Origin of the sequence: Sphingobium sp. WTD-1 (assembly GCF_030128825.1) — a bacterium.
Taxonomy (GTDB): Bacteria; Pseudomonadota; Alphaproteobacteria; order Sphingomonadales; family Sphingomonadaceae; genus Sphingobium.
Genome location: NZ_CP119127.1, coordinates 1213635 through 1667835 on the forward strand (window position 1 = coordinate 1213635; position 454201 = coordinate 1667835).

General features: G+C 65.4%; 440 protein-coding genes, 3 tRNA genes, 2 pseudogenes, 1 riboswitch and 1 other annotated feature (1 of these 447 running past the window's edge). Of the genes and pseudogenes, 228 read left to right on the forward strand and 217 right to left on the reverse strand.

What is annotated here, in order from left to right; genetic code table 11:
* Positions 1–341, forward strand: the 3' end of a protein-coding gene (lepA, locus tag N6H05_RS06010) for a translation elongation factor 4 (protein WP_284113077.1). The gene continues 1465 nt to the left of window position 1, outside the view; 341 of the gene's 1806 nt are visible here — the last part of the coding sequence; its start codon lies off the left edge, out of view; it ends in the stop codon at positions 339–341.
* A 68-nt stretch (positions 342–409) separates the two neighbouring features.
* Here the strand turns inward: lepA and N6H05_RS06015 are convergent, their stop codons facing one another.
* From N6H05_RS06015 to N6H05_RS06025, 3 genes are all read right to left on the reverse strand, one after another.
* A complete protein-coding gene (locus N6H05_RS06015) occupies positions 410–2071 on the reverse strand; it encodes a hypothetical protein (RefSeq protein WP_284113078.1) in 1662 nt (553 codons plus the stop codon).
* A gap of 331 nt (positions 2072–2402) precedes the next feature.
* Entirely contained in the window at positions 2403–2996 is a 594-nt protein-coding gene (locus N6H05_RS06020; protein ID WP_284113080.1) for a hypothetical protein, read from the reverse strand.
* Between the two features lie 31 nt (positions 2997–3027).
* Positions 3028–3582: a nuclease gene (locus N6H05_RS06025; RefSeq protein WP_284113081.1), complete on the reverse strand. Its 555-nt coding sequence runs from the start codon at positions 3580–3582 to the stop codon at positions 3028–3030.
* 148 nt (positions 3583–3730) lie between these two features.
* Between N6H05_RS06025 and N6H05_RS06030 the strand changes: the two genes are divergently transcribed.
* From N6H05_RS06030 to N6H05_RS06055, 6 genes are all read left to right on the forward strand, one after another.
* Positions 3731–4117, forward strand: a complete 387-nt coding sequence (locus N6H05_RS06030) for a PH domain-containing protein (RefSeq protein ID WP_284113082.1) — start codon at positions 3731–3733, stop codon at positions 4115–4117.
* A gap of 225 nt (positions 4118–4342) precedes the next feature.
* Positions 4343–5026 (forward strand): hypothetical protein, encoded by a 684-nt coding sequence (locus tag N6H05_RS06035; protein ID WP_284114180.1) that lies wholly within the window; start codon positions 4343–4345, stop codon positions 5024–5026.
* Between the two features lie 246 nt (positions 5027–5272).
* A complete protein-coding gene (locus N6H05_RS06040) occupies positions 5273–5782 on the forward strand; it encodes a helix-turn-helix domain-containing protein (protein ID WP_284113083.1) in 510 nt (169 codons plus the stop codon).
* A 64-nt stretch (positions 5783–5846) separates the two neighbouring features.
* Positions 5847–6230: a hypothetical protein gene (locus tag N6H05_RS06045; RefSeq protein WP_284113084.1), complete on the forward strand. Its 384-nt coding sequence runs from the start codon at positions 5847–5849 to the stop codon at positions 6228–6230.
* Positions 6231–6255: 25 nt separating this feature from the next.
* Positions 6256–6669, forward strand: a complete 414-nt coding sequence (locus N6H05_RS06050) for a hypothetical protein (protein WP_284113085.1) — start codon at positions 6256–6258, stop codon at positions 6667–6669.
* 172 nt (positions 6670–6841) lie between these two features.
* On the forward strand, positions 6842–7777 hold the full coding sequence (locus N6H05_RS06055; RefSeq protein WP_284113086.1) for a PAS domain-containing protein: 936 nt from the start codon (positions 6842–6844) through the stop codon (positions 7775–7777).
* A 16-nt stretch (positions 7778–7793) separates the two neighbouring features.
* Here N6H05_RS06055 and N6H05_RS06060 read toward each other — a convergent pair whose 3' ends face one another.
* Positions 7794–8111: an I78 family peptidase inhibitor gene (locus tag N6H05_RS06060; RefSeq protein ID WP_284113087.1), complete on the reverse strand. Its 318-nt coding sequence runs from the start codon at positions 8109–8111 to the stop codon at positions 7794–7796.
* A 23-nt stretch (positions 8112–8134) separates the two neighbouring features.
* A complete protein-coding gene (gene rnd, locus N6H05_RS06065) occupies positions 8135–9301 on the reverse strand; it encodes a ribonuclease D (protein WP_284113089.1) in 1167 nt (388 codons plus the stop codon).
* A gap of 128 nt (positions 9302–9429) precedes the next feature.
* Between rnd and aspS the strand changes: the two genes are divergently transcribed.
* The 5 genes from aspS to N6H05_RS06090 all read left to right on the forward strand — a co-directional run bounded on the left by aspS (position 9430) and on the right by N6H05_RS06090 (position 14944).
* Entirely contained in the window at positions 9430–11214 is a 1785-nt protein-coding gene (gene aspS, locus N6H05_RS06070) for an aspartate--tRNA ligase (RefSeq protein ID WP_284113090.1), read from the forward strand.
* Positions 11215–11332: 118 nt separating this feature from the next.
* Positions 11333–12409 carry a DUF5694 domain-containing protein gene (locus N6H05_RS06075; RefSeq protein ID WP_284113091.1) on the forward strand — a complete coding sequence of 359 codons (1077 nt, stop codon included), beginning with the start codon at positions 11333–11335 and terminating at the stop codon, positions 12407–12409.
* Positions 12410–12474: 65 nt separating this feature from the next.
* Entirely contained in the window at positions 12475–13260 is a 786-nt protein-coding gene (locus N6H05_RS06080; protein ID WP_284113092.1) for a polyphosphate kinase 2 family protein, read from the forward strand.
* 81 nt (positions 13261–13341) lie between these two features.
* Positions 13342–14670, forward strand: coding sequence for a methyl-accepting chemotaxis protein (locus N6H05_RS06085; RefSeq protein ID WP_349666213.1), 1329 nt, complete (start codon positions 13342–13344; stop codon positions 14668–14670).
* 88 nt (positions 14671–14758) lie between these two features.
* Positions 14759–14944, forward strand: a complete 186-nt coding sequence (locus tag N6H05_RS06090; RefSeq protein WP_004208680.1) for a hypothetical protein — start codon at positions 14759–14761, stop codon at positions 14942–14944.
* A 175-nt stretch (positions 14945–15119) separates the two neighbouring features.
* Here the strand turns inward: N6H05_RS06090 and recA are convergent, their stop codons facing one another.
* The 6 genes from recA to dapA all read right to left on the reverse strand — a co-directional run bounded on the left by recA (position 15120) and on the right by dapA (position 21214).
* Positions 15120–16190, reverse strand: coding sequence for a recombinase RecA (gene recA / locus N6H05_RS06095; RefSeq protein ID WP_004208679.1), 1071 nt, complete (start codon positions 16188–16190; stop codon positions 15120–15122).
* Between the two features lie 112 nt (positions 16191–16302).
* Positions 16303–16659, reverse strand: coding sequence for a response regulator (locus tag N6H05_RS06100; RefSeq protein ID WP_136185633.1), 357 nt, complete (start codon positions 16657–16659; stop codon positions 16303–16305).
* A gap of 84 nt (positions 16660–16743) precedes the next feature.
* On the reverse strand, positions 16744–19128 hold the full coding sequence (locus N6H05_RS06105; RefSeq protein WP_284114181.1) for a hybrid sensor histidine kinase/response regulator: 2385 nt from the start codon (positions 19126–19128) through the stop codon (positions 16744–16746).
* An 83-nt stretch (positions 19129–19211) separates the two neighbouring features.
* Positions 19212–19805, reverse strand: coding sequence for a DUF2062 domain-containing protein (locus N6H05_RS06110; protein WP_188081449.1), 594 nt, complete (start codon positions 19803–19805; stop codon positions 19212–19214).
* A gap of 3 nt (positions 19806–19808) precedes the next feature.
* Positions 19809–20291 carry an SsrA-binding protein SmpB gene (smpB, locus tag N6H05_RS06115; RefSeq protein WP_010337314.1) on the reverse strand — a complete coding sequence of 161 codons (483 nt, stop codon included), beginning with the start codon at positions 20289–20291 and terminating at the stop codon, positions 19809–19811.
* Positions 20292–20335: 44 nt separating this feature from the next.
* Entirely contained in the window at positions 20336–21214 is an 879-nt protein-coding gene (gene dapA, locus N6H05_RS06120) for a 4-hydroxy-tetrahydrodipicolinate synthase (protein ID WP_010337316.1), read from the reverse strand.
* Positions 21215–21313: 99 nt separating this feature from the next.
* Between dapA and N6H05_RS06125 the strand changes: the two genes are divergently transcribed.
* A complete protein-coding gene (locus N6H05_RS06125) occupies positions 21314–23386 on the forward strand; it encodes a lytic transglycosylase domain-containing protein (RefSeq protein WP_284113095.1) in 2073 nt (690 codons plus the stop codon).
* Positions 23387–23431: 45 nt separating this feature from the next.
* On the forward strand, positions 23432–23917 hold the full coding sequence (gene greB, locus N6H05_RS06130) for a transcription elongation factor GreB (RefSeq protein ID WP_097384626.1): 486 nt from the start codon (positions 23432–23434) through the stop codon (positions 23915–23917).
* A gap of 100 nt (positions 23918–24017) precedes the next feature.
* Here the strand turns inward: greB and N6H05_RS06135 are convergent, their stop codons facing one another.
* Positions 24018–24890 (reverse strand): LysR family transcriptional regulator, encoded by an 873-nt coding sequence (locus N6H05_RS06135; protein ID WP_284114182.1) that lies wholly within the window; start codon positions 24888–24890, stop codon positions 24018–24020.
* 107 nt (positions 24891–24997) lie between these two features.
* On the opposite strand from N6H05_RS06135, the gene bla reads away from it, so the two are divergent.
* A complete protein-coding gene (gene bla / locus N6H05_RS06140; protein ID WP_284113096.1) occupies positions 24998–25924 on the forward strand; it encodes a subclass B3 metallo-beta-lactamase in 927 nt (308 codons plus the stop codon).
* A gap of 60 nt (positions 25925–25984) precedes the next feature.
* On the forward strand, positions 25985–26806 hold the full coding sequence (locus N6H05_RS06145) for an SDR family oxidoreductase (RefSeq protein WP_284113097.1): 822 nt from the start codon (positions 25985–25987) through the stop codon (positions 26804–26806).
* A 15-nt stretch (positions 26807–26821) separates the two neighbouring features.
* Here the strand turns inward: N6H05_RS06145 and N6H05_RS06150 are convergent, their stop codons facing one another.
* A complete protein-coding gene (locus tag N6H05_RS06150) occupies positions 26822–28432 on the reverse strand; it encodes a GMC family oxidoreductase (RefSeq protein ID WP_284113098.1) in 1611 nt (536 codons plus the stop codon).
* 165 nt (positions 28433–28597) lie between these two features.
* On the opposite strand from N6H05_RS06150, the gene N6H05_RS06155 reads away from it, so the two are divergent.
* Positions 28598–29209 (forward strand): DJ-1/PfpI family protein, encoded by a 612-nt coding sequence (locus tag N6H05_RS06155; RefSeq protein ID WP_284113099.1) that lies wholly within the window; start codon positions 28598–28600, stop codon positions 29207–29209.
* A gap of 7 nt (positions 29210–29216) precedes the next feature.
* Here the strand turns inward: N6H05_RS06155 and metW are convergent, their stop codons facing one another.
* Together metW and metX are read right to left on the reverse strand one after the other, a co-directional pair.
* The gene (metW, locus tag N6H05_RS06160; protein WP_284113100.1) at positions 29217–29810 is read right to left on the reverse strand and encodes a methionine biosynthesis protein MetW; all 594 of its coding nucleotides are present in this window, start codon (positions 29808–29810) and stop codon (positions 29217–29219) included.
* Positions 29807–30937, reverse strand: a complete 1131-nt coding sequence (gene metX, locus N6H05_RS06165; protein WP_284113101.1) for a homoserine O-acetyltransferase MetX — start codon at positions 30935–30937, stop codon at positions 29807–29809. Before metX ends, metW begins: the two co-directional genes overlap by 4 nt.
* Before the next feature lie 75 nt (positions 30938–31012).
* On the opposite strand from metX, the gene N6H05_RS06170 reads away from it, so the two are divergent.
* Complete coding sequence (locus N6H05_RS06170; RefSeq protein WP_284113102.1) at positions 31013–31972, forward strand: 2-hydroxyacid dehydrogenase; 960 nt, start codon at positions 31013–31015, stop codon at positions 31970–31972.
* A 28-nt stretch (positions 31973–32000) separates the two neighbouring features.
* Here the strand turns inward: N6H05_RS06170 and N6H05_RS06175 are convergent, their stop codons facing one another.
* Positions 32001–32492 (reverse strand): STAS domain-containing protein, encoded by a 492-nt coding sequence (locus N6H05_RS06175; RefSeq protein WP_284114183.1) that lies wholly within the window; start codon positions 32490–32492, stop codon positions 32001–32003.
* 191 nt (positions 32493–32683) lie between these two features.
* Here N6H05_RS06175 and N6H05_RS06180 point away from each other — a divergent pair, with 191 nt between their 5' ends.
* Positions 32684–33799 carry an IS110 family RNA-guided transposase gene (locus tag N6H05_RS06180; protein ID WP_004206949.1) on the forward strand — a complete coding sequence of 372 codons (1116 nt, stop codon included), beginning with the start codon at positions 32684–32686 and terminating at the stop codon, positions 33797–33799.
* 310 nt (positions 33800–34109) lie between these two features.
* On the opposite strand, the pseudogene N6H05_RS06185 reads toward N6H05_RS06180, so the two are convergent.
* Positions 34110–34988, reverse strand: a pseudogene (locus N6H05_RS06185) (SulP family inorganic anion transporter); the annotation flags it as partial.
* A 67-nt stretch (positions 34989–35055) separates the two neighbouring features.
* Positions 35056–35111 (reverse strand) — a sequence feature (sul1 is cis-regulatory element that is thought to sense ions involved in sulfur or methionine metabolism; They are found in Alphaproteobacteria).
* A 175-nt stretch (positions 35112–35286) separates the two neighbouring features.
* Here N6H05_RS06185 and N6H05_RS06190 point away from each other — a divergent pair.
* The 4 genes from N6H05_RS06190 to N6H05_RS06205 all read left to right on the forward strand — a co-directional run bounded on the left by N6H05_RS06190 (position 35287) and on the right by N6H05_RS06205 (position 38431).
* On the forward strand, positions 35287–36174 hold the full coding sequence (locus tag N6H05_RS06190) for a LysR family transcriptional regulator (RefSeq protein WP_284113103.1): 888 nt from the start codon (positions 35287–35289) through the stop codon (positions 36172–36174).
* 121 nt (positions 36175–36295) lie between these two features.
* On the forward strand, positions 36296–37270 hold the full coding sequence (locus N6H05_RS06195; protein ID WP_284113104.1) for an alpha/beta fold hydrolase: 975 nt from the start codon (positions 36296–36298) through the stop codon (positions 37268–37270).
* A gap of 61 nt (positions 37271–37331) precedes the next feature.
* A complete protein-coding gene (locus tag N6H05_RS06200; RefSeq protein WP_284113105.1) occupies positions 37332–37961 on the forward strand; it encodes a pyridoxamine 5'-phosphate oxidase family protein in 630 nt (209 codons plus the stop codon).
* Positions 37961–38431, forward strand: a complete 471-nt coding sequence (locus N6H05_RS06205) for a nuclear transport factor 2 family protein (protein ID WP_284114184.1) — start codon at positions 37961–37963, stop codon at positions 38429–38431. Before N6H05_RS06200 ends, N6H05_RS06205 begins: the two co-directional genes overlap by 1 nt.
* 202 nt (positions 38432–38633) lie before the next feature.
* Here the strand turns inward: N6H05_RS06205 and N6H05_RS06210 are convergent, their stop codons facing one another.
* The 7 genes from N6H05_RS06210 to pgeF all read right to left on the reverse strand — a co-directional run bounded on the left by N6H05_RS06210 (position 38634) and on the right by pgeF (position 47191).
* Entirely contained in the window at positions 38634–41348 is a 2715-nt protein-coding gene (locus tag N6H05_RS06210) for a xanthine dehydrogenase family protein molybdopterin-binding subunit (RefSeq protein ID WP_284113106.1), read from the reverse strand.
* Positions 41345–41824, reverse strand: a complete 480-nt coding sequence (locus N6H05_RS06215) for a (2Fe-2S)-binding protein (RefSeq protein WP_284113107.1) — start codon at positions 41822–41824, stop codon at positions 41345–41347. The genes N6H05_RS06210 and N6H05_RS06215 overlap by 4 nt, the downstream gene beginning before the upstream one ends.
* Positions 41821–42690: an FAD binding domain-containing protein gene (locus N6H05_RS06220; RefSeq protein ID WP_284113108.1), complete on the reverse strand. Its 870-nt coding sequence runs from the start codon at positions 42688–42690 to the stop codon at positions 41821–41823. The genes N6H05_RS06215 and N6H05_RS06220 overlap by 4 nt, the downstream gene beginning before the upstream one ends.
* Complete coding sequence (locus N6H05_RS06225; RefSeq protein WP_284113109.1) at positions 42687–43358, reverse strand: SRPBCC family protein; 672 nt, start codon at positions 43356–43358, stop codon at positions 42687–42689. Before N6H05_RS06225 ends, N6H05_RS06220 begins: the two co-directional genes overlap by 4 nt.
* Positions 43358–45445 (reverse strand): PQQ-dependent dehydrogenase, methanol/ethanol family, encoded by a 2088-nt coding sequence (locus tag N6H05_RS06230; RefSeq protein ID WP_284113110.1) that lies wholly within the window; start codon positions 45443–45445, stop codon positions 43358–43360. Before N6H05_RS06230 ends, N6H05_RS06225 begins: the two co-directional genes overlap by 1 nt.
* A gap of 154 nt (positions 45446–45599) precedes the next feature.
* Positions 45600–46385, reverse strand: coding sequence for a FadR/GntR family transcriptional regulator (locus N6H05_RS06235; protein ID WP_284113111.1), 786 nt, complete (start codon positions 46383–46385; stop codon positions 45600–45602).
* A 44-nt stretch (positions 46386–46429) separates the two neighbouring features.
* On the reverse strand, positions 46430–47191 hold the full coding sequence (pgeF, locus tag N6H05_RS06240) for a peptidoglycan editing factor PgeF (RefSeq protein ID WP_284113112.1): 762 nt from the start codon (positions 47189–47191) through the stop codon (positions 46430–46432).
* 153 nt (positions 47192–47344) lie between these two features.
* Here pgeF and N6H05_RS06245 point away from each other — a divergent pair, with 153 nt between their 5' ends.
* The 3 genes from N6H05_RS06245 (at position 47345) to N6H05_RS06255 (ending at position 51690) form a co-directional block, all read left to right on the forward strand.
* Positions 47345–48907: an amino acid permease gene (locus N6H05_RS06245; protein WP_284113113.1), complete on the forward strand. Its 1563-nt coding sequence runs from the start codon at positions 47345–47347 to the stop codon at positions 48905–48907.
* A 128-nt stretch (positions 48908–49035) separates the two neighbouring features.
* Positions 49036–49434, forward strand: a complete 399-nt coding sequence (locus N6H05_RS06250) for a DUF2946 family protein (RefSeq protein ID WP_284113114.1) — start codon at positions 49036–49038, stop codon at positions 49432–49434.
* 87 nt (positions 49435–49521) lie between these two features.
* Entirely contained in the window at positions 49522–51690 is a 2169-nt protein-coding gene (locus N6H05_RS06255; protein ID WP_284113115.1) for a TonB-dependent receptor, read from the forward strand.
* Between the two features lie 185 nt (positions 51691–51875).
* On the opposite strand, the gene N6H05_RS06260 is transcribed toward N6H05_RS06255, so the two are convergent.
* Positions 51876–53147, reverse strand: coding sequence for a multidrug effflux MFS transporter (locus N6H05_RS06260; protein WP_284113116.1), 1272 nt, complete (start codon positions 53145–53147; stop codon positions 51876–51878).
* A gap of 237 nt (positions 53148–53384) precedes the next feature.
* On the opposite strand from N6H05_RS06260, the gene N6H05_RS06265 reads away from it, so the two are divergent.
* The gene (locus N6H05_RS06265; protein ID WP_029547874.1) at positions 53385–53681 is read left to right on the forward strand and encodes an SEL1-like repeat protein; all 297 of its coding nucleotides are present in this window, start codon (positions 53385–53387) and stop codon (positions 53679–53681) included.
* Here the strand turns inward: N6H05_RS06265 and N6H05_RS06270 are convergent, their stop codons facing one another.
* The 5 genes from N6H05_RS06270 to N6H05_RS06290 all read right to left on the reverse strand — a co-directional run bounded on the left by N6H05_RS06270 (position 53682) and on the right by N6H05_RS06290 (position 56916).
* Positions 53682–54815 carry a GNAT family N-acetyltransferase gene (locus N6H05_RS06270; protein WP_284113117.1) on the reverse strand — a complete coding sequence of 378 codons (1134 nt, stop codon included), beginning with the start codon at positions 54813–54815 and terminating at the stop codon, positions 53682–53684.
* Complete coding sequence (locus N6H05_RS06275) at positions 54812–55438, reverse strand: glycerophosphodiester phosphodiesterase family protein (RefSeq protein WP_284113118.1); 627 nt, start codon at positions 55436–55438, stop codon at positions 54812–54814. The genes N6H05_RS06270 and N6H05_RS06275 overlap by 4 nt, the downstream gene beginning before the upstream one ends.
* A gap of 73 nt (positions 55439–55511) precedes the next feature.
* The gene (locus N6H05_RS06280; RefSeq protein ID WP_007715324.1) at positions 55512–55979 is read right to left on the reverse strand and encodes a RidA family protein; all 468 of its coding nucleotides are present in this window, start codon (positions 55977–55979) and stop codon (positions 55512–55514) included.
* Positions 55976–56632 carry a hypothetical protein gene (locus N6H05_RS06285; protein WP_048938545.1) on the reverse strand — a complete coding sequence of 219 codons (657 nt, stop codon included), beginning with the start codon at positions 56630–56632 and terminating at the stop codon, positions 55976–55978. The genes N6H05_RS06280 and N6H05_RS06285 overlap by 4 nt, the downstream gene beginning before the upstream one ends.
* The gene (locus tag N6H05_RS06290; protein ID WP_037509952.1) at positions 56629–56916 is read right to left on the reverse strand and encodes a DUF3572 domain-containing protein; all 288 of its coding nucleotides are present in this window, start codon (positions 56914–56916) and stop codon (positions 56629–56631) included. Before N6H05_RS06290 ends, N6H05_RS06285 begins: the two co-directional genes overlap by 4 nt.
* Before the next feature lie 68 nt (positions 56917–56984).
* On the opposite strand from N6H05_RS06290, the gene N6H05_RS06295 reads away from it, so the two are divergent.
* Positions 56985–57347, forward strand: coding sequence for a response regulator (locus N6H05_RS06295; RefSeq protein ID WP_004208955.1), 363 nt, complete (start codon positions 56985–56987; stop codon positions 57345–57347).
* Between the two features lie 149 nt (positions 57348–57496).
* A complete protein-coding gene (locus tag N6H05_RS06300) occupies positions 57497–59383 on the forward strand; it encodes a PhoX family protein (RefSeq protein WP_284113119.1) in 1887 nt (628 codons plus the stop codon).
* A 135-nt stretch (positions 59384–59518) separates the two neighbouring features.
* Here N6H05_RS06300 and rpmG read toward each other — a convergent pair whose 3' ends face one another.
* Entirely contained in the window at positions 59519–59686 is a 168-nt protein-coding gene (rpmG, locus tag N6H05_RS06305; protein ID WP_004208953.1) for a 50S ribosomal protein L33, read from the reverse strand.
* A 201-nt stretch (positions 59687–59887) separates the two neighbouring features.
* Between rpmG and N6H05_RS06310 the strand changes: the two genes are divergently transcribed.
* The 3 genes from N6H05_RS06310 to N6H05_RS06320 all read left to right on the forward strand — a co-directional run bounded on the left by N6H05_RS06310 (position 59888) and on the right by N6H05_RS06320 (position 61403).
* Complete coding sequence (locus N6H05_RS06310) at positions 59888–60211, forward strand: hypothetical protein (protein WP_017501942.1); 324 nt, start codon at positions 59888–59890, stop codon at positions 60209–60211.
* A gap of 11 nt (positions 60212–60222) precedes the next feature.
* Positions 60223–60789, forward strand: coding sequence for a TMEM165/GDT1 family protein (locus tag N6H05_RS06315; protein WP_284113121.1), 567 nt, complete (start codon positions 60223–60225; stop codon positions 60787–60789).
* A 122-nt stretch (positions 60790–60911) separates the two neighbouring features.
* Positions 60912–61403: a Dps family protein gene (locus N6H05_RS06320; protein ID WP_284113122.1), complete on the forward strand. Its 492-nt coding sequence runs from the start codon at positions 60912–60914 to the stop codon at positions 61401–61403.
* Between the two features lie 96 nt (positions 61404–61499).
* On the opposite strand, the gene N6H05_RS06325 is transcribed toward N6H05_RS06320, so the two are convergent.
* The 7 genes from N6H05_RS06325 to N6H05_RS06355 form a co-directional block, all read right to left on the reverse strand.
* Complete coding sequence (locus tag N6H05_RS06325; protein WP_284113123.1) at positions 61500–61970, reverse strand: GreA/GreB family elongation factor; 471 nt, start codon at positions 61968–61970, stop codon at positions 61500–61502.
* Entirely contained in the window at positions 61967–62275 is a 309-nt protein-coding gene (locus N6H05_RS06330) for a DUF6968 family protein (protein WP_284113124.1), read from the reverse strand. Before N6H05_RS06330 ends, N6H05_RS06325 begins: the two co-directional genes overlap by 4 nt.
* Positions 62265–64091, reverse strand: coding sequence for a cobaltochelatase subunit CobT (cobT, locus tag N6H05_RS06335; RefSeq protein WP_284113125.1), 1827 nt, complete (start codon positions 64089–64091; stop codon positions 62265–62267). Before cobT ends, N6H05_RS06330 begins: the two co-directional genes overlap by 11 nt.
* Positions 64088–64510 carry an OsmC family protein gene (locus N6H05_RS06340; protein WP_284113126.1) on the reverse strand — a complete coding sequence of 141 codons (423 nt, stop codon included), beginning with the start codon at positions 64508–64510 and terminating at the stop codon, positions 64088–64090. Before N6H05_RS06340 ends, cobT begins: the two co-directional genes overlap by 4 nt.
* A gap of 36 nt (positions 64511–64546) precedes the next feature.
* Entirely contained in the window at positions 64547–65554 is a 1008-nt protein-coding gene (gene cobS, locus N6H05_RS06345) for a cobaltochelatase subunit CobS (protein ID WP_004208944.1), read from the reverse strand.
* 86 nt (positions 65555–65640) lie between these two features.
* Positions 65641–66933: an Hsp70 family protein gene (locus tag N6H05_RS06350; protein WP_284113127.1), complete on the reverse strand. Its 1293-nt coding sequence runs from the start codon at positions 66931–66933 to the stop codon at positions 65641–65643.
* Between the two features lie 177 nt (positions 66934–67110).
* Positions 67111–67728 carry a J domain-containing protein gene (locus tag N6H05_RS06355; protein ID WP_284113128.1) on the reverse strand — a complete coding sequence of 206 codons (618 nt, stop codon included), beginning with the start codon at positions 67726–67728 and terminating at the stop codon, positions 67111–67113.
* Between the two features lie 45 nt (positions 67729–67773).
* Between N6H05_RS06355 and N6H05_RS06360 the strand changes: the two genes are divergently transcribed.
* Together N6H05_RS06360 and N6H05_RS06365 are read left to right on the forward strand one after the other, a co-directional pair.
* A complete protein-coding gene (locus tag N6H05_RS06360; protein WP_284113129.1) occupies positions 67774–68061 on the forward strand; it encodes a BolA family protein in 288 nt (95 codons plus the stop codon).
* Between the two features lie 22 nt (positions 68062–68083).
* Positions 68084–68989, forward strand: a complete 906-nt coding sequence (locus N6H05_RS06365) for a pirin family protein (protein ID WP_284113130.1) — start codon at positions 68084–68086, stop codon at positions 68987–68989.
* Between the two features lie 15 nt (positions 68990–69004).
* Here N6H05_RS06365 and N6H05_RS06370 read toward each other — a convergent pair whose 3' ends face one another.
* Positions 69005–69859 carry an MJ0042-type zinc finger domain-containing protein gene (locus tag N6H05_RS06370; RefSeq protein WP_284113131.1) on the reverse strand — a complete coding sequence of 285 codons (855 nt, stop codon included), beginning with the start codon at positions 69857–69859 and terminating at the stop codon, positions 69005–69007.
* Positions 69860–70039: 180 nt separating this feature from the next.
* On the opposite strand from N6H05_RS06370, the gene ftsE reads away from it, so the two are divergent.
* From ftsE to N6H05_RS06390, 4 genes are read left to right on the forward strand one after another with little or no spacing between them, the layout of a single operon-like run.
* Positions 70040–70750, forward strand: a complete 711-nt coding sequence (gene ftsE, locus N6H05_RS06375; protein WP_284113132.1) for a cell division ATP-binding protein FtsE — start codon at positions 70040–70042, stop codon at positions 70748–70750.
* A complete protein-coding gene (locus N6H05_RS06380; RefSeq protein WP_284113133.1) occupies positions 70750–71652 on the forward strand; it encodes a cell division protein FtsX in 903 nt (300 codons plus the stop codon). Before ftsE ends, N6H05_RS06380 begins: the two co-directional genes overlap by 1 nt.
* On the forward strand, positions 71649–72179 hold the full coding sequence (locus N6H05_RS06385; RefSeq protein ID WP_284113134.1) for a YdcF family protein: 531 nt from the start codon (positions 71649–71651) through the stop codon (positions 72177–72179). Before N6H05_RS06380 ends, N6H05_RS06385 begins: the two co-directional genes overlap by 4 nt.
* A 3-nt stretch (positions 72180–72182) precedes the next feature.
* Positions 72183–72899: a lysophospholipid acyltransferase family protein gene (locus N6H05_RS06390; protein WP_284113135.1), complete on the forward strand. Its 717-nt coding sequence runs from the start codon at positions 72183–72185 to the stop codon at positions 72897–72899.
* Here N6H05_RS06390 and N6H05_RS06395 read toward each other — a convergent pair.
* From N6H05_RS06395 to N6H05_RS06410, 4 genes are all read right to left on the reverse strand, one after another.
* Positions 72893–73798: a prephenate/arogenate dehydrogenase family protein gene (locus N6H05_RS06395; protein ID WP_284113136.1), complete on the reverse strand. Its 906-nt coding sequence runs from the start codon at positions 73796–73798 to the stop codon at positions 72893–72895. The two genes, N6H05_RS06390 and N6H05_RS06395, sit on opposite strands and share 7 nt — an antisense overlap.
* A 4-nt stretch (positions 73799–73802) precedes the next feature.
* Positions 73803–74912, reverse strand: coding sequence for a histidinol-phosphate transaminase (hisC, locus tag N6H05_RS06400; RefSeq protein ID WP_284113137.1), 1110 nt, complete (start codon positions 74910–74912; stop codon positions 73803–73805).
* A 46-nt stretch (positions 74913–74958) separates the two neighbouring features.
* Complete coding sequence (locus N6H05_RS06405) at positions 74959–75750, reverse strand: acid phosphatase (RefSeq protein WP_284113138.1); 792 nt, start codon at positions 75748–75750, stop codon at positions 74959–74961.
* Between the two features lie 102 nt (positions 75751–75852).
* Complete coding sequence (locus tag N6H05_RS06410; RefSeq protein WP_284113139.1) at positions 75853–76479, reverse strand: TetR/AcrR family transcriptional regulator; 627 nt, start codon at positions 76477–76479, stop codon at positions 75853–75855.
* A 174-nt stretch (positions 76480–76653) separates the two neighbouring features.
* Between N6H05_RS06410 and N6H05_RS06415 the strand changes: the two genes are divergently transcribed.
* Together N6H05_RS06415 and N6H05_RS06420 are read left to right on the forward strand one after the other, a co-directional pair.
* Positions 76654–79011, forward strand: coding sequence for a TonB-dependent receptor (locus N6H05_RS06415; protein ID WP_284113140.1), 2358 nt, complete (start codon positions 76654–76656; stop codon positions 79009–79011).
* Positions 79012–79114: 103 nt separating this feature from the next.
* Entirely contained in the window at positions 79115–80362 is a 1248-nt protein-coding gene (locus tag N6H05_RS06420) for a spinster family MFS transporter (RefSeq protein WP_284113141.1), read from the forward strand.
* Positions 80363–80406: 44 nt separating this feature from the next.
* Here the strand turns inward: N6H05_RS06420 and N6H05_RS06425 are convergent, their stop codons facing one another.
* On the reverse strand, positions 80407–81984 hold the full coding sequence (locus N6H05_RS06425) for a peptide chain release factor 3 (protein WP_284113142.1): 1578 nt from the start codon (positions 81982–81984) through the stop codon (positions 80407–80409).
* Positions 81985–82129: 145 nt separating this feature from the next.
* A complete protein-coding gene (locus N6H05_RS06430) occupies positions 82130–83011 on the reverse strand; it encodes an aldose 1-epimerase family protein (protein ID WP_284113144.1) in 882 nt (293 codons plus the stop codon).
* A gap of 197 nt (positions 83012–83208) precedes the next feature.
* Between N6H05_RS06430 and N6H05_RS06435 the strand changes: the two genes are divergently transcribed.
* Entirely contained in the window at positions 83209–83703 is a 495-nt protein-coding gene (locus N6H05_RS06435; protein ID WP_004208924.1) for a hypothetical protein, read from the forward strand.
* On the opposite strand, the gene N6H05_RS06440 is transcribed toward N6H05_RS06435, so the two are convergent.
* The 7 genes and pseudogenes from N6H05_RS06440 to rpmI all read right to left on the reverse strand — a co-directional run bounded on the left by N6H05_RS06440 (position 83693) and on the right by rpmI (position 89737).
* Positions 83693–84397 carry a DUF4386 domain-containing protein gene (locus N6H05_RS06440; protein ID WP_284113145.1) on the reverse strand — a complete coding sequence of 235 codons (705 nt, stop codon included), beginning with the start codon at positions 84395–84397 and terminating at the stop codon, positions 83693–83695. The two genes, N6H05_RS06435 and N6H05_RS06440, sit on opposite strands and share 11 nt — an antisense overlap.
* Before the next feature lie 17 nt (positions 84398–84414).
* Positions 84415–86832, reverse strand: a complete 2418-nt coding sequence (gene pheT / locus N6H05_RS06445; protein WP_284113146.1) for a phenylalanine--tRNA ligase subunit beta — start codon at positions 86830–86832, stop codon at positions 84415–84417.
* The gene (pheS, locus tag N6H05_RS06450) at positions 86829–87920 is read right to left on the reverse strand and encodes a phenylalanine--tRNA ligase subunit alpha (RefSeq protein WP_284113147.1); all 1092 of its coding nucleotides are present in this window, start codon (positions 87918–87920) and stop codon (positions 86829–86831) included. Before pheS ends, pheT begins: the two co-directional genes overlap by 4 nt.
* A 62-nt stretch (positions 87921–87982) precedes the next feature.
* Positions 87983–88309: pseudogene (locus N6H05_RS06455) on the reverse strand (GIY-YIG nuclease family protein).
* A 48-nt stretch (positions 88310–88357) separates the two neighbouring features.
* Positions 88358–88978 carry a LysE family translocator gene (locus N6H05_RS06460; protein ID WP_004208918.1) on the reverse strand — a complete coding sequence of 207 codons (621 nt, stop codon included), beginning with the start codon at positions 88976–88978 and terminating at the stop codon, positions 88358–88360.
* Positions 88979–89157: 179 nt separating this feature from the next.
* Positions 89158–89520, reverse strand: coding sequence for a 50S ribosomal protein L20 (rplT, locus tag N6H05_RS06465; protein WP_004208917.1), 363 nt, complete (start codon positions 89518–89520; stop codon positions 89158–89160).
* Positions 89521–89533: 13 nt separating this feature from the next.
* Complete coding sequence (gene rpmI / locus N6H05_RS06470) at positions 89534–89737, reverse strand: 50S ribosomal protein L35 (RefSeq protein ID WP_004208916.1); 204 nt, start codon at positions 89735–89737, stop codon at positions 89534–89536.
* Positions 89738–89896: 159 nt separating this feature from the next.
* Between rpmI and N6H05_RS06475 the strand changes: the two genes are divergently transcribed.
* The 3 genes from N6H05_RS06475 to N6H05_RS06485 all read left to right on the forward strand — a co-directional run bounded on the left by N6H05_RS06475 (position 89897) and on the right by N6H05_RS06485 (position 93083).
* Entirely contained in the window at positions 89897–92059 is a 2163-nt protein-coding gene (locus tag N6H05_RS06475; RefSeq protein ID WP_284113148.1) for an AsmA family protein, read from the forward strand.
* 69 nt (positions 92060–92128) lie between these two features.
* Positions 92129–92542: a VOC family protein gene (locus tag N6H05_RS06480; protein ID WP_284113149.1), complete on the forward strand. Its 414-nt coding sequence runs from the start codon at positions 92129–92131 to the stop codon at positions 92540–92542.
* Positions 92543–92546: 4 nt separating this feature from the next.
* A complete protein-coding gene (locus N6H05_RS06485; protein WP_284113150.1) occupies positions 92547–93083 on the forward strand; it encodes an O-acetyl-ADP-ribose deacetylase in 537 nt (178 codons plus the stop codon).
* A gap of 220 nt (positions 93084–93303) precedes the next feature.
* Here N6H05_RS06485 and N6H05_RS06490 read toward each other — a convergent pair whose 3' ends face one another.
* Both N6H05_RS06490 and N6H05_RS06495 read right to left on the reverse strand, forming a co-directional pair.
* Complete coding sequence (locus tag N6H05_RS06490; protein WP_284113151.1) at positions 93304–93618, reverse strand: DUF6966 domain-containing protein; 315 nt, start codon at positions 93616–93618, stop codon at positions 93304–93306.
* Between the two features lie 68 nt (positions 93619–93686).
* Positions 93687–94514 carry an inositol monophosphatase family protein gene (locus N6H05_RS06495; RefSeq protein ID WP_284113152.1) on the reverse strand — a complete coding sequence of 276 codons (828 nt, stop codon included), beginning with the start codon at positions 94512–94514 and terminating at the stop codon, positions 93687–93689.
* Positions 94515–94588: 74 nt separating this feature from the next.
* On the opposite strand from N6H05_RS06495, the gene N6H05_RS06500 reads away from it, so the two are divergent.
* On the forward strand, positions 94589–95029 hold the full coding sequence (locus N6H05_RS06500; protein WP_125988626.1) for a VOC family protein: 441 nt from the start codon (positions 94589–94591) through the stop codon (positions 95027–95029).
* Positions 95030–95078: 49 nt separating this feature from the next.
* Complete coding sequence (locus tag N6H05_RS06505) at positions 95079–95315, forward strand: hypothetical protein (RefSeq protein ID WP_037509997.1); 237 nt, start codon at positions 95079–95081, stop codon at positions 95313–95315.
* Here the strand turns inward: N6H05_RS06505 and N6H05_RS06510 are convergent.
* From N6H05_RS06510 to N6H05_RS06520, 3 genes are read right to left on the reverse strand one after another with little or no spacing between them, the layout of a single operon-like run.
* A complete protein-coding gene (locus N6H05_RS06510; RefSeq protein ID WP_284113153.1) occupies positions 95312–95788 on the reverse strand; it encodes a DUF2269 family protein in 477 nt (158 codons plus the stop codon). The genes N6H05_RS06505 and N6H05_RS06510 overlap by 4 nt on opposite strands.
* Entirely contained in the window at positions 95785–97077 is a 1293-nt protein-coding gene (locus N6H05_RS06515; protein ID WP_284113154.1) for an SDR family oxidoreductase, read from the reverse strand. Before N6H05_RS06515 ends, N6H05_RS06510 begins: the two co-directional genes overlap by 4 nt.
* Positions 97078–97083: 6 nt before the next feature.
* A complete protein-coding gene (locus tag N6H05_RS06520) occupies positions 97084–98019 on the reverse strand; it encodes a ribose-phosphate pyrophosphokinase (protein WP_010338670.1) in 936 nt (311 codons plus the stop codon).
* A gap of 222 nt (positions 98020–98241) precedes the next feature.
* Here N6H05_RS06520 and N6H05_RS06525 point away from each other — a divergent pair, with 222 nt between their 5' ends.
* The 3 genes from N6H05_RS06525 (at position 98242) to N6H05_RS06535 (ending at position 101823) form a co-directional block, all read left to right on the forward strand.
* On the forward strand, positions 98242–99903 hold the full coding sequence (locus tag N6H05_RS06525; protein WP_159367309.1) for an NAD+ synthase: 1662 nt from the start codon (positions 98242–98244) through the stop codon (positions 99901–99903).
* 91 nt (positions 99904–99994) lie between these two features.
* Positions 99995–101329, forward strand: a complete 1335-nt coding sequence (gene gltX / locus N6H05_RS06530; RefSeq protein ID WP_284113156.1) for a glutamate--tRNA ligase — start codon at positions 99995–99997, stop codon at positions 101327–101329.
* Positions 101330–101373: 44 nt separating this feature from the next.
* The gene (locus N6H05_RS06535) at positions 101374–101823 is read left to right on the forward strand and encodes a hypothetical protein (protein ID WP_284113157.1); all 450 of its coding nucleotides are present in this window, start codon (positions 101374–101376) and stop codon (positions 101821–101823) included.
* Between the two features lie 4 nt (positions 101824–101827).
* Here the strand turns inward: N6H05_RS06535 and N6H05_RS06540 are convergent, their stop codons facing one another.
* The 4 genes from N6H05_RS06540 to hemC all read right to left on the reverse strand — a co-directional run bounded on the left by N6H05_RS06540 (position 101828) and on the right by hemC (position 105172).
* A complete protein-coding gene (locus N6H05_RS06540; RefSeq protein ID WP_284113158.1) occupies positions 101828–102577 on the reverse strand; it encodes an esterase/lipase family protein in 750 nt (249 codons plus the stop codon).
* Between the two features lie 111 nt (positions 102578–102688).
* On the reverse strand, positions 102689–103561 hold the full coding sequence (locus tag N6H05_RS06545; protein ID WP_284113159.1) for a hypothetical protein: 873 nt from the start codon (positions 103559–103561) through the stop codon (positions 102689–102691).
* A gap of 28 nt (positions 103562–103589) precedes the next feature.
* Positions 103590–104249 carry a uroporphyrinogen-III synthase gene (locus N6H05_RS06550; RefSeq protein WP_284113160.1) on the reverse strand — a complete coding sequence of 220 codons (660 nt, stop codon included), beginning with the start codon at positions 104247–104249 and terminating at the stop codon, positions 103590–103592.
* Positions 104246–105172, reverse strand: a complete 927-nt coding sequence (hemC, locus tag N6H05_RS06555) for a hydroxymethylbilane synthase (protein ID WP_284113162.1) — start codon at positions 105170–105172, stop codon at positions 104246–104248. Before hemC ends, N6H05_RS06550 begins: the two co-directional genes overlap by 4 nt.
* Positions 105173–105216: 44 nt before the next feature.
* Here hemC and tsaD point away from each other — a divergent pair, with 44 nt between their 5' ends.
* The 3 genes from tsaD to N6H05_RS06570 are packed head-to-tail and all read left to right on the forward strand — an operon-like array spanning position 105217 to position 108785.
* A complete protein-coding gene (gene tsaD / locus N6H05_RS06560; protein WP_284113163.1) occupies positions 105217–106251 on the forward strand; it encodes a tRNA (adenosine(37)-N6)-threonylcarbamoyltransferase complex transferase subunit TsaD in 1035 nt (344 codons plus the stop codon).
* Positions 106248–107219: an NAD(P)H-dependent glycerol-3-phosphate dehydrogenase gene (locus N6H05_RS06565; protein ID WP_284113165.1), complete on the forward strand. Its 972-nt coding sequence runs from the start codon at positions 106248–106250 to the stop codon at positions 107217–107219. The genes tsaD and N6H05_RS06565 overlap by 4 nt, the downstream gene beginning before the upstream one ends.
* 33 nt (positions 107220–107252) lie before the next feature.
* Positions 107253–108785 (forward strand): lipopolysaccharide biosynthesis protein, encoded by a 1533-nt coding sequence (locus tag N6H05_RS06570; protein WP_284113166.1) that lies wholly within the window; start codon positions 107253–107255, stop codon positions 108783–108785.
* Between the two features lie 66 nt (positions 108786–108851).
* On the opposite strand, the gene N6H05_RS06575 is transcribed toward N6H05_RS06570, so the two are convergent.
* On the reverse strand, positions 108852–109850 hold the full coding sequence (locus N6H05_RS06575) for an adenosine kinase (RefSeq protein WP_284113167.1): 999 nt from the start codon (positions 109848–109850) through the stop codon (positions 108852–108854).
* Between the two features lie 119 nt (positions 109851–109969).
* Between N6H05_RS06575 and N6H05_RS06580 the strand changes: the two genes are divergently transcribed.
* Both N6H05_RS06580 and N6H05_RS06585 read left to right on the forward strand, forming a co-directional pair.
* Positions 109970–110644, forward strand: coding sequence for an EI24 domain-containing protein (locus N6H05_RS06580; RefSeq protein WP_284113168.1), 675 nt, complete (start codon positions 109970–109972; stop codon positions 110642–110644).
* Positions 110644–111012 carry a hypothetical protein gene (locus N6H05_RS06585; RefSeq protein WP_004208885.1) on the forward strand — a complete coding sequence of 123 codons (369 nt, stop codon included), beginning with the start codon at positions 110644–110646 and terminating at the stop codon, positions 111010–111012. Before N6H05_RS06580 ends, N6H05_RS06585 begins: the two co-directional genes overlap by 1 nt.
* On the opposite strand, the gene queG is transcribed toward N6H05_RS06585, so the two are convergent.
* Positions 110993–112051 carry a tRNA epoxyqueuosine(34) reductase QueG gene (queG, locus tag N6H05_RS06590; RefSeq protein ID WP_284113169.1) on the reverse strand — a complete coding sequence of 353 codons (1059 nt, stop codon included), beginning with the start codon at positions 112049–112051 and terminating at the stop codon, positions 110993–110995. The genes N6H05_RS06585 and queG overlap by 20 nt on opposite strands.
* Positions 112052–112073: 22 nt before the next feature.
* Here queG and N6H05_RS06595 point away from each other — a divergent pair, with 22 nt between their 5' ends.
* From N6H05_RS06595 to msrB, 3 genes are read left to right on the forward strand one after another with little or no spacing between them, the layout of a single operon-like run.
* Positions 112074–113039, forward strand: a complete 966-nt coding sequence (locus N6H05_RS06595) for an ABC transporter ATP-binding protein (RefSeq protein ID WP_284113170.1) — start codon at positions 112074–112076, stop codon at positions 113037–113039.
* Complete coding sequence (locus N6H05_RS06600) at positions 113036–114226, forward strand: ABC transporter permease (protein WP_284113171.1); 1191 nt, start codon at positions 113036–113038, stop codon at positions 114224–114226. The genes N6H05_RS06595 and N6H05_RS06600 overlap by 4 nt, the downstream gene beginning before the upstream one ends.
* 18 nt (positions 114227–114244) lie before the next feature.
* Complete coding sequence (msrB, locus tag N6H05_RS06605; protein WP_284113172.1) at positions 114245–114721, forward strand: peptide-methionine (R)-S-oxide reductase MsrB; 477 nt, start codon at positions 114245–114247, stop codon at positions 114719–114721.
* Here the strand turns inward: msrB and N6H05_RS06610 are convergent.
* From N6H05_RS06610 to purH, 5 genes are all read right to left on the reverse strand, one after another.
* Complete coding sequence (locus tag N6H05_RS06610) at positions 114708–116477, reverse strand: hypothetical protein (RefSeq protein ID WP_284113173.1); 1770 nt, start codon at positions 116475–116477, stop codon at positions 114708–114710. The genes msrB and N6H05_RS06610 overlap by 14 nt on opposite strands.
* Entirely contained in the window at positions 116455–116874 is a 420-nt protein-coding gene (locus N6H05_RS06615; protein WP_284113174.1) for a GtrA family protein, read from the reverse strand. Before N6H05_RS06615 ends, N6H05_RS06610 begins: the two co-directional genes overlap by 23 nt.
* A gap of 4 nt (positions 116875–116878) precedes the next feature.
* Positions 116879–118405, reverse strand: coding sequence for an NAD(P)/FAD-dependent oxidoreductase (locus N6H05_RS06620; RefSeq protein ID WP_284113176.1), 1527 nt, complete (start codon positions 118403–118405; stop codon positions 116879–116881).
* A gap of 181 nt (positions 118406–118586) precedes the next feature.
* A complete protein-coding gene (locus N6H05_RS06625; protein WP_284113177.1) occupies positions 118587–118919 on the reverse strand; it encodes a UrcA family protein in 333 nt (110 codons plus the stop codon).
* A gap of 228 nt (positions 118920–119147) precedes the next feature.
* On the reverse strand, positions 119148–120740 hold the full coding sequence (gene purH / locus N6H05_RS06630) for a bifunctional phosphoribosylaminoimidazolecarboxamide formyltransferase/IMP cyclohydrolase (RefSeq protein WP_284113178.1): 1593 nt from the start codon (positions 120738–120740) through the stop codon (positions 119148–119150).
* Between the two features lie 159 nt (positions 120741–120899).
* Here purH and N6H05_RS06635 point away from each other — a divergent pair, with 159 nt between their 5' ends.
* On the forward strand, positions 120900–122846 hold the full coding sequence (locus N6H05_RS06635) for a S9 family peptidase (protein WP_284113179.1): 1947 nt from the start codon (positions 120900–120902) through the stop codon (positions 122844–122846).
* On the opposite strand, the gene N6H05_RS06640 is transcribed toward N6H05_RS06635, so the two are convergent.
* The 7 genes from N6H05_RS06640 to htpX all read right to left on the reverse strand — a co-directional run bounded on the left by N6H05_RS06640 (position 122819) and on the right by htpX (position 129897).
* Positions 122819–124006: a glycosyltransferase family 87 protein gene (locus N6H05_RS06640; protein ID WP_284113180.1), complete on the reverse strand. Its 1188-nt coding sequence runs from the start codon at positions 124004–124006 to the stop codon at positions 122819–122821. The two genes, N6H05_RS06635 and N6H05_RS06640, sit on opposite strands and share 28 nt — an antisense overlap.
* 222 nt (positions 124007–124228) lie before the next feature.
* Positions 124229–125995, reverse strand: a complete 1767-nt coding sequence (locus N6H05_RS06645; RefSeq protein ID WP_284113181.1) for a heparinase II/III family protein — start codon at positions 125993–125995, stop codon at positions 124229–124231.
* Complete coding sequence (rpe, locus tag N6H05_RS06650; RefSeq protein WP_284113182.1) at positions 125992–126654, reverse strand: ribulose-phosphate 3-epimerase; 663 nt, start codon at positions 126652–126654, stop codon at positions 125992–125994. The genes N6H05_RS06645 and rpe overlap by 4 nt, the downstream gene beginning before the upstream one ends.
* 72 nt (positions 126655–126726) lie before the next feature.
* Positions 126727–127212 carry a diguanylate cyclase gene (locus N6H05_RS06655; RefSeq protein ID WP_284113184.1) on the reverse strand — a complete coding sequence of 162 codons (486 nt, stop codon included), beginning with the start codon at positions 127210–127212 and terminating at the stop codon, positions 126727–126729.
* A 51-nt stretch (positions 127213–127263) separates the two neighbouring features.
* A complete protein-coding gene (locus tag N6H05_RS06660; protein WP_284113185.1) occupies positions 127264–128574 on the reverse strand; it encodes an RsmB/NOP family class I SAM-dependent RNA methyltransferase in 1311 nt (436 codons plus the stop codon).
* A 37-nt stretch (positions 128575–128611) separates the two neighbouring features.
* Complete coding sequence (locus tag N6H05_RS06665) at positions 128612–128929, reverse strand: hypothetical protein (RefSeq protein WP_284113186.1); 318 nt, start codon at positions 128927–128929, stop codon at positions 128612–128614.
* Entirely contained in the window at positions 128929–129897 is a 969-nt protein-coding gene (gene htpX, locus N6H05_RS06670) for a zinc metalloprotease HtpX (protein WP_284113187.1), read from the reverse strand. Before htpX ends, N6H05_RS06665 begins: the two co-directional genes overlap by 1 nt.
* An 87-nt stretch (positions 129898–129984) precedes the next feature.
* Here htpX and N6H05_RS06675 point away from each other — a divergent pair, with 87 nt between their 5' ends.
* The 3 genes from N6H05_RS06675 to N6H05_RS06685 all read left to right on the forward strand — a co-directional run bounded on the left by N6H05_RS06675 (position 129985) and on the right by N6H05_RS06685 (position 131761).
* Entirely contained in the window at positions 129985–130158 is a 174-nt protein-coding gene (locus tag N6H05_RS06675; protein WP_284113188.1) for a DUF1674 domain-containing protein, read from the forward strand.
* 158 nt (positions 130159–130316) lie between these two features.
* Entirely contained in the window at positions 130317–130793 is a 477-nt protein-coding gene (locus N6H05_RS06680; protein ID WP_284114185.1) for a hypothetical protein, read from the forward strand.
* Positions 130794–130882: 89 nt separating this feature from the next.
* On the forward strand, positions 130883–131761 hold the full coding sequence (locus N6H05_RS06685; protein WP_004208866.1) for a UTP--glucose-1-phosphate uridylyltransferase: 879 nt from the start codon (positions 130883–130885) through the stop codon (positions 131759–131761).
* A 47-nt stretch (positions 131762–131808) separates the two neighbouring features.
* On the opposite strand, the gene N6H05_RS06690 is transcribed toward N6H05_RS06685, so the two are convergent.
* From N6H05_RS06690 to N6H05_RS06720, 7 genes are all read right to left on the reverse strand, one after another.
* Complete coding sequence (locus tag N6H05_RS06690; protein WP_284113189.1) at positions 131809–131940, reverse strand: hypothetical protein; 132 nt, start codon at positions 131938–131940, stop codon at positions 131809–131811.
* Between the two features lie 162 nt (positions 131941–132102).
* Positions 132103–133056 (reverse strand): NAD-dependent epimerase/dehydratase family protein, encoded by a 954-nt coding sequence (locus N6H05_RS06695; RefSeq protein ID WP_284113190.1) that lies wholly within the window; start codon positions 133054–133056, stop codon positions 132103–132105.
* 29 nt (positions 133057–133085) lie between these two features.
* Positions 133086–133712, reverse strand: a complete 627-nt coding sequence (gene ssb, locus N6H05_RS06700; RefSeq protein WP_284113192.1) for a single-stranded DNA-binding protein — start codon at positions 133710–133712, stop codon at positions 133086–133088.
* A gap of 89 nt (positions 133713–133801) precedes the next feature.
* On the reverse strand, positions 133802–135658 hold the full coding sequence (gene feoB / locus N6H05_RS06705) for a ferrous iron transporter B (protein ID WP_284113193.1): 1857 nt from the start codon (positions 135656–135658) through the stop codon (positions 133802–133804).
* On the reverse strand, positions 135655–135912 hold the full coding sequence (locus tag N6H05_RS06710) for a FeoA family protein (RefSeq protein ID WP_017501101.1): 258 nt from the start codon (positions 135910–135912) through the stop codon (positions 135655–135657). Before N6H05_RS06710 ends, feoB begins: the two co-directional genes overlap by 4 nt.
* 75 nt (positions 135913–135987) lie before the next feature.
* A complete protein-coding gene (locus N6H05_RS06715; RefSeq protein WP_284113194.1) occupies positions 135988–136653 on the reverse strand; it encodes a COQ9 family protein in 666 nt (221 codons plus the stop codon).
* Between the two features lie 9 nt (positions 136654–136662).
* Entirely contained in the window at positions 136663–137544 is an 882-nt protein-coding gene (locus N6H05_RS06720; RefSeq protein ID WP_284113195.1) for a DMT family transporter, read from the reverse strand.
* Positions 137545–137612: 68 nt separating this feature from the next.
* Here N6H05_RS06720 and N6H05_RS06725 point away from each other — a divergent pair, with 68 nt between their 5' ends.
* Positions 137613–138704: an alkene reductase gene (locus N6H05_RS06725; RefSeq protein WP_284113196.1), complete on the forward strand. Its 1092-nt coding sequence runs from the start codon at positions 137613–137615 to the stop codon at positions 138702–138704.
* 75 nt (positions 138705–138779) lie between these two features.
* Here N6H05_RS06725 and ribH read toward each other — a convergent pair whose 3' ends face one another.
* The 6 genes from ribH to N6H05_RS06755 all read right to left on the reverse strand — a co-directional run bounded on the left by ribH (position 138780) and on the right by N6H05_RS06755 (position 143441).
* Positions 138780–139202: a 6,7-dimethyl-8-ribityllumazine synthase gene (ribH, locus tag N6H05_RS06730; RefSeq protein ID WP_270091526.1), complete on the reverse strand. Its 423-nt coding sequence runs from the start codon at positions 139200–139202 to the stop codon at positions 138780–138782.
* An 11-nt stretch (positions 139203–139213) separates the two neighbouring features.
* Complete coding sequence (gene ribB / locus N6H05_RS06735) at positions 139214–140494, reverse strand: 3,4-dihydroxy-2-butanone-4-phosphate synthase (protein ID WP_284113197.1); 1281 nt, start codon at positions 140492–140494, stop codon at positions 139214–139216.
* A 73-nt stretch (positions 140495–140567) separates the two neighbouring features.
* Positions 140568–141176: a riboflavin synthase gene (locus N6H05_RS06740; RefSeq protein WP_284113198.1), complete on the reverse strand. Its 609-nt coding sequence runs from the start codon at positions 141174–141176 to the stop codon at positions 140568–140570.
* 37 nt (positions 141177–141213) lie between these two features.
* Positions 141214–142167, reverse strand: a complete 954-nt coding sequence (ribD, locus tag N6H05_RS06745; protein ID WP_284114186.1) for a bifunctional diaminohydroxyphosphoribosylaminopyrimidine deaminase/5-amino-6-(5-phosphoribosylamino)uracil reductase RibD — start codon at positions 142165–142167, stop codon at positions 141214–141216.
* A 35-nt stretch (positions 142168–142202) separates the two neighbouring features.
* The gene (locus tag N6H05_RS06750; RefSeq protein ID WP_284113199.1) at positions 142203–142697 is read right to left on the reverse strand and encodes a hypothetical protein; all 495 of its coding nucleotides are present in this window, start codon (positions 142695–142697) and stop codon (positions 142203–142205) included.
* A gap of 51 nt (positions 142698–142748) precedes the next feature.
* Complete coding sequence (locus tag N6H05_RS06755) at positions 142749–143441, reverse strand: energy transducer TonB (RefSeq protein ID WP_284113200.1); 693 nt, start codon at positions 143439–143441, stop codon at positions 142749–142751.
* Between the two features lie 187 nt (positions 143442–143628).
* On the opposite strand from N6H05_RS06755, the gene N6H05_RS06760 reads away from it, so the two are divergent.
* Positions 143629–144237 (forward strand): hypothetical protein, encoded by a 609-nt coding sequence (locus tag N6H05_RS06760; RefSeq protein WP_284113201.1) that lies wholly within the window; start codon positions 143629–143631, stop codon positions 144235–144237.
* Positions 144238–144325: 88 nt separating this feature from the next.
* Here the strand turns inward: N6H05_RS06760 and N6H05_RS06765 are convergent, their stop codons facing one another.
* The 3 genes from N6H05_RS06765 to N6H05_RS06775 all read right to left on the reverse strand — a co-directional run bounded on the left by N6H05_RS06765 (position 144326) and on the right by N6H05_RS06775 (position 150102).
* Positions 144326–145591, reverse strand: coding sequence for a DUF445 domain-containing protein (locus tag N6H05_RS06765; RefSeq protein ID WP_284113202.1), 1266 nt, complete (start codon positions 145589–145591; stop codon positions 144326–144328).
* 81 nt (positions 145592–145672) lie between these two features.
* The gene (locus tag N6H05_RS06770; RefSeq protein ID WP_284113203.1) at positions 145673–148837 is read right to left on the reverse strand and encodes an efflux RND transporter permease subunit; all 3165 of its coding nucleotides are present in this window, start codon (positions 148835–148837) and stop codon (positions 145673–145675) included.
* Between the two features lie 92 nt (positions 148838–148929).
* The gene (locus N6H05_RS06775) at positions 148930–150102 is read right to left on the reverse strand and encodes an efflux RND transporter periplasmic adaptor subunit (RefSeq protein ID WP_284113204.1); all 1173 of its coding nucleotides are present in this window, start codon (positions 150100–150102) and stop codon (positions 148930–148932) included.
* Between the two features lie 232 nt (positions 150103–150334).
* On the opposite strand from N6H05_RS06775, the gene N6H05_RS06780 reads away from it, so the two are divergent.
* Positions 150335–150583: a GlsB/YeaQ/YmgE family stress response membrane protein gene (locus tag N6H05_RS06780; protein ID WP_069336366.1), complete on the forward strand. Its 249-nt coding sequence runs from the start codon at positions 150335–150337 to the stop codon at positions 150581–150583.
* A gap of 60 nt (positions 150584–150643) precedes the next feature.
* Here N6H05_RS06780 and N6H05_RS06785 read toward each other — a convergent pair whose 3' ends face one another.
* The 3 genes from N6H05_RS06785 to N6H05_RS06795 form a co-directional block, all read right to left on the reverse strand.
* Complete coding sequence (locus N6H05_RS06785; protein ID WP_004208845.1) at positions 150644–150901, reverse strand: GlsB/YeaQ/YmgE family stress response membrane protein; 258 nt, start codon at positions 150899–150901, stop codon at positions 150644–150646.
* A 195-nt stretch (positions 150902–151096) separates the two neighbouring features.
* Positions 151097–151396, reverse strand: a complete 300-nt coding sequence (sciP, locus tag N6H05_RS06790; protein WP_004208844.1) for a CtrA inhibitor SciP — start codon at positions 151394–151396, stop codon at positions 151097–151099.
* Between the two features lie 107 nt (positions 151397–151503).
* Positions 151504–151632 (reverse strand): hypothetical protein, encoded by a 129-nt coding sequence (locus N6H05_RS06795; protein ID WP_284113205.1) that lies wholly within the window; start codon positions 151630–151632, stop codon positions 151504–151506.
* Positions 151633–151926: 294 nt separating this feature from the next.
* Between N6H05_RS06795 and mnmA the strand changes: the two genes are divergently transcribed.
* The 8 genes from mnmA (at position 151927) to N6H05_RS06835 (ending at position 162603) form a co-directional block, all read left to right on the forward strand.
* Positions 151927–153033, forward strand: coding sequence for a tRNA 2-thiouridine(34) synthase MnmA (gene mnmA, locus N6H05_RS06800; protein WP_284113206.1), 1107 nt, complete (start codon positions 151927–151929; stop codon positions 153031–153033).
* A 101-nt stretch (positions 153034–153134) separates the two neighbouring features.
* A complete protein-coding gene (locus N6H05_RS06805) occupies positions 153135–154598 on the forward strand; it encodes a CYTH and CHAD domain-containing protein (protein ID WP_284113207.1) in 1464 nt (487 codons plus the stop codon).
* Positions 154599–154663: 65 nt separating this feature from the next.
* On the forward strand, positions 154664–155326 hold the full coding sequence (gene hisG, locus N6H05_RS06810) for an ATP phosphoribosyltransferase (protein ID WP_284113208.1): 663 nt from the start codon (positions 154664–154666) through the stop codon (positions 155324–155326).
* Positions 155316–156602: a histidinol dehydrogenase gene (gene hisD, locus N6H05_RS06815; RefSeq protein WP_284113209.1), complete on the forward strand. Its 1287-nt coding sequence runs from the start codon at positions 155316–155318 to the stop codon at positions 156600–156602. The genes hisG and hisD overlap by 11 nt, the downstream gene beginning before the upstream one ends.
* An 84-nt stretch (positions 156603–156686) precedes the next feature.
* Entirely contained in the window at positions 156687–157133 is a 447-nt protein-coding gene (gene nusB, locus N6H05_RS06820; RefSeq protein ID WP_004208836.1) for a transcription antitermination factor NusB, read from the forward strand.
* A 155-nt stretch (positions 157134–157288) separates the two neighbouring features.
* Entirely contained in the window at positions 157289–158206 is a 918-nt protein-coding gene (gene thiL / locus N6H05_RS06825) for a thiamine-phosphate kinase (RefSeq protein WP_284113210.1), read from the forward strand.
* Positions 158207–158433: 227 nt separating this feature from the next.
* Complete coding sequence (locus N6H05_RS06830) at positions 158434–160557, forward strand: sodium-translocating pyrophosphatase (protein WP_284113211.1); 2124 nt, start codon at positions 158434–158436, stop codon at positions 160555–160557.
* Positions 160558–160611: 54 nt separating this feature from the next.
* Positions 160612–162603 carry an alpha/beta hydrolase family protein gene (locus N6H05_RS06835; RefSeq protein ID WP_284113212.1) on the forward strand — a complete coding sequence of 664 codons (1992 nt, stop codon included), beginning with the start codon at positions 160612–160614 and terminating at the stop codon, positions 162601–162603.
* 19 nt (positions 162604–162622) lie between these two features.
* Here N6H05_RS06835 and N6H05_RS06840 read toward each other — a convergent pair whose 3' ends face one another.
* Positions 162623–164737, reverse strand: a complete 2115-nt coding sequence (locus N6H05_RS06840) for a TonB-dependent siderophore receptor (RefSeq protein ID WP_284113213.1) — start codon at positions 164735–164737, stop codon at positions 162623–162625.
* A 275-nt stretch (positions 164738–165012) separates the two neighbouring features.
* Here N6H05_RS06840 and N6H05_RS06845 point away from each other — a divergent pair, with 275 nt between their 5' ends.
* From N6H05_RS06845 to N6H05_RS06910, 14 genes are all read left to right on the forward strand, one after another.
* Entirely contained in the window at positions 165013–165687 is a 675-nt protein-coding gene (locus N6H05_RS06845) for a DUF2490 domain-containing protein (RefSeq protein WP_284113214.1), read from the forward strand.
* A 167-nt stretch (positions 165688–165854) separates the two neighbouring features.
* The gene (locus N6H05_RS06850; RefSeq protein ID WP_017499660.1) at positions 165855–166979 is read left to right on the forward strand and encodes an 8-amino-7-oxononanoate synthase; all 1125 of its coding nucleotides are present in this window, start codon (positions 165855–165857) and stop codon (positions 166977–166979) included.
* A complete protein-coding gene (gene bioD / locus N6H05_RS06855) occupies positions 166976–167608 on the forward strand; it encodes a dethiobiotin synthase (protein WP_284113215.1) in 633 nt (210 codons plus the stop codon). Before N6H05_RS06850 ends, bioD begins: the two co-directional genes overlap by 4 nt.
* A 107-nt stretch (positions 167609–167715) precedes the next feature.
* Positions 167716–169758 (forward strand): M13 family metallopeptidase, encoded by a 2043-nt coding sequence (locus tag N6H05_RS06860; RefSeq protein ID WP_284113217.1) that lies wholly within the window; start codon positions 167716–167718, stop codon positions 169756–169758.
* 204 nt (positions 169759–169962) lie between these two features.
* The gene (locus N6H05_RS06865; RefSeq protein WP_004208769.1) at positions 169963–170373 is read left to right on the forward strand and encodes a DUF4168 domain-containing protein; all 411 of its coding nucleotides are present in this window, start codon (positions 169963–169965) and stop codon (positions 170371–170373) included.
* A 113-nt stretch (positions 170374–170486) separates the two neighbouring features.
* Entirely contained in the window at positions 170487–172319 is a 1833-nt protein-coding gene (locus tag N6H05_RS06870) for a cation:proton antiporter (protein WP_284113218.1), read from the forward strand.
* On the forward strand, positions 172316–172939 hold the full coding sequence (locus tag N6H05_RS06875; RefSeq protein WP_284113219.1) for an OmpA family protein: 624 nt from the start codon (positions 172316–172318) through the stop codon (positions 172937–172939). The genes N6H05_RS06870 and N6H05_RS06875 overlap by 4 nt, the downstream gene beginning before the upstream one ends.
* Before the next feature lie 32 nt (positions 172940–172971).
* The gene (locus N6H05_RS06880; protein WP_284113220.1) at positions 172972–174261 is read left to right on the forward strand and encodes an adenosylmethionine--8-amino-7-oxononanoate transaminase; all 1290 of its coding nucleotides are present in this window, start codon (positions 172972–172974) and stop codon (positions 174259–174261) included.
* A 57-nt stretch (positions 174262–174318) separates the two neighbouring features.
* Positions 174319–174537: a translation initiation factor IF-1 gene (gene infA / locus N6H05_RS06885; RefSeq protein WP_003049127.1), complete on the forward strand. Its 219-nt coding sequence runs from the start codon at positions 174319–174321 to the stop codon at positions 174535–174537.
* Between the two features lie 12 nt (positions 174538–174549).
* Positions 174550–175137, forward strand: a complete 588-nt coding sequence (locus N6H05_RS06890; RefSeq protein ID WP_284113224.1) for a Maf family protein — start codon at positions 174550–174552, stop codon at positions 175135–175137.
* 49 nt (positions 175138–175186) lie between these two features.
* Positions 175187–176176 (forward strand): ribonuclease, encoded by a 990-nt coding sequence (locus N6H05_RS06895; protein WP_284113225.1) that lies wholly within the window; start codon positions 175187–175189, stop codon positions 176174–176176.
* Positions 176166–176360 carry a DNA gyrase inhibitor YacG gene (locus N6H05_RS06900; RefSeq protein ID WP_284113226.1) on the forward strand — a complete coding sequence of 65 codons (195 nt, stop codon included), beginning with the start codon at positions 176166–176168 and terminating at the stop codon, positions 176358–176360. Before N6H05_RS06895 ends, N6H05_RS06900 begins: the two co-directional genes overlap by 11 nt.
* 49 nt (positions 176361–176409) lie before the next feature.
* A tRNA-Phe gene (locus tag N6H05_RS06905) sits at positions 176410–176485 on the forward strand.
* A 567-nt stretch (positions 176486–177052) separates the two neighbouring features.
* On the forward strand, positions 177053–177706 hold the full coding sequence (locus N6H05_RS06910; RefSeq protein ID WP_284113227.1) for a Crp/Fnr family transcriptional regulator: 654 nt from the start codon (positions 177053–177055) through the stop codon (positions 177704–177706).
* Between the two features lie 12 nt (positions 177707–177718).
* Here the strand turns inward: N6H05_RS06910 and N6H05_RS06915 are convergent, their stop codons facing one another.
* The 4 genes from N6H05_RS06915 to N6H05_RS06930 all read right to left on the reverse strand — a co-directional run bounded on the left by N6H05_RS06915 (position 177719) and on the right by N6H05_RS06930 (position 182935).
* Positions 177719–179101: a tetratricopeptide repeat-containing protein gene (locus N6H05_RS06915; RefSeq protein WP_284113228.1), complete on the reverse strand. Its 1383-nt coding sequence runs from the start codon at positions 179099–179101 to the stop codon at positions 177719–177721.
* A 93-nt stretch (positions 179102–179194) separates the two neighbouring features.
* Entirely contained in the window at positions 179195–179677 is a 483-nt protein-coding gene (locus tag N6H05_RS06920; protein WP_284113229.1) for a nucleotide synthetase, read from the reverse strand.
* Between the two features lie 2 nt (positions 179678–179679).
* Entirely contained in the window at positions 179680–181275 is a 1596-nt protein-coding gene (locus N6H05_RS06925) for a TIR domain-containing protein (RefSeq protein ID WP_284113230.1), read from the reverse strand.
* Positions 181276–181498: 223 nt separating this feature from the next.
* Complete coding sequence (locus tag N6H05_RS06930) at positions 181499–182935, reverse strand: AcvB/VirJ family lysyl-phosphatidylglycerol hydrolase (protein WP_284113232.1); 1437 nt, start codon at positions 182933–182935, stop codon at positions 181499–181501.
* Between the two features lie 219 nt (positions 182936–183154).
* Here N6H05_RS06930 and N6H05_RS06935 point away from each other — a divergent pair, with 219 nt between their 5' ends.
* From N6H05_RS06935 to N6H05_RS06970, 8 genes are all read left to right on the forward strand, one after another.
* On the forward strand, positions 183155–183814 hold the full coding sequence (locus N6H05_RS06935) for a hydrolase (RefSeq protein ID WP_284113233.1): 660 nt from the start codon (positions 183155–183157) through the stop codon (positions 183812–183814).
* A 78-nt stretch (positions 183815–183892) separates the two neighbouring features.
* Complete coding sequence (locus N6H05_RS06940) at positions 183893–184732, forward strand: alpha/beta fold hydrolase (protein ID WP_284113234.1); 840 nt, start codon at positions 183893–183895, stop codon at positions 184730–184732.
* 23 nt (positions 184733–184755) lie between these two features.
* Positions 184756–185004, forward strand: a complete 249-nt coding sequence (locus N6H05_RS06945) for a XapX domain-containing protein (RefSeq protein ID WP_284113235.1) — start codon at positions 184756–184758, stop codon at positions 185002–185004.
* A 41-nt stretch (positions 185005–185045) separates the two neighbouring features.
* Positions 185046–186926, forward strand: coding sequence for an amidohydrolase (locus N6H05_RS06950; RefSeq protein WP_284114187.1), 1881 nt, complete (start codon positions 185046–185048; stop codon positions 186924–186926).
* A 158-nt stretch (positions 186927–187084) separates the two neighbouring features.
* Positions 187085–187984: a glyoxalase gene (locus N6H05_RS06955; protein WP_284113236.1), complete on the forward strand. Its 900-nt coding sequence runs from the start codon at positions 187085–187087 to the stop codon at positions 187982–187984.
* A gap of 5 nt (positions 187985–187989) precedes the next feature.
* Positions 187990–188412 (forward strand): DoxX family protein, encoded by a 423-nt coding sequence (locus N6H05_RS06960; RefSeq protein WP_284113238.1) that lies wholly within the window; start codon positions 187990–187992, stop codon positions 188410–188412.
* A complete protein-coding gene (locus tag N6H05_RS06965; protein ID WP_284113239.1) occupies positions 188405–189763 on the forward strand; it encodes an alginate export family protein in 1359 nt (452 codons plus the stop codon). Before N6H05_RS06960 ends, N6H05_RS06965 begins: the two co-directional genes overlap by 8 nt.
* A 34-nt stretch (positions 189764–189797) precedes the next feature.
* Positions 189798–190493 (forward strand): YoaK family protein, encoded by a 696-nt coding sequence (locus N6H05_RS06970; RefSeq protein ID WP_284113240.1) that lies wholly within the window; start codon positions 189798–189800, stop codon positions 190491–190493.
* Here the strand turns inward: N6H05_RS06970 and N6H05_RS06975 are convergent.
* Entirely contained in the window at positions 190490–191419 is a 930-nt protein-coding gene (locus tag N6H05_RS06975; RefSeq protein WP_284113241.1) for a LysR family transcriptional regulator, read from the reverse strand. The two genes, N6H05_RS06970 and N6H05_RS06975, sit on opposite strands and share 4 nt — an antisense overlap.
* Positions 191420–191541: 122 nt before the next feature.
* Between N6H05_RS06975 and N6H05_RS06980 the strand changes: the two genes are divergently transcribed.
* The 4 genes from N6H05_RS06980 to N6H05_RS06995 all read left to right on the forward strand — a co-directional run bounded on the left by N6H05_RS06980 (position 191542) and on the right by N6H05_RS06995 (position 194026).
* The gene (locus N6H05_RS06980) at positions 191542–192240 is read left to right on the forward strand and encodes a pirin family protein (protein ID WP_004208647.1); all 699 of its coding nucleotides are present in this window, start codon (positions 191542–191544) and stop codon (positions 192238–192240) included.
* A gap of 147 nt (positions 192241–192387) precedes the next feature.
* The gene (locus N6H05_RS06985; protein ID WP_284113242.1) at positions 192388–192708 is read left to right on the forward strand and encodes a hypothetical protein; all 321 of its coding nucleotides are present in this window, start codon (positions 192388–192390) and stop codon (positions 192706–192708) included.
* 29 nt (positions 192709–192737) lie between these two features.
* Entirely contained in the window at positions 192738–193634 is an 897-nt protein-coding gene (locus N6H05_RS06990) for a pirin family protein (RefSeq protein WP_284113243.1), read from the forward strand.
* An 11-nt stretch (positions 193635–193645) separates the two neighbouring features.
* Positions 193646–194026, forward strand: a complete 381-nt coding sequence (locus N6H05_RS06995) for an OsmC family protein (protein ID WP_284113244.1) — start codon at positions 193646–193648, stop codon at positions 194024–194026.
* Positions 194027–194038: 12 nt separating this feature from the next.
* Here N6H05_RS06995 and N6H05_RS07000 read toward each other — a convergent pair whose 3' ends face one another.
* Positions 194039–194503 (reverse strand): low molecular weight protein-tyrosine-phosphatase, encoded by a 465-nt coding sequence (locus tag N6H05_RS07000; RefSeq protein ID WP_284113246.1) that lies wholly within the window; start codon positions 194501–194503, stop codon positions 194039–194041.
* Positions 194500–195948, reverse strand: coding sequence for a helicase HerA domain-containing protein (locus N6H05_RS07005; protein WP_278376912.1), 1449 nt, complete (start codon positions 195946–195948; stop codon positions 194500–194502). Before N6H05_RS07005 ends, N6H05_RS07000 begins: the two co-directional genes overlap by 4 nt.
* A 114-nt stretch (positions 195949–196062) precedes the next feature.
* Here N6H05_RS07005 and ppc point away from each other — a divergent pair, with 114 nt between their 5' ends.
* Positions 196063–198765, forward strand: a complete 2703-nt coding sequence (gene ppc / locus N6H05_RS07010; RefSeq protein WP_284113247.1) for a phosphoenolpyruvate carboxylase — start codon at positions 196063–196065, stop codon at positions 198763–198765.
* 179 nt (positions 198766–198944) lie between these two features.
* On the opposite strand, the gene N6H05_RS07015 is transcribed toward ppc, so the two are convergent.
* Both N6H05_RS07015 and N6H05_RS07020 read right to left on the reverse strand, forming a co-directional pair.
* Entirely contained in the window at positions 198945–199859 is a 915-nt protein-coding gene (locus tag N6H05_RS07015; RefSeq protein WP_284113248.1) for a bifunctional helix-turn-helix transcriptional regulator/GNAT family N-acetyltransferase, read from the reverse strand.
* A gap of 161 nt (positions 199860–200020) precedes the next feature.
* On the reverse strand, positions 200021–200575 hold the full coding sequence (locus N6H05_RS07020) for an outer membrane protein (RefSeq protein ID WP_004208639.1): 555 nt from the start codon (positions 200573–200575) through the stop codon (positions 200021–200023).
* Between the two features lie 315 nt (positions 200576–200890).
* On the opposite strand from N6H05_RS07020, the gene N6H05_RS07025 reads away from it, so the two are divergent.
* Both N6H05_RS07025 and N6H05_RS07030 read left to right on the forward strand, forming a co-directional pair.
* Positions 200891–201595, forward strand: a complete 705-nt coding sequence (locus tag N6H05_RS07025) for a peptidase (RefSeq protein ID WP_284113250.1) — start codon at positions 200891–200893, stop codon at positions 201593–201595.
* Between the two features lie 14 nt (positions 201596–201609).
* A complete protein-coding gene (locus N6H05_RS07030) occupies positions 201610–202296 on the forward strand; it encodes a hypothetical protein (protein WP_284113251.1) in 687 nt (228 codons plus the stop codon).
* A 101-nt stretch (positions 202297–202397) separates the two neighbouring features.
* Here the strand turns inward: N6H05_RS07030 and N6H05_RS07035 are convergent, their stop codons facing one another.
* A complete protein-coding gene (locus N6H05_RS07035) occupies positions 202398–202850 on the reverse strand; it encodes a peptidylprolyl isomerase (protein WP_004208636.1) in 453 nt (150 codons plus the stop codon).
* Positions 202851–203032: 182 nt separating this feature from the next.
* Between N6H05_RS07035 and mgtE the strand changes: the two genes are divergently transcribed.
* Together mgtE and N6H05_RS07045 are read left to right on the forward strand one after the other, a co-directional pair.
* Positions 203033–204484, forward strand: a complete 1452-nt coding sequence (gene mgtE, locus N6H05_RS07040; RefSeq protein ID WP_284113252.1) for a magnesium transporter — start codon at positions 203033–203035, stop codon at positions 204482–204484.
* A gap of 23 nt (positions 204485–204507) precedes the next feature.
* Positions 204508–204906, forward strand: a complete 399-nt coding sequence (locus N6H05_RS07045) for a DUF1489 family protein (protein WP_010339600.1) — start codon at positions 204508–204510, stop codon at positions 204904–204906.
* Positions 204907–204924: 18 nt separating this feature from the next.
* Here N6H05_RS07045 and N6H05_RS07050 read toward each other — a convergent pair whose 3' ends face one another.
* The 6 genes from N6H05_RS07050 to N6H05_RS07075 form a co-directional block, all read right to left on the reverse strand.
* Complete coding sequence (locus N6H05_RS07050; protein ID WP_284113253.1) at positions 204925–206250, reverse strand: metal-dependent hydrolase family protein; 1326 nt, start codon at positions 206248–206250, stop codon at positions 204925–204927.
* Positions 206251–206317: 67 nt separating this feature from the next.
* The gene (locus N6H05_RS07055; protein ID WP_284113254.1) at positions 206318–207724 is read right to left on the reverse strand and encodes a UdgX family uracil-DNA binding protein; all 1407 of its coding nucleotides are present in this window, start codon (positions 207722–207724) and stop codon (positions 206318–206320) included.
* 10 nt (positions 207725–207734) lie between these two features.
* On the reverse strand, positions 207735–208205 hold the full coding sequence (locus tag N6H05_RS07060; protein ID WP_284113255.1) for a hemerythrin domain-containing protein: 471 nt from the start codon (positions 208203–208205) through the stop codon (positions 207735–207737).
* 79 nt (positions 208206–208284) lie between these two features.
* On the reverse strand, positions 208285–208641 hold the full coding sequence (locus N6H05_RS07065) for a hypothetical protein (protein ID WP_284113256.1): 357 nt from the start codon (positions 208639–208641) through the stop codon (positions 208285–208287).
* A gap of 82 nt (positions 208642–208723) precedes the next feature.
* Complete coding sequence (locus N6H05_RS07070; RefSeq protein WP_284113258.1) at positions 208724–209965, reverse strand: putative DNA modification/repair radical SAM protein; 1242 nt, start codon at positions 209963–209965, stop codon at positions 208724–208726.
* A 44-nt stretch (positions 209966–210009) separates the two neighbouring features.
* Positions 210010–211872: a CHASE3 domain-containing protein gene (locus N6H05_RS07075; protein WP_284113259.1), complete on the reverse strand. Its 1863-nt coding sequence runs from the start codon at positions 211870–211872 to the stop codon at positions 210010–210012.
* A gap of 119 nt (positions 211873–211991) precedes the next feature.
* Here N6H05_RS07075 and N6H05_RS07080 point away from each other — a divergent pair, with 119 nt between their 5' ends.
* Positions 211992–213143, forward strand: a complete 1152-nt coding sequence (locus tag N6H05_RS07080) for an NAD(P)/FAD-dependent oxidoreductase (protein ID WP_284113260.1) — start codon at positions 211992–211994, stop codon at positions 213141–213143.
* A gap of 30 nt (positions 213144–213173) precedes the next feature.
* Here N6H05_RS07080 and N6H05_RS07085 read toward each other — a convergent pair whose 3' ends face one another.
* The gene (locus N6H05_RS07085) at positions 213174–214067 is read right to left on the reverse strand and encodes an NAD(P)/FAD-dependent oxidoreductase (RefSeq protein WP_284113261.1); all 894 of its coding nucleotides are present in this window, start codon (positions 214065–214067) and stop codon (positions 213174–213176) included.
* Between the two features lie 119 nt (positions 214068–214186).
* Here N6H05_RS07085 and N6H05_RS07090 point away from each other — a divergent pair, with 119 nt between their 5' ends.
* Together N6H05_RS07090 and N6H05_RS07095 are read left to right on the forward strand one after the other, a co-directional pair.
* Positions 214187–214651: an Rrf2 family transcriptional regulator gene (locus N6H05_RS07090; protein ID WP_097384593.1), complete on the forward strand. Its 465-nt coding sequence runs from the start codon at positions 214187–214189 to the stop codon at positions 214649–214651.
* 46 nt (positions 214652–214697) lie between these two features.
* On the forward strand, positions 214698–218279 hold the full coding sequence (locus N6H05_RS07095) for a hydantoinase B/oxoprolinase family protein (RefSeq protein WP_284113262.1): 3582 nt from the start codon (positions 214698–214700) through the stop codon (positions 218277–218279).
* Positions 218280–218328: 49 nt separating this feature from the next.
* Here N6H05_RS07095 and N6H05_RS07100 read toward each other — a convergent pair whose 3' ends face one another.
* A complete protein-coding gene (locus N6H05_RS07100; RefSeq protein ID WP_284113263.1) occupies positions 218329–219087 on the reverse strand; it encodes a class II aldolase/adducin family protein in 759 nt (252 codons plus the stop codon).
* Positions 219088–219320: 233 nt separating this feature from the next.
* Between N6H05_RS07100 and rpsU the strand changes: the two genes are divergently transcribed.
* Entirely contained in the window at positions 219321–219527 is a 207-nt protein-coding gene (rpsU, locus tag N6H05_RS07105; RefSeq protein ID WP_004208618.1) for a 30S ribosomal protein S21, read from the forward strand.
* Between the two features lie 83 nt (positions 219528–219610).
* Positions 219611–220192, forward strand: a complete 582-nt coding sequence (locus N6H05_RS07110) for an FKBP-type peptidyl-prolyl cis-trans isomerase (protein ID WP_284113265.1) — start codon at positions 219611–219613, stop codon at positions 220190–220192.
* Between the two features lie 57 nt (positions 220193–220249).
* Here N6H05_RS07110 and N6H05_RS07115 read toward each other — a convergent pair whose 3' ends face one another.
* The 6 genes from N6H05_RS07115 to pyrE form a co-directional block, all read right to left on the reverse strand.
* Positions 220250–220576, reverse strand: a complete 327-nt coding sequence (locus N6H05_RS07115; RefSeq protein WP_188082182.1) for a hypothetical protein — start codon at positions 220574–220576, stop codon at positions 220250–220252.
* Positions 220577–220642: 66 nt separating this feature from the next.
* Positions 220643–221728, reverse strand: coding sequence for an AI-2E family transporter (locus N6H05_RS07120; protein ID WP_284113266.1), 1086 nt, complete (start codon positions 221726–221728; stop codon positions 220643–220645).
* 29 nt (positions 221729–221757) lie between these two features.
* Positions 221758–222657 (reverse strand): signal peptidase I, encoded by a 900-nt coding sequence (gene lepB / locus N6H05_RS07125; protein WP_284113268.1) that lies wholly within the window; start codon positions 222655–222657, stop codon positions 221758–221760.
* Positions 222658–222692: 35 nt separating this feature from the next.
* Complete coding sequence (gene acpS, locus N6H05_RS07130; RefSeq protein ID WP_004208613.1) at positions 222693–223094, reverse strand: holo-ACP synthase; 402 nt, start codon at positions 223092–223094, stop codon at positions 222693–222695.
* Positions 223091–223822, reverse strand: coding sequence for a pyridoxine 5'-phosphate synthase (locus tag N6H05_RS07135; protein ID WP_284113269.1), 732 nt, complete (start codon positions 223820–223822; stop codon positions 223091–223093). Before N6H05_RS07135 ends, acpS begins: the two co-directional genes overlap by 4 nt.
* A gap of 1 nt (position 223823) precedes the next feature.
* On the reverse strand, positions 223824–224405 hold the full coding sequence (gene pyrE, locus N6H05_RS07140) for an orotate phosphoribosyltransferase (protein ID WP_004208611.1): 582 nt from the start codon (positions 224403–224405) through the stop codon (positions 223824–223826).
* Positions 224406–224689: 284 nt separating this feature from the next.
* On the opposite strand from pyrE, the gene coxB reads away from it, so the two are divergent.
* From coxB to N6H05_RS07190, 10 genes are all read left to right on the forward strand, one after another.
* Positions 224690–225697 carry a cytochrome c oxidase subunit II gene (gene coxB, locus N6H05_RS07145; RefSeq protein WP_284113270.1) on the forward strand — a complete coding sequence of 336 codons (1008 nt, stop codon included), beginning with the start codon at positions 224690–224692 and terminating at the stop codon, positions 225695–225697.
* Between the two features lie 14 nt (positions 225698–225711).
* Positions 225712–227391: a cytochrome c oxidase subunit I gene (gene ctaD / locus N6H05_RS07150; RefSeq protein ID WP_284113271.1), complete on the forward strand. Its 1680-nt coding sequence runs from the start codon at positions 225712–225714 to the stop codon at positions 227389–227391.
* 132 nt (positions 227392–227523) lie between these two features.
* Positions 227524–228444: a heme o synthase gene (locus N6H05_RS07155; protein WP_284113272.1), complete on the forward strand. Its 921-nt coding sequence runs from the start codon at positions 227524–227526 to the stop codon at positions 228442–228444.
* A complete protein-coding gene (locus N6H05_RS07160; RefSeq protein ID WP_010339616.1) occupies positions 228441–228578 on the forward strand; it encodes a cytochrome c oxidase system small membrane protein in 138 nt (45 codons plus the stop codon). The genes N6H05_RS07155 and N6H05_RS07160 overlap by 4 nt, the downstream gene beginning before the upstream one ends.
* Positions 228578–229153, forward strand: coding sequence for a cytochrome c oxidase assembly protein (locus N6H05_RS07165; protein WP_004208606.1), 576 nt, complete (start codon positions 228578–228580; stop codon positions 229151–229153). Before N6H05_RS07160 ends, N6H05_RS07165 begins: the two co-directional genes overlap by 1 nt.
* A 43-nt stretch (positions 229154–229196) precedes the next feature.
* Positions 229197–230027, forward strand: a complete 831-nt coding sequence (locus tag N6H05_RS07170) for a cytochrome c oxidase subunit 3 (RefSeq protein ID WP_284113274.1) — start codon at positions 229197–229199, stop codon at positions 230025–230027.
* A gap of 10 nt (positions 230028–230037) precedes the next feature.
* Complete coding sequence (locus N6H05_RS07175; protein ID WP_284113275.1) at positions 230038–230421, forward strand: DUF983 domain-containing protein; 384 nt, start codon at positions 230038–230040, stop codon at positions 230419–230421.
* Entirely contained in the window at positions 230418–231059 is a 642-nt protein-coding gene (locus tag N6H05_RS07180; protein ID WP_284113276.1) for an SURF1 family protein, read from the forward strand. The genes N6H05_RS07175 and N6H05_RS07180 overlap by 4 nt, the downstream gene beginning before the upstream one ends.
* Positions 231060–231103: 44 nt before the next feature.
* On the forward strand, positions 231104–232504 hold the full coding sequence (gene thrC / locus N6H05_RS07185; RefSeq protein ID WP_004208602.1) for a threonine synthase: 1401 nt from the start codon (positions 231104–231106) through the stop codon (positions 232502–232504).
* Positions 232505–232557: 53 nt separating this feature from the next.
* On the forward strand, positions 232558–233427 hold the full coding sequence (locus tag N6H05_RS07190; protein WP_017500086.1) for an RsmD family RNA methyltransferase: 870 nt from the start codon (positions 232558–232560) through the stop codon (positions 233425–233427).
* Positions 233428–233491: 64 nt separating this feature from the next.
* On the opposite strand, the gene N6H05_RS07195 is transcribed toward N6H05_RS07190, so the two are convergent.
* Together N6H05_RS07195 and ygfZ are read right to left on the reverse strand one after the other, a co-directional pair.
* A complete protein-coding gene (locus tag N6H05_RS07195) occupies positions 233492–234238 on the reverse strand; it encodes a glutaminyl-peptide cyclotransferase (RefSeq protein ID WP_284113277.1) in 747 nt (248 codons plus the stop codon).
* Positions 234235–234972 (reverse strand): CAF17-like 4Fe-4S cluster assembly/insertion protein YgfZ, encoded by a 738-nt coding sequence (gene ygfZ / locus N6H05_RS07200; RefSeq protein WP_284113279.1) that lies wholly within the window; start codon positions 234970–234972, stop codon positions 234235–234237. Before ygfZ ends, N6H05_RS07195 begins: the two co-directional genes overlap by 4 nt.
* Positions 234973–235041: 69 nt before the next feature.
* Between ygfZ and N6H05_RS07205 the strand changes: the two genes are divergently transcribed.
* The gene (locus tag N6H05_RS07205) at positions 235042–236373 is read left to right on the forward strand and encodes a dihydroorotase (RefSeq protein WP_284113280.1); all 1332 of its coding nucleotides are present in this window, start codon (positions 235042–235044) and stop codon (positions 236371–236373) included.
* 230 nt (positions 236374–236603) lie between these two features.
* Entirely contained in the window at positions 236604–236969 is a 366-nt protein-coding gene (locus N6H05_RS07210; protein ID WP_284113281.1) for a DUF7668 domain-containing protein, read from the forward strand.
* A gap of 454 nt (positions 236970–237423) precedes the next feature.
* On the opposite strand, the gene N6H05_RS07215 is transcribed toward N6H05_RS07210, so the two are convergent.
* A complete protein-coding gene (locus tag N6H05_RS07215) occupies positions 237424–237804 on the reverse strand; it encodes a copper resistance protein CopC (protein ID WP_284113282.1) in 381 nt (126 codons plus the stop codon).
* Between the two features lie 100 nt (positions 237805–237904).
* On the opposite strand from N6H05_RS07215, the gene N6H05_RS07220 reads away from it, so the two are divergent.
* The 8 genes from N6H05_RS07220 to N6H05_RS07255 all read left to right on the forward strand — a co-directional run bounded on the left by N6H05_RS07220 (position 237905) and on the right by N6H05_RS07255 (position 246890).
* Entirely contained in the window at positions 237905–238201 is a 297-nt protein-coding gene (locus tag N6H05_RS07220; RefSeq protein ID WP_284113283.1) for a hypothetical protein, read from the forward strand.
* A 2-nt stretch (positions 238202–238203) separates the two neighbouring features.
* A complete protein-coding gene (locus tag N6H05_RS07225; protein ID WP_284113285.1) occupies positions 238204–238638 on the forward strand; it encodes a periplasmic heavy metal sensor in 435 nt (144 codons plus the stop codon).
* Positions 238635–239210, forward strand: coding sequence for an RNA polymerase sigma factor (locus N6H05_RS07230; protein ID WP_284113286.1), 576 nt, complete (start codon positions 238635–238637; stop codon positions 239208–239210). Before N6H05_RS07225 ends, N6H05_RS07230 begins: the two co-directional genes overlap by 4 nt.
* A 6-nt stretch (positions 239211–239216) precedes the next feature.
* Positions 239217–240956, forward strand: coding sequence for a copper resistance system multicopper oxidase (locus tag N6H05_RS07235; protein ID WP_284113288.1), 1740 nt, complete (start codon positions 239217–239219; stop codon positions 240954–240956).
* Positions 240953–241840, forward strand: a complete 888-nt coding sequence (locus tag N6H05_RS07240) for a copper resistance protein B (protein ID WP_284113289.1) — start codon at positions 240953–240955, stop codon at positions 241838–241840. The genes N6H05_RS07235 and N6H05_RS07240 overlap by 4 nt, the downstream gene beginning before the upstream one ends.
* Before the next feature lie 62 nt (positions 241841–241902).
* A riboswitch (cobalamin riboswitch) is annotated at positions 241903–242160 on the forward strand.
* A gap of 190 nt (positions 242161–242350) precedes the next feature.
* Positions 242351–244339 (forward strand): TonB-dependent receptor plug domain-containing protein, encoded by a 1989-nt coding sequence (locus N6H05_RS07245; RefSeq protein ID WP_284113290.1) that lies wholly within the window; start codon positions 242351–242353, stop codon positions 244337–244339.
* 2 nt (positions 244340–244341) lie between these two features.
* The gene (locus N6H05_RS07250; RefSeq protein WP_284113291.1) at positions 244342–245841 is read left to right on the forward strand and encodes a PepSY-associated transmembrane domain-containing protein; all 1500 of its coding nucleotides are present in this window, start codon (positions 244342–244344) and stop codon (positions 245839–245841) included.
* Positions 245838–246890, forward strand: a complete 1053-nt coding sequence (locus N6H05_RS07255) for a HoxN/HupN/NixA family nickel/cobalt transporter (protein WP_284113292.1) — start codon at positions 245838–245840, stop codon at positions 246888–246890. The genes N6H05_RS07250 and N6H05_RS07255 overlap by 4 nt, the downstream gene beginning before the upstream one ends.
* A 91-nt stretch (positions 246891–246981) precedes the next feature.
* Here the strand turns inward: N6H05_RS07255 and N6H05_RS07260 are convergent, their stop codons facing one another.
* The 4 genes from N6H05_RS07260 to N6H05_RS07275 are packed head-to-tail and all read right to left on the reverse strand — an operon-like array spanning position 246982 to position 253556.
* Positions 246982–247728, reverse strand: coding sequence for an SDR family NAD(P)-dependent oxidoreductase (locus N6H05_RS07260; RefSeq protein WP_284113294.1), 747 nt, complete (start codon positions 247726–247728; stop codon positions 246982–246984).
* Between the two features lie 39 nt (positions 247729–247767).
* Positions 247768–249174: an efflux transporter outer membrane subunit gene (locus N6H05_RS07265; RefSeq protein WP_284113295.1), complete on the reverse strand. Its 1407-nt coding sequence runs from the start codon at positions 249172–249174 to the stop codon at positions 247768–247770.
* A complete protein-coding gene (locus tag N6H05_RS07270) occupies positions 249164–250369 on the reverse strand; it encodes an efflux RND transporter periplasmic adaptor subunit (RefSeq protein ID WP_284113296.1) in 1206 nt (401 codons plus the stop codon). Before N6H05_RS07270 ends, N6H05_RS07265 begins: the two co-directional genes overlap by 11 nt.
* On the reverse strand, positions 250362–253556 hold the full coding sequence (locus tag N6H05_RS07275) for an efflux RND transporter permease subunit (RefSeq protein ID WP_284113298.1): 3195 nt from the start codon (positions 253554–253556) through the stop codon (positions 250362–250364). The genes N6H05_RS07270 and N6H05_RS07275 overlap by 8 nt, the downstream gene beginning before the upstream one ends.
* Positions 253557–253885: 329 nt before the next feature.
* On the opposite strand from N6H05_RS07275, the gene N6H05_RS07280 reads away from it, so the two are divergent.
* Positions 253886–254794, forward strand: a complete 909-nt coding sequence (locus N6H05_RS07280) for a LysR substrate-binding domain-containing protein (RefSeq protein WP_284113299.1) — start codon at positions 253886–253888, stop codon at positions 254792–254794.
* Here N6H05_RS07280 and N6H05_RS07285 read toward each other — a convergent pair.
* Genes N6H05_RS07285 through N6H05_RS07295 form a run of 3 tightly spaced genes read right to left on the reverse strand, consistent with a single transcriptional unit; the run spans position 254767 to position 259424 of the window.
* Positions 254767–255891, reverse strand: coding sequence for a dipeptidase (locus N6H05_RS07285; RefSeq protein ID WP_284113300.1), 1125 nt, complete (start codon positions 255889–255891; stop codon positions 254767–254769). The two genes, N6H05_RS07280 and N6H05_RS07285, sit on opposite strands and share 28 nt — an antisense overlap.
* Positions 255888–257252 (reverse strand): amidohydrolase family protein, encoded by a 1365-nt coding sequence (locus tag N6H05_RS07290; protein WP_284114188.1) that lies wholly within the window; start codon positions 257250–257252, stop codon positions 255888–255890. Before N6H05_RS07290 ends, N6H05_RS07285 begins: the two co-directional genes overlap by 4 nt.
* 9 nt (positions 257253–257261) lie before the next feature.
* On the reverse strand, positions 257262–259424 hold the full coding sequence (locus tag N6H05_RS07295) for a penicillin acylase family protein (protein ID WP_284113301.1): 2163 nt from the start codon (positions 259422–259424) through the stop codon (positions 257262–257264).
* A 66-nt stretch (positions 259425–259490) separates the two neighbouring features.
* Between N6H05_RS07295 and N6H05_RS07300 the strand changes: the two genes are divergently transcribed.
* The 7 genes from N6H05_RS07300 (at position 259491) to N6H05_RS07330 (ending at position 267011) form a co-directional block, all read left to right on the forward strand.
* Entirely contained in the window at positions 259491–260768 is a 1278-nt protein-coding gene (locus tag N6H05_RS07300) for a metal-dependent hydrolase family protein (protein ID WP_284113303.1), read from the forward strand.
* Complete coding sequence (locus N6H05_RS07305; protein WP_284113304.1) at positions 260765–262090, forward strand: peptide MFS transporter; 1326 nt, start codon at positions 260765–260767, stop codon at positions 262088–262090. The genes N6H05_RS07300 and N6H05_RS07305 overlap by 4 nt, the downstream gene beginning before the upstream one ends.
* A 96-nt stretch (positions 262091–262186) precedes the next feature.
* On the forward strand, positions 262187–264379 hold the full coding sequence (locus tag N6H05_RS07310; RefSeq protein ID WP_284113306.1) for a hypothetical protein: 2193 nt from the start codon (positions 262187–262189) through the stop codon (positions 264377–264379).
* Between the two features lie 61 nt (positions 264380–264440).
* Positions 264441–264755: a hypothetical protein gene (locus N6H05_RS07315; RefSeq protein ID WP_284113307.1), complete on the forward strand. Its 315-nt coding sequence runs from the start codon at positions 264441–264443 to the stop codon at positions 264753–264755.
* Between the two features lie 105 nt (positions 264756–264860).
* Positions 264861–265130 carry a hypothetical protein gene (locus N6H05_RS07320; RefSeq protein WP_004208506.1) on the forward strand — a complete coding sequence of 90 codons (270 nt, stop codon included), beginning with the start codon at positions 264861–264863 and terminating at the stop codon, positions 265128–265130.
* Between the two features lie 13 nt (positions 265131–265143).
* Complete coding sequence (locus N6H05_RS07325; RefSeq protein WP_284113308.1) at positions 265144–266322, forward strand: YcaO-like family protein; 1179 nt, start codon at positions 265144–265146, stop codon at positions 266320–266322.
* Positions 266319–267011, forward strand: coding sequence for a TfuA-like protein (locus tag N6H05_RS07330; protein ID WP_284113309.1), 693 nt, complete (start codon positions 266319–266321; stop codon positions 267009–267011). Before N6H05_RS07325 ends, N6H05_RS07330 begins: the two co-directional genes overlap by 4 nt.
* On the opposite strand, the gene N6H05_RS07335 is transcribed toward N6H05_RS07330, so the two are convergent.
* The 8 genes from N6H05_RS07335 to araD1 form a co-directional block, all read right to left on the reverse strand.
* A complete protein-coding gene (locus N6H05_RS07335; RefSeq protein ID WP_284113310.1) occupies positions 266998–269019 on the reverse strand; it encodes a trifolitoxin synthesis, TfuA in 2022 nt (673 codons plus the stop codon). The genes N6H05_RS07330 and N6H05_RS07335 overlap by 14 nt on opposite strands.
* Before the next feature lie 119 nt (positions 269020–269138).
* Positions 269139–271169 (reverse strand): MGH1-like glycoside hydrolase domain-containing protein, encoded by a 2031-nt coding sequence (locus tag N6H05_RS07340; protein ID WP_284113311.1) that lies wholly within the window; start codon positions 271167–271169, stop codon positions 269139–269141.
* A gap of 121 nt (positions 271170–271290) precedes the next feature.
* Positions 271291–274119, reverse strand: coding sequence for a TonB-dependent receptor (locus tag N6H05_RS07345; protein WP_284113313.1), 2829 nt, complete (start codon positions 274117–274119; stop codon positions 271291–271293).
* Between the two features lie 259 nt (positions 274120–274378).
* Positions 274379–275812 carry a glycoside hydrolase family 43 protein gene (locus tag N6H05_RS07350; RefSeq protein WP_284113314.1) on the reverse strand — a complete coding sequence of 478 codons (1434 nt, stop codon included), beginning with the start codon at positions 275810–275812 and terminating at the stop codon, positions 274379–274381.
* A 151-nt stretch (positions 275813–275963) separates the two neighbouring features.
* Complete coding sequence (locus tag N6H05_RS07355) at positions 275964–277001, reverse strand: arabinan endo-1,5-alpha-L-arabinosidase (RefSeq protein ID WP_284113316.1); 1038 nt, start codon at positions 276999–277001, stop codon at positions 275964–275966.
* Between the two features lie 83 nt (positions 277002–277084).
* Positions 277085–278650: an alpha-N-arabinofuranosidase gene (locus N6H05_RS07360; RefSeq protein WP_284113317.1), complete on the reverse strand. Its 1566-nt coding sequence runs from the start codon at positions 278648–278650 to the stop codon at positions 277085–277087.
* A 19-nt stretch (positions 278651–278669) separates the two neighbouring features.
* Positions 278670–279596: a Gfo/Idh/MocA family protein gene (locus tag N6H05_RS07365; RefSeq protein WP_284113318.1), complete on the reverse strand. Its 927-nt coding sequence runs from the start codon at positions 279594–279596 to the stop codon at positions 278670–278672.
* 4 nt (positions 279597–279600) lie between these two features.
* Positions 279601–280593 (reverse strand): AraD1 family protein, encoded by a 993-nt coding sequence (gene araD1, locus N6H05_RS07370; RefSeq protein WP_284113319.1) that lies wholly within the window; start codon positions 280591–280593, stop codon positions 279601–279603.
* Between the two features lie 231 nt (positions 280594–280824).
* Between araD1 and N6H05_RS07375 the strand changes: the two genes are divergently transcribed.
* Positions 280825–281592, forward strand: coding sequence for a FadR/GntR family transcriptional regulator (locus N6H05_RS07375; protein ID WP_284113320.1), 768 nt, complete (start codon positions 280825–280827; stop codon positions 281590–281592).
* 215 nt (positions 281593–281807) lie between these two features.
* Here N6H05_RS07375 and N6H05_RS07380 read toward each other — a convergent pair whose 3' ends face one another.
* Positions 281808–283112: a sugar MFS transporter gene (locus N6H05_RS07380; protein ID WP_284113321.1), complete on the reverse strand. Its 1305-nt coding sequence runs from the start codon at positions 283110–283112 to the stop codon at positions 281808–281810.
* Positions 283113–283237: 125 nt separating this feature from the next.
* On the opposite strand from N6H05_RS07380, the gene N6H05_RS07385 reads away from it, so the two are divergent.
* Positions 283238–284386, forward strand: a complete 1149-nt coding sequence (locus tag N6H05_RS07385) for an aldose epimerase family protein (RefSeq protein ID WP_072893765.1) — start codon at positions 283238–283240, stop codon at positions 284384–284386.
* A gap of 1 nt (position 284387) precedes the next feature.
* A complete protein-coding gene (locus N6H05_RS07390) occupies positions 284388–285248 on the forward strand; it encodes an SMP-30/gluconolactonase/LRE family protein (protein ID WP_284113322.1) in 861 nt (286 codons plus the stop codon).
* Between the two features lie 253 nt (positions 285249–285501).
* On the opposite strand, the gene N6H05_RS07395 is transcribed toward N6H05_RS07390, so the two are convergent.
* From N6H05_RS07395 to N6H05_RS07415, 5 genes are all read right to left on the reverse strand, one after another.
* Positions 285502–286902, reverse strand: coding sequence for a sensor histidine kinase (locus tag N6H05_RS07395; protein WP_284113324.1), 1401 nt, complete (start codon positions 286900–286902; stop codon positions 285502–285504).
* On the reverse strand, positions 286895–287581 hold the full coding sequence (locus N6H05_RS07400; protein ID WP_284113325.1) for a winged helix-turn-helix domain-containing protein: 687 nt from the start codon (positions 287579–287581) through the stop codon (positions 286895–286897). The genes N6H05_RS07395 and N6H05_RS07400 overlap by 8 nt, the downstream gene beginning before the upstream one ends.
* A gap of 12 nt (positions 287582–287593) precedes the next feature.
* Complete coding sequence (locus N6H05_RS07405) at positions 287594–287998, reverse strand: PDZ domain-containing protein (protein WP_502958971.1); 405 nt, start codon at positions 287996–287998, stop codon at positions 287594–287596.
* Positions 287999–288062: 64 nt separating this feature from the next.
* The gene (locus tag N6H05_RS07410) at positions 288063–291392 is read right to left on the reverse strand and encodes a trifunctional glycoside hydrolase family 18/polysaccharide deacetylase/glycosyltransferase family 2 protein (protein WP_284113327.1); all 3330 of its coding nucleotides are present in this window, start codon (positions 291390–291392) and stop codon (positions 288063–288065) included.
* A gap of 104 nt (positions 291393–291496) precedes the next feature.
* Positions 291497–291748, reverse strand: coding sequence for a hypothetical protein (locus N6H05_RS07415; protein ID WP_284114189.1), 252 nt, complete (start codon positions 291746–291748; stop codon positions 291497–291499).
* A gap of 227 nt (positions 291749–291975) precedes the next feature.
* Between N6H05_RS07415 and N6H05_RS07420 the strand changes: the two genes are divergently transcribed.
* Positions 291976–293874 carry a potassium transporter Kup gene (locus tag N6H05_RS07420; RefSeq protein WP_284113328.1) on the forward strand — a complete coding sequence of 633 codons (1899 nt, stop codon included), beginning with the start codon at positions 291976–291978 and terminating at the stop codon, positions 293872–293874.
* 69 nt (positions 293875–293943) lie between these two features.
* Here N6H05_RS07420 and N6H05_RS07425 read toward each other — a convergent pair whose 3' ends face one another.
* The 6 genes from N6H05_RS07425 to kdpF are packed head-to-tail and all read right to left on the reverse strand — an operon-like array spanning position 293944 to position 301752.
* Positions 293944–294639, reverse strand: a complete 696-nt coding sequence (locus N6H05_RS07425; protein WP_004208485.1) for a response regulator — start codon at positions 294637–294639, stop codon at positions 293944–293946.
* Positions 294636–297296 carry a DUF4118 domain-containing protein gene (locus tag N6H05_RS07430; protein ID WP_284113329.1) on the reverse strand — a complete coding sequence of 887 codons (2661 nt, stop codon included), beginning with the start codon at positions 297294–297296 and terminating at the stop codon, positions 294636–294638. Before N6H05_RS07430 ends, N6H05_RS07425 begins: the two co-directional genes overlap by 4 nt.
* Positions 297293–297883 carry a potassium-transporting ATPase subunit KdpC gene (kdpC, locus tag N6H05_RS07435; RefSeq protein WP_284113330.1) on the reverse strand — a complete coding sequence of 197 codons (591 nt, stop codon included), beginning with the start codon at positions 297881–297883 and terminating at the stop codon, positions 297293–297295. Before kdpC ends, N6H05_RS07430 begins: the two co-directional genes overlap by 4 nt.
* Positions 297884–297897: 14 nt before the next feature.
* On the reverse strand, positions 297898–299934 hold the full coding sequence (gene kdpB / locus N6H05_RS07440; RefSeq protein WP_284113331.1) for a potassium-transporting ATPase subunit KdpB: 2037 nt from the start codon (positions 299932–299934) through the stop codon (positions 297898–297900).
* A 12-nt stretch (positions 299935–299946) separates the two neighbouring features.
* Positions 299947–301650: a potassium-transporting ATPase subunit KdpA gene (gene kdpA, locus N6H05_RS07445; RefSeq protein ID WP_284113332.1), complete on the reverse strand. Its 1704-nt coding sequence runs from the start codon at positions 301648–301650 to the stop codon at positions 299947–299949.
* A gap of 12 nt (positions 301651–301662) precedes the next feature.
* Positions 301663–301752, reverse strand: a complete 90-nt coding sequence (gene kdpF / locus N6H05_RS07450) for a K(+)-transporting ATPase subunit F (protein ID WP_004208480.1) — start codon at positions 301750–301752, stop codon at positions 301663–301665.
* A 470-nt stretch (positions 301753–302222) separates the two neighbouring features.
* Between kdpF and N6H05_RS07455 the strand changes: the two genes are divergently transcribed.
* Both N6H05_RS07455 and N6H05_RS07460 read left to right on the forward strand, forming a co-directional pair.
* A complete protein-coding gene (locus N6H05_RS07455) occupies positions 302223–302390 on the forward strand; it encodes a hypothetical protein (RefSeq protein WP_004208479.1) in 168 nt (55 codons plus the stop codon).
* 124 nt (positions 302391–302514) lie between these two features.
* Positions 302515–303108: a nitroreductase family protein gene (locus N6H05_RS07460; protein ID WP_284113333.1), complete on the forward strand. Its 594-nt coding sequence runs from the start codon at positions 302515–302517 to the stop codon at positions 303106–303108.
* A gap of 41 nt (positions 303109–303149) precedes the next feature.
* Here the strand turns inward: N6H05_RS07460 and N6H05_RS07465 are convergent, their stop codons facing one another.
* The 5 genes from N6H05_RS07465 to N6H05_RS07485 all read right to left on the reverse strand — a co-directional run bounded on the left by N6H05_RS07465 (position 303150) and on the right by N6H05_RS07485 (position 310550).
* A complete protein-coding gene (locus tag N6H05_RS07465) occupies positions 303150–304556 on the reverse strand; it encodes an efflux transporter outer membrane subunit (RefSeq protein WP_284113334.1) in 1407 nt (468 codons plus the stop codon).
* An 11-nt stretch (positions 304557–304567) separates the two neighbouring features.
* Entirely contained in the window at positions 304568–307756 is a 3189-nt protein-coding gene (locus N6H05_RS07470; RefSeq protein ID WP_284113335.1) for an efflux RND transporter permease subunit, read from the reverse strand.
* 114 nt (positions 307757–307870) lie between these two features.
* Positions 307871–309133 carry an efflux RND transporter periplasmic adaptor subunit gene (locus N6H05_RS07475; RefSeq protein ID WP_284113336.1) on the reverse strand — a complete coding sequence of 421 codons (1263 nt, stop codon included), beginning with the start codon at positions 309131–309133 and terminating at the stop codon, positions 307871–307873.
* Positions 309134–309136: 3 nt separating this feature from the next.
* Positions 309137–309550: a hypothetical protein gene (locus tag N6H05_RS07480; protein WP_284113337.1), complete on the reverse strand. Its 414-nt coding sequence runs from the start codon at positions 309548–309550 to the stop codon at positions 309137–309139.
* Between the two features lie 388 nt (positions 309551–309938).
* Entirely contained in the window at positions 309939–310550 is a 612-nt protein-coding gene (locus tag N6H05_RS07485; RefSeq protein WP_026109006.1) for a TetR/AcrR family transcriptional regulator, read from the reverse strand.
* A 274-nt stretch (positions 310551–310824) separates the two neighbouring features.
* Between N6H05_RS07485 and N6H05_RS07490 the strand changes: the two genes are divergently transcribed.
* The 9 genes from N6H05_RS07490 to N6H05_RS07525 all read left to right on the forward strand — a co-directional run bounded on the left by N6H05_RS07490 (position 310825) and on the right by N6H05_RS07525 (position 319338).
* On the forward strand, positions 310825–312045 hold the full coding sequence (locus N6H05_RS07490) for a tyrosine-type recombinase/integrase (protein WP_284113338.1): 1221 nt from the start codon (positions 310825–310827) through the stop codon (positions 312043–312045).
* A 135-nt stretch (positions 312046–312180) separates the two neighbouring features.
* Positions 312181–312369: a helix-turn-helix domain-containing protein gene (locus N6H05_RS07495; RefSeq protein WP_284113339.1), complete on the forward strand. Its 189-nt coding sequence runs from the start codon at positions 312181–312183 to the stop codon at positions 312367–312369.
* 269 nt (positions 312370–312638) lie between these two features.
* A complete protein-coding gene (locus N6H05_RS07500; protein ID WP_284113340.1) occupies positions 312639–314717 on the forward strand; it encodes an AAA family ATPase in 2079 nt (692 codons plus the stop codon).
* The gene (locus N6H05_RS07505; RefSeq protein ID WP_284113341.1) at positions 314704–315537 is read left to right on the forward strand and encodes a hypothetical protein; all 834 of its coding nucleotides are present in this window, start codon (positions 314704–314706) and stop codon (positions 315535–315537) included. The genes N6H05_RS07500 and N6H05_RS07505 overlap by 14 nt, the downstream gene beginning before the upstream one ends.
* On the forward strand, positions 315461–315628 hold the full coding sequence (locus tag N6H05_RS28245) for a hypothetical protein (RefSeq protein WP_502958961.1): 168 nt from the start codon (positions 315461–315463) through the stop codon (positions 315626–315628). The genes N6H05_RS07505 and N6H05_RS28245 overlap by 77 nt, the downstream gene beginning before the upstream one ends.
* A gap of 199 nt (positions 315629–315827) precedes the next feature.
* Positions 315828–316184 carry a hypothetical protein gene (locus N6H05_RS07510; protein ID WP_284113342.1) on the forward strand — a complete coding sequence of 119 codons (357 nt, stop codon included), beginning with the start codon at positions 315828–315830 and terminating at the stop codon, positions 316182–316184.
* A 3-nt stretch (positions 316185–316187) separates the two neighbouring features.
* Positions 316188–316910 carry a hypothetical protein gene (locus N6H05_RS07515; protein ID WP_284113343.1) on the forward strand — a complete coding sequence of 241 codons (723 nt, stop codon included), beginning with the start codon at positions 316188–316190 and terminating at the stop codon, positions 316908–316910.
* Between the two features lie 10 nt (positions 316911–316920).
* Positions 316921–317187: a hypothetical protein gene (locus tag N6H05_RS07520; protein ID WP_284113344.1), complete on the forward strand. Its 267-nt coding sequence runs from the start codon at positions 316921–316923 to the stop codon at positions 317185–317187.
* A gap of 9 nt (positions 317188–317196) precedes the next feature.
* A complete protein-coding gene (locus N6H05_RS07525) occupies positions 317197–319338 on the forward strand; it encodes a phage tail protein (protein ID WP_284113345.1) in 2142 nt (713 codons plus the stop codon).
* A gap of 106 nt (positions 319339–319444) precedes the next feature.
* Here N6H05_RS07525 and N6H05_RS07530 read toward each other — a convergent pair whose 3' ends face one another.
* Together N6H05_RS07530 and N6H05_RS07535 are read right to left on the reverse strand one after the other, a co-directional pair.
* The gene (locus tag N6H05_RS07530; RefSeq protein ID WP_284113346.1) at positions 319445–319660 is read right to left on the reverse strand and encodes a hypothetical protein; all 216 of its coding nucleotides are present in this window, start codon (positions 319658–319660) and stop codon (positions 319445–319447) included.
* Positions 319661–319696: 36 nt separating this feature from the next.
* Positions 319697–320071, reverse strand: a complete 375-nt coding sequence (locus N6H05_RS07535) for a hypothetical protein (RefSeq protein ID WP_284113347.1) — start codon at positions 320069–320071, stop codon at positions 319697–319699.
* Between the two features lie 307 nt (positions 320072–320378).
* Here N6H05_RS07535 and N6H05_RS07540 point away from each other — a divergent pair, with 307 nt between their 5' ends.
* The 5 genes from N6H05_RS07540 to N6H05_RS07560 all read left to right on the forward strand — a co-directional run bounded on the left by N6H05_RS07540 (position 320379) and on the right by N6H05_RS07560 (position 322199).
* Positions 320379–320534 carry a hypothetical protein gene (locus tag N6H05_RS07540; protein ID WP_284113348.1) on the forward strand — a complete coding sequence of 52 codons (156 nt, stop codon included), beginning with the start codon at positions 320379–320381 and terminating at the stop codon, positions 320532–320534.
* Positions 320534–321169 (forward strand): hypothetical protein, encoded by a 636-nt coding sequence (locus tag N6H05_RS07545; RefSeq protein ID WP_284113349.1) that lies wholly within the window; start codon positions 320534–320536, stop codon positions 321167–321169. Before N6H05_RS07540 ends, N6H05_RS07545 begins: the two co-directional genes overlap by 1 nt.
* The gene (locus N6H05_RS07550; RefSeq protein ID WP_284113350.1) at positions 321166–321372 is read left to right on the forward strand and encodes a hypothetical protein; all 207 of its coding nucleotides are present in this window, start codon (positions 321166–321168) and stop codon (positions 321370–321372) included. The genes N6H05_RS07545 and N6H05_RS07550 overlap by 4 nt, the downstream gene beginning before the upstream one ends.
* Before the next feature lie 175 nt (positions 321373–321547).
* Entirely contained in the window at positions 321548–321880 is a 333-nt protein-coding gene (locus tag N6H05_RS07555; RefSeq protein ID WP_284113351.1) for a hypothetical protein, read from the forward strand.
* A 1-nt stretch (position 321881) separates the two neighbouring features.
* On the forward strand, positions 321882–322199 hold the full coding sequence (locus N6H05_RS07560; RefSeq protein ID WP_284113352.1) for a hypothetical protein: 318 nt from the start codon (positions 321882–321884) through the stop codon (positions 322197–322199).
* A gap of 166 nt (positions 322200–322365) precedes the next feature.
* Here the strand turns inward: N6H05_RS07560 and N6H05_RS07565 are convergent.
* From N6H05_RS07565 to hflK, 11 genes are all read right to left on the reverse strand, one after another.
* Positions 322366–322439: transfer RNA gene (locus tag N6H05_RS07565), tRNA-Gln, on the reverse strand.
* Between the two features lie 241 nt (positions 322440–322680).
* Complete coding sequence (rpoC, locus tag N6H05_RS07570; protein ID WP_284113353.1) at positions 322681–326937, reverse strand: DNA-directed RNA polymerase subunit beta'; 4257 nt, start codon at positions 326935–326937, stop codon at positions 322681–322683.
* 79 nt (positions 326938–327016) lie between these two features.
* Positions 327017–331174, reverse strand: coding sequence for a DNA-directed RNA polymerase subunit beta (rpoB, locus tag N6H05_RS07575; RefSeq protein WP_284113354.1), 4158 nt, complete (start codon positions 331172–331174; stop codon positions 327017–327019).
* A gap of 306 nt (positions 331175–331480) precedes the next feature.
* Positions 331481–332824, reverse strand: a complete 1344-nt coding sequence (locus N6H05_RS07580) for an aminotransferase class V-fold PLP-dependent enzyme (protein WP_284113355.1) — start codon at positions 332822–332824, stop codon at positions 331481–331483.
* A gap of 72 nt (positions 332825–332896) precedes the next feature.
* Positions 332897–334282, reverse strand: a complete 1386-nt coding sequence (locus tag N6H05_RS07585) for a cell wall hydrolase (protein ID WP_284113356.1) — start codon at positions 334280–334282, stop codon at positions 332897–332899.
* A gap of 19 nt (positions 334283–334301) precedes the next feature.
* Positions 334302–335219: a cysteine synthase A gene (gene cysK, locus N6H05_RS07590; RefSeq protein ID WP_284113357.1), complete on the reverse strand. Its 918-nt coding sequence runs from the start codon at positions 335217–335219 to the stop codon at positions 334302–334304.
* The gene (locus tag N6H05_RS07595; RefSeq protein WP_284113358.1) at positions 335216–336520 is read right to left on the reverse strand and encodes an MFS transporter; all 1305 of its coding nucleotides are present in this window, start codon (positions 336518–336520) and stop codon (positions 335216–335218) included. Before N6H05_RS07595 ends, cysK begins: the two co-directional genes overlap by 4 nt.
* Before the next feature lie 86 nt (positions 336521–336606).
* On the reverse strand, positions 336607–338238 hold the full coding sequence (locus N6H05_RS07600) for a helicase HerA-like domain-containing protein (RefSeq protein WP_284113359.1): 1632 nt from the start codon (positions 338236–338238) through the stop codon (positions 336607–336609).
* Between the two features lie 117 nt (positions 338239–338355).
* Positions 338356–339864 (reverse strand): Do family serine endopeptidase, encoded by a 1509-nt coding sequence (locus tag N6H05_RS07605; RefSeq protein ID WP_017500403.1) that lies wholly within the window; start codon positions 339862–339864, stop codon positions 338356–338358.
* A gap of 128 nt (positions 339865–339992) precedes the next feature.
* Positions 339993–340832 carry a protease modulator HflC gene (gene hflC, locus N6H05_RS07610; RefSeq protein WP_004208464.1) on the reverse strand — a complete coding sequence of 280 codons (840 nt, stop codon included), beginning with the start codon at positions 340830–340832 and terminating at the stop codon, positions 339993–339995.
* On the reverse strand, positions 340829–341959 hold the full coding sequence (gene hflK, locus N6H05_RS07615; RefSeq protein WP_284113360.1) for an FtsH protease activity modulator HflK: 1131 nt from the start codon (positions 341957–341959) through the stop codon (positions 340829–340831). The genes hflC and hflK overlap by 4 nt, the downstream gene beginning before the upstream one ends.
* Before the next feature lie 73 nt (positions 341960–342032).
* Here hflK and N6H05_RS07620 point away from each other — a divergent pair, with 73 nt between their 5' ends.
* A complete protein-coding gene (locus N6H05_RS07620) occupies positions 342033–342998 on the forward strand; it encodes an Mrp/NBP35 family ATP-binding protein (protein WP_284113361.1) in 966 nt (321 codons plus the stop codon).
* Here N6H05_RS07620 and N6H05_RS07625 read toward each other — a convergent pair whose 3' ends face one another.
* Both N6H05_RS07625 and N6H05_RS07630 read right to left on the reverse strand, forming a co-directional pair.
* A complete protein-coding gene (locus N6H05_RS07625) occupies positions 342999–343457 on the reverse strand; it encodes a GNAT family N-acetyltransferase (RefSeq protein ID WP_284113362.1) in 459 nt (152 codons plus the stop codon).
* Positions 343458–343506: 49 nt separating this feature from the next.
* Positions 343507–344184: a hypothetical protein gene (locus tag N6H05_RS07630; protein WP_284113363.1), complete on the reverse strand. Its 678-nt coding sequence runs from the start codon at positions 344182–344184 to the stop codon at positions 343507–343509.
* A 163-nt stretch (positions 344185–344347) separates the two neighbouring features.
* Here N6H05_RS07630 and N6H05_RS07635 point away from each other — a divergent pair, with 163 nt between their 5' ends.
* The 8 genes from N6H05_RS07635 to N6H05_RS07670 all read left to right on the forward strand — a co-directional run bounded on the left by N6H05_RS07635 (position 344348) and on the right by N6H05_RS07670 (position 351578).
* Positions 344348–344782: a CoA-binding protein gene (locus tag N6H05_RS07635; RefSeq protein WP_159367117.1), complete on the forward strand. Its 435-nt coding sequence runs from the start codon at positions 344348–344350 to the stop codon at positions 344780–344782.
* Positions 344783–344821: 39 nt separating this feature from the next.
* Positions 344822–347101 carry a molybdopterin cofactor-binding domain-containing protein gene (locus tag N6H05_RS07640; protein WP_284113364.1) on the forward strand — a complete coding sequence of 760 codons (2280 nt, stop codon included), beginning with the start codon at positions 344822–344824 and terminating at the stop codon, positions 347099–347101.
* The gene (gene hemH / locus N6H05_RS07645) at positions 347101–348108 is read left to right on the forward strand and encodes a ferrochelatase (RefSeq protein WP_284113365.1); all 1008 of its coding nucleotides are present in this window, start codon (positions 347101–347103) and stop codon (positions 348106–348108) included. Before N6H05_RS07640 ends, hemH begins: the two co-directional genes overlap by 1 nt.
* Before the next feature lie 18 nt (positions 348109–348126).
* Positions 348127–348849, forward strand: coding sequence for an acetoacetyl-CoA reductase (gene phbB, locus N6H05_RS07650; protein WP_284113366.1), 723 nt, complete (start codon positions 348127–348129; stop codon positions 348847–348849).
* On the forward strand, positions 348849–349139 hold the full coding sequence (locus N6H05_RS07655) for a ribbon-helix-helix domain-containing protein (RefSeq protein WP_284113367.1): 291 nt from the start codon (positions 348849–348851) through the stop codon (positions 349137–349139). The genes phbB and N6H05_RS07655 overlap by 1 nt, the downstream gene beginning before the upstream one ends.
* A gap of 147 nt (positions 349140–349286) precedes the next feature.
* A complete protein-coding gene (locus tag N6H05_RS07660; protein WP_284113368.1) occupies positions 349287–350054 on the forward strand; it encodes an energy transducer TonB in 768 nt (255 codons plus the stop codon).
* A gap of 83 nt (positions 350055–350137) precedes the next feature.
* Positions 350138–350821 carry a Fe2+-dependent dioxygenase gene (locus N6H05_RS07665; protein WP_010335919.1) on the forward strand — a complete coding sequence of 228 codons (684 nt, stop codon included), beginning with the start codon at positions 350138–350140 and terminating at the stop codon, positions 350819–350821.
* Positions 350822–351179: 358 nt separating this feature from the next.
* Positions 351180–351578, forward strand: a complete 399-nt coding sequence (locus tag N6H05_RS07670; protein ID WP_284113369.1) for a hypothetical protein — start codon at positions 351180–351182, stop codon at positions 351576–351578.
* A gap of 129 nt (positions 351579–351707) precedes the next feature.
* Here N6H05_RS07670 and N6H05_RS07675 read toward each other — a convergent pair whose 3' ends face one another.
* Positions 351708–353000: a S41 family peptidase gene (locus N6H05_RS07675; RefSeq protein ID WP_284113370.1), complete on the reverse strand. Its 1293-nt coding sequence runs from the start codon at positions 352998–353000 to the stop codon at positions 351708–351710.
* Positions 353001–353096: 96 nt separating this feature from the next.
* Between N6H05_RS07675 and N6H05_RS07680 the strand changes: the two genes are divergently transcribed.
* Positions 353097–353705 (forward strand): helix-turn-helix domain-containing protein, encoded by a 609-nt coding sequence (locus tag N6H05_RS07680; protein ID WP_284113372.1) that lies wholly within the window; start codon positions 353097–353099, stop codon positions 353703–353705.
* Between the two features lie 140 nt (positions 353706–353845).
* Positions 353846–354241 carry a hypothetical protein gene (locus N6H05_RS07685; RefSeq protein ID WP_284113373.1) on the forward strand — a complete coding sequence of 132 codons (396 nt, stop codon included), beginning with the start codon at positions 353846–353848 and terminating at the stop codon, positions 354239–354241.
* A 392-nt stretch (positions 354242–354633) separates the two neighbouring features.
* Here N6H05_RS07685 and rarD read toward each other — a convergent pair whose 3' ends face one another.
* The gene (rarD, locus tag N6H05_RS07690) at positions 354634–355530 is read right to left on the reverse strand and encodes an EamA family transporter RarD (protein ID WP_284113374.1); all 897 of its coding nucleotides are present in this window, start codon (positions 355528–355530) and stop codon (positions 354634–354636) included.
* A 2-nt stretch (positions 355531–355532) separates the two neighbouring features.
* The gene (locus N6H05_RS07695; RefSeq protein ID WP_004208594.1) at positions 355533–355754 is read right to left on the reverse strand and encodes a hypothetical protein; all 222 of its coding nucleotides are present in this window, start codon (positions 355752–355754) and stop codon (positions 355533–355535) included.
* A 163-nt stretch (positions 355755–355917) separates the two neighbouring features.
* On the opposite strand from N6H05_RS07695, the gene N6H05_RS07700 reads away from it, so the two are divergent.
* The 5 genes from N6H05_RS07700 (at position 355918) to N6H05_RS07720 (ending at position 359697) form a co-directional block, all read left to right on the forward strand.
* Positions 355918–356664 carry a hypothetical protein gene (locus tag N6H05_RS07700; RefSeq protein WP_029548006.1) on the forward strand — a complete coding sequence of 249 codons (747 nt, stop codon included), beginning with the start codon at positions 355918–355920 and terminating at the stop codon, positions 356662–356664.
* Between the two features lie 151 nt (positions 356665–356815).
* Positions 356816–357181, forward strand: a complete 366-nt coding sequence (locus N6H05_RS07705) for a hypothetical protein (RefSeq protein ID WP_284113375.1) — start codon at positions 356816–356818, stop codon at positions 357179–357181.
* Positions 357171–357422, forward strand: coding sequence for a hypothetical protein (locus tag N6H05_RS07710; RefSeq protein ID WP_247594339.1), 252 nt, complete (start codon positions 357171–357173; stop codon positions 357420–357422). Before N6H05_RS07705 ends, N6H05_RS07710 begins: the two co-directional genes overlap by 11 nt.
* A gap of 86 nt (positions 357423–357508) precedes the next feature.
* The gene (locus N6H05_RS07715; protein ID WP_284113376.1) at positions 357509–358417 is read left to right on the forward strand and encodes a LysR substrate-binding domain-containing protein; all 909 of its coding nucleotides are present in this window, start codon (positions 357509–357511) and stop codon (positions 358415–358417) included.
* 260 nt (positions 358418–358677) lie between these two features.
* The gene (locus N6H05_RS07720; RefSeq protein WP_284113377.1) at positions 358678–359697 is read left to right on the forward strand and encodes a fatty acid desaturase family protein; all 1020 of its coding nucleotides are present in this window, start codon (positions 358678–358680) and stop codon (positions 359695–359697) included.
* 15 nt (positions 359698–359712) lie between these two features.
* On the opposite strand, the gene N6H05_RS07725 is transcribed toward N6H05_RS07720, so the two are convergent.
* Positions 359713–360186 (reverse strand): Lrp/AsnC family transcriptional regulator, encoded by a 474-nt coding sequence (locus tag N6H05_RS07725; RefSeq protein WP_026108941.1) that lies wholly within the window; start codon positions 360184–360186, stop codon positions 359713–359715.
* 102 nt (positions 360187–360288) lie between these two features.
* On the opposite strand from N6H05_RS07725, the gene N6H05_RS07730 reads away from it, so the two are divergent.
* The 7 genes from N6H05_RS07730 to N6H05_RS07760 all read left to right on the forward strand — a co-directional run bounded on the left by N6H05_RS07730 (position 360289) and on the right by N6H05_RS07760 (position 365475).
* Entirely contained in the window at positions 360289–361251 is a 963-nt protein-coding gene (locus N6H05_RS07730; RefSeq protein ID WP_284113379.1) for a DMT family transporter, read from the forward strand.
* Between the two features lie 44 nt (positions 361252–361295).
* Positions 361296–361682, forward strand: a complete 387-nt coding sequence (gene crcB, locus N6H05_RS07735) for a fluoride efflux transporter CrcB (protein WP_284113380.1) — start codon at positions 361296–361298, stop codon at positions 361680–361682.
* Complete coding sequence (locus N6H05_RS07740; protein WP_284113381.1) at positions 361679–363037, forward strand: RluA family pseudouridine synthase; 1359 nt, start codon at positions 361679–361681, stop codon at positions 363035–363037. The genes crcB and N6H05_RS07740 overlap by 4 nt, the downstream gene beginning before the upstream one ends.
* A gap of 11 nt (positions 363038–363048) precedes the next feature.
* Positions 363049–363708 carry an HAD-IA family hydrolase gene (locus N6H05_RS07745; RefSeq protein ID WP_284113382.1) on the forward strand — a complete coding sequence of 220 codons (660 nt, stop codon included), beginning with the start codon at positions 363049–363051 and terminating at the stop codon, positions 363706–363708.
* Entirely contained in the window at positions 363705–363959 is a 255-nt protein-coding gene (locus N6H05_RS07750) for a hypothetical protein (RefSeq protein WP_004208582.1), read from the forward strand. Before N6H05_RS07745 ends, N6H05_RS07750 begins: the two co-directional genes overlap by 4 nt.
* On the forward strand, positions 363956–364651 hold the full coding sequence (locus N6H05_RS07755; protein ID WP_284113383.1) for an ATP12 family chaperone protein: 696 nt from the start codon (positions 363956–363958) through the stop codon (positions 364649–364651). Before N6H05_RS07750 ends, N6H05_RS07755 begins: the two co-directional genes overlap by 4 nt.
* A gap of 98 nt (positions 364652–364749) precedes the next feature.
* On the forward strand, positions 364750–365475 hold the full coding sequence (locus N6H05_RS07760; protein WP_284113384.1) for a tetratricopeptide repeat protein: 726 nt from the start codon (positions 364750–364752) through the stop codon (positions 365473–365475).
* Positions 365476–365520: 45 nt separating this feature from the next.
* On the opposite strand, the gene N6H05_RS07765 is transcribed toward N6H05_RS07760, so the two are convergent.
* From N6H05_RS07765 to N6H05_RS07775, 3 genes are read right to left on the reverse strand one after another with little or no spacing between them, the layout of a single operon-like run.
* Positions 365521–366204 (reverse strand): murein L,D-transpeptidase catalytic domain family protein, encoded by a 684-nt coding sequence (locus N6H05_RS07765; protein WP_037521167.1) that lies wholly within the window; start codon positions 366202–366204, stop codon positions 365521–365523.
* A 52-nt stretch (positions 366205–366256) separates the two neighbouring features.
* The gene (locus N6H05_RS07770) at positions 366257–366577 is read right to left on the reverse strand and encodes a hypothetical protein (RefSeq protein WP_004208577.1); all 321 of its coding nucleotides are present in this window, start codon (positions 366575–366577) and stop codon (positions 366257–366259) included.
* Positions 366578–366582: 5 nt separating this feature from the next.
* Positions 366583–368043 carry a L,D-transpeptidase family protein gene (locus N6H05_RS07775; protein ID WP_284113385.1) on the reverse strand — a complete coding sequence of 487 codons (1461 nt, stop codon included), beginning with the start codon at positions 368041–368043 and terminating at the stop codon, positions 366583–366585.
* Positions 368044–368100: 57 nt separating this feature from the next.
* On the opposite strand from N6H05_RS07775, the gene N6H05_RS07780 reads away from it, so the two are divergent.
* A complete protein-coding gene (locus N6H05_RS07780) occupies positions 368101–369003 on the forward strand; it encodes a histone deacetylase family protein (RefSeq protein WP_284113386.1) in 903 nt (300 codons plus the stop codon).
* On the opposite strand, the gene N6H05_RS07785 is transcribed toward N6H05_RS07780, so the two are convergent.
* From N6H05_RS07785 to hisB, 8 genes are all read right to left on the reverse strand, one after another.
* The gene (locus tag N6H05_RS07785) at positions 368983–369561 is read right to left on the reverse strand and encodes a hypothetical protein (protein ID WP_004208574.1); all 579 of its coding nucleotides are present in this window, start codon (positions 369559–369561) and stop codon (positions 368983–368985) included. The two genes, N6H05_RS07780 and N6H05_RS07785, sit on opposite strands and share 21 nt — an antisense overlap.
* Before the next feature lie 84 nt (positions 369562–369645).
* Positions 369646–369966 (reverse strand): phosphoribosyl-ATP diphosphatase, encoded by a 321-nt coding sequence (locus N6H05_RS07790; RefSeq protein ID WP_284113387.1) that lies wholly within the window; start codon positions 369964–369966, stop codon positions 369646–369648.
* Between the two features lie 42 nt (positions 369967–370008).
* Complete coding sequence (locus N6H05_RS07795) at positions 370009–370257, reverse strand: PEP-CTERM sorting domain-containing protein (RefSeq protein ID WP_004208572.1); 249 nt, start codon at positions 370255–370257, stop codon at positions 370009–370011.
* A gap of 176 nt (positions 370258–370433) precedes the next feature.
* Complete coding sequence (gene hisF, locus N6H05_RS07800) at positions 370434–371198, reverse strand: imidazole glycerol phosphate synthase subunit HisF (protein WP_284113388.1); 765 nt, start codon at positions 371196–371198, stop codon at positions 370434–370436.
* Between the two features lie 120 nt (positions 371199–371318).
* The gene (gene hisA / locus N6H05_RS07805) at positions 371319–372056 is read right to left on the reverse strand and encodes a 1-(5-phosphoribosyl)-5-[(5-phosphoribosylamino)methylideneamino]imidazole-4-carboxamide isomerase (protein ID WP_284113389.1); all 738 of its coding nucleotides are present in this window, start codon (positions 372054–372056) and stop codon (positions 371319–371321) included.
* Between the two features lie 88 nt (positions 372057–372144).
* A complete protein-coding gene (hisH, locus tag N6H05_RS07810) occupies positions 372145–372759 on the reverse strand; it encodes an imidazole glycerol phosphate synthase subunit HisH (protein ID WP_284113390.1) in 615 nt (204 codons plus the stop codon).
* A complete protein-coding gene (locus N6H05_RS07815; protein ID WP_004208568.1) occupies positions 372756–373043 on the reverse strand; it encodes a YciI family protein in 288 nt (95 codons plus the stop codon). Before N6H05_RS07815 ends, hisH begins: the two co-directional genes overlap by 4 nt.
* A gap of 28 nt (positions 373044–373071) precedes the next feature.
* Complete coding sequence (gene hisB / locus N6H05_RS07820; RefSeq protein WP_004208567.1) at positions 373072–373659, reverse strand: imidazoleglycerol-phosphate dehydratase HisB; 588 nt, start codon at positions 373657–373659, stop codon at positions 373072–373074.
* Positions 373660–373757: 98 nt separating this feature from the next.
* Between hisB and N6H05_RS07825 the strand changes: the two genes are divergently transcribed.
* A complete protein-coding gene (locus N6H05_RS07825; RefSeq protein ID WP_284113391.1) occupies positions 373758–374234 on the forward strand; it encodes an SspB family protein in 477 nt (158 codons plus the stop codon).
* Between the two features lie 27 nt (positions 374235–374261).
* On the opposite strand, the gene N6H05_RS07830 is transcribed toward N6H05_RS07825, so the two are convergent.
* Complete coding sequence (locus N6H05_RS07830) at positions 374262–374948, reverse strand: hypothetical protein (protein ID WP_284113392.1); 687 nt, start codon at positions 374946–374948, stop codon at positions 374262–374264.
* Positions 374949–375175: 227 nt separating this feature from the next.
* Between N6H05_RS07830 and fumC the strand changes: the two genes are divergently transcribed.
* Together fumC and N6H05_RS07840 are read left to right on the forward strand one after the other, a co-directional pair.
* The gene (gene fumC, locus N6H05_RS07835) at positions 375176–376561 is read left to right on the forward strand and encodes a class II fumarate hydratase (RefSeq protein WP_037521156.1); all 1386 of its coding nucleotides are present in this window, start codon (positions 375176–375178) and stop codon (positions 376559–376561) included.
* A 48-nt stretch (positions 376562–376609) separates the two neighbouring features.
* Positions 376610–376966 carry a hypothetical protein gene (locus N6H05_RS07840; protein WP_069338002.1) on the forward strand — a complete coding sequence of 119 codons (357 nt, stop codon included), beginning with the start codon at positions 376610–376612 and terminating at the stop codon, positions 376964–376966.
* On the opposite strand, the gene N6H05_RS07845 is transcribed toward N6H05_RS07840, so the two are convergent.
* A complete protein-coding gene (locus N6H05_RS07845; protein WP_284113394.1) occupies positions 376963–377514 on the reverse strand; it encodes a DUF2585 domain-containing protein in 552 nt (183 codons plus the stop codon). The genes N6H05_RS07840 and N6H05_RS07845 overlap by 4 nt on opposite strands.
* 75 nt (positions 377515–377589) lie before the next feature.
* Here N6H05_RS07845 and gmk point away from each other — a divergent pair, with 75 nt between their 5' ends.
* On the forward strand, positions 377590–378255 hold the full coding sequence (gmk, locus tag N6H05_RS07850) for a guanylate kinase (protein WP_004208560.1): 666 nt from the start codon (positions 377590–377592) through the stop codon (positions 378253–378255).
* Positions 378256–378277: 22 nt separating this feature from the next.
* Here the strand turns inward: gmk and N6H05_RS07855 are convergent, their stop codons facing one another.
* The 6 genes from N6H05_RS07855 to N6H05_RS07880 all read right to left on the reverse strand — a co-directional run bounded on the left by N6H05_RS07855 (position 378278) and on the right by N6H05_RS07880 (position 383752).
* Entirely contained in the window at positions 378278–379354 is a 1077-nt protein-coding gene (locus N6H05_RS07855) for a class I SAM-dependent methyltransferase (RefSeq protein ID WP_502958962.1), read from the reverse strand.
* On the reverse strand, positions 379344–380210 hold the full coding sequence (gene lgt, locus N6H05_RS07860; RefSeq protein WP_284113395.1) for a prolipoprotein diacylglyceryl transferase: 867 nt from the start codon (positions 380208–380210) through the stop codon (positions 379344–379346). Before lgt ends, N6H05_RS07855 begins: the two co-directional genes overlap by 11 nt.
* A gap of 123 nt (positions 380211–380333) precedes the next feature.
* The gene (locus N6H05_RS07865) at positions 380334–381092 is read right to left on the reverse strand and encodes a Crp/Fnr family transcriptional regulator (RefSeq protein WP_284113396.1); all 759 of its coding nucleotides are present in this window, start codon (positions 381090–381092) and stop codon (positions 380334–380336) included.
* A 64-nt stretch (positions 381093–381156) separates the two neighbouring features.
* A complete protein-coding gene (gene fixJ / locus N6H05_RS07870; protein ID WP_284113397.1) occupies positions 381157–381774 on the reverse strand; it encodes a response regulator FixJ in 618 nt (205 codons plus the stop codon).
* Positions 381771–382916, reverse strand: a complete 1146-nt coding sequence (locus tag N6H05_RS07875; RefSeq protein WP_284113398.1) for a sensor histidine kinase — start codon at positions 382914–382916, stop codon at positions 381771–381773. The genes fixJ and N6H05_RS07875 overlap by 4 nt, the downstream gene beginning before the upstream one ends.
* Before the next feature lie 20 nt (positions 382917–382936).
* Complete coding sequence (locus N6H05_RS07880; protein WP_284113399.1) at positions 382937–383752, reverse strand: universal stress protein; 816 nt, start codon at positions 383750–383752, stop codon at positions 382937–382939.
* Between the two features lie 160 nt (positions 383753–383912).
* Between N6H05_RS07880 and N6H05_RS07885 the strand changes: the two genes are divergently transcribed.
* Positions 383913–384416, forward strand: a complete 504-nt coding sequence (locus N6H05_RS07885; protein ID WP_004208553.1) for a GNAT family N-acetyltransferase — start codon at positions 383913–383915, stop codon at positions 384414–384416.
* Positions 384417–384496: 80 nt separating this feature from the next.
* Here the strand turns inward: N6H05_RS07885 and N6H05_RS07890 are convergent, their stop codons facing one another.
* Positions 384497–385168 carry an OmpW/AlkL family protein gene (locus N6H05_RS07890; protein ID WP_004208552.1) on the reverse strand — a complete coding sequence of 224 codons (672 nt, stop codon included), beginning with the start codon at positions 385166–385168 and terminating at the stop codon, positions 384497–384499.
* A 136-nt stretch (positions 385169–385304) separates the two neighbouring features.
* Here N6H05_RS07890 and hemN point away from each other — a divergent pair, with 136 nt between their 5' ends.
* Positions 385305–386612, forward strand: coding sequence for an oxygen-independent coproporphyrinogen III oxidase (hemN, locus tag N6H05_RS07895; RefSeq protein ID WP_284113400.1), 1308 nt, complete (start codon positions 385305–385307; stop codon positions 386610–386612).
* A 42-nt stretch (positions 386613–386654) separates the two neighbouring features.
* Here the strand turns inward: hemN and N6H05_RS07900 are convergent, their stop codons facing one another.
* Together N6H05_RS07900 and N6H05_RS07905 are read right to left on the reverse strand one after the other, a co-directional pair.
* On the reverse strand, positions 386655–388619 hold the full coding sequence (locus N6H05_RS07900; protein WP_284113401.1) for a TonB-dependent receptor domain-containing protein: 1965 nt from the start codon (positions 388617–388619) through the stop codon (positions 386655–386657).
* Between the two features lie 192 nt (positions 388620–388811).
* Positions 388812–389753, reverse strand: a complete 942-nt coding sequence (locus N6H05_RS07905) for a LysR family transcriptional regulator (protein WP_284113402.1) — start codon at positions 389751–389753, stop codon at positions 388812–388814.
* Positions 389754–390064: 311 nt separating this feature from the next.
* Between N6H05_RS07905 and N6H05_RS07910 the strand changes: the two genes are divergently transcribed.
* Both N6H05_RS07910 and N6H05_RS07915 read left to right on the forward strand, forming a co-directional pair.
* Positions 390065–392554 carry a TonB-dependent receptor gene (locus N6H05_RS07910; protein ID WP_284113403.1) on the forward strand — a complete coding sequence of 830 codons (2490 nt, stop codon included), beginning with the start codon at positions 390065–390067 and terminating at the stop codon, positions 392552–392554.
* Positions 392555–392646: 92 nt separating this feature from the next.
* Positions 392647–392850 carry a hypothetical protein gene (locus tag N6H05_RS07915; protein WP_004208544.1) on the forward strand — a complete coding sequence of 68 codons (204 nt, stop codon included), beginning with the start codon at positions 392647–392649 and terminating at the stop codon, positions 392848–392850.
* On the opposite strand, the gene N6H05_RS07920 is transcribed toward N6H05_RS07915, so the two are convergent.
* From N6H05_RS07920 to N6H05_RS07930, 3 genes are all read right to left on the reverse strand, one after another.
* Complete coding sequence (locus N6H05_RS07920) at positions 392847–395240, reverse strand: glycoside hydrolase family 2 TIM barrel-domain containing protein (protein ID WP_284113405.1); 2394 nt, start codon at positions 395238–395240, stop codon at positions 392847–392849. The two genes, N6H05_RS07915 and N6H05_RS07920, sit on opposite strands and share 4 nt — an antisense overlap.
* 552 nt (positions 395241–395792) lie before the next feature.
* Entirely contained in the window at positions 395793–396467 is a 675-nt protein-coding gene (locus N6H05_RS07925; RefSeq protein WP_284113406.1) for a FadR/GntR family transcriptional regulator, read from the reverse strand.
* A gap of 84 nt (positions 396468–396551) precedes the next feature.
* Positions 396552–397898 (reverse strand): GntT/GntP/DsdX family permease, encoded by a 1347-nt coding sequence (locus N6H05_RS07930; protein ID WP_284113407.1) that lies wholly within the window; start codon positions 397896–397898, stop codon positions 396552–396554.
* 283 nt (positions 397899–398181) lie between these two features.
* Between N6H05_RS07930 and N6H05_RS07935 the strand changes: the two genes are divergently transcribed.
* From N6H05_RS07935 to N6H05_RS07945, 3 genes are read left to right on the forward strand one after another with little or no spacing between them, the layout of a single operon-like run.
* Positions 398182–398451 (forward strand): helix-turn-helix domain-containing protein, encoded by a 270-nt coding sequence (locus N6H05_RS07935; protein WP_284113408.1) that lies wholly within the window; start codon positions 398182–398184, stop codon positions 398449–398451.
* Positions 398452–398479: 28 nt separating this feature from the next.
* Positions 398480–399583 (forward strand): Gfo/Idh/MocA family protein, encoded by a 1104-nt coding sequence (locus N6H05_RS07940; protein ID WP_284113409.1) that lies wholly within the window; start codon positions 398480–398482, stop codon positions 399581–399583.
* On the forward strand, positions 399580–400602 hold the full coding sequence (locus N6H05_RS07945; RefSeq protein WP_284113410.1) for an SMP-30/gluconolactonase/LRE family protein: 1023 nt from the start codon (positions 399580–399582) through the stop codon (positions 400600–400602). Before N6H05_RS07940 ends, N6H05_RS07945 begins: the two co-directional genes overlap by 4 nt.
* Before the next feature lie 249 nt (positions 400603–400851).
* On the opposite strand, the gene N6H05_RS07950 is transcribed toward N6H05_RS07945, so the two are convergent.
* The 5 genes from N6H05_RS07950 to N6H05_RS07970 form a co-directional block, all read right to left on the reverse strand.
* The gene (locus tag N6H05_RS07950) at positions 400852–401208 is read right to left on the reverse strand and encodes a hypothetical protein (RefSeq protein ID WP_284113411.1); all 357 of its coding nucleotides are present in this window, start codon (positions 401206–401208) and stop codon (positions 400852–400854) included.
* A 343-nt stretch (positions 401209–401551) separates the two neighbouring features.
* Positions 401552–402418, reverse strand: coding sequence for an FAD:protein FMN transferase (locus N6H05_RS07955; RefSeq protein WP_284113414.1), 867 nt, complete (start codon positions 402416–402418; stop codon positions 401552–401554).
* Between the two features lie 110 nt (positions 402419–402528).
* Positions 402529–403410, reverse strand: a complete 882-nt coding sequence (locus tag N6H05_RS07960; protein WP_284113415.1) for a DUF4198 domain-containing protein — start codon at positions 403408–403410, stop codon at positions 402529–402531.
* A gap of 15 nt (positions 403411–403425) precedes the next feature.
* Positions 403426–403959: a DUF2271 domain-containing protein gene (locus N6H05_RS07965; RefSeq protein WP_284113416.1), complete on the reverse strand. Its 534-nt coding sequence runs from the start codon at positions 403957–403959 to the stop codon at positions 403426–403428.
* A 17-nt stretch (positions 403960–403976) separates the two neighbouring features.
* Complete coding sequence (locus N6H05_RS07970; protein ID WP_284113417.1) at positions 403977–404621, reverse strand: PepSY-associated TM helix domain-containing protein; 645 nt, start codon at positions 404619–404621, stop codon at positions 403977–403979.
* 309 nt (positions 404622–404930) lie between these two features.
* On the opposite strand from N6H05_RS07970, the gene N6H05_RS07975 reads away from it, so the two are divergent.
* Positions 404931–406037 carry an MlaA family lipoprotein gene (locus N6H05_RS07975; RefSeq protein ID WP_284113418.1) on the forward strand — a complete coding sequence of 369 codons (1107 nt, stop codon included), beginning with the start codon at positions 404931–404933 and terminating at the stop codon, positions 406035–406037.
* A gap of 122 nt (positions 406038–406159) precedes the next feature.
* On the opposite strand, the gene N6H05_RS07980 is transcribed toward N6H05_RS07975, so the two are convergent.
* Together N6H05_RS07980 and N6H05_RS07985 are read right to left on the reverse strand one after the other, a co-directional pair.
* Positions 406160–410821, reverse strand: a complete 4662-nt coding sequence (locus N6H05_RS07980; protein WP_284113419.1) for an NAD-glutamate dehydrogenase — start codon at positions 410819–410821, stop codon at positions 406160–406162.
* A gap of 332 nt (positions 410822–411153) precedes the next feature.
* On the reverse strand, positions 411154–412428 hold the full coding sequence (locus N6H05_RS07985) for a PAS domain-containing protein (protein WP_284113420.1): 1275 nt from the start codon (positions 412426–412428) through the stop codon (positions 411154–411156).
* Between the two features lie 204 nt (positions 412429–412632).
* On the opposite strand from N6H05_RS07985, the gene N6H05_RS07990 reads away from it, so the two are divergent.
* Positions 412633–412708, forward strand: a tRNA-Thr gene (locus N6H05_RS07990).
* On the opposite strand, the gene N6H05_RS07995 is transcribed toward N6H05_RS07990, so the two are convergent.
* From N6H05_RS07995 to N6H05_RS08010, 4 genes are read right to left on the reverse strand one after another with little or no spacing between them, the layout of a single operon-like run.
* On the reverse strand, positions 412679–414361 hold the full coding sequence (locus N6H05_RS07995) for a recombinase family protein (RefSeq protein WP_284113421.1): 1683 nt from the start codon (positions 414359–414361) through the stop codon (positions 412679–412681). The two genes, N6H05_RS07990 and N6H05_RS07995, sit on opposite strands and share 30 nt — an antisense overlap.
* A 45-nt stretch (positions 414362–414406) precedes the next feature.
* Positions 414407–414916, reverse strand: a complete 510-nt coding sequence (locus N6H05_RS08000) for a GNAT family N-acetyltransferase (RefSeq protein WP_155178374.1) — start codon at positions 414914–414916, stop codon at positions 414407–414409.
* A 3-nt stretch (positions 414917–414919) separates the two neighbouring features.
* Positions 414920–415330 carry a type II toxin-antitoxin system TacA family antitoxin gene (locus tag N6H05_RS08005; RefSeq protein ID WP_217482578.1) on the reverse strand — a complete coding sequence of 137 codons (411 nt, stop codon included), beginning with the start codon at positions 415328–415330 and terminating at the stop codon, positions 414920–414922.
* Positions 415327–415719, reverse strand: a complete 393-nt coding sequence (locus tag N6H05_RS08010; protein ID WP_155178376.1) for a hypothetical protein — start codon at positions 415717–415719, stop codon at positions 415327–415329. The genes N6H05_RS08005 and N6H05_RS08010 overlap by 4 nt, the downstream gene beginning before the upstream one ends.
* Before the next feature lie 49 nt (positions 415720–415768).
* On the opposite strand from N6H05_RS08010, the gene N6H05_RS08015 reads away from it, so the two are divergent.
* From N6H05_RS08015 to N6H05_RS08160, 31 genes are all read left to right on the forward strand, one after another.
* Positions 415769–416008, forward strand: a complete 240-nt coding sequence (locus N6H05_RS08015; RefSeq protein ID WP_155178378.1) for a DUF6429 family protein — start codon at positions 415769–415771, stop codon at positions 416006–416008.
* 133 nt (positions 416009–416141) lie between these two features.
* Positions 416142–416669 (forward strand): DUF736 domain-containing protein, encoded by a 528-nt coding sequence (locus N6H05_RS08020; RefSeq protein ID WP_230461242.1) that lies wholly within the window; start codon positions 416142–416144, stop codon positions 416667–416669.
* Between the two features lie 481 nt (positions 416670–417150).
* Positions 417151–417819 (forward strand): DNA methyltransferase, encoded by a 669-nt coding sequence (locus tag N6H05_RS08025; RefSeq protein ID WP_155178380.1) that lies wholly within the window; start codon positions 417151–417153, stop codon positions 417817–417819.
* A 42-nt stretch (positions 417820–417861) separates the two neighbouring features.
* A complete protein-coding gene (locus N6H05_RS08030) occupies positions 417862–418101 on the forward strand; it encodes a hypothetical protein (protein WP_155178382.1) in 240 nt (79 codons plus the stop codon).
* A gap of 476 nt (positions 418102–418577) precedes the next feature.
* Positions 418578–418844, forward strand: a complete 267-nt coding sequence (locus N6H05_RS08035) for a DNA -binding domain-containing protein (protein ID WP_155178384.1) — start codon at positions 418578–418580, stop codon at positions 418842–418844.
* 153 nt (positions 418845–418997) lie between these two features.
* Positions 418998–419198 (forward strand): transcriptional regulator domain-containing protein, encoded by a 201-nt coding sequence (locus N6H05_RS28250; RefSeq protein ID WP_375294271.1) that lies wholly within the window; start codon positions 418998–419000, stop codon positions 419196–419198.
* A 16-nt stretch (positions 419199–419214) separates the two neighbouring features.
* Positions 419215–419763, forward strand: coding sequence for a DUF2285 domain-containing protein (locus tag N6H05_RS08040; protein ID WP_230461243.1), 549 nt, complete (start codon positions 419215–419217; stop codon positions 419761–419763).
* 129 nt (positions 419764–419892) lie between these two features.
* A complete protein-coding gene (locus N6H05_RS08045) occupies positions 419893–420159 on the forward strand; it encodes a helix-turn-helix transcriptional regulator (protein ID WP_060977333.1) in 267 nt (88 codons plus the stop codon).
* Positions 420156–421037, forward strand: coding sequence for a replication initiator protein A (locus N6H05_RS08050; RefSeq protein ID WP_155178386.1), 882 nt, complete (start codon positions 420156–420158; stop codon positions 421035–421037). Before N6H05_RS08045 ends, N6H05_RS08050 begins: the two co-directional genes overlap by 4 nt.
* Before the next feature lie 325 nt (positions 421038–421362).
* A complete protein-coding gene (locus N6H05_RS08055; RefSeq protein ID WP_155178388.1) occupies positions 421363–422004 on the forward strand; it encodes a hypothetical protein in 642 nt (213 codons plus the stop codon).
* Entirely contained in the window at positions 422001–423149 is a 1149-nt protein-coding gene (locus tag N6H05_RS08060; protein ID WP_155178390.1) for a phosphoadenosine phosphosulfate reductase domain-containing protein, read from the forward strand. Before N6H05_RS08055 ends, N6H05_RS08060 begins: the two co-directional genes overlap by 4 nt.
* Positions 423146–424492 (forward strand): DNA cytosine methyltransferase, encoded by a 1347-nt coding sequence (locus N6H05_RS08065; protein WP_155178393.1) that lies wholly within the window; start codon positions 423146–423148, stop codon positions 424490–424492. Before N6H05_RS08060 ends, N6H05_RS08065 begins: the two co-directional genes overlap by 4 nt.
* On the forward strand, positions 424489–425076 hold the full coding sequence (locus N6H05_RS08070) for a DUF2840 domain-containing protein (protein WP_155178395.1): 588 nt from the start codon (positions 424489–424491) through the stop codon (positions 425074–425076). Before N6H05_RS08065 ends, N6H05_RS08070 begins: the two co-directional genes overlap by 4 nt.
* Positions 425073–425651 (forward strand): S26 family signal peptidase, encoded by a 579-nt coding sequence (locus N6H05_RS08075; protein ID WP_155178397.1) that lies wholly within the window; start codon positions 425073–425075, stop codon positions 425649–425651. The genes N6H05_RS08070 and N6H05_RS08075 overlap by 4 nt, the downstream gene beginning before the upstream one ends.
* Entirely contained in the window at positions 425632–425964 is a 333-nt protein-coding gene (locus N6H05_RS08080; protein ID WP_155178399.1) for a DUF736 domain-containing protein, read from the forward strand. The genes N6H05_RS08075 and N6H05_RS08080 overlap by 20 nt, the downstream gene beginning before the upstream one ends.
* A gap of 3 nt (positions 425965–425967) precedes the next feature.
* Complete coding sequence (locus N6H05_RS08085) at positions 425968–426831, forward strand: lytic transglycosylase domain-containing protein (RefSeq protein ID WP_155178401.1); 864 nt, start codon at positions 425968–425970, stop codon at positions 426829–426831.
* On the forward strand, positions 426828–427409 hold the full coding sequence (locus N6H05_RS08090) for a hypothetical protein (RefSeq protein ID WP_155178403.1): 582 nt from the start codon (positions 426828–426830) through the stop codon (positions 427407–427409). The genes N6H05_RS08085 and N6H05_RS08090 overlap by 4 nt, the downstream gene beginning before the upstream one ends.
* 238 nt (positions 427410–427647) lie before the next feature.
* Positions 427648–429414 (forward strand): relaxase/mobilization nuclease domain-containing protein, encoded by a 1767-nt coding sequence (locus tag N6H05_RS08095; RefSeq protein WP_155178405.1) that lies wholly within the window; start codon positions 427648–427650, stop codon positions 429412–429414.
* 15 nt (positions 429415–429429) lie between these two features.
* Positions 429430–431412: a conjugal transfer protein TraG gene (locus N6H05_RS08100; protein WP_155178407.1), complete on the forward strand. Its 1983-nt coding sequence runs from the start codon at positions 429430–429432 to the stop codon at positions 431410–431412.
* 9 nt (positions 431413–431421) lie between these two features.
* Positions 431422–431850 carry a ribbon-helix-helix domain-containing protein gene (locus N6H05_RS08105; protein WP_155178410.1) on the forward strand — a complete coding sequence of 143 codons (429 nt, stop codon included), beginning with the start codon at positions 431422–431424 and terminating at the stop codon, positions 431848–431850.
* Between the two features lie 228 nt (positions 431851–432078).
* On the forward strand, positions 432079–433065 hold the full coding sequence (gene trbB / locus N6H05_RS08110; RefSeq protein ID WP_155178412.1) for a P-type conjugative transfer ATPase TrbB: 987 nt from the start codon (positions 432079–432081) through the stop codon (positions 433063–433065).
* Between the two features lie 53 nt (positions 433066–433118).
* Entirely contained in the window at positions 433119–433430 is a 312-nt protein-coding gene (locus N6H05_RS08115) for a TrbC/VirB2 family type IV secretion system protein (RefSeq protein WP_031290822.1), read from the forward strand.
* The gene (locus tag N6H05_RS08120) at positions 433427–433708 is read left to right on the forward strand and encodes a VirB3 family type IV secretion system protein (protein WP_155178416.1); all 282 of its coding nucleotides are present in this window, start codon (positions 433427–433429) and stop codon (positions 433706–433708) included. The genes N6H05_RS08115 and N6H05_RS08120 overlap by 4 nt, the downstream gene beginning before the upstream one ends.
* On the forward strand, positions 433705–436152 hold the full coding sequence (gene trbE, locus N6H05_RS08125) for a conjugal transfer protein TrbE (protein ID WP_155178418.1): 2448 nt from the start codon (positions 433705–433707) through the stop codon (positions 436150–436152). The genes N6H05_RS08120 and trbE overlap by 4 nt, the downstream gene beginning before the upstream one ends.
* Positions 436149–436868 (forward strand): P-type conjugative transfer protein TrbJ, encoded by a 720-nt coding sequence (trbJ, locus tag N6H05_RS08130; protein WP_155178420.1) that lies wholly within the window; start codon positions 436149–436151, stop codon positions 436866–436868. The genes trbE and trbJ overlap by 4 nt, the downstream gene beginning before the upstream one ends.
* Before the next feature lie 15 nt (positions 436869–436883).
* On the forward strand, positions 436884–437273 hold the full coding sequence (gene trbK-alt, locus N6H05_RS08135) for a putative entry exclusion protein TrbK-alt (RefSeq protein ID WP_155178422.1): 390 nt from the start codon (positions 436884–436886) through the stop codon (positions 437271–437273).
* Positions 437270–438610, forward strand: a complete 1341-nt coding sequence (gene trbL, locus N6H05_RS08140) for a P-type conjugative transfer protein TrbL (protein WP_155178424.1) — start codon at positions 437270–437272, stop codon at positions 438608–438610. The genes trbK-alt and trbL overlap by 4 nt, the downstream gene beginning before the upstream one ends.
* Positions 438611–438616: 6 nt before the next feature.
* Positions 438617–439300 carry a conjugal transfer protein TrbF gene (gene trbF / locus N6H05_RS08145; RefSeq protein WP_155178426.1) on the forward strand — a complete coding sequence of 228 codons (684 nt, stop codon included), beginning with the start codon at positions 438617–438619 and terminating at the stop codon, positions 439298–439300.
* Positions 439297–440319, forward strand: a complete 1023-nt coding sequence (trbG, locus tag N6H05_RS08150; RefSeq protein WP_155178428.1) for a P-type conjugative transfer protein TrbG — start codon at positions 439297–439299, stop codon at positions 440317–440319. The genes trbF and trbG overlap by 4 nt, the downstream gene beginning before the upstream one ends.
* Positions 440319–441581, forward strand: a complete 1263-nt coding sequence (locus N6H05_RS08155) for a TrbI/VirB10 family protein (protein WP_155178430.1) — start codon at positions 440319–440321, stop codon at positions 441579–441581. The genes trbG and N6H05_RS08155 overlap by 1 nt, the downstream gene beginning before the upstream one ends.
* Positions 441578–441799 (forward strand): DUF2274 domain-containing protein, encoded by a 222-nt coding sequence (locus tag N6H05_RS08160; protein ID WP_155178432.1) that lies wholly within the window; start codon positions 441578–441580, stop codon positions 441797–441799. The genes N6H05_RS08155 and N6H05_RS08160 overlap by 4 nt, the downstream gene beginning before the upstream one ends.
* A gap of 19 nt (positions 441800–441818) precedes the next feature.
* On the opposite strand, the gene N6H05_RS08165 is transcribed toward N6H05_RS08160, so the two are convergent.
* The 4 genes from N6H05_RS08165 to N6H05_RS08185 form a co-directional block, all read right to left on the reverse strand.
* On the reverse strand, positions 441819–442124 hold the full coding sequence (locus N6H05_RS08165; protein ID WP_155178434.1) for a hypothetical protein: 306 nt from the start codon (positions 442122–442124) through the stop codon (positions 441819–441821).
* Between the two features lie 86 nt (positions 442125–442210).
* Entirely contained in the window at positions 442211–443122 is a 912-nt protein-coding gene (locus tag N6H05_RS08170; protein WP_174834971.1) for a LysR family transcriptional regulator, read from the reverse strand.
* Between the two features lie 470 nt (positions 443123–443592).
* Positions 443593–444792, reverse strand: a complete 1200-nt coding sequence (gene pcaF / locus N6H05_RS08180) for a 3-oxoadipyl-CoA thiolase (RefSeq protein WP_155178438.1) — start codon at positions 444790–444792, stop codon at positions 443593–443595.
* A 46-nt stretch (positions 444793–444838) separates the two neighbouring features.
* Positions 444839–445432 (reverse strand): NADPH-dependent FMN reductase, encoded by a 594-nt coding sequence (locus N6H05_RS08185; protein ID WP_155178440.1) that lies wholly within the window; start codon positions 445430–445432, stop codon positions 444839–444841.
* A gap of 247 nt (positions 445433–445679) precedes the next feature.
* Here N6H05_RS08185 and N6H05_RS08190 point away from each other — a divergent pair, with 247 nt between their 5' ends.
* Complete coding sequence (locus tag N6H05_RS08190; protein ID WP_233385652.1) at positions 445680–446408, forward strand: nitroreductase; 729 nt, start codon at positions 445680–445682, stop codon at positions 446406–446408.
* Between the two features lie 15 nt (positions 446409–446423).
* On the forward strand, positions 446424–446963 hold the full coding sequence (locus N6H05_RS08195; RefSeq protein WP_155178442.1) for a 4-hydroxylaminobenzoate lyase: 540 nt from the start codon (positions 446424–446426) through the stop codon (positions 446961–446963).
* On the opposite strand, the gene N6H05_RS08200 is transcribed toward N6H05_RS08195, so the two are convergent.
* Positions 446939–447970 (reverse strand): LysR family transcriptional regulator, encoded by a 1032-nt coding sequence (locus tag N6H05_RS08200; RefSeq protein ID WP_233387977.1) that lies wholly within the window; start codon positions 447968–447970, stop codon positions 446939–446941. The two genes, N6H05_RS08195 and N6H05_RS08200, sit on opposite strands and share 25 nt — an antisense overlap.
* A gap of 243 nt (positions 447971–448213) precedes the next feature.
* On the opposite strand from N6H05_RS08200, the gene N6H05_RS08205 reads away from it, so the two are divergent.
* Both N6H05_RS08205 and N6H05_RS08210 read left to right on the forward strand, forming a co-directional pair.
* Positions 448214–449569, forward strand: a complete 1356-nt coding sequence (locus N6H05_RS08205) for an aldehyde dehydrogenase family protein (RefSeq protein WP_233387976.1) — start codon at positions 448214–448216, stop codon at positions 449567–449569.
* A gap of 381 nt (positions 449570–449950) precedes the next feature.
* The gene (locus N6H05_RS08210) at positions 449951–450934 is read left to right on the forward strand and encodes a helix-turn-helix transcriptional regulator (protein WP_174834968.1); all 984 of its coding nucleotides are present in this window, start codon (positions 449951–449953) and stop codon (positions 450932–450934) included.
* Between the two features lie 34 nt (positions 450935–450968).
* Here the strand turns inward: N6H05_RS08210 and N6H05_RS08215 are convergent, their stop codons facing one another.
* Genes N6H05_RS08215 through N6H05_RS08225 form a run of 3 tightly spaced genes read right to left on the reverse strand, consistent with a single transcriptional unit; the run spans position 450969 to position 454168 of the window.
* Complete coding sequence (locus tag N6H05_RS08215) at positions 450969–452078, reverse strand: DUF2817 domain-containing protein (RefSeq protein WP_155178449.1); 1110 nt, start codon at positions 452076–452078, stop codon at positions 450969–450971.
* A gap of 19 nt (positions 452079–452097) precedes the next feature.
* On the reverse strand, positions 452098–453108 hold the full coding sequence (locus tag N6H05_RS08220) for a DMT family transporter (protein ID WP_155178451.1): 1011 nt from the start codon (positions 453106–453108) through the stop codon (positions 452098–452100).
* Between the two features lie 13 nt (positions 453109–453121).
* Entirely contained in the window at positions 453122–454168 is a 1047-nt protein-coding gene (locus N6H05_RS08225) for a threonine aldolase family protein (protein ID WP_155178453.1), read from the reverse strand.
* Positions 454169–454201: the final 33 nt, after the last annotated feature.

A 454201-nucleotide genomic window follows, 5' to 3' on the forward strand; every position in this document is an offset into this window, starting at 1 on the left:
TCGTCAACAACGAGCCGGTCGATGCGCTGTCGATGATCGTCCACCGCAGCGCCGCCGAAGCGCGCGGCCGCCATATGTGCGAGCGCCTGAAGGATCTGATCCCCCGCCACCTGTTCAAGATCCCGATCCAGGCGGCGATCGGCGGCAAGGTGATCGCGCGCGAGACCATCGCGGCGATGCGCAAGGACGTCACGGCGAAATGCTATGGCGGCGACATCACCCGCAAGAAGAAGCTGCTGGAGAAGCAGAAGGAAGGCAAGAAGCGGATGCGCGAATATGGCAGCGTCCAGATTCCGCAGGAAGCCTTCATCGCCGCGCTGCGCATGGGCGACGAGAATTGAGGTTATGACATGGCGCCCGACGCCTTGTCCCTGTGACGGGATGGCGTCGGGCGCGATCAGGCGTCAGTCTATTTCGCGCCGTTCATGCTGAACGCCGTCGAGAGGAAGATCGACCACACGCTTTCATTTTTATCGGGATTGGCATTGCCCCAATCGCGGGCGAATTGGATGCCGCCGGTCAGGTTGCCATCCTTGTCGGCCGCAAGATAGACGGGGGCCGCAAGACGATAGCTGTCCTTGTGACTATTATAGGTAATGGTCGGGGACAGGCCGATCGTTCCAAAATAACGGGATAGATTGTCCTTGCCCCAACCGAGGTCAAACCGGGTCCGTATGTTCAGGGCCGGCTCGAACGACCAATTGGCTTTCGGCGCCATGGTATTGAATGTCTTGCATTCGCCAATCGTCGCAAGCTTGATGGCGCAATATTCCTGCCCTTTGAACGCATCATCAATGTCCCAGCGACGCGCGACCGTGGCGGAGGGGCGGATCAGCAAGCCATCGAACAGCCAGGCCTTCCCCTCGAAATGGCGGAAGGCATAAGCCCCCAGCGATGGCGAGAAGCGCCGCGCTTCGCGCTGACCCAAATCGGGTTTGGACCCATCGTCAGATTTGGCGAGCAATGTGCTAAGCAGCTTGGGGGTCTGCGGGTCGATGACAATACCCGGTGCAAAGCTGTCGGGCAGGATATATTTGAAATTCTGCATCCCCATCGTGGCAGTGAAGCCCCAGCCAAGCTCGGGAAGGGCCTTGGCACTCGGTTCCCAGAAGGCCTGGTTATAGGCGGCGACATTGGCCTTGTAACGGTCGGTGGCGTCGGGATCGAAGGACCAGGCAAGCAGGTCCGTATCGCTGCATCCCAGCGGTCTGGCTGATGTGGTATCGAAATGATCGGTTTTGGCTGCCATCGCCTCTTCGCAGCGCCGGATCAAAGCGTTGGCGAAATTCTTCGCCCGGCTCTCAGCGGAATTCTCCGCATCGTGGCTGGGAATGACTGGATAGCGCTGGCGACCGAAGGTCAATGTGATCGCCAGTTGATCGTCCGAATAGCTGCCATTTCTGGCGATCAGGCCAACCTTCTTGTTGTCGGGATCAAAGGCCGCGGAGAAGCCCAGGCCAAGGCTGGAGGTTATCGGTCGGAATCCATTGCCCTGAGAGATGCGGCGTCGGGATAAGGGGAAGCTATATTGCGCATCCATTGCCTCATCCCCCTTGGCCAGCGAGATGCGTGAGGTGAAGGGCTGGTCGATGCTGGCGAAGCTGATCTCCCTTTTCTTCCCCTTCTTCTGCGCCTCCGTCTCGATGAAATTGGTGAGTCGGGTCTCCGCCCATTGGGGTCGGTCTTCACCGTCCCTGTAGGGATAGGCCATCAGATCATATCCGGGCGCAACCCCTGCGCAGCCGGCATAGCCGACAATGCAGTCCATTCTTGCAGGTGATTGCGGTGATGGGGGAGGAGGTGAGGGGGCAGCTGATGCGGCGAGGACTGGAGCATCGTTCCGGTCCGACAGAAGTCTGTTCAGTTCGGCTTCTGTTGCCTTGGCCCGTCGCAGCGCGTCTTCCGCGTCAAGCCGGGCGTCACTGGCCTGCTTCAAGAGGCGCTTCAGTTCGGCATCGGAGGAATTGGATATCGTTACGGGTGTAGTCGAAAATGATGTTTCTGGCGTAATTGCTGCTAGAGCTATTGAAATATATGCAGATACCTTTGCATATTTTCGTAATATTATCACAGGTTTACCCCCGTATTTTCCTGAAAATTACGAAGTTGATATAATATTATCAACGCATCATTATTTATTTTCAGGCGAGGTAAGGCAACATCATAATCAGTTTATTCGTTGATGGCCAAGGCATCGGTCGTTCTGCATGAATCGGACTGCAGTCTGAGAGTTGATTGGAAAAATCGCGAAAGGGCGATTTTTCAGTACGGTAGCGGGCTGCTACCGACTTTCTCAAAGGGCCTCTGAATCATGGCCTGAAAACAAAGAATGGAGCCTGAATCACATTTTCGTGAATGCGCGAGATGTCGCTGCCTCAGGCGTTCAGGCTCTGATTGTCGGGCTAATTGCCCGCCAGCGCGCGCCGTCGCCGGATTTCCTGACGGACGCGCTCAACCGCGGCGATCGCCGCGGGGCTGCCGGGGCCGCTATTGGGATCGGGCGTGAGTGCCTTGTGACTCGCATGCGCCGGCGACAATGGCGTGAAGCGATCGGGCGCGCGGCACCGCAGCAGGAACATCAGCAACCGGTCATTATAGACCCGCTGGGTGCCGACCAGCTTGCCATAGCTGTAGACCGGCACTTCGACGCCATGGATGGCGCGCTCCATGGCGATATCCTCCAGTCGGCGCACGCCCTGATCCAGTGCGGCCTGCCAGGCGGCGGCAAAGGATTCCGCATTGCGCGCGAGGCGCAACTGATAGGCGGAGACGGTCGATTTGCCGGCCTGGGCCGCGGCATGGGTGACCGAGCCGGAATCGGCCAGTGCCGCGATGAAGATGCGTTGTCGCGCCACGGTCCAGCCATCGTGCCGACCGCGCCGGGGGACGGGCTGGAAATCGACCAGGGCATTGGGCTGGGTTGGGGCAGCGGCCGCAGCATCAGGCGATGTCGGCCAGGGCGAAGGGGGTGAAGGGATCGAGCTCATGTCTGTCATATAACCTATATGGTTACATGTAGGACAGGCCTCAGTGCGCACACCAGTCGATCGGCCGGTTCGACCAGGGTTGGGCATAATGTTTGAGGATGAGCAGTTGGCCGAGCGAGACGCCGTCGCGGACCAGAATGCGCGCGTCCGGATCGCTGTCTGCCGGGTCGGGGTGAGCTTCGAAGCTGCCGCCATTCATCATGCCCTGCAATGCGGTGCGGCCGGCGCGGGCGAGTGCGGCCTCCTGCGGGCAGGCGGCGCCCTCGAGTCGCGGTGCGCTGATGTCGGCGAGATGGTAGCGGCGGCCCTGATAGGCATAGCTATCATTCGACAGGACGCAGGCCTGGCCATCGAGGTCTTCACAGGCGGCAAAGCGGACGGAAATGGTGGCAGGGGCTTCGGCTGCTGGCGTGGCTGGCGCCGACGTAGCAGGCAGCACATGGCGCATCAGGACCAGCAGCAGCGCCCCCATCAGCAGGGCGATGAGGATGAGGCGCAATGGCATGATGGCCCGGCGCTCGTCCTGTTTTTCATTGAGCCAATGGCCGGACCGGTCCTGGTCTTCGTCACCAATATCATGAAGGCTATAGGCCATGATTCATCCCCAATCGGGTGCTATTATATGCAAATATTGGGAAATTTTTGGTTAACCACAGTGCCGGCAGCGTGCCAGGCCGGGCGATGCCTTGACGCTGGAGCGGGGCCATGGTGAAAAACCGCTGGAGCCAGACGAGGGAGACGGCGTGAGCGAACCATGGCTATATGACGAGCATCCGGCGATGGTCCGGGCGCATCCCTTTCTGTTCCTGCTGCTGCTGATATCGGTGGTTGGCATTCTGGCGATCGGTGTGTGGTGGGTGCTGCACAAGGGCGAGCGGCTGGCGCTGAGCGAACGGGAGGTGCTGCTGGAGCGGGGGCTGCTGGCGAAGCAGCGGACCGAGATCGCGCTGAGCAGCATTCGCAGCGTGCGCATCACCCAGACGCTGGGCCAGCGTCTGTTCGACGTCGGCAATGTCGAGCTGTTCAGCGCCGGTGACGTAGCGGAAATTGCAGTTCGCAACATGCCGCGACCGGGCCGTATCCGGGCGATCGCGGCGGCGCGCAACCTGGATCTTCTGCCCCAGCGCTGACCGGCCGATGTGAGGTCGTGCGCAAGGAAAAGGCGCACTTGTCCGCAGTTTCTTGTCGAACATAATGTCTAGGCCCTTGACTTGGACGCATTTATTTTAACCAATAGGAGCCCAGGAGCCGGCAGAGCTTTCCACCCGCACGAGGACGCCAGGAACAAGCAACGTCGATCCGCATCAGGCGGGCGGCGCGAGATAAGGGGCGCCTAGATGGTGGGTTTGCGCGTAATGCCGCTGTTGCCGGAACTGACGGCTGATCAGCGAGCCGAGATCCGGCAGGCCTGTGGCTTTGCCTGCGTCCGCTGCGGCGTGACCATCTATCGCTATCTGGGGCTGCCTGACGGGCCGGGGGCGACGCTGCTTTGCCCCACCTGCCATGGATTGGTGGAAGAGGGGCGGCTGACCGCGAATCAGGTCCACAGCTTCCATGCCAATCCGGTGGTGCGCCAGCGCCACTTTGCGCGCGATCGCCTGCCTTTCTCCAACGAATTGCCGCAACTCATCGTCGGTGGATCGCGGCTGCTGCGCGACACGCCGATTCCCATCACCCTGGACGGCGAACCGATCCTGATCTTCGCGCCACCGCGCCGGTCGATGGGGGCGACGCGGATCAGCGTGCGGCTGGGCGCGGCGGACGGCACGCCGATGCAGGTGATCGATGGCAATGAATGGAAGCCGCATGACGGAAGCTGGCATTTCCTGCTGCGTGGCGACCGCTATTCGATGATGGCCGCGCGCGGCGATGGCTTGTGCGTGCTGCGTATCGTGGCGCGCAACCGGATCGCGGTCGAGCATCTGCGCACCACGATCAACGGGCGCCGGCTGGAGGTGACGCCGGACTGGCTGGAGGTCGATGGCAAGCGCTATGTCGACCGGATCGGCAGCGGAACGCTGATCGGCCTGGAACTGTAGGCGGCGCCTTTCGGGGCGCTATCCGGGGTTCCGATTGCAGCGATGGCGGGTCGAGTCATGTCATGACTGGATTCCCTAACGGAAACAGGCGATGCCCGCTGGCGTCGCCTTTTTCGTCTCATCGATATGGATGAAGGGTATCTAATATAAATCAACGGCTTGGCCGGCATCATAAAAAATTGATCATAGAAGAAGTTTACATCCGTTCCGGGGCATGATTCCCTGTGGACGATCAGAGGGGTTGGAATGTCGAATGCGGTTGCCAGTCTGGACGATAATCAGCGGGCATGCCTGCGGCTGGTGGCACAGGGCTATACCTCCAAGCAGATCGCGCAGCGCACATCGCTGACTCCCGGTACGGTCGATCAATATGTCTACCGCGCGACCGTGGCGCTGGGCGCGAAGGATCGGCGCGAAGCGGCCCGGATATTGGTGGAGGCCGAGAAAAATACGCAATTCAAGCAATTTGAATTAAAGCCGGAGCCGCTTGTTGAACCGGCGATGGGGGGTGAGAAGGAGGCGTCGGCACCAAACAGGCCGACCCGGACCGGCGACATCCCGGCTGGTGCAGAGCGGCAGGAAAAGGGTCGTTTGCGCCAATTGGGTAACCGGATTCTGGCAACCATGGGAGGGGAACCGCATGGGCTGAATCGATGGCAGATCCTGACGACCATCTTCCGGGTCGCGCTATGGGCAGGGGGCTCCCTGGCCGCGCTGATCACGATGGGGTACTGGCTCAATCATCTGTTCGGCTGACGGTCTCCAACAATCCAACCATCTGATGGGCCAGCGAGCGCTGGCCTGAAAAGGGAGCCTTGCCATGTCCAATCCCCGCCGCGCCGAGCGCGCCGCCAAGAGCGAAATGCACATGTCGGACGACACCTTCTTCACCCTGAGCGGTCAGGTCCGCGATGCCTATGTGAAGCTGGACGATGTTCTGGCCCATACGCTGCGGATGAGCGCCGACATGATCGACACCGCCCGCACCATCGGCCTGGCCCCCGAACAGGGACAGAAGCTGTTCAAGCGCTTCCATGGCTGCATCGACACGATGATGCAGAGCCGCGAGCAACTGCTGGGCGCCCATCTGGAGGCGACCAAGATCCGCATGAAGACCAATCAGGCGGAACGCGCCGACGGCTGCTACAGCCCGTGGAGCGCGCTGGAAGAAAAGCAGGCCGACGCCCTGCGCCTGGTCGCCTGACGCGACCGGACCGGACGGCAGGATCGTGCAGATCTTCTTCGCCTATACCGTGGCGCTGATCGCGACCTCGATCTTCGTGGTGCGCTATGGCGGTGCAACCGGGCGCTGGAGCATCGCTGGCGTCTGGGTGGGGTTCATCCTGGCCCAGACGGCGGTCCTGACCATCCGGCCGGAGGCGGTGCTGATCCGCACGATCCTGGCGATCGAATGCGCCTCGCTGCTGTTCAAGATCATCATTTCGATGCTGAGCAGCCGGCGCTGGCCGATCATCGTTGCTGCCTTCCAGCTGAATGTGGCGGCGGTACAGGTCGCGGTGATCGTGTCGCCGGCCTATCTGACCAAATTCTTCTACGCCATGTCGACGATATGGGCGGTGCCGGTGCTGGTCGTGATGGCCATGGGCACGCAGATGGACCGGAAACATGCGTTCCCGGCCTGAGCAAAGGAAACGGGATGCGGAAATGCCCGTCATTCCTTCTTGCGGCCGCATCGTCCCGTGAAAGACATGCTGTTTCTGTTTTTGTCCGATTGATGGAGGGCCGATAATTATGGCATCAAGGGACATGACCCAGCGCGTTACGCGCCATCTGAACCCAGTAGGGAGTGATGGAATGGAGGGAGAGGGTGGATATCCGGCCGAGAGTCCGGTGGTCACTGCGGCGGATCTGGTCCGCGGCTTTTCCGAATGTCGCGATATGGCGACACGCGCGCCGCTCTACATCACCCATCATGGCCGGGCGACTCATGTGCTGCTGGGCGTCAACGAGTTCCGGGCGCTCAAGGCGCAATCGGGCAACGCCCATCAGGAGAGTGCCGAGGAGAAACTGTTCGCGCTGGCCGACTGGGTCGATCAGGCAGTCATCATCTGCGACCAGGACATGCGCGTCAACTTCGTCAATCGGGTCGCCAGCGCTATCTGCCGAAAGCCGGCGGGGCAGTTGGTCGGCTTCATGCTGGATGCCGTCCTGTCGTCGATGAACGGCAGCCTGATGGAAGTTCATGTGCGCCGTACCGTCAGCGGCGGTGAACCAAGCGCCGCCGATGTTCCATCCCCCTTTGCCGACGGCGCCTGGCTGCGGCTGCAGAGTTTTCCTCTCGGGAGGTCTACCGTCATCATGTTCCGCGATATTACGGAAGATGTGCGTCGCCATCGATTGGCGGATGCCAAGGCCGCGATCATCGAAGCGATGACCGTGCATGGCGATGTCGGCTATGTCCGCCTGTCCGTGCGGGGCACGATCGACAGCATCGACGTCCCTTTCACCGACATGCTGAGCCTGCCGCGAGAGCGGGTGATGGGTATACAGTTAACCGATCTGGTTATAACGCATGCGCGTGCCGCCTTTCGTCAGGCGCTGGAGCGGGCGATGCAGGGCCAGGGCGCGCAATGTGTCCACACGACGCTGTTGCGCAATCGCGGCGATACCGTTGCCGTGAAGGCTTCGATCGTCGCGTTGCAGGGCGCCTATGGCACCGAGGGGGCTGTCGTTCTGGTGACGGCGCTCGATGCCAGCGCCATAAGGGAATTGCCGCGCGCCGCCGAATAGCGCGCGGCGTTTTGCCTCAACCGCAGCGGGCGCTGGTGACGAGCATCTGATCGTCATAGCCCACGGTCAGACGATCGGGGCGGAAGTCCATGGTCATCGCCATGTTGGGCGCACCCCAGCGCAGCGTTTTGGCGCCCGATGTCTTGAGCAGTTCCGCTCCCAGATTGGCCGTGGCCTTCTGTCCAATGAAGCGGTCCAGCCCGTCATTCCTGCACGGCCCCTCCACCATAGCAGCAGGCGGTGCGGAGCCGGGGCCTTCGCTACCGGTCCCGGCACAGGCGGCCAGGGGCAGGAATATCATCGCCATCATCGGCATGGGCATCGGCATCCGCATCGTCCGTCTCCTTATTCGGCCATTCACTCGGTACGAGTCATCTTGAGGCGGCCATTCTTGACCGCGAAGGCCATCCGGCCTTCGACCAGGTCCACGGCGTCCCGGCCGAACTGATCGTAGCGCCAGCCTTCCAATATCGCGAGGTCGTCGCGCACGCCGGCAGCCAGCGCCTCGATATCGTCGGTGCGGGCGAGCAGACGCGGCGCGACATTGATGTCGCGCGAGCGGATCTTGAGTAGCAGTTTCAGCAGGTCGGCGACCAGCGCGCCATCCTTGCCCAGCCCCGGCCGCTTGGGATCGCGTTCGGGCATCTCGTCCTTGCCCAGCGGCTTGTGGCTGGCGATCGCTGCCATCAGCCGGTTGCCGATGTCGTTCGTCTTCCAGGTGGCGGACAGGCCGCGCACCTTGCCCAGATCCTCCTGCACCCGCGGCGGATGGCTGGCGATATCGGCCAGCGTCTCATCCTTGACGATGCGGCCGCGCGGCAGATTCTTGTCCTGCGCTTCCTTTTCGCGCCATGCGGCCAGTGCCTTCAGGCGACCCAGCACATCGGCCTTGCGGCTGGCGATGCGCACACGCTTCCACGCGTCCGACGGATCATTTTCATAATGGCTGGGATCGCTGATCCGTTCCATTTCCTGGTCGAGCCAGTCGCCGCGTCCGGTCTTGCGCAACTCCTCCAGCATCTTGGGGAAGATTTCGATCAGATAGGTGACGTCGCCGATCGCATAGTCGATCTGGCGCTTGTCGAGCGGCCGGCGTGCCCAGTCGGTGAAACGCGCGCCCTTGTCGAGCTGCACGCCGAGCCAGGCGTCGACGAGATTGCCATAGCCGATCTGTTCGCCAAGACCCAGCGCCATGGCGGCGATCTGAGTGTCGAACATCGGATGCGGCGTCTTGCCGGTCAGATTATGGACGATCTCGATATCCTGGCCGCCGGCATGGAAGACCTTCAGGACATCCTCATTATCGACCATCAGGTCGAGCAGTGGCTTAAGGTCGATGCCCGGCGCCTTAGGGTCGATCGCGGCGGCTTCATGCGCATCGGCGACCTGGACCAGGCACAGTTCGGGCCAGTAGCTATTCTCGCGCATGAACTCGGTATCGATCGCGACATAGGGCGATTTGGCCATGCGGGCGCAGAAATCGGAGAGCGTCTTGCTGTCGGTAATCAGCGGATGAATTTGCATATGGTCTTCGATCTTATTATGGGCTGGCCCGCGTCCTGCGGGCTGGTCGATAGTCGACAAGGCAAGCCCATAGCCGGGCCGCAACAATTTGTCATTTCCGTAAAACGAATCTGAAAGATCGAAACGCCATGCACGCCTATCGCACCCACACCTGCGGCGCCCTTCGTGAAGCCGATGTCGGCGCGACCGTTCGCCTGTCCGGCTGGGTACATCGCAAGCGCGATCATGGCGGCGTTCTCTTCATCGACCTGCGCGACCATTATGGCCTGACCCAGATCGTCGCCAAGGCGGACAGCGAGCCGCTGCGCATCCTGGACGGCCTGCGCGCGGAATCGGTTGTGACGATCGACGGCACCGTCGTCGCGCGCGGCCCGGAAGCGACCAACCCGAAGATGGCGACCGGCACGATCGAGGTCGTGGCCGATAGCGTGACCGTTCAGTCGACCGCCGCCGAACTGCCGCTGCCAGTGGCGGGCGAGCAGGAATATCCCGAGGATATTCGCCTGCGCTATCGCTTCCTGGACCTGCGCCGCGAGACGTTGCACGCCAATATCGTGACGCGCACCAAGATCATCCGCGACATGCGCCGCCGCATGGAAGATGTTGGCTTCACCGAATATTCGACGCCGATCCTGACCGCGTCATCGCCCGAAGGCGCGCGCGACTTCCTGGTGCCCAGCCGCATCCATGCCGGCAAATTCTACGCCCTGCCGCAGGCGCCGCAGCAATATAAGCAGTTGCTGATGGTCGCCGGCTTCGACCGCTATTTCCAGATCGCGCCCTGCTTCCGCGATGAAGATCCGCGCGCCGACCGCCTGCCGGGCGAGTTCTACCAGCTTGACCTGGAAATGAGCTTCGTCACCCAGGAAGATGTCTGGAACACGATGGAGCCGGTCATTGCGTCGGTGTTCGAGGAATTTGCGCAGGGCAAGCCGGTCACCCCGGCCGGCAGCTTCCCGCGCATTCCGCACGCCGAAGCCATGCTGAAATATGGCAGCGACAAGCCGGACCTGCGCAACCCGATCATCATCCAGGACGTGACCGAACATTTCCACGGCTCGGGCTTCGGCATCTTCGCCAGCCTGGTCGAGAGCGGCAATGTCATCCGCGCCATTCCGGCGCCGGGTGCAGGCGCGGGCAGCCGCAAATTCTTCGACGACATGAACAATTGGGCGCGCGGCGAAGGCTATTCGGGCCTTGGCTATATCAACATCAAGGATGGCGTGCCCGGTGGCCCGATCGCCAAGAATCATGGCGAGGAAGCGACCGCCAAGCTGATCGAGGCGTTGGGGCTTGGTCCGAATGACGGCGTGTTCTTCGCCGCTGGCAAGGAATCGCAGGCGGCGAAGCTGGCGGGTCTGGCGCGCATTCGCGTCGGCGAGACGCTCGACCTGATCGACAAGGATCGGTTCGACCTGTGCTGGATCGTAGACTTCCCCTTCTATGAATATGACGAAGACGAGAAGAAGATCGACTTCGCTCACAATCCCTTCTCGATGCCGCAGGGCGGGCTGGACGCGCTCAACAACCAGGACCCGCTGAGCCTCAAGGCCTATCAGTATGACATGGTCTGCAACGGCTTTGAGATCGCGTCGGGTTCGATCCGTAACCAGTCGCCCGAAGCGATGGTGAAGGCGTTCGAGCTGGTGGGCCTCAGCCAGGCGGATGTGGAAGAGCGGTTCGGTGGCCTCTATCGCGCGTTCCAGTACGGCGCGCCGCCCCATGGTGGCATGGCCGCCGGCGTCGACCGCATCGTGATGCTGCTGTGCGGCGCGCAGAATCTGCGCGAGATCACGCTGTTCCCGATGAACCAGCGCGCCGAAGACCTGTTGATGGGGGCGCCCAGCGCCGCCGAGTTCAAGCAGCTGCGCGAACTGCATGTCCGTGTCGTGGAGCCGCAGGCGAAGGCATAAGCCTTTCCATAGGCTGGAAGGAACAGGGCTCCCGCCATCCGGTGGGGGCCTTTTTCTTTGCCATCTTGCCTTGCTGTATTGTTATGATAACACACATGGCGGCAAGGGAGCAGGGCGGATGATGCAGACGATCATGGCAATGGCGGCGGCGGGGCTTGCGGCGGTGTCGGTGCAGGCGGCTGGTCCCGGTTTCGATCCGCGCGCTTTGAAGGCGGTTGCGGGGCCGCCCAATGAGGTGATGGTGCTGGGCACGCCCCATCTGTCGGGCTGGCCAAAGGATTTCGATGCGCAGGCGCTGGGGCCGCTGATCGACCGGCTGGCGGCGTGGAAGCCGCAGGCGATCGCGGTCGAGTCCCTGTCTGGTCTGCAGTGCGATGCGTTGCGCCGCGCGCCTTTCCGCTATGCGGAGACGGTGGAAACCTATTGCTGGGACGCGACGCCGGCACGCCAGGCGACCGGGCTGGATGTGCCGGCCGCCACGGCCGAGGTCGAGCGGCGTCTGGCCGCCTGGCCGGAGCGACCGACGGCATCGGACCGGCGCCATATGGCGGCCTTGTTCCTGGCGGCGGCGGATCAGGGATCGGCGTTGGTGCAATGGCTGCGGCTGGACGGCGCGGACCGGCATGTCGGGGATGGGCTTGATGCCGTGCTGGTGGCGCGGCTGGAAACGCTGCGCCAGCGGCGCAACGAGGAGTTCCTGATTGCCGCGCCGCTCGCTGCCCGGCTGGGGCTGGAGCGGCTGGAGCCGATGGACGACCACAGCGCCGACCGGCCCTATCGCAATGCCGAGGAGGAAAAGGCAGCGGGCGCGGCGATCATGAAGGCATGGGACAATGAAGCGACGGTGCGCCGCAAGGCGGCCGACGCCGCGCTGCAACCCGGCATCCGGACGGGGGCGGGCGTGCTGGCGCTCTATCGCGCCTATAATGCGCCGGATCAGGCGCAGACCATCTATGACAGCGATTTCGGCGCGGCGCTCAAGGAGCCTTCGCCCCAGCGGTTCGGGCGCGGCTATGCCGGCTATTGGGAGGTGCGCAACCTGCGCATGGCGGCCAATATCCGCGATGTGTTCGCCGCCGCGCCGGGACAGCGCATGCTGGTGATCGTCGGCGCCTCGCACAAATTCTATCTCCAGGCCTATCTCGACATGATGCACGATGTGCGGCTGGTCGATACCGACCCCTTGCTGCGCTGAGGCTGCGCTTGCTCTTGGCGGCAGGGTTCGATCTAATCGGCCGTCCCCTTGCAGGAGAGCGGCGCATGACGATCAATCTGTCGGACTATGAGACCGGGGCGAAGTATAAAGGCGATTATGATGCGGCGCTGCTGGCGCTGCAGCATCGCCTGTCGAAGATCCAGGTCGCCCATATCCTGCATCGCCGCCGGACCGTCATCATGCTGGAAGGCTGGGACGGCGCGGGCAAGGGCGGCATCATCAAGCGGATGACCGCAGACTGGGACCCGCGTTATTATCAGGTCCACCCGATCGCCGCGCCGACGCGCGAGGAACTGGACCATCATTTCCTCTGGCGCTTCTGGACTCGGCTGCCCGCCAGCCAGAATATCGGCCTGTTCGACCGCAGCTGGTACGGCCGGGTGCTGGTGGAGCGGGTGGAGAAATATGCGCCCAAGGCGGAATGGAAGCGCGGCTACAAGGATATCAACGCGTTCGAGGCGCAGCAGATCGAGACCGGCACCAACATCATCAAGCTGTTCGTCCACATCACCCAGGAGACGCAGGACGAGCAACTGGCGCAGCGGCTGGATACGCCGTGGAAGCGGTGGAAGACCGGGGCGGACGATTATCGCAACCGGGCCAGGCGGATCGAATATTGGGATGCGATGCACGACATGTTCGAGAAGACCGACACCAAGCAGGCGCCCTGGAAGGTGATCGACAATAATAACCGCAAGGCCGGACGAATCGCGGCGCTGACCTATGTCGCGGAGCGGCTGGAGAAACTGGTGCCGATGGATTTCCCGGCGGCCGATCCCGAGGTGGTCAAGCTGGCGCGGGAGGCATTTGGCTATAAGCCCGCCAAATAATTCCGCAAAAACAACGATCTGTAACAAAAGCGTCATCAAATACTAAGCGGTCATTTACCCTTTTCTTCTAGGTCGGGCGCCATGTACGCGCCCCAGATGCTTGATCGGCCCGACCCGGAGCCGCATGTTGCCGCCGGCACCGCCTTGCCCTTTGCGCAAGGCTGCGCCGCGGTCCGGCTGGGCCAGCCGCTCAGCCAGGCGGTCGACCGTTTCCAGGACGATGCGGCGCTGCGGCTGCTGCCGGTGGTGGATGCTGCCGATCGGCCGGTGGGGGCCATTTATGAGCGCGACATGCGACGCATCCTGTTCAACCCCTTCGGTCATGCGCTGTTGCGCAATCCCAGTTTTGGCGGGCGGCTGGACGAGCATGTGCGGCCGTGTGCGACGGTGGAGCAGAGCGCCAGCATCGAACGGCTGATCGACCTTTATGCGGCGCAGGGGAGCGATTGCGAGGGGCTGATCGTGACGCAGGGCGGCCATTATGCCGGCGTGGTCGGTGGTCCGCTGCTGCTGCGGCTGGCGGCGGAGCGGGATACGCGCGATGCGCTGGCCCGCACCCGGCGGCTGGAACATGTGACGCGCGAAAGCGGCGCATTTCGCGCGGATGTCGAGGCGCTGATCGCCGATCTGGTCGGCATGGCCGACATGCTGTCGGCACGCGCTGAACAGGCGGTGGAGCGGGCGTCGGGTAATGGCGAGGCGGCGGCCGGCATGGCGGTCGCGGCGGAACAGACGGCCGACAGCCTGCACGGCATCGCCAGCGGCGGGCAGGAACTGGGTGGGCTGTTCCAGGCGATGGAAAGCCAGGTGCGCGCGGCGGGCGAGGCGATCCGCGCGGCGGTGGCGCAGACGCAGGTCGGCGCCGAGCAGACGGCGGCCCTGCGGGTCGAGGCGGACGGGATCGGCGCGGTCATCACCCTGATCGACGATATTGCGCGGGCGACCAGCATGCTGGCGCTCAATGCCAGCATCGAGGCGGCACGGGCCGGTGAGGCCGGGCAGGGCTTTGCCGTGGTGGCGCGCGAGGTGAAGACGCTGGCGAGCCAGACGCGCGAGGCGGCGGCCGAGATCGGCCAGCGCATCGGCCATGTCCGGCTGGCGGTGGAGACGGTGGCGCAGGGGCATCTGCACATGGACGCGGCGATGGCGACCGCGAACGAGGTGTCGGCATCGGTCTTTTCGGCGGTGGCGCGCCATGGCGCCTTCAGCCGGTCGATCGCCGCGAGCCTGTCGGAAGCCGGATCGTCGAGCGACCATATCCGCCAGAGCGCGCGCCAGATCAGCGACAATGCAAGCGCGGCGGCGGCGGGTGCCCATGACATCGGCGTTGCGGCGGGGCAACTGGCGACGGTCGCGCACCGGCTGGACGATCGGGCGAGCCGGTTCCTGCAGGCGATCCAGGCAGGCTGAACCGCACAAAGCCTCTGGTAACGGCGCAAAAAGCAGCTAGTCTTGCACCCAATGGGTCCGGCACGGGCCGAAAATGGGAGAGAAGATCATGCTCGTCATGTTCGTCGGCGTCGATCGCACCGAAACCGCGGTCAACCCTACCCAGGTGACCTTCGTCTCATCCGTGACCGACGGCACCCGCATCCGCTTTGGCGAAGGCCGCAGCGTCACCGTGACCGAACCGATCGCCGAAGTGCTGGATTCGCTCAACCGCGCCCTGCGGCCGCACGAATAGCGGTCTTTGCCCTCTTCCCTTCCTGCGACCTGATGGCGACAGCACTCTCTTGCGCCCGGCAGGTAAAAGGCCCGCCGCGCCATCGCGCAACGGGCCTTTTCAGAGCGTGAAGCCAGAGGTGGACGAAAGGCAGGTTCAGGCGCCCGGTTGATCCGGTCGGGCGCGGTCGTCCTGCTTAGTCGTCATCCCCCGCTTCGGGTCCGGCCATCATCCCTTCGGCGACTTCCTCGGTCTTGCCGCGAATCGCCTTTTCCAGGCGGTCTGCCATTTCGGGATTTTCCTTGAGGAAGGTCTTGGCGTTTTCGCGACCCTGGCCGATGCGGACCGAGTCATAGGAGAACCAGGAGCCCGACTTCTCGACCAGCCCGGCCTTGACGCCGATGTCGAGCATCTCGCCGATCTTGGAAATGCCCTCGCCATACATGATGTCGAATTCGACCTGCTTGAAGGGCGGGGCGACCTTGTTCTTCACCACCTTCACGCGGGTCGCGTTGCCGACGATATCGTCGCGATCCTTGATCTGGCCGGTGCGACGGATGTCGAGACGGACCGAGGCGTAGAATTTGAGCGCGTTGCCGCCGGTCGTGGTTTCCGGATTGCCGTACATCACGCCGATCTTCATGCGCACCTGGTTGATGAAGATCACCATGCACTTGGAGCGGGCGATCGAGCCGGTCAGCTTGCGCAGCGCCTGGCTCATGAGGCGCGCCTGCAGGCCGACATGGCTGTCGCCCATCTCGCCCTCGATCTCGGCGCGCGGCACCAGCGCGGCGACCGAGTCGACGACGAGGATGTCGATGGCGTTGGAGCGGACCAGCGTGTCGACGATTTCCAGCGCCTGTTCGCCGGTGTCGGGCTGCGACACGATCAATTCGTCAATGTCGACGCCCAGTTTCTTGGCATAGATGGGGTCGAGCGCATGTTCTGCGTCGACGAACGCGGCGGTGCCGCCGGCCTTCTGGGCTTCGGCGATCGCATGCAGCGTCAGCGTGGTCTTGCCCGAGCTTTCCGGGCCGTAAATCTCGATGATGCGGCCCTTGGGCAGGCCGCCGATGCCGAGCGCGATGTCGAGGCCGAGCGAGCCGGTCGAGATCGATTCAATCTCGATCTTCTCGCGGCTGCCGAGCTTCATCGCGCTGCCCTTGCCGAAGGCGCGATCAATCTGGGCGAGCGCCGCCTCCAATGCTTTCTGTCTGTCCATTGTGCCTGTCTTCTTGGAATCGATGAGTGAGAGCATAGCGGTCATCGGCCTATCCCCTGTCAAGCGGATCGCGTCGAGTCACTCGGCGCCTGCCAATGATGTATCCTGTTTGTTCCTGTGGAACAAGAGGGGAACGGAAATTTCCTATCCTGCCTATTCAGTCGGCGAAAATCTTCTCCAGCGCGCGTTCGACGGCGCCGATGGTGAAGGGCTTGGCGAGCGTCGGCCGATCGGCATGACCCTGCGGCAGATCATCCGCCATGCCGCCGGTGGCGAACAGGAAGGGGATCGACTGCTGCGCCAATATGTCGGCGACTGGCCAGCTTTTTTCACCCTGGAGATTGCAGTCGAGCAGGGCGGCGTCGAACCCGCCCTCGCGCGCCAGGGCGCACGCCTCGTCCACCGACGCGGCGGTCGCGTGGAGGCGATAGCCGAGCGCGTCGAGATAATCCTCCAGCATCATGCCGATCATCGCTTCATCCTCGACGATGAGGATGGACTTGCCGTCAGCCATGCGCCCTTGTCCCTTGTTCTTGCTTCCCATCGCTAGCCAAAGGGGCAGGCGATGCCCAGCATAATCGTTTGCCGGCGGGCAAGTTCATTCCGCCGCCGGTCGCATCGCCAGCGCGTCGCGCGCCGCTTCGGCCAACTGGTTGACGGAAAAGGGCTTGGGCAGGAAGGCGACATTGGCGATGTCGATCGACTTGCGCAGTTGCTCCTCGGCATAGCCGGACATGAACAGCACGGGGAGGTCAGGAAAGCTGCGTCGCGCCTGCGCCACCATCGCCGGGCCATCCATATTGGGCATCACCACGTCGGAGATCAGCAGGTCGATCTTCTCGCCGCCGCCCAGCACCTCCAGCCCCTGTTCGCCATCGCTGGCGGTCAGCACCTTGTAGCCCTGGCGGGTGAGGGCGCGTTCGGCCACGGCGCGGACCATATCCTCATCCTCGACCAGCAGCACCGTGCCGGTGCCCCAGGTTTCGCTGCGCTTGATCGGCGTCTTGGGCTTGGCCTGCTCGATGTCGCCGCCGGCATAGACCGGCAGATAGATGACGAAGCTGGCGCCCCGGCCCAGTTCGGATTCGGCGAAGATATAGCCGCCCGACTGCTTGACGATGCCGTAGACGGTGGAGAGGCCAAGGCCGGTGCCCTTGCCCAGTTCCTTGGTGGTGAAGAAGGGTTCGAAGATCTTGGACAAGATGTCGGGCGGGATGCCAAGGCCCGTGTCGGACACGCGCAGCGCGGTATAGTCGCTGATCGGCAGGATCTGCTGCCGCATCTCGCGCACGCGGTTGGCGGGTACGCCATAGGTCTGGATATTGAGCGTGCCGCCTTCGGGCATGGCGTCGCGGGCGTTGACCGCCAGATTGACGATCACCTGCTCCAGCTGGCCGGGGTCCGCGCGCACCGCGCCGAGGTTGCGGCCATGGCTGACGTCGAGCTTCACATTCTCGCCGAGCAGGCGTTTCAGCAGATTGGAGACGTCGGCGACGATGTCGGGCAGCTGCAAGATCTGCGGGCGCAGCGTCTGCTGACGCGAGAAGGCGAGGAGCTGGCGGGTGAGGCCGGCGGCGCGATTGCTGTTCGACTTGATCTGGGTGATGTCGTCATAGTCGCTGTCGCCCGGCGTATGGCGCATCAGCATCAGGTCGCAATGGCCGATGATGGCGGTCAGGATATTGTTGAAATCATGGGCGACGCCGCCGGCGAGCTGGCCAATGGCCTGCATCTTGGTCGCCTGCGCGACCTGGCGCTTGAGCTTGGATTCCTCGCTATTGTCCTTGAGGCTGAGCAGCACGGCGGCTTCGCCCAGGCCGCGGACGCCGGCCAGGCTGAGCGCGATCGGTTCTTCGGGCTGTTCGCGCATGCGCACGGCGATGTCGCCCGACATTTGCGGGCCGACGGCAAAGCGGCGTACCGCATCGGCCACCGCCGCCTGATCCTCGCGCACCACCAGATCGCCGGGATAGCTGGGCGTTTCGGCTTCCTTGATACCGGCGGCACGGGCGAACGCCTTGTTGACGAACAGCACCCGGCCGTCACGGTCGGCCATGGCAAGGCCGAAGGGCAGCAGCGAGAGCAGGGTTTCGATATAGGACAGGGCCGAGGTGCCGCCGCCGCCGGCCGGCTCGTCGATCAGCAGCAGCAGCATCGGCCCATCCTGCGCGCCGTTCTGGACGCCGCCCGGCTGCGACGCACGGCGTAGTGGCACCTGCAACAGGCGCAGCGGCAGGCCGCCGCTCTCTTCGCGCGCCAGGAATAGCCGGCCCTTGTCGTCCACCCGCATATGGGCGGCGAAGTCGCGGCCGGTGATGTTGGCGTCAATGCGGCCGGCGGCGCGCAGCAGGAAGGCGCCATTGGCGGCGCGAATACGGCCTTCGCCGCCGATCATCACCGCCATGATGCCGGCTTCGCCCAGTTGCCGCCCGGCCTCACCGGTCAGGACGCGATGGACATCATCGAGCGCGCTGGGCTGGCGCATCGGGGTGAAGCGCCAGAGCAGATAATCTTCCGATCGGCCGGTGCGGGCAATGTCGACGTCGAGGCGCAGGGTTGCATGGGCGATGGCCTCCACCTTGGCCTCGCCATCGCGCCAGGCGGCGCGGGCGGCGGCGGTCAGGCTCTCGATCAGCGAGGCATCGGCATTGACGGCCGGGGGCGAGGGGTAGCCGGGGAACCATTCGCCGAACAGGTCGCTGGCGCAGACCAGCCGGCCGGCGCGGTCGGTGACGGCGATCGCCATGCTGGAGGCGTCGGCGGCGGCGCGTGCCACGGTCCAGTCGGGCACCGCATCGCGATCGGACAAGACCGGCGGATAGAGACGACGATACCAGGCCAGCAGGGCAGCGATGGTGACGACGGTGGCGGCAAAGCCGGCGGCCAGCGCCCAGTCGCCAATGGCATAGAGGACGATTGCGGCGGAGGCGGCTGCGGCAAGCGCGAGCAGGGGCACGAAGCTGCGCGACGGGGCCTGCCCCATCCACGCCTCATCATCCCTCTTCATTCGCGCGGCCATGCCCGGCGTCCCCTTAAGCCCTTAGAATGGAACCATGACGCCATTCGTCAGACCGGCGCAATCTCTTCCAATGCGCTGCTTTCGGTGCGCTTGCCAATCCTCAATTTGCGCGCCTGCCACTTGCGGCCCATGCGGCGGCGCCAGAACCAGTCGGCGCCGACATAGCCGAGCACCGCGCTGGCGAGCGAGATGAGGAACAGGCCGAGCAGCATGGCCGGGGCGGCTTCGGAAAAGAGCCAGGCGCACCATTGGCCGATCGAGGCATGGCCATCGACCAGCGCCATGAAGCCGGAGGCGTCGGCGCTGCGGCCGAGCATCCAGTTGCCGAGCCACACCGACGCCATCAGGATCAGCGGCGTGGTGGCCGGGTTGGACAGGAAGGTCATCGCCGCCGCCACCGGGATATTGGCGCGGAAGGGCAGGGCGAAGATCGCTGCGCCGGCGATCTGGACGCCGGGAATCAGCAGGAAGATACCGACGAACAGGCCGAGCGCGACGCCGCGCGGCACCGACCGGCGGGTGAAGCGCCACAGCGAAGGTTCCAGCACGCGATGGGCGACGGGGGCAAGGACGCGGCTCTTCTCCAGCGATTCACGGGTCGGCGCGTTGGCGTGCCACCAGCGGGAGAAGCGATTGTCCATGGATCAGCTATGCGCCTTCATGATGCGCTGCTGATCGCGCTTCCAGTCGCGCTCCTTGATCGTGTCGCGCTTGTCGTGATTCTGCTTGCCCTTGGCCAGCGCCAGCTCGACCTTGGCCCGGCCCTGGCTGTTGAAATAGACCATCAGCGGCACCAGCGTCATGCCCTTGCGCGACACCGCGCTGTGCATCTTCTCGATCTCACGCTCGTGCAGCAGCAGCTTGCGCACCCGCTTGGGTTCGTGATTTTCGCGGTTGCCGTGGCTATATTCGGGGATGTTGCTGTTCACCAGGAAGACCTGGTTGCCCTTCACCTCGGCATAGCTTTCGGCAATATTGCCCTCGCCGCCGCGCAGGGCCTTCACCTCCGTGCCCTGCAGCGCGATGCCGGCCTCGAACACGTCCTCGATGAAATAATCGAAACGGGCGCGCCGGTTCTCGGCGACGATCTTCTTCTTGTCGAAGGTTGCGGGGCGGGGGCGGGCCATATTCTGCTGCTTAACTCAATTCATCATATAGGGACGCCGGCGCGTCAAACCAGACCGGCGATCTCCAGCGCGCGATCGACCGCGGCGCGGCTCGATTCCGACGGCCAGGTAATCGGCAGCCGAAGCTCGCCGGGCATGTCGGGCCGCACGCGGGTAAGGGCATATTTGACAGGGCCGGGTGAAGAATCGCTGAACAGGGCATCATGCAGGGGATAGAGACGATCCTGCAGCGCCAGGGCACCATCCCAATCCTGCGCGGCGCAGGCCGCCTGGAAATCGGCGACCAGGCGCGGGGCGACATTGGCGGTGACCGAAATACAGCCCCGGCCGCCCATCGCGTTGAAGCCGAGTGCGGTTTCGTCATTCCCCGAAAGCTGGCAGAAGTCCGGGCCGCAGGCGAGGCGCTGCGCGGTGACCCGCCCCAGATTCCCGGTGGCGTCCTTCACCCCGACGATCGACTGATATTCCTGGCTCAGCCGGTGCATCACCGGCACGCCGATGTCGGTGATGGTGCGGGTGGGGACGTTGTAGAGGACGATCGGCAGGTCGCAGCGCTGCGCCAGATAGGCGAAATGCTGGTAGACGCCTTCCTGATTCGGCTTGTTGTAATAGGGCGCGACGACCAGCGCCGCGTCGGCGCCGGCGGCCTGGGCCGCATACATATGTTCCAGCGCGATGCGGGTGTCGTTCGATCCGCAGCCGGCGATCACCGGCACACGGCCGGCCGCCTGGTCGACGCAGATGGCGATGACGCGATTATGCTCCTCGACCGTCATGGTCGCGCTTTCGCCGGTGGTGCCGCAGGGGACCAGCGCGCTCGACCCTTCCTCGATCTGCCAGTCGACCAGGGCGCGGAAGGCGGCCTCATCCACCGCTCCGTCGCGGAAAGTGGTCACCAGGGCTGGAATCGACCCGGAAAACATCATTAAACTCCTTCAATTCTCCGGGCGACCGGGGCATGATCGGGCAAGCGGCGCGCTATAGCGCGTCATTCAGGGCCTGATAAGGATGCAATAGCGATTATGTCCAGCATGCCGAAGCCCGGAACTGTCGAAAGTTACCTGATCCGCATGCCTGTCATTGCTTTATTGCTCGCGACCGCCGGTGCCGGCGCCCAGACCGAAACCCCCACCGTCTATGCCCAGGCGATGGTGCAGCCCCTGCCGGGCCAGCCGGGCTCGACTCAGCCCAGCGCCTGGAACCAGGCGGCGAGCCGCGTCGGCATGCCGTCCGATCCCTCGATCGCCGGCACGATCAGCCAGTGGCGCGCCTTGCAGCAGAGCGATGGGCTGGGCTTTTCCACCTATGCCAGCTTCATCATGGCCAATCCCGGCTGGCCGGGCGAGGACCGGATGCGGCGGCTGGCCGAGACCGGGATCAATCCCGACAGTTTTGATCCGCGCCAGGTGATCGCCTTCTTCGCCCGCTTCCCGGCGCGCACCGCGACCGGCCATGCCCGCAACGCCGTGGCGCTGATGCAGGCCGGGCGGATGGACGAGGCGCGGGTCGCTGCGCGCACCGCCTGGATCACCGGCACGCTGAGCCCGACCGACGAGGCGCGGCTGCTGTCGCTGTTCGGATCGGGCTTTACCGTGGCCGACCATGACCAGCGGGCCGACGTGCTGCTGTGGAGCAATGACACGATCGGCGCGATGCGGATGCTGGCCTATGTCAGCCCGGCGCGCCGGGCGATCTATGATGCGCGCATCGCCTTTCGCCAGAAGTCGCCGGACGCCGCGATCAAGATGCAGACGGCCGAGCCGGCCGGCGGGGCGAGCGATGCGGGCTTCATCGCCGACAAGGCGACCTGGCTGCTCAACAGCGGCAACTGGATCGCCGGGCGGCAATATCTGGCCAATCGCCAGCCGCTGACCTTCCGCCCCGGCAATGCCGAAAAATGGTATGAGACGTTGCTGACCCAGGCGCGGTCGTCGGCGAACGACAGCCAGTGGAGCTTTGCCTATGGCATCGCCAGCCAGCTGGACGACGCCTATGCGCCGGGCACGGACGTATCGACCCGGCCGATCGGCGAGCGTGACGATTATACCAGCCTTGCCTGGCTGGCGGGCACGACCGCCTTCTACAATCTCAACCGGCCGACCGATGCGGTGGCGATGTTCCGCCGCTACGCCACCGGCGGCAAGTCGCCCCAGGTCCAGGCCAAGGGCTATTATTGGGCCGGGCGCGCGGCGCTGCAGGCGGGCGATGCCGCCAGCGCCAACAGCTATTTCAACCAGTCGGCGCAATTCCCCGACCAATATTATGGCCAGCTGGCGCTGGAGCGGCTGGGCCGGCCTGTGCCGCCGCCGCCCGAACGGGCGGTGTCGATCTCGGCTGCCGAACGCAGCGAGTTCAACAACCGGTCGGTGGTGCGCGCCGCCAGGGCGCTGGGCCAGATGGGCTATTGGGAAGACCAGAGCAAGTTCGTCCGCGCCATTGCCAATGGTGCCGACAGCGATGGCGATCATTTCCTGGCCGCCGAACTGGCGGAGAATTTGGGTCGCCCCGACATGGGCGTGATGGTCGGTCGCCGGGCAGTGTCCAATGGCCTGACCGGCTATGGCGCCAGCGCCTTCCCGCGCGTGCCGGTGCCGCCCACGGCGCAATATAACTGGACCATGGTCCATGCGATCGCGCGGCAGGAAAGCCAGTTCGACAAGCAGATCGTCAGCCATGCCGGCGCGCGCGGCCTGATGCAGCTGATGCCGGGCACGGCGCGCGAGCAGGCGGGCAAGCTGGGCCTGAGCTATGACGCCGGCTCGCTCAATGATCCCAGCTACAACATCATGCTGGGGTCGGGCTATTTCCAGCGCATGCTGGATTATTATGGCGGCAGCTATCCGCTGGCCGTGGCCGCCTATAATGCCGGGCCGGGCAATGTGAATCGCTGGGTCAAGGCCAATGGCGACCCGCGCCTGCCGGGTGCCGACATGCTGCGCTGGATCGAGCAGATCCCGATCTTCGAGACGCGCAACTATGTCCAGCGGGTGCTGGAAAATGCCGTCGTCTATGAAGCGATGAATCCGGAACGCGCCAAGTTCAAGGGCAGCAATGCGGTGCTGAGCCGCTATCTGGGCAAGCAGACGCCGGGCTGATCTTTCCGGTTTGCGCGTCGGCCAAGGCTGTGGATAAGGGGCGGCATGAGCGGTCCCTATCCCAATTATATCAGCCCCGAGGGCTTTGCGAAGCTGCGCGCCGAATATGACCATCTGCTCGGCGTCGAGCGGCCGCGCATCGTCGAGGTGGTGAGCTGGGCGGCGGGCAATGGCGACCGCAGCGAAAATGGCGACTATCTTTATGGCCGCAAGCGGATGCGCGAGATCGACGGGCAATTGAAGCGGCTGTCGAAGAAGATGAAGGACGCCAAGGTCGTCGACCCGCGCCAGCAGCCCGACAAGGGGCGGGTCTATTTCGGCGCGACCGTCACCATCGCCGACGAGGATGATCATCATCGCACCGTGACGATCGTCGGCAATGACGAGGCGGATGCCGGCGCCGGCCGGATCGGCTGGGGATCACCGATCGCCCGTGCCCTGCGCGGGGCGGCGATCGGCGACCTGCGCCGGGTACATCTGCCCGCCGGGGAAAAGGAATATGAGGTGATGGCGATCAGCTATCCGCAATAGGATTTCGATCGCTTAACTTCCCATATTTCCCGCACATTTTGACATGGAATTTCCAACCCTCGTAATATCCTTGCGTGGGCCATCCCCATTATAGGGGCGATCAGCCCTGTAGGACAGCATCCGCCAGCCAGGCGCGGAAAGCGGCCATGGCGGGGCTGTCGGGACGGGACAGCAGGCGGGTGAGCCAATAGCCGCCGACGTCGACGCTCTCAGGAAAAGGCTGGACCAGCCGCCCGGCCTGCAGATCGGCGGCGAACATCGCGACCGGGGCGAGGGCGACGCCAAGGCCGGCGCGCGCCGCCTCCACCATCAGCAGCGAAGTATCGAACATCGGCCCGCGCAGCGGCGGGCAGGGTGCGCCGGCGGCGGCGAACCAGCGCGGCCATTCGTCGGCACGATAGGAACGCAGCAGCGGCTCGCGCGCGAGCGCGGCGGGATCGACCAGGCGGGCGGCGACGGCAGGCGTGCAGAGCGGCGCGAGCGGCGCGCGCAGGATCGGCTGGGCATGGGTGCCGTGCCAGGCGCCCTCGCCAAAGCGGATCGCCAGGTCCAGTCCCTCGCCGGCCAGGTCGACCCGGTTATTGTTGGTCATCAGCCGCAGGTCGACATGGGGGCAGGCGCGGGCGAAATCGGCAACGCGCGGCAGCAGCCAGCCGCCGGCAAAGGTGCCGACCACGCCCAGCGTCAGCACTTCATGCAGCCGGCCGCCCTCGATCCGCTCCAGCGTGCCGCCGACCCGATCGAACGCATCGGCCAGCACCGGGAGCAGCGCCAGCCCCTCGTCGGTCAGAGCGAGGCCGCGCGGCAGGCGGCGGAACAGCGGCGCGCCGATCCGTGCTTCAAGCTGCGCGACCTGCTGGCTGACAGCGCCCTGGCTGACGCAGAGTTCGAGGCCGGCGCGGGTGAAGCTGAGATGCCGGGCCGCCGCCTCGAAGGCGCGCAGGGCATTGAGCGGCAATTGGGCGCGATCCATGGTCATGACATAAGATCAGCTAATGGCTGTGTCGAGAATTGATGCTTTGTCGCAAGCCCGTATCTCCCGCAATCTCTGCCCATCACCAAGCATATAGGGGTAGGGCGATGCGCAACTGGATGGGCGTAGGTATCAGCATGGCTGCGATGTTTCTGGGCGGGCCGGCCTGGACGAAGGCGGTGGACGATCCGCTGCTGCGGCCGATCGCGCTTGCCTCGTCCAAGCGCTGGCTGGCGCCGCAGGCACCGATCCGGCTGCATGGCCAGACCTATCTGGTCGGGTTCGGCGGCCTCAATGTCGCGCTTATCAGGACGAGTGCCGGGCTGATCCTGATCGACGGCGCGGTGCCGCAGGCGGTGCGCGACGTGGAGGCGAACATCAGGGCGTTGGGCTTTTCGATCCGCGACGTGAAGCTGATCCTGAGCACCGAACCGCATTTCGACCATGCCGGCGGGCTGGCCGCGCTGGCCCGCGACAGCGGCGCGACGGTGGTGGCGAGCGCGCCGGCGGCGGCGGTGCTGCGCACCGGCGGCATCGATCCGGCCGATCCGCAGGCGGCCTGGCTGGAGCGTTTCCCCGCCGTCCGACCGCTGCGCGCGGTCAAGGATGGGGAGGAACTCCGGCTGGGCGACACGGTCATCACCGCCGTCGCGACGCCGGGCCATACGATGGGCAGCATGAGCTGGCGCTGGAAAAGCTGCGAGGGGCGGCAATGCGCGACCATGGTCTTCGGCTCCAGCCTCAATCCGATCGCGGCCGATGGCTATGCGTTTTCCGATCCGGCGCACCGGCCGGTGGTCGATGCCTTTCGCGCGACCTTTGCCAAGGTCGGCGCAATGGACTGCGACCTGTTGATCACGGCTCATCCCGATCCGGCCGATCCGGCGAAGCTGGCGCGCCTGCGGGCGAAGCGCGTGCCCAATGCCTTCATCGATCCGACCGCCTGCCGCCGCTATGCCGACCGCGCCGCCGGGATGCTGGACAAGAAGCTGGCGGCCGAGGGCGAGACGCGCAGTTACAGCCGGGGCCAATAGCCCCTTTCCCTGCCAGCCTTAATTTGCAACACTATTGTTGTAAATATAAAGGAGGGCAGGATGCAGATCGCGGGCAGGACGATATTCATCACCGGGGGCGGCGGCGGCATTGGCGCAGGGATGGCGCAGGCCTTTGCCGAGCAGGGCGGGCGTATCATCCTGGCCGATATCGACGTGGGTTTTGCCGAGGCCGAGGCGGCGAAGCTGCCGGCGGGGACGGACGCGATGGCGCTGCCGATCGACGTCACCAGCCGCGACAGCTGGGCGCAGGCCAAGGCAGCGGCGGAGGCGCGCTTCGGACCTGTGGATATCCTTTGCAACAATGCCGGGATCGCGTCGGGCTTTGTGCCGCTGATCGACATGGACCCGGCCGATTTCGACCGGCTGGTCGCGGTCAACCTGACCGGCGTCTATAATGGCATCGCCTGTTTCGCGCGGGCGATGGTCGATCGGGGCGCGGGGCATATCGTCAACACATCGTCGATGAACGGGCTCAACCCCTTCGGCCTGTTCGCCGCCTATTCGGCGAGCAAGTTCGGCGTGCTGGGCCTGTCGGATTCGCTGCGGCAGGAACTCGCCCCCCATGGCGTCGGCGTCTCCACTTTGTTTCCCGGCCTGACCCGCAGCCGCATGTCGCAATCCGACACGGTCGGGCCGGGCGCGATGGACCCGGCGCGGCTGGTGCAGATTCGCGCCAACATGATGGAGCCGATCTGGCTGGGCCGGGCGGTGGTGCGCGCGGTCGAGCAGGACCAGCCCTATATCATCACCCATCCCGAATATCGCGACGACCTGGCCCGCCGGTTCGACACGATCCTGGCGGCGTTCGGCGAACCGGCCCAGCCGGGCTATCGCACGGGGGCGTCGGCGACGGGGCGCTGAATCAGGCGCGAAAGCTCAGAAACGGGCGGCGGCGAGGATCATCTCCGCTCCCTTTTCCGCGATCATCATGGTCGGCGCATTGGTGTTGCCGGACGTGATCGTCGGCATCACCGAGGCGTCGATGACGCGCAGCCCGGCAAGGCCATGGACGCGCAATTGCGGGTCGACCACCGCGCGCGGACCGCTGCCCATGGCGGCGGTGCCGACCGGATGGAAGATGCTGCTGGCGATCGCGCCGATCCCTTCGAGCAGGGCGGCGTCATCCTGCCGCTCCGGGCCGGGCCGGAACTCCTGCGGCGCATAGGGGGCGAGGGCCGGCTGGCCGACGATCGCGCGGGTGACGCGCACCGCCTCGATCGCGACCTGGCGGTCCTCGGCGGCGGAGAGATAATTGGGGCGGATGGCGGGCGGGGCAAGCGGATCGGCGGAATGGATCCACACATCGCCCCGGCTGTGCGGGCGCAGGTTGCAGACGCTGGCGGTGAAGGCGGGAAAAGCATCGAGCGCGCCGCCGAACGCGGCCAGGCTCAAGGGCTGGACATGATATTCGAGATTGGCGGTGGCATGGCGCGGATCGGATTTGACGAACATGCCGAGCTGGCTGGGCGCCATCGACAGCGGCCCGGAGCGGCTGGCCAGATAGTGCAGGCCCATCCACGCCTTGCCCAGCCATGATCCGGCGCGGCCGTTGAGGGTGGCGATGCCGTTCACCCGATAGGCGCAGCGTATCTGGAGATGATCCTGCAGATTTTCGCCGACGCCCGGCCGGTCGGCCAGCACGTCGATGCCGAGTGCGGCCAGTCGGGCGCCGTCGCCGATGCCCGATCGCTGGAGGATGGCGGGGCTGCCGATCGACCCGGCCGACAGGATGACTTCGCCATCGGCCTGCGCGGTGCAGACGTCGCCGTCCAGCAGGAAGCGCACGCCGGTGGCGCGGTCCTGCGCGATCGTCACCCGGTCGATCGTCGCGCCGGTGACGATGCGCAGATTGGGGCGGTTCATCGCCGGGCGCAGGAAGGCGTCGGCGGCGCTCCAGCGCCGGCCGCGCCGCTGCGTCACCTGGAAATAGCCCGACCCCAGATTGTCGCCGCCGTTGAAGTCGGCGGTTTCCGGCACGCCATATTGGCTGGCAGCCTGGCGGAAGCGGTCGAGCAGATCCCAGCGCAGCCTTTGTCGCTCGACCCGTATCTCGCCGCCCGCTCCATGGGTGGCGCTGGCCCCGTCCTGATGATCCTCCGCCCGCACGAAATAGGGCAGGACATCGTCCCAGCCCCAGCCGATATTGCCGGCCTGGCGCCAGCCATCATAATCCGCGGCCTGGCCGCGCATGTAGATCATGCCGTTGATCGAGCTGCTGCCGCCGATTACCCGGCCGCGCGGATAGGCGATGGCGCGGGCGCCCAGGCCGGCCTCCGCCTCGGTCTTCAGGCACCAGTCGGTGCGCGGATTGCCCATGCAATAAAGATAGCCGACCGGGATCTTTATCCACAGCCAGTCGTCCTTGCCGCCGGCCTCCAGCAGCAGCACGCGGTTGCGCGGATCGGCGCTCAGCCGGTTGGCCAGCACGCATCCCGCGCTGCCCGCGCCCAGGATGATATAATCCCAGCGGCCATAATCCCGGTCCATCGCCTCTCCTCTTGTGCGCGGACCATGGCCCGGCGGGGGCGGCGGCGTAAAGGGGCGGGGCGGGCGCGGTGGCGATATCTGGCCGGGCCATGGCCTGCAAACTGGCCATGGGCGTGGGCGGGCAAGGGGCTATGGCAGGCAGGTGACGGCGCAGGAGGATGGGCCATGCAGATTGCGATACTGACGTTCGAGGGGTTCAACGAACTGGACAGTTTCATCGCCGCCGCCATCCTTAACCGGATGAAGCCGCAGGGCTGGACCGCCTATGTCACCGCGCCGGACGAGACGGTGACGTCGATGAACGGGGTGAGGGTGCAGCGGCAGCGGCCGCTGGATTTTGCGGCGCAAGCGGACGCGGTGCTGATCGGCAGCGGCATCCGCACGCGCGAGATTGCGGCCGATGCCGCGATGCTGGGGCGGATCGCGTTCGACCCGGCGCGCCAACTGATCGGGGCGCAATGTTCGGGCACGCTGCTGCTGGCGAAGCTGGGCCTGGTCGGCGACCTGCCGGCCTGCACCGACCTTACCACCAAGCCCTGGGTGGTGGAGGCGGGGGTGCGGGTGATCGATGCGCCGTTCGTCGCCCATGGCAATGTCGCGACGGCCGGCGGCTGCCTGTCGGCGCCCTATCTGGCGGCCTGGATGATCGCGCGGGGCGGATCGATGGCGGATGCGGAAGCGGCGCTCCATTATGTTGCGCCGGTGGGCGAGAAGGCGGACTATGTCGCGCGGGCGCGGGCGGTGATCGCGCCGTTCGTGGAAGCGGTGGCGGCCTGACGGGCGGTTATTTGCGCAGCAGGAACACCGCATGTTCGGCGAACAGATTGGCGTTCGCATGGGTGGTTTCCTTGTCCCCTTTCAGGAACCACTGGCCATCGATAGTCCAGCCGCGATCCTTCACCAGCGCACGGAAATCGTCGACCGTCACATGATGGATGTTGAGTGTGTCATACCAGGTGTCGGGCAATAGCCGCGTCACCGGCATGCGACCGCCCCACAGCAGCGACAGGCGCCCGCGCCAATGGGCGAAATTGGGGAAGGAGACGAAGGCCTGGCGGCCGATGCGCAGCAATTCCTCCACCACCAGGTCGGGGCGCCGGGTCGTCTGCAGCGTCTGGCTGAGGATTGCATAGTCGAAGCTGGCGTCGGGATAATAGGCAAGGTCGGTGTCTGCGTCCCCCTGCACCACCGACAGGCCACGGCCGACGGCGGCGGCGACATTGGAGGCGTCGATCTCCAGCCCGCGGGCATCGACCTCACTCTTGTCGCGCAGCGCCGCCATCAGCGCGCCGTCGCCGCAGCCGACATCCAGCACCCGCGTGCCCGGCCGCACGGTGCGGGCGATCAGCGCGAGATCGGGGCGGAGGAGATCGCTCATGCCCGGCCACCGCGCAGGAAGCCGTCGACCACGCGGTTCAATTCCGGACTTTCGAGCAGGAAGGCGTCATGGCCGAAGGGGCTGGACAGTTCGACGAAGCTGGCCTGCGCGCCCGAGGCGTTGAGCGCGTGGACGATCGCGCGGGATTCGGCGGTGGGATAGAGCCAGTCGGTATCGAAGCTGACCAGGCAGAAGCGCGCCCGCGTCGCGGTGAATGCTTTGGCCAGCGATCCGCCATGATCCTCGGCTATGTCATAATAGTCCATGGCGCGGGTGATGTAGAGATAGGAGTTGGCGTCGAACCGCTCGACGAAGCTCAGCCCCTGATGGCGCAGATAGCTCTCCACCTGGAAGTCCGCGTCGAAGCCGAAGGTCTTGGCATTACGCCCCTGTAGCCGTCGGCCGAATTTCTCGGTCAGGCCCGCCTCGGAAAGATAGGTGATATGCGCCGCCATGCGGGCGACGGCGAGGCCGGCGCTCGGCACCTTGCCATCGGCATAATAGTCGCCGCCGCGCCAGAGCGGATCGGCCATGATCGCCTGGCGCCCGACCTCGTGAAAGGCGATATTCTGGGCGCTGTGCCGCGCGGTCGAGGCGATGACGACGCAGCGTTCGACCCGGTCGGGGAACAGGGTGGGCCAGGTCAGCGCCTGCATCCCGCCCATCGACCCGCCGATCACCGCGGCCAGCCGATCGACGCCCAGATGGTCGAGCAGCATCGCCTGCGCCCGCACCATGTCGGCGATGGTCAGCACCGGGAAGCGCATCGCGTAAGGATCGCCCAAGGCCGGGTCGATGCTGGCGGGGCCGGACGATCCCATGCAGCTGCCGATGACGTTGGAGCAGATGATGAAATGGCGCGCCGGGTCGACCGGCTTGCCTTCGCCCACCATCCGCCACCACCAGCCCGGCTTGCCGGTGACGGGATGATCCGACGCGACATATTGGTCGCCGGTAAGCGCATGGCAGATCAGGATGACGTTGGATTTGTCCGCATTCATCTGCCCATAGCTTTCATAGGCGATGTCGACCGGGGACAGGCTGGCGCCGCTCGACAGCGGCAGCGGGCCGGGAAGGCGGGCCTGGCGGCGCAGGCCGAAACGTGTGTCAGGGGAAACGCTGGCCATGACATCGGGCTAAGACGAGGGAAAGAGGCTGTCAATTGGCGGGGCGGGGTGGCGATCGGCCTGCGCCGTGCCTAGATGGAGGGCATGACCGATCAGACCCGTCCGACCATCGTCGCCTATGGTCCGCTCTATCCCTATCTGACCGACCTGCTGGAGCAGCGCTTCACCGTCCATAATGTGGCGGCGGACGCGGATATGTCCGCGCTGTCGGCTGAGGTGCTGGAGGCGCGTGCGCTGGTCAGCTTCGGATCGGTCGGGGCGCCCGCCGCCATCATGGACGCGCTGCCGAAGCTGGAGCTGATCGGGCTATTCTCGGTCGGCTATGACAAGGTCGATGTCGACCATGCGCGATCGAAAGGCATCCGCGTCACCAACACGCCCGACGTGCTGACCGACGATGTCGCGGACCTGGCCGTCGGCCTTCTCTATGCGACGGTGCGCAACATCGCGGCGAATGACCGGCTGGTGCGGTCGGGCGGCTGGGCGCGGGGCGAGAAGCCGGCGCTGTCCGGCCGGGTGACCGGCGCGACCATCGGCATATTGGGGCTGGGCCGGATCGGCCGGGCGATCGCAAAGCGGCTGGAGCCGGTGGCAGGCGAGATCCTCTATCATAACCGCAAGCCGGCGGCCGACACGGCCTATCGCTATGTCGCCGACGCGATCGACTTTGCGCGCCAGAGCGAGGTCGTCATCGTCGCCACGTCGGGCGGGCCGGAAGCGGCCAGGCTGGTCGACGGCGCGATGCTGGACGCGCTCGGGCCGGATGGCGTGATCGTCAATATCAGCCGGGGCGGCGTGATCGACGAGACGGCGATGGTCGAGCGGCTGGCCGACCGGCGCATCGCCGGTGCGGGGCTGGATGTGTTCGCGCACGAGCCGCATGTGCCCGAAGCGCTGTTCGCGATGGACCATGTCGTGCTGCAACCCCATCAGGGCAGCGCCACCGTCCACACCCGCAAGGCGATGGCCGATCTGGTCGTCGCCAATCTGGACGCCTGGTTCGCCGGGGAGGCGCTGCTGACGCCGGTGGCGTAGCATGACGGCATAGCGCCTGCCCGTGCGCTCAACCGGCTCTGCCGCCCACCGCGGGCGCCAGCCGGTCGACCAGTATCGCACTGGCGCGGTTGAGGCCGATGACTTCGACCAGAATGCCATGGTGCCGCATCTTCGTGACCACATCCTCCAGCGCACCTACGGCCGTGATGTCCCACAAATGGCTGGCGCTCAGGTCGATGCGGACATGGGCTGCCGTATCGCGCAGGTCGAACCGGTCGGCGAAAATTTCCGCGCTGGCAAAGAAGATCTGGCCCGAAACGCTATAGGTCCGGGTATCCGTGGCTTCGTCATAGGCGTCGCGCACGTCCATCAGGCGGGTCACCTTGAAGGCGAAGAACACCCCGCTCAGCAGCACGCCCACCGCGACACCGGCCGACAGGTCGTGGGTGGCGACGGTGACGATGACGGTGGCGACCATGACGACGCCCGATGCCCTGGGATGGCGGGCAAGGTCGCGGATCGACCCCCAGGAAAAGGTGCTGGCCGACACCATGATCATGATCGCCACCAAGGCCGCCACGGGTACCTGGGCGACCCATGGTCTGAGCGGCACCATGACCAGGAGCAGGAACAGGCCCGCAACCAGGGTGGAGAGGCGGCCCCGCCCGCCATAGACCCCATGACTGCCAGAGCCTCGGAGGCTCGAATCTGAGATGCTGATGATGGATTTGTCAGCAGCGGAGACGAGTCATGACGGAGACGGTGAAATACGTTGGTCTGGACGTTCATAAGGAAACCATTGCGGTCGCAGTTGCCGATGGGGAACGCGGAGGCGAGGTGCGTTTCGTCGGCACGGTCGCCAACGAGGACGATGCGATCAGGAAGCTGGTCAAGCGGCTGACTGGACCGGGCGTGACGTTGAACGTCTGCTACGAAGCTGGTCCCTGCGGGTATGGCTTGCATCGGCTGCTGACGAAGCTGGGACAGAATTGCATCGTCATCGCCCCCTCGATGATGCCGCGGCGCCCGGGTGACCATGTAAAGACGGACCGGCGTGACGCGATGACCCTGGCGCGGCTGCTACGCGCTGGCGAACTCACCGCAATCTGGATACCGGACGAAGCGCACGAGGCGGTACGCGATCTCATCCGCGCGCGACGCAGCGCGCAAGATGATGCCATCGGAGCCAAGCAGACAGTGCGCAGCTTCCTGTTGCGTCATGATCGTCGTTTCGGCGGCAAGGCGGCCTGGACGAAAATGTACTGGCGGTGGTTGTCCGAGCAGCGGTTCGATTTTCCCCACCAACAGCTGGCATTCGAGGAAATGCAGAAGCGGGTGCTGGAGGCGCAGGCACGGGTTGGGCGCTTAGAAGCGGCGCTGACTGAAGCGGTGGACGCATGGTGTTTTGCGCCGCTGGTCCGCAATCTACAGGTCCTGCGCGGTATCAGGCTGGTCAGCGCTGCGACGCTGGTCGCTGAAGTAGGCGATCTCACCCGCTTCGACAATCCCAAGCAACTGATGGCGTATGTCGGCTTGGTGCCGTCCGAGCACTCCAGCGGCGCTCGGACCAAACGGGGCCGGATCACCCGCGCGGGCAACGCGCAGGCACGAACCATGCTGATTGAGGCGGGCTGGTCGTATCGACTGCCCGCTCGCGAGGAACGACGCTACCGTGAGCGGGTCATCGACTTGTCCGAGGACATCCAGGCGATCGGGTGGAAAGCGCAGGTTCGCCTGTGCCAGCGCTACCGTCGCCTGGCGGCCACGGGCAAGCCTCAGCCCAAGGTGACCACCGCGATCGCGCGTGAACTGGTCGGCTATGCCTGGGACATCGCCCGTCGGGTGTCGCCGGCGATAGCCGGCTGATCCACCCACGACATTAACGAGAGGAGGCGCCAGCGCGCCAACTGCATAGCCTTGGCCGGCGTGCCGCGGGCACCCGACTGTGATGGGCAATCCACGGTGTACGGTGGGGCAGGTTCGTCCGACGCCCGAACTTAGACGGAGGATAGGCCCAGCGACGGATACGGGTAGTGCGGTAATCAACCCGCGGATGAGAGCATGATCAATCGTCGTCGATCAGGCGCCCGCGGCACACCCGCCAAGGTCAATGCGACCGCTGGTCTCGAGGCCAGCGAAGGAGTAAACTCGGCCAGCGTCTCGGATGGCAGTCATGAGAGCGTATATTGCCGACCGTCTGTCCGATCATGCCACAGCCCGCGATGCCGCCGAACAGCCCGGCCGCGACATTGGCCAGGCCCAGCCCGGTGCATTCGCGCGCCTTGGAACTGGTGGTTTCCGTCAGATCATCGACGACGCTGGCGGTCATCATCGATTCGAGTAGGCCGACCGCCGCCATGGCGAGCGCATAGGGTGCGACGATGCGCAGCGTCTGCCAGTCGAACGGGACGGCCGGAAGCGCGAAAGATGGCAGCGAGGCGGGCAGGCGCCCCAGGTCGGCGACCGTGTGGATGGGCATCGGAAAGGCCATGCTGATCGCGGTCAGGACGACGATGCAGATGAGCGGCGAGGGCATGACCGTCGTGAGGCGCGGCAGCAGATAGATGATCGCAAGCCCGCCTGCGATCATGGCGTAGCTGTGCCAGGTCACGCCCAGCATCTGCGGCACTTGCGCGGAGAAGATGAGGATGGCCAGGGCGTTGACGAAGCCGGTGCGCACCGATCGGGAAACGAAGCGCATCAGCACATCGAGCTTCATCAGGCCAAAGCCGATCTGGAACAGGCCGGCGAGGAGCGTGGCGGCGAGCAGATATTGCAGGCCATGGGCATGGACGAGGGCCGCCGCGACCAGCGCCACGGACCCCGCGGCGCCGGAAATCATTGCGGGGCGGCCACCGGCAAAGGCGATGACGATGCCGATCGTGAAGGAGGCGAAGAGCCCGACCTCCGGATCGATGCCCGCGACGAAGGAGAAGGCGATGACTTCCGGGATCAGGGCGAATGTGCCGACCATGCCGGCCAGAATATCGCGGCGGGCATTGCCTGCGCCGTTGAACCATTCGCCACGATAACGCGAAAAAGCTGTGCTGTTCATTGGGAAAAACCGACGAGTGTCGCACGGGATGACGCGGCGGAAAGCGGGCGGATCGAGGTGCGACATGCGTTGTCCGGCGGATCGGCGGCCGGCATAGCCACCCGGAATTTCACCGGGTCCTTGCGAATGGCCGCCTCCTAAAGTGGCCACCGGGTGAGCGCAAGGGCCAGCCAAGGGGCGCATCGCCGAGATTATGGTCCGGAATATACAGGCCTGAAGATTGACCGGCCGATGGAATTCCGCGCAGATCGGCTGTCGCAATCGTCATTTGGGGAATGTCTTGGACCGCTGGCAAGCCATGAGAATCTTTGTTCGGGTGGCGGAAACCGGCGGTTTCGCCGAAGCCGCGCGGCAGCTGCATCTGAGCCCGCCGGCGGTCACGCGGGCGATCTCTGCACTGGAGGATCAGATCGGCGTGCGCCTGTTCACGCGGACGACGCGGTCGGTGAAGCTGACCGAGGCGGGCCGTGGCTATCTGGATGATTGCCGGCGGATACTGGCCGACATGGCGGATGCGGACGCGGCGGCGGCGGGCGCCCATGGCAACCCCACCGGCACGCTGATCGTCACGGGATCGGTGATCTTCGGCCAGATGTACGTGCTGCCGATCCTGCTCGACTATCTGGATCGTTTTCCGGCCGTGACCGGGCGCAGCCTGTTCGTCGACCGGCTGGTCAACATCGTCGAGGAAGGCATCGATGTCGCCATCCGGATCGGCCATCTGCCGGATTCGGGTTTGAGCGCCATTCGGGTGGGGACGGTGCGGCGGGTCATCTGCGGTGCGCCGGCCTATTTCGAGCAGCATGTCATGCCCCGGACCCCGGCCGACCTTGTCCATCATCGCATCATCGGCCCGACCGGGGCATGGGCCTCGCCGGAATGGCATTTCGGGCCGGAAGGCCGGAGCAGCGTCACGGTCCACCCCCAACTTTTCTGCAACACCAATGAAGCGGCGATTGCCGCCGCCGAGCAGGGCTGGGGATTGACCCGCGTGCTGTCCTATCAGGTCGAGCCGGCCCTGGCGGCCGGGCGGCTGGTCACGGTGCTGGACGATCATATGGAAAAGCCGCTGCCGATCCATGTCATCCACGCCGAAGGGCGGCGGGCGGCCGCCAAGGTGCGCAGCTTCGTCGATCTGGCGGTCGATCGGCTGCGGGCCAATAGGCTGTTCCAGCAAGGCGGATAACTATTCCATCATAAGGAATAATGACTTCCAGTTTCCCCGGATTATCAGGAATAAGGACAAGGATTATCTCTGTCTCCAGAAGCTGAAGCCCTTGCTCAGCGACCCCAACAGGGTGGAGGACATGATGAAGAAACTGGTCATTTCGATGCTGCTGGCAACCGCCGGTATTGCTTCCTCGGCCGACGCGATCGCCGCGCCTGCCAGCGCCGTCGCCACGCAGGCTGCGGCTGCCACGGTCCATTATCGCAGCGCCACCATCGATGGCGTCAAGATGTTCTATCGCGAAGCCGGCCCCGCCGATGGCCCGGTGGTATTGCTGCTCCATGGTTTTCCGACATCGTCGCACATGTTCCGCAACCTGATCCCGCTGCTCGCCGACCGCTATCATGTGATCGCGCCCGACTATCCGGGCTTTGGCCAGAGCGACGCGCCCGACCATCGCCAGTTCACCTACAGCTTCGCCCATTATGCCGACATGGTCGACACGCTGATGGGCAAAGTCGGCGCCCAGCGCTACGCCATGTATGTCATGGATTATGGCGCCCCGGTCGGCTACCGGCTCGCCATCAAGCATCCCGAGCGGGTCAGCGGCCTCATCGTCCAGAATGGCAATGCCTATGAGGAGGGGCTGGGCGCCTTCTGGGATCCGATCAAGACCTATTGGCAGAGCGGGTCGGCCAAGGATCGCGAGGCGCAGGCCTGGCTCGTCGGCCTCGACGCGACCAAGTTCCAATATACCGATGGCGTGCGCGACCTGTCGCGGATCAGCCCCGACAATTGGGTGCAGGACCAGGCCTTGCTCGACCGGCCGGGCAACAAGGATATCCAACTCGACCTGTTCTACGACTATCGCACCAATGTGCCGCTCTACCCGGCGTTCCAGGCCTTCTTCCGCGAACGCAAGCCGCCGACGCTGATCGTCTGGGGCAAGAATGACAAGATCTTCCCCGAAGCCGGTGCGCATCCCTACAAGCGTGACCTGCCTGACGCGGAGATGCATATTCTCGATACCGGCCATTTCGCCCTGGAAGACAAGCTGGATGAAATGGCGCCGCTGATCCGCGACTTCCTCGATCGCAAGGTCGCGGCGCGCTGACCCCCCGGCGGGGCCATGGTCAGGCATGGCCCCGCAACGGACGGATGACGGGAGACGGACCATGTCCTACGGTTTTCTGGATATCGCCACGACGCCGAGCGTCCGCGCGGCGCAGGCGGAGATGGGCGCGGACGCCCATTGGGCCACGTTCAGTGGCAATCGCGCCTTTGACCGCTTCACCGACAATGAAGCCCATTTCCTGGCGGCTCGCGACAGTTTCTACATGGCAACCGTGTCGGAGGATGGCTGGCCCTATGTCCAGCATCGCGGCGGACCGGCCGGCTTCCTCAAGATGGTCGACGACCGCACGCTGGCCTTTGCCGATTATCGCGGCAATCGCCAATATATCAGCACCGGCAATCTGGCCGCGAACGACCGGGCCTGCCTGATCCTGATGGACTATCCGCGCCGCGCCCGGCTCAAAATCTACGTCCATGTCGAGAAGCTGGCGCTCGATGCCGATCCGGCGCTCACCGATCTTGTCATGGACAAGGATTACAAGGCGCGGGCCGAACGTATCTTCCGGCTGCGGCTGGAGGCGTTCGACTGGAATTGCCCGCAACATATCACGCCGCGCTTCACCGAGCGCGAGATCGAACAGGCGGTCCGGCCGCTGCATGAACGGCTGGCGCAACTGGAAGCCGAGAACCGGGCGTTGCAGGATCGCCTTGCCAAGATGGGAGACGCATGATGGACAATGTGAGACCACCGCTGCCGCCCTTCACCCTGGAGAGCGCGACACAGAAGGTGCGCCTGGCCGAGGACGGGTGGAACAGTCGCGATCCGGCCAGGGTCGCCATGGCCTATACGCCGCTCAGCCAGTGGCGGAACCGGGCGGAGTTCGTCAATGGCCGCTCCGCGATCATCGCCTTCCTGACGCGCAAATGGCAGCGCGAACTGGATTATCGGCTGATCAAGGAATTATGGGCCTTTGCCGACAACCGCATCGCGGTGCGCTTCGCCTATGAATGGCATGACGACAGCGGCAACTGGTTCCGCTCCTATGGCAACGAGAATTGGGAGTTTGACGAAAGCGGCCTGATGCAGCGGCGGCTGGCCTGCATCAATGATGCACCGATCAGCGCGGCCGACCGGAAATTCCACTGGACGCAGGGGCGCCGGCCTGACGATCATCCCGGATTGAGTGACCTTAGCCTATAGGCCGCCAGGCGTGGCGGCTTCGCCAGGCACTAGCTTCAAGCCCGGCCCCGACGGATCGGTGGTGATGGGGAACATGTGCCGATCATGCCGGAACCGGTTCGGCAAGATCATCCTGCGAGCGGGCTGACGGATGGGGAGGGGCATGGCGTTGAGCCTGCCTCTCCGTTCAGGTGTCGCGCATCGCCATGCGGACGCCGGCGATTCAGGCCCGTTCGCCCCGCACCTTGGCGGTGCCGAATATTCCCATCTTGCACTTGCCGCTCACGCTGTCGCCATCGAACAGCAGGGCATATTTGAGGGTGATCGCCATCGGCTTTGTCACCTTCATCTCCCACGAGACCTGATTGCCGGCGATCGTGCCGGCAAACTCCTGCGATCCCTGATCGGCCTCCAGCCGCCCCGTCACCCGGTCGCCCGCGACCTGGAAATGCGCCACCATCGGCTGTGGCCCCATTGGCGTCGCCAGCACGAGCTTCCATGCGCCGTCGATCCCGACCGGGGCGGCAGGCGCGATCGGCGGGGCGGTGGGCGCCGCCGGGGCAGGGGCATCGACCTCAGGCGCCCGATGATCGGGATGGAAGCGGCTGACCGGGCGCTCGGGCCAGGACCGCCCCTCGATGATCGTCATCAGCTTGTCCGGCGTCAGCGGCAGGTCCACTGGCACCTCCCCGAACGGCACCAGCGCATCGGCGATCGCATTGACCAGAGTCGGTGGGCCGATGATGCAGCCGCCTTCGCCGACGCCGCGAAAGCCGCCTTCGGCCTGCGACGGCGTATCGGCATGGACATATTCGAAATCGGGCACGTCGAAGATCGTCGGCAGCGCATAATCCTTGAAGGTCGCGGCCGTCGGATTGCCCTGCGCATCGCGCGCGGCATCCTCCAGCAGCACGCTGCCGATCGCCTGGGCCAGGCCGCCGGCAATCTGCCCCTCGACCACCGCCGGATTGATCATCACCCCGCAATCCTCGCTGCTGACCCAGCGCCGGATCGTCACGAAGCCGGTATCGGCATCGACCTCGACGATGCAGGCATGGGCAGCGCTGGTGAAGGTCATGGGCGGCGGATCATAGCGATATTGCGCTTCCAGCCCGGTCTCCATGCCCGGCGGCAATCGCCCCGGCTCGCCATAGGCGATCTCGGCAATTTCGCGCAGCGTCCGCCGCATCTCCGGCGCACCGGCGACATGGACCATCCCATCGGACAGGCTGATCGCCTCCGGACTGGCGTTGAGCAGATGGGCGGCCACCGCCTTCACCTTGTCGGCGAGCAGCCGCCCGGCCCGGATCGCCGCGCCGCCGCCGATCACCCCCTGCCGGCTGCCGCCCGCGCCGGGACCGAAGCCGCCGCGCGAACTGTCGCCGTCGAAGATGGTGACGTCCTGGATTGGCACGCCCAGCTGATCGGCGATGCACTGGGCCATCGTCGTCTGGGTGCCATGGCCCTGCGAATGGACGCTCATCACCGCGACCACCCGTCCGGTCGGCTCGATCCGCAGCTGCACCAGTTCGCCGGTCATCACCGCGATGCTGCCGGCCGCCCCGGTCGGCTCGATATAGGCGGCGAGGCCCAGGCCCAGATAGCGCCCCTGTGCCCGCGCCGCCGCCTGCTCCGCACGGAAGGCGGGCACGTCCACCACCTCCAGCAACTTCTCCAGACATTGTGCCGGCGTGATATCCTCGCGCGGGATGCCGAGCGGCGTGACCGACGGCTGGTCGGCGGCGGTGCAGAGATTGCGCCGGCGAAGCTCCACCGGATCGATGCCGATCTGCCGCGCCGCCCGGTCGAGCAAAGTCTCGCGCGCCAGCGTCTCGATCGCCCAGGGGCCGCGATAGGCGGCCAGTCCCGGCGTATTGCTGTACCAGCCGCGTGACACGAAGCTGTACGCGGGGATATTATAGGCCGCCCACAGGAACATATGGACCGCGATATTGGCGTCCGCCCCCATCGGATAGGCGCCATTGTTGAGCGCATAATCGGCATGGCTGGCGATCAGCCGCCCGTCCGTGTCGAAGGCGGCGCGCAATGTCATTTCCTGCTCGCGCGCCTGGTTGGCGGCGGTCAGATTCTCGATCCGGTCCTCGATCCACTTGACCGGCCGGCGCAGCAGCATGGCGGCAAGGATGGCGGACACCTCCTCCATCCAGGGATGGTTCTTGAGGCCGAAGGAGCCACCGACATCCTTGGCCACCACCCGTACGCTCAGCCCCGGCCGGTCGAGCGCCAAGGTCAGCCAGCGCGCCACCAGTTGCGGCCCGGCGCAGGTGATATGGACCAGCAATTCGCTCTCGCCCTGCAGGCTCGCCACCACGCCGCGCGTCTCCATCGGCGACTGGGCGATGCGCTGATGGCGGATCGACTGGCTGACCAGATGCGGCGCGCCCGCCAGCAGCGCCTCCAGCGCGGCATCGGCGTCCTCCTCGCCCATGAGCGCGGCGACATTGTCGTCGGTGTCGGGATGGACGCGCGGACCAAGGCGCGCATCGTCCAGCGTGACGACGGCCGCTTCCTCGGCATAATCGACCACCACCAGGCTGGCGGCATCCTCGGCCAGATAGCGGTCGTCGGCGATCACCAGCGCGACCGGATGGCCGACATAGGCGACCCGCCCGTCGGCCAGCGGCGTCATCGCCACCTCCACCGGGCCAAGGAAAAAGCTCAGCATGGTGACGCCGAACGGCGCCAGATCGGCCTGGGTCAGCACCGCATGGACGCCGGGCTGGGCGCGCGCGACATCGGTATCGATCGACCGGATCGTGCCGCGCGCAATCGGGCTGCGGACGAAGGCGGCGTGCAGCATGCCGGGCAGGATGATATCGTCGACGAAGCTGCCGCGCCCGGTCAGCAGCCGGCCATCCTCCTTGCGCGGCACGCGCTGGCCGATGAAGCGCTGCGCGGAAATCGGCGGCGCATTCATGGCGTGCCATCCTCCGCCGCCAGTTGCCGGATCGCGCGGCGTATCCCCTGATAGCCGGTGCAGCGGCACAGATGGCCGGACATGGCTTGGGTCATCGCCGCTTCGTCGGGTTGGGCGTCGTCTGCCCGCAGCGCAGCCAGGGTCATGGCGATGCCGGGCGTGCAGAAACCGCATTGCAGGCCGTGACAATCCTTGAGCGCCTGCTGCACCGGATGGAGCGTGCCGTCGGCCGCGGCCAGCCCCTCGACCGTGGTCAGGCTGCATCCATCGGCCTGCACCGCCAGCATCAGGCAGGCTCGCACCGCGCGCCCGTCGACAATGATGGTGCAGGCGCCGCACACCCCCTGTTCGCAGCCGACATGCACGCCGGTATAGCCCGCCGCCTCGCGCAGCCAGTCGCTCAGCATCAGCCGCCCCTCGACCAGACCGCGATGCTGCTGGCCGTTCACCGTCATCGAAATGCGATGCTCGCTCATGCCGCCAGCCTCCGGTCGAGCGCCTGCGCCAGACTGCTGGCAAAGATGCGCCGGCCGACGCTACGTCGATAGGCGGCGCTGGCATGGCCGTCGTCAAACGGCGCGCTGTCGGCGATCGCCAGATCGGCAATGGCCTGCACATCGATCCGGTCGATCGCCTGGCCGACCAGCGCCTGCTCCGCCTGGCGTGCGCGCATCGGTGTCGGTCCCATGCCGAACCAGGCGATGCCGGCCCGTTCGATCCGGCCTTCCGCGATCGCCAGCGCGCCGACCAGCCCGACCAGCGCGAAATCGCCGGGGCGCCGCGCCACTTCGCGGAACAGCGGCACTGCATCCGCCGGCCAGGCGGGATAATCGATCGCCACCAGCATCTCGTCCGGCGCGATCGCGGTGGCATAGGGACCAAGATAGAGGGCGTCGGCGGCCATGGTCCGCGCGCCGCGCACCGATCGCAGGGTCATGGACGCCCCCAGCGCCAACGCCGTCGCCGGCATCTCGGCCGCCGGTTCACCCAGCGCAATCGAGCCGCCGATCGTCCCGCGATTGCGGGTCTGGTGATGGCCGACATGGGCGAGCGCCGTGACGAAAACCGGCAAGGCCTGTGCCAGCAGGGGATTGGCCAGCGCGTCGGCCTGCCGCGTCGCCGCGCCGATCCGCACGCCGCCGGCATGGGGGGCGATGCCCTGCAATTCGGGCAGATGGCCGATGTCGATCAGGATGAAGGGCTGGCTCATGCGCAGCGCCAGCAACGGCATCAGCGTCTGGCCGCCCGCCAGCAATTGCGCGCCGCCGCCGGCCTCGGCCAGCAGGGCGCAGCCATGGTCGATGCTGGTGGCGCGGACATAGTCGAACGGCGCGGGCTTCATCGCCGCCCCCTGCGCCCGGCCTCGAACCCGGCCAGCGCCGTCACCGCCAGCAACAGGCCGATCGCCACCATGCCGGTGCCCGCCACGCCGCTGCGCTCCAGTAGCACCCCGGTCGCCAGCGCCAGCAATAGCGCGATGATCCAGCCCCAGGGATGACCGCCCGCCGATGGAGCGGCCAGCATCGGCGCTGGCACCGCCGCGACCGGACCATCCTCCGCCGGCATGGTGCCGCCGCTGACCACCGCGTTGAAGTTGCGAAAAAATTGCCCCGCCAACTGCTTTGCCGTCGCGTCGATGATCGGCCCGCCCAGCTGCGCCAGCCGGCCGCCGACCTCGGCCTCGACCGCATAGGACAGGCGCGTGGCCCGACCATCATCGGCCAGCGTCACCCGCGCGCCGCCCCTGGCATGGCCCACCGTGCCACCCTGTCCCTCGCCGCTGATGCGATAGCCATTGGGGGCGTCGATCTCCGACAGGGTGACGGTGCCGGCAAAGCGCGCGCCGATCGGGCCTATCTTCACCGCGATCTCGGCGCGTAACCGGCCGTCGCCGTCGCGCTCCAGCGACTGGCAGCCGGGAATGCACTGGCGCAGCACCGCCGGATCATTGAGCGCCTGCCATACCGCGTCGCGCGACGCGGCGATCCGCTCCTCGCCGGTCATCCGCATCAGAAGCGCGCCGCCGTCGGTGTGTCGGTGTCGGGCTTGCGCGTGCCCAGCGCCTCGCGCGCGGTGGCGCGCAGATAGGACCAGATATTGTGGATCTGCGCCTTGCCCAGCGGGAAGCGCGGCATGCCCCGCTCGGCCAGCGCGCCTTCCTGCACCACCTGGTAGAAATTCTCCTCCGATAGCGACAGGGCGGATTCGCGCAGGTCCGGCCCCGGTGCGCCGGCGCCCTTGAACGCCATGCCGTGGCAGGCGCCACAGATGAAGCCCATCTCCTTGCCGGCCGCGACCGCCTTTTCGTCCAGCACGATGCTGGGATCGTCGAGCGCATGGACCGCCATGTCGCGCGGCGGGGAAGGGGCGAGCCGTGCCTTGCCGCCGATCGCGAAGCTCAGCAGCCGGCGCGGCTGGGCGCCATATTTCCAGCCGACATTCAATATCTCGCTGGCCGCCGCCGTGGTGCCGCCCCAGCCGACCAGCAGCGACACATATTGGGTGTCGCCGATGGCATAGCTCATCGGCGCGCCGATGATCCCCAGTCCCGCATTGAAGCGCCAGACTTCCTTGCCGCTTGCTGCGTCATGGGCGCGGACATAGCCGTCGGCCGTCCCCTGGAACACCAGCCCGCCCGCCGTCGCCAGCGTCCCGCCATTCCACAGATGGGGTCGCGGCATGCGCCAGCGCGCCTTCTGCGCTACCGGATCCCACGCCAGCAGCGCACCGGTCAGGTCGTCCTTGTCGCGCTTTTGCGTGATGAAGCTGGCGCTGGCCCCGGTGATGCTGGCCAGGAACCCCTTGTCCGCCTTCGCGTAGCGGGCGCCGGCCTGCATGTAGGGGATATAGGCCAGACCCGTCTGCGGGCTGTAGCTCATCGCCTGCCAGTTATGGCTGCCCAATGTGCTGGGATAGATGTCGACCGGCCCTTCCTGATAATGGACGTTGGCGGTTTCCACCGGGCGTCCCGTGGCCATGTCGATATGGCTGGCCCAGCTCACCTTGCCGACCTTCTCGGCCGAGATGAGTTTGCCGGTCTCGCGGTCCAGCACATAGAAGAAGCCGTTGGTTGGCTGCTGCATCAGCACTTTGCGCGGCCGGCCGTCGATCGTCACGGTCGCGGCGATCATGTTGGCCGTCGCCTTGTAATCCCAGCTTTCGCGGGGGTTCTGCTGATAATGCCAGATATATTGGCCGCTATCGGCGTCCAGCGCGACGATCGAGGCGACGAACAGATTGTCGCCGCCGCCCGGACTGCGCTTTTCCGGGTCATAGGGGCCGGCATTGCCGACGCCCAGATAGATGCGATTGAGCTCCGGGTCGAAGGTCATGCCGTTCCACACCGTGCCGCCGGTGCCGGTCTTCCAGTAGGAACCGTTCCAGCTCCTGGCCGCCATTTCCATCACCGGGTCGCCGGCATTCTGTTCGGGGCTGCCCGGCACCGTCCAGAAACGCCAGACCTGCGCCCCGGTCTTCTGGTCATAGGCGGTGACGAAGCCGCGCTGGCCGATGTCGGCGCCGCCATTGCCGATGATGACCTTGCCGTTGAAGGTGCGCGGCGCGCCGGTCAGGCTGTGCATCGTGCCGGGCGGCAGGGTGTTGACGCTCCAGGCGACCACGCCGGTCCTGGCATCCAGTGCGATCAGCCGGCCGTCGAGCACGCCGATGAAGATGCGGCCATTGTCGTAAGCGACGCCGCGATTGACCCCCATGCCCATCGCCTGCCGGGTCGGATTGACCTTCCAGATTTCCGGATCATATTTCCAGATCAGCCGGCCGCTCGCCCCGTCGACGGCATAGACCGCGCCATAGCTGCCGCTGAAATAGAGGATGCCGTTCACCGCCAGCGGAGTCGCCTCCAGCGATACCTCGCCCTCCAGGTCGAGCGACCAGGCCAGGCCCAGCTTGCGGATATTGGCGGTGTTGATCGCGCTCAACTGGCTATAGCCGCTCTCGTCGGCGCTGCCGCCGACACCGGGCCAGTCGGCCCCCGTGCCGGTCTGCACCGCCTGCTGCGCCACCAGCCCCGCGGCAGACGCCGCCAGCGCCAGTCCCGCCACCGTCCGCACCAGAAACAGCCCGCGCGTCCCCCGCATCCGCTCTCTCCCGTCCTGCCCGCTTGCCGCGCTGCCTGTTTGACTGAACAGGTGTTTAGTTTTTGTCGGTCAGCCGGTCAAGCAGGCGCAGGCCATCGCCCGCGGGCATCGCCCCGGTGCTGTCATCATCGCTGTCACTATTGCCCTGTCGGGATCAGTCCGCGCCGGGGGCGAAGCGGGCGCGGGTCGATTGCGCGGCCTTGCGCGCTTCCTCGACCGCGGCCTCCTCGGTCGCGAACAGCAGATGGTCGATCACCGCCGCCAGATGGCCGCGCATCGCCGCGCGCGCCGCCGCCGGATCGCGCGCCCGGATCGCCTGGGCGATGACGCGATGCTCCTCGACCACCGGCGTCACCTTGGCGGCACGGGCCTTGGCGAGCAGCAGCCGGGATTCCGGCGCGCTCGCCCGCATTTCCCACAGCCGCGCGACACTGTCGACCAGCGCCGCGTTGCGCGTCGCCTGCGCGATCAGCATGTGAAACTGCTGGTCGACGGCATAGGCATCGCCATCGCGCAGATTCTCGCTGGCGATCTGCGCGACCAGCCGGTCCAGTTCGTCCAGTTCGTCCGGCCGGGCATGCAGCGCCGCCAGCGCTGCCGCCTCGCCCTCGATCGCCAGTCGCGCCTCCATCAGTTCGAAGGCGGTGATGCTGAACCGGGGCGCCTCGGTCGCCTGGCGATCGGCACCGGGAATCCGCACCACATAGGCGCCCGATCCGACCCGCACCTCGACCAGCCCCTGCACCTCCAGTGCGATGATCGCCTCGCGCACGGTCGGGCGGCTGACATCATGCTCGATCGCCAGCTCGCGCTCGGGCGGCAGCCGGTCGCCCACGGCATAGCGGCCACCCGCCAAGTCCGCGAGCAACCGCCGGGCCAGTTGCTGATAAAGGCGGCTGCCATCGCCGACGTCCGGCAGGGTCTGGGAAGAACTGGTCATGTCAGCCCCTCTCATGCGCTACTCCGTCCCGCTTTTGAAGCCCCTCAGCCGGGCAGGGCGATCATCGATATCTGCCGGCCATAATCGCTTTCCTGCGCATGGCAGGACCGACGATAGCTGAAGAAGCGATTGGCCTGGCTATAGGTGTCCTCGTCCAGCAGGCTGATCCGCCCGATCCCCGCCGCCTGCAGGCGCGACGCGACATAGGCGGCAATGTCGAACTGGCAGTGGCCCGCCCGCCCGGCGCTGAAGAATCGTGCATTGTCCGCGTCGTCCCGCTCGAACCGCTCGGCAAAGTCCAGCGTCACCTCGTAGGAAGTACGCCCTATGCAGGGGCCAATGGCGCAGGCGATGCCTTCGCGCGTCGCGCCCAGCGCTTCCATCGCCGCGATCGTCCGGTCGGTGACGCCGCTGATCGCGCCCTTCCAGCCGGCATGGGCCGCGCCGATCACGCCGGCTTCCCTGTCGGCGAACAGCACCGGCACACAGTCGGCGGTCAATATGCCCAGAATAAGCCCCGGCGTGCGGGTCACCATCGCATCCGCCTCGGGCCGCTCATCCTCGGCGATCGGCGCGGTCACGGTCACCACATCGGGCGAATGGACCTGCCGCACCGTCACCAGCGTCGCGCCGGGCAGCAGCGCGTCGCGCGCCAGATCGCGGTTGCGCAGGATCGCCAGCCGGTCGTCCTCAGACCCCAGCCCGACATTCAAACCGGCGCACACCCCCGTCGATACGCCCCCCTGTCGTCCGGCAAAGCCATGCGGGACATCGCCCAGCGCGGGCGCCCGCAGCAACTCGATCATAAAATTTCCTTCGCGCGTTCAGTGAAGAAGCATGTCTCAGAAGCGCAACATACTTGCGCATGGCGGATTAGGCGATAGTCTCCCGTCCCACAGAATAAGGGGGGGCGGCTAACGCGTCGCCCGGGCAGAAGACTCCAATAAAGGGTTTCATTGATGATTTTCGGGCGCGTTAAGCCTCTCGACGCCATATTGGCGACGGCAGAGAAAAAATCACTGCATCGCTCACTGGGCGCATTCCAGCTCACCATGCTGGGCATCGGCGCCGTCATCGGCACCGGCATTTTCGTGCTGACGGCCGAAGCCGCGCAAAAGGCGGGGCCGGGCATGATGCTCTCCTTCGTCATTGCCGGCTTCGTCTGCGCGGTCGCCGCGCTCTGCTATGCCGAAATGGCGGCGATGGTCCCGGTCTCGGGTTCGGCCTATACCTATAGCTACGCCGTGATGGGCGAACTCATCGCCTGGATGGTCGGCTGGGCGCTGATCCTCGAATATGCTGTCGCCGCCGGCGCCGTGTCGGTGGGCTGGTCCGGCTATGTGGTCGGCCTCATTGAACATACCTTCCATCTCGACATACCCGATCTGCTGACGCGCGGGCCGTTTGATGGCGGCATGGTCAACCTGCCGGCGATGCTGATCGCCTCGCTCGTCACCTGGCTGCTGGTCATCGGCACCAAGGAAAGCGCCACCGTCAACGCGGTGCTGGTCGCGATCAAGGTGTCGGCGCTGACCCTGTTCATCGTCCTGTCGGTGCCGGTCATGAACATGAAGGGCTTCACCCCGTTCATGCCGCTCGGCTTCTCGGGCGTGTCGGCCGCTGCCGCCTCGATCTTCTTCGCCTATGTCGGCTTCGACGCGGTTTCGACCGCAGCGGAGGAAACCAAGAATCCGCAGCGCAACATGCCGATCGGCCTGATCGGCTCGCTCGCCATCTGCACCATCTTCTACATGCTGGTCGCCGCCGGCGTTATCGGCACCGTCGGCGCGCAGCCGGTCTATGGCCCGGCCGGCGAAGTCCTCGCCCCCGGTTCGACCGCCTTGTCGCAGCAGTGCGCCGCGCTGGCCGCTGCCGGCACCGAAGCCGTCACCTGCTCGAAGGAAGCGCTGGCCTGGACGCTGCGTGAAATCGGCTGGCCCCAGATCGGCAACCTGCTCGGCCTCGCCGCCGGCCTGGCTTTGCCTTCGGTCATCCTGATGATGATGTTCGGCCAGACCCGCATCTTCTTCGTCATGAGCCGCGACGGCCTGCTGCCGGAACTCTTCTCGAAGGTGCATCCGACCTACAAGACGCCGCATGTCATCACCATCCTGACCGGCATCTTCGTGGCGCTGTTCGCGGCCTTCTTCCCGGTCGGCATCCTGGCGGACATCTCCAACTCGGGCACGCTGTTCGCCTTCGCCGCCGTGTCGATCGCGGTGATGCGCCTGCGCAAGACCGATGCGGACCGCAAGCGTCCGTTCCGCACCCCGGCCATCTATGTCACCGCGCCGATCGCCATCGCCGGCTGCGCCTATCTCTTCTGGAGCCTGGGCGTCGAAACCAAGCTGATGTTCGTCGGCTGGGCGACGCTCGGCCTGGTCGTCTACTTCGCCTATAGCCGCAGCCGCAGCCATGTCGGCCGCGGGATTGTCGATGTGGCGGAGGCTGGCGCGGGCATCCCGCCCCAGCCGGTGCCGCCGCTGCCGGGCGCACACACGCCGGGCGGCCAGGACGCCTGATCGGCCTGACGATCGATGGAAGGAAGGGGCGGGAAACCGCCCCTTTTTTCTTGGGTGCCGCTGCCGGCGCGACCCCTGCGACCTTTTGTCTTGGTGACAGGCGGCGGGGGCCGGGCTAGGCCGTCCCCATGGGGAGCCTGCGCGCCTATCTTCAGCAGCATCGGGGGCAAGCGCTGGCGCTTGTCCTGCTGGCGCTGTGCATGAAGGCCTTGCTGCCCGGCGGCTTCATGCTGGCGCAGCAGCAGCGCACCCTGGTCATCCAGTTCTGCCATGACGCCGCGATCGGCAGCACCGCCTCGCAACTGATCGTGCCCTTGCAGGCCGATCCCGATCATCAGCCGGCCGATGCGGCCAAGCGCACATGCCCCTATGGCGCGCTTTCCATGGCCTCGACGGGCGGCGCCGATCCGCTGATAGTAATGCTGGCGATCGCCTTCGTGCTGCTGCTCGGCTTCGCGCCGGTGCGGATACCCGCGCTCGCCCGCGTCGGCCATCTGCGTCCCCCTTTGCGCGGACCACCCGCCTGATCTGACCATGGCCGTGCCGCCGCGCGGCCTTTCTTTCAGATCAAGCGCCCCTGCCAGGAAGGTGGGCGCGCGCAAACAGGGTTTCCGATGAAGACATCTCTCGTCGCAATTGCCGCATCGCTGGCATTGCTCCCCACTCCTGTCGCCGCGCAGGACAGCCTGCCGGCTGATACCCCCACCACCGATGACGCGGCTCCCCCGCTCCAGACCCGCTTTGACGCGGCGGCGCTCGATATCGGCAGCGCGCCGCTCAACGGCGCCCGGCTCGGCAGCGGCACATTGCGCCGTCGCGCCCTGTCGAGCAGCGATACCGCCGCCATCCTTGCCAGCCTGCCCGGCGTCGCGGCCAATGGCGGCGGTGGCTTTTCCTCCATGCCGGCGCTGCGCGGCCTGACCGAACAGCGGGTCCGCATCACGCTTGACGGCATCCCGGTCGATATCGCCTGTCCCAACGACATGAACACGCCGCTTTCCTATACCGATCCGCAGACGGTCGGCAGCATCGCGGTGGTGCCGGGCGTCTCGCCGGTCAGCATGGGCGGTGACAATATCGCCGGCATCATCGCCGTCGAAAGCGCGATGCCGCGTTTCGCCGTCGATGGCGGCACCTTGGTCACGGGGGAGGCGTCCAGCTTCTATCGCAGCAATGGCGACGCCTTTGGCGGCGGCGTCACGCTGACGGTCGCGGGCAAGCGGATCAGTGCCACCTATAGCGGCTCCTACGCCCAATCCGGCAATTATGACGGCGGCGGCAACCGGGGCGTGGTGCGCTCGACCGAATATGCCAAGACCGACCATCAACTGGCGCTCGCCGCCCAGACCCGCCTCGGCCTGTTCGAGCTGAAGGGCGGCTATCATTTCTCGCCCTATGAGGGCTTTCCGAACCAATATATGGACATGACCTCGAACAAGTCCTGGTTCCTCAACGGCCGCTATCGCGGCACCTTTGCCTGGGGCGATGTCGATGCCAGCATCGGCTATCGCGACACCGCCCATCGGATGGACTTCCTCGCCGACAAGCAGCCCGGCGCCATGCCGATGAACACGCAAATCCACAGCTTCACCTCGGCGGTGAAGCTGAGCCTGCCGGTCGGCCCGCACGATACGCTGCGCGTGGGCGGGGATTATCAGCATCAGGGCATGGATGACTGGTGGCCGCCGGTTGCCGGATCGATGATGATGGGCCCCAATCCCTATATCAACATCAACAATGGCCGGCGCGACCGGCTCGGCCTGTTCGGCGAATGGGAATCGCACTGGACCGACCGGCTCTCCACCTCGATCGGCGGGCGCTTCGATCGGGTGCGGATGAATACCGGCGACGTCCAGCCCTATGGCACCGGCATGATGAACATGGCCGACGCGATGGCGGCCGAAGCCTTCAATGCGCGCAGCCATCGCCGCACCGACAATAACTGGAGCGCGACCGCGCTGGCGAGCTGGCGGGCGTCCGACCGGCTCGCCTTTGAACTCGGCTATGCGCACAAGAGCCGCGCGCCCAATCTCTACGAACGCTATGCCTGGGGCCGGGGCGCGATGGCCAGCCAGATGATCGGCTGGTATGGCGACGGCAATGGCTATGTCGGCAATCTCGACCTCAAGTCGGAACAGGCCGATACGGTCAGCGCCGCGCTGCGCCTGACGGCGAAGGGCGGGGCGACGCTGAAAATCTCGCCCTATTATACCCGCGTGAACGACTATATCGACGCGGTCCATCTTCAGGATCTGACCGACATGATGGGCATGCCCAGCGGCTTCGTGCAGCTGCAATTCGCCAATCAGGATGCCGAATTTTACGGCGTCGATGTCAGCGTCAGCGTGCCGCTCCAGCGCAGCGACCATGTCGAAACCAGCTTCACCGCCAGCGCTTCCTATGTCCATGGCCAGAATCTGTCGGACGGCGGCCCGCTCTATCGCCAGATGCCGCTCGATCTGAAGATGGGCCTTGCCCATCGCATCGACGCACTGGAACTGGGCGCCGATGTCGAATTTGTCGCCGACAAGAATCGCGTCGACGCCACCCGCAACGAACCGCGCACGCGCGGCTATGCGCTGGTCGACCTGCGCGCCGGCTATACGCTGCCGCTCTGGGCCAAGGGGCTGAAGCTGACGGTCGAGGCGAAGAATCTCTTCGACGCCGGCTATGATCTGCCGCTCGGCGGCATGTCACTGGGCGATTATGGCGCGACCGGCGTGCTGCGCCCGGTGCCGGGCATGGGCCGTTCGATCAATCTGGGCCTCAGCACGCGCTTCTGACGAACCGGCCGGGCTTGCCTGATCGGCGCGCCCGGCCCCTTGTCTCAGTCTGTTTGGAAATGCGCGGAAGAGCGCATTTCGGGTCACCGCACCGGCCCACACCCCCACCCGATCTCCCAATCAGGATACACTTTGTGGGCGGTCGGGTGGGGGTGTGGGCCGGTGCGGACTTTCCAAACAGAAAGTCAGTGCATCGCCTCATAGTCTTCTCGCAGCGCGTTGAGGTGCGGCCGGGTGAACAGCTTGCCGCGCTCCGCCCAGAAGACGATCAGCAGCGATCCCGATCCGAACACCAGCAGCCCCAGCGTGAAGGGCAGGGTGGTCCCATCGAAGGCGCGGCCGACCAGGCTGCCCAGCGCGCTCGACACCGCGGTCGTCAGGAACGCCTGGAAGGAGGAGGCAACGCCCGCCCCCTTGGAAAAGGGCTCCATCGAGATCGCGCTGAAATTGGACGCGGTGAACGCCACCGTCATCATCGTCATCGCCTGCAGGACCATGAAGGTGACGATCGTTTCCTGCCCGGCCAGGATCACCGCCAGATGCACCGCCGCGATCAGGATGAAGGCGATCAGTGCGCTCTGGCTCAGCCGCCGCGCGCCGAAGCGCGAGACCAGCCGGCTGTTGACCAGGCTGCCGATGCCCATGCTGCCGGCGATCGTCGCAAAGGCGAGCGGGAAGATCTTCTGCGCATGGAACACGTCGAAGAAGATCTGCTGCACCGACAGGATGAAGCCGATGAGGCCGCTCATCACCACGCCGCTCGCCAGCATGTAACCGATCGAGCTGCGCGTGCGGAAGATCGTGCCGACCGTCTGGATGATGGTGCGCGGGTTGATGCGGATGCGATTGTCGGGATGCAGCGTCTCGGGCAGGCGGATCGCCATCCAGCCCAGGATCGCGGTCGCCAGGATCGCCAGCACCCAGAAGATCCAGCGCCACGGCGCGATCCACAATATCGCCTGGCCGAAACTGGGTGCCATCACAGGGATCAGCATGAACACGGCGAAGATCAGCGACATGACCCGTGCCATCGCGTCGCCCTTGAACCGGTCGCGGATGATGCCGACGGTGATGACGCGGCTCGCCCCGGCAAAGAAGCCGGCGCTGGTGCGGGCGATCAGCAACATGGTGAAGCTGTGCGCCCCGGCACAGGCGATCGAGGACAGGATGAACAATATCATCGCCCCGCCCAGCACCTTCTTGCGCCCGAACTGGTCGGACAGCACGCCGAACAGCAGCGATCCCACGCCCAGCCCCATGAAATAGAAGCTGATGATCAGCTGCCGGTCATTGGGGTTGGCGATGTGAAGGTCGCGGCCGATATCGGGCAGGGCCGGCAGCATCGGGTCGATCGACAGCGCATTCATCGCCATCAGGCACGCACACAGCAGCACGAACTCGCGGAAATGAATATCCTTTGCGGCAGGCTGCGCGCCCATGGGGGAATTTTCGGCCATCACTGGCCTATGCGGACAATCGCCCGGCGGCGCCAGCCCCAACGCGCTTATTTCCGCCCCTCATCGCCCGCCTGTCGTCGCCCGCCGGGCATTAACCCTGCCGCATCCAGCCGCTTCGGGCAAACTGCGCAAATATGCCGATTTTGCCGTTAACCATTTTTTACGGCCTGCCGGGCATTCTGCCCCCACTCGCAAACCAAAGGTTGGAACATTGGGTTAGGGATACAGGGGAAGATCATGGCAAATAGTCTCAAAAGTGCGCAGTTTTTGATGGATAGTCGTATGGCCGGTGCGGCCCACGGCTCGGCAGAGGCCTGTTTCGAACTGGGCGTCGCCTATAGCTGCGGCACGGGGGGCATGCCGATCGACCTGGTCGAGGCGCATAAATGGTTCAACCTTGCGGCCCGTGGCGGCAGCGAAGCCGGCCAGAGCATGCGCGCCGAGATCGCCGAGGAAATGACCGCGCGCGAGATTGCCGAGGCCCAGCGCCAGGCCCGCGCCTGGATCGTCGCGACCGAAGTCCGCGCCGCCTGATCAGCCTTCCTTGCGGAAGGGGGTTCTTTCATTGAGCCACAGGCGGTCGCGCTGCACTTCCTCCCGCTCGGCGTCGAGGAATCCCGCCACCGCCCGGCGAAAGCTCGCATTGGGAATATGATGCGCCGAATAGGTGGGCTGCGGCGCATAGCCGCGCGCCAGCTTGTGGCCGCCCTGCGCGCCCGCCTCGACCCGGTTGAGCCCGCGCGCGATCGCCGCATCGATCGCCTGATAATAGCATAGCTCGAAATGCAGGTTGGGCACGTCCTCGCGGCATCCCCAATAGCGGCCATAGAGCGTGTCTTCGCCGATCAGGTTCAGCGCGCCTGCAACCGCCTGGCCCTCGCGCAGCGCCAGCATCAGCAATATCTTGTCCGCCATCGTCTCGCCCAGGATCGAGAAGAAGGACCGGGTCAGATAGGGCCTGCCCCATTTGCGCGCGCCGGTGTCCTGATAGAAATCCCAGAATATGTCCCAATGCGCTTCGGTCAGGGCGCCTCCGGTCAGGTGGACGATCTCCAGCCCCTCGACCGCACGCCGCCTTTCCTTGCGGATATTCTTACGCTTCTCGCTCGACAACTCGGCCAGGAAATCCTCGAACCCGGCATAGCCCTTATTGTGCCAGTGAAACTGGCTGTCCTCGCGAATCAGCCAGCCCGCCGCCTCGAACAGCGCGATCTGGTCGGGATCGACGAAGGTCGCATGCGCCGATGACAGCTCGTTGCGCTCGACCAAAGTCTCGATTCCCGCGATCAGCGCCGGCCCCAGCGTCGAATCGCGCAGCAGCAATCGGGGCCCCGGCACGGGGGAGAAGGGCGCGGCGATCTGTATTTTCGGATAATATTGGCCGCCCGCCCGCTCCCAGGCATCGGCCCAGCCATGGTCGAACACATATTCGCCCTGGCTGTGGGTCTTGGCATAGAGCGGCGCGGCCGCCGCGATCGTCCCGTCCGGCCCGTCGATGACGATCGGCAAGGGTTGCCATCCGGTGCCCGGCCCGACGCTTTCGGACCGTTCCAGTGCGGTCAGGAAATCCCAGCTGACGAACGGATTGGCGCTGCCGGCACAGGCATCCCATTGCGCCCTGGGCAGGTAGGCGACGCCACCGGCGATGCGCGCGACAAATTCGCTCATGCCATCTCCTCGAAGATGATCTGGTCGACATGGGCAGCGGCGATCGCCCGCTGCGCCGCGCTGCGCACCGTCCAGCTCAACACCGGCAGTCCCCGGCGACGGGCGGCATCGGCGAAGCGGAAGGGCAAGTCACGGATATCACAGGCCAGAAAATCGGGATTGGCCAGCCAAAGTGCAAGGGTGCGGCCGAAAAGCGCGCGCAGCCGCCCCTTATTCTGGCTGCTGCTCACCAGCCCGCGCACCATGTCCGGTCGATGTCGGGCAAACCAGCGCATCGCCAGCGGGTTGAAAGACATCACCGCCACCGGCTGGTCGCGGCCGTCGAGCGCCCTCGCCACCGCAGCGCAGATCGGCGCGACATCGCGTCCTTCGACCTTTATCTCGATCAGCAGCGGCGTCGTGATACAGGCGTCCAGCAGTGGGGTAAGGCGCGGGATCGCGCCGCCGTCGGGCAGGCGCAGCGCGTCCAGTTCTGCCGCATTGCGATCCGCCACGGCGCCCGCTTGCCCGGTCATCCGTATCAGGCTGGCGTCATGAAAGACGAAGGGGAGGCCGTCGCGGCTCAGCCGGACATCGCATTCGATGCCCAGCCCCTTGGCGATGGCGGCATCGAACGCCGCCATGCCATTTTCGCTGATGCCCGCCCGATGCAGCCCGCGATGGGCGAAGGGGCGGGCAGTCAGCCAGTCGGGCCGCTTATGCAGCGGGGCGAACCTGCACGATCGCGTCGATCTCGACGGCCGCGCCCAGCGGCAGCACCGGCACGCCGACGGCGCTGCGGGCATGCTTGCCGGCTTCGCCGAACACCGCGACCATCAGTTCCGACGCGCCATTAGCGACCTTGGGCTGGTCGGTGAAGCCCGGCGCGCTGGCGATGAAGGCGCCCAGCTTGACGATCCGCTCGACCCGGTCGAGATCGCCGCCCAGCGCCGCCTTCATCTGGGCGATGAGGTTCAGGCCACAGGCGCGCGCCGCCTCGACGCCATAGTCGAGGTCGCGGTCTTCGCCCAGCCGGCCGGTCATCAGCTGCCCGTCCTTCAGTGCGATCTGGCCGGAAATATGCAGCAGGCCGTTGACCTCGACCGCCGGCACATAGGCGGCGACCGGCGCGGCGGCGGCGGGCAGGGTGATGCCGAGTTCGGCAAGGCGGGCGTCGATGCTCATGCAATGGCTCCATTCAAGGGCGTTGAAATAGCGGGTGCCGGCCCTTCGGCCAGGCGGGCGATGATCCATTTTTCGGCGCTGGCCCAATCGTCGATCCGGGCATGGGCCTTGTCCGCGACCGGGATGTCGCCGGCGATCTCGGGCTCGCCGACCATGTGCAGCCGCCATACGCCGGGCGCATGACGCGCGACCGACGCATGATGCTCGCCCAGATCGTCGATGAACAGGGCGCAGCTCGGCTGGCGCTCGGCCAAGATATTGGCCAGCTTGCGCCCCTTGCCGCCATGGTTCCAGTGGACCGGCAAGTGCAGGCCATGGCTCGCCAGCTGCTCGATGCGCAGCTGGTGGTGGCGCTCGCCGATATTGGTCAGCACTTCGATATCGGCGATCTGTGCCAGCCGGTGCAGCGCCTCGACCGCGCCGCTGATCGGGGTCTGGCGCGCCATTTCGGTATCGAAAAAGGCGATCAGCAATTCCCACACCAGTTCGCGTTCCAGCGGGATGCCGCTGTCCTTGTGGCGCAGCGCCTCGGCAAAACCCTGTTCGCGCATGTCGAAATGCACGTCATGCGTCTCGTCCAGCCAGTGGCGGAACGGCACGACCATGTGCAGCAATACCTCGTCGCAGTCGGTGATGATCAGCGGACGGCTCATCGGCTCAGATTCTCCTTCGCGGCGATCAGGGCCGCCGGGCTGCTGTCGATCGCCTCGGCACAGGCAACCAGATCGGGTTCATGGTCGGCCAGGAAGGCCAGCACCGCGCCCAAAATCGCGCGATTGCCGACGCCGGCGCGCAACGCATCGGCATCCAGGCCGGTCAGCGCCAGCAGCCGATCGGCCCGGCGACCATCGCTCAGCGTCCATCCCATTGCCATCAATGCCAAAATTTCGGCATCGGCGGCGCTATCCGGCTTGCCATTCTGGGTCTCGGGTCGCATGATTGGCTCTCGCGGAATGGGCGGCTATAGGCGCGCACCAAGGGGCTTCTCTGGAACGCGGGTGACTCGTGGCAAAGCGCGTGCTCGTTGTCGAGGACAACGAACTCAATCTGAAACTTTTTTGCGACCTGCTGCGCGCGCACGGGCATGACGTGCTGCCGCTGCGCGACGGCCGCGACGTGCTGGCCCAGGCGCGCGAATTCGCGCCGGACCTGGTCATCACCGACATCCATCTGCCCCATGTCAGCGGCTATGACCTGATCGTGTCGCTCAAGGGCGATGACAGCCTGTCGGCGGTGCCGATCATGGCGGTCACCGCCTATGCCGGGAAGGGCGATGAGGACCGCATCCGCGCGGCCGGCGCCGACGCCTATGTGTCCAAGCCGATCTCGGTGCTGCGGTTCGTCGAACAGGTGAACGCGCTGCTGTAACCGGCCGGCAATAGCGTCACTGATGCGTCATCATTCGGTCGCTGCTCTGACATCATAGCGCAGTTTGCGCGTCATCCTCCTCTGTCACGTCATGCGCGCCAAGGGCGCGGCGGTCATGCCGACGCTCGGATGCACAGGGGTATTTTATCATGTCTCATCTGACCGACGAGGCGCGCGCGGCCTTCCGCGATGCGCAGCCCAAGATTGTTTCGGGCGAAGACAGTCTGGAAGCCATCGTCGCGGCCAATCCGGGCCGCCGCTCCGTCCTGAAGAACGGCCTGCTGGGCCTGTCCGTGCTGCCGATGCTGGGCGCGCTCGCGGCCTGCGACGATGATGACGACGACAGCACGCCGGCGCCCACGCCGACGCCGACACCTACCCCCACGCCGACTCCGACGCCCAGCTATGGCATCAACTTCACCTCGGTCGCGATCAACACCAACGACACCGTGACCGTGCCGTCGGGCTATACCGTCGATGTGCTGCTCAAGGCGGGCGATCTGGTGGAAGCCGGCACCGCCTTCGCCAACGGCACTTTCCCGACCAGCGTCAGCCAGACCGCGGCCTGGGCCGGCGGCAATCATGACGGCATGGAATATTTCGAACTGACCGGCACCGACGCCAACAGCGGCGGCCTGCTCGCGATCAACTTCGAACTGCCCGACTATAACATCCTCTTCTCCAGCGGCAGCTATAACGCGTCGACCGCCACCGCCGATCAGAAGGCGATCGCGCTGTCGGCCGTCGGCATCGCCGTGGTCGAAGTGACCAAGGGCACGGACGGCAAGTTCGCGGTCAAGGCCGGCTCGAAATATAACAAGCGCTACAGCGGCAACACCGACTATCGCGTCGGCGGTCCTGCTGCGGGCGTCCTGCCCGGCACGATCCGCGGCATGCTCAACAACTGCTCGTCGGGCCGCACTCCCTGGGGCACCTACCTCACCTGCGAGGAAACGACGAACAACTATCTCGACCCGACCCAGCCCAACACCAGCTATGGCTGGGTGGTCGAGATTGACCCGTTCCAGGAACTGGCCCCGGCGACCAAGCGCACCGCACTCGGCCGTTTCAGCCATGAAAATGTCGCCCACATGACCGACGCCAGCAATCGCGTCGCCTTCTACATGGGGGATGATTCGACGCCGGGCTGCGTCTACAAGTTCGTGCCGGACCGCGCTTTCAGCAGCAGCAACCGCGCCGCCAACACCGACCTGCTCGATTATGGCACCCTCTATGTCGCGCGCTTCAATGCCGACGGCACGGGCGAATGGCGTCCGCTGGTCCAGGGTCAGAACGGTCTGGTCGCGGGTGCCCAGGATCCGGGCAATGTCAGCCAGTCGACCACGCCGCCGACGCCGACGACGGTCAATTTCACCAACCAGGCCGATGTGCTGGTCAACACCCAGTCGGCCGCCCGCGTCGCCGGTGGCACGATCATGGACCGTCCGGAATGGATCACGGTCGCGCCCAACAAGCAGGCGATCTTCGTCACGCTGACCAACAATAGCGGCCGCCGCGTCACCGATGCGCCCGATCCGCGCGTGACCAACCTGCACGGCCATATCCTCAAGTTCCGTGAAAATGGCGACTCGCCGCTGGCGACCGCCTTCACCTGGGAAATCTTCCTGCTGGCGGGCAATCCCGCGCTCGCGGAAGATAATCTCAAGGGCAATATCAACGGCGACTATTTCTCCAGCCCTGACGGCATCCGCATCGACCCCCAGGGTCGCCTGTGGGTCCAGACCGACCATAATCTGACCGGCAATGCCGGCACGCTGAACGGCGCCGCCACCAACATGACCGGCGCCTTCGGTAACAACTCGATGTATTATATCGACCAGACCAGCAAGCAATCGAAGCGCTTCCTGGTTGGCCCGGCGGGCTGTGAGATCACCGGCATCGCCTATACGCCGGACCTCAAGAACTTCTTCATCAACATCCAGCATCCGACCGGCAACTGGCCGGTGGCGGGGCAGCAGCCGCGCTCCTCGACGATCGTGGTACGTCGCACCGACGGCCAGCCGGTCGGCAACTGACGACATTGGGCTCCCGATCTTCGGATCGGGGGCCTAGCCGGCGCGAATGCTAACAGGAAAAGGCCCGCTCCCAACAGGGACGGGCCTTTTTCGGTGCCGAAAGATCAGGCGCGCGGGCGCGAAGCCCGCAGCGGCTTACTTGATCTTGGCTTCCTTGAACTCGACATGCTTGCGCACGACCGGGTCATACTTGCTGAAGCTCAGCTTTTCGGTCGTGGTGCGCGGGTTCTTCTTGGTGACGTAGAAGAAGCCAGTGTCAGCCGTGCTGACGAGGCGGATCTTGACAGTTGCCGGCTTGGCCATGGCTTGGTCCCTGGTCTTGAAATAGCGTAAAAAGAAAAGCGGCCCTGTCGGACCGCCCCGTTTCAGCGGTGCCCCTTGGGACAGATTCGCCCCGATGTCAAGGCTCGCGCGCCCAATGGAGGCTGTGCAACAGGCTTTACGGCCCTTTAACCCTATGCACGCATGCTGCCAGGCGGGGCGCGGATGAAGGGAGATGGCTCCATGCGACATGATCCGAAACTGGCGATTCTCGCGGACCTGCTGCGGCGGGTCGACGGACTCGCCGCCCAGCGCGGCCATGTGTCGGTGCCGCGCCTGCATGACGAGGTCGACCAGATACGCCATATCGCGCGCGCCTTCCGCGTCGACAGCGTCGGCGACCTGGCCGCCACGCTCCAGTCGGTCCTCTCGCTAGACGGGCTCGATTCGGTCATCCTCTCCTATCTCGACCGGATGCGGGACGCGATCGCCGACGAACTGCCGCCGCTCGACAATATTTTGCCGCCGGCCGCCGCGCCCGCTACGGTGCATCGCCTGCACGCCTGACGGGATTTGGAATGGACGCCTTGTTGATCGCCCTGCTGGGCTGCCTGTTCGGGGAAATCGGGGACAAGGGGCAGTTGCTCGTGCTGGCGCTCGCCCATCGTTACCAGCGTGACGGGGCGATCATCGCCGGCGTCGCCGTTGCCGCCATCGCCAATGCCGCCCTTTCCGCGGCAGCGGGCGCCTGGATCGGGCCGATGCTCGGCCGTGATGCACGGCTGCTGTTCATGGCGCTGTCGGTCCTGTTCCTGGGCGTCGGCCTGCTCTGGCCGGTGAAGATGCCCGACACGCTCGACGACTGGCGCATCGGGCCGTTCCTCACCACTGCGCTGGGCGTCTTCATCCTGGGCTTTGGCGACGGCCCGCAATTCCTGATCCTGGGCATCGCCACCCGCACGACCGACCCGGCGCTGGCCGCGATCGGCGGCGCGATCGGCGTGATCGCCGCCAGCGTGCCGGTCATCCTGATGCGCGACCGGTTCCTTTCCGTGCTGCCGGTGCGCGCGATTCGCCTGGTCGGCGGCGGCATCGCCATATTGGCGGGCGCAGGCATGGCGATGAGCGCGATCGGCCGGCTCTGATCGATTCCCTTCATCAGCCTGACCGATAAATTGCCCAAAGATTTCCGACTTGCGGGGGCACCTTATTGACGGACAATCATTATATGTCCGAAATCAATTCCGCCCCAACAGGAGGACAGTGCATGACCGCCCCCGATCTCAAGACGCCCACCGACCTCAAGAGCAATGCCACCAGGTCGGTCGCAGAGGCCCTGAACGGCGCCCTGGCCGACAGCTTTGCCCTCTATCTCAAGACCAAGAATTTTCACTGGCACGTCTCCGGCCCGCATTTCCGCGACTATCATCTGATGTTTGACGAGCAGGCGACCGAGATTCTGGGCGTGACCGACCTGATCGCCGAGCGCGTGCGCAAGACTGGCAATACCACGCTGCGTTCGATCGGCGACGTCGCCCGTCACCAGAGCGTCAAGGACAATGACGCCGATTTCGTCAGCCCGGCCGACATGCTCAAGGAACTGCGCGACGACAATCTGGCGCTGGTCGAAACCTTCCGCGCGGTGAAGGCCGCCGCCACCGAGGCAGGCGACAATGCGACCGAAGGCATTGTCGACGACTGGACCGACCAGGCCGAACAGCGCGCCTGGTTCCTGTTCGAAGCCGCCCGCGGCGCCTGACTCTGAAAAGGGCCTCCCGGCAAGTCACCGGGAGGCCCTTCTATATGCGATTGCCTAAAAGCCGTTCGCTTCGAGCCTGTCGAGAAGCGGTCAGCGCTACGCCTCGTCCACCACCCCGATCGCCACGATCTCGATCGCGCCGTCCTTGCCGGCAAAGTCGACCGTCTCGCCGATTTCGGCGTCCATCATCGCGCGGGCCAGCGGTGCGGAAAAGCTGATCCGCCCCTCATGCGGATCGGCCTCGTCATCGCCGACGATCGCCACGGTCTTCTCCTGCCGGTTCAGCCGATAGGTCACCCGCGTGCCGAACGCGACCGCTTCGCCATCAGGGGCCGGGCGCAGTTCCGCCGTCGCCAGCCGCGTGCGCCAATAGCGCAGCACCCGCTTGTGCTTCTTGGCGGCTTCCTCGTCCATCGCAGCGGTGTCGATCGCTTCCAGCGTCGCCACCTGTTCCTGCGTCAGCCGCAATCCGCGCGCCGTGACCCAGTTCGGCCCCAGCGGGATCGGCAGCTCGAACTTGGGCTCCATATGCTCATCGTCGCTCTCGCGACGAAAGGCGACACTCATCTTGCCTCTCCCAATGGGGGAAGGCCGAGGTCGACGCTGTCGAAATAGGTCAACTGACCGTCCTTATAATAATCGCTGGCTGTCAGTTCCACATGCACAATGCCCATGGCGAGGGTCAGCGCCTGGATGCTGTCCACGCCAAAACTATGCCTGCGTCGGGTGCGATCCGGCCATAATATCTCATACTCGCACTTATATTCAGCCGTCGGCATCTGCACGGGCTGATAGAAACGCACCAGCATCAGCTGGCCGGCACATGAAAATTCTCGTTCGACAAAGACCGGCGATTCGCCGTCAGTCTTCATCGAACAGGCCTGCCAACTGCTCCACCATCGTGCCGCCCAATTGTTCGGCGTCCATGATGGTCACGGCGCGGCGATAATAGCGGGTGACGTCATGGCCGATGCCGATCGCCACCAGTTGCACCGGCGACCGGTTCTCGATCCAGTCGATCACCTGGCGCAGATGCCGTTCCAGATAGGTGCCGCTATTGACCGACAGGGTGCTGTCGTCGACCGGCGCCCCATCGGAAATCACCATCAATATGCGCCGCTCCTCGGGCCGGGCGATCAACCGCGCATGCGCCCACAGCAGCGCCTCGCCGTCGATATTTTCCTTCAGCAGCCCTTCGCGCATCATCAGGCCCAGATTCCTGCGCGCCCGGCGCCAGGGTTCGTCGGCCTTCTTGTAGATGATGTGGCGCAGGTCGTTGAGCCGCCCCGGCATCGGCGGACGCCCCGCCGCCAGCCAGTCCTCGCGGCTCTGTCCGCCCTTCCAGGCGCGCGTGGTGAAGCCGAGGATTTCGGTCTTCACGCCGCAGCGTTCCAGCGTGCGGGCCATGATGTCGGCGCTGATCGCGGCGATGCTGATCGGTCGGCCGCGCATCGAGCCGCTATTGTCGATCAACAGGGTGACGACGGTATCGCGAAACTCCGTGTCGCGCTCGATCTTGTAGGTCAGCGACCGGGTCGGGTCGATCACGATCCGCGCCAGCCGCGCCGCGTCGAGAATCCCTTCCTCCTGGTCGAAATCCCACGACCGCAGCTGCTGTGCCATCAACCGGCGCTGCAACCGGTTGGCAAGCTTGGTGACGGCCCCCTGCAAGGACACAAGCTGCTGGTCCAGGAAACCGCGCAGCCGGTTCAGCTCATCCTCGTCGCACAGGTCGTCGGCGGTGACGACCTCGTCATGCTTCTGGGTATAGGATTTATAGTCGAAGCCGGGGGGCAGGTCGGATGTCGGCCGATTGGGCCGCACCGGCATCATGCCTTCCTCGCCCATATCGTCGGCGCCGTCTTCCGCGTCGGCGTCGAACTCCTCGCTATAGTCGGTGTCGCCCTCTTCGGTCTCACCGCCCTGATCCTCGGACCGGGCCTCGGCGTTCATGTCGCTGTCGCCCGATTCCTCCTGGCCGGAATCGCCTTCTTCCTGCTCTTCCTCCTTATCCTCGCCCTCATCCTCGGGCTCGGGGTCGTCGGTTTCGGGCGGCACGTCGGCATCGACCAGTTGCAGATGCTCCAGCATCGCCTGGGTCAGCTTCTGGAAGGCGCGCTGATCGTCGATGGCGAGGCCCAGCGCATCCAGGTCGCTGCCCGCCTTGTCCTCGATCCACTGGTCGACCAGCTTCATCGCCGGCTGCAATTCCTCGGGCACGGCCTGGCCGGTCAGCCGTTCGCGCACCTTGAGCGCCAGCGCGGTCGACAGCGGCACTTCGTCCGCCGCCCGTGCCCGGCGGATCGGGTCGGACTTCAGGCGCATCGCCAGCGCCTCGTTCAGGTTCGCGCGCACGCCATCCAGCGCCCGCGAACCGATCGCCTCGACCCGCGCCTGCTCGACCGCGTCGAACACTGCGCGCGCCACCGCTTCCCCCGGCGCCATCGCATTATGCAGCTTGGCATTATGGTGGCGCAGCTTCAGCGCATTGGCGTCGGCAAAGCCACGCGCCAGCGCCACCTGATCGGCGGGCAAAGCGCGGCTGGGCGTCGGCACCTTGATCGCCTTGCCCACCATGTGCGGCGTGTCGGCGGTGAAGCTCACCTCCACCTCCGCGTCGCGCGTCATCGCCCGCGCGGTACCGGCCAGCACATCCTTGAAGGCATCGAGGGGGGAACGTTCGGTCACCGGCCCTCCGGATCGCGCACGCGCGGCACGGCGACGGTCTCGATCTGGGTCTCGACCTCGGTCATCAGCTTGTGGACCGGGCATTTGGCCGCGACAGCGATCAGCCTGTCATGCTGCTCGTCGCTCATCGGCCCGGTCACGGCGATACGAGTGGTCAGCCTGTAGATGCCGGCCCGCTCCTGGCTGGCATCGCGCACCACGCCGACATGGATATTCTCGACCGGAATGCCGTTGCGCTGCGCATACCAGAGCATGGTCATCGCCTTGCACGCACCCAGCGCCGAATCATACATGTCATGGGGGTCCGGCCCGGCGTCATGGCCGTCCGGCGCCGACATGTCGGCGACGATCTCATGCCCCCGGATGCTGATCCGGTGCGCACTGCCGCCATTGGGGTCGATCCGTTCGACGACGATCATGGGTCTGCCCTTTCGTTCAAGGGGCCGTGCGAAGGTTCAGTTCGCGCGGCTCGCCACGCTCTCGGGCAGATCCTTGCCAAAGACGCGCTGATAATATTCCGCCACCAGCGGCCGTTCCGCCTCATCGCACTTGTTGAGGAAGGACAGGCGGAAGGCGAAGCCGACATCCTTGAAGATCAGCGCATTCTGCGCCCAGCTGATCACGGTTCGGGGCGACATCACGGTCGAGATATCGCCGTTGATGAAGCCCTGGCGGGTCAGTTCCGCCACCTTGATCATGCTCTCGACCTCCTTGCGGCCGCCCTCATGGTCGTACTCGCCGGACTTGGCCAGTACCACCTGCGCCTCGGTCGCGGCGGGCAGGTAGTTCAATGCCACCACCAGGTTCCAGCGGTCCATCTGACCCTGGTTGATCTGCTGCGTGCCATGATAGAGGCCGGTCGTGTCGCCCAGGCCGACCGTGTTGGCGGTCGCGAACAGGCGGAAATGCGGGTTCGGCCGGATCACGCGATTCTGGTCGAGCAAGGTCATCTTGCCATCGGTTTCCAGCACGCGCTGGATCACGAACATCACGTCCGGGCGGCCGGCATCATATTCGTCGAACACCAGGGCGACCGGGCGCTGCAGCGACCAGGGCAGCAGGCCTTCCTTGAATTCGGTGACCTGCTGGCCGTCCTTCAGCACGATCGCGTCGCGCCCGACCAGGTCGATACGGCTGATATGCGCGTCCAGGTTGATGCGGATGCACGGCCATTTCAGGCGCGCGGCGATCTGTTCGATATGGCTCGACTTGCCGGTGCCATGATAGCCTTGCACCATCACGCGGCGGTTGAAGGCGAAGCCGGCCAGGATCGCCAGCGTGGTGTCCGGGTCGAACACATAGGCGGGGTCGAGGTCGGGCACGCGCTCGTCGGCCTGGGAAAAGGCCGGAACCTTCATGTCGATGTCGATGCCGAACATCTCGCGCACATCGACCTCCCGGTCGGGCGCCTCCATCAGCGTCTCGGAACGGGCATCGGGCTGGATGTTGGAAATGTCGGTCATGTCGTCATCATCTTCCTGCGAGTCACTCTCGCCCTAAACGATAGGGCAAGGGTGTGTCGAGACAGTGGGGGCTCATCATTCAGCGATCAAGCGGCCCATTCGGTCAGATTGGCCTCCTGTCCGACCAGTGCCAGTCCATGGGCGATCGATGTCAGCTCGCCGCCGGTCGCGATCCGGTCGCGGCCGAAACGGCGGAAGAAGATATCGCGGATCGCCGGGATCAGCGACGATCCGCCGGTCAGGAACACCCGGTCGATGCTTTCCGGGGCGACATTGGCCTTGGCCAGCGCCTTGTCGACGGTCGCCTCGATCGCGGCGATGTCGGCCGCGATCCAGCGCTCGAAATCGGCGCGTGCAACCTCGGTCTCGATTCTGATGCCGCCACCCTCGAAGCGGAAGGTGGCATTGTCCGCGTCGGACAGGGCCCGCTTCAGTGCGCCGACCGCATCATAGAGCGGATAGCCCAGTTCCTTCTCGATCACCGTGATCATCCGGCCGATCGCGGCGGGATCGCGCGCCGCCTTCTGCAATTTGGCCAGCTCGTCCATCGTCCGCCGGTTGCGCATCAGCGCCAGGCGCGACCAGTCGGCGAAATCGGCGAAATAGCTGCGCGGTATCTCCAGCTCCTTGCCGAAGGAGGTGTAGGCGCCGCCCTTGCCCAGCATCGGCAGCACCAGCTGGTCCATGATGCGATAATCGAACCGGTCGCCGGCCAGGCCGATGCCCGACGATCCCAGCGGCACGCAGCGCCGCGCCGCGCCCGGCGCCTCGACCCGCACCAGTGAAAAGTCGCTGGTGCCGCCGCCGAAATCCGCGACCAGGATGGTCGCCGCGCTGTCGAGCCGGCTGGCATAGCTGAATGCCGCGCCCAGCGGCTCATAGACATAATGGATCTCGCTGCCGAAGCCGGCGAACATCGCATCATAGCGCTGCCGGGCCAGCGCCTCGTCGGGCCGGGCGCCGGCATATTCGACCGGCCGGCCGACGACGATCCGCTCGGGGCGCTTGTCCAATGTCCCATCGGCATGGCCGATCATCTTTCCCAGGAACATCTGTCCCAGTTCCTCGAAGCGATAGCGTTTCTCGAAGATGCTGGCGCTCTCGAAGATCGGACTGGCCGCCACCGACTTGAAGGATTGCAGGAACCGGCTGTCTTCGGGAAATTCCAGATATTCGCTGATCGCCCAGGGGCCGGCTTCATGCGCCATGCCGCCCTTCACATGGCTGTCGTGCCAGAAGCACAGGGCAGACCGGAACACCGCGCCGGTCGCCTGCGCACCGGCAAATTCGACCAGTTCCGACTGGCCGGCATCGGCGATGGCGGCGACGCTGTTGGTCGTGCCGAAATCAAGGCCCAGCGCGCGGGGCTGATCCTGCATGGGGTCTCTCCGGGAAAATCGAGGGCCGGGCGCTATGGCAGCGTCATTCCCACCCGGCAAGGCCATCCTGTCCTACATCGGGGGCTGATGCTAGACCGGATAAGGCTGGGCAGGCGCGCGCAGCAAGATTTCCAACTCTTGTAACTTGATGTCAAAATAAGCGGGAAATATGCGAAGTTAAGCGAACACCGGCGCCTTGCGCAGATGGCCATAGGCCTCGATCACGTCCTGCAACTGCCCCTCCTTGGTGCGGTCGCCGCCATTATGGTCGGGATGATAGCGGCGCAGCAATTCGGTATAGCGGGCGCGCAGCGCCTTGCGGTCGGCGTCGATCGGCAGGCCCATCACCGACAGCGCCTTGCGATCCTCGGATGACAGGAACTGGCCGTCCTGCCGCACCTGCGCATCGGCCCGTGCCTTGGCCACCCTTTCCTTGAACTTGGCGCCGATCGCGTCGAGCGGGTCCTGGAAGTCCGACCATTTGGGCGGCGGGCTGGCAGCATTGCTGGAAAAGGCGCGGGTCTCCCGCTCCCAACCGGCATAGGGGCGCTGGGCCGCGGCAATCTCCTCCGGGCTCATGCCGGTGAAGAAATTATAGCCCTGGTTGAAGGCGCGGACATGGTCCAGGCACAGCCAGCGCCATTGCGGCCCCTCCTGATGCGACCGGTGGCCTTCCTGCAATGGCGCGCGAAATTCGCCCGGTTCCGGGCAACCGGGCACGGCGCAGGGGCGGTCGCTTTCCACGCGGCCATGGAAACGGTTGAAACGACGGGTCGAGAAGGGATCGCTGCTCAAGATTGTCCTGATGGAATGGCTGGCAAAGCAGCCTATATAGGGCGCATGACCACCGACCTCAAAGGCCCTGTCGCCACCGAAATCGAGGCGCGGCTGCGCGCCGCCCTGACTCCTGCCCATCTCGCCGTCATAGATGACAGCGAAAAGCATCGCGGCCATGCCGGCCATGACGGGTCGGGCGAAAGCCATTTCACCGTGGAGATCGTCGCCGAACGGTTCGTCGGCCAGAACCGCGTCGCTCGCCAGCGCCTGGTCAATGCCGCGCTCGCCGACCTGCTGCGCGACAAGGTCCATGCCCTCGCGATCAAGGCCCGCGCACCCGGAGAAGCCTGACCCCAACGACAGGAGCCGTCCCATGTCGAGCGACAATTTGCTGCTGCAGACGATCACGCCAACGACCCATGATCTGGGCGATTTCAAGGTGCATCGCGCGCTCCCGGCAAAGGAGCGGACCATGGTCGGCCCCTTCATCTTCTTCGACCAGGCAGGGCCGGCGCTGTTGCCGACGGGGCAGGGGGTGGACGTCCGCCCCCATCCGCACATCAACCTCGCCACCGTCACCTATATGCTGGAAGGGACGTTCCTCCACCGCGATTCGCTCGGCACGCAGCAGTTGATCGGTCCCGGCGCGGTCAATCTGATGACCGCGGGCAAGGGCATCGTCCATTCGGAACGCACCCCGCCCGCCGATCGCGGCCATGACAAGAAATTGCTGGCGATCCAGACCTGGCTCGCCTTGCCGGAGCGCGACGAGGAATGCGATCCCGCCTTCGAGCATGTCGAGGGCGGCGGCCTGCCGGTGCTGGAGGATCATGCTTCCTGGGCGCGGGTCATCATGGGCACGCTCTGGGGTGAGACGGCGCAGGTCTCAACCTATGCCGACACCATCTATGCCGATATCCAGCTGCGTCCCGGCGGGTCCATCCCGGTCGATGCGATTGCGGAGGAGCGGGCGCTCTATCTCTGGCAGGGATCGGCCACGCTCGACGGCATCGAACTGGCGCCCCAGACCCTCTATGTGCTGCGCCCCGGCGTGCCCGCGACGCTGCACAGCGATCATGGCGCCAATCTCGTCCTGTGCGGTGGCGAGGCATTCGCGACCCCGCGCCATGTCTGGTGGAATTTCGTGTCCTCTCGCCCGGACCGGCTGATGCAGGCGCGCGAGGATTGGGATGCGATGCGCTTCCCGCTCATTCCGGGCGACGATCAGGAATTTATCCCGATCCCGCAGGGCCGGCCCAAGACCGTCAGCTACCCCTAACGGCCGAACGAAGATTTATTCTACGAAGGTCAGCGACAGATTCTCGGCATTCTTCGGAATGTCGATCCGGCTTTCGTTGATCGACGCTTCCTCGCCGGGCTTCAGCCGGGCCTTGTCCGCCTTGGTGGTCCAGCTGAACACCAGCCGGTTCTGCCGATCGCGCAGTTGCACCAGCACCGGCGGCACCGGCAGCGCCTGCTTGCCGCTGTTCACGATCCGCGCGCCAAAGGCGAAATATTCCTCGCCGGTCGGCAGCTTGCGCCGCTCGGCTGGCTTGGACAGATAGAAGAGCAGGTCCGGATCGCCCTCTTCGGCGACCAGCCCCATATTCACCGCCCAGGCCGGCGGCCCGAAATAATGGAGCGCAGCGCCGGCGGCCGCGACCAGCAGGAAGAAGAGGACGGCGGCCCAGGTCAGCAGCTTGGCGCCATTGCGCCGACGCTTGGCCGGCAGCGACGGCGGCGGTGGCACCTCTTCGGCGGGCTGCGACACGCCGGCATAGATGTCGTCGAACCGGTAATCGGGGGCGATCGCGGGTGTCGGCTCGGCCGCAGGTTCGACCGGCGGCGGGGCCGCGGCCTCCGGCTGCACGGGTGCGACCGGTTCCGGCTCGGGCGCCGGCGTGAATCGCATCGGCGCTTCGGCGGGCGCCGCTTCCACGGGGGGGCGCGGTGGCGGAGGCGGAGCGGGTGGCGGCGCGACCGGCGCGGGCATCACCGGTTCCGGCGCCTCTTCGCGCGGCGCGGGGGCGGGGCCTTCCTGGAACCAGCTATGCTTGCAGGCGGCGCACCGCACCTGGCGTCCGTCCGGACCGACGGCGGTGTCGGGCACGATGTAGCGCGTCGCGCAATTGGGGCACACCAGGATCATTCTGCTTCATAGGCATGGCAGGGACTCTAGGGCAAGAGTCTGAAATGCGGCGCGACCGATCGCAGCGACTCGCGGCATTGTGCGGGATAGTTTGTCGGCCCGCCCTTTACGCATCCCCGCCGCCTGTGCCATGGCAGGGCTTCGGGGAAGCAGGGAGCGCATCAGCGCCACACATTATATATGTCGGCCATCGTCCAGTTCGAAAATGTCGGTCTGCGCTATGGTCTGGATAGCGAAACCCTGTCCGACGTCAGCTTCTCGCTCAACAGCGGCGACTTTTATTTCCTCACCGGAAGTTCGGGTGCGGGCAAGACCTCGCTGCTGAAATTGCTCTATCTGGCCCAGCGGCCCAGTCGCGGCGTGATCCGCATGTTCGGCGAGGATGTGGTGACGCTTCCCCGCAAGCGCCTGCCCGGTTTCCGCCGTCGCATCGGCGTCGTGTTCCAGGATTTCCGCCTCGTCCCGCATCTGTCCGCTTATGACAATATCGCCCTGCCGCTGCGGGTCGCCGGCATGAATGAAGGGGAAATCGACGCACCGGTCAGCGAAATGCTTAACTGGGTGGGGCTGGGCGATCGCGGCCAGGCGCGACCAGCGACCCTGTCGGGCGGAGAGCAGCAGCGCGTCGCCATCGCCCGCGCGGTGATCGGCCGGCCGGAAATATTGGTCGCCGACGAACCGACCGGTAACGTCGACGCAGACATGGCCCGCCGCCTGATGACCCTGTTCGAAGCGCTTAATCGCCTCGGCACCACGATCGTCGTCGCCACTCACGATCTGCCGCTGATGGCGCAGGTGGCGAGCGCGCAGATGATGCGGCTGGACAAGGGCCGGCTGGCCGATCCTACCGGCGCGCTGCGCTATCCGCCCCGGCCGCAGGGCGGCGCCTGATGGCCGGGGGCAATCGTCGCAGCGCCGCCGCCGCGCGCCATCGCCTGCTGCCCGCTGGTCGGGTGGCGGGGCCGATGCCCTGGATCATCGCGATCATGATGTTCCTGACCGTGCTGGCCGCCGCTGCGGGCCTCGGCCTTGGCACCGCCGTTCGCGCGATGAGCGCCGATCTGGCCGGTCGCGCCACGGTTCAGGTGGTGGAGGCCGATGCGCAGCAGCGCGACCGTCTCTCGGCCCGCGTGCAACAGGCGCTGCGCGGCAATCGCGATGTGCGCCAGGTCGCGCCGGTCCCGGCTGCGACGCTGGCGCAGCAGCTGCGTCCCTGGCTCGGCGCCGATGTGACCAGCGGCGACCTGCCGATCCCGGCGCTGATCGATGTCAGCCTGACGCCGGGCGATCCGACGGCCAAGGTCGACCGGTTGCGCCGGTCGCTTGCCACCCTGTCGCCCAGCCTGCGGGTCGAACCCCATGCCGCCTTCCTCGCGCCGCTGGCCGGCCTGCTCACCGCGCTAGGCTGGCTGTCGGGCGGGCTGGTGCTGCTGATGGGGCTCGCCACCGGCGCCGTCGTCGTGCTGGCGGCGCGCGGCGCGCATGACAGCCATCGCATCACGATCGAGGTGCTGCACCTGATGGGCGCGACCGATGTGCAGATCGCCCGCCTGTTTCAGCGTCGGATCGCGCTCGATGCGACCATGGGCGGCGCATTGGGCTTTTCCTTCGCCGTGCTGGTGATCCTGCTGATCGGCGCACGCCTGTCGGCCACCGGATCGCAGCTGATGGGCGCGGTCGCCTTGCCTTGGAGCAGCTGGGCGCTGCTCGCGGCGCTGCCGATTGCCGGCATTCTCCTGTCGACGCTGACCGGCCGCTGGACCGTGCTGCGCGCGCTCGGGCGCTCGCTATGATCGTCCGCCTGATCGCCGTTGCGCTGCTCGGCTGGATGCTGGGCTTTGCCTGGTTCGCGATGTTCCTGCCCCAGCCGCTCGACGGGCGACAGACCGACGCGATCGTCGTGCTGACCGGCGGCGCCGGTCGCATCGACCGCGGGCTGGCCCTGCTGGAGGAAGGCGCGGCCAAGCGCATGCTGATTTCGGGCGTCGACCGCTCGGTTCGCCCGGTCGAACTGGCGGCTGAATATAAGACGCGCCTGTCGCTCTTCACCTGCTGCATCACCCTGGGGCGCGAGGCGATCGACACCCGCTCCAACGCGATCGAAACGGCGCGCTGGCTGGAACGGCGCGATTATAAAAGCGTCCGCCTCATCACCACCGACTGGCATATGCGTCGCTCCGCGCTGGAACTGCGCCAGGCGCTTCCGGGCCGCGTCAACCTGGTCTATGACGCCGTGCCCAGCCGTCCCAGCCTCACCATATTGGTGCGGGAATATAATAAATATCTCGCGCGCCGCGTGGCCGCGCTCTTTGGTATCTGATCCATGCCCCTGTTCACTGCCTTTCGCTCGCTCGTCTTCATGCTGGCCTTCTATGTCGGCACGGCCTTCTTCGTGCTGGCGGCCGTCATCGGCGGGATGTTCAAGCCCGCGCATGTCCAGTCGGCGGCGACCGGCTGGAGCCGCTTTCATCGCCTTTGCGTGCGCTGGATATTGGGGCAGCGGATCGTGGTCGATGGCGACCTGCCGATCGGTCCCTATCTCTACATCATCAAGCATGAATCGATGTTCGAGACGATCGATCTCCTCTGCCTGTTCGACCGGCCGGTAATCGGCGCGAAGCGCGAACTGCTCGACATTCCCTTCTGGGGCGGCATCGCGCACCGCTATGGCCTGATCCCGATCGAAAGGACCGCCGGCGCCAGCGCGCTGCGCAGCCTGCGCGCTTCGGCCAAGGACGCCGTGGCGCAAGGGCGGGCGGTCTGCCTCTTCCCTGAAGGCACGCGCGTGCCGCATGGCGAGGCGCCGCCGCTCAAGTCGGGCTTTGCCGGCCTCTACAGCCTGCTCGGGCTGCCGGTGGTGCCGATCGCGATCGACAGCGGCGTCGTCTCGCCGCGCGGCAAGTTCCTGAAGCGCTCCGGCACCATCACCTACAAGGTGGGCGAAATCGTCCCCACCGGCCTCGACCGCAAGGAAGCCGAGGTCCGCGTCCACGCCGCGATCAACGCGCTTAACCCGGCTTCAGCCCTTATCGGTCAGTGAGACCGGCCGAAATCGGGCTTGGCGTCGTCCTGGCCCTGTTCGATGATCGACCGGCGGATCGCGCGGGTGCGGGTGAACAGGTTGAACAGGGCGTCACCGTCATTCCAGCGGATCGCCCGCTGCAAGGCTGACAGATCCTCCGAAAAACGCTGCAGCATTTCCAGCACCGCGTCCTTGTTCGCCAGGAACACGTCGCGCCACATGGTCGGGTCCGACGCGGCAATGCGGGTGAAGTCGCGGAAGCCGCCGGCCGAATATTTGATCACCTCGCTCTGAGTGACATTCTCCAGGTCGCTGGCCGTGCCGACGATCGTATAGGCGATCAGATGCGGCAAATGGCTGGTCACCGCCAGCACCAGGTCATGATGCGCCGGGTCCATCGTCTCGACATCGGCGCCAACCCGGCGCCACAGTTCCGACACCCGCTCGACGGCGGTGGGATCGGCATCGGCGGGCGGGGTGACGATCGACCAGCGCCCCTTGAACAGGGTGGCAAAACCCGCTTCCGGTCCGCTATTTTCGGTGCCGGCCACCGGATGCGCCGGGATGATGATGCGGCCGGGCAGGGCGGCATTGAGCTGCGCCAGCACGTCCGCCTTGCACGATCCCACATCGCTGATGATCGCATCGGCCGGCAGCTCGTCGGCAATCTCCGCCGCTGCCGCGCCCATGGCGCGAACCGGCACGCACAGCACCACCAGTTCGGCGTCGGTGACGGAGGCGCCGGCCGTATCGGTGATGTCGTCGCACAGGTCGATGCACCGCGCGGTTTCGCGCACGGCGGGATCGGCATCATGGCCGGTGACGCGGACGGTCGGCATATATTCGCGGATCGCCCGCGCCAGCGAGGAGCCGATCAGGCCAAGGCCGATGATGGTGACACGGGAAAAGGGCAGCATCGCGTCAGGCCGCTTCCGCCATGGCGCGCAGCTTGTTCGCGACGGCGCGGGTCTGTTCCTCGGTGCCGATGGTGATGCGCAGGCCGTTGGGCAGGCCCTGGCCGGGCAGCCAGCGGGTGGCATAGCCCTCGTCCCACAGCCCCTTCATCGCCGCCTCGGCGGTCAGCTTGCCGTCGAACAGGATCAGCAGGAAATTGGTGCGGCTGGGCACGGCGCGCAGGCCGTGGTTGGAGAGGGACGCGATCTCGCCGGCGAGCCATTCGCGCCATTGCGCATTATGGGCGCGGCTCGCCTCGACCCATTCATGGTCGTGAATCGCGGCGACTGCGGCGGCCTGGCCGGCAGTGGTCACGTTGAACGGCGCGCGGATGCGGTCAAGGATGTCGATCACGTCCTGACTGGCATAGCCCCAGCCGATCCGCTCGGCGGCCAGGCCATAGATTTTCGAGAAGGTGCGGGTCACGAACACGTTGGATGCGGTCTTCGCCAGTTCCAGCCCCGCATCATCCTCGTCCGCGTCCAGATATTCGGCATAGGCCTGGTCCAGCACGAACAGGATATCGGGGCGCAGCCCGGCATGCAGCCGCGCAATCTCTTCCCGGCTGGTCATGGTGCCGGTCGGATTGTTGGGATTGGCGAGGAAGACGACCTTGGTCTTCTCCGTCACACAGGCCAGCAGCGCGTCGACGTCGGTGGCGTAATCGGCGTCGGGCGCCTCGATCGGCGTCGCGCCGACGCGGCGGGCGGCGATGTCATAGACCGAAAAGCCGTAGCGGACATAAAGCACCTCGTCGCCTGGCCCGGCATAGGCGCTGGCGGCGATGTGCAGCAGTTCGTCCGACCCGGTGCCATAGATGATGCGTGCGGGGTCAAGCCCATGGACCGCACCGATCGCCTCGCGCAGCTTGGCCGCACCCGGATCGGGATAGGTGGCCAGGTCCGCCGTCGCCGCCACCAGCGCCGCGCGGGCGGCCGCACCGGTGCCGAGCGGGTTCTCGTTGGCGGACAGCTTGATCAGCGGCCGGCCATCATCGGCGGCGGACTTGCCCGGCACATAGGCATGAATGCCGAGAATCCAGTCCTTGGGGGCGGGTTTTGCTGCAGCGTCGCTCATGGAGCGCGGCTTTAGCGGCTTCCGCGCCAAAGGCAAAGCGGCTGGATCAGCGCGGCGCAGCCAATTCTTGCCGCGCCAGTTCGCGCTGGGCACGGAACACCGGATCGGACTGCAACCGCGCATAGGTAGCCGATGCCACGACCCGGCCGGCCAGCGTGTCGCTCAGCCAATGGGCGCGGCAGATGACCCGGCTTTCGCCAAATTCATAACCGCGCTTGAGCAGCGCATCCTGCTTGTCGGGCATGACGTCGGTCAGGACCAGCGCCAGCATCCAGCCGATTGCGGTATGGCCCGACGGATAGGAGCCATCCTTGCGCAGCATCGGCTCGTCCTGCGGGCGGCAGGTATTGCCGTCATGCTCTACGAACGGGCGCACCCGCTGATAATGGCCCTTGGCGCGCGAGGTGGAGAAAGCGGCATCGGCCGCCGCGCGGCGCAGCAACATGGTGAGGTGGGGGTGGCTGCCGTCCGACAGCGACAGGCCGGCGATCGGCTCGAACGACTGGACCATGTGCGGCCAGCCCAGGTCCGCGTCCGACGCGGCCAGCGCCTGGCGATCGGCCGGCGCGGCAAGCGCGGCGCGATAGGCTTCCTCGTCGGCCGCCTTGGCGGCGGTGCCGGGGGCGGGCGGGGGCGGCAGCAGGGTCAGGCTGTTGGGCAGGGCGGCGGGGTCGAGATAGCCGCGCGGAAAGGGGATGGCCTTGGTCAGTTGCCCGACCGCCTCGATCGTGGTCGGCGGCACCGGGGCGCTGGCCGACGGCGGCGTGGCGGTGGTCGCACAGCCGCTGACCAGCAGGATCGATGCCAGAAGGAATGTCTGTTTATGGAGTGTGCGCATCGCCTGTCCGCCTTTTGCTTTGGGGCCTGACGCCCGGCCCTATCAGCAGGGGCAGGGCGCGACCATCGGTGCTTCTCCCGATAGGTGGCGGCGGCTTGTCCCTCAAGCGCGCTTGCCGATCCCCTTCTCGATCAACGCGTTGGCGATGTCGGCAATCTCCTGCGCCGAGCGGCTGTCGTCCCACACGCCATAACGCAGGCCCAGGAACACATTCATCCCCATGATCGCCCAGGCATGGACTTCCTCCACATCCGCGCGCACGTCGCCCTGCTGCGCGGCCTTCTTCAGGCGCGCGGCCATGCGGGTGGCGGTATTCTCATAATGGGCGCGATAGGCGGCCTGGTCGACGAATTCGGCCTCGTCGATGATGCGGTAGATTTCCTTGTGGGCGCGGGCGAATTCCAGAAAGCTCAGCAGACCGATCCGCTCCGCCTCGATCCCGTTACGGGCATCGGCGATGCGCGGCGAGACATAGTCGCGCACCTGACCCGACATGTCGTTGACCAGCGCGCGGAAGATATCGTCCTTGCTGTCGAAATAGGTGTAGAAACTGCCCAGCGCACAACCGGCCCGGCGGGTGATGCCGCTGATCGACCCGTCGTGAAATCCCTTTTCGCCAAACTCCTCGGCCGCCGCCGACAGCAGCGCGCGCAGTGTGCGTTCGCCCCGCGCGGTACGCGGCGCCTTGTCGTCGCGTCTCTCATCCCGTGGGGAAGCCGGATCGGTCATGCTCTCTCCCTCTGCCTGCCAATATGCGTCTTTTCAACGCGTTGTGGACGTCTGGCGGCCTTGTTCGCCGTCCCTCATATTTGAAGTTGAAAGCTGGTTCAACTTTCATTATTCAAGGGGCAAGCAGATTGGCTACCCGGATGACCGGGGGCAGCTTCAGGAGAGGAAACGCCGATGAAGGCCCATTACAGCATTCGTGCCCTTGCCCTCGCATCCGCCGCCTGGACCGGCGCGATGGCATTCCCCGCCTTCGCGCAGGACGCATCGGCGCCCGCCGCCGACACCGAAGAGGCCGGCATCATCGTCACTGCCCGCCGGCGTGAGGAAACGCTGGTGTCCGTGCCGATCGCGGTCAGCGCCTTCTCTGGCGCTGATCTGGAACGGGGCGGGGCGATCGACATCAGCGATCTTGCCAATGTCACCCCCAACACCACGCTGGAGGCGTCGCGCGGCACCAATTCGACGCTGACCGCCTTCATCCGCGGCGTTGGTCAGCAGGATCCGGTTTCCGGCTTCGAACAGGGCGTCGGCATCTATCTCGACGATGTCTATCTCAACCGGCCGCAGGGCGCACTGCTCGACATCTACGACGTCGAACGGATCGAGGTGCTGCGCGGCCCGCAGGGCACGCTCTATGGCCGCAACACGATCGGCGGCGCGGTCAAATATGTGACCAGGATGCTGCCGCAGGACTTCTCGCTCAAGCTCAAGGGCACTTATGGCAGCTATGATCAGGCCGATGGCATCATCAGCGTGTCGGCGCCGATCGGCGACCTGATGCGCGTCGGTGGCGCCTTTGCCCGCCTGTCCCGTGGCGGCTTCGGCAAGAATCTCACCACCGGGCAGGATAATTATAACAAGGATGTCTGGGCCGGCCGCGCCACCTTCGAAATGGGCGGCTATGGCGCCCCGGTGCTGATGCGCATCACCGGCGACTATACCAAGGACAAGAGCAATCCGCGTGGCGGCCATCGCCTGATTCCGGGGCAGGCATCGGGCGCGCCGGTGCTGGACGATGTGTTCGACACCCGTGGCGGGCTGGTCGATCCCAAGCAATATGTGAAGTCCTACGGCCTGTCGATGAACCTGACGGCCGAACTCAATGATGCGGTGACGCTGCGCTCGATCAGCGCCTGGCGCAAGGATGACAGCGCCTCGCCGATCGACTTCGACGCGCTGCCCGCTGTCGATGTCGATGTGCCGGCCTATTACAAGAACGAACAGCTCAGCCAGGAATTCCAGCTGCTCTACGATAAGGGCCGGCTGCACGGCATGGTCGGCTTCTATTATCTCGATGCCAGCGCCGACACCCAGTTCGATACCCGCATCTTCACCACCGTGGCCGGGCTGACCGCCTTCACCCAGGCCAATGTCGATACCGAAACCTATGCCGTGTTCGGCGACATGAGCTTCGACCTGACCGATCAGCTCAGCCTGTCGGCTGGTGGCCGCTATACCTGGGATACGCGCCGGGCCAATATCCTGCGGCAAAGCTATCTGGGTGGCGGCTCGCCCGTGTTCGACGGGGCGGGCATTCCCTTCGGTGCGCCCAGCACCAACTTCCGTGGCGAGCGCGAGTTCAAGAAGTTCACGCCGCGCTTCTCGGTCAGCTACAAGCCGACCGCCGATCACAATATCTACGCCAGCTATTCCAAGGGCTTCAAGGGCGGCGGCTTCGACCCGCGCGGGGTCGGCACCAACGCGCCCGACCTCAATGGCGACGGCATTCGTCAGGACAGCGAAATCGCCTCCTTCCTCAGCTTCGCGCCCGAACAGGTCGACAGCTATGAAGTCGGCTACAAGGGCAATCTGATGGACGGCGCCCTCTATGTCGCGGTCGCCGGCTTCTATGCCGACTATAAGGATGTGCAGATCCCCGGCTCGGTCGCCTGCACCGTCAATGTCGGCGGCGTTGCGACGCCCTCCTTCTGCGGTGTCGTGTCGAACGCCGGCAAGGCGCGCTTCAAGGGGCTGGAGTTCGAAAGCAATGCCCGCCTTGGCCGCGATATCTTCAGCGGCGGCGACCGTCTGAACCTGCAGACCGCGATCGGCTTCATCGATGCCGATTATCGCGAATATATCGCCAATATCGCCAGCGTGCCGACCGATGTCGCCGACTATCGCCGGGTCCAGAACACGCCGAAATGGACCGCCAGCGGCACGCTCAGCTATAATGTCCCGGTGGGGGATGGCAGCCTCTATTTCGGCAGCACCGTCTCCTGGCGCTCGAAGACCTATCAGTTCGAAATCCCCAACCCCTATATCGATCAGAAGGGCTATGCGCTGTGGGATGCGAGCCTGGTCTATACCGCGCCCAGCGATCGCTGGAGCATCGGCGTCCATGGCAAGAACCTGCTCGACAAGGAATATAAGACCTCGGGCTATACCTTCGTCGCGGCCAATCCGGTGACCGGTGCGATCATCAACAATGCGGCCGGCTATCCCACCCCCTCGCTCGGCAAGGAAGGCACGCTGACTGCCTTCTACGGCAACCCGCGCCAGGTGTTCGTGACCGGTTCGGTCAAGTTCTGATCCAAAGGCCGTCATTGCGAGCGGAGCGAAGCAATCCATGGGCGCTGCGTGGATTGCTTCGCTTTGCTCGCAATGACGTATGAAATCGGTCTAGGAAGCGCAGATGAAGCCCCAAACCTCCCCCGCCTATCGCGGCGTCGTGCTGGCGATGCTGCTGCTGGTCTATACCTTCAACTTCCTCGACCGGCAGATCCTGGGCATCCTTGCCGGGCCGATCAAGGCGGAGCTGGGGCTGACCGATACCCAGCTCGGCGCGCTCGGCGGTATCGCCTTCGCGCTGCTTTATTCGACGCTGGCGATCCCGCTGGCGCTGCTGGCCGACCGGACCAGCCGCACCTGGGTCATCACCGTCAGCCTTGCCATCTGGAGCGGCTTTACCGCGCTGTGCGGCATGGCCGGCAACTTCATGCAGATGTTCCTGTTCCGCATCGGCGTCGGCGTGGGGGAGGCGGGCGGTGTGGCGCCTTCCTATGCCGTCATCTCCGACTATTTTCCGCAGCATCAGCGCGCCCGTGCGCTTTCCATCTATTCGCTCGGCATTCCGCTCGGCTCGGCCGGCGGCGTGCTGCTGGGCGGCTATATCGCCCAGACCGTCGAATGGCGCACCGCCTTCATCGCGGTCGGCATCATGGGCATCCTCATCGCGCCGCTCTTCCGCCTGGTGGTACGCGAACCCGCCCGGCCGGTGCAGTCGGGCACGCCCGTGCCGGTCAGCGCCGTGTTCGGCATCCTCGCGGCCAAGCGCAGCTTCTGGTTCCTGGCATTGGGCGCGGCGTGCAGTTCGATGTGCGGCTATGGCGTCGCCTTCTGGCTGCCCAGCCTCTTGATGCGCAGCTTCGGCCTCGACCTGCTGGGGGCTGGCCAGTTCCTCGGCGGGCTGCTGCTGCTGGGCGGGGTCGCGGGCGTGCTGCTCGGCGGTTTCCTGGGCGACGCGATGGGCAATCGCGACAAGGCCTGGTTCGCCTGGGTGCCCGCGATCAGCTATGTGATCGGCATGCCTTTGTTCGTGGTCGGCGTGCTGTCGTCCAGCGTATCCTTCGCCTTCGCCTTGTTCCTGATCCCGCAGGCCTTGGTCTATGTCTGGCTCGGCCCGGTGCTGACCGCCGTGCAGCATCTGGTGCCGCCGCATATGCGGGCCAGCGCCTCGGCGACCTTCCTGCTGATCAACAATCTGGTCGGCCTTGGCCTTGGCAGCTGGAGCGTCGGCGCCCTGTCCGACGCGCTGACCCCGACCTACGGCAATGAAGCGCTGCGCTACGCCATCGTCGCGGCGCTTGGCTTCTACCTGCTCGCCGGCCTGTTCATGGCGCTCGCCGGCAAGGCGCTGCGCAAGGATTGGGTGACGGCCTGACGCTTGAAGTGACAGGGCGTCGCCCTGTCACTTTCGCTGTCGGCTCAGCGCTCCTTGGTGGCGCTGAACTTCACCTTGGGATGGCGTTCCTGCTGATAGCCGATGTCCCAGGCACTGCGCGCCATGAACACCAGATTGCCGTCGCGATCCTTGGCCATGTTGGCGCCATTATAGGCGACCAGATCCTTGATCGCCTGATCGTCGCCGCTGATCCAGCGGGCCGTGTCGAACGGCGACTGCTCCAGCCCGGCGGCGACCTTATATTCCGCCTCCAGCCGGCTGATCAGCACTTCCAGCTGCAGCTGGCCGACCACGCCGACGATCCAGTTGCTGCCGATTTCCGGATAGAAGACCTGGATCACGCCCTCTTCGGACAGGTCATCCAGCGCCTTGCGCAGTTGCTTGGTCTTGGTCGGGTCTTTCAGCTGGACGCGGCGCAGGATTTCCGGCGCGAAATTGGGCAGGCCGGTAAAGCGCAGGCCCGGCTTCTCGCTCAGCGTGTCGCCCACGCGCAGCGCGCCATGGTTGGGGATGCCGATGATGTCGCCGGGGAAGGCCTCGTCCGCCAGTTCACGGTCCTGCGCGAAGAACAGGATCGGCGAATGGACGGCCAGCGCCTTGCCGCTCCCGCTCGGCGTCAATTTCATGCCGCGGCGGAACTTGCCCGACACCAGCCGCATGAAGGCAATGCGGTCGCGGTGCATCGGGTCCATGTTCGCCTGCACCTTGAAGATGAAGCCGGTGACTTCGCTGCCCTCGGGCTCGACCGGGGCCGGCTCGGCCGGCTGGGCGCGCGGCGGCGGCGCATGCGCGGACAGCGCGTCGATCAGCTCGGTCACGCCGAACAGCTTGAGTGCCGATCCGAAATAGACCGGGGTCAGGTCACCATGGCGATAGCGTTCCAGGTCGAACTCGGCATAGCCACCCTGGGCCAGTTCGGCTTCCTCGCGCAGCTTTTCCAGGCCCCGCTCGGACAGATAGTCGGCGAGCTTGGGATCATCCAGGCCGCTGAACTGGTGGCGGGTGCCGTCAAATTCCTTGGACGGGCCGGTGGGCTGCATCAGCCGGTTGGTGGCGAAGTCGTAGATACCCTCGAACTCGCCGCCCATGCCGACCGGCCAGCTCATCGGGCAGACGTCGAGCTGCAACTGGTCCGCCACCTCGTCGAGCAGGCCGAACAGCTCGCGGCCCTCGCGGTCGACCTTGTTGACGAAGGTGATGATCGGCACGTTGCGCAGGCGGCAGACCTCGAACAGCTTCCGCGTCTGCGGCTCGATGCCCTTGGCCGCGTCGATCACCATCACCGCCGAGTCCACCGCGGTCAGGGTGCGATAGGTATCCTCGCTGAAATCCTCGTGACCTGGCGTGTCGAGCAGGTTGAAGGTGATGGTCTCGCCATCGCGCGTCCGCTCGAACGTCATGACCGAGGATGTGACGGAGATGCCGCGCTGCTGCTCGATCTTCATCCAGTCCGACCGGGCGCGCCGGTTCGCGCCGCGCGCCTTGACCTCGCCGGCCAGGTGAATCGCGCCGCCTTCCAGCAGCAGCTTTTCGGTCAGCGTGGTCTTACCGGCGTCCGGGTGGGAAATGATCGCGAAGGTGCGGCGGGATGGGATGCTCATGATGCTGTTTTCTGGGGTCCGAGTAAAATAACCCGTTCGCCCTGAGCGAAGTCGAAGGGCCTTGCCGAGCAGAGGCGAGGCACTTCGCTGCGCTCAGTGTAGGGCTTCGACTTCGCTCAGCCTGAACGGAACTTGGGAAAGCCCGTTACACGTCGACCAGCGTCACGTCCATGCGGAAGGATCGGCTGTCGCCCGGCAGCAGGGTCATGACACCCTGCTTGTCCCAGACATCGCCGGTGAAGCCGACCGGGTCGGCCATGCCGGCCCAGGGTTCGACGCACAGATAATGGGCGCCCGGCTTCTGCCACAGGCCGAGCCAGGGCGTATCGGGGAAATCGATCTTCAGGTGGGGCTTGCCGGGCACGCCCCAGGTCAGCGATCGGCTGGCGAGATCGTCCCAGATAAGGGCATCGCCGGCGAACATGGCATGGGTCGGCGCCAGTTCCTTGCCCTCGACCGGCGAGGGGACGCTTTCCAGCGCGATCAGCCCCGGCTCGCTGCCGACCTTGCGGATCGGCGCGGGTTCAGCCTGCTCGAACAGGATGCGATGGTCCTCGACGCTGCCGCCATAGGGCAAAGGCCAGGCGAAGGCGGGGTGATAGCCAAAGCAGAAGGGCATCGCCGTCTCGCCCCGGTTCATGACGGTCGCTGTCATGCGCAGGCTCGGCCCCTCCAGCACGAACCCCATGTCGAGGCGGAAATCGAACGGATAAACGGTGCGCGTATCCCGGTCCGCCTCCAGCCGGAACAGCGCGGCTTCCTCATTGCGATGGACCAGGGTGAAGGGGCTGGTCCGGGCAAAGCCATGCTGGCCGATCGGATAGGCGACATCGTTCAGCCGATAGACGTCGCCGCGCGATCGGCCGACGAACGGGAAGAGCAGAGGGGCATGGCCGGTCCACCATTGCGGGTCGGCATCGGTCATCAGTTCGCGCCCCTGCGCATCGGTCAGCGACCAGAGTTCGGCGCCCAGCGGCGATATGCGGGCGGACAGATTGTCGGAGGCGATGGCGATGCGGTCGTTCATGGCAAAACACTCCTGTTTGTCCAGCGGCATAGAGCCGGATCGTCATCTGTGGAAGCGCCTTGGGCTTCCACAGATGACGTGAAACAGGCTCTATTCCAAGGTCCGATGCGGCAAATCCCTACTGTCTCGCCTGCCGCGCAATCGTTACGTTGCGGAACCGACATGGGGGCTGGCGGGTTGAGCCAGCGGGAGGACCAATGATGAAAATTGCCGTATCGACCGCCACGATCCTGCTGCTGCTCGGCACGTCGGCGCTTGCCCAGGAACAGGGCAAGAAGAGGGACGACACGCTCGACAAGGCGGGCGAAATCGCGTCCCAGCCGGCCCGCGATGTCGGCATCGAAAAGACGCAGGTGCCGCCGATCCTCGTCGCGGCCGAGGAAAATCCCTATGCCGCGCCATCGGGCAAGACCTGCAAGGCGCTGAATGGCGACATGGCGGCGCTCAACAAGGTGCTTGGTCCCGATTTCACCATCGGCCGCGAAGCCAATGAGGATCGTACCAGCAAGATCGCCGAGGGGGTGGGCAAGTCGCTGGTCAATTCGCTGATCCCGTTCCGCGGCGTGGTGCGGGAAATCAGCGGCGCCGCCCCGGCGGAACGTCGCCTGCGCGCCGCGATTGCCGCCGGTCTCGCCCGGCGCGGCTATCTGCGCGGCATGGCGTCGGCCAAGGGCTGCAAGATTACGGGCTGATCTCCGGCGCCGCCGGGCGCGGCGCCCCGAACAGCAGCAGCCAGATGGCAAAGGCGCCTTCGCCCAGCAACGGCACGAAATCGAGCTGGCCGGGGATCGCCTCACCGATCGCCGGTGACAGCAAAGCCAGGCTGCGGGCGACCAGATGGACCGCGCCGCCCGCCATCAGCAGCGCACCGACCGCCACCGGCAATCGGCGCGATCGGATCGCCAGCCAGCCGGTCAGCAGGCAATAAATGCCGAAGAAGATGAGGCTGATGCCGTAGAGATCATTGTGGAGGCTGAGGCTGATCCGCACCAGCGACTGCACTTCCGCCATCGGGATGCCGGGATGCGGCGCGCCATCGATCAGCGCGAGCGGCAGCAGATGGAGCAGGCTGTTGCCCGCCAGCACGGCAATGCCGGTCAGGCTGAACAGGGCGGCTATGCGCGCCAGCACCCGCCCGGTCGGCGCGAACAGGCCATAGAGCAGTGCGGTGACTGCCAGATAGCAGCAGAGCATGGCGACATCGCTCGCCCCGCCGGCGCGATAGAGCCAGGGATAGTCGGCGATGTTGCGCATCGTCTCGCGTCCGTTGCCGGGCACGATCAGGGCCGCGCGCACCACCGCCTCGGCAAACATGCCGCAGCCAATGGTGCCGATGTAGAAGAGGCCGGCGAGGCGGGCCTGAAATCGTTCAGCCTTCCCGTCCATCGCCGGCCTTTCCTGTCTTAGCCGCGCAGGCTCGCGCCCAGCTTCTGGGCGGCCTTGACCACGGCGGCGCTGATCGCGTCCAGCTCTTCCTGAGCGAAGCTCTTTTCGCCCGGCTGCAGCGTGATCTCGACCGCCAGCGACTTGTGGCCTTCATCGACGCCGGGGCCGGTGAAGACGTCAAACAGGCGCGCGTCGACGATCGCCTTCTTGTCCGCGCCCTTGACCGCGCGCACCAGTGCATCGGCCTCGACCGCTTCGGGCACCAGGAAGGCGAAGTCGCGCTTCACCGCCTGCAACGCCGGCGGGGCGTAAGGCGCGCGCATGAAGCCGCTCTTGCGCTTGGCCGGGATCGCATCGAGGAAGATTTCGCCCGCAACCACGGTGCCCGACAGGCCGAACTGCTTGGCGAGGCTCGGGTGCAGCACGCCATATTCGGCCAGCACCACCTTGGGGCCAAGGCGCAGCGTACCCGACTGGCCGGGATGATAGGCCGCCGAGGACTCGCCCATGCTCTGCAGATTGCCGACCGGCGCGCCGGCGGCCGCCAGCAGTGCGATCACTTCGCCCTTGGCGTCGAACGCGTCGAAGGGCTGGGCCTTGCCGCTCTGCCAGCCGCGCGGCGTCTTCTCGCCGGCCAGCACGAAGCCGACCGTGGCGCGCTCGCCCTGCTTGAAATAGCGCCGGCCGAGTTCAAACAGTCGGATCGACGTCGCGCTGCGATCGACATTGCGCTTGGTCGCCGACAGCAGGCCGGGCAGCAGCGAGGGCCGCATGACCTTCAGATCCTCCGAGATCGGATTGGCCAGCGTCCAGTCGCCACCGCCAACGCTCGCGGCTTCCTTTTCGGAAATGAAGGACCAGTTGATCGCTTCGGCCAGGCCGCGGGCGGCGGCGGTACGGCGCACGCGGCGCTCGACCAGCTGCTCGGCCGTGGCGGTCGGGCGGGCGACGCCCGGCACGCGCGGCAACGGGGTGGACGGCACATGGTCCAGGCCGACGATGCGCACCACTTCCTCGACAATGTCAGGCCAGCCATCGACGTCGCGGCGCCAGGTCGGCACGCTGATCGTCCAGTGGCCCGGCACGCTCACCGGCACGCCGTCCTGATATTCGATGCCGCCGGCCTCGCCGCTGACGCCGAAGCCCAGGCTCTCCAGGATGCGCTTCTGCACGTCATGCGGCACATCGACGCCGGCCAGCGCCAGGCACTGGTCGGGCGCATAGGCGACCGTCTTGGGCGTCGCGGGCGGGGTGCCGGCACGGGTCGCTTCCGACGCGGTGCCACCGCACAGGGTCATGACCAGGCTGGTGGCGATCGACAGGCCATCGTCCAGGAAGGCGGGGTCGACGCCGCGCTCGAACCGGCCGCGCGCATCTGAGGTCAGCGCCAGCTTCTGGCCGGTCACCGCGATGCGCTCGGGCGTGAAATAGGCGCATTCGATCAGCACGTCGGTGGTGCCGTCCTGCGCGCCCGAATGTTCGCCGCCCATGATGCCGCCAATGTCATGCACGGCCTCGTCGTCGGCGATGACGGTCATCGTCTCGTCGATGGCATAGGTCTTGCCATTGAGCGCCAGCACTTCCTCGCCGGTCTTGCCCTTGCGCGCGACCAGTCCGCCCTTCAGCGTCGCCATGTCATAGACATGGAGCGGCCGGCCGAGGTCGATCATGATGTAGTTGGTGATGTCCACCAGCGCGCTGATCGGCTTCTGGCCGATTGCCTTCAGTCGGCGCGCCATCCATTCGGGCGAGGCGCCGTTGGTCACGCCCTTGACCGATCGGGCGAAGAAGGCGGGGCAGCCGTCGACATCGTCGGTGCGCACGTCCGGACCCGGACCCACGCCGGCAATTTCCGGCACGATGATGGCATTGAGCGTGCCGAGGCCCGCCGCCGCCAGATCGCGGGCGATGCCGCGCACGCCCATGCAGTCCTGACGGTTCGGCGTGATCGACACGTCGATGACCGGATCGTTGAGGCCCGCCCAGTTCGCATAGACTTCACCGACCGGCGCGTCGCCGGCCAGTTCGATGATGCCGTCATGATCGTCACCCAGCTCCAGTTCGCGGGTGGAGCACATCATGCCGTTGGATTCGACGCCGCGAATGGCGGTCTTCTTGAGCACCATGCCGTTGACCGGCACCACCGCCCCCTCGACCCCGAACACGCCGATCAGGCCGGCGCGGGCATTGGGTGCGCCGCACACGACCTGCAACGGATTGCCGTCGCCATGGTCGACGCTCAGCACCTGCAGCTTGTCGGCCTGCGGATGACGCTCGGCGGTCAGGATCTTGGCGATCTTGAACGCGCCCAGCTTCTCGGCCGGGTTCTCCACATCCTCGACTTCCAGCCCGATGGCGTTCAGCGTCTTGAGGATGGTGGCCAGGTCCGCGTCGGTCTTGAGGTGCGTCTTGAGCCAGCTCAGGGTGAACTTCATGCGCCGACTCCTCCCGACAGCGTGGGCACGTCGAGTGCCGAGAATCCATAATGTTTCAGCCAGCGCAGATCGCCGTCGAAGAAGGCGCGCAGGTCGTTCATGCCATATTTCAGCATGGCGAGACGATCGACCCCGGTGCCGAAGGCAAAGCCCTGCCATTCGTCGGGATCAAGCCCGCAGGCCTCGATCACGCGGCGGTTGACCATGCCGCTGCCCAGCACTTCCAGCCAGCCGCCACCGGGCGCATCGCCGTCGCCGCCGATGACGCGCTGGCCATTGGTCAGCGTGTAGCCGACATCGACTTCCACCGAGGGTTCGGTGAAGGGGAAATAGCTCGGGCGCAGGCGCAGGACGATATCTTCGCGCTCGAAAAAGGCCTTGAGGAAGGTTTCCAGCGTCCACTTCAGATGACCAAGCGTGATGCCCTTGTCGATCACCAGACCCTCGATCTGGTGGAACATAGGCGTGTGGGTCGCGTCGGAGTCGCTGCGATAGACGCGGCCGGGCGCGATGATGCGGATCGGCGGCTCCTGCGTCATCATCGTGCGGATCTGCACCGGCGAGGTGTGGGTGCGCAGCAGCATCTTCTTCTGCCCTTCCTCGTCCGGGAAGTAGAAGGTGTCGTGCATCGCGCGTGCCGGGTGCGTCTCCGGGATATTGAGCGCGGTGAAATTATGCCAGTCGTCCTCGATCTCCGGACCCGTCGCGACCGAGAAGCCCAGGTCGGCGAAGATTTCCGCCAGCTCATCCATCACCTGGCTGACGGCATGGACGCTGCCCTGCGGCCCCAGATCGGCGGGCAGGGTCATGTCCACCTTTTCCGAGGCGAGGCGGGCATCGAGCGCGGCCTGCTCCAGCGCGGCCTTGCGATTGGCGATCGCGGCGGTCACGCTTTCGCGCAGATCCTGGATCGGCGGGCCTTTCTCCAGACGCTCTTCGGGCGACATGCCGCCCAGCGTCTTGAGCAGGCCGGTGACGACCCCATTCTTGCCCAGCGCGCCCACGCGCAGTCCTTCCAGCGCGTCCAGCGTGTCGGCAGCCTCGATGTCGGCGATCAGGCCGGCTTTCAGTGCGCTAATTTCGGTCATATCATTCGTCATTCCCGCGAAGGCGGGAATCCATCTCCCGCGCTAACCAATCATCCTGACGCTCAATCGATGCGCCGACTGTCCAATGGCTCAAAGCCCAAATCGATAGCCAGATCGCGCCAATCGGGATTGCTCCGTTCGATCAGATCGATCTTCCATTGCCTGTTCCACTTCTTGATCTGCTTCTCGCGCCGGATCGCTTCCTCTATGGATGCGCCGCATTCGAACCAGACCAGTCGCTTGACCCCGTAGTCGCTGGTGAAGCCTTCGATCAAGCTAGAACGGTGCTGTTACAGGCGTTGCACGAGGTTTGATGTGACGCCGACGTAGAGTGTGCCATTTTTATGGCTCGCCAATATATAGACTGTCGGATCGAACTCGCGTTGCATCGGCGGCGTCCGGAGATGGATTCCCGCCTTCGCCGGAATGACTTGGCTTTAAGCCCGCGCGCCCAGCAGCGCGCCGCCAAAGCCGATGAACATCAGGCCGGTGCCGCGGTTGAACAGCTTCTGCCGGTTGGCGGGCGCCAGCCAGCGGGCAAGGCGCAGGCCGCCCAGCGCATAGACCGAATACCAGAAGCTCTCGATCACCACGAAACTGACGATCAGGATCGCGAGCTGAAGCCAGAAGGGGCGGGCCAGGTCGATGAACTGGGGGAAGAGCGCCGCGGCGAAGATGATGAGCTTGGGGTTCGACAGGCCGGTCAGCAGGCCGGTCGCATAAAGCGCACGGGCCGAGCGGACCGGGCCGGCATCGCTGCCGTCGGCGGACCCGACCGGCGCGCGCCAAGCCTTGATCCCCAGCCAGATGAGATAGGCGACGCCGGCATAGCGCAATATGTCGAACAGGCGTGGCGACGCCTTGAGCAGCGCGCCAAGGCCCAGCGCGGAGGCGATCAGGCACAGCAGCACAGCGCTCATCAGGCCCGCCATCGTCACCAGCGCCTTTCGCGGCCCATGGGCGATGCTCTGCGTCATCACATGCAGCATGTTGGGGCCGGGCGTGGCCGAGATCAGGAAGACCGCCGTGACATATAACCACCAGAGATGCAGCGACATGGGATGGTTCCTCAAATGTCAGGCTGCCCCCAGAAATCCGTTCGGGCTGAGCCTGTCGAAGCCCCCGTCAGAGCGCCTTCGACTTCGCTCAGGACGAACGGGATAAAGCCGGAAAAACAAAAAGGGCGCCGAAGGCATCTGCCCCGGCGCCCCTTTTACGATCTTGCGATCGATCAGCGTCAGGCTGCGGGCAGCGCAGCCTTGGCCTGGGCGATGATGGCGCTGAACGCCTCGCCTTCGTGCATCGCGATGTCGGCCAGGACCTTGCGGTCCAGCTCGACGCCGGCCAGCTTCAGGCCGTGCATGAACTGCGAATAGGTCAGGCCTTCAGCGCGGACACCCGCGTTGATGCGCTGGATCCACAGGCCACGGAAGGTGCGCTTCTTGACCTTGCGGTCGCGATAAGCGTACTGGCCGGCCTTTTCGACAGCCTGGCGAGCGACGCGGATCGTGTTCTTGCGACGGCCATAATAGCCCTTCGCCTGAACCAAAATCCTCTTATGCTTCGCCTTGGTGGTTACACCACGTTTTACGCGTGCCATTGTCCTCTACTCCTTACTTCAGGCCGTAGGGTGCCCAGAGGCGGACGTGAGCCACGTCGGCATCGGACAGCACGGAAGTGCCACGGTTCTGGCGAATATACTTGGCGTTGTGCGAGATCAGGCGGTGACGCTTGCCAGCGACGCCGTGCTTGACCTTGCCGGAAGCGGTGAACTTGAAGCGCTTCTTCACACCGCTCTTGGTCTTGAGCTTGGGCATTTTCGTCTCCTTGTTTGGCGCGACGATTACAGACAGCCACGGCAGCCCTAGTTAGCCGGGCGGTCTCACTGAATATCGCGAAGGGCGGCCCATAGTCGGCTGCGCCCGCAAAAGCAAGCGATTCGGACCCAAAGGCGGCATGCCCGCGTTGACCCCGCCATGGCCGATGTCGAACCTGTGCCGCCCAGCGCGTCCAAGCCCGCCCAGCCCGGTGGCGCGGCTGTCCATCTGCGCCGCGCGCGCGACCGCTGGCGCGCCCTGCCGCTGCCGGCGCGCATCCTGCTGTGGATCATCGGCATCCTCTTCGCCTTGTGGCTGATCCTCTTCATCACCAAGGGGCGGTTCCTGAAAGGGCCGTTCGAGCGCATCCTGTCCGCCCGGCTGGAGCGGCAGGTCCAGGTCGGCGGCGACTTCCAGCTCTATTTCGCGCCGATCGCGATCAAGTTCCGGGCGGAAGACATGCGTATCGCCAACCTGCCCTGGGCCAGCCGGCCCGACCTGTTTCGCGCAGACCTGATCGACACGCGGATCGCGCCCTTGAGCCTGATCTTCGGCAGCAGATACCGCGTCCCCTGGCTAGAGCTGCGGGGTGCCGCCGTGGACCTCGAATGGTCGCGCGATCGCCAGCATAATACATGGACGCTGGGCGACCCCGATCGCAAGGGCGAGCCGATGACATTGCCGCTCGTCCGCCGCGCGCTGCTGGCCGGCACGACGATGCGCTATCGCGATCCGGTGCTGATGCTGTCGACCGATATCGGCTTCGAGACGGTGAAGGCGCAGGACACCCGCTTCGCCAGCGACGTGCGCCTGTCCGGCACCGGCACGATGCGCGGCAAGCCCTTCACCCTCAAGGGCAGACTGCTGTCGCCCAACGCCACCGTCACCGGCGGCAAGAACAGCCTGGCGCTGCGGGCACAGGCGGGCGCGACCGTGCTGGAGGTGACCGGCACGCTGCCCGGCGCGACCGAGTTGGAGGGCAGCGACCTGCGCGTCGTGGCGCAGGGCCCCAATCTCAGCCATTTGTTCGATTTCCTGGGCGTCGCCATTCCCGGCACCCGCCATTATCGCTTCACCTCGGCCCTGACCAAGGCGGGCGAGGAGTGGCGCTTCACGCATCTCAAGGGCCGGTTCGGCGATTCCGACCTTGCAGGGCGCTTCACCGTGTCGTTGCCGAACAACCGCCTGCTGCTCGACGCCGATCTGGCGACGCAGCGGCTCGACATCATCGATGTCGGCCCCTTCATCGGCTATGATCCGCAACGACTGGATGCGCAGGGCGGGGCGGGCGCGATCACGACCGTGCAGGGCACGCCGCGCCTGCTGCCCGACGCACCGCTGCGGATCGAGGCGATCCGCAATTTCGACGCCAATGTCCGCTACAGCGTGAAGACGATCCGCGCGCCCAATGTGCCGATCGCCAATGCCGCTATGACGGTGAAGCTCGACCATAGCCTGCTGACGCTCTCGCCTTTGACCTTCGACATGGCGGGCGGTCATGTCGCGTCGGACATAGAGATCAACGCCCGCAACCAGCCGGTGCGCACGAGCTATGACGTCCGCCTGGCGCCCACGCCGATGGGCACGCTGCTCGCCCGCTGGGGCGTCGAGCAATCGGGCACGACCGGCATGGTCAAGGGGCGGATGCAGATGACGGGCCTGGGCGATACCGTCCATGACTCGCTCGCCACCGCCAATGGTCGCATTGCCGTCATCCTGCCGGCGGGCAGCATGTGGGCGCGCAACGTCCAGCTCTCCGAAATCGATGTCGGCACCTTCATCACCAAGATGTTCGAGCAGAAGCTCAAGGACCCCGTGCAGATCAATTGCGGCCTCATTGCCTTCACCGTGCGCGACGGCGTGGCGGCGGCCGACCCGATCCTGATCGACACGCGCAAGAATGTGATGATCGGCCGGGGCGGCTTCTCGTTCAGGAATGAAAGCCTCGACCTCGCCTTCCGCGCCGATGGCAAGAAGATCAGCCTCTTCTCCGGCCAGTCGCCGGTCGGCATTGGCGGCTATTTCGCCCGGCCGTCGATCAACGTCATCAGCCCGGACCTGATCGCGCGCGGCGGCGCGGCGGCGGCGCTGGGCATTGTCGCGACGCCGATTGCCGCGACACTGGCCTTTGTCGATGTCGGCGATGCCAAGGCAGCGGCCTGCGGCCCGGTGCTGGCCGGCGCCGATGCTGCCGCCCAGCGCACCCGAGGTGGCAAGCCGCGCGACGATGTCGGCCGCGGAACCACCGCAAAGGATGAAGCGGGCAAGGGCAGCAAGGCCGAGAAGAAGGCGCAGGACAAGAAGTTCCTCGGCATCTTCTGAACGACACGCGCCGGGCTTATCCTGTGGCCTGGCCGACTCGACCCATGAGTCGACGCGAAGGAGAGGATCATGAGCGACACGCCGTTCGTCCTGCCAGGGGTCACGCCCCATCTGACCATCGCCGACGGCAAGGCCGCCGACGCCATCGCCTTCTACGCGGCTGCGTTCGGCGCCACCGAACAGAGCCGCCATATGGACGATGCCGGCACGCGGATCATGCACGCCCATCTGACGGTCAATGATGGCGGGCTGATGCTGAACGACCATTTCCCGGAAATGTGCGGCGGCGCCCCGGCGGAAACGCCGGCTGCGGTGACGCTCCATCTGGAGGTGGACGATGCTGATCGCTGGTGGGACCGCGCGCTGGCCGCCGGCGCGGCGATCCGCTTCCCGATCGACAACCAGTTCTGGGGCGCCCGCTATGGCCAGCTCACCGATCCCTTCGGCCATGTCTGGTCGATCGGCGGGCCGATCAGGGACTGAGGCGATGATGGTCGGGACGGCGCGCTGGGACGTGGTGACGGGCGACATCACCCGTTGCGCGGTCGACGCGATCGTCAACGCCGCCAATAACAGCCTGCTCGGCGGCGGCGGCGTGGATGGTGCGATCCACCGCGCGGCCGGGCCGGAGTTGCTGGAGGAATGTAGGGGCATTGGCTGCTGCCCGACCGGGGAGGCGCGGATCACGCGCGGCTACCGGTTGCCGGCCCGCTACGTCATCCACAGCGTCGGCCCGGTCTGGCAGGGCGGCAATCAGGGCGAGCGCGACCTGCTCGCCAGCTGCTACAGCCACAGCCTGTCGCTCGCCCGCCACCACGGCCTGCGCGCGGTCGCCTTCCCGGCGATCTCGACCGGCGTCTATGGCTATCCCAGGGCGCAAGCCGCCAAGATCGCCGCCTGCGCCGTGGCGGAAGCGCTGCGTCGCGACCCCGATGCCTTCGACCACATCCTCTTCGTCTGCTTCGACGAAGAGAATCGCGCCCTCTACGACGCGGCCGTCAGGGATGCGTTGGCGGGGGATTAGCGTGTTTGGCTATCATTCCCTTTCTCCGCGTTCTCTGCGGCTCCGCGTGATTCATATGCGTGCGGAGACGCGGAGAAGAAAGAAGGAGGACGGAGAGCGGACGGGTGTTCCGTTCATCGTCGTCATCCCCGCGCAGGCGGGGATCCATCTCCCGCACCTTCCATTTGGGTGAGACCGTGGGAGATGGGTTCCCGCTTTCGCGGGAATGACGAAAGGGTGGTTAGCGGTCATTCACGCTAGATTGATGTCTCGCCAATGCTTGCGCCTGTTCCCAAGCACTGCTCCGCAGTGCGTCGAACCGACTATTGGCTTCTGCAGGCGCTGACCCAGCAGCTTGTAAAACCACATCATTCAGCGATCCCATCCCACCGTAAAGACGTAAAAGCCGCTCAACGCCGTAATAGTCAGATCGTGCGATGTTCGATCTACATCGTTCGATCTGTTCAGCCCACTCCTCGTTGCCGTGCAACTTGAGCAACGCCGTCATCGCCTCGAGCGTTTGAGAGAGCCGGGCTACTTCGGGATGCAATGTCATTTCTTCAATGTAGCGGCGCGCTGGGAATGTCCGCAAGAGGGCGCATGACGACATCCAGCAACATCACCTCAATGGTCGTGATGATGCCCATGGTCATGCCCGTCACCTGCACCATGGATCGCCTCCAGCACATCCTCCAGCCGCGCCGGATCGCCCAGCGCCAGCACATGGCCTTCACTGTCGGCGGTCAGCGGTTCGCCATTCCAGTCGCACATCAGGCCGCCCGCGCCCTCGACCACCGGCACCAGCGCGGCGAAGTCATAGCTTTGCAGCCCGGATTCGATGACGATGTCGAGGAAGCCCGAGGCGAGCAGGCCATAATTATAGCAGTCGCCACCATACACCGGCCCCTGGCGCGGCGATCCGCCCGACACCGCGCCGACCAGCGCCATATAATGGGGCACGTCGCCTTCCGCGAACAGATGCGGGCTGGTGGTGGCGATGCCGGCGCCCTCCAGCGCCTTGCACGCGCGGGTGCGCGCCGGCTTGCCGTTGAAGGTGGTGGGCTGGCCGCTCATCCCGGCCCAGCGTTCCTGCGCGATCGGCTGGTCGATGATGCCGATCGTCGGCCAGCCGGCCTGCGTCAGCGCGATCAGCGTGCCGAAGATCGGCCGCCCGGCGATGAAGCTGCGCGTGCCGTCGATCGGATCGAGAATCCACACCCGCTCGGCATCGGTGCGGACCGATCCATATTCCTCGCCGATGATGCCGTCGTTCGGTCGTTCCTTTTCCAGGATCGCGCGGATCGCGGCTTCGGCGGCGCGGTCGGCCTCCGTCACCGGCGACTTGTCGGCCTTGATCTCCAGATCATAGCGCGCGCGGAAAAAGGGACGGATGGCGGCGCCGGCGGCGTCGGCAAGGCGGTTGGCAAGGGCCAGGTCATCGCGGGTCGTCATGCCCCTTCGCCTAGCCGGTCGGCGCGCGCTAGGCTAGACAGGAGCGACCCGATTCACCGAAGGGGAGAGGAAAGATGCCCGGTTCACCCGTCATCCCGTGCCTGCGCTATGCCGATGCGCCGGCCGCCATCGATTTCCTGTGCGCCGCCTTCGGCTTCGAGCGGCACGCCGTCTATCCCGACGATCTCGACAACAGCATCATCCACCATGCCCAGCTTGTCCTGGGCGAGGGCATGGTGATGCTGGGCAGCGTCAAGGATATGGAGGGCGAATCGCTCTACACCTGGTCGACGGTGCGGGATCTGGGCGGCATCACCGCCTGCGTCTATATGGTCGTGCCCGATGTCGATGCCCATTGCCTCCACGCCCGCAATGAAGGCGCGGTGGTGGTGGATGAACCGCATGACAATCCGGGCTATCCGGGGCGCGGCTATACCGCGCTCGATCCCGAGGGGAATGTGTGGAGCTTCGGCAGCTATGATCCCTGGGAGCCTATCCCCGAAGACGCCGATTAAGCTTTTGGCAACCGTGCCGTTCTAGCCTCCCGGAAGAAAGGGGGCCGTCATGGCGCTGGTTGGCTGGATCTTGAGCTTCATCTGCCTGTTCGCAGGCCTCGCGCTGCGGCAGGACATGCCGATCGGTGGGTCGGTGGCGATCTCCAACATCCTCGTCGTCTTCGCCCTGCTCGCCTGCCCGATGGTATGGCGCGAACTGCCGCTGGGCGTCTCGCGCGGCCAGCGCATCGTCTCCGGCCTGGCGCTGGTCTTCGCCCTGCCGATCATCCTGTTCCCGACGCATTAAAGCGCCGGGCGCGCCAGCATCAGCCAGACGATCGCCAGGATAGCGCCAAAGGCGGGAAAGCCGAAGGCGAACCACCAGCGAAACAGCCAATGATAGGCGGGCGGCAGCGGGCTTCCGCTGGCGACTGCGGCGGCCGCCAGGTCACGCATCCGCGCCTGCATCCACAGCACCGGCAGCCAGAAGGCGCCGATCAGCAGATAGAGAGCAACCGACAGCAGTAGCCAGGGCGTGTCGAGCGGCCAGCCGAGCCCGTGGGCCAGCGCCAGCCCGGTAATCGGCTGCACCACCACTGCGCTGGCGGTGAAGAGCATGTCGGCGATCACCACGATCCGTGCGACCGCCGCGATCACCCGCGCGTCGCCGGTGCGGTGCGCCATCAGCATGAAGAAGGCGATGCCCGCCCCGGTGCCGATCAGTACGCAGGCGCCCAGCACATGGGCCCAGCGCAGCGCCAGGATCAGGACATCGCTCATCGTTCCTCCAGCAGTATATGGGCAATCAGCGCGGCGACCATCACCACCAGTGCCTTGGCCAGCGGCGCCAGCGGATCGCCCCACATGTCCGGCCGTACCCAGCTGCCCATGACCAGATAGGCAGCGGTCAGCCCGGCCATGCCGATCGCCGCGCGCTGCGCCCAGCGCCGCACCAGTATCGCCGCGCCCAGCAGCAGATCGGCGAGGCTGCCGGCGATGCCCAGCGCCATCGCGACGCCTGCGACCGGCGTCCCCTGCAATTCGCCGGCCACCGCGTCCAGCCGGGCGAGGCCGACCAGCCCCGACAGCAGGAACAGCAGCGACAGCGCCGCCACCAGCAGTGGCATCAACAGCATCAGCCGCGCCTGCCAGCGATCCTGCAGGCCGGCCGGGTGGCGCGCCAATATCTGCTCCAGCGACTGCAGCCGCCGGCCCAGCAGCGCTTCGCCGCCTGCCGAGGTGCCGGTCACGTCGCGCGCGATCATGGCCATGGCGGTGCTGCGCAGCGGCGATCGCCAACCCAGATGGCCGAGCAGATCGGCGGCCGCGCTGACCGGCGTGGCGATCCAGCCGGGCAGGGCGATAAGCGGAACGGGCGCAATCCCCAGCCAACGGCGATGGGCGACGATGATGGCGTCCAGCGTCGATGCCTCACGCTCGACCAGATCGATGTCGATTGCGCGCGGCGCGTCGGGCGCCAGGCAGCGCAGCACCGCCCGCGCCACATCGTCCAGCGCGACGCTCTGGATGCGGCTGTCGCCATGGACGCTGAACAGCCGCAGCGGCATCGCCGCCAGCGCCCGGATCAACAATGTGCCGCCATAGGCGTCGCGGCCGATCACCAGCCCGGGTCGCAGGATCGCCCAGTGCAGCGATGACGCGCGCAGATGATCGTCGGCCACCGCCTTGGTCGTCAGGAAGGGGCTGGCGTCCTTTGCCGTGGCGCCGGGCGCGGAAATCTGGATGAAGCGGGCAACGCCCTGCGCGGTGCAGGCGTCGATCAGGGCGGCAATGCTCGCGCCCTGGATCGCCTCCAGCCGTTCGCCGCCGCCGCTCTGCAATGCGCCGCTGGCATTGACCACGGCGTCGACGCCGTGCAGCGCGCTCGCCCAGTCGGCCGGCCGGGTCATATGGTTGAGGTCGGCGAAATGCCAGGACAGGGCAGGGAAGAGGCGGCGGGCGGTCCGTTCGGACCGGCCCAGGCCGATGACCTCATGCCCCGCCGCGATCAGCGCGCGCGCAATCCCGCTGCCGATGAAGCCATAGGCCCCGACCAGCAGGATGCGCATGCGCGATCAGTCGAACAGGCTGGAAACCGAGCTTTCGTCGGCGATGCGCTTGATCGCTTCGCCCAGCAGCGGGGCGATCGGCAGGTGGCGGATGCGCTTGGCATCGTTCACCGCGTCGGTGCCCTGGATCGAGTCGGTGATGACCAGTTCCAGCAGTTCCGACGCCTCGACGCGGGCGACCGCACCGCCCGACAGCACGCCATGGCTGACATAGGCGACGACTTCCTCGGCGCCCTGCGCCTTCAGCGCGGCGGCGGCGTTGCACAGCGTGCCCGCCGAATCGACGATATCGTCGATCAGGATGCAGAAACGGCCCTTCACGTCGCCGATGATGTTCATCACTTCCGACTCGCCGGCGCGCTCGCGGCGCTTGTCGACGATCGCCAGCGGGGCGTTGTCGAGCCGCTTGGCCAGCGCACGGGCGCGCACCACGCCGCCGACGTCGGGCGACACGACCATGATATTCTTGTCGCCGAAACGGGCCTGGATATCGGCCGACATCACCGGCGCACCGAACAGATTGTCGGTCGGGATGTCGAAAAAGCCCTGGATCTGGCCGGCATGGAGATCGACCGAGAGGACGCGGTCGGCGCCGGCGGTGGTGATCAGGTTGGCGACGAGCTTGGCGCTGATCGGGGTGCGGGGGCCGGGCTTACGGTCCTGGCGGGCATAGCCGAAATAGGGGACGACGGCAGTGATTCGCTTGGCTGACGCGCGCTTTAGCGCATCGATCATGATCAGCAATTCCATCAGATTGTCGTTGGTCGGATAGGCCGTCGACTGGATCACGAACACGTCTTCGCCGCGGACATTCTCATGAATTTCCACGAAAACTTCTTCGTCGGCAAAGCGACGGACGCTGGCCTCGGTCAGGGGGATTTCGATATAGTCGGCGATGGCGGCCGCAAGCGGCTTGTTCGAATTGCCGGTCATGAGTTTCATGGCGAAAATCCCCAGGCTAATTGGCGTGACGAATTGATGACGATGCGCGAAACGCGGCCCCTTTAGCGGCGCATGTCCCATGTGGAAAGGCGCTTTTGCGCCCTGCGACAAAATGGACCCCGCATTTTCAGAACATGCGCGAAGCGGGTGTTCGGTTCGAAAATGCGGCATCGGAAAACAGAGCATTTTCGCAAATAGGCAAAATGCTCTAGGGCGCGGTGCATGACCGACAAACTCGTGATCGCGCTCGCCCAGATGACCCAGACGATGGGCGACCCCAGGGCCAATGCCGACGCCATGCTGGAATGGCGCGCCCGCGCCAAGGGCGCGGACCTCATCGTCTATCCCGAACTGCAACTGATCGGCTATCCGCCCGAGGATCTGGTGCTCAAGCCCGCCCTGCTCGACCAGGCCAATTATCATCTCGACCGGCTGGCGCAGGAAAGCGCCGATGGCGGCCCGGCCATGCTGGTCGGCACCGTCGTCGCCTCGCAGGGCGTGCTGTTCAACGTCGTCGCCCTGATCGAGAATGGCGCCGTCACCGCAATCCGCCAGAAGCGCGAACTGCCCAATTACGGCACCTTCGACGAAAAGCGCCTGTTCGCGCCCGGCCCGCTGCCCGCGCCGATCGAGTTTCGCGGCGTGAAGATCGGCGTGCCGATCTGCGAGGATATCTGGTTCCCCTTCGTCACCGCCCATCTGCGGGCCGAGGGCGCGGAAATCCTCATCAGCCCCAATGGCAGCCCGTTCGAGGTCGACAAGGATGATCGCCGCCTGAACGTCGTCGCCGGCACCCGCGTGCGCGAAACCGGCCTGCCACTCGTCTATCTCAATCGCGTCGGCGGCCAGGACGAACTGGTGTTCGACGGCGCCTCCTTCGTCATGAACGGCGACCTCTCCATCGCCCAGCAACTGCCCGACTGGGAGGAAAAGCTGGTGCTGACCCAGTGGGAGAAATGGGACGGCCAGTGGGTCTGCCTGCCCGGCGAGCGTCATGCGCTCGATCCGCGCCCGGCCGACATCTATAATGCGATGGTGTTGGGCCTGCGCGACTATGTGAACCGCAACCGCTTCCCCGGCGTCGTCCTGGGCCTGTCAGGCGGCATCGATTCCGCTTTGTCCGCCGCCGTCGCGGTCGATGCGCTGGGCGCCGACCGGGTCTGGTGCGTGATGATGCCCTCGCGCTTCACCAGCCAGGAAAGCCTGGATGACGCGGTCGAATGCGCCCGCCTGCTTGGCGTTCGCTATGACACCATCCCGATCGAGCCGGCGGTTGCCGCCTTCGACACGATGCTGGCCCCGGTGTTCGAGGGCAAGGCGCGCGACCTCACCGAAGAGAATATCCAGTCGCGCATTCGCGGCCTCACCCTGATGGCCCTTTCCAACAAGTTCGGCCATATGCTGCTGACCACCGGCAACAAGAGCGAGATGTCTGTCGGCTACGCCACCATCTATGGCGACATGGCGGGCGGCTATTCGGTGCTGAAGGACGCCTACAAAACGACGGTGTTCGACCTCTGCCGCTGGCGCAACGACAATATGCCCTCACTCGGCGAAGGCTTTGGCCCCGCCGGCCCGGTGATGCCCGAACGCGTCATCACCAAACCGCCCAGCGCGGAACTGCGCGACAATCAGAAGGATGAGGACAGCCTGCCGCCCTATGAGGTGCTGGACCCGATCCTCTATGGCCTGGTCGAGGAGGAATTGTCGGTGGCCCAGCTGGTCGAGCGCGGCTTCGACAAGGCGGTCGTCACCCGGATCGAGCATCTCCTCTACATCGCCGAATATAAGCGCCGCCAGTCGCCGCCCGGCGTGAAGCTGGGCATCCGCAATTTCGGCCGCGACCGCCGCTACCCGATCACCAACGCCTTCCGCAGCGTCTAGTAACATCCGTTCGCCCTGAGCGAAGCCGAAGGGCAGGCTGAGCATGGCGAAGCCCCTTCGCTCGGGTCGAACGGGTTTGGAAAAAAAAGATATGACCGTCATCACCCGCTTCGCCCCGTCGCCGACCGGCCATCTCCATGTCGGCAATATCCGCGCCGCGCTCCACAACTGGCTATGGGCGCGCAAGTCCGGCGGCCAATTCCTGCTGCGCCTCGACGACACCGATCTGGAGCGTTCGCGCCCCGAATATGCGAACTCGATTCTGGCTGATCTGAAGTGGCTCGGCCTCGACTGGGATGGCGAGGAAAAACAGTCGGAGCGCTTCGCCCTCTATGAGGCGCGGTTCGCGGCGCTCAAGGCCTCGGGCCATGTCTACCCAGCTTATGAATCCCAACAGGAACTGGAGCTGCGTCGCAAGATCCTGCTCGGCCGCGGTCTGCCGCCGGTCTATGATCGCGCCGCCTTGGCGCTGACGCCGGACCAGATCGCCGCCTATGAGGCCGAGGGGCGCACGCCGCACTGGCGCTTCAAGCTCGACCATGACCAGCCGATCGTCTGGACCGACCTGATTCGGGGCGAACAGCGGTTTGACCCTAAACTCCTGTCCGACCCGGTGATCCGCCGCGCCGACGGCAGCTGGCTCTACATGCTCCCCTCGGTCATCGACGATGTCGACATGGGCGTCACCCATGTGCTGCGCGGCGAGGATCATGTGTCCAACACCGCGACCCAGATCCAGATGTTCACCGCGCTCGGCGCGTCGCTGCCAGCCTTCGCGCATGAAGCGCTGCTGACCGGCAGCGAGGGCAAGCTGTCCAAGCGCCTCGGCTCGCTCGGCGTCGCCCATTTCCGCGAGATCGGTCTGGAGCCAGCCGCGATCGCGTCGCTGCTCGCCCGTCTCGGCAGCTCGCAGCCGATCGAGCCCTTCGCCGACCGTGCGCCGCTGATCGAGACGTTCGACTTCGCCCATTTCGGCCGCGCCCCAGCCCGCTTCGACGAAGCCGAACTGGCCAGCCTCAACCAGAAGATCGTCCACGCCCTGCCCTATGAGGCGGTCGCCGACCGCCTGCCCGCCGGCATGGACGCCGCCGCCTGGGCCGCGATCCGCCCCAATCTGGAGACGGTGGCGGGCGCCGCCGACTGGTGGCAGATCGTCACCGGCCCGATCGATGCGCCCGAAGTGGCGGAAGAGGACCGCGATTTCCTCGCCGCCGCGCATCGCATCCTGTCCGATGCCGCCTTCGATGCCGACATCTGGCGCACGCTGACCGGCGCGCTCAAGGACGAAACCGGCCGCAAGGGCAAGACCCTGTTCCAACCCCTGCGCCGCGCCCTCACCGGCCTGGACCACGGCCCCGACATGGGCCAGCTCCTGCCGCAGATCGGCCGGGAAGAGGCGTTGAAGAGGCTGGCGGTGGCCGGTTGATCGGGTTAGGCTGGTCGGACCGGACCATTCTGGAGGCCAGCCTGATGCGTTATGCTCTCATCCTGTCGTCCGGCCTGCTGCTCATGGGAGCCGCAGCGCCGTCTGCTTCCTATAATATCTTTCCCGAACAGGCGGTGATGAATGCCGCGGCTGTCGCCCCCGATGGGGTGAAGGGGGTGTTCGAACTGCCGGTCCGCGCCACTGGGCACCAGGGCGGCTGGTTCTATCTTAATTCTCAGCAGGATTACCGGGATCCCCGCAACCTGACGATCGCCATTCCCGGCGCCATGGCCGATGCACTGGCACAGCGTTTCGGCGCGGAACTCGATCAATATCTGACGGGCAAGACCATCGCGGTGCGTGGCGAAGCGAAGCGGGTAAAAATTCATTTTCTGGCGGATGGCCGGCCAACCGACAAATATTATTATCAAACCCATGTGCGGCTGACTGATCCCAGCCTGCTGACGGTGGAGGGCGAACCAGTCCGTTACTGACCGTTCAGGCGGCCATCATTTCCAGCGCTTTGCCGACAGCCAAAATCCCCTCCGGGGCTGCGGCGAAGCCCATATGGGTGCAATCGACCTCGATCGCGCGGTCGCGCTCGCCGGCGCGGCCTCGGGCGCATTCGGGCAGGATCACGCCGTCGCGCGGCGACCAGAGCGCCACGGTCGGCACCGGCGGCTTCTCCTCGCGGGTGCAGGGGAAGGGCGGGGTATCGACCGGGAAGCCCGACACCAGCTGATAGAGGCGCCAGGCATGGTTGGCGCGCGGGTCGCCGGAAAAGGGCGTGCCCATCGTCACCACGCCGCCAACCTTGGATCGCGCGAACTTCGCATATTCGCGCGCATAAAGACCACCCAGGCTCCAGCCGACCAGCGTTACCGGCTTGGCGCTTGTCCGGCGGATCGCGTCGACGCGGGCGTCGATCTTCTCCAGCGTATCGGCGCGCGGGCCGAAATTGCGACCCATGTCCCAGCCATGCGCCTGATAGCCCGCCGCGTTGAGGATCGCGCGCAGCGGCTCCATGCGATGTTCCGACGCCATCAGGCCGGGCACCAGCAGGATATGCCGTCCGTCGCCGCGAATCGCGCGGCTCAGTTGTTCGGCCTGCGCCCTAGTGCGGCTGATGTCGAACGGCACCGAGGCATTGCCCAGCAGATGCGACAGCGACGGGCGCGCGGACGCGCGCGGACCGCTGGCAAGGCGGCCCTTCCAGAAGCTGGCAATGGCATCGGCATAGGGTGGCACGAGAGATATTGTCCTGAACCGGGCGGAAAAGGTGACATTCTCGTGACAAACGCAGGGTGCGTCCATGGGTTTCATCGCAAGCGATGAACGGTGCGTCTCAGGAAAAGCGGGTCAGGGGGCGAGGGGGGATGTCTGGGCGACGCTGGCGCCCTCGGTCGTGCGCAGCTGGCGCGGCTCCAATATCGCTGCCGTCTCGATCAGGTCGAGCGCCCGGCGCGCTTCCAGATAGCGGCGGGCATATTGCATCCAGCGATCGGCCGCAGCGCGATCGGGCATGCGCTCCACCTCGGCCAGCGCCGCGCCGACCCGGCTGGCGTCGATATAGCGCAGCGCCCGCTGCATCGCCATTTGCGGCCGGGGCGAGGGGGTGGAGGATTTGCGGATGATGATCAGCTCGCGGGCCTCATGCTCGAAACTGTCCCACCAGCTGGCATCGGCCGGCGGTGACGTGACTCGATCGGCGACGTCGACCAGGCCGGCGCGCAGGTCGGCCAGCGTCACCGGCTCGCGCGCGGCGTTGATGATGGTGGCGACGGCGCGGGGCTGGGCCTGACCGAAACGCAGCCGCAACTGCCCCTCGACATAGCCGAGCGGAGCGCCGGTATCGAGCGCGCGGCGGGCGGCAAAGGCGACCAGCAGCCCTTCGGCGCGCGCGGCATTGCCCGACGCGGCCTGCGCCTCGACGGTGATGCGGTTGAGCCGCTCCTCCAGCTGGATCACGCGGGCGTCGAGCATCTGCGCGGCATCCGCCGTCAGCGGACGGCCCGACGGGATGGCGTTGCTGCCCAGCAGCGGCGCGGGCAGGGCGGGCGTCGCCGCCTCGTCCTTGCCCCAGCGCCGTTCGATCTGGGGCATCGCCCAGATGGTGCCGCCGATGCCGATCAGAAACGCGAACAGCAGCAGCACGGGCGTCAGCCAGGATGTGCGTCGGCGCGCGGGCGGCGGCGTTTCCTGCTGAATTTCCACACTCTCCTGCTCGTTCATCAAGTCTCTCTCGTTTGCGACCGCGGTTTCATTCGCACAATCGACGGGCGAGGGCCAGTACCGCCGCATCATTGGGGGCGTCGGCGGCCTGCGCGCTGGCCCATCCGCTGCCGCAGGCGGCAAGCGCGGCCGGACTTATCGCCACGACGTCGCACGTCGCGCGCTGATTTTCGGCTAATATCTCTGCCAGCCGGGCGCCGGCCGCCGCAGAATGGACCAGCAGCACGCCACCGCTCAGGTCCAGCGGATCGCAGGGCAGGGGCATCATCCGATAGATCGGGATGCGCGTCACCCGCAGCGGGCCCGCGTCCATCGGTGCCACCGCCGCGCCCGACAGATGCAGCACTGCCCGGTGCCCGTCGGCCGCGATCCGCGCGGCGATCGCGTTGGCATCGCCATCCCCCGCGACCGGATCGGCAAAACCCGCTTCCCGCAGCGCCTCGGCGCTCGCCGCGCCCACGGCATAGGTCGGCAAGGCGCGATAGGCCTGCAGCGTGGCCCCGCCGAATCGCACCGTCTGCGCGCTCGTCACCAGCAGCGCGTCGAAATCCCCGGCGGGTGGCGGTGTCCAGGTCAGCGCCTCGGCCGCGAACAGCGGGCACAGCCGCACCGCCAGCCCCATGGTCATCGCCTTGTCCGCCGTCCTGCCGGCGCCGGGCGCGGGCCGCAGGATGATGAGCGGTCTCACCCCTCGAACAGGCTGCGCAGTGCCGGGCTTGCCCGCTCCAGCAGGCTCCGGCCGATCGCCTCGGCCGCGTAGAAATCGCCGCGCGCCAGCCGTGCCTCGTCCCGCACCGTCTCATTCCCTTCCGGGCTGATGATCTCGGCGCGCAGGTGGATCTGTCCGCCCTCCAGCAGCGCCAGCGCCGCGATCGGCGAATGGCATGTGCCGCCCAGGCCCCGCAGCACCGCGCGCTCGGCCATCACGCAATCGAACGTGTCGCGATGGTTGATCGCCGCCAGCCAGCCCAGCATGGCGTCATTGTCGGCCAGCGTCTCGATGCCGACCGCCCCCTGCGACGGCGCCGGCAACATGGTGTCGATCTCGACCGTGGCGCCAATGTCCGCCTGGCCCAGCCGGTCGAGCCCGGCGGCGGCGAGCAACGTCGCATGGGCCTCGCCGGCCTCCAGCTTGGCCAGTCGCGTGGCGACATTGCCGCGGAACAGGATGATCTGCGCATCGGGGCGCAGTCGCTTCACCTGCGCGGCACGGCGCGGCGAACTGGTGCCGACGATCGGCTGCGGCGGCAGCGCGGCAAAATTTTCCACGCCGACCAGCCGGTCGCGCACATCGGCGCGCGGCAGCATCGCGGCAATGCGGATCGCATCGGGCCGGATCGTTTCGACGTCCTTCATGCTGTGGACGGCGCAGTCGATCTCGCCCTCCGCCAGCGCCCGGTCCAGCTCCTTGGTCCACAAGGCTTTTCCGCCGATTTCGGCCAGCGCCCGGTCCTGGATCCGGTCGCCGCTGGTCTGGACGATGACGGTGGTGATGGCGTCCTGATTCCAGCCATGGGCGTCGCGCAGGGCCTGCGCGGTCATATGGGCCTGGGCCAGCGCAAGCGGCGATCCCCTGGTGCCAAGGCGCAACGGTCGTTCGGGTCTTTTCATAAGCGGCTTGCTCTAATGGCCACGGGCACTAGATGGAAGCGGCAATGACCATCATCCTCGGCCTGGAATCAAGCTGCGACGAAACCGCGGCGGCGCTGGTGACGGCCGATGGCCGGATATTGGCCCATCGCCTCGCCACGCAGGAAGACGCGCACCGTCCTTATGGCGGCGTCGTGCCGGAAATCGCGGCCCGCGCCCATGTCGAGGCGTTGGCCCCGCTGGTCGAGGCGGCGCTGGCCGACGCAAAGATGACTTTGGCCGATGTCGATGTCATCGCCGCCACCGCCGGCCCTGGCCTGATCGGCGGGGTGATGGTCGGCCTCGTCACCGGCAAGGCGCTCGCCCATGCCGCCGGCAAGCCGCTGGTCGCGGTCAATCATCTGGAGGGGCATGCGCTCTCGCCGCGCCTCGCCGACCAGAATTTGCAATTCCCCTATCTGCTGCTGCTCGTGTCGGGTGGCCATTGCCAGGTGCTCAGGGTGGAGGGCGTCGGCCAGTATCGCCGCCTTGCCACCACGATCGACGATGCCGCGGGTGAAGCCTTCGACAAGACCGCCAAGCTGCTCGGCCTCGGTTTTCCCGGCGGTCCGGCGGTGGAGAAGGCGGCGGCCAAGGGCAATCCCCGCGCCGTGCCGCTGCCGCGCCCGCTGGTCGGCACCGACGAACCCCATTTCTCCTTTGCGGGCCTCAAGAGCGCGGTGATGCGCGCCGCCCAGTCGGGCCAATATACCGTCGAGGATATCGCCGCGAGCTTCCAGCAGGCGGTGATCGACTGCCTGCTCGATCGCACCCGCCGCGCGCTCGCCGCGAGCGAAGGCGTGACCGCGCTGGTCGTCGCCGGCGGGGTTGCCGCCAACCAGTCTGTGCGCGGCGCGCTCACTGCGCTGGCCGGGGATCATGGCCTGCCCTTCGTCGCCCCGCCGCTGTGGCTTTGCACCGACAATGCGGCGATGATCGCCTGGGCCGGCGCAGAGCGCTACGCTGCGGGCATGACCGACGATCTCACCATCCCCGCCCGGCCGCGCTGGCCGCTCGATCCGACGGCGGAAAAGGCGCGTGGAGCAGGAGTGAAGGCATGAAGGCGGGAGTCATCGGAGCAGGCGCCTGGGGCACGGCGCTGGCGCAGTTGCTGGCGGCCGACGGGCAGGATGTGCGCCTCTGGGCGCTCGAAGCCGATGTGGTCGATGCGATCAACAGTGCCCAGGAAAATCCGCTCTATCTGCCCGGCCTGCCGCTTTCGCCGTCGATCCGCGCGACCGGCGCGATGGCGGATCTGGCCGATCGCGACCTGATCCTGGTGGTGAGTCCGGCCCAGCACCTGCGCAGCGTCGTTGCACAGGCGCCGGCCGGCGTGCCTTTGGTCCTCTGTTCCAAGGGGATAGAGGCGGGCACCGGCCTGTTGATGTCGGAAGTCGCGGCCCAGGCGCAGCCAAGCTCGCCGATCGCCGTTCTCTCCGGCCCGACCTTCGCCCATGAAGTGGCCAGGGGGCTGCCGACCGCCGTCACCTTCGCCTGTGCCGACCAGGCGCTGGCCGAAAAGCTGGCGGCGCGCATCGCCCGCCCGACCTTCCGCCCCTATCTGTCCGACGATGTCGTCGGTGCGGAAATCGGCGGCGCGGTCAAGAATGTGCTCGCCATCGCCTGCGGCGTGTCGGAAGGCGCCGGCCTTGGCCTCAATGCGCGCGCCTCGCTGATCAGTCGGGGCTTTGCCGAAATGACCCGCTTCGGTCTCGCACGCGGCGCTCGCGCCGAAACGCTGGGCGGCCTGTCGGGCCTGGGCGACCTCGTCCTCACCTGTTCCTCCACCAATTCGCGCAACTTCTCGCTCGGCAAGGGGCTGGGCGAGGGGCAGAGCGCGGCCGACCTTCTCTCCAACCGTCGCACCGTGGCCGAAGGGGCGCATACCGCGCCGGTGCTGCGCGCTGCGGCCCGCGCGGCCGGCGTCGAAATGCCGGTGGTGGAAGCCGTCTGTGCCCTGCTCGGCGATGCCGCACCGCTGGCACAGGTCATCGACGCGCTGCTGGCGCGCCCGCTGCGACCCGAATAAGCATCGCCGCGACACAATAGATCGCCTATAGACATGAGCATGACAATCGAGGGGGACCAGGGGCCTGTGACCGCGCAGGCGACCCCTGCCGAACAGAAGGATGACATCGCCGCCCTGGCCAAGGGCGGACGGACCAACGTCTTCGGCTTCCTGCTGCGCCTGGCGGCGCGCCTGCCTTTCCTGTTCATCGCCGGTCGCTGGTATGGCGCCGACGCGCTCGGGCGCTTCGCCTATGCCGTGCTGGTGGTGGAATTCGTCGCCCAGATCGCGACGCTGGGGTTGAAGCGCGGCCTTGCCGGGGCGCTCAGCCAGACCGAACGGCCGCACAGCCATGTCGTCACCGACGCGATGGTGGTGACGCTGATCGCATCGCTGCTGGGCGCCGGTCTGTTGATCGCCTTTCCCCAGGCGATGTTCCCCAATAGCGGCATCAACGGGCTCGACCGGCTGCTGGCGCTGATCGTCATCGCCGTGGCCACCTCCGACGTGGCGCTGGCCGCCTGCGCCTATCGCTTCGACATCGGGGCGACGGTCCGCGCGCGCTCGATCATCGAACCCTGGGCGATCAGCATCGGCGCGTTCGGTTTCGCTTATTATTCGCTGCGCGACGGCCTGATCCTCTCCTATGTCGTGTCGATGGTCGCGGCGATGATCGCCTCGATCATCCCGATGTGGCGCCATTATGGCCGGCCGCATGGCTGGCGTCCCGATGCCGGGCGGCTCTGGCGCCTGGCCCGCCGCAATCTGCCGCTCGCCGCGGCGGACGGCGTCGAATGGGGTTCGCGCCGGCTCGACATGGCGATCCTGGGCCTGTTCGTCAGCCCGGCGATCGTGGGCATCTATTATGTCGCGCAGCAGGTCGCTTCGCTGCCGCAGAAATTGAAGACCAGCTTCGACCCGATCCTGGGTCCGGTCATCACCCGCAACCTCGCCGAAGGCAATCTGGCGGCGATCGCGCAGCAGGTCAGCCAGGTCGGATTCTGGATCATCGCCGCGCAGGCCGGTATCGCGCTGGCGCTCGGCATTCCGGGCGAGGCGGTCATGGGCCTGGTCGGTCCGCATTTCGTCGGCGGCACCGGTGCGCTGGCCTTCTTGCTGCTGGCCGAAGTGGTCGCCGCGACCGCCGTGGTCAGCGAATCGGCGCTGGTCTATATCGCCCGCCATCGCAACCTGATGATCTCGCTCAGCATGATCGCGCTGCAGGCGGCGCTCAGCTTCGGCCTGATCCTGCTCGGCAAGCAGTTCGGCCTCACGCCGCAGGAACTGGCGGCCGCACCTGCTCTGGGCCTGTGCATTGCGCTCGGCGCCGGCGCCTTCGTTAAGGCGCGCCTGCTCTCCAGCCTGCTCCACGCCCGCGTCAATGCCTGGCGCTGGCCCCTGCTCAGCGCCTCGGGCGTCGCCTGCATCGTTGGTGCGGCCTTCGTCGCCCTGCCGGCGCGCTTCGAATGGGTCGAGCTGGCGGTCGGCGTCTGGGCGATCCTGGGCGCCTATGGCTTCGTCATCTGGCGCTGGGGCTTCGGCCCGGACGACCGCGCCCTGTTCCGCAAGCAGAAGGCCCCGGCCTGATCCACCCAATAAAAAAGCCCGCCTCTCGGATGGAGAGGCGGGCTTTTTTGTCAGTGTCTGTCGCGATCAGGCGAACAGCTTGGCGCGGATCAGGTTCAGATCTTCCTCGGGACGTGCGCCCCAGTGCGAAATGACTTCAGCGGCCGCCGCTGCGCCCAGTGCCAGGCAATCCTCGACGCTGCGCTCTTCCAGATGCGCGGCCAGATAGCCGGCAGCGAACAGGTCGCCTGCGCCGGTGGTGTCGATGATCTGGCTGACCGGAGCAGCGGGGGCTTCGTGCCGCACGCCATCGACGATGGCGACCGCGCCTTTTTCGCTGCGGGTCGACACCAGCACCGGCACCTTGTCGGCGAAGCGGGCCAGCGCTTTGTCGAAATCATCGATCTGCGCCAGCGACTGGATCTCGCCCTCGTTCGAGAAGAGGATGTCGATCAGCCCCTGTTCGATCAGGTCGATGAAGTCGGCGCGATGGCGGTCGATCACGAAATTGTCGGACAGGGTGAAGGCGACCTTGCGGCCGGCATTGCGGGCGGCGTCGATGGCGGCGCGCATCGCGGCGCGCGGCTGCTCGGGATCCCACAGATAGCCTTCCAGATACAGGATGCGGGCCGACTGGATCAGTTCCAGGTCCAGCGCCGCTTCGGGCAGGAACTGCGAGGCGCCCAGGAAGGTGTTCATGGTGCGCTGCGCGTCCGGCGTCACCAGGATCAGGCAGCGGGCGGTCGGGATGTCGCCCTGCATCACCGGCGTGTCGAACTTGATGCCCAGCGCGCGTACGTCATGGGCGAAGACCGCGCCCAGCTGGTCGTCATTGACCTGGCCGATGAAGCCGCACTTGGCGCCCAGCGCGGCGAGGCCCGCGAGCGTGTTGGCGGCCGAACCGCCGCTGATTTCCTTGGCCTGGGGCATGTCGGCATAGAGGGTTTCGGCCATTTCGGCGTCGATCAGCTGCATGCCGCCCTTGGTCAGCGCATGCTGCGCCAGGAAGGCGTCGTCGCTGCGGGCTAGAACGTCGACAATGGCATTGCCGATGGCGACAACGTCAAGCGTGGGGGAAGAAGTCACGCGGGCTCCTGTGAAAGATGATGGGAAAATAGCGGTAAATTGGGCCGTCTCTACCGGTCCGGGGGCGCTGGCGCAACGCTGCTGATTGACGGAGCCGCCGGGGCGCAGGATATCGGGCCATGATCATCACCGCGGCGCTGCGCGCCTTCCCCCTGATCTTCCACGCCGCCGCCCGCCGGCTGCTGGTCAAGACGCTGGCGCTGACGCTGCTGCTGTTCGTGCTGCTGGGCGTTGGTCTATGGGCGGCCTTTCACGCCACGCGCCTCCATTTCGGCTGGGGCGAGGGGGATGGCTGGGGCGGCATGGCGGAGGCGGCTGCGACCGGCCTTGCCATGATCGCGGCCAGCTGGCTGCTGTTCCGCACCATCGCCATGCTGGTCATGGGCCTGTTCGCCGACGATGTGATCGAGGCGGTGGAGCGCGATACTTATCCACAGGCTGTAGGCCGGCCGGTCGGCTTCACGCGCAGCCTTCATTATGCGCTGCGCTCGGTCGGCCGCACACTTGGCTGGAACCTGTTGGCGCTGCCCGGCTATGTGCTGCTGCTGGTCACGGGGGTCGGCACGATCGGCCTGTTCCTGGCGGTGAACGCCTATCTGCTCGGCCGCGACCTTGCCGACATGGTCGAGCCCCGCCATCCCGGCCTGCCGCCGATCGGCCGTGGCAGCCGGTGGCTCATGGGCCTCGTTTCGGCGCTTCTCTTCCTCATTCCCCTGGTCAACCTGCTTGCGCCGATCTGGAGCGCGGCTATGGCGGTCCACATGTTGTTAGGGTCCAGGAGGAAGCCGGTCTGATGTCGCCCCGTTTCGCGCTCGCCGCGCTCCTGTCGCTGCCGCTCGCGGCCTGTGGCGGCGTCGTCCCGCCCGCCACCAGTTACACCCCGCCGCCCGCCGGTCCGCCGGCCAGCGCCTTCACCAAGACCGGACCGCTGATGGGCATGGACGCCAAGCGCCTGACCCAGATGTTCGGCACCCCGCGCCTCGACATTCGCGAAACGACCGTGCGCAAGCTGCAATTCGCCAATGGGCGCTGCGTGCTCGACGCCTATCTCTATTCGCCCGGCAAGGGGAAGGAGCCGGTGGTGACCCATGTCGACGCCCGCACGCCCGCCGGCACAGATGTCGACCACGCCTCCTGTGCGGCTACGCTCCAGCAGCGCTGAGCAATTGGCCTAGCGCCCATTCGGCCGCTTCCGCCACCACCGGATCGGGATCGGAGGTCAGCGGCCGCAGCCGGTCGACCAGCCCTAGGTCGCCGCTATTGCCCGCCGCGATCGCCGCATTGCGCACCATCCGGTCGCGCCCGATCCGCTTGATCGGCGATCCGGAGAAAATCTCGCGAAAGCCCGCATCGTCGAGGTCGAGCAGGTCGCCCAGCGCCGGCGCTGCCAGCTCCGCCCGGCCGATGAAGGCGCGGTTGGCCGCTGCCCCCTGCGCAAACTTGTTCCAGGGGCAGGCCGCCAGACAATCGTCGCAGCCATAGATGCGGTTGCCCATCCGTGCCCGGAACTCTTCCGGGATCGGCCCCTTATGCTCGATCGTCAGATAGGAGATACAGCGCCGCGCATCGACGATATAGGGCGCGGGAAAGGCGTCGGTCGGGCAGGATGACAGGCAGGCGGTGCAACTGCCGCAATGGTCCACCTCCGGCGCATCGGGCTCCAATGCGATCTCGGTATAGATGGCGCCCAGGAACAGCCAGCTGCCATGTTGGCGGCTCACCAGATTGCTGTGCTTGCCCTGCCAGCCGAGCCCCGCGCCCTGCGCCAGCGGCTTTTCCATCACGGGTGCGGTATCGACGAACACCTTGAGCGCGGTCGGCTGCTGATCGACCAGCCAGCGGGCCAGCGCCTTCAGCGCCTTCTTGACCACATCATGATAGTCGCGGCCCTGCGCATAGATGGAAATGCGGCCCCGATCGCCGACCTCGGCCAGCGCCAGCGGATCACGGCCGGGGGCGTAGCTCATCCCCAGCATGATGACGCTCCGCGCCTCGGGCCACAGGCCCGTGGGCGATCCGCGCTGCTCGGCCCGCTCCTCCATCCACAGCATGTCGCCATGATGGCCGGCCTCCAGCCATTGGCGCAGCCGCTCGGCCGTGCGCGGCGCGGCGTCGGCGCGCGTGATCGCGCAGGCGGCAAAGCCCAACTGCGCGGCCTGCGCTTTCAGGCGCTGCTCCAATGTTTCGTTTTGCACTGGCATGGTCCGGGATTATCAGGGGCGGATGATCGGTGACACTCCGGCTCCTGCCGCCCCCTATGCCGTCGAAGGCCATGCCCTTGTCAAGGCGTTCGGCGATTTTCGCGCGGTGGATGGCGTCGATATCGCCGTGCCCGCCGGCACCATCTACGGCATTTTGGGGCCGAACGGCGCGGGCAAGACCACCTTGCTGCGCACCCTGCTGGGCATCATCGACCCTGACGAAGGCCACCGCACCCTGCTGGGCGATGGCGCGCCGCTGCGCATGGCCAAGCAGGTCGGCTATCTGCCCGAGGAGCGCGGTCTCTACCCGTCGATGAAGGCCTATGAGGCGATCGCCTTCATGGGCGCGCTGCGCGGCCTGCCGCTCCATGTCGGGCGCGAACGGGCGCGCGTCATGCTGCAGGATTATGGCATGGGCGCCTCGGTCGAAAAGCCGATCCGCCAGCTCTCCAAGGGCATGGCCCAAACGGTGCAGCTATTCGGCACCATCGTCCATGAACCGCGCCTTATCGTCCTCGACGAACCCTTCTCCGGCCTCGATGCGATGAACCAGGAAAAGCTGGAGGCGCTGATCCGCGATCAGGCGCGCAAGGGCGTCACCATCCTCTTTTCCACCCATGTCATCGCCCATGCCGAACGATTGTGCGAACGCATCGCCATCGTCGCAGGCGGCCGCATCCGGTTCGAAGGATCGGTCAGCGACGCGCGCGACCGTCTGCCGCCCCAGGTGACATTGCGCACACGGCTGAGCGACGGTGCCTGGCGCCGCGCTTTGCCGACCGACACGCTGGCGCAGGATGGCGCCTGGCATTTCGCGCTGCCCGATGACGGCATCGAACCGCTGCTGCGCGCCCTGCTCGACGGTCAGGCGGGCATCGAAAGCCTGTCGATCGAACGGCCGGGCCTGCACGACGCCTTTGTCGCGATCGCGGGGGAGGCTGCTGCGCGCCAGATGCGCGATGACGCCACGCAGGAGGCCGGGGCATGAAGGAATTGCTGCGCGCCGCCAGCGTGATCGCCCGGCGGGATTTCACCGCCGTCGTCCTGTCACGCACCTTCATCCTGTTCCTGATCGGGCCGCTGGTGCCGATCGTCATCGGCATGGTCTTTGCCGGTTTCACCCAGAAGATTTCCAGCACCGACCTGCGCCCGGTCGTCGGCATCGCCATGGCGCCGGCCGATGTCGGCGCGCTCGAACGGGCGCATGCGCGCCTGACCGAACGCATGGGGCCACAGGCGCTGCCGCGGCTTCACGCCGTGCCGCTCGGCACCCCGCCCCGGACCCAGCTGGCCCGGCCCGATTCCGACGTCGTCGCCATGCTCTCGGGCACCGTCTCCCGCCCGGTCCTGACCGGCAAGCCCGAGGATCTGGACCGGTTGCAGGGCGACCTCAGCCTGATCGCCAGCGCGGCGCAGGCCGAAAAGGTGCTGCACATGGTCAAGGTCGAGCGGCAGGAAGTGGCGACCAGTCTCGGCGCCCAGTCGCAGGCCCGTCTGCTGATCGGCCGCACCGGCCAGATCGTCATCTTCTTCCTCACCATATTGCTGGCGGGCATGATCCTGTCCAATCTGGTCGAGGAAAAGACCAACAAGATCATCGAGATATTGGCCGCCGCCGTGCCGGTGGACGCGATCTTCCTTGGCAAGCTGATCGCCATGCTGGGGATGAGCTTCGTCGGCATCGCTTTCTGGGGCGCCACCGCCTTCACCATCTTCATGGCGTTGAAGGCGCCCGGCACGGTCCTGCCCGATCCGGCGGTGGGCTGGCCTGCCTTCATCGCGCTCGGCATCATATATTTCGCCATGGCCTATACGCTGCTCGGCTCGCTGTTCCTGGGCATCGGCGCACAGGCGGCGACCGTGCGCGAGGTGCAGACGCTCAACATGCCGATCACCATGGGCCAGATGATGATCTTCTTCTTCGTCTCCTACACGGTCGACCATATGGGATCGCCGCTGGAAGTGGCGTCGGTGGTCTTTCCCTTCTCCTCGCCCTTCGCGATGATCGCGCGGGCGGCGCAGGATGCGGCGCTCTGGCCGCATCTGGTGGCGATCCTGTGGCAGGGCGTCTGGGTCGCCCTCATCATCCGCATCGGCGTGCTGCTGTTCCGCCGTCATGTGCTGAAATCGGGCGGCCGCTGGTGGAAGCAGTTGTTCAGGAGTTCGACAGGCTGAACAGGCTAGGGAGGGATAATGAACCGGCGGCATTTTCTCTATGGCGTCGCGACCGGCGCCTCTGCATTGGCCCTGTGGCAATTCCGCCCCGACGCGGCGGAAGCCGCCTATCCCTATCGCCTGACCGACGCGCAATGGCGCAGCAGGCTCAGCCCCTGGGCCTATAAGGTGCTGCGCCAGGGCGCGACCGAATTTCCCGACAGCAGCCCGCTCAACCGGGAACATCGCGCCGGCACCTTCACCTGTGCCGGCTGCGCTCAGAATCTGTTCAGTTCCAAGACCAAGTTCGACAGCGGCACCGGCTGGCCCAGCTTCTATGCGCCCTTGCCCCGCGCCATCGGCACCTCGCGCGACTTCAGCCTGGGCGTGCCCCGGACCGAAGTCCATTGCGCTCGCTGCGGCGGGCATCTCGGCCATGTGTTCGATGACGGGCCGAGGCCCACCGGCCTGCGCTACTGCATGAACGGCGTGGCGCTGGCCTTCAGTCCCGTTTGACCTTGTAGATGCGCAGCGGTCCCTTGGTGGGCAGCGGCTGCAGCCAGCCGGGCACTTGGCCCCGCATCAGGTGCGCCGACAGGCTCTGGGGCTGGTCTTTGGCGTAGAGCGCATATTCGGTCAGGCCCGCGCAGGTCACGACATAGTCGGCGCCATGCCCGCCATTGACCGACCGGATCACCGCGCGCGCCTTGTCCGGCGTCGCCATATAGCCCTCGATCACGGCGGTGATGCCGGCGGCATTGCGATGATGGGCGGTGCCGATCACGCGATGCGGCGTCTGCACCAATATGTCGGGGCCAAGGTCCAGCGGCGCGAACAGGGTAGATGGGGGCAGGGCGTGCAGCGGCGCCAGCGTGGCGGCGGCGCGGCAATTGACGGCGCTGGTCTTGGCCGACGGGGCTTCGGGGATCAGGGCAATCCACAATGCGCTGATCCCGGCTGGGATCAGCAGGATCAGCGCCACCGACCCCAGGACGCGCACCAGCGCCTGCGATGATGCTTGTACCTTGCGGAACAGGGCGATCAGCAACCAGGCGACACCGGGCAGGGCATAGACATGGGCGACCGACACGGCGCGCATGACCAGCAGCGACACCGCCATCGCCCCTAGCAGCAACAGGGCCAATGCCAGCCAGCGCATGCGTGCATCCCTGTTGGCGGCCAGGCGGGCGGCAGACAATGAACCCGTCAGCCCGACCAGCGCAGGCAGCAGGATCACGCCCCGCAGCGACAGGCTTTGCACCCAGATCGGCCGGCCCTCCATCACCTGCAAATACCAATATTTATAGGCCAGCGGCCCGAGCGCCTGGAACGGATCGCCTGACAGGCAGGGACCACCGATCGCCAGCAGGATCGCGATGGCGGCCCCGCCGCCGATCGCGGCGATCAGGAAGCGCCGGGTCATGCTGCCGGTCCCGATCAGTGTGCCGGCCAGCGGCACCAACACGGCCAGCGCGACGAGCGGCCAGACATAGGCGGCCGACAGCGCGTCGCATTGGTCATGCAGCAAGGCCGCCTGTCCGCGCAGCAAGGCCAGCAGCGCAAGCGCAGCCCCGCCCAGTGTCGCCGCAAAGGCCATGAAGCGCGACGCTTCCCGGCCATCGAGCCATTGGCGCAGCGCAAACAGCCCGGCAAACAGCGCGACATAGGGCAGGGCTTCACTCGAAATCTGCAACCAGACCGCCAGCGCCAGCCCGCTCGTCACCCCGCCGCGGACGCGCCGATCATCCAGTGCGCCGGCCAGCGCGATCGTCGCCATCCAGATCTGCCAGCCATGATGGTCGATCCGCAGCGGTGTGAACTGCACCAGGATCGACGGTGTCGTCAGCAGCAGGGCCACGGTCACCAGCGCCAGAACAGGGTCGCCAAGTCGCCGGGCCGCCAGATGCACGGCGCCGGCCAATCCGCCCAGCAACAGCAGCGGCACGGTGATGCAGGCGACCATCTCAGCAGCGGAAGGCCCCAGCAGTGGCCGCGCCAGTAGGATCAGCCCTGCCACCGGCATGTCGACGATGCGCGACCAGTGCATCGGTCCGCCCAGTGGCGGGTTCACCCGATGCTGGCTGACATCCCAGAAGCCCTGACCGCCGATCCAGTCACGCACCTGCACCAGCCGCATCGCATCATCGGGGTCGCGAAAGCCCAGCGCGGCGAAATCGCCATGGAACAGCCACAGCATGACCGCGCTGCACGCCAGCCAGGCGAGCAGGCGCAGCCAGTGATTATAGCGCTCAACTGCGCGCGAAAATGCCATATTTGCGGATCGCATAGACGCTCAGGAAACTGGCCGGTACGGATATCAGCTTGGCGATCGCCGGGGCAATGCCGACGGCGCTCAGCCCGCCAACCATGGCCATGGTGATCCCCATGCCGACCAGCGCACTGGCCACGAAGCCAAACCGCTGGGCATGACTGGGGCCGTTGCCCGTATCGAACACGAAGCGGATGCTGATCACCCAATGCACGATCAGGCCGACCGCATAGCCCCCGAAAGCCGCCAGCATCGGTGTCGCACCGGCCCGGCTCAGCATCAGGAAGGCCGCCATGTCGCTCGACAGCGCGCAGATGCTGGCCAGCAGATAGCGGGCGAACATGAAGCGCGCGGCGATGCTGCCCAGCCGGGCGGTCAGGGCGCGCAACGGTTCGCCCATCGGCTTATGCGGCCTTCAGGCGGGAAGGCACCAGTCGTTCGCTGGCGAGGGCGGCGCGCTGTCCTTCGACATCCTGCCCTTCCTCACCCGATTCATGATATTCGGCATCCTCGTTGACGCCCCAGACGTCATAGACGCGCGTGCCGGCCTCGATGTTGCGCACTGTCAGCATCGCCGTCATCATCGCATGATCCTGGTTGTTATAGCGGTGCATGCCGTTGCGGCCGACCAGATGGAGCGTCGGGGCGACGGCTTCCAGCTCTGTGCGCATCGCCAGCACATGGTCGGCATAGGCATCGTCATAGACCGGATAGGCCTTTTCCTGCCGCACCACCGCGCCGCCCACGACATCATCGGGATTGCACAGGCCCAATATAGCCATTTCCTTCTTGGCCAGGTCGATCAGGTCGGCGTCGGCCGACGCCCACAGGCCGTCGCCTTCGAAGCAGAAATATTCCAGGCCCACGCAGGCGACCGATTCATCGGGCACCATTTCGGGCGACCAGCTGCGGAAATTCTGGATGCGGCCGACCTGCACCTTGCTGTCGTGGATATAGATCCAGTTGTCGGGGAACAGATCCTCCGACTTGATCATCAGCGCCACGGTCAGGAAGTCGCGATATTTGAGCTCCATCGCCTCGGGCAGGGTTTCGGGCAGCGGATGGATGCGGGCTGCCAGCTCGCGCATCGGCGCGGACGAAATCACATGGGCGGCGTTGATGATGACGTCGCCGTCCGGGCCGTCCGCCACCACGCGCCAGCGTTCCGTACCCTGGTCCTGCGCCAGCTGCTTCAGGCTGTGCGCCATCAAGATCTGGTTGCCGCCCTCGATCACCCGATCGCGCGCGGCTTCCCACATCATGCCGGGGCCAAGGCGGGGATAGCGGAAGGTTTCGAGCAGCGTCTTGGTCGCCATGCCGTCATTGGGCTTCTTGTTGAGGCCCAGCGAGCGCTTCAGCCCATCGACCACCGCGCCCCAGAGCGACAGGCCCTTGATCCGCTGCGCCGCCCAGTCGGCCGACATCTCGTCGCACGGCATGCCCCAGACCTTCTCGGTATAGGTTTTGAAGAAGATCGAGAACAGCTTGTGGCCGAACGCGTTGACGGTCCAGTCCTGGAAGGAGCGGACATTGCGGTTCGGGAACAGCTTGGCCTTGGCGAAGCTCGCCATGCACAGGGTCGAACGCCAGATGCCCAGATTCCACAGCGCCTCGAACGCACGCAGGGGATAGGAGTAGAATTTCCCCTCATAATAGATGCGGCTCATGCGCGGGCGCTGGATGAAATCGTCCGGCAGGATCTCGTTCCACAGGTCCACCACTTCCTTCGACTTGGAAAAGAAGCGGTGGCCGCCGATGTCGAATCGATAGCCATCCAGCTCGACCGTGCGGCTGATGCCGCCGACATAGACCGGGTCTTTCTCGATGACGGTGACGGAAAAGCCTTTTTTCGTCAGCAGATAGGCGGCGGTCAGGCCGGCCGGGCCTGCCCCGATGATGGCGACGTCCACACTCTGGTCGACACGCGACATGCTCTATATCCCCTGGATGGTCCTTCGTGTCTCGCTGAGTGAAGGAAATCCTCTAAGGAGTGGTTAATCGCCGGTAAGCATGAGCGCGGCGCCGACATGACAAAGGGCCGCCCCGCATGTGCGGAACGGCCCCCTGCAGTCCCCGTGACGGGGAAGGCTGCCCTTGCGGGATGGGTGAAGATCAGCCCTGGCGCTGTGCCAGTGCATTGAGGTCGCTGCGCGCGCCGTCCAGCGCGCTGCCGACACAGTCGCGATAGTCGGGGGTCGCCGGCAGGATCGATCCATTGACCCAGCCGCACACTTCCTTGGCGGCGCGGCTGATGCGATAATCGGCGCGGCGCAGGCCATTGTTGCTGGCCAGGTTCAGGTCGGCCACCGATACGGCGATGGTGCGGGTGGTGAGGCCGGTGGTGCCGTCGACGACGACTTCATTGCTGCTGTTGCCGGCGACAGCCATGCCAGGCAGCGCAAGGGCCAGGGTGGCGGCCATCGCCACCAGCGTCTTCTTGGTCATCCTATTCTCCTGTCGAACATGCTTTTTTTTATGTCGTGCCCAACGCCTGACGTGGGTGCGGGGTCGCCATCCTAAATAGGATTGCCCGGTGACATTGAAAAGAGGCCAATTGCCAAAAAATGGCAGTTTTCTGCGATTTTGCGGGTGCGAACAGGATCGTTTCGCACCCGCATAAACTTTGTCGCGTGGCTGTCCCGAGGCGCGATGTAGCGCGTTGGGAAACAAGCCTTAATGGCGGAAGTGGCGCATGCCGGTGAAGACCATCGCCAGGCCCGCTTCGTCTGCTGCGGCAATGACTTCCTCGTCACGGATCGAGCCGCCCGGCTGGATCACCGCCGTCGCGCCGGCTTCCACCGCCGCCAGCAGGCCGTCGGCGAAGGGGAAGAAGGCGTCGGAGGCGACCGCCGAACCGATGGTGCGCGGTTCGCTCCAGCCTGCCTTTTCAGCCGCGTCCTTGGCCTTCCAGGCGGCGATGCGGGCCGATTCCAGACGGTTCATCTGGCCCGCGCCGACGCCGGCGGTGCTGCCGCCCTTGGCATAGACGATCGCGTTCGACTTCACATGCTTGGCCACGGTCCAGGCGAACAGGCAATCCTTCAGTTCCTGTTCGGTCGGCGCGCGCTTGGTCACGACCTTCAGCGCGTCCAGGTCGACCTTGCCATTGTCGCGGCTCTGGACCAGCAGGCCGCCGGCGATGCTCTTGACCATCAGGCCGGGGCGGGCCGGATCGGGCAGTTCGCCGGTCAGCAGCAGGCGCAGATTCTTCTTCTTGGCGAAGATCGCCTTGGCTTCGTCATCGGCGTCGGGCGCGGCGACGACTTCGGTGAAAATGCCGCTGATCGCCTCGGCGGTCGGGCCGTCGAGCGGGCGGTTGACGGCGATGATACCGCCAAAGGCCGACACGCTGTCGCAGGCGAGCGCGGCTTCATAGGCTTCGATCAGCGTCGCGCCGGTGGCGACGCCGCACGGATTGGCGTGCTTCACGATGACGACGGTCGGCGGGCCGTCGCGGAATTCGCTGACCAGCTCCAGCGCCGCATCGGCGTCGTTATAATTATTGTAGGACAGTTCCTTGCCCTGGATCTGCTTGGCCTGGGCGATGCCATTCGCGGTCGGGCCGTTGGGCAGGTAGAGCGCGGCCGACTGGTGCGGGTTCTCGCCATAGCGCAGCGTGGTGCTGAGCTTGCTCGACAGCGACAGGCTCTCGGGGAAGGCGACGCCCTGGTCGGCAAAGGCGAACCAGCTGGCGATCATCGAATCATAGGCGGCGGTGGCGGCATAGGCCTTGGCCGCCAGCATCCGGCGGAAATCATAGCTGGTGGCGCCGCCCTTTTCGGCCATTTCGGCGATCAGGCGGGCATAGTCGGCCGGATCGGTGACGATCGCGACGCTCTCATGATTCTTCGCGGCCGAACGGACCATCGACGGGCCGCCAATGTCGATATTCTCGATGATCTCGTCGCGGTCGGCGCCCTTGGCCACGGTCGCGGCGAAGGGATAGAGGTTGACGATCACCAGGTCGATCGCGCCGATCTCATGCTCGTCCATCGACGCGACATGCTCGGGGTTGCCCCGTACCGCCAGCAGGCCGCCATGGACCTTGGGGTGCAGCGTCTTGACGCGGCCGTCCATCATTTCGGGGAAGCCGGTCAGCTCGGAAATATCCTTCACGGCCAGGCCCGCCTCGCGCAGCGCCTTGGCGGTGCCGCCGGTCGATACCAGTTCGACGCCATGCTGGCCCAGTGCCTGGCCCAGTTCGATAAGGCCGGTCTTGTCCGATACGGAAAGGAGGGCGCGCTTGATGGTGACGTCGGTGGTCATGGGGATGCTTCCTGCTGTTCGGGATGCCGCTTCAGGCTTGCCGCAGCCCTCTAGTCGCGCGCGGCGCAAAAATACAGTCCTCAAGCGCAGGGAATTTCCCGATCTTGCGGGCCTTTGCCGCTACTGTATTGTGATCGCATAACAGTTGGGGGATCTGACATGCGCTATCTGCTCGCCGCCACCGCCTTGCCCTTGCTCGCCGCCTTTCCGGCGCTGGCGCAAATTCCGACGCCGGAACGGGCAGTTACCGATCCCAAGAGCCTGACCTCGCCGGTCAATCCCGATGCCCGCGCCGTGCCGCTCGCCGATATCGGTGCCTCGCGCAGCCTGTCGAGCGCGGCGTGGAGCGCCGACGGCAAACAGATTTTCGTCGCCACCAACCTCACCGGCCGCACCAATATCTGGCGCACCGACACGGCGGGCAGCTGGCCGATGCAGTTGACCCAGTCGGATGACGCCCAGACCGGCCTCGCCGCCTCCGCCGACGGCCGTTATCTGCTGTTCCAGCAGGATGTCGGCGGCAATGAATATAGCGACATCTATCGCGTGCCGGTGAACGGCGGCGCGGTCGAGAATCTCACCAACACCCCAGACCGGCGCGAAAGCGACCTGCTGGTCGGCCCCAGCGGCGGGCTGGTCGCGCTCGTCACCAAATTGAAGACGCAGGGCCAGTCCGATGTCGCGGTGATGGATGGCGCGGGCAGGGTGCGCGACCTGACGCGGGAGGCCGACCCGCAGTTCAGCTGGTCACCGGTCGCCTGGATCGCGGATGGCAAGGCGCTGATCGCCAACCGCATGCGGATCGATTCCAAGGTCAGCGAGATCTGGCGCATCGACGTCGCCAGTGGCAAGGCGGCGAAATTGCTCGGCAAGGCCGACACCGTCTATGCCGCGACCGATGCGACCGCCGACGGCAAATGGATCGCTGTCTCCACCGATGAAGGTAGCGGCCAGATTCATGGTGGCCTGCTTGAAGCGGCCACCGGCAAATGGCGCTGGCTCAAATCCACGCCCTGGGAACAGGTGCCGGCCAGCTTCACCCGCGATGGCAGGGCGCTCATCTTCCGCATCAACGCCGACGCGCGCAGTAGCCTCTATCGCTTCGACCTGGCGAGCGGCGCCGAAACTCCGCTCGCCATCCCGCCGGGCGTCAATTATCTGGTCGGCAGCGAGCCGCGCTCGCCCGACGGCACCATGCTGATGCTCAATCATTCGGGCGCCGATTCACCGGCCAATCTCTATCTCTATGACCTCGCGGCCGGCACTGCGCGCCCGGCGACCCAGCTCGCCATCGCCAGCCTTCAGCCCGCCGCGCTGCCCAAGTCCGACGTCGTCACCTATAAGAGCTTCGACGGTACGCTCATCAGCGCGATCGTGACCATGCCCGCCAATCTGAAGCGCGACGGCAGCAACCCCGCCATCGTCCTGCCCCATGGCGGCCCCACCGGTCAGGCGCAGGATGGTTACAGCCGCTACGCCACCGCCTTTGCCAGTCGCGGCTACGTCGTGATCCAGCCCAATTTCCGCGGCTCGACCGGCTATGGCAAGGCGTTCCAGGACGGCAATGTCAAGGATCTGGGCGGCGCCGACCTAAAGGACACGGTCGCGGCCAAGCATTTCCTGGTCGACAGCGGCTATGTCGACGCCAAGCGGGTAGGCATATTCGGCGGCAGCTATGGCGGCTTCATGACCCTGATGGCGATCGGCCGGGCGCCCGACGAGTTCGCTGCTGCCGTCCAGTGGTTCGGCATCATCAACTGGCGCACCATGTATCGCGACCAGGATGAGGAGCTGAAGGCCTATCAGCGCAGCCTGCTCGGCACGCCGGAGAGCGATCCGCAGGTCTATGACGCCGCCTCGCCGCTCACCTATATCCGCGCGGCGAAGGCGCCCCTGCTCACCATCCAGGGCGAGAATGACATTCGCGTGCCGCGCGGCCAGGCGCAGGAGGTGCATGACATCCTCAAGGCCAAGGGCAATGTGGTGGAAACGATCTTCTACCCGGCCGAGGGCCATGGCTTCCAGAAGAAGGAGAATCAGCTCGATTCGCTGACCCGCACCGTCGCCTGGTTCGACACTTATCTGAAGCCGTCGTCCGCCAGATAGGGCGCGTGGCGCAGGCCGGCGCCCAGCAGCGCTGGCCACAAGGCCAAAGCGCCCAGCGCTACACCGCTCATCAGCGCCAGGGGCGCGGCGAACAAGGGCATCGCCAGCAATAGCGCCATCCGCCCGCGCAACTGCGCCGTCGCCTGTGGCCACAGCCACAGCGCGGCGAGCAGCACCATGACGCAATCATAGTCGCTGACATAGAGCGACCCTCCCAGCGCGCCCAGCACCAGCAGAGCCTTGGCCCGCGCCGTCGGCCCCTCGCGGTGCCAGACCCGCAGCACCAGCAGGGCGACCGTCAGGCTGGCGATCGCCTGCGCGGTATAGGCCAGCGGGATCGGCGCGCCGCCATGCCGGACCAGCACGAAGATGGACAGCATCCGGTGCCAGGTGCCGTCGCCATGTTCCAGGATCACGCTCTTGAGCAGGCTGCCTTGTTGCACATAGGCGATCCAGGCATCGATCCCGAACAGCGGCAGGGTGATGAGGATCAGCGCCAGCGCCATTCCTATGAACGCGGCCAGCGCCCGATATTGCCGCCCGGCCAGCAAGGCGAGCGGGATCAGCCAGCCCAGTTGGGGCTTCACCACGAACAGGGCGAGGATCATGCCCGCCACCGCCGGCCGCTCGCGCAGCAGGATCAAGCCCCAACCGATTATCGCTGCGGTCCAGCAGCCATTCTGGCCGCCCATTGCATTGATGAACAGCGCCGGCGCCGCCAGCGCGACCAGCAGCCACTGTGCCGGCGCCAGTCGCCGCACCGCCAGCGCGAAGGCGCCCCATCCCAGCAATTGCCAGGCTGCCCAGGCCAGCGGATAGGGCAGCAGGCCGAAGGGGGCGGAGATCAGCCACATTACCGGCGGATAGCTGTAATGATAAAGGTCGATGGGGGCGTTGGCGATCCCGGTCTCGAACGCATGGAAAGCGGCGAGATCATAGATGATGCCGGCCTGTCCCGTCACCGCCAGATGCGCGCCGGACCAGAAATTCAGGAAATCCTCGCCAAAGGGATGGCCGGCGCCATCGGTCATGCCCTGGCGCAGTTGCCGCGCCAGATAGGCCAGGAACAGCAGGCCTGCGACCACGCACCAGATATGCGCAATCCGCCGCAACTGCATGATCGGGATCGCTCCCATCCGGTCATAAAGCCCCGCCATCATGCGGACTGCTTAGGATGAAAGAATGAAGATCGGATTAGGCGCGACTGAAGGGAGAGGGCTAGCGGCCCGGCCGCTGAAAGTGGCCGGGCCTGAGAGCGAGGTCGTTGATTGGTAGCAAACGGGCCTCGGGTCGCTCATCTTGCATGCGCCCTTGTACGCGGGGTTCATAGGAAAAAATGGACATTGCCACGATGGCGCAACATCGCGCCGGTGCGATGCGGGTCAGCCGACCCGCTTGAATAGCCAACCGATGCTGGAGCCGCCCGGCAGTGCCTCGCTCGTCACCACCAGCTGCCTTGTGGGGTGGGGGCGGCCGTCGCCATCGACCCACAGGCTATCCTCGACGCTCAGCACGCCGGCCCCGGTCCGAAACTGCCACAGCGCGCCCAGCTCGATCCGCAGCAGCGCGCCCTGGCTGTCCGCGGTCAGGGTCGGTTCCACGCCGGGCGCCAGATGGAAGCGCAGCTGCACCGGCCGCTTGACCGGCTTCTTACCGCGCGTCGCCGGGGTCAGCATATCCTCGCCGCGTACTTCCTTGCCGTCGCCGCTCATCATCAGCAGGCGGCGGTGGACATAGCCCATGCGGCGGACATAGCCGTCATGGCTCAGCTCTACCCGGCTGCCATTGTCCAGCTCCTGCCGGTTCAGCTCGACCTCGGTCACGCCCTTGCCCAGCGTGCCGTCGGGCATCAGCGCGGTCGAGTTGCTGTCGTCCAGCACCAATGTGCTGTGCGCCGCGGTCGAACGCAGCGCCTGGGCGAGATCACGCGGGATATAGGCGCCTTCCAGCGCCGCGCCGCCGCAATTGATGACCAGCCGCAGCCGCCCGTCGCTGATCTCGATCGCGCCGGTGGAGGCGCAGCCGGCGGCGGCCAGGCGTGCGACCGGCGGCGGCGCCGCATCGATCTGCACGACCGTATTACCGGCGCTGATCCGCTGATAGCCCCAGTCGCGGGCCTGGCGCAGTGGTCGGGTCCGCACCCGGCTGGCCTGCACCAGCGCTTCGACCAGGTCAGGATCGACTGCACCCGCGCCCTGCCAGTTGCCCAGCCCCCCATCGCCATGGGTCAGGCCCAGCAGCGCCGGCACCGCGCGGCTCAGCCCGTCGATCAGGAAGCCGGGCACCTGTTCGCGCCGCACGTCATAGACCGCGACCACCATCGCCAGCAGCATCACGCCTTCCAGCTGCGCTAGCGGCGACCGGGAAATGATGCCGCCATCGCCATGGAAGGCGCTGTCGATCGCGCGCTTCAGGCCCGCTTCGCCGAACAGCTTGCGCGGATTGCCGCCGGGCATCAGCATCGACGCCGCGACGATCCCGCCCCAGGCGACCAGGCGCGGCAGGCCGGGCGCGGCCTTGTCCGCACTCTGGTCCAGATGGCGCGCGGTGCGGGCGATGCAGTTGAGCACCAGCGACCGGTAGACCAGGTCACTCGATGACAGGATCAGTGGCGCATGGGCGGTCCAGAACAGCAGCCGCCAGGCCGCATTGTCTGCGCGCCAGGCCGGATCGCTCGGCGTTTCGGCATGGGCGGCCAGCCATTTGCGCATCAGCGCCTCGGCCACCGGCGCGCCCTGTTCGCGCGTCGCCGCGGTCGACAGGTCGCGCAGCCAGTGGAAACTGTGCAGATAGTCGGTGAAGGCCGGGCCGACCGCCAATTTGCCGAAATCGATCGTATCGATCGCCAGCTTCTGGCCCCGGAACAGGAAATAGCCGGCGCGGATCGCTTGGCCGGCGCGCGGGTCGCCGGGCACGACATCGTCCGGCACCGCCAGCAGCTTGAGCGGATATTTGCCCTTCAGCCGCCGGCTGTGCAGCGGCGTTTTCCAGCTCAGCCGATAGAAATGATTGGCGATCCGCTCGGCCAGCGACAGGCCCTTGTCATCCGCGACGCGGATGAGCCGCTTGCCCTGTTCGATGCCGTCGTCGGCCGGTTCATGACCGGCCTCGACGGCGACAGGGGAGGACTGGCGCCGCTGGTTCGTCACCCGCCCCGCAGCGTCCTGATATTGTCGGCATAGGCGGCCGGGCCGCCACGGAAGGTCGCGGTGCCGGCGACCAGCACGTCGGCGCCCGCCGCGATCGCCTTGGGCGCGGTGTTGATGTCGATGCCGCCATCGACCTGCAGTCGAATGTCGCGGCCGCTCTTCTCGATCATCTTGCGGCACGCCTCGATCTTGCGCAGCTGATTCTCGATGAAGCTCTGGCCGCCGAAACCGGGATTGACGCTCATCACCAGGATCAGGTCGATATCGTCGATCAGATAGTCCAGCATCTTGGCCGGGGTGCCCGGGTTCAGCACCACGCCGGCCTTCACGCCCAGCGACATGATATGCTGCACGGTGCGGTGGATGTGCGGGCCGGCCTCGGGATGGACGGTGATGATGTCGGCGCCGGCCTGGGCGAAGGCGTCGAGATACTGGTCCACCGGCGAGATCATCAGATGGACGTCGAACGGCTTCTTGGTGTGGGGGCGCAGCGCCTTCACCACGGCCGGACCGATGGTGATGTTGGGCACGAAATGCCCGTCCATCACGTCGATATGGATCCAGTCGCAACCAGCTTCGTCGATGGCGCGGACTTCCTCTCCCAGCCGTGCGAAATCGGCGGACAGGATGGACGGAGAGATGAGAATGGGATGGGTCATTTGACCGCTCGCATTAGCCCTCCCTTGGGGCGAGGGCAACGCATGATTTGCGCGGTGCGGCGATGAGTCGCATCAGGGGATGAAGAAGGTCGTCGGTTCCAGTCGGACCGGCGCGCCGACATCCTTCGGCAGCCATTGTTTGACCCCGTGCAGCGCCACCGTTTCGCCGTCCAGCAGCACCGGCGCGGCGATCAGCCGCATCGCGCAATCGCTGCCGTCCGGGCGGCGGATATCGACGTCCAGGGTGAAGCCGCGCTGGTGGCGGATGGCATAGGCGCGCAGCCGCTCCATCGCCTCGCGGCTGTCATGGGCATAGAGCGACACCGACAGCGGCCGGGGCACGATGCTGCCGGGTTCCAGCCCGAAAATGTCATAGACGCCCTTGGTCCAGTTCAGGCTGTTGTCGGTCAGGTTGCAATGCCACAGGCCCAGTCCCCGATCGGCCAGCGCCGCCTCATTCCCCGCAATATCATTATCCAGCACCACCGGCGCGAGATGCTCGCGCAGGTCGTAGAGCGGCCAGCTATGATGCAGGGGCAGAGGTTCGGTCGGACGCAAGGTGGGCCTTTCCAGCGAAGGGCCTCACCTTAAACCCCTCATGGTTAAGCCTTAGTTCCCGATGCGCACGATCCTTGCAACGAAAAAGCCATCCGTGCCGCCCTGTTCCGCCAGCGTGTCGGGCAAGGTACGCAGCCAGCCGTCGGCGGTCGGCACCATGTCGTCGGGCAGTTCGCCCGCCGTTACCGGCTGGGCCGCAAAATCGGGCCGTGCTTCCAGGAAGCGCGCCAATTGTTCTTCGCCCTCGGCGCGTTCCAGCGAGCAGGTGGCGTAGATCAGCGTCCCGCCCGGCTTCACCCAATCGGCAACGCGGGCCAGCAGTTCGCCCTGCAATTCGGCCAGTTCCGCGATCTGGCGCGGGCCGATCCGGTGCAGCACGTCAGGATGGCGGCGATAGATGCCGGTCGCGGTGCATGGGGCATCGAGCAGTAGCGCATCGACCGGCGCATCCGGCGCCCATTGCCGCAGATCCGCCTGCACGACATCGGCCGACAGGCCGGTGCGCGCCAGATTTTCGCTCAGTCGCTCCAGCCTTTTCTTCGACTGGTCGACCGCGGTGACGGCCCAGCCGGCGGCGGCCAGTTGCATCGTCTTGCCGCCTGGCGCGGCGCACAGGTCCAGCACGGTCCGGCCTTCGCCCGCGCCCAGCAGCCGGGCCGGGCAGGAGGCAGCGATATCCTGCACCCACCAGGCACCCTCGGCAAAGCCGGGCAGGTCGGGCACGACCGCCCCCTCGGGCAGGCGGACATGGCCGGGCGCAAAGCTGGTGCCGCCCAGCGCCTCGACCCATTTGCCGGTCTCCGCCGGATCGCGCAGGCTGATGTCGACCGGCGGGCGCACGGCATAGGCATGGGCGGCCGCCAGCGGCATTGCATCGCCCCATTGCCCGGTCCAGCGTTCGGCGACTTCGGCGGGCAGGGTCGGCGGCACGGGCAGGCTCGGCTCGGCGCGGGTCACGGTGCCGAACACGCCATGGACCAGCTTGCGCGGCCCGCCATCGACCAGCGGCAGCGCGGTGGCGATCGCCGCATGGGGCGCCGTGCCCAGCGCAAGCACCTGGATGAGCGCGATGCGCAGCACCATCCGCGCCTTGGCATCGCCGGGCAGGGGCTGTTTGGTCGCGCCGTCGATCAGCGCGTCGAGATCGGGCAAATGGCGCAACGTCTCGGCCACGATGGCATGCACCAGCGCCCGGTCGGCCCGGTCAGCCAGCCCCTGGGTCGCGCCATGCAGCGCGATTTCCAGCGGATCGCCCCGACGCAAGACGGCGTCCAGCAGCTTGAGTGCAGCACGGCGCGCGGGCAGGCCGGGGACATCATCGGCGCGCGGGGCACCGGAACGGGCGTTAGGACGACGGGACATCAGCGGCCCCTACGCGCTTTTGGCCCTGGGGTCATCTTCAAACGAAGCAGACGACCGTGTAGATCGCTGCCGCAACCAGGGTGATGCTGGTGGCGACGCCCACCCACAGCGCCAACCAGTCCGATCGGCGCGGGCGCGGCACCATTCCCTTTGGCACCACCCGCAAGGAAGAGGGGATGCGTTTGCGGCCCAGCGTGGCGATCGCGATGGTGCGACGGCCGATAGCGTGGAACAGGCGCGGCGTATGGCGGGAGAATATATATTCGACGGCAATGTCGACGACCAGCCCAGCCGCCTCGCGCGCCACAAAACCAGCGGCGCGGAAGGCGATCTCGCCCATCTCGTCGACCGGCATCAGCGCCCGTGCGGATCGAGGGCGCTGCGACGCGGCTTGGGCGCTGCCACCGGCGGTGCCACCGGAGAAAGGGCCGATGCCCGCGTGGAAGTCTGCGGCGGCATAGCTATGGGCGGTGGGCTACCGCTCTGGCCCATATCCTGCGCAATTTCCTCCAGCGCGGCGATGCGCTTCTCGGTTGCCGGATGGGTCGAGAAGAGCTCGCTCACATGCACCGGCACGATATAGAGCTGGGCGGCGGCTGGATTGCGCTCGGCCACCGGGTTGGGGATCAGTTCGGCCCGGCCGGAAATCTTGGCGAGGGCGGAAGCGAGCGCGCGCGGATTGCCGCTGATCTCTGCCCCCGCCTGGTCGGCGCCATATTCGCGGGTGCGGCTGATCGCCATCTGCACGATCATTGCGGCAAAGGGGGCGACGATCACCGCCAGCAAGGTCGCGATCATATTGCTATGGCCATTTTCCTCATTGCCGCCACCGCGGAAGAAGAGGCCGAAATTGGCCAGCATCGAAATGGCACCGGCAATGGTCGCCACCATCGTCATGATCAGTGTGTCGCGATTCTTCACATGGCCCAGTTCATGCGCCATCACGCCGGCCACTTCGTCGCGGGTCAGCATGTTGAGCAAACCGGTGGTCGCCGCCACGGCGGCATTGTCGGGATTGCGGCCGGTGGCAAAGGCGTTGGGGGCATCCTGGTCGATCACATAGACGCGCGGCATCGGCAGGCCGGCGCGCTGGCTCAGCGCCTGGACCAGGCTGTAAAATTCGGGCGCGCTGTGCGCATCGACCTCGCGCGCATTGTGCATGGACAGCACGATCCTGTCGGCATTCCAGAAGGTGAACAGGTTCATGCCCGCCGCCACCAGCAGGGCGATCACCGCGCCGCCGCTACCGCCCAGCGTGTAGCCCAGCGCCATGAACAGCGCCGTCAGCGCCGACAACAGCATCACCGTGCGAAAACCACTCACTTGCACATCGCTCCTTTGCGGCCCAGATAGCGGGCCTTGTACTGAATATGGGGTTGCCGCGCGCGCTCCGCAATCGAAAGGCCCGACATGGGACATTTCAACGGCAAGCGCCCGGCGCATGTGAAGGCGCCCGAGCATCTCTCCAAGAGCCCGCCCGTGCCCCAGCCCGATCCGCTCGACCAGCAGCCTGTGCTGGACGAGGAACTGAGCCCGGTCCGCTATGGCGACTGGGAACGCAAGGGCATCGCCATCGATTTCTGATCCGGCGATTTCTGATCGACCACCGCTGAACGCAACTTGTTCGGTTCGCCGACGTTTCAGCACATATCCCGTTGGCCCGTGCCGGGGCAGCGGGCGAGCGCAACCCCTTGCTCTGGCCTTTCCGGTCGGGTCTGCGCAGGTTCAGGGGCATGAGGAGTATGCGGGGCGTGAGCGCGGAATTGGCGCAGGACGACAAGGTGAAGCCGGTTGCGGCCTATGCGCCGGAAGATGCGGCCTTATTGTGCGGTATCGGGCGACTGGTCTGTGCCTGGACGATGCTGGAACAGAGTCTGGAGGCACGGCTGGCCGAATTGCGCGAAACCATGGGCGATGTCCGTACCGTGGGCGCGCGTACGCGGCCGACGATGGCCAAGCTGATGACCGAATTGCGCACCACCGTTGCCATGCGTGACCGCCGCAATGCCGCTGCGTTGACGGAGATTTCGGAGGTGGAGCGCGATCTGCAACGGATCGATCGGTTTCGCGCGCTCATCATCGGCGGTTTTCAGCATCCCGCACCGGATGGTTTCCTCTGTCGCGACCTGCGTAATAATGTCCAGAATATCAGTCTGGACCATTTGAATGATGAAATTGCGGCGCTCGAACAAGTCGCTCAGCGTCTTCTGACGATCTGACAGATAAACACAAGTTACCGTAGCGCTTGACCTTTTCCTTCCGGTTCGCGATCCCCCAGCGAACTGGCGCCCATCGAGAACGGAGTCCCATGTCGAACAAACCGATTCGCAAAGCCGTCTTTCCTGTTGCTGGTCTTGGCACGCGATTTCTGCCCGCGACCAAGTCCGTGCCCAAGGAATTGCTGCCGGTGGTCGATCGTCCGCTGATCCAATATGCGGTGGATGAAGCGCGCGAGGCGGGGATCGAGCAGATGATCTTCGTTACCGGACGCGGCAAGGGTGCGATCGAGGATTATTTCGACATCGCCTTCGAATGCGAGATTACCCAGCGCGAGCGCGGCAAGGATCTGTCGGCGCTCGAAGGCACTCGGCTGGCGCCGGGCGACGCGGTGTTCCTGCGGCAACAGGAGCCGCTCGGCCTTGGCCACGCCATCTGGTGCGCCCGCGACATCGTCGGCGACGAACCCTTCGCCATCATCCTGCCCGACGAGTTCATGAAGGGCGCGCCGGGCAATGGCTGCATGAAGCAGATGGTCGAGGCCTATGAAAAGGTCGGCGGCAACCTCGTCTGCGCGCTCGAAATCCCGATGGACCAGACGCCCAGCTACGGCGTGATCGATCCGGGTGCGCGCGACGGCGCCCTGACCGAGGTGAAGGGCCTGGTGGAAAAGCCCAAGCTCGGCACCGCCCCCTCCAACCTCATCCTGCCCGGCCGCTATATCCTGCAGCCCGACGTCATGACGATCCTGGAAACCCAGGAAAAGGGTGCAGGCGGTGAGATTCAGCTGACCGATGCCATGGCGTCGCTCATCGGCAAGCAGCCCTTCCACGGTGTAACCTTCGATGGTCGCCGTTTCGACTGCGGCTCCAAGGCCGGCTATATCGAGGCGAACCTCGCCCTGGCGCTGGAGCGCGAGGATATCGGCGCCCATATCCGCGACTTTGCGAAGGCTGAACTGGCCAACTGATGCATCGACCAGATGGGGTGGCCACGCGGGCTACCCCATTTGGCGCATCAGGCCAGGCTGGCCGCTTGCGCCAGCAATAGTGCTGCCCCCGACAGCGCGATCGCGCCGCCTAGGGCGAGTTGTAGCGGGTTGACCATCTGCCGGATTGGGACGGCAATTGCGGTTTCAATCTTGCTCATGCGAACTATTATCATGCATGGCCCGCATGAAGTCACGCGCATCCTTCCACTCACACTGATGCAGCGGATCGATTATCATTCGTGATTAAAAGTAACGAATGATCGGAATGGCCGCTCTAAAATCAGTAACGCAACAATGGGCTCAAACTGTCAGCTTCGCTGTCAATTTTGCACGGCTGGCGACACATAATCGGCGTCGTGAATGAACGGCATCGCCGCATCATTCGCCAGCGCCGTCAGGATCGCGGCAAACTCCGTCTTGCAGCAAAACCCCATCTGGCGCTGCGCCAATCCCGCATCATAGACCCGGCCAATCGAAGCCGGCAGTTGCCAGCCACGCCGGGCATATAGCTCTGCGGCTTCGGGAAAATGCCGCGCGATGACCGCTGCCGCATCGCGTTTCAGTTCCTCGGCTTCCGCCCGAACGAACGGCGTCGGCGCGGAAACCAGATAGGTTTCGCAACGCGCCGGCGGCGTCCGCTCCAGCGCCACCAGATGCGCCCGTGCCGCATCCTCGACCGTGAGCCGCCGATGGAGAAATTCATTGGCCTTCAGATTCTGTCCTGACAGGCTGGCGTTGCTGTCGTCATCCTCCGGGAAGAAGCGGGCCGTGCGCAGGATAGTGCAGCCGATGCCCTGCTCCAGTTGCTGCACCCGGCACAGCCCCTCGGCGGCCAGCTTGGTCACGCCATAGATGTTGCGCGGCTCCAGCGGCCCGCTCTGCTCGTCCAGCCACACCGCAGCCTCACCGGCCTCGTCGCGCACCGCCTGGCTGATCATCAGCGACGTGGTGGATGTCATGACGAAGCGGTCATGCCCCGCCGCGACCGCCGCTTCCAGCAGGTTGTGCGTGCCGGTGACATTGACGTCGATGAAGGTCTGGGCGGGGTAGCGGACGATGTCCGGCTTGTGCAGCGCGCCGCCATGGATCACTGCGTCGATGCCGCGTTCGGCAAAGATCCGGTCGACCAGCGCCCGGTCGGCGACGGATCCGATGATGTCGGTGTCCCGGCCCGGCGCGACGTCCAGGCCGGTCACTGCATGTCCCGCCGCGCGCAGCATCGGCGCCAGGAAACGGCCCAGCCAGCCCGACGATCCGGTCAGCAGGACATGCATGTCGGTCTAATCCCTGTGGAAAGGACCGATCAGAACGGCACTTCGTCGTCCAGGTCGTTGTCGAAGTTCGGGCCGCCCTGACCGCCACCCGAGGAGCGTCCGCCGCCAAAGCCGCCACTCTGGTTGCCGCCGCCCGACGAGCGCCCGCCACCAAAGCCGCCGCCGCTGTTGCCACCGCCGAAATCGTCATAATCGCCGCCGCCGAAGCCGCCGCTGCTTGCGCCCCAGTCGCTGACGCCCTGGTTGCCGCCGCCCGACGAGCGACCACCGCCAAAGCCGCCGCCCTGGCCGCCACCGCCACCCGGCGCGCCGTCCAGCATGGTCAGCACCGCGCCGGGGCCGGACAGGGCGACCTCGGTGGTGTAACGGTCATTGCCATTATTGTCCTGCCACTTGCGGGTGCGTAGCTGGCCTTCGATGTAGATCTTCGATCCCTTGCGCAGGAAGCGCTCGGCGACGCCCACCAGTCCTTCGGAATTGATGACGACGCTATGCCATTCGGTGCGCTCCTTGCGCTCCCCCGACATGCGATCCTTCCAGCTTTCCGAGGTCGCGATCCGCAGGTTGCAGATCTTGCCGCCATTCTGGAAGCTCTTCACTTCCGGGTCGGCCCCCAGATTCCCGATGAGAATGACCTTGTTGACCGAGCCTGCCATGATTCCTCCGAAAGCACTAAAGGCGCCGTTATAGAAGCCTCGCCTTGGCGGTAAAGAACAAAGCTAGGCCAAATGTCCGGGGCTTGGGATCAGCCGAGTCCCATCGCGACCGCTGCCCAATATGTCACGCCTGCTGCGGCATAGGCCAGCACGAACAGATAGCCGATCATGAACAACGGCCATTTCCAGCCATTGGTCTCGCGCCTTGTGACGGCGATGGTCGAAATGCACTGCGGCGCGAACACGAACCAGGCCAGGAAGGCGAGGGCGGTGGCCAGGCTCCAGCGGCCCGCCAGCCGGTCGCCCAAGCCTTGTTCCAGAGCCTCGGCATCATCCTCGGCATCGATCGCATAGACGGTCGCGATGGCGGACACGGCGACTTCGCGCGCCGCCATGCTGGGCAGCAGGGCGAGCGAAATGTCGCGGTTGAAGCCGATTGGCTCGACCAGCACGTTGATGCCGCCCGCGATCCGCCCCGCGATCGAATATTCGCTCTGCTTCACACCTTCGGGGGCGTGAGGGAAGCTGGCCAGCACCCACAGCACGATATTGGTGGCCAGGATGATGGTGCCGGCGCGCTTGAGGAAAATGACACCGCGCTGCCACAGACCGATCAAGATATCCTGCGGCCGGGGCCACTGATATTTCGGCATTTCCATCAGGAAACCACCGCTGCGGCCCTTGGCCACGGTCAGGCGCAGCGCCCAGGCGGCCAGCATGGCGCCGACGATGCCGGCGACATAGAGGAGGAACAGCACCAGTCCCTGCAGGCCGATGCCCGGCCCCACGCTGCGCGCCGGGATGAAGGCGGCGATGATCAGGCCATAGACAGGCAGCCGTGCCGAACAGGTCATCAGCGGCGCGATCAGGATCGTGGTCAGCCGGTCCTTGGGATCGCTGATCGTGCGCGTCGCCATGATCCCCGGCACCGCGCAGGCGAAGGAGGACAGGAGCGGGATGAAGGCCCGACCCGACAGGCCGACCTTCGCCATGATGCCGTCCATCAGGAAGGCAGCACGGGCCATATAGCCGGTCGCCTCCAGCATCAGGATGAAGAAGAACAGGATCAGGATCTGCGGCAGGAACACGATCACCGCGCCGACGCCGCCGACCACGCCTTGTAACAGGAAATCGTGGATGATGCCCGGCGGCAGGGTGTTGGTCACCGCCTCGCCCAGCGCCGTGACCCAGCCCTCCAGCATGTCGGCGGGCACCGATGCCCAGGAAAAGACCGCCTGGAACATCACGAACAACAGGCCGAGCAACAGGGCGAGGCCCAACACCGGGTGCAGCGCGACCCGGTCGACCGCTGCCGTCAGTCGGCGCGACGGGGTTTCGCGCACGATCGCGGCGCGGGCGATGCGGCGGGCCTCGTGGCGCACAGCGTCGAAATCCGGTTCGCCGGCCGAGGCGCGCAACATGCCCGCCTGCGCGCCGAGCAGCGTTTCCAACTCGGTCTTGAGATGAACCAGGCCGCGCTTGCGCACCGCCACGGTGGACACCACCGGCACGCCCAGTTCCTGCGACAGGACATTGGCGTCCAGTTCCAGCCCGTCGCGGGTGGCGAGGTCGACCATGTTGAGCGCGACGACGGTGGGCAGGCCCAGCGCGATCAACTCCAACGCAAAGCGCAGATGATTGTCGAGGTTCGACGCGTCGACCACGATCACCAGCGCGTCGGGCAGCTTCTCGCCGGCCTGCTTGCCCAGCACGAAGTCGCGCGTCACCTGCTCGTCGGGGCTGGCCGGCGACAGGCTGTAGGTGCCGGGCAGATCGACCAGTTCGACTGGCCGGCCGTCGGCCAGCGACAGCCGGCCCGCCTTGCGCTCTACCGTGACGCCCGGATAATTGCCCAGCTTCTGCCGCGCGCCGGTCAGCGCGTTGAACAGGGCGCTCTTGCCCGCATTGGGATTGCCGACCAGCGCGACGAGGGGAAGGCCGCTCATGCCTGCGCCTCCTGCGGGCCGGTGCTGACCTCCACGGCGGCGGCGTGGTTGCGGCGCATCGCCACCGTCATGCGCCCGATCTTGACCGCCAGCGGTCCGCGACCCAGCAGCCCGCCATGATGCAGCGCCTCGACGCTGGCGCCTTCGCACAGGCCGAACTCGCGCAGGCGCTGTCCTTCCACGGACGACAGCGACTCCCAGTCGATGGTTTCAACAAAAGCGGGTTGGCGCAGGGGCAGATCGGTCAGGCGCAAGGAGGATGGACTCTTAACCAGAAATCAGATTTGCGACTGACTATCAATTACGTCTGGTGAAGGCCAGCCCGAACTTCACACCGCCGGGTAGCGCAGCCGGCCGATGAAGCGCGACAGGCTGAGATGCTCGCCATCACTTACGCCCTTGAACCGGGCCTTCATCTTCTCGAAGCGCATGATCCCCTCGATCCGTCGCGCCAGGAAGGCGCGGCTGTCGGCATGATCCTCGCTCTCGTCATTGACGAAGGTCAGCAGCGTCGCGGCATAGATGCTGCCCAGCGTCGCGCGCTTGCTATAGTGGTTGAGGTCGGTGGCGGTGTCGCCCGCCGCGTGCCACATGATGTCGGCGGCGTGCCAGCCCAGCTTGGCGGCGCGCACGGCATTGGTCGGCATCGCCAGGATCGCCTGCGCCCGGCGCAGCGCTTCGCGGTCGGGCGCCAGCAGGGCCAGGCGGGTCTCGATCAGCGCGCTGATCTTCTTGCGGATCGACATGGTGGCCAATGTGTCGGCCGGCAGCGCGTCCAGCATCCGCGTGTCGATGCTGGCGAACCAGGCCTCGATCATGCCCATGGCGCCGCCGTCGAAGGCCAGCGCGGCGACATCGGCATCGATGTTCTTTTCCGCCGCCGCCATGGCCACCGCTTCGGGCCGCCAGCCGTCAAAGGCGGCGTGGCGCGGCAGGATCGGCGCCAGCAGTGCGCGGATTTCGTCCAGGGTCAGGTCTTGGGTCTGGTCGGTCATGGCGCCAATCTAGGCCCGTCGCGGCAGGCGCACAAGCACCAGTGCGACCGCCACGGCCACGCCGCCGACAATGTCGGTCGCGCTCAATGTTTCGCCGAATAGCAGCCAACCGGCCAGCGCGGCGACGGCGGGTTGCAGCAACAGGCTGAGCCCCAGCACCAGTGGCGAAAAACAGCCGAGCGCATAGGTGAGCAGTCCCTGGCCGACGATCTGGCTGGACAGGGCAAGGATGATGAGCGCCGTCCAGTCCTGCGGCATCACCGTTTCGCCCATCGCATTGGCGGCGAGCAGCAGCGGCAAGGCCCCGGCCGCGCTGACGACCGCCAGCACCGACCAGCTGTCCAGCCGCTTGCGCGCGCCCTGGATCAGCAGAAGATAGGTGGTGTAGAGCAACCCGGCGAGCAGGCAGAAGAGATCGCCCTTCAGGTTGACAGGCGACAGCTCATAGCTGCTGCCCATCAATATGGCCGCGCCGATCGCGGCCAGGATCAGCGCGCCGATCTGCAGCTTCGATACATGTTCGCGCAGCACGATGAGGCCCCACAGCGGCAGCATCAGCGCGCTCATATTGCCGAACAGCGTCGCATTGGCGACCTTGGTATGGCCGATGCCCAGATGCCAGGCGGCCAGATCGGCGGCAAAGCAGACGCCCGCCAGAATCACGATCGTCCAATGGCTGCGCGACAAGCGGCTCTTGCGCAGCTTCGGCAATGCCAGGATGAACAGGAAGGGCATGGCGATCGCCAGTCGCCAGAAGGCGGCCGCTACCGGCCCGACATCGGCCAGCCGCACCAGCACCGGTCCCAGTGCCAGAATGATATTGGCCAGGATCAGCGCCGGAAAAGCGAATCTGGGCGTGGCGATATGCGCCATGGGGGTTGAAGCGGCCATGGCGGCTCCCTAGCTGGCTTTCTGCATCAAGTCCCGTTGCAAATTGCAACGTTCATGAGGGAGGTTTCATGACCACAATCTTCGATCCGATAAAGCTCGGCGCCGACACTGCCGCCAACCGCGCCATCATGGCGCCGCTCACCCGTGGCCGCGCCACCCGCGATCATGTCCCGACCCCGATCATGGTCGATTATTATGCGCAGCGCGCCTCGGCCGGCCTTATCATCAGCGAGGCAACCGGCATTTCGCACCAGGGCTTGGGCTGGCCCTATGCGCCGGGCCTCTGGTCCGACGAACAGGTCGAGGCCTGGAAGCCCGTCACCCAGGCCGTGCATGACAAGGGCGGGCTGATCGTCGCCCAGCTCTGGCATATGGGCCGCGCCGTCCATTCGGCGGTCACCGGCGAGCAGCCGGTTTCCTCCAGTGCCACCGCGACGCCGGGTGACGCCCATACCTATGAGGGCAAGAAGCCCTATGAGGTCGCCCGTCCGCTCGCGATCGACGAAATTCCCGGCATCATCGCCGACTATGTGAAGGCGGCCAACAATGCGATCGCCGCCGGCTTCGACGGGGTCCAGATCCACGCCGCGAACGGCTATCTGATCGACCAGTTCCTGCGCGACAACAGCAATTTCCGCGATGACATCTATGGCGGCAGCATCGAAAATCGCGTCCGTCTGCTGCGTGAAGTGACGCAGGCGGTGGCCGATGCGATCGGCGCCGATCGTGTGTCCGTGCGCCTGTCGCCCAATGGCGATACCCAGGGCGTCAATGACAGCAATCCCGAGCCGTTGTTTGCTGCCGCCGCCGATGTGCTGAACCAGATCGGCATCGCCTTCCTCGAGCTGCGCGAACCCGGTCCGGACGGCACCTTCGGCGCCACCGACGTGCCGCGCCTGTCGCCGCTGATCCGCCAGCATTTCAAGGGGCCGCTGGTCCTCAACAGCGATTATGGGCTGGGTCGCGCCCAGGCCGATCTCGCCTCTGGCCTGGCCGACGCGATCAGCTTCGGCCGTCCCTTCCTCGCCAATCCCGATCTGGTCGATCGTCTGCGCGAAGGTGCGCCGCTGACCCATGCACAGATGGCGACCTTCTACAGCCAGGGCGCGGAAGGCTATACCGACTATCCGACCCTGGCCGAGGAAAAGGCGGCGGCCTGATCCTTTGTTACCAATGAAGAAGGGCGCGTTCCTTGCGGAGCGCGCCCTTCTTTGTGCCTGACAGAAGGCTGTGGATCAGTTCGGGAAACGCTCGCGCAGGGCCAGCATGGCGATCGCCGCCTTGGCCGCTTCACCGCCCTTGTCCTTCTGATCGGGACGGGCGCGGACCAGGGCCTGCTCCTCATTCTCGACGGTCAGGATGCCGTTGCCGATCGCGATCGCGTCCATGCTCAGTGCCATCAGGCCGCGTGCGCTTTCGTTCGACACCACTTCGAAATGATAGGTTTCGCCGCGGATCACCACGCCGATCGCGACGAAGCCGTCATAGCGGCCGGTCTCGGCTGCCAGCGCGATCGCACCGGGGATTTCCAGCGCGCCGGGCACAGTCACCACCTCATATTTGTGGCCGGCCTCGTCCAGCGCAGCCTTCGCGCCTTCGATCAGCAGGTCGTTGAGATGGTCGTAGAAGCGGGCTTCGACGATGAGAAACTTGGCCATGCGAATATCCTTCAGAGCTCGATCGGACGCTGCCCAACCACGGCCAGGTCATAGCCGTCAAGGGCGATCAGACTGTGCTGGGTGTTGCTGAGCAGGATCATGTCATGCACGCCCAGCTCCGCCAGTATCTGTGCGCCCACGCCATAGTCGCGCAGTTCGTCCATGCCGCCCGGCTGCTTGCCGGCATGGGCCTGGATCATCCGGGTCAGCATGTCGGGTTCGCCGTCACGCAGCAGCACGACCACACCGGCGCCTTCCTTGGCGATGATTTCCATCGACCGGGCCAGCACGTCGCCGCGCGGCCCTTCGCCGCCGAAAATATCGCTCAGCGGGGCCAGTTGGTGCATACGCACCAGGGTCGGCTGGTCGGGGTCGACCTTGCCCTTCTGCAGCACGAGCTGTTCCGACTTGGTCGCCTTGTTGAAGAAGGTGATCGCCTTCCACTCGCCGCCCCACTTGCTCTCGAAGCTGGTTTCGGCGCGACGCTCGACGACATGGTCGTGGCGGCGGCGATAGGCGATCAGGTCGCGGATCGTGCCGATCTTCATTTTGTGCTTGGCGGCGAAGGGGATCAGGTCGTCTAGGCGCGCCATCGTGCCGTCATCCTTCATCACCTCGCAGATGACGCCCGATGGGTTGAGGCCGGCCAGACGGGCGACGTCGACGGCTGCTTCGGTATGGCCGGTGCGCACCAGCACGCCGCCATCCTTGGCGATCAGCGGGAAGATATGGCCCGGCGTGACGATGTCCTGCTTGCTCTTGCCGGAATCGATCGCGACCGAAACGGTGCGGGCGCGGTCGGCGGCGCTGATGCCGGTGGTCACGCCCTCGCGGGCCTCGATCGACACGGTGAAGGCGGTTTCATGACGGGTGCCGTTGTTGCGGCTCATCAGGTCCAGGCCCAGTTCCTCGACCCGGCCCTTGGTCAGCGCCAGGCAGATCAAGCCGCGGCCATGGGTGGCCATGAAATTGATCGCATCGGGAGTCGCCATCTGGGCGGGGATGACGAGATCGCCCTCATTTTCGCGATCCTCGTCATCGACCAGGATGAACATGCGGCCGTTGCGCGCCTCGTTGATGATTTCCTCGGGGCTGGCGAGCGCGGTGCCGCCCTCGCGCTTGAGCAGATAGGCCTCCAGCTTGCCCAGCGTCTCGGCGGTCGGGTTCCAGTCGCCTTCGCCCAGCTTGCGCAGGCTGTTGGCGTGCAGGCCGGCGGCGCGCGCCAGGCCCGATCGGGACATGCCGCCATCGGTGACGAGGGCGCGGACGGAATCGATAAGCGAGGACGACATAAACACTCCTTCCCGGATCGGGGATGAGAGCTATATCACACTGTGATGTGATTTCTTCAAGAGTGAAATCACATCATTTGCTGCGGAGGCTCTGCATCCGGTCGAGATAGCGGGCCAGCACATCGATCTCCAGATTGAACGCGCGGCCATCGGACAGGCTGTCCAGCGTGGTCGCGATCGCGGTGTGCGGGATGATGTTCAGGCCGAAATGCACGCTGCCGTCGGGCTGGTCCTCGACGCTGTTCACGGTCAGCGAAATACCGTCCAATGTGATCGATCCCTTGGCGGCCAGTGCGGCCGCCAGTTCCGCCGGTGCGCTGATGACCAGGCGGATCGAATCGCCCTCGCGGCTGGCCGACACCAGATGGCCGATGCCGTCGACATGGCCGGTGACGATATGGCCGCCCAGTTCGTCGCCGACCTTCAGTGCGCGTTCCAGGTTGAGCTTGCCGCCCTGCGCCCACAGGCCCGGTGCGGTGCGGGCGACGGTCTCGGCCGACAGGTCGACCGCGAACCAGCCCGGCCCCTTTTCGACTACCGTCAGGCAAGCGCCCGAACAGGCGATCGATGCGCCGATCGCGACCGTTTCCATGTCATAGCCGCTCTCGATGACCAGCCGCAGGTCGCCGCGCTGCTCATGGGTGCGGATGGTGCCGATGTCGGTGATGATGCCGGTGAACATGGTGCCCAGATCCTTGGGAAAGACAATTTGCGCTGATCTAGGCGCTGCGCGTCCGCGCGTAAACCTCCAGCCGGTCCGGGCCGAACTGGCGCTGGTCGGTCTGGCGCCAGCGCCCATGGGCATCGGCGAGGTCGGATAGGCCGATATCGCCGATCCCGGCCAAGCCCGCCCCGATCAGGATCGGCGCGCGATAGAGCAGCAGTCGGTCGACCAGATCGGCGCGCAGAAAGGCGGCGGCGGTCTCTGCCCCGCCCTCGATCATCAGATGATCGACCCGGTCGAGCGTTGCGATATCCTGCGGATCGGCGATCGCACTCCAGCCCTCGGGTGCGACACTCCGGCTCAGCAGCAGTCGGCGGGGCGATCGATCCTCCAGGCCGGGCAGGCGGACGTCCAGAATCGGGGCATCGGCGCGCAGCGTGCCGCCGCCAACCAGGATGGCGTCATGCCGCGCCCGCTCCAGATGGGCGTGAGCGCGGGCGTCCGGCCCGGTGATCCAGCGACTCGACCCGTCGGCCAGCGCGATCCGTCCGTCGAGCGACAAGCCCAGCTTCAACGTGACTGCCGGGCGCCCCAGCGTCTGGCGCAGCACGAAACCGCGCATCGCCTCGGCTGCCTCGTCCGCCATCAGCCCCATTTCAACCACCACGCCGCGCTCGCGCAGCCAGGCTGCGCCTTGGCCATCGGTGCGTGGGTCGGGATCGCGCAGCGCAATCACGACTCGGGCGACGCCGGCCCGCGCCATCAGGTCGGCGCAGCGCGGCCCACGCGGGCTCAGGTGAAAACAGGGTTCCAGCGTCACATAGGCGGTGGAACCTTCGGCCCGGTCCAGCGCCTCGTCCAGTGCCTGCGCCTCGGCATGGGGGCGGCCACCTTTCTGGGTCCAGCCGCGCCCGACGACATGACCGTCTCTCACGATCAGGCAGCCGACATTGGGGTTGGGGGTGGACAGGCCCCGGCCACGTTCCGACAGGGCAATCGCCGCCGCCATGTAGCGACGGTCGGCGGCGATGTCGGTCACCATGGTCAGGGTTGTGCGGTCGCCGGCGCGGCCTTGCCTTCGGCCTTAGCCAGCCGCTCGTCCAGCAAGCCATTGATCTGGCGGACAGCTTCCTTGCGGCGGGCGGTGTTGCGGGCCTCTTCGTCGCGCCATTCGATGCCGAAGGCGTCGGCATAGCCCTGCATCTTCTTCTGCTGCTTGACGAGGGCCGCCTCGCGCTTGGCAAAGTCGATCTTCTGCTGCAGGATCACCGCCGCGTCGGATCGGTTCGCATCCCAGCTCTGGACATAGATGATCTTGTTGCGGGTCGGCATCGTGTTGGTGTTCGCGTCGACGATGAAGGCCCAGACGATCACATAGGTGAAGGCTGCGGACACGCCGAGCAGCGGCCATTTATGCTGGCGCTGCTGCCGGAAATAGCTCCAGAAATCACCAAAGGCGCTCTTGGGAGAAACGGGACGGGGAAATATCGCCATGCCGCGCTTATAGGGCAGGGCGGGCGCGGATGCAAAATGATCCATCGAACATCCCTCCATGAAGGAACGGGCGGGGCATGCCCGCCCGTTCTTTGCTCAGCGATCGGTCAGGGTAAAACGGACGGTCAGCGTCTTGACGCTGCTCACCGCCACGCCGTCGCGCGTTGCCGGGCGGAAGCGCCATTTGCGCAGCGCATGCTTCTGGGTGGCGAGCCAGAAACTCTCGTCGGTCGCCGAAATCTTGACGATGTCGCTGACGCGGCCTTCCGGACTGATGGTGACGCGCACGGTGACGTTGCCTTCCAGCCCCTGGCGGATCATCGCGCCGGGATAATCGGGTTGGAAAGACCCCAGCGCATTAGGCGCGATCGTCGCCTCGACAAAGACAGGCTCGGCAACCGGCGGCAATGGTGGCGGGAGCGGTATGGGATCGCGGCCGGTGCCATTGTCAACGCCGGTGATCGTGCTACCGCTGACCTCCGATATGGTCGGCAGTTTCACCTCGGCTTCGGTCACGGTTGGCTTGCGTGGCAGGGGTTGGGTCTTGATCGATTGTTTGACGACCTGCTGTTCGACGATGGGTTCGGGCGGTGGTGGATCCTTGACTTCATAGGTGATGAGGGGGCCGCCGGTCGGAATGATGTCGATAATCTCCTTGGGCATCAGCAGGAAGGCACCCACCACCACCGCATGGACGGCGATCGCGCCGCCTATCCCGACCGGCGACTTGCGCCGTGCGGCATAGCCCGATCGGGTCGCATCATGTGCCGGTTGCATCGTCATATACATGGACTGCACCCTCCTTTTGTGGCGCCGTCCCTGCGGCGCTCATGGAATGATACAACATCAAATCATGATATGTTGCAACATCAATCTTTCAAGGACGGCTCCGTTTGAAATATTCGCGTCGCCTTGGGACATATCGGGGCAAAGCGGGAATGCGAGGAACCGGGATAACGCCAATTCAGGAACCCCGATGCGCCTTCCCACGATGCTGCTATTGTCGACCCTGTTGCTGCCGGTGCCGCTGTTCGCCCGGCAGTCGGCCGACCTGTCCGCCCGGACGGAAGGCCCTCAAGGCGACAGGGGACGGCCCGAGGGGCCATGGGCTGCCGATGCCGATGGGGATGGCCGGATCACGCGGGACGAGATGCAGGCCTGGCTTGACCGCCGTTTCTCGGCGATGGATTCGGACGGCGATGGCGCGATTTCGGCTGAAGCCATGCAGCAGATGCTGGGCCATCAGCGCACCCCGCGGCAGGAAGGGCAGGGCGAACGCCGGCATGGCCGTGGCGGCCCTGGCGGAGGCCCCGGTGGCGCTGGCGGCCCTCCGCCCGGCGGTCCGCCACCCGGTCCGCGACCGGGCGACCAGAGTGGCGAGGCCGCTCCACCCCCACCTCCGGGCCGCACCATGCCCTATCCCGAGGATGGCAATGAGGATGGTGTGATCGATCGAGCCGAATTTTCCGCGCCGTCGCTCGCCATGTTCCATGATCTCGACCGCAATGGTGACGGCGTGCTGAGCGCCGACGAACTGCCGCCATCTCCGCCGCCGCCCGATAGAGAGGGCGGTCCCGAAGACTGATGTTCAGCTAGGAACCGGAAGCCGTCTCCTCTGTGCGACCGGTTCCGGTCGGGGTGCGCCGATTTGGCCCGGCGCCCCCGACCATTTTTCACAAGAAAGTGTCGATCGCGTGGATCGCCAGGCCCACCAGCCCGCCGACCAGCGTGCCGTTGATGCGGATATATTGCAGGTCGCGGCCGACCGCATTCTCCAGCCGGCTGGTGACTGTGCCGGCATCCCATCCGCGCACCGTCTCGCTCACCAGCTTGACGATCGAATCGCCATAGGTGGCGGTGGCGCCGACCGCCGCGCGCCGCACGAAGCGATTGATCACCAGCTTCAGCCGCGCATCCTCCTGCAACGTGCCGCCAAGCTGCTGCAGCGCCTCGCCCAGTCGACCCGCCATCGCCTTGCCGGGATCGCGCACCGCGCGCAGCAGGCCGGTGCGGGCCTGTTCCCACATCCCCTCGATCCAGCGCTGCATCGCCGGATTGTCGAGTATCTCATCGCGAATCTTAGCGGCCTTGGCCTGCATCTCGATGTCGAACTGCAGGTCGAAGGCGAGCTTGGCCATGCCTTCCTCGGCCTTGAGGCGCAGGCTGTGACCGGGATCGGCGGCCATGTCCGCCAGCAACTTGCGCAGGCCGCCAAGAATCGCATTGGCGAGATTTTCGTCTAGCCCGGTCCAGCGCAGTACCGTGCCGGCGCGCTCATGCACCATCTGGCGGATCAGATGATCGTTCGCCTCCAGCGCCCTGTCCGCCCACTGGATGATGCCATCCATTACCGGCGCATGGCGACCGTCGCGCATTGCCGCCTCGATCGCCTGGCCGACCAGCGGGCCGACATTGATCGCGCGCAGCCGCTGGCCGATCGCGCCCTTCACCATGCCGCCCAGCCGTTCCTGATCCAGCGCCTCCAGCATGTCGGCGAGCAGCCGTGACGCGCCCATGCGCAATCGCCCGTCGCCTGCCGACGGGCTCGCGAGGAAGCGGCCGGCCGCGCCGGCCACGTCCATGCCGCGCATCCGCCGCGCGACGACGGCCGGGGTCAGGAAATTGTCGCGCAGGAAGATCGCCAGCGTGTCGCCGATCCGGTCCTTGTTACGCGGAATGATGGCCGTATGCGGGATCGGCAGGCCGAGCGGATGGCGGAACAGGGCGGTGACCGCGAACCAGTCGGCCAGGCCGCCGACCATCGCTGCCTCGGCAAAGGCCTGGACGAAGCCGATCGCGGGATGGAGATGGACGGTAGCGCGCGCGGCGATGAAGATTGCCGCCATCGCCAGCAACATTCCCGTCGCCACCAGCCGCATGCGCCGCGCGGGATGGGCGGCGGCGTCGAGGGGCGAGCGGGGCATGCGCAGCAGCTTCATGGCGGTGAAACGGTTACGCGCCCGTTTCGTTCAGGCAAGCCCCATATTTTGCCATGGGGCTGCCCGCGCGATCCCAACCCTTTATTCCGCCGGCTGGGCATGGCTGCCCGAATGGCCGTCATGCGACTTGTGGGTCAAGAAGCGGCGGCTCAGCCGCGGCCCGGCCCATTGCTCGACGCCCAGCGCCAGGCTGAACACGGCCGGCACGATCACCAGCGTCAGCACCGTCGACAGCAGCAGGCCGCCGATCACGGTGATGCCCATCGGCGCGCGCCAGGCGGCGTCACCTGACAGCGACAGGGCCGTTGGCACCATGCCCGCGACCATCGCGACCGTGGTCATGACGATCGGCTGGGCACGCTTGTGCCCCGCGTCTATGATCGCCTCCTGCTTGGGTACGCCCTTCTCCATTTCCTCCAGCGCGAAGTCGATCACCAGGATCGAGTTCTTGGCGACGATGCCCAACAGCATCAGCAGGCCGATGAACACCGGCAGCGACATCGGCTGGCCGGCAATGTGCAGCGCGATCGCCCCGCCCAGCGGCGCAAGCAGCAGCGACCCCAGATTCACGAAGGGCGGCATGATCCGCTTGTAGAGCAGCACCAGCACCGCCAGCACCAGCATGATGCCGGAGAAGACGGCGATCACGAAGTTGGTCAGCATTTCCGCCTGGAACTTGCTGTCGCCGGCCTCGATCTTCTGCACGCCCTGGATGCGGCCTTCCTTGATGGCCTTCATCGTCGGCAGTTCGTTGATCTTCTGATTGGCCTGGCTGGTGACGATGCCGGGTGCCAGGTCCGCACCGACGACGATGCGACGAATCTGGTTGTAGCGGCGAATCTGCGTCGGGCCTGCGCCAAAGCTGATGTCAGCGACCACCTTGAGCGGCACCGAACCGCCCGACACCGTCGGCACCGGCATATTCTCGATCGTGGCGATATCCTTGCGGCTATCCTCGGCCAGCGCGACGCGGATCGGGATCTGGCGATCGGACAGCGAGAATTTGGCGACATTCTGGTCGATGTCGCCGATCGTCGCGATGCGGATCGACTGGCTGAGGGCGGCCGTCGTCACGCCCATGCTGGCGGCCAGGTCGAGGCGCGGTTTGATGATGATTTCGGGGCGCTGCATGTCGCCCTGGACGCGCGGCGCGCGCAGTTCGCGGATGCCGGCCATTTCATGCACCAGCTGGTTGGCGGTCTTTTCCAGCAGTTCGGGATCATCCGAACCATACATCATGATGATGTCGCGGCCAAAGCCACCCCCCGACTGCGACTGGAAATTGACCCGCGCGTCGGCGATCGTCTGGAACTTGGGCGCGATCTTGCGCTCCCATTCCACCGACGACATCGGCCGGGTCTTCTTGAGAGTCAGGAAGATGTCGGCGCTGGTCGGCTCGATATCGGCAAAGGCGGCCTCGACCACATCCGTGTCGGCGGCCAGCATGTCGGCCACCTTGCGGGTGATGGCGGTGGTCTGCTCCAGCGTACTGCCCGGCACGGTCTCGATCTTCACCTGGCTGAAATCGGTGTTGATTGTCGGCTGGAAGGTCATGGGCAACGTGCCGAACGCGAAAAGGGTCGCAACGAAGGCCAGCATGCCGACGCCCAGCGTCCACACGCGATGGTCGACGAAGAAGGCGACGAAGCGGTTGCGGAACCCACCGCGCGCGCGCCGCGCCTTGGCCTTGCGCTGGTCCAGTGACCAGTGGAGCACGCTCATATAGCGGTCCATCAGCCAGCCTTCGCCATGGCTTGCCTCGCCATGGGCCTTCAGGAAATAGGCGGCGATCATCGGCGTGATCAGGCGCGCCACGGCTAGGCTCATCAGCACCGACACGACGACGGTCATGCCGAACTGGATGAAGAACTGGCCCGAAATACCCGGCATCAGCGCGACCGGCAGGAACACCGCGACGATCGCCATGGTGGTCGCCAGCACGGCCAGGCCGATTTCGTCGGCCGCGTCGATCGACGCCTGATAGGCCGATTTGCCCATGCGCATGTGGCGGACGATATTCTCGATCTCCACGATCGCGTCATCGACCAGCACACCCGCCACCAGGCTCAATGCCAGCAGCGAAATGCCGTTCAGCGTGAAGCCCAGCATGTCCATGAACCAGAAGGACGGGATCGCCGACAGAGGAATGGCGAGGGCTGAGATCATCGTCGCGCGCCAGTCGCGCAGGAACAGGAAGACGATGACGACTGCCAGAACCGCGCCCTCGATCATCGCCGACATGGCGCTGTGATATTGGCCGCGTGTATATTCGACGCTCGAATAGAGCTGCTTGAACTGGACCTTGGGATTTTCCTTCTTCAGCTTGTCCAGCACCTTCATCGCATCGTCATAGACAGTGACGTCGGACGATCCCTTGGCCTTTTCCAGGCTGAAGCTGGTCACCTGTCGGCCGTTCATCAGCGCCAGGCTACGCTGTTCGGCATACATGTCGCGAACATCGGCAATGTCGGCCAGCTTGACCGTGCGGCCGCCGGAAATGGCGATCTGGGTCTGGCCCAGATCATGGGCGTTGCGGGCATTGCCCAGCACGCGGATCGATTGTTCGGCACCGGCAATTTCGGTGCGTCCGCCGGCCGCGTTGATATTGACCTGGCTCAGCTGCGCATTCACCTGCGCGGCAGTGACGCCATAGGCCTGCAGACGGGCGGGGTCGAGGATGACGCGGATCTCGCGGCTGACGCCGCCGCCGCGCCGCACGGCTGCCATGCCGCTGACCGACAGCAATCGCTTGGCGACCGTATTGTCGACATACCAGGACAGTTCCTCCAGCGTCATGTCGGTCGCTTCGGCGCTGAAATAGGCGATCGGGCCGCCATCCACATCGATGCGCTGGACCTGTGGTTCCAGGATGCCGTCGGGCAAATCGCTGCGAATCTGGTCGACGGCATTCTTGACGTCATTGACCGCGCGATCGACCGGCGTGCCGATCTTGAACTGGACATTGGTCAGCGACTGGCCTTCGGATGCGAAGGAGGTGATATCCTCCACCCCGCTGATGCCGCGCACTGCCGCCTCGACCCGCTGGGTCACCTGGGTTTCCAGTTCGGTCGGTGCGGCGCCGGGCTGGGACACGGTGACGCTGACCATGGGGAAGCTGATGTCGGGATTCTGGTTGATGTCCATCCGCAGGAAGCTGACGACGCCGGCCAGCATCAGTGCGGCGAACATGACCAGCGGCGGCACCGGATTGCGGATCGCCCATGCGGAGATATTGCGAAAACTCATGATGGGCTTCCCTCACCGGACGCCAGCGCGCCCGCTTCCAATATAGTCAGTCCTGCCGGTCCGGGTGCGAAGGCCCGGCCGGGACCATTGCGTCAGCGCGCCTTGAGCGCTTCCGGCTTCACCTTCTGTCCCACGGTCAGGAAGGCGCCGGCCGATGTCACGATGCGCTCGGCGCCGGTGATGCCGCTGGTGATGGCGACGCCCGTGTCGGACACCTGGCCAACCTTCACGTCGCGCCGTTCGACCTGGTTCTTGCCGTTGACGATATAGACATAGCTGCCCTTGGCATCACTCTGCACCGCCGATTCCGGCAACAGCGGGGCATTGCCCGAACCGCTGGTGATTGTGGCCGACGCGAAGCCGCCGGGGCGGATCGCATCATTATAGGCCAGCGCGATGCGGGCGATGCCCTGGCGGGTCTGCGGGTCGACGACCGGCGATACCTGCCAGACGCGGCCGCTGAAATGCTGGTTGCTGCCGACCGGGGTCACGGTCGCGCTGTTGCCGGCGCGCAGCGTCGCCAGATCGGCTTCGGCCACCTGCGCCTGCATTTCCATCTCGCCATCCTTGGCCATGCGGAACAAAGTGCCGCCGCCGGCCTGAACGATCTGGCCTGGTTCGACCGTGCGGGTCAGCACCAGGCCCGATGCCGGCGCGCGGATGTCCAGTCGACCTGTGCGGGCGCGCTGTTCGGCCAGCTGTGCTTCGGCCACGCGGACCTGGGCGACGGCCTGGTCGCGGGTGGCGGTGCGCTGGTCGATGTCGGCGGCGCTGATGAAGCCTCGGCCGACCAGCGCCTTGGCGCGTTCCAGCTGGGCCTGGGCCAGCTTGGCATTGGCACGCTGCACCTCGACCTGGGCAGCCAGCGAATTGACCTGCTCGCTCTGGACCGACCGTTCGACGGTGGCCAGCACCTGGCCGGCACGGACCCAGTCGCCCGGCTGCACCAGCACGCGCGTTACCATCCCGCCTTCGCCGACTACGCCGACCGGCATGTCGACACGGGCGGCCAGCGATCCGGTGCTGCTCACGGTACGCGCGACCATCGTCTGGCCGGGGGTCAGCACGGTCACGACCGGCGCCTGCGGCGCGGCGTCGGGCGCGGCGGCATCCTTGCCGCGCATGGAGAGCACGGCGGCAGCGGCCACCAGCGCAACCGCAACAACGCCACCAATGATCAGCAGCCGGCGGCGACGGCGAATCCGGTCTTCGTCATCGACCAGGATCGCGGACGATTCGCCCGTCAGCGTAGTTTCGTAATTCATGCCGTTTCCATCTCTCCGGCGGGTTCCGCCCAAACTCGGAACTGTGTTATATGAATATATCACCGCCCTCAAGTCCCAATATCATGGTTGAATGGCGCTTCGCAAAGCCAATTGTGCCCTTGCGAAGGGCTTGGCGGGCTCTTGCGCCTCGTGCGTCTCTTGCCAAAGGGACCGGACTATGTCGCTATGCCGCGCCCTGGGGCGAATTGGCCAATATAAGAGGATGCGCACCATGGAATTGCTGGGATGGATCATGACGGGCCTGCTCGCGGGGGCATTGGCGCGTCTGGTCATGCCGGGGCGCGATCCGGGGGGATGTGTCGTGACCATCCTGCTGGGCATGGCAGGCGCCTTGCTGGCGGCCTTTGTCGGTCAGATCATGGGCTTTTATGCACCGGGTCAGCGTGCCAGCTTCATCGCCGCCGTGCTGGGCGCGATTGCGGTGCTGGCGCTCTATCGCTGGTTCAGCGTCCGGCGCTGACGCAAAAAGGCCGCGTCCTTCCTGGGAAGGGCACGGCCTTTGATATTGCATGTCCGGTCGTTAGCGAACCGATCCGCGCCGTACCAAGTTGACGATCGCCAGCAGGATGACAGCACCCAACAGCGAAACGAGGAAGCTGTAGAGTGTCAGTCCGGCATTGTTGATCGAGCCGCCACTGAAGATCAGGCCGCCGATGAAAGCGCCGACGATGCCGACGACGATGTTCAGTAGGATGCCCTGCTGCGCGTCCGTGCGCATGATCATGCTGGCGAGCCAGCCAATGATGCCGCCGACGATAAGCCACAAGATGATGCCCATGTTACTCTCCTTGACCACACCCCCAACGGGTTTGCTGGCTATTCAACCCGGAACATGGCTTCGCGTTCCCGCATAAAATGATTCCGCCTTGGAAACCATCCCTGACCCGTAACGCGAGAGGGGCCGCCGGACGGTTTGTCCAGCGGCCCCCGCATCATTCGTCTCTGTGCCCGCCCGTCGGCGGCACCCGATCCCTCAATATTTCTGCTGCCGCTCATAGAGCGACTTATAATATTGGATGCGCGTCACGCGCAGGCCATGCATGCCCGAACGGTCCACCGCCCGCTGCCAGCTGGCAAATTCTTCCAGCGTCAGGCTGTAGCGGGCGCAGGCTTCGTCCACGGTCAGCAGGCCTCCATTGACGGCAGCGACGACCTCCGCCTTGCGACGCACCACCCAGCGGGTCGTGTTCACGGGCGGCAGATTTTCCAGCGTCAGGGGTTCGCCGAGCGGTCCTACGACCTGTGCAGGCCTGATTTTCTGGTTCTCTATCATCTTTACCCTCAATTAGCGGCATTGGCGTTGCCGAATTCAGCAGCGCAACCTTGGTGTCACATCAGCCCTGAAGATCGGCTAAAGCCCCAAGGTAAACACGGGCTTCATCATTCTTGCCCCACCCCTAAATGGCTCGCGATCAACGGGTTAAAGCTTCCCGCGAGACGAACGGCTTCGATCTTGCCGCCGGAACGTGGCGCGAAAACCTCGGCCAGTTCCTGAATCCAGTCCTCCATCCCGTCCTGCCCCCGCAGGACGCCCGCGACCGCCAGGGCCGTGGGACTTGCTGCCTGCGCCGCAGCCGAAGCTGCCCGCAGGAAAGGCCAGGCCGGGACGCGTGCCCGGCCTGTCGGCCTTGTCAGAGCGGGTTTCAGCCCGCCTGTCCGGAGAAAACTCAGATCCATGACCAGGCTTCTACCGGGCTAATCGATAAGGTCCGGTAAATGCCGGACACATTTTCGTCATCGAAACGATGCGCCTCTTGGGGAAGATGCTGGAACGCAGCGCCGCCTGCGACTATATGGGCGGCCATGCAGCCCGAATTTCAGCTCCCAGAGCCGCTCTCGCAGCGGCGCATTGTCGTTGCCATGTCCGGTGGCGTGGACAGCAGCGTCGTCGCTGCGCTGGCCGCCAAGACCGGCGCGGAAGTGATCGGCGTGACGCTCCAGCTCTATGATCATGGCGCCGCCGTCGGCCGCACCGGCAGCTGCTGCGCGGGGCAGGATATCCGCGATGCGCGCGCCGTCGCCGACCGCATCGGCATTGCGCATTATGTCTTTGATTATGAAAGCCAGTTTCGCGATTCGGTGATCGCCGACTTCGCCGATGAATATATGGCCGGCCGCACCCCCATCCCCTGCGTCAAATGCAATATGGGGGTGAAGTTCACCGACCTGTTCCAGATCGCGCGCGACCTGGGTGCCGATTGCCTGGCGACCGGCCATTATGTCCGCCGGGTCGAAGGGCCGCAGGGCGCCGAACTGCACCGCGCCGCCGATCCGGCGCGCGACCAGAGCTATTTCCTGTTCGCCACGACTCAGGCGCAACTCGACTATCTGCGTTTCCCGCTGGGCGGCCTGCCCAAGCCGCAGGTGCGCGAGATTGCCGCCGAACTTGGCCTGTCGGTGGCGCTGAAGCCGGACAGCCAGGACATCTGCTTCGTGCCCGATGGCGATTATGCCAAGATCGTGCGCAAGCTGCGCCCGGATGCGGACGAGGGCGGCGACATCGTCCATGTCGACGGCCGGGTGCTGGGCCGGCACAAGGGGCTGATCCATTATACCGTCGGCCAGCGCAAGGGACTGGAAATTGGTGGCCAGGCCGAACCGCTCTACGTCGTGCGGCTCGATGCCGAAGGACGGCGGGTGATCGTCGGGCCGAAGGTCGCGCTGGCCGTGTCGGGCGCGCGCCTCAGCGACATCAACTGGCTCGGCCGCGGCTTTACCGGACCGCTGACCGCCAAGGTCCGCTCCATGGCAAAGCCGGTTCCGGCGCGCCTCGACGGCGATCGGCTGATCTTCGACGCGCCCGAATATGGTGTCGCGCCAGGGCAGGCCGCGGTCCTCTATGCCGGTGATCAGGTGCTGGGCGGCGGCTGGATCGCCGCGACCGAGGCTGCGCTGGCGGAGGTAGCTTAAGCCGGCCGCGCGGCCAATTGTGACAATTATATTTCCTTTCGCGCCCGATTCGATCTAGCGTCCCCGCCCCGGGGGCACCGCTCGCAACAAGGGGCGCACGGATGGACAACCGCGAAGTCGAGCTGAAGCTGGAATTTGACCCGGCCGATCGCGCCCTGCTGGCTGATGCACCGCTGTTCGCAGGGCAGAAGGGGCAGGTGGCCCATCTCGTCGCGACCTATTTCGACACGCCCGCGCTCGATCTGCATCGTGCCGGCTTTTCCCTGCGCGTCCGGCGCAAGGGGCGCGCCCATGTCCAGACGATCAAGGCTGATGGCGGCAGGGCGACTGGCCTCTTTGCCCGTTCCGAATGGGAAAAGCCGGTCGACGGCAATGTCCCATTGTTCGATTCGATTCCCGATCCGCTCGATCAGGCTGTCGGCGCCGCCACCGTTGCGACCGCCGACAAGATTTTCGTCACCGATATCGAACGTACCGTGCATCGGCTCGATCGGGACGGGCAGGGGGTCGAATGCGCGATCGACATCGGCCGGGTTCGGGTCGGCCGTCGCGCCACCCCGCTGGCAGAGGTGGAACTGGAATTATTGTCGGGTGAACCGGCCCTGCTTTTTTCGATGGCGCGCCAGCTCAACGACCTGGTGCCGCTGCGTCTGGGCATGCGCTCCAAGTCGGATCGCGGCTATGCCCTGCTCGCGAAGGAGCGGCGCAAGCCGGCTAAGGCCGAACCCATTGCGATCGCGCCCGACGCAACCGTCGAGCAGGCCTTTCGTGCCATCGCCCAGGGCTGCATCCGCCAATTCCGCCTGAACGAGGATCTGCTGTTCACCACCGGTGCGCCCGGCGCGCTGCATCAGGCGCGGGTAGGGCTGCGCCGACTGCGCTCGGCGCTGTCGATCTTTGCGCCGGTGCTGGCGAGCGATCCGGCGCTCGCGCCGCTCAAGGATGGTCTGCGCGCGCTCGCCGCCACGCTTGGCCGGGTCCGCAATATTGACGTGCTGCTGCCCAGTCTGCCCGACGATGCCGCCGCCCGCCTTGCGCTTGTCCGGGCGGAAGTGCTGGCCGATGCCGAACTGCGCCTACAGGCGCGCGAGACCCGAATCCTGATGCTGGATCTCGCCGAATGGCTGGCGCTGGGCGACTGGTGTAGCCGACCGGCCGATGCCGCGTTGCTGCATGCGCCTGTCAGGCCCTTCGCTGCCGAAATCCTGTCGGATCGACGCAAGCGGCTTAAGCGCAAGGGGAAAAATCTTGCCAGGCGCAGCGACGAGCGGCGCCACCAGGCCCGCATCGCCGCCAAGAAGCTGCGCTACGCCAGCGAATTTTTCGCGCCGCTCTTCCCCAAGAACAAGCAGCAGCGGCGCCATGGCGCCTTCACCGCCATGCTGGAAAAGCTGCAGGATGATCTGGGCGCGCTCAACGATCTGGCGACCGCGCCCGCTACCCTCGCGGCGGTGGGTATCGACTTCGATCTGCCCGCGCCGGATGACAAGGCGCAGCGCCGCCTGCTGCGTCGCGCCGAAAAGGCCTATGCGTCTCTGCTCGACACCAGGCGCTTCTGGGGCTGAGCTTCCCGTTCTCCTGGCCCGAAAATCTTGTGCTTTGGCGCGTCGATGGCTAAGGCCCGCCGGTCATGACTCGCCCGATCACCTTCGCCATCCCCAAGGGCCGCATCCTCGAAGAGGCGCTGCCCCTGCTCGCCAAAGCCGGTATCGAACCGGAGGCGGAATTTCATGACAAGAAGAGCCGGGCGCTGCGCTTCGCCACCAACCGGCCCGACGTGTCTATCATCCGCGTGCGCGCCTTCGACGTGGCGACCTTCGTCGCCCATGGCGCAGCCCAGATCGGCATCGTCGGTTCCGACGTGGTCGATGAGTTCGATTATTCCGAACTTTACGCCCCGGTTGACCTCAATATCGGCCATTGCCGCCTGTCGGTCGCCGAGCCGACGGATGCCGGGGACGAGGATCAGGCGGCGATGAGCCATGTCCGTGTCGCCACCAAATATCCGCATCTCACCCGCAAATATTATGAGGCGCGCGGGCTTCAGGCCGAATGCGTGAAATTGAATGGCGCGATGGAACTGGCGCCCTCGCTCGGCCTGTCGCGCCGTATCGTCGACCTTGTGTCCTCGGGCGCCACGCTCAAGGCCAATGGCCTGGTTGAAACCGCGATCATCATGCCGGTCTCGGCGCGGCTGATCGTCAATCGCGCCGCCTACAAGATGCGTTCGGCCGATCTCACCACGCTGGTGGAGGCGTTCCGCAAGGCTGTGGAGGTGCGCGATGCCGCTTAGGCTCGACAGCAAGGCCGCCGGTTTCGCGGCCGATTTCACCGCTCTGGTCGATGCCCGGCGCGAAGCGGACGAGGATGTGTCGCGCGACGTCGGCGCCATATTGAAGGCCGTGCGTGCCCATGGCGACACGGCGCTCGCCGATTATACCAGCCGCTTCGACCATCATGATCTGGACGTCAGCGGCTGGGCGGTCGACCCGGCCGACTGCCGCGCTGCGCTCGATGGCCTGTCGACGCCGCTGCGCGACGCGCTCGAACTCGCCGCTGCGCGCATCACCGCCTATCATGAAAAGCAGAAGCCGATGGACAGCGACGGTATCGACGCCGCCGGCGTGCGCCTCGGCGCGCGTTGGACCGCCGTGGACGCCGCCGGCCTCTATGTGCCGGGTGGCCGCGCCGCCTATCCCAGCTCGCTGCTGATGAACGTCATCCCGGCCAAGGTCGCGGGCGTGCAGCGCATCGCCATGGTGACGCCGACGCCAAAGGGCGAGATCAACCCGCTGGTGCTGGCCGCAGCCCAGATTGCGGGGATCGAGGAAATCTGGCGCGTCGGTGGTGCGCAGGCCGTCGCCGCGCTGGCCTATGGCACCGAACGGATCAAGCCGGTCGACGTCATCACCGGTCCCGGCAATGCCTGGGTCGCCGAAGCCAAGCGCCAGCTCTATGGCGTGGTCGGCATCGACATGGTTGCCGGCCCGTCCGAAATCGTCGTCGTCGCCGATGGCCAGAACGACGCCGACTGGATCGCCGCCGATCTCCTGAGCCAGTCGGAACATGACCCGACCAGCCAGTCGATCCTCTTCACCGACGATGCCACCTTCGCCGATGCCGTCGAACAGGCAGTCATGCGCCGCCTGCCGCTGCTGTCGACGCAGGCAGTTGCCACCACCAGCTGGGTCGCCAACGGCGCGATCATCCTGGTGCGCGACCTCGATGAAGCGATGCCGCTGGTCGATCGACTCGCGCCTGAGCATCTGGAACTGGCGGTGGACGATCCCGACCGTTATTTCGCGCAGGTCCGTCACGCCGGCTCGGTCTTCCTTGGCCGTATGACGCCGGAGGCGGTGGGCGATTATGTCGCTGGCCCCAATCATGTGCTGCCGACCGGTCGCCGCGCGCGCTTCTCCTCGGGGCTTTCGGTGCTCGACTTCATGAAGCGCACCAGTTTTCTTGGCCTTACCCCTGACGCGATCCAGGCGATCGGCCCCGCGGCCGTCGCGCTTGCGGAGGCGGAAGGGCTGCCCGCACACGCCGCATCGGTCGCGCTGCGGCTCTGATTTCTTCCCGTTCGGTTCGAGCCTGTCGAGAACCGGTTATGCGGGCTTCTCGACAGGCATGATATTCACGGATTAGAAAGCCGCATGAACGACCGCTCCAAATCCCGCTCCGCCGCGCGCCTCGCCGCGGTCCAGGCGCTCTATCAGCTCGAAATGGAGGGCACGCCGCTCCATCTGCTGTTGCACGAATTCCACGAACATCGCCTGGGCGCGACGATCGAGGACGTGACCTATGCCGAAGCCGAGCAGAATTTCTTCGACGATGTTGTGTCGGGCGTCGATCGCCGCCGCGCCGAGATTGACGGGCTGATCAGCGCGCGCCTGTCGAGCGGCTGGACCCTCGACCGCCTCGACAAGCCGATGCGCCAGATTCTGCGCGCGGGCACCTATGAACTGCTCGCCCGTCAGGATGTCGCGACCGGCACCGTCATCAGCGAATATGTCGACGTCGCCCACGCCTTCTACGACAAGCGCGAAGCCGGCTTCGTCAACGGCCTGCTCGACGGCGTGTCGAAGGACGTGCGGAAATAAGGTTGCACGGACGCGTTCTGTAATGGACGTCATCCCGGACTTGATCCGGGATCCATTCAGCGCTTCCTCGCCAACATAGCGCGCAATGGATTCCCGCGTCCGCGGGGATGACGGATGATTTCTGTAGAAGCGGGTGCTGGGATAGAGATTACATCATGTCCGCCGAATCCCGCTTCCTCACCCTGCTGCGCCTGCTCGCCCATGATCCCGCCGCGCAGGGGTTGCAGGACGATGTCGCGGTGCTGCCGGTCGGCGCCACGCGCCTCATCCTCACCAGCGACACGATGGTCGAGGGCGTCCATTATCTTCCCACCGATCCGCCGGCGGATATCGGCTGGAAACTGGCGGCGGTGAATCTGTCCGACCTTGCCGCCAAGGGCGCGAAACCGGTGGGCTGCCTGCTCAACTACAGCCTGTCGGGCGACGACGGCTGGGACGCAGCTTTCCTCGAAGGTCTGGGCGAGGCGCTGGAGCGCCACGCCATGCCGCTGCTTGGCGGCGATACGGTCAGCATGCCGGCCGGCGCACCGCGCAGCTACAGCCTGACAGCGATCGGTGAGGCGACCAGCATACCGGTCCCCAGCCGCGCCGGCGCGCAGGCGGGCGATCGTCTCTATGTCACCGGGCCGGTCGGCGATGCCGGCATCGGTCTCGACCTTGCCCGCGCCGATCCTGCCGCATCCGGCCCGCTGGTCGCCGCCTATCGCCGCCCGCGCCCGCGCCTGGCAGAGGGGGCCTTGCTCGCCCGCGTCGCGACCGCGATGATGGACCTGTCCGACGGCCTGCTGATCGACGCGGCGCGCATGGGCGCGGCCAGCAACCTCGCCGTCACCATCGACCATATCCCGCTCTCGCCCGCACTCGAAAGCGTGCGCGGCGCCAGCACCGCGATCCAGCTCGCCGCGGCGCGCGCCGGCGATGATTATGAACTGCTTTTCGCGCTGCCGCCCGGCGTGTCGCCGCCGGTGCGCGCGATCCCGATCGGCCGTTTCGCAGAAGGGGCGGGCCTGACCCTGCTGATCGACGGCGCGGTCATGCCGCTGCCCGACCGGCTTGGCTGGGAACATGGCTGATCTCGATCATTGCGCAACCGGCTTGACGCGCGGCGCCTGACCTGTAGCTTCCTATCACCCTATTCTCAGCCGGTTGGAGCGCCCGATGCGCATCGTCCTGTTGCTGATTGACGCGGTGCCCGATGCCGGCGTTCCCCCGTCCGGCCGCCCGCTGTTGCGCCCTTCGCCCGCCCGTCATTCCCTGCGGAGCGATCGATGACAGCAACAATAGGGGGAGAGGAACAAGCATGCAGATAGTCCATATTGCCATAGGGTGCGGCCTGCTGGCCGTGCTCTACGGGCTTTTCACCAGTCGCCAGGTGCTGGCCGCACCGGCGGGCAACGATACGATGCAGGCGATCGCGGGGGCGATCCAGGAGGGGGCAAAGGCCTATCTTGGCCGTCAATATACCACCATCGCGGTGGTCGGCATCGTCGTCGCCGTACTTGTCTTCCTCTTCCTCGGGATAACCTCTGCCGTCGGCTTCCTGATCGGCGCGATCCTGTCGGGAGCGGCCGGCTTCATCGGCATGAACATCTCGGTGCGCGCCAATGTGCGCACGGCGGAAGCCTCGCGCGGCACGTTGCAGAGCGGTCTCACCGTCGCCTTCCGGGCCGGCGCGATCACCGGCATGCTGGTGGCGGGCCTTGCCTTGCTCGCGATCAGTGTCTTCTTCTGGTATCTGACCGGTCCGGCCGGCCATGCCCCCGATGACCGGCTGGTGATCGACAGCCTGGTCGCGCTGGCCTTCGGCGCCAGCCTCATCTCCATCTTCGCACGGCTGGGCGGCGGCATCTTCACCAAGGCGGCCGACGTCGGCGCCGATCTGGTCGGCAAGGTGGAGGCGGGCATCCCGGAGGATGACCCGCGCAACCCGGCGGTGATTGCGGACAATGTTGGCGACAATGTTGGCGACTGCGCCGGCATGGCGGCCGACCTGTTCGAAACCTATGTCGTCACCGTCGGCGCCACCATGGTGCTGACCGCGCTGCTGGTGACCGGCGTCGACAACGCCTTCCTGATGCGCTTGATGGCCTTGCCGCTGATCGTCGGCGGCGTGTGCATCATCACCTCGATCATCGGCACCTATATGGTCCGCCTGGGCGCCAGCCAGTCGATCATGGGCGCGCTTTACAAGGGCTTTTGGACCACCGCGATCCTGTCGATCCCGGCGCTCTGGTTCGTCACCCATTATACGCTGGGCGATCTCGACACGCCGTTCGGCACCGATCTGGATGGCGTCGGCGGCTATACCGGCATGGCGCTGTTCTGGTCGATGATGGTGGGCCTTGCCGTCACCGGCCTGCTGGTCGTCATCACCGAATATTATACCGGCACCAATTATCGCCCGGTCCGCTCGATCGCCAAGGCATCGGAAACCGGCCATGGCACCAATGTCATTCAGGGCCTCGCCATCAGCCTGGAATCGACCGCGCTGCCGACAATCGTGATCGTGATCGGCATCATCGTCGCCTATCAGCTTGCGGGCCTGATCGGCATCGCCTTTGCCGCCACCGCGATGCTGGCGCTGGCCGGCATGGTGGTCGCGCTCGACGCCTATGGCCCGGTCACGGACAATGCCGGCGGCATCGCCGAAATGGCCCATCTTGACGACAGCGTCCGGGTGAAGACCGATGCGCTCGACGCGGTCGGCAACACCACCAAGGCGGTGACCAAGGGCTATGCCATCGGCTCGGCCGGCCTGGCGGCCCTGGTGCTGTTCGGCGCCTATACGGAGGATCTGAAATTCTACAATGCGGCCCTCGGCCTTACCGAGCCGGTCGATTTCAGCCTGTCCAACCCCTATGTCATCGTCGGCCTGCTGCTGGGCGCGCTGCTGCCCTATCTGTTCGGCGCGATGGGGATGACGGCGGTCGGCCGCGCGGCCGGCGACGTGGTCCAGGATGTGCGCGACCAGTTCGCCACCAACAAGGGCATCATGGAGGGGACGTCGCGGCCCAATTATGCCCGCACCGTCGATCTCGTCACCCGCGCTGCGATCAAGGAAATGATCATCCCTTCGCTGCTGCCGGTGCTGGCGCCGATCGCGGTCTATTTCATCATTGCGGCGGTCGCGGGCGTGCCCAACGGCTTTGCCGCGCTGGGCGCCCTGCTGTTGGGCGTCATCGTCTCGGGCTTGTTCGTCGCCCTGTCGATGACCTCGGGGGGCGGGGCCTGGGACAATGCCAAGAAATATATCGAGGATGGCCATCATGGCGGCAAAGGCAGCGAGGCGCACAAGGCCGCAGTGACCGGCGACACGGTGGGTGATCCCTACAAGGATACCGCCGGCCCGGCGGTCAACCCGATGATCAAGATCACCAATATCGTGGCGCTCTTGTTGCTCGCGGCGCTTGCGCACGGCGCTTAACCCGGTTTTAAATCGCCGGACTGACGATGACCCCGCCTGGCAACGGGCGGGGTCATGTTTGACTGGGGGGTATGTTTGAAACTGTTTCTGTCCGTCGCGGCCTGCGCGCTCGCGACTTTTGCGCCTGCTGTCTCTGCGCAAACCGATGCGACCAAGGCCGACGCTGCCAAGGTGCCGGCGACCGCCGCCAAGACCTGGCCGGTAGAGGCCTTTGCCGAACTGCCGGCAATGGACTCACCCGAACTCTCGCCCGATGGCGCGCGCGTTGCCGCGCGGATCGCGATCAAGGGCGAGCAGCGGTTGGTGATCGCCGAAGTGAAGGGCGGCAATGTCCGTAACATGGGCTTGGGCGACAATGATCTCAACTGGTGGCGCTGGGTCAATAATGACTGGCTGATCGTCGGCATCGGCGCGGAAACCAATGTGCAGGGCGATACCTGGTCGATCAGCCGCGTTGCCAGCATCAAGGCGGATGGCACCAAGGCCAGCATCCTTGCCAAGGCTGTCGCCGCGCAAAATGGCGACGATGTCATCTGGGTCGCGCGTGACGGCAGCCCGCGCATCCTGCTCTCCTACCAGACCTCCATCTATTATGATGATCTTGGTTTTTGGCCTCAGGTCAGCGAAGTGGATGTCAGCACCGGCAAGATGCGCACCGTCGTGCCCTCGCGCCAATATGTGCGCAGCTGGTATGCCGATGCGACTGGCGCGGTGCGCATGGGGGTGGGCTATAATGACTCCAGCCGTTCCTCGAAACTGCTCTACCGCCCCGATGGTCGCGGCAGTTTTCGCGTGGTCGACAGGGCCAATCGCCGTCGCCATGAATCACTGATCGTGCCGATGCTGTTCACGGCCGATCCGGGCAAGGCGATCGCCAGTGACGATCGCGACGGCACCGATGCCTTTTATGAACTGGACCTCGGTACGCTGGAACTGGGCAAGAAGCTCTACGAAGCGCCCGGCTTCGATCTTGGCGGGCTGGAAGTAGACGCTGCCGGCACCGGCATGGCGGGCGTGCGCTACACCGCCGATGCGCCAGCCGTTCACTGGTTCGATCCGACCCTGGCGAAAATTCAGGCCGATATCGACAAGGCCGTGGGCGATCGCCGGGCGCGCATCGTCTCGACCAGTCAGGACTTGAAGAAACTGATCGTGCATGTCGGTGCAGCCAGCCAGCCGGGCGCCTATTATTTCTATGACACCGATTATGGCGCCATGTCGCTGCTGTCGAAAGTCAGCGAGACGCTGGGTGTCCGGCCCCAACTCTCCCCGGTCAAGACGATCCGCTACAAGGCGCGTGACGGTCTGGAGATCGCGGCGGTGCTGACCTTGCCCTATGGCAAGGAGGCGAAGAACCTTCCCTTGATCCTGATGCCCCATGGCGGTCCGTTCGCCCGCGATGCGGAGACATGGGATTGGTGGGTGCAGTTCCTGGCCAATCGCGGCTATGCGGTGATCCAGCCCAATTATCGCGGTTCGTCGGGCTATGGCACGGACTTCGCGGCTAAGGGCGAGGGGCAATGGGGCCTTGCCATGCAGGATGACCTCAATGATGCGGTCGATTGGGCGGTGAAGCAGGGCATTGCGGACGCCAAGCGGGTCTGCGTCGTCGGCGCCTCCTATGGCGGCTATGCCGCGATGCGCGCGGCCCAGCGCGACGGTGGCCGCTATCGCTGCGCCGTCTCCTATGCCGGCGTGTCGGATCTGGGCGCGATGATGCGCTATGACCGGCGCTTCCTGAATTCCGGCGCCAGCGGTGACTGGCTGAAGGAGCAGGCGCCCGACTTCGGCGTCGTTTCGCCGATCAACTATGCCGCCGGCTTCTCGACGCCGATCCTGCTGATGCATGGCAAGAAGGACCGGCGCGTCCCGGTCGGCCAGTCACGCGAGATGGCGGAAAAGCTCAAGGCTGCCGGCAAGGTGGACGGCCGCGACTATATCTATGTCGAACAGCCGCTGGCCGACCATTTCTTCTCGCGCCAGGCCGACCGGCTGGAATTCCTCCAGCAGCTCGAAGCCTTTCTGAAAGCGCATAACCCCGCCTGAGCGAAGTGCGGCGCGACTGTCAGAAGTCGCGCCGCAATTCCAGGAAGACGGTGCGCGGCCGGCCGACAAAGGCGCCCTTGCGCGCATCGAAGGTGGCGACGGCATAGGTCTTGTCGAAGATATTCTCGACCCGGATCATCGCTTCCGCAAAGCCCAGATCCTGGGTGATGCTGCCGTCGAACACGGTAAAGCCGGGAATATGCGCGCCGCGCCGGTCGATCTGCCCCGACACATATTGGCCGCCCAGCGCCAGCGCCGTGCCCCAAACCGGCATCTGATAGCGGGACCATAGCCCGGCCTGATGATGCGGGGCGTTGGGGAAGCGGCCGCCGACCGCATTGTCGATCGTCGCGCCGTCCGCGCTGTCGGTGATGCGCGCGTCATTATAGGCGTAATTGGCGGTCAGCACCCAATTCTTGCTGAGGTCCGCCGCCAGCGTCAGCTCGATCCCCTTGCTGGTGACTTCGCCGACCGGCGACAACTGGTCCAGTCCGTTGACCGGTTCCAGATCGGGATCGACCTGCACGATGCCGTTGCGCACAATATGGTAGAGCGCGACCGTCGGTTGCAATTTGCCCTGCAGCAACGCGCCCTTTGCGCCGATCTCGAACTGGCGGCTGGCGATCGGGGCGAAGGGGCCGCCGACCGCCGGATTCTGGTTGCCGGCATCCTGAGGCTCGAAACTCTGGGCATAGCTGCCATAGAGGGACAGAGATTGCACCGGCTTGTAGATGCCGCCGACGCGCCAGCTCCAACGGCCCCCTTCGGCATAATCGCCACCGATCCGGTCCTTGTCGTCGAACCAGTCATGGCGCACCCCGCCGACCAGGATGACATGGTCGCCGATGTCGGCCTGTTCCTGCGCATAGGCGCCATAGCGATGGGCGAGGGTGGCCGTGACATTGGGCGTCAGGCCGGCCAGGTCCGCCTCGGTCGGGTTGCTCAGGCCATAGACGGGATTGCTCAGCGACAGGCCCGGCACGTCCTTCAGCGTCACGCCGCTGAAATCCTGCGTCTCGCGATACCAGTCGGCGCCCACCAGCAATGTATGCTTGATCCCGCCGGTCTCCAGCCTGGCGATCATGTTGCTCGCCAGGCTGGCGCCCTTGATCGTGCGATGCTGCGACCGGAATTCGCGCGGCTGGGTATCGACGACGCCATCGCCATCGGTGTCGATCGGTCCCAGCGGTTCATGATAGCGCTGATATTCGGTATAGCGGAACCAGCGGCCCGATGCATTGATGCTCACCGCATCCGACAGCCGGCTGTCGAGCCGCGTCTGCAGCACCGTGCCTTTCAGGTCCAGTCTGTCGTTCTTCTCATTATGGGTCCAGCTGCGGTCGGCCAGAAAATGGCCATCTGCGTCGATCGCCACGCCACGCAGCCGGTTGCCGGGCAGATCCTGGTCATAGCGGGTCGCCTGCACCGTCAGGCTGGTGTCGGACGCCAGCTTGAACTTCAGCCCGCCGTCCGCGACCAGGCTGCGACTGCCGGAAAAACGCTGCACCGTGTCGAAGCTTTCGTAGAACAGCCCGGTGCGCGCCGCGACAACGCCATTGGCGTCGATTGGCCCGGTCACCTCGCCTGACGCGCCATAGCGGTCATAATTGCCGATCACCGCGCGTACCGATGCGGCGAACTTGTCCTGCGGCTTCTTGGTGACATAATTGACCATGCCGCCCGGCGAGCTGGCGCCATAGAGCATGCCGACCGGCCCTTTGAGAAACTCCACCCGGTCGATGCTGAAAAGGTTCGGCACGGCGAAGCCCTGGAACGGGTCGCCGCGCAGTCCGTCATAGAACATCGATTCCTGCCGGAAACCGCGATAGGTGACGGTGGCATATTGGTTGGCGCTGACGCCCGCGACATTGCGATAAAGATCGGTGATGTCGCGCGCGCCCTGGTCGCGGATCAGCTCGCTGGTGATGACCTGCACCGACTGGGGAATGTCCATCGGATCGGCCGGGATTTTGCCGATCTCGCTATCCTCGGCGCGATAGAGTTTCTGCGCGCGGGCGGTAACCAGGATGTCGCTGTCGCCGGCGGCCGCATCGAGCGGGGCCTGCGCCAGCACGGGCAGTGGCGCAAACAGGGAGGGCAGGGCGCAAAGATGCGCGACACGGAGGCTGGGCAAGGCGGCGATCCCGTTGAAATGGACAAGGAATGGAGCCGGTTCGCTCCCTCTGCCTCTCCCGAATGCTGCTTCGGCTAATGATATTGCGAGTGTATTGCAACACGTGGCTGGCTGATTTGATGCCATATTGATCCAGCTCCGCCCGCGCTGGCTTCAATGTGCGCGCATCAGCAATGGTCCGGACTGTGGTTGTCACAAAACAGAAACTAAAATGACGCTGTCATGTAATCGAATCGTCATAGAGGCCCGCCAACCCTGTTGGAGAGCAATGCCCGATGCGCCGCCTGTCCCTCTGTCTTTTCGCCCTGTTTGCGTTGCCTGCGACCGCGCATGCCAGCGAGGATGAGCAACTCTGGACCACGACCAGTGCGACGGTGAAGCTGTCCGACCATTGGCGCCTCCAGCAGGAGATCGTCGCCCGCTTCAGCAATGATCGCAATGGTCTGTACGAGATCGAGAGCAATACGCTGGTTGGCTACAAGCTCGACAAGCAGGTGACGGTCTGGGCCGGTTACACCCATGATCCCCAATATGCCGGCGGCGATTTCACGGTGATGGAGCATCGCGCCCGTGAACAGGTGACCTTCGACAATATCCTCAAGCTTGGTCCAGTGTCGGTCAGCGCACGGATGCGGATGGAGCAGCGCTGGCGGGAAGGGGTTGACGGCACCGCCTGGCGCCTGCGCCCCTATGTGAAGCTGACCCTGCCCTTCAAGGAAGGCGGCAAGACCGCGCTGATCCTGAGCCATGAAAGCTTCATCGATCTCAACAAGACCAACTTCCAGCGTGTCCAGGGCGAGGAGCGGATGCGCAACCTGATCGCGATCACCACGCCGCTGGCCAAGAATGTGAATGCGGAGATCGGCTATCTCCACCAGCATGGCTTCCGCCCCGATGCCGACGACAGCAACGACAATGTCGCTTCGCTCTCGCTCAGCTTCAGCTTCTGATCGCTGTCCTGCAACGCCGCATTCCCCTATATTGGCGGGCAGCGGGAAGGGGGACGATTTGTAACGAAATTTCCCGCATTTGAATGAAGATGACAAAATGTGCGGGAAATGTGCGAAGTTAAGCGCTTGCTTGCCCGGCTCGGGGTGGGGGCCTATAGCCCGCGGCCATGAGCAGCGAACCCTTCCGCACGCAACTCGCCGCGCTTGAATCGCGGGGGCGCCTGCGCCACCTGATCCCCCGCGCCGGGCGTGATTTTGCCTCCAACGACTATCTTGGCCTCGCGTCCGATCCGATGATCGGCCAGGCCGTGGCGGACGCGGTCGCGCGCGGCGTGCCGGTCGGCTCGGGCGGGTCGCGCCTGCTGCGCGGCAATGCCCCGGAACATGAAGGGCTGGAGGCCAAGGCCGCGGAATTTTTCCGCACCCAGGCGTCGCTGTTCCTGGCCAATGGCTTTCTCGCCAACATGGCGCTGTTCGCGACCCTGCCACAGCGCGGCGACCTGATCGTCGCGGACGAACTGATCCATGCCAGCGTTCATGACGGCATCCGCCTGTCGAAGGCGACCGCGGTCTTCGCTCGTCACAACGACCTGCAAAGCTTCGCCGACCTCATCACCGCCTTCCGCGCCGAAGGGGGCAAGGGCCGGATCTGGATCGCGGTCGAAACGCTCTATTCGATGGACGGCGACATGGCCCCGCTCGGCGATCTCGCCAAGCTCGCCGCCACCCATGATGCGATGCTGTTGCTGGACGAAGCCCATGGCACCGGCGTCTTCGGCCCCGGCGGGCGCGGGCTTTCGGCCGGCCTCGATGGGCTGCACAATGTCATCACCCTCCACACCTGCGGCAAGGCGATGGGCGTGGAGGGCGCGCTGATCTGCGGCCCGCGCATCCATATCGACTATCTCATCAACCGCGCCCGGCCCTTCATCTTCTCGACCGCGCCGTCACCGCTGATGGCGGTCGCCGCTTCCGCCGCGATCGACCGGATCGAGACCGCCGATAATCGCCGCGACCGGCTAGCCACATTGCGGCAGGATGCGGTGGAAGCGATCTGCGCGCCGCTCGGCCTGCCCCGTCCACGCAGCCAGATCATCCCGCTGATCCTGGGCGAGGACGCGCGCACCATGGCCGCAGCCGCCGCCTTGCAGGAGGCCGGCTTCGACGTGCGCGGCATCCGCCCGCCGACGGTGCCCGCCGGCACCAGCCGGCTGCGCATCTCACTCTCGCTCAATGTCGGGCGGGCTGATGTGATCGCGCTCGGCGACGTGCTGCGCCGGGTCGCCCGATGACCCGCCTGATCGTTACCGGCACCGATACCGACATTGGCAAGACCGTCTTCGCAGCTGGCCTCGCCGCGACGCTCGGCGCTTATTATTGGAAGCCGATCCAGGCCGGCGTCGATCCGCAGGGCGACAAGGAACGGGTCGCCGCCCTGTCCGGCCTGCCGGCCCAACGCATTCTGCCCGAAGCCTATCGCCTTGCCACGCCCGCCTCGCCGCATCTTGCCGCGCGGATTGACGGCGTCGACATCTCGCTCGATCGCCTGGCGCTGCCCAGGGTCGATGGGCCGCTGGTGGTCGAAGGCGCGGGCGGCGTGCTGGTGCCGGTCAGCGAAAGCCTGCTGATGGCGGACCTGTTCGCCTATTGGGGTCAGCCCGCGATCCTCTGTGCCCGCACCGGCCTTGGTACGATCAACCACAGTCTGCTCAGCATAGAAGCGTTGCGCGCGCGCGGCGTCCATGTCGTCGGCATCGCCTTCATCGGGGATGCGCATGAGGAGAATGAGCGGATCATCCCGCACATTGCCGGCGTGCCCAGCCTGGGGCGCCTGCCGCTGCTCGATCCGCTCGACCGGGACAGTCTGGCTGCCGCCTTCAGGGCGCACATACACCTTCCCGATAATTTCAACGGCCGATAATTTTCGACCAACGACATGGACATGCCGCTTTGACGGGCGTTGAACTGCCCGCCAGAACGGACAGAGCGAATGACGTCCGATCCAGACGAAGCAAGGGAATAGCCTTCATGAAGTTCCTCCTGATGGGCGCTGCCGCCACCGGCCTCGCGCTCGCCGCGACCGTTGCCTATGCCGACCAGCCCGCCACCACGACCGCCGCTGCCCCGGCCGCCAAGCCGACCTATGGCAGCTACGGCTTCGACGCCGCCGGCATGGACAGCTCGGTCAAGCCCGGCGACGATTTCTATGAATATGCCAACGGCACCTGGCTGAAGAACACGCCGATCCCGGCGGACAAGTCCAACTATGGCGCCTTCACCGTTCTGGACGAGCTATCGCAGAAGCGCACCCGCGAGATATTGGACGGCGCCAAGACCGATCCCAACAGCAAGATCGGCGTCGCCTATGCGACCTATCTGGATTCGGCCGCGGTCGAAGCGAAGGGCCTTGCCCCGATCAAGCCCTGGCTCGCCGAAATCGGCGCGGTCAAGGATCTGAAGGCCTATGCCGCCCTGTCCGGAAAGGCGGCGCGCGCCGGCGTGCGCGGCCCGTTCCGCTTTTATGTCGGTCAGGACGACAAGGATCCCGAAACCTACATCCTCTCGATGATGCAGGGTGGCCTGGGCCTGCCCGACCGCGACTATTATCTCGACCAGGGCGAGAAGATGGCGGCGATCCGCACCGCCTATGTCGCCCATCTCGAACAGATGCTCACCCTGCTGGGTGAACCCAATGCCAAGGCGCGCGCCGCCGCGCTGATGGCGTTCGAGACCGAGATCGCCAAGGTCCACTGGACCCAGGTCGACAGCCGCGACGCGGACAAGACCTATAACAAGATGACCCTGGCCGCGTTGCAGAAGGCTGCGCCCGGATTCGACTTCGCCGCCTATTTCGGCGCCGTCGGCCTCAAGCCCACCGACCTGCTGGTTGCCCAGCCCTCCGCCGTCACCGGCGAAGCCGCGCTGATCGCCAAGGCGCCGATCGGCGTGCTGAAGGACAGCCTGCTGCTGCGCAGCGTCCACAGCTATGCCGATTATTTGCCCGACAATATCGCCAGCGCCGATTTCGCCTTTTTCGGCACTACCCTGTCGGGCACGCCCGAGCGCGAGGAGCGCTGGAAGCGCGGCGTCACCTTCCTCAAGGAATCGCTGGGTGAGGAAGTCGGCAAGGTCTATGTCGCCAAATATTTCCCGCCCGAAACCAAGGCTGCGATGGACCAGCTGGTCAAGAATGTCCTGTCGGCCATGGGTCGCCGCATCGATGGCCTGCCATGGATGAGCGACGAGGCCAAGGCCCGCGCCCACAAGAAGCTCGCCGCCTTCACGCCCAAGATCGGCTATCCTGATCGCTGGCGCGACTATAGCGGCCTGACGATCACGTCGGGCGACCTGTTCGGCAATGCGATGCGTGCGAACCAGTTCGACTTCGATTATAATATCGGCAAGCTGGGCAAGCCCATCTATCGCTGGGAATGGGGCATGACCCCGATGGAGATCAACGCCTATGCCAATTTCGGCATGGTCGAGATCGTCTTCCCGGCCGCCATCCTGCAGCCGCCCTTCTTTGACCCCAATGCCGATCCGGCGGTCAATTATGGCGGTATCGGCGCGGTGATCGGCCATGAACTCAGCCATCATTTCGACGACCAGGGCGCGAAATATGACGAGACCGGCAAGCTCAATCAGTGGTGGACCGATCAGGATGTCGCCAATTTCAAGGCGCTGACCGCCAAGCTCGGCGCCCAATATGACGCCTATGAACCCTTCCCCGGCGCGCATGTGAAGGGCGCCTTCACCATGGGCGAGAATATCGGCGATCTGGGCGGCCTGGCCGTCGCGCTCGACGCCTATCATGCCTCGCTGGGCGGCAACGCCGCGCCGGTGATCGACGGCGTGACCGGCGACCAGCGCTTCTTCCTGGGCTGGGCACAGGTGTGGCGCCGCAATTATCGCGAGGCCAATCTGCGCCAGCGTCTGGTCACCGATCCGCACGCGCCGTCGCAATATCGCGCCGATATCGTGCGCAATTTCGACGCCTGGTATGACGCATTCAAGCCCGCGCCGGGCGGCAAGATCTATCTCGATCCTAAGGATCGGGTGAAGATCTGGTAAGCAGAATCGGGAAGGGCCGCTCATCGGGTGGCCCTTTTTCGTTGCTGCATGGAAATGAGGACCGCGACCGATCGTTTCCCCTTCGCGGCAGGCTGACGGGAACTTTTCCGCCATCTTTCTAATGCCACGCTTCATCCTGTCCGGACTTTTCCCCGGCCTGCTTTGTCAACAGCTTTGGGCGGTAGCAAAGCCAAGGAGAAGCACATGACGGGTCTCAACCTCTCGAACATCATCAAGACCGGTGTCGCGTCCGTCGCGCTGCTGGCCGCCTATTCCGTGTCGGCCCAGACGCCCGCTGCCCCGGCCGCGTCGGCCCCTGCCGCCGGCGCCAGCAACTTCAGCGATGCCGACATCAAGCAGTTCGCGGCCGCCGCCGTCGAAGTAACCAAGATTCAGTCGGACAATGCAATCGCGGCCGCCGAAAAGCAGCCCAAGATGCTGGCCGCGCTGCAGTCGAAGGGCATTCCGCCCGAAAAGTTCAACGCCATCGGCCAGGCTGCGGCCGCCGACCCGGCCCTGCAGCAGCGGATCCAGGCCGCCGCGGGCACGCCGGCACCGGCCGCGCCCGCCAGCCCGGCGACCCCGGCTGATCCGGCAACCCCGCCGCAGCAATAAGCATATTTGCCACGGGAATGGCGGGTTCTCCCTTGCCCGCCATTCCCGATCTGCGATCCGGTTCCCCAGTTCGTTGAAAATAAAGGGGGTGACCATGGCGGCTCCGCCTGTCTATGGTCCCGGCCATGCATGAACAGGCCCTTGTAATCGCGCTGATCGGCATATTGGGCATCGGCGCCCAATGGATTGCCTGGCGCACCGGCTGGCCCGCCATTGCCCTGATGCTCGCCGCTGGCGTCATCGGTGGCCCGGTGACCCGCCTTATCGATCCCAAGCTCACTTTTGGCGAACTGCTCGAACCCATGGTGTCGGTGGCGGTCGCCCTGATCCTGTTCGAGGGCGGGCTCAGCCTCAATTTCCGCGAACTGCGCAAGACGGACGGCGCCGTCACCCGGCTTGTGGTGCTGGGCGCGCCGATCGGATGGGTGCTGGGCGCGCTCGCCCTTTATTATGTCGCGGGCCTTGTCTGGCCGGTGGCGATCCTGTTTGCGGGCATTCTTGTGGTGACCGGGCCGACCGTGGTGCTGCCGCTGCTGCGCCAGTCCAACGTTGCCGCCCGGCCGCGCGCCATCCTCAAATGGGAAGCGATCGTCAATGATCCGGTCGGCGCGCTGCTCGGCCTTGCCACCTATGAATATCTGCGCCGGTCGAGCGAGGGCAGCACGCTGGCGGCCGTCATCCTGTCGCTGGTCGCCGCCGCGATCATCGCCGGCCTGATCGGCTGGCTTGCCGCCCGCGCGATCGGCTGGGCGTTCCAGCGCGGCCATGTGCCGGAATATCTGAAAGCGCCGATCCTGCTGGTCGCGGTGATCGGCGTGTTCGTCCTCTCCAACCTCATCCAGGCGGAAACCGGCCTCGTCACCGTGACGGTGATGGGCGTCGCGCTCGCCAACATGAAGTTCGATTCCCTGCGCGACATCCAGCCGTTCAAGGAAAATGTCACCGTCCTGCTGATCTCGGGCGTGTTCGTGATCCTGTCGGCCTCGCTCGACCTTGATGTGCTGCGCCAGTTCGAATGGCGCTTCCTGGCCTATTTGCTGGTGCTGCTGTTCGTCGTCCGTCCCGCGACGGTGCTGCTCAGCCTCGCCTTCTCGCCGGTGCCCTGGAACGAGCGACTGCTGGTCGCCTGGATCGCGCCGCGCGGTATCGTGGCGGTCGCCATTTCCGGCCTGTTTGCGCTGCGTCTCGATCGGCTGGGCTATGGCGACGGCGCAATCCTCGTCACCCTGTCCTTTTCGATCGTGGTTGCGACCATCCTGTTCCATGGCTTCTCGATCAAGCCGGTCGCCCGGTTGCTCAAGGTCACCGGCGCGCAGGACAAGGGCCTGCTGCTGGTCGGCGCCACGCCCTTCAGCCTCAGTCTTGCCGCCCAGTTGCGCCAGCTGGAGGTGCCGGTGATGATTGCCGACAATAGCTGGCAGCGGCTGGCGCCCGCCCGCCATGGCGGCATTCCGACCTATCATGGCGAGATATTGGCGGAGGCGACCGAGGAACGGCTGGACCTCGCCCAGTTCCAGGTGCTCGCCGCCACGTCAGAGAATGAGGCCTATAACGCGCTCGTCTGCAACGAGTTCGCGCCCGAGGTCGGCCGCGACAATGTCTATCAGCTGGGCGACGCCAGCGACGATCATGATCCGCGCGCGCTGCCGGAATCGCTGCGTGGCCGCGCGCTGTTCGACTCCGGCCTGGGCGTTGAGGAAATCATGATCCGCGAGGATGCCGGCTGGACCTTCCGCAAGACGCGGATCAGCGACCAGTTCGATTTCGAGGCGGCGAAGGCCGATCTGCCGGCCGATGCCGACATGCTGCTGTTGCTCCGCAAGAATGGCACGATGCGCTTCTTCACCCATGCGTCGCGACCGACGCCACAGCCGGGCGACACCATCCTGTCCTATGTGCCGCCCGCATCAAAGACCCGCAAGAAACCGGAAGGAGAGGAGGAATGAGGAGGCTCGCCCCCGCGCTGGCCCTGTGCGTCATGCTGGCGGCCTGTGATCGGCCCGCAGGCAATGCTGTCGACAATGCCGCCAACGCGGCCGATGCTGCCGACAATGATGCGGCCGCCAATGAATCTGGCAATGCCGCCGAGCCGGTCCGTTCGATCCTGCGCCCCGAAGTCGCCGAGCCCGAAGCGCCGAAGATCGAACCGCTCGACGCGACCATCGCCTTCGGCACGTCCGGGCTGAAGCTGGACGATGCCGCCCGCGCGGCGCTCGATACGCTGGTCGAAACCCCGGCGATCAAGACCGGCGGGGCGATCACCTTGCGCGGCCATAGCGACAGCAAGGGCAATGACGGCGACAATCGCGTGGCATCGCGCATCCGGGCCGAGGCGGTCGAGGCCTATCTGGTCGAAAAGGGCATCGCCAAGGATCGCATCAGCCTGATCGCGCTGGGCGAAACCCGGCCGGTCGCACCCAATGCCAAGGAGGATGGCAGCGACGATCCGGAAGGTCGCGCGAAGAATCGCCGGGTTGACATCCATGTCGCGGTGCCCACGGTCGTCGTGCCGACCGCGGCCGTGCTGCCCAGCATCTCGCCGGTGGATCGCAAGGACAAGCCATAGCCTTGGCCGCCGATCGGGCGTAGGGGACGCCGATGACCTCTCCTGTCTGGCACCCCTTCACCCAGCACGGCCTCAACGAGCCCATCCCCCATGTCGTCCGGGCGGAGGGCGCGACCCTCCATCTGGCCGATGGCAGCAGTCTGATTGATGGCATTTCCAGCTGGTGGGTGACGACCCATGGCCATTGCCATCCGCGCATCGCCGCTGCCATCGCCCGCCAGGCCGGGCAGCTCGATCAGCTGATCTTCGCGGGCTATACCCATGAACCGGCCGAGGCAGTCGCGCGCGGCCTGGTCGATCTCATGCCACAGGCGCCGGGGCGCGATCCCCTGGCCCATCTCTTCTTTTCCGACAGCGGATCGACCGCGGTGGAAGTCGCGCTCAAGATGGCGCTCGGCTACTGGCATAATCGCGCGCTCGACGGGCTGGGCGAGGCGCGCAACCGTATCCTGGTGCTGGAACATAGCTATCATGGCGATACGATCGGGGCGATGTCGATCGGTGAGCGCGGTGTCTATAATGCCGCCTGGACGCCCCTGCTGTTCGATGTCGGCACTGTCCCTTTCCCGCATCCCGGCCGCGAGCAGGAGACGCTTGCCGCACTGGAGACGGCTTGTTCGCAGCGTCCAGCCGCCTTCATCGTCGAGCCGCTGATCCTGGGGGCAGGGGGGATGCTGATCTATCCGCCCCATGTGCTGCGGGCGATGGCCGATATCTGCGCGCGCCACGACGTGCTGTTCATCGCCGATGAAGTGATGACCGGCTGGGGCCGCACCGGCACCCTGTTCGCGTGCGAGCAGGCCGGCGTGGTGCCCGACATCATGGCGGTGGCCAAGGGGATTACCGGCGGCGCCATCCCGCTCGCCGCGACGCTGGCGACCCCGCGCATCTTCGAGGCGCATCGCTCGACCGACCGGGCGCGGCTCTTCTACCATTCGTCCAGCTACACCGCGAACGCGATTGCCTGTGCCGCTGCTGCTGAAAATCTCGCCATCTGGGCCGAGGAGGATGTGCGGGGACGGATCGCTGCGCTGGCGCAGGGCATCACCGATCGGCTGGCCTCGCTGGCCGACCACCCCGCCTTCGCCAACTCGCGCCAGATCGGCACGATCATGGCGATCGACCTGATTGCGGCCGACGCTGGCTACCTCTCCGACCTCGCGCCGCGCCTGCGTGCCTTCTTCCTGGAACGGGGCCTCTTGCTAAGGCCGCTCGGCAACACCATCTACCTCATGCCGCCCTATTGCATCGATGCGGAGCAGCTCGATGCCGTCTTCGCGGCCCTCGTCGCAGCCGGTGATTATTTCGGTTCTGCGTCCTGACTTCCATTTTCCACGTTTTGGCGCTATGGCGGCGCGATTTTTCGATTCTGGGATATTATGGCCAAAGAAGAACTGCTTGAAATGCGCGGACAGGTTGTGGAGCTTCTCCCCAACGCCATGTTCCGCGTGCGCCTTGAGAATGATCATGAAATTCTCGGCCACACCGCTGGCAAGATGCGCAAGAACCGCATCCGCGTGCTGGTCGGTGACGAAGTGCTGGTCGAACTGACCCCCTACGACCTGACCAAGGGTCGGATCACCTACCGCTTCAAATAAGCCGCATTTTCGATGCGACTCATTCTAGCTTCGGCTTCCCCCAGACGGCGTGACCTTCTGGGGCAGATTGGCGTGCTTCCTGATGCCGTCGATCCTGCGGACATTGACGAAACCCCGCGCAAGGCGGAATTGCCGGCCGCTTATGCGGCGCGTGTCGCCGCCGAAAAGGGCGCGCTGGTCGCTGCCCGTCATCCCGGCGCGCTGATCCTGTCGGGCGATACGGTGGTGGCCGCTGGCCGCCGCATCCTGCCCAAGGCGGAAAGCGAGGCGGAGGTCCGCGCCTGTCTCGACCTGCTGTCGGGGCGCCGGCACCGCGTCTACAGCGCCATCACCCTGATCGACGGTGCGGGCGTGGCACGGCACCGCCTGTCCACCAGCATCGTCATCTTCAAGCGGCTGGAGCGCAGCGAGATCGACCGCTATATTGCCAGCGGCGAAGGGCTGGGCAAGGCGGGTGGCTATGCCATCCAAGGCCGTGCCGCGGGCCTCATCCGCAGCATCCAGGGCAGCCATAGCGCGATCATGGGCCTGCCGCTTTACGAAACCCGCACGCTGCTTGAGGCAGCGGGCTATCCACTGGACCGTCGGGATTTCGAGTGAAATGGTACATTTCGCGGCTCGGAAATCACGACAAGTAGGTAACTGAACGATGGCCGAATGGCTCTATGAAGAAGGCATTGGCGAGGCCCGTGCCGCGCTCATCGAAAAGGGGCGCATCGTCGAGGCACTGATCGAGCGCGAGGGCGAGGCTGCCCGCGCCGGTGCCATCCTTCAGGGGCGTCTGGTCCAGACCATCATTCCGCGCAAGCGCGGCGTCGTCCGTCTGATCTCGGGCGAGGAAGTGCTGATCGAGCCGATCCCGCCCAAGGTGGCCGAGGGCGCCAATGTGCTGGTCGAAATCTTCCGCGAGGCGATCGCCGAGGAAGGCCGGGGCAAGCGCGCCAAGGGCCGCATCGCCCAGCCCGGTTCCAAGGTTCATCCCGGCCCAAGCCTGCTGCAGCGGCTGCGCGCCACCGATGTCGCCATCCGTCCCTGTCCCGCCCATGAGGAGGACCGGCTCGAAGCCCTTGGCTGGAGCGAGCTGATGGAGGAAGCGGTGACCGGTGAAGTCGGCGCCGAGGATGCGGCGCTGCGCATCTTCCTGACCCCTGCCATGATCCTGATCGACATCGACGGCAGCCTGCCGCCGGCGCAGCTCGGTCCCAAGGGCGCGAAGCTTTCTGCCCAGGCGATCCGCCGCATGGGGCTGGCGGGATCGATCGGCATCGACCTGCCGACCATGAACAACAAGGACGAGCGCATCGTCGCGGCCGCGCAGATCGACAAATATCTGCCGCTGCCGTTCGAGCGGACGGCCGTCAACGGCTTCGGTTTCGTCCAGATCATCCGCCGCCGGGATCGCGCCAATCTGATGGAACTGCTCCGCGAAGATCCGGTGCTGACCGCTGCGCTGGCGCTGCTGCGCCGCGCCGAACGGCACGGCACGGGCGGTGCGGCGACGATCACCGCGGCGCCGGCGATCATCGACCTGCTGCACAAGCGCGCCGACTGGATCGAGCAGCTTGCCCGTCGTCGTGGCGGCGAGGTGACGCTGCGCGCTGATTCTGCGCTGTCGCTGGCGGCTGGCCATGTCGCCTAAGGCCGGCGCCTGCCCGGTTTGCGGGCAGCCGGCACAGCCGGAAACCCGTCCGTTCTGCGGCAAGGGATGCCGTGATCGCGACCTGCTGCAATGGCTGGGTGAGGGCTATCGCCTGCCTGGCTTGCCGGGTGAAGAAGCCCTGCAAAAAAATGATAATTATGGGCTGGACAGCGAGCCGGATTGACGCCTATAGGCACGCCTCCATCCGGCGGTGACCTCCGCCGAGACCCGATGCCCGGGTAGCTCAGTTGGTAGAGCATGCGATTGAAAATCGCAGTGTCGGCGGTTCGAATCCGTCCCCGGGCACCATTTTTGCAGTAGCGGAAATTAGTCGGAATAGTCCAAGGGACGATCTTCGACCGTTCGCGCGTCAGCGGTCCTGCTGTATAGTGGGGTAGCCGAGAGCGCTGAATGCCTTTGGCAGCACGGGCAGTGGCTTCGAAGAACAGCTACTCAAATGGCGTTCAGGCATAGGTTCTCGAACTGGCAAATTCTATTTCGTGCGCCATATCTCCACGATGCCCCCCCCGGCATATGGGCCTTGCCGAAATTGGGCTGGCTGTTCTTTGCCTCCTATCCTCAAATCAGGATGCAAGGCGTGTGAAACGCTGGCGGGCGGGCGGTGCCATCAACAACTCGCGATATTCGCCTGCCGAACCAAAAAAATAGCCCGGAGACACTTTGATCTCCGGGCTAAGAAAAAGGCTGCCCCATCGGGCCTCCTTCGGGTCGCGCGCCTTCCTTAAGAGGTTGTCATCGCCGTGGCCGTGATCGAGATCACATATTTTCCGAGAATCATCCTGCCCTCCTGTTCATCCTGGGCGCATCGGCTATGCCAATGCCTGGACGATCCATTTTCACCAGGGAGCGGCGGATTTGCAGGTCGAGGAGCAGGTCGAGGTGTTGGCAGCGGTTTTCCGATGTGATCGGAAGGCCGCGAACGCGCTGCGTCGCGTCCTGATTCCACAGCCGGTTGCCGCTAAGCAGATACTGGCCCGTCAGGGAGAGACATCCCATCATTGCTGGCTGATCGTCGATGGCTGCGTGGCGGTCCAGACCTTTGGTATCGACGGTCAGCGCCAGCAATTGGCAAGGCATGGGCCAGGTGAGTTTTTTGGCGCATATCCGGCGCCCACGACGCATCGGGCGGAAATTGAGGTGTTGGTCGATAGCCGTCTGCTGCGGGCGGATGCGCAATCCTTGGCATCGCTCGTGGCGGGAGACGCCCAGATTGGCGCAGGCATGGCTTGGCTGCTGGCCCGGCAACTGGATCGCGCGCTTGATCGGATGGCGACGCGCTCCACTTATAGTGCGGCTGGGCGGGTTTATAGCGAATTGCTTGCCCTGGCGGACGGGCGCGACCATATCGTGCCCGCGCCGCAGATCACCACCTTGGCCCTTAGTGCCAATACCACCCGCGAAACAGCGTCACGGGCGATCGCCGTGCTGATCCGGCGTGGCATTGTCAGCCGGGAGGACGGGCAGATGCAGATTCATGCGCCTCGCATGCTGGCAGACATGGTGATATAAACAGGGGGGTCGTCAGTGTGATGACGAATAATAGTGACCGACCGGGCAATCGCCCTGACGAGTCATCACTTCCCCGGCGATTTCGAAACGATAGCCATCGCCCTGGAGCGCCATGGCGGCGGCCTGTGGCCAGGGCATGCAGAGGCAGCCGGCGGGCGCTGCCGGTGCCAGAAGCATAGCCAGCCACTCTTCGCTATCGATATTATCCGTCCGTGGGAGCGTTTTGTATTCCAGCGCCAGGCCATGGTCTGGCCTGGCCTTCAGCAGGGCGCAACCTTGCAGCAAGGCAGTCGCCACATCGTCGAACATCAGGAAATGCAGGCCGTTGCTGCTTTCTTGCATGGTAGGGGCAAGGCGTGTCGTGGCCACAAGCATGGCCTTGTTGACGGCCATCGCCAGCCTGTTGCCCGGCGGGGGGAGAGATTGGGTCAGGACGATGTCATGTATCGGCAGCCCTCGCGCTTGCCAGAGGCGATGGGAGGGGGCGGGCGTGTCCGATGCGCGGCCGACATGGAGGGCGATGGCTTGGGTCGCGAGGGCTTCTGCCCGACGCAGCGCTAGTCCCATGGCGATTTCGCTACCCTTGTCGATTGCGGCACCGGACAAGGTAGCGATGTTTTCGGGGGCCTCCAGGCTGTCCGCCATCTCTATCAGCCGGTCGAAGCGGGCAAGCCAATGGTTGCCGAACTGGCCAACCGATGTCTGACGGAAGATGTCGAGCGCGGTCGGCAGGACAACATGCAATTGGGCGCCCCGGGCGATAACGCATTCGGCGATGACTATGTCGGCTCCAGCCGCCAAGGCGCCAAAGGCGGCGCCCGGCCCGATGTCGTCGAGCGCGGCCTCGATCTTGCGATGCGCTTCGGCCTCATTTTCCGGTAGGCCGATAATGCCGCTGAAATAGAGGCTAGGCGGTGGACGCAGGGGATCAAGGATCGCGGTGGGGCGTCCCTGTCTCGTCAGGATTTGATGAAATTGACGCAAGGTTGCAGCATGATCTTCCCACGCTTCGGGCGCGGCTGCCATCGCTTGGCGCAAGGCGGTCTGGCTGGCCGCCTCCTCTCCGAGCAGCAGATGGGCTTCGGCCGCCGTGGCGGCCAGCCAGTAGCGCGTTTCCTGTTCATGGTCGCCGCTGTCGAGCAGCGCCAGCACCTTGCGCGCGAGGTCGGCCGCCGCCGCCGACTGATCGTTGAGAAAGGCGAGGGTGGCAGCATTGATTAGCGGATAGGTCGCGCGGCAACCGCCCGCAGCCTGGAGATAGGCCTGCTGTGCCTCGTCTAGCAATGTCGTGCGCTCCGCGCCTTCGCTGCGCAGCGCTTGATCCTTTAGCAGCCGACCCTTCAGGGTCAGGGCTTCGGTGTCGTTCGATTGCAGCAAACCGGCCGTGCCGAACATCGCCCAGGCACGGACGGTATCGCCGCTGCGTGCGACCCTACGGATCTGCGCGAGGATCGGAAGGATCATAATGTTACCACCCTGTTCCTGGAATCAATCGTCCTTGGGTGGCGGATTTTTGATGTCGGGATCGATCGACAACGGAATCCATTTCGGCTCGGTGGCACTGGGGTTTTGCAGCAGGTCGATATTGATGTTGAAGCCGTGCCGCGTGCCATATTTGCCGCCCTGGTTGTAGCGTGCCTGGAACCGGACGGTCTTGTAGCGGTCCTGTTCGGCGCGATAATCATCGTAGGTCAAGCCGCCGTAAAAGGAAGACAGTGGTTCTTCGGTCGTGATGGCGTCATAATTTTTCGAGAAGAAGAGCTGTTCGCCGATCAGTTTGATCTCCACGATAGAATTTTGGGAGATGGCGATATAGTCGTGATCGGTCACGCCGGGTTGTTCATAGCGCAACGATATCCAGCCGTCCTTCGCCTCCAGCACCACATTGAACTTAAGTAGCGTGGCTGTGTCATCGAGTTCGACGTCAATCAACGGCGCCAGGCCATATTGGGTATAATTCAACGTCGACATCGTTACTTGCTCCCCTTCGTCAATGGTTTGGCCAGTTTGTTCTGCCAGACGCGCCAGTCCCTGTTTGCCGGATCACGTGCGACCAGTTGGGCAACGTCGGCCTGGGCCTCGGCCCGCAATGCCCGGGCGCGATCCGTCGCGCCCAGATTGTAAAGCAAGTTGGACATGGAGTAACGCGCCAGCATCCAGTCCTGCAAATGGCCCGCATTCTTTGGATCGCGCCGAAGCAGTGATCGGAGGATCGCGGCCTGTTTCTCACGCTGATCCAATGCCGCGCGGTCGGCGCCCTGCATCCGCAAGGCGTCCGCCATCCAGGCATGGCGGTTGGCCAGATCGGCGGCGATGTTGGCATCGTCGGGGGCCAGTTGCCGGACCCGCATCATGGTATCGAGTGCCCCCTGACAGCTTTGCAAAGCCCGATCGCGCGCTTTTTGTGCCAGGGCGATGGTGCAGATATTGCCTTGGGCGTAACCGAGTTCCTGCCAGTAAGCGCGGTTGCCCGGCCGCAGTTGTACCATTCGTTCGGCGAGGGTCTGATAGGAACGGAAGCGTGACAGCGCGGCGTCGTTCCGGTCGCGCATGAAGTCTACATAGCCTAGCCAGAATTCGCTCTGGGCATGAGCGAATAGTCGTTTCGGGTCATTCGGCGCGGCCGACAACAGGGTCTCGGTGACGCGATAGGCTTCGCGAAACTGGGCAATGGCTGCTGCTGTATCGCCGCGTTTGAAATCATCCTCGCCCATCGCCTGGAGGATACGGGTCCGCCGTTCCAGCGAATCGGTCGGCAATGCCTGCAGGTCAGGCTGGTCGGCATAATAAGCGAGCGCGCGCTTGTTCACCGTCTGCAGAACGTCGAGCCTGCCAACGCCCTCCAGTTTTTCCCGCAGATCGGTCAGCATGAATTCGATCAGTCCCTCTGCCTGCTGGCGCTGGCTTTCTGCCTCGCTCCTCGCCCGCGCGACGAAGACCAGCATCGCTGCCATCAATAGGGTAAGAAAAAGCGCAACAAATGTGACGGCGATCACGCGCCGCAACTGACGCTGGGCGTCGCGCTGGATGATCTGGTCGAGCGGCACGCCTGTCAGGCCGGCGACGATCTTCAGCCGCGCCAGTTTCGGCCCGTCACTGTCGGTGCGAAAATCGGCGGCGATCGGTTCATGTTCGACGCCATTGGCATCGCGGGAGATCAGGGCGGTAGGAAAGCTGTCGGCTGGTTCGCCTTCGATCAGCGCCGCAATGATTGGCCGATCGGGATGGAGTTCGCGAAACAGTGCGATCTCGGCATTGACCCAGCGGGATGCTTTGGCAGCCGGGGAGCAGAGTACCAGCAATGCCTCCGACTGGAACAGGGCCATCCGCACCTGCTCGTCAAGGCTGGAGGCGGCTGGTAGTTCGGCACGATCGCGAAAGATGGGCGACAGACGGCGGGGGACGGCAGCCCCTCCGGTCAGGGTGCCGACCAATCGCTTCGGTATCCGATAGGTTTCCAGCCAATGATGCAATTTCCCGGCCGCATGCTCATTGGCATGGCTGTAGCTCAGAAAGGCGCGATAATGCTGCGTGCTGCCTGCGGCAATCGCGTCCTTGCCCTCGATCATGTGCGTCCCGCACTCACTATAACATTCCTCCTCTGGCGATACCCTGTCAGGCATTGGCCATGCCGTGGGCAGGTCTGCCAGAAAAACATGAATCATCAAGGGGAAGCATCCGATTCTTCGTGGGAACAAGCCTCTGTCTCACCCATTCGGATCGTCTTGGTGCGTACCCAAAACAGGCCCTTCGACAACACCATGCCGTTGCCAATAAGGCGGGCGACAGATTTTAACGGGTAACGAAACCGGGCCTGCGCTGTCCCAGGATGATGTGGGCCAGAAGGGCGGCGTTCCGGTTGAAATGATGGTCGCCGGGCACCAGGAATTGATCTGCGTGATTGCGGGGAATGGCAGGGCAGGCGCTGTCCGTTTCTGTCTGGCCGCGTATGCATCGCAAAGGGATGCCGTTGATGTGCAGGATGGCCGGTACCGTCGGCAGTGCCTTGTCCGATGCGATGTCCAGCCAGGATGACAGGTGGAATTGAAAGTCGGCGCTGGCGCTGAGGCCCAGCAGCGAGACGCTGGCGATCCGGCTGCGCGTCTGCGCATCTAGTGTGCCGATCATGTGCGGCAGCACGTCTGCGCCGAAACTATATCCGATCAGCAGCACGCGCTTCTTGTGCCAGCGCTCGCCAAAGCCCTGGATCAACTGCGCCAGGTCATGCCCGGCACCTTGGGGCGTGCGGGCCGTCCAGAAATAGGAGAGGCTGTCGACGCCCACGACCGGAATGCCGGCGGCGGCGATCTGGGCCGCGATGTCTCGATCGATGCCGACCCAGCCACCATCGCCGGAATAGGCGATGGCCATCAGGTCTTGCGGTCCATGACCCGTTGCCGGGACCAGGGTCAGCGGCATGTCGGGCAGCGGGATCTGGCCGGGCGGTGGGGATGGCGCTGGGGTTGGCAGGAGAGAGAGGGTGGCGTTGCTCAATTGGTTGCGCAACTGGACCATGCCGTCTCGTGCATTGCTGGAACGGGGCAATTGGATAAGGCGCGCGCCGGGGACGGAAGAGGCGAAGCGCAGCAGGGGTTTGGGCGCGATTCTGCTGACGCCGGCTTGCTGCAATATGATCCACGCAACGCGGTTGCGCGGGTTGGGGGCGAAGCGCCATCCCGATTGAGGTTTTGCAACATGCCCGGTCGCGAAGCCGGGCGCCGCGCACCAGGGCTTGTGACCAGCGACGCTCGCCGTCGGGTTGACCGATATCACGCCCTGATAGCTGGCGTCGGGCCATTGGGCGAGCGCGCCAAAGGCCAAAGTCGCGCCAGCGCCATAGCCGATGAGTATGGGTTGCCGATAGCGCACGACGCCTGCGCGATGCTGGATGTCTCGTGCCAGGGCAATCAGCGCATAATTGGGATTGATGCATTTGCCCGGCGCCTTTTCCAGGCCATGGATCAAGGCCGGTGCCGACGCGCCCGCTACCAGCAGGCCGTGATCGGCAAGGCCCCGTGCCAGTTCCGTCTCATCCTGGCTCCAGCCATCATGGTCGGACAATAGCAGGGCGATGCCCCGAGGATCGCTGACGGGACGGTACAGATGAATCTGGCCGAAGGGGGCAAAACCATAGCTATTGTCACGCCCATCGAGCGCTTCGCCATGGCTGCTGCTTGGTAATAAAAACAACAGGATGATCGAGGCGATAATCTGGCGGATGTGCCTCATGATTTTCCCCTGCTTGATGCCCGTTGCCATCTTGATATCGCTATCCCGCTCGCTGCCGACTCCGCAAGGAGAGCCAATTCTCCTCTCGTCTGAACATTTCTAAAAAATAGAACATTTCAGATTATTTTATACGCCTGTTTCGCAAAGATGCTTCGCCATAGACCTGTTTTCAGCCCAGACGCACCGGGCGCCACAGAGTTTCAGGAAGGAGTTTCTCTCATGTCGATCACCGCAACCCCGACCCCCGCCAAGGCCCTGCTGAGCCCCAGCAACCACGCCCTGGTCCTTATCGATTTCCAGTCGCAGATGGCCTTCGCTACCAAGTCGATCGCGCCCGAATTGCTGCGCAACAATGCCGCGCTGGTTGCCAACAGCGCCGCCGGTTTCAAGGTTCCCACCATCCTCACCACCGTTGCCGAAAAGAGCTTCTCCGGCCCGATGTTCAGTGAAATTACCGAAGCCTTCGACAATCAGCCGATGCTCGACCGCACCTCGATGAACACCTGGGCAGATGCAGCCGTGATCGAGGAAGTGAACCGCATCGGCAAGGATCGCCTGGTGTTTGCCGGCCTGTGGACCAGCGTCTGCATCGTCGGCCCGGTCCTCTCGGCGATCGAACAGGGGTTCGAAGTCTATGTTATCACCGACGCGAGCGGCGACATCAGCGAGGAAGCGCATGAGCGCGCCGTCGAGCGGATGATCCAGGCCGGCGCCAAGCCCGTCACCGCGCTGCAATATCTGCTGGAACTGCAGCGCGATTGGGCACGCACCGAAACCTACGACATGACCACCGGCATCGCCCGCAAATGGGGTGGCGCCTATGGCCTGGGCATCACCTACGCCAAGGCCATGTTCAACGCCTCCGAGGGCGCTCACTAAATCCTCCTTTGGCCGGGCGTCCCTCTCCCTCCGCCCGGCCATCCTCCTCCCCCGATATTCTCTCCGAAAGGATTTCCCATGACCAACTTCGTCACCACCAAGGACGGCGTCCAGATTTTCTACAAGGATTGGGGCAGCAAGGATGCCCAGCCGATCATGTTCCATCATGGCTGGCCGCTCTCGTCGGACGACTGGGACGCGCAGATGCTGTTCTTCCTTTCGAAGGGCTATCGCGTCATCGCCCATGATCGTCGCGGTCATGGCCGCTCCGCCCAGGTCGATTTCGGTCATGATATGGATCACTACGCTGCCGACGCAGCTGCCGTCGCCGAACATCTCGATCTCCGTAACGCCATTCATATCGGCCATTCGACCGGCGGCGGCGAAGTCGCGGCCTATGTCGCCCGTCATGGCCTGCCGCAGGGTCGCGTCGCCAAGGCGGTGCTGGTCAGCGCGGTGCCGCCGATCATGCTGAAGACCGATCGCTATCCGGGTGGCCTGCCGATCGAGGTGTTCGACGGTCTGCGCGCCGGCCTGGCTGCCAATCGCGCGCAATTCTTCCATGATGTCGCGGCCGGACCCTTCTATGGCTATAACCGCGAAGGGGCTGATGTGAAGCCGGCGGTGATCGACAATTGGTGGCGCCAGGGCATGATGGGCAGCGCGCTCGCCCATTATGAGGGGATCAAGGCCTTCTCGGAAACCGACCAGACCGACGATCTTGCCGCGATCACTGTGCCGACTCTGGTTCTGCATGGCGACGATGATCAGGTCGTGCCCTACAAGAATGCCGGCGTCCTTCAGGCTGAAATCCTGCCGGACGCGACGCTCAAAATCTATGAAGGCTATTCGCATGGCATGCTGACGGTGAATGCCGATGTGCTGAACGCGGACATCCTCGCCTTCATCCAAGCCTGATCGAAACAGGGGAGAACGGACCCATGAAAGCCTATCTTCTCTCGCTGGGCGCCGGGTTGCTGGTCGGCATCGTCTACAGCCTGCTGGGTGTCCGTTCTCCCGCACCCCCGGTCATCGCCCTGATCGGGCTGGCCGGGATACTGGTCGGGGAACAGGTCGTGCCGGTCGCCAAGCGGCTGCTTGATCGCAAGGAACTGGCCGCCTTCGTCACCACCGACTGCGCCCATCACATACTCGGGCCATTGCCGACAAACCGGAAACAGGACGCATGATCACTCGTCGCCAGGCGCTCGCCAGCGCCGCCACCACTGCTATGCTCACCGCCACCGAAAGCTTCGCCATGACCCGTAAGGACATTCTCATCACCAATGCCAAGGTCACGACGCTGGACCGGGAAAATCCCGTGGCTGATACGGTTGCGATCCGCGACGGCAAGTTTCTGGCCGTCGGGACCGAAGGCGAAGTGCGGGCCGTCGCCGGCAGCGACGCGATCGTCATCGATGCCAAGGGCCGCCGCCTGATCCCCGGCCTGATCGACAGCCACATCCATGTCATCCGGGGTGGGCTCAATTATAATATGGAATTGCGCTGGGAAGGCGTGCCGAGCCTGGCCGAGGCGATGGCGATGCTGAAGCGGCAGGCCGAAAATACGCCGCCGCCGCAATGGGTGCGTGTCGTTGGCGGCTTTACCGAGCATCAGTTTGCCGAGAAGCGCCTGCCCACGATCGACGAGATCAATGCCGTCGCGCCGGAAACTCCGGTCTTCATCCTGCACCTGTACGACCGCGCGCTGTTGAATGCCGCTGCGCTGCGGGCGGTGGGCTATACCAAGGATACGCCCAATCCGCCGGGCGGCGAGATCGTCCGCGATGCACAGGGCAATCCGACCGGCCTGCTGCTGGCCCAGCCCAATGCGACGATCCTCTATGCGACGCTGGCCAAGGGGCCGAAGCTGCCGCCGGAATATCAGTTGAACAGCACGAAGCATTTCATGCGCGAACTGAACTCCCTGGGTGTCACCAGCGTGATCGACGCAGGGGGTGGTTCGCAAAATTATCCGGACGATTATGAGATCATCGACAAGCTGCACAAGGATGGCGAGCTGACGCTGCGCATCGCCTATAATCTCTTCACCCAGAAGCCCAAGGAAGAGCTGAAGGACTTCGCCACCTGGTCGACCAAGATCAAGCCGGGCGACGGTGATGACAGCTACCGCCATAATGGCGCAGGCGAGATGCTGGTCTATTCGGCCGCCGACTTCGAGGATTTCCGCGTCGCCCGTCCCGACATGCCGCCGGAAATGGAGGGCGATCTGGAACCGGTCATCCGCCTGCTTGCCGAACGGCGCTGGCCATGGCGCATGCACGCCACCTATGACCAGACGATCGGTCGCGCCCTCGACGTATTCGAGAAGGTCAATCGCGACATTCCCCTGCAGGGCCTGAACTGGTTCTTCGACCATGCGGAGACGATCAGCGAGCGCAATATCGACCGGATCGCAGCGCTGGGTGGCGGCATTGCCGTGCAGCATCGCATGGCGTTTCAGGGCGAATATTTCGTCGAACGCTATGGCGCCAAGGCGGCCGAGGCGACGCCGCCGATCAAGCGGATGATGGCGGCAGGCCTGCCGGTGGGCGCGGGCACCGATGCGACGCGCGTGGCGAGCTACAATCCCTGGGTCTCGCTCAGCTGGCTGGTGACGTCGAAGACGGTCGGCGGGCTGGCCCTCTATCCGGTCCGCAACCGGCTGGACCGGGAGACCGCGCTGCGCCTGTGGACCGAGAAGAACACTTGGTTCTCGAACGAGGTCGGCAAGAAGGGCCAGATCAAGGCCGGGCAGCTGGCCGACTTTGCCCTGCTGTCGGACGACTATTTCTCCGTGCCCGAAGACGAGATCGCCCATCTTCGTTCGGTTCTGACCATGCTGGGCGGCAAGATCGTCTATGGCGAGGGCGATTATGGCCCGCTGGCGCCGGTCGCGCCCAAGGCGATGCCGGACTGGTCGCCGGTCGCGACCTTTGGCGGCTATTATCGCCGGGACGAGACTGCCAAGAAGCTCGCCTCGGCCTGCGGTTGCCATTCGGCCTGTGGCGTGCATGGCCATGATCATGCCGCCGCGCTGGGCGCCAATGTGCCTGCGGCCGATGTCCAGAGCTTCTGGGGCACGCTGGGCTGCGGCTGCTGGGCCGTTTGACTTGAACAGGCCCTGCTCGACGGGGTGGGGCCTGTTCGTTCGAAAATTTGGAATGTTATCGTCGATATTATTCGGATCGATCGTCTTCTGACCTCTGCCTAGACAGGCTTTGCCACATCGACCGAGAGGCCTGGTCCTCTCCAACCGGAGCAACAGACATGAAGCGTTTCACCCTGATGGTGGCGACGGCCCTGGTCGCCATCAGCCCTGCCGTCGCGCCTGCGAAAGGCCCCGCACCCGTAACCGCCGACTATTCGGTCGGTCCGCAATATGACACCACCCATGTCTATGTCGCGCCGGAGGATTTCGATCGCTTCGTCGCCAGCTTCACCGCGACTTTTGGCGGCACCACCAGCAAGCAGGGCGCGTTTCAGGTCACGCCGACCGCCAGCAAGACCAAGTCGCAGCTCGCCTTGACGCCGGCCGGCACCATCTCCGTCTTCGGCTTCCTGACGCCCATGCCCTATCCCTTCGGCGCGGAGCGGACCGGCTACCTTGTCAGCGACCTGGACGGGGCGGTCGCTTCGGCGCTCAAGCATGGCGCAACCCGCCTGATCACGACCTTCCCCGATCCGATCGGTCGTGACGTCGTGGTGCAATGGGCCGGCGGCGTGAACATGCAGCTCTATTGGCACACCACCAAGCCGAACTATCCAGCGCTGGCGACGGTGCCGGAAAACCGCATCTACCTGACCACCGACGCGGCCGATACCTTCATCAAGCAATGGACCGGCTTTGCCCACGCCAAGGTGACGTCCGATGACAAGGCCGCACCCGGCGCCGAGATCGGCCAGCCCGGCAAGACCTATCGCCGCATCCGCCTGACATCGGGCTATGGCAAGATGAGCGTGATCGTGTCCGACGGGCAACTGCCCTGGCCCTATGGCCGCGACATGACCGGCTACGAAGTCGCCAACCTGTCGGTGACGCTGGACAAGGCCAAGGCGGCGGGCGTCGAGACGCTGGTCCCGGTTCATGCCGAAGGTGATCGCCAGGCTGCGATTGTCCGCTTTCCCGGCGGCTATATCGCCGAAGTTCACAGTGTCGCCGGGGAGTGAAGGGCATGGCTTTCACCCCCCCTTTCGTCGGCGCCATCCTGGCATGGCGGCCGACCTGGTTCATCGCCCGGCTGGCGCTGACCAGTGCCTATCTGCTGGGCGGCATCATCAAGCTGACCGACTGGCATGGCGCCGTTGCCGAACAGGCGAATTTCGGCATGAGCCCGCCAGCTTTCTGGGCCGCGCTGACGATCGGCCTTGAACTGGTCGGCCCCGTGCTGATCCTGACCGGCCGTCTGGTCTGGCTGGGCGCGGGGATGCTGGGCGTCTTCACCCTGCTGGCGGCCTTTACCGCCAACGCTTTCTGGACGATGCCGATGGGGCAGGAGCGCTTCATGGCGACCAACGCGTTTTTCGAGCATATCGGCCTGATCGGCGGTTTCATCGCGGTCGCCATGATCGCGCAGCGGCGTGAGGCCAATGCCTAAGCGTTGCCTGCCCTTTCTCGCGCTGTTGGCGCTGCCGATCCCGGCCGCTGCCCAGCAGCGCGAGGCGTGGCAGGCGCCGACGCTCAGCATCACCCGCTATGAAGAGGATTGGTCCGACTTGGCCGATGCCGAGAAACGGGAGCATCACTGGACCGGTCCGTTCAAATATATCCCGCTGGGCGATGACGCATGGCTTTCGACCGGTGTCGAGCTGCGCGCCCGGGTCGAAAGCTATGACGATAATCTCTGGGGTGGCGCGACTGCGCCCGACGACGCCTATCTCTGGTTGCGGGCGCTGCCTTATGCCGATCTCCATGCCGGTAAGCTGCGCGCCTTCGTCCAGCCGATGATCGCCTATGCCGTCGGTGTCGCACCATCGGCCGGGCCGGTCGATCAAAACCATATCGACCTGCTGCAGGGCTTTGCCGAGGCGGATCTTGGACCGGTCACGCTGCGCGCGGGGCGGCAGATGCTGTCGCTCGGGACCGAACGGCTGGTGGGCACCCGCTATGGTCCCAATGTCCCGCTCGCCTTTGACGGCGCCCGCGCCGACATGCGGATCGGCAAGGCGACGGTCAGTCTTCTCGCTGTGAAGCCCGTGCAGCCCGGCCTCCACAATTTCGATGATGCGACCTCCGACACCAAGGCCCTGTGGGGCGCCTACGCGACCCTGCCCGAACTCGACCTTTACTATCTGGGCTATCGTAACCGTGTCGCCCGGTTCGGCGGCGACGCGGGGCGGGAAGTGCGGCATAGCCTGGGCCTTCGCAGCCATGGCGTGCGGGGCGACTGGCACTGGAATGTCGAGGGCGTCTATCAGTTTGGCGACTATGAGGGGCAGCGCATTGCCGCCTGGACGCTGGGCACCGAAATCGGCCGCAGCTTTCCCGCCTTGCCCATGGCGCCGGACGCGACCCTGCGCTTCAATGTCGTGAGCGGCGACAGGAAAGCGGATGACGACAAGCTTGGCACCTTCAACGCGCTGTTCCCGAAGGGCAAATATTTCGGTGAATTATCGCCTGTCGGCCCGACCAACATCATCAGCCTCAATCCGCGGGTTAGTGCCAATCTGGGCAAGGACGTTTCTGCCAGCGTCGCGGCCATGGCCTATTGGCGCTATTCCACGGGGGATGGCGTCTATGACATTCCCGGCAACCTGATCCGCGCGCCGGGCGACAGCGACGCGCGCTTCATCGGCAAGGAGGCCGAGGCGACCATCGCCTGGCAGGCCAGCGCGGAATGGGAATTGTCCGCCTCGCTTTCCGCCTTCGCGCCCGGTGCCTTCATTCGCAACACCGGCCCGGCCAAGACCATCACCATGCTGGGCCTGGAAAGCAATTTCCGTTTCTGACGGCCATTTTGACATTGAACCAAGGGATAGTGCCATGACCGCCACCAAAGCCTCCGCCGCGCCCTTGCCTTGGCTGCTGTTGCTCCTGTCCGTGACCACGGGTTTGGTCGACGCGATCAGCGTGCTGGGCCTGGGCAAAGTGTTTACGGCGAACATGACAGGGAACATCGTCTTCCTGGGCTTCGCCGCTGCGGGCACGCCGGGCTTCCGCGTCGCGCCCTATCTGGTGGCGATTGCCGCTTTCCTGATCGGCGCGCTCGTGGCCGGGCGCGTGGGGAAGGGGCATGCCGGTCTGCCGCTGCGCCGCTGGCTGATGCTGGCTGCCCTGATCGAGGCGGTATTGCTCTGGATCGCTGCCGGTGTCGCCGTAGGTTTCGACATTCCCGCCCAGTCACCCGGCACCAGCCTCTATGCGATCATCGCGCTGACCGGCCTCGCCATGGGCTTTCGCAATTCCACTATCCGCCAGCTCAAGGTGCCCGACCTCACCACCACGGTGCTGACACTAACGCTGACCGGCATCGCGGCGGATTCCAGTCTGGCTGGCGGCAGCAACCCCAATATCGCGCGCCGTATCGGCAGCGTGGCTGCCATCTTCCTGGGCGCGGCGATTGGCGCGGCGCTGGTGACCCATGGCGGGCTGGTCGCGCCGCTGCTTCTGGCCGGTGCGCTGGTCCTTACCGGTACGGCGGCCTGCGCGCTGCATCCGGCCGCTAGCGAACCCGCTTAAACATCGCTCATGCCGGCCGCCTCGCGATCGTCGGCGCCCAGCGCGACGAACTGCGCGATCAGCCAGGACGCGGCGGGGCCGGGCGGGGTGTCGCGGCGCCAGATGCCGGAGAAGCGATAGGTGCCGCCGGGATGATCGGGCATGGCGAGGCGCACCAATGTGCCCGCGACCAGATCCGCCTCGATCATCGGCAGCGGCATATTGCCCCAGCCAATGCCTTCGCGCAGCAGCGCATGTTTGGCGCCCAGATCGGCGAGGCGCCAGGTCTTGGGGCTGCTGACCGAAAAATCGCGGCCTTCGGTAAAGCGCGACCGGTCGGTCAGCACCAACTGGGTATAATCGCGCCCGGCGCCCGGCGCGATCGCCTCCATCCGGCCGAGCGGATGGTCGGGGGCGGCGACGGGAACCATCGGCACCAGCCCGGCCGCCATGCTTTCAATTCCTTCGACCCCGGCCGACAGTGGCCCGGACAGGCCGATCACCGCGCCCCGGTCCAGCACCATCGCCACGATCGCGCCCAGTGCTTCGGCATGGAGGCGCAGCTGCACAGTGGGAAATTCCCTCGCGAAAGCGCGCAGCACCTTGCCCAGCCGTTCGGCCGGCAACATCACGTCGACCGCCAGATTGACCTCCGCCTCCAGTCCGTCGAGCAACCCCTTCACCTTGGCGCGCAGGCCATCCATGCCATGGGCGATGCTGCGCGCCTCCGCCAGCAGCGCGCGGCCGGCGACGGTGAGCTGCGGCTTGCGCGTGCCTTCACGCTCGAACAGCAGCACGCCCAGCTGCGCCTCCAGATTGGCGATACCATAGCTGATGACCGATACGGCGCGATTGAGCTTGCGCCCGGCGGCGGCGAAGCTGCCGGTGTCGACGATGGTGAGGAAGATGCGCAACTGGTCGAAGGTCGGAGTGCCGGGATTGTTCACTGTTCGATTTCCTGGAACGTTTCGATGGATTTTATCCATCTGAACGGAAATGCGTTCAAGCGCTAATTGGGTCTTCGACAGGGCGGCCCCATGATGGATGCGCCGCCCGCAGGAGACACAAGATGATCGAACTTCGTCCTTTCGACAGCCTGGGTGGTGCCAATCATGGCTGGCTGGATGCCAAGCATCATTTCTCGTTCGCCGGCTATCATGATCCCGCCCGCGTTCATTGGGGCAATCTGCGCGTCTGGAATGACGACACGATCGCGCCGGGCACCGGCTTTCCGCCGCATCCGCACCGCGACATGGAAATCATCACCTATGTCCGCGAAGGCGCGATCACCCATCAGGACAATCTGGGCAACAAGGGCCGGACCGAGGCGGGCGATGTGCAGGTCATGTCGGCCGGCACCGGCATCACCCATTCGGAATATAATCGCGAGGATGTGACGACGCAGATCTTCCAGATCTGGATCATCCCGACCCGCGACGGTGAAGCGCCCAGCTGGGGCTCGCGTCCCTTCCCCAAGGGCGAGCGCAGCGGTCAGTTCGTGACGCTGGCGTCGGGTTACGGGAATGACAATGACGCACTGCCGATCCGCACCGATGCGCGGGTTGTCGCCGCGACGCTGAAGGCGGGCGAGAGCGCCGAATATCCGATCGGCAAGGATCGCAAGGCCTATCTGGTGCCGGCGACCGGCGCGATCCAGATCGACGATGTGCGGGCCAATGCCCGTGACGGCGTGGCGATCCAGGATCTGGATGTCATCCGCGTGACGGCGATCGAGGATAGCGAGATCGTGCTGGTCGACGCGGCCTGACGATAAAAAGGGGAGGGGCGCGGGTGCTGCGCCCCTTCTTTTCGAAAATATAGAACAGAGTGACCGATTTTATCCAGATGATCCTGAAAGCGCTATCGCGCTAGAAGAAAGCCAACGAAACGGTCCAGACGAACAGGGAGCCTTCTCATGCTGAACATCGCCACCCCGCGCCTCAGCTCCGCCGAATGGCAGGACGTGAAGGCCACATTGAGCGCCGTTGCCGATTGCGGCTGTGGCGAACCGGCGGCGGCCGGCCCGGTCCGCTCGCGGATCGGCCATGCGCTCGACGCGATCCTGGGGCCGAAAACGGTCCAGCCGGTGATGCTGGCTCCGCATCTGCATGATGTCCGCGAATTTCTCTGCGAATCCGGCCGCACCCGCGCGATCGCCGAACGCCATGTCCCCACACTCGTCGCGCAGGGCTATAGCCGCGCCCAGATCGAAGCACTGGCGCTGCTCGGCGCCTGACCCTATTTTCCGAAAAGAGGATAAGTCCCATGTCCATCCGCACTTCAGAAGTCGACGGCGTCGATCTGGTCATCCTGCCCCCGGTCCGCGATCTGGGCGATGGCTTCTCGGTCCGCCGCGCGCTGCCGTCGGCGCATCGCCGCATGGTCGGCCCCTTCATCTTCTTCGACCAGATGGGCGAGGCGACCTTCAACAGCGGCGAGGGGCTGGATGTGCGACCGCACCCGCATATTGGCCTCGCCACCGTCACCTATCTGCTGGAGGGCGAAATCCTGCACCGCGACAGCGTCGGATCGGTCCAGTCGATCCGCCCTGGCGAGGTCAACTGGATGACTGCGGGCAGTGGCATCGTCCATAGCGAGCGCACCAGCGAGGAAAATCGCGCCAAGGGTGGCAAGCTGTTCGGTCTGCAGACCTGGGTGGCGTTGCCGACTCAGGCGGAGGAAGTCGATCCGGGTTTCGCCCATCACAAGGCCGACGAAATCCCGACGATCGAGGATGCGGGCACGCGCCTGACCCTGATCGCCGGCAGTTCCGACGGTCTGGTATCGCCGGTGAAGACCTTCTCCGACATGGTCTATGCCGATATCGTGCTGCAGGACGGCGCCCGCTATCAGCTCAAGGCCGAGCATGTCGAACGCGCCATCTATGTGGTGCAGGGCGAAGTCGAGGTGATCGGCCAGACCGGTGGCTTCGCGACCGGCGAACTGGTGGTGTTCAAGCCCGGCGCGGAGATCATCCTTCGGGCCAAAGGCGCGACCCGGCTGATGCTGATGGGCGGCGAGCCGCTGCCCGAGAAGCGCCATATCTTCTGGAATTTCGTCTCGTCCTCGCCCGATCGGATCGAGCAGGCCAAGGCCGACTGGCAGGCGCAGCGCTTCGCCCCGGTGCCGGACGAGCATGAATTCATCGCCCTCCCGGCATAAGGAGCAGCATCATGGCCCAGGGTAGCGCCCATATCGGCAAGGACCGGTATCGCACGGAGATCGTCGTCGGCGGTCATGCCATCACCGCCGACGAGCCGGAGGCGCTGGGCGGCGCCAATCTTGGCCCGGCCCCCTATGACCTGCTGCTGGCGGCGCTGGGGGCCTGCACCGCGATCACGCTGCGCATGTATGCGGAAAAGAAGGGCTGGCCGCTTGAATCGCTCGACGTGGCGCTGCGCCTGTCGGGCAAGGAGGAAAAGCGTATCGACCGGACACTGGCGATCGTCGGGCTGGACGCGGAGCAACGGGCACGGCTGGCCGATGTCGCCGAGCGGACCCCGGTCACCCTGACCTTGAAGCAGGGCCTGCCGATCGCGACGACGCTGGCCTGATCGCGTTGGTGGTCAGGCCTGGAGCCTGGTCACGATCGCCCTGGCGGCGCGGGTGACATCGTCCCAGGTGATGTCGAAACCGGCATCAATGCCATAATAGGGGTCGGTGACCCCGCTGCCTTCCCACCCCGGTACCAGGTCCATCAGCAGCGACAGGCTGGCGGTGCCATCGGCGGGGCGGATGCGGCGCAGATTGGCGAGATTGTCGCTGTCGAGCGCGAAGATATGGGTGAAGCGGTGGAAATCCGCTGGCTTCGCCTGTCGCCCGCGATAGCCACTGATGTCGATGCCATGGCGCCGCGCCACCGCCTGCGCGCGCGGATCGGGCGCATCGCCGACATGCCAGTCGCCGGTGCCGGCCGAATCCACCACTATGTCCAGCCCGGCCTGTTCGGCCTCCGCTCGCAGCGCAGCTTCGGCGAGCGGGGAGCGACAGATATTGCCGAGGCAGACGAACAGGACCGACGCCTGCGTCATTCGGCAGCGGCCGTGCTGAGGCCGAGCGCGGGGATACCGATCGAGCGGCGGCCGCCGAAATCGGTGCGTGCCACGATCACGCCCAGCTTCTCCATATATTCGATCAACCGGCGGACGCGGCCGGGCGAACTGGTGCCATAGGCGCGGGCCAGCACCGTGTCCTCGGGGCAGGGCTCGCCCTCCATCGCCGCACGGGCGATCAGCAGGAAGGGCGCCAGCATATCTTCGGGCACCGGATCGGCGGCGCGGATCGGCTCTTCCCAGCGCGGGTCGGCCGAATCGCTCATGCCGGCGAGCGCCATGGCGAAGCGCTTGCGGAAGGCGGGCAGGTCGAGCGGCGGCTTGCGCAGCCCCTTCATCCGGCAGCGGACGCCGAAATCCTGGAACAGAGCGGCGACGCTGGGCACCGCGTCGCCCAGATCAGCGACGATCTCGTCCAGAACGGCGATCACGATCGGCTCATTCTCGCCGAAATCCAGCTCCGGCGCGGCGGGCTTGGCCGACGGCACATCGGCAAGCTGGCGCATGATCTCCTCGGCCGGGCGTGCCGGCGGTTCGGCGCGGGGCGGGGGCGGCGGCATCGATTCTTCCTCGACCCGCGCGAACAGCAATTCCTGAAAATCCTCGCCGGTGGTGATCGGCGGCGGCATCAGCTTGTGGGTGCCGCCGCGCGTGCCGGTCTTCACCGCCCCGATCTTCACCGCCACCGGGCGGCGCGCGATCGCCGGGCCAAGGCCCAGGAAACGGCCACGCTCCAGATCGCGGATCTGCTCCGCCTGGCGGCGCTCCATGCCCAGCAGGTCGGCGGCGCGGGCCATGTCGATGTCCAGGAAGGTGCGGCCCATCAGGAAGTTGGATGCTTCGGCCGCGACATTCTTGGCCAGTTTGGCCAGGCGCTGGGTGGCGATGACGCCGGCCAGGCCGCGCTTGCGGCCACGACACATCAGGTTGGTCATGGCCGCGAGCGACAGGCGCCGGGCCTCGTCCGACACGTCGCCGGCGGCGACCGGCGCGAACATCTGCGCCTCGTCCACCACCACCAAAGCGGGATACCAATGGTCGCGCGGCGCATCGAACAGGGTCGACAGGAAGGTCGCGGCGCAGCGCATCTGCGCTTCCAGTTCCAGCGACTCGAGGCTCAGCACCACCGAGGCGCGATGTTCGCGGATGCGGGCCGCCATCTTGACGATCTCGCGCTCATTATAGTCGCCGGCATCGATCACGACATGGCCATATTCGTCGGCCAGGGTGACGAAATCGCCTTCCGGGTCGATCACCACCTGCTGCACCATCGGCGCGCTTTCCTCCAGCAGGCGGCGCAGAAGGTGCGACTTGCCCGACCCGGAATTGCCCTGGACGAGCAGACGGGTGGCAAGCAGTTCCTCGACATCGACCAGCACGGGATTGCCCGTGCCGTCATTTCCTATGCTGATGCTGGCGGTCACGAACGTCCTTTGGCCCAGCCTGTGGCCTGCGCGCAACCCGTATTGGGCAGTTTGCCAGCGTTGGCCGCGTAATATCTTGACCATCTGATTGTTGCGGTGCAGCATCGATCCATCATGGAGAGCATAAACCCCGCCCAATCCGCGCCTGCGATCACGCAGAATCCCGACATCCGTTATCTGGGACGCCTGTTGGGCGATGTCATTCGGGCATATGGTGGGGAGAAGCTCTACAAGCAGACCGAATATATCCGCTCCGCCTCGGTCGACCGTGCGCGCGGGTTGCAAGGCGCTGACCTGACCGACACGGGCCTGGATGCCCTCAATCTCGACGACACGCTCAACTTCACCCGCGGCTTCATGCTGTTCTCGATGCTCGCCAATCTGGCCGAGGATCGGCAGGGCGTGGCGGCGGAACCCGGCGCCGATGTCGCGTCGGCGGTGGCCAGGCTCGAATCGCATGGCATCGGCAAGGATGCGGTGCTGGAATTGCTGTCGCACAGCCTGATCGTGCCGGTGCTGACCGCCCACCCGACCGAGGTGCGGCGCAAGAGCATGATCGATCACAAGAATCGCATCGCCGACCTGATGCAGCTGAAGGATGCCGGGCGGACCGAGACGGATGACGGCGAGAATCTGGACGAGGCGATCTTCCGCCAGATCGCGCTGCTGTGGCAGACGCGGCCGCTGCGTCGCGAAAAGCTGTTCGTGCAGGACGAGATCGACAATGTCCTGACCTATTTCCGCGACATCTTCCTGCCGACGCTGCCGGCGCTCTACGGCCGGTGGGAGCGGGTGCTGGGCGCACGGCCGCACAGCTTCCTGCGGGTCGGCAACTGGATCGGCGGCGACCGTGACGGCAACCCGTTCGTCCAGGCGCCGCAGCTGCGATCGGCACTGGGCCGCGGCTGCGAGGCGGCGCTGGCCTATTATATGGAATCGATCCATGCGCTGGGCGCGGAATTGTCGGTCTCGACCGAACTCGCCCATGTGCCCGAAGCGGTGCTGGCGCTGGCGGAGGCGAGCGGCGACGCATCGCCCAGCCGGCAGGACGAGCCCTACCGCCGGGCCATTTCGGGCATTTATGCGCGACTGGCGACCACCTATGTCCATCTGGTCGGCAAGGCCCCGCCGCGCCCGTCGGCGCTGAAGGGCGAGCCTTACGCCGCGCCGGGCGATTTCCGCCGCGACCTCGTCACCGTGGCACAGGGGCTGGCGAGCGAGGGTGATGGCGCGCTGTCGACCGGCGGCGCGCTCGGCCGGCTGATCCGCGCGGTCGAAACCTTCGGCTTCCATCTCGCCACGCTCGACATGCGGCAGAATAGCGACGTGCATCAGCGCGTGGTCGCCGAACTGCTGAAGGTCGCCGGGGTCGAGGCGGATTATGCCGGGCTCGACGAATTTGCCCGCATCGCCCTGTTGCGCAGGGAACTGGCGACCAACCGGCCGCTCGGCACGCGCTTTGCCGAATATTCCGGCGAAACGGCGTCGGAACTGGCGATCGTCCATGCCGCCGCCGAGGCGCACCGCACCTATGGGCCGCAGTGCATCACCCATTATATCATTTCCAAGGCCGAAAGCGTGTCCGACATGCTGGAAGTCAATATCCTGCTGAAGGAAGCCGGGCTGTGGCGCGCGCCGGAAAATGGCGACCCGGCCAAGGCGGCGATCATGTCGATCCCGCTGTTCGAGACGATCGGCGACCTTGAGGCCGCGCCCAAGATCATGACCGCCTATTTCGGCCTGCCCGAAATTGCCGGGGTGGTGCAGGCGCGCGGCCATCAGGAAGTGATGATCGGCTATTCCGACAGCAACAAGGATGGCGGCTACATCACCTCGACCTGGAGCCTCTACAAGGCGAGCCAGGCGCTGGAGCCGGTCTTCGCCGAGGCCGGGGCGGCGATGCAGCTGTTCCATGGTCGGGGCGGCGCGGTCGGGCGTGGCGGTGGTTCGGCGTTCAAGGCGATCCAGGCGCAGCCGCGCGGCAGCGTGCAGGGGCGCATTCGCATCACCGAACAGGGCGAGGTGATCGCTGCCAAGTTCGGCACGCGCGACGTGGCGATGACCAATCTGGAAGCGATGACCAGCGCGACCCTGCTCGCCAGCCTGGAACCCGAGGGCGTGTCGGCGAAGGATGCCGCCCGCTTTGCCGCGGCGATGGACGAACTGTCGAAGAACGCCTTCACCGCCTATCGCGACCTGGTCTACGGCACCGATGGGTTCAAGGAATTCTTCCGCCAGCTCACCCCGATCCAGGAAATTTCCGGTCTCAAGATCGGGTCGCGCCCGGCGAGCCGGACCAAGAGCACCGCGATCGAGGATCTGCGCGCCATTCCCTGGGTGTTCAGCTGGGCACAGGCCCGCGTGATGCTGCCGGGCTGGTATGGCTTTGGCCATGCGATCGCCGCGTTCGAGGACAAGGCGCTGCTGGCCGACATGGCGCAGCATTGGTCCTTCCTGCAGTCGGCGCTGGCCAATCTGGAGATGGTGCTGGCCAAGTCGGACCTCGGCATTGCGGCGCGATATTTGCCGCTGGTCGAGGACCAGGCCAAGGCGGAAACGCTGTTCGGGCGTATCCGCGAAGGCTGGTCGCTGACCCATGATGGGCTGCTGGCCGCCACCGGCCAGTCGCGCCTGCTGGAACGGAGCCCGACGACCGAGACGTCGATCCGGCTGCGGCTTCCCTATATCGAGCCGCTCAATCTGTTGCAGGTGGAACTGCTCAAGCGCTATCGTGCCGGCGAGGATGATGCCCGGATCAAGGAAGGCATCGAACTGTCGATCAACGCGATCGCGACCGCGCTGCGCAACAGCGGCTGAGTTGGAACGCTACGGAGCGGGTGGGGATGGCCGACCCGCTCCGTAGGATTTGCCGCGCTTAACTTCGCACATTTCCCGCACATTTCGATCTTATCGATCAATTGTGGGAAATCATGTTGCGAGCCGCCAGCCGGTCCATTCCCCTTATAGCATCGCTTCGCTGGATAGGACAGGCGCGGTCAGGGATGGAGGGCGATGCGCCAGGTCTCGCCCTCGATCGGGTCGCCGAAGACGGTGTGGACGTCGCTCGATACGCAGACGAAGCCATGCCGGGCATAGATGCGGCGCGCAGGTTCCAATATCTTGTGCGTCCAGAGGGTGACGGCGCGATAATGTTTGTCGCGGGCGAATTGCAGGCAGTTGGCGACCAGCGCGTCACCAATGCCGCGCCGCCGGGCAAAGGGCTCGACATGGAGCAGGCGCAGCCGGGCGAGGCCGTCGCCCTCGTCGGTCAGGAATATCGCGCCCGCCATGACGCCGTCGATCTCCGCGATCCAGCATTGTTCGCGATCCGGCTTGAAGTCGCGCAGGAAGGCGGCGACGGTTTCGGCCTCCAGCGTTTCGAGCGGCCGGCCCCAGCCATGGCTGGCGGCGTAGAGGATCGACTGGCGGGTGACGACCTGGCTGACCTCGCCGGTGCGGAAGGGGCGGATGGTGAAGGGGCCGCCGCTGGCGGGATCGAGCAACAGCCGGGCGCGGGTGAGCGCCTGGAGCAGATCCTGCTGCTCGACGCTGTCGAGCCGGTCCAGATCCTGGGCGACGACGGCGCGCTGGCGGCTGTCGATCTGCTCGAAGGCGGCGCGGCCGGCGGTGGTGAGGCGGATCGGACGGACGCGGGCGTCGGCCGCTTCCTGATCACGGACGATCCACTCCTTCTTCTCGAAACGCGCGATCATGCGGCTCAGATAGCCGCGATCCAGGTCCAGTTCGGCCTGGAGCGTGCTGGCCAGCACCGGTTCCAGCCGGGCGATCTCGAACAGCAGCCGCGCCTCGGGCAGGTTGGCGTCGCTGTCGAGGAAGCGCGCGTCGATCGCCCCCACATGGCGGGTGAAGAAGCGGTTGAAGGTGCGGATGGTTGCAATGGCCTGTTCCATGCCGATGCTTCAGCATGGATTGTTGACGCAGTCAACTATATTGGAACAGGCGAATGCGGGACGGCCGCAGTCCATGGCCGTCCCGCACCCCAGATCCCTCGGCAGAGGGATGAAGCCTTGGCAGATGGGCCGATCCCTGACCGGCCCATCCGTTCATGCGATCAATATTTGACGACGACGCCGGCCATCGGGCGGATCGAATGGAAATTGCCGGTCGTGTCGGCCTGGACGCGCAGGCGGACATTGCTGCGCTCGGCCGAGCTGCCAAGGTCGGCGGGCGACAGTTCGAGGCCCGCGCCATAGGTCATGCCATGATAGTCGCGGCTATCCTTGCCCAGCGCATCGAAATTGGTCCACTGATAGCCGACCTTGCCGAAGAACATGCTGTCCTTGCCGGCCTTCACGCCGACGCGGCCGGCCGCGCCATATTCCCAGTCGATGTCGCCGCTGACGCCCTTGGACACGGTGCCTTCGACGCCCAGCACGAGCGGGCCGGCGACATTATAGTTCACGCCCGCGACGCCTTCGACCATGCGGCCCTTGTAGCCGACGGGGGGAATACCCTCCTTGCTGGTCTCGCTGTCATAGTTATGCACGCCCGCCATCACGCCGACATAGGGTTCGATGCGGCGGGTGGAGCTGCTGTCTTCCTGCGCCATGGCGGCGGCAGGCAACAGGGTGGCGGCAGCAACTGCCGTGAAAAGCAGTGTCTTCATGGGGGTGACCCTTTATCTGTTTCTGAAAATTGGGCCGGGGTGTGGACCCGCCGGCATGTCCCGTGCGCTGCAAGCGTCTGCGAGGACATGGGGCATCAATGGTCGGGGCCTGCGGAAGGTTTCCTGAACGAAATGCGAAATATTGCCCAGGCCATGATTATGTGTTGGAAACGACACGGTTTCTGTCAGGGGGATGAACGAAAGTCGCTTTTTCTGAACCACAGATAAATGCCCGATCTTGAACCGCTTTTCATTCACCGCCAATTCAACCGCGCGGCGTTAACCGGGGTCATGAAGCATATGAGGAGACAGGCAATGATGCGGACCGGATCACGATTCCTGGCTGCGCTTGGTCTCGCGAGCGCTATGGCCCTGGGGGGCTGCGCCTATGATGACGGCTATGGCTATGGCGGCGTGAGCGTCGGGACCGGCTATTATGGCGGTGGCGGCTATTATGGCGACGGCTATTACGGGCCCTATGGCTATGCGCCCGGCGGCTATGGCGGCTGGTACAATGACTATTATTATCCCGGCAGCGGCTATTATGTCTATGATCGGGGCGGGACGCGGCATCGCTGGAACGATGGCCAGCGTCGCTACTGGGAAGCGCGCCGCAAGGATCGGCCGGGCAATGGTCGGCCCGGTGACGGCAGGCCCGGTTATGGGCGACCCGGTGATGGACGTCCGGGCTGGGATCGTCCCGGTGACGGGCGCCCCGATGGTAATCGGCCGGGGGACGGACGCCCTGGCGGTCGCCCCGGCTGGAATGGCGGTGATGGTCGGCCCAATGACGGCAATTGGAACCGTCCGCGTCCGCCGCGCGGCAATGACACGCCGGGCCGTGGGCGTCCCGGCGCCAGCGGCGGCGACCAGCGTTATGTGCCGCAGCCTGGCCAGCGCCCGCCCCAGGCGAGCCGCCCGCCGCGCGACATGGGCGGCAGCGCCCGTCCGGCACCGCGCATGCGGACCGATGGCACAAGAGGCGGTGGGCGCGAACCGATCCGGACTCAGCCCAATTGATGTGGGAGAAATCTATGAGGGGTATGGCCGGCGCCGCGTTGCTGCTGGGCCTGATGAGCCTGACTGCCTGCGACGGGCGGGAGGAAAGCGCTATCGACAATCTGGCCAATGGCGCCAATGCCAGCCAGGTCGAGAATAATGTCCGGGCCGAGGCGCAGGCGCTGATGGAGCCGCTGGCGCCGCCGGCGCCCGGCACGCCCGGCGGGCTGCCGGTCGAACCGGCACCGGCCGAGGAAGGCGCGATCGACCCCGACAGCGCGCAGGGCGCGGCGCAGGTGGTGCAGGGCTATTATGGCTTGCTGGAGGAAAAGCGCTTCAGCGACGCGCAGGATCTGTGGAACGACAAGAGCGCGATCGGCGCGCAGGATGATGCGCATTTTGCCGGCCGCTTCCGTGGTTTCAGCGAGATCCATGCCAATATCGGCAGCCCGGCCGAGATCGAGGGCGCGGCCGGATCAAGCTTCGTGACGGTGCCGGTGCAGGTCTATGGCCGGCTGAAGGCGAACGGCAAGCCTTGGTATCGGCTGCGCCAGGTGGTGCTGCGCCGGGTCGATGCGGTGCCGGGCGCGAGCGAGGCGGAGCGGCGCTGGCATATCGAATCGATCGGCGCCTATGTCGCGCCGCCGGCGGACGAGGCGGACAATGCGACCCAGACCGCGCAGTTGATTTCCGCGACCGACGGCATGGCCCGGAAACACTGACCCGGAAACGCAGACACCGGCGCGGCGGGGCCGCACCGGTGTCGGGGCTTGGCCCGCCGCCACGCCCATGAGGGCTGGCGGTGGCCTTGACGGCGTATCGCTTAGGCGACGGTCGCCTTGACGATCTTGCCCGGCGTCTTGGGCGGCTCGCCCTTGGGCAGCGCGTCGACATGTTCCATGCCCGAGGTGACTTCGCCCCAGACGGTATATTGGCCGTCGAGGAAGGTGGCGTCGTCGAAGCAGATGAAGAACTGGCTGTTGGCGCTGTTCGGGTTCATCGCACGCGCCATCGAGCACACGCCGCGGACATGCGGTTCGCGGCTGAATTCGGCCTTGATGTCGGGCAGCTTGGAACCGCCCATGCCGGTGCCGGTCGGATCGCCGCCCTGCGCCATGAAGCCGGGGATGACGCGGTGGAAGACCACGCCGTCATAGAAGCCGTCCTTGGCAAGGGTGGTGATGCGTTCGACATGGCCGGGCGCCAGATCCGGGCGCAGCTTGATCACGACGTCGCCGCCGCTGTCGAGGGAAAGGGTAAGGGTTTCGTCGGCCATGAAAGATCCTCTCATTGGGGAAGGCGTTGATCGCCTCATATAGAGGCTTGGGATGGGGATGGAAGCGGCGTTTGGCAAAGCCTGTCCCATCTGTTGCCAAAGCGCGTCCAACCCCATTGCAATTATATTGTGCATCGGCGAAAGCATCGACATGTTACAGGAACCGGACAGTTGCGCGCGCCATGACCGAACGTGGCGATTTGGCCGAGCCGCGGCCGCACGAGGAACTTGCTGACGAGACTCTGATCTCGGCTGGCGGGGAGCAGGCCGAGTCGAGCCTGGACGAGGATGACCGGCTGAAGCCCGAATTCCTGTCCGCCGTGCTGGATGCGGTGGACGAAGGTGACATAGACCATGCGCGCGAGCTGGTCTCGCCGCTGCATCCCGCCGACATTGCCGACCTTCTGGAACTGACGCCCGCCGAGCAGCGTGGCGAAGTGGCCGCCGCGCTGGGCGATCTGGTCGGCGCGGAGGTTCTGTCCGAACTCAACGACTATGTGCGCGACGACCTGATCGGCGCGCTGGCGCCCGAGCAGGTCGCCGAATTCGCCTCCGAACTCGATACCGACGACGCCGTCGCGATCATCGAGGACATGGAGGAGGCCGACCAGCAGGCGGTGCTGGAGGCGATGGAGCCGGAGGATCGCGCCGCGATCGAGTCCGCGCTGTCCTATCCCGAAGAATCCGCCGGCCGCATGATGCAGCGCGACCTGGTCGCGGTGCCCGAGCATATGACGGTCGGCCAGGTGATCGACTATCTGCGCGACAATGGCGACCTGACCCGCGATTTCTGGGAAATCTTCGTCGTCGACGAAGGGCATAAGCCGATCGGCACCTGTCAGCTGAGCTGGGTGCTGACCTGTCCGCGCGGCGTTGCCATGGCCGACCTGATGAAGCGCGAGCAGACGCTGATCCCGGTCGACATGGACCAGGAAGAAGTGGCGCTGCGCTTCCAGAAATATGCGCTGATTTCTGCTGCGGTGATCGACGGCAGCGGCCGGCTGGTCGGCATGATCACGGTCGATGACATCGTCCACATCATTTCCGAGGAAGCGGGCGAGGATATTCTCCGCCTGTCGGGTGCGGGCGAAGGCGACATCAACGAGCCGGTGATCGACAGCTATCGCGCGCGCGTGCGCTGGCTGCTGACCAATTTGCTGACCGCGCTGGTCGCGTCGACCATCATCGGCATTTTCGAACATACGATCGAGAAGATGGTGGCGCTCGCCACGCTGATGCCGATCGTCGCGGGGGTGGGCGGCAATGCCGGCAGCCAGACCATGGCGGTGACGGTGCGCGCGCTGGCCACCAACCAGATTACCGGATCGAACGCTCGTCGCACCATATTGCGCGAAATTCGCGTGGCGCTGCTCAACGGCTGCACCGTGGCGCTGGTGCTGGGGCTGGGCGTCGGGCTGGTGTTCCACAATGTCGCGCTGGGCGGCGTGATAGCCGCGGCGATGATGACCAATATCGTGACGGCCGGGTTGGCGGGCGCGGCGGTGCCGCTGGCGTTCGACCGGATGAACCTGGACCCGGCGGTGGCATCCTCCATCTTCGTCACCATGATCACGGATTCGATGGGCTTCTTCGCTTTTCTCGGGCTGGCGACGGCGGCGGGATTGACCGGCTGAACCGCCGCCCCATCTAGACGCCAATGCCGCTGCACCTGACCAAGATCGCCTTCCAGAGCGAAAGCCCCGCGACCCTCAAGGCCTGGCTGGAAAGCCATGCGGACGAGGCGCGCCTGACCACCCGCTATTTGCCCAAGCGGCTGGAGGAGATGGAGGGCGGATCGCTCTACTGGATTCACGGCCATGCGCTGGTCGGCCGCAGTCCGATCCTGGGATTTCAGGAGACCGGGCAGGGGCGCTACTGGATCCGGCTGGCGCCACGGCTGATCCCGGTGCGCACGGCCCCCAAGCGCGCGCATCAGGGCTGGCGCTATCTGGAGGACAAGGATGCGCCGCCCGATCTGGGCGGGGGCGAGGCGGACGATCTGGAAGCGATGCCGCCGGCCATGCTGAACGAACTGGCCCGGCTGGGGCTGGTCTGACGCCAGCCCCAACCAGAATCAGATCATCGGCTTGCCGTCGGCCTTGACCACGGCGCCGCCCTTCATGACGAAGCCGACCTTTTCGAGCTGGCGGACATCGGCCAGCGGATCGCCGTCGACCGCGATCAGGTCGGCATAGCGGCCGGCCTGCAACGTGCCGACATCGGCGCTGCCCAGCAGGTCGGCGGCATTGGCGGTGGCGGCCTTGATCGCCTCCATCGTCGGCATGCCCGCGCGCACCATCAGCGCGAATTCCTGCGCATTTTCGCCATGGTCGGACAGGCCGAACGTGTCGGTGCCAAAGGCGATCTTGACCCCGGCGGCATAGGCATCGCGCAGATTCTTCTGCAGCAGCGGGCCGATCACCAGCGCCTTTTCGGCGGTCGAGGGATTGAGCTGTTCGGGATGCTCCTTGGCGCGCTGATAGACGCGCTCGCCCACCAGCATGGTCGGCACCAGATAGGCGCCATATTGCTTGAAGATCTTGTAGCTGCCGGCGTCGGCATAGGAGCCATGCTCGATCGAATCGACGCCCAGCGCAATCGTGTGGTCGATCGCCTCCTTGCCATGGGCATGGGCCGCGACCTTCATGCCCAGGCTATGGGCGGTGTCGATCACCGCCTTGATCTCCTCGTCGGTCATCAGCTGATGCTTGGGATCGTCGCCGATCGACATGACCCCGCCCGAGGGCATGATCTTGATGAGGTCGGCGCCTTCGCGCTTCAGCCGGCGCACGGCGATGCGGGCGGCTTCCGGGCTGTCGATCACATTGTCGCTGATGTGCGGAATGTCGGCAAATTCGACGCGCAGGCCGTTGACCGCGTCGCCATGGCCGCCGGTCGGGCCGAGCGGCGTGCCCGCCACCCACAGGCGCGGGCCGGGGATGACGGCGCCGTCGATCGATTTCTTGAGCGCGACGATCACCTGGGTGTCGGCGCCGCAGTCGCGGACCGAGGTGAAGCCGGCGAGCAGCGTGTTGCGCACGAAGCCGGTTGCCTCAATCGCGTCCTCATAGGCGCTGCGCGTCACCGCGTTGCGGATCGGGTCGCCGCTGTGCCAGCCGGCGGTGATATGGTCATGGGTGTCGATCAGGCCCGGCAGCACGGTCTTGGCCGACAGGTCGATCACCTCCGCGCCGGCGGGCGTGACGAAGCCCGGCTGGATCGCGGTGATGCGATCGTCATGAATCAGGATCGACACTTTCTCGCGCGCGGCGGCGCCGGTGCCGTCGATCATCCGTCCGGCATGGACCACGACATCCTTGGCCATTACGGCCGGCGCCGACACCGCGACCAGCGCCGTCATGCTGCATGCGGCCAGCGCCGCTGCCTTCCCCCAGATCATGTAACCCCCTGTTTAATTTGATGGCGGCAGCGTCGCGCGCGGCGAGCCGGCCGTCAACGGATTTATGTCAGGTCCGGGCGTGGAGCCGTTCGCCGACCATCCGCAGATCGGCGACGAAGCGGGCCTGTTCCTGCGCCTGGCGATCGGGGTCGGGCAGGCGCAGCAGGTAGCTGGGATGGACGGTGATCCAGGCTTCGGCGCCGTGGTCGAGCGGGAGGGGACGGCTGCGCATCTGGCTGATCGTCACAGGCTTGCCCAGCAGGGCGCGAGCGGCGGTGGCCCCCAAAGCGACGATGATACGCGGGCGGATCAGGTCCAGTTCCTGTTCCAGCCACCAGCGGCAGGCCTTGATCTCCGGCACGTCGGGCGTCTGGTGCAGGCGGCGCTTGCCGCGCTGCTCATATTTGAAATGCTTGACGGCGTTGGTGACATAGGCGCGTGCCCGATCCACGCCGGCTTCGGCCAGCGCGGCATCGAACAATTGCCCGGCGGGGCCGACAAAGGGGCGGCCAGCCAGATCCTCCTGATCGCCCGGCTGTTCGCCGATGAAGAGCAAAGATGCGTCGAGCGGACCTTCGCCGAACACGGTCTGCGTGGCCGGCCCGTGCAGCGGGCAGCGGGTGCAGGCCATCGCTTCGTTCCGCAACGCCTGCCAGGCAGCGCGGCTGTTGCCCGTGCGGGCTGCGGGGCGGGGAGCGGTGGCGATCATCGCCGCCTCGCGCGCCTGGGCGCCGGCGACCAGATCGGGGATGAGGGCGGCTTCGGGCAGGTTGCGCCAATATTTGCGCGGCATTTCTGACAGCATCGCCCCGGTCTTCAGCCGGGCCGGGTTGAAGATGGCGGCATAATAGCCCTTCCACACATCTTCGACGGGATCTTCGGCCGGGGCGTCGCCGCGCTGCGCGCCGGGGCCTTCGGTCAATATGTCGCCATCCCAGTGGATGCTGACCTCCGGCGTCAGGATCGACCAGCGCATCGAGGCGAAGCGGCGGGTGAAGAAGCCGGCATTGGCGCGGACGATATGATGGTCCGGCTCGAACCAGGCGATGAAGCGCGGGCCGTCGCCTTCATCCAGTTCGCGGAAGCGGACGAAGGCGCGCATCTTGTGGATATCGCGCCGCACCGCCTTGGCCAGATCCTCGACCCGGCGGAGCAGCGGATCAGCGCGATCCTCCATCCGGCCGGGCGTCGCCCGGACTGCCAGCAACAGGCCGTAGAGCAGGGCGAAGCGGGCGGGGTCGCGATGGAGGATCGCGCTTTGCGCCAGTTCGACAAAGGCGCGCGGCACGGAGAAGACTGCATCCGCCGGGGGGGCGGGCAGGGGTGTTGCGTCACTGCCGAACAGGTCGGGCGTGGCGCTGCCCGCAACGTCCCAGAGAATGGCGTCGGCGGGAATGGCGGCCAGAGCCAGCGCGCGGGCCGCATCACGCCAGCCCTCGAAATCGTCCGGCCCCGCCAGCGTCACCCGATGCATGGCCGTCCGCTCAGTCCTCGGCCTCGGCACGGGCCAGTTCGGCAGGCTTGCGCTTGGCGAACAGCTTCGCCAGCTTTTCCTCCTCGGCGGCGCTCAGTGCCTTGGCGGCGTCGGGGAACATTTCTTCTTCTTCCTCCTCGATATGGTGGAGGTAGCGCTTCTTCAGCTGGTCGAAGGTGCGGCGCCAGGCATCGCCATTGAATTTGAGGCCGTCCAGTTCCTCCAGAAAATCGTCGATTTCCTTATGTTCGGACACGCTGTGCTGGGCATCCTCGCGCAGGTCGGGTTGGGCGAGCATGGTGGCGTAGAGCGTCTCTTCCTCGGCGGCGGCATGGGCTGTCACCTCGACCTTGAACTGGTCGAACAGCTTTTCCAGCCGGTCGTCATCCTTTTCGCGCGTTGCCTCCGCCATCTTGTCGAACAGCTGGCGATGGGCGTCATGATCCTGTTTCAGGCGATCGAAAATACTGGCCTTGGCCATGGGCAATCCTCCTTCATGCGATGAAGGGGGAAACGATGGCCCAGTAAAAAGGGTCCGGCCTGTAAAAAGGGTTCGGCGCTTAGCCGAACAGCGCGTGGAAGATGATCGCCACCGGAATCCAGAGCAGCGCGCCCAGCAGGCTGGTGCCCCAGAGCTGGAGCAGGTCGCGGCGGAAGCGCAGGCGCAGGCCGGCATGGGACAGCCCGCTATGATCCAGCATCTGCCAGCGATGTTCGAGCGCACGGGCGGCGATGGCGAAACCGCCGATCGCGATGATGACGCCAAGGTGCAGGACCAGCGAGCCGCCCATCTTGGCGACGATGAAGATCTGAAGCAGGCAGAAGACGACAAGGGCCGCCGCAAGATGCGTGCTGATGCGCTTGGCAAAGCCTGCGCCCTGCCGCTCCATGGCCTGATTGTCGAAAAGTGTCGCCAAAGTCCCGATCCCCTTGCTGATCGTGTTACAAGAGTTTCATGAACCGTGCTTGCGATCAACCGCAAAATTGCCTCGGCTCCCCTTAAAAAAGTTCGAGCTGGGCGGCGGGACGCCGCAACCGCGCGGACAGATCGACTCGGTCGGCCAACTGGACCGGGCGCCAGTCGGCGGCGATCAGGAAGGGGCGCAGCTTGACGATGGATGTGGTCATGCGCGCGACATCCTCCAGCCGCAGCCGGCGATGGCGGCGACTGGCCAGGATGCGGTCGACCGCCTTCACCCCCAGGCCCGGCACCCGGAGCAGCATTTCGCGTGGCGCATGGTTGACGTCGACCGGGAAGCTGGCGCGATGCTGCAAGGCCCAGGCGAGCTTGGGGTCGATGTCGAGCGGCAGGCATCCACTGTCCCGATCGGTGGCGGCGGCGACTTCGGTGGCGGAATAGCCATAGAAGCGCATCATCCAGTCCGACTGGTAGAGCCGATGTTCGCGCATCAGCGGCGGGCGCTTGAGCGGCAGCACGCTGCTGGGCGAGGGGATGGGGGAGAAGGCGCTGTAATAGACGCGACGCAGCCGGTGCCGGTCATAGAGGCTGCTGGCGCGCTGGATGATGGCGCGATCATCGGCGGCATCGGCACCGACGATCATCTGGGTCGACTGGCCCGCCGGGGCAAAGCGCGGGGCGTGGCGATATTTGCGGCGGGCGTCGCCCATATCGTCCATCTGGCTGCGCATCTGCGCCATCGCCCCCTCGATCCGGCGGCCGTCCTTTTCCGGCGCCAGCTGCTTGAGGCCGGGTTCGGTCGGCAGCTCGACATTGATCGACAGCCGATCGGCATGGAGGCCGGCCTGATGCAGCAGCTCCGGGTCGGCGTCGGGAATGGTCTTCAGATGGATATAGCCGCGAAAATCATGATCCTCGCGCAGGCTGCGGGCGACCTCGACCATCTGCTCCATCGTATAGTCGGACGAGCGGATGATGCCGGAGGAGAGGAACAGCCCCTCGATATAGTTGCGGCGGTAGAAGCTGAGCGTGAGGTCGACCACTTCGCGCGCGGTGAAGCGGGCGCGGCGGACATCGCTCGACCGGCGATTGATGCAATAATGGCAATCGAAGATGCAGCTGTTGGTCAGCAATATCTTCAGCAGCGAGATGCAGCGGCCATCGGGCGCATAGGCATGGCAAATGCCCATGCCTTCGGTCGAGCCTATCCCCTTGCCGTCGCGCGAATCCCGCTTGGTCGTGCCGGACGAGGCGCAGGACGCGTCATATTTGGCGGCATCGGCAAGGATTTCTAGCTTTTCACGGGTGGACAGGGCGGACATATGTTCATGTTACGTTCCTGAATCCGGCTTGTCCATAATCCAGATCAGGCCGGTTCCTCGTCCAGCACCTGGCGCACCTTGCCGGCGAGCTGGTCCATGGTGAAGGGCTTGGCCAGGAAGGCGACGCCGGGATCGAGCATGCCGTTATGGACGATGGCGTTGCGGGTATAGCCGGTGGTGTAGAGGACGCGCAGCTCCGGCCGGTCGGCACGGGCGCGGTCGGCCAGGATGCGGCCGTTTATGCCGGGCATGACGATGTCGGTGAAGAGCAGGTCGACCCGCGGTTCGATCGCCAGCATTGCCAGCGCCTGTTCGCCATCGGCGGCCTGGACGATGGTGTAGCCCAGTTCGCGCAGGGAATCGACCGACATGTGGCGCACCCGGTCCTCATCCTCGACCACCAGGATGATCTCGTCCCCCTGGGCACGGGGCAGGTCGAGGGCGATGGCGGGCGCCACCGGATCGGCGACCGGCACGCCATAATGGCGGGGCAGATAGATCTTGATCGTGCTGCCCTGACCGGGTTCGGAATAGATTTTCACATGGCCGTGCGACTGGCGGACAAAGCCGAACACCTGGCTCAGGCCCAGGCCCGTGCCCTTGCCCACGCCCTTGGTGGTGAAGAAGGGATCGAAGGCGCGCTCGACCACGTCGGGCGTCATGCCGGTGCCGCTGTCGGTGACCGACACCAGCACATATTGGCCGGGGATCACCTCCGCATGGGCGGCGGCATAGGCATCGTCGAGATAGGCATTGCCGGTTTCGACCGTCAGCCGGCCGCCATCGGGCATGGCGTCGCGGGCATTGACGCACAGGTTCAGGATCGCCGCTTCCAGCTGGCCGGGATCGATGCTGGCCCGCCACAGGCCGCCGGCCAGCACGCTTTCCACCCGCACCCGCTCGCCGATCGTGCGGCGCAGCATGTCCGACATGCCGCCCACCAGCTTGTTCACGTCGGTCGACTGCGGCGCCAGTGGTTGCTGGCGCGAGAAGGCGAGCAGCCGCGCGGTCAGTTGCGCGGCGCGCTGCGCCCCCTCGGTCGCATTGTCGAGGCCGTTGCTGATGCGCCGATCGATGTCGGCCGGCAGGCGGCGGCGCGCCATGTCGAGCGAGCCGATGACGACAGCGAGCATATTGTTGAAGTCATGGGCGATGCCGCCGGTCAGCTGGCCGATCGATTCCATCTTCTGGAGCTGACGGACCTGCGCCTCCATCGCCGTGCGCTGTTCCGCTTCGCTGACCAGCCGGGCATTGGCGTCAGCGAGCGCCCGTTCGCTCGCGACCGCCTCGATCATGCGGCGGCGCGCATTGCGCAGTGCCAGCAGGCCCAGGATGATGACCAAAGCGGCACTGACCGACAGGCTGGCCGTAACCCAGAAGGTCAGCCGGTTGGCCTCGATACTGCGCAGGCGCAGCAGGTCTGTCTCGCGCGCCTTCATGGCGGTGATATGGGCATGGATGCCGGCCATCGACATCAGGCCCGGCGCAAAGGCGTTGGGATCGACCGGGCGGTTGCGCCGTCGCAATTCGATCCCGCCCTCCAGCAGGGTCAGGCGCTGCGCCAGCATCTGGCCCAGCCGATCGGTCGCCTGCACCTGTTCCGGATTGTCGCGCACATCGTCGCGCAATTGCGCGATCTCGCCCGGCCAGTCCGCCTTGAACGCGTCGAACGGCCCCAGGAAGGGGTCCTGCCGGGTCAGCATATAGCCGCGCTGGGCGCTTTCGGCGGCCTGCACCCGCGACAGGATGACCGACAGGCGGTTTTCGACGCGCAACGTGTGATTGACCCAGCCGATTTCGGCTTGCTGGCTGCGGTAGAGCCAGATGGTGCCGCTCACCGCAACGACCACGGTGGCAAGAGCGAGCAGCAGAACGACGAGGGATCGTTCGGGACGGAGCGCGTTCATCTGGTCTTAATGGGCAATTAACAACGGTGGGGCAACCCGCTTGTGTCCGTTACGCGACGGACCGTTACGGTTATGTTCGGGCGCTTCGTTGAACCGATCGACAAAGAGGGGGCAGGATCATGGACAGACGCGATTTTCTGGCGCGGGGCCTGGGCGGGCTGGGCGCCCTGTCGCTGGCGGCGGGGGCGGATGCGGCAACCCTGTTCGATCCGCTGGCCGGGCTGGAGCCGATCCGCGCGACGCCCGATCGCATCTTCCGCATCACCGTCTGCCTGCGGCCCTTCCGCGCCGCCGGGCCGCGCATCGCGGCGGAAGAGGTGGGGCGCAAGCGGGTCGTCCATCATTATGGCCATGGCGGCAGCGGCTGGTCGCTGTCCTGGGGATCGGCCGAGGTTGCGGTCGGCATGGCGCTGGCGGAGGGGGTGACGGATATCGCCGTCATCGGCGCCGGTGCGATCGGCCTCACCACTGCGCTCACCGCCCAGCGCGCCGGGGCGAAAGTGACGATCTATGCCAGGGAGCAATTCCCCGACGTGCGATCGGCGCGGGCGACCGGCACCTGGTCGCCCGATTCACGGATCGCGATGGAGGGCGGCGTGGATGCCGGCTTTGGCGATCGCTGGGAGGCGATGGCGCGGCGATCCTTCGCTTTCTATCAGGGGCTGCTCGGCCTGCCGGGCGATCCGGTGGAATGGACCGACCGTTACATGCTGTCGGACGGTCTGGCCGTGGCGCCCGCCGTCCAGAGGGTGACGCCGGAGCGGCCCGATCGCTTCATCCGGCTGGAGGAGCGGCTGCATGACATCATGCCGCGATCGGTCGAGCTGGAGCCGGGCACCCATCCCTTCCGCACCGAGCGGGCCCGGCGCAGCAGTTCGCTGACCTTCAATGTCGCCGATCTCGCCCATCAACTGACCACGGATTTCCTGATCGGCGGCGGCCGCATCGTGCCGATGGAATTGCACGAACCCCAGGACGTGATGCGGCTGAAGCAGAAGACAGTCATCAACTGCACCGGCTATGGCGCGCGGGCTTTGTGGCGGGACGAGAGCATCGTGCCGGTGCGCGGCCAGATCGCCTGGCTGATCCCGCAGGCGGGCGCCACCTATGGCGTCTATCATGACAAGCTGGCGATGCTGGCGCGGCGCGACGGCATCGTGGTGCAGGAGGTCGGGGACGACGACTGGTTCGGTTATGGCGACGCCAACGAGACGCCCGACCGCGAAGCTGCCGAGGCGTCGGTGCGCAAGCTGGCGGGCTTCTGGAAATAGCGCGCCGCCGTCCAGCCCCGTCCCCGCCTGTCAGGCGAAGGCCAGCGACTGGTGCGCGCCGACCCCGGCCTTGACGCCCGAGGCAGAGGCAAAGGTCGCATTATGCATGGGGGAGGTGGCGTCGCCGGCGGCATAGACGCCGAGCACCGAGGTCAGGCCCCAGGCGTCGATGCTGATGAAGGGGCCGGTCGGGCCATCCTCCAGCGCGCAGCCGAGCTGGACCGCGACATCGCTGCTGAGCTGCGTTCTGGGAGCGGTGAAGACGGCGGCGATTTCTATCGTCCGGCCGTCGGCCAGTTGCACGGCGCTCAGCGCGGGCGCGTCGCCGATCAGCGCGACGACGGGCACCCGCTCGATCGCGACGCCGCGCGCTTCCAGCCGGGCGCGTTCGGCATCGTCCGGCTCATACTGGCCCTGGGTGAAATAAGTGGATGGCCCCCAGTCGGGGATCAGCGCGGCCTGATGCGCGGACATCGGGTGGTTGGCGATGATGCCGAGCGGATGGTCGCGCACTTCATAGCCATGGCAATAGGGACAGTGCAGCACGGTCTCGCCCCAGCGTTCGGCCATGCCGGGGATCGGCGGCAGCTCGTCGGTCACGCCGGTTGCCAATATCAGCCGCCGGGCCAGTCGGGTTTCGCCGCTGGCCAGGGTCAGGGCGAAGCCGTCGCTGGTCTTGGTGGCATGGCGCACTTCGCCGGCCAGCATCCGCGCGGTGGGATAGGCAAGCAACTGGCGTTCGGCATCGCGGATGATGGCGCGGGGCGTGCGGCCATCCTGCCCCAGGAAGCCATGGGCAGCGTCGGCAAAGCGGTTCCGCGGCAGGCCGGCATCAATCAGCAGCACATCCTGCCGCGCGCGGGCGAGCTGCATCGCCGCCGACTGGCCGGCAAAGCTGCCGCCGATCACGATCACGTCATGCATGGGTCTTCCTTTCAATGGCTGCGTCGAATCACGATACTTGATAAGTTACATAATCGCGCCTCGCGCATTTGCAACAAATGATGTTGCGTGATAGGCGGGCGGGAAAGGAGACGCCTGCGATGCAGCTGGATGCGCGCCTGTCGAGAATGCTGCATATCCTGATCCATATGGATCGACTGGACGGCCCGATGACGTCGGAGCTGGCGGCGCAGATGCTGCGTACCAATCCGGTGGTGGTGCGACGGACCATGGCGGGCCTGCGCGACGCAGGCTATGTTCGCTCGGAAAAGGGGCATGGCGGCGGCTGGACCCTGGCCCGTCCGCTCGACGCGATCCGCATCCTCGACATTTATCGCGCGGTGGGCGAGCCGCGGATCTTCTCGATCGGGCCGGCCGATCCCGATCCGCAATGCCTGGTCGAACAGGCGGTCAACGCCTCCATGGCGGCCGCGATGCAGGAGGCGGAGGCGATGCTGATCGCCCGGCTGGGGCAGGTGACGCTGGCGCAGATCGCGGCGGATTTCGACCAGCGTTACGCTGCGCTGCTGGCGACCGGGGCGATCGAGCCGCTGACCGGCCATTGAGCCAAGCGGCTTGCCAACCGCCTGTGGCGCGGCCATCAGGCGGGGCATGCAATGGCAATTCTGGATCGACCGCGGCGGCACCTTTACCGATGTGGTGGCACGCGACCCGCAAGGGGTTCTTCACACCGCCAAGCTGCTGTCGAGCGACCCCGAGCGCTATGCCGACGCGGCGGTCGAGGCGATCCGGCGGCTGACCGGCGCGGGCGACGGGCCGATCCCGCCCTGCACGCTGCGGATCGGCACGACCATCGCCACCAATGCGCTGCTGGAGCGCAAGGGCGAGCCGGTGCTGCTGGCGATCACGAAGGGATTCCGCGACGCCATCCGCATCGGCTATCAGGACCGGCCGGACCTGTTCGCGCGGCGGATCGACCTGCCACCGCCGCTCCATACCGATGTCGTGGAGATGGGCGAGCGGCTGATGCAGGATGGCACCATCCTGACGCCGCTGGACGAGGCGGCGGCGCAGGCGGCGTTGCAGCGCGGCTATGATGCCGGGCTGCGCGCGGTCGCGATCGTGCTGATGCACGGCTATCGCTATCCCGCCCATGAGCAGGCGCTGGCGCGGATCGCCCGGCAGATCGGCTTTACCCAGATATCGGTCAGCCATGAGGTTGCGCCGCTCATAAAGCTGGTCGGGCGGGGCGATACGGTGCTGGCCGACGCCTATCTCTCGCCGGTGCTGCGCGCCTATGTCGACGGGCTGGGCGATGCGCTGGGCGAGGACGCCGACATGCTGTTCATGCAGTCCAATGGCGGGCTGACGCGGGGCGACCTGTTCCGCGGCAAGGATGCGGTATTGTCCGGCCCGGCCGGCGGCATCGTCGGCCTGGCCCGCACCGCCGAGCAGGCGGGGTTCGGCGAGGTGATCGGTTTCGACATGGGCGGCACGTCGACCGACGTGTCCCATTATGCCGGCAGCTATGAACGCGACAATGAGGCGCGGGTGGCGGGCGTGCGGCTGCGTGCGCCGATGATGCGCATCCACACCATCGCGGCGGGCGGCGGCTCCATCTGTTCGGTAGTCGACGGGCGTTTTCGCGTCGGGCCTGAATCGGCCGGCGCGGTGCCGGGGCCGGCCTGCTACCGGCGCGGCGGGCCACTGACCATCACCGACTGCAATGTCATGCTGGGCAAGGTGCAGCCTGATTTCTTCCCCAGCCTGTTCGGCCCCAATGGCAACCAGCCGCTGGACCGGGACGCGGTCGAGGCGCGCTTTGCCGACATTTGTGCGCAGGTGGAGGCGCAGACCGGCCGGGTGATGACCGCGCAGGAAGCGGCGCAGGGTTTCATCGCCGTCGCCGTCGCCAGCATGGCCAATGCGATCAAGCGCATCTCGGTCGCGCGCGGTCATGATGTCGCGCGCTATACGCTGGCGAGCTTTGGCGGGGCGGGCGGGCAGCATGCCTGTCTGGTCGCCGACGCATTGGGCATGGACCGGGTGATGATCCATCCGCTGGGCGGCGTCCTGTCTGCCTATGGCATGGGCCTGGCCGACCGGCGCGCGGTGCGCGAGCGGACGCTGGCACTGCCGCTGGACGATGCGGGCGCCGACGCGCTGGTGGCCGCGATCGCAGACTTGGCGGAGCAGGCGCGCGCCGACCTGCCCGAGGCAGAGCGGAGCGAGACGGTTCTGCGGCTGCGCTATGATGGCACCGACAGCCTGTTCGACGTGATGCTGGGCGATCGGGCGGCGATGCTGGCCGATTTCGAGGCACAATATCAGGCGCGCTTCGGCTATGGCGGCACCGGCACCATATTGGTCGACATGGTGCGGGTCGAGGCGATCGCGCCGACCGCCGAGGATATGGGCAAGGTGGCGACCATCGCGACCCAGAAGGCCGCGCCGCTGGCGCAGGTGATGCTGGCGGGCGCGCAGGCACCGGTGTTCGACCGGGCGGGGCTGACGCTGGACAGCATCGTCGATGGCCCGGCGCTGATCAGCGATCCGGTGTCGACCACGGTGGTCGAGCCGGGCTGGCGCGCGCGGCTCGATGCGATCGGCAATCTGGTGCTGACCCGTCATGCGCCGCGCCCGGCGCCCGCCGCCGATGACGGCACCGCCGTCGATCCGGTCCGGCTGGAGGTGATGGGCGGCCTGTTCATGGCGATCGCCGAGGAAATGGGGGCCGCGCTCCAGCACAGCGCCTCCTCCGTCAATATTCGCGAGCGGCTGGATTTCTCCTGCGCCCTGTTCGATGCGATCGGCAATCTGGTGGCCAATGCGCCGCATATGCCGGTTCACCTCGGCAGCATGGGGGAAAGCATCCGCGCGGTCATGCGCCGGCGCGGGATCGGCGCCGATGGCCGGGCGATCGACGGGCGCGGCATGCTGCCGGGTGACGTCTATGCGCTCAATGCGCCCTATGATGGCGGCACCCACCTGCCCGACGTGACGGTGGTGATGCCGGTGTTCGTCGACGGGGCGGCGCACGCGCCCGCCTTCTATGTCGCGGCGCGCGGCCATCATGCCGATATTGGCGGCATCTCGCCTGGCTCCATGCCGCCCGACAGCCGCAGCATCGAGGAAGAGGGCATCGTCCTCGATAATGTGCTGGTGGTGGATCAGGGGCGCTTCCTGGAGGGCGATCTGCGGACGCTGCTGGGCGCCGGCCGCTGGCCCTCGCGCAATATCGACCAGAATATCGCCGACCTGTCCGCCCAGATCGCCGCCTGCGCCAAGGGCGCGGCCGAACTGCAGCGGATCAGTGGCGATTATGGCGCCGATGTCGTGGCCGCCTATATGGGCCATGTGCAGGATCAGGCCGAGGCAGCGGTGCGCCGGCTGATCGATCGCCTGTCCGACGGGCACTATCGCTATGCGATGGACAATGGCGCACAGGTGGTCGTCAGCGTGACGATCGACCGCGCGGCGCGCGGCGCGACGGTGGATTTCACCGGCACGTCGGACCAGCTGCCGGGCAATTTCAACGCGCCTTTGTCGGTCGCGCGGGCGGCCTTGCTCTATGTCGTGCGGACGCTGGTGGATGAAGCGGTGCCGATGAATGACGGCTGCCTCAAGCCCATGACTCTGGTGGTGCCGGAGGGATCGCTGCTGCGGCCGCTTTATCCAGCGGCGGTGGTCGCCGGCAATGTCGAGACCAGCCAGGTCGTCACCGACGCTTTGTTTGGCGCGCTGGGCGTGATGGCGGGCGCGCAGGGGACGATGAACAATTTCACCTTCGGCAATGCGCGCCACCAATATTATGAGACGATCTCCGGCGGATCGGGCGCCGGGCCGGATTTCGATGGCGCCGATGTGGTGCAGACCCACATGACCAACAGCCGCCTGACTGACCCCGAAATATTGGAAAGCCGCTTCCCCGTGTTGCTGGAGGAATTTTCGATTCGGGCCGGATCGGGCGGCGCGGGCGCGCATCATGGCGGCAATGGCGGGCTGCGCCGTATTCGCTTCCTGGAGGATATGACCGCCGGCATCCTGGCCAACCGGCGCAGCGTGCCGCCGTTCGGGCTGGAGGGTGGCGCACCCGGCGGCCTGGGGCGCAACTGGGTCGAGCGTGGCGATGGCCGGGTCGAGACGCTGGGCGCGACCGGATCGGCGCAGATGGCGCCGGGCGACGTCTTCGTGATCGAGACGCCGGGCGGTGGCGGATTCGGCAAGGGCTGATCCGCCGCCGTCCGCATTTAATGAACGGAGGCCGGGAAGGCGGGATGCTCTAGTCCCGCCAGCTCCTGTCGGTGCAGTCGATCAGGCGGACCATCGCCTGGAAATCGGGCACGCCGACGCCGACCGGCAATTGCACGCCGGCGAGATCGCGCTGATGCACGGCGATGACATCGGCCGGGATCTCCACCGGCGTGCCAGCGGCGCAGGCGGCGACCTGAATCTCGCAGGCGCGCTGGAGCATCCATTGCATCAGAAAGGCTTCGGGCAGGCTCTTGGCCATCACCAGCGTGCCATGGTTGCGCAACATCATGATTCGCCGCTCGCCCAGGTTGGCGATCAGCCTTTCCCCTTCCTCCGGCCGGATCGTGACGCCTTCAAATTCATGATAGGCGATCCGCCCGGCAAAGGCGGCGGCATAGAAATTGATCGGCCGCAGCCCTTCCTGCGTGGCGCTGACGGCCATGCCCGCCGTCGTATGGGTGTGGATGATGCAATGGGCGTCGGCCAGGTGGCGGTGGAACACGCTATGCTGGGTGAAGCCGGCGCGATTGACCGGATAGGGGCTGCCGTCCAGCACATGGCCGTCAATGTCGATCTTGACCAGGTTGGATGCCGTCACCTCGCTGTAGAGCAGGCCGAACGGGTTGATGAGGAAGGCGTCTTCCTCATCGGGCACGCGCAGGGTGATGTGATTGTAGATCAGTTCCGACCAGCCGAAATGGTCGAAGATGCGGTAGCAGGCGGCGAGCTGCTGGCGCGCCTCCCATTCGGCAGGCGACATGTCGGGCTGTCTGGCGGCACTTGCCATGGCCATCCTCCTTTATATTATGGGCGCCACTATCCTCCGCTCGACGCATTCTGTCGAGGGAAAGGGCGTGAAAGCCCTGCAGGGGTTGAATTTGCCCGACTCTGCTGGTAGGGCGCGCCCCACATGCCTCAGGGTGACCTGTGGCGACTCACGGATTTTTATATTCGGTCGGCCCGTCGGGAGGGTTTCATTCCTGGCGATCCGCCCGTTTTCGATTGGAGATTGACGGACTTATGCAGATCATCGTTCGCGACAACAATGTCGACCAGGCCCTCCGCGCGCTCAAGAAGAAGCTGCAGCGTGAAGGCGTGTATCGCGAAATGAAGCTGCGTCGTCACTACGAGAAGCCCTCGGAAAAGCGTGCGCGCGAAAAGGCGGCTGCTGTCCGCCGCGCCCGCAAGCTGGAGCGCAAGCGCGCCGAGCGCGACGGCGTCCGTTAAGGACTGCCGATATCAGGACGGCCGGTTCGCGGTCGTCCTGACTCTTTGCTGATTTCCCGTTCTTCACTGCGAGGCGTTCGCCCATGTCCACGACGGCTGTCCCCCTTCGTCCTATCGCCAAGGGGTCGCTGACGCGACTCTGGATCGGCGTCGCCGCGATCGCGCTGGCGGCCGGTGGCCTGGCCTGGGCAGGGCAGCAGGGCGTGGCGGCTTCGCCGGCCGCCTTCCTGACGCAGAACGCCCATGCCAAGGGCGTGGTCACGACCGAGTCGGGCCTGCAGTACCAGGTGCTGGAGGAAGGCAGCGGGCCGAGCCCGACGACCGCCGACGTTGCGCTGGTGGGCTATAAGGGCACGCTGCTCGACGGCACCGTGTTCGACGAGAATCCGCAGACGCCGATGCCGGTCGATGGCGTGGTGCCGGGCTTCTCCGAAGGCCTGCAGAAGATGAAGAAGGGCGGCAAATATCGCCTGTGGATCCCGCCGCAGCTTGGCTATGGCGAACAGGCCGCCGGCCCGATCCCGGCCAATTCGGTGCTGGTGTTCGATGTCCAGCTGCACGACTTCAAGTCGCGCGCGGAAATTATGCAGATGCAGCAGCGGATGCAGCAGATGCAGGGTGGCATGCCGCAGGGCGCCGTTCCGCAGGGCGCGCCCGGCAACTGATCCGATCGATCCGAGAGTAGAGAAGGGCCTGGTTTCCAGGCCCTTTTTCTTTGGGGGTTAGAGGCTTGCCTGATCGCCGGGCGCCGATGGCGGAAAGGCGAGGCCCTCGGCATTGCCAACCTTCTCCTCGCCGGTGAACAGGCGGTCGAGTCGTGCCTTCACGTCGCGCCGATACTCGACGCAGGACACCGAACGCGGCGCGCCGATGTCGATATCGTCGGCGATCGCCGACTTGATACGTTCCAGCGCGTCATTGTCGAGGATGCCGGCCCGATGCAGTTCCCGGCAGAGCTGGACCATTCCGGCGGCGGTCGCCTGGGCCCGCATGCCGACATTGGTCAGTTCGAAATGCAGCTTCTTCTGCTGCTCCATAGCCACGGTCATGCCATTCTCTCCTTTCGCTTTAGGATAGAAGCGCAGGAGCGATCGTTACGTTCCGGGAAGCATTCGTCAATCGCCGTTTTTATCGTCGCTTTTCAGGATGGTCTGCCCTGCCAGAGCCTTGGACCGTTCCTCCAGATAGACCTTGATCATCGCGACGATCGGATCGGCCAGGAACAGGCCCATGATGCCGAACAGCGCACCCAGCAGGATCTGCGCCGCGAGCACCAGCGCGGGCGCCAGATCGGTCGCGCGCTTCGCCACCATCGGCACGATCAGATAGCCGTCGATGATCTGCACCGCCATGTAGACGCCAAAGGCATAGAGGCCGGTATGGGTGCCGCCGGAAAAGCCGACGAGGATGATCAGCACGCCCGAGATGATCGCGCCGATATTGGGCAGGAAGGCGAGCAGGCCGGTGAGGATGCCGAGCAGACCCGCCATCGGCACGCCGCCCGCCCACAGCAGCAGCCATACGCCCACGCCCTCCACCGCCATGCCGATCAGCCGGCCGAACATCAGACGGCGCAGGGTGAAGGCCATCTTGTCGGCGACGGTGTAGAAATGGGCGCGCTTGTCCATCGGCAGCATCCAGGCGACGCCGCGCTCGTACAGCTTGGGTTCGACCGCGATGAAGATGGCCAGCACCAGCATCATGACGCCGCTGGTGATCGCGCCGACGGCCGTGCCGACGGCGGCGGTGACCCGGCCCATGGAACTCATCGCCTGCTGGGCCAGGCTTTTCAAATCTTCGGGGGTGGTGGTGATGCCCAGTTGCTGCATCCAGCCGCCGGCACGTTCCACCTGCGCCTCGACGATGGTGCGCATCGATTGCGCCTGCTCCGCCAGGCTGGAGCCGGTGAGGTAGAAGGTATAGGCGAGGAAGGCGACGACTGCGAGCAGGACGATCGTCAGGCGCCAGCCCCGGCCGATCGGCAGCACGCGGCCGAGCAGGCGGGTGCCGCCATCCATCATGGTGGTGAAGACCAGTGCGCCCAGGATCAGCATGATCGGCTGGGCCAGCAGCACGATCAGGGCGATGCCGATCGCCATCGCGAACCAGACGCCCGCACGCTTGATCTCATGCTGGACCAGCGGGCTGCGCAATTCGCTGGGGCCGGGTTGCTCGATATGCTGCTGCTGCGCGTCGCTCAAACCCGGAACCCCCAATCAATGGCTGTGGACTATTTCGCTCCGGTAACGCTTTGCGGACGCAGGCTGTTCCCGGCGCGGCCGCCACGGAAGGCATGGAGCCAACTGAGCGGATTCCAGCTCGAATCGCCATCCAGGCTGAAGGTGATGAATTCGGCGCGACCGCCGATCGCTTCCCACGGCACCGGGCCGCCCAGGCCATTTTCCTCCAGCGGGGCACGGCTGTCGGCGCTGTTGTCGCGATTGTCGCCCATCAGGAAGACATGGTCGGCGGGCACGCGGACCGGGCCATACCAGTCGAGCGCGCTCGGCCCCATGTCGATCGTGACATAGGTCTTGCCGTTGGGCAGCACTTCCTGTCGCACCGGCAGTTCGCACCAGCTCTTGCCCGCCTTGTCGGTCACCAGCGCGCCGGGGAACTGCATCGGCGGGCAGGGGGCGTTGCCGTCGACCGCTATGCGCAGGGGCTTCAGCACCTTCTGCGGCACCGGCACGCCGTTCAGGATCACCTGACCGCCGCGCACCTCGACAATGTCGCCGGGCAAGCCGATGACGCGCTTGATATAATCCTCGCGCCGGTTCTGGGGCGAGACGATGACGATGTCGCCACGTTCGGGCAGATGGCCCAGGATGCGCCCCTTCAGGAAGGGCAGCGGATGGAAGCTGGGGCTGACATAGGACCAGCCATAGGGGAATTTGCTGACCACCAGCCGATCGCCCTTCAGCAGCACCGGCATCATTGATTCCGACGGGATGTAGAAGGGCTTGGCGACGAAGCTGTGGAAGGCCAGCACGGCGAGGATGAGCAGCACGATGCTCTTCACCTCATGCCACCAATTCACCCCGCTGTTGCCGGCCTCCTTGTCGTCGGCTGCCGTTTCGGGCGCGGCGGGGGGCAGGGGGTCGGTTTGGGTCATGTCGACTGCCGTCATGGAAGGGCTATGCTCGGATGGGGAGGGCGGCCCGCTCAAAGCGGCAGCGCCTCGATGATGACGAAGGCCTGCGCCCATGGATGATCGTCCGTGAGCGTCAGGTGAATGACCGGCTTGTAGCCCGCCGGCACCATCGATGCCAGCCGCTGTGCCGCGCCGCCGGTCAGCGCCAGCGTGGGCGCGCCGCTGGGCGCGTTGACGACGCCGATATCCTTCATGAAGACGCCGGCCTTGAAGCCGGTGCCGACTGCCTTGGAAAAGGCCTCCTTGGCGGCGAAACGCTTGGCCAGCGTGCCGGCTTTCGTAAACGGCCGGCGTTCCGCCTTGGCCTGTTCGACATCGGTGAAGACGCGCTGGACGAACCGGTCCCCGAAGCGGTCGAGCGAATTCTGGATCCGCTCGATATTGCAGAGATCGGAGCCGAGGCCGATGATCAACGCGCTAGGTCCATCTGGCGGCGCATTTCGCGGATGCTGGCTTCCAGCCCGCCGAAGATCGCCTCGCCGATCAGGAAATGGCCGATATTGAGTTCGGCGATCTGCGGGATGGCGGCGATCGGCGCGACATTGTCGAAGGTGAGGCCATGGCCGGCATGCGGCTCGATGCCGTTCTTGGCGGCGAGCGCGGCGGCGTCGGCAATGCGGCGCAGCTCGGCCGCGCGGGCCTCGCCGGTCAGATGGGCATAGGCGCCGGTGTGAAATTCGACCACGGGCGCGCCAAGCTGGATCGCGGCCTCGATCTGGGCGGCGTCCGCCTCGATGAACAGGCTGACGCGGATGCCCGCTTCATTGAGGGCGCCGACGATCGGGCGCAGCACCGCGATCTGGCCGGCGGCGTCGAGGCCGCCCTCGGTCGTGCGCTCCTCGCGCTTTTCCGGCACGATACAGGCGGCATGCGGCTTGTGCTTCAGGGCGATGCCCAGCATTTCCTGCGTCGCCGCCATTTCCAGGTTCAGCGGCACGTCGAGCGCCGCCATCAGCATCGCGATATCCTCGTCGCGAATATGGCGGCGATCCTCGCGCAGATGCGCGGTGATGCCGCTGGCGCCGGCCTTCACCGCCAGCAGCGCGGCCTTGACCGGATCGGGATGCTCGCCGCCCCGCGCGTTGCGGATCGTCGCCACATGGTCGATATTGACCCCCAGGCGCAGCGGAACGGCGGCCATCTTACTGCTTCCGGCTGCCGGGCTTGATCGCCGGCACCGCTTCCAGTTCGGGCGGCAGCTGATCGGCGTCATAGACCGGGAAATTGATGCTCACGAGCGGGTAGAAGGGGACGCCCAGGTCCACTTCGCCGGCCGAACGATCGACCAGCGCCACTTCGGCGACGACGATGCCGCCTTCGCGCTCGACCGCCTCGATCGCCTGGCGCGACGACAGGCCGGTGGTGACGACGTCTTCCACCATCAGCACTTTCTGCCCCGGCGATATGGCAAAGCCGCGGCGCAGTTCGAACACGCCCTCGGGCCGTTCCAGGAACACCGCATCCTTGTCGAGCGCGCGGCCGACTTCATGGCCGATGATCAGGCCGCCCATGGCGGGCGACACGACCAGGTCGATCTCCTGGCGCAGCTCGCGCGGCAGCTGCTGCACGGTGGCGCGGGCCAGCTTGCCGGCGCGCTCGGCATTCATCAGCACGCGGGCGCACTGCAGGTAATTGGCGCTGCGGCGGCCCGACGACAGGATGAAATGTCCTTCGAGCAGCGCACCCGCTGCCCGGAATTCTGCCAATACTTCTTCGTCGGTCATTCCGCCCTGTTCCACTATTCCGTTGCGGGAGGTCGCGCAAAAACGGCGCCCGGCCCGCCCATATCGCACGGGCATGACATGCCCATGATCGCGCACCTGTGCGCGAGGTGCGAGATAGGCGGGAGCGGGGGGCGTTGCAACAGCGAAGAAAATCTGGTCCACCATGACTTGAGGCGGAAAAATTCCGTGCCTATAAGCCGCGACAGACCGAACGGGCGGCAACGACGTGAAAAGCGGACGTTGATCGTTGCAGCGGCAACAAGGGGTTAGGGGTAGATGAGGCTATGAAAAAGGTGAAATCGCTCGTTCTAGCCGCTTTGCTGGCATGTGTTCCGGCGGCGATGATGAGCCCTATGGCGATGGCGCAGGACAATGTCGCCGCCGCCGCTCCCGCAGCGGACAATGCAGCCGCGCCTGCCGAATCACCCGCCAATGCAACGGCACCTGCCGCTGAAGCCGCTCCCGTCGCCAAGGTCGCCGCGCCGCCGCGGATGAAGCCGACCGAAGGCATCGGCATGCCCAAGCCCGGCGAAATCACGCTGCAGGAACAGTTTACCTCCACCGGCCACACCGCGCGCTGGCTGCACGACAAGATGCTGCTGCCGCTCATCACGATCATCTCGGTCTTCGTGCTGCTGCTGATGCTCTATGTGATGGTGCGCTATCGCCGCTCCGCCAATCCGGTGCCGTCCAAGACCTCCCACAACACCGTCATCGAAGTGGTGTGGACGCTGGTCCCGGTCCTCATCCTGCTGGTGATCGCGATTCCCTCGATCGGCCTGCTGGCCGACCAGTATAAGCCCGCACCCAAGGATGCGCTGACCGTGAAGGTCACCGGCTATCAATGGTATTGGGGCTATGAATATCCCGACAACGGCATCCCCGAATTCGTGTCGAACATGCTGCCCGAGGACAAGGCGAAGGAAAATGGCGAGCCCTATCTGCTCGCGCCCGACAATCGCCTGGTCCTGCCGGTCGGTCGTCCGGTCAAGCTGATCATCACCGGCGCCGACGTGATCCACAGCTTTGCCGTGCCTTCGCTCTGGGTGAAGATGGACGCCGTGCCCGGACGCCTGAACGAGAAGAGCTTCACCATCGAGAAGCCGGGCGTCTATTATGGTCAATGTTCGGAACTGTGCGGCGCGCGCCACGGCTTCATGCCGATCGCGATCGAAGCGCTGCCCCCGGCCCAGTTCGACCAGTGGGTCCAGTCGCAGGGCGGCACGCTGAAGGGCGCAGCGGCGGAGAAGACGGCTGAAGCCGCTCCCGCAACTGCCGAAAAGAAGATCTGAGGGGTAGGAACGTCATGACCACCATCACAGCCGATCACCACGGCGATCATCTTGGCGATCATGCCCATGATCATCATGATGCCGATCACAAGCCGGCCTTCTTCCAGCGCTGGTTCATGTCCACCAACCACAAGGACATCGGCACCCTCTATCTGATCTTCGCGATCATGGCCGGCCTGATCGGCGGCGCCATTTCCGGCCTGATGCGCATGGAACTGCGTGAGCCGGGCATCCAGTTCCTGCATATCTGGGCGCAGTGGAGCGACGGTCCCGCCGCGACGCTGGACCAGGCCTATCATCTGTGGAACGTGCTGATCACCGCCCATGGCCTCATCATGGTCTTCTTCATGGTGATGCCCGCGATCATCGGCGGCTTTGGCAACTGGTTCGTGCCGATCATGATCGGCGCGCCGGACATGGCCTTTCCGCGGATGAACAATATCAGCTTCTGGCTGCTCATCCCCGCCTTCCTGCTGCTGCTTGGCTCCACCTTCGTGCCCGGCGGCACCGGCAATGGTGCGGGCACCGGCTGGACCGTCTATGCGCCGCTATCGACCAGCGGGTCGGCTGGTCCCGCCGTCGACATGGCGATCCTGTCGCTGCACATCGCGGGCGCCAGCTCGATCCTGGGCGCGATCAACTTCATCACCACCATTTTGAACATGCGTGCGCCGGGCATGACCCTGCACAAGATGCCGCTGTTCGTCTGGTCGGTGCTGGTCACCGCCTTCCTGCTGCTGCTGGCCCTTCCGGTCCTGGCCGCCGCGATCACCATGCTGCTGACCGACCGCAATTTCGGCACCACCTTCTATGATGCGGCCGGTGGCGGCGATCCCGAACTCTACCAGCATCTCTTCTGGTTCTTCGGCCACCCCGAAGTCTATATCATGATCCTGCCGGGCTTCGGCATCGTTAGCCAGATCGTCTCGACCTTCAGCCGCAAGCCGGTGTTCGGCTATCTCGGCATGGCCTATGCCATGGTCGCGATCGGCGTGGTCGGCTTCGTCGTCTGGGCGCACCACATGTTCACCACCGGCATGTCGGTGAATGTGAAGATGTATTTCACCGCCGCCACGATGGTCATTGCGGTGCCGACCGGCATCAAGATCTTCTCGTGGATCGCGACCATCTGGGGCGGATCGATCAGCTTCAAGACGCCGATGGTATGGGCGCTGGGCTTCATCTTCCTGTTCACCGTGGGCGGCGTGACCGGCGTGGTGCTGGCCAATGGCGGCGTCGACGACGTGCTGCACGACACCTATTATGTGGTCGCGCACTTCCACTATGTGCTCTCGCTGGGCGCGGTCTTCTCGCTGTTCGCGGGCTTCTATTACTGGTTCCCGAAAATGACGGGCCGCATGTATAATGAAGTGCTGGGCCAGCTCCATTTCTGGGTCTTCTTCATCGGCGTGAACCTGCTGTTCTTCCCGATGCACTTCCTGGGCCTGAGCGGCATGCCGCGCCGGTATCCCGACTATCCCGAGGCGTTCGCCTATTGGAACAAGGTCGCGACCCACGGCTATGAGATCATGGCGGTCGGCGTGCTGATCTTCCTGGTCAACGTCTTCTGGTCGCTGTTCGCCGGCAGACGCGCAGAGGGCAATCCCTGGGGCGAAGGCGCGACGACGCTGGAATGGACGCTGACCAGCCCGCCGCCCTATCACCAGTTCGAGACCCTGCCGGTCATCGACTGATCGCCATGCGGGTGCCCGGCCTAGGTCGGGCACTCCGTCCCCCTGCGGCGGGGCAGATGGGTAGGACCGTCTGTCCATTTGCCGGAATCGGTCAGGGCCTGTATGGGGCGCCGGCTGATCGAAGAGGAGTTTATGGCCAGTTCGCCGCTTTCGTCCGGGGCTAATGCCTCCGTCCTGCCCGCCCATTGGCGCGATTTCGTCGCGCTGACCAAGCCGCGGGTGATGACGCTTGTGGTGTTCACGGGCCTGTGCGGGCTGCTCGCCGCGCCCGGCCATATCCATCCGGTGCTGGGCTTCACCGCGATTCTCTGCATCGCGCTGGGCGCCGGCGCGGCCGCCGCGCTCAACCAGTGGTGGGAAGCCGATATCGACGCAAAGATGAAGCGCACCGCCAGCCGGCCGCTGCCTGCCGGGCGGATGGAGCGGCAGACCGCGCTGCATTTCGGCGTCGGCCTGTCCTTCTTCTCGGTGATCCTGATGGGGATGGCGACCAACTGGCTCGCCGCCGCGGTGCTCACCGTCTCGATCCTCTTCTATGTCTTCATCTATACGATCTGGCTGAAGCCCCGGACGGCGCAGAATATCGTCATCGGCGGTGCCGCCGGCGCCTTCCCGCCGGTGATCGGCTGGGCGGCGGTGACGGGCGACATCACGGCGCTGCCGATTGCCCTGTTCATGCTGATCTTCTTCTGGACGCCGCCCCATTTCTGGGCGCTCGCGCTGTTCGTGAAGACCGATTATGCCGCCGCCGGCATTCCGATGCTGCCGGTCGTTTCGGGCGAGGTCGTGACCCGGCGCCAGATCCTCTTCTACACCTTCATCATGGCGGTTGCGGCGCTGGCCCCGGTCGCGCTGCACCTGACCGGCGTGATTTATGGCACCGCCGCGCTGGTCGGCACCGCGATCTTTGCCGCCATGGCCTTCCAGGTCTATCTGCGCCGTGAGAGCGATCCCGCGCGCATGGCGCCGGAAAAGCGTCTGTTCAAATATTCGATCCTCTATCTCTTCCTCCTGTTCGGGGCAGTGGTCATCGACCGCTGGCTGCTGGCATGAGTCCGGAAGATCAGGATCAGGTGCGCGCGCGGCAAAAGTCTCGCGCACTGGTGACCGGGCTGTTGCTCGGCTTCCTCGCCATCCTCTTCTTCGCCATCACTTTGGCGAAGATCGGCGCGAGCCATAATATCTGATGGCGTCGCTCCCGCCCTCGCCCTTTGACCGCGACCGCCGCAACCGGCGGACGCTGGTGGCGATGGCGGGCATCGGCCTGGCGATGCTTGCCCTCGGCTTCGCCTCGGTCCCGCTCTATCGCATCTTCTGCCAGACGACCGGTTTCGGCGGCACGACCCAGCGCGCGGCGGCCGATGTGAAGCTGACCCCGGTGGCCGGGCGGACCATGTCGATCCGCTTCGATTCCAATGTCCAGCCCGGCATGCCCTGGGAATTTCGGCCCGAACATCGCACCGACACGGTGACGGTGGGCGCCCGCGACATGGCGATTTTCATCGCCAAGAACCTGTCCGACAAGCCGGTGACCGGCACGGCCAGCTTCAACGTCACGCCGACCCAGGCCGGTGCCTATTTCACCAAGATCCAGTGTTTCTGCTTCACCCAGCAGACGCTGCAACCCGGTGAGGAAGTGCGCATGCCGGTAATCTATTATGTCGATCCCAAGATATTGCAGGATCCCGACAACAAGGACACGCAGCAGATTACGCTCAGCTATACCTTCTACCCTGTTGAGCAGGGGAAGCAGCCAAGCTAAGCATATAACGATAAACGCGATAAGACAGGGAAGAGAGAGCATCATGGCAGGCGCCAAGAACCACGATTATCATATCCTTCCGCCCAGCATCTGGCCGCTGTTCGGTTCGATGTCGGCGCTGGTGATGGCGATGGGCGCAATCATGTGGATGCATCCCGATGCCATGCCGGCCGGTGGTGGCTGGATCTTCCTGATCGGTGTGGCCGGTGTCCTCTTCACCATGTTCAGTTGGTGGAGCAATGTGATTGCGGAGGCGCATGCCGGCGACCATACGCCGGTGGTCCAGCTCCATCTGCGCTATGGCATGATCCTGTTCATCGCGTCGGAAGTGATGTTCTTCGTCGGCTGGTTCTGGGCCTTTTTCGACTTCTCCCTCTTCCCCAGCGAACTGGCGCCGATCGAGGGCATGTTCCCCTCCAAGGGCATCGAGGTGATGAACGCGTTCGAGCTGCCCTTGCTCAACACGCTGATCCTGCTCTGCTCGGGCACCACCGTCACCTGGGCGCATCATGCGCTGATCCACGGCGATCGCGAAGGGCTGAAGAAGGGCCTGTGGTGTACGGTGATCCTGGGTGCGCTGTTCAGCTGCATCCAGGCCTATGAATATATGCATGCGCCGTTCCCGTTCGGCGGTTCGCCCTATAGCTCGGCCTTCTACATGGCGACCGGCTTCCATGGCTTCCACGTGCTGGTCGGCACCATCTTCCTGGTGGTGAACCTGGTCCGCGCCTATAAGGGCGACTTCACCCCGCGCCAGCATTTCGGCTTTGAAGCGGCCGCCTGGTACTGGCATTTCGTTGACGTGGTGTGGCTGTTCTTGTTCGCTGCCATCTATGTCTGGGGCGGCTGGGGCGCGCCGATCCACGGCGGCTGATGATTCAAGCATGACGGCGAAGGCGACAGGCATGGACCTGCTTGCGGCCTCCGCCCGCGGCCTTTGCCCCCGTTGCAGCGCACCGACCCTGTTCGAAGGGCCGGTGCGTTTTGCGTCGGCCTGTCGCCAGTGCGGGCTGGACTATGGTCAATATAATGTCGGCGACGGGCCGGCGGCTTTCCTGACGCTGATCATCGGCGCGGTCATGGTCGCGCTGGCGCTGACCCTGGAACTGACGGTCCATCCGCCGCTATGGCTGCACCTGCTGCTCTGGGCGCCGCTGACCGCCGGCGCGGTGGTCGGCAGCCTGCGCGTCGCCAAGGGCGCGCTGCTGACGGTCGAATATCGCAAAAATGCCCGCGAGGGGCGGGTGGTGGAGAAGAAGGACGCATGAGCGGACGGCGCATCCCGATTGTCCCGACCCTGCTGGTCTGTGTCGCGATCGCCGTCATGATCGCGCTCGGCATCTGGCAGTTGCAGCGCCGGGGCGAGAAGGAATCGATGCTGGCGCTGGCCGCCAGCAATGTGTCGCGCCCGGCCGTCGCCTTCCCCAAAATGCCGCCGGTGCCCGATGAACTTCTGTTCCGCCCATCCTCGGTCCATTGCCTGCGCGTCGTCGGCTGGCAGGTGGAGGCGGGGCGCGCCGCCGACGGATCGACCGGCTATCGCCATATCGCCCAATGCACGACCGGCGCTGAAGGACCGGGCGCGCTGGTCGCGGTCGGCGTCGGCCAGAAGCCCGATGAAAAGCCGGCCTGGACCGGCGGACAGGTCGACGGCTGGATTTCGCAGGAACCCGATCATCGCTCGCTGATCGCGCGGGCAGGGGGCAAGACCATGCCACTGCGGCCGATGCTGATCGCGCGCGCCGCACCGCCGGGCCTGAAACCCATGGCGCCGCCCAGCACCGCCGACGTGCCCAACAATCATCTCGCCTATGCGGTGCAATGGTTCATTTTTGCCGCGCTGGCGGCAATAATCTATCTGCTTGTCCTGCGTCGGCGCAATGCGGAGCCGCCAAGGCCGTCGTAAAGACTTGCCCCGGCGCGCCCGCGTCGCTACCGCGCTTTCCCATTATGCAATATGTCAGCACCAGGGGCAGCGCACCGGCGCTCGGTTTTGAAGATGTCACGCTGGCGGGCCTGGCGTCCGACGGCGGGCTTTATGTGCCGGAGAGCTGGCCGCAATTTTCCGCTGCCGACATTCGTGCCCTCGCCGGCCTGTCCTATGTCGAAACCGCCGTGCGCGTCATGGCGCCGTTCGTCGCCGGCTCGCTGAGCGAAGAGGAACTGCGTGACCTTTGCACTGCTGCCTATGGCCGGTTCAGCCATGACGCGGTGACGCCGCTGGTGCAGCTCGACAATCGCCACTGGATGCTGGAACTGTTCCATGGTCCCACCCTGGCGTTCAAGGATGTCGCGCTCCAGCTGCTCGGCCAGCTGTTCGAGCGCTTCCTGTCGCGCCGCGACGATCATCTGACCATCGTCGGCGCCACATCGGGCGACACCGGTTCGGCCGCGATCGACGCGGTCGCCGGCCGCGAGAAGGTCGACATCTTCATGCTGCACCCCGAGGGCCGGGTGTCCGACGTGCAGCGCCGCCAGATGACCACGGTGCTGGCGCCCAATGTCTACAACATCGCGATCGACGGCAGCTTCGACGATGCGCAGGCGCTGGTGAAGCGCATGTTCAACGACGCGGACTTCAAGGCGCGCTTCAACCTGTCGGCGGTGAACAGCATCAACTGGGCGCGGCTGATGGCGCAGGTCGTCTATTATTTCTACGCCGCCGTGCGGCTGGGCGCGCCTGATCGCCCGATCGCCTTCTCGGTGCCGACCGGCAATTTCGGCGATGTCTTCGCCGGCTATGTCGCGTCGAAAATGGGCCTGCCGGTCGCCAGGCTGGTGGTCGCCACCAACGTCAACGACATATTGCACCGCGCCCTGTCGGAGGGCGACTATAGCCAGGGCCAGGTCGTGCCGACCGCGACGCCCAGCATGGACATTCAGGTCAGCTCCAATTTCGAGCGGCTGCTGTTCGATGCCGGCGGTCGTGACGGCGTTGCGCTCGCCCAGCAGATGCAGGGTTTCGAGGCGAGCAAGGCGATGCGCCTCACCAATGCCCAGCGTGAGGGCGCGGCGAACCTGTTCACCTCCGCCCGGATCGATGCCGATGGCATGACCATGGCGATGCGCTGGGCGTTCGACGCCGCCGGGCAGGTGATCGACCCGCACAGCGCCATTGGCCTGGCCGCCGCGCGCGAGGCGGACATCGACCCGTCGATCCCGGTGGTGACGCTGGCGACCGCCCATGCCGCCAAGTTCCGCGACGCGGTGGAGCGGGCGACCGGCACGCGGCCGCCGCTGCCCGCGCGGGTCGGCGACCTGTTCGCGCGCGAGGAAAGCTATGCCAAGCTGCCCGGCACGTTCGAGGCGGTGACCGCCTATGTCGCGGAGCGGGCGACGCCGCGCGGCTGATCGCGGGTTGATCCCCTCTCGACAGGAGCGGCGCAAGAGACGATGAGGCCGGAATGGAACTCAAGACTCTCATCGGCGAACCCTGGTCCGACTATGGCCTGATCGACTCGGGCAACGGCCGCAAGCTCGAACGCTATGGCCGTTTCCGCTTCATCCGGCCCGAACCGCAGGCGATGTGGGCGCCGGCGACCGAAGACTGGCGCGCCGACGGCGAATTCATTCCCGGCTCTGACGAGGATGGCGGCGGCCGCTGGTATTATGACAAGCCGGTGCCGGCCGAAGGCTGGCCGCTGCACTGGAAGGAAGTGACCTTCCAGTCGAGCTGCACCCCCTTCCGCCATCTCGGCTTCTTCCCCGACATGGCGCCGGTGTGGGACTTCATGCGCGCCAGCACGGCCGACAAGCCCGAGGCCGAGGTGATGAACCTGTTCGGCTATACCGGCGTCGGCACGCTGGGCATGTCGGCGGCCGGAGCGCGCATGGTCCATGTCGATGCGTCGAAGAAATCGGTGGCGCAGGCGCGGGCGAACGCCGACCTGTCGGGCATGGGCGACCGGCCGATCCGCTGGATCGTCGAGGATGCGGCCAAGTTCGTCGCGCGCGAAGTGCGGCGCGGCCGCCGCTATGACGGCATATTGCTCGACCCGCCCAAATATGGCCGCGGCCCCGACGGCGAAGTGTGGCGGCTGGAAGAGGATCTGCCGGGCCTCATCGCCAACTGCCGCCAGTTGCTCGACGCCGACAGCCGCTTCCTGTTCCTCACCGTCTATGCGGTGCGCATGTCGGCGCTGGCGATCGGCGAATTGCTGCGCCAGGCCTTTGCCGACCTGCCCGGCGAGGTGGAAGCGGGCGAACTGACCGTGCGCGAGGAAGCCCGCGGCCTGCTGCTCCCCACGGCCATCTGGGCACGCTGGAAGCGGTAAACAGAACGACCACTTAAAGCCCTCTCCCGTTTACGGGAGAGGGCTTATAGGCGGGATCGTCGTCCTATTTCCCGACCTTGATCTCGAACAGCTTGGGCCAGTTCTTGCCGGTGATGAAGACGCGGTCGTTCTTGGCGTCATAGGCGATGCCGTTGGCGACGGCTTCGCTGTCGGTGACGCCGGCCTGCTTGCGCAGCGGGGCGACGTCGATCCAGTCGATCACGCCGCCGCTGCGCGGGTCGATCCGGGCGATCTTCGTGTCGTACCAGACATTGGCCCAGATCTCGCCCCTGACCCATTCCAGCTCGTTCAGCCGATCGACCGCGCGGCCGTTCCAGGTGACGGTGATGCGGCGCTGTTCGCCCAGCGTCTCGGGATCGAGGAAGCGCAGTTGCGCGCTGCCGTCGCTCATGATGATCGACCGGCCATCCTGGGTCAGGCCCCAGCCTTCGCCTTCATAGCGGAAGGTGGAGAGGGGCGAGAAATCGTCCAGTTTCCAGACGAAGCCCTGGCGGTGGCGCCAGGTCAGGCTGACCAGCTTGCCGCCCCAGTTGACGATGCCCTCGCCGAAATAGGGCTGCTCGACCACGCGGCGCTGCTCGACCTTGCCGGTCTTGAGCGTGACCTTGCGAATTTCCGACTGGCCTCCCAGGCCGGTGCTCTCATAGAGCGCGCCGTCGAGGTAGAAGAGGCCCTCGGTAAAGGCCGCCGGATCATGCGGATAGGCCTTGACGAGTGTCCAGGGCGTTTCCGCCCGAGCCGGCATGGTCAGGGTGAGGGCGCAGGCGAGCGCCAGCAGCCAAGCCCTCATTCGGCGGCCTGCGCGGCGATCGCGGTGGCGAGCCAGGCGGGCAGGGTGGCGGGGGCGATCGCCTCCACCCGTTGCAGTTCGATCGACAGGTTGAGGTCGCGCAGGGCGGCGCGCTGGCGCTTCTCGTCGGCCTGCTCCAGCGGCACCGCGACCAGCCGCCGGTTCACCTTGTTGCGATAATGCATGCGCGCGGTATTTTCCTGGCCGACATAGCAGCCCTTGTCATAATCGACGCCGTGCAGTTCCTCGGCATTGGTTTCCAGCCACAGCGTCTGGTCCTGCCCCAGTTCCGCCGCGCCTTCGAACACACCGAGCGACAGCCGATGCGCGCGGAACGCGGCGGAGGCGTCGCCATCGCTCGCCGGCGCCAGCCAGCGGGCGCCAAGCTCGGGCAGGCGCGGGTCGCGGGGTTTGTCGGCCGCATCGATCGCCCAATGCACCGCCAGCGACTCGTCGCGGACGATCACCACCTTGCGCCGCAACCGGTAGAGGGTCAGCCGCTTGGCCAGCGCATCGGCTTGCGCCGCCTCGCAATCGATCAATATATCGCCGTCGTCGCCCCACAGGATGAAGTCGAACAGCGCCTTGCCCTGCGGCGTCAGCAGCGCGGTCCAGCGCGCTTCGCCGTCTTTCAGCGTCAGCACGTCGCGGGTCAGCAGCCCCTGCAGGAAGGGACGCGCCTCTTCGCCGGAAATGCGCAGCACCGCGCGGTCGGTAAGGGTGGTATCGGTCATCGGCTTTAGGTAGGACGGCGGCACGACTTCGCCAAGCCGTTCGCGCGAACAGCAGACAGGAATATCGCCATGACCCAGACCTTCGACATGATCCTCAAGAACGGCACCGTCCATACGCCGGGCGGCGCGGAGCAGGTGGATGTGGGCGTGCGCGGCGGCAAGATCGTCGCCATCGGCACCGGCCTGGGCGATGCGGGCGAAGTGATCGACTGCACCGGCCTCGACGTGCTGCCCGGCTGCATCGACAGCCAGGTGCATTTCCGCGAGCCGGGGCTGGAATATAAGGAAGATCTGGAATCGGGCAGCCGCGCCGCGGTGCTGGGCGGCGTCACCGCCGTGTTCGAAATGCCCAACACCAATCCCAATACCGACACCGCCGAGCGGGTGCATGACAAGCTGAAGCGCGCCCATCATCGCATGTGGTGCGACCATGCCTTCTATGTCGGCGCGACGGCGGAAAATGCCGAGCAGTTGAAGGAACTGGAGCGGATCCCCGGCACCTCGGGCGTCAAGATCTTCATGGGCGCATCGACCGGCAGCCTGCTGGTGGACGATGACAATGCGCTGGCTCGCGTGCTGGCGTCGGGCACCCGCCGCGTCGCCATCCATGCCGAGGACGAGACGCGGATGAACGCGCGCAAGGATTACCGGGTCGAGGGCGATCCCTCGTCCCACCCCGTCTGGCGCGACGATGAAAGCGCGATGATCGCGACCAAGCGGATCATCGCGCTCGCCCGCAAGGCGCGTCGCCGCATCCACATCCTGCACGTCACCACCCCGGCGGAGCTGGAATATATCGGCCAGAACAAGGATGTCGCGACCTGCGAAGTCACGCCGCAGCATCTGACCCTGGCCGGCGAGGACGCCTATCCGCGGCTGGGCACCTATGCCCAGATGAACCCGCCGATCCGCAGCGCGGCGCATCGCGACGGCCTGTGGTTCTGGCTCAACCAGGGCGTGCCCGACGTGCTCGGCAGCGACCATGCGCCGCACACGATCGAGGAAAAGGCGAAGACCTATCCCGCCTCGCCCAGCGGCATGCCGGGCGTGCAGACGCTGGTGCCGCTGCTGCTCAACCATGTCGCCGAAGGGCGGCTGACGCTGCGCCGCTTCATCGAACTGACCTCGTCGGGGCCGCAGCGCGTGTTCGGCCTGACCTGCAAGGGCCGCATCGCGCTCGGCTATGACGCCGACTTCACCGTGGTCGACCTCAAGAAGAAATGGACCGTCGGCAAGGACTGGCTGGCCTCGCGCTGCGACTGGTCGCCGTTCGACGGCATGGACCTGACCGGCAAGGCGGTCGGCACCATCATCCGCGGCAACCGCGTGATGTGGGAAGACAGCCTGGCCAATCAGGCGGTCGGCGAGCCGGTCCGTTTCGAGGCGACCGAATTCAACTGATCGGGATCAGGCCGTCGCCACCGACGGCTTGCAGCCCCCTCCCGCCTGCGAGAGGGGGGGGAGATAACGATCAAATAGCGTCATTGCGAGCGCAGCGAAGCAATCCATCCCGCGCCGGTGGATTGCTTCGCTACGCTAGCAATGACGATGTCGGATTTTTACGGCTAACGACCATTTGACGCCATTCTCTATCTGCCTCAGGATCGCCGAAACCAGACGTTGGGGCTAGAATGCTTAAGAAGGACGACATTGAGCATCCCGTACCTTTGGAACGGCGTGCCGCCTTTCATGCTATCGCTGACGCATTTGTTGCTGGAGATTTTGCTCTGCAAACCCATGTAATCGAAGGGGTTTCGCCAACTGAACAATCGACTGCTCAATTCATCGCGGACAGCATATCTGCTTACGGCGATCCCATCGCCCCTCTGAACCCAACGACATGGGATAGGGCGGTTTATCGTTGGATGGGCGGGTATTGGCAATTTCTCGTCGATCTCACGACCGAAGCCGAAAATGTTAGCGACCTGACGGTTCACGCGATCTTACGGGATAGTGACAATGCGCGAATTGAGGTGCAGTCGGTGCATGTCCCTTAAGGGATAGGCCACGCCCGAAACCGGCCATTCCGCTCCCCACCCAATTCCGCCATCCCAGCGAAGACGGGGATCTCACTTCTTGTGATCTCTGCGAACGGCAGGGGATGTCATTGATGGGCACATGCCGCTAGCCGGCATGGCGCGATAGGGCGGCGCCCCCCTCAACACCCTCTGTCCTACAGCAGGTTGCCGATATAAACTTCCGGTCGGCTCCTTGAGATCGTCAACCCATTCTGTTTCCGCCGGTTTTTCCGGCCCGGCGCAAATTCCATATCGCGCACATGCGCAAACTTCCAAATGTTTCGCAGCCAACGCTTTGAAAAGTCTGGCGGTGATCCGATCGAATCATCGCCAAAGGGCGCCAATTTTCATCCCTCTGGTCAAGTTTGCGCACGATGAGGCTGCGCTTTTGCGCCCTTGACGTCGGGACGAAGCCGCCGGAGCGGCGCTGTTTTCAGCGGACCTTGAAGCTGTATGTGCCGCTGACCGGCTGATGATCGTTGCCCATCACCGTCCATCGAAGATCATAGCTGCCGGTCGGCAGGGCGCGGGGCAGGGTGATGACCAGCCCCTTGCCATCGGCGGCCGCGGCGGTGGTGAAGCCCTTGATCGGCATCGGCGGATGATCGGCCATGCCCGGCATGCCGGTCATGGTGAGGGTGATGCTGCTATGATCGGCCTGCAGCGCCTCGGAAAAGCCCAGGGTCAGCCGGGTCGGCTTGGCGACGCTGGCATTGGCGGCGGGGCTGGCCGCAACGAGCTGCGGCCTGGCGAAGGCGCCGCCGGGCAGGGCGGTCAGCACAAGGGCAGTAGCGATCAGGGGCAGGCGAGGCATGGATGTCTCCGGAAAAATGCGCGTCTTGCAGGGGAATACGCATTGTCCTGTCGCATCCCTCACCCCTCACGCTATTTTGTGCGAGGGATGGGCCGGCCGGATGCGTATCGTCAGGCAGGACATGAAGGACGGGACGATGGACGATCTGGATGACATGCTGGCCGGGCTGCGCGATGCGCCGGCGACGGCACGCTTCGACGGGCTGGAGGCGGCGGTGATGCAGGGGCTGGACCGCCGCCGCGAACGCAGCGTCGCGCGGCGTAGCCTGATGCTGGCCGGGGTGATGGCGATCGGCATCGGCTGGATCGGCAGCACTGTGCCCGCGCAGCCGGCACAGGCGGCGCCCGCACTGATCGGCATGTCCGACTATGCGCCCTCGCGCCTGCTGGAGCGATAAGGATGGGCAAACGTTACTGGCTGGTGGCGCTGGTCGCCTTTGCCGCGGCGCTGGCCGCCGTGCTGGTGGCGCGCACCTGGCTCGCGCCCGCGCCGCCGGTGGAGAATGAGGTCCATGCCCTGCTGCATGAGCGGCTGACCCTGGACGCCGGCCAGAAGCAGCGCATCGCCGATCTGGAAGCCGCCTTCGCCCGGCGCAAGGCGGCGCTCGACGCGGAAATGCGCGCCGACAATCAGCGGCTGGCCGCGGCGATCGCCGCCGAACATGGCTATGGCCCGCGCGTCGCCCAGGCAGTCGACCGGTCGCACCAGGCAATGGGCGAATTGCAGAAGGAAACATTGAAGCACATCTTCGCGATGCGCGGCGTGCTGCGCCCCGATCAGGCCGCGCTGTTCGACGCGGCGGTGGTCAAGGCGCTGACCCAGCCTGTCGGGTGATAGCCGACGATCCCGATGATGCCACGCTGGCGGCGCAGGCGCTGGCCGGGCGGCAGGCCGCCTATGGCGCGCTGATGCGGCGGCACCGCGATGCCGTCTATCGGCTGGCGCGCGGCCATGTCGGCGATGCCGACGCGGCGATGGACATCGTGCAGGAAAGCTTCGTCGCCGCCTTTGCCTCGCTTGCCCGCTATGACGGGCGTCGGCCCTTTCGCGGCTGGATCGCGCGGATCACGATCAACAAATGCCATGACTGGGCCCGCCGTCGTGCCGTCCGCCGCTTCTTCAGCTTCGCCCGGCCGATCGAGGACGCCGCCCATGTCGCCGACGTGGCGCCCGATCCCGAACAGGCGGCCCAGTCCCGCGCCGGCGTTGCCCGGATCGAGGCGGCGGTGGTGGCGCTGCCGGTGGCGCTGCGCGAGGTGGTTTTGCTGCGCGGGATCGAGGGCATGAGCCAGGCCGAGGTCGCGCAGATATTGGGCGTCACCGAAAAGGCGGTGGAAACCCGCCTCTACCGCGCCCGCCGGCAATTGCAGGAGATGTTGAGGGAAAGCGACGCGGCGCGCGTATAGAGCAGCATGACCGATCTGCCGTCCCTCCCTCTCGACCGTCGCAGCCTGATCCGGGGCGGCGCCGCGCTTGCACTGGCGCAGGCCTTGCCCGGCTGGGCCGCCACCGGCACGCAGGACGCGGCGCAGGGCGCGCTGTCGGGCGAGACGATCGCGCTCAGCATCGGCGACGGGCATTTTGCGACCGGCGGCAGATCGGCCCATGCGATCAGCGTCAATGGCGGCACACCCGCGCCGCTCATCCGCCTGCGCGAAGGGCAGGATGTCAACATCGCCGTCACTAACCGGCTGAAGGAAGATAGCTCGATCCACTGGCACGGGCTGATCCTGCCCTTCCAGATGGATGGCGTGCCGGGCATCAGCTTCCCCGGTATCATGCCGGGCGAAACCTTCACCTATCGCTTCCCGGTGCGGCAGGCGGGCACCTATTGGTATCATAGCCATTCGGGCATGCAGGAGGCGATGGGCCTTTACGGGCCGATCATCATCGATCCCGCCGGCGCCGATCCGGTGGCCTATGACCGGGAGCATGTGATCCTGCTCGCCGACTGGAGCCCGGTCCATCCGCACAGGCTGCTGCAAAGGCTCAAGCAGATGGGCGGCTATTACAACATGCAGCGCCAGACGCTGGCCGGGTTGCTGGCGGGAAAGGATCAGGCCCTCAAGGACCGGATCGACTGGGGCGCGATGCGCATGGACCCGACCGATATTTCCGACGTCACCGGCGCGACCTACAGCTATCTGGTGAACGGCATGGGCACGGCCGAGAACTGGACCGGCCTGTTCGCGCCGGGCGAGCGGGTGCGGCTGCGCATCATCAACGCGTCGGCGATGACCAATTTCAATGTTCGCCTGCCCGGCCTGCCGATGACCGTCGTCCAGTGCGACGGGCAGGATGTCCAGCCGGTCGAGACCGACGAGTTCCAGATCGGCATTGCCGAAACCTATGACGTGATCGTCCAGCCCGGCGAGGCGAAGCCCTATGCCCTGATTGCCGAGGCGATCGATCGGTCGGGCCTGGTCCGCGCCACCTTGGCGCCGCAGCTCGGCATGGTCGCGCCGGTGCCGGATCGGCGCGCCCGGCCGCTGCTGGGCATGAAGGACATGGGCATGGACATGGGCGGCATGGACATGGGTCACGGTGGCGTGATCGACCTCAGCCAGCCGGCCAATGAAAGCATGTCCGGCCACGCCATGAAGATGCGCGACAAGTCGGTCGCGCCGGGCGTGAAAATGGGGCCGGGCGTCGCCACCCTGTCGCCGATGCCGGCCGATCGCACCGCCGACCGGCCGACGGGGCTGGAGCATGTCGACCATCGCGTGCTGACCTATGCCGATCTGCGGTCGCTGACACCGAACACGGACCTGCGCACGCCGACCCGATCGCTCGACATCCACCTGACCGCGAACATGGAACGATACATGTGGTCGTTCGATGGGGTGAAGCTGTCGGAAGGGGCGGAGCCGATCGCCTTCCGGCATATGGAGCGGGTGCGTGTGACCCTGATCAACGACACGATGATGCCGCATCCCATCCATCTGCACGGCCATTTCTTTGAACTGGTGACCGGCGAGGCGGCGCATAATCCGCGCAAGCATACGGTGAATGTGCTGCCCGGCGGCAAGCTGAGTTTCGACCTTACCGCCGATGCGCTGGGCGACTGGGCGTTCCACTGTCACATGCTGATGCACATGCATGCCGGGATGATGCGGGTCGTGACGGTCCGCCACGGGGAGGACGCTGCATGAAGGCGCTCGCATTCCTTCTGCTCGCCGCCGCCGCGCCGGTGCAGGCCCAGACGATGGTCCCCCAAATGGACCATAGCCAGATTGACCACAGCCAGATGGATCATGGGGCAATGGGCCATGAGATGTCGGCTACCGACGCAGCGATCCCGCAAGGCACGCTGCCGCCAGTGCCGACCGACCATGCCGCCGACGCGCTCTATGACCCGGCCGCCATGGCCCGCGCCCGCGCGGCGATGACCGCGGAAGGGGGCGGCATGACCTATTCGCAATGGATGCTCGATCGGCTGGAATATCGCGCCGGCAAGGGCGCGGACGGCTATGCCTGGGAGGGCGAGGGCTGGATCGGCGGCGACATCAACCGCTTCGCGGTCAAGAGCGAGGGCGAGGGGGCGTTCGGCGGATCGCTCGAACGGGCCGAGGTGCAGGCGCTCTACAGCCGGGCGATCGACCCCTGGTTCAACCTGCAGGCGGGCGTGCGGCAGGATTTCGGCGAAGGGCCGGACCGCAGCTATGCGGTAATCGGCATCGACGGCCTGGCGCCCTACTGGTTCGAAGTCGGGGTCGAAGCCTTCCTGTCGACCAGGGGCGACGCCCATCTGCGGCTGGAGGCGAGCTATGACCAGCGTATCACCCAGCGGCTGATCCTGCAGCCCGCCGCCGAGTTCAATCTGGCGGCGCAGGATGTGCCCGAACTGGGGATCGGCGCCGGCCCGTCCGACATCGAGCTGGGGCTGCGGCTGCGCTACGAGATTGCCCGCGAGTTCGCGCCCTATGTCGGCGTCAATTGGGAGCGCAAGCTGGGCGACACGGCCGACCATGCCCGTGCCGCCGGCGACAAGCCGTCGGCCACCAGGCTGGTGATCGGCCTGCGCGCCTGGTTTTGAGAGGCGCTTGCAGGTCGCCTGATATTCGATTATCGATCCCGCCGATCCCGCGCCGCACGGCATGGGATCATGATCGCGCCGGTGTCCCGAAAGGGGCTTAATAGGGAATGCGGTGCGGATGGCCCTCTCATGCAGGGTGTCGTCCAAATCCGCAGCTGTCCCTGCAACTGTAAGCGGTGAGCGCGATGTACATGTGCGGACGGCAGAATGCCCGATCCGCCAGCCACTGGGCCGGACGCTAAATCCTGCGAGGCCTGGGAAGGCCGTGCATCAAGCGATGACCCGTGAGCCAGGAGACCTGCCGGCGTCTGGTCGCTCTTGCCTTGGTCCAGGGGATGGCCGCGGCACGGTACCTTCCGTCTGAGCGACGAACGAGCGGCTGGGGCCGCTGCGACGACGCGCGTCGGTTGCCCTTGGGCGCCCGGCCGGCGCGTGTGTCGGACGTTCGCGCGCGTGCCGCTCGTGAAGGTTGCCCCCGCCCGTCGAACGCGGCGCCGGATGGGGGAATAAATGAAGTCCATTATCGTTTCGCGGGCCGCACTGGCCTTGTCCTTGTGCCTCGCATCGCCGGCTCTGGCCGATGAAGGGGAGGGCGACAGCATCGTCGTCACCGGCACCAGCCTGGAAGAGACGCTGCCGCAGCAGCTGTCGCGCTATGGCCATGCGATCGAGATCGTCACCGATACGCAGATCCGCGATGCCGCGGCGATCGACACCGCCCGCGCGCTCGAAGCGGTGCCGGGCCTGTTCATCCGGTCGCAGTCCGGGCCGTTCAGCTATGTCGACATCGCGCTGCAGGGATCGCGCGCCAAGGATGTGCTGTGGACGATGGACGGCATCCGCCTCAACAACCGCCTCTATGGCGGCACGTCGCCCAATGACACCATGGCCGCCAGCATGATCGAGCGGATCGAGGTGCTGAAAGGGGGCGAAAGCCTGTTCTACGGCACCCAGGCGGCGGCCGGCGTCATCAATGTCGTCACCCGCGATTTCAGCGACGATCTGGGCGGCCAGGTCAATGCCAGCCTCGACAGTTTTGCCGGCACCAGCCTGGACGCCTATCTGCGCGGCGCGATCGGCCAGCATCGCTTCGTGGTCTGGGGCAATCGCAGCCAGTCGGACGGCTATCGCCCCTATGACGTGATGCAGCCGAGCGCCACCGATCGCGCGCGCGGCTATGATCTCTGGTCGGCGGGCATCAAATATCAATATGATATCGCGCCGGACCTGCGCCTCAACGCGCTCTACCAGCACACCAAGGCCGATCTCGACAATATCAGCGCGACGCGGACCAAGGAGAGCCGCAACGACCGCAACGAGGAAGTGGCCAGCCTGCGCCTCGACTATACCGGCGAGGATGGCGTGCAATTCTTCCTCAAGGGCTATTTCCACGACTGGAAGACCGCCTATGTCCAGATCCGCAATCCCATTCCGGCGGGGCCGCCACAGGTCATCTACCCGGCCGGCACCTTCTGGGGCTATCAGGATTATGGCGGCAGCGCGGTGGTGCAGCTCAACATGCTGCGCGGCATCGACACGCTGATCGGCTATGATTTCCAGAGCTTCAACGGCCGCGACGACGTCCTGCTGATCGCGCCGACCGATGAACAGGTCCATGCCGGCATCTTCCAGTTGCGCACCAATGACGAATTGTCGAGCAAGGGGCGGATCGCGGCGGGCCTGCGCTACAACAAGGCGAAGGGATCGGAAAAGACGATCTGGAACGTCTCGGGTCGCTATGATGTCAGCGACGCGCTGTTCGTGGAGGCCAATGGCGGCACCTCCTTCGTGCTGCCCGACGCCTCGCAGCTTTATGGCAATGATCCCTGTTGCGAGGTCGGCAACCCGAACCTGAAGCCGGAGGAAAGCCTGAACCTCAACGCCGCGCTGGGCGGTGCGCTCGCCGGCGGTGCGATCCGCTGGAAAGCGACCTATTTCAACCGGCGCATCACCGACCTGATCGACACGACCTATGATGATCCGGCCTTTCCCGACGGCACCTATATCAACGTTCGCGACAAGGTGCGGGCCGAAGGCGCCGAGCTGGAGCTGAATGCGGACCTGAGCGGCGGCTGGGGCCTGTCGGCCAGCTACACCTATTCGCGCGTCCGAAATCAGGGCAGTTCGGTGCAGCGGGATCGCAATCCGGAGCAATATGGCCGCGCCGCGATCGTCTATGCGCCGCAGACCGGCCGCTTCGGCGCCAATCTGTCGGCCAATTGGGTGGGTGATGTCTGGTCGACCGCATCGGGCTTTGGCCGGATGAACTATGGCAATTATGCCGTGGTCGATGCGGGCGCCCATCTGTGGCTGGATCAGGCGCGGCGCAACCGGTTCGGCGTCAATGTCGAGAATCTGTTCGACCGCGACTACGCCTCCACCGGCTATCGTTCGGCGGTCAGCGATGCAGGAGTACTGGACGGCAGCAACAGCCGCTTCCTCTACTTCTACCGGGGCGTGCCGCGCACGCTGCGGGTCAGCTATGGCCTGAGCTTCTGACCATGTTGCGGACGGTCCTCCTGTTGCATCGCTGGCTGGGCATCATCATCGGCGCTGTCATGACGCTGTGGTGCCTGTCCGGCTTCGTGATGCTCTATGTCGACTATCCGCGCCTGACACCGGCCGCGCAGCTTGGGGGGCTCACGCCCCTCACGCTGTCGCCGGGGCAGGCGGGGACATTGCCCGACACCATGATGCTGTCCGCCGCCCGGATCGAGATGATGGCGGGGCGGCCCGTATTGCGGGTGACGCCGGCGCTCGATCCGACGCGGACCATCCCGCAGATGCGGGTGTCCGTCGGCACCCATGACTGGGCGTCGGGGAAACCGGTCGAGCAGGTCGATCCGCAAAATATCCACAGGATCGCGAGCGAATTCGGCCGCAACAGCGCCATTGCCGGCCCGCCGGAGCGGATCGCGCAGACGGAGATGGATCAGTGGACGGTCCAGACCTTCCGCCGCAACGCGCCGCTCTACCGTGTCGATTATGCCGATGCGGCCGGGACACAGGCCTATGTCTCGGGCAAGAGCGGGGAGGTGGTGCAACTGATCACCCGCTTCCAGCGCTTCTGGGGCTGGCTTGGCGCGGTGCCGCACTGGCTCTATCCCACGATCCTGCGGCAGGATGGCGCGCTGTGGAGCCAGGTCGTCATCTGGACCTCGCTGATCGGCTGCTTCCTGACCATCACCGGCCTGTGGGTCGGCATCGCCCGGCTGCGCCGCCGCCGCGACGGAAGCATCGGATCGCCCTATCGCGGCCTGTGGTGGTGGCATCATATGGCCGGGCTGTTCTTCGGCATAGTGACGCTGACCTGGGTGGCGAGCGGGCTGCTGTCGATGAACCCCTGGGGCCTGCTGGACAGCGAGGCGATGATGACGGAGCGCCAGCGGCTGAACGGTGACTTCGCTTGGGGCGATGCGCGCCGGGCGATCGCGGCGCTGCCCGCCCTGCCGCAAAGCACCGTCCGGCTGGAGGCGGTGCCCTTTGCCGGTGCCGTCCATCTGGTGGCGATCGATCGGGCTGGCAAGGCACAGCGATTCGACGCTGCTGGCCGGCCTGCCGCTTTGTCCGAAGCGGGCCTGCGCGCCGCGCTCCATGACGGTCCCGCGATTGGCTCGATCGAGCTGCTGCGGCAGGAAGACGCTTATTATTATGGTCACAAGGCCAGCGTCGCCTTGCCGGTGTGGCGTGTCATCCTGGCCGATGAGCAGGCGACACGCCTCTATGTCGACCCGGCATCGGGCCGCCTGATCCGCGCCTTCGACCGCAATGGCCGCGCCTTCCGCTGGCTGCAGGACGGGCTGCACCGGCTCGACTTCCCGCTGCTGCGCACCCGCCCCTGGTGGGACATCATCGTCCTGCCGCTGCTCGCCATGGTCACGTTGGTCTGCGGCACCGGCACATGGATGGGCCTTTCCAAGCTGCGGCGTGATCTGCGCCGCGTCCGCAATCGCCGGCGGCGCGCCTGCGCCGTGCGGCCCCTGATCGGAGAAACCGCATGACCGCCACCCCTTTGCAGGCGTCGCTTCGGCGACGCAGCATGCCGCTGATCGCGGCGCTCGTCCTTGCCAATCTGGCCGTCTGGGGCTGGGCCTTCGCCCTGTTCGGCGACCGACCGGTGATGATGGGCACGGCCCTGCTCGCCTGGGGCCTTGGCCTGCGCCATGCGGTCGATGCCGATCATATCGCCGCGATCGACAATGTGACGCGCAAGCTGATGCAGGATGGGCAGCGGCCGCTGACCGTGGGCCTGTGGTTCGCGATCGGCCATAGCGCGATCGTGCTGATCGCCGCGCTGGGCCTCGCCTATGCGGTCAGTGCGCTGGCCGGGCTGGAGCGGTTCCGCGCTGCCGGCGGCGTGGTGGCGACGCTGATCTCCGCCACCTTCCTGTTCGCCATCGCGATCATGAACCTCGTGATCCTGCGCCAGGTCTGGGTCACCTTCCGCCGGGTGCAGGCGGGCGGCAGCTATGTCGAGGCGGATCTCGACATGCTGACCGGCGGGCGCGGGCCGTTGTCGCGCCTGTTCCGCCCGGTCTTCCGCCTGATCTCGCGCCCCTGGCAGATGGCGCCGCTCGGCTTCCTCTTTGGCCTGGGCTTCGACACCGCGACCGAAGTGGCGATATTGGGCCTGTCCGCCGCGCAGGCGAGCGACGGCTTTGCGCTCGGCCCGGTGCTGGTGCTGCCCTTGCTGTTCGCCGCGGGCATGGCGCTGGTCGATACGGTCGACGGCATGCTGATGATGGGCGCCTATCAATGGGCGTTCGTGAAGCCGCTGCGCAAGCTCTACTACAACATCGTCATCACCGCCTTGTCGGCGGCGGTGGCGATCGGCATCGGCACGATCGAGACGCTGGCGCTGCTCGGCGACAAGCTGGGGCTAAGCGGCGGCATCTGGGACGTCGCCGCCACGCTCGGCGAGCATTTCAATGATCTGGGCTTCGCGATCATCGGCCTGTTCATCGCCTGCTGGATCGCCAGCGCGCTCTTCTATCGCTGGAAGGGCTATGACGCGATCGAACTGGCGCCGGCCGGGGAGGTGCGGGCTTAGCCTGAACCGTTCGCTTTGAGCCTGTCGAGAAGCCTATGGGCAGCGTTTCTCGACAAGCTCGAAACGAACGGATGTGGATGGTTGGTTCGGCTCAGCCTTCGCGCGCGACCTGGAAGCCGGCGAAGGACTGGCTGACCGGCATCAGTTCCAGCGTGTTGATGTTGAGATGCGCGGGCTGGTTCGCGACCCAGAGCAGGGTGGCGGCGATATCCTCCGCGGTCATCGGATTGGCATTGCCATAGAGGGTGTCGGACGCCTGCTGGCTGCCGGTGCGGACCAGGGTGAATTCGGTTTCGACCATCCCCGGCTCGATCGAGGTGACGCGCACGCCGGTGCCGTGCAGGTCCGACCGCAGGCCGAGCGAAAATTGGCGCACGAACGCCTTGGTGCCGCCATAGACATTGCCGCCGGTGTAGGGATAGGTCGCCGCCACCGAACTCAGATTGATGATCCCGCCCTTGCGCGCGACCAGGCCGGGCAACAGCTTGTGGGTGACGGTGACGAGGCCGGTGATGTTGGTTTCGATCATCTGCTGCCACTGGGCGAGGTCGGCCGACTGGGCCGGCGCGGTGCCGAGCGCCAGGCCGGCATTGTTGACCAGCATGTCGATCGAGCGGAAAGCTTCGGGCAGGCTGGCCAGCGCCGCATCGATCGCGGCTTCGTCGCGCATGTCGAACACCAGTGGGCAGAAGGCCTCACCGATTTCGGCGGCCAGCTTTTCCAGCCGATCGGCGCGGCGGCCGGTGCCGATCACCTGCCAGCCATCGGCGGCAAAGGCGCGGACGGCGGCTTCGCCGATGCCGGCGGTCGCGCCGGTGATGAGGACGGTCTTGGTCATGGGGCGCTCCTGTCTTTTGTCGTCAGCCCCATAGCGTGGTCAGGCGCCTCCGCCCAGCGCCTTCACCAGCGCGACGCTGGCGCGCATCCGCTGGGTCTGGGCGATCAGCACCGCGCGCTGGGCGTCGAGCGCATCGGTCTGGGCCGTCACCACCTCCAGATAATCCGACGCGCCGTCGCGATAGCGGGTCAGCGCCAGATCGCTGGTGCGCTGGGCAGCATCGGCGGCGCTGCGCTGGTGGCCGATCTGGTCGGACAGGTGATGATTGGCGGCAACCGCATCCTCGACCTGGCGAAAGGCGGTGAGCACCGTGTCGCGATAGCCGGCGGCCAGTTCCTCATATTCGGCGCGCGACATCTTCACCTGTGCGCGGCGCTTGCCGCCGTCGAACAGGTTGAGCAGCGCCGATGCCGGACCCAGGCCCCAGAAGCTGTTGGGTGTGCTGAACAGGTCGCCATGGGTGGTTTCCCACCCTCCGGTCAGGCCCAGCGTCAGCGTCGGGAAGAAGGCCGCCTTGGCGACGCCGATCCGCGCATTGGCGGCGAACATGCGCCGCTCGGCCGCTGCGATGTCGGGGCGGCGCTCCAGCAGTTGCGAGGGCGCGCCGGTCGGCACGTCCGGCGCGGCAAGCGGCTGGGTGCGGGCGGCGACGCTGAAGTCCGACGCGATCGCGCCGACCAGCGCGGCGATCTCATGCTCGGTCGCGGCGCGTTCATTGGCGATGGCGGAGATGTCCGCCTTCGCATTGTCCAGCACCGTCTTGGCGCGATTGACGTCGATGCCCGACGACACGCCGCCCTTGTGGCGCCGGTCGGTCAGGTCATAGGCCTTGCCGAACGCTTCGACCGTCAGGTGCAGCAGTTCCGCCTGTGCATCGAGCCCGCGCAGCCGCGCATAGGCGTCGGCGACGGCGGCCTGCAGGCTGAGCCGGGCGGAGGCGAGATCGGCATTGCTGGCATCGGCGTCGGCGCGCGCCGCCTTCACGCTGTTGCGGATGCGGCCCCAAAGGTCGAGTTCATAGTCGAGGCTGCCACCCACGACATAGTCATTATAGGTGACGGCGTTGCCATTGCCCTGGAATCGGTTGCCCGACACGCGGCGCCGGCCGGCATCGGCGCCGGCACTGACCTGCGGGAACAGGTCGGCATTTTCCACCCGCGCGGCGGCGCGCGCCTGGTCATAGCGGGCGAGCGCCGCGGCCAAAGTCGGGCTGGCCTGTTCGGCGCGGGTTTCCAGGTCATTGAGGATGGGATCGTTGAACGCCTCCCACCAATTGCCGCGCGGCGTCGCGTCGGCCGGCTGGGCGGCGGTCCAGCCCGCCACTTCCTTGTAGGCGGCGGGGGCGCTGGTCTGGGGCGGCTGATAGGCCGGCGCCATCGAGCAGCCGGCCAGCAAGGCCGCCGCCAATGTCACGCCCGCGCCGCCGATCCGGCGGTCAGCGCGCATGCGTCGCACCCTTTCCGCCGGCGGGCGCCGACGCCTGCACCTTCACCATGTCACCGGTGCGGATCGCGTCGGGCGGGGTGTCGACGATCCGGTCATTGGGGCTGACGCCGCTGGCGATCTGCACCGTGGCGCCCTCGTCGCGCGAAATGGCGACCGACTTCATAGTGACGCGATTGTCTGCGCCCACCACGGCGACGCTGGGGCCATCATTGCTGTAGAGGATCGCGCTGCCCGGCAGGGTCATGCCATTGCCCTGGCCGGCGCCGACCTTGAAGCTGACCTGGGCGAAGGCACCTGGCTTCAATGCGCCGTCGGGATTTTCCGCCTGCAACTGGACCAGCACGGCGCCCGACTGCGCATCGACCGCACCCGAACTGCTGGTCAGGGTCGCGTTGAAGCTGCGGCCGGGATATTCGGGCAGGGTCAGGGTCGCGCCCATGCCGGGACGCACCGACGCGGAATAGCCCTGCGGCACGCGGACATAGATGCGCATGCGATGGACGTCGGACACGGTGAAGAGCGGCTGGGCGGCGGCATTGCCGGACACCACCAGCGCGCCGATCTGGGCCGATCGGCTGGTGACGACGCCGTCGAACGGCGCGGCGAGGCGGGTGAAGCCCTGCTGGGCCTTCAGTCGCTTGACGTTGGCGAGCGCCGCGTTGGAGACGGCGGTGCGGGCGGCGAGGTCGCCGGCCTTTTCATCGGCTTCCTGCCGCGAGACGGCATCCTGCGCCAGCATCGCGCTCCAGCGCTTCGATGTGGTTTCGGCGAGGCGCTGGTTGGCCAGCGCGGTCTGATAATCGGCCTGGGCGGCGGCGACCTGCTGGTCGAGGTCGGGCGCGTCGAGCACGGCGAGCGGCTGGCCCGCGCGTACCCGGTCGCCGATGTCAGCCAGCCAGCGGCGGACATAGCCATTGGTGCGGGCATAGATGGCGGCGCTGTTATAGGCCTGCACATTACCGGGCAGGACCAGGTCATTGCCCTCGCCATTCATCGTTGGCTTCACCACCGCGACGGTCGGCACCGATGCGTCGGCGGCGGTTTCGCGCAGTTCGTTGGTCGCGCTGATGCGCGAGGCGACGCCCACGCCGACCACGGCGAGCGCGACCACCGCCGCGCCGATGCCGATCTTCTTCAGCGTGCCGCTGTCGGGGCCGGCCTGCTCGGGATTTTCGATGCTGTTATGGTCAGACATGGCTCGGCTGCATTTCCATGTTGTTGGCCTTCGCAGCCTTGCGGCCGTGGACGAAGGCGAAGACGGTGGGGACAAAGAAGAGGGTGGCGATGGTGGCGCAGATCAGGCCGCCGACGACGGCACGGCCCAGCGGGGCATTCTGCTCGCCGCCTTCGCCCATGCCCAGGGCCATGGGGCCCATGCCGATGATCATGGCGAGCGCGGTCATCAGCACCGGGCGGAAGCGGACCATGCCGGCTTCCAGTGCAGCCTTGGTCGCGTCGCCCAGTTCGGCGAGCCGTTCGCGGGCGAAGCTGACGACCAGGATCGAGTTGGCCGTCGCCACGCCCATGCACATGATCGCGCCGGTCAGCGCCGGCACCGACAAAGTGGTGCCGGTCATGAACAGCATCCAGATGATGCCGGCCAGCGCCGCGGGCAGGGCGGTGATGATGACGAACGGATCGACCCAGCTCTGGAAGTTGACGACGATCAGCAGATAGATGAGCACGATCGCGCCGGCGAGGCCGAAGCCAAGGCCCGAGAAGGCGGTGTTCATCGTCGCATATTGGCCGCGAATGGTGATGGTGGCGCCCTTGGGCTCCTCCGCCTTCAGCGACTTGATCGCCCGGTCGATGTCGCCCGCCACCGCGCCCAGGTCACGGCCCTGCGTGGTCGCGAAGATGTCGAGCACCGGTGCGATATTATAGTGCGACACGACCGGCACGGTGTTGGAGCGGACGATGGTGGCAAGGCCGCCCAGCGGCTGAACCGCGCTGGCGCCCGCACCCGACACCGGGACGTTGGACAGGTCGCTCATCGACCCGACCAGATATTCGGGCGCCTGCGCGACGACCGGATATTGGACGCCATTCTGCGGGTTCACGAAGAAGACAGGCGCGGTTTGCGAGGTGCCGGCCAGCGAACTGGCAAGGCTGGTGGTCACGTCGCGTTCGGTGAGGCCATATTGACCGACGCGCGAGCGATCGACATCGACGTCCAGCTGCGGCGCACGGCCGGGCTGTTGGATGCGGGCGTCGGCCAGGCCGGGAATGCTCGTGATCTTCGCCAGCAGCTTCTGCGCATAGGCGCGGTTCGCCTCGGCATCCTTGCCCGCGATCTGGATATCGATCGGCGCGGGGGCGCCGAAGTTCAGGATCTGGCTGGTGATGTCGGCGGGCAGGAAGGCGAAGGTCGTGCCGGGGAAGCGGCGCGGCAGTTCGCGGCGCAGCTGAGAGACGAACTCGTCGGTCGGACGATGACCCTTGTTGAGCGCGATCAGCATGTCGCCGTCCTGCGGACCGATGGTGCCGCTATTGTTGTAGACGGTGTTGATGGAGCTGACTGGCAGGCCGATATTGTCGGTAATCGATCCCAGCTGGTCGGCCGGGATGATCTTGCGCACTTCGCGTCCGATCTGGTCGAAGCGGGCGGCCGTATCCTCGATCCGGGCGCCGACCGGCACGCGGATATGCATGGCGATCTGGCCGGAATCGACCGAAGGGAAGAAGTTGCTGCCCAGGAACGGCAGCAGGCCGAAGGACAGGACAACGACCGCCATGAAGCCGATCAGGAAGGGCTTGCGGGCGTTGAGGGCGCGGTGAAGCATCCCGACATACCCGGTGCGCACCTTCTCGAACCGATATTCGAAGCCACGCTGGAAGCGGACGAACGGGTTCTTCGACGTTGCCGTGCCGGCCAGATGCTCGTCCTCGTCACCGACATGGTGGGGTTTCAGCAGATACATCGCCATGGTCGGCACCAGCGTGCGCGACAGGATGAAGGACGCGATCATCGCGAACACCACTGACAGCGCCATCGGCACGAACAGGAAGCCGGCGACGCCGGGCAGGAAGAACATCGGCACGAACACGATGCAGATGCAGAGCAGCGAGACGAAGGCCGGCGTCACGATCTGTGCCGCGCCGTCCAGGATCGCCTCGATCACGCCCTTGCCCTGCTCCAGGTGCCAGTTGATATTCTCGATCGTCACGGTCGCGTCGTCGACCAGGATGCCGACCGCCAGCGCGAGGCCGCCCAGCGTCATGACGTTGAGGGTCTGGCCGAACATTGCCAGCGCCGCGATCGCCGCCAGAATGGCGAGCGGAATCGACAGCGCGATGATGACGGTCGAGCGCCAGCTGCCCAGGAACAGCAGGATCATCAGCGAGGTGAGGGCGGCGGCGATCGCGCCTTCATGGATGACGCCCTCGACCGCGGCCTTCACGAACAGCGACTGGTCGCCGATCGGCAGGATCTTGAGCGTGTCGGGCAGGGTAGCCGAAATCTTCGGCAGCGCCTGCTTCACGCCGTCGACGATGGCGAGGGTAGAGGTGCTGCCATTTTTCAGCACGGTCAGCAGTGCCGAACGGCTGCCTTCCACATGGACGATATTCTGCTGCGGACCGGCGCCGTCGCGGACATAGGCGACGTCGCGCATGTAGATGGTCGCGCCGTTCACCACCTTGACCGGCAGGTCGTTGAGAGCGGCGATCGATTCCGGCGCGTTGTTCAGGCGGACGCTATATTGGGTCGCGCCGATCTTGACGAAGCCGGCCGGGTTGATCTGGTTCTGCGCGGCGATGGCGTTGCCGACATCCTGTGCCGACAGCCCCTTGGACTGGAGCGCCAGCGGATTGAGGTCGATCTGCACCTGGCGCTGCTTGCCGCCCGAGGGGAAGGGCATGGCGAGGCCGGGGATGGTCACCAGCTGCGGCCGGATCTGGTTCTGGCCAAGGTCGAACAATTGCTGTTCCGACAGGCCCTTGCCCGACAAAGCGAGCTGCAGGATCGGCACCGTCGACGCGCTATAGTTCAGGATCAGCGGCGGGGTGACGCCCGGTGGCATCTGGCGCAGCACGGTTTGCGAGATCGACGTCACCTGCGCAGTGGCGGTGCGGATGTCGGCGCCGGGCTGGAAATAGATCTTGATGACGCCAATGCCCTGCAGCGACTGGCTTTCAATATGTTCGATGTCGTTGACCGTGGTGGTCAGCACGCGCTCATAGGGGCCGACGATGCGGCCCGACATGTCCTCGGGCGACAGGCCGGCATATTGGAAGGCGACCGCGATCACCGGGATGCGGATATTGGGGAACATGTCGACCGGGGTACGCGCGGCGGACAGGATGCCCACGATCGCGATCAGGATCGCCATGACAATGAAGGTCAGCGGGCGATGCAGGGCAACCTTGACGATACCGATCATTCACGACTCCCGGCGCATCTCCCGGCGGAACGATGCCGGGGTGCGAAAATTTGGCGCCTCTCCAGAAGGAATGCCCTTATTTTACGGGTTCTGCAGCCGGGTTGCCAGAGCGGCATGGCGGCATGAGCCTATGAACGGCATTCATGAATGTGACGGCAATCCGCTGGTCGGCCGCAATATGGCACGCGCAGCGGGATCGGGGGCGAATCCGCGCACAATGCCATGGGACGATGAGGACCACCGCCACATCCGCGATGGGCCATGCGCCCTTGGACATTCTGCGTCTAATATATAATATGGCATGATCGATATTTCTGACGAATGGATCAATGGATCTCCGCCATCTCCGCTATTTCCTGACTGTTGCCGAGGAAATGCATTTCGGCCGCGCCGCGCTGCGCCTCGGCATATCGCAACCGCCGCTCAGCCAGCAGATCAGGGCGCTGGAGGAGGAACTGGGCGTGCGCCTGTTCGACCGCACCAGCCGCCGTGTCCGCCTGACCGAAGCGGGGCGCTTGTTCGAGCCGGAGGCGCGGGCGACATTGGTGCAGGCGGATCGCGCCAGCCAGACCGCGCGCCGGGCGCAGCGTGGCGAGATCGGCCATCTGGGGCTGGGCTTCACCGCCTCCGGCCCGTTCGTGCCGCAGATCGCCAGCGCCCTCTATCGCTTTCGCCAGACCTATCCGCAGGTCGAACTGATCCTGCGTGAACAGGGGCGCGACGAGCAGATCGAGAATGTACGCAACCATCAGCTCGACATCGGCCTGGTGCGAGACTTCCTGCCGCCGGTGCTGCCCGAGGACATGGTGTCGCACTGCCTGTTGACCGAGGATATGCTGCTGGCGTTGCGCGACGATCATCCGCTCGCGCTGCGGACGGAGGATCCCAGCATCACCGATCTCGCCGGCGAGCCGCTGGTCCTCTATGGCGCGCCCAATGGTGCGGGCTTTACCGAGCATTTCTTCGCCCAGTGCGAGGCGGCGGGCTTCGTGCCGCGGATCGCGCATGAGGCGCGCAGCCTGGCGACCTTGCTGGGCCTCGTCTCCGCCGGGTTCGGCCCGACCGTGATCGCGCGGTCGATGGCGCGGCTGCATGTCGACAATGTCGTCAACCGCCGCTTCACCTCGCCGGTGACCAGTTCGCTATGGCTGATCCACCATCGCACCCTGTCGCCGCCGGCCGAGGCGTTTCGCGCGACCGTGCTGGAGGATCAACCGCCCCAGATCGTCTCGGCATAGGTCAGGAAATTGCCGCCCAATATCTTCTCGATCCGGGCCGTCGAATAGCCCTTGGCGCGCAGCAGTCCGGCGAGCTTGCGGAACTGGTCCGGGCCGCGCAGGTCGACGACGAAGGGATAGGTGTCGGGCCGTTCGCCCTTGGCGCTGATGCCGGCGGCCTGGCGCGCGGCGATTTCCTTCGCCAGCACCGCCTCATAGGCCTTGAGATCGTCGATCTGCGTCACCGTGCCGTCGGTGCCGATGCCGACATGATCCTCGCCGCACAGATTTACCGCATGGTCGATATGGGCCACGACATGCTCGGCGCGGGCATGACCGGACATGTCGAGGAAGGGCATGAAATAGATGCCGACGAAGCCGCCGCGATCGGCGACCAGCTTCAATTCCGCGTCGGTCTTGTTGCGCGGCAGGTTGGTGACGGCGCGGCAACCGGTATGGTTGATCGAGATCGGCTGTTTCGAGATACGTGCTGCCTCCAGGCAGGTCTGCTCGCCGCTGTGCGACAGGTCGACCATCACCCGCTGGGCATTGCAGCGCGCGACAACCTCGCGCCCGAACGGGGCCAGGCCGCGATTGGCCGGCGCCATCGATCCGTCGCCCAGTTGGTTGGCGGGGTTGTAGGTCAGCTGGAAGATGCGCACGCCCAGGTTTGCGAAAATGTCGACCCGGTTGGCATCCTGACCCATCATCGCGCCATTCTGGAAGCCATAGATCAGGCCGATCTTGCCCTCCGCCTTGGCACGGCGAATGTCGGCGGCGGTCAGGATCTTCATCAGGTCGCGGCTGTTTGCGCGCACCTGTGCATCGGTCTCGGCGACTTCGCGCACGCTTTGCTCGAACGGGTCGTCCGATCCGGAGACATAGCCGAGGGTGATGTTGACGGCGGTGAGGCCCGACGCATGGGCTTCGGCCAGCACGCGCGGGCTGAACTGCGGCACCAGCGAGTCGGCCGGCTGGTTGGGGTCGCCGAGGCCGCCGAGCGCATTGATGACGATCATGTCCTTGATCGGGTCGGCATCCACGCCTGCCGCGCGTGCGCCGCTCGCCGCCAGCATCGCGGCCGACACGCCCATGAAATTGCGCCGATCCAGCTTCATTCGTCGTCCCCCATCTCGTCCTTGGTCACCGGTACATAGGCGGTGCGGGCATAGGCCTTGCCGCGCTTCACTACCGTCTCGATCGTCTGGATATTGGTGATGTCGGCGATCGGGTCGCCTTTCAGCACCACGAAATTGGCGAGCTTGCCCGGTTCGATCGAACCCATTTCCTTGCCCTGCCCGGCCGCCTGCGCGCCGACCAGCGTGGCGGACCGGATCACCTCGACCGGGGGCATGCCGACATTGCGGGCAAGGAAGAGCAGTTCCTCATGGACGGCAGGCCACTGGTCCTCGACCTCGCCGACGAAATCGGTGCCGGTGGAGATGGGAACGCCCATCTTCCACGCCTGCCGGGTGAGGCGGGTGGTGAGGTCGCCGGTGCAGCGCAGCGGCTTCGCCTTGGGATCGGCCTTGCGCTTGGCCTCATATTTCACGAACAGCGCGCCGGTCGCGTCGAGGATCGTGCCCTGTTTCAGCATCGCACGGAAAAGGTCGGCCATCACCGGATCATCATCGCCCGGCGCCAGCAGATTTTCATGCACCGGGGTGCGGTCTTCATAGGCTGCCAGCATCACCGGCTCGCGCTGATAGGCGAGATAGCAGACATGGCTGATCGCGTCCGGCCCGGCGGCGATCACATCGGCCGGGCGGGTGGGAAAGACCGAACTATGCGCCCAGACCAGCATATGCTGGCGATGGGCGGCGGCGGTCACCGCCTTCACCTGGCGCGGGGTGAGGTCGGCATAGACCTTGATCGCGCTGGCCGACGTGCCGCGCGCCAGGGTGATCGCTTCCTTGAGGTTGGTCCTGTCGTCGATCGCCTGCATCCAGGGTGCGGTGCCCGGCGTCACCCCCTGGCTGGCGGCGGCGACGCGCGGATCGGCGAAGAAAGGCCGGCCGGCCATGATCGCGGTATAATAGATGTCGGGTGCGGCGATCTCCGCCATGCGCGCCTCGCGCGCCAGTTCGCCGACCGATCGCAGATCGTCGGCCATATCGCGCACCGCCGTCACCCCGCCATAGAGATTGCGGCGCAGCATCGCCTTGGCCTGCACGACGTTGGGCGGGGTTGCCATATGGACATGGCTGTCGATCAGGCCGGGGATGACATAGCGGCCGGCCAGATCGACCTGCTTCGCGCCGGCGATATCGGCGGCGGGCAGGCTGCCATGCGGCGCCAGTGCAACGATCCGATCGCCGCGCACCAGCATGTCCTGATTGCCGCGCGGCGCGGCGCCGGTGCCGTCGATGATGGTGGCACCGCTATAGAGTATCGCCTCCTCGGCCGGCTGGGGCGGCTGGGCAAAAGCGGCGAAGGGCAGGGCGCAGGCGATCAGGGCGGCAAGGCGGGCGGTGTACATCATCTGTCCTTATTCGCCGGGCCGATAGGTGCGCACGGCATGGGCCTTTATGTCTTCGGGGTAGAAATAGACCGGGCGCAGATCGCCCTTGGCATAGAGGTCGACCTGATCGGCGAAATGGGGCGAGTGGGGATCGCCGCTCTCGCCGCCAGCGCTGACCGCGCGGGCGACGACCTTCGGCCCGAACTCGACCGCCGCGACGAAGCTGTTGCCCTTGGTGCCATAATAGCGCTTGGTTCCCGGATAGCGCGTCGCGCCGAACGCCGCGAGCGATCCCCATTGCGACGAGGCGAAGGGGATGGGCGTGCTGGGCTTGGCGTCGTCGAACGTCTGGACGATCGCGCCGTCATTGCGCTGATACCGGTTGATCTCGCCCCAGGGCACGGCAATGCTACCGAAATCGGCGGTCAGCCGCTCGACCGCCTCGCGCAGCGCCGCCAGCTTCTGCGCGTCGGTCGCGCGGGTCGCCATATAGTCGATGGTCGACAGGCCCGCTTCCTTCGCCGCCGGGGCCACCGCCTTCCATAGCGCCTCGCCCCAGAAGACCGCGAGCGAGGTCTGGGTCGAGGTCAGGCTCCATTTATAATCCCAGCCGCGCAGGCTCTGCACCGCATCGGCCAGCGCCGGATCGGGCGCCTTGTCCTGCGCCGCGATCAGGCCCGGAACCAGTCGGGCAAAGCCGGTCATATAGGGATCATAGGCAGCGCCGATCAGGCTATCGAGGGTAAAATGCGCATTGGCCGAGAGCACGATCTGGGCATGAGGGCCGCGCGGATTTTCACCGGCCTGATCCATGTAGCGGGGAAAGACCTCGCGCTTGGGGCTGTCCGCACCGGCCGCCGTCCAGGGCCAGTTATTGGTGTTCATCGCCCAGCCGCCCTTCGGGTTCACCGCCTGGGGCAGGCTGGACAGGTCATGCAGGCCGCGCCAGTCGGTCGCCGGATCGCTGCCGTCCACCGGCTTCGTATAGTCGAAGCGATCGTCGCGGATCGGCACGAATTGCGGGTGGAGATAGGCGATCTCGCCCTTGTCGTCGGCCAGCAGCGTGTTGTTGCTGCTGTTCGCCTTGTTCTCCGCGACCTTGAGGAAGCTCGCATAATCGCTGGTCTTGGTGCGCAGATAGCTTTGCTCCAGCGCCGGCACCGGCTTGTTCATCAGCGCGAAGGCGATCCACTTGTCGCCCTCGGTTCGCACGATCGGGCCATGATGGGTGGAATAGCCGGTGAAGGCGCGCTGGGCGAGCTTGCCGTCTGGCGTGCGGTAGGAAATGGCGATGGTCTTTTCCGTGACTGGACGCAATTCCTTGCCATAGCGGTAGAAGAGGCGATCGCCCTGCGGCACGATCGTCTCGGCAAATTCGTCGACATTGTCGATGCCGCTCGACGTGTGCATCCAGCCGATATGGCGGTTGAAGCCCTGATAGATGAAGAACTGGCCCCAAGTGACGGCGCCATAAGCGTCCAGCCCCTCGTCGCTGCTCATCTGCAGTTCGGATCGGAAGAAGAAGCTGGTGTGCGGGTTGATCATCAAAAGCGCATGACCGTCCTGCGTTCGGGATGGCGCGATGGCAAAGCCGTTCGATCCCTGCGGCTCGCGATAGGCAAGGCCCTGTTCCAGCATGGTGAGGGCAGCCGGCTTCTTCTCGTAAAAGGCCTGTAGCTGGGTCAGCGGCACCCGCTCGATATCGCCGCCGATGCTGCCTTCGGTGAAGCTCAAAGCCATCCACGGCTCGAACCGGGTGATGACCCGCGGCTTCACCATCGGATGGGTGGAGAGATAATAATTCAGGCCATCGGCCCAGGCCTGCATCAGCTTCTTGAGCCAGGCCGGGCTGCGGGCATAGTCGGCCTGCAACCGGGCGGGATCGATGAACAGGCGCTGGCGCAGATCCTGCCAGATCGCCTTCTCGCCCTCGGCTTCGGCGAGGCGGCCAAGATTGACCAGATAATTGGTCTCGATCCGGTTGAAGTCGTCTTCGGCCTGGGCATAGACCATGCCGAACACGGCATCGGCGTCGGTCGCGCCATGGACGTGGGCGATGCCCCACTGGTCGCGGGTGATGGTGACCTTGGCCGGCGAGAGCGCGGTCGGCGATTGGGCAAGGGCAGGGCAGGCGGCAAGAGCGACCAAGGCCCCCGCAAGGGAGGTGGCGCGCGGCAGGAATTTCGTCATAGAGAGGGGGAGTAATGAAGGGGGCGGGACGGCGCAAGCAGCCTCCCGTCAAGGGGGATGATATCGATGCACAGGCTTTTGATCCTGCTGGCCTTTCTGTTCGTCGCGCCGATGCCGGCCGGGGCGCAGGAGGCCGCGCCGACGCTCTATCTGCTGCGCCCCGATGCCGTGTTCGACGGCGCGGCGTCGCATCGCGGATGGGCGGTGCTGGTGCGTGGCAACCGGATCGAGGCGGCGGGACCGGGGATCGCGGTGCCGTCCGGGGCAAGGGTGATCGACCTGCCCGGCAAGACGCTGGTCCCCGGCTTGATCGAGGGCCATTCGCACCTCTTCCTGCATCCCTATAACGAGACGAGCTGGGATGATCAGGTGCTGCACGAGCCGCTGGCGCTGCGCACCGTGCGGGCCACGGTGTCGGCGCGGGCGACGCTGATGGCGGGCTTCACCACCGTGCGCGATCTGGGCACCGAAGGGGCTGGCTATGCCGATGTCGGTCTCAAGCAGGCGATCGAGCAGGGTATCATCGCCGGGCCGCGCATGCTGGTGGCAACGCGCGCGCTGGTGGCACCGGGCGCTTATGGCCCGCGCGGGTTCGAGCCGGGCGTTGTCGTGCCGCTGGGCGCGGAGGAAGCTGGCGGTCCCGATCTGGTGACGGCGGTGCGGCGACAGATCGCGGCCGGCGCCGATGTCGTGAAACTTTATGCCGATTATCGCTGGGGCAAGGGCGAGCCGAGCCGGCCGACCTTCACCCAAGCGGAAATGGCGGCGGCAGTGGAGGCGGCGCACAGCGCCGGGCGCAAGGTCGCGGCCCATGCCGCCACCGACGAAGGGATGCGCCGGGCGATCCTGGCCGGGGTCGACACGATCGAGCATGGCTATGAAGGCAGCGCCGCGACCTTCGCGCTGATGAAGGCACACAATGTCGGCTATTGCCCGACCCTCGCGGCATCCGACGCCACGGCGCGCTATCGCGGCTGGACCGGGGCGGAACCGGCGCCGGCGGCGGTGACGCAGGCGCGCCAGGCGCTCGATCGCGCGCGGGCGGCGGGTGTCGCCCTCTGCCTGGGCGGCGATGTCGGCGTGTTCGCCCATGGCGACAATGCCCGCGAGGCGGAGCTGATGGCCGCCGCCGGCATGGCGCCCCGCGACGTGCTGGTCGCGGCGACCAGCGGCAATGCGGCGCTGTTCGGTATCGCCGACCGGCTGGGCGCGGTGAAGCCGGGCCTGCTCGCCGATCTGGTCGCAGTCGAGGGCGATCCGACCCGCAGCATCGGCGCGCTGCGCCAGGTCGGCTTCGTGATGAAGGACGGCGTCATCTACAAGGGGCCGGGCGCGCAGCCATGAACCAGGGCGATCGCGCTTTCCTGGGCCATCCGCGGGGCCTCGCCTATCTGCTGTTCACCGAAGCGTGGGAGCGTTTCTCCTATTATGGCATGCAGTCGCTGCTGGCCCTCTATCTGGTCAAGCATCTGCTGCAGCCGGGACAGGCCGACGGCCTGCTCTTCTTCGATGCCTTTCGCCAGCTTTATGGCGGGCTGGACGGCCAGCCGCTCGCCTCTGCCATTGTCGGCACCTATTTTGCCAGCGTCTATGTGACGCCGATCCTGGGCGGGCTGGTCGCGGACCGGCTGCTGGGCCGGCATCGCACGGTGCTGCTGGGCGCGCTGACCATGATGGCGGGCCATTTCCTGATGGCGGTCGAGGTCGCCTTCCTGCCCGCGCTCGGCTTGCTGGTGCTGGGCAGTGGCCTGTTCAAGGGCAATCTCGCCAGCCAGATCGGCGCGCTCTATGGCAATGATGACCCGCGCCGCGACGGCGCGTTCCAGCTCTATTATCTGGGCATCAATATCGGCCTGATCGCCGCGCCGCTGGTGATCGGCACGCTGGCGGAAACGCGCGGCTGGCATGTCGGCTTTGCCGTCGCCGGCGTCGGCATGGCGATTGCCACGATCATCTATCTCGCCGGACGCCGGCATCTGCCGGCTGATGAGCGCGGACCACGATCGCAGGGGCGCATGCGCATGACCGGGCAGGATTTGCGCGGCCTGCTGGGCATCATCCTGCTGATCCCGCTGCTGGCGGCGGCGCTGTTGCCTAACAACCAGATATTCAACGCCTATCTGATCTGGGGCGACGCGCATCTGGAACTGACGTTGGGCGGGCTGCGCGTGCCGACCAGTTGGCTCATCACCCTCGACGCGGGGCTCGGCCTAGCCATGCTCGCCGGTCTGCCTTTCCTTTATCGCCTTTATGCGCGCTACCGGCCCGAGCCTGGCGATCTTGCCAAGCTGACGATCGGGTCGCTCTTTGCGACCGGAGGCATGCTCTGCCTGGCACTGGGATCGGCGCTGGCGGGGGCGGACGGCAGGACGGGGCTGGGCTGGGCGATCGCCTTCCATCTGCTCAACGGCATCGGTTTTGCCCATATATTGCCGGTCAGCCTGGCGCTGTTCACTCGCGCCGCACCGCCGCGTCAGGCCGGGCTGGCGATCGGCCTCTATTATCTCGTCTTCTTCCTGGGCAATATCCTGGTCGGCTGGGTGGGGGGCTTCTACGCCCGCATGCCGGCCACTACCTTCTGGCTGCTGCATGCCGGGATTGCGGCGGGATGTGGCGCGATTTTCCTGATATTGACGCTACGGAAAGCAATTTTCCGGTCGGATTGACGCTTTTTTCACGTTCGACCGATGCCTGGCCTCACACTGGCCATGCCATTCCCGATCCTGCGAGCGCGGGCATCCGACGCGCGCCGACAGGAGGGAATGATGACTGCCGATTTCGATCCCGCCGATTTTGACGGCGACAGCGCGCTCGATACCGACATGCCCGGTTTCGACATCGATCCCAAGCTGCGGTCGGTGCGGCACCTGCCGCTGTTGGTGCAGGCCAGTGGCCGCTACAATTTCGTGCGCTCGCCGCGCTTCCCGATGCCGCGCGCGCTGCCCGGTGCGGTCGATCGCTTTGATGACGATATCAATGCGCTGACGCTCTACACGCGCGAGGAATTGCGGCTGGACGTCGATGGCCGCTATCCGCAGATGACGGTCAGCGGCACGCGCGCCGGCCCGCTGGGGCCAGTCGTCAGCTGGGTTGCGGCGCTGACCCGGACCGGGGCCAATCATTATAGCGGCCAGATCTGGTTCAAGGATGGTCAGGTCGGCGCCATCCCCCATACCCAGATCAGCCTCAAGGTGACGAAGAGCCTGCTCGCCGCCCAGCGCAAGGTGGAGGCGACCTTCAGCGGCGGCGGCGCAGCGAGCTTCGTGCGCACTTATCAGTTCAGCTCTGCAAGCTTCCGTCCGGCCGAGTTCGAATATGACACGGTGGCCGGCGCGACCCGCGTGACGGAGATCGGCACGCACGATCATCCCAATCATCCCGCGACCATGGTCAGCGAGACGCTGAGCCTCGACACCGTCTATCGGCGGGCGGGGTTCAACGTCAGCGATGCGCCCGGCAATGGCGCCATCCCGCTCGGTGCGGCCGGCGCGGACCAGCGCTGGACCGACCAGGAAATGCATGACGCGATGCAGATCTACTGGTCGCGCTTCGCCGACAAGCCCCAATGGTCGCTGTGGGTGCTGTTCGCCTCGCTCCATGTGCAGGGCAGCAGCCTGGGCGGCATCATGTTCGACGATATCGGGTCGAACCATCGCCAGGGGACGGCGATCTTCACCGACGCCTTCATCGCCCATCCGCCGGCGGGCGATGCCGATCCCGACGCCTGGGTGCGGCGGATGCGCTTCTGGACGGCGGCGCATGAGGTCGGCCACGCCTTCAACCTGGCGCATAGCTGGCAGAAGGCGCTGGGCACGCCCTGGATTCCGCTGGCCGACGATCCCGAAGCGCGCAGCTTCATGAACTATCCCTATGCGGTGGCGGGCGGTCAGGCGGCCTTCTTTGCCGATTTCGACTTCCGCTTTTCCGATCCCGAACTGCTGTTCATGCGCCATGGCCCCGAACGCTTCGTGCAGATGGGCAATGCCGACTGGTTCGACCAGCATGGATTTTCGCAAGTGGCGATGGACCCCAATGAGGAGTTCGGTCTGACCCTGTCGGTCAATGCCCGCGACAATCGCCTGCCTTACCTGTTGCCGCCGGTGGTCGAGATGGCGCTGGTCAACCGTAGCGGCCGGCCCAAGCTGGCATCGGCGGCGCGCCTGTCGGAACGGGCAAGCCTGACTTTGATCATCAGCAAGGATGGTCGGCCCGCGCGCCAATGGTCGCCCTATTCGCGCCATTGCGGCGAGAGCCTGGAAATCATCCTGGGTCAGGGTGAGGCGCTCTATGACAGCGTGCTGGTCGGCGCCGGTCGCAATGGCTGGGACATGGCTGAACCGGGCCGTTACACCATCCAGGCGATGCTGGTCGTCGATGGCCGCGCCGTCATTTCCAACCCGCTGGAGGTGAAGGTGGAGCCGCCCGAAAACCGCGAGGAAGAGCGGCTGGCGCAGGATATCTTCACCCCGGAAGTCGGCCAGGTGCTGGCCGTCAACGGCACGCGCGGCGTCCAATCGGCGGTCGATGCGCTGCGGGCGGCGATGCGGATGCGCCAGCATCCGCTCGCACGGCAGGCGGCGATCGCGCTCGCCGGCCCGCTGGCCGACGAATATAAGCTGCTGCAGGTGGATGAGCGGGCACGGCCCGGCGAAACCCCGGCCGCTGCCGCCCGCCGCATCGAGGTTTATGACGCCGATCTCAAGGAAGCACGCCACCTGCTGGCGATCGCGACCGAGGGTAGCGCCGATGCCGCCGTCAATGCCGTCGGCCATACCCGCTTCCTGCGCGAGGCGGGCAAGCTTGCCCTCGCACTGGATGGTGGAGTCGCCCCGGCGCTGCGCCAGGCGGGGCTGGGCTTCGACGCGGTGCGGGCAGGCGACGTCATCGGCGGCTTCAACCTGGGCCAGGACATGCAGCGCATGCTGGCCGCCAAGGCGAACGGCCTCAGTATCTGATCCATGCGGGCGCATCGCCTGTCATGGCGGTGCGTCCCATCATTCCGAAAGGGGACCAACAATGTCGGAATTTCGCAAAATCACAATCGCACTCGAACAGGGATTCAAGGATGACAGCGTTCGTATCTCGATCGGCGACCGGCTGGTGCATTGGCTCGACCATGTGAAGACCCGCGCCAAGATCGGCGTCGCGCATACGCTGGAACTGACCCTGCCTGCCGGCAATGATCCGGTGCAGGTGGAATTGCCGAGCAAGGATGTGCGCATCTCGATCGAGCCGGGGATGGGTGAGGCATGCTATTGGGGCGTGTCGGTCAGCCCGAACGGTAAGGCCATGTATGTGAAGCGCTCAGTCGAGCCCTTCGCTTATGTCTGATATGCTCCGTGCGGCGTTGATAGGGTTTTCCCTCATTGTCCTCGCCCTGCTTGTCATTACGGTCCCGCAACCTACTTTGATCCATCACGAACTATGGGGGTATATATGGCTGAATCCTACGACACCGACGCCAATTATGTCATCAAGCTGACCGACCCGGCCGACCCGGCCAAGGTTGTTGGCTATGCCTTTGTCGAGCAGGTCCACTATCTGGCCGCCGACGATGACAGCGATGATGCCAAGGCCGCGATTGCCGGCGTGGCCGGCCTGTTCACCGACGGCCCGGTTCTGGATGCGGTCGCCCTGCCGGGGCAGCAGCGCGCTACCCGCGCCTATTTTGCCGAGATCGGGTCGGGCAAGGCCGACTTCGCCTGAGGCCGATCGCGCCATGAAGATGTTCCGGCGCGGGGCGCATCGCTCCCGCCGTCCTGCCGACACCCTCGCACGGATCACGCCTGTGGCCCGTGCGCTGGGTGTCACGCGGCTGGCCGACGTGACCGGCCTTGACCGCATCGGCATCCCCGTATTCCAGGCGGTCCGTCCCCTGTCACTGTCGCTGTCGGTGTCGCAGGGCAAGGGCGCCACGCCCGATGCCGCGCGCATCTCCGCGCTGATGGAAGCGATCGAGCTGCATCATGCCGAAACCTGTCCCGCCAGCAGCCATGGCATTGCGGAGGCCGGCGAAGCCCGGCTCTGGAGCCAGATGGCGCGGGCCGACAAGCAGGGCGCATCCTTCGATCCGGCCCGACCGCGCGGCTGGGTCGAGGCGATCGACCTGCTCAGCGGCCGGCCCATGCGGATACCCCATGGGCTGGTGACGATGGATTTCACCGTGCCGGCCGAACCTGATCTGTGGCCCAACAGCAATGGGCTGGCATCCGGCAATACCCCGGCCGAGGCGCGCTGTTCGGCGCTGTGCGAACTGATCGAGCGCGAGGATCATGCCCGCTGGCTGGAACAGGGACTGCGCGCGCGCCGGGCAAGCGCGATCGACCCGGACAGCATCAACGACCGGCTGGGCCGCAGCCTGATCGCGCGGGTGCGGCGCGCGGGCCTGTCGCTGTCCTTGTGGGACATGACTGGTCAGATCGGCGCGGCGGTGATCGGCTGCGCCATCACGGAAGGGGGCGCGGCACGCAGCGTGCAATTGCCGCCGGCGATGGGGGCGGGATGCCATCCCGATGCCGGCGTTGCACTCGCCCGCGCCATTTGCGAGGCGGCACAGACCCGTGCCGCGCTGATCGCCGGCGCGCGCGACGATATCGATCCGGCGCGCTATCGCAATGCCGGGCAGCAACGGCAAGGCTTCCTGTTGGCGATGCTCGATTTCGCGCCGGCAACCCGACCCTGGTCGGCGGTGCCCTCCGTAGCGCATGACGGGGCGGAGGATGATCTGGCCTGGCTGCTCGATCGCTGTGCGGCGGTAGGCGCGGGGCCGGTCGCCTGTCATGACCTGACCCGGCCCGACCTCGGCATCGATGTGGTGAAGCTGTTGGTGCCGGCCTTTGGCGATCATGACCGGCCATCGCGCACAGGCACGATGCAAGCGGCGATGGAGCCGGCATGAGCAGGCATGCGATTGTCTTTGCCGGGCCGAGCCTGGGCGGTTCCGCGATGGCCTTGCCCGATGGCGTCGAGTTGCGCGGACCGGCGCGGCGCGGCGACATACTGCGTGCCGCGATCGAACGACCGGCCGCGATCGGCCTGATCGACGGACTGTTCGAAACCACGCCATCGGTCTGGCACAAGGAAATCATCCAGGTGATGGCCGAGGGAATCGCCGTCTATGGTGCGGCCAGCCTGGGTGCATTGCGTGCGGCGGAACTGGCGCCGATCGGCATGGTCGGCATCGGGGCGATCGCGCAGGCTTACACGGCTGGGCAGATCGAGCGGGACGATGCGGTGATGGTCAGCCATGCGCCGCCAGAACTGGGACATCGCGCGATGACGCTGGCGCTGGTGGATGCCGAGCATGCGATCGAGCAGGCAGCGATGGAGGCAGGCGATCGTGCCCTGCTGCTGCGGCTGGCACGGCGGATGAATTTTCGCGATCGCAGTTGGGCGTTGATTGGCGAAACATTCTGTCAGGCGACGGGGCGCCATCTGCCGCCGATCGATCAGCGGTTAAGCCTCAAGCGCAAGGATGCGGAACTGTTACTGCGGACGATTGCGGGACCGGTGGCAGCGCCGCGTGTCGCGCCGCCGCCGCAAAGCTTCTTCCTGCGCAGCCTGCGCACGGAGATCAGCGCGGCGTGATGCGCAATCCGGCCTGTTCCAGCCCGGTCAGGAACAGGGTGCGTTCGGCCGGACCCTGCAGCGGCAGGAACTGGATCATAGTGTCGACCAGATCGGCGTCGCGGGCCGGGGTATCGCCCTGCCAAAGGCCGGCGAAACGTTGGCGCAATTCGTCGATCACCGGGGCGGCCCGCTTCACGCCGCCCAGCATGCCCAGATTGGCACCCCGCACCGCCAGATAATGGATCGACCGGTTGCGGCCGATCTCGAACTGGGTTTCCGCCGCCTCATGCTCGCCCGACAGGGCGTAGAGCACTGCCAGATCGGAAAAATATTCGTCCGACGGAAAGGGGTTCAGCTCGAAGGCGCGGGCGATCAGGCGCTGCGCTTCCTTCATCTCGCCCAGATGGACGAGGCCGAAGCCGATCTCGTTGATGCCATCGGCGTGAAAGGGCGTCAGGTCGAGCGCGGTCATGAAGCCCTGCATCGCCTGCTTCATGTCGCCGCGGCGCAAATAGCACCAGGCCAGGCGCGACTGCACGCCGCCATGGGTGGGTTCCAGCGCGACCGCGCGGGTGCAGAGGTCGAAGGCGCGGGCGCGCAGCGGCGCGGCGTCATGGCCCGCCATCAACTGCATGAAGTCGGTGTTGTAGAGGCGCGCCAGTTGCAGATAGGCGTTGGTCAGGCGCGGCTCCAGCAGGATCGCGCGTTCCAGCAGGTCGGCACCTTCCTGCACCTCGGCTAGGCTGGCGGCGGCCAATATCTTGGCGCGGGCGGTGAAATAGAGCGGATAGGCGTCCGACCCGCTGGGCACGCGTCCTTCCATCAGCTTGCCGACATCGCGTTCGACCACCGGCAGGATGGCGCCGGCGATCCGGGCGACCAGATCGTCGATCGCGGCGAGCAATTCGCCCTGGCGCACGGTCAACTGGCGCGTCCAGACCAGGAATCCGCTGTCGATCCGCGTCATGCGCAGGTTGATGCGCCAGCCATCGCCATCGGCACGGACCGACCCGTCCAGCGCGTAGCTGGCGATCGAGGCGGGGGCGGCCGCCTTCATCCGCTCGGCCGATGGCGCGTCGACCGACAGGATGCGCAGGTCGCGCATGCCGCCCAGGGCGGTCTGCAGATCGTCATGGCAGATGCTGGTGAGCAGGGCGCCGTCCGGGCCGCCATCGCCGATCAAGCTGAACGGCGCGATCACCAGGATCGGTGGCTCGACATTGGCCCGCGGGATTGTTGCGATGGTCGGCGCGGCGGCCGCGCGCGGGGCGGGAGCGATGACCGATCCGACCGTCGTCAGTTCGCGCAGCAGCCTTTCGGTGTCGGGCGAGACGCGGGCATCCAGATCGCGTTGCAGTCCGGCCTCAAGCTGGCGATAGCGGCGGTGGAGCGCGACATGGTCGCCGGCCCTCTGGTCGAGCGCCATGCCGAGCCGGGCGATCCGTTCATCGCCGGTGTCGAGCCGCTGCAACTGGGTCAGGATTGCACGGCGTAGGTCGAGCAGATCGTCCTGGCCATTGCGCTCGACGGCGTGCAGCACATCCTGGACGATACGCTCGCGCCAGCGCTGCCGCTCGATCATCAGCCAGTCGTCGAAGCTGCGATCCAGCCCCTCCAGCCCGTCCAGTATCGCGCTGCCCGCGCCATCCAGGATACGGGCCAGTCCGGCCAGGTCGTTGGCGGCGGTGCAGGCCAGTATCTCGCCCAGGTCGCTGGAAAAGCCACCCTCTGCCAGATGCAGGTCACGCCGTTCGATATGGATGAGCGGGGCGGCTGGATGCGCGCGCAGGTCGCTCAGCGCTTGGCGCAGGCTGGCGCGGGCCTGCACCTCGCCCCGGTCGCTCCATAACAGGCCGACCAGCCGGTCGCGGCTGGCGCGGCGGTCTGGCTCCAGTGCGAGATGGGCGAGCAGGGCACAGGCCTTGCGGCTGCGCGGGCTATGGTCGCGCCCATCCGCCTCGTCGATCAGCCGAAAATCGCCGAGTAATCGTAAGCGAAACCGAAGCTCGCTAGCCGCTATCACCATTGCGCCCTTTATTGCTGGCGACCCGTAGTGCCCGGCCGCCCGTCATCTGCCCTAACACAGCTTGCTGAACAGGGCGACGGTCCGTTTAGGCTGCGTCACGATCCAGGGCCATAGCCAATTCAGCGGTCGAACAGCTTGATCTCCGCCAGCCGAATCGCTTTGCCCTGGGGCTGGCGCATGAGCACCCGCCACTGGCGCGCGGCGCGGCCCGCAAAGCGCAGGTCGGTCACGCCATTGGCGATCGGCGCGCCCTTGGGCGTCGCGACATCGCGCCATTGGCCATCAACCATGGCCTGAAGGCGATAGGATTGCGGCACGGCAAACTGCTTGCCGTCGGCGAAGAAGGCGAGTTCGGCGCGGCCGATGGACACGGGTTTGCCCAGGTCAATGGCATACCATTGGTTGGCCTCTCCCGGCGCGGAGGACCAGCCATTGGGCATTTCGGGGAAGAACCAGGTGCGTCCATCGATCGCGTCATGGACATTTTCAGGATCGCTGTTGCTCGACGCGCTGCCGATCGGGAACTGGCTGCGTACCAGTTGCACGGCGCGGTTGATCGGCCGGGCGACCGGCGCATTGGCGACGCGCGGCACCGGCAGCTCGATCCGGCCCAATGTCTCGCGCCGGGCGACTTCCTTGCCGTCGACCTCGACCGACAGGCCCTTGCCCCGGCCATAATGGCTGCCGTCCGCGTCCCAGGTCACGGCGATGCGATGGCCATGATAGGGCACGTCCTGCGCCCGGAACCAGGCCAGCGCCTGCGGATCGCCGGCGTCGGGCAGTAGCGGGTTCACCTCCAGCACGTCGTCGGCGCGGGGGCGGATGCCGACCAGCCCGCCCAGGATCAGGTCATTATAGCCCGAGTGGAAATAATGATGGCTGCGATCGAGGCCGACGATCGGCTTGCCGGTTTCGGGATGATAATCCTCCTCCAGGTCGAGCCGGTCGCCCTGATAGTGGAGCGCGGTATATTGGCGCAGCAGACGCATATAGTCGCTGCGGGTGACCGGCCCCTGCCGGCGGTGATGATCGAGCAGGTTGGCCATGGCGATCAGTACCTGGGTCGTTTGATAGGGCCAGATCGGGCCGTTCCACTGGCATTCCGGCGCGTCGCCCAGATAGCGATATTGCCGCATATAATATTCGTAATTGGCCTCGACCGTGCGCATGCCCGCCTTGCCGGCGAGCGAGGCGGGGTCGAGCAGGTGCGCCCAGGCGCCGGCATATTTCGCCTCGTCCGGGACCAGGTCGAACATCCAGGGGAGATAGCCGACCAGTTCACGATTGCGGATCGGATCCCAATAATTGACGTGCGGATTCTTGCGGCTTTGGTGCCGGTCGATGAAATGGCCGAGCTTCTCGCTCCACAGGTCGGCCAGGACATGGTCCTTCAGTGCCTGCGCGCGGGCCTCATATTCCTGCGCCATTTCGGTGTCGCCGGCCATGGTCGCCATCTTCGCCAGCGCGCGGGCATTGGCATACATGTAACTGTTGACCGAGGGGCGGAAGGCGTCGCCGCCACGGAACCCGTCCTTGCCGCCCGAGGCGTCGATCGAGGAGACGGTATATTCGGTCGCGTCGAGCAAGGGCTCGACGAAATAGAGGCCCTTGTCGAAGTCGAACTTCTCGTCCCACAGGCGATAGATGTGGCGCATCACTGGCAGATGTTCGAGCACGCCCGCCTTGTCGCCATCGATCAGGTAACGGCCCCAGACCGAGTCCGCCATATAGTCGGTGAAGTGGCGGTCATTGCCGCCGCGATACATGAAGCGGATATAGTCGTCGGCAAAGCGCCGGTCGTTCAGCCATCGTCCTTCGGCCAGATGAAAGCCGGTCGCGTCGTTGAGGCTGGCATAGGGATGGCGCTGCCAGTCGACATCGTCGAAAAATTCGGTGGTGATATAGCCTTCTTCGCCCAGGTCGCGCTGATGGCCACGGTAGAGCTGCCAGCGATAATAATAGACGGCGTCGATCTTCGGATCGGCGGATTCGAAGAAGGGGATGCGATCCTGATACCAGGGTGCGTCATTGCCGAAGCGCTGCACCGCGATGGCATGGGTGTCGAGGCCGGCGGAGCGGGGAGGGGGAGAGACGGCGCCCATGCCGATCATGGCAGCCCCTGCCAGCAGAAGCATCCTCATCGCGCGCATCGTCCGTCTCCCTGTATCCTGAAACAAATATGGCGGCCGTTCCGGGGAGTTGGAGAGGTTTCCCGGAACGACCGCCATGAAAATGGGGCGCAGCGAGGAGACGCCACGCCCCATCGGGCACTCAGTCAAACTTGAAACGGACACCCAGAGCGAAGGTCCGATCAATCAGCAGCGTGCTGGAGTTGAACTCCGTCGGATTGCCGACATCGCCGAACTTGTAATAGTTCTGCTGCTTCGCCTTGGTGATGTTCACCGCGTCGAAAGTGACGCCGATATCGTCATTGACGTTCCAGGTCAGCTGGAAGTCCAGACTCTTTTCAGGCGCGCGCCACATGCCGATCGGGTTGGCGAAGGAGCGGCCTTCATTGTTGTTCAGGAACCCCTTGCGCCAGATGTAGGACAGCCGGGCACCGACCGGACCGCTGTCATAGGCCAGCGTGGCGTTATAGGACAGCTTCGACACGCCGAAGAAGGCCGACTTGGTGGTGCCGGTGATCTCACCTTCATTGTTGACGACCGGGATCGTCTGTTCGGAATCCAGGATCGTCGCGCTGCCGGTGAAGCCCAGGCCGTCGAGAATCGACGGCAGATAGGACGGGAAGTAGGTCAGGCCCAGTTCCACACCCTTGAGCGTGCCGTTCGAGGCGTTTTCCGGCCGGGTGATATTGAAATATTCGGTATAGGTTTCGTTGCGCGGCAGATAGTTGTTCGGGATGAACTCACGCACGGTCAGCGGCACGACCAGACCGTCGATCTTGCGACGGAAAGCGGTCGCATAGATGGCGCTGTTGCGTTCGAAATACCATTCGATCGCAAGGTCCATATTCTTCGAATGGGTCGCACGCAGATTGGCGTTGCCCGACGAACCCGAGCCGAAGCCGATGCGGGAGAGATCGCCCGTCAGCGCCAGATTGGGGTTGAGGTCGCCAAAGGCCGGACGGCGCAGCGTTTCGCCATAGTTGAAGCGGATACGCAGATTGTCGGTCAGATTATAGCGCGCGGTGAAGGACGGCAGGAACTTTTCCGAGCCGGTCGATACGGTGGTACGCGCGAAATTATTGCCGCGGTCGAAATAGTCATACAGCGTGTCGATCGCAACGAAGCGCACGCCAGCCTGAAGCTGCAGCGGGCGGCCGAAGATTTCGACTTCGCCATCGGCCATGACATAGGCGGCCAGATTGGTTTCGTTGATGCCGAACACATGGCCGAAAGTCATTTCGTCCGACAGCAACAGACCGGGGGCTACGGAACGATAGAGGCTGCGGACAGCATCCTTGTCCATGCTGCGCGGGTCAGCCAGCACCCAACTGGTGGGGATGTCGGCGCGTCCGTCGAAGAAGCCGCTGTTGGTGAAGGGGGTGCCCTGGCTGAAAGCCGCCAGCGTCATGCCCGGCAGGCCGCCGGCGCCCTGATCACGGACGTAGGAATCGGCGTTGCGATCATCGAAGCGGAAGCCGGCCTTGATGCGACGCAGGAAGCCTTCGTCCCACTTATATTCGCCGTCCAGCATCATGGTCAGGGCGCTGCCGGTGTTCTTGGTGCCGCTGTCGAACAGGTTGCCGACGGTCCACTGGCTTGCATCGGTCAGCACGCCCTGATTGGCGAAGCTGTAGGCCGGCAGGCCGCCACCCGCGTTGAAATCGACGTCGATGTCGAGCGGGCCGCGATCGGTACGGATTGCGAAGAAGGAGGTTTCGTTCTTGCTGTCCTGATAGGCGATGTCGGCGACGATCTTGCCGCGCTCGCCCACGTTCCACTTGGCGTTCAGCGCATAGACGTAGCTGTCTGTCTTGTTGGTCGCCATGTCGCCGCTGTTGAAGCCGGCGACCGCGCCCATCTGGCGCGACTTGATGATGTTGGTGCCATCATAGAGTTCGAAGCTGTTGGCCACGTCGGCGGGCAGGTTGCCCCACCAGTCGGCGAAGCTGAAGTGCAGGCTGTTGAAGGTTTCCCCACGGAAGCCGGTGTAGAAGACTTCGGCGGTGTAGACCGAACTATCATTGGGCGCCCACTGGAGCGCAGCGTTGACCGACGGACGCTCGCGCTTGCCGTAGAGGTCGGACGCGATGACGGCGTCACGCGACAGATAATAGGGCGTTTCGACGCCGTTGATGTTGAGTGTCGAACCCGGTGCGGTCGGCAGGCCGGCGTCGAGGCCCGGCGTCCAGTTTTCGTTGGTCGCGCCAGGGAAGATACGCTGCAGCGGGGTCAGGCCCGAACCTTCGGGCGGATTCTCGGTGGCGAAGGGCACCATGGCGCCGGCCTGGAGATTCTGGTTGCGATAATGGGCGCGGGTGTAGCTGCCGTTGATCAGGAAGCCGATGTCACCGATGCCGGTTTCCCAGCGATCGCTGACCAGCAGCGCGACGTTCGGATTGAACTTGTCCGCCAGTTCCGAATAGACGCCGCGCGCCAGGCCGGAAATGGTGAAGCCATCGAAGTCGAGCGGGCGACGGGTCTGGACGTCGATCTGGCCGGCAAGGCCGGTTTCGAGCTGGTCGGCCGAACGCGTCTTGTAGACATCGACCTGCTTCACGAGGTTGGCCGAGATGTCTTGCAGGGCGAAGGACGTGCCGGCTGCAGTGAAGATGTTGCGGCCGTTAAGAGTAGTCAACGGGTCGGTCAGGCCGCGAATGGTGATGGTTGCCGCTTCGCCGCCGGCGCGGTCGGTGACCTGGATACCGGTTACGCGCTGAAGCGCTTCGACGACATTATTGTCGGGCAATTTGCCAACGTCTTCGGACACGATCGAATCGACGATCTGGGTCGATTCCTTGCGGACGTTCAGGGCACCGACGATCGACGCGCGCACGCCGGTGACGACGATATCTTCGGTCGGTGCTTCTTGCGCGATGGTCTGCGGAGCGGCGTCGGTCTGCGCGAAGGCGGCGCCCGACAGGGTCAGCGCGACAAGCGACGCAGAACAGAGTGCGATCGGCCGGATAGCCATTTTCAAGTCCTCCCCAAGGGGCTGGCCCGTTGCCATGCCCACGAATTACTCGGACTAATTATTTCCACATGCTGAGAAGCGCAAGTGAAATTTTGGGCCAGGGTTGCGCTACGTGGCACCCATGTTGCAAATTTGCCGCAGGGATTTTGGCCCGGTTTTTCGGGAGTTTCAGGCTATAAAAAGCCGAAAGGCCATGGGCTTGCGCGGCTTTTGGCGGCGCGAGCCCATGGCCCTATTTGTCAGACTCGGCGAGTCGCGGTCAGTCGGCGTACCATTGCGTGCGCGGATCCTTGCTGCGCGCAAGGCCGATGTGGCCGTCGATCGCGGCGAGATGCTTGCCGGCGACGGCGATGGTCGCGAAGCGCACCGTGCCCTGGGCCGCATCCTCGAACCGGACGAACTGGCTGCGCAGCGCGAAATCGGCGCTGCGATCATCCTTCATCAGGCTGACCGTGCCGTCCTTGGCCGCGACCAGATAATGGTCGGGCAGCAGGATCGGGGAGAGCATCACGCTCTTCGCGCCGGCGCGGCCGGGCGACTGGCGGAACTGGGTCTGGGCGAGCGCGGGGTTGCCCGCGATCAGGTCGGTGCCCTGATGGGCCAGCAGCGCCTTGGGATCGGCAGCCGAGACGAACCGTTCCGGCATGGCGCCATTGCCCACGGGCACGCCGAAGTCCGGGGTGCCGTCGGCCTGGAAATAGAGGCGCTGGACGCGGGTGTGACGGTCGGGGTTGAACAGCGGGTCGCCCTGGATCGCCTCATAGTCGCGGCCATGATAGACGAGGATGTCGCGGCCCTTCTCGTCCACGGTGAAGCTGTTGTGGCCGGGGCCATAGACGCTGGTTTCGGTGCAGGTCTTGAATACCGGCTGGGGCGACTTGGTCCAGCTCTTGGGGTCGAGCAGGTCGGCATTCTCGTCCGCGGTCAGCATGCCCAGGCAATAGCGCGCGTCGGTGGCGCTGGCCGAATAGGTCATGAACAGGCGGCCGTTGCGATGCAGGACGGCGGGGGCTTCGGCCACCTTGTAGCCGCGCACTTCCCAGTCGAGCGTGGGCACGGTCAGGCGGGTCGCCTTGCCGGCCAGCTTCAGCGGGGATTCGAGCTTGGCGATGTAGAGATTGCTGTTGGTATTGATGCCCGGTTCCTTCTGGGCCCAGGCGAAATAGCGCACGCCCTTGTGGACGAAGCTGGTGGAATCGAGGTTGAAACTGTCCCAGGGGGCCTGGAACTCACCCAGCACGCTCCATTTGCCGGTCATCGGATCGGCGCCGTCGCACACCACGGCATAGGTGCGGATGCGGAACACGTCGTCGCCGCCGCCGCTCGGGCCGGCAGCGAAATACATATACCATTTGCCGTCGATCTGGTGGAGTTCGGGCGCCCAGATGAAGCCGGAGCGTGGGCCGCTCGCCTCATGGCGCCACAGCACGGCTTCCTCGGCCGTGGCAAGGCCGGCCAGCGTCTTGGAACGGCGCAGCACCAGCCGGTCATATTCGGGCACCGATCCGGTCATGTAATAATAGCCGTCATCGTGCTGGAAGACCTGCGCGTCGGCGCGCTGCTTGACCAGCGGATTGACCGGAACCGGGGCGGCTATGGCCGGGGTGGCGGCGCCGGCACGGGCGGCGATCGGCGCGGCCGACAAGGCGGCTGTGCTGGCAAGGAAGCCACGGCGGGACAGGGCGAAATTCATTCTTCTCTCTCCTGATGCCGCGGCGGGACGCGGCGATGGAGCGTTTTCCAATCGGGTGGGATCACCCGATGGCTCGGAAAACGCGACAAACCAAAATCCTAGAGGAGCGAGCCGATGCAATCGGATCAGTGACTCTAGTCAGACAATTGGATCAATAATCGGCAACGGGCCAGCCGTCAGCCCCCCAGCGCACCGGGGCGATGCGCAGGGTGGGGGCGCCGTTCGCTTGCTTGTCATAGGCATGGTAGACGACATAGTCCTTGCCATCCTTGTCATGCAGCCAGCCGGCATGGCCGGGGCCACGGAAACGCTGCTGTTCCTGCAGGTCGGCGCGCAGGAAGATGCTGCCGCCGCCTTCCATCAGCGGGCTGCCGTCCTTGCCCAGATAGGGGCCGGTGATCGCCTTCGAACGGCCGATAACGGTGTAATAGGTGCTGTTAACGCCCTTGCAGCAATAGTCATAGCTGACCATCAGCCAATAATAGCCGCCATGGTCGACGATGAAGGGGGCCTCCACCGGAGCCGGGCCGCCGGCGGGGGCCGGGCGACGCGCGATCGAATAGGGCTTGGCCTTGGGATCCTTGGGCTTGCCGGTCCTGGGATCCAGCTCGAACAGCTTGATCCCGGTCCAGAAGCTGCCGAGGCTTAGCCAGTGGCGGCCATCGCGGTCGATGATGAAATTGGGGTCAATTGCGTTATAATCATCCTCCTTGGTCGACATGACGACCAGCCCCTCGTCGCGCCAGCCGAAATTCTTCGCCTTCGGGTCCAGCGTCGCGCTGGTGGCAAGGCCGATCGCCGAGCGGTTCGATCCGAAGGTCGAGACCGAATAATAGAGGCGGTAGCGGCCGTTCACATAGGATATGTCGGGCGCCCAAATGCCGTTGCTGCCGGGGATCGCCTGCTTGGCCCAGTCGGGCAGGACAGTGAATACCGGCTTGCCGGCGGTCCAGTGGATGAGGTCCGGCGAGGTCCGCGTCTCGATCAGCCGGTCGCCATGACCGGTGCTGAAGACATGATAGGTGCCGCCTTCGCGGATGATGACCGGATCATGAGTGGGGACGAGGTCGCCGGTCAGACGATCGTTGAGCGTGGTTGCGGGCTGCTCGGTTGGCGTAGCCGGCGTCTGGGCGATCGCGCTGCCGGCCAGCAGGGCAAGGCTTGCCAGGGTGATGATGGTCTGCCGCATCTGCCGGCCTCTCCCCAAATTATCGAAAACGAAAAATGGGCGGGCAGCCTCTGAGGAGCCGCCCGCCCAGTTGGCGAAAAGCCTTATTGCAGTTCGAGCACGACCACCGACTTGGGCGGCAGCGCGACGGTCAGCGTGCCGCCGCTGACCTGTGCGCCGGTGAAGGCGACGGGCTTGACGGTTTCGGGCGCGTCGAACGTATTATGCGAATTGATCGCCGACGCCGTCAGGATGCGGCCGGTGACGCTGGCGGCGCTCAGGCCGTCGAGCTTCACGGTGACGGTGTTGGTCTGGTTCGGGTCGAGGTTCGACAGGCCGACATGAACCTTGCCGTCCTTGCCCTTGACCGCCGAGCCGCTGACCGCCGGCATGGTGTACTGATCCTTCGCATACCAGGGCGTCTGGATGTCGATCGGCAGCACGGTGGCGTCCTGCCAGGGCTTGTACATCTCGAAGACATGATAGGTGGGCGTCAGCACCATCTTCTTGCCGTCGGTCAGGATCATCGCCTGCAGCACGTTCACCATCTGCGCGATCGCCGTCATGCGGACGCGGTCGGCATGCTTGGCGAAGATGTCGAGATGGATCGAGGCGATCAGCGCGTCGCGCAGCGTGTTCTGCTGGCGCAGGAAGCCGGGATGCGTGCCCGGATCCTGGGCATACCAGGCGCCCCATTCGTCGACCGCCAGGAAGACGCGCTTCTTGGGATCATATTTGTCCATGATCGCGCTGTGCTTGGTGATCAGCTCGTCCATGTGCATCGCGCCGTTGAGCGCGTCGGCCCAGCCATTTTCGTCGAAATCGACGGCGGGAGCGCGCGGCGGCCAGCCACCGGCGGGGTGGACATAATAATGGAGCGAGACGCCATCGAGCTTGTCGCCCGCGACGCGCATCATGGTTTCGGTCCAGTTATAGTCGTCGACATTGGCGCCGGCGGCGACCTTCATGATCTTGGTGCCGGCAGGCGCCTTGACGAAGGTGGCGTAGCGACGGGTTTCGTCGGCGGCGAATTCGGGGCGCATGTTGCCACCGCAGCCCCACAGCTCGTTGCCGATGCCGAAATAGGGAACGGCCCAGGGTTCCTTATGGCCGTTCTTGGCGCGCAGTTCGGCAAGGCTGCCGGCGGGCGCGGTCATATATTCGACCCATTCGGCCATTTCCTGCGGCGTGCCATTGCCGACATTGCCGGCGATATAAGCTTCGGCGCCGACCTGGCGCAGCAGCTCGAAAAATTCGTGCGTGCCGACGGTGTTCGGTTCGGTCACGCCGCCCCAATGGGTGTTGACCTTGACCGGGCGGTCCTTCTTGGGGCCGATGCCTTCACGCCAGTGATATTCGTCGGCGAAGCAGCCGCCGGGCCAGCGGATCACCGGCACCGACAGGTTGCGCAGTGCGGCGACGACGTCGTTGCGGAAGCCGTTGGTGTTGGGGATGGACTTGTCGTTGCCGACCCACAGGCCGCCATAGATGCCATTGCCCAGATGCTCGGCAAACTGGGTGAAGACGCGCTTGTCATAGACGGCGCCGGGCTGGTCGGCGTGGATCGTCGCCGTCGTCGGCTTGCCGCCGGTCTGGGCATGCGCGGCCGGGGCGAGCGCGGTGGCGCACAGCAGCAGCGCGGCCGTGGTACGGCGCAGGGCTTTCAACATTCCTCTCTCCTCTCGAATGTCAGTCGTGAAATGCGTCGGTGGTTTCCCGCTTGCCGCGCAGGAAGGCGTCGGCAACCAGGCGCAGCGGGTCGGTATCGACATCGCTGCGGCCGCCGCGGATCAATGTGGCGAAGCGGCTGTAGAGGCCGGCATATTCGATATCCTCGCCATGTTCGGTGCCGCTGGGCAGCGACAGCACGGCGCCGCCATGGCTGAGCTTCAAGGGGCCGGCATCGGTCTCGACGATGATGTCCCAGCTTTGCGGGCCGGTCTGGCGCCAGTCGAGATCCATGTGGATTTCGGCGCCGGCGGTGTCACGGAACAGCATGTCGGCGGCGATCGGCGCAGCGCGGTTTTCCGGCAGCGTCAGGGTCGCGTCCTTTAGGAAGAAGGGGCGCGGCAGGATATGGGTCGCGATCGACAGGGCGTTGATGCCGGGATCGAAAACGCCCAGGCCGCCGGGCTGCCAGATCCAGGCCTGGCCCGGATGCCAGACGCGGACATCTTCACGCCAGATGATCGACACCTTGTCGATCCGCCGCTCGGCAAGCCACGCGCGGGCCGGGGCGACGCCGGCGGCAAAGCGCGAATGCCAGGCCGCGAACAGGCTGGCCCCGACCTTGTCGGCACGGGCGCTGAGCGCGGCCACTTCGGCCAGGGTCGCGCCGGGCGGCTTTTCCAGGAAGACATGGATGCCCTTGGCCAGGGCCTGCGCCGCCAGGTCGTAACGGACCTGGGGCGGGGTGCAGAGCGCGACCGCATCGACGGCCGGGCCCTGTTCCAGCAATTCGTCCAGACTGGCATGGTGCGGCACGCCGTCCAGCCCGGCATCATGCGGGCTGACCGTCGCGGCAAGACTGAACGCGCTGTTCCCACGGATGGCGGGGACATGCTGGTCGCGTGCAATCTTGCCGATGCCGATGATCGCGATGCGGATCGGGTCCATCGCTTCAGAGTGCCTGTACGGTCACTTCGACAGGTTCGGCGCGCTTGAGCGCATTGCGCACCGGCAGGGTGAAGGGCGCGGCGATGATTTCGAACACGTCGCCTTCCTGCGTCTGCACGCCGTCGCTGAAGGACAGGGTGGCGGTGCCGAAGAAATGGACATGGACGTCGCCGGGGCGGCGGAACAGGTCATATTTGAAATGATGATGTTCCAGATTGGCGAAGCTGTGCGACATATTGCCTTCGCCCGACAGGAACGGCTTTTCCCAGATGGTCCGGCCGTCGCGCAGGATGCGGCTGGTGCCCTCGATATGCTCGGGCGGGGTGCCGACCAGCAGTTCCGGGCCAAGCGAGGCCTGGCGCAGCTTGGAATGGGCGAGCCACAGATAATTGTGGCGCTCGGTCACATGGTCGCTGAACTCGTTGGCGAGCGCGAGGCCGAGGCGATAGGGCATGCCGTCGGGGCCGATGATGTAGATGCCGGCGATTTCCGGTTCCTCGCCGCCGTCCTTGGCAAAGGCGGGCATGGTCAGCGGATCGGTCGGGCCGACGAGCTGCGAGCCGTCGCCCTTGTAGAACCATTCGGGCTGCTGGCCGGTCTGGCCGGCGGCGGGCTTGCCGCCTTCCAGCCCTTCCAGGAACATGCGCATCGAATCGGTCTGCTTTTCGGCAGCGGCTGCTTCGCGGTGCATCTTGTCGCGACCTTCGGCCGAGCCGAGATGGGTGAGGCCGGTGCCGGTCAGCTGGATATGGGCGCCATCCTCATGGTCGATCGGGGCGAGCAGTTCGCCGGCCTCGAAAGCGACGGCGATGTTGACAGCATCCCCCTTGCCCGCAGCGGCGACCGCTTCGGCCAGGCTGATCTTGCGGTCGATGGCATGCAGCGCGAGCGCGCGGATGCTGTCGAAACCGGGAACGAAATGGGCGGTGTCACCTTCGGCCGCGATCACGGACCGGACGCCGTTTTCGGCGCGGTGCTGCAACAGACGCAATGTCATGAAAAACTCTCCTCCCGCGCGCCGCTCCGTGGCGCTGGTATTGGCTAGACAATCCCGCTTTGCGCCAAGCTGACGCGCTGCCTGGAAAGGTCGGGCAATCAGCCGAATGGCGGCCGCCTTTTCCCTTTCCATCCCTCAATTACTCCGACATATTACAGGAAGATGGTAATGGCAATGATTGTCTTTTAAGAAGAGCCATGCCTGATGAGGGGCGGGCCGAGAGGAGCATGAATGGAACAGGGGAAGCCGCCTGAAAATGGGGCAGGGGCGGACAATGGCGGAGGGGTGGCCAAGCCGACGCGCGGTCCCGGTCGCCGGCTGCATGGCGCGATTGCGCACAAGCTGGGCATGGCCATCTTGTCCGGCCAATATCAGCCCGGCGACACGCTGTCGGGCGAAGTCGCCTTTGCCGAGGAACTGGAAGTATCGCGCAGCGCCTATCGCGAGGCGATCCAGGTGCTGACCGCCAAGGGGTTGGTGGAAAGCCGGCCCAAGGCGGGCACCCGCGTGCTGCCGCGCAATCGCTGGAACCTGCTGGACCCCGAAGTGCTGGCCTGGGCCTTCGCCGGCGAACCCGACATCCAGTTCGTGCGCGACCTGTTTGAGCTGCGCGCCATCGTCGAGCCGGCAGCGGCGCGGCTGGCGGCGATGCGGCGCGACAAGGAGGATCTGCGCATCATGAAGGATGCGCTGACCGCGATGCGCCGCCATACGCTGGCGACCGAAGCGGGGCGCGCGGCCGACCGCGATTTCCACAATGCGATCCTGAACGCGACGCGCAATGATGCCTTGCTGACGCTGACTGCCAGCATTGGCGCGGCGGTCAACTGGACCACCCAGTTCAAGCAGCGCGCCCGCGCCCTGCCGCGCAATCCGATTCCCGACCATGTCCGCGTCTATGACGCGATCGCGGCCGGCGATCCGGTCGCGGCGGCCGAGGCGATGGGCGTGCTGGTCGACCTGGCGCTGGAGGATACGGCGAGCACGATGGGGCGCTGAGGGGGGTGTCGAAAAATGCGCGGAAGAGCGCATTCTTAAGAACCGCACCGGCCCGCACCCCCACCCAGCCGCCCAGACACGGTATCCTGATGGGAGGCCGGGTGGGGGTGTGGGCTGGTGCGGCAGCGCCGTAGGCGCCTAGCAAAACAAGTCAAAGAAAAAGGCCGGGGTGGCGATCCACCCCGGCCTTTTCTGTTTGGGTTCAAGCCTGACGCTTAGTGCAGTTCCGGCTCCGGCAGCGCCTGCGTCGTCTTCGATCCCCACAGGGCGTAGAAGAGGACATAGAGTTCGCAGGCGGCGGTCAGCAGGAAGCTGGTCTGCAGGCCATAATGGTCGGCCATCCAGCCCTGCACCACGACCAGTGCGCCACCGGCGATCGCCATCACCAGCAGGCCCGAGCCTTCTTCGGTCAGCGGGCCAAGGCCCTTGATGCCCAGGGTGAAGATGGTCGGGAACATGATCGAGTGGAACAGGCCGACCAGGATCAGCGACCACATGGCGACCGGGCCGGTGGTGAAGACGGTGACCATCATCACGATGAAGGCGCCGATCGAGAAGGCAGCGAGGACATGGCCCGCATCGAACTTCTGCATGATCGCCGAGCCGGCGAAGCGGCCGACCATCATGCCGCCCCACAGCAGCGACAGATAATTGGAAGCCTGAGCATGAGACAGGTTGGCGATGGTGGGCTGGCTGACGAAATTGACGAACAGGTTGGCGACGCCGATTTCCGCGATCAGATAGATGAAGATCGCCGGGATGCCGAACACCAGATTGCGATGCTTCCACAGTGAATGCTTCTTGCGCTCTTCCTTGGCCAGACGCGATGTCGCGCCACCCATGGCGGGCAGGGGGAAGCGGGCAATGATTATCGCCAGTACCGCCAGAATGACGGCGACGATCGCATAGGGCAGGACCACCGATTGGGCGTCTGCCAGGCGTTCGGCCTGGGTCAGGACGACTTCGCCCTGCGCGGTACCGCCCTTCGACCGACCGAGGATCAGATAGCCGCCGAACAATGGAGCGAGCCAAGTCCCCATAGAGTTCATCGCCTGAACGAGGTTGAGGCGCGAGGAGGCGGTTTCGGGCTTGCCGACGACCGCGACATAGGGGTTGGCGGCGACCTGCAGCAGGGTGATGCCGCTGGCGATCACGAACAGCATGACCAGCGTCACGCCATAGGAGGGGATGGAGGCTGCGACCGTCATGCCCAGCGAACCCGCGGCCATGATCAGCAGGCCGATCACCATCGACTTCTGATAGCCGACCCGTTCGATCAGCTTGGCCGAGGGAATCGACGCGACGAAATAGGCGATGAACCAGACCGATTCGATCAAGGTCGTCTGGGTGTAGCTCAGCTCGAACACACTGCGCAGATGCGGCAGCAGCGTGTTGTTGATGACGGTGATGAAGCCCCACATGAAGAAGAGGCTGGCCAGCAGCGCGAGCGCGGGCCCATAACGCGTGCCGGGGTTATGCGTTGCGACCGGCGCAGCGCCTGAGGAAATCGGTCCTGCCATTCATCCTTCTCCAGTGCAGTTCCACTAGCTGACGAGACCGATCTAGGGTTGCGTCCGCTTATTTTGTCGGAGTATATCCCCCGTAACCGCCCGTCAATGGGCGTAGGTTTCACGAGAGGAAGTCCATGCGAAAGGTCGTCGATTTGAAAACAGCGCTGTCATACGCACTGGCCCTATCGCTCGCAAGCGGCACGGCGATGGCGGCGGATGCCAGCCGCGCTCCGGCCGGCAAGCTGGCCGACGGCACCGCGATCGAGACGATCACGCTGAGCAACAGCCAGGGCGTGTCGGCCAAGATCCTGAGCTATGGCGCGACGCTCCAGTCGCTGTCCGGCCCGGACAAGGACGGCAAGAACGCCGACGTGCTGCTGGGCTATGACGATCTGGCCGGCTATGTCGACCATCCCAACTTCTTCGGCGTGACCGTGGGCCGCTATGCCAACCGCATCGCCGGCGGCAAGTTCAGCCTCGACGGCAAGGCCTATCAGTTGCCGCTCAACGACAAGGTCAATTCGCTGCATGGCGGCGGCAAGGGCTTCGACAAGCAGGTGTGGAAGGTTGTGTCGGTCAAGAGTGGCCCGGTCGCGACGCTGGTGCTGTCGCTGGTCAGCCCCGATGGCGATTCGGGCTATCCCGGCAAGCTGGACGTCACCGTCACCTATACGCTGGACGAGAGCGGCAATCTGGGCATCGCGTTCGACGCGAAGACCGACAAGCCGACCATCGTCAACATGACCAACCATGCGATCTTCGACCTGGGCGGCGAAGGCTCGACCGACGGCGCGCTCGGCCATGTGCTGACGATCCCGGCCAAGGCCTATACCCCGGTCGATGCCAATCTGATCCCGACCGGCGAACTGAAGCCGGTGGACGGCGGCGTGTTCGACTTCCGCAATGGTCGCCGCGTCGCGGACGGCATCCGCGATGGCCATGATGCGCAGATCATTGCGGGCCGCGGCTATGACCATAATTTCGCGCTCGACAAGGGACTGACCAAGACGCCGGGCCTGGCCGCGCGTCTGGAAGATCCGGCATCGGGCCGCGTGCTCGAAGTGCTGACCACGGAGCCGGGCGTCCAATTCTATACCGGCAATTTCCTGGACGGCACCTTCATCGGCAAGAACCAGCATGTGTATCGCATGGGCGACGGCATCGCGCTGGAACCGCAGAAATTCCCCGACTCGCCCAACCAGCCGAGCTTCGTTTCGGCACGGGTCGATCCGGGCAAGCCCTATCATCACCAGATGGTCTATCGCCTGTCGGTGAAGCGCTGACATGACCGCCTGGCGCAAGATCGAACGCGGCGAGATCCGCGACACGCTGGGGGAGGGGACGCTCTGGTCCGCCCGTGAAAATGCGGTCTATTGGGTCGATATCCTGGCCCCGGCGCTCAACCGGCTGTCGCTCGACGATGGCCAGGTGTCGCGCTGGGCCATGCCCGAACCGCTCGGCTGGGTGGCCGAGCGGGCGCAGGGCGGCTTCATCGGCGGTTTCCAGAGTGGCTTTGCCAACTTCACGCTGGACCCGCTGGCGATCACGCCGATCCATGATCCCGAACCGCATCTACCCGGCAATCGCATGAACGATGGCAAGGCGGACAAGGATGGCCGCATCTGGTGCGGCACGATGGACATGGCCGAAGGGCAGGATGTCGGCGCGCTCTATCGCCTCGATCCCGACGGTTCGGTCACGGTCATGGATGATGGCTATCGCGTGCCCAATGGCCCGGCCTTCTCGGCCTGTGGCGACTATCTCTATCACAGCGATACCGGCCGCCGGATCATGTATCGCTTCCGCCGCGGCGCGGACGGAGCGATTCACGATCGCCAGCCCTTCATCACCTTCACCCAAGCCGATGGCCATCCCGATGGCATGACGGTGGATGCCGAAGGCTATTTGTGGGTGGCGCATTGGGGCGGTTCGCGGATCAGCCGCTTCTCGCCCGAGGGCAAGCTGGACCGGGCGATCGAACTGCCAGCGAAGCAAGTGACCAACATCACCTTCGCTGGTCCCGATCTCGATCGCATGTTCGTCAGCTCGGCCGCGATCGGCCTGCCCGAATCCGACTATGACGGCGCCTTTTTCGAGGTGGAATGTGGCGTGAAGGGCCTGCCGACCAATCTTTACGGCGGCTGATACAAGCCACCGACAGAAAATAAGCCGCCGGCCTGCAAGGGCTTGGCGGCTTTTTTCATGTCCTGAGACCAGCCGTGGCAAATCGCTGTTGCAACCCCTGCGGCTACGCGCTAATGCGCAGGACAACGTTGTCACTCCCCTCTCCAAAAGGGTGGCAATGCTTCATCCCGGTCGATGGCCGGCGACTGCACGCGCTACGTTGTCGGCCGGGATGTGCCTTTTCCCTTAAAATCGCTGGAAAATCGGGCGCCGCTCAGGCGGGGCGGCGCAGGCGCAATGTCGCGCGCAGGCCAGGGGCGGCATCGCCCAGCTGCAGCGCGCCATGATGGAGCCGTGCCACGGCCTCGACCAGCGACAGGCCCAGTCCCGATCCGGGCTTGGTGCGCGACGGGTCGAGTCGGCCGAAGCGTTTCATCGCCGCCTCATGCTGGTCGGCGGGAATGCCCGGCCCATTGTCGCTGACGCCGATGGTGAGCGCGTCGCCCTCCATCGCGGCTTCAAGCGCGATACGATCGCCGCCCTCGGCATATTTCAGCGCATTCTCGATCAGATTGGCGATCGCCTGGCTCACCAGTTCGCGGTGGAGCGGGAAGGCGAGGCCGGCGGGGGCCGCGACATGGAGGGTGAAGCCGCTATCCTCGATCAGCGGGCCGTAGACTTCGGCCAGATCCTCCAGCAGTTCGGCGATCGCCGTGTCGCGCATCCGGTCGCTGCCAAAGCCTGCCTCTGTGCGGCTGATGAGCAGGGCGGTCGAGAGCATCCCCTGCAGCGTCTGCGCCTCGCGATGGACCTTTTCCAGCGCATCGAGCGCCTGGTCGTCGCGGGTCTGGGTGCTCGCCAGCTCCACCACCGAGAGCAGGCGGGTAACGGGCGATTTGAGGTCATGGGCCAAGCCGTCGGTCATCATCCGCAACTGGCTGACCAGCGCGTCGATCCGCTCCAGCATGGCGTTGATCGACAGGCCCAGCCGATCGAAGGCGTCGCCGCTGCCGTCGGTGGCGACCCGGCGATGGAAGGCGCCGACCGCGACCGCATTGGCGGTGTCGGCGATCGCGGAGATCTGGCGCGTCAGCACCCGGCCGAGCAGGATGGCGATGATGAGGGTGAGCAGCAGGCTCATCAGGAAGGCGATGGTCAGCGCCTCCTCATAGATGCGGGTCAGTTGCAGGCTGTGGGACGTGACGATGCCGGCGAGCAGGCGGCCGCCATCGGGCAGGCGGGACGTGCTGACGCCGATCGGCTCGGGCTGTTCGCCGCCGATGCGATACAGCTCGATCGTGCGCCAGGGGGTATTGTCGGTTATAGTCGTCGGCCAGGCACCCAGATTGCCCGCGACGATCCGGCCCTGCGCATCGGTCAGCAACAGCACGATGCGCTCGCTGCGCACCGTGGGCAGGCGCCGTTCGATATCCTGCCGGAGGCCGGCCGCGCCGCGCTCCCGCGCCACCCGCAACAATTCGTCGCGCAGGTCATGGACGGCATCGCGGTCGGCGGCGACGACGGTGCGCTGGCTCGCCTGCTGCACGAACAGCAGCACGCCGCCGGTCACCAGGAACTGGCAGAGGAAGGCGAGCCCGACGAAGCGGCCGATGGTCGACCGGGCAAAGCCGCGCCAACCGGTCGCAACTCCAGCCCGCGCCTCAACCTCAGCCATCGAGGCCCAGGCGATAGCCCATGCCGCGCACGGTGTGCAGCAGCGGTCGGTCCGATACATCGTCCAGCTTGCGGCGCAGGCGGCTGATATGCACGTCGATCACATTGGTGCCGGGGTCGAAATGATAGTCCCACACGCCTTCCAGCAACATGGTGCGGGTGACGACCTGGTCGGGGTGGCGCAGGAAGAATTCGAGCAGGCGAAATTCGCGCGGTTGCAGGTCGATCGCCTTGCCGGCGCGCTTCACCCGGCGGGCGAGCAGGTCCATGTCGAGATCGTCATAGCGCAGGCTGGTGACCACTGCGGCATTGCCGCCGGCCTTGCGCAACAGCAACTGGACGCGCGCCAGCAGTTCGGCAAAGGCGAAGGGCTTGGTCAGATAATCGTCGGAGCCGCTGGTGAGGCCCTCGACCCGATCCTCGGGCGTGCCGAGCGCGGACAGGAAGATGACCGGCGTTTCGATACTGGCGGCACGCAGCGCCTTCAATACCGCCATGCCGTCCATCGTCGGCATCATCCGGTCGAGGATGATCGCGCCATAGCTGCCGTCGCTGGCGAGGAACAGGCCGTCGCGGCCATTGTCGGCCTGATCGACGGTAAAGCCCGCCTCGGTCATGCCCTTGACGATATAGGCGGCGGTGGCGGCATCATCCTCCACCACCAGGATCTTGTGGCTCATGCGCGCGGCCCCCTAATCTGGCGAACGGTCGAGCGCCACCATGCGGACGGCATCCTGATGCCGCAAGCCCAATATGAGATGGGCGTTGCCATGCTGGCTGAGATAGGCATGGGCCTGGTCCAGCGAGGCGATCGGCGTGCCGTCGATGCCGATAAGGTCATCGCCAACCGCAATACCCGCGCGCGCTGCCGGGCCACTCGATTCCATGCTGGTGACGACAATGCCCGTGCCGACCGGCTCGGCATTTTCCAGCGTCAGCCCCGGCAGCAATTGGGCACTCGCGCCCGACACGCTGCCATGATCCTCCGCATCGCGGCGCACATGCAGGAAGAAGGCGCCGCTCATCAACGCCGCACACAGCGCCAGGCCGATCAGCAGGCGGCTGGTTGCGGTCTTGTCTATGCGCGGGGCCTCCATGTTCCTGGCCATGTCCTGAGCTGTCTTTGCGGGTAGAATGGGCGAGGCGGGGTTGCGTGTCATGTTACACTTTGTTCATGCCTGGGGCCGCCGCAGCCGGCGCGACCGAGACGCGACCCGACCGCTCCAGCTTGCCCCATCCCACAACCCAGCCGCCAATGGCCGATGCGATCGCGCGCACCACTACCCAATACATGATCTGGCGATAGACGAAGCGCTGGGCGACCAGCAGATGGGCGGGGTAGCGCACCTTGTTGCCGTCGAGCCGATAGGCCATTGCGCCACAGGCGATGTCGATGCCGGTGAACACCAGCCAGTAGAGCGCCATGGTCGCGACGTCGCCGCTGGTCTGGGCCCAGCCATGCTGCTGCACGCGTAGGATCGTGCCGGCGATCGACAGCAGCAGCGCCAGGTCGATCAGCGGCGAGATGGCGGCGAAGGCGATCTGGAACAGCCAGGCCTGCGGCATGCCCACTAGGGCAAGGCCTGTCGGCTTGCGGCTGCGCAGGATGGCGGCATGCTTCCACAGGCATTGCAGCGTTCCGAAGGCCCAGCGATAGCGCTGCTTCGACAGCGCCTTGAAGCTTTCGGGCGCCTCGGTCCAGGCAATCGCCTCGGGATCGAAGGTGACGCGCCAGCCGGCGCGCTGGATCGCGATGGTCAGATCCTGATCCTCGGCCAGCGTGTCTTCGGGATAGCCGCCCACGGCATCCAGCGCCGTCCGGCGCCAGGCACCCACCGCGCCCGGCACCACCGTCATGGCGTCGAAGCCGGCGAGCGCGCGCCGCTCCAGATTCTGCGCGGTGATATATTCCAGCGCCTGCCAGCGGGTGACGAGATTGACCCGGTTGCCGACACGGGCGTCGCCGGCCACCGCGCCGATCGCCGGATCGGCGAACCAGCGCGCCAGCCGCGCGATCGTCAGCGGTTCGAACTGGGTGTCGGCGTCGAGTGCGATCAATATCTCGCCGGTGGCATCCTTGAGAGCGCGGTTGAGCGCCGCCGCCTTGCCGCCATTCTGCAAGGTCAGCAGAGTGACGCGCGGATCGTCGGCAAAGGCGCGGGCGACGATGGCGCTGGTCTCGTCCTTCGACCCGTCGTCGGCGACGATCAGTTGCAAGGCGGGATAGTCGCTGGCCAGCACGCGGCGCACCGATGCCTCGATCACCCGCGCCTCATTATAGGCGGGAATGATGACCGAAACGGTCGGCTGATAGACGGGCGGCGCTGGGCGGTCTCGGCGGGTCTGAAACCAGGCGAGGAAGGTCATCAGCAGCGCGCGGGCGATGCCGAGCGAGATGGCGACATAGAAGATCCAGCCGAGCAGGGCGGAGATGACGGCGAGGGTGATGAACATGCCGACATCGACGCGCACAGCGGTCAGGTCGCCGGCACGGACCGGCGGCATCGCCGCTTCGCGCGACAGACCGGCAAGGCGCGACACCGGCACGAAGCGATAGCCTTCCTTCTGCAGGGTGGTGATGATCTGCGGCAGGGCCGCGACCGTCTGCGACCGTTCGCCGCCGCCATCGTGCAACAGGATGATATTCCCGGACCGCTCGGCATCGGCGGCATGGACCTGGTCGATCACCTGGCGGACGATCGTATCGGTGCCCGGCCGCTGCCAGTCATTGGGATCGACGTGCAGGCCGACGACGGTATAGCCCGCCTTCTGCGCCGCCAGCGCCGGCCCCAGTTCGTCCGCCGTGGTCGGTTCGGCATCGCCGAAATAGGGTGCGCGGAACAGCTTCACGCTGCGCCCGGTATAGGCCTGGACCAGCCGCTGGGTGGCGTTGAGTTCCAGGCGGGTGCTCTCGTCCGACCAGGTGGCGAGATTGGGATGGCTGTAGCTATGGTTGCCGATCTCGTCGCCGTCGGCGACGATCCGCTGCAACAGGCCGGGATGTTCTAGCGCATTCTCACCGATGACGAAGAAGGTGCCGGGGACATGATGCTGTTCCAGCACCGACAGGATTTTCGGCGTCCAGGTCGCGTCCGGGCCATCATCGAAGGTCAGCGCCAGCATCTTGGGCTGGGCGCCGCCGGTCCGCCGCACCTGATAGGGGGTGGGCAGGACATGATAGGTTTCGCGCAGGATCGTGCCCTGCGGGCCGAAGGCGATCGAGCGGCTGCCGTCGGTCGGCGTGGCGGTGATGCGCAATATCTCGCCCGATCCCTCGACATCGGTGTCGAGCTTGCTCGCGACCTGGCGCAGGTCGGGCCGGCTGCCGTTGCGGAAGGCGGTGAGATCGGACCAGATGCCCGGATCCTCGCTGCCCAGCCGCCACAGCGCCACGCCCTGGATGCCGAGGCGACGGAGCGCCTGCAGCTCGTTCCAGCTGGCGGCGGCATCGAGCATCCAGACCTGATGGCGATGGCCGTCATCATCATAGGCGAAGCCGGCATTGCCGCTGGCGGGATCGAAGCTGACCGGGGCGTCGCTGTCATGGGCGGCGAGCCAGGCCTCGTCGAGCGACAGGGCGTCGGCGCCGCCATCATGCCAGTCATAGGCATAGCTGCCGAGCGCGACGATGATGCGATCGCGGCCGATGCGCCGGCTGGCATCCTCGACCGCGCGGGCGAACCAGTCCTGCGCGGCGATCGGGCCGGGGGTGCCGCCCTGCCAGTGTTGGTCATAGGCCATGAAGATGACATGGTCGGCGACCTGGCCAAGGCGGGCGAGCGGCCACTCCTCGCCGGCGGGGGCGGTCACCGCCAGCTTGGCGCGGGCGGGCAGGGCGCTGCGCAGCTGAAGCAGGAAATGGAGATAGGCGGGCAGCGCGCCGGACGGCAGCGATTCAAAGTCCATCACCAGCCCGGCATCATGATGCGCCGCGACCGAGGCGGCGAGCCGCTGGGCCAACTGGCGGCTGGCGGCCGGATTGGCGAGCAGACGGGCGGTGCCGGCGCCGTTCCAGCCATGGGCGTCGAGATTCTGGACCATCGGCAGCAGCTTGGGCGGCCGGCCCATGCTGGCGATCATCTGGTCTAGGCGCGGGTCGGAATGGAATTGGGGCGCGGGATCGCTGCCCGGCACGGTCACCAGCGCGGGCACGACCCAGTCGAGCTGGCCGACATGACGGCGCAGCGAGGCGATGCTGCTTTCGTCATCGGGAACGTAGAATCCGACATTGAGCGGGCGGGCCTGCGCGACATGGCCGGGCCAGCGCGGCAGCCATTTGGACAGGTCATGGCGCAGCCGCGACATGCCGGTCAGATGCGCGGCGCGCGGCTGCGGCAAAGGCAGCGCCAGGTCGCCTTCCGACGGGACGGCGATCAGCGTCGTCGCAAAGGCGATGGTGGCGGCGATGATGGCGCACAGCAGGGCGGCGAGAGCGCGACGCGCCCAGATGCCGCGCCGGCCGGTGGGATCGAAGAAAATGGGTCTGGTCATGGCCTGTGGTCCGCGCGTCGCTACTCCTCTGCGACGATGACGCGGCAATAGGCCGGCCCGGCTTCCCGCCGGATGATCCCATCATGAAATCTTGGTCATGAACCTCATCGCGCGGTCCAGCGATCGGCCAGACGTACAGGCTTCCACAGGTCGGGGCCCATCAACAGCAGCGCCATCCCGCCGCTGGCACATAGAAAGGCCAGCGCGGCGAGCGACAACTGGCCGATGGTGACCGCTGGATGGCCATGGGCGAGCGCAGCCAAGGCGCGCCCTTCGGGCCAGAGCGTCGCCAGCAAGGCGAGGCCGAGCAGGCGCAGGCCGATCTTCCAGGTCCAGCGGGGACGCCAATTATGCATCACGTACCGCCTCCGTTGCGGCGGCTTCGCAATTAAGCGGACGGGCATAGGGATGCGAGACAGGGAACCGGCAGATTGCGTAGGGATTTCATAGCATTTGAAGTGGCTGCAGGTCGTCCGGGCCGGAATCATATGCGAATCCTATGCCGGGGAGGGCAGACCCCTATGGTTTTCAAATGGCCTTTCATGGCATGGCGGCCCGATAGAAAGACGAAGGGCACGCATAGATGACTGAACAGGGGGATCCGGCCTCAGGCCAGGATCGCACGCCGCACGGCCGACCGGCTGCGCTTGCGCTCGGTGCGCTGGGCGTGGTGTTCGGCGACATCGGCACCTCGCCGCTCTATGCGCTCAAGGAAAGTTTCGTCGGCCATCACCCGCTGGCGGTCGATCCGCTGCATATCTATGGCGTCCTCTCGCTGATCTTCTGGACGATGACGCTGATCGTCACGGCCAAATATGTGTTCATCGTCATGCGCGCCGACAATGACGGCGAGGGCGGCAGCATGGCGCTGCTGGCGCTGATCGGCCGGCGGCTGGGCGAGACGCGCTGGACCCCAGCCATCGCGACGCTGGGCGTGATTGCAACAGCACTCTTCTATGGTGACGCGATCATCACGCCGGCCATTTCGGTGCTCTCGGCGGTCGAGGGTCTTACCATCGTGCAGGCGAGCCTGGCGGATATGGTGCTGCCGATCGCGATCGTCATCCTGATCGCGCTGTTCCTGATCCAGCGCTTTGGCACGGCGATGGTCGGCATGGCCTTTGGCCCGATCATGGCGATCTATTTCATCACGCTCGCCGCGCTCGGCATCGCCAATATCGTCCAGCACCCGGAAATCATCAGCATCGTCAATCCGCTCTGGGCGATCCGCTTCTTCGCGATCGACCCCAGGCTCGCCTTCCTGGCGCTCGGCTCGGTCGTGCTGGCGGTGACCGGGGCGGAGGCGCTCTATGCCGATATGGGCCATTTCGGGCGCAAGGCAATCAGCATCGCTTGGCTCTATGCCGCCTTCCCCTGCCTGATGCTCAACTATCTGGGGCAGGGGGCGTTGCTGCTCGACAATCCGGCGGCGGCACAGAATCCCTTCTTCCTGATGGCGCCGGACTGGGCACGGCTGCCGCTGGTGATCCTGGCCACCATGGCGACGATCATCGCCAGCCAGGCGGTGATCTCCGGGGCCTTTTCCGTCACGCAGCAGGCGGTGCAGCTGGGTTTCCTGCCGCGCCTGCGCATCCTGCACACCAGCGCGTCGGCGGCGGGGCAAATCTATGTGCCGCTGATCAACTGGCTGCTGCTGATCTTCGTCATCCTGCTGGTGCTGGGCTTTGGCAACAGCAGCAACTTGGCAGCCGCCTATGGCATCGCGGTGACCGGCACGATGGTCATCACCGCCTGCATGCTGGGCGTGCTGACCTTCAGCGTATGGCGCTGGCCGCTGCCGGCGGCGGCGGGCGTCACTGGCCTGTTCCTGATCATCGACGGCGCCTATTTCGCGTCGAACGTGACCAAGATACCCGATGGCGGATGGTTCCCGCTACTGGTCGCGGCGGTGGTCTTCACGGTGCTGACCACCTGGGCGACCGGGCGGCGGATCATGCGCCATTATCTGCGCGAAGGGGCAATGGAGCTGGACCTGTTCGTGCGATCGACGCTGGCTTCGCTCAAGCGCGTGCCGGGGACGGCGATCTTCCTGTCCTCCACCACTGATGGCGTGCCGCCGGCGCTGCTGCATAATGTGAAGCATAACAAGGTGCTGCACGAACGGGTCATCATCCTGACCGTGCGCACCCAGGGCGTGCCGCATCTGCCGCTGCAGGGGCGCACGACGGTGGAGGACCATGGATCGGGCTTCTACCGGCTGATCCTGCGCCATGGCTTCATGGAGGATGTCGATATTCCGGCAGCGATGAAGTCGGTCCATGACTGCGGCGGACCGATCAGCGTCAAGGACACGAGCTATTTCCTCAGCCGCCAGACGCTGATTCCGTCGGAACGGCCGGGCATGGCGATGTGGCGCGAAAAGCTGTTCGCCTGGATGATCCGCAATGCCGAAAGCCCGATGGCCTTCTTCAACCTGCCGACCAACCGCGTCGTCGAGCTGGGGTCGCAGATCGAGATCTAGAGCCTGATCGTCTGAGGCGAAAGCGCTCCGCGCTTTCACCGATGGCGTGAATCAGGCTCTATTTTGATGTCAGTCCGCACCCTGTTTCAGGCGGTAGCCGATCCCCAGTTCATTGCTGATGATCTGGGGGCGCTGCGGGTCGGCCTCCAGCTTCTGGCGCAGGCCGCGCACCAGCACGCGCAGATATTCGACATGATGGGCATGTTCGTTGGGCCAGACATGGTCCATGATCTGCTTGTGGGTGATGACCCGGCCGGGGAAGCGCGCCAGCTGCTCCAGCACGCCATATTCCTTGGGCGTCAGATGCACTTCGACCCCGCCCTTCGTGACGATATGGGCGACCAGGTCGATCGTCAGGTCGCCCGCCGTCACCTTGGTCGATCCGCCGTCGCGCGTCATCCGGTTGCGCAGCGCCACCCGCACGCGGGCAAGCAGTTCGTCGGTGTCGAACGGCTTGGTCAGATAATCGTCGGCGCCCAGGTCCAGCGCGGCGACCTTCTCATCGGTGGCGTCGCGCGCCGACACGATGATCAGCGTCGTGTCGCTTTCCTTCTTGATGATCGGCACCAGTTCCAGCCCGTCGCGGTCGGGCAGGCCCAGGTCCAGCAGGGTGATGTCGGGCCGCTCGCTGCGCAGCTTGTCCAGTGCCTCGCGCGCGGTCTGCGCCTCGATCGTGGCATAGTCGGCGCGGGCGAGGGCGGCCTGGATCAGCCGGCGGATCTGCGGTTCGTCGTCGACGATCAGCAGGCTGTGGCGCGGCTTCATGCGATGTCCTTTTCCATGATGTCGGTGAGGATGAGGGATTGGGGAATGTGCAGGGTGAAACAGGCGCCGGCAGGTTCCGACACTGTGCGGGCCGATACGGTAAGGCCCATTGCTTCCGCAAAGGCCTTGACGATGGCCAGGCCCAGGCCGGTGCCGGTCTTTGACCGGTCGGAGCCTTCCAACCGGGTGAAGGTGTCGAACACGCGCGCTTCCATGCCGGCCGGAATGCCCGGCCCCTGGTCGATCACCGACAGGCTGATGGCATCGGGTTCGCGCAGGCTGCGCACGGTGACGGGCGTGCCGGGATCGCCATAGCGGCCGGCATTGTCGAGCAGGTTGATGAGGATGTGGTGCAGCAGCACCGGATCGACCCGGACCAGCGGGATGTCGGGCGGGATCTGCACGTCGAGCTGGCGATCGGCCAGCGCGCTGCGGCTGTCATGGGCGGCGCTGGCGACCGCATCGAACAGGTCGGTCGCCTCCGCCCGCATCGGCAATGCGCCGGCCTCCACCCGCGCCATGTCGAGCAGATTGGCGACGAAGCGGGACAGGCGCTGGGCCTCGCCATCCAGCGTATCGATGAGCTCGGATGAGGGGTGGGTGCGCAGTTCGCGCGTGGCTGAAATGATGGTGGTGAGTGGCGTGCGCAGATCATGGCTGACCGAGGAGAGCAGGGCGGAGCGCAGCCGGTCGCGCTCGCGAATCTGGCCGGCTTCGAGCATCGCCTCCTCCAGCGCCATGCGGTCGAGCGCAATCGCGGCCTGGTCGATCAGGCTCATCAGCAGCGGGAACTGATCGGATCGGACCGGTTCGCCGGCATCCTCGCGGGCCAGGCCGATCACGGCCAGCACCGCATCCTTGGCCGTTACCGGCAGGAACAGCCAATCCGACGCGGTGAGGGTGGAGGAGCCGCGCCCGGCCGGTTCGCCATGCTCCATCGCCCAACGGGCGGCGGCGCGCTCGATCTCGTCCAGCCGGTCCTCGGGCGGATAGGCGGCGCGCAATTGCGGCCCTTCATCCGACGGGATCATCAGCACGGTGCGCACGTCGAACAGCCGGGCGATCTCGGCGCAGATGGCGTGGCGGATTTCCTCCAGGCTGGGGGAGGCGGTGAGCTGGCGCGAGAAGCCGGCGAGCGTCGCATTCTGCCGCGCGCTGGATTGGGCCAGCACCGATTGGGCATGCATCCGCGCGGCAAACTGGCTGGTCACCACCGCCACGCCCAGGAAGACGAGGATGGAGATGACATTTTCCGGATTGCTCACGGTCAGCGTGCCGGTCGGCGGCAGGAAGAAGAAATTATAGGCGAGGCTGGAGGCCAGGCCGGTGGCAAGGCCGGTGCGCAGGCCGTGACTGGCCGCCGCGAACATCACCGGCACCAGATAGAGCAGGGCGATATTGCCGAGGTCGATCGCCTCCAGCATCAGCCGGCCGAGCAGGGTCATGCCGATCACCGCCAGCATCGACCAGACATAGCCGATCGGATCGCCCCAATGGCCGCCACGGGTGACCTTGGTCCGCGGCGCGCTGTCCTCGCCGGGCATGACATGGACGGCGACCGGACCGATGTCGCGCACCAGCCGGTCGACCACCGACCCATGGCGCAGCTCGAACCACCAGCTCCGCGCCGACTTGCCGATCACGATCTGGGTCGCGCGCGCATCGGCGGCGAAACTGCGTAGCCCTTCCGCGACGCTGGGGGCGGGAATGGACGCGGTTTCGGCGCCCAGGCGCGAGGCGAGGGCAAGTGTATCGGCCAGCCGCTGCCGGTCCTCGTCCGACAGCTGCGGTCCACGCGGGGTTTCGATATGGATGGCGGTCCAGGGCGCGCGCAGCGCATCGGCCAGCCGCTTGGCGGAACGGACCAGGCCGGCGGCGCTGGGCTGTTCGCTCACCGCCACGATCACCCGCTCGCCGGCGGCGAAGCTGCCCGCCAGCGCATGGGCGCGGACATAGTCGAGCATCTGGGCATCGACCGCCTGGGCGGCGCGGCGCAGCGCCAGTTCGCGCAGAGCGGTCAGGTTCGACTTGGAAAAGAAATGGTTGAGGGCGCGGCTGGCTTCCTGCGGGATATAGACCTTGCCGTCCTTCAGCCGCTCGATCAGCTCGTCGGGCGGAATGTCCACCACTTCGATCTCGGCATGTTCCAGGATCGAATCGGGCACCGTCTCACGCACGCGGACGCGGGTGAAGGAGGCGACGACGTCGTTGAGGCTTTCGACATGCTGGATGTTGATCGTCGAATAGACATCGATGCCGGCGGCCAGCAATTCCTCGACATCCTGATAGCGTTTGGGGTGGCGGCTGCCCGGCGCATTGCTGTGCGCCAGCTCGTCGACCAGCACCAGCTGGGGATGGCGCGCCAGGATCGCGTCGATATCCATCTCGCCCAGGCTGTGGCCCTGATGATCGACGGTGCGGCGGGGGATGATCTCATGGCCATGGACCAGCGCTTCGGTCTCGCGCCGGCCATGGGTTTCCACCACGCCGACGACGACATCGACGCCTGCCTCGCGTCGCTGCCGTCCTTCGGTCAGCATCTCCCAGGTCTTGCCCACCCCCGGCGCGGCGCCGAGAAATACCTTCAGGCGGCCACGGCCTTCCTGCGCGGCGGCACGCAGGAAGGCTTGCGGATCAGGGCGATGCGGTTCGTTCACTGGGTCCGTTTAGCGCCAATCGCATCCAGCCGTCGATTCAACTCGAACAGATTGACGCGGGGTTCGCCGATGAAGCCCAGCAGGGGCTGCTCGACGCTCTGTTCTACCAGGCTGCGGACGCGCGCCGCATCGATCCCGCGCGCGGCGGCGACGCGATCGACCTGATAAAAAGCTGCCTCGGGGCTGATATGGGGGTCGAGCCCCGAGGCAGAGGTGGTCACCAGATCGGACGGAACAAAACGACCAGGTGTAGCAGCTTGAAGAGTCTCGACGTCGGTCTTGACGCGGTCGGCCAGCGCGTGGCTGGTCGGACCAAGATTGGAGCCGGAGGAGGCAAGGCCGTCATAGCCCTTGCCCGCCGCCGACGGACGGCTGTGGAAATAGACGTCCGAGGTGAAGGCCTGACCGATGACGGTGGAGCCGACGACCTTGCCCTGATCCTCGACCAGGCTGCCATTGGCCTGGGACGGGAAGATCGCCTGGCCGATGCCGGTCAGCGCCAGCGGATAGGCAAGGCCGAGCAGCAAGGCGAAGAGCAACGTCATGGTCAGGGCCGGACGCAGGGCGGATTTGAAATCGGTAAACATGGATTTGTCCTTCCTCAGGCGAGGCCGAGGCCGTTGACGGCAAGGTCGATCAGCTTGATCCCGGCGAACGGCGCGATCAGGCCACCAAGGCCATAGATGGCGAGGTTGCGGGCCAGCAGCGGACCGGCGCCGATCGGACGATAGGTCACGCCCCTGAGCGCCAGGGGCACCAGACAGGGAATGATCAGCGCGTTGAAGATGATCGCCGATAGGATCGCGCTTTCCGGCGTGGCCAGCCCCATGACGTTGAGGATGCCAAGGCCCGGATAGAGCGCGACGAACATGGCCGGGATGATCGCGAAATATTTGGCCACGTCATTGGCGACCGAGAAGGTCGTGAGCGCGCCGCGCGTCATCAGCAACTGCTTGCCCAGACCCACCACCTCGATCAGCTTGGTCGGATCGCTGTCCAGGTCGACCATGTTGCCGGCTTCGCGGGCAGCCTGGGTGCCGGTGTTCATGGCGACGCCGACATCGGCCTGCGCCAGGGCAGGGGCGTCGTTGGTGCCGTCGCCGCACATCGCGACCAGGCGGCCGCCTTGCTGTTCCTTGCGGATCAGGGCCAGCTTGTCCTCCGGCGTTGCCTGCGCCAGGAAGTCGTCGACCCCGGCCTCGGCCGCGATGCTGGCCGCGGTCAGCGGGTTGTCGCCGGTGATCATCACCGTGCGAATGCCCATCTGGCGCAGTTCGCCGAACCGCTCCCGAATGCCGGCCTTGACGATGTCCTTCAGGAAGATCGCGCCCAGCAGCTTGCCGTCCTTGGCCACCGCCAGCGGGGTGCCGCCGGCACGGGCGATCTCGTCGGTGATACGGCGCAGTTCGTTTGCGACCGGGGTCGAACCCAGGCCCGGATTGGCCTTCAGCACCGAATCCACCGCCCCCTTCTGGATCGTCGATCCATCGATGGTGACCCCGGAAATCCGGGTCTGGGCGGTGAAGGGAATGATCTCCGCATGGGCAGGCAGGGGCTCTACCGACTGGTTGAAGCCTTCGCGGGCCAGCAGCACGATCGAACGGCCCTCGGGCGTCTCGTCGGCCAGGCTGGCGAGCAGCGCGGCTTGTGCGAGCTGGGCCGGGGTGGCGCCGCCCACGGCACGGAATTCGGTCGCCTGACGATCACCCACGGTGATGGTGCCGGTCTTGTCCAGCAGCAGCACGTCGATGTCGCCCGCTGCCTCGACCGCGCGGCCCGACTTGGCGAGCACGTTGAAGCGCACCAGACGGTCCATGCCGGCAATGCCGATCGCCGACAGCAGGGCGGCGATGGTGGTCGGGATCAGGGTGATCAGCAGGGCCGCCAGGATCGCCACCGGAATGGCGCCGCCGGCATAGCTGGCGAAGCTGGGGATGGTGCCGACCGCGATCAGGAAGATGATGGTCAGGCCCACCAGCAACAGGGTGAGGGCGATCTCGTTCGGCGTCTTCTGCCGCTCGGCGCCCTCGACCAGCGCGATCATGCGATCGAGAAAGCCCTGGCCGGGATTGACGGTGACGCGGACGCGGATCTCGTCGGAAATGACGCGGGTGCCTGCCGTCACGGCCGAACGGTCGCCGCCTGCCTCGCGGATCACCGGCGCGGATTCGCCTGTGATGGCCGCTTCGTTGACGGAGGCGACGCCGGAGACGACCTCGCCATCGGACGGGATCAGGTCGCCGGTCTGGACCAGCACCACGTCGCCCAGCTTCAGCGCACTGGCGGCGACGGTCTCATAGCTTTCGCCATGGCCCTTCAGCCGCTTGGCGGTGAGGTCCGCCTTGGTGGCGCGCAGCGAGGCGGCCTGCGCCTTGCCACGCCCTTCGGCCAGCGCCTCGGCAAAGGTGCCGAAGAGGACCGTGAGCCAGAGCCAGATCACCAGCTGCAGCTTGAAGCCGACGGCCAGGCTGTCCTGCCCGACGATGAGCAGGACGGTCAGCAGGACCGCGACGATCGCGGTGGTGAACATCACCGGGTTGCGGATCAGTTCGCTGGGGTTGAGCTTGCGGAAGGCGTCTCGACAAGCCGGGACGATCAGGTCCGCCGTGAAGAGCGATTTTTGTTCGGATCGGGCCATGTGCATGGATCCTTAGAAAAGCTGGCCACGGATCATCGCGAGATGATCGGCGATGGGGCCAAGGGCGAGGCTGGGCAGGAAGGTCAGGCCGCCCACGATCAGCACGATGCCGACCAGCAGACCGGTCCACAGCGCCCCGGTGGTGGGGAAGCTGCCGGCGGTTTCGGGCGTATATTTCTTCGCGGCCAGGCTGCCCGCGATGGCCAGCATGGGGATGATGATGAAGAAGCGGCCGATCCACATCGCGACGCCCAGCATGCCGTTATAGAAGGGGGTGTTGGCCGACAGGCCGGCAAAGGCCGAGCCATTGTTGCCGACGGCGCTGGTGAACGCGTAGAGGATCTCGCTGAAGCCATGCGGTCCCTTGTTGAGCGGACCGGCCAGGCCCGCGTCGGTGACGCTGGCGATGGCGGTGAAGCCCAGGATGATCAAAGGCAGCACGGCAATGGCGAGCACGGCCAGCTTGACTTCGCGGCTCTCGATCTTCTTGCCGACATATTCCGGCGTGCGGCCGACCATCAGGCCCGCGACGAACACGGCCAGGATGGCGAACAGCAGGAAGCCATAGATGCCTGCGCCGACGCCGCCGATCACGACTTCGCCCAGCTGGATGTTGAACAGCGGGATCATGCCGCCCAGTGCGGTGAAGCTGTCATGCATGGCGTTGACCGCGCCGCAGCTCGCCGCCGTGGTGACGACCGAGAAGAGGGCAGAGGCGGCGATGCCGAAGCGGACTTCCTTGCCCTCCATATTGCCGCCGGCGACGCCCAGATTGTGGAGCACCGGATTGCCGGCCGCTTCCTGCCAATAGGTGACGGTGACGCCGGCGAGGAAGATCAGCAGCATGGCGGCGAGGATGGCCCAGCCCTGGCGCGGGTTGCCAACGGCCTTGCCGAAGGTCCAGGTCAGGCCAAAGCCGATCACGAAGATCGACAGCATCTCCACCAGATTGGTGAGCGCGGTCGGATTCTCGAAGGGATGGGCGCTGTTGGCGTTGAAGAAGCCGCCACCATTGGTGCCCAGCATCTTGATCGCTTCCTGGCTGGCGACGGGGCCAAGCGCCAGGGTCTGTTTCACGCCTTCCAGCGTGGTCACGTCGACCGACTGGCTGAGCGTCTGCGGCACGCCGCTCGCGATCAGGAACAGGGCATAGACGATGCAGATCGGCAGCAGCAGATAGAGGGTCACGCGGGTGACGTCCGCCCAGAAATTGCCGATCGTCGCCGCGCTGCGCCGGGCAAAACCACGGAACAGGGCGAAGGCGAGGGCAATGCCGGTGGCGGCCGACAGGAAATTGTGGATGGTGAGGCCCAGCATTTGAGCCAGGTTCGTCAGGGTCGACTCGCCCGAATAGCTTTGCCAATTGGTGTTGGTGGTGAAGCTGATCGCCGTGTTGAAGGCGAGGTCGCTGCTGGTGCCGGCAAAGCCCTGCGGGTTGAGCGGCAGCAGCCCCTGAAGGCGCAGCACCGCATAGGTGAAGAGCAGCAGCGCCACGTTGAAGAGCAGCATGTGAACCGCGTAGCGGCGCCAACTCTGTTCGGCGTTCGGATCGATCCCTGACAAGCGGTAGAAGCTCCGTTCGATCGGGCCGAACACGGTATGAAGCGGCGTGCGGCGGCCCTCATAAAGGGTAAACAGCCACAGGCCCATCGGCTTGGTCAGCGCCAGCAATATGCCGACAAAGGCTGCGATCAGCAGCCATCCCTGGAAGGTCATGTGCGGCCCCCCTTAAAAGCGTTCGGGCCGTGCGAGCACGGCGACGAGATAGACGAGAAGCCCGGCGGCGGTGATCGCCGCGAGCCAGAGGTCGATGGTCATGGCATCCCTCCTTCAGGCGTCGCCGCACAGCCGGACATAGCCGAGGCTAGCCGCTGTCAGCGCCAGGATGATGCCGATCCACAAGAGATCCTGCATGGGGGGTAACTCCCGCATCACGCCCGCCGCGGGAGGCGGACAGGGTCGTTAGCGAGCGCCCGATTAGGCCCCTCTTCCGTTTGAATGCGAGACGCGGGCCGGGGCGGCCGCATAGTATTTGCGTATGATTTTCCGAAGGGGCTGGAGCCTTTCGACACGGCACCGGCCCGCCCGCCCCCCACCCGATCGCCCATCAGGGCATCATGTCTGGGCGGTCGGTTGGGGGGCGGGCCGGTGCGGATGCGCCGGAGGCGCATTTCCAAACGGACTCCAAGACGGATAGCTTTTCTACCGCGATGGCCAGCATTGCTTGGGGGACGATTCTCTATACCATCGGTAGATAAGCCGCCCGAGTCGGCAGAGAGGACGCACATATGGCCTATCAGGATCAGGACGGACCGTTGACGCGCCTGCGCGATCGGCTGGCGCAAGCCCTTTTCAGGGAGCCTGCCGTCGTGCTGTTCGAGCGCGATGCCGACGACCGTGGCGCACCGGTGTCGCGTGCCGATCGCGAACGCCAGCCACAGGATGCCTGCGCCTGATCGGAGGAAACCCTGTGTTTCCAGGGCGAAAGCCAAACACCTCTTCGCAGCGGCGGAACATCCGCTAGATAGATTTCCAACAGCATGGCGCGCCGATCGCGTCATCGCCTTGAAGGAGATCCAGATGGCCACCAGCCCGCGCGAAGTTACCCGTCCCGTCGATCCGCTGATCCTGGAGCGCTGGTCGCCCCGCGCCTTTGACGGCTCCGCTATTCCCCAGGCCGATATCGACACGCTGTTCGACGCGGCGCGCTGGGCGCCTTCGGCCTTCAACTACCAGCCCTGGCGCTTCCTCTATGCCCATCGCGACAGTGCCGACTGGGCGCGCTTCCTCGACCTGCTCTTCCCGTTCAACCAGGGCTGGGTGCAGCATGCCGGCGCGCTGGTCTTCGTTTTGTCCGACACGCTGATGGCGGCGCCGGGATCGGAAGATTACAAGCCTTCGCACAGCCACAGCTTCGATGCGGGCGCCGCCTGGGCGACGCTGGCGCTGCAGGCGACGCGGCTTGGCTATCATACCCATGCGATGACCGGCGTCGATTTCGACAAGGCGCGCGCCGAACTGGCGGTGCCGGAGCGGTTCCGGATCGAGGCGGCGATCGCGATCGGGCGTCAGGGCGACAAGGCCAGCCTGCCCGAAGCACTACAGGCGCGCGAGGCGCCGAGCGGCCGGCATGAGATCGAGACATTCGCCCATCAGGGGAATTTCATCGTCTGACAAAAAAAAGGGCGGCGTTTTGAAACGCCGCCCTTTCTGTATCAGGTCGTGGTCCAGCCGCCGCCCAAAGCGCGGAACAGATCCACCTGGGCAAAGGCGACGGCGCGGTTGGCGGTCGCCAGGTCCGCGTCGGCCGAAGCCTGGGTGCGCAGCGCATCCAGCACGGTCAGGAAGTCGATCTGCCCCTCGCGCTGGCGCGCCAGGCTGATCCGGGCCGCGCGCGCCGCCTCGTCGCGTGCCGATTGCAGCGTCGCCCGCCGCTCCAGCGCATTGGCATAGCTGGACAGCGCCGTCTCGGTTTCCTCCAGCGCCTGCAACACCGTGCCGTCAAAGGCGGCAAGCGATGCGTCGCCATCCGCCTTGGCCGCCGCGATCTTCGCGCGATTGGCTTCCTGATTGGGGAAGGCCCAGCTGATCAGCGGCCCGAGCAGGAAGTTGAGCGGCCCGGCGCCGAACAGATTGCCGCCGCCAACCGCCGTGGTGCCGATCGATCCGCCCAGGGTGATGCGCGGATAGAGATCCGCCGTCGCGACACCGACACGGGCGGTGTCGGCCGCCAGCCGCCGTTCGGCCGCGCGCACGTCCGGCCGCCGGGCGAGCAACGCCTGACCGTCGCCGACCGGGATCGGCTGTGTCACATTCGGTGTCACGGTCGCGTTCTGGACGGATGCGGGCAGCTCCTGCGGCGTGCGCCCGGTCAGCGTCGCCAGCCGGAACAGCGCGGAATTGCGGTCGGCGACCAGATTGGGGATCAGCGCCTGCTGCTGTTCGCGCAGTGTCGTCACGCGGATCACGTCCAGCCGGTCGGACCGGCCAGCATCGAAGCGGGCGCCGGTGATGCGGATCGACTTGTCGAGCAGGTCGACCGTTTCCTTCGCGACGGCAAGCCGCTGGGCGGATGCGGTGGCGTCGACATAGGCGCGCACCGTATCGGCGACAACCGCGACGCGGACGGCATCGGCATCGGCCTGGGCCGCGCCGACATCGCCACGCGCGGCCTCTATGCTGCGCTTCACCCGGCCGAACAGGTCGACCTCATAGGCGACGTCCAGCCCCATATCGACGGTCCAGTTTTCCCGGTCCATGCCGGGCAGGGTCTGGGCCTGCGACACCCGGCCATAGGTCGGGGAGCCGCTGATATTGGTGCTGGGCAACCGGTCGGAGCGGGCACCACGCAGATGGGCACGGGCACGTTCCAGCCGGGCGACGGCGACGCGGATGTCGGTATTGGCCTTCAGCGCATCGCCGACCAGCCCGTCGAGCAGCGGGTCATTATAGAGCCGCCACCAATGATCGTCGGCGGCGCTCTGGGCGACCGCCGGGTTCGCGGCCCCGATGAAGGGGGCGGCGGCTGTCGTCGGGGTGGCGGGGGCCTTGTAATCCGGCCCGGCGGCGCAGGCCGTCAGCGCACTGGCGCCGAGCAACAGGGCAATCAGGTTCCTTGTCATGGCTTTTGTCCTCATTCGGCCGGCTGCAATGCCGCAGCATCGTCAGCCTCCGGGCGCCGGCGGCGGGCGAAGCGATCGCCCAGCGCGCGGCACACGACATAGAAGGTGGGGGTGAAGAGCAGGCCGAAGGCCGTCACGCCGGTCATGCCGAAGAAGACTGCCGTGCCTAGCGCCTGGCGCAGTTCCGCACCGGCCCCGCTGGCGATCACCAGCGGCACCGCCCCCAGAATGAAGGCGAAGCTGGTCATCAGGATCGGGCGCAGACGGGTTTGCGCCGCCTGAACCGCGGCCTCGACCGGGCTCAGCCCCTGTTCCTCTTCCGCCTGCTTGGCGAATTCGACCACCAGAATGGCGTTCTTCGCTGCGAGCGCGATCAGCACGACCAGACCGATTTGCGTGAGGATATTATTGTCCATCCCGCGCAGGTTCACACCCAGCATGGCCGCGAACAGGCACATCGGCACGATCAGGATGATCGACAGCGGCAAGGTCAGGCTTTCATATTGCGCCGCCAGCACCAGGAAGACGAAGAAGACCGCCATGCCGAAGACGATGCCTGCGGTGTTGCCGGCACTGATCTGCTGATAGGCAACGCCGGTCCATTCGCTGGCATAGCCGGCAGGGGCGGCGTCGGCGAGCTTCTCCATCGTGCTGAGCGACTGGCCCGACGAATAGCCCGGTGCCGTGTCGCCATCGATTTCCACCGCGGGCAGCAGGTTGTAACGGACCACGCGATAGGGGCCGGTCTTGTCGCGGAAGGTGGAGACCGAACCGATCGGCACCATCTGGCCGCTGTTCGACCGGGTCTTCAAGTTGGCGATGTCGGCCACGGTGCCGCGATGATCGGCATCGGCCTGGGCAGTCACGCGATAGGTGCGGCCCAGCAGGTTGAAGTCGTTGACGAAGGCAGAGCCGAGATAGACCTGCATCGCTTCGAACACGCGCTCGGGCGGCACGCCCAGCAGGTCGGCCTTGCGGCGATCGACATCCGCGAAGATGCGCGGGGTGCCGACGTCGAACAGGGTGTAGACCTGCGCCAGGCTGGGGCTCTGATTGGCCTTGCCGATCAGCTCGCCGGCGACCTTGTTGAGTTCCGCATAGCCGCGATCCTCCCGGTCCTCCAGCATCAGGCGATAGCCACCGGCCGAGCCGATGCCCTGGATCAGCGGCGGCGGCACCAGCAGGATGCGCGCCTTGTCATAGCCCGCAACCGCCTTGTTCGCCTGATCCATGATCCCGGCATAGGTGGCGCCTTCGGCCTTGCGTTCGGCAAAGCTCTTGAACGGGAAGTAGATCGCCGCGCTGTTGGGCGCCTGTGTCTGCGACGGGCCGTGGAAGCCGGCGAACATCACCGCGCCGCGCAGGCCCTTGATCGGCAGGATCTTTGCGGCGACCTCGCGCGTCACCTTGTCGGTGCGCTCCAGCGACGCGCCCGAGGGTAGCTGGACGACGGCGAGGAAATAGCCCTGGTCCTGCGCCGGGATGAAACCGCCGGGCGTCACCCAGAACAGGGCGATGGTGGCGGCGATCAGGCCCGCATAGGTCAGCAGCATCTTCTTGGGCCGGGCGACGAGGAAGCGGGTGAGGCGCGCATAGCCCGCGCTCATCCGATCAAAGCCCTGGTTGAAGCGATCCGCTGCCTTAGCCGCGACCTGGCGCCAGCGCGGCGCATTGTCGAGGTCATGGGCACCATGTTTGGGCTTCAGCAGCAGGGCAGCTGCAGCCGGCGACAGGGTAAGCGAGAGGATGAGCGAGATCACCGTCGCGGTCGAAATGGTGACCGCGAACTGCTGGTAGAAGGCACCGGAAATGCCGGTGATGAACAAAGTCGGCACGAACACCGCGCACAGCACCAGTACGATCGCGATCAGCGCGGTCGACACTTCGTCCATCGACACGCGGGCCGCCTGCAGCGGGCTCATGCCATTTTCGATATTGCGTTCGACATTTTCGACCACGACGATCGCGTCGTCGACGACGATGCCGATCGCCAGCACCAGGCCGAACAGCGACAGGTTGTTGAGCGAATAGCCCACCGCCGCCAGCATCGTCGCCGTGCCGATCAGCGAGACCGGGATCGCGATGATCGGGATGACCGCCGCGCGCCAGTTCTGCAGGAAGATGAGGATGACGATGACGACCAGGATCACCGCTTCGAACAGCGTGTGATAGACGGCGTCGATCGACTGGCTGATGAATTCGGTGGGGTTGTAGATGATGCTATATTCCAGGCCCTTGGGGAAGCGCTTGGACAGTTGTTCCATCTCCGCCTTGACCTTCTCCGCCGCGTCGAGCGCGTTGGAGCCGGGGCGCTGCATTGTCGCGATGACGACCGTCGGCTTGTTGCTGAGATAGGTGTTGGTGCCATAATCCTGCGCGCCCAGCTCGACGCGGGCGACATCGCGCACGCGCACCTGATGGCCATCGGCGTCGGAACGGATGACGATGTCGGAAAACTGATCGGGCGTGGTCAGGCGGCCTTGCATCTCGACGCCAAGCTGGAAGGCTTCGCCCCGGTCATAGGGCGGCTGGCCGATCGAACCGGCCGACACCTGGACATTCTGTGCCCGCAGGGCGGAGACGATCTCGCCTGCGGTCAGGTCCAGCGCGGCGGCGCGATCCGGATCGATCCAGATGCGCATCGCATAGTCGCGCGAACCGAACAGCTGCACGTCGCCAACGCCGTCGAGCCGGGCCAGCCGGTCGCGCACCTGGGTCAGGGCATAGTTGGAGATATAATCGCGGTCATAGGTGCCGTCGGGCGATTGCAGGTTCACGACCATCAGGAATTCGGGCGTGGTCTTGCGGGTCACGACGCCCAGCCGCTGCACCTCTTCGGGCAGGCGGGGGATGGCGACCGCGACGCGGTTTTGCACCAGCACCTGCGCGGCATCCAGGTCGGTGCCGATCTTGAAGGTGACGGTAATGACGACCTTGCCGTCACCGGTCGACTGGCTGCTCTGATAGAGCATGTCGTCGACGCCGTTGATTTCCTGTTCGATCGGCGCGGCCACGGTCGACGCGACCGTTTCGGCCGATGCGCCGGGATATTGGGCGGAAACCGTGACCGTGGGGGGCACGATGTCGGGATATTGGGACACCGGCAGGCCGATAAAGGCGAGCGCACCGACCACGGTGATGACCACCGCGATGACGGCGGCAAAGATCGGCCGGTCGATGAAGAAACGGGAGAAACGCATCGGATCATCCTTTGCGAACGAGCGAAAGGGATACCGCGCGATCCGGCCGGGCCGGATCACGGGCTTGGGATTTCGTTTGATTGGCCCCACCCGTGTGAAGGGTGGGGTCAGTGCTTACCGGGCGAAGGTGGCCTGGGCGGCGACCGGGGCGGCGCCGTCGACCGGGGTGACGGGCGCCGGGGTCGGGGTGATCCGGGCCGGCTTCACCGCAACCTTGGCACCGGGCATCGCCGCCTGGATATTGGTCACGACCACCCGGTCCTTGGGATCGAGGCCGCTGCGGATGATGCGCAGCCCGTCGACGATCGGGCCAAGCTCGACCGGCTTCACCGCGACGCTGTCATCCTTGTCCACCACCAGCACGGTCTTGCGTGCCTGGTCGGACTGGATCGCCTCGTCCGGGACCAGCAGGGCATTGGCCTTGCCGCCATTGGCCAGGCGCATATTGCCGAACAGGCCGGGGGTCAGGAAATTGCCCGGATTGTCGAACACGGCGCGGATGCGGATCGTGCCTGACCGGGGATCAAGCCCATTGTCGGTGAAGTCCAGACGGCCCTTGTGGTTATAGTCCGCCTCATCCTGCAACCGCACCTCGACCGCGCCGCCATTCTCCTTGTCGCGCTGCGACTTGAGATAGAGCGCTTCGGACGCATCGAAGTTGAAGTAGATGGGGTCGAGCTTGTTGACCGTGGTCAGCAGCGACGCGGTGCTGCCTTCGCCGCCCGACACCAGATTGCCGATGTCGACTCGGCGATCCGACACGCGGCCGGAAATCGGCGCGCGCACCTGGGTGAACTCGACGTCCAGCGCCCGGCTGCGTTCGCGGGCCTGCGCGCCGGCGAGGGCGGCCTGTGCCGCCTGCAGACGCGAGCGGAGCGAGTCCACTTCGCTGGCCGACACGGCTTCGTCGCCGGTCAGTCGCTGGACGCGGCCATAGTCATTCTGGGCCAGCAGCAGCGCACTGCGGGCGGAGGCGACGCTGGCCCGCGCTTCGGCCAGAGCCGCCTGGAACGGGCGCTGGTCGATGGTGAAGAGCAACTGCCCCTGGCGGACGAAATCGCCGTCGCGGAAGTGGATGGCGGTCACCGCGCCCGACACGCGCGGGCGGATTTCCACCGTCTGGCTGGGGGCGAAGCGGCCGACATAATCATCCCACTGGGTCACGCTGCGGGCGAGCGGCGCGGATACGCCGACCGCCGCCAGCGGGGCGGCCGCAGCCTGGGCCGACGGGCGGTCGACCAGCTTCCAGCCGATGCCGAACAGGGCGATGAGCGCGACGGCGGCGATGCCGCCATGCTTGCGCGACCATCGGCTTCCTGGTGGCGCGTGAATGTCCGACGCGGTGCCGTCGGCTGTGATTTTGGTGAACTGGTTCATGGATTAGCTCCGGGGGACGCGGGCGATGCGGCCCGCGCTGATGGTGGCGAGCAGCAGTTCGAGCTGCGCGGTGGAAAAGCCGGCCGCACGGAAGGCGGCGAGGGCGGAAAGCGACACGGCATAGCCCTTGTGCCATGCCTCGACGGCCAGGCGGCGCAGCGCCTCCAGCCGTTCGCTGGCCAGGGTTGGGCTATGTTCCTCGCCCCAGATCCACTTGCGCAAGCGAGCGAAGCGGCCGGGACCGCGCAGCGAGCGCAAGCCGTCGGTGCGGGCAAGGTCGACAATCTGCCATTCCTGGGCAGAAAAGTCGGTCGCCTGGGCCTCGACACTGATGGCGGGCACGGCGGGGGCGGGGCGGGCGGCGCCGACCGCCATCTGCGGACCGGCAAGTGCCTGGGCGAAATCAAGGAAAGCCATGGCCTGTTCCTTCCTGCTATCTGAAGCGGGCACACGGCCGCGCGCGGAAAAGCGCGGATCGCGTCCCGGAATAAGCGCCCGAAGATGCGGGCATGCGTCCTTGCGGCGCGAACGGCACAAACCGTCGCGAAGAGGGCGCAAAGATGGTGAATCAGGAGGAACCCGTTACCGGGAAACCGCCCCTTTGGGTGACGCTATCGTCGACAGCGCCGATGGTGGAATTGCTGCATGATGACCTCCCTGGGCTATACACCCAGCATCATTGTGTACCGCATGGTATATATTAACGGGGGCTGTCCCGTCAACCGTCTTTTTGTACCGGGAGGTATTTTATTTGCAGTGCGGCAATTTCAAGAGGCCGAGGCTCGCAAAAGCGAAATAAAATCCGCTATTTGCTCGGCCACATGGTGAGAGTGGTGTCGATCAGCTGTTCCAGCCGATCGCGCGGCACGCCAGCACCGGCCTGCACGGCCATGCCTTGGATCACGGTCGAGAGGTAACAGGCGAGTGCCTGGGGCTCGACTCCGGCGGGCAGGTCGCCCTCTGCCTGGGCGCGTTCAAACCGGTCGAGCAGGGCGCGGTCGGACGAGGCGCGACGGGCCAGCACCTCGTCGCGGATACATTCGGAATGGGCGGTGCCGCCGACCGAACTGATGACGCCCATGCACCCCTGGGGATCTTTGTTCCCGGTCTGGATCGCCAGTGATCCGCGCAGCATGCGCTCGGCCACGGCCTTGGCCGTCGGGGCCTCCAGCGACGACTTCACATAGCAGAGCTTGTCGCGCTCATAGAGGTCGAGCGCCTTGCGGAACAGCGCTTCCTTGTTGCCGAAACAGGCATAGAGGCTGGGCTTGGTGATACCCATCGCTTCGGTCAGTTCCGCCAACGATGCGCCTTCATAGCCGCGCCGCCAGAAGACCTGAAGCGCAGCCGCCAGGGCTTCCTCGGGATCGAACTCCCGCGGGCGGCCCCTGCCACTCTGTGTTGCCGTGATTTCCATACCGACCGGTATATAGGGATGATGGCCGCCGGCGTCCATAGGGCGCGCAACATCATCGCTGGTCAGCTTTTATCTGATAGGGGAGAAATTGGATGCCCGACAAGGATTATAACTTGGCTTGCATCAGCTTGCACTGACCTGCACCGAATTGCAGCGGAATGGTCAGAAATTTCGCCGTTTTTGACATTTGAGCCAGCATCGAGTTGCATTGACTTGCAGCGCCTTGAAGCCCACAAATGTGGGAACAATTGGCGCTGAAAGGGAATGGCTTCCTATGGGCAAGCTCACTGACATGAAGGTAAAAAACGCCAAGCCCGGCATTCATGGTGATGGGGACGGGCTTTATCTGCGTGTGAAACCGCCAACCGAGGCTCAGGCTAAGCGCGGCGAGAAATCTGGGGCTAAGTCTTGGGTTCTGCGCGTCCAGCATATGGGCCGGCGCACGGACATTGGTCTGGGCGGATTTCCCACCGATCTGACGCTGCGTGAAGCGCGCGACAAGGCGCATCATCTGCGCAAGCTGGCTAGGCAGGGCAAGAACGCCATAGCTGAACGCGATCGCGAGAAGGTGGTGATCCCTACCTTTGCCGATGCTGTCGGACTGGCCCATGCTGAACTGTCCAAGGGCTGGAGCGAGAAGCATGGCGACGCCTTCAAGGCGTCACTCAATGAACATGCCGTGCCCAAGCTCGGCGCCAAGCGCGTCGACCAAATCACGACTGCGGAGGTCATCGCCGCCCTGTCACCGATCTGGACTGAAAAGCCCGCGATCGCGTCGAAGGTCCGCGTGCGCATCATGCAGGTGCTTTCCTTCGCTCGCGCCAAAGGGTGGCGCACCGCTCCGCTGCCAGAGGCACGCGAACTGCGCAACGGCTTGGCGCGGCAGCCCAAGGGCAAGAACTTCACTGCGATGGATTGGCGGGAGGTCCCGGCCTTCTTTTCCGACCAGCTCGCTCGGGAGGATACGGCTGGGCGCCTGGCGCTGCTGTTCACGATCACGACGGCGGCGCGCTCTGGCGAGGCCCGTTCGGCGCGCTGGGAGCATATCGACATCGAGGCGCGGACGTGGACGCGGCCGGGCGAGCTGATGAAGTCGGGCGTGAAGCATGTGGTCACGCTCAATGATGCCGCGATCGGCATCCTGGAGCGCGCCCGGCCGCTGTCCGGTGGCGAGGGGCTTATCTTCCCTGGCACCAAGGGGCAGAAGCTTTCCGACATGACGCTGAGCAAGGTCATGCGCACGGCGAAGCGAGATGAGACGGTCCACGGCTTCCGTTCCAGCTTCCGCGATTGGGCAGCCGAACGCATGCCGACGATTCCCGCGATGGTGGCCGAAATGGCGCTGGCGCACAGCGTCGGCACGAAGACGGAGCAGGCCTATCTCCGGACGGATCTTCCCGACATGCGCCGGGCGCTGATGGATGGCTGGGGGCAGTTTCTCGCCGAATCCCTATCGAGCGTCGGCGGCAATGTCGTGTGGATGGAGCGCGCATGATGCCGGACGTACCAGATCGGACAGTGCGTGGACCCCATCCAAAAAGAAATAATAGGAAAGCCACGCGCATGATAGTTGCGCAATGCTGGGTTTCGGCATATCAATGTTTCAGCACCAAGTTGAAGGAAGAGACGGATGGCTACCAGCCCCCTCACTGCCGAAAGGCTTTCGTACAGCGTGACCGACGCCGCTCACGCGCTGGGGATCAGCGAGCGGTCGATCTACAATCTGATTTATGGTGGGAAGCTGCGCCGGATGAAGATCGGGCGCCGTGTCGTGATCCCGGCGGCCGACTTGCGCTCCATCCTAGAAGGCACGGCATGAGCGATGGGCCATACGAAAAACGCCTTCGTCCATAGGGACAAAGGCGCTCCTGTTCTCTCTGGCGGGTCGAACAGGAGCGATCATAGCACGGCTTCCTCAATGCGCCATACGGAAATCACGTATGAGCCTTTCGGCTGCGGCTTTGATGTCGTGGTGAAGCCTCAGATTGTGCCTGATGGTCAGGGCTGGGAGTTTCGCACTCACGCTCAAGCGGTTGCTTGGGCTCAGTCGCTGGGCCTGCCGGTCGTGGATAAGACGGGAGGGCAGGCATGACCCTCGCGCAGGATATTACCCGGCACTTCAATGGCGATTGGCGCCGCGATCAGGGCTTTATCCCGACGCCTGGCAATAGCGCGAAGGATCGCGGCACAACCGTTCGCGACACCGACGACGGCGACGTTGTGTTTCACAGCTTTAACGGCGGCGACTGGAAGGCGATCAAGGATGAGTGCCGCGCCAAGGGCTTGCTGCCGGAGCGCCAGCGCCTGCCCGATCAATGGCGCGTGACGGGCACATATGAGTTTGCGGATGCTGACGGCTCCGTCCTTTATCGGACCGTTCGAAAAGAGCACCCCGCCAAGCCCAAGCGCTTCGAAGCGCAGCGCCCGAACGGCAAAGGCGGCTGGTTGAACAAGTTGGGCGATTGCCCGCGCGTGATCTACCGCTATCCCGAAATCAAGGCGGCGATCGGCAAGGCTGCTGTCACCGATGAACCGATGCCGACCGTCTATCTGGTCGAGGGTGAGCGCAAGGCTGACAAGCTGGCCGGCTGGGGCTTCCTGGCGACGGCGGTGGCGTTCGGCGCGCAGGGCTGGCGCAGGAGCTATGCCGAGGCGCTGGAGCGCTGCAATGTCATCATCCTGCCCGACAATGACGACGTCGGCCGCGCCTTCGCCCAGAAGGCCAGTGCTGATCTGGAGGCCGCCGGTTGCTCGGTGCGCATCATCGACCTGCCCGGCCTGCCGCCCAAGGGCGATATCATGGACTGGACCGGCAGCGCGGATGATCTGCGCGCGTTGGTCAGCGAAGTGCCCGCGCTTGTGGATGCGGATGACTGGCCGGAGCTTGACCTTGCTGTCTGCGCCAAATCCAAGGCACCCGAACGCGAGTGGCTGGTCGACGGCTGGATTCCGGCCAACAAGGCGACCCTGCTGGCTGGCGATGGCGGCGTGGGTAAATCGCTGCTCGCGCAGATCAAGGCCACGTGCGTCGCGCTGGGACGCCCTTTCATGGGCATGCCTACGCGCCAGGCCAACGCCGCATATCTGAGCTGGGAAGATGACGCGGACGAGCTGTGGCGCCGCCAAGAGGCCATTTGCGATGTGATGGCGATCCCGCTCGCGCAACTCGCCGGCAAGCTGTCCCTCGTATCCTATACCGAGGAGGAAAACCCCTTCCTTGTGACTGCTGATGAAACCGGTGTCCGCGTGTCTCCCTTGGGGCGCAAGATCGAGCGGCTGACCGAGCGCCGCGATATCGCCCTGCTCATTCTGGACAACGCCTCCCAGATTGCGGGCATAGACCATAATGCCGTCGATGAGGTCGCGCCGTTCGCGCACTGGCTGGGCACGCTGGCGAAGCGTCGCAATGGAGCCGTTGTGCTGCTGCACCACACCAACAAGGCAGGGCAGGATTATCTTGGCTCTGTCGCCTACAATAACCAGTTCCGCTCGCGGATGCTCCTCGCCCGGCCGGATGAATGCCATGACCCTGATGTCCGCATTCTGACGAACCCGAAGGCCAACTATGCTCAAGCCGGCAATGGCGTGGAGCTACGCTGGTTCAAAGGGGCCTTCATTCGCGACGAGGATCTGCCGGAGAGTCAGCGCGCAGAGCTTGCCGATGTGGGCATCGCCAATGTCGAGAACGCCCGCTTCCTTGAGTGCCTGGAAGCGTCGACGCGCGATAAGCAGGCCGTCAGCCACCACAACGGCACCAACTATGCGCCGACCATCTTCGCCCGGATGCCCGAGGCCAAGGGCATGACGGCGAAGGGCTTTGAGCGGGCCATGCAGCGGCTGCGCAGCCTCCAGAAAATCAAGTTCGACCAGCCGCTTTGGAAGGGTGCCAACAGGGTGATGAAGCAGGGCATCAAGCTGGCTGACGGGCTTGCCGAAAGTGCACCGACCCCCGCATCGACCCCCCGCATAACCCCCTGCACCGACCTGCACGAACCCCCTGCACAAGTCATTGAAAACATTGCACCGACCCCGCACGCTCTTACCCCCCTTTATACTACGTATAAATCGGGCGCCGCCGCTGAGGCTGGCGCGCCCGTAGAGGATGATGGGCTGGACGAAAGCGGGGACATCATCGGGTGGAATGACAAACCCCATGGAGGCCGCTGATATGCCGAGGAAGAAAGCCGCTACCGAAGTCGCCAAGGCTGCCCCTGCCGAGCAGACCCAACTGGACCCGCGCGAGAAGAAGGCGATGACCGATGCTTTCGTGGCCTACAAGCAGCGGCCGGTGCGGGTGAGTGTCGAATGGCGCGACACCCCAGACGGCTTTCGCGCTCACTCGCCCCATGACGCCGGAGCGCTTCACTCAGCCCATATGATGAATGCGATGGGCACGGCATCGCCGGCGTTCATGATACGAAACTTCCAGTCGCTAGAGGCCGCGGTGCGCGCCCGAAACGAAGAACGTGGAGATGAGGCCTACAGCATCAACGCGGCTCTCGCACTGGTTGAGGCCATCGCGCCACAAGACGAGCTGGAAGGTTCTCTCGCCCTCCAGATCGCAAGCAACCATGCCTTGACCATGGAGATGCTCTGCCGGGCGAAAAGCACCAGCGATGTCGAGCATCTCCAGATGTACGGTAACATGGCGGTCAAGCTTCAGCGGACCTTCACTGCCCAGATCGAAGCCTTGGCGAAGATGCGCGGCAAGGGCCAGCAGACCGTCCGGGTCGAGCATGTCACTGTTGCGCCAGGCGGGCAGGCGATCGTGGGCGATGTCCACCACTACGGGAGGGGGGCGGCCTCCCAATCCAGAAACGAGGATCAATCTCATGCAACCGGAAATTCTGGCGGCGGCCCGGCGCTGCCTAGCCCGAACCCGATCGGGGAAGCCGTGCCAATCGCCAGCGGTGAAGGGCCGGAGGCGGTGCCGCATGCACGGCGGCACAAACCCCGGCGCGCCAGCGGGAAATCAACGCGCGACTAAACACGGCCTCTACTCCGCGGAGGTGATGGAGATGAGGGCGAGGCTCGCGGAGATGCGTCGCGAGTGGCGAGATCTGCAGGGCAAGATATGAACAATAATAAGAAATAAACATTCAAAATAGATAAGATAATTGTTGCTTAATTACGTGTTTGTTCTAGCCTTTGAGGCGCTGAGGCAGGGAGCATCAACCCGATCCTGCCTCGCCCCCGCTTCTGCATGGACCCGAACTTGCTGAGGCGCTGAACAAAGAACCGCCGCGTCCCAACGTCGCGGCATGACGGAGCAAGCTCATGACCAATGTGATTCAGCAGTTTCTCGCTGGCCGCGCCGAAAGGCAGGCGAGCCATATCACCAACGCCGAACAGCCAGTCACGCGCGCGGAGTTCAATACCCTGGTGCGCGCCGTCCATGGTCTGATCGAGGATGTCGACGCTGCTCTGTCGCCCGAGAAGCTGACGGCGACCATGAATGCAGCGTTTGGCGAGGCGATGAAGGGCCGCGCGCCGATCGCCAATGCCCGGCGCGGCAATCCGCTGAGCCAGTATCTCGCCCCGTCCGATGATGACGACGGCCAGGCGATCGCCAATCAGCGCAATGGGCGTCCGGCCGCCAACAAGCGCCTCTATCTCGCGCCCGAGGGGGACTAAGCCATGGACCTGTCGAATCTGAGCCGTAACACGATGTTCGGCAAACCCTTCCCTGTGCCTGGTCAGACCGCGCAGCCTCAGGCGGCGATCGACCTGACGCATGTGCTCGATCCGGCCGAGTTCTGGCCCGATCCGATGTCGTGTCCCGACTGGCCGATGGAATATAGCGATAGCTTCTCCACGCGCCGCTATGAGGGGCCGCGCGGCAAGGCTGGCGCCGAGATGCGGATGCAGATGCTCGGGAGCGCCCTCAACCGCGGCGCCGCCAGTCTGCGCAAGCCGACGCAGGAGGAGCGGGCATCGGAATTTGCGCGAATCTTCAAGCGTGCCGGTTCGCCCTTCTATCGCTACGGCATCAATGACCTGTCGGCGCGCGATCGCCTGACCGAGGATCAGGCTCGCATGATGGTCGATGCCCTCCATGTTCGCGGCTATCTCCGCAAGCTGGAGGCGATCGAGGCGCAGCAGGAAGAGGCCAGGAAGGAGCGCCCGCGCGCCGAGGCCCGCCAGACCCTCGCCAGTTACCGCAACACCGTGGACGCCAGCACCGAGGAAATCGCGGCGCTGGCGGAGGCTGCGGCCCGGCATCAGCAGCGGATCGATGATGAGAAGGCGTTCAACCGCTCGCGGATGCTGCGCCAGAATCTGGAGACGCTGCACGCCAATGCGGTGACGGCGGCGCATGTGCTGGGCGAAGAGGCGCCGGCGCGCCCGGCTTTCGGCTGAGGAGGCAGGCATGAAGCAGTTCAATCTCTCGTCCGCCGAATGGACGCAGATCGTGCCGCCTGACGGGGGCAAGGACGTGGATATTCGTCCGCTGGTGGGGGCGTGCCTCACCAGCCTCCATGTCCCCAACGAGCGGGGCGCGGCGACGCTCTCGATGCCGCCTGTCTCTGTTCAGGACTGGGTGTGGACCGGCCGCGAGGTCACTGCCGGCATCGCGGTCTATGCCAAGGGCGTCGGCGGTCCTGCCGTTGTCGCTGTCGGCGCTCTGGCCAGGTAGGGGCGCCAGTTGGGCTTCGTCAAAAAACTGGTCGCGTTGGTCGCTATCGCGGCGCTGACCTATTACACCTTCGGTGCCGGCGGCTTGGTTGCATCCGGCGCCCTGGGTTCTGGCTTTCTTGGCGTGGCGATCGGCTCGGCAATTGTCGCGGCCGGCACCTACATCATTCAAACTGCGCTCATGAGTTCGGGCCGGGCGCCGAAGATGGATGCGGGCAAGGTCAATGTTCGCATCTCCGATCCCCCGCGCTGGCTCCATTGTGGCCGCGCTCGCTCAGGCGGTGGCGTCGTCTTTGGCGAGTTCGATGCCGAAGGGCGATTTTGGTATGTCGTGATCCATAGCGACGAGATCCTGCACGCCCCCTACAGCTATTTCCTCGATGACGAGCCGGTCACGCTGGGAAGCGACGGCTATGTCCAGCAAGCCGCGTTCCGCCTGAAGACGAACAAGGATCGCGATCCCGCCGAGGTCGACGGCGAAGGAAAAGGCTACGTCCGCATCTGGACCACGACCTACAGCGCGACCGACCCCGTGCCTCCCCGCATTGCTGCCCTGGATGCCGCGCTAGGCACACTGTGGACCCCAGATCATAAGCTGGTTGGGACGACGTTCTCCGTCGTGTGCATGGACGCTATCAAGATCGAGCATCGCCATAAAATCTATCGCTGGCGCGGGCCGTTTGGGATGGGCGAGCCAGCCGTGAGCATCGTGGGCGACTGGAGCAGCGCCTATGACCCCCGCGACCCGACCCAGACGCTGGGCAACCGCGCCAGCTATAAACCGACCCGAAATGCCGCGCTCGCATGGGCCTGGTTCAGGACGCATCCCTTTGGTCGAGGCAAGGCCGAAGCGTCGATCAACTGGGAGCGGATCGCTCAGCAGGCCGACATATGCGATCAGACTGTCACTGGCATCGAGGGAACGCAGAAGCGCTATGAGGCTGCCCTTGCCATCGTGGACAGCAAGCGCCGCGCGGATGCCGAGCGCGAAATCCTCCTGTCCTGCGACGGGCAGCTGGTGTTTGACGAGGATGGGCGATCATGGGTCCGGGTAGGCCATTGGGAGGCCCCGGCGCTCGCGTTCAGCCGTAATCGCGACATCATGGCCATGTCGAGCGTCGAGCCTCAAGACGGGGAGAGCGAGACGCAAGGGGTGATCGTCAATTATGTCGAGCCGGATGCCAACTATACCACCCAGCCATCGGCCGCCTGGCTGAACCCGCTTTACTACGATCCCCTCTCGACGCCCAAATTCCTGACGGTCGACGTTCTGGCTTGCACCAATCACAATCAGGCCATGCGTTTGGCCAAGGCGATCGGCATGCGGTCGCAGCCAAGGCATAAGATCACGCCAGTGGTGAATCTCCGCGGCCTGCAGGCACGGCAACAGCGCATCGTCACGATAAATTACGACAACACCTTCGCGGGCGACTATGAAATCGCCACGAATGTCGAGCTGGATGCATCTGGCATCATGACCGGCTTCGGCGCAGTCCCTGTCGATCCGGCGCGCTGGACTCTACTGCCGGGCGAGGAGGCGCCCAAGCCTGTCGTTGACGGGACATCAGGCACAGTCAGCTATCCCCCCATCACGGGCGAGAATGTCTATTATGCGGACTCGACGCTGCGGATCGACTTCCCGGTCCTGGCGCGGGACGATGCAGCCTATGTCGCCGAATATATCCCGACCAGCGCCATCACGGGCGCCGAAACGGACCCATGGACCCCCATGGCGATCAACGAGGTTACGGCGGTCAGCGCGACCGTTCCGGCCGGTGACAGCTATACCGTGCGCTATCGCTATGTCGTCGGCTCTGGCGCCGGCTCTTCGTGGGAATATAGCGTCATCTCCCCCGAGACGCCCATGCCGGCGCCTGAGGGCCTGACGGCGACCGGCGGGGTAGGGCAGGCTGTTATCAGCTGGCAGAACCCGCAAGACCTGCGGTTCAAGTCCTCCGACACCTGGCGCGGCTCTACGGCGGATTTTGGATCGGCCACCAAGATCGTGGCGAACTATCCCGGCGGTGTGGGCCAGGTTCAATCCGTCACAGACACTGTGGCGCCGGGCGTCTGGTATTATTGGAATGTCGCGACGGATGGGGCGACGGTCGAATCTGCTCCTGCCGGCCCAGTGAGCGCGACCGTGACCTGATCAGTTAGCGCGGCGAGGTCGGGAATCCTCGTCGCGTAGGAGCCGGGGGAGGTCGCTGCGTCCCTCTCCCGGCTCTGACTGTTCACATATGTATACGCAGGTCAGCTCAATAACTGCGCGGGATGTCGGGCATCGAGTTACCCTGCGCAATCGACAAGATGAAGAAGATGCCCGCCGCGACGTATGCCGCGCGCGCCCATCTTTTGGCTGACTCTATGTTGTGTTCTCGGCTTTCATGGCTCGATGCAGCGGCGATAAACACCAGCTCCTTGCCTTTGAAAATGAGATAGACGCACAGCATCCATAAAACGATTTGGATCATGTTCCCCCCTTGATGATGATAGGCAGAATAGCCGGCTTATTCTTCCGGCTTGAGGCCGACGCACTGCTTCCACGCACCGCCGACCGTGCCGAACTGCTTGCGATATTCGATCCGGCTGCCCGTGCCTTCGGCATAGACTGAGAAGGCCATGGAGACAGCGCCGTAGCCGTTCTTGATCAGCACGACGCGCGAACCGTCGTCGCGGGGCATGGGAGCGGTGTTGTTCTTGTTGGCCAGGCAGAATGCAACTTCATCCGCGCTCTTGGTCGAATGAAAAACTTCCTTCGGCTCTTTGCCCATCACCTTGTTGGTCGATGCGCAGCCAGTAAGGCCGAGCGATGCCGTAAGAACGGCCGCCGCGATATACTTCATGGAACCCCCACATGCTGCGGAATGCAGCGCCAGGATCATGAATTTGGGCGGCCGATTCGTCTATAGGGTTGATGTGGTGCTAAGCCCCAGCTCGACCAGCCGGCGGATTGCTTCGCTTCGGGGCGCACCTACGCCGTCCGCATAAGCCTCAATTTGCGCGGTCAATGCCGGCGGCGATCGGAAGGTGAGAACGGGATCTTTGCCCGTTGCTGGTCTACCCTTCTTTTTAGGTATTACTTTTTCTGTTGACGTCATAGAAGAAGGGTATTACCTAAAAGGCAGAACGGCGCAAGGCTCCTACACCTCGCGCCGCTCCTAACCGCAACGATCAAATGGAGTGATCGAAATGGCTAAGACCGCCATACCCTTGCGTTCGCCTACTGTCATCCCGGCGCCGGCTAAGACTATCATCAATAGCCAAAACCTCGATCGCTGGATCGCTGAGCTGCTGCGCTCGCCTGTGTCCATCGATTCCACTGTCTCGATCCAGAGGGGGGCGTGATGACTGATCGCCGTCACTTTCTCACGGCAGCGCTGATCGCGCCTGTCGTCATCTCCGCACCCGCCATCGCCGCGCCGGAATTTGTCTGCGCTCCCGCCAGCCCAAGCGCCGAGCTGCTGGCTCTCATCACTGAATATCGCGCGAAGGCTGACGCCTGCACCGCGCACACGTGCAACGTCTATTCGCCGACGCACTCCGCCTGGCAGGCTGAGGTGGAAGCGATCCCGCATCTCACCACCAAGACTGGCTATCAATATCTCGGTGAGGTTCACCAGCTATCGACCGATCGCCGTGGCCATGTCGCCGCGGCAAAGTCGGCCGCGAAGCTGGCTCCTGGCGGGCTTTGGTCGGCTGAATATGAAGCCTGCTGCGCCGAGCTTCGCGATCTGGTGGCGAAGCGGGAGGCCCAACAGGTCGCCCTCGATCTCAAATATCAGATCAATGCATTGGGCAATGAGAATGACCGGCTGGGCGACGTTGCCTATGATGTGCTTTGCGAGATCGAGGACTTCCCGTCCCGCACGATCGCTGACCTGCTCACCAAGCTCGACTTGATCGATGAGACCGCGGGCCAGCTCGATATCGACATGGTACGCCGTGACCTGCGCCGGATTGCTGGGGAGGCCGTAGCATGAGCACCTTCAACCCCACCGCATGGGTGCAGTCCTTCATCAGCGTGGGCGGCACCATCATGCTCAGCGCTGACGGCGTGCGAGTTGGCTATGCGCCCGAGAATGAGGCCGCCACGGAAGCAGTGAAGTCGATCGGCCGCGATCCGGGCAACTGGAACGCTGTGAAATCTGCTCTTGGTGCGTTCGTCGGGGAGACTGAGGCATGAGCCAGATCATCTGATTCCCGACGCACCGCGACACGGCCCAACTTCCAGCCAATGCCTCCGATATTGAGGAGGCGCGCTATCGGGTCCGATCCTCCCGCTGGAAACTGGCATGGTGGGAGGCCGAACTGGCCGCGCTCACCGTCGGCGCCGCCGCCAATGATCGGAGGGCCTGACCATGATCCTCTACCGCCACAACTATGCCGCGCTGGCATTCGTGCCGAAGCCGCGGAAGCGCAAGCCGATCCTCTCGCTCCGGGCTGGTCGCCGTCCTGGCAAGCGGTTCCGGCCGCTGGATGCCCCTATCCGCACGACACGGCCGGCGCTTGATCTCCTGCCCCGCATCGATCGGCTCATCATGGCGCACGGCCTCAATGACACGAGGATCGGGAGGGACGCGGCCAGTGACCCCAATCTGGTTCACGACATCAGGGGAGGGCGAAGGCTGCGCGACGCCACGCGCGGGCGGCTGGTCGCTTACCTCGATCGCATCGAGCAGGGAGGGCGCTGATATGGCCAGCAAAGCGCCCAAGGCGATACCCTACCGCCCGCGCCACCGTCGCACCTGGCTTCGCCGCCCCGACCGTCGCCGGCACCAGCCGCCGCCGAGTGTGGCAGCCATGCTGACAGCCCTGCCGGCGCTGCGTCGACATGACCTCGCAAGCATTGCTCATCGCGCGATCGATCGCATGGATGAGATCGACGGCGACCCAGATCGGGAGGAAGACGACTGGCCGGGCGGCAATGTCGAGGATGAGGGGCAAATGCGGTTCGTCATCGCGGACTCGGCGCCTACCGGCCTGCCTGCGCATAGGATGGCCGAAGCGTAGCTTCCCCCAAATTTGGGGAGGTCGATTCGATAATCTGTAGGATTTTTGCCAGCACCACTTGAGCCGGTTAGCCATCAAGCACCCGGCACAAGTGGTGCGCTTGTGTGGGAGCGAAATTCAGCCGCGCCGAATTATCGAGGATTTACAGGATGTTGCGGGAAAAGTTTGGATGCCCGACAAGGATTCGAACCTTGATTGACGGAGTCAGAGTCCGCTCTCTTACCATTAGAGGATCGGGCATCATCAGCAGGGCTTGCCCCGCTTGGGAGGCCGCAGATAGGCGGGGTTTCAGAGTCGGTCAAGCGCTTTGTGCAGCCTTTCCGTAGTTTTTTGTCGATCCTCCCGATCGCCGACCCGCTGCCTTCACCGGACAAAGAAAAGCCCGCCGGATCATCGCTGATCCGGCGGGCAATATGTCGGTCTCTCAAAACCGGGCTGGGAGCCGCTCCCGATGTAGGAAGCGGCTCCCGCCTTTTCAAAGTCAGTCCATGTCCTGCGTGGTGAAATCATCACCCTGCACGGCACCCAGCGGATCGTCGCCGATCGCGGCTTCCGGACCCTGGGCCAGTTCGGCCGCATGTTCCTCGGCCGCGCTCTTCGGCGCGATCAGGTCGACCTGGCTCGAAGCGCGCAGCGCAGCGCGCATCGCCGCGTCACGCGACGAGGCGGCAACGCGCAGGCGGTTCATGCCGGCACCGGTGCCCGCCGGGATCAGGCGGCCGACGATGACGTTTTCCTTCAGGCCAACCAGCGTGTCCTTCTTGCCTTGGACCGCCGCTTCCGTGAGGACGCGGGTGGTTTCCTGGAAGGACGCCGCCGAGATGAACGAACGGGTCTGCAGCGAGGCCTTGGTGATGCCGAGCAGCACCGGCTTGCCGGCGGCCGGGGCGAAGCCCGGCTGCAGCTTGCTGTTGATCTCGTCCATTTCCTCGCGGTCGACCTGCTCGCCCACCAGCAGGGTGGTATCGCCGGACTCGATGATCTCGACCTTCTGCAGCATCTGACGAACGATCGTTTCGATGTGCTTGTCGTTGATCTTCACGCCCTGCAAGCGATAGACTTCCTGGATTTCGGCGACCAGATATTCGGCCAGCGGCTCGATACCCAGCACTTCCAGAATGTCGTGCGGATCGGGCGAACCACCGATCAGGTTGTCGCCACGCTTCACGTAGTCGCCTTCCTGAACGTCGATCACCTTGCTCTTGGGGATCAGATATTCGACCGGCTCGCCGCCATCCTCGGGATTGATGGCGATCTTGCGCTTCGCCTTGTAATCCTTGAGGAACTGCACGCGACCCGAGACCTTGGCAATGATCGCATTGTCCTTGGGCTTGCGGGCTTCGAACAGCTCGGCAACGCGCGGCAGACCACCGGTGATGTCGCGGGTCTTGGCCGCTTCGCGGCTGACACGCGCCAGCACGTCACCGGCCTGAACCTCTGCACCATCGTCGACCGACAGGGTTGCACCGACCGCCAGCATGTAGCGGGCGGCTTCACCGCTATTGTCGTCCATCAGGGTTAGGCGCGGACGCAGATCTTCCTTCGTCCGGGCGGCACCACGATGTTCGATGACGACGCGCTGGGCGATGCCGGTGGCTTCGTCGGTCTGTTCGGTCAGCGTCTTGTTGTCGATCAGGTCGACATACTTAACGATACCCGGCTTTTCCGTGATCACCGGCATGGTGAAGGGATCCCACTCGGCGAAGCGATCGCCCTTCTTCACGGCGTCGCCATCTGCGAACAGGATGGTGGCGCCATAAGGCAGGCGGTGCGTTTCGCGTTCGCGACCTTCGCTGTCGATGATCGCGACTTCGCCGTTACGGGCCAGCGACAGGCGACGACCATTCTTGTCGGTGATGGTCGGCATGTCGCGCAGCTCGATCGTGCCGTCCGACAGGGCTTCCAGGTTCGACGTTTCGTTGAAGTTCGCCGCGCCGCCGATGTGGAAGGTACGCATGGTCAGCTGCGTGCCCGGTTCACCGATGGACTGCGCCGCGATGACGCCGACCGCTTCACCGATATTGACCGGCGTACCACGGGCGAGGTCACGGCCGTAGCACTTGCCGCAAACGCCCATCCGGCTTTCGCAGATCAGCGGGCTGCGGATCTTCACGGCCTGCGTGCCGATCGCCTCGATCTGGGTGATCATGGCTTCGTCCAGCAGGGTGCCGATCGGGATGATGACGGTGCCGTCCTTGCTGTCGACGATATCCTGTGCCGTGGTACGGCCCAGAATGCGTTCGCCCAGCGAAGCGATGACCGAACCACCCTGAACGATGGCCTTCATCTCCAGCGCCTTTTCGGTGCCGCAATCGTCCTCGACGATGGTGCAGTCCTGCGACACGTCGACCAGACGGCGGGTCAGGTAACCCGAGTTCGCCGTCTTGAGCGCGGTGTCGGCCAGACCCTTACGGGCACCGTGGGTCGAGTTGAAGTACTCGAGAACGGTCAGACCTTCCTTGAAGTTCGAGATGATCGGCGTTTCGATGATCTCGCCCGACGGCTTGGCCATCAGGCCGCGCATGCCGGCCAGCTGCTTCATCTGGGCCTGCGAACCACGGGCACCCGAGTGCGCCATCATGTAGATCGAGTTGATCGGTGCCAGACGGCCGGTCTTGGGATCCTTGGGCTGGGCGCGGATCTCGTCCATCATGGCGTTGGCGACCTGGTCGCCGCAACGGCTCCAGGCGTCGATCACCTTGTTGTACTTTTCCTGCTGCGTGATCAGACCGTCCTGATACTGCTGCTCATAGTCCGCGACCAGTGCCTTGGTCTCGTCGACCATCGTCACCTTGCTGTCGGGGATGACCATGTCGTCCTTGCCGAAGCTGATGCCGGCCTGGAACGCGTGGCGGAAGCCCAGCGACATGATGGCGTCGGCGAACAGCACCGTGTCCTTCTGGCCGGTGTGACGATAGACCTGGTCGATGACGTCACCGATTTCCTTCTTGGTGAGAAGGCGGTTGACGACGTCGAAGGGCACCTTGTGCGACTTGGGCAGGCATTCGCCCAGCAGCATGCGACCCGGCGTGGTCTCGAAGCGCTTCATATACTGCTGACCATTTTCGTCGGTCTGCGGCACGCGGCTGATGATCTTCGAGTGCAGGGTGACCGCCTTGGCATAGAGGGCCTGATGGACCTCCTGCATGTCGGACAGCAGCATGCCTTCGCCCGGCTCGCCTTCGCGTTCCATCGACAGGTAATAGATACCCAGGACCATGTCCTGCGAGGGAACGATGATCGGCTTACCGTTGGCGGGCGACAGGATGTTGTTGGTCGACATCATCAACACGCGCGCTTCCAGCTGGGCTTCCAGCGAGAGCGGAACGTGGACGGCCATCTGGTCACCGTCGAAGTCGGCGTTGAAGGCCGAGCAGACGAGCGGGTGCAGCTGGATCGCCTTGCCTTCGATCAGCACGGGCTCGAACGCCTGGATGCCGAGGCGGTGAAGCGTCGGTGCGCGGTTCAGCATGACCGGGTGCTCGCGAATGACTTCGTCGAGGATGTCCCAGACTTCCTTGCGCTCCTTCTCGACCCACTTCTTGGCCTGCTTCAGGGTCATGGACAGACCCTTGGCGTCAAGGCGGGCGTAGATGAAGGGCTTGAACAGTTCGAGCGCCATCTTCTTGGGCAGACCGCACTGATGCAGCTTGAGTTCCGGACCGGTCACGATGACCGAACGACCCGAATAGTCGACGCGCTTGCCGAGCAGGTTCTGACGGAAGCGGCCCTGCTTGCCCTTGAGCATGTCGGACAGCGACTTCAGAGGACGCTTGTTGGCACCCGTGATGACGCGGCCGCGACGGCCGTTATCGAACAGGGCGTCGACGGCTTCCTGCAGCATGCGCTTTTCGTTGCGGACGATGATGTCCGGCGCCCGCAGCTCCATCAGGCGCTTCAGGCGGTTGTTACGGTTGATGACGCGGCGATACAGATCGTTGAGATCGGAGGTCGCGAAGCGGCCACCGTCCAGCGGCACCAGCGGGCGCAGTTCCGGCGGGATGACCGGCACGACGTCCAGGATCATCCACTCGGGGCGGTTGCCCGATTCCAGGAAGCTCTCGACGACCTTCAGCCGCTTGATGATCTTCTTGGGCTTCAGTTCCGACTTGGTGACGGCCAGTTCGTCCAGCAGCGCCTGCTTCTCGCCTTCCAGGTCGAGATCCATCAGCATCTGCTTGACGGCTTCGGCGCCGATGCCGGCCGAGAAGGCGTCCTCGCCATATTCGTCCTGCGCGTCGAGCAGTTCGTCCTCGGTCAGCAGCTGATATTTCTCCAGCGGGGTAAGGCCCGGCTCGGTGACGATATAGCTTTCGAAATAGAGGACGCGCTCAAGCTGCTTGAGCTGCATGTCGAGCAGCAGGCCGATGCGCGAGGGCAGCGACTTCAGGAACCAGATATGGGCAACCGGCGCGGCCAGTTCGATATGGCCCATGCGCTCGCGGCGGACCTTCGACACGGTCACTTCCACGCCGCACTTTTCGCAGACGATGCCCTTGTACTTCATGCGCTTGTACTTGCCGCACAGGCACTCATAGTCCTTGATCGGACCAAAGATGCGGGCGCAAAACAGGCCGTCACGCTCGGGCTTGAACGTGCGATAGTTGATGGTTTCCGGCTTCTTGATTTCGCCGAAGGACCAGCTGCGGATGCGCTCCGGGGAGGCGAGGCCAATCTGTATCTGGTCGAAGGTTTCCGGCTTCTGGATCGGATTGGCGAAGTTCGTCAGTTCGTTCATATCTCAAGTCCCTCTAGAGGGTGTAATTTTCGGGCGAAGCAGGGGAGGGGGCGCTGCCGGAGCAGCGCCCGCGCATCCCTTATTCCGCCGCAGCCGCCATGCCGTCGTCGTCAATCTCGTCCATCGCGGCGAGTTCGACGTTGAGGCCCAGCGAACGCATTTCCTTGACCAGCACGTTGAAGCTTTCGGGAATGCCGGCCTCGAACGTGTCGTCGCCCTTGACGATCGCCTCATAGACCTTGGTGCGGCCGACCACGTCGTCCGACTTGACCGTCAGCATTTCCTGCAGCGTGTAGGCGGCGCCATAAGCCTGGAGCGCCCACACTTCCATTTCACCGAAGCGCTGGCCACCGAACTGCGCCTTGCCGCCCAGCGGTTGCTGGGTGACGAGCGAGTAGGGGCCGATGGAACGTGCGTGGATCTTGTCGTCGACAAGGTGATGCAGCTTCAGGACATACTTGTAGCCAACGGTCACCTTGCGGTCGAACACGTCGCCGGTACGGCCGTCGAACAGCGAAACCTGGCCGGATTCGTCCAGGCCCGCCAGCTTCAGCATCGCCGACACGTCGGATTCGACGGCACCGTCGAACACAGGCGTCGCCATCGGCACGCCTGCACGGACATTCTGCGCCAGCTCGACGATCTGCTCGGGGCTGCGCGCCTCGATTTCGGCGACATAATTGTCGCCATAGATCGTCTTGAGCAGTTCCTTCACCGCCTCGGGGGGCTGGCCCGCCTCGGGGTTCGGATTGGCTTCACGCCATGCGTCCAGAGCCTGGCCGATCTGGGCGCCCAGGCCGCGTGCGGCCCAGCCCAGATGGGTTTCGAAGATCTGACCGACGTTCATGCGCGACGGCACGCCCAGCGGGTTCAGCACGAAGTCGACGGGGGTGCCGTCTTCCAGGAAGGGCATGTCTTCGGCCGGCAGGATGCGGCTGATGATACCCTTGTTACCGTGACGGCCGGCCATCTTGTCGCCCGGCTGCAGCTTGCGCTTCACCGCGACGAACACCTTGACCATCTTCAGCACGCCCGGCGGCAGCTCGTCGCCGCGCTGCAGCTTGTCGACGCGATCCTCGAACTTCTCGACGATCAGCTTCACTGCTTCGTCATACTGCGCCTTGACGGCTTCGATGCCGGTCTGACGGACATCGTCCTCGACCGCGAACTTCCACCATTCGTGACGCTCGACTTCGCCCAGCAGAGTCTCGTCGATCACAACGCCCTTCTTGACGCCCTTGGGGGCGGCAGTGGCGGTCTGGCCGATCAGCATTTCCTGCAGACGGTTGAAGGTCGCACGGTTGAGGATGCCGCGTTCGTCTTCACGGTCCTTGGCGAGACGGTCGATTTCCTCCCGCTCGATCGCCATGGCACGTTCGTCCTTGTCGATGCCGTGACGGTTGAAGACGCGGACTTCCACGACGGTACCGGCAACGCCCGGCGGCAGGCGCAGCGAGGTGTCGCGCACGTCGCTGGCCTTTTCACCGAAGATCGCGCGGAGCAGCTTTTCTTCCGGGGTCATCGGCGATTCACCCTTGGGGGTGATCTTGCCGACCAGGATGTCGCCCGGTTCCACTTCGGCGCCGATGTACACGATGCCAGCCTCGTCGAGGTTGCGCAGCGCTTCTTCACCGACGTTCGGAATGTCGCGGGTGATGTCTTCCGGACCCAGCTTGGTGTCGCGGGCCATGACCTCGAACTCCTCGATATGGATCGAGGTGAAGACGTCATCCTTCACGATCCGCTCGGAGATCAGGATGGAGTCTTCGTAGTTGTAGCCGTTCCAAGGCATGAACGCGACGAGCACATTGCGGCCCAGCGCCAGCTCGCCGAACTCGGTCGACGGGCCGTCGGCGATGACGTCGCCGGCCTGCACCAGTTCGCCCACCTTCACCAGCGGACGCTGGTTGATGCAGGTGTCCTGGTTGGAGCGCTGGAACTTCTGCAGCGTGTAGATGTCGACGCCCGACTGGCCGGGTTCGACATCGCCGGTGGCGCGGATCACGATACGGGTCGCGTCGACCTGGTCGATGATGCCGGCGCGCTTGGCGGCGATCGCCGCGCCCGAGTCACGGGCCACGGTGCCTTCCATGCCGGTGCCGACGAACGGCGCCTCGGCACGGACCAGCGGGACCGCCTGACGCTGCATGTTCGATCCCATGAGGGCGCGGTTGGCGTCGTCATTTTCCAGGAACGGGATGAGCGAGGCCGCTACCGACACCAGCTGCTTGGGGCTGACGTCCATCAGAGTGATGTTGTCGCGCGGCGCCATCAGGAATTCGCCGGCTTCACGGGCGGAGATCAGGTCTTCCGCCAGCGTGCCGTCGGCATTGGTTTCGGCGTTGGCCTGCGCGATCGTGTGCTTGGCTTCTTCCATCGCCGACAGATAGACGACGTCGTTGGTCACCTTGCCGTCGATCACCTTGCGGTACGGAGTTTCGATGAAGCCGTACTTGTTGACGCGGCTGAAGGTGGCCAGCGAGTTGATCAGACCGATGTTCGGGCCTTCGGGCGTTTCAATCGGGCAGATACGGCCATAATGGGTCGGGTGAACGTCGCGGACTTCGAAGCCGGCGCGCTCACGCGTCAGACCACCCGGCCCAAGGGCCGACACGCGGCGCTTGTGGGTGACTTCCGACAGCGGGTTGGTCTGGTCCATGAACTGCGACAGCTGCGAGCTGCCGAAGAATTCACGCACCGCGGCCACGGCGGGCTTCGCGTTGATCAGGTCGTTCGGCATCACGGTCGATACGTCGACCGAGCTCATGCGCTCCTTGACCGCACGTTCCATGCGCAGCAGGCCGACGCGATACTGGTTTTCCAGCAGCTCACCGACCGAGCGGACGCGACGGTTGCCGAGATTGTCGATATCGTCGATCTCGCCCTTGCCGTCCTTCAGGTTCACCAGTTCCTTGACGACCGCCAGGATGTCCTCGACGCGCAGGGTGGTGACGGTGTCCTCGGCATCGAGGTCGAGGCGCATGTTCATCTTCACGCGGCCGACCGCGGAGAGGTCATAGCGTTCCGGATCGAAGAACAGGCCGGCGAACAGCGCTTCGGCGGTTTCCTTCGTCGGCGGCTCGCCGGGGCGCATGACGCGATAGATGTCGCTCAAGGCCTGGTCGCGCTCTTCGGCCTTGTCGGCCTTGAGCGTGTTGCGGATCCAGGGACCGGTGGTGACATGGTCGATGTCGAGCAGTTCCAGACGGTCGATGCCCGCCTTGTCCAGCTTTTCGAGGTTCTCAGGCGACACTTCGTCGCCGGCCTCGATGTAGATCTCGCCGGTCTTCTCGTTGATCAGGTCATAGGCGCTGTAGCGGCCATAGACTTCCTCGGTCGGGATCAGCAGGGTGGTCAGGCCATCCTTTTCCGCCTTGTTGGCAGCGCGCGGGCTGATCTTGTGGCCGGCGGCGAACACGACTTCGCCCGATTTGGCGTCGACGATGTCGAACGCGGGCTTCAGGCCGCGCCAGGCTTCGGCGGTGTAGGGGATCTGCCAGCCGCCTTCGCCACGGACGAAGGTCACCTTGTTGTAGAACTGGCCCAGGATTTCCTCGGCGGTGAGGCCGAGCGCGTACAGCAGCGCGGTGACAGGCAGCTTGCGCTTGCGGTCGATACGCACGTTGACGATGTCCTTGGCGTCGAACTCGAAGTCGAGCCACGAACCACGGTAAGGAATGACGCGGGCAGCGAACAGATACTTGCCCGACGAGTGGGTCTTGCCACGGTCATGGTCGAACAGGACGCCCGGCGAACGGTGCATCTGCGACACGATGACGCGCTCGGTGCCGTTGACGATGAAGGTGCCGTTCTGCGTCATGAGCGGCATGTCGCCCATGTACACGTCCTGCTCCTTGATATCGAGGACCGAACGGGTTTCGGTGTCGGCATCGACCTCGAACACGATCAGGCGCAGGGTGACGCGCATCGGCGCGGCATAGGTGATGCCACGCTGGCGGCATTCCTCGACGTCGAACTTCGGGTCTTCCAGCTCATAATGGACGAAATCCATTTCGGCGGTGCCGGCGAAGTCGCGGATCGGGAAGACGCTGCGCAGGGTCTTTTCCAGGCCCGACACATAGCCGATCGCCGGGTTGGAGCGCAGGAACTGTTCGTAGCTCTCCCTTTGAACTTCGATCAGGTTCGGCATCTGCACCACTTCGTGGATGTCGCCGAACACCTTGCGGATGCGCTTCTTAGCGCCGGTGTTGATCGTTGGGAGAGCCTTGGTCGCCATGCGGTTCCTGCCTGTCGTCTGTTCGTCGTGTTTTTCCGCATTGCAACGGAAATTCAGTCCGGATGCTCTGGAATCCGGGGTGATTCGCACCCCATATTCCACGCAAAAAAGTGCGGGCCGGGACTGTCCGATCCGCACTGTCAGCGTCTTGTCGCCCGCCAAACTCGCCCAATTCCGCCGGTTTCGTGCGCCATGCGAACCGGACCCCGAGCGATGAGGGGGACGGACCATCCCATCCGGGGAGGACAGGAACGGACCGATTTCGAACCGCCCATATAGGAAAAGCGGGCGGCTTTGTGAAGGGGGTCAGGTGAAGAGATGCCGCTCCACCCTGATCGCCGCGACCAGCCGGTCCAGTTCGGCGCTGCTGTTGAACAGGGCAGGCGTCACGCGCAGCACCGGCCCGGATGCGAGCCCGGCCTTGGCCACCACCAGCAGGCGATATTTGTCGAGGAACAGCTTGGCGGCCTGTTTGGCGCCATCCGGCCCCTTCATGCCGGGCAGGCGGAAACCGGTGACGGCGCCGAAGCGGCCGGCCTCCTGCGGCACCAATATCTCCAGCCCGGCGATGTCGCGAACCCGTTCGACCCAATAGTCGCGCAGCCGGACGAGATGGCGATATTTCGCCTCCAGTCCGATCGCATCCTGCACCGCGATCGCGCGCGGGATGGTCAGGCGGGCGGCGAAGTCGACCGTGCCGGTCGGGATGCGCGCGCGAATATCTTCCGGCCCATGGATGCGGTTGCCGAGCCAGGGGGAAATGTCCTGCAGCCGATCCTTGCGGATATAGATGCCGCCGGTGCCGAGCGGTGCTGCGAGCCATTTGTGCAGTGAGAAGCCGATGAAATCGGCGCCGGTGTCCTCGACCGTGAAGGGCAGGTGGCCGACGGCCTGGGCGCTGTCCAGGATCACGTCGACGCCCCGCGCCTTGGCCATGGCGACGATCGCCTTGACCGGCGGCACCAGCCCGTTGCGGTTGGACAAATGGGTGAGCAGCAGCAGCTTCGCGCGCGGCGTTTCCTTCAATATCCTGTCATAGGCCGCCAGGATATTCGCTTCCGTATGCGGCTCGGGCAGGCTGAAGCGGACGATGCGGGCGCCCCGGCTCTGCTCCAGATAGTCGCAGGCATATTGCATCTCGTCATAGTCGACATCGGCATAGATCACCGCGTCGCCGGCCTTGAGCAGCGCGTAATTGGCGATCAGCGCATAGAGCGCCTCGGTGCCGCCGCCCGACAGCGCGATCTCCTCGGTCTGCGCGCCGAGCAGCTTGGCCACGGCCGCGCGCGACCGGTCCAGTTCCGTGTCGCGCGGATGGCCAGGCGCGGCATTGCGCAGGAACAGCGAATTGTTGCGGTTCACCCATTGCGAATAGGCGCGATAGCTGGCTGCGACCGGCCGGGTCATCGCCCCATAATAGGCCGCATCGAAGGTCGCGAAATCCCGCTCCACGTCATAGAGGGGCAGCAGTGCGCGCTGCGCCGCCTCGAAATCCGTCATGTCGCCGCTGAAGCTGAAAGGGGCCTCGTCGGGCCAGCCATCCGACGGCCCGGTCGTGGCCGCAACCGCGCCGTCCAGCCCCAGGCCGACACCGAAAGTGACACCCAGGGCGCCGCCTGCCCGTCCGATAAAGCCCCGCCGCGTAACCATCTTGCCCCCGAAGAATGTCGTGATTTTATACCATAACGTAATCGCGCGTGAAATCCGCCAGCGCCGTCCGCATCAGGAGCCGGATGGCGTTATGGGTGTCACCTTCGGTGTCACGATCGGTGGCGCGGCGGGTGGGGGCGGGGCAATCTTGACCGTCTCGAACCGCTCCTTGCGCCGCACCCCGTCCAGCGAAGGCACGATGACGGCTGCGGGCGGCGACGCTGGCGTTACAGTCGGCACGCGCTGGCGCATGCATTCGGCCTTGGTCGGGCGGGGGAACTGGCTGCAGTTCCACAGTGCGCGCTGCAATCCGTTGCCGACATAATGGATATAGGCGAAGCTCATCGCCTCAAGCTGGGCGTCGTTGAGCGGCAGGCCGGTCGGGACGGCGCCGCCGCGCCAGCCCATGATCCGGCATTCGGGCCGGCCGGCACAGAAGGTCTCGGCCAGCGCGGGCCAGCTTTCCGGCGGGCTGCTGCGATTGAGTTCGACCAGGAAGCTGCGCCCGCCCGGTGCGATCGCGATCAGCCGGACGCCGCCGATTGTCTTGCCCAGCGAGTCCGATCCGATCGCGCGTTCCGGCCTGGCGGCCAGCGCGGCGGCGGCTTCGGTCGCCAGCACCGGCGGCATGCCCGGCAGGCCGCTGCCCGGCAAGCCCTGATGCGCGGCGGACAGGCGGGCGATGCGGGCGATCAGCGGTTCGCCACCGCCTTCGCCCAGGCGGAAGGCAGGCGGCGTGCCCCACCAGCCACGCCAGCGGAAGAACAGATGCGTGCCGACCGCGGTGATCTTGTCCAGGCTACCGCTCCAATAGGGCACCACCCAGTCGGTATGATAATGGGTGGCATAGCCGACAGCCTTGAACACCTTGCCGGCCAGCGCGCCGCGCGCAATCTCCCGCGCCCGTGCCCAGGCGCCGATGGATGGCGTGCGGGCCAGCGCGCCGTCGCAGGTGAAGGTGAACTGGCAGCCGGTGGTCCGTTCCTGCCCCTGGAACACCACGCCACAGACCGTCTTGGGGAAGGCCGGGTGGCGCACGCGGTTGAGCACGACCTGTGCCACTGCCTGCTCGCCGACGGCATCGTCGCCCGCTTCGTAAAGCTGGGCCGCCGCCAGGCAGTCGGTGGCGCGGGCGAGGTCGGTTTCCGATCCGCGGAACAGGAACGGCCGGGCCGATGGATTGGGATCGCGGGAAAAGGGGATCTGGGCGTTGAGGTCGCGGGCCTGCTCGGGGCCGAGTGCAAAAACTTTGACGGGTTCGACCGCGGGCGGTGGCGTTGTGGGGCGGCGCAAACGGGCGGCCGCTACAGCCGCCAGCCGGCGGCCCTGCGTCACCTCATCGCCAGCGCGCGGCCGGCTTTCCCAGCCGGCCACCGCCATGGGCAGACCGACGAACAGCAACAGCCATATCAGCCACATCGCGCGATGTGGCCGGTCAGGGAAAGTGCCGCCGGTCATGCCCTAGGCTTTGCGCCGCTTATTCGGGCAGGAAGTCGGGCACCGAGAGATAGCGTTCGCCCGTGTCATAATTGAAGCCCAGAACGCGGCTGCCTGCGGGCAGTTCCTTCAGCTTCTGTGCGATCGCGGCGAGCGTGGCGCCCGACGAGATGCCGACCAACATGCCTTCCTGGCTGGCGGCGCGACGGGCATAGTCCTTCGCATCGGCCGGATCGACCTGGATCACGCCGTCCAATATCTGGGTGTGCAGGTTCGCCGGGATGAAACCGGCGCCAATGCCCTGGATCGGGTGCGGGCCGGGCTGGCCGCCGCTGATGACCGGCGACAGGGTCGGCTCAACCGCATAGACCTTAAGGTTCGGCCACTGCTTCTTCAGCACCTCGGCGGTGCCGGTGATATGGCCGCCCGTGCCCACGCCGCTGATCAGCACGTCGATCGGCGCATCCGCGAAATCGGCGATGATTTCCTGCGCGGTTGTGCGGACATGCACGTCGATATTGGCGGGATTCTCGAACTGCTGCGGCATCCAGCTATCGGGCGTCTGCGACACCAGTTCCAGCGCCCGTTCGATCGCGCCCTTCATGCCCTTTTCGCGCGGGGTCAGGTCGAAACTGGCGCCATAGGCCAGCATCAGCCGGCGGCGTTCGATCGACATGCTCTCGGGCATGACCAGGATCAGCTTATAGCCCTTGACCGCAGCGACCATGGCCAGGCCCACGCCGGTATTGCCCGACGTCGGCTCGATGATCGTGCCGCCCGACTTCAGGTCGCCCGATGCTTCGGCCGCCTCGATCATGGCCAGCGCGATGCGGTCCTTGATCGACCCGCCGGGGTTCGACCGTTCCGACTTGATCCACACTTCAGCGTCCCCGAACAGCCGGTTGACCCGGACATGGGGGGTATTGCCGATGGTATCGAGAATAGTGGCAGCTTTCATTGGGCCGTCTCCTGGCTGATGTCCGCCTCCCTTAAGTCGGGTGGGTCGAAAGTGCGTGCAAGGCGCAGTTCGGGAAAGAGCCGCGCCCAGAATATCGTGACGAGAATGGCGCCGACGCCACCCCCGATGACCGCAGCGATAGGCCCAACGAGCGCCGCAAGGAAGCCCGATTCCGCTTCGCCCAGTTCGTTGGAGGCGGAAATGGTCAGTTGCGACAGGCTGGAGACCCGGCCGCGCATCGCATCGGGCGTGTGCAACTGCACCAGCGACTGGCGCACGAATACCGACACCATGTCGGCGCCGCCCAGCACGATCAGCGCGGCGATGCCGGCCTCCACCGCGATGTCGCGCGGCAGGAAGGCGGTGCAGCCGAAGGCGATCGTGGCCAGGCCGAACAGGATGACCGCCGCCAGCATCTTGAGGCCGACCTGCGTTTTCATCGGGCGGAAGGAGAACCAGAGCGCGGTCAGCGCCGCGCCGATCCCCGGCGCGATCGCCAGATGACCATAGCCGGTCGACCCGACATGCAGGATGTCGCGGGCATAGACGGGCAGCAGCGCGGTCGCGCCGGCCAGCAATACCGCGAACAGGTCCAGCGTGATAGTCGCCAGCACCAGCCGGTTGCTCTTGAGGTAGGTGAAGCCGTCGATCATCTGGCGGATGGGGTGGCGGCCCTGCTGGCGCGGCGGCTGGGGCACGGGCCCAATCATCATCATTGATATCAGGCCGACGCCGAACAAGGCCGCTGACAGCGCATAGGCGGCCCAGGGCTCGATCGCATAGGCATAGCCGCCCACCGCCTTGCCGAGGATGTCGCCGGTCTGCCAGGCGACCGACGACAGGGCGATGGCGGTCGGCAGCACGGCGGGCGGCACCAGATTGGGCGCCAATGCCCCATAGGCCGGCCCGTTGAACGCGCGGGCGATGCCGACGATGACCGCGATGCCGAAGATCAGCGGCAGGCTGACCCAGCCCTCATAGGTGGCGAAGGCCAGCACGGCGGCGGCAAGCATCAGCAGCGCCAGCGTCAGCCGGGTGATGATCCGTCGGTCGAAATGATCGGCCACCCAGCCAGTCACCGGCGTCAGGAAGAAGAGCGGCAGGAACTGCGCCAGGCCCATGAGGCCAAGCTGCGCCGACGCCTCGCCCGTGCTCATCGTCTCCCGCGCGACATTATAGGCCTGCCAGGCGAGCAGAATCATCATGCTGTACTGCGCCAGCGTGGCGCAGAAACGGCCGACCAGATAGGCGCGGAAATTGCCGAAATGGAGCGGGTGGGGCGCGGCTGCAGAGGAAGACATGGCCGCGCTCTAGCCTTATCCCGTGGCGGATAGCAACGGGCCGGACATAATCGACCGGCCCCCTGTTCATCCTTACTGGCCTATCCTTATTTGAACAGGCTGCCCAATATGCCGCGCACCAACTGGCCGGCGATGCCACCGCCCGAGGATCTGCGGCTCGATCCGCCGAACACGGCACGGCCCAGTTCATTGGCGACCTGGCGGCCGACCGAGGAGGCGGCGGAGCGGGTCGCCGACTGCACCGCCTTGTCGAGGCTGCTGGGCTTGGCCGCCTCGCGCGCGGCGGCCGCGTCACGACGGGCCCGCTCCTTCAACTCCTGTTCGCGCTGCTTCGCCTCGACCTTGGCCTGAGCGGCGGCGGCCTTGTCGGCTTCGGCCTTGGCCTTGGCCGCCTGCGCGGCGGCAGCGGCGGCCTCGCCGCGCGCGGCCAGGATTTCCTCGGCGGATTCGCGGTCGACGGCGGTGTCATATTTGCCCTCGCAGGGCGAGATCGACTGGATGATCGCCCGCTCCTTGGCATCGACCGGACCCAGGCGTGAACGGGGCGGGGCGATCAGCGTGCGCTGGACCACGCCGGGCGCGCCATCTTCCTGCAACAGCGATACCAGCGCTTCACCGGTCTTGAGTTCGGTGATCGCGGTTTCGATGTCGAGATCGGGGTTGATGCGGAAGGTGTCGGCCGCGGCCTTGATCGCCTTCTGGTCGCGCGGGGTGAAGGCACGCAGCGCATGCTGCACCCGGTTGCCCAACTGGCCGGCAATGGCTTCGGGAATGTCGATCGGGTTCTGGGTGACGAAATAGACGCCCACGCCCTTGGAGCGGATCAGGCGCACCACCTGCTCGATCTTGTCCTGCAAGGCGGCCGGCGCGTCGTCGAACAGTAGATGGGCCTCGTCGAAGAAGAAGACCAGCACCGGCTTTTCCGGATCGCCCACTTCGGGCAGCGTCTCGAACAATTCGCTCAGCAGCCAGAGCAGGAAGGTGGCGTAGAGCTTCGGGCTCTGCATCAGCTTGTCGGCGGCAAGCACGTTCACATAGCCGCGCCCCTTGTCGTCCACCTTCAGGAAGTCGTGGATGTCGAGCGCGGGCTCGCCGAAGAAATGGTCGCCGCCCTGGGTTTCGAGCTGGAGCAACTGGCGCTGGATCGCGCCGACGCTGGCCTTGGTCACATTGCCGAAACGGGCCGACAGCGTATCGGCATTTTCCGCGCAATAGGCGAGCATGGCCTGCAGATCGCCCAGGTCGAGCAGCAGCAGCCCTTCCTCATCGGCATATTTGAAGGCGATGTTGAGCACGCCTTCCTGCGTGTCGTTTAGGCCCATCAGCCGGGCCAGCAGCAGCGGCCCCATCTCGCTGACCGTGGTGCGGATCGGATGGCCCTGTTCGCCATAGAGATCCCAGAAGATCGCGGGATTGTCGGCATAGCTGTAATCGGCGATGCCGATTTCCTTGGCGCGCGAGACCAGCTTGTCGGCATTTTTGGCGGTCGGCGAACCGGCCATCGAAATACCCGACAGGTCGCCCTTCACATCGGCCACGAACACCGGAACGCCAAGCGCGGAGAAGCTTTCGGCGATGCCCTGCAACGTCACCGTCTTGCCGGTGCCGGTTGCGCCGGCGATCAGGCCGTGGCGATTGGCCCGGCGCAGGTTGAGATATTGGGGGATGCCGCCGTCCTTTTCGGGCGCGCCCAGACCAAGGAAGATGCCGTCGCTCATGGGCTTATGCTCCTCAAAAACGGGTCGGGCCGCGCCCGCCGGACTGTCTGCTCCTTCTTAGAAGGGAGGCAGGCAATCCGGCAAGCGCGGCCCGTAACGATTGTCGCTTTCGCTGACTTACTTGTCGCGCAGGCGGATGGGCAGGAACAACGGCGCCTGGCCGCGACGCAGCACCTGCAGCAGGATGGCGTTGCGACCCTGGGCCGACACCGCCTTCACCTGCGCATCCAGATCCGCCTGGGTCAGCACCGGCCGGTTATTGGCCGACAGGATCACGTCGCCGCGACGCAGGCCCTTGGCGCCGGCATCGGTCGACCCGTCGACGGCGGTGATGACGATGCCGCGGGTGTCGCCGGCAACGCCCAACTGGCGGGTGATGCTGGGGGTCAGCGGGATGGCAGAGATGCCCAGCGACTTCTGGGCCGCCTGGGTGTCGCTGCCCTGGTCGCCCTGCTGGCTGAAATCATCATCCTGCTGCTGGGCGAAGTTATTGAGTTCGTCTTCGCTCGGGCGCTCGCCCACGACCGCGTTCAGGGTCATGCGCTGGCCGTTGCGCAGCAGCACGATCGGCACGCTCGACCCGATCTTGCTGTTGGCGACGATCGACGACAGATTCTGGTCCGGCGTCACTTCCTGACCGGCGACGCTGACGATCACGTCGCCTGCCTTGATGCCGGCCTTTTCGGCGCCCTTGCCAGGCTCGACGCCCTGCACGAACTCGCCGCGATTCTTGGCAAGGCCGAGCGAGTCCGCCATGTCCTCGCCCAGCGGGCTGATCTGCACGCCCAGATAGCCGCGCTTGATGCTTTGGCCCTGGCGCAGCGTGTCGACGATCGGCGCCGCCTGTTCCGAGGGGATGGCGAAGCCGATGCCGACATTGCCGCCCGAGGGCGACAGGATCTGGCTGTTGATGCCGATCACATTGCCGCGCATGTCGAACATCGGGCCGCCGCTATTGCCCTGGTTGATCGATGCGTCGGTCTGGATGAACTTGTCATAGGTGCCGCCGGTGCCGCGATGCACGGCGGAGATGATGCCGGCGGTCACGGTGCCCGACAGGGCGAAGGGGTTGCCGATCGCGACGACCCAGTCACCGACGCGCGCCTTGGTGCTGTCGCCGAACTTGACGAAGGGCAGGGGCTTCTTCGCGTCGATCTTGAGCACGGCGAGGTCGGTTGCGGGATCGCGGCCGACCAGCTTGGCGGGATATTCTTCCTTGTTGGTCATGGTGACCGTGATGCTGTCGACGCTGGCACCTTCCGCACCGGCCGACACGACGTGATTATTGGTCACGATATAGCCATCGGCCGAGATCAGGAAGCCCGAGCCAAGCGACTGGGCCTGACGGGTCTGCGGCTTGCCGCCGCCGCCCTGGCCGAACAGGTCGCCAAAGGGCGTGCCGGCGAAGGGATTCTGCACGGTGACGCGCTGCTTGGTCGAGATGTTGACCACGGCCGGCTGCAGCTTTTCGACCATGTCGGCCAGGCTGGCGGGCGCGCCGGCGGGGGCAGCGGCCTGCAGGCCTTCATTCTGGGCGGTCTGCGCGCCGACATTGGAACTGGTCGTGACGGCGATGGCGGTGCCGCCGAGCAGCAGGGCGCCGGTGATGGCATAAGCGTAACGCACTCGTGACGGTCCTCTTCAGAAATTCGGGAGCGGGAAGGGCGGGACTCTCGGGGAGCCTTATCGATGCGCCGCCCTGCCTTAACCGATATTGAATGACACTGGTTCCGTAATGATCCTGAAACCTGCTGTTAGCGGCCCTGGAACTGCTTCAGGAACTCATTGTCCTTCGACAATACCATCGTCGTGCCGCCCGCCCGATCCGGGGCGAAGGTATAACGATAGGCCTGCATGGCGCGATAGAAGTCATAGAAATTCGCGTCCTTGCCAAAGCTTTCCGCATAGATGCGGGCGGCATTGGCGTCAGCCTCGGCGCGAATGATCTGTGCCTGCTTCAGGCCCTGGGCGCGGATCGTCAGCGCTTCCTGCTGGCGCGCGGTGCGCATGCGGGTGAAGGCGCTTTCCAGCGGCGTGCCGTCGGGCAGGTCGGCGCGCTTGATCCGCACGTCGACGATCTCGGCGCCATATTGGCGCGCGACCCGGTCAAGCCCGGCCTCGATATTCTGCATCACCTGGCCGCGTTCGGGGCTCAGCAGCGCGGCGAAAGGCCGCTTGCCCAGTTCGTTGCGCAGCGCCGAGCCCAGGATCGGGCGCAGCGCGTCCGACACCTTCTCCTCGCTGCCGGCCGAAATATACATGCGCAGCGGATCGACGATGCGATAGCGGGCAAAGGCATCGACCTGCAGGCGCAACTGATCGGTCGAAAGCACCTGCTGGCGCTCCATCTCGACCGAGAGCACGCGCTTGTCGATCCAGACGATCTGGTCGAAGAAGGGCACGCGCAGGATGACGCCGGCGCCGGTCTTGCCGAAATCCTCGTTCGGGCGATAGCGGTTGATGATCTGCTTGGGCTCGCCGAAGCGGACGATCACGCCCTGCCGCGTTTCCGGCACGATGGTGACGGTGCTGCCGACCAGGATCAGTAGGATGATCGCGCCGATGGCGAGGGCGATGGGATTGCGCAAGCTCACTGGCCTTCCTCCGTCGCATTGGCAGCCGACTGGGGTGTCCCCTGGGCGCGCCGCTTGAGTTCGGGAAGGGGCAGGAAGGGGGTGACGTTGCCGCTTTCGACGATCGTCTTGTCGACGGTGGACAGGACACCCTCCATGGTTTCGTAATACATGCGCCGGCGGGTCACGTCGGGTGCCAGCCGATATTGTTCATAGACCTTGTCGAAGGCTGCGGCTTCGCCCTGCGCCTTGGCCGTGACCTGCTGTGCGGCGGCACGGGCCTCGTTCAGATAGGTCTGGGCGGTCTGCTGCGCGGCCGACACTTCCTTGAAGGCGTCGTTGACGGCAGCCGGCGGATCGGCCTGCTTGATCGCCACGCCCTGGACGCGGATGCCCGACTTGTAGCCGTCGAGAATCTCCTGCATCCGCTGTTCGACCTGCTGCTCGATCTCGGTGCGACCCGCACCCAGCGCATCGTCCAGGCTGACGCTGGCGACCACCGAGCGCATCGCGCTTTCCGCCACTTCGCGGATCGATGCGTCCGGGTCGGCCAACTGGAACAGATAGAGTTCCGGATTGCGGATGTTCCAGCGCACCGAATAGGCCAGGTCGACGATATTCTGGTCGCCGGTCAGCACCAGATTTTCGCTCTCCGCGCTGGCCGAACCGATGTCGATCGTGCGGATTTCCTCGACATCGACCGTGCGCACCGCCTCGAACGGGGCGGGCAGGGTCAGGCTGATGCCGGGCGAGAGGGTGCGGCTATATTTGCCGAGCAGGGTGACGACGCCGCGTTCCTGCGGGCCGACCCGGTGGAAACTGGTCAGCACCAGCCACACGGCTACGACAATGCCGACGGCGATCGGCCACAGCGCCCGGCCGTTCGCGCGCGGCGGCAGGCCACCGAAGCCGCCGCCCTGGCCAAAGCTTTCGCGGCTCTTGCGCAGCAATTCCTCGATCGCGGAAGGGGATTTTGCGCCGGCCGGCTTGCCGGGCTGGGTCCAGGGATTCCGCGGGCCATCACTGCCCCCGCCGGACCCGTTCTTGCCCGGTCCGTCATTGCCCTCAGGCCCGTCACCCTTGCCGCCCCAGGGACCCTGGGCCATGGCGCTCGCGATGCCGGGCATCCACCCGAATAATCTTCTCATGTCATCTCTATAGGAATGGCTGCACGCGAAAAACAGTGCCCTTAACGACGATTATTGCCTAGAGGGCCCAGTCATGACCGATATCGATGATTTTGCCGCCCGCCTGAAGACGCTGACCGATGGCCGTGCCAGCGCACCGCGGGTGAAGGATGGCGTCATGACCCTGGCGCTCGACGTGGGCGGCCTGGCACCCGAAAAGCGCGATGCCGTGGCTGCCGCCATCCGCGAGGGCGGCCTGATGCTGCCGGGCGTCACCGACGTGCGCATCGCCATGACCGCCGAACGCCGCGCGCCGCGCATTATCGCCGTGGCGTCGGGCAAGGGCGGGGTGGGCAAGTCGACCCTGTCGGCCAATCTCGCCATCGCTTTGTCGCGGCTGGGTCACAAGGTCGGTCTGGTCGATGCCGATATCTACGGCCCGTCGCAGGCGCGCCTGCTCGCCAGCGAGGATCAGAAACCGCAGGCGCGCGAAAAGCGCCTGTTCCCGGTCGAAAGCCCGCTCGGCATTCCGATGCTGTCGATGGCGCATCTGGTCGATCCCGGCAAGGCGCTGGCCTGGCGCGGGCCGATGGTCGGCAATGCGCTGGGGCAGTTGATCGACGCCGACTGGGGCGACACGGACCTGCTGGTCATCGACCTGCCGCCGGGCACCGGCGACATCCAGCTGACCATGCTCCAGAAGCACAAGCCGGCCGGCGCCGTGATCGTCTCTACGCCGCAGGATCTGGCGCTGATGGATGCGACCCGCGCGATCAGCCTGTTCGAACAGGCGCAGGTGCCGATGATCGGCCTGGTCGAGAATATGGCCGGCTATGCCTGCCCGCATTGTGGCGAAGTGTCCGATCCGTTCGGCTGCGGTGGCGCGGAAGCGGCTGCCGGCGAGCTTGGCCTGTCCTTCATCGGCCGCATTCCGCTGGCGATCGACATTCGCAAGCGCTCCGACGCGGGTGATCCACCGGCGGCTGGCGAAGGGCCGCATGCCGATGCCTTCCGCGCCGTGGCGGAAAAGGTCGCGGCCTGGCTGGCGAAGGCCGCCTGATCAGAGGGCAAGGTGCAGGAACTGGTTGAAGGTGCTCGCGCGATAATCGCCGAACGCCTCGCCATTGCCGAAGCCGTGCCGGCGATAGAGCGTCAGCGCTGGATCGAAGGCGGGGCCGCTGCCGGTTTCCAGGCTGAGCCGGGTCATGCCGCGCTGCCGTGCCTGCCCGATAATATGGCGTAGCAGCGCCGCAGCCACGCCCCGGCGCAGATGGTCGGGATGGGTGCGCATCGATTTGAGTTCGCCCTGGCCATCGCCCAGATCGCGCAGCGCGGCTACGCCGGCGATCTCGTCGCCATCCCAGGCGGTCCAGACGCAAATGTCCGGTTGCTGCAATCCCGACAGGTCGAGCGCGAAGACGCTTTCGGGCGGCGATTCCGCCTGCATGCCGGCCAGATGGATGGCCAATAGCGCGCGGGTCGGTGCGCCGCTCAGATCGTCTTGGCGAATATCGAACATGGGCAGGGTCTAGCCGTGGCGCGTGCGGTGCGCCACGGCCAAGTCCGGCTTATTTGACGTTGATCTCCAGCGACGGGTCGACCATCGACCGACGCGGTGCCGGCCGGGCGGCCGGCAGCGGCGCGGCGCGGGGTGCGGGCACGTAGCTGGCGGGGATCGGTGCCGGCTGGCCCAGCATGGGCGCGGGGCGGCGTGGCGGTGCCAGCGCGATCTCATTCTGGGTGAAGGCCTGCAATTCGCGGCCCGCCGGGATGATCGCCGTCTTGCCGGTGATGAAGCCCGCGAACACGCCGGCCGCGATCACGCCGCCGATGGTCGCGGCGGTATTGCCCTCGCCCTCCTGGCGGAAGCTGCCCTTGATGGGGATGCGACGCCCGGCCACTTCGATATAGCGCAGCTCGATATTCATCTTGCCCGACTTGCCGAACGCGCCCTTGCCGGTCAGCCAGGTCACTTCGCCTACGGCACGGGCGTTCATCGGGATTACGACATAGCCATCGACCATCACCGGATCGGCGACCGACAGGTCGAACATCGACCCTTCCTTGGCGGTCTTGCTGGACAATTCGCTGTTCATGCGCAGCATGACGGCGGTGTTGGCGGGCAGGACCATGGCCGGACTGGCCTCGGGCGCCTGCATGATGGGCAGCGGCGCATCGGCTTGTGCCAGCAGCGGCTGGGCACTCGCGGACATGATGGCAAGCGCGGTAATGACGATAGACTTCATCTCAGACCCCCTGAATACGGCCCGTCCCCACCGGCCGGCGCGAATCGCGCATTGCCGGGCCTAGCCGGATGCGGCTTAGGAATTGGTTAGGACAGAGGCGAGCCAAGCCCCTTGTTCGCGCCTTCGCCCTGCCCATATCGGGGGCCAGGACAGGAGGACCGCCATGCCGCTCACCGCCGCGCAGGATATTGCCGATCTGCTCAACGAAACCCGGACGATCGCACTGGTCGGCATTTCCGATCGCCCCGACCGGCCGAGCTACAGCGTGATGAAGACGCTGCAGGATCATGGCTATCGGGTGCTGCCGGTCAATCCGCAGATCGCCGGCGAACATGTCCATGGTGAATTCGTCTGGGATCGGCTGTCGGACATCGGCGTGCGGATCGACATGGTCGATATCTTCCGGCGCAGCGAGGCCGCGGGCGCGGTGGTGGACCAGGCGATCGCCGCTGGCGCCAAGTCGGTCTGGATGCAGTTGGGGGTGATCGATGCTGATGCCGCCGCGCGGGCCGAAGCGGCAGGCCTCAAGGTCGTGATGGACTATTGCCCCGCGATCGAGATCCGGCGGCTTGGCCTTGCGCCGATCGCGGCGGATTAGCCCTAGGCAGCACGGCCCCGCGCCTCTATCAGCAAGGCCATGGCGCGAGCACCGTTGAAACGACGCAAAGACAGAGGTTTGAGCGATAGAGGTGTGAGCCGTCGCACGCTGCTGGTCGGTGGCGGCGCGGCAGCCGGACTGGTTCTGGCCTGGGCCGCCTGGCCGCGCAGCTATCGGCCCAATCTCAATGTCGGGCCGGGCGAACAGGTTTTCGACGCCTTCCTCAAGATCGACCGGGCGGGGCAGGTGATCGCCATCGTGCCGCAGACCGAAATGGGGCAGGGGGTGTCCACCATCCTGCCGCAGATTTTGGCGGACGAACTGGGCGCCGACTGGCGCACGGTCGCGGTGCAGAGCGCGCCGATCAGCCCGCTCTATGCCAACGGCCTGCTGGCGCGTGACTGGCTGGCAAGCGACTGGACCCGCGTGGCGGGCGATGCAGGCACCTGGGCGATCGACCAATATGCGACGCGCAGCGCGCTGATGCTGACCGGGGCAGGCACGTCGGTGCCGATGTTCCATGACGCCTATCGTAGGGCGGGTGCGGCGGCGCGTGTGCTGCTGTGCAAGGCGGCGGCGGCGCGCTGGGGCGTGCCCTGGGAAAGCTGCGACATCCAGAATGGCATCATCACCGACGGCGCGGAGCGCAAGCTGCGGCTGGGCGATGTGGTGGAGGATGCCGCCGGTTTCACCCTGCCCGACATCCTGCCCTATCGACAGGGCAATGACGGCCGGCTGACCGGGCTGGATCTGCCCCGGCTCGACACCCCGTCCAAGATCGACGGCAGCCATAATTTCGCCGCCGACATCCGTTTGCCCGACATGGTCTTCGCCTCGATCCGGCAGGGGCCGATCGGCGACGCCGTGCTGAAGGATGCGCGCGATGCCGAGGCGCAGAAGGTCACTGGCTTTCTGAAACTGGTGCGCACGGAGCGCTGGATCGCGGCGGTCGGCACAAACTGGTGGGCGGCGAACCGGGCGCTCGATCTGATCGATCCCAGCTTCACCCTGCGCGGCACGCCGGTCGACAGCGGTCGCATCGATGCTGCGTTGGAGGATGCCTTTTCCGGGGATGCCGGCCGGCGTCTCTATGTGCAGGGCGACCTGCTGCCGGTGTTCGAGAAGGCGACGATCCTGGCCAGCGAATATCAGGTCGATCCCGGCCTGCACCTGGCGCTTGAGCCGATGTGCGCGACGGCGCGGGTGACGGAGGAGGGCGCCGAAGTCTGGATGGCGACGCAGGCGCCCGCGCTGGCCCGCGCCGCGATCGCGGATGCGCTGGGCCTGTCGGACGGCGCGGTGACGCTTTACCCGCTTCATGCCGGCGGCGCGACCGGACGGCATATGGATTGGGAGGCGGGCGTGCAGGCCGCGCTGATCGCGCGCGATGTCGGCCGTCCGGTGCAACTGCTCTGGTCGCGGCTGGAGGATGTGATTCAGGATCGGCCGGGCGCCCCGGCACATGCCCGCATGGCGGCCAAGCTGGGCCGTGGTGGCATGGTAGAGGGATGGCTGGCCAAGGTGGCGGCTCCCTGCGCCATGACCCAGACCTGGTCGCGCATCGCTGGTGGCAAGCTGCCGCATGAGGCTGCGGCCGAAGCGGGCGACAAGGCGACCCGGCTGGCCGTGGCCGGCATGGTGCCGCCCTATGCCATTCCCAATTGGGCGGTGGATCATTATCCCGCTGACGTTGGCCTGCCGCTCGGCTTCATGCGCGGCAATGCGCATCTCCATGGTGCCTTCTTCACCGAATGCTTCCTTGACGAGCTCGCCCATCTGGCGGGGATTGAGGCGATGTCCTTCCGTATCCAGATGCTGGGCGGCAACCCGCGCCTCGCCCATTGCCTCTCCACGGCAGCGGCCATGGGCGGCTGGCAGGGGGGCATTGCCGGCAGCGGGCAGGGGATCGCCGCGCATATGATGAACGGCGCCTATGCCGCCGTGATGGTCGAGGCGGGGATCGAGGGCAATACGCTCAGCGTCCGGCGGATGGTCGCGGCAGTGGATTGCGGCGACCAGGTCAATCCCGATATCGCCCGGCAGCAGATAGAAAGCGGGCTGATCCATGGTCTCGCGCTCGCCATGGGGGCGTCGGTGCCCTATGCCGGTGGCATGCCGACGCGCGCGATGCTGGGGCGGATGAACCTGCCGCGGCTAGGCGACATCGGAGAGGTCAGCGTGGAGCTGATCCGCAGCACGGCCGACCCGGCCGGCGTCACCGACCTAGGCGCACCGCTCGCCGCGCCGGCGATCGCCAATGCGCTCTTCACCGTCACCGGGCAGCGATTCCGCAGCCTGCCGATCATGGGGAATGGCTGATGCCTGACAGCGAAGTTGACACTCGAACGCCGTCGCGCGTCGGCGTGCTGCTGATCAATCTCGGCACGCCGGACGCGCCCGATACCAAATCGGTGCGCCGCTATCTGGCGGAATTTCTGTCCGACCCGCGCGTGGTGGAAATTCCGCAGATCATCTGGCAACCGATCCTGCGCGGCGCGGTGCTGACCACCCGGCCGAAAAAGTCGGCCCATGCCTATCAGCAGGTGTGGATGCCCGGCGGGTCGCCGCTGGCTGTCTATACCCGTAAGACGGCGGAGGCATTGCAGCGGGCGATGGGGCCGGACCTGATCGTCGACTGGGCGATGCGCTATGGCAATCCGTCGATCGCCAGCCGGCTCCAGGCGATGATGGCGCAGGGGTGCGACCGCATCCTTCTGGCGCCGCTCTATCCGCAATATTCCGGCGCGACCACCGCGACTGCGCTGGACAAGGCCTTCGCCGCGCTAGCCGACATGCGGCTGCAACCGGCGATCCGCACCCTGCCGCCTTATTATGCCGATCCCCATTATATCGCCGCGTTGAAAACATCGATCGACGGACATCTGGCGCAGCTCGACTTCAGGCCCGACGCGCTGCTCGCCAGTTTTCATGGCATGCCGGAGCGGACGCTGAAGCTGGGCGATCCCTATTTTCACCAGTCGGTGGAGACGGTCCGGCTGCTCGACATGGCGATGGATCTGCCCGTTCATATGAGCTTCCAGTCGCGCTTTGGACGGGCCAAATGGCTGGAACCGGAGACAGAGGCGACGCTCACCAAATTGGTGAAGGAAGGTGTCCGGAACATTGCTGTCGTGACACCCGGATTTTCGGCAGATTGTCTGGAAACCCTAGAGGAAATCGGGCTTCGCGCGAAAGAAGTTTTTTTAGCGGAAGGTGGCGAAAAATTTGCCTTTTTGCCCTGTCTAAACGCATCCTCCGAAGCTATCACCCTCTACCAGCGGCTGGTCGGCCGCGAACTTTCAGGATGGGTGGACCAGAGGGTCTAGCACAGAGAGGACAGGCGCATGTCGAGAGTAGCGATCGTGACCGGCGGAACCCGCGGTATCGGGGAAGCCATCAGCCTGGCACTCAAGGAAATGGGATATACGGTTGCCGCCAACTATGCCGGCAACGAAGAAAAGGCCAAGGCCTTCACTGACGCCACCGGCATCGCGACCTTCAAATGGGATGTCGGCGATCATCAGGCCTGCCTGGATGGCTGCGCTGCCGTGGCGGAAGCGCTCGGCCCGGTCGACATCGTCGTCAACAATGCGGGCATCACCCGTGACGGCGTGCTCGCCAAGATGAGCTTCGACGACTGGAACGAAGTCATGCGGATCAACCTGGGCGGTTGCTTCAACATGGCCAAGGCGACCTTTGGCGGCATGCGCGAGCGCGGCTGGGGCCGCTTCGTCAATATCGGTTCGATCAACGGCCAGGCCGGCCAATATGGCCAGGTCAACTATGCCGCTGCCAAGTCGGGCATCCATGGCTTCACCAAGGCTCTGGCGCAGGAAGGCGCGAAGTTCGGCATCACCGTCAACGCGATCGCGCCCGGCTATATCGACACCGACATGGTTGCCGCCGTGCCGGCACCGGTGCTGGAAAAGATCGTCGCCAAGATCCCGGTCGGCCGTTTGGGTCAGGCGCATGAGATCGCCCGTGGCGTTGCCTTCTTCTGCAGCGACGAGGGCGGCTTCGTGACCGGCAGCACGCTGTCGATCAACGGCGGCCAGCACATGTATTGATGGCCAAGGGCGATGCTTCCGATGGCGCAGCCGCGTCCGGGGCGTCGCCCTTTGCCCCTCCGGTCAAGCGCAGCGTGACCATTGCCGGGCACCAGACCGCGATCAGCCTGGAGCCGATTTTCTGGCAGGCGCTGCGCGACGCCGCTGGGGAGGCCGAATTGCCGATCAATGCGCTGATCGCCCGGATCGATGTGGCGCGGATAGCGGCGGACGATCCGCCCAATCTGGCCAGTGCCATACGCTGCTGGCTGTTTGCCCGGACGATGCTGACGGATTCCCCCGACGCCTGACTGTCTCTGTTGCCATTCCTGCATTGCTATAGCGTTTCTTCCGGGCTTCTGCGCCGGGGCGAAATGCGCTAGGGGCCTGCGAATGAAATTGATTCGCATTAGGGTCCGCTGTATCGCGATCCTAGGCTGACGGATGGAGGACAGGCAATGCTGCAGGCGGCACAGGGCAGGGCGGAGGTCTATGCGACCGATTTCGCCGATGTCGGTGACGATCGTCCGATGCCCGTTGCCAGCGGGCGTGCCATCGCTGTTCCAGTCGAACGCTATGGCGCCCGGCGCGGTCCGAACCTGCCCGCCATTGCCGCCATCCTGGTCGTGCATGCGCTGCTGATCGGCGCGCTGATCCAGGTGCGCAATCATGTCGTCCGGGCCGAAGAGGCGAAGCTGACGGTGGTGAACCTGTCGCCACCCCCGCCACCGCCCGCCGCCGAAGCGCCTCCGCCGCCGCCATCCCAGCCCCAGGTCGTGGCGCCGCCGCCGATCATCCAGACGCCGGTGCCGCCGGTGCAGATCGCCACCACGCCCGATCCGGTCCCCGTGCCATCGCCGGTCGCGGTGTCGGCTCCGCCATCGCCGCCGGCACCCGCCGCGCCGGTCATGGCTGCCGCGGCGCCCTCGGTCGTGCAGGTCGGCGATATCGGCGCGCAGATGGTGTCGGGCAAGCCGCCCCGCTATCCGATCGACAGCCGGCGCAAGCGCGAGCAGGGCACGGTCGTGCTGGCGCTGGTGGTCGGCACCGATGGCGGCGTGGAGAGCATCGGCATCGCCCGCAGCAGCGGCTTCGCGCGACTGGATGATGCCGCGCGCGATGCGGTCAAGCATTGGCGCTGGCGCCCGATCATCCATGACGGTCAGGCCGTGCGGGTGAAGGGCGTGGTCGAAATCCCCTTCGTCATCCGCACCGACAAGGCCTGACAGACAGGGCCTGACAGACAGCGCCTCACCGGCGCGCCTTGCGCGACCGCAAGCCCAGGCCATCCCGCCCCGGAGTATCCTTCATGCTGATCGTCATTCCCGACCTGATCGACGCCGCCGGCGTCGCCCACATCCGCGCGCTGATCGATGCGGCGCAATGGGTCGATGGCAATGTCACCTCCGGCCATCAGTCGGCGCTGGCCAAGCGCAACCTGCAATTGCCCGAAAGCGCGCCGGAAGCGCGCCAGGCGGGGCAGATGATCCTCGATGCGCTCGGCCGCTCGCCCCTGTTCATCGCCGCCGCACTGCCGCTCAAGATCTTTCCGCCCCTGTTCAACAGCTATGCCGGCGGGCAGGCGTTCGGCACCCATGTCGACAATGCCGTGCGCATTCAGGCCGGCACCGGTTTTCGCGTCCGATCCGACCTGTCGATCACCGTCTTCCTGGAAGAGCCGGAAAGCTATGAAGGCGGCGAACTGACGATCGAGACCAATTTCGGCGTGCAGCAGGTGAAGCTGCCGGCGGGGCAGGCGGTGCTCTATCCTTCGTCCTCGCTGCATCGGGTCGAACCGGTGACGCAGGGCCGGCGCGTCGCCAGCTTCTTCTGGATGCAGTCCATGATCCGCGACGATGCCGCGCGCCAGATGCTGTTCGATCTCGACAGTTCGATCCAGCAACTGGCGCTTGATCGCGGCCATGACGATGCGCAGGTGATCCGCCTGACCGGCGTCTATCATAATCTGCTGCGCCGCTGGGCGGACGCCTGAGCGCTGCCTGACCGACATGTCACGCGCATTCTGACGCGACAGTGACGCGACATGAAAGCGACGCCCGCGCAACAATGAGGGGCGGGCGCAGGCGGCAAGTAAGGAACAACACTCGGCATCGCGCCGACTGAAGCAGAAAGGAGCGGTGTAGGACATGATGCCGTTGCGCGCAGCTCTGCGTGGCGTTGGCCTGCCCGAATAGGGGCAATCGCTGCAGTCTGCTCATGCTAACGTCCTTCCGCAAAGCGGACCTGGCCGTTTCCGTCATCCCGGACTTGGTCCGGGATGCATTCAGCGTTTCCTCTCCATCCTTGCGCAGAATGGATCCTGACTTGCGTCAGGATGACGCCCGTGGCGATTGGCAGGTTTCGACCACAATATGCCGTTGCACGGACAGGAATGCAGTCCTGATTGCAGACGTTCCCGAACGCGGTATGTTTCGATTATGCCTGCCGCTCATCCTCCGGTTTTGCCTGCGTCCCCAGCGCCAATTAATGATGTTGAGGCACGACTCATCACGGAAACAATCAGACGCTTCTTTGGCGACGACGCCGTAGTGCGCAACTACGGTCCCGACCCTGCTCGACTGGCTCTTCATGTGGAAGCGAACCGCGATATTGGCATGGCGGAGTATGACTGCCTGGGCGAGCTAATGGCGCGAATTGACCGTAATCAGATCAGCCTTGATGTCACACGACGCGGCACGCGTGTTTTCGGCAACGCCAAGCTGGCTTATCGGCAGGGCACCATCCTTTGAAATTCAGCCGGTCGGCAGACGACCATTTGGAGACACTCATCCGCTAATTTTTCCTTCTCAGGTGCAGACCGACCGGTTTTGGGCGAGCGCAGGATTGTGTTTCGAGAGTGCCTCGCACCTGCCTTGCGCTTAAGACCCTGTCGATGCGCCTCGATCTGGATTGTTTCCCACCGCCGCGCGCAGATATCTGGGTGCAGTTCCTCGGGAAGGTGGAGCAAGCACAAAACGGGGGTAGAAAAGAAGCAATCCCGTATTTGGAAGTGTTACGGATTGTACACCACCAGATTGCTCTGTTCGTGCGGCATTTCCAATGCCGGTCAAGGTGCCCAAGCCGTAATCACGTACAACATTGCTGAACAGGACGGCTGATGAGTAGGTCAGTGGACCTATCAGAACTTCTACTTTCCCATTGAAATGCAGCGGTTCATTCAGGGCTGGATCGGTCGCGGTAGCGATTTCGCCCGTCGACAGGGAGCCGTCGCGCTCCCGCTTAACGTAAGTCGATCCCTGTTTGTAGGGTTTGGTCGCAATGTAGTGGAGAATGCCCTCTTTCCACATATCGTCATCGCCGCCGCTATTGGCACTGACGTCAATGATAAGCTGCTGAGCCGAGGTCGCCTTGATCCGCGCAAAACAGTCATGCGTAAATTGAAAAAACTGCGATTTATCCTGCCATGCGAACGACGCAATCGTCAGTTTTGCAGTGTGATCAGCCTTGATATCGCAGGAGAATAGCCGCTCGAAGCTTTGTTCCTGCTGGAGGATTGCCGGCAGCACATGTTCCGCCATGATCCGATGCGGCGTTTGAGAGCCCGCAAATCGAAGATCGTAAAAAGATGGCCTTCCATAAAGTTGAGCGAAGCCAAGCCACCACCGCTGTGAAAGCAATGCTGCTCGAAATGCCGGCGTATCTCCATGCATTCGCGCCAGCAGCGTGCGTCCGATGCCATGAGCATCTTGACCATTTATCCAGGTGATCCTCCGTCCAGCAAACGGCGTCGCCGCTCCGCCCAGCTTAGCGGTAACAACCGGATAACCTCGCCCGTCAAGTTCAACCTCGAAAGGGAAAAAGCCAACTCCCTGGCGCACATCGTCTGTGGTCTGTGCTCGCCAGTTCGGCAAGCTGATGAACAAGTGACCGTCCGCGAGCAGAGGGTTCAGTTGGGCCATGACTGCCCAGGCTTCGCCCTGCGACATGCGATGAGAGAGCTGGGTCCGTATCGAAGCTACGGCAGTCTGCAGTCGCTTGCGAGATACCGAATGTTCAAGTCGCGGGTGCTGTCGCTCAATCGTGTCGATCGCAAAGTGCAAATCGGCCTGTAGAGCCGACGGCTCGAATGATTGCGGTTCTGCTGCCAAGCCGTTGGCGGGAAACATGCACAGAGCCGCCACGATCGCAGACAGAAAGTTGGAACGATTCACGATTGGCCTTCCTCTTCTCCAGCCTCGCAAATGACGGGCTTCCATTGAACGATTCGTTGAAATATATGACCCATATTTCAACAGGAGTCCATTGGGATGAATAATCAAGACGACGGAGAGTTGATCGGCGATCCGGCGCTGATCAGACTCCTGAGCTCGCCGATGCGGCAGGAGCTTGTAGACACCCTGGCCGCGCTCGGCGGCGAGGCGACCGTAGCGACGTTGGCAAAAGAGCTGGGGCGTCCGGCAGACGGCCTTTATTATCATTTGCGTGCGCTTGTGGCGGCCGGACTGATTTGCGAGGTGCCGGCGCATGAGAAGGGGGAACGCCGTTATCGCTTGGCGAGCCGCGGCGGCGGTCCAATTCGGCTTGCCTATGACCTGAATCCTGAAGGTAATGGTGCCGAAATCCGCAGTTTCGCCCGTGGGCTGCTACAAATAGCCGAGCGTGATTTTCACGAGGCTTTGAGCAACGTGGACGCGGTAGTTTCCGGCCCACGGCGCGAGCTTTGGGCTTCACGCAATAAGGGATGGCTCAGCAACGACGATCTGATCGAAGTTAACGCTCTGCTCGAACGCTTGAGTGAACTGACGAGCCAACCGAAGATGGATGGCAAGGAGCACCTAATCAGCTTGGTATTTTCGTTAGCTCCGATCAACCCACTTCCCAAGCGACGGGCTCCTGGATCTCCTAAGGCGAGATAGCATTCTGATCATCAGATCTAAGCTGGTAAAATTTGATGCAGCAGTCGACCAATAGTTGCCGGCACACTGGTATTTCTGCTCTCCCGTTAGCGGAAGGCGTTGCATTGCGCTAAGTTGGCGGAATGGGAACCAGATATAACATGCTTAGAGCGACAATTGAGCGTCTGGCGGCAATGCCCGACGCACAGGTGAGATATCTGGATAATATATTCACTGAAATGACAGGCGGTGAAAGCGCCGTAGCCTATGGTAACGATGAACTCGTTTTGGAGTTTGATGATATATTCCCCGCTGCTGAGCATATGCTGGAATATAGAGAAATCACCCAAGCTGAGATCGATGCAATTCAACCGCTTGCTGATATGCTGGATTTGTTCTGTCGTGAAGCGGACGATTTTTTCTGGCAGCGAGACGCCCTGTATTCCGATGATCGCTGGAAGAAACTTCGATATTGTGCTGGCAAGGCTCTTCATCATCTTCCTGATGAAAAGCGTGAGAGCGATTACACACGTGGATTAATGGGCGATACGGATTAATCCCCATGTCAGCTTTCGTGATTTGGTGCGCGAAACCGGACTATCCGCTCCCCACCCATTCCGGCCGCCCCGATAAAAGTCCTGTCCTACAGCCATGCGCCTGGTATAAACTTCCGGCCGGCTCCTTCCTATCGTCAACCCATTCTATTCCGGCCGTTTTTCCCGATCGGCCCAATATCCCTCATGGCGCACACGCGTAAACTTCCGCGCACCTTCAGCTAAGGCATTGAAAAGACGTTGTTATGATTGGGGTGAAACGTCATCGGGCAGCCGCTATTGCGGCCTGATCGGTCAAGTTTCGCCTCTTGCGACCAAGTAATCCCGCTGTCTGGGCCTTTTCGCCCACCATGCACGCCCATCCGCTACCCCGAACGGCCCTGTCCCGGCTGGGGTCAGGCCGTCGCCAGCCGGTTGCGGCGGGCGGCGGCATAGCTGTCGCTGGCGAAGAGGATGAGGCCCAGCCAGATCAGGCCGAAGCTCAGCATCTGCCCCTGGCTCAGCGTCTCGCCCAGCAGCACCACGCCGCACAGGAATTGCAGCGTCGGCGCCAGATATTGCAGCAGCCCCAGCGTCGCCAGCGGCAGGCGCTGGGCGGCGGTGGCGAACAGCACCAGCGGCACGGTGGTGACGCCGCCGGCCAGGATCAGCAGGCCAGTGGTCGGCACGTCCTGGCCAAAGCTGATGCCGCCATGGCCCGACAGCCAGATCAGGTAGCCGATCGCCGGCGCGACCAGCAGCAGCGTCTCGACCCCCAGACCGGTCATCGGCGCAACCGGGGTGAGCTTGCGGATCAGGCCATAGAGGGCGAAGCTGATCGCCAGCGCCAGGCTGATCCACAAGGTGGTGAGCGCGGCCGCAGCCAGGATGGCGACGCCGATCGCGGCGATCGCGATCGCCAGCATCTGTCCGCGCCGCAGCCTTTCCTTGAGTATGACCACGCCCAGGCCCACGCTGACCAGCGGGTTGAGGAAATAGCCCAGGCTGCAGGCGACGACATGGCCGTCATTGACCGCCCAGACATAGACCAGCCAGTTGATCGCGATCATCACCGCCGATGCCGCCAGCGGCAGGACCAGCCGGGGCGTGCGCAAGGCGGTTATGAAGGCGGCCAGTCCCTTGCGCGCCGCCAGCAGCACCAGGATCAGGATGACCGACCAGATCACCCGCTGGGTCACGATCTCGATCGGGTCGACATGATGCAGCAGGCGGAAGAAGAGCGGCAGCATCCCCCAGATGCTGTAGGTGCCGATCGCGGCGATGACGCCCTTGCGGGCTTCGCTTTCCGCCATGGTCACAGGATGCCGCCGCCCAGGAACAGGCGCAGCGCGCCGAAGGCGGCGACGATCAGGCAGAAATTCTGCCCGCCCTTTTTCGACGACATCAGGCCGATGAAGGCGCCGAACAGCGCCATCGGCACCAGCAGCCAGTTGAGCGCGCCGAGCAGCGGAAACACCGCCGGGATCATCAGGACAAGGGTGACAAGACCGATCAGGGCTGACAGAAGGTTGAGCATAGTCCGACTGATGGCGGCTTTGCTGTCCCGGAACAAGACAAGCGACCATGCCACCCGGCAGAAACTGGCCCTGCGATGGCGTAAGGGCGTCTATGCACACTGAATGCGAACGGAAAGTCCCGCTATCCGTTCTAGGTCGCCGGGTTATGAAGGAGCGAGGCGGATGGCGATTTCCAGACAAGTTGGTGTGATGGCGTTGCTGCTGGCGCTCGCGGCCTGTGGCAAGGGCGGCAAGGACGGCAATCTTGCCGCGCTGGATGACCAGTTGACCAACAATGCCGCGGACCCGGCGGTCAAGGGTGCGCTGGCCGATGATATCGTCGTCGATCCCAATCTGGTCGGCCAGTCGAACCGCAATGCCGTGCGCAGCGCCGATCGTGCCGCCAATGGCGCCCTGCCGGTGCTGAGCGGCGACGCCGGCAAGGCGCAGGCGGAAGCGGCCAAGCTGGTCGGCGGCAAGCTGCTGTCCGCGCCGGCACCGGTCAGCGGTCCGATCAAGAACAGTCCGATGACGCTGGGCGGGCTGGCGCGCGAACAGGCGCAACTGGGCGGTGGCGGCAATGCCGGCTGCGCCAAGAAGCTGGTCTATGGCATGCAATGGGCCAGCCGCATGCCCGATCCCTTCACCCTCTATCCCGGCGCGCAGCTGACCGAGGCGGCGGGTGCGGAAAAGGATGGCTGTACCCTGCGCGCGGCGAGCTTCGTGACGCCGGTGCCGAAGCAGGGTGTGATCGACTATTATTATACCCAGGCGCGCCGCGCCGGCTTCGATGCGGAACATCGCATCGTCGAGGGCGACAATGTGCTGGGCGGCACGCGCAAGGCCGATGGCAGCGCCTATTTCATCGTCTTCACCAATGCGCCGGGCGGCAAGACGGGCGTCGATATCATCGCCGACCACGGCCGGTAAAAGAGGCCGTAGGGGTAAGGGGGCTTCGCTCCCTTTTGCTGAACTGGGGCGCTTTGTTTCCAAAACGGAAACGATCTGTCGTCCTTTTGCCGGCTACAAGCCCGACCCGTGCATCGCTACATCGCCTGCAACAACAGGTGGGATCAAGGCGATGCAGCACTCCGTCTTCAACCGGGCCGATACGGCCAATGACAATGTCGGCGAACCCTTTGACGCGCAGGAGCGCCAGGTGCTCTGGCTGGCCGATAGCGATCCGGCGAGTTCGGTGCCTTCCGTCCGCGCGCCGCTCGGCCGCTTGCGCAGCTTCCTGCGCGGCCCGGAACCGACCTACACCCTGGCCAATCCGCGGCTGGAAACGCTGCGCCAGAGCGCGATCATCCTGCGCACCGGCCGGTCGCTGACCGGCGAGGAACTGGACGCGTTCGATGCGGCCGGTTTCTCGCGCGAGCAACTCGGCCTGCTGCGCGTGCTCTACATGACCGGGGATGCCCGGCGGGCGGTGGTCCGTGCGGCCTGATCCTTCCGGCAGCGCATTGCGCCAGCAGCCGATGCAGGCGCTGGAGATGCTGCGCGCATTCCATCTGGCGCACCCGCGTGTCGTTACGCGGCTGGCGCTGTTCTTCCTGATCCTGTTCGTGGAAATCGTCCTGTTCAGCGGCATCAACGGCATGGTCGATGACCTGCTGGTATCCTTCGTGGCGACGGTGGCAGCGTCGCTCTTGTTCCTGCCGATGATGGTCAGCGGCCAGGCGCGGTGATCGCGGATGCCGCGCCTGGCTGGCGCCAGCCAGGCGGAGGGTGTAGCACCGGCCCGACGCGGCAGGAGAGCGGACGGGACGGCGCCATGGATCTGGATGATTTGCGCAGCTTTGCCCAGGTCGTACGCCATGGCGGCTTCAGCGCGGCGGAGCGCGCCACCGGCGAACGCAAGGCGAAGCTCAGTCGCCGGGTCGCGCGGCTGGAACAGGTTCTGGGCGTCCGCCTGATAGAGCGATCGACCCGCAATTTGCGCGTGACCGATGTCGGCCGCGAAATCTATCGCCAGTGCGAGACGATCGCCGAGGGGATCGACGCCACCCAGGCGATCGCCGCGCGTGCCCGGTCGCAGATCAGCGGCAATCTGCGCATCGCCTGTCCGCCGGGGCTGGCCCGCTATCTGCGCACCGATGTCTTTGCCCGGTTCCTGCTGCTCTATCCCGACGTCCATCTGGAAATGCATATCAGCAGCCAGCGGATCGACTTGATCCAGGAACGGTTCGATGCCGCCTTTCGCGTGGATATCGACACCGTGCATGACCAGGCGCTGACGATGCATCAGCTGGGGCGTCTGGACCGCATTCTGGTGGCCGCGCCGGCGGTGGCGGCACAGGCCGCGGCAACGACGATCGCCAGCCTTGCCGACCTGCCGACGCTGAGCGTGGGCGAGCATGTCGAACATGATGAATGGCTGTTGATGAACGGGCAGGGGCGACAGCATGTCGTGGCCCATCATCCCCGATTCTGCAGCAATGATTCGGCGACGGTGCGCGATGCGGCGGTGGCCGGGCTGGGCGTGGCGCTGCTGTCGTCAGCGGCCTGTTCGGTCGAGCTGCAACAGGGGCGGCTGGTGCATGTCCTGCCCGACTGGCGGACCAGCGAGGGCATTGTCCACGTCCTCTTCACCGCGCGCACCGGCATGTCGCCAACCTTGCGCGCGTTCATCGACTATGTCGCGGAAAGCTTTCCGTCGCTGACGGACGGCCCGCTGGCCTGAGCTAGGCTCAGCGCAAGCCGGCTTCCTTGGTCAGGCTGTACAGCCCGCCGACGATCAGCCCGAGCGCCAGCATGTGCGCCGAAAATTCGAAAACCATATCAACCATCATCGATCCCCACCGATTGGAAGCGATCCTTCTGCGACCATGCGCCTAACAAGCCGTTAATGCTGATAGGGGTTAGGGGGCTTGGCTTGACGCTGTTCTGCGCCGATCATAGCATTCCGTCCCACGCAGGCATGGTGTTGGGAGGCATGTTGCCATGGAGGATATCGCCCAGGAACGTGGCCCCGGCTATCGTTACTCGCGGCGTGCCACCCTGCCGCTGATCCGGCAATTGTCGGTCGTCCCCAACTGGCGCAACGCTTGTCTTCTGATCCTGCAATGGACCGTCATCATCGCCGCCTGCGTGATCGCGATCCGGGCCGATCACTGGCCCATCTATCTGATCGCCGGCTTCGTCATCGGCACGCGTATCCAGGTGCTGGCGGTGATGATGCATGAGGCCTGCCACGGGATGCTGTTCAGCAATCGCCGGATCAATGACCTGATCGGCGACCTGTTCGTAGCTTATCCCTTTGCGCTCAGCGTCGATCTCTATCGCGCCGCCCATATGGTGCACCACCGCCATACCAATACGATGCGCGATTATGATTATCGCGCCGCGCGCAAGGATAGCGACCAGGATTTTCCGAAGGACGGGCGTGCCATGCTCATTCTGCTCCTGCGCAGCCTGACCGGCGTCAATTATTATCGCGTGGCGCGCCCGGCGCGGGTCTGGTCGCCGCTGGCCAATTTCCACAATCCGATGCGCTTCGGCTTCGACTTCCGGCTGGCGCTGCGCGTCCGCTATGTCGTCTGGGCGCTGCTGGTCTATGGGATCATCCTGTGGTCGCCCTGGCGCTGGCAGATATTAGGGTTGTTCCTGATCCCGCAATTTCTGTGGATGAACGTCTTCAACCGCATTCGGGCGATGGCGGAGCATAATGGCGTCACTGATGAAACAGAGATACGCGGCACCCGCACGGTCATCCCGACCCTGATCGACCGCATCCTGATCGGGCCGCTCAATGTCAGCTATCATCTGGAACATCATCTGTTCCCGTCGGTGCCCTGGCATAATCTGCGCCGCTTGCACCGGCATCTGATGGCGTCCGACCCGCTCTATGCGCGGGATGCCCATGTCACGCGCAGTTATTGGGGCATGATTCGGGAATTGATGCCGCCGCCGGGGGCTGGCGATCCCAATCGGCGGGCCGTGCCGGCCGAGGCCAATCCCTAGGCTGGAAGGCGCGGATCAGGGAATGACCAGTTCCATGCCCGCCTTCACCCGGTTGAGCGCCAGATAGCTGTGATAGCTGGCGACCGATTCATTTTCCGCGAACAGGCGGCGGGTGATCGCTTCGTAACTGCGCATGTCGGGCGCGACGATCAGCATGATGAAGCTGCGGCCGCCGGTGACATAATAGCATTGCTGCACTTCGGGCGCGTCGCGGAACAATTGCTTGGCCTTGTCGACGCGCGCCGCCTTTTCATCGACCAGATTGACCTCGACGATCGATGTGACGCCCAGGCCCACCTGATCGGGATCGACGATTGCGACATTGCGGACGATCACGCCGCTGCGCTCCATCGCGGCAATGCGGCGCTGCACGGCGGCGGTCGACAGGTTGACCGCCTCGGCAATCGCGCGCTGGGGCATGCGGGTGTCGCGCTGGATCAGGCGCAGGATCGCCCGGTCGAAATGGTCGATCTTGGTGGTCTGGCTCATGAAATGAGTAATTGTTGCATTTGACCGGCCAATCAAGAGCGCCTTTCTCGCATCGATGATGATATTTCCCTTCACCTGAATTTCGACAGGCGGAATGCGAGCATGAATCAGTCACGGGCATCCGGCGCGATCCTGGCCGGCATCTTTTGCGGCATGGGGGCGGGGGCGCTCTGGGGCCTGGTCTTCCTGGCGCCCGAGATCGTGCCCGGCTTCAGCCCACTCGAACAGGCGATCGGCCGCTATCTGGCCTACGGCCTGATGTCCGTGCTGCTGGTCGCGCCGCGCTGGCGGGCGATCCGGCCGCTGCTGACGCCGCGTATCTTGTGGGCACTGGCCTGGCTCGCGCTGGCGGGGAACCTCTTTTATTATGTGCTGCTGGTGAGCGCGGTGCAGATGGGGGGCATTGCCATGACCTCGCTGGTGGTCGGCTTCCTGCCGGTGGCGGTGACCATCGTCGGCAGCCGGCAGGCGGGCGCGGTGCCGCTGCGGCACCTGGCGCCGTCGCTGCTGCTCTGCGTCGCGGGTGCCCTGTGCATCGGCTGGCAGGCGATCGTCATGCCGGGCGGGGGCGCGGTGGCGACGCGGATCATCGGCTTTGCCTGCGCGGTTGGGGCACTGATTTCCTGGACCGCCTTTGCGATCGGCAATGCTCATTGGCTGCGGCGGATGGACGGGATCACGTCGCAGGACTGGAATTTCCTGATCGGCCTTGCCACTGGCGCGCAGGCCCTGCTGTTCCTGCCTCTCGTGCCTTGGCTCGGCAGCGGCACGCATGATGCGGCCGAATGGACCCGCTTTGCGGCTGTCGTGATCGCTGTCGCCCTGTTCGCCTCGATCGTCGGCAATGCGCTGTGGAATCGCATGACCCGGTTGCTGCCGTTGACCATGGTCGGGCAGATGATCCTGTTCGAAACCGGCTTTGCCCTCCTCTATGGTTTCATCTGGGAAGCGCGGCTGCCGACGCCGCTGGAGGGCACGGCGTTCATTCTCGTGATCCTCTCGGTGCTGAGCTGCATCGCTGCCCATCGCCGTCCCGTCCCGGCGGAGGCCAGCATCGCTGCCTGAATGCGTCCTTTCCCCTTTGGCGGAATCGCGATAGGGCGACAATCATGACCAATATCTTCCTTGTTATGGGCGGCGGCGCGGTTGGCGCGGCGCTGCGCTATCTGCTGGGGCGGTTCGCCGGGCAGATGGCGCCCGGCGCGGCCTGGCCCTGGGGCACTTTTGCCGCCAATCTGATCGGCGGTTTCGCCATGGGCCTGCTTGCCGGATGGCTGGCGCGCGGTAACACGACGTCGGGCGAGCCAATGCGGCTGCTGCTCGGCGTCGGCGTGCTGGGCGGTTTCACCACCTTTTCCTCCTTCAGCCTGGAGACGATGCTGATGATCGAGCGCGGCCAGATCGGCCTGGCGCTTGGCTATGCGCTCTTCTCGCTGGTCGGCGCGGTGGCCGCGCTGGCGCTGGGTCTTACGGTTATGCGGAGTGTTGCGGCATGAAGGGGCGTCCTCCCGGCAAATCCGGCGGTCCGGCACGGGGCGGCAAGCCCGGCGGTAGCAGCGCGAAACCCGGCGGCCGTAGCGGCGCGCCCGGTCGCGCCCGTGGCGGCGCCAAGGCAGCGAGCGCGCGCAAGCAGGATGGCGACCGGCCGTTCAAGCCCGGGACCAAGCCAGGGGGCAAGCCCCGCACCAAGGCCCCCGTCGCCAGGGCGGCGGCGCCGGCCCCGGCGGTCGCGACCAAGCCCAATCCGGCCAAGGGCGTCAGCCTGGATGTGCGGCAATATCGGGTGCAGGCCGATGACGATGGCATTCGCCTCGACCGCTGGTTCCAGCGGCATCTGCCCGATGTCGGCTTCAACATCGTGTCGCGCTGGTCGCGCACCGGCCAGTTGCGCGTCGATGGCGCCCGCGCCGCGCCAGGCGACCGCATCGCCGAAGGCCAGATGATCCGCGTGCCGCCGGCCGAGCCAAAGGTGGCGGCGGCCGACAAGCCCAAGCGCGTCCGCGTCATCGACCTGACCGAGGACGAGATCGCCTATGTCCAGGACATGGTGATCCATCGCGACAAGCAGGCGATCGTCATCAACAAGCCGCCGGGTCTCGCCACCCAGGGCGGGACCAAGACCGACGAGCATGTCGACCGTCTGCTCGACGGGCTGATCTTCGACGCCGAATCCCGGCCCAAGCTGGTCCATCGCCTCGACAAGGACACCTCGGGCGCGCTGCTGCTGGCGCGTTCCAGCCGTTCGGCCGCGCATTTCGCCAAGGCCTTCTCCAGCCGCACCGCGCGGAAAGTCTATTGGGCGATCGTCATCGGCGTGCCCAGCATCGACGATGGCATGATCGAACTGCCGATCACCAAGCAGCCCGGCACCGGCGGCGAGAAGATGCATGTGGACGAGGAAGAGGGCCTGCCCGCCCGCACCCGCTATCGCGTGATCGAACGTGCCGGCAACCGCGCCGCCTGGGTCGAGTTGCAGCCCTATACCGGCCGCACCCACCAGTTGCGCGTCCATATGGCGGCGATCGGCCACCCGCTGGTCGGCGACGGCAAATATGGCGGCAAGGACAGTTTCCTGTCCGGATCGATCAGCCGCAAGATGCACCTCCATGCCCGTCGCATCCGCGTCGACCATCCCGATGGTGGCCGTATCGACATGAAGGCGGAACTGCCCGAACATTTCCTCAACAGCCTGGTCGCGCTCGGCTTCGACCTGTCGCTGGGCGATATGCCGCTGGATGACGAGATCGACCGGACGCCGACCCGCGAGGACGAGAAGAAGGCGGCCCGCGCCCATGCCAAGCAGATCCGCAAGGGCAGGCGCGGCGAACGGCGCGGTCGCGGCGAGAAATAAGAGGCGCGGGCATGAGCAACCGCCTCGTCGTCTTCGATTGCGACGGCACGCTGGTCGATAGCCAGCACAGCATCTGCACCGCGATGGCCCGTGCTTTCGAGGGCGAGAAGCTGGTGCCGCCCGATCGGCTGGCGATCCTGTCGATCGTCGGGCTGTCGCTGCCCCATGCGATGGCCCGGCTGCTGCCCGATGCGGAGCCGGACTATCACCAGTTGCTGACCGATCGCTACAAGGCGGCCTTCCACGCCCTGCGCAGCGCCAATGCCGTGTCCGAACCGCTCTATCCCGGCATGGCCGACCTGGTGCGGGCGCTGGACGGCGATGGCTGGCTGCTGGGCGTCGCCACCGGCAAGTCCGATCGCGGCCTCAACCTGTGTCTTGCCCATCATGGCCTGGCGCATCATTTCGTGACCCTGCAGACCGCCGATCGCCATCCGTCCAAGCCGCACCCCTCGATGCTGCTGCAGGCGATGGCGGAGGCGGGCGCAGTGCCCGAAACCACGGTGATGATCGGCGATACCCATTTCGACATCGACATGGGGCTGGCCGCCGGCGCCCGCGCGATCGGCGTCGGCTGGGGCTATCATGCGCCGGCCGAACTGGTGCAGGCCGGCGCCCATGCGGTGGCGATGGACAGCGACGAGTTGCGCCGCCATATCGACGCGCCATGAACGACATGCCCCCCATCCCGCCGGTCGACCCGGAGAAGATCGCGCGCCAGCGCCATTTCGCGCTTGGCCTGTTCCGCCTGTCGGGCGCCTTCCTCGTCATGTTCGGTTTCCTGGCGATCATGCAGCGCTTTTCCTGGGTACAGGGCGACAAGGCCAAGGCGTTCGGCCTGATCATGGTCGTCGCCGGCCTGTTCCAGTTCATCATCGTGCCGCGCCTGATGCTGGCCCTGTTCAAGCGGAGCCGCCCGTGAAGCGTTTCTACAAGGATGTGACGGTCGAGCCGGTCGAAGCCGGTTTCGCGATCCGGCTGGATGGCCGCCCGGTGCGCACGCCGGCCCGTGCCGAACTGGCGCTGCCCAATGCGGTGCTGGCGGAGGCGGTGGCGCAGGAATGGCGCGACCAGGGCGAGATGGTCGATCCGGCGACGATGGCCTTTACCGGCCTTGCCAATGCGGCGATCGACCATATCTCCGGCAACCGCGCGAAATTCGCGGCCGACATTGCCGAATATGGCGGCACCGACATGCTCTGCTACCGGGCAGAGGGGCCGGAGGCGTTCGTGGCGCGTCAGGCCGCTGCCTGGGATCCGCTGCTCGACTGGGCGAGCGCCCACTACGACGTCGCCTTCGTCACCACCCAGGGCATCATCCATGTCGCCCAGCCCGACGCGACGCTGGAACGGCTGGCGGTGGCGGCGGACGGACTGGATCCTTTCACCCTGGCCGGCCTGTCGCGGCTGGTGACCTTGAGCGGCTCGCTGGTCTGTGGCCTCGCGGTGCTGGAAGAAGCGTTCGACGCGGATGCCGTATGGGAAGCGGCCGAGATCGACGAGCGCTGGCAGGCCGAACAATGGGGCGAGGATGCCGAGGCGCTGGCCCGTTCGGCGCGCCGTGCGGGCGAGTTTGCCGTGGGTCGAGCCTTTTGCGGGATGGCACGAGCCTAAGGGGCTGGGAACGGGGCCGCTCGTTCGTTCATTCTTGTGTTGGCGGATGCCCTGACTGCATCCGCCACATTGGATCAACGACCAGGGAGACCCTGACCTTGCAGTCCCGCCTTTTGGTTCCTGCCTTTCTTGCCCTTTCCACCCTCGCCGCACCGGCCCTGGCACAAGATGCCCCGGCAGCCAGCGCTGCTCCCGCCGCCGGCCAGATGACCCCCGAACAGATCAACGCCTTCAACCAGGCGGTGACCGATTTTACTGCCGGCCAGACCGCGCTGCAGGCGGGCGACAATGCCACCGCCGCGACCAAATATGAGGCGGCGATGCCCGCCATCCGCACCGCGGTGGAGGTCGACCCGGCCAAGATCGACAATGTCAATTTCCTCGCCAACGCGCTTTATGCCGATGCCGCTGCCCAGGGCGCGCTCGGCAAGATGGACAAGGTGATCGCGCTTTATGGCGAATCCCTGCCGCACTGGCGCAAGCTGGTGGAGGCCAAGCCCGCCGATGCCACCAGCCGCAATATCCTGGCCGGTATCCTGATCCAGCTGGGCAACCAGAAGCTGGGCGCGCAGGACAAGGCTGGCTCCGCGCCGCTCTATCAGGAAGCGCTGGGCCTGGCCCGCAAGTCGGCGGCGGCCAATGCGGCCGATCCGGTGACGAAGAATATCCTGCTGTCGGCGCTGATCGGCGCCAGCCAGGCGACCGACGATGCCGCGCTCAAGACCGAAGCGGCGACGATGAGCAAGGCGATGCTGGCCGACGGTTCGGTCGATGCGTCGAACAAGCCTGCCGCTCAGGCGCTGAGCGGCATCAAGGCCGGCTGAGCATGAAGAGGCCCCGCCCGGTGATCCGGGCGGGGCCTTTGCCGGTCAGGCTTCGACCATGCCGGTAATCTTGTTGGCATAGACCATGCGGCCCGGCCCGAGCATGCCCAATACCTGCGGCACCATGTGGCGGGCGAGCGCGAAACAGCCCTCGCTGCGGCCGCACTTGCCCCAGGCAGCGACATGGTCCTCGCTGACATAGTCGGCGCCATGGATGACGATGGCGCGCATTTCGGCATTGTTGTTCTGCGGATCGAGCCCTGCCAGCCGCATCGACCGGCCATGCTGGCCGTCATAGACGGTCAGCGTCTTGTAGGCGCCCGACGAGCTGGCGAGCGAATTGGGCTCGTTGGAAAAGCTCTGCAGCCAGCCCGAATGGCCCGGATCGGACCCGCGGCCGTGCGACACCAGATAGCTGTTGGCCTGGCCACCGATCAGGTCGACGATATGGAATCGGAATTCCTTCGACGGCGCGTTGAAGTCGGCGATGGCGATGCGGTCGCGCAGGGTGAAGTCGCGCGCATGCTGGTCGAGCGCGGCCTTGGCCTCCTCCAGCAGTAGCGCATAGGGCTTGCGCGAAAAAATCGGTGCGGCCGATGGAGTCGCGGGAACCGGAGGACGGTTCGCGGGTTCAGGCGCTACCGGTAATGCGGCCTTGCCAACACTATCGGTCAAAAACGAAAGGGCGAGTCCGCTTAAAGCGAACTTCGTGAATTTGCGGCGATCCATGTGCCGTCTATAACAAATCAACGCCCCCGCTCCAAGACGGGGGCGCCCTTCGTCACAGGCTGCTATTGCCCGCTTCGTCCGCTCCCTGGCTCCCCTCGCCGTTTTCGCGCAGGCGCGAGGTCATGCCGCTGGCTTCGGCATCATCCAGAATCTGCTGCTGTTCCGACACGGACGGCGGCGGTGCCGGAGTCGGGGTGACGACATTTTCCGGCTCGGGCGGCAGCGCTTCCGGCTCGTTCACGATGACATTCTCGACCGGCGGTTCGACCAGATTATTGGTCGCCGGGGCTTCCTCTTCCTTCTTGCCGCAGGCGGCAAGCAGCAGCGCGCCCGACAGGGCGGCGAAGGTCAGGGGGCGGGCAAAATGGCGCATGGGGATCAGTCCTTGGCTGCGGGGGCGGTCGAATTGACCGCAGTGGGGTCGACGCGGCGGCTGGAGGCCTCGATCTTCTGGGCCAGCAGCTTGTCCCAGTCATAGGGATCGGCGCGGAAGTTCATGGTGCCGTTGCTGCTGGCAAAGGCGGTCCAGTAGAGCAGATAGACCGCGACCTGAGAGGGCAGCGACACGCGCTGGGTCTTGTTGGTATCGATCAGGCTCTGGATCTGGCCCGACAGGCTGGGATCGCTCGCCACCATCAGTTCGGCCAGCGATACCGGCTTTTCCAGGCGGATGCAGCCATGGCTGGCGAGCCGGTCATAGCTGGAGAATTTCCCGCGCGAAGGCGTGTCGTGCAGATAGACGGCGAAGGGATTGTTGAAATCGAACTTCAGTCGGCCGAGCGCGCTGTTGGGGCCGGCGGGCTGGACGATGCGCTCGCCGCCCTCGGGCGTCTTGACGATCTTGTAGCCCTGCTTGGCCAGGGTCGCGCGGCCCTTGGGGAACAGTTCCTTCCTGGCGATCGACATCGGCACGTTCCAGGGCGGATTGACCACGATGGAATGGATGTTCGACGACAGCATCGGCGTCTGGTTGGTCGGACTGCCGGTGACGGCGCGCATCGAGGTGACGGGTTCGTCGCCCTGGAACACGGTCAGCACGGCGGCGGCGATGTTCACCTGGACGCGGTTGACCGGCAATTCGCGCGGCATCCAGCGCCAGCGTTCCATATTGGCCATGATCGCGGCGATGCGATCATCCACCGACACGTTGAGCGCGGTCAGGGTGCGCGCGTCGAGCAGGCCGGTGGGGTTGAGGCCATAGCGGCGCTGCGCGCGTTGCAGCGCGGCGGTCAGCGGCTCGCTGCCGGTGACGCTCTTGTCCTCCAGCGCCAGGCGGGCGCGCACGACATCGGCCGAGGCGCCGGCCGACAGGCTGGGCCAGCCGCCGGTATCGCGAATCTTCTCATAGGTGGCGAGGCCCTTGCGCAGCCCGTCATAGCCCGAATAGGGCGGGGTCAGGCTGGCGGCCCATTGCGGCAGCCGATCCTCGGCAATCGCCTTGGCGAGCGAGGGGCGCGGATCGAAGGCAGCGGGGCGCAGCGCCCAGACCTCCAGGAAGTCGGCGGTATCGACCCGGCCGGTGCTGAGCGCGCGGCCGCGATCCAGCAATGCGTTCAGCAATTGCTGCCCGTGCATCGGCGCGGTCGGCTTGCTGCGCGCCATCAGTCCTTCGGCCATGCCGCTCTTGAGCCATTCATTCGCCCACTCATCCTGCGCCTGCGACAGGGCGGGCAGCGGTACAGGCGGGGGCATCACTGCCATCGGCGGTGGCAGAACGACCTGGCCGGCCGGCGGCGCGCTCTGGGTCGGTGTCACGGCCGGTGGCTGCGCGACGGCCGGGATGGCGGCGGCGGCCAGCAGGGGCAGGGCGAGGAAACGGATCAAATCGGGACGGTTCATGCTGGACCAGATAGCGCAAAGCGGCCATCTATCAAATCGCGATAGCGGGAAAAGATCATGCTGCACGTCGTTCACCATCCCGCCTATGTCTCCCCGGCCACAGGCGGCCAGCAGGCGCGCTTCGACAAATATGGGCTGGTGATGGACGTGCTGGCCGATAGCGGCGCACCGATGACCGTGCATGCGCCCGATCCGATGCCCGCGTCCTGGATCGCGGCGGTGCATGATCCCGCTTATGTCGAAGAGGTGCTGGCGCTCGCCGTGCCGCCCGAAAAGGAACGGCGGATCGGCTTTCCGGTAACCGAGCGGGTGATGCGCCGCGCGCTGCTGTCGCCCGGCGGCACCTGGCTGGCGGCGAAGCTGGCGCTGGTCCATGGCTATGCCGCCAATGCCGCCGGGGGCAGCCATCATGCACTGGCCGACAGCGGCGCGGGCTATTGCGTGTTCAATGATCTGGCGATCGCGGCCAACCGGCTGATTGCGGAGGGGGATGCGCACCGCATCCTGATCCTCGACCTCGACGTGCATCAGGGCGATGGCACGGCGTCGCTGATGGCGGGACGGGGTGACGTCTTCACCATGTCGATTCATGCGGAGAAGAATTTCCCGGTGCGCAAGGCGCGCTCGACGCTGGATCTGGGCCTGGCCGACGATACCGGCGATGCGGAGTATCTGGCGGCGCTGGGCGAGATGCTGCCGCGCGTGCTGGATGATTTCGCGCCGGACCTGATCCTCTATCAGGCCGGGGTGGACGGTCATGTGGACGATCGGCTGGGCCGGCTGGCGCTCAGCGACGAGGGGCTGGCCGCACGCGACGCGCTGGTGATGCGTCAGGCGCTGGCCCGCGCCATTCCGGTCGCCAGTTGCATGGGTGGCGGCTACGGCCCGGACCGGATGGCGGTCGCGCGGCGGCATGCCGCCTGCATGCTGCGGATGGCGTCAGTGGAGCGTGCTGTCTGACGCGCTGGGCTTCGCGGCGCGCCCTTCCATCAGCTTCGCGGCGATCAGCCCGGCCACGCTCAGCGCAACCAGATCGCTCAACGCCAGATAGAGGCTGTAGCCCCAGGGCGCATGGTTGAACACGGCCTGGCCGATATGCAGCCACAGCACGGTGGCGAGCGCGAACAGGATCGACACCCGCGCCCGGCTGTTGAAGTCGCCGGTGACGAAGCGCAGCGCGAGCGCGATCAGCACGCCGGTCGCCAGCGCCAGCAGCAGCCCGCCGATCAGGCTGGAGCCGTCCATCACCGGGAAGCCGCCATTATTGTAGAACAGCATCGCCACCGGCCCCTTGCCATAGAGGATGGTGCCCTGCGCCGTGGCGGGATCGGGGATGACATAGACGCCGGTGCCGCTGCGGGCCAGCGCCTGCGCCATTGCGGCCTGCAGATTGGCGCTTGCCTGCGGATCGGCACGGCTGAGCGCCAGCGCGCTCAGGGGCGTGCCCCAGAAGAGGAAGCCGATGATGAACATGGCGAAACCGCCAAGCAGTCCGCCCAGGATGGTCCGCAGCATCATGCCTTCACTCCCCGTTCCAACGCGCTCCGACACTGGAGGCTGATCTACAAACGCCGGGAAGGCAATGTCTTTCCGTGGACGGGATCAATCCTTTGGACGGGCGGCCTTTTCGGCCAGGCCTGACAGGCCTTCGCGCCGGTCCAGTTCGTCGAGCACATCGTCGAAGGGAACGCCGCAATCGGCCAGCAGCACCAGCAGGTGGAACAGCAGGTCCGCGCTTTCGCCGACCAGTTCGGCTCGATTGTCGGCCATGGCGGCGATCACCGCCTCGACCGCTTCCTCGCCGACCTTCTGGGCGATCTTGCCCCGGCCGCGGGCGGTCAGCTTCGCCACATAGGATGCCGACGGATCGGCCTTCCGTCGCTCGGCGATGGTCTGTTCGAGGGTTTGAAGGGTCGCGCGCATGGGCTGCATCAAGCGTCCCGCGCGCGACCCGTCAAATGAATTTTACTTCTGCTTGCGGCGCGCGAAGAAGACGCGGCCGGCCAGGACAGCGGCGCCCATGCCGAACAGCGCCATCTGTTCGGGTTCAGGCACCGGGGTCGGCGTGCCACCGCTGCTGCCACCCGACGAGGTGCCGCCGCCGCTGGAACCGCCGCACTTGAACCAGCAGAAGGTGGCGTTGGCGGGGGCGGGGATGGCGAGGCCCATCAGGCTGGCCGAACCCGCTACGAGAAGAAGTTTGCTGATCTGCATAAAAGTCACCCTGTTTCAAAATGGACACATCGCTTCGAAACGACCCTGCGCCCTGTCTACGCAGTTCCCGTGCCAATTTTGCCAAGTGACGCTTTTCTGCGGCTGGCGACCGATGGCCGCCAAAAGCCTTTATGGTTAATGTCAATTAACCCGACATTTTGGCGCTTTTCCGCGCTTCAATGGCCCCGAACGGGGATGCCGGCGCGGGCCAGGGCCTGATGCGCTTCAGCAATATTATGTTGACCGAAGTGAAATATCGAGGCGGCCAGCACCGCGCTGGCATGCCCCTCGACCACGCCCGCGACCAGATGGTCGAGGGTGCCGACGCCGCCGCTGGCGATCACCGGGATCGATACGGCATCGGCGATCATGCGGGTCAGCGCCAGGTCATAGCCCCGCTTGGTGCCGTCGCCGTCCATCGAGGTGACGAGCAGTTCGCCTGCGCCAAGCTCCGCCAGGCGCAGCGCATGTTCCAGCGCATCGATGCCGGTCGGCTTGCGGCCGCCATGGGTGAAGATTTCCCAGCGACCCTCGCCCACCTTGCGGGCATCGACCGAGCCGACGATGCACTGCGCGCCGAAGCGGTCGGCGATGTCGGCCACCAGTTCGGGCCGGGCGACGGCGGCGCTGTTGACCGCCACCTTGTCTGCGCCGGCCAGCAACAGGGCGCGGGCATCCTCCGCGCTGCGCACGCCGCCGCCGACGGTGACGGGCATGAAGCAGACTTCGGCGGTGCGGCGCACCACGTCCAATATGGTGCCGCGCGCCTCATGGGTGGCGGTGATGTCGAGGAAGCAGAGTTCGTCGGCGCCGGCCGCGTCATAGAGCTTGGCCTGCTCGACCGGATCGCCGGCATCCTTCAGGTCGACGAAATTGACGCCCTTCACCACGCGGCCATTGGCAACGTCGAGGCAGGGAATGACGCGGGTGCGGACGGTCATGACAATTTTCCTTTTTCCGTTCGCCCTGAGCGAAGTCGAAGGGCTCGCCCGAACATAGTGAGGGCCTTCGCTCCGCTCAGGCCTGGGCTTCGACTTCGCTCAGCCCGAACGGTAATATATTCAAGCCGCCGCCTGTGCGACCGCCAGGGCAGTCTTGAGGTCGAGGCGGCCGTTATAGATGGCGCGGCCGGTGATGACGCCTTCGATCCCGTCATCGGCATGGAGGCTGAGAATGCGGATATCCGCGATCCCCGCCACGCCGCCGCTGGCGATCACCGGCATGTCGGTGGCGCGGGCGAGATCGACGGTCGCATCGATATTCACGCCCTTGAGCAGGCCGTCGCGGCCGACATCGGTGAAGAGCAGGCTGGCGACGCCCGCATCCTCGAACCGGCGGGCGAGGTCGATCACCGGCATGTCGCTCTTTTCCGCCCAGCCGTCGGTGGCGACGAAGCCGTCGCGCGCGTCGACCGCGACGACGATGCCGCCGGGGAAGTCGCGCGCTGCCGCCTTGACGAAGGCGGGGTCTTTCAGCGCGGCGGTGCCGATCACGATGCGCGATACGCCCAGGTCAAACCAGCGTTCGACCGACTCCCTGTTGCGGATGCCGCCGCCCAATTGGACATGGCCGGGGAAGGCTTCCACGATCTTCTCGACCGCTTCGGCGTTGACCGCATGGCCGGCAAAGCTGCCATCCAGATCGACGACATGAACATGCTGGGCGCCGGCTGCGGCGAAGATCAGTGCCTGCGCGGCGGGATCGTCGCCATAGACGGTGGCGCGGTCCATGTCGCCCTCGGCCAGGCGGACGACCTGGCCGCCTTTGAGGTCGATGGCGGGGAAGACGATCAGGGACATTATCCGATTTCCGTTCGGTTCGAGCTTGTCGAGAACCCACGCGCAACGGTTCTCGACAGGCGCGAACCGAACGGGGGTAGGGGTGGTATCACGGCTTCCAGTCCAGAAAGCGCGCGAGGAAGGACAGGCCGTAGCGCTGGCTCTTTTCCGGGTGGAACTGGCAACCGATGATGGTGTCGCGCGCGACGGCGGCGACCAGCGGCCCGCCATGGTCGGTGACGGCGGCGACATGGGCCGGGTTGGCGGCCTCATAATGATAGCTGTGCAGGAAATAGGCTTCGCCGGCCTCGATCAGGGGCGGCTGGCCGTTCAGCACCACATCGTTCCAGCCCATATGCGGCACCTTGACCGTCGCATCGCTGGGTTCGATCAGCCGCACCGTGCCGGGAATCCAGCCCAGCCCCTCATGCCGGCCGAACTCCTCGCCGGCGTCGGCGAGCAACTGCATGCCGACGCAGACGCCCAGAAAGGGGATGCCGCGATGGTTCACCGCCTCGTTCATGGCGTCGACCATGCCGGGGATCGCCACCAAGGCGTCGCGGCAGGCGCGGAAGGCGCCGACGCCGGGCAGCACGATGCGGTCGGCCTTCGCCACGACATCGGCATCGGCAGTGATGGTCACATTGTCGGCGCCTGCCTTGCGCAGGGCATTGTGGACCGAGTGGAGATTGCCCGCGCCATAGTCGATGAGGGCGATGGTCATGGCAGCAGCGTGTCCAGATTGACGCTGGCGGCGCGTGCCGGGAGGAACTCGATCAGGTCGAACGAGGCCGCACCGTTGACGACGAAGGGATCGGTCGCTGCCTTCGCCGCGATCTCGTCACGTTCGCCGCGCGCCAGCAGGATGCCGCCGGTGCGCGGTTCGCGCCGGCCCGCGAGCAGCAGCCAGCCATCGGCAATGCCCTGGTCCAGCCAGGCCCGATGATCGGCCAGATGGCCGTCCAGCACATCGATCGGCGCCGTATAGGTCAGCGAAATGATGAACATGGGGTCGGCCTTTCTATCGAAGTGATGCTTACAGCATGCCCTTGGTCGAGGGGATGGCGTCGGCCTTGCGCGGGTCGATCTCCACCGCCTGGCGCAGCGCGCGGGCCAGGCCCTTGAACGCGCTTTCGACGATATGATGATTGTTGCTGCCATAGAGCAGCTCGATGTGCAGCGTGATGCCGGCGGCCTGGGCCAGGCTGTGGAAGAAATGTTCCACCATCTCCGTGTCCCATTCGCCGATCTTGGTGACGGTGAAGGGCAGCTTGCACACCAGCCAGGGGCGGCCGGAAATGTCGAGCGCGACGCGGCTCAGCGTTTCGTCCATCGGCGAATAGACGCTGCCGTAACGGCTGATGCCGCGCTTGTCGCCCAGTGCCTTGGCCAGCGCCTCGCCGATCGCGATCGCCGTATCCTCGGTGGTGTGATGCTGGTCGACATGCAGGTCGCCGACGGTCTTGACGGTCATGTCGATCAGCGAGTGACGCGACAGCTGCTCGATCATATGGTCGAGGAAACCGATCCCGGTGGAGACGGTGTAAAGACCGGTGCCGTCGAGGTTGACGGTCACGTCGATCTGCGTTTCCGCAGTGTTGCGGTGAATCTCGGCCGTGCGCATGCGCGCCCTATAGCGCGTCGCGCGCGCCATGCAATCTGATGATGTACCTCTCGGGCGGGGGTTGACCGCCGCTTTCGCGTCGTTAGGACATATGCCCCATGAGTGAAGACCTGCCCGACAGCCTGATTCCCTATGACGAAATCGTGCAGGAGGCCCTGCGCGCGGTCGTCGGCCGCGTGCTGGGCGAAGTGCAGCAGACCGGCGGCCTGCCGGGCGTCCATCATTTCTACATCACGTTCAAGACCCATGCCGCAGGGGTCGATATCCCCAAGCATCTGTCGGAACGTTTCCCGGACGAGATGACCATTGTCCTCCAGAACAAGTTCTGGGATCTCAAGGTCAGCGACCGCCATTTCGAGGTCAGCCTGACCTTCAACCAGGTCGCGGCGCATCTGGTCATTCCCTTCAGCGCGATCACCGCCTTCGTCGATCCGGCGGTCAATTTCGCGCTCCAGTTCCAGGTTCAGGCCGATGAAGAGCCCGAACCTCACGACGTGGCCGAAAATGACGCGCCGCAGGTGATGACCGAGGATGGCTCGAACGTCGTCACCGTGGATTTCGGCAAGAAGAAGTGAGCCCGGCGGCCGGGATCGGCCGCAGGCTCAGAATTCGTGGCGGTAGGAGAAGCGCAGCTTCTGGCTCGTCCCGAAACTATTGTCGACATAGCTGATATTGGCGCCGACCGTGTCGCGACGCGTGAAATGGTAGGACAGGCCACCACCCAGCGCCACGCCTGAAAAATCATGGGTGCCCTTGGTCACATTGCCGCCCGCCATCGCGGTCAGCTTCGGGCACAGCGGCCGCAACAGGAACAGCCCGACATAGCCGCTGTTGCTGCTCAGCGCGATCGGCAGGCCATCGCTCTGGTCGATATCGCTGACCGGGCCATGCCCCTTGGTATAGCTGTAGCCGAAAGGCACGAACATCTGCAATTTGCCGGTCTTCAGGCCGAGTTGCGACAGCGGCACGAAGCCGCCGAGCGAATAGCGCGTCTGTTCCACCCCCGAATCGAAATGACTTTTGCCGGCCGAGAAGGTCAGGATCGCGACCGGGAGCAGATAGGATGCGCCGACCGACCAGAGACCCGATTCCGACACGCGGGCATTGAATTTCAACTTGGGGCCGACCGCGACCGATCCGGACAGTGAAAATTCGTCCGAGGCGCGGGTGATGCCGACCTTGGTCGCGATCTTGGTGGGATCGTCGGACGATTTTTCCTCTTCCGCATGCGCAGGAACGCTACTGGCTGCAAGACACAGGAGCAGGATAAGGATCGGGCGATCGGGCATGCGGAACTTTCCCCTTGGATGCGGGGCAGAATATCCGGCGATGCGCGCCGATCAATTGCGGTAAACCCCGGTAAAGGCGCAGATCCTGCCGCTGCATGACGGTCTGCGGCCGGCCATGGGGATGGACCGCGGGGATATGCGATATTCGCAAGTTTCGCCTTGGAATTTCCCGCCCCGGCCCTACATCGGAACCAGTTTTGCGATTGATTCTTAACTGGGAGTTCTGAATGTCCGCTACCCGCACCGAAACCGACAGCATTGGCGCCATCGAAGTGCCGGCCGACGCCTATTGGGGCGCCCAGACCCAGCGCAGCATCGAGAATTTCCCCTTCGGCGCGACCGAGCGGATGCCGATCGGCATCGTCCATGCGCAGGCGATCGTGAAGCAGGCGGCGGCGCGGGTGAATGCGAAACATGGCCTCGACGCGACGATCGTCGCGGGCATCGAGAATGCCGCGCAGCAGATCGTCTCCGGCGCGCTGGACGACCAGTTTCCGCTCGTCATCTGGCAGACCGGCAGCGGCACCCAGACCAACATGAACGTCAATGAAGTGATCGCCGGCTATGCCAATGAGCAGCTGGCCGGCACGCGCGGCGGCAAGAGCCCGGTCCATCCCAACGACCATGTGAACATGAGCCAGTCGTCGAACGACAGCTTCCCGACCGCGCTGCATGTCGCGACCGTGCTGGCGACCCGCGACAAGCTGATTCCGGCGCTGGAGAAGCTGACCGGCGCGCTGACCGCCAAGGCGGAAGGCTGGGGCCATATCGTCAAGATCGGCCGCACCCATACGCAGGATGCGACGCCGCTGACGCTGGGCCAGGAATTTTCCGGCTACGCGGCGCAGCTGGTCAGCAGCAAGGCGCGGATCGAGGGGGCCCTCAACGGCAATATCCGCAAGCTGGCGATCGGCGGCACGGCGGTCGGCACCGGTCTCAATGCACCCGATGGCTGGGCGGACGACATGACGGCGGCGATCAGCGATATTGCCGGCACGCCGTTCGAAAGCGCGCCCAACAAGTTCGAGCAGCTGGCCGCCAAGGATGGCCTCGTCTTCTTCTCCGGCGCGCTCAACACGCTGGCGGTGGCATTGACCAAGATCGCCAATGACATCCGCTTCCTGGGCTCCGGCCCGCGCTCGGGCCTGGGCGAACTGGACCTGCCCGCCAATGAGCCGGGCAGCTCGATCATGCCGGGCAAGGTCAACCCGACCCAGTGCGAATCGCTGACCATGGTGGCGGCGCAGGTGATCGGCAATCATCAGGCGGTGACCGTCGGCGGCATGCAGGGCCATTTCGAGCTGAATGTCTTCATGCCGCTGATCGGCGCCAATGTGCTGCGCTCGATCCATCTGCTCAGCGTCGGCATGGAAAGTTTCGCCGAACGCTGCGTCGAAGGGATGCAGGCCAATGAGGGGCGGATCGCCGAACTGGTCGAACGCTCGCTGATGCTGGTGACCGCGCTGGCGCCCGAGATCGGCTATGACAATGCCGCGACCATCGCCAAGCATGCGCACAAGAAGGGGCTGACGCTCAAGCAGGCCGGGCTGGAACTGGGGCTGGTCGATGAGCCGACCTTCGACCGGCTGGTGCGGCCGGAAAATATGGTCTGATCCAGATCAACTGGCGGAACCGGGGCGGGTGCGATACATTAATCCCCTATGAAGAAAACGCCCGCCCCGACCGCCGCAAAGCTTCCGTCCACCGCGACGCGCGTTCGCAAGTCGAGCCTGTTTCGCAAAGCGGCGCGGCTCGGCGCGACGGTGGTGGCCGCACGGGTCGCTGCCGACACGGGCAAGAAGGGCGTGATCGGCCTGATCGCCGGGGCCGGGGCCAAGCGGCTCATCATGCGCTATCCGGTCGGCGCCATGGTCCTCACCGGCGCCTATCTGGCGGGCAAGCTTTACGAGGCCAAGCGCGAGGCGGACCGCAAGATGGCGACCAAGCTGCTGACCGACGCCAGCGCCAAGCCGATCCTGATCGACGAGGCACGGGCCGCCCGCAAGAAGGCGAGCTAAAGCGCGCCCTGCCATTCCTTGATCGCGTCGATCGGCCAGGCGAGCATCAGGACATTGAGCGTCAGATTGTCGCGGATCACCGCCAGGGCCAGCAACTCGAAGCCGATCGCGACGATGATTGTCAGCCAGACGGGCGCGCGTGACGCGAACAGGAAGCCCAGGGCCATCATGCCGATGTCGCTCATCGAATTGAGGATGGAATCGCCCGAATAGCCGAGCGCGATCGTCGCCGTGCGGTAACGGTCGATGATGATCGGCGAATTTTCGAGGATCTCCCACGCCGCCTCGATCGCTACCGCCACCGACAGGCGGATGCCGAGCGGTCTGCGGCGCATCAGCAAATGGGTCGCGCCATAGAAGAGGAAGCCGTGGATGATGTGGCTGAGGCTGTACCAGTCGGACAGATGCTGGCTGTTGCCGCTGTCGATCGGCCCGTGCCATAGCGCGATCGTGCCGCAGGTGCAGATCGGCGGGCGCCCCATCAGGTAGAGGATCGCCGCAGCCCCCAGCGCGATCAGCAGGGCGAGGATAAAGCCCCGCTGTTTCATTCCTTTACGCGATCGCGCCAAGCCTCTTCTCCCCCAACCTCTTGCAAAATGCCGTCCACGACGCCACTAGCGGCCATGGCCGACAACATTCCCACCGACACCCCCGATTTCAAGCGCCGCGGCGTTCTCTTTGTCCTGTCCTCGCCCTCGGGCGCCGGCAAGTCGACGATTGCACGCAAATTGCTGGCCTGCGAACCGGACCTGTCGATGTCGGTGTCGGCGACGACGCGGACGATCCGGCCGGGCGAAGTCGATGGCAAGGATTATCATTTCGTCGACCTGGAAGAGTTTCGCCGCATGGCGAACGACCATGAATTCCTGGAATGGGCGCATGTCTTCGGCCAGCGCTATGGCACGCCCCGCGCGCCGGTCGAGGCGATGCTCAAGAGCGGCAAGGATGTGCTGTTCGACATCGACTGGCAGGGCGCGCAGCAGCTGCATCAGATTGCCGGCGGCGACGTGGTCCGCATCTTCATCCTGCCGCCCTCGATGGAGGAACTGGAAAAGCGTCTGCGTGGCCGCGCGACCGACAGCAATGAAGTGATCGAGGGTCGCATGGCGCGCGCCGCCGGCGAGATCGCCCACTGGGACGGCTATGACTATGTGCTGTGCAATGTCGATGTCGAGGAATGTTTCGAGCGCGTGCGCACCATCCTGCACGCTGAACGGATGAAGCGCAGCCGCCAGACCGGCCTCATTGGCTTCATCCGCCGCCTCAGCCGCTATCATCAGGAAGATTGAGAACTAGCGGCAGACGGGGCCGCTATTTCTCGAAGCCTGCCGGGTCGGCCCAGTCGGGGTGGACCCAGGCCATCACCTTGAACAATGTCCCCATCTCCGTCTCGTCGGTGAGGCGGTGGCGTTGCGCCTCCAGTTCGGCGGCGCGCTGCGGGCTGCCCTTGGTCAGCACGGATGCGCGCACGTCGATGCCCAGATGCTGGAGGAAATGGCCCTGCGTCACTGCGCCATGGACGCGCAGCCCGGCCTGGCGCGCGACATTGGCCAGCATCGTGAAATCGACATGGGTGGTAAGGTCGCTCTCGCCCGGATCGGTGAAGGGATCGGTGAACTGGTGGTTCTTCACCGCCTGCAGCGTGTCGCCCAGTGCCGGGCCTTCATAGCCATAGTCGATGATGATCGCGACGCCGCCCTGGCGCGCGATCCGGCTGGCAAGGGCATAGCCTGCGGTGGCACCGGCCTGCGCCACTTCGATGATTGCGCCTTCGGGCGCCTGCGCGGCGATCGGCGGCAGGCCGGATTCGATCCGGCGATAGCCCGGCACCGCCATGAAGCGGCCCTCTTCCTCGCGACGGATCACCACCCGTTCACGCCATTCGTCGCCAACGCGGATCATCTGCCGCACGGGCAGGGCGTCGAAAAACTCATTGGCGACCACCAGCAGCGGCGACTGGTCGGGCAGGCTTTCCACGCTGTCATGATGGATGACATGGGGAATCTGGGCGCGCTGCCGCTCGCGCAGGGTCGGGCTGGTCTCGACGAAATGGATGCGCGAGGTAACGTCGGCCCCCTCCATCGCGCGCAGCGCATCGCCCGCCAGCGTGCCGCGACCCGGCCCCAGTTCGACATAGAGCGGATCGGCGCGTCGACCCGATCGCAGCCAGACATCGGCCAGGCACAGGCCGATCAGTTCGCCGAACATCTGGCTGATTTCCGGGGCGGTGGTGAAGTCCCCCTCCAGCCCCAGCGGATCGCGCGTGCCATAATAATGCTGGTTCGCCTCGCCCATATAATGGGCGACGGAGATCGGTCCGCCGGCGTCGATCTGGCGGGCCAGGCGCTCGGGCAGGCCCATCGCGCCGGGCAGGGCGTCAGCTGACACTGGCGCCGCCCGCGATCGGTTCCACGCGCACGCGCCGGCCCTTGGCGGTGACGATCAGGTAGAGGCCGCCCAGGATCATCGGCACGCACAGCCACTGGCCCATGTGCAGGCCGGTGCGGGCGGCAAATTCCATCAGCTGGGCGTCGGCCTCGCGGAAATATTCGACGCCGAAGCGGAACACGCCATAGAAGAAGACGAACAGGCCGACGAGCATGCCCGGCTTGTAGCGCGCCCTGGTCTTCCAGAAGGCGAAGGCAAGGATGCAGAACAGGATGATGCCTTCGAAAAAGGCTTCGTAAAGCTGGCTTGGATGACGCGCGAAGGGGCCGCCGGTCGGGAAGATCATCGCCCAGGGCACGTCGGTTTCCTTGCCCCACAGTTCGCCATTCACGAAATTGGCGAGGCGGCCGAAGAACAGGCCGAAGGGCACGACGCAGGCGACATAGTCATGGATGCGCAGCCAGCTCAGCTTCTCCTTGCGCGCCATGTAGAGGATGCCGAGCGACACGCCCGCCGCGCCGCCATGGAAGGACATGCCGCCATTCCACAGCTTGAAGATATCCAGCGGATGCTGGAGGATTTCAGGCTGGTAGAAGAAGACATAGGCGAGCCGGCCGCCGATGATGATGCCCAGCGTCGCATAGAAGATCATGTCGTCGGCATGGCGCCGCGCCATCGGCGAACCGGGCTGGGCAATGAGCTTCAAGAGATACCAGTAGCCGATCAGGATGCCGGCCAGATAGGCCAGGCTATACCATTTGAGCGTGAAGAAGCCCAGGTCCAGGGCGACGGGGCTGAGCCCCAGCTGGTCGAAGCGGATGGCGCTCGAAGCGGCGGCGACAAGGTCCAGGATCAAAATGGCATTCCCTCGGCAATCAGGCCTGCGGCCATAGAACAAGCGGCCGGCAAGATGAAGAGGGGCGATCCCGATTGCAGGACGATCGGGGAAAATAGGCCGGACATGCCCGGCGCGGCGACGTCAGGTCGCTTCGCTGCAGTCCAGCAACGCCGCGCGATCCCTGATCTCCACCATGCGCCGGCCGGGCAGGGCGATGATGCCGATCCGCTTGAGGTCGGTCAGCTGCCGGCTTACCGTCTCGATCGTCAGGCCCAGCACATCGGCGATCTGCTGGCGCGACAGCGGCAGGTCGAACCGGTCGAGCGGGGGCTGGCCTTCACGGGCCAGCCGGCGCGACATGTCGAGCAGGAAGGTCGCGATCTTCTCGCGCGCATTCTTGCGGCCAAGCAGCAGCATCCAGCTACGCGCCCGGTCGAGATCGTCGAGCGTGCGCTGCAGCAGCCGATGCTCCAGCTCGGGATGCTCGCGGGCAAAGCCGTCAAAGGCGCCGCGGGTGAAGAGGCACAGGCGCGCATCGGTGAGCGCCGTGACGCTGTGCGGCGTGCTGCGGCCGAAGGGGCGGCCGATGAAGTCGGACGGATAGACCACGCCGACAATCTGTTCGCGCCCGTCGCCGGTCGAGGCCGACAATTTGAGCGTGCCGTCGATCACATTGGCGACGATGGTGGCGTCGTCGCCTTCCCACATCACCGTCTGCCCCGCCGCGATCGTGACGCGCCGGCCCAGGCGATTGAGCGCGCCGCGCTCATCCTCTTCCAGCGTAGCGCAGATGGCGCGGTCGCGCACTTCGCAGCGTTGGCAGAAGCTGGCGTCGGAGCAGGGGGCAGGAACGGGCATGCCGCCGGGCAGGGTTTGCGCGAGATCAAAATGCATGTTCATGACCGCTGCTTGACGCGGCGGCGGGGCGGGCACTATCCGTAAATCCCCTATGGGACTTTCTGTCCTATTCGAGCCCTGCCTGGAAGGCGATGCGCAGCGTTTCCGACAGGCTGTGGACCTGCAGCTTCTGCATCAGGTTGGCGCGATGAATCTCGACCGTGCGCGGGCTGATGCCCAGGTCATAGGCGATCGTCTTGTTGGGCAGGCCGTCGACCAGTCCCTTGAGCACTTCACGCTCCCGATCGGTCAGGACGTTGAGCCGGGCGCGGGCGGTATCGCGCTGGCTGTTGCGGCCCTGGTCGGCGCTTGCCTGCGCGCAGGCGGCGTCGATCGCGGCGAGCAATGCCGCCTTCTCGAACGGCTTTTCGATGAAATCGGTGGCCCCCGCCTTCATCGCGGCGACCGCCATGCCGACATCGCCATGGCCGGTCATGATGATGACCGGCAGCATCATGCCGCGCGCGCGCAATTCGCGCTGCACTTCCAGCCCGTCAATGTCGGGCATGCGCACGTCCAGCAGCACGCAGCCGCCCTCCAGCGTCCCGACTTCCTTGAGGAATTCGGTGCCGCCCGAGAAGAGCCGTACCGCAAAGCCGCTGGTCTTGAGCATGAAGGAGAGCGACCGGCGGATCGCCTCGTCATCATCGACGACATGGATGGGCTGGTCGGTGGGCAGGCTCATGGCAGGCGGTCCGCAGAATCGAGAGTGAAGTGGAAGGCGACGCCGCCCCAGTGCGAGGCGTCGGCCCAGATCCGTCCGCCATGCCCCTCGACGATGGTGCGGCTGATCGACAGGCCCACGCCCATGCCGGCGGGTTTGGTCGTGCTGAACGGGGTGAAGAGCGATCGCGCGACCGCCGGATCGAGGCCGGGGCCACTATCGGCGATGATGAGTTCGACCTGTCCGTCCTCGGCCGGCACCGCCGACAGGCGCAGGATGCGGCGGTTACGGCCGTCCATAGCCTCGACCGCGTTGCGCACCAGGTTGATGATGACCTGCTGCACCTGCACGCGATTGGCGATCACCCGGCCGACGCGCGGATCGACGACGATGTCCATGTCGATGCCCCGGCTGTCGATGCCGATGAAGGCCAGCGCTACCCCCTCGGCCAGCAGAGTGGCCGCCGGTTCGGCCTGGCGATCGGCCTCGCCCCGGCGGATGAACTCCCGCAGCGATCGGATGATCTGGCCCGCGCGCATCGCCTGGCGCGCGGCCTCGTCCATCGCCTCGCCCAGCAAGTCGCGGTCGACCGGCGCATCGGTGCGCAGCAGGTCGCGGCCTGCCTCCATATAATTGGCGATCGCGGTCAGCGGCTGGTTCAGTTCATGCGCCAGCGCTGCGGCCAGCGTGCCCATCGCCGTGACGCGGGCGGCATGGCTCAGTTCAGCCTGCAGATCCTGCAGGCGGCGCTCGGCCTTCTGCCTATCGGTCAGGTCGCGCACGAAGCCGGTGAACAGCTTTTCGCCATGGTCCTGCACTTCGCCGACCGCCAGTTCGATCGGAAAGGTGGAGCCATCGCGCCGGCGCGCGGTGGTCAGTCGGCCGATGCCGATGATCCGCTTCTCGCCGGTGTCATGATAATGTTGCAGGTAGGAATCATGGCGCTCGCGATCGGGCGAGGGCATCAGCATCGCGACATTGCGGCCCAGCACATCGGCTTCGGCATATTGGAACATGCGCTGGGCGGCCGGGCTGAACGAGACGATATGCCCGGTCGCGTCGATCACGATCAGCGCATCGGGCACCGTTGCCAGGATCGATCCCAGCAGAGCCTGTTCCCGGCTGGTCGCATTATCCTGCGGATCGCCATTGTTGAACGCCATGTCCGATCACTGACCGTAAATCAGTGCGCCAGCAAGAGCGGAACCCGTGTTTCGGTCAGAATATAGCGGGTTACGCCGCCAAAAATGGTTTCCCGCAGCCGGCTGTGGCCAAAGGCACCCATCACCATCCAGTCGATCGCCAGTTCCTGGCAGGCATGGGACAGCGCTTCTTCCACGCTGCGATCCTTGCGCGGCCATTCGTGAATCTCGACCGCAATGCCGTGGCGCGAGAGATATTCGGCGGCGTCGGTCGGCGGGAAATCGCGCTTCGTGCGCTCGTCGACGGTGACGACATGGACTTCGCTCGCCACCCGCAACAGGGTGCGGCTCGCGGTCAGCGCCGACGCCGCCTCATGCGATCCATCCCAGGCGACCATGGCCCGGCCGGTGCAGCGAAAGCCCTTGGCCATGGTCGGGATCGCCAGCACCGGGGCGCGGCTGTTGACCGCCAGGTCGGCGACGATCGGCGCCGGATCATCCGCCTGCCGGCGGCCCGGCGGCGGCAGGGAAACGAGCATCGCATCGGCCAGGCGACCGGTTTCCAGCAGGCCCTGGACCAGGTCGCCGCTGCGATAATGCCAGTCCCACGCCATGCCCTCGTGCCGCAGTCTCTCCTCCAGGGCGCGTCGCATTTCCTCGTCCTGGCGGCGCACCGCATCGATCGCCTCGGGCACCAGATAGCCGCTGCCATAGAGATCGGCGGCGACCAGTTCGGGCAGCGGCGCGATCTGCAGGCAACTGATATGGGCGCCGGTCGCGCGCGACAGGTCGAACGCGGCCTGCAGCCGGCTTTCCATGCCGTTGTCCGCGCGGATGTGCAGCAGGATGGTCTTCATCGAACAAGTCCCGACAAGAGGGCGCTGATGCAGCGCCACATGATCGTCTTCCTGCCTAGAAGCCCGCTCGGCTCGTCTCTATCCGCAAATTTCCCTATTTCGATCGCCGATGCGATGGCACATTCGGGGGGCAACGATCATAGCAAGGGATGCCTTCTTCATGACCGACAAGGATATTCTGGAAACCCGCACCGGTATTCGCGTCCAGGTGCGCCCGGCGCAGGATGGCGATGCCAGGGCGCTGGCCCATTTCTTTTCGGCCGTGTCCGATGATGATCGCCGCTTCCGCTTCCTCAGCAGCGCACCGGGCGTCAGCGCCGGGCAGATTCATGATCTGATCCATGGCGACCCCGACAATTGCGAGACCTTCCTGGCGACCGACGAGAAGGGCGCCATTCTGGCCGCCGCGACGCTGGCCGCCGATCCCGACCGGACCCGCGCCGAAGTCGCGATTTCGGTGCGCGCCGACCATCGCGGCAAAGGCGTGGGCTGGAGCATGCTGCGCCACGCCACCGACCGCGCGCAGGAAATGGGCGTCGGCCTGCTCCAGGCGATCGAGAGTCGCGCCAATCATGCCGCGATCGAGCTGGAGCGCGAACAGGGCTTTGTCGCCCGCAGCGTCGATGACGAGCCGTCGCTGCTGATCCTGGAAAAGCGTTTCTGATCGCATCGCTGGTGAAATGATGAAGGGGCCGGAGCGGCGATCCGCTCCGGCCCCTTCCTTCTGGTCCACCCCCCAGAGGATCAGAAGCGCATGCCGACACCCACGCCGAACACGAAGGGATCGAGAGATACCTTGACGTTCTGGGTGCCGGCCGCGGCCGTGGTCAGCCGCACCTTGGTGTCGATGTCGATATATTTGACGTCGAGGTTGAGGAAGATCTTGTCGTTGAGATCGATGTCGACGCCGACCTGGCCGGCCCAGCCGAAGCTGTCGGACATATGGACCTTGGTCTTGCCGACCGCATCCTCCAGCCCGCTCGACGCATCCTCGTTGTAGAACAGCGTATAGTTGACGCCGGCACCGATATAGGGGCGGACATGGCCCTCGACGATCGGGTGATATTGCATCGTCAGCGTCGGCGGCAGCACCCAGGTGGAGGCCAGCTTGCCGATCCCGCCGGTGGTGCCGCTGCGGCCGCTGGCGCTATGCTTGGTGGTCGCCGCGATCAGTTCGAAACCGATATGGTCGGTCGCCATGTAGGTGACGTCGACTTCGGGCGCGATGCCGTTGTTCACCGACACCTTCTCGCCGGGGAAGCCGGGCAGGATGCTGCCGCTCTTTTCGGTGGGGGCGACCATGATGCCGCGCACGCGCACCAGCACGTCGCCCTGCTTGGCCTGGGCGGGGGCGGCGGCCAGCGCCGTGCCCATGGCGCCCATCGCGGCGACAATCATCATCTTTTTCAAGTGCATGTCTTTTCTCCATCCCTGATCGTGGGTCAGTGATGGCGCTCTGCTCCCGATCGGGGCGGCCTTCCTTGATGCGGCGCAATCGGCGATTTGATCCTGCGCAATGTTCGGCATCGGGCGCCATGGCAGGCGGGACGCCATGTTCCGCTATCATCCCGACCTGCTCGCCGCGCCGGTGCCGCGCTACACCAGCTATCCGACCGCCGCCCAGTTCGGCGAGGATGTCGGCGCGGCCGACATGGCGCAGCGGCTGGATGCGATGCCGGCGGACGCGCGCCTGTCGCTCTATGTCCATATCCCCTATTGCCATGATATTTGCTGGTATTGCGGGTGCAACACCGGTGCGGCAACGCGGCCCCGCCGCCTGTCCGCCTATGTCGATGCGCTGGAGCGGGAAATGGCGCTGGTTTCGGCGCGGCTCGGCGGACGGGGGCGCGTCACCCATGTCGCCTTTGGCGGCGGCAGTCCCAATTCCCTGCCGCTGATCGACTGGGTCCGGCTCAATCATCAGTTGCTGCTCTGCTTCGACGCCAGCGCGGCGGCGATGGCGGTGGAACTGGACCCGCGCCGGATCGACCGGGCCTGGATCGACGCCATGGCCAAGGTCGGGGTCACGCGTGTCAATCTGGGGGTGCAGACATTTGCCACCCATGTGCAGCAGCGGATCGGCCGGGTGCAGCCGGCCGAGACGGTGGCGATGGCGGTGGGCGCGCTGGCCCGTGCGCGCATCCAGGTGGGGTTCGACCTGATGTATGGCCTGCCGGGGCAGAGCGAGGCGGATCTGGCGCAGACCCTGGAGGACAGCATTCGCCTGTCCCCCTCGCGCATCGCGCTGTTCGGTTATGCCCATATGCCGCGCCTGCTGCCGCGCCAGCGGCGGATCGACACGACCGAATTGCCGGGCGTCGAACAGCGCTTTGCGATGGCGAAGCTTGGCCATGCGATGCTGACGGCGGCCGGCTATCAGGCGATCGGCTTCGATCATTTCGCGCTGCCCGACGATCCGCTGGCGGTGGCCGCTGCATCTGGACGGCTGCGCCGCAATTTCCAGGGCTTTACCGAGGATGACAGCGATGCGCTGATCGGCATGGGTGCCAGCGCGATCAGCCAGTTCCCCGACCTGATCGTCCAGAATGAGAAGAATGCCGGCGCCTATCGCGAGGCATTGTCGGACCATCGGTTGCCCGCGGCCCGTGGGGTGCGGCGCAGTGCCGATGACCAGCGGCGGGGCGCGTTGATCGAACGGCTGCTGTGCGACGGTCGGGCGGTCTGTGGCGACCTTGCCGAGCCGGCGCTGCTCGACCGGTTCGAGCGGATCGGCCTGCTCCGGCGGGAGGGGGGCGAACTGATGCTGCAACCCGGCGCGGCGCCCTATGCCCGGTCCATCGCCGCCTGTTTCGACGCCTATCTGCGCCCGGCCGAAACGCGCTTCAGCGTCGCGGTCTGATCGCCGGCCCGGACCTCGCCGGGCCGGTGATCGCACGTTGGATCAGAAGCGCACGCCCACGCCCATCCAGACGCGGGCCGGGTCGATCAGATAGCCCGACGTGTCATAATTCAACCGCTTGTCGAGCAGGTTCTGCACCCCGGCATGGACGGTGAAGGCGGGCGTGATCTTGTAGGATGCGCCCATGTCCACCACCGTATAGTCGGGCGACACGATATTATTGCCGCTGATCTGCGCCTCGGTCACGGCTTCCTCGCCGCGATAGACGGCGCGCACAAAGGCGGAGAAGCGCTTGTCCGGGCGCCAGTTGAGCGAGGCGCTGGCCTGCTGCTTGGGCGTGTCGTTGAGCGCCGCGCCGATATTGGCGCCGCTCAGCTGTTCCGAGTCCGTCAGCGTGCCGGTGGCGTTGAGCCGCAGCGTGTGGGTCAGCGGCACGTCGACCGATACTTCCACACCGCGCACCCGTGCCTTGTCGACATTGACATAGGTCGTGGGCGGACGGCCGATCGAGCTGAGCGGTTCATCGACGCACCAGGCCCCCGCCACTTCGCAGGTCACACGGGTGATCTTGTCGTTGAAGCGTGTGTCATAGGCGGTGACGCTGGCGTTGAAGCCATTCCGTGAGAAGAGCAGGGCCGCTTCGATCGTGCGGGAGGTTTCGGCCTCCAGATCGGGATTGCCATAGATGGTGCCGCCACGGCTGGTCTGGCCCCAGTCGGGAATCGTCTGGCGCAGGCTCGGCGCGCGGAAGCCCTGCGAATAGCCGCCCTTCAGCGTCAGCGCCTGGGTGATGTTCCACACCGCATAGACGCGCGGGGTCCAGTGGACGCCATATTGTTCGTCATGGTCCATGCGGATGCCGCCGGTCAGCGCGAACCCGTCGAGCAGCTTCAGCTCATTTTCGGCGAACAGCGCCCAGCTGGTGCGGGTGGTGCCGGTGGTGGTCGATCCCGACAAAAGGTTGCCGGTCAGGTCGGACAGATCCTCATAGCGATAGAAACCGCCGACGGTCAGCGTGTTGGACGGCAGCGGGATCACCCACAGGCTCTGGCCGACGGTGTTCTTGATCCGCTTCTGCGCCTCGACATGTTCGGCATCCTCATATTGCAGATAGGATTCGGAACTGGCGAAGCCCCATTGGCCGCTATGGCTGATCGATGCGACCTTGCGCTTCTGGGTCTGGGTGGTTTCGGTGCCGAGCGGCGCGGTCGCCGACGTCTCGGTCGTCTCGCCGGCAACCTCGATCACCTTCTGCCGATAATAGCCGCCCTCCAGCAGGATCTGGTGGTTGGCGCTGAGGTTGAAGCCCAGCTTGCCGGCCAGGCTGTCATCATGCCGCTCGGGCGTGCCGCCGATTTCGGTGTCGCCCTCGCGCCGGTTCATCGATCCCTGCAATTGCAGACCGATGCCGCTGGTCACAGGGCCGGACAGATAGAAATTGCCGTCGGTATAATTGCCGAAATTGTCCGCCAGTTGCATCGTGCCGTTGACGCGTGCGCTGCCGCGCCAATGGTCGCTCATCCGGCGGGTGATGATGTTGACGACGCCGCCCATCGCGTCCGATCCGTAGAGCGAGGACATGGGGCCACGCACCACCTCGATCCGTTCGATCGCTTCGAGCGGCGGCAGCAGGCCGCCTTCGCTGACATTGCCGCCATTGGTGCGGGATTCGCGCGACGACAGCCGCTTACCGTCGACCAGGATCAGCGTATATTGCGGCGCCATGCCGCGGATCGAGATGTCGCGGCTATTGCCTTCGCCCGGCGTGACGGTGACGCCGGGGATTTCCATCAGCGCATCGGTCACTTCGCGATAGGGCATGGCGTCCAGCGTCTCGCGGGTGATGACGCTGATCGAGGCGGGCGCGTCGCGCACCTCCTGTTCACGGCCGGCTGCGGTGACGACGATCTGGTTGGAATCCTGATCGGCCTCGGCGGCCAGTGCCTGCTGTGCGCCGGTCAGCGCGACAAGGGCCGCGGTTGCCCGCAGCATATGGATGGATGGCATGCAAATCCCCTGTTCTGGATAGACGGGCACCCGCCAGCCACCCGGCTGGACGGGCGCCGGAAATCAGTGGTGCGGGCCTGGCCCGATCGGTGGAGCGAATATCATGGCGGGTTCATTTGCGATCGATTGTCAATTGCAAGTGGCCGTTGCCAGAAGCGCGGGGCGGCGCCAAATATCGATATCGGATAAGGCTTATGCGGCCTTGCTATGGGGCAGGGCTGCGTCGCTGCCGCAATGGTCGGCGAACATGTCGCACAGCCAGGCGATGGCCGGGTCGCGATGGGACCGCTCGTTCCACAGCAACCGATAGCCGAAGGTGCCGACCAGGTCCGGCGCGGGCAGGCAGGCCAGGTCATGGGTCCGGGCGATCGCTTCGGCCGCGCGGGTCGGCAGCGTCATCAGCGCGTCCGATCCCCGGATCATGTGCGGTGCCGCCTGGAAATAGGGCAGGCGGGCGATCACCCGCCGGCGCGGCGCCAGATCGCCCAGGCGCAGTGCGATCCGGTCGAAGCCGCTGTCGCTGACGACGAAGCTGATATGCGGGCAGGACAGGAAATCCTCGACCGACAAGGACCGGTCGGTCGGATGCGCCGCCAGCTTGTGATGGCGATCGACGACGCAACTGAACGTCTCGGTAAACAGGAAACGCTCATAGGTCTGGGCCGGATCGGGATCGAGCCCGCTGATGATGAGGTCGATCTCGCCCGCGGTCAGCCGCGCCACCATGTCGCCGGTCAAAGGCACGATGTCGATCGCCGCCAATGGTGCCGCGCGGCCGATATGCGGCAGGGTCGGCGCGACCACGGCGGCGACGCCGAAATCGGTCGATGCGACGCGGAACCGGCGATCGAGCGTCGCCGGATCGAAACGCGGCGGTTCCAGCAGGCCGGCGGTCGTCGCCAGCCAGTCCTGCAAGGACGGCGCCAGTTCCTCCGCCCGCCGGGTCAATTCCATGCCGCCAGCGGTGCGCACCAGCAGCGGATCGCCCAACAGACTGCGCAACTGCGCCAGCGACCGACTGACCGACGGATGGCTGACGCCCAGTTGCTGCGCCGTGCGCGTGACGCTTTTCGTGCGCAGCAACAGCCCCAGTATCACCAGGCTGTTAAGGTCGAAATGCACGCCGCCAAGCAAGAGGGACCGATCCGTTCCTTAAGGATAATGCGGACCATTCTTAACTGGAGCGTCGGTCAGGGTCCAGTCCCGTTGCATTTCCGGACTGTTGCGCGGCGCGATCGGTGCCGATTGACAGGCCCCGTCATCCGGATTTATGAAATAACCTGTATCACATCTTCGTCGATCAAAAGCCTGTGCGCCTGCAATCATTGTGTCCGGGGCAACAGGTGCGACGATGGTGAAAGGGATGGGTGCCGTCTGTGCGGCGCTCGATGCCGTGACGGTCGATCCAGCATATAAGGGCCGCGCGGTCTGGATGGGAGGATGCCATGACACGCCGTTTCCGGACGTTGCTTTTCTGCGCCTGCGCGATTCTGCCCACCTTGCCGGTTCAGGCTCAGGACAGGGCCAGCGTGACCCAGGACATCATCGTCACCGCCCGCCGCACCGAGGAACGGCTGCAGGACGTGCCGATCTCGATCACCGTGTTCAACCAGGAAGAACTGGCCAACCGCAATGTCGTCAATGCGCAGGATCTGGCCGCCTATACCCCCTCGCTGTCCGCCAACGGCAATTTCGGCAGCGAAAATAGCAGTTTCGCCATTCGCGGCTTTGCCCAGGATATCGGCACCGCGCCCTCGGTCGGCGTCTATTTCGCCGATGTGGTCGCGCCGCGCGGCGCCTCCAACGGCCTGCCCTCGGGCGATGGTGCCGGGCCGGGTGCCTTTTTCGACCTGCAGAATGTCCAGATATTGAAGGGGCCGCAGGGCACCCTGTTCGGTCGCAATACGACCGGCGGCGCGATCCTGCTGGTACCGCAGAAGCCGACCGACGAATTTTCCGGCTATGTCGAAGGATCGGTCGGCAATTATGACATGTGGCGGGGCCAGGCGGTGGTCAACGCGCCGCTCGGCGACCGGGCGCGGATGCGCATCGGCGTCGACCGGCAGAAGCGCGACGGCTATATGCGCAACGGCAGCGGCATCGGCCCCGACCGGTTCGGCGATGTCGACTATATCGCGCTGCGCGCCAGCCTGGTCGTTGATCTGACTCCCGATCTCGAAAACTACACCATCCTGTCCTACAGCGATTCCAGCAATAACGGCCCGATCCAGAAGCTGGTCGCAGCCGCGCCGGAGGGGCTGGGCCAACTCGCCTATGGCCAGTTGCTGCGCCAGGGCAGCGGTTTCTATGACGTCATGCAGTCCCTGGAAGACCCCTATTCCAAGACCGAGCAGTGGCAGCTGATCAACACCACCAGCTGGCAGGCGAGCGATACGCTGACGGTCAAGAATATCGTCAGCTATGCGCAGTTGAAGCAGCGCATGAATGCGCCGCTGTTCGGCACCGATTTCGTCGTCGATTTCGCCGCGATCAATCCCTTCCTCGCTGCGCTGGGCAGCTATCATCTGCCCTTCACCACGGTGACGTCGATTCCGGGCGGCTATACCGCGAACCAGTCGACCTTTACCGAGGAACTGCAATTGCAGGGGCGCTCGGGCGATGGCCGGCTCAACTGGCAGGTGGGCGGCTATCTGGAGGTCAGCGAACCGCTGGGCATGAGCGGCAGCCAGTCGCCTTTTCTGGCGTCCTGCACCGATTCCGCCACGCTGCAATGCACCGATCCGCTGGGTTTCCTGTCCAATCTCGATCCGACCATCCCGGCGTTCGCCAAGCCGATCCATGCCGGCACCGTCAATTATACGGCGGGGCGCACCAATTTCCACAATGTCGGCCTCTATGCGCAGGCAACCTATGCGCTGACCGATCAGCTGAAACTGACCGGTGGTTTCCGCTACACCTGGGACCATTCGCGCAATGTCAGCGACCAGCGCACCTATATCGTCGCCTATCCCCCGCAATATGGCGCCTTCAATCCGGCGGCGGCCTATCGCTGCACCAATCCGCAGGCGGCGGCGACCAATTGCGTGTCGCATTATTATCAGTCGTCGGAAAAGCCGACCTGGCTGGTCGACCTCGATTACAACCCGACCCAGGACATATTGCTCTACGCCAAATATGCGCGCGGCTACCGCGCCGGCACGATCGTCCCCAATATCACCGCGCCGCTCAACATCGTCGAGCCGGAGAAGGTGGACAGCTATGAGCTGGGCCTCAAGACCAGCTTTGGCGGCGCGCTGCGCGGCACCTTCAACCTGGCCGGCTTCTATAATGATTTTTCCAACCAGCAATTGCAGGTCGGCTTCAACGCGCGGCCGCTGTCGGGACAGGCGTCCACCGCCGCGCCGGTCAATGCCGGCAAGTCGGAGATATGGGGGCTGGAGGCCGATGCCTCGCTCACCCCGTTCCAGGGACTGGTGCTGACCGGCGGCTACACCTATCTGCGCACCAAGATCAAATCGGTGCCCGATTTCTCCAGCTTCAACGACCCCAATTATATCCTGGCGGCGCCGTTCCAGCCCGGCGATCCCGAAGTGCTGTCGCCGCGCCACAAGGTCACGGTCAGCGGCACTTACACCCTGCCGCTGGATGAGGAGAAGATCGGCCGCATCTCCTTCGGCGCGACCTTCACCCATCGGTCCTCGATGCTGGTCAACTATACCGACCGTACCAATCCCGATCCGTCGATCGCAGCGCTCAGCACGCTGGCGCCGCTCGATCTGCTGAACCTCAACGCCAGCTGGAACAATATCGCCGGCGCGCCCATCGACCTCAGCCTGTTCATGACCAATGTGACCAAGGAAAAATATTACAGCTTCATCGCCGGGCTGGGATCGCCCAGCGTGAATTTCGAGACGGCGATGCTGGGCGAACCGCAAATGTATGGCGCGCGCCTACGCTTCCGCTTCGGCGGATAAACGGGCACCGGCGACCGCGAAAATTGATCCATGTCTAGGACGGCGCTTCCGGCGGCTGCTAGGTTGCATGGCAATCAAGCGGAGTCGGTTCGATGGACGTGATCACGGATGCTGCCTATCTGTTTCGCCGGTCGCGCGACGAGACGCGCAAAGCCGACGAAGCCCGTGAACGCGGCGACGCGGTGTGCGTGATTGCTGCGCACAATGAACTGGCGCTGCGCTACAAGGTCCGCGCCCTGTCGCTGTCCAGCGGCGCGGTTCCCTGCATCGACGCGACCGGGCGACGATCGGCCTAATCCTTTGTGCCCTGCAGGCTGATGCGGCCGGGTTTCAGCCCCGGCGCACTGACCTGTAGCGTGATTGCGCCCGGCTTGCCGGTGCCGCGCAGGAAGGCGACCGCCTTGCCGCCCACCGCCGCGCGTTGTGGCGAGGCAAAGGCCGTGTGATCGGTGACGCTGCCATTGTCGAAGGCGACGACGCGGCCCGGCCCCGATATTGTTGCGCTCAGCAGCGGCGTCGCACCGGGCACCAATATGCCCTTCGCGTCCACCACTTCGGCCCGCACCGCGACGACATCGTCGAAGCCGCTGCCGATGGTCTTGGCCTCGGGCACCAGCCGGATCGCTGCGGGGGCGCCGGCGCTGCGCAGCATGTCCTCCGCCACCTTTGCGCCGCCGCGATAGCCGATCGCGCGCAGTTCGCCCGGCGCATAGTCGACGTCCCATGTGATCGCGCTGTCGTCCGCGTTGCGCGGCTTGCGCCCCAGCGACTTGCCGTTGAGGAACAGCTCGACCGCGTCGCTGTTGCTGTAGACCTCGACCTTTTCCTTGTGTGCCGCGCGATTGTCAGGCGACCAGTCGGTCAGCGCGCCCGGCCCCTTTGGCTGGGGCAGGGCGATGCCGACCATGGTGGGCATCTCGCTGATGTCGATCACCTCGGTCACGCGCCGGGCCAGCTTCACCACCGGTTTTTCCGACCACCAGCTCGCCCGCTCCCAGCCGATCGGCTTCACTCCGTCGACCCGGTCGACCAGGCCGGACGGGTTGCTGATCGCTGGCCATCCCGCCCGGTCCGCCTCGCCCAGATAATCGACGCCGGTCCACAGGAACATGCCGGCATAGGCCGGGTCGTCCCGCACCACGAGCCAGCTTGACCGGTTCTTGCTGTTCTCCGTGCCGATGATCTTGCGGCTGGGCTTGTCGGCATGGGCCTTCGCCAGTTCATTCTCGCGATAATTCTGGCCCACCACGTCCAGCAGGTCGGCGGTGCCATTCTCATAATCATGGGTGGTGTTGGGGCGGAACAGCGCCATCGTCACCGGCCGGGTCGGATCTTCGGCATGGAAGATGTCCTTCAGGCGGGTGATGATCGACTGCGCCACCAGCGGATAGGGCGTGTCGTGAATCTCGTTGCCGATCGACCAGATGACGATGCTGGGATGATTGCGATCACGCCGCACGAAATCGCGCGCGTCGATCGACGACCAGTCGGTGAAATAGAGATGATAATCCTGCGGGTTCTTTGCCACCGTCCACATGTCGAAGCCCTCGTTCATGACGATCAGGCCAAGCCGGTCGCACAGGTCGAGAAATTCGGGCGAGAAGGGGTGATGAGCGGTGCGCACCGCATTTACGCCCAGCGCCATCAGCCCCTTGAGCCGCCGCTCATAGACGGCCAGCGGCACCGCCATGCCGAACGGCCCGCCATCGGCATGGATGGCGACGCCCTTCAGCTTGATGTTGCGGTCATTGAGCCAGAAACCGCTCGCCGCCTCGAACCGGGCATCGCGAATGCCGAAGGGGACGCGCTCCTCGTAGAGCAGCCGCCCGTCGGTGGCGCGCACGCGCAGCAGCGCCTGGTGCATCGCCGGATCGCCAATGTCCCAGCGGCGCGGATCGGCCAGGGTGCCGCTGACATCCATCTGGGTCGCGCGGCCGGCCGGCAGGCTGATGCTCTGGCCGGTGAAGGTCGCAATGCTGCGGCCGTCCGGCCCCTCGATCACCGCCTCCAGCCGCGCCTCGACCGGGGCAGCGCCCTGGTTCATCACGCTGCTGCCGATGGCAAGGTCCGCGCTCTTTGCGTCCAGCTTCGCCACGCGCACGGTGCTGCCCCATGTTTCGGCATGGACATCGCCCAGGGTGAGGATGCGGACATGGCGATAGATGCCGCCGCCCGCATACCAGCGCGAGGCGGGTTGGGCGGAGGTGTCGGCGCGCACTGCAAGCACATTCTCCTGCCCGGCGGATTTCAGATGCTGGGTGATCTCGTAGCGGAAGCTGGCATAGCCGCTCGGCCGATGGCCGACATGCTGGCCGTTTATCCACACGCCCGACCGCTCCATCACGCCGTCGAATTCGACGAAGACGCGCTGGCCGGCGCTGGCCGGCGGCAGGGTGAAATGCTTGCGATACCAGGCGACGCCGGTGGGCAGGAAGCCGCCCGATCCGGTCGCGGGCGCATGTTCTTCGAACGGCCCGGATATCGCCCAGTCATGCGGCAGGTCGATCGACTGCCAGCCGGCATCTGCAAAGCCGGGCTGTTCCGCGGTCGCGACATCGCCCTGATGGAAGCGCCAGCCGGCATCGAAATTCTGCGCGCCGGTCGGCTGGGCAAAGGTGGGGGCGGGCAGGGCGATCAATAGCGCCAGCGCCAGGCCGGCGGCACTCCGCCCGATCATCTTGCGCATCCGTGCGTTCCGTCCCGTCGCCATATCGGCCCCCTCTCCAGAATATGTCCACTATGTGGCGCTATGGCGCCCTATGTGGGTATATGGCTACAGGAGTGGCGGGCCGATGCCAAGCGGCTTTGCCGGCCTTGCGGGGCGGGCGGCGACGCGACAGGCAAATCTCCTACGAAGTTCACAGTGTCGTGCGCGGATTCGAGCGAAATGCGCCGCAAACGTGCCCATGACACGCCTGCCACGCGACGGCGACGCGTCGGTGGGGTCATGATGCGGGTCATCCCGATGCGACACCGACGCGACATCCAGGCGACAGCGAAGCGACAGATCAGCGCCGCTGATGCGCGTGAACGCGGGGAGGCATGGAGGGGGAGGGGCCATCCCACAGGATAGATCAGAGAAAGGCCGAGTAGGAAAGCTTGTGGCCAGAAGCGACCGAAGCGGACATGTCCCATCCCGTTTACGGGAGGGGAATGGCGGGAAACTACCCTCGCCGTCATCCGGCGAAGGCCGCAATCTCTTCCTTCGAGCAGGCAGAGACCGATTTTCCGAACGCCCTCACGGCATCAGGCGGCGGCGCCCTTCCCACAGATGCCAGCGCATCGCCAGCGCGGCGCCCTCGGCATCCTGGGCGCGGATGGCGGCGACGATCTGTTCATGTTCGCGCAGCATGGTCGCGATCACCTCGGGCGGGCGCGATCGGCTGATGTCGACGCCGGCGCGCATGATCTTGTCGACATCGGCATGGAGCGCATCGAAGGCGATGAGGAAGGCCGGGTTGCCGGTCGCCTCGGCAATGCGGCGGTGCAGTTCCATATCCTCGGCATGGGCCGGTTCGCTCGACAGGAGGGCGATGCGCAGCATCTCCATCCCCTCCTCGACATGGGCCATTTCAAGCGGGCTGCGGCGGGTGGCGGCAAGGCGTGCGGCCTCCGCCTCCAGCACGAAGCGCACTTCATAGCTGCCCAATGTGCCGGGCAGCTCGGCCGCCGGCATGAAGGCGGCGAGCCGCTGGGGACGGCTTTTCACGAAGGAGCCGGCACCCCGGCGGGCTTCGGTGATGCCGTCCGAGGCGAGGCGGACCAGCGCCTCGCGCACGATCGCGCGGGAGACTCCGAACCGTTCCGCCAGCGCCGCCTCCGACGGCAGGCGGTCACCGACCGCCAAATCCTGGTCGTTGATGATCTCGACGATGCCGGCATAGGCATGGTCGGACAATCGGGCCTGGTTCATCGGCGCACCTGTGGATCGCTGGGCAACATCCTGTGACTCCTAGTCATGAGAGGCTGCTGACGACAAGCGTCGGCAGCGCCTCGTTCAGAAGATGCTGCTGGCGACGAGCACCAGCAGCAGGCCGACGACTGCGACCACGGTTTCCATGATCGACCAGGTCTTGAACGTGCCCGGCATGTCGGTGCCGAGATAGGATTTGACCAGCCAGAAGCCGGGATCATTGACGTGGGAGAAGAAGAGCGAGCCGGCGCCGATCGCCAGCACCATCCATTCGGGCTCCACGCCTGATGCGGCGACCAGCCCCTGCATCACGCCGGCGGTGGTGATCGTCGCGACGGTGGCCGAGCCGGTGGCGAGGCGGATGCAGACCGACACGCCCCAGGCGAGCAGGATCGGCGAAATCGCGCCACCCGCCGCAAAGCGGACCAGCAGATCAGAAAGTCCGGCCGTCACCAGCACCTGCTTGAGCGCGCCGCCCGCGCCGATCGCCAGGATGATGCCGCCGGCCGGGATCATCGCCTCGGTCCAGATCGCATTCTGGATCTTGGCGTCGGTGATGCGGCGGCCGAACAGCAGCGGCAGCGCCACCAGCACCGCGATCAGCAGCGCGACGACCGGATCGCTGACCCATCCGAGCCAGTGGAAATGCGGCGCGACCGACGCCGGCAGCAGCGCCACCGCCTGTCCCGCCGCGATCAGCACCACCGGCAGCAGCACGGCGGCGAGCGCCCGGCCGACCGAGGGGGTGGCGACATCGACCTTGACCGGATCGAGCAGCGGCGGGTTCAATTTCACGCCGGGCGCGGTGAAGCGGGCCAGCAGCGGGCCGGCGATGATCGCGGTCGGGATGCCCACGATCAGGCCATAGAGAAGGGTGAGGCCAAGATTGGCGCCGAGCGCATTGACCGCGAGCAAGGGGCCGGGATGCGGCGGCACCAGCGCATGGACCACCGACAGGCCCGACAGCGCGGGCAGCATCAGCTTGAGCTTGGCCGTATCGCCATTCTGCCCGGCGGGCAGCGCGGCGGCGGCCGACGCGACGATCGGCAGCAGCAGGACCAGGCCAGTCTCGAAGAAGAGTGGCAGGCCGATGACGATGGCGGTGAACAGGCTGGCCCAGGGCGCCCCCTTCACGCCGGAGAGGCGCAGCGCCGAGCGGGCAAGGCCGCCGGCGCCGTCCGACAATTGCAGCATGGCGCCCAGGCCCAGGCCCAGCGCCACGACCAGGCCGGTGCCGCCCAATATGGTGCCCGCGCCCTTTTCGACCGCCTTGGCGGTTTCCTCCATCGGCAGGCCGGCGATCAGGCCGACGGTGAAGGCACCGCACAGCAGGCCGACAAAGGGATGGAGCCGGCCGCGGATGATGAGGGCGATGGAAAGGGCGATGCCGATGACGGCGGCGATCAGCAGGCGATAATCGGCGGGGGTCATCGGCCATGGCCTCCCTGGCTGAACATCCGGCCAAATTGCACCGATCGACGATATGGTAACGCCATCCCCACCCTCTCTTTCCTATGCGCTGTCGGTCATTCGCACGGCGAATCCCGAAAATCTGTTGGACAGGTTATAGCTGTATTTCGGTCACACGCTAGGATATTTCCCGAATATTGCAAATTTTCGCTTGAACCTGTCTGACTGATTCCAGTATCGTTAGCGCTAACGAATCCTGGGCCGAACCAGGCCCCAACGCGGATCAATCACAGGGAGAGGCAGGATGCAGGATCTGCACATTCTCGATCGCCAGGACCAGATGGTCCCCGAAACCCCACATCTCACGCCGACCCAGATGAAGGTGATGCGCTGCGTCCACTCCGGCCTGCTCAACAAGCAGATCGCCTATGAGCTGGGCATGGCCGAAGCGACGGTGAAGGTCCATATGACCGCGCTGATGCGCAAGCTCAACGTCCGCAACCGCACCCAGGTCGCCATCGCCGCCAGCCATTTCGGCTGGATGCGCCCGGCGCTGAGCCGCGCCGCCGACTGAAAATTGCCCTCTTGGCGGGAGACGCCGCATGGATCGTTCGCGACGCGAGTTGATGGGGGGCATCGGCGCCGGGCTGGTGCTGGCCGGCATGGGCAGCACGGCTGCCTGCGCCGCGCCACAGCGCAAGCTGGGCTATGCCATTGTCGGCCTGGGCTATTATGCCACGCAGCAGATCATGCCCAATTTCGCCGGCTGCGAGCATGCGAAGCTGGTCGCGCTGGTCAGCGGCACGCCGGCCAAGCTGGCGCAATATGGCGACCAGTACGGCATCCCCAAGACGCATCACTACAGCTATGCCGATTTCGACCGCATCCGCGACAATCCCGATATCGACATCGTCTATATCGTCCTGCCCAACAGCCTCCATGCCGAATATAGCATCCGCGCCGCGCAGGCGGGCAAGCATGTGATGTGCGAGAAGCCGATGGCGGTGTCGGTGGCCGAATGCCAGGCGATGATCGCCGCCTGCGCCAAGGCCGGGCGCAAGCTGATGATCGGCTATCGCTCGCGCTTCGAACCCTATAATAAACTGGCGATCGAGCTCGCGCGGGGTGGCCATGTCGGGCCGACGCGGATCATCACCGCCGAACATGGCTTTCCGATCAAGGCCGGGCAATGGCGGCTCGACAGGCCCCTGTCGGGCGGCGGATCGATGATGGATATCGGCATCTACAGCCTCAACGCCGCGCGCTACCTGACCGGCGAGGAGCCGGTGGAGGTGAGCGCCATCGCCAGCACCGACCGCAGCGACCCGCGCTTCGCCACCGTGGAAGACCGGATCGACTTCATGCTGCGCTTCCCGTCGGGCATCATCGCCAATTGCGTGTCGAGCTACAGCTCGGCCCATAATGGCTATCGGGTGGTCGGCACCCAGGGCTGGATCGATATGGAGCCCGCGACCCAATATAGCGGCCAGACGATGACGATCCGCAAGGATGGCGCGACCGCGCCGCGCACATTGGCAGCGCCGGCGAAGAACCAGTTTGCCGCCCAGCTCGACCATCTGCCCGAATGCATCGCGAACGGCACCGCGCCGATCGTCGCGGGTGAGGAGGGGCTGGCCGACCTGCGCGTGATCGAGGCGATCTATCGCTCGGCGGCGGAGCATCGTTCGGTGAGCCTGCCCGCATGATCGATCGTCGCACCCTGCTGGCCGGGATGGCCGCCCTGCCGCTGACCCACGCCCTGACCCATGGTCTGGCCCACGCCGCCGAGCTGCCCGCCGCACGGATCGACCGGATCGACCCCGCGCTCGACCGCATCATCGCGCCCGGCGCGCAGGTGGAGATAGTGGCGCAGGGCTATCGCTGGGCCGAGGGGCCGACCTGGGCCGCGCCGATCGACGCGCTGCTGTTCGGCGATCCGCCCTCCAACATCGTCTATCGCTGGACCCGCAAGGATGGCGTGTCGCCCTTCCTCTCGCCCTCCGGCCTGCAGACCGCGATCCCCAAGGAGATTCGCGAAGCCGGCCTTAACGGCATCGCGATCGACAGGGACGGCCATCTGGTCGGCGCCGACAGCGGCACGCGCGCGATCGTGCGGGTGGACCTCAAGACGAAGGCGCGGACCATCCTGGCCGACCGCTATCAGGGCAAGCGCTTCAACAGCCCCAATGACCTGACCATCGCGGCCGATGGCAGCATCTATTTCAGCGATCCGCCCTATGGCCTGACCGATGGCGACACGTCATCGCTGCGCGAGATCGGTTTCAACGGCCTCTATCGACTGACGCCCGATGGCATGGTGACGCTGATCGACGGCAGCCATCGCCGGCCCAATGGCGTCACCCTCTCGCCCGACGGCCGCACGCTGTATCTGGCTCTGTCGGACGAGAAGCGGCCGCAGGTTCTGGCCTATAGTCTGGGGGCCGACGGCATGCCCACGGGGCAGCGCCTGTTCCGCGACATGGCCAGGGAACTGGCGGCCGGCGAGCCGGGCCTGCCCGACGGGATCAAGACTGCCCCGGACGGCATCGTCTTTGCCACCGGCCCCGGCGGCGTCCATGTCTGCGCGCCCGACGGCAGGCTGCTCGGCAAGGTCCGCACCGGCAAGGCGATCGCCAATTGCTGCATCGGCGAGGGCGGCAAGACATTGTTCCTGACATCGGCCGACCGGCTGGCGGCAGTGCCGCTGATATCCGGCGGCGGCTAGCGACCAGTGACGATGTCGGGCTTTGACGGCTGACGACCATCTCCCGTCATTGCGAGCGTAGCGAAGCAATCCATCTCGCGCCGGTGGATTGCTTCGCTACGCTCGCAATGACGATGTCGGATTTTAGCGGCTAACGACCAATTTTGGTCGCTTACAGAACATCGTATAAGCCTTCTAAGCAAACATGGAATTTTGCGGTAAAAATTATTTAAATCCTTCATTTAATCCTGCTTAAAACTGAAACAATAATTAATCTACCACAGATATATCGTCCCTTGCTATAATATCCGTCATTATAATATTAATGTCCAAATCATTTTGATCCAATCTTCTTAGAAAAACTGACGATGATTTTATCGCTTTTCCAACAAAATCAAAAACAATTCCTGATATTTCATCATTCTCTCCAAAATCATGATTGTCATAACACTTATCTGCAAATAATTTCATTTCAACTACAGAGCCACAAGTGTATGTATCGCTAATTCCAAATTGCTTTCCAGTAAACTCCATATTTTTCGGCCAAAATTTGAGAATTTCTCTAATTAATGATTTAAGGTCTTCATTTTTAATTTCAATTATTGGAAATGAGCCGTCTATCCACATCACCATTCCCTTTTTTGTATAGAGATTTGGCTTTAATGGCTCTCATTCTGGATGTTGGTCAATCGTGACATGACTTTATGGAGCGAAAACTCACTAAAGGAGACGCGAACGGCTGCCTTCTCGAACATGTTGCGCGAATTGGAAGCGCAACAGACCAAACGGGTTGTGGGCAACATATCGGTGGATGCTTAGGTCCACGTTTCATGCAATGGCAGGGTTTCGCCGTTAACGTCTGCCATAGATATATTTTTGTCCAAAACCGGCCATTCCGCTCCCCACCCCTTTTTGTCATAGCCTCCTGTGCGGGGATGGCGCTGTGAATCCGGCACCGCCTTGGGCAGGATTATTCCAGCATCGCGGCCAGGGCCGGGGTCACATATTCCTGGCCGCCCGTTTCGGTGCGCAGGATGAGGCGGGCAGCGAGGTCGTGGCGGGTGGCGAGGGCCATGCCGCGATCGGCGCCCAGCACGGTGATTGCAGTCGCCCAGGCGTCGGCCAGCATGGTGGAGGTGTGAAGCACGGTGACGGCGGCAACGCCCTCCGCAATGGGCGCGCCGGTCGCAGGGTTAATGCTGTGCGACAGGCGGCGATCACCCTCCATCCGGTAGCGGCGATAATCGCCCGAACTGGCCATGGAAAGGCCGCAGAGCGCGACCCGCAGCGTCGGGAGGTCGAGGCCCGGCGGGACTTCGGCATCGACCCACCAGGGCTGGATATCGGGCTTCACCCCTTCGCCGCGCAATTCGCCGCCAATTTCCATCAGGAAGTTGGGGAGGCCGAGGCTGCGCAGGCAGGCCGCGACCGCATCGACGGCATAGCCCTTGGCAATGCCTGAAAAATCGAGCGCGACGTCGGCGGTGCGCCGGGCGCGGTCGTCATTGAGTTCGATGCAGGTCCAGGGCGCGACCGAGGCGGTGGCGCTGCCGCCGGCGAGGGCCGGGCCGAAGCCCCAGCGGGCGACGATGCCGCCGATCGCCGGGTCGAAGGCGCCGTTCGACAGGCGGGCCATGGCAAGGCCCGCGCGCAACACGCCCATCATCGCGGGCGGCAGGCGGGTCCATTGGCCGATCGGGCTGCGGTTGAAGCGGCTGATGTCGGAGCCGGCTTCCCAATTGCTCATCTCGCCGATCACGGCGGCCAGCACGGCCTCGATATGGGCCTGGCAGTCGGCGGGCGGATCGACGATGCGGGCCGACCATGTGGTGCCCATGGTCGGTCCTCCCAAAGTGACGATAGCGCCCTGACGCTGGCGCCCGGCAAATTGCTCGGGCGACAGGTCGGGCGCTATCGCGATCCGGACGGGATGGCCGGCGGGCCGGGTCAGGGCGCCAGCACTTCCAGCGTGGTGATGTAGGAGGCGCGCTTCTGCGGCGGGCCGGCCGGCGGCGCGGGCGGTGCGCCCTCCGGCTTGCCGCCCTGCGCGCCCGGACCACCGGGGCCGCCAGGGCCGCCTTCGCGGCCGCCACCTGTGCTGGCGTTCAGCCAGTACATGCCGGGGGCGCCCCATTTGACGGCCAGCTTGCCATCCTTGTCGGTGACGAGGTCCATCTGGCCCAGCGCATCGCGATAACGGATGCCGCCGGGGATGACGGTGACCTTGAGGTCGGCGGCGGGCTTGCCATCGAGCAGGAACTGGAAGGTCGCGGTCTCGCCCGATACCAGGTCATTGGGATGGGTCACCGGGACCAGTTCGATGCCGGTGCCGGTCGGCTTGAAGATGGTGGTGGTCGGCGCGCCCAGCGTCACGAAGATCTCGTTGCGGTTGCTTGCCTCGGCGGTCTGGACATTGGTGGCGCCGGCGGGGATCGCCTGGGCCAGAGTGGCCTTGGTGGTGCCGCGCGGCAGGCGCTCCTGCTTGCCGTTGAGAGTGTAGCTGCCCATCACCATGGTCGAGACATTGGCGATGCGATAGGTGCCGGGCTTGGTCAGATGCACGTCGAAGGTCGAGCGATATTTGCCGGTGGCGGCATTTTCGATCTTGCCGGTGCTGCCATCCGGCTCGGTCACGGCGATGCCGTCGGTGCGCATCGGGAAATGTTCGAAATAGAAGAGGTCGTTGGAAACCGCCGCGTCGACCGTCACCCAGCTGTCGGTGCCCGACAGGGTGGTGGAGGAGGGCAGCATCCACTGACGATGCGCCTGGGCCGCGCCGGAGAGCATCAGGGCGGCAAGCGCGCCCGCGATCAGATATTTGGCTTTCATGGTCTTTGTCCCCTGTTACTTGCCGAAGCTGACGCTGACGGCGCCGAGTTCGCTGCTGCCCTGCGCCTTGGCGGCGACGCCGGGCTTGGCCGGCCAGGTGAAGGGCAGGCGGACCAACTCGCGGCCGCCGACTTCACGGGCGGCTTCCACGACCAGCGTATATTTGCCCGGACCCAGGGCGCCGAGCGGCCCCTTGCCGGCGGTGAAGGCGATCTTCTGGTCGCCCGGCGCGCGGGTCGCGCCCGATACGCCATCGGCCGGGAAGCTCATCGTGCGGCCCGACACGCGCCACCACTGGCGGATGTCGCGCAGCCATTTGGTGCCTTCGCCCTTGGCCTTGTCGACATCATACCAGACCGCGAGCGTGCGGGGGGCAGCGCCCTCCTTCTCCAGCCAGATGGCGACATAGGGGCGGTGATATTCAGCGACCGACAGGCGCGGGATATTGACCGTGACGGTCATGGTCTGCGCGGTGGCCGGCGCGGCCAGCGCACCGGTGGCGCCAAGCGCGGCACCGCCAGACAGGATGAGCTTGGGACTGATCGGCATGGAAAGATGGACCCCCGTTAGTGGATGAAGAGGATGGCGAGCAGCGCCGGCAGCGCCAGGCCGATCGCGACCAGCGGCCAGGTGCTCGGCCGCTTGGCGGCGTGCAACTGGAGCAGCAGCAGGCCGGTCAGCGCGAACAGGAAGCAGGCGACGGCGAAGATATCGATGAACCATTTCCACACGGTGCCGGCATTGCGGCCCTTGTGCAGGTCATTGAGGTAGCTGACCCAGCCGCGGCTGGTCGCTTCGCTGGTGACCTTGCCGTCATGCCGGTCGATCGACACCCAGCCATCGCCGCCGGGACGCGGCAGGGCAAGATAGACTTCGTCCGCCGACCATTCCGCCTCGCCCGCGCCGCTCTGGCCGATTTCCTTTTCGATCCATTGGGCGATCGGGGCGGGCAGGGGCTTCTTGGCGTCGGGCGCGTCATCGGCCGCGACCAGCTTCAACAGCGGGGCGGGCAGGGTGGCGCTCTTCTCCACGGTCTGGGGCGAACCCTCGACATCGGCAGCGTGGTTGAGGGTGATGCCGGTGAAGGCGAAGAGCAGCAGGCCGATCAGGCTGATCGCCGAACTCACCCAATGCCAGGTATGCAGCTGCTTCAGCCAGAATGCCTTGGCGCTCTTCTTTTTCTTGGGCTGGGTGCGGGCGGGAGCGTGCATCGAGGGAAGGGCGAGTCCTGTGGGAAATGAGGTGGCCCGAATAACGCGAACGACTCGCAATTGCAAACCGCTCGCAACAGGAAAAATGTATCAAAATGTAAGCGGTCGGGAACCAAAGCGCCGCACGCGCGTCTCCGCCTGCCGCCTCCTGCTTGACCACCATACTTGACGGGTGCGGCACGCCCCCCTAGCGAAATCAGCTTGGACAGCGATGTCGCGGGGATGCGATGTCTGTTTATCGGCCCTTATCCAGGCCGTTGCTGGCCGTTGGGCCCGTCGTCCAGACGGGGCCGTGACAAGGGACGATTTATGCTGCTTTCGGTTGCCGCCACTGGAATGATGCTGATGGCGGGACAGGGGGAGGTCGTGGACAGCGGCGCTCCTGTGGTGCCGGCCGCGGCCGTGGCGCTTGCGCCGGCGGAAACGTCCCAGCCGGTCCCTGTCGGTCCGGTCCAGCCCGCACAGGCGCCGTCACCCGACAGCCCCTATCCGCCGCCGGTCGTGCTGCCGACGCTAAGCCCGATCGCGGAGCAGCCCAAGGAAGAGGTGCCGGTCGATCCGAATGCGATCGTCGTGACCGGCGATACCGGGCTGCGCAAGCGCGATCCCTTCGCCGCGATCAACGAACAGTCTTTCGAGGCGGTCCAGGCGGTCGACAAGGCGCTGATCGAGCCGGTGGCCAAGGCCTATAACAAGGGTCTGCCGCGCCCGGTGCGCAAGGGACTGCGCAATTTCTTCTCGAATCTGGGCGAGCCGGTCGTGTTCGCGGCCTATATGCTGCAGTTCAAGCCGGGCAAGGCGTTCGAGACGGCCGGTCGCTTCGGCATCAACAGCACGCTGGGCTTCCTTGGCCTGTTCGATGTCGCCAAACGCAAGCCGTTCAACCTGCCCTATCGTCCCAATGGTCTGGCCAACACGCTGGGCTTTTATGGCATCGGTCCTGGCCCCTATATGTATCTGCCGCTGGTTGGCCCGACCACGCTGCGCGACATCATCGGCGACACGGTCGACAAGATGATCCTGCCCTTCGCGGTGGGCAAGCCCTTCACCCAGCCCACGGTCGTCATCCCGATGGCGGTGCTGGACCAGCTGGGCGAGCGCGCGGCGTTCGACGAGCGCATCCAGGCGATCCGTTCCGACGACAATCCCTATGGCAGCTATCGCGACCTCTATCTCAACCAGCGCAAGGCGGAGATCGAGGCGCTGCACGGTCGCTACACGCCGGGCGTGACGCCGGTCTATGGTCCGGGGCTGCGCGTGCCGGGCAAGGACAAGCCGGCAGCTGACGCGCCGGTCGCGCCGGAGGCTGCGGCCCCGGTTGCTGCGGAGCCGGCACCGGCGCCCACGCCTGTACCTGTGCCCGAACCGGCGCCCAAGCCGCTGATGGTGCAGCCGCTGCTCGCCGATCCGCGCTGATCGCAGCGAAGACACGGAAAAGAAAAAGGCGCCCGATCACTGGATCGGGCGCCTTTTTCTTTTTTTTTTGGGGGGGGGGGGCGGCTGAAACCCCTTCCCGCTGAGGGGAAGGGGCGATGGCCTCAGCGGCCGAGCAGGCCGCGGGCCTGACCGGCGATTTCCGCCAGCATCGCGACATTGGGCGATGCCGCTGCCTTGGCGCGCTGCACCAGGGCGCGGAACTGCTGGATGCGCGCACCGCGCTCGATCAGCCATTTCTCGACATGGTCCGACACGTCCTTGCCCTTGCCCTGGGCCAGGAAGTCGAGCCGCACCTGCTGCATGTCACGCGCGACGCCGGAGATGAGCAGCCGCTCCCACGGATCGGTCGGTTCCATGCGGGCGGCGGCCGACTGGACCCAGTCGATGCCGACAGCCTCGCCCAGATGGGTGAAGGCGCGGGTCAGTGCGATCTCGTCCATCTTCAGGCGACCGGCGAGCGCGGCGATGCCGACCGCGCCGTCCAGCTTGAACAGGCCCGCGGTGCGCACGGCCAGCATGTCCGGTGCGCCGAGCGAGAGCAGGCGATCGGTAACGGCCGTGACGCGGCGGAACGCTTCGCTGGTCAGCAGGTCGTCGACCTGGTTGGCGAGCGTTTCGACGCCCTTGGCCAGGATCGCATGGCCGGCTTCGGGCAGGGTGCCGGCCGGCACGCTGCGCAGGATATCGGCGATCTGCGCGCGCATGCCGCTGGCGATGTCGCCGAACAGGGCCAGGCGGGCGGCTTCCGACATGTCGGCCGCGTCGATATCCGCCCACAGGGTGCGGATGTCGTAGAGCCGCTCGGCGATGAGGAAGGCGCTGGCAAGATCGGCGAGCGAGCAGCCCTCTTCCTCGGCCAGTTCGAAGGGGTGGATGATGCCGAGGCGGTTGACGATGCGGTTCGCAACCTTGGTGGCGATGATCTCCTTCTTGAGCGCATGGGCCGCGATCGCATCGGCTTCCTTCTCCTGCATGGCGGCAGGGAAGGCGGCGGCCAGTTCCGCGCCCATGCTGGGATCGGTGGCAAGGTCGCCATGTTCGATCGCGTCCTGCAGCGCCAGCTTGGCGGTGGAGAGCAGCACGGCGAGTTCGGGGCGGGTGAGGCCCTGGCCATCCTGGCCCCGCCGCAGCAACTGGTCATTGGCGGCCAGCCCCTCGACCTGGCGGTCGAGACGGCCGGTTTCCTCGAACGTCTCGATCAGCCGGACATAGGAGGCCAGGTCCGCCGCGCCGCCGCTTTCGGCGATCGACAGGCCGAGCGCCTGAAGCCGGTTATCCTCCAGCACGATCGCGCCGACCGCATCGGTCATGCTTTCGAGCAGGGCATTGCGCTTGTCGAAGGGCAGGCGGCCTTCCGCCATTTCCTTGTTCAGCGCGATCTTGATGTTGACCTCATTATCCGAGCAATCGACGCCGGCACTATTGTCGATGAAGTCGGTGTTGATCCGCCCGCCATGCAGCGAGAAGGCGATGCGCCCGGCCTGCGTAGTGCCAAGATTCGCGCCTTCGCCCACCACCTTGACGCGCAGCTGTTCGGCATTGACGCGCAGCCGGTCATTGGCCGGATCGCCGACATCGCCATGGCTCTGCGCGGCGGCCTTCACATAGGTGCCGATGCCGCCGAACCACAGCAGGTCGTTGGGGCTCTTGAGGATCGCGGAGATGAGCGCGGTCGGCTCCATCTCGCTTTCGGTCACGCCCAGGATTTCCTGGACCTGCGGGGTGAGCGGGATCTTCTTGAGGCTGCGGGCGAACACGCCGCCGCCTTCGGAGATCAGGCCCTTGTCGTAATCCTCCCAGCTGGAGCGGGGCAGGGCGAACATCCGGTTGCGCTCTTCCCAGCTCTTGGCCGGATCGGGATTGGGGTCGAGGAAGATGTGGCGATGGTCGAAGGCGGCGACCAGCTTGATCGCCTTGCTGAGCAGCATGCCGTTGCCGAACACGTCGCCCGACATGTCGCCGCAGCCCACGACCTTGACCGGCTCGCTCTGCACGTCGACGCCCATTTCGGCGAAGTGGCGCTGGACGCTGATCCAGGCGCCCTTGGCGGTGATGCCCATCGCCTTGTGGTCATAGCCGTTGGAGCCGCCGCTGGCGAAGGCGTCGCCCAGCCAGAAGTCCCGCTCCAGCGCGATTGCATTGGCGACGTCGCTGAAGGTCGCGGTGCCCTTGTCGGCGGCGACCACGAAATAGGGATCGTCGCCGTCGCGCACCACCACCTGGGCGGGGTGCTTCACCTTGTTCTTCACGATATTGTCGGTGATCGACAGCAGGGTGCGGATGAAGATGCGATAGCTTTCGGTGCCTTCGGCGAACCAGGCATCGCGATCGACCTGCGGATTGGGCAGCTGCTTGGGATAGAAGCCGCCCTTCGCGCCGGTCGGAACGATGACAGCGTTCTTGACACGTTGCGCCTTCATCAGGCCCAGGATTTCGGTGCGGAAATCGTCGCGCCGGTCGGACCAGCGCAGGCCGCCACGGGCGACCGGGCCGGCGCGTAGATGGATGCCCTCGACGCGCGGGCTGTAGACCCAGATTTCGCGCCAGGGCAGCGGCGCCGGCAGGCCGGGGACGAGCGCGCTGTCGATCTTGAACGCCAGCGCCTCGGCCGCGGCCGGGGCATAGAAGTTGGTGCGCAGCGTCGCGGTGATGACGGCGCGGATCAGGCGCAGCACGCGATCCTCGTCGATCGAGCTGACCTGTTCCAGGCCGGCGTCGATCTCCGCCTGGATGGCGGTCGCCTTGTCGCTGCCGTCCTGCGCGGCAGGATCGTGCAGCGCTTCGAACAGGGCGACGAGGTTGCGGGCGACGCCCTGTTCACGGCGCAGCGTGTCGGCGAAGGTCGCCATGCCAAAGGCGGTGCCAGTCTGGCGCAGATAGCGGAACAGCGCGCGGAACAGCACTACCGCGCGCGGCGCGAAGCCGGCGGTGACGATCAGTTCGTTGAACCTGTCATTTTCGGCGACGCCTTCGATCACCTGGGCGATCGCCTCGGTCACCACTTCGGCGCGGTCGACCACCGCCTGGGCATCGCCGCCGGCCGGCAGTTCCAGCACGAAGCGCTGGACATGGCCGAGTGTGCCGCCGTCGATCGCCGTCGTCATCTCGTCGATCACGCGGAAGCCGAAATTCTCGAAGGCGGGAACGACTTCGGACAGGGCGATCGCGTCATGGCTGTAGAGCTTGAGGCGCAGCCGTTCGGCGCTGTCTTCCGGGTTGCGATAGATGCGGATCGACTTGTCGCCCGGACCCGCCAGGCCGTGGATCAGGCGGATGTCGACCGCCGCCTCGACCGGGCCGGCGCCGTTGCGATAGGCCATCGGGAAGCCGGGGGCGAAGCGCTGGGCCAGCGCCGCGGCGCGGCCGGCTTCCTCGCTTTCGGCCAGCGCTTCCTCGACGGCGGGCAGCCAGCCGCGCACCATCTGCTTGAGCTGACGATCGAGCGCGGCGTCATCGGGCACGACGCCGCCGTCACGCAGGTCGAGGGTGATGCGCAGCAGCGCCAGGCCACCTTCCTCCAGCGCGATCGACCAGCTCAATACCGGGCCATTCGCCGCCTTGGCCAGCATGTCCTGGATCGCGACGCGGCGCGCGGTCGACAGTTCGTCGCGCGGCAGCCAGACGAAGGCATAGAGGTGACGGGCGAGCGCGCTGGTGGCGAGCACCAGCTTGGGGCGCGGCCGGTCGGTCAGCGACATGAAGGTGAGCGCGAGATGCTCCAGCGTGTCGCGCTCGAAGCCGATCAGAATGTCATGCGGCAGGGTGGTGAGCGCATGGGCCAGCGTCTTGCCGGCATGGCCGGCCGGGTCGAAGCCATATTTGTCCATCAGCGCCGACAGCGCCGAGCGCAGCAGCGGCACCTTTTCCGGCGAGGCGGCAAGCGCCGCGCTGGTCCACATGCCGGCGTGGATCGACAGGCCGGTAACGCTCTTGCCCTCGCGCACCGGCAGGATGATGAGGTCCAGCAGCACGCCGCGATGCACGCGCGAGAGGATGTTGGACTTGATGATGAGCGGGCTGCGCTTGCCTTCCTCGAACCAGGTGAAGGCGGCCTCGCGCGAGGCCGGCGCGATCATCGGCTTGTCGCGCAGCGCGCAGATGCCGAGCCGCTCTTCCGAGGTGCCGACCCGGCTGCACAGTTCATGGCCGATCTGGGTGAAATGGCCCGCGAGGAACCAGCGCAGCAGCGCGGCGCCTTCATCGTCGGTGACGGCATTGGCGTCGGCCGACATGGCTTCCTGCATGCGCGGCCAGTCGCGCACGGCGACGCGGACGTCGGCCAGCGTGTCTTCCAGCGCCTTTTCGAGCGCGCGGCGCGCCTTTGCGTCGGCCCGGTCGGCCTCGATATAGATCATCGATTCCCGCAATGCGCCCGGCGCATCATCGTCCAGGATCGCGGACAGGGTCCCGTCGGCGCCACGCGATATCGACAGGACGGGGTGGAGCAGCCGGTGAATGCTGATGTCGGCCGCCGCCAGGGTGGTGGCGATCGAATCGACTAAGAAGGGCATGTCGTCGTTGATCAGCGCGATCCGCATGAAGCGGCCGGTGGCGCCTTCGCCCAGCGTCTCGATCGCGATGCCGGGCTGGCCGGCCTTGCGCGCATTGGCGGTGCGACCCAGGAAGGCCGCAGCGGCGGCGATGGCCGCCTGATCAAATCCCTCGCTCTCGCCGGGCAGGGCGCCCTTTGCCAGGACGCCTTCCAGCGCCGCGCGAACAGTTGAATCGACTTCCTTGATATTGGGATCAGCCAGCGCCGTCATTCGCCTACCTCTTAGCCGCGGGGAAATGTCCCGCCGTTGCCGAAACGGAGGAGGCGCTGGAACACCGCCAGACGACTCCTTGTCCTAGGGGCATCTATATGCCCCTCTCACCGGATCGTCTCAAGTATTGGTCGAAATAAAATTTCGCGCGCGTGAAATATTATGATGCAGCGCAGCATGGTCGGGCCGCCCGTTACTGGCGGATATCGATGTCCGAAAGGCATGGCCCGAAGAGCGGGCATGTCCCTATGCACTTGGAAAGCCGCGATGTCACGCCAAGATGGCGCGTTTGCGGCACGGCTGGGAGTGAGGGCCGGCGCCGAGACAAAATCTCAGTCGGCGGCGGCCAGGATTACGCGCTGGCCCAGGTCCGATCCTTCCGGCAGGGCGCCGACGATCGCCAGCGTGCCATCTGCCTCGCGCCGGGCGACGACGACGGCCAGGCCATCATTGTCGGTGGCGACGGCCAGCGGATCGAGCGCGGTGGCGCATTTCATCGTGTCGCGGGCAGTCTGGCGCTTGTCGGGGCGGGCCGGCATGTCCGCGCGGCGGGCGGCGCGCTCGTCGCGGACCAGGGCCTTGAGGCCACCATCATAGCCGGCCAGATAGGCGGCGAAGCTGCCGACCGACAGGCTGGCGGTCGCGGCATGATCCAGCGCGGTCGCATATTCGGTGATGCGCGTCTTGTCATAGGTGGCGCCGAAGACCAGCTTGATGACGGCGGTCATAGGGCTGCGCGCCTGCGCCTTGATGCCATAATCTTCCAGCAGTTCGGCATATTCCTCGGCCGATCGGCGGGTCACCAGCGCAAAATCATAAGCGAGGCCGATCGCGCGATAGAGGGCGGCATGGCTGCGCGCCTCGCTGGTGCGGGCCTTTTCCGCCCCTTCGCGGGCGAGCGCCAGCCAGTCGGCGAGCGGCGCATCCTCGGTCGGCATCTCCATGCCGGTGAGGTCCAGCACGTCATCATCCTCGTCCGCGCCCGGTCCATCGGCCCAGATCGGCGCATCGCTGCGCGCCGGGGGATTGTGCAGCAAATTGGTGTCGACCTCGCGCTCGATCGCGACCGACAAAGCGTGGCTGGCCATTTCCTTCCAGTTGATCACGCCGAACACGAAGTCGATCGAATCGCCCTGCGCGGAAAAGGGCATCAGGATGCCGCGATAGAGAATCTCGCGGCCGCGCTGGTTGATGAACTCCGCCTCGAATCCGATCGGCGCGGCATTGGCGATGATCTGGAGATAATGATCGGTCAGACGCGACAGCAGCGAACGGGCGGGAACATCGGCGATATGGCCGATCGGCCCCTCGATCTCGCATTCCTCGCGCAGCGCCGTGCCGAGATAGACGATTGCCGGATTCTCGATGCCGGCGGTGAAATCGAGCAGCACGCTATAGGGACCGAAATCGTCCATCTGATCGGGCGACAGATCCTCGATCAGGGGCAGGGCGCGATCGCCCAGCAGCGACGCCCAATAATTATAGGCGCGCACCTGCATGCGCCGTTCCTCATATCCCACGGCGAGCGGACGGTCGATCGCGGCATCACCGGGATATTCGAAATCGTCCTGGTCGTTGGCGACGTCATGCCCCCGCAGAATGTCCATCCGGTCGGTCCTTGGAACAGAGAATAAGCGACTTTGCGCATGGCTGTGCCACGGGGATGGTAAACATGCCGTAAATTCGCGCGCAAAAGCGGAGTGATGGCGGGAGCCGTCAGCCGATTATGCGATGTGGGCGCGCGCGGCGACAAGAAAGTACATTTGAGCGCTTGTCCAATCGCCCGACCGCTGTTATCTGCCCGCGCCAGTGCCGCTTTAGCTCAGTTGGTAGAGCATCGCATTCGTAATGCGAGGGTCACGTGTTCGAGTCACGTAAGCGGCACCATTTCGGTCCAAAACCGCGAGTCCCTAGCACCGCCGCCTCTACGCCAGAGACGGCGGTGAGGGTGCGTAGCAACTCGGTGCGCGTGCCGCAGATTCGCACATCCGTCTTGCTATGGACCTCGACCCGCTGAGCGACGGCACGCACATGGTTCCGCGCATAGGAGCCGTCGTCATGGCGCAGCTTATGTTTCGCGGCCAGCGCGAACGCATGAAGGCTCTCGACGGTGATCTCCGGGCTGATGCGCTCGATATGCGCGACAGCCCGCTCGGCATCCCCTCGGGCCTGGTCGCGGAGGGTGGTCAGCTCGGCGATGCGCGCCTTGAGCGACGGATCGCCCATATCGACCACTCCATTCTCGATCGCCTCATAGAGTCGGGAGAGCTTGGTATCGGCCTCCGTCGCCCGACGCTCCATCTCGGCGACGTGCTGGCGGCGCTCCGTCACCCATTCCTCACGCCGGGCGATAAGCTGGTCCATCAGCACTTCAAGCCGAGCGGGATCGAGCAGCCGCTTCTCCAGATGCTCGATCACGGCCTCGTTCAGCCGGTCCATCGGCAGAGAGACGCCGGGGCAACCCGTTTTCCCCTTCGTGGCTTTGGTCGCGCAGGTGTAGTAGCGATACTCCTGACCGCTCCGGCTGGTGCCCGTGCGCAGCGTCATCGCCGCACCGCAGCAGGCGCAGAAGCAGATGCCCGTCAGAAGCGTCGAACCGCCCACCGCGCGCGGCGGCATCATCTTGGGGCTGCGCGCCTTCAATGACCGCTGCACGGCCTCGAACTCGGCCACCGTGACAATCGGCGGCACTTCCATGATGGCGTGCTCGGCCTCGGGCTTCCGACGCCCCTTCTTGACGTCATAGGTGTTGAAACGGTGCTGGCCGATATAGGTCGTGCGCGTCAGCACCTGATGCACCATGCCCTTGCCCCAGCGCCCACCATAGCGTGTGCGGATATTGTTCTCGTTGAGCCAGCACGCGATAGCCATGACTCCGATCGGCCCGCGTCCATCGGCGCCCTCCAGCGCCAGGCGGAAAATCCGGCGCACCGTCTCGGCATGGATCGGATCGATCTCCAGCTTCTTCTTGATCTTCGTGCCCCGCTGCTCGGCCTCGACCACGCGGTAGCCGATCGGCGGACGGGCGCCGTTCCAGAAGCCTTGCCGCGCGTTCTCGTTCATCGCGCGTAGCGTATGCTTGGCAGTCTCTTTCGACTGATATTCGTCGAACAGCGTCATGATCCTGCGCATCATCTCGCCCGCGGGATCATCGCCGAGAACCTGCGTGATCGAGACAAGCTGCACGCCGTTCTTCGCCAGCTTGCGGACGTAGAACTCGAACTGGAACTGATCGCGGAAGAAGCGCGAGAAGCTATGCACGACCACCACGTCGAACGCGGGAGGCCTCTCCATCGCCGCATCGATCATATCCTGGAAGGCGGGACGGCGATCGTCGGTGCCCGAGACGCCCGGCTCGACGAACTCGGCCGCGACCTCCCAGCCGTTCGAGAGGCAGTAACCCTCAAGCTGGCGGCGTTGATCGGGGATCGACAAGTCGTGATCCGCCTGGCGCGGAGTGGAAACGCGCAGGTAGAGCGCGGCGCGAGCCGTCGCCACGACCGGCGGCGTCTCGGGTTTGGCGGGGGCGACAGTCGCCATGACAACATCCTTTCATCAACCTGCGGCCCACAGCGGCGACCGCGACTACATTTTCTCCAGCCCCCGCCCCGCCGAGGACGCCAGCAGGAACAGCCGGTTCGGCCGCCGCGGGAAGGGCGCAAAGCCAAGCCCTTCGTAGAAAGCTGCCGCGCGTTCATCCTTGGCGTCGACGATGATGGCCAGCACCGCCAGCGTTTCCGCGGCGCCGAGAATGCGGCGTATCGCATCCACCGCCAGCACTTCACCGAAGCCCTTGCCACGCATCCGAACGTCCCGTGCAAGGCGTCCGATCAGCGCCGCTGGATAACCGCTCTCGTAGCGCGGCAGCTTGCGCGCGATTTCCTCCGGCAATTCGCCCAGCTCCAGCTTGAAGGCGCTCAGGCTGTAAAAGCCGACGACGCCCAACTCCGAATCCGCTGCGACGAAGACACGCGCGACATCGCGGCGGTCATCCTGACCGGCGCGTCGCCGGAACCAGCCATCCAGATCGGCCTGCCCGCAAGAGAAGCGCGACCGATCGTGATGCTTGCCGAGGGCTTCAAAGACGATCGCCAATCGTCAGCCCACGAGATCGCGGTGACGGCGCATGGCCGCGATCAGCCGCTCGGACGGCTCCGGCGGGTTCATCAGCGCCTCGAAGAAGGCATCCCGATCTGCGCCGGTCAGCACCAGGCGTTGATGCTCGTCCAGCACGCGCCGCGCGCCTTCATAGGCCAGATCACCGGCCGTCAGGCCAGTGACCGCCGTCGCCTGTTGAATCAAATCCTTGGCCGACGCGCTCACGCGCAGCTCGATCCGCTCGCGCTTGATCTCGCGCTCCGGTTTCCGGCGTTTCTGAACGGCTGACATGCCCGATCTCCTTTGACCGTTAATGTACGGCATAATACCGTGCCAGTCAACTTCGCCGAAGCGCGTGGGCCGCATCATCCGATCGTAGAAGCACGGGACAGCAGAGCCGATTTTCATCATGGCAGCGACCCGAACAGGGCGTCCAGTTCCTCACGAAAAGCGCCTTCGATGACGCGCAGCTCGGCATCGCCGATGGGAACCTGCTCGGGCCAGTCGTCGGTAACGATTATCGGCGCGCTGGTAGCGCTCCTGCGAGACGATGCGCGCGTCGGATGCGGCTGCATGTAATCGTGCAGGTCTTCCAGCCCTTCCGACCAGCCGCGGGGTGCGCGGCGGCGACGTTTGCGAGAGAGTGCCATATGCTCAAGCTGCCGCGCATCTCTCGGGAATCCAGCAAAATCGCCCTTGGCCGCATACGTGCCGGTCCCGTAGCGGCGGCGGCGGGATTCGGCGCACGGCGGCGCAAGGCGGAAATAGCGAAGCGTAGCGTAGCAGAGATACGTGCTCACGGCGGGATCGCGGATGCCGTGTGCAGCCCGGTTTGCTATCCTTCCGCACATGGACTCGCGGACGCACATCGACACTGACAGAATCGACGAGGCGGTGCTTGCCCTGCTGTGGCTCAACCGCAGCACCACCGGCACGGCCTGGAAAGGCTTCGACTGGAGCGCGATGGATCGACTGCACGAACGCGGACTGATTTCCGATCCGGCGCGCAAGGCGAAGTCGGTGCATCTGACGGACGAAGGCATGGCCGAGGCTGAGCGCCTGTTCAACGCGCTGTTCGCTCGCCCCTGAATCCTGCCACGCCGATGCGAAAGCCATAACCCGGCCATCGCTGGTGGCTCCGCTGAAATGCCGGGTGCATCAGTGTCTCCCGTCCTGCCTGCCTGACCGACCCTCGCGGCCTCCCTCGTGGCTTGATCTGTTCGTGTCCACCTGGCGGCGCAACGGCGCCGGGCAGCTTTTTTCCGCCGCCTTCGGCTTTGCAGCGCGAAGCAAAAAAGCCGCCCTTCGGCCGTCTCTTGGCCGCAAGCCCACCCCGCCGCGCAAGCGCGACGGGAACCCCGAGCAGCGGTGCGCAGCCGACTGTCCCCGATCCTCGACATGCCACGAGGCCGCGAAGGGCGCGGTCCCGAGTCAAGAAAGGACTGACGACATGATCTGCGGAAACTTCACGGCAACCGATCGCGGCTTCCACGGCGAAATCCGGTTTTTCGGCCTCAGCGAAAAGGTGGAAATCCTTCGGATCGACGACAAGGCAAGCGACAAGTCGCCCGACTATCGCATCGTTGCCGCCGACGACGAGCGCATCGAATTCGGCGTTGGCTGGCTCAAGGCCACCAAAGACCAGAAGCCTTACGCTTCACTCAAGCTCAATCCGGTCCTGGCGCCGGACGTTCATCTTCGGCTTGTCTCGACCGAGACAACCGGCAAGTTCGAGCTGAAGGTCGACTGATCGCGAGAGCGTCCCGCCAGCAATGGCGGGGCGCTCCCTTTCCGGTCCCGGATGGATCTTCACTGTATCCGCCAGCGCCGCTCACCCTGGCGACCTGCCGCACAATGATCGCAATCTCAGGCTGGGGCTGACCGAGCAGGGATCGGCCTATGGCCGAGCCGGTATCCCGGCTGTCCTCTGCGTGAGTGGAAAAGAGGGCGGGACAAGCCCGCAAAGCGAGCCCGCCCACGCGGGCAGGTCTTCCCGTGCGCGCCGCCTGGGCGGCGCGATCGTTGCTAAGGACGTTGTCCTCGCGCCGGTCAAGGTAAGTGGAACCGTCCGGGGCGGTATCCCCACCTTCCGCGGCTTCGCCTTGTGCAGGCGGGTGATTCCCCTCCGCCCCGGCCGCCCTTGCCCCGTTGCTACCCTTGGCTCGCCGCCGGGCAGAAGTTCAGGCGCGGCATTCCGCTTCGCTGAACTTCAGACCCAAAGGATTTGAGACATGACCAGCAAGGCACAGGCTCCCCGCAATGTGATTTTCAACGGTGATTGCATTGAAGTGATGCAGGCTTTCGATAGCGGCACGGTGGATTTCATCCTGACCGATCCGCCCTATGTGACCCGCTACCGGGACCGTCAGGGCCGCAAGGTTGCCAATGACGATAACGGCCGGTGGCTGCGTCCGGCGTTTCGGGAAATGCACCGCGTCCTGAAGGATGGCGGTTTCGCGGTTTCCTTCTATGGCTGGAACAAGGTGGATTTGTTCATGGACGCATGGAAGGCGGCGGGCTTCCGCGTCGTCGGCCATCTTGTGTTTCGCAAGCGTTATGCGTCATCGGCCCGCTTCCTCCGCTATGAGCACGAACAGGCTTATTTGCTGGCGAAGGGCAATCCGGCCCGGCCCGCGCGTCCTATCGCCGACGTGCTCGATTTTCCTTACAGCGGGAACCGTTTGCATCCCACGCAAAAGCCGGTTGAGGCGCTGACTCCGTTGATCGAGGCTTTCACGCAGCCGGGCGAGCTTGTGCTGGACCCGTTCAGCGGCAGCGGTTCGTCACTGGCGGCAGCCCAGCAACTCGGCCGCGACTGGACCGGCATCGAACTCGACAACGGCCATTACCACACCGCGAGCAAGCGGCTGGAACGCCCGGCGCGGAGGGTGGCGGCTTAGGCCGCCTCCCTTTCCGGCTCTCCCATTTTGAAAGGCACGATCATGGCCGCTCCCTATGTCGCCCGCTTCACGCGGCTGCACCCCAAGCTCTGGGCGCCCTACGGCATCACCGCCTATCCGTATGGTTTTCACGACTGGCCGCCCGAGGAAGCCGCCCCGGTCTGGATACCGCGAGCCCATATCATCACCGCGCGCGGCGCCGCGTTCCTCGACCTCGGCGATTGCACCACGCTTGAACAGGCGATCGAAGCCTGCTGGACCCATTTTGCAAGCCTTCGCTGACATCCCATGCCGCCGCCGACCCACCCAGGCCGGCGGCGGCCGCGCGTCCCAAAGGTCCGCGCGGCCGTCATGGCGCGCGCTCGCCGGGCGCTGCCCGGCTCGCAAGAGACAGTAGCCAGAACGGCATCCCCGTCCTAAGAAGGACGTGGGCCGCTACGCGGCGGCCTGGGGTTGGTAGCCCCACGTTCAACGGTTTGGCGCCGGCCGTGACGGCGCCGCCATCCTTGACCACATGGTCGGGGAGCCTGTGACGTATACAACAGGCTTCCGGGCTAAAGGTCACAGGGCCGATTGAACGCGGTTTACCACTCCCCGATCAGGGTCAGGAGCAAGTTTGCGGGGGCGCACCGCAGACAAACCGCTTCTCGCCCGGATCGACCGTTGCGGAGCGCGCGCGAAGCCATGCCCGCCGCGCGCATGGAATTGTCTCCGTTTCGGTCTAAAAGGTTAACGGGGACTGGAGGAACGGGGGCGTTATGACCGGCAAGCATTTCGAGGATCGCGCGCCCGACGCGCCGCGGCTTACCGCCTATGACGAGGATCACCTCGCCGACTATATCCGCCTGCTCGATACCGACGACGAGGGCGCCGACTGGCGAGATGCGGCGGCGCATATCTTCGGGATCGATCCCCGTGCCGAACCCGAGCGCGCCCGCGTGATGCACGAAAGCCATCTCGCCCGCGCGCGCTGGATGACCGAAGTGGGCTACGCATATCTCCTCGGCCCGCGCGCCACGGAATAGGTTAACATTCAGACCGGAATGGATTTTTCCGGTCGCGGATTCCGATGCGCGGGCGGCATCGCACCGCGCAGCCTTCGCGCTGTCGGGATGCAGCGCTTCTCCCGATCCTCGGCGGTCCAGACTCCGCACAAAGAGCGGCTGGGGAGGATGCTCATGCCGACACCGCCACGACGGCGCTCGCGACGTGCCGGCAATGCGCCGGCCACGCCCGGCCGCGCCGAATTCGCCGCCGCGTTCCTTCAACGCAACCGCCAGTATCGCGCAGAACGGGCGCGTCTCAGGCGCAACGCCCCGGCGAGCGAGCGAATAGCGCTCGCCCGCCGCTGGGGGTTGTCCTTTCGCCTACCTGCCTGATGAGCTGTCGGGCACGGTGATCTGGCGGCCGGAACTCACCGCCGTCACCGTGATCCTCGACGCCGCGCCGGAGGAATATGCCGGCGCAGCGGCAATCGACCCGCTGGCGCTCGGCGCGCTGCTCGCCGACCGGGCCGGGATCGACGGCCGTCATGTCGTCGTCGCTGACGCGGCCGGCGAGCATCGGCTGTGGCTACGCGATCCGACGCCCGGCCAGCCGCTCGCCGCGATCGTCCCGCTCGACAAGGATTTCATCAAGCGCATCTTCAGCCTGCTGCGTTTCCATCGGCTCATGTCGGGCAAGCGACCCGGCCCGTTGCCGCGCGGATGGCCACTCACCGCAATTCGCACGGCCCGGCTCGAGTTGATGCTTCGCGCGCTCGATCTGCGCCTCGCCGGGGCGACATATCGCGAAATCGCGATCGCGCTCGGCAAGGACGAAGCCGGGCATCTCTCGGCGTCCGACTTCAAGAACTCGGACGCCCGGTCCTTCGCCTATCGCCTGGTGCGCGACGCCACCGCCATGATGAAGGGCGACTACCGCAAGCTGCTGCGCTTCCGCTGATAGCGCCCACCGCGTGACCGCGGCCGGGGGGTGGTCACATCGGCGCAGCTGCGAATCTTCGTTCCCCACCCTGCCGTGAGCACTTCGCCATGATCGCCTCCTGCCATCCCGCTTCGCAGGAGACGCTCGTTGTCCAGGCCGCCCGTCACCCTTCCGCCCCGCTACCTGCGGACCCCCGAAGCGGCGCGCTTCCTCGGTCTCTCCGGCCGCACGCTTGAGAAGCACCGCTATTTCGGGAGCGGCCCGGCCTATCGCCGGATCGGCGGACGGGTGGTCTATTCGGTCGACGACCTGCGCGCCTGGGCCGACCTCGGCACCAAATATTCCACGTCCGACCCCGGCCAGAACGATCTCATGCCGCAGCGGGATGCGGCGATCACGCAGAGCCGCCGATGAAGCCGCGCGCCGCCTCCCGTTCCGGCGAGCGCGCCCAACTCGCGCTGTTCCCGTCGCTCGGGCACGACATCGCGCCGCGCGACGCCCAGGACCTCATGGCCTGGCCGTTCTTCAGCCTCGCCAAGCGCAGGCGGGTGACGCCGATCGACTTCCGCATGGGCGCGACCTGGATATCGGTCGAGGCGGTGCCCGAGCACGGCATGGCGACCATATGGGACGCCGACGTGCTGATATGGGCGGCGAGCCAGATCGTCGCGGCACGCGACGCGGGGCTGCCGACCTCGCGCCTGATGGCGACGACGCCGCACGAAATCCTCACCTTCACCGGACGCGGCACCGGCAAGGATCATTATGACCGGCTGAAGGCCGCGCTCGACCGGCTGCAATCCACTACGGTCGCCACGTCGATCCGCCAGCAGCACCAGCGCCGCCGCCATCGCTTCTCGTGGATCAACGAGTGGCAGGAGCGGCTCGACGGCGAGGGGCGGCCGCTCGGTATCGAACTGATCCTGCCCGACTGGTTCTATGCCGGCGTGGTCGATCGCACGTTCGTCCTCACCATCGACCGGGCCTATTTCGACCTGACCGGAGGGCTGGAACGCTGGCTCTACCGGATCGTGCGCAAGCATGGCGGCCAGCAGGAAGGCGGCTGGAGCTTCGACGTTTCGCACCTCCACCTGAAATCCGGCGCGCTCTCGCCCTTGAAGCAATTCGCGTTCGAGCTGCGCGGCATCGTCCGCCGCCAGTCCCTTCCGGGTTACGCGCTGGCGATCGAGCGCGCGTTCGGCCGTGAGCGGCTGACCTTCGCGCCCGTGCCTGCCGATCCGTTCGAGACGGCGGCGCGGCGCATGGGGCTGGCTGTGGATAACCGGCCATGAGACTCGGCCTATTGAAAACCGCCGGACTCGGCCGATTAAAAACCGCTGACTCGGCCTATAAAAAACCCGCCCCCCACGCAAGCCTCTGGAATCGCTCGCGTAATCGCCCCCCTTCTAACTATGCTAACAGTAAAGAATACTTCGTATTCTTTCTAACGCGATTTCGAGCTGTGGATAATTCGCGAGACGGTGCGAAGTATCAGGCAGTAAATCCGCCGTTTCCACTACGCTATACTACTACGCCTTTTCCGCGAGGCGATCAATCGTCCAGAGGGCGTGATGCGAAAGCGATCCGCCATCCGGTGATGGCGCCGGGAGGCGGCCGATGATCGGCTATGCTTCCCGCACTGGCACACGCCGCAATCTCGATGCTCTGCGGCGCGCGGGCTGGCGGCTGATGGTCTCCGCAAAGGGACCGTTGCGCCCGGAACGCTTCCGCTACGCGCTCGACAATGGCGCATGGACGGCTTTTCAGCGGGGCGAGCCGTTCGACGTGCCCGCGTTCGAGAAGGCGGTTGCTCTGCTCGGGTCGGGGGCCGACTGGATCGTGCTGCCCGACATCGTGGCGGGCGGCCTCGCTTCGCTGCGCTTCTCGCTCGACTGGCTGGACGCGCTGCGCAACCGGCCCGAGCTGCGCGACGCGCAATATCTGCTCGCCGTCCAGAACGGCATGGAGCCGCCGCACGTCGCGGCGGTGGTCGGCCCGGAGATCGGTATCTTCGTCGGCGGCGATACGCCGTGGAAACTGGCGACGATGGCGACATGGGCGCGGCTCGCGCATGAGCGTGGCGCCATCTGCCATGTCGGCCGCGTCAACACCGCGCGGCGCATCCGCCTTTGCGCGGCAGCAGGGGCCGACAGCTTCGATGGCTCGGGCGTCTCGCGCTTCGCCTCCGCTTTGCCGCCGCTCGATCTCGCCCGGCGGCAGCCGGACATCGAAGCCTGGCTTGCGGGGCAGCGGCCATGATCGCCGTCCAGCACTTCGGCAGCATCTCGGGCGGCAAGGACAGCCAAGCCGTTCTCTGCAAGATGGTCGAGCGGATCGAGCGCAAGGGGCTGGCCGCGTTCGGCAACAACGCCCCGCGCTTCCTCTGTGCCGACAACGGCCATGAGAACCCGATCACGCTCGATCATATCGCCTATCTCGACGACTGGCTGCGGCAGCGCACCGGCCTGCACATCGAGATCGTGTCGGCCAACGATGTGCCCGGCCTCACCGACGCGGCGGCCTTCGCCCGTAAGCGCGGGATTCTTCGTGAGGAATGGTCGAACGAAAAGCGGCGGACGCGCCATAGAGGCGCGTGCAACCAGCGCCGGGACGCATGGCAGGCAGGCACGATCACCAGGGCCGAGTGGATGGCCGGGTGCGATTGTCCCGTCCTGGTCTCGCCACCTGTCCCCGATCACCTGATCGAGCGGGCGCTCGGGCTGCTGCATCCCACCGGCATCCCGTTCCTCGACATGGCGATGCTGCACGGCCGGTTTCCCGGCACGAAGACGCGCTTCTGCACCGACGAGACCAAGCTGATCCCGATGATGCACCGCAAGCGCCCGCTGCTCGACGCGGGCGTGCCGGTGATCGACTGGATCGGCGAACGGGCCGACGAGAGCCCGGCGCGGGCGAAGAAACCGCCCATCCAGTCGAAGCGGTATCCGGTCGGGGCGCGCCAAGTGCTCTACCGGCCCATCTTCCGCTGGTCGGCCGCTGACACCTTCGCCATCTCCGAGCGCCACGGCCTGCGCCACAACCCGCTTTACACGATGGGCATGAGCCGGGTCGGCTGCTCGACCTGCATCATGGTCAAAAAGCGCGAATTGCGCGCCTGGTCCATGCGCTTCCCGGCCGAGGTAGACCGCGTGCGCGAGTGGGAGCAGCTGGTCAGCCTCGTGTCCCGCCGCAGCGCCGTCGCCGGCACGCCGGCATCGCTGCTGCCCGCGCCGACCGTCCCGGGCGATCCCGCCGATCATGGCCGGGCGACCATCGACAGGGCGATCGCGTGGTCGCGCACAAGCCGGGGCGGGCGCAACTACGACCTGTTCATCGACCAGGAGCAGCGCGAGGCCGATGAGCACGGCCTGCGCTGCGACAGCGAATACGGGCTGTGCGAATGATGCGCGCGCTCGACCTGTTCAGCGCAGCGGCGGGCGGCTGGTCGCTTGGCCTGCATCGCGCCGGCTTCATTACCGTCGCCGCCTGCGAGATCGTCGAGTGGCGCCGCATCCTCTACGCGGAGAACAATCCCCATGTCAGACTCTACGATGACGTGCGCGCCCTCACGGCAGCTCGACTTGTTTCCGACCTCGGATTCCTACCCGACATCATCGTCGGATCGCCGCCGTGCCAGGACATCTCCAGCGCCAACACCAAAGGCAGGGGAATCGAAGGCGAACGGTCGGGCCTCTACCTCGAAGCCGTCCGCCTGGTCGGAGATTGCCGGCCTCGCTGGTTCGCTTTTGAGAACAGCGCTAATCTCAGAACTCGCGGCGCTGACCGGCTGCTCCTTCTCCTGGAAACGCTCGGCTACGCCTGCGAACCGTGCGTGGTGGCTGCTGAAAATGTCGGCGCCAACCATGTCCGCAAGCGATCATGGCTCATCGGCTACGACCCCGGCCAGCTTGCCGACGCCGCGCACCAGCGACGCGGCACACGGCCCGGAGATGTGCAAGGTGCGCGGAGAGAAGCGGACTGGCATGAACCTGCCGACGATGATGCACCCCGCTGCATTGAACAGGCTGCCGACCCCGCTGGCGACGGACGGGATGACGGACGGCGCGGGCGGCGGAGCGGGATCAACATATCCGCTGCGGATGATTCTGGCGACGCCGCGCAAGTCGGATGCGGAACGCGGCGGCCGGGGGGATGTGCTCAGCCAGTTGCAGGGCCATGCCAGCCGCCATGCGGGCATGATGCCGACGCCCGTCAAACCGAACGGCGGCCGGAGATTGAGCGCGCAGGAGATCGAGACGGGACGCCGGGCGAATGGCGCGAAGGCGCAGATCGACACGCCGAACCTGCTGCGCCATGCCGCGGAACTCCTGCCGACTCCCACGAAGCGGGACAGCCGGATGGACAGCTGGAGTCCGGCCTACGACCGCAGGAAATCCCCGACGATGGACGCGGTGATGGACGGGGCTATGACCGATCGCGCGCCGGACAAATGGGCGGGCGCTCGCGCGCTGGCGGCGATGCTGCGGAGCCGTGGGCTGACTGGAACGGCGGCCTTGCCCGTCACTTACGGCTGGATGATGGGCTTTCCGCCTGGGTGGCTGGCACGCGCGTTGCGGTCGGCGGTCCACGCGGGACGGCTGCTGCCAGCCTGATCGTCGAGGCGTTCGGCGACGCCGTTCTCCCGCAAATCCCCGAAGCCATCGGCCGCGCGATCCTGCGCACCGAAGCCGCGCTCGATCTCGTGCTCGGCCGCGCATCCCTCGACAGCGCCGGAGACGAACGATGAGCGACCCCGCGCGTCCACAGCATATCGATTTCAGCGGGTTTGAAGCCGCGCTGCGCCGGCAGGCGGCGGAACGGGAAGCACCTCACCGCAGCCCGCCCATACCGTCCGCAATCGCAGCCGCCTCCCGGCTGACCGAAGTCGAACTCACCTGGATCGAGAAGAAGCTGGAGCACTGGATACGCTTCGGCCGTATCGCCCACGACCGCATCCTCACGCGCCGAACGCGCGTGGTGAGCTTTCGGCCCGGCGCGATATTCACCTTCGTCCGCTGGTCCGCCAACGACTATGGCACGATCACCTCGCGCATCGACGTCTTGCGGGCGGTGGATGCCGGCGAACCATACACCACGCTGCCCTTCGTGCGGCCGGGCGGCGACATCCTCCTGCATATCGAGAGCTGGCCGAAGGTGAGCCAGGTGCTCGCCGCGATCGACGCGGTGGAAGCGGCGGGTGTCGATCCCTGCGATGCCGCGTCCGACCACTGGCGCCACGTTCACAACCGCATCGCCGCGGGCCATGAGCCGCGTCCCTACACGATGGAGCGCCATCGCGCCTGGCTCAAGCGCCGGGAGATCGAAGGATGACGCGCCGCCGTTATGTCATGGCGACGGCCATCGCCGCATTCGCCTTCGCCGCGGCGTTCGTCATCACCGCAGCCGTCGATCCGCTTCCGCGCGTGATCTGGAACGCCAGCGCCAGCGCGCCGATCGGCCTTTACCGCGTCCATCCCGACCGCGATCCGCCCACCGGGGCGCTGGTCGCCATCACGCCGCCAGAGCGGCTCTCCCGCTGGCTTTCGGCGCGAGGTTACCTGCCCGAGGGCGTGCCGCTCCTGAAACATGTCTCGGCGAAAACGGGGCAGCGCGTGTGCCGCATCGGCGCCGTGGTGCGCGTCGATGGCCGGCGCGTCGCTATGGCCCGCGCGCGTGACGGTCGGGGCCGCCCGCTGCCGGTCTGGCAGGGGTGCCGGACGCTCGGCCCCGGCGAGATATTCCTGCTCAACCCATCCGTCCCGGACAGTCTCGACGGCCGCTATTTCGGCCCGCTTCCGGCTTCCACCGTCATCGGACGCGCGACGCCGCTGCATCTGCGCGCGCCGTCCCCGTCGCTTTCAACCCCCAGTGAAAAGGAGATCGGCCATGCCGACGAATATCTTTGAACCCACCGCTAGCGGCTATGCTGGACGTGCCCGTTATTTCGGCATCAACGAGCAGATCGTGCTGGTCGCGATCGATCCGGGCGATGCCGAAAACGCGCCCGACTACCGTGTCCACCTCGACGACGAGGACGGCCCCGAGGTCGGCGGCGCGTGGAAACGGGTCGGTGAACGCGCGGGCGATTACATCGCGCTGGAGATCGACAGCCCGCTTTTCGGCTCGCCGTTCCGGCCGGTGCTGTTCCGCGCCGATGACGAGGGTCGGACGTTCCGGCTGTCGTGGAAGCGCCCCCGGCCTCGCGACGACCGGAACTGATCCGTGCCTTTCCCGGTCATCCCTCTGTTCGCGGAAAGATCGCATCATCCCTCCGTCCCGCTCGGTCGCAGGCCGGCCGGCGCGCGCAGCGAAGGTCAAGGGCGGCCCCCGGCCGGCGCATCGCGCGCACCCTTTACCGGAGCGAGCACGCTGGCAGGCTGGCGGCGGAGCGGGGGCGGATCGGTCGTCCTGCTCGCGGTTCTGCTGCTGTCGTCCGGTATCGGGCCGGACGCGGCGCGGGCACAGGACGCGCCGGCCGAACGCACGGCAACCAGCCATCCCTGGGCCGTTCACGTCGCAGACGCCGCGCGGCGCTTCGGCATCCCCGAGGCATGGATTTGGGCGGTGATGCGCGTCGAGAGCAACGGCGATTCCCGTGCGGTATCCTCGGCTGGCGCGATGGGCCTGATGCAGATCATGCCCGGCACATGGGCGAACCTGCGCATTCGTCACGGGCTGGGGCGCGATCCCTACAATGTGCGCGACAATATTATGGCGGGCGCGGCCTATCTGCGCGCGATGCACGACCGCTACGGCAACGCGACGGCGATGCTGGCGGCCTACAATGCCGGGCCGGGCCGCTACGACGAATACCTCTCGCGCGGCCGCCCGCTGCCCGCCGAGACACGCGCCTATCTTGCAAAGCTGGCGGCCATCACCGGCAGCGCGGGCGACAGCCAGCTTGCCGCCGCGCCGCCGTCCGATCGCTTCGCCTGGCGCCGGGCCGCATTGTTCGCTGCGCGGCCGAACGACGATCCGGCCGCACTGGAAACGTCACCCGGAAAACACGCGGACGACATGCGCGCGGCGGTAGAACCGGCCGCGAACAGTCTGTTCGTCGCGCTGTCAGGGCGGAGGCAGCCGTGAAGATCGCCTACGCCGATCCGCCTTATATCGGCTGCGCGCATCTCTATCGCAATCATCCCGACTATGCGGGCGAGGTCGATCATGCGGCGCTGATCGAGCGGCTCCAGCGCGACTATGACGGCTGGATATTGCACGCCGCAGCGACGCCGGAATCGGTCGCCGTTCTCGCGCCGCTGATCCGCGAAACCGGCGCGCGGTGGATGGCGTGGGTCAAGGGCTTTGCCGCCTTCAAGCGCAACGTGCCGGTCGCCTGGGCGTGGGAACCCGTCATCGTGAAGCCCGCGCGCAAACCCGTGGTCAGCAAGCGCCTGGTCATGCGCGACTGGATCGAATGCCCGATCACGCTGCGCCGCGGCCTCACCGGCGCGAAGCCCGAAGCGGTCTGTCATTGGGCGTTCGAGACGGTCGCCGCGCGTCCCGAAGATGCGCTCGACGACCTGTTTCCCGGCACCGGAGCCGTCGCCGAAGCTTGGCGGACCTGGCGCCTCAAGTTCGCGCTGCCGGGCGATCCCGTTGCAGCATCGCCGCGGCCCGGCAGCGCGCCGTCCGCAAGCCGGCGGCAGGCCGGCGCACCATGACCGCCCCCGTTTTCAGATTGCCCGGTTGGAAGGTGGAAGTGCCTGGAAGGGCAGGAAAAAGCCGAAGGAAGGGACGGCAAGATAGAAAGCGCACCCCAAATTCGCTGAAAGCCTTTGTCTTTCAACGATTTGGCGCGGGTGCGTCGGTCGGCGAGCGTGCCGCTCGGAAGAAAAAAGCAAGTCATTTCAAAGCGCCGAATGGCACCACAGGCCATTTTCGGCGGAAAGCAGCCCGGCCGTGAGCGAGGACGAGGATTTCCGCGTCCGGCCGGGCAAGGTCAGGAACAGGGGAGCCGGCCAGGGCCGCAAGGCGCAAGGATTTGTCGTCCAGGTGCTCCGCGTCGCCGCGCGCAGCGGCGGAGGCCGGCGAACGGGCGGCTGGGGCGGATCGCGGCGCGTCGGGCAATCGAACTTCGGCCGGGGCCGCACGTCCTTCGCGCGCAGCCGGCTGTTCGGATCGGGCCGGCGCGTGCTGGTCAAGATCGTGCCCCTCACCCGCTTCCACCGGAACGGGCGGCCGAGGGCGCCGCTCTCCGCGCACATCGCCTATCTCAAGCGCGAGGGCGTCACCCGTGACGGATCGCCCGCGCGGATGTTCGACGCCAATGGCGACGGCGCCGACGACCGCGCCTTCGCCGATCGCTGCAAGGACGACCGGCATCATTTCAGGATCATCGTCTCGCCCGAGGATGCGGCGGACCTCACCGACCTGCGCGAATATACCCGCGATCTCGTTCGCCAGATGGAAGCCGATCTCGGGACGCGTCTCGAATGGATCGCGGTCGATCACTGGAACACCGACAATCCCCACGTCCATCTGCTCGTGCGCGGCGTCGATGACCAGGGGGCCGACCTCGTTATCAACCGGGAGTATATCAGCCACAATCTGCGCTCGCGCGCCGAGGAACTGGCCTATGCCGAACTCGGCCCCAAGCCCGAGCATGAAATCCAGCGCGCGCTCGAACGCGAGGTGACGGCCGAACGCTGGACCAGGCTCGACGCTGAGATCGATCGCACGGCGGACGCACTCGGCGTCATCGACTTGCGCCCCCAGCAGCCCGGACCCGACGATCCCCAGGTCCGCCGCCTGATGATCGGCCGCTTGCAGCATCTGGAGACGATGGGGCTCGCAGCCGAGGCCACGCCCGGTCAGTGGGCACTGGCGGCGGATGCGCAAGCCAGGTTGCGCGAGCTGGGCACGCGCGGCGACATCATCCGCACGATCGGCAAGGCGCTGAACGATCGCGGCCTGCAGCGCCCGCTCGACAGCTACGAGATCGTCAGCGCCGCGCCGCAAAAGCCCATCGTCGGCCGGTTGATCGACAAGGGGCTGCACGACGAGCTGCATGGCTCGGCCTATGCCGTGATCGACGGCATCGACGGGCGCACCCACCATGTCCGGCTTCCGGGCATCGAGGCGCTGGAGCGCAGCCCGGATATCGGCGGCATCGTCGAGCTGCGCGCTATCGGCCGGCCGGGCGATCCGAAGCCGACGATGTTCCTGGCGACGCGATCCGATCTCGACCTCGCCGCCCAGGTGAACGCGACAGGCGCGACCTGGCTTGATCATCGTCTCATCGAGCGCCGCCGTGCGGTGACGGCCGCCGGGTTCGGATCGGAGGTGCAGCAGGCGCTCGACCAGCGCACCGATCATCTCGTGCGCGAAGGACTGGCCCGCCGCTTCGGCAACCGCGTGGTTCTGCAAGGCAACCTGATCGACACGCTTCGCCGCCGCGAGCTGGACGCGACAGGTGCCGAAATCGCGGGCCGGACGGGACTCGCCTACCGCCCCACCAGTCCCGGCGACAAGGTCGCCGGGACATGCCGCCAGCGCCTCGCGCTCGCCTCGGGCCGCTTCGCGATGATCGACGACGGGTTGGGCTTCCGGCTCGTGCCTTGGTCGAACGACCTCGAACGCCAGCTGGGCCGGCAGATCGCAGGCGTCGCCCGCGACGGCGGCGGCATCGGCTGGTCGCTGGGCCGCAAGCGCGGCCTCGGCATCTGAACAAGGAGATAAACCATGCCCGCTACCAAAATCCTCTGGGGCCAGATCATCGCCGTCTTCCTGATCGTGCTCGCCGCGATCTGGAGCGCCACGCAATGGACGGCGGCGGCGCTGGCATATCAGCCCGAGCTTGGCGAACCCTGGTTCATGGCGCTCGGCTGGCCGGTCTATCCGCCTTACGCCTTTTTCTGGTGGTGGTTCAGCTTCGATGCCTATGCGCCCGGCATTTTCCAGACCGGCGCCTATATCGCCGCGTCGGGCGGGTTCGTGGCGGTCGCGGTCGCCATCGCCATGTCGGTGTGGCGTGCGCGCGAGGCGAAGAACGCGGAAACCTATGGCTCGGCGCGCTGGGCGACCGAGGACGAGGTGCGCGCGGCCGGACTGCTCGGCGACGACGGCGTGGTGATCGGCAAGCTGGGCCGCGCCTATCTGCGCCATGACGGTCCCGAGCATGTGCTGTGCTACGCGCCGACCCGCAGCGGCAAGGGCGTGGGGCTGGTGGTGCCCTCGCTCCTGACCTGGCCGGCGTCGGCGATCGTCCATGACATCAAAGGCGAGAACTGGACGCTGACCGCTGGCTTCCGCGCGCAGCATGGCCGCGTCCTGCTGTTCGACCCGACCAACGCGGCGTCGGACGCCTACAACCCGCTGCTGGAGGTGCGGCGCGGCCAGTGGGAAGTCCGCGACGTGCAGAACGTGGCCGATGTGCTGGTCGACCCGGAAGGCTCGTTGGAGAAACGCAACCACTGGGAAAAGACCAGCCATGCGCTGCTGGTCGGCGCGATCCTGCATGTGCTCTACGCCGAGCCCGACAAGACGCTTGCCGGCGTCGCGGCCTTCCTGTCCGATCCGGCGCGCACGATCGAACAGACGCTGGCCGCGATGATGGCGACACCGCATCTCGGCGAAGCCGGGGTGCATCCGGTGGTTGCTTCGGCCGCGCGCGAGCTGCTCAACAAGAGCGACAACGAACGCTCGGGCGTGCTCAGCACCGCCATGTCGTTTCTAGGGCTTTACCGCGATCCCGTCGTCGCCCAGGTCACGCGCGCCTGCCACTGGCGCGTCATGGATCTGGTCGCGGGCGAACTGCCAACAACGCTCTACCTCGTCATTCCGCCCAGCGACATCTCGCGGACCAAACCGCTCATCCGCCTGATGCTCAACCAGATCGGGCGGCGGCTGACGGAGGAACTGAACCAGGGCAACCGGCATCGCCTGCTGCTGATGCTCGACGAGTTTCCCGCACTCGGGAGATTGGATTTTTTCGAGAGCGCGCTGGCGTTCATGGCCGGCTATGGCCTGAAATCCTTTCTGATCGCGCAGTCGCTCAACCAGATCGAGAAAGCCTACGGACAGGACAATGCGATTCTCGACAACTGCCACGTCCGGGTGAGCTTCGCGACCAACAACGAGAAAACGGGGGAGCGCGTGTCGAAGGCGCTCGGCACCAAGACCGAGATGCGGGCGATGAAGAATTATGCCGGGCACAGGCTCTCGCCCTGGCTCGGGCATCTGATGGTCTCGCGCTCCGAAACCGCCCGGCAGCTTCTGACGCAGGGCGAAGTCATGCAGCTGCCGCCCGACGAGGAAATCGTCATGGTGTCGGGCGTCCAGCCGATCCGCGCGAAAAAGGCGGCCTATTATGCCGATCCCCGTCTCGCCGCGCGGATCATGCCGCCGCCCGATCCGGCCGCATCGCCACCGCGGGAGGTCCGTCCCCACGACTGGACGGGGCTCGCCGCCACGGCCGATCCCGCCGAGATCGCGGCGATCATCCGGCGCCAGGAGGATGCCGCCAACAGCGGGCTGCGCCGCGAGCCCGAGCTTCCCGATCATGTCGCCATCGTGAAGGAGACGGCGCCCGCACCGCCCGCGCAGGAATTTTCCATCGTCGAGGACGAGCCCGAGGACGCCGCGCGCCAGGCCGCGGCGCGGCGCCGGATGCAAGGCATCGCACGGCAGGCGTCGCTCGATCCCGACGACGGCATCGAAATGTAGGAGGCTCCCATGCGCGTCCGTCTCAACGTCTATTTTCCGCCCGAACTGGCCCGCCAGGTGAGCGAGCTGGCGATCCGCCGCCGCATCTCGCGCTCGGCTATCGTGGAAGCGGCCGTTACGTCCTGGATGTCGCCGGACGGCGCCGACCGGATGGAGGCCGCGTTCGCGCGGCGGCTCGACCGTCTCTCGCGCCAGGTTCAGCGGCTCGAACGCAACACCGGCCTCACCACCGAGGCGCTGGCGCTGTTCGTGCGTTTCTGGCTGGCGGTCACGCCACCGCTGCCCGACGAGGATCAGGCGGCGGCCCAGGTCAAGGGGCGCAAGCGCTATGAGGGTTTTGTCGAGACGCTCGGCCGGCGCTACGCCAGCGGCAAGAGCCTGCTCGATGAGATACCGGAGGATATTGCAGGTCGTGACGGCGGCTCAGCCGACACATGACAGTGTGCGAACCAATCGGGGCCGGCCATGCGCGACTCGGCCAGCTATGTTCGCGAAAATAGCGCGGGCGGAGAGCGGCGCCGAAAGTGTCCGACCGCAACGCGCACTTATCTACCGCCGTCACTACTACGCCCTGACATAGTTGTTGCCCCGCGCGATTTCCTGTCTCTCTTGATGTGCCCCTGACGCCGGGCGGCGGTTCGCCCGGCCCAATTCAGGGGCCGTTCCTTGTCCGTCCAGTCGATCCGATCCGAAGCGAACATGCGCGGCGCGCGGATGCTGCGCACGGCGCTGGGGCCGTCGATCGCGGCCTGGCTCGACGATGCCGCCGTGATCGAGGTGATGCTGAACCCGGACGGCCGGCTGTGGGTCGACCGGCTGGGCGAAGGCATCGGCGACACCGGCATGATGCTCGGCGCGGCGGATGGCGAGCGCATCGTGCGCCTGGTCGCGCACCATGTCGGCGTCGAGGTCCATGCCCGGTCCCCGCGCGTCTCGGCCGAACTACCCGAAGGAGGGGAGCGGTTCGAGGGGCTGCTGCCGCCTGTCGTCGCCGCCCCGGCCTTCGCGATCCGCAAGCCGGCCGTCGCGGTGTTCACGCTGGGCGACTATGCCGCGGCCGGCATCATGTCGTCCGCCCAGGCGGACACGCTCCGGCAGGCTGTTTCGGCCCGCGCCAACATCCTCGTGGCGGGCGGCACCGGCAGCGGCAAGACCACGCTGGTCAACGCGCTCCTGGCCGAGGTCGCAAAGACGACTGATCGCATCGTCCTGATCGAGGACACGCGCGAGCTTCAGTGCGCCGCGCCGAACCTTGTCGCCATGCGGACCAAGGATGGCGTCGTCTCGCTGTCCGATCTCGTGCGGTCCAGCCTGCGCCTGCGTCCCGACCGTATCCCCATCGGCGAGGTGCGCGGCGCGGAGGCCCTCGACCTCCTCAAGGCCTGGGGCACCGGGCACCCCGGCGGCATCGGCACCATCCACGCCGGGACCGCGATCGGCGCGCTGCGCCGCATGGAGCAACTCATCCAGGAGGCCGTCGTCACGGTCCCCCGCGCGCTGCTGGCCGAGACCATCGACCTTATCGCCGTGCTGGTCCGCGACGGGCACGGCCGCCGTCTCGCCGAACTGGCCCGCGTCGAAGGGCTCGACGCCGCGACCGGCGACTACCGCCTCACGCCGCTCATCACCCCCCAGACCGGAGACCTGCCATGACCAACGACGCCAAGCCCATCAGGACCATGAAGGGCCGCCTGCTCGGCGGCACCATGCTCGACCGCCTCGGCCATATCGGCATCACCGCCGCTGGCCTGCTCTACGCGATGCCCGCCCATGCGGGCGGATCGTCGATGCCGTGGGAAGCGCCGCTGCAAAGCATCCTCGAATCGATCGAGGGGCCGGTTGCCAAGATCATCGCGGTGATGATCATCATCGTGACCGGCCTGACCCTGGCCTTCGGCGATACGTCGGGCGGGGCGCGGCGAATGATCCAGATCGTGTTCGGCCTCAGTATCGCGTTCGCGGCCAGCTCCTTCTTTTTGAGCTTCTTCTCGTTCGGCGGCGGGGCGCTGATCGCATGACGGGCGCGGCCGATCACGGCGAGCCCATCGCGGGCTATTTCGCGCCGGTCCATCGGGCGCTGACCGAGCCGATATTGCTCGGTGGCGCCCCGCGTTCGCTCGCCATCGTCAATGGGACGTTGGCGGGCGCGATCGGCCTGGGCCTGCGCCTCTGGATCGCGGGCCTCGCCCTCTGGGCCATCGGTCACGCGCTCTCGGTCTGGGCGGCGCGGCGCGACCCGCAATTCGTGGACGTGGCCCGCCGCCACCTCCGCTATCCGACGTGGATGCGGCCATGATGAGCCTGCGCGAATACAGGAACCACGCCGCGCATCTGGCCGACTTCCTGCCCTGGGCCGCGTTGGTCGGCGAGGGCGTCGTTCTGAATAAGGACGGGAGTTTCCAGAGGACGGCGAAGTTTCGCGGCCCCGATCTTGACAGCGCGACGCCGGCCGAGCTGGTCGCCACCACCGCGCGGCTCAACAATGCGCTGCGCCGGCTGGGCTCGGGCTGGGCGATCTTCGTCGAGGCGCAGCGCACGCCCGCGCTCGACTACCCGGAATCCGATTTCCCCGATCCCGTCTCGGCGCTGGTCGACATGGAACGCCGGGAGCAGTTCCGCGAGGAAGGCGCGCATTTCGAGAGCGGCTATTATCTGACGCTGCTCTGGATGCCCCCGGCCGAGGACGCCGCCCGCGCCGAAACCTGGCTCTATGAAGGCCGTTCCGGCACGGGCGTCGATCCGTGGGAGTTGCTCAAGGGCTTCACCGACCGCGGCGATCGCGTTCTCAATCTGGTCGAGGGCTTCGTGCCCGAGGTCCGCTGGCTCGATGACGCCGAGACGCTGACCTGGCTGCACAGCACGATCTCGACCCGTCGCCAGCGCGTGCGCGTGCCCGAGACGCCGATGCACCTCGATGCGCTGCTCGCCGACGAGCCGCTGACCGGCGGGCTCGAACCCCGTCTGGGCGACCATCATCTCCGCACGCTCACCATCACCGGATTCCCCAGCGTCACCTTTCCCGGCCTGCTCGACGAGCTGAACCGGCTCGCTTTCGAGTATCGCTGGTCGACGCGGGCGATCATGCTGGACAAGACCGATGCGACGAAGCTGCTGACCCGCATCCGCCGCCAGTGGTTCGCCAAGCGCAAGAGCGTCGCGGCGATCCTCAAGGAAGTCATGACCAACGAGGCATCGACGCTGCTCGACAGCGACGCCTCCAACAAAGCCCTGGACGCCGACACCGCCCTGCAGGAGCTGGGCGCCGACTATGCCGGCATGGCCTATGTCACCGCCACGGTGACGGTGTGGGATCGCGATCCCGCGATTGCCGCCGAGAAGCTGCGGCTGGCCGAGAAGATCATCCAGGGCCGCGACTTCACGGTGATCCCCGAGGGGATGAACGCCATAGAAGCGTGGCTCGGCTCACTTCCGGGCCACACCTACGCCAACGTCCGCCAGCCCCCGGTCTCCACCCTCAATCTCGCCCACCTGATCCCCCTGTCAGCGGTATGGGCGGGGCCGGAACGGGACGAGCATTTCGGACAGCCCCCTTTGCTCTACGCGAGGACCGAAGGCTCGACCCCGTTCCGGTTTTCCCTCCACGTCGGCGATGTCGGCCACACCCTGATCGTCGGGCCGACCGGCTCGGGCAAGTCGGTGCTGCTCGCGCTGATGGCGATGCAGTTCCGCCGCTATGCGGGGGCGCAGGTCTTCGCGTTCGACTTTGGCGGCAGCATCCGCGCCGCCGCGCTCGGCATGGGCGGCGACTGGCAGGATTTGGGCGGAATGCTCGCCGACGAGGCCGGCGATGGTGTCCAGCTTCAGCCGCTCGCCCGGATCGACGATCCGGCCGAGCGCGCCTGGGCCGCCGAATGGCTGGCCGCGATCCTCGCCAGCGAGAACGTCACCGTCGATCCGCAGGCGAAGGACCATCTCTGGTCGGCGCTGACCTCGCTCGCCACCGCGCCGGTCGCGGAACGCACCCTGACCGGGCTCGCCGTTCTCCTCCAGAGCCAGCAGCTCAAGCAGGCATTGGCGCCGTGGTGCGTGGGTGGCGCCTGGGGCCGACTGCTCGACGCCGAGAGCGAACGGCTCGGCGACGCGGCGATCCAGGCGTTCGAGACCGAAGGATTGATGGAAAGCGGCGCGGCGCCGGCCGTGCTCTCTTATCTGTTCCACCGCGTCGCCGGCCGGCTCGACGGCAGCCCCACGCTCGTCATCATCGACGAAGGCTGGCTGGCGCTGGGATCGCCGGCCTTCGCCAAACAGCTATCGGAATGGCTGGTGACGCTGCGCAAGAAGAATGCGAGCGTCATCTTCGCCACCCAGTCGCTCGCCCAGATCGAGGGCAGCCCGATCGCGCCCGCCATCGTCGAGAGCTGCCCGACGCGCATCCTCCTGCCCAACGAGCGCGCGGCCGAGCCGCAGATCGCGGTGATCTACGAGCGGTTCGGGCTCAACGCGCGGCAGATCGAAATCCTCAGCCGGGCGACGCCCAAGCGCGATTATTACTGCCAGTCGCGGCGCGGCAACCGCCTGTTCGAGCTGGGGCTGGGTGAGGTCGCGCTGGCCTTCGCCGCCTCCTCCTCCAAGACAGACCAGCTCGCCATCGCCGGGATCATCGAAACCCACGGCGTAGACGCCTTTGCCGCCGAATGGCTGCGGCATCGCGGCTGCGCCTGGGCCGTCGAGCTTCTTCCTGAAGCCCATCGCCACCCCCACCAGGAGTTGCCCCTATGAAGTCCACCATCCTGCGCCGCGCCCTTACGGCCGGCGTTCTCGCCACGTCGAGCATCATCGGCATCACCGCGTCCGCACCAGCGCACGCGCAGTTCGGCGGGATTGTCTATGATCCCACCAACTACGCGCAGAACGTGCTGACCGCCGCCCGGTCGCTGCAACAGATCAACAACCAGATTCAGCAAATCCAGCAGCAGGCGACCAGCCTCATCAACGAGGCGCGCAATCTCGCTTCGCTGCCGCTCTCGACGGTCGACACGCTCCAGCAGCAGGTCCGGCAGACGCAGCAGCTGCTCGGACAGGCCCAGCGCATCGCCTACGATGTTCGGAACATCCAGCAGGCGTTCGAGGGCCGCTACAAGGGAACCGCGCTCACCGGCACCAACGCGCAGATGATCGCCAACGCCAATGCGCGCTGGGAGGACAGCGTCGGCGCGTTCCAGGACGCCTTGCAGGTGCAGGCGGGCGTGGTCGGCAATATCGACGACGCCCGCACCACGATGAACAGCCTGGTCACGGCCAGCCAGTCCGCGACCGGCGCGCTCCAGGCGGCGCAGGCGGGCAACCAGCTTCTCGCCCTGCAATCGCAGCAGCTCGCCGACCTCACCGCCGCCGTCGCCGCGCAAGGCCGGGCGCAGTCGCTCGACGCCGCGCGACAGGCCGCGATCGAGGCGGAAGGGCGCGAACGCTTCCGCCGCTTCTTCGGCCGCAACTGACGGGGAGCCCTGCCAATGTCCCGCAACGCCAAGATCGCCGGTGTCGCAGCGCTCGGCGGCATCATGCTGGCCGTCGCGCTTGCTGGCTTGCGTGAACCGAACGACCCGCCCCTCGGCGCGGTCCTTCCTACCATTGAGCAGGGAGAGCAACAGAAGCGGCTGACGCGCGAACTGGAGCGTTGCGCTTCGCTCACCATGCCGGATTCCGGGTGCGAGCAGGCATGGGCGGCGAACCGCCGCCGCTTCTTCGGAAAGGATAGCGACGCGCCCGCGACGGCCGGGAATGCATCGCTCCCCGCCGCCTACAATAGCGCGGGCAGCGATGGCAGCCGGGCGAACGAGGCTATCCGGCCGGAGCTGCCCGGCAACTTTGTCGCCGATCAGGCCGGGAGCACCGCGCCATGAGCGATACCGGCATCGTCGATACCTTCCTCGACACCTTCTCCACCTACATCGATTCCGGCTTCGGCCTGCTTGGCGGCGAGGTCGGCTTCCTATCGTCGACGCTGATCGCGATCGACGTGACCATCGCCGGGCTATTCTGGGCCTGGGGCGCCGACGAGGACGTGATCCAGCGGCTGGTCAGGAAAACCCTCTATATCGGCGCCTTCGCCTTCATCATCGGCAATTTCCAGTCGCTTGCGACGATCGTGTTCGAGAGCTTCGCCGGGCTGGGCCTCAAAGCGAGCGGCGGCACGCTGACAATCGGCGAGTTCATGAAGCCGAGCACCATTGCCGCCAAAGGGCTGGATGCGGCGCAGCCGCTGATCGACGCGGCCGAGGCGTTCAGCAGCCTGTGGGCGGTATTCGCGAATCTCGCGATCATCGTCGTGCTGCTGCTGTCCTACCTGATCGTCATCCTCGCCTTCTTCTTCATGGCCGGGCAGGTCTTCGTGACGCTGATCGAGTTCAAGCTGGTGACGCTGGCCGGGTTCGTCCTGCTCCCGTTCGCCTTCTGGAACCGCACCTCGTTCATGGCCGAAAAGGTGCTGGGGCATATCGTCTCCAGCGGGATCAAGGTGCTCGTGCTCGCCGTCATCATCGGGATCGGCACGACCTTGTTCAGCACGTTCACGGTCACGATCGGACCCGAGCCCAACGCGCGGCAGGTTCTGGGAATCGCGCTCGGCGCGCTGTCGCTGCTCGGCCTGTCGATCTTCGGCCCCGGCATCGCCAACGGCATCGTCTCGGGCGGCCCGCAGCTCGGCGCGGGCGCAGCGGCCGGAACCGTGCTGGCGGCAGGCGGCGCGCTGGTCGGTGGCGCAGCCGCCGCGAAGCTGGGCCTGGGCGCTGCCGCCTCGACCATAGGCGCGACCGGCCGGATGACCGGCGCCGCCGCACGAGGCGGCGCGCGCATGGCTGGCGGCGCAGCGGGCGCTTACAGCGTCGGCTCGTTCGGCAGGAGCGGCGCGGGCGCGGTGGCGGGCGGCATGGCCGCTGTCGGACAGAAGGCGGCGAGTGGCGCTGCCAGTGCCGCGTTCTCGCCGCTGCGCCGGATGGCCGGAAAAGCCGGCGCATCCATGAAGGATAACTTCCGCACGGGCGCCCGCGCCGGCCTCGGTGCTGCGCCCGCATCGGGAAGCTCCGCGCCCGCAGCCCCGGCTTCCGCTCAGCCCGCATGGGCCTTGGCCATGAAGAACCGCCAGTCCGCCAGTCACGGCGCGACCGTGCTCGCCCACACGATGAAGGCCGGCGACAGCCACGGCGGCGGCGCCGGTCCCGACGTCAAGGAAAGGGAATGATCCGAAATGTTCCGACGACCCACCATCCGCTACGGCGAGACCCCCGAGCCCGCCACGCCCTATCAGCGCGCAGCGCAGGTCTGGGACGACCGCATCGGCTCCGCCCGCGTGCAGGCCAGGAACTGGCGCCTCGCCTTCTTCGGCGCGCTTGCCTTGTCGGGCGGGCTCACCGCCGGCCTCGTCTGGCAATCCGCCCGCGGCCACATCGTTCCCTGGGTGGTCGAGGTCGATCGGCTGGGTGAAGCGCAGGCGGTCGCCCCGGCCGAAGCCGGCTACCGCCCGACCGACCCGCAGATCGCGTTCCATCTCGCCCGCTTCATCGAGCAGGTCAGAGCGATCCCGGCCGATCCGGTTATCGTCCGCCAGAACTGGCTGCGCGCCTACGACTTCACGACCGATCGGGGAGCGGTGGCGCTCAACGACTACGCCCGCGCCAACGACCCCTTCGCCAATGTCGGCCGGGTGCAGGTCGCGGTGGACGTGTCGAGCGTGATCCGGGCATCGCCCGACAGCTTCCGCGTGGCCTGGATCGAGCGGCGCTATCAGGACGGTAGCCTCGCCGCCACCGAACGCTGGTCCGCGATCCTCACCGTCGTCGTGCAGCCGCCGCGCACGCCCGACGCCCTGCGCAAGAACCCGCTCGGCGTCTTCGTCAACGCTTTGAATTGGTCAAGGGAGCTGTCGCAATGACGCACACGCCATTTCGCCGTTCCGCCTCGGCGGTCCTGCTTGTCTCCGCCACCGCGCTCGCCGGCTGCGCCACCACATCGGCGAAGCCGCCCTCCATAGCCTACGACGATCCGCCGCGCGAGATCGCGGCGACGCCGGCCGCGGAACCGCCGCGCCCCGTCGAGGTGGTGACGATCCCCGAACCTCTGCCGCTCCCCGGCCAATTGAAGCCGGTCGCGGCCGGAGCGGCGACTTCCGAGCCCGCCGATCCGCGCCGCCGCGTCGGGGCAGCCAACGCCGCCGCGCGCATCCAGCCCACCCGCGACGGCTATGTGAACGCGATCCAGCAATATCCATGGACCGAAGGTGCGCTCTATCAGGTCTATGCCGCGCCCGGACAGGTGACGGACATCGCCTTGCAGGAAGGCGAGCAGCTCGTGGGGCCGGGGCCGGTCGCGGCCGGCGATACGGTCAGGTGGATCATCGGCGACACGGTGAGCGGCAGCGGCGCGACGGCGCGCGTGCATATCCTCGTGAAGCCGACGCGGCCCGACCTTTTCACGAACCTCATCATCAACACTTCCCGGCGCACCTATCATCTGGAGCTGCGCGCGACGGCTTCGACCTACATGGCGTCGGTATCGTGGACCTATCCGCAGGACGCGCTGATCGCCTTGCGCGGGGCCAACGCCGCCGCGGCATCCGCCGCCCCTGTGGCGAGCGGACTCGACCTCGCCGCGCTCAATTTCCGCTACCGGATCGAGGGCGACCGCGTGGCCTGGCGTCCGGCCCGTGCGTTCGACGACGGCCGGCAGGTGTTCGTCGAGTTTCCGGCCGGGATCTCGCAGGGCGAGATGCCGCCGCTGTTCGTGACCGGCCTGGCCGACGACGCCGAGCTGGTCAATTACCGCGTGCAGGGCCGCTACATGGTGGTGGACCGGCTGTTCACCGCCGCCGAGCTGCGCCTGGGCGACCGGCGCAGCGAGCGGCGCGTGCGGATCGTGCGCGACGGCGCGGAACCGCGCCGCAGGGGGCGGTGATGGCCGATCCCGCCGCCACGCCCGTCCAGCCTGCACGTGAGCAATCTGTGCCGGCCGCGCCGCAGGCATCCCCGCAACCCGCATCCGCGAATCCCGCCGCCTTCCAGCTTCGCGGGCCGGCGCCGCGCGTCATGCGCCTGTCGAGGAAGGCGCTGGCCACGCTCGGCGTCGTCGCCGGCTTGAGCATCGGCGGCTCGCTTTATTATGCGCTCGCGCCCAAAGGGGAGAAGGCGGCCAGGGAACTCTACAATACCGACAGCCGCGCCGCGGCGGAGACCATCACGTCGGGGCCGAAGGATTACGGCCAGGTTCCGAAACTCGGAAAGCCGCTCCCCGGCGATCTCGGCGGGCCGATCGTCTCGGCGCAGCAGCGCGGGCAAGACGTGCCCGCGCCGCCGATCGGCGCGCAGCCCGATCCGCGCGCCCAGGCCGCCGAAGCTGCGCGCCAGCGCATCGCCCAGGAACGCGACGCCGCCCGCACCAGCACGGTGTTCCTTGGGCAAAGCGGTGCCGGGGCCGTCGCGATGCCATCCTTGCCCGGATTGGCGATAGCAGCGCCGGACACCTCCGCTCCGCAATTCCCGGAACAGCAAGACGGCTCAGCGGCGCAGGGCGATCAGGCCGGAAAGCGGGCGTTCATGGCGCAGGCCGCCAACCGGCGCACAGTCAGCGCCGAGCGGCTGACCGCGCCGGTTTCGCCCAACATCGTGCAGGCGGGCAGCATCATCCCCGCCGCACTCATCACCGGCATCCGCTCCGACCTGCCCGGCCAGATCACCGCCCAGGTGACGGCTAACGTCTATGACAGCCCCACAGGGCGCATCCTGCTCATTCCGCAGGGCGCGCGACTGATCGGCGAATATGACAGCGAGGTTGCTGCGGGGCAGACCCGCGTGCTGCTCGCCTGGGACCGGCTCATCATGCCGGACGGCCACTCTATCGTTCTCGAGCGCCAGCCCGGCGCCGATGCGGCGGGTTATGCCGGCTTGCAGGACCGCGTGAATCAGCATTGGGGCAATCTGCTGAAAGCCGCAGCGGTCTCGACCTTGCTCGGCGTCGGGACCGAGCTGGGGGCCGACAGCGAGGACGACCTGACTCGCGCGCTCCGTCGCGGCTCGCAGGACACCATCAATCAGACCGGCCAGCAGATCGTGCGGCGGCAATTGAATGTGCAACCGACACTCACCATCCGGCCGGGGCATCCGCTCAGGATCGTCCTGACCCGCGACCTTGTATTGGAGCCCGTTGGAGGCACACGATGACGAAACTGAAGCTGGGGCCGATCCCGGAGGACAAGCCCGTCAAGCTCGCCGTGGAGTTGCCCGCCACCGTGCATCGCGATCTCGTCGCCTATTCAGACGCGCTCGCGAAGGAGACCGGGCAACAGCCGTTCGCACCGGAGAAACTCGTCGCGCCGATGCTGGAGCGGTTCATGGCGACCGACCGCGCCTTTCGCCGGCATCGCGCGCAGGGGAGTTGAAGGCGGTGTAAATCCCGCCTCAGTTGCCGAAGAACCGCTTGTGCCGCGCCCTGCCGTCCGCCTCCGTGACGGCCATCTCGGCATTGAAGCATTCGTCGCCGCGCACCGAGCCTTCCGCGCATTGCGTCAGAACCTGCCGGGCCTCGCCGAGATGCGCCGCAAAATACTGCTTGCCGCGCGGCTCAGCCGGCGAAGCAGCGGGAGCCGGGCTCGCGACGACTTGCGCCTGCTCGACCGGCGCGATTACCGGCCGGAGCACGAAACCCGCTCCGAACCCGACGATCAGCGTGACCAGCACGATGATGAGTGTCTTGCCTTGCGCCATGACGCGCTCCTTTCTCCGGTTGCAAATCAGGCCGGCCATTGGTTGCGATCCGGCTTGTTAACGTCGCATGTCACTGTCTCGCGCGTTCACGGAATGTCGAACGACAGTGCATGGCGGTCGCGCACGAAGGCGAGGAACCGCCGCAGTGCGGGATTGCCGTTGTCCTCTCGCCAATAGCCGGAATAGCTGACGAACGCCGGTCCCTGCTCGCCGAGGATGGGCCGATAGACGACGTCGGGATAGCGCGCGCCGGTCCCACCCTCGCAGATGATCGAGACACCGAGCCCGCCGCCGAGCACGCTCAGTATCGCTTCCCGGCTCGCCTGGTGCATCCTGATATCGGGAGGCTCGCCCGCCATCATCAGACGGCCGAGCAGTATGTCGCGAATCTCCGGGCCGGGATCGGCGCCGGGCAGCAGGAAACGCTCGCCACGCAGATCGGTCCAGTGAACGGTCTCGCGCCCGGCCAGGACATGACTGTCGGGCAGGGCGATCATCACGCGCTCGTTCCAGAACGACGCGTGCCGGAAATCGGCGTGGTTCGCTTCGCCCACCAGGATCGCGATGTCGATCTCGCCCGTATCGAGGCCGGCAAGCAATGCGCCCCGGTCGGCCTCCACGCCATCGACCTCGACGTCGGGGTGGGCCGCGCGCCAGCCCAGTATCGTCGCGCGCAGATGGCCGGCCGAAATCGCGCTGTTGTGCCCGATCATCAGCCCGCCGGCGCGGCCCTGACCAGCCGCCCGCATCATTGTCGCCATCTTTTCCGCGTTCGCCACCATCGGTCGCGCCGCGCGGATGAACTGCGCGCCGGCAAGGGTCATGGTGACGCCCGCTTGCGAGCGATTGAAAATTCTGCCGCCGATCACCCGCTCCAGCTTCAGGATGGCGCGGCTCAGGGTGGATTGCTCGACGTCTAGCGCCCGCGACGCGCGATATAAGCTGCCGTGATCGGCTGCTGCAATGGCAAATCGGAGTTGGCGAATGTCGAAAGGCATCGGAACTCCTTCGACATTCATTCCACGCGAGGCGCGGTCAGAAGTGACTGATAACTTCTGGCTTGGCGGCTTTTGGCAAAGCATCTCAGCGTTGTTTCAATACTGGAGAGGACCGAATCCTTAGTTACGTCGCCAGGATGGACGGCCACCCGAACCGTCAACAGCGGATGAAGCACCTGGCGAGCAAGCGCTGCGGAGGCTAGAGAAGACGCCGTCCTTGCAGTCGATCTGCTTGCCCAGGTGATCACTGGTGCGGTCGAAGTCCCCCTACGGTGTCTCAGGGAATGAGAACCGAAGCTCATGCCGCAGGAGGCGGCCTGCACCAAAGCGACAAGGACGCCTCTCGACTGTAGGCTACTCGAAGCCGTGACGGGGTAGTCGGCGAACGCCATACAAGTCGATCGACTAAGGTGCGGATACAGCGAGGCCACGCGATCATGCCTACTTTCTAATTTCGACGCCCGGCCGCCTCAGATTTTTTCGAGCAGTATTGCGACGCCTTGACCGACTCCGACGCACATTGTGCAGAGAGCCTTGCGTGCACCGCTGCGAATGAGTTCCTCAGTCGCTGTGAGTACGAGCCGCGTGCCGGACATCCCAAGGGGGTGGCCCAGCGCGATTGCTCCACCGTTCGGATTGACGTGGTCGGCACAGTCGGGAAGGCCGAGTAGCCTCAGGACCGCCAAACTCTGGCTCGCGAATGCCTCATTGAGCTCGATCACATCGATCGAGCTCAATGGGATGCCGAACCGCTCAAGGAGTTTCTGGCTCGCTGGCGCGGGCCCGATCCCCATGATGCGGGGTGCCACTCCCGCGACAGCTGCCCCGAGGATTTTCGCCCGCGGCGCAAGCCCGTAGGAGTCAACTGCTGCCTTGCTGGCCACAACGATTGCGGCAGCCCCGTCGTTGATGCCGCTCGAATTGCCGGCGGTTACTGTCCCGCCATCACCGGCGATGGGCTTCAATGCCGCTAGCCGCTCGATTGTAGTCGCACGAAGATGTTCATCATGCTCGAATTTTAGTTCTGTGCCCTTTGGCCCAGCGACCCTCACCGGTACGATTTCCAGTGAAAGCCGCCCACTTATTTGGGCGGTAGCCGCACGACGCTGGCTTTCCAAGGCGAAGGTGTCTTGGTCGTCTCGGCTTATACCGAACTCGTGCGCGACGTTTTCGGCGGTCTCCGGCATGGAATCGGTTCCGTATCGCTCCTTCATCAGGGCATTTGCGAACCTCCAGCCTATGGTGGTGTCATGGATCACGTTGGCGCGCGAAAACGCGCTTTCCGCTTTTGGCAAGACGAATGGCGCCCTAGACATGCCTTCCACACCGCCGGCCACTATCAGATTTGCTTCTCCTGTCTTGATCGCGCGAGCAGCAAGGATGACAGCGTCCATCCCCGAACCGCAAAGCCGGTTGACCGTCGTACCCGGGCATTGCTCGCCAAGACCAGAAAGCAGAGCCGACATACGTGCGATGTTACGGTTGTCCTCGCCTGCCTGATTGGCACAGCCAAGAATTACCTCATCGACATTTCCATCGATAAGCGGCCACTCGGACTTGAGAGCGGAGAGCGGCACCGCAGCGAGATCGTCGATCCGAATACTGGACAGACTTCCGCCATAGCGTCCGATGGCGGTGCGCACGGCCCCGCAGATATAAGCTTCGCTCAAGTCAGTTTCCCTCTGTCGCGTCAGACCGAGCGGCCGGTCAATTTCGTCAGCCGGATATCGCGTGATTGTCAGGCGCATTCGCCCAGTTCGTCATGCGGATGACATCCTCCAGCTTTCGCAACTGAGCTTCGATCATGGTACGCAAGGTGCCATCGAGAAGCTGCGAACGATCCTCGCTGAACTTGCTTGGCGCCAGACCCACGAAAATCTCGGGCGTCGCTACCAGATTGGCCTCAAGAAAGGTCAGCATCATCCGCATGTGATATTGCATTCGCGCTCCACCGAGCGGGCCGGCGCTCGCGGACTGAAGAGCAACAGCCTTTCCTTTCAGCGGCTGATTCTCGACTCGCGAAAGCCAGTCGAAAGCATTCTTCAGCGCTCCCGGGATGGTCCAGTTATATTCTGGACTCACAATTACCACTCCGTCGGAGCGGCGAATGGCTTCCGCCAGCGCGAGGACTGCTTCGGGTGTCCCGGCGCGCTGATGTTCATCGGCGTCATAGAATGGAAATTCAGCAAAGGACGGCGCGGTATCCATCGCAAACGATGCAGGTGCGAGCGACGGGAGCAGGCGGAGGAGTGCCGAGTTGTAAGACCCTGCCCGGAGGCTCCCGCTGATCATAAGTACGCGTACCGACATTCCGTATCCCCATGCAGAAAAGATCTGCAGCGACCTATCGTCTTGTGATGATTAGCGTCAAACTTGGGGCTTTGATCGTTCCCTGGAATTTTATCTTTAATAAACAGGAAGTTGTAGTCGCTTCATGCTCGTGATGAGAGTGCCGCATTTGGGTAATGCGTACTATTCACTTCTGAGTGATCGATCCGGGTGGCAAATCCGAAGGAGCATTGCCCCGTTAGTGCAGGCATTTTTGGAGCCGTACAGGTTGAGACCTCTCAGTGAAAAACGAGCGACCCTTCGGGTTCGGGATCGTGATCATGCTTCGATCGACGACGTCATCCGGTCGAGGACCTCGACGCGAAAATTCAGGACCGAGCCGGTTGGGGAGGAGCTGGTACGCGAAATCCTCGATGCCGCGCGGCACGCGCCGAGTGGAGCGAACATCCAGCCTTGGCGGGTTTATGTGGTTTCCGGCGAAATTCAGCACAAGATCGGCTCGACTCTCCTCCTGGCGCATGAAACTGAGAAAGACAGCTACGCTTCCGAGTATGCCTATTATGCGGAAGAGCTGCCGGAACCCTATCTTTCCCGGAAGAAGGACTTCGGCAGAATATTCTACGGATCACTGGGAATCGAGCAGGCCGACATGACGGGACGTGCACGACAGACCGGCAAGAACTATGGATTCTTCGGCGCTCCGGTCGGTCTCATCGTGACGATTGATCGACGTCTGGAACAGGGCAGCTGGCTGGATCTGGGAATGTTCCTGCAGAATATCATGCTGAGTGCAAAAGGGCGTGGCCTGAGCAGCTGCCCTCAGGAAACGTTCGCGAAGTACCACAAGCTATTGCGGACACTTCTCCCCATTGCAGATGCGGAAATGGTCGTTTGTGGAATTTCCATGGGCTTTGAGGAGGACGGCAACGCCATTGAACCTCGTTTGATGCCCAGAGCGCCAGTCGATGAATTTGCATGTTTTCTCGGCTTCAATTGAGGATTGGATTTATCCATGGGACATCGCGATCAGCTGATCGAACGCAGCATTTCCTTTCTCTCTGAAGTGAAGGACATGACCGCAAGCCGCGACTTGGAAGTCTGGCTGAACGAGAAGTACGGCCCCGCTACCGACACATATCGTGAACTCGCTACACTCATTCGATACGGCATCGACGAAGGTTGGGCGGCAAACCAGGAGATCGCTGGCAAGAGCTATCGTCGCAGCCGAATCATCGAGCCAGGGCCAGAAACCTTTCATTTCAGCATTACCGCCGTCTTCATGGACAGCAACGATGCGCGTGCCATTCGCGACGCGGACGGAGAGATCATCTTGCGTGGCGACTACCATGGTCATCCCTACGGTGAGTTGAACATGGTGGTTCCGATAGACGAGGGTGCCCAACTCCGCGGCTTGCACGGCTGGCAAGGTCCGGGCTGGACGGCTCCGGACCCAGGAAGTCGGCACTATCCCGAGGTGCGTGGCGGTGCGGTGATTGCATTGTTCTATCTTCCGGCAGGCCGCATCAGCTATGACTTTGCTCCGCCTAACTGATCGCCGTCGGAAACCAGACGAGATACCAAGCTCCGCAAAATGCTTCTGAACCATATCAATCCTTCATCCTTGTCGGATCGCTGGTGCCAGATCATGCCGATCTGCTGTGAGGCACAGGGATAGGGAAGTTTGTCGAGCCTTACTGGATGGGTCCTGCAGAAATGTGCGCCTAGCGGGTGTGGAATGATGGCGGTGAGATTTGCCTCCACGACAAGCTCGGGCAATAGCAGCGCATGGGGGATGGCCAACAATGGACGGGGTATCAAGCCGCAATTCCGAAATGCGCGCTCAAGTGCTGCCTTGTCGTACATCTCGGTTCTTCGGCCCAATCCCCTTTCATAGATGAAGCCGCCGATTGCGCCCTCTTCTTCGCCGCCGACGGACACCACGGCCAGTCGCCGGCTATGCAGTTGGTCGGATCTCTCGATAGGCGTGCTGCCAATGGGAGAGATCAGCACGTCGCGATAGGCAGCCATCGGATCGAACCGCATGTGCTCGGGCCATTCTGAGAAGCTTCCCAAGGCCACATCGATCCGACCGAGATCAATCATCTCTCCCAGATCCACGCGCGTGCCCGGTTTGACGACTAGAGATACACCGGGCGCGCTGCGCCCGAACTCGCGCAGCAGGTTTTGAACCGTGAGTATCGAGAGTGCGTCGCTCGCGGCCAGCGTAAACGTACGATCCGATGTGGCAGGATCAAATTCTTGCCGTTCAACAGCTGTCCGAACTATCGCCAGCGCCGCCACGATCTCCGGAGCGAGTTCCAGCGCGCGTGCCGTTGGCTTGAGACCCCTGCGTGTTCTCAGAAATAGGTCGTCGCCGAGCTGGTCGCGGAGGCGGGCGAGGGCGTGGCTGACCGCCGATTGGCTCGTGCACAGCAGGCGACTGGCCCGGAGGGCGCTCCGCTCCTCCATGACCGCCGCGAAAACGCGAAGGAGGTTGAGGTCCAGCTGTTTGAACGATGGGGCCATTGAACCATATTGCCGGAAAAGACGGACAAGCACTTTTGTTCTGGCCGCTCAGACATTTGAAGGCTTCCATATGGCTGCACAAACGAGCCGCATCGGAAGGGATGCGTAATGTGCAAGTCCGCATAAGCAAATGACCGCCGGGCAAATGTGGCAGCTAGCCGTTCCCCGCATAAACTTCCCGATCATCGATTGTCCGTGAGGCGGACGAGGCTCGGAGGCAACGGCATGGAAAACTATAGGATGTTGGTAGGCGGTAGCCTCATCGACGGAGACGAGATGGCCGATGTCATCAATCCGGCAACGGCAACGGTCGTTGCGAAAGCGCCTGTGGCAGACGCTGCTATTGTCGAAGCCGCCGTCTCAGCAGCGCATGCAGCGTTCGCGAGCTGGTCCATCGTGCCTCAGGCCGAGCGCGGCCAACTTGTCGCGCAACTTGCGAGTGGCATCGAAGCACAAAGCGCAAAGTTTGCTCGACTCCTCGTCGAGGAGCAGGGCAAGCCTCTCGGACTTGCCGAAATGGAAGTCGGGCAAACGGTTTACATTTTGCGCGCGTTTGCGAGCATGGAAACGACCGAGGAAGTCCTTCGCGATAATGAGGGAGAACGCATAGTCGAACATCGCACGCCGCTCGGGGTCGTCGCCATGATTACCCCCTGGAACTTCCCATTGCTTCTGCTGGCCACCAAATTGGCTCCGGGTCTGACTGCCGGCAATTGTGTCGTTGTCAAGCCAGCCCCGTCGACGCCCTTGACAACTCTGCTTCTGGGCGAGCTTTGCGCTGACATTTTCCCTGCCGGTGTCGTGAACATCATCAACGGACCAAGCCAGATCGGAGCGCTGCTGACGGAACACCCACTCATCGCGAAGATCGCGTTTACAGGTTCGACGAGCACGGGGCGCCACGTAATGGCGAGCGCCGCATCGACGATCAAGCGCCTGACCTTGGAACTAGGTGGCAATGACGCTGCCATCGTGATGAACGATATCGATCCTGAGGAAGTCGCCGAGCGCATTTTCGCTGGCGCAATGGTGAACTCGGGCCAAGTCTGTGTCGCCATAAAGCGGGTATATGTTCACGAGAATGTGTACGATGCGGTATGCGAGCGGCTAGCGGCCCTTGCTGAAGCTGCGGTCGTCGGTGATGGTTTTTCTCAAGGTGTGCAATTCGGGCCGTTGCAGAACGAAGCGCAATTTGCGCGCGCAAAAGAGTTTCTCCGGGAGGCTGCGAGAGATGGCACGATCATTGCCGGCGGCGATCCTATCGACCGACCGGGCTATTTCATTCCCCCGACGATCGTTCGTGATATTGACGACAGCGCGCGGCTGGTGACCGAGGAGCAATTTGCTCCCATTCTTCCGATATTGAAGTATGTCGACCTTGACGATGTCATTGCGCGCGCCAATTTTGGTACGTTCGGATTGGCCGCTAGCGTCTGGGGCAAGGATCTCGATGCCGCCTATGGCATCGCTCAAAAGCTCGATGCTGGAACGGTTTGGGTAAACAAGCATTTCGACCTCCCGCCGGATGTGCCTTTCAGGGGGGCAAAGCAGTCGGGCCTCGGCGCAGAGCTCGGCCGCGAGGGCATGGCCGAATACAGCCAGCCCAAGATCATTAACATGGCCACTCAGTAGAGTCGGCTTCTTGGTTGATGGCCGGAGGCGAATCGGTTGTGCGATAGCGCCGAAAAGGCTATAGTGTCAGTTTGATCGAAAGAGTGAATCAAAGTGAGTGACGTCAACTCAGATGAATGAGCCGCAATAACGATCGATATCGTTGTTGCGGCGATGAGCTGGATGCAGTCAACGCCTAGCGTGCTGCGTGCAGGATGCCGCTATATTTCTGCGGAGTTCTGTCATGCTGGCGTTGACTCGGCGCTATCGCCGTCACCTGTCTTCCTATCTATTTGACGCAGTAAATGCGGCGTATGAGCCATTGCTGCGCTCATATGATCAATATCTTCATGTTCGACGCATGTCGTTCGTCGGTTCGTGGCACATCGGGGAGGAATCCCTATGACAGCCATGCTCGCAGAACGAATGCTGAATCTGGTCCCACGCGACTACGAGATCGTCGAGCGCGAAGATGTCGGTTTGACCGCTCTGATCGCGACACGGCCGCAAAGGATGGACGCGGAGGGGTTCCGGAACGTCCTGATATTCCCAGGTGGTGTAACGGTAAGCTGGGCTTCGCTCCATCGTCTCCGAGATGTGCAAGAAAGTGAGGAGAGCGATGGCGCCCTCCGGATCCACATACGCATGGCAGGGCGTTCCATCATCACTTCTGCATCAGCTCGATCATTCGAAATCGAACCAAGAAGCTGCACCGTACCAATCAGCCCTGCGGGAGTGGTGCGTACTCAAAGCTTTTTTTCGGGGGACGAAGAGCGATCTGTAACGGTTTCGTGCGACAAAAACTACTTGATAGAGTATCTCGGCTTGGACCCGAGCCTATACTCCGGGGCGCTCAGTGACTACCTGAACGACGTGAACGGGATATGCGGGATCATATCTACCGATTTGTCGTTCGAGCTTCGAGAAGCGGCCGCCGCTTTCTTCGAGGCTGCTGGTGCACCGTTCGCTCGCTGTCTCCTTCTGCAATCCAGAGCCAATGACATCATTCGCATCTTCTTCGAGCAGATTGTTCGGCGAGATGCTCGCGGTTCGCAGCCGCGGTCAAGAGACAGACTCGCTGTCGCTCGCGTCATGAAAATCCTTGAGGACAGGTATCAACAGCCGCCGCCTGCAAACGAAATTGCTCGCCAAGCCGGCATGAGCTTGTCGAAGCTTAGCAAGCTGTTCAAGGCAGTCGAGGGTAAGACGATGATGGAATATCTCCTCATGGTAAGGATGCGGCGGGCTTTGGACCTGATGCGTGAGGGCGATCTGTCGATAACGCAGATTTCTTACGAAGTCGGATACGAGTACCCGGCCAATTTTTCGACGGCTTTCCGACGGTTTTTCGGCACATCGCCTCGTGAAGCACTGTCCCAAGTCTGACCCAAGGCGAGGCTGGACGCTTCACCTGCCGAGCTTAACATCGGTCTGGCAAGCGGCGAGAAATGTCTGCGAGCACCTGGTCGAAAATCTGCTCGCCTCGATGCAGAACATAGTTCTGCCAGTGCGGATCGTCGGGCGCGAAGAAAGCTTTGAAAGCATCGCGTGCCGCTTTGAGCCTCGGATCGTCAGGCGTGCTGGCGAGATGCCGGGTATGGCGATGCTCGTTGATCATTGCAGCGACGAGCTGCGGCTGCGGTAGCGTGCCGATCTCGAGCACGCCGGCGATTACTTCCGCGTCTGGAAGCATCGCTTCGTAACCATCAGTCGTGTGACCGGTCGTTTCATACGTGGTGGCGGTAGGGCGAGCCCGAGGAGCGAGAATCCAATCGCCGAATACCTCGTGAGCTCGTTCGAGCTTCGAGCCCGTCTGCATCGCGACAACGCAACCATGAGCGTAAGGCCCGTAGCCGGTGTGATAATCTACCATGTAGACGTGCCGCGCTGATCTCCCTTCCTCAGTGATGATTTGCTCGATCGTGCTGCGGGACCAGGCCGGTTCCTTCCCCCCAAAGCCAATGCCGCTCGGGAAATGATACTGTCCGGAGAGGGCCACGTTGATGAAGGCTCCCAAGCCATTTTCCTCGATGAACCTTTCAATGATTGCGTCGGAACCTGCGACATCCGCAGGTTCCAGAGAAGCAGAGTCGATCGCCTCCTGAAGATCGATGAGCCTTTCCGAAACCTCTGTCTGCGTCGGAAATACGGTGAAGTTTCGGCACAGGTCTACATTGTCTTCCGTATAGCGCCGGCCATGAGCCGAGCCCCAGGGGTTGATAGCATGGATCAGCACGACCTTGACGTCCGCAGGCAAGGCAGCGAGCTTTCCGCCATTGACCAGGTCGATCTGACAGGCGGAACCTGCGATCAGTTCAGGGCCATGAACGCCGGAGGTGAGGAAAACGGTGTTGGCCGCTTGTGGGGATCCGAAGACAGCTACATCCACGTGTAGAGGCTCACCGGATGGTCCGCTTAGTGGATGTTCGATCGAATAGATCCTTGCAGCTTTGCCCGTCGTAGCCTGCAGAAAGTTATCACGTGCTGCCAAGTACGTTTGATTGAATACCTGCAGGTTTTTAGACATCATCGATCTCCTTTAGGAAAATCTAGGGGAGGTGTGGTTGGGACGCTTTTGCCTCTTTGGCGAAAATGATTGAGCGCTCATCGAGCAGACACGTGTTGATCTTCGGGTTTTCGGCTCGGCTGCCCGATCGATGGTTGACCAGATAAAGTCCGAGACCGACGAGCGCTCCGCCGATAATCTGATGGAGCCCCAGCACCGAACCAAGAAAGGGCACAGCGAGGAGGGATGTGAAGAGGGGAGCAAGGAAGAGGAAGCTGCTTGCCCGTGTTGCCCCACCCTTGGACAGAGCGACGAACCAAAGCCCAAATGACCCGGCCGAAGCAGGTATGGAAAGCCAGAGAAACCATATTACCTGGGCAAAATCGAGATGTGTCGGCCAGCGCTCACACTTAAGCTGCGCGATCGACATGAGAGTTAGGGCACCAACGAGCATCTGCCAGAAGTTGAGCGTGGCAGGCCGCAGGTTTGGCTGAAACTTTCTATGTGCAATTGTTGCCCCCGCCCAACAGAAGGCGGCCGCGATAGCCAGCCCGTGGCCAATCAAGCCGTTTGCGGACACCGTGATCTTGCCCCCGACGATGACGGGGATACCTGCGCATCCGACGACCATGCCAAGGCGATTTATCCGGTTGAGCTGCTCACCCAGCGCCCTTCCTGCGACGAGCATCACGATCAACGGGTTCGTGAAGAGGAGGATCGCAACGGTCGCAGCATCGATGAAGCGCATAGCTGCAGACACCAACGCCATGACCGCCGCAATCTGAAGGAGACCGAGCAGCAGCGTCAGGACTGCATCGCGCCGGCGGGGCGAACGCCAGCGAAATCCATCGCGTGGAGATTCCATCAGAAGAAACGGGAGAAGTGAGAGCGTCGCAACGAGAAAGCGGCACCCCGATAGCAGCAGCGGAGGCAAGCCACTCTTCAAGAGCAACTGTGTCGCAACAAAGCTTGAACCCATTAGGAAGGTCGATGAAAAGATTATAACCAAAAAGCTGGCGCCTTGCCCCGAAGGCGACCTCGAAAAAGGAGACATGGTCTAATTTCGGTCAGCTCAGGATTTCCGCGAAGTCCTGCAGATCGGTCGCATCGTTCATTGGACTTGTTACAAAGCGATATAGGCCCTCGTCTCCAGCGATGGCTATTTCGGTCTCTAAAGATGCGCGCCTGTAGAAGAAGGCTCCAGCCGCTTGAAGTCTCTCGGCTTCTTTGATTTTCATGATCGCGAAGACAATGTTGGCTTCGGGCGTCCAAGCGATCCGAGCTGCACCAGATCGCATCAGTATTGCAGTTAGTTCCGCCGCAAGCCTGTTAGCCTGCCTCGCCCACTTCCGCCAATTGTCTTCTGAAAGATAGGTTTCGAGCTGGGCAGAGATGAAGCGGGACTTTGAGAACAGATGCCCGGCCTGCTTTTGTGCATAAATCATATGTTCCGCATACCGAGGATTGAATACGAGGAGCGCTTCGGCGCACCAGCAGCCATTCTTGCTCGCACCGAAGGAGAGCATGTCGACGCCCTGCCTCCATGTCATGTCGGCGGGTGTGACATCGAGAGCGACGAGAGCGTTTGCAAACCGAGCCCCATCCATGTGGACCGCGATATTCCTCTTTCGGGCTATGGACGCGATTTCAGCAATCTGATCGAGCTGATAGAGGGTGCCCCACTCGGTCGCCTGTGTAAGCGTAACTGCTGACGGCTGACCGACGTGGACAAAGCCCTCCGGCAGTCGGCCGAGCGCAGCAGCAAACTTCTCAGGGGCAATTTTGCCCAGCGCGCCTTCGACAGGGGTGATCCGCAGGCCTCCGCCGATCTTCTCGATGGCTCCACATTCTTCTTCGAACATATGCGCATTTGCATGGCTGAACACCACGCCGCCGGGGCGACCAGCTGCCGACATCGCAAGACTGTTGGCAGCGGTGCCGGTTCCCACGAGAAACATCTCGAGATCGTGCTCGAATATCTCCTGGAAGCGATGGACGAGCGATCGATCGAGTTCGGAATTGCCATATGCGGCGGCGAAGCCGTCGCAATGGTCGACGAGAGCCTGAGCCACTTCAGGAAGGGCGCCCCCCCAGTTATCGGAAGCGAAATGCATCGGTCATATCTCCCTGGCCAAGCGATCGATCGT

Excerpts from the sequence above, each read along its gene's own strand:
- N6H05_RS07730 (WP_284113379.1), top strand. The coding sequence starts at position 360,289 with ATGAATCAGTCACGGGCATCCGGCGCGATCCTGGCCGGCATCTTTTGC.
- N6H05_RS06615 (WP_284113174.1), bottom strand. The coding sequence starts at position 116,874 with ATGGGCGAACCGTTGCGCGCCCTGACCGCCCGGCTGGGCAGCATCGCC.
- N6H05_RS07265 (WP_284113295.1), bottom strand. The coding sequence starts at position 249,174 with ATGCGCGCTGACCGCCGGATCGGCGGCGCGGGCGTGACATTGGCGGCG.
- nusB (WP_004208836.1), top strand. The coding sequence starts at position 156,687 with ATGAACGACCGCTCCAAATCCCGCTCCGCCGCGCGCCTCGCCGCGGTC.
- hflK (WP_284113360.1), bottom strand. The coding sequence starts at position 341,959 with ATGAGAAGATTATTCGGGTGGATGCCCGGCATCGCGAGCGCCATGGCC.
- metX (WP_284113101.1), bottom strand. The coding sequence starts at position 30,937 with ATGGCCAGCGTTTCCCCTGACACACGTTTCGGCCTGCGCCGCCAGGCC.
- N6H05_RS06675 (WP_284113188.1), top strand. The coding sequence starts at position 129,985 with ATGGGACATTTCAACGGCAAGCGCCCGGCGCATGTGAAGGCGCCCGAG.
- N6H05_RS06850 (WP_017499660.1), top strand. The coding sequence starts at position 165,855 with ATGAGCAGCGAACCCTTCCGCACGCAACTCGCCGCGCTTGAATCGCGG.
- N6H05_RS07510 (WP_284113342.1), top strand. The coding sequence starts at position 315,828 with ATGACCAATGTGATTCAGCAGTTTCTCGCTGGCCGCGCCGAAAGGCAG.
- N6H05_RS07785 (WP_004208574.1), bottom strand. The coding sequence starts at position 369,561 with ATGATGCTGCGGACCATCCTGGGCGGACTGCTTGGCGGTTTCGCCATG.
- pheS (WP_284113147.1), bottom strand. The coding sequence starts at position 87,920 with ATGACCGAAATTAGCGCACTGAAAGCCGGCCTGATCGCCGACATCGAG.
- N6H05_RS06100 (WP_136185633.1), bottom strand. The coding sequence starts at position 16,659 with ATGGCTGACGGCAAGTCCATCCTCATCGTCGAGGATGAAGCGATGATC.
- N6H05_RS08115 (WP_031290822.1), top strand. The coding sequence starts at position 433,119 with ATGCTCGACCGCCTCGGCCATATCGGCATCACCGCCGCTGGCCTGCTC.
- N6H05_RS06435 (WP_004208924.1), top strand. The coding sequence starts at position 83,209 with ATGATGAAAATTGCCGTATCGACCGCCACGATCCTGCTGCTGCTCGGC.
- N6H05_RS06835 (WP_284113212.1), top strand. The coding sequence starts at position 160,612 with ATGTTTGACTGGGGGGTATGTTTGAAACTGTTTCTGTCCGTCGCGGCC.
- N6H05_RS08210 (WP_174834968.1), top strand. The coding sequence starts at position 449,951 with ATGACAGCCATGCTCGCAGAACGAATGCTGAATCTGGTCCCACGCGAC.
- N6H05_RS08060 (WP_155178390.1), top strand. The coding sequence starts at position 422,001 with ATGATCGCCGTCCAGCACTTCGGCAGCATCTCGGGCGGCAAGGACAGC.
- N6H05_RS06695 (WP_284113190.1), bottom strand. The coding sequence starts at position 133,056 with ATGCATGTCCTGCTGACCGGATCGTCGGGCTGGCTGGGCCGTTTCCTG.
- N6H05_RS06775 (WP_284113204.1), bottom strand. The coding sequence starts at position 150,102 with ATGAATTACGAAACTACGCTGACGGGCGAATCGTCCGCGATCCTGGTC.
- N6H05_RS07665 (WP_010335919.1), top strand. The coding sequence starts at position 350,138 with ATGCTGATCGTCATTCCCGACCTGATCGACGCCGCCGGCGTCGCCCAC.
- N6H05_RS07165 (WP_004208606.1), top strand. The coding sequence starts at position 228,578 with ATGGCGTCGCTCCCGCCCTCGCCCTTTGACCGCGACCGCCGCAACCGG.
- N6H05_RS07280 (WP_284113299.1), top strand. The coding sequence starts at position 253,886 with ATGGATCTCCGCCATCTCCGCTATTTCCTGACTGTTGCCGAGGAAATG.
- N6H05_RS07880 (WP_284113399.1), bottom strand. The coding sequence starts at position 383,752 with ATGAAGACCATCCTGCTGCACATCCGCGCGGACAACGGCATGGAAAGC.
- N6H05_RS07725 (WP_026108941.1), bottom strand. The coding sequence starts at position 360,186 with ATGAGCCAGACCACCAAGATCGACCATTTCGACCGGGCGATCCTGCGC.
- N6H05_RS07550 (WP_284113350.1), top strand. The coding sequence starts at position 321,166 with ATGAGCACCTTCAACCCCACCGCATGGGTGCAGTCCTTCATCAGCGTG.
- trbE (WP_155178418.1), top strand. The coding sequence starts at position 433,705 with ATGATGAGCCTGCGCGAATACAGGAACCACGCCGCGCATCTGGCCGAC.
- N6H05_RS07385 (WP_072893765.1), top strand. The coding sequence starts at position 283,238 with ATGCGAAAGGTCGTCGATTTGAAAACAGCGCTGTCATACGCACTGGCC.
- N6H05_RS08005 (WP_217482578.1), bottom strand. The coding sequence starts at position 415,330 with ATGATGAAAATCGGCTCTGCTGTCCCGTGCTTCTACGATCGGATGATG.
- N6H05_RS07900 (WP_284113401.1), bottom strand. The coding sequence starts at position 388,619 with ATGCCATCCATCCATATGCTGCGGGCAACCGCGGCCCTTGTCGCGCTG.
- N6H05_RS07480 (WP_284113337.1), bottom strand. The coding sequence starts at position 309,550 with ATGGCTTTCCTTGATTTCGCCCAGGCACTTGCCGGTCCGCAGATGGCG.
- N6H05_RS06715 (WP_284113194.1), bottom strand. The coding sequence starts at position 136,653 with ATGACCGACCAGACCCAAGACCTGACCCTGGACGAAATCCGCGCACTG.
- N6H05_RS06085 (WP_349666213.1), top strand. The coding sequence starts at position 13,342 with ATGTACGCGCCCCAGATGCTTGATCGGCCCGACCCGGAGCCGCATGTT.
- N6H05_RS07540 (WP_284113348.1), top strand. The coding sequence starts at position 320,379 with ATGGCTAAGACCGCCATACCCTTGCGTTCGCCTACTGTCATCCCGGCG.
- N6H05_RS06285 (WP_048938545.1), bottom strand. The coding sequence starts at position 56,632 with ATGAGCCGTCCGCTGATCATCACCGACTGCGACGAGGTATTGCTGCAC.
- N6H05_RS06515 (WP_284113154.1), bottom strand. The coding sequence starts at position 97,077 with ATGCGCATCCTGCTGGTCGGGGCCTATGGCTTCATCGGCAGCGGGATT.
- hemH (WP_284113365.1), top strand. The coding sequence starts at position 347,101 with ATGCCTGACAGCGAAGTTGACACTCGAACGCCGTCGCGCGTCGGCGTG.
- hisG (WP_284113208.1), top strand. The coding sequence starts at position 154,664 with ATGACTCGCCCGATCACCTTCGCCATCCCCAAGGGCCGCATCCTCGAA.
- rplT (WP_004208917.1), bottom strand. The coding sequence starts at position 89,520 with ATGGCACGCGTAAAACGTGGTGTAACCACCAAGGCGAAGCATAAGAGG.
- phbB (WP_284113366.1), top strand. The coding sequence starts at position 348,127 with ATGTCGAGAGTAGCGATCGTGACCGGCGGAACCCGCGGTATCGGGGAA.
- N6H05_RS06740 (WP_284113198.1), bottom strand. The coding sequence starts at position 141,176 with ATGTTCACCGGCATCATCACCGACATCGGCACCATCCGCACCCATGAG.
- hisH (WP_284113390.1), bottom strand. The coding sequence starts at position 372,759 with ATGACCATCGCCCTCATCGACTATGGCGCGGGCAATCTCCACTCGGTC.
- sciP (WP_004208844.1), bottom strand. The coding sequence starts at position 151,396 with ATGATAGAGAACCAGAAAATCAGGCCTGCACAGGTCGTAGGACCGCTC.
- N6H05_RS07495 (WP_284113339.1), top strand. The coding sequence starts at position 312,181 with ATGGCTACCAGCCCCCTCACTGCCGAAAGGCTTTCGTACAGCGTGACC.
- dapA (WP_010337316.1), bottom strand. The coding sequence starts at position 21,214 with ATGTTTTCCGGGTCGATTCCAGCCCTGGTGACCACTTTCCGCGACGGA.
- N6H05_RS06320 (WP_284113122.1), top strand. The coding sequence starts at position 60,912 with ATGACCGCCCCCGATCTCAAGACGCCCACCGACCTCAAGAGCAATGCC.
- N6H05_RS06180 (WP_004206949.1), top strand. The coding sequence starts at position 32,684 with ATGACGGAGACGGTGAAATACGTTGGTCTGGACGTTCATAAGGAAACC.
- N6H05_RS08220 (WP_155178451.1), bottom strand. The coding sequence starts at position 453,108 with ATGTCTCCTTTTTCGAGGTCGCCTTCGGGGCAAGGCGCCAGCTTTTTG.
- N6H05_RS06310 (WP_017501942.1), top strand. The coding sequence starts at position 59,888 with ATGCGACATGATCCGAAACTGGCGATTCTCGCGGACCTGCTGCGGCGG.
- N6H05_RS06500 (WP_125988626.1), top strand. The coding sequence starts at position 94,589 with ATGCCCGGTTCACCCGTCATCCCGTGCCTGCGCTATGCCGATGCGCCG.
- N6H05_RS06200 (WP_284113105.1), top strand. The coding sequence starts at position 37,332 with ATGTCCTACGGTTTTCTGGATATCGCCACGACGCCGAGCGTCCGCGCG.
- N6H05_RS07035 (WP_004208636.1), bottom strand. The coding sequence starts at position 202,850 with ATGGCCGACGAAACCCTTACCCTTTCCCTCGACAGCGGCGGCGACGTC.
- bioD (WP_284113215.1), top strand. The coding sequence starts at position 166,976 with ATGACCCGCCTGATCGTTACCGGCACCGATACCGACATTGGCAAGACC.
- N6H05_RS07045 (WP_010339600.1), top strand. The coding sequence starts at position 204,508 with ATGCCGCTGCACCTGACCAAGATCGCCTTCCAGAGCGAAAGCCCCGCG.
- aspS (WP_284113090.1), top strand. The coding sequence starts at position 9,430 with ATGCACGCCTATCGCACCCACACCTGCGGCGCCCTTCGTGAAGCCGAT.
- trbJ (WP_155178420.1), top strand. The coding sequence starts at position 436,149 with ATGAAGTCCACCATCCTGCGCCGCGCCCTTACGGCCGGCGTTCTCGCC.
- recA (WP_004208679.1), bottom strand. The coding sequence starts at position 16,190 with ATGACCGCTATGCTCTCACTCATCGATTCCAAGAAGACAGGCACAATG.
- N6H05_RS07380 (WP_284113321.1), bottom strand. The coding sequence starts at position 283,112 with ATGGCAGGACCGATTTCCTCAGGCGCTGCGCCGGTCGCAACGCATAAC.
- N6H05_RS06980 (WP_004208647.1), top strand. The coding sequence starts at position 191,542 with ATGATCGAACTTCGTCCTTTCGACAGCCTGGGTGGTGCCAATCATGGC.
- N6H05_RS06475 (WP_284113148.1), top strand. The coding sequence starts at position 89,897 with ATGGCCGATGTCGAACCTGTGCCGCCCAGCGCGTCCAAGCCCGCCCAG.
- N6H05_RS08160 (WP_155178432.1), top strand. The coding sequence starts at position 441,578 with ATGACGAAACTGAAGCTGGGGCCGATCCCGGAGGACAAGCCCGTCAAG.
- hisD (WP_284113209.1), top strand. The coding sequence starts at position 155,316 with ATGCCGCTTAGGCTCGACAGCAAGGCCGCCGGTTTCGCGGCCGATTTC.
- N6H05_RS06755 (WP_284113200.1), bottom strand. The coding sequence starts at position 143,441 with ATGTATATGACGATGCAACCGGCACATGATGCGACCCGATCGGGCTAT.
- N6H05_RS06195 (WP_284113104.1), top strand. The coding sequence starts at position 36,296 with ATGATGAAGAAACTGGTCATTTCGATGCTGCTGGCAACCGCCGGTATT.
- smpB (WP_010337314.1), bottom strand. The coding sequence starts at position 20,291 with ATGGCCCGCCCCCGCCCCGCAACCTTCGACAAGAAGAAGATCGTCGCC.
- N6H05_RS07885 (WP_004208553.1), top strand. The coding sequence starts at position 383,913 with ATGACCGACAAGGATATTCTGGAAACCCGCACCGGTATTCGCGTCCAG.
- N6H05_RS06410 (WP_284113139.1), bottom strand. The coding sequence starts at position 76,479 with ATGACCGATCCGGCTTCCCCACGGGATGAGAGACGCGACGACAAGGCG.
- N6H05_RS06785 (WP_004208845.1), bottom strand. The coding sequence starts at position 150,901 with ATGGGCATCATCTTGTGGCTTATCGTCGGCGGCATCATTGGCTGGCTC.
- N6H05_RS08055 (WP_155178388.1), top strand. The coding sequence starts at position 421,363 with ATGATCGGCTATGCTTCCCGCACTGGCACACGCCGCAATCTCGATGCT.
- N6H05_RS07080 (WP_284113260.1), top strand. The coding sequence starts at position 211,992 with ATGGACAGACGCGATTTTCTGGCGCGGGGCCTGGGCGGGCTGGGCGCC.
- N6H05_RS07170 (WP_284113274.1), top strand. The coding sequence starts at position 229,197 with ATGGCAGGCGCCAAGAACCACGATTATCATATCCTTCCGCCCAGCATC.
- N6H05_RS07240 (WP_284113289.1), top strand. The coding sequence starts at position 240,953 with ATGAAGGCGCTCGCATTCCTTCTGCTCGCCGCCGCCGCGCCGGTGCAG.
- N6H05_RS07925 (WP_284113406.1), bottom strand. The coding sequence starts at position 396,467 with ATGAACCAGGCCCGATTGTCCGACCATGCCTATGCCGGCATCGTCGAG.
- N6H05_RS07205 (WP_284113280.1), top strand. The coding sequence starts at position 235,042 with ATGACCCAGACCTTCGACATGATCCTCAAGAACGGCACCGTCCATACG.
- N6H05_RS08185 (WP_155178440.1), bottom strand. The coding sequence starts at position 445,432 with ATGTCGGTACGCGTACTTATGATCAGCGGGAGCCTCCGGGCAGGGTCT.
- N6H05_RS07000 (WP_284113246.1), bottom strand. The coding sequence starts at position 194,503 with ATGACGCAGGCGTCGGTCCTGTTCGTCTGCCTCGGCAATATCTGTCGC.
- kdpA (WP_284113332.1), bottom strand. The coding sequence starts at position 301,650 with ATGACCTTCCAGGGATGGCTGCTGATCGCAGCCTTTGTCGGCATATTG.
- trbG (WP_155178428.1), top strand. The coding sequence starts at position 439,297 with ATGACGCACACGCCATTTCGCCGTTCCGCCTCGGCGGTCCTGCTTGTC.
- N6H05_RS06440 (WP_284113145.1), bottom strand. The coding sequence starts at position 84,397 with ATGGACGGGAAGGCTGAACGATTTCAGGCCCGCCTCGCCGGCCTCTTC.
- N6H05_RS08080 (WP_155178399.1), top strand. The coding sequence starts at position 425,632 with ATGCCGACGAATATCTTTGAACCCACCGCTAGCGGCTATGCTGGACGT.
- N6H05_RS07750 (WP_004208582.1), top strand. The coding sequence starts at position 363,705 with ATGAACGACATGCCCCCCATCCCGCCGGTCGACCCGGAGAAGATCGCG.
- lepB (WP_284113268.1), bottom strand. The coding sequence starts at position 222,657 with ATGACGGCAGTCGACATGACCCAAACCGACCCCCTGCCCCCCGCCGCG.
- N6H05_RS07245 (WP_284113290.1), top strand. The coding sequence starts at position 242,351 with ATGAAGTCCATTATCGTTTCGCGGGCCGCACTGGCCTTGTCCTTGTGC.
- N6H05_RS07100 (WP_284113263.1), bottom strand. The coding sequence starts at position 219,087 with ATGGCAAGTGCCGCCAGACAGCCCGACATGTCGCCTGCCGAATGGGAG.
- N6H05_RS06250 (WP_284113114.1), top strand. The coding sequence starts at position 49,036 with ATGGGGAGCCTGCGCGCCTATCTTCAGCAGCATCGGGGGCAAGCGCTG.
- N6H05_RS06420 (WP_284113141.1), top strand. The coding sequence starts at position 79,115 with ATGAAGCCCCAAACCTCCCCCGCCTATCGCGGCGTCGTGCTGGCGATG.
- N6H05_RS06510 (WP_284113153.1), bottom strand. The coding sequence starts at position 95,788 with ATGAGCGATGTCCTGATCCTGGCGCTGCGCTGGGCCCATGTGCTGGGC.
- N6H05_RS06960 (WP_284113238.1), top strand. The coding sequence starts at position 187,990 with ATGGCTTTCACCCCCCCTTTCGTCGGCGCCATCCTGGCATGGCGGCCG.
- N6H05_RS06860 (WP_284113217.1), top strand. The coding sequence starts at position 167,716 with ATGAAGTTCCTCCTGATGGGCGCTGCCGCCACCGGCCTCGCGCTCGCC.
- N6H05_RS07705 (WP_284113375.1), top strand. The coding sequence starts at position 356,816 with ATGCAGCACTCCGTCTTCAACCGGGCCGATACGGCCAATGACAATGTC.
- N6H05_RS06460 (WP_004208918.1), bottom strand. The coding sequence starts at position 88,978 with ATGTCGCTGCATCTCTGGTGGTTATATGTCACGGCGGTCTTCCTGATC.
- N6H05_RS07335 (WP_284113310.1), bottom strand. The coding sequence starts at position 269,019 with ATGGTGATAGCGGCTAGCGAGCTTCGGTTTCGCTTACGATTACTCGGC.
- N6H05_RS07490 (WP_284113338.1), top strand. The coding sequence starts at position 310,825 with ATGGGCAAGCTCACTGACATGAAGGTAAAAAACGCCAAGCCCGGCATT.
- trbF (WP_155178426.1), top strand. The coding sequence starts at position 438,617 with ATGTTCCGACGACCCACCATCCGCTACGGCGAGACCCCCGAGCCCGCC.
- mgtE (WP_284113252.1), top strand. The coding sequence starts at position 203,033 with ATGACCGAACGTGGCGATTTGGCCGAGCCGCGGCCGCACGAGGAACTT.
- N6H05_RS06220 (WP_284113108.1), bottom strand. The coding sequence starts at position 42,690 with ATGAAGCCCGCGCCGTTCGACTATGTCCGCGCCACCAGCATCGACCAT.
- ppc (WP_284113247.1), top strand. The coding sequence starts at position 196,063 with ATGGAGAGCATAAACCCCGCCCAATCCGCGCCTGCGATCACGCAGAAT.
- thrC (WP_004208602.1), top strand. The coding sequence starts at position 231,104 with ATGCAATATGTCAGCACCAGGGGCAGCGCACCGGCGCTCGGTTTTGAA.
- N6H05_RS07530 (WP_284113346.1), bottom strand. The coding sequence starts at position 319,660 with ATGATCCAAATCGTTTTATGGATGCTGTGCGTCTATCTCATTTTCAAA.
- N6H05_RS08025 (WP_155178380.1), top strand. The coding sequence starts at position 417,151 with ATGACCAGCAAGGCACAGGCTCCCCGCAATGTGATTTTCAACGGTGAT.
- N6H05_RS07180 (WP_284113276.1), top strand. The coding sequence starts at position 230,418 with ATGAGCGGACGGCGCATCCCGATTGTCCCGACCCTGCTGGTCTGTGTC.
- N6H05_RS07365 (WP_284113318.1), bottom strand. The coding sequence starts at position 279,596 with ATGGACCCGATCCGCATCGCGATCATCGGCATCGGCAAGATTGCACGC.
- N6H05_RS07790 (WP_284113387.1), bottom strand. The coding sequence starts at position 369,966 with ATGCGCGCGACCCTTCAAACCCTCGAACAGACCATCGCCGAGCGACGG.
- N6H05_RS06660 (WP_284113185.1), bottom strand. The coding sequence starts at position 128,574 with ATGTCCCGTCGTCCTAACGCCCGTTCCGGTGCCCCGCGCGCCGATGAT.
- hemC (WP_284113162.1), bottom strand. The coding sequence starts at position 105,172 with ATGAAAAGACCCGAACGACCGTTGCGCCTTGGCACCAGGGGATCGCCG.
- N6H05_RS07420 (WP_284113328.1), top strand. The coding sequence starts at position 291,976 with ATGACTGAACAGGGGGATCCGGCCTCAGGCCAGGATCGCACGCCGCAC.
- N6H05_RS06725 (WP_284113196.1), top strand. The coding sequence starts at position 137,613 with ATGACCACAATCTTCGATCCGATAAAGCTCGGCGCCGACACTGCCGCC.
- N6H05_RS07090 (WP_097384593.1), top strand. The coding sequence starts at position 214,187 with ATGCAGCTGGATGCGCGCCTGTCGAGAATGCTGCATATCCTGATCCAT.
- N6H05_RS06125 (WP_284113095.1), top strand. The coding sequence starts at position 21,314 with ATGTCCAGCATGCCGAAGCCCGGAACTGTCGAAAGTTACCTGATCCGC.
- N6H05_RS07110 (WP_284113265.1), top strand. The coding sequence starts at position 219,611 with ATGTCCACGACGGCTGTCCCCCTTCGTCCTATCGCCAAGGGGTCGCTG.
- N6H05_RS07840 (WP_069338002.1), top strand. The coding sequence starts at position 376,610 with ATGAAGAAAACGCCCGCCCCGACCGCCGCAAAGCTTCCGTCCACCGCG.
- N6H05_RS06380 (WP_284113133.1), top strand. The coding sequence starts at position 70,750 with ATGGCCGGGGGCAATCGTCGCAGCGCCGCCGCCGCGCGCCATCGCCTG.
- N6H05_RS06940 (WP_284113234.1), top strand. The coding sequence starts at position 183,893 with ATGACCAACTTCGTCACCACCAAGGACGGCGTCCAGATTTTCTACAAG.
- N6H05_RS07070 (WP_284113258.1), bottom strand. The coding sequence starts at position 209,965 with ATGTCCGCCCTGTCCACCCGTGAAAAGCTAGAAATCCTTGCCGATGCC.
- N6H05_RS07115 (WP_188082182.1), bottom strand. The coding sequence starts at position 220,576 with ATGACCGTGGCTATGGAGCAGCAGAAGAAGCTGCATTTCGAACTGACC.
- fumC (WP_037521156.1), top strand. The coding sequence starts at position 375,176 with ATGTCCGCTACCCGCACCGAAACCGACAGCATTGGCGCCATCGAAGTG.
- N6H05_RS06060 (WP_284113087.1), bottom strand. The coding sequence starts at position 8,111 with ATGCGGATGCCGATGCCCATGCCGATGATGGCGATGATATTCCTGCCC.
- N6H05_RS07815 (WP_004208568.1), bottom strand. The coding sequence starts at position 373,043 with ATGTTCATCATTTCGCTGACCTATACGGCGCCGATCGATGTGCTGGAC.
- kdpC (WP_284113330.1), bottom strand. The coding sequence starts at position 297,883 with ATGTTTACCGATTTCAAATCCGCCCTGCGTCCGGCCCTGACCATGACG.
- tsaD (WP_284113163.1), top strand. The coding sequence starts at position 105,217 with ATGACCATCATCCTCGGCCTGGAATCAAGCTGCGACGAAACCGCGGCG.
- N6H05_RS06370 (WP_284113131.1), bottom strand. The coding sequence starts at position 69,859 with ATGATCCTGGTGTGCCCCAATTGCGCGACGCGCTACATCGTGCCCGAC.
- N6H05_RS07740 (WP_284113381.1), top strand. The coding sequence starts at position 361,679 with ATGAAGGGGCGTCCTCCCGGCAAATCCGGCGGTCCGGCACGGGGCGGC.
- N6H05_RS06330 (WP_284113124.1), bottom strand. The coding sequence starts at position 62,275 with ATGAAGACTGACGGCGAATCGCCGGTCTTTGTCGAACGAGAATTTTCA.
- N6H05_RS07350 (WP_284113314.1), bottom strand. The coding sequence starts at position 275,812 with ATGAATTTCGCCCTGTCCCGCCGTGGCTTCCTTGCCAGCACAGCCGCC.
- N6H05_RS07275 (WP_284113298.1), bottom strand. The coding sequence starts at position 253,556 with ATGATCGGTATCGTCAAGGTTGCCCTGCATCGCCCGCTGACCTTCATT.
- N6H05_RS06830 (WP_284113211.1), top strand. The coding sequence starts at position 158,434 with ATGCAGATAGTCCATATTGCCATAGGGTGCGGCCTGCTGGCCGTGCTC.
- N6H05_RS07515 (WP_284113343.1), top strand. The coding sequence starts at position 316,188 with ATGGACCTGTCGAATCTGAGCCGTAACACGATGTTCGGCAAACCCTTC.
- N6H05_RS07935 (WP_284113408.1), top strand. The coding sequence starts at position 398,182 with ATGCAGGATCTGCACATTCTCGATCGCCAGGACCAGATGGTCCCCGAA.
- N6H05_RS07285 (WP_284113300.1), bottom strand. The coding sequence starts at position 255,891 with ATGAAGCTGGATCGGCGCAATTTCATGGGCGTGTCGGCCGCGATGCTG.
- mnmA (WP_284113206.1), top strand. The coding sequence starts at position 151,927 with ATGCAGCCCGAATTTCAGCTCCCAGAGCCGCTCTCGCAGCGGCGCATT.
- N6H05_RS07300 (WP_284113303.1), top strand. The coding sequence starts at position 259,491 with ATGCACAGGCTTTTGATCCTGCTGGCCTTTCTGTTCGTCGCGCCGATG.
- N6H05_RS07830 (WP_284113392.1), bottom strand. The coding sequence starts at position 374,948 with ATGCCCGATCGCCCGATCCTTATCCTGCTCCTGTGTCTTGCAGCCAGT.
- N6H05_RS07930 (WP_284113407.1), bottom strand. The coding sequence starts at position 397,898 with ATGACCCCCGCCGATTATCGCCTGCTGATCGCCGCCGTCATCGGCATC.
- rpmG (WP_004208953.1), bottom strand. The coding sequence starts at position 59,686 with ATGGCCAAGCCGGCAACTGTCAAGATCCGCCTCGTCAGCACGGCTGAC.
- N6H05_RS07965 (WP_284113416.1), bottom strand. The coding sequence starts at position 403,959 with ATGCCGATCAGTCCCAAGCTCATCCTGTCTGGCGGTGCCGCGCTTGGC.
- N6H05_RS06190 (WP_284113103.1), top strand. The coding sequence starts at position 35,287 with ATGAGAATCTTTGTTCGGGTGGCGGAAACCGGCGGTTTCGCCGAAGCC.
- N6H05_RS07970 (WP_284113417.1), bottom strand. The coding sequence starts at position 404,621 with ATGCACGCTCCCGCCCGCACCCAGCCCAAGAAAAAGAAGAGCGCCAAG.
- N6H05_RS07745 (WP_284113382.1), top strand. The coding sequence starts at position 363,049 with ATGAGCAACCGCCTCGTCGTCTTCGATTGCGACGGCACGCTGGTCGAT.
- N6H05_RS07560 (WP_284113352.1), top strand. The coding sequence starts at position 321,882 with ATGGCCAGCAAAGCGCCCAAGGCGATACCCTACCGCCCGCGCCACCGT.
- N6H05_RS06625 (WP_284113177.1), bottom strand. The coding sequence starts at position 118,919 with ATGACCAAGAAGACGCTGGTGGCGATGGCCGCCACCCTGGCCCTTGCG.
- N6H05_RS07985 (WP_284113420.1), bottom strand. The coding sequence starts at position 412,428 with ATGGACATTCTGCGGGGGCATGACGTCGCCAACGACCAGGACGATTTC.
- N6H05_RS07330 (WP_284113309.1), top strand. The coding sequence starts at position 266,319 with ATGAGCAGGCATGCGATTGTCTTTGCCGGGCCGAGCCTGGGCGGTTCC.
- N6H05_RS06610 (WP_284113173.1), bottom strand. The coding sequence starts at position 116,477 with ATGGCATTTTCGCGCGCAGTTGAGCGCTATAATCACTGGCTGCGCCTG.
- N6H05_RS07910 (WP_284113403.1), top strand. The coding sequence starts at position 390,065 with ATGACACGCCGTTTCCGGACGTTGCTTTTCTGCGCCTGCGCGATTCTG.
- N6H05_RS06365 (WP_284113130.1), top strand. The coding sequence starts at position 68,084 with ATGTCGAGCGACAATTTGCTGCTGCAGACGATCACGCCAACGACCCAT.
- N6H05_RS06770 (WP_284113203.1), bottom strand. The coding sequence starts at position 148,837 with ATGAGTTTTCGCAATATCTCCGCATGGGCGATCCGCAATCCGGTGCCG.
- N6H05_RS06105 (WP_284114181.1), bottom strand. The coding sequence starts at position 19,128 with ATGGGGCAGGCCCCGTCGCGCAGCTTCGTGCCCCTGCTCGCGCTTGCC.
- N6H05_RS08120 (WP_155178416.1), top strand. The coding sequence starts at position 433,427 with ATGACGGGCGCGGCCGATCACGGCGAGCCCATCGCGGGCTATTTCGCG.
- cysK (WP_284113357.1), bottom strand. The coding sequence starts at position 335,219 with ATGAAAGCTGCCACTATTCTCGATACCATCGGCAATACCCCCCATGTC.
- N6H05_RS07340 (WP_284113311.1), bottom strand. The coding sequence starts at position 271,169 with ATGCGCGCGATGAGGATGCTTCTGCTGGCAGGGGCTGCCATGATCGGC.
- N6H05_RS06040 (WP_284113083.1), top strand. The coding sequence starts at position 5,273 with ATGTCGAATGCGGTTGCCAGTCTGGACGATAATCAGCGGGCATGCCTG.
- N6H05_RS06290 (WP_037509952.1), bottom strand. The coding sequence starts at position 56,916 with ATGCGACCCGAGACCCAGAATGGCAAGCCGGATAGCGCCGCCGATGCC.
- N6H05_RS07455 (WP_004208479.1), top strand. The coding sequence starts at position 302,223 with ATGGCCTATCAGGATCAGGACGGACCGTTGACGCGCCTGCGCGATCGG.
- N6H05_RS06760 (WP_284113201.1), top strand. The coding sequence starts at position 143,629 with ATGCGCCTTCCCACGATGCTGCTATTGTCGACCCTGTTGCTGCCGGTG.
- hemN (WP_284113400.1), top strand. The coding sequence starts at position 385,305 with ATGTTCCGCTATCATCCCGACCTGCTCGCCGCGCCGGTGCCGCGCTAC.
- N6H05_RS08075 (WP_155178397.1), top strand. The coding sequence starts at position 425,073 with ATGACGCGCCGCCGTTATGTCATGGCGACGGCCATCGCCGCATTCGCC.
- N6H05_RS06520 (WP_010338670.1), bottom strand. The coding sequence starts at position 98,019 with ATGAAACTCATGACCGGCAATTCGAACAAGCCGCTTGCGGCCGCCATC.
- N6H05_RS08030 (WP_155178382.1), top strand. The coding sequence starts at position 417,862 with ATGGCCGCTCCCTATGTCGCCCGCTTCACGCGGCTGCACCCCAAGCTC.
- hisB (WP_004208567.1), bottom strand. The coding sequence starts at position 373,659 with ATGCGCACGGCCGAGATTCACCGCAACACTGCGGAAACGCAGATCGAC.
- N6H05_RS07775 (WP_284113385.1), bottom strand. The coding sequence starts at position 368,043 with ATGAACCGTCCCGATTTGATCCGTTTCCTCGCCCTGCCCCTGCTGGCC.
- N6H05_RS06795 (WP_284113205.1), bottom strand. The coding sequence starts at position 151,632 with ATGGAGGACTGGATTCAGGAACTGGCCGAGGTTTTCGCGCCACGTTCC.
- msrB (WP_284113172.1), top strand. The coding sequence starts at position 114,245 with ATGAACCGGCGGCATTTTCTCTATGGCGTCGCGACCGGCGCCTCTGCA.
- N6H05_RS06545 (WP_284113159.1), bottom strand. The coding sequence starts at position 103,561 with ATGAACGAGCAGGAGAGTGTGGAAATTCAGCAGGAAACGCCGCCGCCC.
- ctaD (WP_284113271.1), top strand. The coding sequence starts at position 225,712 with ATGACCACCATCACAGCCGATCACCACGGCGATCATCTTGGCGATCAT.
- N6H05_RS06110 (WP_188081449.1), bottom strand. The coding sequence starts at position 19,805 with ATGGACAATCGCTTCTCCCGCTGGTGGCACGCCAACGCGCCGACCCGT.
- N6H05_RS07310 (WP_284113306.1), top strand. The coding sequence starts at position 262,187 with ATGATGACTGCCGATTTCGATCCCGCCGATTTTGACGGCGACAGCGCG.
- N6H05_RS07020 (WP_004208639.1), bottom strand. The coding sequence starts at position 200,575 with ATGAAGACACTGCTTTTCACGGCAGTTGCTGCCGCCACCCTGTTGCCT.
- rarD (WP_284113374.1), bottom strand. The coding sequence starts at position 355,530 with ATGGCGGAAAGCGAAGCCCGCAAGGGCGTCATCGCCGCGATCGGCACC.
- N6H05_RS06075 (WP_284113091.1), top strand. The coding sequence starts at position 11,333 with ATGATGCAGACGATCATGGCAATGGCGGCGGCGGGGCTTGCGGCGGTG.
- N6H05_RS07955 (WP_284113414.1), bottom strand. The coding sequence starts at position 402,418 with ATGGGCACCACATGGTCGGCCCGCATCGTCGATCCGCCCGCCGACTGC.
- N6H05_RS07720 (WP_284113377.1), top strand. The coding sequence starts at position 358,678 with ATGGAGGATATCGCCCAGGAACGTGGCCCCGGCTATCGTTACTCGCGG.
- rpoB (WP_284113354.1), bottom strand. The coding sequence starts at position 331,174 with ATGGCGACCAAGGCTCTCCCAACGATCAACACCGGCGCTAAGAAGCGC.
- N6H05_RS07765 (WP_037521167.1), bottom strand. The coding sequence starts at position 366,204 with ATGGATCGCCGCAAATTCACGAAGTTCGCTTTAAGCGGACTCGCCCTT.
- N6H05_RS07640 (WP_284113364.1), top strand. The coding sequence starts at position 344,822 with ATGGCGCGAGCACCGTTGAAACGACGCAAAGACAGAGGTTTGAGCGAT.
- N6H05_RS06685 (WP_004208866.1), top strand. The coding sequence starts at position 130,883 with ATGTCGAACAAACCGATTCGCAAAGCCGTCTTTCCTGTTGCTGGTCTT.
- N6H05_RS08105 (WP_155178410.1), top strand. The coding sequence starts at position 431,422 with ATGCGCGTCCGTCTCAACGTCTATTTTCCGCCCGAACTGGCCCGCCAG.
- fixJ (WP_284113397.1), bottom strand. The coding sequence starts at position 381,774 with ATGAGCCTGCCCACCGACCAGCCCATCCATGTCGTCGATGATGACGAG.
- N6H05_RS07890 (WP_004208552.1), bottom strand. The coding sequence starts at position 385,168 with ATGCACTTGAAAAAGATGATGATTGTCGCCGCGATGGGCGCCATGGGC.
- N6H05_RS06135 (WP_284114182.1), bottom strand. The coding sequence starts at position 24,890 with ATGGATCGCGCCCAATTGCCGCTCAATGCCCTGCGCGCCTTCGAGGCG.
- N6H05_RS06425 (WP_284113142.1), bottom strand. The coding sequence starts at position 81,984 with ATGAGCATCCCATCCCGCCGCACCTTCGCGATCATTTCCCACCCGGAC.
- N6H05_RS08195 (WP_155178442.1), top strand. The coding sequence starts at position 446,424 with ATGGGACATCGCGATCAGCTGATCGAACGCAGCATTTCCTTTCTCTCT.
- N6H05_RS06035 (WP_284114180.1), top strand. The coding sequence starts at position 4,343 with ATGCCGCTGTTGCCGGAACTGACGGCTGATCAGCGAGCCGAGATCCGG.
- N6H05_RS07360 (WP_284113317.1), bottom strand. The coding sequence starts at position 278,650 with ATGTTGAAAGCCCTGCGCCGTACCACGGCCGCGCTGCTGCTGTGCGCC.
- N6H05_RS07250 (WP_284113291.1), top strand. The coding sequence starts at position 244,342 with ATGTTGCGGACGGTCCTCCTGTTGCATCGCTGGCTGGGCATCATCATC.
- N6H05_RS06935 (WP_284113233.1), top strand. The coding sequence starts at position 183,155 with ATGTCGATCACCGCAACCCCGACCCCCGCCAAGGCCCTGCTGAGCCCC.
- rpmI (WP_004208916.1), bottom strand. The coding sequence starts at position 89,737 with ATGCCCAAGCTCAAGACCAAGAGCGGTGTGAAGAAGCGCTTCAAGTTC.
- N6H05_RS07325 (WP_284113308.1), top strand. The coding sequence starts at position 265,144 with ATGAAGATGTTCCGGCGCGGGGCGCATCGCTCCCGCCGTCCTGCCGAC.
- N6H05_RS07680 (WP_284113372.1), top strand. The coding sequence starts at position 353,097 with ATGAATAATCAAGACGACGGAGAGTTGATCGGCGATCCGGCGCTGATC.
- N6H05_RS06665 (WP_284113186.1), bottom strand. The coding sequence starts at position 128,929 with ATGCCGGTCGACGAGATGGGCGAGATCGCCTTCCGCGCCGCTGGTTTT.
- N6H05_RS06395 (WP_284113136.1), bottom strand. The coding sequence starts at position 73,798 with ATGCTGCCCTTTTCCCGTGTCACCATCATCGGCCTTGGCCTGATCGGC.
- N6H05_RS06915 (WP_284113228.1), bottom strand. The coding sequence starts at position 179,101 with ATGTTCGGCACGGCCGGTTTGCTGCAATCGAACGACACCGAAGCCCTG.
- N6H05_RS08165 (WP_155178434.1), bottom strand. The coding sequence starts at position 442,124 with ATGGCGCAAGGCAAGACACTCATCATCGTGCTGGTCACGCTGATCGTC.
- N6H05_RS06505 (WP_037509997.1), top strand. The coding sequence starts at position 95,079 with ATGGCGCTGGTTGGCTGGATCTTGAGCTTCATCTGCCTGTTCGCAGGC.
- N6H05_RS07270 (WP_284113296.1), bottom strand. The coding sequence starts at position 250,369 with ATGTCTGACCATAACAGCATCGAAAATCCCGAGCAGGCCGGCCCCGAC.
- N6H05_RS06485 (WP_284113150.1), top strand. The coding sequence starts at position 92,547 with ATGATGGTCGGGACGGCGCGCTGGGACGTGGTGACGGGCGACATCACC.
- N6H05_RS07160 (WP_010339616.1), top strand. The coding sequence starts at position 228,441 with ATGAGTCCGGAAGATCAGGATCAGGTGCGCGCGCGGCAAAAGTCTCGC.
- N6H05_RS07315 (WP_284113307.1), top strand. The coding sequence starts at position 264,441 with ATGTCGGAATTTCGCAAAATCACAATCGCACTCGAACAGGGATTCAAG.
- N6H05_RS08070 (WP_155178395.1), top strand. The coding sequence starts at position 424,489 with ATGAGCGACCCCGCGCGTCCACAGCATATCGATTTCAGCGGGTTTGAA.
- N6H05_RS07875 (WP_284113398.1), bottom strand. The coding sequence starts at position 382,916 with ATGGCGTTCAACAATGGCGATCCGCAGGATAATGCGACCAGCCGGGAA.
- N6H05_RS07960 (WP_284113415.1), bottom strand. The coding sequence starts at position 403,410 with ATGAAAGCCAAATATCTGATCGCGGGCGCGCTTGCCGCCCTGATGCTC.
- N6H05_RS06580 (WP_284113168.1), top strand. The coding sequence starts at position 109,970 with ATGATCATCACCGCGGCGCTGCGCGCCTTCCCCCTGATCTTCCACGCC.
- N6H05_RS07585 (WP_284113356.1), bottom strand. The coding sequence starts at position 334,282 with ATGACCGGCGGCACTTTCCCTGACCGGCCACATCGCGCGATGTGGCTG.
- N6H05_RS06720 (WP_284113195.1), bottom strand. The coding sequence starts at position 137,544 with ATGGCCGCTTCAACCCCCATGGCGCATATCGCCACGCCCAGATTCGCT.
- N6H05_RS06210 (WP_284113106.1), bottom strand. The coding sequence starts at position 41,348 with ATGAATGCGCCGCCGATTTCCGCGCAGCGCTTCATCGGCCAGCGCGTG.
- N6H05_RS06275 (WP_284113118.1), bottom strand. The coding sequence starts at position 55,438 with ATGGCGGCGTTCGATGCCGCCATCGCCAAGGGGCTGGGCATCGAATGC.
- N6H05_RS06880 (WP_284113220.1), top strand. The coding sequence starts at position 172,972 with ATGACCTCTCCTGTCTGGCACCCCTTCACCCAGCACGGCCTCAACGAG.
- ygfZ (WP_284113279.1), bottom strand. The coding sequence starts at position 234,972 with ATGACCGATACCACCCTTACCGACCGCGCGGTGCTGCGCATTTCCGGC.
- N6H05_RS06270 (WP_284113117.1), bottom strand. The coding sequence starts at position 54,815 with ATGAGCGAATTTGTCGCGCGCATCGCCGGTGGCGTCGCCTACCTGCCC.
- N6H05_RS06950 (WP_284114187.1), top strand. The coding sequence starts at position 185,046 with ATGCTCACCGCCACCGAAAGCTTCGCCATGACCCGTAAGGACATTCTC.
- rpoC (WP_284113353.1), bottom strand. The coding sequence starts at position 326,937 with ATGAACGAACTGACGAACTTCGCCAATCCGATCCAGAAGCCGGAAACC.
- N6H05_RS06920 (WP_284113229.1), bottom strand. The coding sequence starts at position 179,677 with ATGTCGACGTTGAATTATACCCAATATGGCCTGGCGCCGTTGATTGAC.
- N6H05_RS07030 (WP_284113251.1), top strand. The coding sequence starts at position 201,610 with ATGAGGGGTATGGCCGGCGCCGCGTTGCTGCTGGGCCTGATGAGCCTG.
- N6H05_RS07825 (WP_284113391.1), top strand. The coding sequence starts at position 373,758 with ATGAGTGAAGACCTGCCCGACAGCCTGATTCCCTATGACGAAATCGTG.
- pyrE (WP_004208611.1), bottom strand. The coding sequence starts at position 224,405 with ATGACCGACGAAGAAGTATTGGCAGAATTCCGGGCAGCGGGTGCGCTG.
- N6H05_RS06865 (WP_004208769.1), top strand. The coding sequence starts at position 169,963 with ATGACGGGTCTCAACCTCTCGAACATCATCAAGACCGGTGTCGCGTCC.
- N6H05_RS06535 (WP_284113157.1), top strand. The coding sequence starts at position 101,374 with ATGCGTTATGCTCTCATCCTGTCGTCCGGCCTGCTGCTCATGGGAGCC.
- N6H05_RS06525 (WP_159367309.1), top strand. The coding sequence starts at position 98,242 with ATGACCGACAAACTCGTGATCGCGCTCGCCCAGATGACCCAGACGATG.
- N6H05_RS06145 (WP_284113097.1), top strand. The coding sequence starts at position 25,985 with ATGCAGATCGCGGGCAGGACGATATTCATCACCGGGGGCGGCGGCGGC.
- purH (WP_284113178.1), bottom strand. The coding sequence starts at position 120,740 with ATGACCACCGACGTCACCATCAAGCGCGCCCTCCTTTCCGTATCGGAC.
- N6H05_RS07770 (WP_004208577.1), bottom strand. The coding sequence starts at position 366,577 with ATGCGCCATTTTGCCCGCCCCCTGACCTTCGCCGCCCTGTCGGGCGCG.
- N6H05_RS06090 (WP_004208680.1), top strand. The coding sequence starts at position 14,759 with ATGCTCGTCATGTTCGTCGGCGTCGATCGCACCGAAACCGCGGTCAAC.
- metW (WP_284113100.1), bottom strand. The coding sequence starts at position 29,810 with ATGAGCGATCTCCTCCGCCCCGATCTCGCGCTGATCGCCCGCACCGTG.
- araD1 (WP_284113319.1), bottom strand. The coding sequence starts at position 280,593 with ATGACATTGCGTCTGTTGCAGCACCGCGCCGAAAACGGCGTCCGGTCC.
- N6H05_RS06150 (WP_284113098.1), bottom strand. The coding sequence starts at position 28,432 with ATGGACCGGGATTATGGCCGCTGGGATTATATCATCCTGGGCGCGGGC.
- N6H05_RS07320 (WP_004208506.1), top strand. The coding sequence starts at position 264,861 with ATGGCTGAATCCTACGACACCGACGCCAATTATGTCATCAAGCTGACC.
- pheT (WP_284113146.1), bottom strand. The coding sequence starts at position 86,832 with ATGAAGTTCACCCTGAGCTGGCTCAAGACGCACCTCAAGACCGACGCG.
- N6H05_RS07175 (WP_284113275.1), top strand. The coding sequence starts at position 230,038 with ATGACGGCGAAGGCGACAGGCATGGACCTGCTTGCGGCCTCCGCCCGC.
- N6H05_RS06480 (WP_284113149.1), top strand. The coding sequence starts at position 92,129 with ATGAGCGACACGCCGTTCGTCCTGCCAGGGGTCACGCCCCATCTGACC.
- N6H05_RS07655 (WP_284113367.1), top strand. The coding sequence starts at position 348,849 with ATGGCCAAGGGCGATGCTTCCGATGGCGCAGCCGCGTCCGGGGCGTCG.
- N6H05_RS06430 (WP_284113144.1), bottom strand. The coding sequence starts at position 83,011 with ATGAACGACCGCATCGCCATCGCCTCCGACAATCTGTCCGCCCGCATA.
- N6H05_RS07695 (WP_004208594.1), bottom strand. The coding sequence starts at position 355,754 with ATGCTCAACCTTCTGTCAGCCCTGATCGGTCTTGTCACCCTTGTCCTG.
- N6H05_RS07475 (WP_284113336.1), bottom strand. The coding sequence starts at position 309,133 with ATGAACCAGTTCACCAAAATCACAGCCGACGGCACCGCGTCGGACATT.
- ribH (WP_270091526.1), bottom strand. The coding sequence starts at position 139,202 with ATGGCCAAGTTTCTCATCGTCGAAGCCCGCTTCTACGACCATCTCAAC.
- queG (WP_284113169.1), bottom strand. The coding sequence starts at position 112,051 with ATGCCAGTGCAAAACGAAACATTGGAGCAGCGCCTGAAAGCGCAGGCC.
- N6H05_RS06970 (WP_284113240.1), top strand. The coding sequence starts at position 189,798 with ATGACCGCCACCAAAGCCTCCGCCGCGCCCTTGCCTTGGCTGCTGTTG.
- ftsE (WP_284113132.1), top strand. The coding sequence starts at position 70,040 with ATGTCGGCCATCGTCCAGTTCGAAAATGTCGGTCTGCGCTATGGTCTG.
- N6H05_RS06965 (WP_284113239.1), top strand. The coding sequence starts at position 188,405 with ATGCCTAAGCGTTGCCTGCCCTTTCTCGCGCTGTTGGCGCTGCCGATC.
- N6H05_RS06635 (WP_284113179.1), top strand. The coding sequence starts at position 120,900 with ATGCGCTATCTGCTCGCCGCCACCGCCTTGCCCTTGCTCGCCGCCTTT.
- N6H05_RS07415 (WP_284114189.1), bottom strand. The coding sequence starts at position 291,748 with ATGCATAATTGGCGTCCCCGCTGGACCTGGAAGATCGGCCTGCGCCTG.
- N6H05_RS07545 (WP_284113349.1), top strand. The coding sequence starts at position 320,534 with ATGACTGATCGCCGTCACTTTCTCACGGCAGCGCTGATCGCGCCTGTC.
- N6H05_RS06640 (WP_284113180.1), bottom strand. The coding sequence starts at position 124,006 with ATGATGGCGGGGCTTTATGACCGGATGGGAGCGATCCCGATCATGCAG.
- N6H05_RS06315 (WP_284113121.1), top strand. The coding sequence starts at position 60,223 with ATGGACGCCTTGTTGATCGCCCTGCTGGGCTGCCTGTTCGGGGAAATC.
- N6H05_RS06225 (WP_284113109.1), bottom strand. The coding sequence starts at position 43,358 with ATGCGGATGACCGGCGAGGAGCGGATCGCCGCGTCGCGCGACGCGGTA.
- N6H05_RS07085 (WP_284113261.1), bottom strand. The coding sequence starts at position 214,067 with ATGCATGACGTGATCGTGATCGGCGGCAGCTTTGCCGGCCAGTCGGCG.
- N6H05_RS07620 (WP_284113361.1), top strand. The coding sequence starts at position 342,033 with ATGACCGATATCGATGATTTTGCCGCCCGCCTGAAGACGCTGACCGAT.
- hisA (WP_284113389.1), bottom strand. The coding sequence starts at position 372,056 with ATGTCCCTGATCGTCTTCCCCGCCATCGACCTCAAAGGCGGCCAGGTC.
- N6H05_RS06805 (WP_284113207.1), top strand. The coding sequence starts at position 153,135 with ATGGACAACCGCGAAGTCGAGCTGAAGCTGGAATTTGACCCGGCCGAT.
- ssb (WP_284113192.1), bottom strand. The coding sequence starts at position 133,712 with ATGGCAGGCTCGGTCAACAAGGTCATTCTCATCGGGAATCTGGGGGCC.
- N6H05_RS07780 (WP_284113386.1), top strand. The coding sequence starts at position 368,101 with ATGCTGCACGTCGTTCACCATCCCGCCTATGTCTCCCCGGCCACAGGC.
- N6H05_RS07635 (WP_159367117.1), top strand. The coding sequence starts at position 344,348 with ATGCCGCTCACCGCCGCGCAGGATATTGCCGATCTGCTCAACGAAACC.
- rpsU (WP_004208618.1), top strand. The coding sequence starts at position 219,321 with ATGCAGATCATCGTTCGCGACAACAATGTCGACCAGGCCCTCCGCGCG.
- N6H05_RS07095 (WP_284113262.1), top strand. The coding sequence starts at position 214,698 with ATGCAATGGCAATTCTGGATCGACCGCGGCGGCACCTTTACCGATGTG.
- N6H05_RS07685 (WP_284113373.1), top strand. The coding sequence starts at position 353,846 with ATGCTTAGAGCGACAATTGAGCGTCTGGCGGCAATGCCCGACGCACAG.
- N6H05_RS07225 (WP_284113285.1), top strand. The coding sequence starts at position 238,204 with ATGGGCAAACGTTACTGGCTGGTGGCGCTGGTCGCCTTTGCCGCGGCG.
- N6H05_RS07260 (WP_284113294.1), bottom strand. The coding sequence starts at position 247,728 with ATGACCAAGACCGTCCTCATCACCGGCGCGACCGCCGGCATCGGCGAA.
- N6H05_RS08215 (WP_155178449.1), bottom strand. The coding sequence starts at position 452,078 with ATGATGTCTAAAAACCTGCAGGTATTCAATCAAACGTACTTGGCAGCA.
- N6H05_RS07795 (WP_004208572.1), bottom strand. The coding sequence starts at position 370,257 with ATGCAGATCAGCAAACTTCTTCTCGTAGCGGGTTCGGCCAGCCTGATG.
- N6H05_RS06265 (WP_029547874.1), top strand. The coding sequence starts at position 53,385 with ATGGCAAATAGTCTCAAAAGTGCGCAGTTTTTGATGGATAGTCGTATG.
- N6H05_RS06340 (WP_284113126.1), bottom strand. The coding sequence starts at position 64,510 with ATGATCGTCGTCGAACGGATCGACCCCAATGGCGGCAGTGCGCACCGG.
- N6H05_RS07190 (WP_017500086.1), top strand. The coding sequence starts at position 232,558 with ATGGAACTCAAGACTCTCATCGGCGAACCCTGGTCCGACTATGGCCTG.
- N6H05_RS06300 (WP_284113119.1), top strand. The coding sequence starts at position 57,497 with ATGTCTCATCTGACCGACGAGGCGCGCGCGGCCTTCCGCGATGCGCAG.
- N6H05_RS06620 (WP_284113176.1), bottom strand. The coding sequence starts at position 118,405 with ATGTCGCGTGTCGACCAGAGTGTGGACGTCGCCATCATCGGGGCAGGC.
- N6H05_RS07660 (WP_284113368.1), top strand. The coding sequence starts at position 349,287 with ATGCTGCAGGCGGCACAGGGCAGGGCGGAGGTCTATGCGACCGATTTC.
- bla (WP_284113096.1), top strand. The coding sequence starts at position 24,998 with ATGCGCAACTGGATGGGCGTAGGTATCAGCATGGCTGCGATGTTTCTG.
- N6H05_RS08065 (WP_155178393.1), top strand. The coding sequence starts at position 423,146 with ATGATGCGCGCGCTCGACCTGTTCAGCGCAGCGGCGGGCGGCTGGTCG.
- coxB (WP_284113270.1), top strand. The coding sequence starts at position 224,690 with ATGAAAAAGGTGAAATCGCTCGTTCTAGCCGCTTTGCTGGCATGTGTT.
- N6H05_RS07220 (WP_284113283.1), top strand. The coding sequence starts at position 237,905 with ATGCGTATCGTCAGGCAGGACATGAAGGACGGGACGATGGACGATCTG.
- N6H05_RS06025 (WP_284113081.1), bottom strand. The coding sequence starts at position 3,582 with ATGGCCTATAGCCTTCATGATATTGGTGACGAAGACCAGGACCGGTCC.
- N6H05_RS07595 (WP_284113358.1), bottom strand. The coding sequence starts at position 336,520 with ATGTCTTCCTCTGCAGCCGCGCCCCACCCGCTCCATTTCGGCAATTTC.
- N6H05_RS06325 (WP_284113123.1), bottom strand. The coding sequence starts at position 61,970 with ATGAGTGTCGCCTTTCGTCGCGAGAGCGACGATGAGCATATGGAGCCC.
- N6H05_RS07290 (WP_284114188.1), bottom strand. The coding sequence starts at position 257,252 with ATGTACACCGCCCGCCTTGCCGCCCTGATCGCCTGCGCCCTGCCCTTC.
- N6H05_RS06155 (WP_284113099.1), top strand. The coding sequence starts at position 28,598 with ATGCAGATTGCGATACTGACGTTCGAGGGGTTCAACGAACTGGACAGT.
- N6H05_RS06255 (WP_284113115.1), top strand. The coding sequence starts at position 49,522 with ATGAAGACATCTCTCGTCGCAATTGCCGCATCGCTGGCATTGCTCCCC.
- N6H05_RS06690 (WP_284113189.1), bottom strand. The coding sequence starts at position 131,940 with ATGAGCAAGATTGAAACCGCAATTGCCGTCCCAATCCGGCAGATGGTC.
- N6H05_RS06680 (WP_284114185.1), top strand. The coding sequence starts at position 130,317 with ATGCGGGGCGTGAGCGCGGAATTGGCGCAGGACGACAAGGTGAAGCCG.
- N6H05_RS07520 (WP_284113344.1), top strand. The coding sequence starts at position 316,921 with ATGAAGCAGTTCAATCTCTCGTCCGCCGAATGGACGCAGATCGTGCCG.
- N6H05_RS07465 (WP_284113334.1), bottom strand. The coding sequence starts at position 304,556 with ATGACAAGGAACCTGATTGCCCTGTTGCTCGGCGCCAGTGCGCTGACG.
- N6H05_RS07155 (WP_284113272.1), top strand. The coding sequence starts at position 227,524 with ATGGCCAGTTCGCCGCTTTCGTCCGGGGCTAATGCCTCCGTCCTGCCC.
- N6H05_RS07405 (WP_502958971.1), bottom strand. The coding sequence starts at position 287,998 with ATGGAGGCCCCGCGCATAGACAAGACCGCAACCAGCCGCCTGCTGATC.
- N6H05_RS07425 (WP_004208485.1), bottom strand. The coding sequence starts at position 294,639 with ATGAAGCCGCGCCACAGCCTGCTGATCGTCGACGACGAACCGCAGATC.
- N6H05_RS06890 (WP_284113224.1), top strand. The coding sequence starts at position 174,550 with ATGCGACTCATTCTAGCTTCGGCTTCCCCCAGACGGCGTGACCTTCTG.
- N6H05_RS06045 (WP_284113084.1), top strand. The coding sequence starts at position 5,847 with ATGTCCAATCCCCGCCGCGCCGAGCGCGCCGCCAAGAGCGAAATGCAC.
- N6H05_RS07865 (WP_284113396.1), bottom strand. The coding sequence starts at position 381,092 with ATGAACATGCATTTTGATCTCGCGCAAACCCTGCCCGGCGGCATGCCC.
- trbL (WP_155178424.1), top strand. The coding sequence starts at position 437,270 with ATGAGCGATACCGGCATCGTCGATACCTTCCTCGACACCTTCTCCACC.
- N6H05_RS06750 (WP_284113199.1), bottom strand. The coding sequence starts at position 142,697 with ATGGATCATTTTGCATCCGCGCCCGCCCTGCCCTATAAGCGCGGCATG.
- N6H05_RS08050 (WP_155178386.1), top strand. The coding sequence starts at position 420,156 with ATGAAGCCGCGCGCCGCCTCCCGTTCCGGCGAGCGCGCCCAACTCGCG.
- greB (WP_097384626.1), top strand. The coding sequence starts at position 23,432 with ATGAGCGGTCCCTATCCCAATTATATCAGCCCCGAGGGCTTTGCGAAG.
- N6H05_RS07135 (WP_284113269.1), bottom strand. The coding sequence starts at position 223,822 with ATGGCCGCCGTTCCGCTGCGCCTGGGGGTCAATATCGACCATGTGGCG.
- N6H05_RS07345 (WP_284113313.1), bottom strand. The coding sequence starts at position 274,119 with ATGGCTATCCGGCCGATCGCACTCTGTTCTGCGTCGCTTGTCGCGCTG.
- N6H05_RS07060 (WP_284113255.1), bottom strand. The coding sequence starts at position 208,205 with ATGGCCAAGGCCAGTATTTTCGATCGCCTGAAACAGGATCATGACGCC.
- N6H05_RS06875 (WP_284113219.1), top strand. The coding sequence starts at position 172,316 with ATGAGGAGGCTCGCCCCCGCGCTGGCCCTGTGCGTCATGCTGGCGGCC.
- N6H05_RS28250 (WP_375294271.1), top strand. The coding sequence starts at position 418,998 with ATGCCGACACCGCCACGACGGCGCTCGCGACGTGCCGGCAATGCGCCG.
- N6H05_RS06405 (WP_284113138.1), bottom strand. The coding sequence starts at position 75,750 with ATGCGCACACTCCATAAACAGACATTCCTTCTGGCATCGATCCTGCTG.
- N6H05_RS06020 (WP_284113080.1), bottom strand. The coding sequence starts at position 2,996 with ATGACAGACATGAGCTCGATCCCTTCACCCCCTTCGCCCTGGCCGACA.
- N6H05_RS07390 (WP_284113322.1), top strand. The coding sequence starts at position 284,388 with ATGACCGCCTGGCGCAAGATCGAACGCGGCGAGATCCGCGACACGCTG.
- trbK-alt (WP_155178422.1), top strand. The coding sequence starts at position 436,884 with ATGTCCCGCAACGCCAAGATCGCCGGTGTCGCAGCGCTCGGCGGCATC.
- N6H05_RS06215 (WP_284113107.1), bottom strand. The coding sequence starts at position 41,824 with ATGAGCGAGCATCGCATTTCGATGACGGTGAACGGCCAGCAGCATCGC.
- N6H05_RS07555 (WP_284113351.1), top strand. The coding sequence starts at position 321,548 with ATGATCCTCTACCGCCACAACTATGCCGCGCTGGCATTCGTGCCGAAG.
- N6H05_RS06360 (WP_284113129.1), top strand. The coding sequence starts at position 67,774 with ATGACCACCGACCTCAAAGGCCCTGTCGCCACCGAAATCGAGGCGCGG.
- N6H05_RS06780 (WP_069336366.1), top strand. The coding sequence starts at position 150,335 with ATGGAATTGCTGGGATGGATCATGACGGGCCTGCTCGCGGGGGCATTG.
- N6H05_RS07395 (WP_284113324.1), bottom strand. The coding sequence starts at position 286,902 with ATGGCTGAGGTTGAGGCGCGGGCTGGAGTTGCGACCGGTTGGCGCGGC.
- N6H05_RS06565 (WP_284113165.1), top strand. The coding sequence starts at position 106,248 with ATGAAGGCGGGAGTCATCGGAGCAGGCGCCTGGGGCACGGCGCTGGCG.
- N6H05_RS06925 (WP_284113230.1), bottom strand. The coding sequence starts at position 181,275 with ATGATCGAGGGCAAGGACGCGATTGCCGCAGGCAGCACGCAGCATTAT.
- N6H05_RS07700 (WP_029548006.1), top strand. The coding sequence starts at position 355,918 with ATGGCGATTTCCAGACAAGTTGGTGTGATGGCGTTGCTGCTGGCGCTC.
- N6H05_RS07600 (WP_284113359.1), bottom strand. The coding sequence starts at position 338,238 with ATGAGCGACGGCATCTTCCTTGGTCTGGGCGCGCCCGAAAAGGACGGC.
- N6H05_RS07400 (WP_284113325.1), bottom strand. The coding sequence starts at position 287,581 with ATGAGCCACAAGATCCTGGTGGTGGAGGATGATGCCGCCACCGCCGCC.
- gmk (WP_004208560.1), top strand. The coding sequence starts at position 377,590 with ATGGCCGACAACATTCCCACCGACACCCCCGATTTCAAGCGCCGCGGC.
- N6H05_RS06230 (WP_284113110.1), bottom strand. The coding sequence starts at position 45,445 with ATGCGGGGGACGCGCGGGCTGTTTCTGGTGCGGACGGTGGCGGGACTG.
- pgeF (WP_284113112.1), bottom strand. The coding sequence starts at position 47,191 with ATGATCGAGTTGCTGCGGGCGCCCGCGCTGGGCGATGTCCCGCATGGC.
- N6H05_RS07945 (WP_284113410.1), top strand. The coding sequence starts at position 399,580 with ATGATCGATCGTCGCACCCTGCTGGCCGGGATGGCCGCCCTGCCGCTG.
- N6H05_RS07975 (WP_284113418.1), top strand. The coding sequence starts at position 404,931 with ATGCTGCTTTCGGTTGCCGCCACTGGAATGATGCTGATGGCGGGACAG.
- N6H05_RS08205 (WP_233387976.1), top strand. The coding sequence starts at position 448,214 with ATGGCCGATGTCATCAATCCGGCAACGGCAACGGTCGTTGCGAAAGCG.
- N6H05_RS06570 (WP_284113166.1), top strand. The coding sequence starts at position 107,253 with ATGAGCATGACAATCGAGGGGGACCAGGGGCCTGTGACCGCGCAGGCG.
- crcB (WP_284113380.1), top strand. The coding sequence starts at position 361,296 with ATGACCAATATCTTCCTTGTTATGGGCGGCGGCGCGGTTGGCGCGGCG.
- kdpF (WP_004208480.1), bottom strand. The coding sequence starts at position 301,752 with ATGACCATCGACCTCTGGCTCGCGGCGATCACCGCCGCCGGGCTTCTC.
- N6H05_RS07195 (WP_284113277.1), bottom strand. The coding sequence starts at position 234,238 with ATGAGGGCTTGGCTGCTGGCGCTCGCCTGCGCCCTCACCCTGACCATG.
- N6H05_RS07470 (WP_284113335.1), bottom strand. The coding sequence starts at position 307,756 with ATGCGTTTCTCCCGTTTCTTCATCGACCGGCCGATCTTTGCCGCCGTC.
- N6H05_RS07630 (WP_284113363.1), bottom strand. The coding sequence starts at position 344,184 with ATGAAGTCTATCGTCATTACCGCGCTTGCCATCATGTCCGCGAGTGCC.
- N6H05_RS07500 (WP_284113340.1), top strand. The coding sequence starts at position 312,639 with ATGACCCTCGCGCAGGATATTACCCGGCACTTCAATGGCGATTGGCGC.
- N6H05_RS06930 (WP_284113232.1), bottom strand. The coding sequence starts at position 182,935 with ATGAGGCACATCCGCCAGATTATCGCCTCGATCATCCTGTTGTTTTTA.
- N6H05_RS07940 (WP_284113409.1), top strand. The coding sequence starts at position 398,480 with ATGGATCGTTCGCGACGCGAGTTGATGGGGGGCATCGGCGCCGGGCTG.
- N6H05_RS06415 (WP_284113140.1), top strand. The coding sequence starts at position 76,654 with ATGAAGGCCCATTACAGCATTCGTGCCCTTGCCCTCGCATCCGCCGCC.
- N6H05_RS07375 (WP_284113320.1), top strand. The coding sequence starts at position 280,825 with ATGGAACAGGGGAAGCCGCCTGAAAATGGGGCAGGGGCGGACAATGGC.
- N6H05_RS06985 (WP_284113242.1), top strand. The coding sequence starts at position 192,388 with ATGCTGAACATCGCCACCCCGCGCCTCAGCTCCGCCGAATGGCAGGAC.
- N6H05_RS07625 (WP_284113362.1), bottom strand. The coding sequence starts at position 343,457 with ATGTTCGATATTCGCCAAGACGATCTGAGCGGCGCACCGACCCGCGCG.
- N6H05_RS06260 (WP_284113116.1), bottom strand. The coding sequence starts at position 53,147 with ATGGCCGAAAATTCCCCCATGGGCGCGCAGCCTGCCGCAAAGGATATT.
- rnd (WP_284113089.1), bottom strand. The coding sequence starts at position 9,301 with ATGCAAATTCATCCGCTGATTACCGACAGCAAGACGCTCTCCGATTTC.
- N6H05_RS06390 (WP_284113135.1), top strand. The coding sequence starts at position 72,183 with ATGCCCCTGTTCACTGCCTTTCGCTCGCTCGTCTTCATGCTGGCCTTC.
- N6H05_RS06245 (WP_284113113.1), top strand. The coding sequence starts at position 47,345 with ATGATTTTCGGGCGCGTTAAGCCTCTCGACGCCATATTGGCGACGGCA.
- kdpB (WP_284113331.1), bottom strand. The coding sequence starts at position 299,934 with ATGGCCCGATCCGAACAAAAATCGCTCTTCACGGCGGACCTGATCGTC.
- N6H05_RS06205 (WP_284114184.1), top strand. The coding sequence starts at position 37,961 with ATGGACAATGTGAGACCACCGCTGCCGCCCTTCACCCTGGAGAGCGCG.
- thiL (WP_284113210.1), top strand. The coding sequence starts at position 157,289 with ATGTCCGCCGAATCCCGCTTCCTCACCCTGCTGCGCCTGCTCGCCCAT.
- N6H05_RS07920 (WP_284113405.1), bottom strand. The coding sequence starts at position 395,240 with ATGCGCAAGATGATCGGGCGGAGTGCCGCCGGCCTGGCGCTGGCGCTA.
- N6H05_RS07845 (WP_284113394.1), bottom strand. The coding sequence starts at position 377,514 with ATGAAACAGCGGGGCTTTATCCTCGCCCTGCTGATCGCGCTGGGGGCT.
- N6H05_RS06280 (WP_007715324.1), bottom strand. The coding sequence starts at position 55,979 with ATGAGCATCGACGCCCGCCTTGCCGAACTCGGCATCACCCTGCCCGCC.
- N6H05_RS06845 (WP_284113214.1), top strand. The coding sequence starts at position 165,013 with ATGCGCCGCCTGTCCCTCTGTCTTTTCGCCCTGTTTGCGTTGCCTGCG.
- N6H05_RS07505 (WP_284113341.1), top strand. The coding sequence starts at position 314,704 with ATGGAGGCCGCTGATATGCCGAGGAAGAAAGCCGCTACCGAAGTCGCC.
- N6H05_RS06895 (WP_284113225.1), top strand. The coding sequence starts at position 175,187 with ATGGCCGAATGGCTCTATGAAGAAGGCATTGGCGAGGCCCGTGCCGCG.
- N6H05_RS07025 (WP_284113250.1), top strand. The coding sequence starts at position 200,891 with ATGATGCGGACCGGATCACGATTCCTGGCTGCGCTTGGTCTCGCGAGC.
- N6H05_RS07460 (WP_284113333.1), top strand. The coding sequence starts at position 302,515 with ATGGCCACCAGCCCGCGCGAAGTTACCCGTCCCGTCGATCCGCTGATC.
- N6H05_RS06490 (WP_284113151.1), bottom strand. The coding sequence starts at position 93,618 with ATGACATTGCATCCCGAAGTAGCCCGGCTCTCTCAAACGCTCGAGGCG.
- N6H05_RS06900 (WP_284113226.1), top strand. The coding sequence starts at position 176,166 with ATGTCGCCTAAGGCCGGCGCCTGCCCGGTTTGCGGGCAGCCGGCACAG.
- N6H05_RS06080 (WP_284113092.1), top strand. The coding sequence starts at position 12,475 with ATGACGATCAATCTGTCGGACTATGAGACCGGGGCGAAGTATAAAGGC.
- N6H05_RS07410 (WP_284113327.1), bottom strand. The coding sequence starts at position 291,392 with ATGACCAGACCCATTTTCTTCGATCCCACCGGCCGGCGCGGCATCTGG.
- N6H05_RS08225 (WP_155178453.1), bottom strand. The coding sequence starts at position 454,168 with ATGCATTTCGCTTCCGATAACTGGGGGGGCGCCCTTCCTGAAGTGGCT.
- N6H05_RS07980 (WP_284113419.1), bottom strand. The coding sequence starts at position 410,821 with ATGACGGCGCTGGCTGATCCCAATATCAAGGAAGTCGATTCAACTGTT.
- gltX (WP_284113156.1), top strand. The coding sequence starts at position 99,995 with ATGACCGTCATCACCCGCTTCGCCCCGTCGCCGACCGGCCATCTCCAT.
- infA (WP_003049127.1), top strand. The coding sequence starts at position 174,319 with ATGGCCAAAGAAGAACTGCTTGAAATGCGCGGACAGGTTGTGGAGCTT.
- N6H05_RS07305 (WP_284113304.1), top strand. The coding sequence starts at position 260,765 with ATGAACCAGGGCGATCGCGCTTTCCTGGGCCATCCGCGGGGCCTCGCC.
- N6H05_RS06585 (WP_004208885.1), top strand. The coding sequence starts at position 110,644 with ATGTCGCCCCGTTTCGCGCTCGCCGCGCTCCTGTCGCTGCCGCTCGCG.
- N6H05_RS06955 (WP_284113236.1), top strand. The coding sequence starts at position 187,085 with ATGAAGCGTTTCACCCTGATGGTGGCGACGGCCCTGGTCGCCATCAGC.
- ribB (WP_284113197.1), bottom strand. The coding sequence starts at position 140,494 with ATGTCGTCCTCGCTTATCGATTCCGTCCGCGCCCTCGTCACCGATGGC.
- N6H05_RS07210 (WP_284113281.1), top strand. The coding sequence starts at position 236,604 with ATGCTTAAGAAGGACGACATTGAGCATCCCGTACCTTTGGAACGGCGT.
- N6H05_RS07715 (WP_284113376.1), top strand. The coding sequence starts at position 357,509 with ATGGATCTGGATGATTTGCGCAGCTTTGCCCAGGTCGTACGCCATGGC.
- N6H05_RS06765 (WP_284113202.1), bottom strand. The coding sequence starts at position 145,591 with ATGAAGCTGCTGCGCATGCCCCGCTCGCCCCTCGACGCCGCCGCCCAT.
- hisC (WP_284113137.1), bottom strand. The coding sequence starts at position 74,912 with ATGAGCGACGCTGCAGCAAAACCCGCCCCCAAGGACTGGATTCTCGGC.
- N6H05_RS07580 (WP_284113355.1), bottom strand. The coding sequence starts at position 332,824 with ATGGTTACGCGGCGGGGCTTTATCGGACGGGCAGGCGGCGCCCTGGGT.
- N6H05_RS06945 (WP_284113235.1), top strand. The coding sequence starts at position 184,756 with ATGAAAGCCTATCTTCTCTCGCTGGGCGCCGGGTTGCTGGTCGGCATC.
- hisF (WP_284113388.1), bottom strand. The coding sequence starts at position 371,198 with ATGACCGTCCGCACCCGCGTCATTCCCTGCCTCGACGTTGCCAATGGC.
- N6H05_RS08170 (WP_174834971.1), bottom strand. The coding sequence starts at position 443,122 with ATGCCTTTCGACATTCGCCAACTCCGATTTGCCATTGCAGCAGCCGAT.
- N6H05_RS07355 (WP_284113316.1), bottom strand. The coding sequence starts at position 277,001 with ATGCGGCAGACCATCATCACCCTGGCAAGCCTTGCCCTGCTGGCCGGC.
- N6H05_RS06995 (WP_284113244.1), top strand. The coding sequence starts at position 193,646 with ATGGCCCAGGGTAGCGCCCATATCGGCAAGGACCGGTATCGCACGGAG.
- N6H05_RS07075 (WP_284113259.1), bottom strand. The coding sequence starts at position 211,872 with ATGAACGCGCTCCGTCCCGAACGATCCCTCGTCGTTCTGCTGCTCGCT.
- N6H05_RS06175 (WP_284114183.1), bottom strand. The coding sequence starts at position 32,492 with ATGATCATGGTGTCGGCCAGCACCTTTTCCTGGGGGTCGATCCGCGAC.
- N6H05_RS07235 (WP_284113288.1), top strand. The coding sequence starts at position 239,217 with ATGACCGATCTGCCGTCCCTCCCTCTCGACCGTCGCAGCCTGATCCGG.
- N6H05_RS06990 (WP_284113243.1), top strand. The coding sequence starts at position 192,738 with ATGTCCATCCGCACTTCAGAAGTCGACGGCGTCGATCTGGTCATCCTG.
- N6H05_RS07050 (WP_284113253.1), bottom strand. The coding sequence starts at position 206,250 with ATGATCTGGGGGAAGGCAGCGGCGCTGGCCGCATGCAGCATGACGGCG.
- N6H05_RS06870 (WP_284113218.1), top strand. The coding sequence starts at position 170,487 with ATGGTCCCGGCCATGCATGAACAGGCCCTTGTAATCGCGCTGATCGGC.
- N6H05_RS07950 (WP_284113411.1), bottom strand. The coding sequence starts at position 401,208 with ATGTGGATAGACGGCTCATTTCCAATAATTGAAATTAAAAATGAAGAC.
- cobS (WP_004208944.1), bottom strand. The coding sequence starts at position 65,554 with ATGACCGACATTTCCAACATCCAGCCCGATGCCCGTTCCGAGACGCTG.
- N6H05_RS06055 (WP_284113086.1), top strand. The coding sequence starts at position 6,842 with ATGGAGGGAGAGGGTGGATATCCGGCCGAGAGTCCGGTGGTCACTGCG.
- N6H05_RS06350 (WP_284113127.1), bottom strand. The coding sequence starts at position 66,933 with ATGCAGGATCAGCCCCGCGCGCTGGGCCTTGATTTCGGCACGACCAAC.
- N6H05_RS06495 (WP_284113152.1), bottom strand. The coding sequence starts at position 94,514 with ATGACGACCCGCGATGACCTGGCCCTTGCCAACCGCCTTGCCGACGCC.
- N6H05_RS07215 (WP_284113282.1), bottom strand. The coding sequence starts at position 237,804 with ATGCCTCGCCTGCCCCTGATCGCTACTGCCCTTGTGCTGACCGCCCTG.
- N6H05_RS08100 (WP_155178407.1), top strand. The coding sequence starts at position 429,430 with ATGCCCGCTACCAAAATCCTCTGGGGCCAGATCATCGCCGTCTTCCTG.
- feoB (WP_284113193.1), bottom strand. The coding sequence starts at position 135,658 with ATGAGCGGCCTTCCCCTCGTCGCGCTGGTCGGCAATCCCAATGCGGGC.
- N6H05_RS06235 (WP_284113111.1), bottom strand. The coding sequence starts at position 46,385 with ATGACCAGTTCTTCCCAGACCCTGCCGGACGTCGGCGATGGCAGCCGC.
- N6H05_RS07295 (WP_284113301.1), bottom strand. The coding sequence starts at position 259,424 with ATGACGAAATTCCTGCCGCGCGCCACCTCCCTTGCGGGGGCCTTGGTC.
- N6H05_RS06170 (WP_284113102.1), top strand. The coding sequence starts at position 31,013 with ATGGAGGGCATGACCGATCAGACCCGTCCGACCATCGTCGCCTATGGT.
- ribD (WP_284114186.1), bottom strand. The coding sequence starts at position 142,167 with ATGGCGGCGGCGATTGCCCTGTCGGAACGTGGCCGGGGCCTGTCCACC.
- N6H05_RS07995 (WP_284113421.1), bottom strand. The coding sequence starts at position 414,361 with ATGGCGACTGTCGCCCCCGCCAAACCCGAGACGCCGCCGGTCGTGGCG.
- N6H05_RS07535 (WP_284113347.1), bottom strand. The coding sequence starts at position 320,071 with ATGATCCTGGCGCTGCATTCCGCAGCATGTGGGGGTTCCATGAAGTAT.
- N6H05_RS07015 (WP_284113248.1), bottom strand. The coding sequence starts at position 199,859 with ATGGAACAGGCCATTGCAACCATCCGCACCTTCAACCGCTTCTTCACC.
- N6H05_RS08035 (WP_155178384.1), top strand. The coding sequence starts at position 418,578 with ATGACCGGCAAGCATTTCGAGGATCGCGCGCCCGACGCGCCGCGGCTT.
- N6H05_RS07915 (WP_004208544.1), top strand. The coding sequence starts at position 392,647 with ATGGACGTGATCACGGATGCTGCCTATCTGTTTCGCCGGTCGCGCGAC.
- N6H05_RS08015 (WP_155178378.1), top strand. The coding sequence starts at position 415,769 with ATGGACTCGCGGACGCACATCGACACTGACAGAATCGACGAGGCGGTG.
- N6H05_RS06595 (WP_284113170.1), top strand. The coding sequence starts at position 112,074 with ATGATCGGTGACACTCCGGCTCCTGCCGCCCCCTATGCCGTCGAAGGC.
- N6H05_RS08155 (WP_155178430.1), top strand. The coding sequence starts at position 440,319 with ATGGCCGATCCCGCCGCCACGCCCGTCCAGCCTGCACGTGAGCAATCT.
- N6H05_RS06600 (WP_284113171.1), top strand. The coding sequence starts at position 113,036 with ATGAAGGAATTGCTGCGCGCCGCCAGCGTGATCGCCCGGCGGGATTTC.
- rpe (WP_284113182.1), bottom strand. The coding sequence starts at position 126,654 with ATGACCCATCCCATTCTCATCTCTCCGTCCATCCTGTCCGCCGATTTC.
- N6H05_RS06385 (WP_284113134.1), top strand. The coding sequence starts at position 71,649 with ATGATCGTCCGCCTGATCGCCGTTGCGCTGCTCGGCTGGATGCTGGGC.
- N6H05_RS07255 (WP_284113292.1), top strand. The coding sequence starts at position 245,838 with ATGACCGCCACCCCTTTGCAGGCGTCGCTTCGGCGACGCAGCATGCCG.
- N6H05_RS07055 (WP_284113254.1), bottom strand. The coding sequence starts at position 207,724 with ATGCATCGGGTGACGCTGGCGGGGCCGGACGATTTCGAGGGCTGGCGT.
- N6H05_RS07485 (WP_026109006.1), bottom strand. The coding sequence starts at position 310,550 with ATGGAAATCACGGCAACACAGAGTGGCAGGGGCCGCCCGCGGGAGTTC.